Annotated in this window: 491 protein-coding genes and 8 pseudogenes (2 of these 499 running past the window's edge); 237 read left to right on the plus strand and 262 right to left on the minus strand. The window is 47.7% G+C overall.

Annotated elements, in window-relative coordinates:
• The 6 genes from QVC96_RS04690 to QVC96_RS04715 form a co-directional block, all read right to left on the minus strand.
• Positions 1-692, minus strand: the 5' portion of a protein-coding gene (locus tag QVC96_RS04690; protein WP_287690051.1) for a hypothetical protein. Its footprint begins 28 nt before the window's first position; 692 of the gene's 720 nt are visible here — the first part of the coding sequence; the start codon lies at positions 690-692; its stop codon lies beyond the left edge, outside the window.
• Between the two features lie 4 nt (positions 693-696).
• Positions 697-1,134: a hypothetical protein gene (locus tag QVC96_RS04695; RefSeq protein WP_287690052.1), complete on the minus strand. Its 438-nt coding sequence runs from the start codon at positions 1,132-1,134 to the stop codon at positions 697-699.
• 4 nt (positions 1,135-1,138) lie between these two features.
• Positions 1,139-1,582, minus strand: a complete 444-nt coding sequence (locus tag QVC96_RS04700) for a cytochrome c oxidase subunit II (protein WP_287690053.1) — start codon at positions 1,580-1,582, stop codon at positions 1,139-1,141.
• Entirely contained in the window at positions 1,579-3,111 is a 1,533-nt protein-coding gene (locus QVC96_RS04705) for a cytochrome b (protein WP_287690054.1), read from the minus strand. Before QVC96_RS04705 ends, QVC96_RS04700 begins: the two co-directional genes overlap by 4 nt.
• On the minus strand, positions 3,111-3,848 hold the full coding sequence (locus QVC96_RS04710) for a Rieske 2Fe-2S domain-containing protein (RefSeq protein ID WP_287690055.1): 738 nt from the start codon (positions 3,846-3,848) through the stop codon (positions 3,111-3,113). Before QVC96_RS04710 ends, QVC96_RS04705 begins: the two co-directional genes overlap by 1 nt.
• Before the next feature lie 106 nt (positions 3,849-3,954).
• Positions 3,955-4,545, minus strand: coding sequence for a sulfocyanin (locus tag QVC96_RS04715; RefSeq protein WP_287690056.1), 591 nt, complete (start codon positions 4,543-4,545; stop codon positions 3,955-3,957).
• Positions 4,546-4,756: 211 nt separating this feature from the next.
• Here QVC96_RS04715 and QVC96_RS04720 point away from each other — a divergent pair, with 211 nt between their 5' ends.
• The 4 genes from QVC96_RS04720 to QVC96_RS04735 all read left to right on the plus strand — a co-directional run bounded on the left by QVC96_RS04720 (position 4,757) and on the right by QVC96_RS04735 (position 8,945).
• Positions 4,757-5,008, plus strand: a complete 252-nt coding sequence (locus QVC96_RS04720) for an AbrB/MazE/SpoVT family DNA-binding domain-containing protein (protein WP_287690057.1) — start codon at positions 4,757-4,759, stop codon at positions 5,006-5,008.
• Positions 4,992-5,372: a type II toxin-antitoxin system VapC family toxin gene (locus QVC96_RS04725; protein WP_287690058.1), complete on the plus strand. Its 381-nt coding sequence runs from the start codon at positions 4,992-4,994 to the stop codon at positions 5,370-5,372. The genes QVC96_RS04720 and QVC96_RS04725 overlap by 17 nt, the downstream gene beginning before the upstream one ends.
• A gap of 599 nt (positions 5,373-5,971) precedes the next feature.
• Complete coding sequence (locus tag QVC96_RS04730; RefSeq protein ID WP_287690059.1) at positions 5,972-8,377, plus strand: cbb3-type cytochrome c oxidase subunit I; 2,406 nt, start codon at positions 5,972-5,974, stop codon at positions 8,375-8,377.
• 4 nt (positions 8,378-8,381) lie between these two features.
• Positions 8,382-8,945, plus strand: a complete 564-nt coding sequence (locus QVC96_RS04735; RefSeq protein WP_287690060.1) for a DUF1404 domain-containing protein — start codon at positions 8,382-8,384, stop codon at positions 8,943-8,945.
• Between the two features lie 16 nt (positions 8,946-8,961).
• Here QVC96_RS04735 and QVC96_RS04740 read toward each other — a convergent pair whose 3' ends face one another.
• Together QVC96_RS04740 and QVC96_RS04745 are read right to left on the minus strand one after the other, a co-directional pair.
• Positions 8,962-9,504 (minus strand): DUF1404 domain-containing protein, encoded by a 543-nt coding sequence (locus QVC96_RS04740; protein ID WP_287690061.1) that lies wholly within the window; start codon positions 9,502-9,504, stop codon positions 8,962-8,964.
• A 645-nt stretch (positions 9,505-10,149) separates the two neighbouring features.
• Complete coding sequence (locus QVC96_RS04745; protein ID WP_238027175.1) at positions 10,150-10,428, minus strand: DUF5658 family protein; 279 nt, start codon at positions 10,426-10,428, stop codon at positions 10,150-10,152.
• Between the two features lie 161 nt (positions 10,429-10,589).
• Here QVC96_RS04745 and QVC96_RS04750 point away from each other — a divergent pair, with 161 nt between their 5' ends.
• Both QVC96_RS04750 and QVC96_RS04755 read left to right on the plus strand, forming a co-directional pair.
• A complete protein-coding gene (locus QVC96_RS04750; protein ID WP_238027176.1) occupies positions 10,590-11,093 on the plus strand; it encodes a hypothetical protein in 504 nt (167 codons plus the stop codon).
• A gap of 124 nt (positions 11,094-11,217) precedes the next feature.
• Entirely contained in the window at positions 11,218-13,710 is a 2,493-nt protein-coding gene (locus tag QVC96_RS04755; RefSeq protein WP_287690062.1) for a protein kinase domain-containing protein, read from the plus strand.
• Positions 13,711-13,727: 17 nt separating this feature from the next.
• Here the strand turns inward: QVC96_RS04755 and QVC96_RS04760 are convergent, their stop codons facing one another.
• Positions 13,728-15,761, minus strand: a complete 2,034-nt coding sequence (locus QVC96_RS04760; protein ID WP_287690063.1) for a hypothetical protein — start codon at positions 15,759-15,761, stop codon at positions 13,728-13,730.
• Positions 15,762-15,940: 179 nt separating this feature from the next.
• On the opposite strand from QVC96_RS04760, the gene QVC96_RS04765 reads away from it, so the two are divergent.
• The 6 genes from QVC96_RS04765 (at position 15,941) to QVC96_RS04790 (ending at position 20,952) form a co-directional block, all read left to right on the plus strand.
• Positions 15,941-16,663 (plus strand): electron transfer flavoprotein subunit beta/FixA family protein, encoded by a 723-nt coding sequence (locus tag QVC96_RS04765; RefSeq protein WP_238027179.1) that lies wholly within the window; start codon positions 15,941-15,943, stop codon positions 16,661-16,663.
• A complete protein-coding gene (locus tag QVC96_RS04770) occupies positions 16,660-17,523 on the plus strand; it encodes an electron transfer flavoprotein subunit alpha/FixB family protein (protein ID WP_238027180.1) in 864 nt (287 codons plus the stop codon). The genes QVC96_RS04765 and QVC96_RS04770 overlap by 4 nt, the downstream gene beginning before the upstream one ends.
• Complete coding sequence (locus QVC96_RS04775; protein WP_287690064.1) at positions 17,520-18,725, plus strand: FAD-dependent oxidoreductase; 1,206 nt, start codon at positions 17,520-17,522, stop codon at positions 18,723-18,725. The genes QVC96_RS04770 and QVC96_RS04775 overlap by 4 nt, the downstream gene beginning before the upstream one ends.
• Positions 18,726-18,989, plus strand: a complete 264-nt coding sequence (locus tag QVC96_RS04780; RefSeq protein ID WP_238027182.1) for a ferredoxin family protein — start codon at positions 18,726-18,728, stop codon at positions 18,987-18,989.
• 62 nt (positions 18,990-19,051) lie between these two features.
• Positions 19,052-20,236 carry a VWA domain-containing protein gene (locus tag QVC96_RS04785; RefSeq protein ID WP_287690065.1) on the plus strand — a complete coding sequence of 395 codons (1,185 nt, stop codon included), beginning with the start codon at positions 19,052-19,054 and terminating at the stop codon, positions 20,234-20,236.
• Positions 20,230-20,952, plus strand: a complete 723-nt coding sequence (locus QVC96_RS04790; protein ID WP_287690418.1) for an enoyl-CoA hydratase/isomerase family protein — start codon at positions 20,230-20,232, stop codon at positions 20,950-20,952. Before QVC96_RS04785 ends, QVC96_RS04790 begins: the two co-directional genes overlap by 7 nt.
• On the opposite strand, the gene QVC96_RS04795 is transcribed toward QVC96_RS04790, so the two are convergent.
• From QVC96_RS04795 to QVC96_RS04805, 3 genes are all read right to left on the minus strand, one after another.
• A complete protein-coding gene (locus tag QVC96_RS04795; RefSeq protein WP_287690066.1) occupies positions 20,949-21,785 on the minus strand; it encodes a DMT family transporter in 837 nt (278 codons plus the stop codon). The genes QVC96_RS04790 and QVC96_RS04795 overlap by 4 nt on opposite strands.
• 75 nt (positions 21,786-21,860) lie before the next feature.
• Positions 21,861-22,259: a type II toxin-antitoxin system VapC family toxin gene (locus QVC96_RS04800; RefSeq protein WP_287690067.1), complete on the minus strand. Its 399-nt coding sequence runs from the start codon at positions 22,257-22,259 to the stop codon at positions 21,861-21,863.
• Positions 22,256-22,486 (minus strand): CopG family transcriptional regulator, encoded by a 231-nt coding sequence (locus tag QVC96_RS04805; RefSeq protein WP_238027186.1) that lies wholly within the window; start codon positions 22,484-22,486, stop codon positions 22,256-22,258. The genes QVC96_RS04800 and QVC96_RS04805 overlap by 4 nt, the downstream gene beginning before the upstream one ends.
• A 101-nt stretch (positions 22,487-22,587) precedes the next feature.
• Between QVC96_RS04805 and QVC96_RS04810 the strand changes: the two genes are divergently transcribed.
• Positions 22,588-23,187, plus strand: a complete 600-nt coding sequence (locus QVC96_RS04810; RefSeq protein WP_287690068.1) for a prolyl oligopeptidase family serine peptidase — start codon at positions 22,588-22,590, stop codon at positions 23,185-23,187.
• Positions 23,188-23,190: 3 nt separating this feature from the next.
• Here QVC96_RS04810 and QVC96_RS04815 read toward each other — a convergent pair whose 3' ends face one another.
• On the minus strand, positions 23,191-23,763 hold the full coding sequence (locus QVC96_RS04815) for a zinc ribbon domain-containing protein (RefSeq protein ID WP_287690069.1): 573 nt from the start codon (positions 23,761-23,763) through the stop codon (positions 23,191-23,193).
• A 268-nt stretch (positions 23,764-24,031) separates the two neighbouring features.
• Here QVC96_RS04815 and QVC96_RS04820 point away from each other — a divergent pair, with 268 nt between their 5' ends.
• From QVC96_RS04820 to QVC96_RS04830, 3 genes are read left to right on the plus strand one after another with little or no spacing between them, the layout of a single operon-like run.
• The gene (locus QVC96_RS04820) at positions 24,032-24,304 is read left to right on the plus strand and encodes an ACT domain-containing protein (protein WP_238027189.1); all 273 of its coding nucleotides are present in this window, start codon (positions 24,032-24,034) and stop codon (positions 24,302-24,304) included.
• Positions 24,305-25,645: a PFL family protein gene (locus QVC96_RS04825; RefSeq protein ID WP_287690070.1), complete on the plus strand. Its 1,341-nt coding sequence runs from the start codon at positions 24,305-24,307 to the stop codon at positions 25,643-25,645. It abuts the gene before it with no gap.
• Between the two features lie 39 nt (positions 25,646-25,684).
• Positions 25,685-27,142 (plus strand): carboxypeptidase M32, encoded by a 1,458-nt coding sequence (locus QVC96_RS04830; protein WP_238027191.1) that lies wholly within the window; start codon positions 25,685-25,687, stop codon positions 27,140-27,142.
• Position 27,143: 1 nt separating this feature from the next.
• Here QVC96_RS04830 and QVC96_RS04835 read toward each other — a convergent pair whose 3' ends face one another.
• Positions 27,144-27,938 (minus strand): SDR family oxidoreductase, encoded by a 795-nt coding sequence (locus QVC96_RS04835; protein ID WP_287690071.1) that lies wholly within the window; start codon positions 27,936-27,938, stop codon positions 27,144-27,146.
• Positions 27,939-28,222: 284 nt separating this feature from the next.
• On the minus strand, positions 28,223-28,489 hold the full coding sequence (locus QVC96_RS04840; RefSeq protein WP_287690072.1) for a hypothetical protein: 267 nt from the start codon (positions 28,487-28,489) through the stop codon (positions 28,223-28,225).
• Between QVC96_RS04840 and QVC96_RS04845 the strand changes: the two genes are divergently transcribed.
• From QVC96_RS04845 to QVC96_RS04855, 3 genes are all read left to right on the plus strand, one after another.
• Positions 28,483-29,439 carry a hypothetical protein gene (locus QVC96_RS04845; RefSeq protein ID WP_287690073.1) on the plus strand — a complete coding sequence of 319 codons (957 nt, stop codon included), beginning with the start codon at positions 28,483-28,485 and terminating at the stop codon, positions 29,437-29,439. The two genes, QVC96_RS04840 and QVC96_RS04845, sit on opposite strands and share 7 nt — an antisense overlap.
• Positions 29,440-29,472: 33 nt before the next feature.
• Entirely contained in the window at positions 29,473-29,868 is a 396-nt protein-coding gene (locus tag QVC96_RS04850; RefSeq protein ID WP_287690074.1) for a hypothetical protein, read from the plus strand.
• A 93-nt stretch (positions 29,869-29,961) separates the two neighbouring features.
• Entirely contained in the window at positions 29,962-30,495 is a 534-nt protein-coding gene (locus QVC96_RS04855) for a hypothetical protein (protein ID WP_238027195.1), read from the plus strand.
• Here the strand turns inward: QVC96_RS04855 and QVC96_RS04860 are convergent, their stop codons facing one another.
• From QVC96_RS04860 to QVC96_RS04885, 6 genes are all read right to left on the minus strand, one after another.
• Positions 30,496-31,218, minus strand: coding sequence for an ABC transporter permease (locus QVC96_RS04860; RefSeq protein ID WP_287690075.1), 723 nt, complete (start codon positions 31,216-31,218; stop codon positions 30,496-30,498).
• Complete coding sequence (locus QVC96_RS04865) at positions 31,215-32,036, minus strand: ABC transporter ATP-binding protein (RefSeq protein ID WP_238027197.1); 822 nt, start codon at positions 32,034-32,036, stop codon at positions 31,215-31,217. Before QVC96_RS04865 ends, QVC96_RS04860 begins: the two co-directional genes overlap by 4 nt.
• A gap of 404 nt (positions 32,037-32,440) precedes the next feature.
• Positions 32,441-33,343, minus strand: coding sequence for a DUF1641 domain-containing protein (locus QVC96_RS04870; protein ID WP_287690076.1), 903 nt, complete (start codon positions 33,341-33,343; stop codon positions 32,441-32,443).
• A gap of 4 nt (positions 33,344-33,347) precedes the next feature.
• Complete coding sequence (locus QVC96_RS04875; RefSeq protein WP_238027199.1) at positions 33,348-33,725, minus strand: DsrE family protein; 378 nt, start codon at positions 33,723-33,725, stop codon at positions 33,348-33,350.
• Between the two features lie 6 nt (positions 33,726-33,731).
• Positions 33,732-34,886, minus strand: a complete 1,155-nt coding sequence (locus QVC96_RS04880) for an NAD(P)/FAD-dependent oxidoreductase (RefSeq protein WP_238027200.1) — start codon at positions 34,884-34,886, stop codon at positions 33,732-33,734.
• On the minus strand, positions 34,883-35,113 hold the full coding sequence (locus tag QVC96_RS04885; RefSeq protein WP_144418723.1) for a sulfurtransferase TusA family protein: 231 nt from the start codon (positions 35,111-35,113) through the stop codon (positions 34,883-34,885). The genes QVC96_RS04880 and QVC96_RS04885 overlap by 4 nt, the downstream gene beginning before the upstream one ends.
• Before the next feature lie 141 nt (positions 35,114-35,254).
• On the opposite strand from QVC96_RS04885, the gene QVC96_RS04890 reads away from it, so the two are divergent.
• Complete coding sequence (locus QVC96_RS04890; RefSeq protein WP_287690077.1) at positions 35,255-35,983, plus strand: helicase HerA domain-containing protein; 729 nt, start codon at positions 35,255-35,257, stop codon at positions 35,981-35,983.
• Here the strand turns inward: QVC96_RS04890 and QVC96_RS04895 are convergent, their stop codons facing one another.
• Positions 35,984-36,787, minus strand: coding sequence for a sulfurtransferase (locus QVC96_RS04895; protein ID WP_287690078.1), 804 nt, complete (start codon positions 36,785-36,787; stop codon positions 35,984-35,986).
• Positions 36,788-36,929: 142 nt separating this feature from the next.
• Between QVC96_RS04895 and QVC96_RS04900 the strand changes: the two genes are divergently transcribed.
• Complete coding sequence (locus tag QVC96_RS04900; RefSeq protein WP_287690079.1) at positions 36,930-38,708, plus strand: chloride channel protein; 1,779 nt, start codon at positions 36,930-36,932, stop codon at positions 38,706-38,708.
• An 11-nt stretch (positions 38,709-38,719) separates the two neighbouring features.
• On the opposite strand, the pseudogene QVC96_RS04905 reads toward QVC96_RS04900, so the two are convergent.
• The 4 genes and pseudogenes from QVC96_RS04905 to QVC96_RS04920 all read right to left on the minus strand — a co-directional run.
• Positions 38,720-39,208, minus strand: a pseudogene (locus QVC96_RS04905) (zinc ribbon domain-containing protein); the annotation flags it as partial.
• 70 nt (positions 39,209-39,278) lie between these two features.
• The gene (locus QVC96_RS04910; protein ID WP_425597980.1) at positions 39,279-40,343 is read right to left on the minus strand and encodes a transposase; all 1,065 of its coding nucleotides are present in this window, start codon (positions 40,341-40,343) and stop codon (positions 39,279-39,281) included.
• 114 nt (positions 40,344-40,457) lie between these two features.
• A pseudogene (locus QVC96_RS04915) lies at positions 40,458-41,240 on the minus strand (RNA-guided endonuclease TnpB family protein); the annotation flags it as partial.
• Positions 41,218-41,790: an IS607 family transposase gene (locus QVC96_RS04920; protein WP_287689993.1), complete on the minus strand. Its 573-nt coding sequence runs from the start codon at positions 41,788-41,790 to the stop codon at positions 41,218-41,220. The pseudogene QVC96_RS04915 and the gene QVC96_RS04920, both read right to left, overlap by 23 nt.
• Positions 41,791-41,964: 174 nt before the next feature.
• On the opposite strand from QVC96_RS04920, the gene QVC96_RS04925 reads away from it, so the two are divergent.
• Positions 41,965-43,335, plus strand: a complete 1,371-nt coding sequence (locus QVC96_RS04925) for a glycosyltransferase family 2 protein (protein ID WP_287690080.1) — start codon at positions 41,965-41,967, stop codon at positions 43,333-43,335.
• Between the two features lie 94 nt (positions 43,336-43,429).
• Positions 43,430-43,897, plus strand: coding sequence for a peroxiredoxin (locus QVC96_RS04930; protein WP_287690081.1), 468 nt, complete (start codon positions 43,430-43,432; stop codon positions 43,895-43,897).
• 11 nt (positions 43,898-43,908) lie between these two features.
• Here the strand turns inward: QVC96_RS04930 and QVC96_RS04935 are convergent, their stop codons facing one another.
• Positions 43,909-44,181, minus strand: coding sequence for a hypothetical protein (locus QVC96_RS04935; RefSeq protein WP_238027206.1), 273 nt, complete (start codon positions 44,179-44,181; stop codon positions 43,909-43,911).
• A gap of 335 nt (positions 44,182-44,516) precedes the next feature.
• On the opposite strand from QVC96_RS04935, the gene QVC96_RS04940 reads away from it, so the two are divergent.
• A complete protein-coding gene (locus tag QVC96_RS04940) occupies positions 44,517-46,112 on the plus strand; it encodes an APC family permease (protein ID WP_287690082.1) in 1,596 nt (531 codons plus the stop codon).
• A 3-nt stretch (positions 46,113-46,115) separates the two neighbouring features.
• Here QVC96_RS04940 and QVC96_RS04945 read toward each other — a convergent pair whose 3' ends face one another.
• The gene (locus tag QVC96_RS04945) at positions 46,116-46,718 is read right to left on the minus strand and encodes a sulfite oxidase-like oxidoreductase (RefSeq protein WP_238027208.1); all 603 of its coding nucleotides are present in this window, start codon (positions 46,716-46,718) and stop codon (positions 46,116-46,118) included.
• Positions 46,719-46,971: 253 nt separating this feature from the next.
• Here QVC96_RS04945 and doxD point away from each other — a divergent pair, with 253 nt between their 5' ends.
• The 3 genes from doxD (at position 46,972) to QVC96_RS04960 (ending at position 48,490) form a co-directional block, all read left to right on the plus strand.
• A complete protein-coding gene (gene doxD, locus QVC96_RS04950; protein WP_238027214.1) occupies positions 46,972-47,478 on the plus strand; it encodes a thiosulfate:quinone oxidoreductase large subunit in 507 nt (168 codons plus the stop codon).
• Between the two features lie 5 nt (positions 47,479-47,483).
• Positions 47,484-47,984, plus strand: a complete 501-nt coding sequence (gene doxA, locus QVC96_RS04955; RefSeq protein ID WP_287690083.1) for a thiosulfate:quinone oxidoreductase small subunit — start codon at positions 47,484-47,486, stop codon at positions 47,982-47,984.
• Positions 47,985-48,052: 68 nt separating this feature from the next.
• A complete protein-coding gene (locus tag QVC96_RS04960) occupies positions 48,053-48,490 on the plus strand; it encodes a hypothetical protein (protein WP_287690084.1) in 438 nt (145 codons plus the stop codon).
• Between the two features lie 83 nt (positions 48,491-48,573).
• Here the strand turns inward: QVC96_RS04960 and QVC96_RS04965 are convergent, their stop codons facing one another.
• On the minus strand, positions 48,574-49,242 hold the full coding sequence (locus QVC96_RS04965; RefSeq protein ID WP_287690085.1) for a PD-(D/E)XK nuclease family protein: 669 nt from the start codon (positions 49,240-49,242) through the stop codon (positions 48,574-48,576).
• Between the two features lie 111 nt (positions 49,243-49,353).
• Between QVC96_RS04965 and QVC96_RS04970 the strand changes: the two genes are divergently transcribed.
• On the plus strand, positions 49,354-50,922 hold the full coding sequence (locus tag QVC96_RS04970; RefSeq protein ID WP_287690086.1) for an L-glutamate gamma-semialdehyde dehydrogenase: 1,569 nt from the start codon (positions 49,354-49,356) through the stop codon (positions 50,920-50,922).
• Here QVC96_RS04970 and QVC96_RS04975 read toward each other — a convergent pair.
• The 11 genes from QVC96_RS04975 to QVC96_RS05025 all read right to left on the minus strand — a co-directional run bounded on the left by QVC96_RS04975 (position 50,919) and on the right by QVC96_RS05025 (position 57,818).
• Positions 50,919-51,323 carry a hypothetical protein gene (locus tag QVC96_RS04975; protein WP_287690087.1) on the minus strand — a complete coding sequence of 135 codons (405 nt, stop codon included), beginning with the start codon at positions 51,321-51,323 and terminating at the stop codon, positions 50,919-50,921. The two genes, QVC96_RS04970 and QVC96_RS04975, sit on opposite strands and share 4 nt — an antisense overlap.
• A 202-nt stretch (positions 51,324-51,525) precedes the next feature.
• On the minus strand, positions 51,526-52,131 hold the full coding sequence (locus QVC96_RS04980) for an MBL fold metallo-hydrolase (protein WP_238026937.1): 606 nt from the start codon (positions 52,129-52,131) through the stop codon (positions 51,526-51,528).
• A gap of 16 nt (positions 52,132-52,147) precedes the next feature.
• Entirely contained in the window at positions 52,148-52,510 is a 363-nt protein-coding gene (locus QVC96_RS04985) for a DsrE family protein (RefSeq protein WP_238026938.1), read from the minus strand.
• Entirely contained in the window at positions 52,507-52,806 is a 300-nt protein-coding gene (locus QVC96_RS04990; protein WP_238026939.1) for a hypothetical protein, read from the minus strand. Before QVC96_RS04990 ends, QVC96_RS04985 begins: the two co-directional genes overlap by 4 nt.
• 8 nt (positions 52,807-52,814) lie before the next feature.
• Complete coding sequence (locus QVC96_RS04995) at positions 52,815-54,047, minus strand: YeeE/YedE family protein (RefSeq protein ID WP_287690420.1); 1,233 nt, start codon at positions 54,045-54,047, stop codon at positions 52,815-52,817.
• A gap of 17 nt (positions 54,048-54,064) precedes the next feature.
• The gene (locus QVC96_RS05000) at positions 54,065-54,319 is read right to left on the minus strand and encodes a sulfurtransferase TusA family protein (RefSeq protein WP_238026940.1); all 255 of its coding nucleotides are present in this window, start codon (positions 54,317-54,319) and stop codon (positions 54,065-54,067) included.
• A gap of 79 nt (positions 54,320-54,398) precedes the next feature.
• Entirely contained in the window at positions 54,399-54,938 is a 540-nt protein-coding gene (locus QVC96_RS05005; protein WP_287690088.1) for a TQO small subunit DoxD, read from the minus strand.
• Positions 54,919-55,836: a hypothetical protein gene (locus QVC96_RS05010; RefSeq protein ID WP_287690089.1), complete on the minus strand. Its 918-nt coding sequence runs from the start codon at positions 55,834-55,836 to the stop codon at positions 54,919-54,921. Before QVC96_RS05010 ends, QVC96_RS05005 begins: the two co-directional genes overlap by 20 nt.
• A 9-nt stretch (positions 55,837-55,845) precedes the next feature.
• Positions 55,846-57,051 (minus strand): YncE family protein, encoded by a 1,206-nt coding sequence (locus QVC96_RS05015; protein ID WP_287690090.1) that lies wholly within the window; start codon positions 57,049-57,051, stop codon positions 55,846-55,848.
• Positions 57,052-57,145: 94 nt separating this feature from the next.
• Positions 57,146-57,475, minus strand: a complete 330-nt coding sequence (locus tag QVC96_RS05020; protein WP_287690091.1) for a sulfur reduction protein DsrE — start codon at positions 57,473-57,475, stop codon at positions 57,146-57,148.
• The gene (locus QVC96_RS05025) at positions 57,450-57,818 is read right to left on the minus strand and encodes a hypothetical protein (RefSeq protein ID WP_287690092.1); all 369 of its coding nucleotides are present in this window, start codon (positions 57,816-57,818) and stop codon (positions 57,450-57,452) included. Before QVC96_RS05025 ends, QVC96_RS05020 begins: the two co-directional genes overlap by 26 nt.
• Before the next feature lie 284 nt (positions 57,819-58,102).
• On the opposite strand from QVC96_RS05025, the gene QVC96_RS05030 reads away from it, so the two are divergent.
• Positions 58,103-59,080 (plus strand): sulfurtransferase TusA family protein, encoded by a 978-nt coding sequence (locus QVC96_RS05030; RefSeq protein WP_287690093.1) that lies wholly within the window; start codon positions 58,103-58,105, stop codon positions 59,078-59,080.
• Here QVC96_RS05030 and QVC96_RS05035 read toward each other — a convergent pair.
• On the minus strand, positions 59,072-59,590 hold the full coding sequence (locus QVC96_RS05035) for a hypothetical protein (protein WP_287690094.1): 519 nt from the start codon (positions 59,588-59,590) through the stop codon (positions 59,072-59,074). The two genes, QVC96_RS05030 and QVC96_RS05035, sit on opposite strands and share 9 nt — an antisense overlap.
• Before the next feature lie 67 nt (positions 59,591-59,657).
• Positions 59,658-59,840 (minus strand): hypothetical protein, encoded by a 183-nt coding sequence (locus QVC96_RS05040; protein ID WP_287690095.1) that lies wholly within the window; start codon positions 59,838-59,840, stop codon positions 59,658-59,660.
• Positions 59,841-59,991: 151 nt separating this feature from the next.
• Between QVC96_RS05040 and QVC96_RS05045 the strand changes: the two genes are divergently transcribed.
• Positions 59,992-60,807: an HpcH/HpaI aldolase/citrate lyase family protein gene (locus QVC96_RS05045; RefSeq protein WP_287690096.1), complete on the plus strand. Its 816-nt coding sequence runs from the start codon at positions 59,992-59,994 to the stop codon at positions 60,805-60,807.
• A gap of 26 nt (positions 60,808-60,833) precedes the next feature.
• Here QVC96_RS05045 and QVC96_RS05050 read toward each other — a convergent pair whose 3' ends face one another.
• Together QVC96_RS05050 and QVC96_RS05055 are read right to left on the minus strand one after the other, a co-directional pair.
• The gene (locus tag QVC96_RS05050; protein WP_287690097.1) at positions 60,834-61,571 is read right to left on the minus strand and encodes an MBL fold metallo-hydrolase; all 738 of its coding nucleotides are present in this window, start codon (positions 61,569-61,571) and stop codon (positions 60,834-60,836) included.
• A gap of 33 nt (positions 61,572-61,604) precedes the next feature.
• Complete coding sequence (locus QVC96_RS05055; protein WP_287690098.1) at positions 61,605-62,285, minus strand: helix-turn-helix domain-containing protein; 681 nt, start codon at positions 62,283-62,285, stop codon at positions 61,605-61,607.
• A gap of 41 nt (positions 62,286-62,326) precedes the next feature.
• On the opposite strand from QVC96_RS05055, the gene QVC96_RS05060 reads away from it, so the two are divergent.
• Positions 62,327-63,430, plus strand: a complete 1,104-nt coding sequence (locus QVC96_RS05060; protein ID WP_287690099.1) for an MFS transporter — start codon at positions 62,327-62,329, stop codon at positions 63,428-63,430.
• 365 nt (positions 63,431-63,795) lie between these two features.
• Here the strand turns inward: QVC96_RS05060 and QVC96_RS05065 are convergent, their stop codons facing one another.
• From QVC96_RS05065 to QVC96_RS05095, 7 genes are all read right to left on the minus strand, one after another.
• Positions 63,796-64,332 carry an IS630 family transposase gene (locus QVC96_RS05065; protein ID WP_287688805.1) on the minus strand — a complete coding sequence of 179 codons (537 nt, stop codon included), beginning with the start codon at positions 64,330-64,332 and terminating at the stop codon, positions 63,796-63,798.
• The gene (locus QVC96_RS05070) at positions 64,304-64,792 is read right to left on the minus strand and encodes a helix-turn-helix domain-containing protein (protein WP_238027283.1); all 489 of its coding nucleotides are present in this window, start codon (positions 64,790-64,792) and stop codon (positions 64,304-64,306) included. The genes QVC96_RS05065 and QVC96_RS05070 overlap by 29 nt, the downstream gene beginning before the upstream one ends.
• A 35-nt stretch (positions 64,793-64,827) precedes the next feature.
• Complete coding sequence (locus tag QVC96_RS05075) at positions 64,828-65,391, minus strand: hypothetical protein (RefSeq protein ID WP_287690100.1); 564 nt, start codon at positions 65,389-65,391, stop codon at positions 64,828-64,830.
• Between the two features lie 269 nt (positions 65,392-65,660).
• Entirely contained in the window at positions 65,661-66,293 is a 633-nt protein-coding gene (locus QVC96_RS05080; RefSeq protein ID WP_287690101.1) for a hypothetical protein, read from the minus strand.
• A 127-nt stretch (positions 66,294-66,420) separates the two neighbouring features.
• The gene (locus QVC96_RS05085) at positions 66,421-67,428 is read right to left on the minus strand and encodes an aminobenzoate oxygenase (protein ID WP_287690102.1); all 1,008 of its coding nucleotides are present in this window, start codon (positions 67,426-67,428) and stop codon (positions 66,421-66,423) included.
• Between the two features lie 101 nt (positions 67,429-67,529).
• Entirely contained in the window at positions 67,530-68,273 is a 744-nt protein-coding gene (locus QVC96_RS05090; protein WP_287690421.1) for an enoyl-CoA hydratase-related protein, read from the minus strand.
• Positions 68,274-68,286: 13 nt separating this feature from the next.
• On the minus strand, positions 68,287-69,039 hold the full coding sequence (locus QVC96_RS05095) for an enoyl-CoA hydratase-related protein (RefSeq protein ID WP_287690103.1): 753 nt from the start codon (positions 69,037-69,039) through the stop codon (positions 68,287-68,289).
• 255 nt (positions 69,040-69,294) lie between these two features.
• On the opposite strand from QVC96_RS05095, the gene QVC96_RS05100 reads away from it, so the two are divergent.
• From QVC96_RS05100 to QVC96_RS05115, 4 genes are read left to right on the plus strand one after another with little or no spacing between them, the layout of a single operon-like run.
• Positions 69,295-70,458, plus strand: coding sequence for a thiolase domain-containing protein (locus QVC96_RS05100; RefSeq protein WP_287690104.1), 1,164 nt, complete (start codon positions 69,295-69,297; stop codon positions 70,456-70,458).
• A 4-nt stretch (positions 70,459-70,462) separates the two neighbouring features.
• The gene (locus QVC96_RS05105; RefSeq protein ID WP_287690105.1) at positions 70,463-70,852 is read left to right on the plus strand and encodes a Zn-ribbon domain-containing OB-fold protein; all 390 of its coding nucleotides are present in this window, start codon (positions 70,463-70,465) and stop codon (positions 70,850-70,852) included.
• On the plus strand, positions 70,845-72,128 hold the full coding sequence (locus QVC96_RS05110) for a phenylacetate--CoA ligase family protein (protein ID WP_287690422.1): 1,284 nt from the start codon (positions 70,845-70,847) through the stop codon (positions 72,126-72,128). Before QVC96_RS05105 ends, QVC96_RS05110 begins: the two co-directional genes overlap by 8 nt.
• Positions 72,125-73,129: a 3-hydroxyacyl-CoA dehydrogenase gene (locus QVC96_RS05115; protein ID WP_287690106.1), complete on the plus strand. Its 1,005-nt coding sequence runs from the start codon at positions 72,125-72,127 to the stop codon at positions 73,127-73,129. Before QVC96_RS05110 ends, QVC96_RS05115 begins: the two co-directional genes overlap by 4 nt.
• Before the next feature lie 102 nt (positions 73,130-73,231).
• On the opposite strand, the gene QVC96_RS05120 is transcribed toward QVC96_RS05115, so the two are convergent.
• Complete coding sequence (locus QVC96_RS05120) at positions 73,232-73,918, minus strand: hypothetical protein (RefSeq protein WP_287690107.1); 687 nt, start codon at positions 73,916-73,918, stop codon at positions 73,232-73,234.
• A gap of 294 nt (positions 73,919-74,212) precedes the next feature.
• On the minus strand, positions 74,213-74,650 hold the full coding sequence (locus QVC96_RS05125; protein WP_287690108.1) for a hypothetical protein: 438 nt from the start codon (positions 74,648-74,650) through the stop codon (positions 74,213-74,215).
• A gap of 222 nt (positions 74,651-74,872) precedes the next feature.
• Here QVC96_RS05125 and QVC96_RS05130 point away from each other — a divergent pair, with 222 nt between their 5' ends.
• From QVC96_RS05130 to QVC96_RS05140, 3 genes are all read left to right on the plus strand, one after another.
• Positions 74,873-75,361, plus strand: a complete 489-nt coding sequence (locus QVC96_RS05130; RefSeq protein ID WP_238027283.1) for a helix-turn-helix domain-containing protein — start codon at positions 74,873-74,875, stop codon at positions 75,359-75,361.
• Positions 75,333-75,869 carry an IS630 family transposase gene (locus QVC96_RS05135; RefSeq protein ID WP_287688834.1) on the plus strand — a complete coding sequence of 179 codons (537 nt, stop codon included), beginning with the start codon at positions 75,333-75,335 and terminating at the stop codon, positions 75,867-75,869. The genes QVC96_RS05130 and QVC96_RS05135 overlap by 29 nt, the downstream gene beginning before the upstream one ends.
• A gap of 708 nt (positions 75,870-76,577) precedes the next feature.
• Positions 76,578-77,000 (plus strand): hypothetical protein, encoded by a 423-nt coding sequence (locus QVC96_RS05140; RefSeq protein ID WP_287690109.1) that lies wholly within the window; start codon positions 76,578-76,580, stop codon positions 76,998-77,000.
• A 552-nt stretch (positions 77,001-77,552) separates the two neighbouring features.
• On the opposite strand, the gene QVC96_RS05145 is transcribed toward QVC96_RS05140, so the two are convergent.
• Positions 77,553-78,116 (minus strand): carbonic anhydrase, encoded by a 564-nt coding sequence (locus QVC96_RS05145; protein WP_287690110.1) that lies wholly within the window; start codon positions 78,114-78,116, stop codon positions 77,553-77,555.
• A gap of 194 nt (positions 78,117-78,310) precedes the next feature.
• Here QVC96_RS05145 and QVC96_RS05150 point away from each other — a divergent pair, with 194 nt between their 5' ends.
• The 7 genes from QVC96_RS05150 (at position 78,311) to QVC96_RS05180 (ending at position 86,823) form a co-directional block, all read left to right on the plus strand.
• A complete protein-coding gene (locus QVC96_RS05150) occupies positions 78,311-79,900 on the plus strand; it encodes an APC family permease (RefSeq protein WP_287690111.1) in 1,590 nt (529 codons plus the stop codon).
• Between the two features lie 13 nt (positions 79,901-79,913).
• On the plus strand, positions 79,914-80,219 hold the full coding sequence (locus QVC96_RS05155) for a Rieske (2Fe-2S) protein (RefSeq protein WP_287690112.1): 306 nt from the start codon (positions 79,914-79,916) through the stop codon (positions 80,217-80,219).
• A gap of 25 nt (positions 80,220-80,244) precedes the next feature.
• Positions 80,245-81,015, plus strand: coding sequence for a CAP domain-containing protein (locus tag QVC96_RS05160; RefSeq protein ID WP_287690113.1), 771 nt, complete (start codon positions 80,245-80,247; stop codon positions 81,013-81,015).
• Between the two features lie 63 nt (positions 81,016-81,078).
• A complete protein-coding gene (locus tag QVC96_RS05165) occupies positions 81,079-82,719 on the plus strand; it encodes an acyl--CoA ligase family protein (RefSeq protein ID WP_287690114.1) in 1,641 nt (546 codons plus the stop codon).
• 161 nt (positions 82,720-82,880) lie between these two features.
• On the plus strand, positions 82,881-84,632 hold the full coding sequence (locus QVC96_RS05170) for an alpha/beta hydrolase family protein (protein WP_287690115.1): 1,752 nt from the start codon (positions 82,881-82,883) through the stop codon (positions 84,630-84,632).
• Positions 84,633-85,102: 470 nt separating this feature from the next.
• On the plus strand, positions 85,103-86,293 hold the full coding sequence (locus QVC96_RS05175; protein ID WP_287690116.1) for a thiolase domain-containing protein: 1,191 nt from the start codon (positions 85,103-85,105) through the stop codon (positions 86,291-86,293).
• Positions 86,290-86,823, plus strand: a complete 534-nt coding sequence (locus QVC96_RS05180; RefSeq protein ID WP_238026970.1) for a Zn-ribbon domain-containing OB-fold protein — start codon at positions 86,290-86,292, stop codon at positions 86,821-86,823. Before QVC96_RS05175 ends, QVC96_RS05180 begins: the two co-directional genes overlap by 4 nt.
• Before the next feature lie 183 nt (positions 86,824-87,006).
• Here the strand turns inward: QVC96_RS05180 and QVC96_RS05185 are convergent, their stop codons facing one another.
• From QVC96_RS05185 to QVC96_RS05195, 3 genes are read right to left on the minus strand one after another with little or no spacing between them, the layout of a single operon-like run.
• Positions 87,007-87,957 (minus strand): zinc-binding dehydrogenase, encoded by a 951-nt coding sequence (locus QVC96_RS05185; protein ID WP_238026971.1) that lies wholly within the window; start codon positions 87,955-87,957, stop codon positions 87,007-87,009.
• Positions 87,957-89,912 (minus strand): 3-hydroxyacyl-CoA dehydrogenase/enoyl-CoA hydratase family protein, encoded by a 1,956-nt coding sequence (locus QVC96_RS05190; RefSeq protein ID WP_287690117.1) that lies wholly within the window; start codon positions 89,910-89,912, stop codon positions 87,957-87,959. The genes QVC96_RS05185 and QVC96_RS05190 overlap by 1 nt, the downstream gene beginning before the upstream one ends.
• A 10-nt stretch (positions 89,913-89,922) precedes the next feature.
• Positions 89,923-91,131 carry an acyl-CoA dehydrogenase family protein gene (locus QVC96_RS05195; RefSeq protein WP_238026972.1) on the minus strand — a complete coding sequence of 403 codons (1,209 nt, stop codon included), beginning with the start codon at positions 91,129-91,131 and terminating at the stop codon, positions 89,923-89,925.
• A gap of 162 nt (positions 91,132-91,293) precedes the next feature.
• Here QVC96_RS05195 and QVC96_RS05200 point away from each other — a divergent pair, with 162 nt between their 5' ends.
• Entirely contained in the window at positions 91,294-92,901 is a 1,608-nt protein-coding gene (locus QVC96_RS05200; protein ID WP_425597981.1) for a long-chain-fatty-acid--CoA ligase, read from the plus strand.
• On the opposite strand, the gene QVC96_RS05205 is transcribed toward QVC96_RS05200, so the two are convergent.
• A complete protein-coding gene (locus tag QVC96_RS05205) occupies positions 92,887-94,107 on the minus strand; it encodes a TldD/PmbA family protein (RefSeq protein ID WP_287690118.1) in 1,221 nt (406 codons plus the stop codon). The two genes, QVC96_RS05200 and QVC96_RS05205, sit on opposite strands and share 15 nt — an antisense overlap.
• On the minus strand, positions 94,108-95,487 hold the full coding sequence (locus QVC96_RS05210) for a TldD/PmbA family protein (RefSeq protein WP_238026974.1): 1,380 nt from the start codon (positions 95,485-95,487) through the stop codon (positions 94,108-94,110).
• Positions 95,488-95,772: 285 nt separating this feature from the next.
• Here QVC96_RS05210 and QVC96_RS05215 point away from each other — a divergent pair, with 285 nt between their 5' ends.
• The 3 genes from QVC96_RS05215 to QVC96_RS05225 are packed head-to-tail and all read left to right on the plus strand — an operon-like array spanning position 95,773 to position 97,673.
• Positions 95,773-96,246 (plus strand): P-loop NTPase, encoded by a 474-nt coding sequence (locus QVC96_RS05215; RefSeq protein WP_287690119.1) that lies wholly within the window; start codon positions 95,773-95,775, stop codon positions 96,244-96,246.
• 15 nt (positions 96,247-96,261) lie between these two features.
• The gene (locus QVC96_RS05220) at positions 96,262-97,329 is read left to right on the plus strand and encodes a transposase (RefSeq protein WP_287690120.1); all 1,068 of its coding nucleotides are present in this window, start codon (positions 96,262-96,264) and stop codon (positions 97,327-97,329) included.
• 29 nt (positions 97,330-97,358) lie between these two features.
• Positions 97,359-97,673 carry a hypothetical protein gene (locus QVC96_RS05225; RefSeq protein ID WP_287690121.1) on the plus strand — a complete coding sequence of 105 codons (315 nt, stop codon included), beginning with the start codon at positions 97,359-97,361 and terminating at the stop codon, positions 97,671-97,673.
• A 1-nt stretch (position 97,674) separates the two neighbouring features.
• Here QVC96_RS05225 and QVC96_RS05230 read toward each other — a convergent pair whose 3' ends face one another.
• From QVC96_RS05230 to QVC96_RS05255, 6 genes and pseudogenes are all read right to left on the minus strand, one after another.
• Entirely contained in the window at positions 97,675-98,109 is a 435-nt protein-coding gene (locus QVC96_RS05230; protein ID WP_238026976.1) for an alanyl-tRNA editing protein, read from the minus strand.
• Between the two features lies 1 nt (position 98,110).
• Entirely contained in the window at positions 98,111-99,805 is a 1,695-nt protein-coding gene (locus QVC96_RS05235) for an acyl--CoA ligase (protein WP_287690122.1), read from the minus strand.
• Positions 99,806-99,837: 32 nt separating this feature from the next.
• Positions 99,838-101,409 (minus strand): PQQ-binding-like beta-propeller repeat protein, encoded by a 1,572-nt coding sequence (locus QVC96_RS05240; protein ID WP_287690123.1) that lies wholly within the window; start codon positions 101,407-101,409, stop codon positions 99,838-99,840.
• Between the two features lie 92 nt (positions 101,410-101,501).
• Positions 101,502-102,786: pseudogene (locus QVC96_RS05245) on the minus strand (MFS transporter).
• Between the two features lie 46 nt (positions 102,787-102,832).
• A complete protein-coding gene (locus QVC96_RS05250; protein WP_287690125.1) occupies positions 102,833-104,068 on the minus strand; it encodes an amino acid permease in 1,236 nt (411 codons plus the stop codon).
• 302 nt (positions 104,069-104,370) lie between these two features.
• On the minus strand, positions 104,371-105,951 hold the full coding sequence (locus QVC96_RS05255) for an APC family permease (RefSeq protein ID WP_287690126.1): 1,581 nt from the start codon (positions 105,949-105,951) through the stop codon (positions 104,371-104,373).
• A 66-nt stretch (positions 105,952-106,017) separates the two neighbouring features.
• On the opposite strand from QVC96_RS05255, the gene QVC96_RS05260 reads away from it, so the two are divergent.
• Positions 106,018-106,404, plus strand: coding sequence for a hypothetical protein (locus QVC96_RS05260; RefSeq protein WP_287690127.1), 387 nt, complete (start codon positions 106,018-106,020; stop codon positions 106,402-106,404).
• Positions 106,405-106,516: 112 nt separating this feature from the next.
• Here the strand turns inward: QVC96_RS05260 and QVC96_RS05265 are convergent, their stop codons facing one another.
• Both QVC96_RS05265 and QVC96_RS05270 read right to left on the minus strand, forming a co-directional pair.
• Complete coding sequence (locus tag QVC96_RS05265) at positions 106,517-106,933, minus strand: type II toxin-antitoxin system VapC family toxin (protein WP_255776338.1); 417 nt, start codon at positions 106,931-106,933, stop codon at positions 106,517-106,519.
• Positions 106,924-107,175 (minus strand): VapB-type antitoxin, encoded by a 252-nt coding sequence (locus tag QVC96_RS05270; protein ID WP_238027459.1) that lies wholly within the window; start codon positions 107,173-107,175, stop codon positions 106,924-106,926. The genes QVC96_RS05265 and QVC96_RS05270 overlap by 10 nt, the downstream gene beginning before the upstream one ends.
• A gap of 134 nt (positions 107,176-107,309) precedes the next feature.
• On the opposite strand from QVC96_RS05270, the gene QVC96_RS05275 reads away from it, so the two are divergent.
• Entirely contained in the window at positions 107,310-107,600 is a 291-nt protein-coding gene (locus QVC96_RS05275; RefSeq protein WP_287690128.1) for a hypothetical protein, read from the plus strand.
• Here the strand turns inward: QVC96_RS05275 and QVC96_RS05280 are convergent.
• Complete coding sequence (locus QVC96_RS05280) at positions 107,592-107,918, minus strand: hypothetical protein (RefSeq protein ID WP_287690129.1); 327 nt, start codon at positions 107,916-107,918, stop codon at positions 107,592-107,594. The two genes, QVC96_RS05275 and QVC96_RS05280, sit on opposite strands and share 9 nt — an antisense overlap.
• Positions 107,919-108,035: 117 nt before the next feature.
• On the opposite strand from QVC96_RS05280, the gene QVC96_RS05285 reads away from it, so the two are divergent.
• The 3 genes from QVC96_RS05285 to QVC96_RS05295 are packed head-to-tail and all read left to right on the plus strand — an operon-like array spanning position 108,036 to position 111,983.
• The gene (locus tag QVC96_RS05285) at positions 108,036-109,667 is read left to right on the plus strand and encodes an NAD(P)-binding protein (protein ID WP_287690130.1); all 1,632 of its coding nucleotides are present in this window, start codon (positions 108,036-108,038) and stop codon (positions 109,665-109,667) included.
• A gap of 51 nt (positions 109,668-109,718) precedes the next feature.
• Complete coding sequence (locus QVC96_RS05290) at positions 109,719-110,852, plus strand: MFS transporter (RefSeq protein ID WP_287690131.1); 1,134 nt, start codon at positions 109,719-109,721, stop codon at positions 110,850-110,852.
• A gap of 36 nt (positions 110,853-110,888) precedes the next feature.
• The gene (locus QVC96_RS05295; RefSeq protein ID WP_287690132.1) at positions 110,889-111,983 is read left to right on the plus strand and encodes an MFS transporter; all 1,095 of its coding nucleotides are present in this window, start codon (positions 110,889-110,891) and stop codon (positions 111,981-111,983) included.
• Here QVC96_RS05295 and QVC96_RS05300 read toward each other — a convergent pair.
• Complete coding sequence (locus QVC96_RS05300) at positions 111,958-112,611, minus strand: DUF72 domain-containing protein (RefSeq protein WP_287690133.1); 654 nt, start codon at positions 112,609-112,611, stop codon at positions 111,958-111,960. The two genes, QVC96_RS05295 and QVC96_RS05300, sit on opposite strands and share 26 nt — an antisense overlap.
• A gap of 202 nt (positions 112,612-112,813) precedes the next feature.
• Here QVC96_RS05300 and QVC96_RS05305 point away from each other — a divergent pair, with 202 nt between their 5' ends.
• Together QVC96_RS05305 and QVC96_RS05310 are read left to right on the plus strand one after the other, a co-directional pair.
• Positions 112,814-113,302: a helix-turn-helix domain-containing protein gene (locus QVC96_RS05305; RefSeq protein ID WP_238027283.1), complete on the plus strand. Its 489-nt coding sequence runs from the start codon at positions 112,814-112,816 to the stop codon at positions 113,300-113,302.
• Positions 113,274-113,810 carry an IS630 family transposase gene (locus QVC96_RS05310; protein ID WP_287688834.1) on the plus strand — a complete coding sequence of 179 codons (537 nt, stop codon included), beginning with the start codon at positions 113,274-113,276 and terminating at the stop codon, positions 113,808-113,810. The genes QVC96_RS05305 and QVC96_RS05310 overlap by 29 nt, the downstream gene beginning before the upstream one ends.
• Positions 113,811-114,111: 301 nt before the next feature.
• Here the strand turns inward: QVC96_RS05310 and QVC96_RS05315 are convergent, their stop codons facing one another.
• Genes QVC96_RS05315 through QVC96_RS05330 form a run of 4 tightly spaced genes read right to left on the minus strand, consistent with a single transcriptional unit; the run spans position 114,112 to position 116,353 of the window.
• Positions 114,112-114,606 (minus strand): MFS transporter, encoded by a 495-nt coding sequence (locus QVC96_RS05315; protein ID WP_287690134.1) that lies wholly within the window; start codon positions 114,604-114,606, stop codon positions 114,112-114,114.
• Complete coding sequence (locus tag QVC96_RS05320) at positions 114,599-115,135, minus strand: IS630 family transposase (RefSeq protein ID WP_287688834.1); 537 nt, start codon at positions 115,133-115,135, stop codon at positions 114,599-114,601. The genes QVC96_RS05315 and QVC96_RS05320 overlap by 8 nt, the downstream gene beginning before the upstream one ends.
• Positions 115,107-115,595, minus strand: a complete 489-nt coding sequence (locus QVC96_RS05325; RefSeq protein ID WP_238027283.1) for a helix-turn-helix domain-containing protein — start codon at positions 115,593-115,595, stop codon at positions 115,107-115,109. Before QVC96_RS05325 ends, QVC96_RS05320 begins: the two co-directional genes overlap by 29 nt.
• 35 nt (positions 115,596-115,630) lie before the next feature.
• On the minus strand, positions 115,631-116,353 hold the full coding sequence (locus QVC96_RS05330) for an MFS transporter (RefSeq protein ID WP_287690135.1): 723 nt from the start codon (positions 116,351-116,353) through the stop codon (positions 115,631-115,633).
• Positions 116,354-116,749: 396 nt separating this feature from the next.
• On the opposite strand from QVC96_RS05330, the gene QVC96_RS05335 reads away from it, so the two are divergent.
• Both QVC96_RS05335 and QVC96_RS05340 read left to right on the plus strand, forming a co-directional pair.
• Positions 116,750-117,967: an MFS transporter gene (locus tag QVC96_RS05335; protein ID WP_287690424.1), complete on the plus strand. Its 1,218-nt coding sequence runs from the start codon at positions 116,750-116,752 to the stop codon at positions 117,965-117,967.
• 46 nt (positions 117,968-118,013) lie between these two features.
• The gene (locus QVC96_RS05340; RefSeq protein WP_287690136.1) at positions 118,014-118,490 is read left to right on the plus strand and encodes a hypothetical protein; all 477 of its coding nucleotides are present in this window, start codon (positions 118,014-118,016) and stop codon (positions 118,488-118,490) included.
• Between the two features lie 3 nt (positions 118,491-118,493).
• On the opposite strand, the gene QVC96_RS05345 is transcribed toward QVC96_RS05340, so the two are convergent.
• Both QVC96_RS05345 and QVC96_RS05350 read right to left on the minus strand, forming a co-directional pair.
• Positions 118,494-119,135, minus strand: coding sequence for a sulfurtransferase TusA family protein (locus QVC96_RS05345; RefSeq protein ID WP_238026190.1), 642 nt, complete (start codon positions 119,133-119,135; stop codon positions 118,494-118,496).
• Between the two features lie 217 nt (positions 119,136-119,352).
• The gene (locus tag QVC96_RS05350) at positions 119,353-121,134 is read right to left on the minus strand and encodes a molybdopterin-dependent oxidoreductase (RefSeq protein WP_287690137.1); all 1,782 of its coding nucleotides are present in this window, start codon (positions 121,132-121,134) and stop codon (positions 119,353-119,355) included.
• 51 nt (positions 121,135-121,185) lie between these two features.
• On the opposite strand from QVC96_RS05350, the gene QVC96_RS05355 reads away from it, so the two are divergent.
• The gene (locus QVC96_RS05355; RefSeq protein WP_238026192.1) at positions 121,186-121,779 is read left to right on the plus strand and encodes a 2-keto-4-pentenoate hydratase; all 594 of its coding nucleotides are present in this window, start codon (positions 121,186-121,188) and stop codon (positions 121,777-121,779) included.
• A 180-nt stretch (positions 121,780-121,959) separates the two neighbouring features.
• On the opposite strand, the gene QVC96_RS05360 is transcribed toward QVC96_RS05355, so the two are convergent.
• Positions 121,960-122,571, minus strand: coding sequence for a hypothetical protein (locus QVC96_RS05360; protein ID WP_287690138.1), 612 nt, complete (start codon positions 122,569-122,571; stop codon positions 121,960-121,962).
• Entirely contained in the window at positions 122,565-123,470 is a 906-nt protein-coding gene (locus QVC96_RS05365) for an AAA family ATPase (RefSeq protein WP_287690139.1), read from the minus strand. Before QVC96_RS05365 ends, QVC96_RS05360 begins: the two co-directional genes overlap by 7 nt.
• Positions 123,471-123,565: 95 nt before the next feature.
• Between QVC96_RS05365 and sepP the strand changes: the two genes are divergently transcribed.
• The 3 genes from sepP to QVC96_RS05380 all read left to right on the plus strand — a co-directional run bounded on the left by sepP (position 123,566) and on the right by QVC96_RS05380 (position 125,913).
• Complete coding sequence (sepP, locus tag QVC96_RS05370; protein ID WP_287690140.1) at positions 123,566-124,177, plus strand: undecaprenyl-diphosphatase SepP; 612 nt, start codon at positions 123,566-123,568, stop codon at positions 124,175-124,177.
• 94 nt (positions 124,178-124,271) lie between these two features.
• Positions 124,272-125,591: an MFS transporter gene (locus tag QVC96_RS05375; RefSeq protein WP_425597986.1), complete on the plus strand. Its 1,320-nt coding sequence runs from the start codon at positions 124,272-124,274 to the stop codon at positions 125,589-125,591.
• A gap of 25 nt (positions 125,592-125,616) precedes the next feature.
• Entirely contained in the window at positions 125,617-125,913 is a 297-nt protein-coding gene (locus QVC96_RS05380) for a hypothetical protein (RefSeq protein ID WP_287690142.1), read from the plus strand.
• Here QVC96_RS05380 and wrbA read toward each other — a convergent pair.
• The 4 genes and pseudogenes from wrbA to QVC96_RS05400 form a co-directional block, all read right to left on the minus strand.
• The gene (gene wrbA, locus QVC96_RS05385; RefSeq protein ID WP_287690143.1) at positions 125,903-126,394 is read right to left on the minus strand and encodes an NAD(P)H:quinone oxidoreductase; all 492 of its coding nucleotides are present in this window, start codon (positions 126,392-126,394) and stop codon (positions 125,903-125,905) included. The genes QVC96_RS05380 and wrbA overlap by 11 nt on opposite strands.
• Positions 126,387-126,923 (minus strand): IS630 family transposase, encoded by a 537-nt coding sequence (locus tag QVC96_RS05390; protein WP_287688805.1) that lies wholly within the window; start codon positions 126,921-126,923, stop codon positions 126,387-126,389. The genes wrbA and QVC96_RS05390 overlap by 8 nt, the downstream gene beginning before the upstream one ends.
• Positions 126,895-127,383, minus strand: a complete 489-nt coding sequence (locus QVC96_RS05395; protein WP_238027283.1) for a helix-turn-helix domain-containing protein — start codon at positions 127,381-127,383, stop codon at positions 126,895-126,897. Before QVC96_RS05395 ends, QVC96_RS05390 begins: the two co-directional genes overlap by 29 nt.
• Before the next feature lie 44 nt (positions 127,384-127,427).
• A pseudogene (locus QVC96_RS05400) lies at positions 127,428-127,559 on the minus strand (NAD(P)H:quinone oxidoreductase); the annotation flags it as partial.
• Between the two features lie 170 nt (positions 127,560-127,729).
• On the opposite strand from QVC96_RS05400, the gene QVC96_RS05405 reads away from it, so the two are divergent.
• The 3 genes from QVC96_RS05405 to QVC96_RS05415 all read left to right on the plus strand — a co-directional run bounded on the left by QVC96_RS05405 (position 127,730) and on the right by QVC96_RS05415 (position 130,067).
• On the plus strand, positions 127,730-128,374 hold the full coding sequence (locus tag QVC96_RS05405; protein ID WP_287690145.1) for a DUF3834 domain-containing protein: 645 nt from the start codon (positions 127,730-127,732) through the stop codon (positions 128,372-128,374).
• A gap of 80 nt (positions 128,375-128,454) precedes the next feature.
• Positions 128,455-129,009 (plus strand): isochorismatase family cysteine hydrolase, encoded by a 555-nt coding sequence (locus QVC96_RS05410; RefSeq protein ID WP_287690146.1) that lies wholly within the window; start codon positions 128,455-128,457, stop codon positions 129,007-129,009.
• A 125-nt stretch (positions 129,010-129,134) separates the two neighbouring features.
• A complete protein-coding gene (locus QVC96_RS05415; protein ID WP_287690147.1) occupies positions 129,135-130,067 on the plus strand; it encodes a PEP/pyruvate-binding domain-containing protein in 933 nt (310 codons plus the stop codon).
• A gap of 53 nt (positions 130,068-130,120) precedes the next feature.
• On the opposite strand, the gene QVC96_RS05420 is transcribed toward QVC96_RS05415, so the two are convergent.
• Complete coding sequence (locus QVC96_RS05420) at positions 130,121-131,737, minus strand: thiamine pyrophosphate-requiring protein (RefSeq protein WP_287690148.1); 1,617 nt, start codon at positions 131,735-131,737, stop codon at positions 130,121-130,123.
• Positions 131,738-131,995: 258 nt separating this feature from the next.
• Between QVC96_RS05420 and QVC96_RS05425 the strand changes: the two genes are divergently transcribed.
• Positions 131,996-132,640 (plus strand): hypothetical protein, encoded by a 645-nt coding sequence (locus QVC96_RS05425; RefSeq protein WP_287690149.1) that lies wholly within the window; start codon positions 131,996-131,998, stop codon positions 132,638-132,640.
• Between the two features lie 16 nt (positions 132,641-132,656).
• Here the strand turns inward: QVC96_RS05425 and QVC96_RS05430 are convergent, their stop codons facing one another.
• Complete coding sequence (locus tag QVC96_RS05430) at positions 132,657-133,598, minus strand: NAD-dependent epimerase/dehydratase family protein (RefSeq protein ID WP_287690150.1); 942 nt, start codon at positions 133,596-133,598, stop codon at positions 132,657-132,659.
• A gap of 137 nt (positions 133,599-133,735) precedes the next feature.
• Here QVC96_RS05430 and QVC96_RS05435 point away from each other — a divergent pair, with 137 nt between their 5' ends.
• Positions 133,736-134,071 (plus strand): hypothetical protein, encoded by a 336-nt coding sequence (locus QVC96_RS05435; protein WP_287690151.1) that lies wholly within the window; start codon positions 133,736-133,738, stop codon positions 134,069-134,071.
• Here the strand turns inward: QVC96_RS05435 and QVC96_RS05440 are convergent.
• Positions 134,065-135,336: a transposase gene (locus QVC96_RS05440; RefSeq protein ID WP_287690152.1), complete on the minus strand. Its 1,272-nt coding sequence runs from the start codon at positions 135,334-135,336 to the stop codon at positions 134,065-134,067. The two genes, QVC96_RS05435 and QVC96_RS05440, sit on opposite strands and share 7 nt — an antisense overlap.
• Positions 135,314-135,880 (minus strand): IS607 family transposase, encoded by a 567-nt coding sequence (locus QVC96_RS05445; protein WP_287690426.1) that lies wholly within the window; start codon positions 135,878-135,880, stop codon positions 135,314-135,316. The genes QVC96_RS05440 and QVC96_RS05445 overlap by 23 nt, the downstream gene beginning before the upstream one ends.
• Positions 135,881-135,975: 95 nt before the next feature.
• Here QVC96_RS05445 and QVC96_RS05450 point away from each other — a divergent pair, with 95 nt between their 5' ends.
• The 4 genes from QVC96_RS05450 to QVC96_RS05465 all read left to right on the plus strand — a co-directional run bounded on the left by QVC96_RS05450 (position 135,976) and on the right by QVC96_RS05465 (position 140,140).
• Positions 135,976-136,494: a zinc ribbon domain-containing protein gene (locus QVC96_RS05450; protein ID WP_287690153.1), complete on the plus strand. Its 519-nt coding sequence runs from the start codon at positions 135,976-135,978 to the stop codon at positions 136,492-136,494.
• A gap of 41 nt (positions 136,495-136,535) precedes the next feature.
• Positions 136,536-137,879 carry an FAD-binding oxidoreductase gene (locus QVC96_RS05455; protein ID WP_287690154.1) on the plus strand — a complete coding sequence of 448 codons (1,344 nt, stop codon included), beginning with the start codon at positions 136,536-136,538 and terminating at the stop codon, positions 137,877-137,879.
• Positions 137,872-138,861, plus strand: a complete 990-nt coding sequence (locus QVC96_RS05460) for an MFS transporter (RefSeq protein ID WP_287690155.1) — start codon at positions 137,872-137,874, stop codon at positions 138,859-138,861. The genes QVC96_RS05455 and QVC96_RS05460 overlap by 8 nt, the downstream gene beginning before the upstream one ends.
• A gap of 88 nt (positions 138,862-138,949) precedes the next feature.
• The gene (locus QVC96_RS05465) at positions 138,950-140,140 is read left to right on the plus strand and encodes a transposase (protein ID WP_287690156.1); all 1,191 of its coding nucleotides are present in this window, start codon (positions 138,950-138,952) and stop codon (positions 140,138-140,140) included.
• 97 nt (positions 140,141-140,237) lie between these two features.
• Here the strand turns inward: QVC96_RS05465 and QVC96_RS05470 are convergent, their stop codons facing one another.
• Complete coding sequence (locus QVC96_RS05470) at positions 140,238-140,483, minus strand: hypothetical protein (protein ID WP_238026215.1); 246 nt, start codon at positions 140,481-140,483, stop codon at positions 140,238-140,240.
• Between the two features lie 164 nt (positions 140,484-140,647).
• A complete protein-coding gene (locus QVC96_RS05475) occupies positions 140,648-141,034 on the minus strand; it encodes a HEPN domain-containing protein (RefSeq protein WP_287690157.1) in 387 nt (128 codons plus the stop codon).
• Between the two features lie 53 nt (positions 141,035-141,087).
• On the opposite strand from QVC96_RS05475, the gene QVC96_RS05480 reads away from it, so the two are divergent.
• Both QVC96_RS05480 and QVC96_RS05485 read left to right on the plus strand, forming a co-directional pair.
• Positions 141,088-141,411, plus strand: a complete 324-nt coding sequence (locus QVC96_RS05480; protein WP_238026219.1) for a nucleotidyltransferase domain-containing protein — start codon at positions 141,088-141,090, stop codon at positions 141,409-141,411.
• Positions 141,412-141,440: 29 nt separating this feature from the next.
• Positions 141,441-142,427 carry an alcohol dehydrogenase catalytic domain-containing protein gene (locus QVC96_RS05485; RefSeq protein ID WP_287690158.1) on the plus strand — a complete coding sequence of 329 codons (987 nt, stop codon included), beginning with the start codon at positions 141,441-141,443 and terminating at the stop codon, positions 142,425-142,427.
• 152 nt (positions 142,428-142,579) lie between these two features.
• Here QVC96_RS05485 and QVC96_RS05490 read toward each other — a convergent pair whose 3' ends face one another.
• Positions 142,580-143,884 carry a cryptochrome/photolyase family protein gene (locus tag QVC96_RS05490; protein WP_287690159.1) on the minus strand — a complete coding sequence of 435 codons (1,305 nt, stop codon included), beginning with the start codon at positions 143,882-143,884 and terminating at the stop codon, positions 142,580-142,582.
• A 176-nt stretch (positions 143,885-144,060) separates the two neighbouring features.
• On the opposite strand from QVC96_RS05490, the gene QVC96_RS05495 reads away from it, so the two are divergent.
• The 5 genes from QVC96_RS05495 (at position 144,061) to QVC96_RS05515 (ending at position 146,497) form a co-directional block, all read left to right on the plus strand.
• Positions 144,061-144,327, plus strand: coding sequence for a hypothetical protein (locus QVC96_RS05495; RefSeq protein ID WP_287690160.1), 267 nt, complete (start codon positions 144,061-144,063; stop codon positions 144,325-144,327).
• Complete coding sequence (locus QVC96_RS05500; RefSeq protein ID WP_287690161.1) at positions 144,296-144,451, plus strand: hypothetical protein; 156 nt, start codon at positions 144,296-144,298, stop codon at positions 144,449-144,451. The genes QVC96_RS05495 and QVC96_RS05500 overlap by 32 nt, the downstream gene beginning before the upstream one ends.
• Positions 144,451-144,597, plus strand: a complete 147-nt coding sequence (locus tag QVC96_RS05505) for a hypothetical protein (RefSeq protein ID WP_287690162.1) — start codon at positions 144,451-144,453, stop codon at positions 144,595-144,597. The genes QVC96_RS05500 and QVC96_RS05505 overlap by 1 nt, the downstream gene beginning before the upstream one ends.
• Positions 144,598-144,603: 6 nt before the next feature.
• Positions 144,604-144,747 (plus strand): hypothetical protein, encoded by a 144-nt coding sequence (locus QVC96_RS05510; RefSeq protein WP_287690163.1) that lies wholly within the window; start codon positions 144,604-144,606, stop codon positions 144,745-144,747.
• 139 nt (positions 144,748-144,886) lie between these two features.
• Positions 144,887-146,497 (plus strand): S9 family peptidase, encoded by a 1,611-nt coding sequence (locus QVC96_RS05515; RefSeq protein WP_287690164.1) that lies wholly within the window; start codon positions 144,887-144,889, stop codon positions 146,495-146,497.
• Between the two features lie 45 nt (positions 146,498-146,542).
• Here the strand turns inward: QVC96_RS05515 and QVC96_RS05520 are convergent, their stop codons facing one another.
• Positions 146,543-148,825 (minus strand): ABC transporter substrate-binding protein, encoded by a 2,283-nt coding sequence (locus QVC96_RS05520; protein WP_287690165.1) that lies wholly within the window; start codon positions 148,823-148,825, stop codon positions 146,543-146,545.
• Positions 148,826-149,076: 251 nt separating this feature from the next.
• Positions 149,077-150,237 (minus strand): hypothetical protein, encoded by a 1,161-nt coding sequence (locus QVC96_RS05525; protein ID WP_238026226.1) that lies wholly within the window; start codon positions 150,235-150,237, stop codon positions 149,077-149,079.
• Positions 150,238-150,558: 321 nt separating this feature from the next.
• Between QVC96_RS05525 and QVC96_RS05530 the strand changes: the two genes are divergently transcribed.
• The 6 genes from QVC96_RS05530 to QVC96_RS05555 are packed head-to-tail and all read left to right on the plus strand — an operon-like array spanning position 150,559 to position 156,222.
• Positions 150,559-151,563, plus strand: coding sequence for an ABC transporter permease (locus QVC96_RS05530; protein WP_238026227.1), 1,005 nt, complete (start codon positions 150,559-150,561; stop codon positions 151,561-151,563).
• Complete coding sequence (locus QVC96_RS05535) at positions 151,560-152,972, plus strand: ABC transporter permease (protein ID WP_287690166.1); 1,413 nt, start codon at positions 151,560-151,562, stop codon at positions 152,970-152,972. Before QVC96_RS05530 ends, QVC96_RS05535 begins: the two co-directional genes overlap by 4 nt.
• Position 152,973: 1 nt before the next feature.
• Complete coding sequence (locus QVC96_RS05540; RefSeq protein WP_238026229.1) at positions 152,974-153,960, plus strand: ABC transporter ATP-binding protein; 987 nt, start codon at positions 152,974-152,976, stop codon at positions 153,958-153,960.
• On the plus strand, positions 153,957-154,898 hold the full coding sequence (locus tag QVC96_RS05545; RefSeq protein WP_238026230.1) for an ABC transporter ATP-binding protein: 942 nt from the start codon (positions 153,957-153,959) through the stop codon (positions 154,896-154,898). The genes QVC96_RS05540 and QVC96_RS05545 overlap by 4 nt, the downstream gene beginning before the upstream one ends.
• On the plus strand, positions 154,867-155,382 hold the full coding sequence (locus QVC96_RS05550; protein WP_287690167.1) for a hypothetical protein: 516 nt from the start codon (positions 154,867-154,869) through the stop codon (positions 155,380-155,382). Before QVC96_RS05545 ends, QVC96_RS05550 begins: the two co-directional genes overlap by 32 nt.
• Before the next feature lie 57 nt (positions 155,383-155,439).
• Positions 155,440-156,222 carry a zinc ribbon domain-containing protein gene (locus tag QVC96_RS05555; protein ID WP_287690168.1) on the plus strand — a complete coding sequence of 261 codons (783 nt, stop codon included), beginning with the start codon at positions 155,440-155,442 and terminating at the stop codon, positions 156,220-156,222.
• A gap of 1 nt (position 156,223) precedes the next feature.
• Here the strand turns inward: QVC96_RS05555 and QVC96_RS05560 are convergent, their stop codons facing one another.
• Positions 156,224-156,982 carry a dioxygenase family protein gene (locus QVC96_RS05560; RefSeq protein ID WP_287690169.1) on the minus strand — a complete coding sequence of 253 codons (759 nt, stop codon included), beginning with the start codon at positions 156,980-156,982 and terminating at the stop codon, positions 156,224-156,226.
• A gap of 103 nt (positions 156,983-157,085) precedes the next feature.
• On the opposite strand from QVC96_RS05560, the gene QVC96_RS05565 reads away from it, so the two are divergent.
• Positions 157,086-157,415 (plus strand): DsrE family protein, encoded by a 330-nt coding sequence (locus QVC96_RS05565; protein WP_238026235.1) that lies wholly within the window; start codon positions 157,086-157,088, stop codon positions 157,413-157,415.
• Here QVC96_RS05565 and QVC96_RS05570 read toward each other — a convergent pair.
• From QVC96_RS05570 to QVC96_RS05580, 3 genes are read right to left on the minus strand one after another with little or no spacing between them, the layout of a single operon-like run.
• A complete protein-coding gene (locus tag QVC96_RS05570) occupies positions 157,412-158,611 on the minus strand; it encodes an NRAMP family divalent metal transporter (RefSeq protein WP_287690170.1) in 1,200 nt (399 codons plus the stop codon). The genes QVC96_RS05565 and QVC96_RS05570 overlap by 4 nt on opposite strands.
• 54 nt (positions 158,612-158,665) lie before the next feature.
• Complete coding sequence (locus QVC96_RS05575) at positions 158,666-159,466, minus strand: aldo/keto reductase (RefSeq protein ID WP_287690171.1); 801 nt, start codon at positions 159,464-159,466, stop codon at positions 158,666-158,668.
• A gap of 44 nt (positions 159,467-159,510) precedes the next feature.
• Complete coding sequence (locus QVC96_RS05580) at positions 159,511-160,260, minus strand: ParA family protein (protein WP_287690172.1); 750 nt, start codon at positions 160,258-160,260, stop codon at positions 159,511-159,513.
• A 327-nt stretch (positions 160,261-160,587) separates the two neighbouring features.
• On the opposite strand from QVC96_RS05580, the gene QVC96_RS05585 reads away from it, so the two are divergent.
• The 4 genes from QVC96_RS05585 to QVC96_RS05600 all read left to right on the plus strand — a co-directional run bounded on the left by QVC96_RS05585 (position 160,588) and on the right by QVC96_RS05600 (position 163,048).
• Complete coding sequence (locus tag QVC96_RS05585; protein ID WP_287690173.1) at positions 160,588-161,064, plus strand: DUF4382 domain-containing protein; 477 nt, start codon at positions 160,588-160,590, stop codon at positions 161,062-161,064.
• A 208-nt stretch (positions 161,065-161,272) separates the two neighbouring features.
• The gene (locus QVC96_RS05590) at positions 161,273-161,488 is read left to right on the plus strand and encodes a hypothetical protein (RefSeq protein WP_287690174.1); all 216 of its coding nucleotides are present in this window, start codon (positions 161,273-161,275) and stop codon (positions 161,486-161,488) included.
• A 158-nt stretch (positions 161,489-161,646) separates the two neighbouring features.
• Entirely contained in the window at positions 161,647-162,567 is a 921-nt protein-coding gene (locus QVC96_RS05595; protein ID WP_287690175.1) for a lactate/malate dehydrogenase family protein, read from the plus strand.
• A gap of 112 nt (positions 162,568-162,679) precedes the next feature.
• Positions 162,680-163,048, plus strand: coding sequence for a single-stranded DNA-binding protein (locus tag QVC96_RS05600; protein WP_238026243.1), 369 nt, complete (start codon positions 162,680-162,682; stop codon positions 163,046-163,048).
• Between the two features lie 28 nt (positions 163,049-163,076).
• On the opposite strand, the gene QVC96_RS05605 is transcribed toward QVC96_RS05600, so the two are convergent.
• Together QVC96_RS05605 and QVC96_RS05610 are read right to left on the minus strand one after the other, a co-directional pair.
• A complete protein-coding gene (locus tag QVC96_RS05605; protein WP_287690176.1) occupies positions 163,077-164,261 on the minus strand; it encodes an MFS transporter in 1,185 nt (394 codons plus the stop codon).
• Between the two features lie 70 nt (positions 164,262-164,331).
• Positions 164,332-165,792 (minus strand): CARDB domain-containing protein, encoded by a 1,461-nt coding sequence (locus QVC96_RS05610; protein ID WP_287690177.1) that lies wholly within the window; start codon positions 165,790-165,792, stop codon positions 164,332-164,334.
• 511 nt (positions 165,793-166,303) lie between these two features.
• Between QVC96_RS05610 and QVC96_RS05615 the strand changes: the two genes are divergently transcribed.
• Both QVC96_RS05615 and QVC96_RS05620 read left to right on the plus strand, forming a co-directional pair.
• A complete protein-coding gene (locus QVC96_RS05615; RefSeq protein WP_287690178.1) occupies positions 166,304-166,729 on the plus strand; it encodes a HEPN domain-containing protein in 426 nt (141 codons plus the stop codon).
• Positions 166,713-167,057 carry a nucleotidyltransferase domain-containing protein gene (locus tag QVC96_RS05620; protein WP_287690179.1) on the plus strand — a complete coding sequence of 115 codons (345 nt, stop codon included), beginning with the start codon at positions 166,713-166,715 and terminating at the stop codon, positions 167,055-167,057. The genes QVC96_RS05615 and QVC96_RS05620 overlap by 17 nt, the downstream gene beginning before the upstream one ends.
• Positions 167,058-167,289: 232 nt before the next feature.
• Here the strand turns inward: QVC96_RS05620 and QVC96_RS05625 are convergent, their stop codons facing one another.
• A complete protein-coding gene (locus QVC96_RS05625; RefSeq protein WP_238026249.1) occupies positions 167,290-167,556 on the minus strand; it encodes a sulfocyanin in 267 nt (88 codons plus the stop codon).
• A gap of 130 nt (positions 167,557-167,686) precedes the next feature.
• On the opposite strand from QVC96_RS05625, the gene QVC96_RS05630 reads away from it, so the two are divergent.
• The 5 genes from QVC96_RS05630 (at position 167,687) to QVC96_RS05650 (ending at position 173,604) form a co-directional block, all read left to right on the plus strand.
• Positions 167,687-168,067, plus strand: a complete 381-nt coding sequence (locus QVC96_RS05630; RefSeq protein ID WP_238026250.1) for a hypothetical protein — start codon at positions 167,687-167,689, stop codon at positions 168,065-168,067.
• Between the two features lie 226 nt (positions 168,068-168,293).
• The gene (locus QVC96_RS05635) at positions 168,294-169,751 is read left to right on the plus strand and encodes an extracellular solute-binding protein (protein WP_287690180.1); all 1,458 of its coding nucleotides are present in this window, start codon (positions 168,294-168,296) and stop codon (positions 169,749-169,751) included.
• Entirely contained in the window at positions 169,748-170,698 is a 951-nt protein-coding gene (locus QVC96_RS05640; protein ID WP_238026252.1) for an ABC transporter ATP-binding protein, read from the plus strand. Before QVC96_RS05635 ends, QVC96_RS05640 begins: the two co-directional genes overlap by 4 nt.
• Positions 170,695-172,344: an ABC transporter permease subunit gene (locus QVC96_RS05645; RefSeq protein ID WP_287690181.1), complete on the plus strand. Its 1,650-nt coding sequence runs from the start codon at positions 170,695-170,697 to the stop codon at positions 172,342-172,344. Before QVC96_RS05640 ends, QVC96_RS05645 begins: the two co-directional genes overlap by 4 nt.
• A gap of 192 nt (positions 172,345-172,536) precedes the next feature.
• Positions 172,537-173,604 carry an MFS transporter gene (locus QVC96_RS05650; RefSeq protein WP_287690182.1) on the plus strand — a complete coding sequence of 356 codons (1,068 nt, stop codon included), beginning with the start codon at positions 172,537-172,539 and terminating at the stop codon, positions 173,602-173,604.
• On the opposite strand, the pseudogene QVC96_RS05655 reads toward QVC96_RS05650, so the two are convergent.
• Positions 173,591-174,321: pseudogene (locus QVC96_RS05655) on the minus strand (IS1 family transposase). The gene QVC96_RS05650 and the pseudogene QVC96_RS05655 sit on opposite strands and share 14 nt — an antisense overlap.
• A gap of 50 nt (positions 174,322-174,371) precedes the next feature.
• Here QVC96_RS05655 and QVC96_RS05660 point away from each other — a divergent pair.
• The 3 genes from QVC96_RS05660 (at position 174,372) to QVC96_RS05670 (ending at position 176,418) form a co-directional block, all read left to right on the plus strand.
• The gene (locus tag QVC96_RS05660) at positions 174,372-174,743 is read left to right on the plus strand and encodes a hypothetical protein (protein WP_287690183.1); all 372 of its coding nucleotides are present in this window, start codon (positions 174,372-174,374) and stop codon (positions 174,741-174,743) included.
• A gap of 136 nt (positions 174,744-174,879) precedes the next feature.
• On the plus strand, positions 174,880-175,008 hold the full coding sequence (locus tag QVC96_RS05665) for a hypothetical protein (RefSeq protein WP_287690184.1): 129 nt from the start codon (positions 174,880-174,882) through the stop codon (positions 175,006-175,008).
• A 6-nt stretch (positions 175,009-175,014) separates the two neighbouring features.
• Positions 175,015-176,418, plus strand: a complete 1,404-nt coding sequence (locus QVC96_RS05670; RefSeq protein ID WP_287690428.1) for an APC family permease — start codon at positions 175,015-175,017, stop codon at positions 176,416-176,418.
• Between the two features lie 22 nt (positions 176,419-176,440).
• Here QVC96_RS05670 and QVC96_RS05675 read toward each other — a convergent pair whose 3' ends face one another.
• Positions 176,441-177,778, minus strand: a complete 1,338-nt coding sequence (locus QVC96_RS05675) for an MFS transporter (protein WP_287690185.1) — start codon at positions 177,776-177,778, stop codon at positions 176,441-176,443.
• Positions 177,779-177,965: 187 nt separating this feature from the next.
• Here QVC96_RS05675 and QVC96_RS05680 point away from each other — a divergent pair.
• The 3 genes and pseudogenes from QVC96_RS05680 (at position 177,966) to QVC96_RS05690 (ending at position 181,316) form a co-directional block, all read left to right on the plus strand.
• A pseudogene (locus QVC96_RS05680) lies at positions 177,966-179,312 on the plus strand (MFS transporter).
• Between the two features lie 96 nt (positions 179,313-179,408).
• Complete coding sequence (locus tag QVC96_RS05685; RefSeq protein ID WP_287690186.1) at positions 179,409-180,308, plus strand: alcohol dehydrogenase catalytic domain-containing protein; 900 nt, start codon at positions 179,409-179,411, stop codon at positions 180,306-180,308.
• Positions 180,309-180,347: 39 nt separating this feature from the next.
• Entirely contained in the window at positions 180,348-181,316 is a 969-nt protein-coding gene (locus QVC96_RS05690; protein WP_287690187.1) for an acetamidase/formamidase family protein, read from the plus strand.
• A 17-nt stretch (positions 181,317-181,333) separates the two neighbouring features.
• On the opposite strand, the gene QVC96_RS05695 is transcribed toward QVC96_RS05690, so the two are convergent.
• Entirely contained in the window at positions 181,334-181,660 is a 327-nt protein-coding gene (locus tag QVC96_RS05695) for a hypothetical protein (RefSeq protein ID WP_287690188.1), read from the minus strand.
• Between the two features lie 245 nt (positions 181,661-181,905).
• Positions 181,906-183,093, minus strand: a complete 1,188-nt coding sequence (locus tag QVC96_RS05700) for an RNA-guided endonuclease InsQ/TnpB family protein (protein WP_287690189.1) — start codon at positions 183,091-183,093, stop codon at positions 181,906-181,908.
• Positions 183,094-183,281: 188 nt separating this feature from the next.
• Here QVC96_RS05700 and QVC96_RS05705 point away from each other — a divergent pair, with 188 nt between their 5' ends.
• Positions 183,282-184,340 (plus strand): MFS transporter, encoded by a 1,059-nt coding sequence (locus QVC96_RS05705; protein WP_287690190.1) that lies wholly within the window; start codon positions 183,282-183,284, stop codon positions 184,338-184,340.
• A gap of 10 nt (positions 184,341-184,350) precedes the next feature.
• Here the strand turns inward: QVC96_RS05705 and QVC96_RS05710 are convergent, their stop codons facing one another.
• Together QVC96_RS05710 and QVC96_RS05715 are read right to left on the minus strand one after the other, a co-directional pair.
• Positions 184,351-185,331, minus strand: a complete 981-nt coding sequence (locus QVC96_RS05710) for a CBS domain-containing protein (protein ID WP_287690191.1) — start codon at positions 185,329-185,331, stop codon at positions 184,351-184,353.
• A 9-nt stretch (positions 185,332-185,340) separates the two neighbouring features.
• Positions 185,341-187,200 (minus strand): 4Fe-4S binding protein, encoded by a 1,860-nt coding sequence (locus tag QVC96_RS05715; protein WP_287690192.1) that lies wholly within the window; start codon positions 187,198-187,200, stop codon positions 185,341-185,343.
• A gap of 482 nt (positions 187,201-187,682) precedes the next feature.
• On the opposite strand from QVC96_RS05715, the gene QVC96_RS05720 reads away from it, so the two are divergent.
• From QVC96_RS05720 to QVC96_RS05730, 3 genes are read left to right on the plus strand one after another with little or no spacing between them, the layout of a single operon-like run.
• Positions 187,683-189,785, plus strand: coding sequence for an AAA family ATPase (locus QVC96_RS05720; protein ID WP_287690193.1), 2,103 nt, complete (start codon positions 187,683-187,685; stop codon positions 189,783-189,785).
• A 40-nt stretch (positions 189,786-189,825) separates the two neighbouring features.
• The gene (locus tag QVC96_RS05725; RefSeq protein WP_287690429.1) at positions 189,826-190,062 is read left to right on the plus strand and encodes a hypothetical protein; all 237 of its coding nucleotides are present in this window, start codon (positions 189,826-189,828) and stop codon (positions 190,060-190,062) included.
• A 3-nt stretch (positions 190,063-190,065) separates the two neighbouring features.
• On the plus strand, positions 190,066-190,263 hold the full coding sequence (locus tag QVC96_RS05730; protein ID WP_287690194.1) for a hypothetical protein: 198 nt from the start codon (positions 190,066-190,068) through the stop codon (positions 190,261-190,263).
• A 51-nt stretch (positions 190,264-190,314) separates the two neighbouring features.
• Here the strand turns inward: QVC96_RS05730 and QVC96_RS05735 are convergent, their stop codons facing one another.
• The 10 genes from QVC96_RS05735 to QVC96_RS05780 form a co-directional block, all read right to left on the minus strand.
• Positions 190,315-191,091 (minus strand): hypothetical protein, encoded by a 777-nt coding sequence (locus tag QVC96_RS05735; protein ID WP_287690195.1) that lies wholly within the window; start codon positions 191,089-191,091, stop codon positions 190,315-190,317.
• A 43-nt stretch (positions 191,092-191,134) separates the two neighbouring features.
• On the minus strand, positions 191,135-192,988 hold the full coding sequence (locus QVC96_RS05740; protein ID WP_287690196.1) for a hypothetical protein: 1,854 nt from the start codon (positions 192,986-192,988) through the stop codon (positions 191,135-191,137).
• 9 nt (positions 192,989-192,997) lie between these two features.
• A complete protein-coding gene (locus QVC96_RS05745; RefSeq protein ID WP_287690197.1) occupies positions 192,998-193,150 on the minus strand; it encodes a hypothetical protein in 153 nt (50 codons plus the stop codon).
• 106 nt (positions 193,151-193,256) lie between these two features.
• Positions 193,257-193,871, minus strand: coding sequence for a DUF1404 domain-containing protein (locus QVC96_RS05750; protein ID WP_287690198.1), 615 nt, complete (start codon positions 193,869-193,871; stop codon positions 193,257-193,259).
• A 3-nt stretch (positions 193,872-193,874) separates the two neighbouring features.
• A complete protein-coding gene (locus QVC96_RS05755; protein WP_287690199.1) occupies positions 193,875-194,081 on the minus strand; it encodes a SepZ protein in 207 nt (68 codons plus the stop codon).
• A 283-nt stretch (positions 194,082-194,364) separates the two neighbouring features.
• Complete coding sequence (locus tag QVC96_RS05760; RefSeq protein WP_238026276.1) at positions 194,365-195,270, minus strand: hypothetical protein; 906 nt, start codon at positions 195,268-195,270, stop codon at positions 194,365-194,367.
• Positions 195,271-195,307: 37 nt separating this feature from the next.
• The gene (locus QVC96_RS05765; RefSeq protein ID WP_287690200.1) at positions 195,308-196,957 is read right to left on the minus strand and encodes an ethylbenzene dehydrogenase; all 1,650 of its coding nucleotides are present in this window, start codon (positions 196,955-196,957) and stop codon (positions 195,308-195,310) included.
• Positions 196,958-196,993: 36 nt separating this feature from the next.
• On the minus strand, positions 196,994-197,236 hold the full coding sequence (locus QVC96_RS05770; RefSeq protein WP_287690201.1) for a hypothetical protein: 243 nt from the start codon (positions 197,234-197,236) through the stop codon (positions 196,994-196,996).
• Positions 197,237-197,241: 5 nt separating this feature from the next.
• Positions 197,242-197,847, minus strand: a complete 606-nt coding sequence (locus tag QVC96_RS05775; RefSeq protein ID WP_238026279.1) for a quinol oxidase — start codon at positions 197,845-197,847, stop codon at positions 197,242-197,244.
• 764 nt (positions 197,848-198,611) lie between these two features.
• The gene (locus QVC96_RS05780; RefSeq protein ID WP_238026280.1) at positions 198,612-199,130 is read right to left on the minus strand and encodes a hypothetical protein; all 519 of its coding nucleotides are present in this window, start codon (positions 199,128-199,130) and stop codon (positions 198,612-198,614) included.
• A 332-nt stretch (positions 199,131-199,462) separates the two neighbouring features.
• Between QVC96_RS05780 and QVC96_RS05785 the strand changes: the two genes are divergently transcribed.
• From QVC96_RS05785 to QVC96_RS05795, 3 genes are all read left to right on the plus strand, one after another.
• The gene (locus QVC96_RS05785; protein ID WP_238026281.1) at positions 199,463-199,669 is read left to right on the plus strand and encodes a hypothetical protein; all 207 of its coding nucleotides are present in this window, start codon (positions 199,463-199,465) and stop codon (positions 199,667-199,669) included.
• A 6-nt stretch (positions 199,670-199,675) separates the two neighbouring features.
• Positions 199,676-200,137, plus strand: coding sequence for a hypothetical protein (locus QVC96_RS05790; RefSeq protein ID WP_287690202.1), 462 nt, complete (start codon positions 199,676-199,678; stop codon positions 200,135-200,137).
• Positions 200,138-200,289: 152 nt separating this feature from the next.
• On the plus strand, positions 200,290-202,047 hold the full coding sequence (locus QVC96_RS05795) for a cbb3-type cytochrome c oxidase subunit I (RefSeq protein WP_287690203.1): 1,758 nt from the start codon (positions 200,290-200,292) through the stop codon (positions 202,045-202,047).
• Positions 202,048-202,081: 34 nt separating this feature from the next.
• Here QVC96_RS05795 and QVC96_RS05800 read toward each other — a convergent pair whose 3' ends face one another.
• The 10 genes from QVC96_RS05800 to QVC96_RS05845 form a co-directional block, all read right to left on the minus strand.
• Positions 202,082-202,831 carry a CBS domain-containing protein gene (locus tag QVC96_RS05800; RefSeq protein ID WP_287690204.1) on the minus strand — a complete coding sequence of 250 codons (750 nt, stop codon included), beginning with the start codon at positions 202,829-202,831 and terminating at the stop codon, positions 202,082-202,084.
• A gap of 617 nt (positions 202,832-203,448) precedes the next feature.
• Positions 203,449-203,946, minus strand: coding sequence for an ankyrin repeat domain-containing protein (locus QVC96_RS05805; RefSeq protein ID WP_287690205.1), 498 nt, complete (start codon positions 203,944-203,946; stop codon positions 203,449-203,451).
• A gap of 341 nt (positions 203,947-204,287) precedes the next feature.
• The gene (locus QVC96_RS05810; protein ID WP_287690206.1) at positions 204,288-207,665 is read right to left on the minus strand and encodes a molybdopterin dinucleotide binding domain-containing protein; all 3,378 of its coding nucleotides are present in this window, start codon (positions 207,663-207,665) and stop codon (positions 204,288-204,290) included.
• A gap of 136 nt (positions 207,666-207,801) precedes the next feature.
• Positions 207,802-208,368: a DUF1404 domain-containing protein gene (locus tag QVC96_RS05815; RefSeq protein WP_238027478.1), complete on the minus strand. Its 567-nt coding sequence runs from the start codon at positions 208,366-208,368 to the stop codon at positions 207,802-207,804.
• A 46-nt stretch (positions 208,369-208,414) separates the two neighbouring features.
• The gene (gene soxB, locus QVC96_RS05820) at positions 208,415-209,971 is read right to left on the minus strand and encodes a proton pump complex quinol oxidase subunit SoxB (protein ID WP_238027477.1); all 1,557 of its coding nucleotides are present in this window, start codon (positions 209,969-209,971) and stop codon (positions 208,415-208,417) included.
• A gap of 1 nt (position 209,972) precedes the next feature.
• Positions 209,973-210,509: a proton pump complex quinol oxidase subunit SoxA gene (gene soxA / locus QVC96_RS05825; protein ID WP_287690207.1), complete on the minus strand. Its 537-nt coding sequence runs from the start codon at positions 210,507-210,509 to the stop codon at positions 209,973-209,975.
• Between the two features lie 91 nt (positions 210,510-210,600).
• Positions 210,601-210,738, minus strand: a complete 138-nt coding sequence (locus QVC96_RS05830) for a hypothetical protein (protein ID WP_287690208.1) — start codon at positions 210,736-210,738, stop codon at positions 210,601-210,603.
• A gap of 94 nt (positions 210,739-210,832) precedes the next feature.
• Complete coding sequence (locus tag QVC96_RS05835; RefSeq protein WP_238027436.1) at positions 210,833-211,486, minus strand: sulfocyanin; 654 nt, start codon at positions 211,484-211,486, stop codon at positions 210,833-210,835.
• Between the two features lie 103 nt (positions 211,487-211,589).
• Positions 211,590-212,273, minus strand: coding sequence for a sulfocyanin (locus QVC96_RS05840; protein ID WP_287690209.1), 684 nt, complete (start codon positions 212,271-212,273; stop codon positions 211,590-211,592).
• A 259-nt stretch (positions 212,274-212,532) separates the two neighbouring features.
• The gene (locus tag QVC96_RS05845) at positions 212,533-213,180 is read right to left on the minus strand and encodes a hypothetical protein (protein WP_287690210.1); all 648 of its coding nucleotides are present in this window, start codon (positions 213,178-213,180) and stop codon (positions 212,533-212,535) included.
• 460 nt (positions 213,181-213,640) lie between these two features.
• Between QVC96_RS05845 and QVC96_RS05850 the strand changes: the two genes are divergently transcribed.
• The 5 genes from QVC96_RS05850 (at position 213,641) to QVC96_RS05870 (ending at position 217,178) form a co-directional block, all read left to right on the plus strand.
• The gene (locus QVC96_RS05850; protein ID WP_238027439.1) at positions 213,641-214,261 is read left to right on the plus strand and encodes an arsenate reductase (azurin) small subunit; all 621 of its coding nucleotides are present in this window, start codon (positions 213,641-213,643) and stop codon (positions 214,259-214,261) included.
• A gap of 174 nt (positions 214,262-214,435) precedes the next feature.
• The gene (locus tag QVC96_RS05855) at positions 214,436-215,206 is read left to right on the plus strand and encodes a hypothetical protein (protein WP_287690211.1); all 771 of its coding nucleotides are present in this window, start codon (positions 214,436-214,438) and stop codon (positions 215,204-215,206) included.
• A 45-nt stretch (positions 215,207-215,251) separates the two neighbouring features.
• Positions 215,252-216,445 carry an NAD(P)/FAD-dependent oxidoreductase gene (locus QVC96_RS05860; protein ID WP_287690212.1) on the plus strand — a complete coding sequence of 398 codons (1,194 nt, stop codon included), beginning with the start codon at positions 215,252-215,254 and terminating at the stop codon, positions 216,443-216,445.
• A 32-nt stretch (positions 216,446-216,477) separates the two neighbouring features.
• Entirely contained in the window at positions 216,478-216,858 is a 381-nt protein-coding gene (locus tag QVC96_RS05865; RefSeq protein WP_287690213.1) for a HEPN domain-containing protein, read from the plus strand.
• Positions 216,840-217,178, plus strand: a complete 339-nt coding sequence (locus QVC96_RS05870) for a nucleotidyltransferase domain-containing protein (protein WP_287690214.1) — start codon at positions 216,840-216,842, stop codon at positions 217,176-217,178. Before QVC96_RS05865 ends, QVC96_RS05870 begins: the two co-directional genes overlap by 19 nt.
• A gap of 1 nt (position 217,179) precedes the next feature.
• Here the strand turns inward: QVC96_RS05870 and QVC96_RS05875 are convergent, their stop codons facing one another.
• Both QVC96_RS05875 and QVC96_RS05880 read right to left on the minus strand, forming a co-directional pair.
• Complete coding sequence (locus tag QVC96_RS05875; protein ID WP_287690215.1) at positions 217,180-219,408, minus strand: heavy metal translocating P-type ATPase; 2,229 nt, start codon at positions 219,406-219,408, stop codon at positions 217,180-217,182.
• Positions 219,398-219,568, minus strand: a complete 171-nt coding sequence (locus tag QVC96_RS05880) for a YHS domain-containing protein (RefSeq protein WP_238027448.1) — start codon at positions 219,566-219,568, stop codon at positions 219,398-219,400. The genes QVC96_RS05875 and QVC96_RS05880 overlap by 11 nt, the downstream gene beginning before the upstream one ends.
• A 113-nt stretch (positions 219,569-219,681) precedes the next feature.
• On the opposite strand from QVC96_RS05880, the gene QVC96_RS05885 reads away from it, so the two are divergent.
• Positions 219,682-220,245: a TRASH domain-containing protein gene (locus QVC96_RS05885; RefSeq protein WP_287690216.1), complete on the plus strand. Its 564-nt coding sequence runs from the start codon at positions 219,682-219,684 to the stop codon at positions 220,243-220,245.
• Positions 220,246-220,457: 212 nt separating this feature from the next.
• Here the strand turns inward: QVC96_RS05885 and QVC96_RS05890 are convergent, their stop codons facing one another.
• Positions 220,458-221,729, minus strand: a complete 1,272-nt coding sequence (locus QVC96_RS05890) for a transposase (protein ID WP_287690217.1) — start codon at positions 221,727-221,729, stop codon at positions 220,458-220,460.
• Positions 221,707-222,273 (minus strand): IS607 family transposase, encoded by a 567-nt coding sequence (locus tag QVC96_RS05895; protein ID WP_287690431.1) that lies wholly within the window; start codon positions 222,271-222,273, stop codon positions 221,707-221,709. The genes QVC96_RS05890 and QVC96_RS05895 overlap by 23 nt, the downstream gene beginning before the upstream one ends.
• A 77-nt stretch (positions 222,274-222,350) precedes the next feature.
• On the opposite strand from QVC96_RS05895, the gene QVC96_RS05900 reads away from it, so the two are divergent.
• Together QVC96_RS05900 and QVC96_RS05905 are read left to right on the plus strand one after the other, a co-directional pair.
• The gene (locus tag QVC96_RS05900; RefSeq protein WP_287690218.1) at positions 222,351-222,593 is read left to right on the plus strand and encodes a hypothetical protein; all 243 of its coding nucleotides are present in this window, start codon (positions 222,351-222,353) and stop codon (positions 222,591-222,593) included.
• Positions 222,569-222,949 (plus strand): clan AA aspartic protease, encoded by a 381-nt coding sequence (locus QVC96_RS05905; protein WP_287690219.1) that lies wholly within the window; start codon positions 222,569-222,571, stop codon positions 222,947-222,949. Before QVC96_RS05900 ends, QVC96_RS05905 begins: the two co-directional genes overlap by 25 nt.
• 2 nt (positions 222,950-222,951) lie before the next feature.
• Here QVC96_RS05905 and cpsA read toward each other — a convergent pair whose 3' ends face one another.
• From cpsA to QVC96_RS05920, 3 genes are all read right to left on the minus strand, one after another.
• Positions 222,952-224,127 (minus strand): carboxypeptidase CpsA, encoded by a 1,176-nt coding sequence (gene cpsA / locus QVC96_RS05910; protein WP_287690220.1) that lies wholly within the window; start codon positions 224,125-224,127, stop codon positions 222,952-222,954.
• 145 nt (positions 224,128-224,272) lie between these two features.
• Positions 224,273-224,398: a hypothetical protein gene (locus QVC96_RS05915; protein WP_287690221.1), complete on the minus strand. Its 126-nt coding sequence runs from the start codon at positions 224,396-224,398 to the stop codon at positions 224,273-224,275.
• 33 nt (positions 224,399-224,431) lie between these two features.
• Positions 224,432-225,613 carry an AAA family ATPase gene (locus QVC96_RS05920; protein ID WP_287690222.1) on the minus strand — a complete coding sequence of 394 codons (1,182 nt, stop codon included), beginning with the start codon at positions 225,611-225,613 and terminating at the stop codon, positions 224,432-224,434.
• Positions 225,614-225,739: 126 nt separating this feature from the next.
• Here QVC96_RS05920 and speB point away from each other — a divergent pair, with 126 nt between their 5' ends.
• Both speB and QVC96_RS05930 read left to right on the plus strand, forming a co-directional pair.
• The gene (speB, locus tag QVC96_RS05925; RefSeq protein WP_287690223.1) at positions 225,740-226,672 is read left to right on the plus strand and encodes an agmatinase; all 933 of its coding nucleotides are present in this window, start codon (positions 225,740-225,742) and stop codon (positions 226,670-226,672) included.
• Positions 226,644-227,381 (plus strand): 5-formyltetrahydrofolate cyclo-ligase, encoded by a 738-nt coding sequence (locus QVC96_RS05930; protein ID WP_287690224.1) that lies wholly within the window; start codon positions 226,644-226,646, stop codon positions 227,379-227,381. The genes speB and QVC96_RS05930 overlap by 29 nt, the downstream gene beginning before the upstream one ends.
• A 2-nt stretch (positions 227,382-227,383) precedes the next feature.
• On the opposite strand, the gene QVC96_RS05935 is transcribed toward QVC96_RS05930, so the two are convergent.
• The 7 genes from QVC96_RS05935 to QVC96_RS05965 all read right to left on the minus strand — a co-directional run bounded on the left by QVC96_RS05935 (position 227,384) and on the right by QVC96_RS05965 (position 235,963).
• A complete protein-coding gene (locus tag QVC96_RS05935; RefSeq protein WP_238027290.1) occupies positions 227,384-227,674 on the minus strand; it encodes an antibiotic biosynthesis monooxygenase family protein in 291 nt (96 codons plus the stop codon).
• Between the two features lie 31 nt (positions 227,675-227,705).
• Positions 227,706-229,352, minus strand: coding sequence for a proton pump complex cytochrome B SoxC (soxC, locus tag QVC96_RS05940; RefSeq protein WP_287690225.1), 1,647 nt, complete (start codon positions 229,350-229,352; stop codon positions 227,706-227,708).
• 45 nt (positions 229,353-229,397) lie between these two features.
• A complete protein-coding gene (soxL2, locus tag QVC96_RS05945) occupies positions 229,398-230,378 on the minus strand; it encodes a Rieske iron-sulfur protein SoxL2 (protein WP_287690226.1) in 981 nt (326 codons plus the stop codon).
• 306 nt (positions 230,379-230,684) lie between these two features.
• Positions 230,685-231,626 carry a cytochrome b558/566 subunit B gene (cbsB, locus tag QVC96_RS05950; RefSeq protein ID WP_287690227.1) on the minus strand — a complete coding sequence of 314 codons (942 nt, stop codon included), beginning with the start codon at positions 231,624-231,626 and terminating at the stop codon, positions 230,685-230,687.
• Positions 231,623-233,035: a cytochrome b558/566 subunit A gene (cbsA, locus tag QVC96_RS05955; protein ID WP_287690228.1), complete on the minus strand. Its 1,413-nt coding sequence runs from the start codon at positions 233,033-233,035 to the stop codon at positions 231,623-231,625. The genes cbsB and cbsA overlap by 4 nt, the downstream gene beginning before the upstream one ends.
• Positions 233,036-233,108: 73 nt before the next feature.
• The gene (locus QVC96_RS05960) at positions 233,109-235,466 is read right to left on the minus strand and encodes a plasma-membrane proton-efflux P-type ATPase (protein ID WP_287690229.1); all 2,358 of its coding nucleotides are present in this window, start codon (positions 235,464-235,466) and stop codon (positions 233,109-233,111) included.
• A gap of 41 nt (positions 235,467-235,507) precedes the next feature.
• Positions 235,508-235,963, minus strand: a complete 456-nt coding sequence (locus QVC96_RS05965) for a hypothetical protein (protein WP_287690230.1) — start codon at positions 235,961-235,963, stop codon at positions 235,508-235,510.
• Positions 235,964-236,297: 334 nt separating this feature from the next.
• Between QVC96_RS05965 and QVC96_RS05970 the strand changes: the two genes are divergently transcribed.
• The 4 genes from QVC96_RS05970 to QVC96_RS05985 are packed head-to-tail and all read left to right on the plus strand — an operon-like array spanning position 236,298 to position 239,114.
• Complete coding sequence (locus QVC96_RS05970; RefSeq protein WP_287690231.1) at positions 236,298-236,840, plus strand: 2-oxoacid:acceptor oxidoreductase family protein; 543 nt, start codon at positions 236,298-236,300, stop codon at positions 236,838-236,840.
• Positions 236,833-237,099, plus strand: coding sequence for a 4Fe-4S binding protein (locus QVC96_RS05975; RefSeq protein WP_238027298.1), 267 nt, complete (start codon positions 236,833-236,835; stop codon positions 237,097-237,099). The genes QVC96_RS05970 and QVC96_RS05975 overlap by 8 nt, the downstream gene beginning before the upstream one ends.
• Positions 237,100-238,260: a transketolase C-terminal domain-containing protein gene (locus tag QVC96_RS05980; protein WP_287690232.1), complete on the plus strand. Its 1,161-nt coding sequence runs from the start codon at positions 237,100-237,102 to the stop codon at positions 238,258-238,260. It abuts the gene before it with no gap.
• Positions 238,257-239,114: a 3-methyl-2-oxobutanoate dehydrogenase subunit beta gene (locus QVC96_RS05985; RefSeq protein ID WP_238027300.1), complete on the plus strand. Its 858-nt coding sequence runs from the start codon at positions 238,257-238,259 to the stop codon at positions 239,112-239,114. The genes QVC96_RS05980 and QVC96_RS05985 overlap by 4 nt, the downstream gene beginning before the upstream one ends.
• A 17-nt stretch (positions 239,115-239,131) precedes the next feature.
• Here QVC96_RS05985 and QVC96_RS05990 read toward each other — a convergent pair whose 3' ends face one another.
• From QVC96_RS05990 to QVC96_RS06005, 4 genes are read right to left on the minus strand one after another with little or no spacing between them, the layout of a single operon-like run.
• Complete coding sequence (locus tag QVC96_RS05990) at positions 239,132-240,232, minus strand: radical SAM/SPASM domain-containing protein (protein WP_287690233.1); 1,101 nt, start codon at positions 240,230-240,232, stop codon at positions 239,132-239,134.
• On the minus strand, positions 240,229-241,272 hold the full coding sequence (locus QVC96_RS05995) for a radical SAM/SPASM domain-containing protein (RefSeq protein ID WP_287690234.1): 1,044 nt from the start codon (positions 241,270-241,272) through the stop codon (positions 240,229-240,231). Before QVC96_RS05995 ends, QVC96_RS05990 begins: the two co-directional genes overlap by 4 nt.
• The gene (locus tag QVC96_RS06000) at positions 241,266-241,952 is read right to left on the minus strand and encodes an MBL fold metallo-hydrolase (protein ID WP_287690432.1); all 687 of its coding nucleotides are present in this window, start codon (positions 241,950-241,952) and stop codon (positions 241,266-241,268) included. The genes QVC96_RS05995 and QVC96_RS06000 overlap by 7 nt, the downstream gene beginning before the upstream one ends.
• Positions 241,945-243,069: a peptidase U32 family protein gene (locus QVC96_RS06005; protein ID WP_287690235.1), complete on the minus strand. Its 1,125-nt coding sequence runs from the start codon at positions 243,067-243,069 to the stop codon at positions 241,945-241,947. Before QVC96_RS06005 ends, QVC96_RS06000 begins: the two co-directional genes overlap by 8 nt.
• A gap of 204 nt (positions 243,070-243,273) precedes the next feature.
• On the opposite strand from QVC96_RS06005, the gene QVC96_RS06010 reads away from it, so the two are divergent.
• On the plus strand, positions 243,274-244,476 hold the full coding sequence (locus tag QVC96_RS06010; protein WP_287690236.1) for a radical SAM/SPASM domain-containing protein: 1,203 nt from the start codon (positions 243,274-243,276) through the stop codon (positions 244,474-244,476).
• A gap of 78 nt (positions 244,477-244,554) precedes the next feature.
• Positions 244,555-245,094 (plus strand): hypothetical protein, encoded by a 540-nt coding sequence (locus QVC96_RS06015; RefSeq protein WP_238027306.1) that lies wholly within the window; start codon positions 244,555-244,557, stop codon positions 245,092-245,094.
• 152 nt (positions 245,095-245,246) lie between these two features.
• On the opposite strand, the gene QVC96_RS06020 is transcribed toward QVC96_RS06015, so the two are convergent.
• The 5 genes from QVC96_RS06020 to QVC96_RS06040 all read right to left on the minus strand — a co-directional run bounded on the left by QVC96_RS06020 (position 245,247) and on the right by QVC96_RS06040 (position 247,586).
• Positions 245,247-245,801 carry a hypothetical protein gene (locus QVC96_RS06020; protein WP_287690237.1) on the minus strand — a complete coding sequence of 185 codons (555 nt, stop codon included), beginning with the start codon at positions 245,799-245,801 and terminating at the stop codon, positions 245,247-245,249.
• Positions 245,774-246,046 carry a hypothetical protein gene (locus QVC96_RS06025; RefSeq protein ID WP_287690238.1) on the minus strand — a complete coding sequence of 91 codons (273 nt, stop codon included), beginning with the start codon at positions 246,044-246,046 and terminating at the stop codon, positions 245,774-245,776. Before QVC96_RS06025 ends, QVC96_RS06020 begins: the two co-directional genes overlap by 28 nt.
• 102 nt (positions 246,047-246,148) lie before the next feature.
• Positions 246,149-246,901 (minus strand): MBL fold metallo-hydrolase, encoded by a 753-nt coding sequence (locus QVC96_RS06030; protein ID WP_287690239.1) that lies wholly within the window; start codon positions 246,899-246,901, stop codon positions 246,149-246,151.
• Positions 246,898-247,242, minus strand: coding sequence for a hypothetical protein (locus QVC96_RS06035; RefSeq protein WP_287690240.1), 345 nt, complete (start codon positions 247,240-247,242; stop codon positions 246,898-246,900). The genes QVC96_RS06030 and QVC96_RS06035 overlap by 4 nt, the downstream gene beginning before the upstream one ends.
• An 80-nt stretch (positions 247,243-247,322) precedes the next feature.
• A complete protein-coding gene (locus QVC96_RS06040) occupies positions 247,323-247,586 on the minus strand; it encodes a hypothetical protein (protein ID WP_287690241.1) in 264 nt (87 codons plus the stop codon).
• 479 nt (positions 247,587-248,065) lie between these two features.
• Here QVC96_RS06040 and QVC96_RS06045 point away from each other — a divergent pair, with 479 nt between their 5' ends.
• Positions 248,066-248,524: a DsrE/DsrF/DrsH-like family protein gene (locus tag QVC96_RS06045; RefSeq protein ID WP_287690242.1), complete on the plus strand. Its 459-nt coding sequence runs from the start codon at positions 248,066-248,068 to the stop codon at positions 248,522-248,524.
• Between the two features lie 98 nt (positions 248,525-248,622).
• Here QVC96_RS06045 and QVC96_RS06050 read toward each other — a convergent pair whose 3' ends face one another.
• Positions 248,623-249,348, minus strand: a complete 726-nt coding sequence (locus QVC96_RS06050; protein WP_287690243.1) for a P-loop NTPase — start codon at positions 249,346-249,348, stop codon at positions 248,623-248,625.
• A gap of 520 nt (positions 249,349-249,868) precedes the next feature.
• A complete protein-coding gene (locus QVC96_RS06055; protein WP_287690244.1) occupies positions 249,869-250,426 on the minus strand; it encodes a tyrosine-protein kinase family protein in 558 nt (185 codons plus the stop codon).
• Between the two features lie 288 nt (positions 250,427-250,714).
• On the opposite strand from QVC96_RS06055, the gene QVC96_RS06060 reads away from it, so the two are divergent.
• Both QVC96_RS06060 and QVC96_RS06065 read left to right on the plus strand, forming a co-directional pair.
• The gene (locus QVC96_RS06060) at positions 250,715-251,722 is read left to right on the plus strand and encodes an aminobenzoate oxygenase (protein WP_287690245.1); all 1,008 of its coding nucleotides are present in this window, start codon (positions 250,715-250,717) and stop codon (positions 251,720-251,722) included.
• 63 nt (positions 251,723-251,785) lie between these two features.
• Positions 251,786-252,568: a ParA family protein gene (locus QVC96_RS06065; RefSeq protein ID WP_287690246.1), complete on the plus strand. Its 783-nt coding sequence runs from the start codon at positions 251,786-251,788 to the stop codon at positions 252,566-252,568.
• 149 nt (positions 252,569-252,717) lie between these two features.
• On the opposite strand, the gene QVC96_RS06070 is transcribed toward QVC96_RS06065, so the two are convergent.
• From QVC96_RS06070 to QVC96_RS06095, 6 genes are all read right to left on the minus strand, one after another.
• The gene (locus tag QVC96_RS06070) at positions 252,718-253,557 is read right to left on the minus strand and encodes an ABC transporter permease (protein ID WP_238027136.1); all 840 of its coding nucleotides are present in this window, start codon (positions 253,555-253,557) and stop codon (positions 252,718-252,720) included.
• Positions 253,554-254,459 carry an ABC transporter ATP-binding protein gene (locus tag QVC96_RS06075; RefSeq protein WP_287690247.1) on the minus strand — a complete coding sequence of 302 codons (906 nt, stop codon included), beginning with the start codon at positions 254,457-254,459 and terminating at the stop codon, positions 253,554-253,556. Before QVC96_RS06075 ends, QVC96_RS06070 begins: the two co-directional genes overlap by 4 nt.
• A 70-nt stretch (positions 254,460-254,529) precedes the next feature.
• Positions 254,530-255,489: a VIT1/CCC1 transporter family protein gene (locus tag QVC96_RS06080; protein WP_287690248.1), complete on the minus strand. Its 960-nt coding sequence runs from the start codon at positions 255,487-255,489 to the stop codon at positions 254,530-254,532.
• Between the two features lie 25 nt (positions 255,490-255,514).
• Entirely contained in the window at positions 255,515-255,994 is a 480-nt protein-coding gene (locus QVC96_RS06085) for a hypothetical protein (RefSeq protein WP_238027139.1), read from the minus strand.
• 56 nt (positions 255,995-256,050) lie between these two features.
• Positions 256,051-256,974, minus strand: a complete 924-nt coding sequence (locus QVC96_RS06090) for a 2-oxoacid:ferredoxin oxidoreductase subunit beta (RefSeq protein WP_238027140.1) — start codon at positions 256,972-256,974, stop codon at positions 256,051-256,053.
• Positions 256,961-258,850 carry a 2-oxoacid:ferredoxin oxidoreductase subunit alpha gene (locus QVC96_RS06095; protein WP_287690249.1) on the minus strand — a complete coding sequence of 630 codons (1,890 nt, stop codon included), beginning with the start codon at positions 258,848-258,850 and terminating at the stop codon, positions 256,961-256,963. Before QVC96_RS06095 ends, QVC96_RS06090 begins: the two co-directional genes overlap by 14 nt.
• 216 nt (positions 258,851-259,066) lie before the next feature.
• Here QVC96_RS06095 and QVC96_RS06100 point away from each other — a divergent pair, with 216 nt between their 5' ends.
• Positions 259,067-259,552, plus strand: coding sequence for a PaREP1 family protein (locus QVC96_RS06100; RefSeq protein ID WP_287690250.1), 486 nt, complete (start codon positions 259,067-259,069; stop codon positions 259,550-259,552).
• Between the two features lie 2 nt (positions 259,553-259,554).
• Positions 259,555-261,651, plus strand: coding sequence for a xanthine dehydrogenase family protein molybdopterin-binding subunit (locus QVC96_RS06105; RefSeq protein WP_287690251.1), 2,097 nt, complete (start codon positions 259,555-259,557; stop codon positions 261,649-261,651).
• On the opposite strand, the gene QVC96_RS06110 is transcribed toward QVC96_RS06105, so the two are convergent.
• On the minus strand, positions 261,643-262,383 hold the full coding sequence (locus QVC96_RS06110; RefSeq protein WP_287690252.1) for a hypothetical protein: 741 nt from the start codon (positions 262,381-262,383) through the stop codon (positions 261,643-261,645). The two genes, QVC96_RS06105 and QVC96_RS06110, sit on opposite strands and share 9 nt — an antisense overlap.
• A 228-nt stretch (positions 262,384-262,611) precedes the next feature.
• On the opposite strand from QVC96_RS06110, the gene QVC96_RS06115 reads away from it, so the two are divergent.
• Positions 262,612-263,184 carry a hypothetical protein gene (locus QVC96_RS06115; protein ID WP_238027145.1) on the plus strand — a complete coding sequence of 191 codons (573 nt, stop codon included), beginning with the start codon at positions 262,612-262,614 and terminating at the stop codon, positions 263,182-263,184.
• A 289-nt stretch (positions 263,185-263,473) separates the two neighbouring features.
• Here QVC96_RS06115 and QVC96_RS06120 read toward each other — a convergent pair whose 3' ends face one another.
• On the minus strand, positions 263,474-263,656 hold the full coding sequence (locus tag QVC96_RS06120) for a hypothetical protein (RefSeq protein WP_287690095.1): 183 nt from the start codon (positions 263,654-263,656) through the stop codon (positions 263,474-263,476).
• A 114-nt stretch (positions 263,657-263,770) separates the two neighbouring features.
• On the opposite strand from QVC96_RS06120, the gene QVC96_RS06125 reads away from it, so the two are divergent.
• Complete coding sequence (locus QVC96_RS06125) at positions 263,771-264,301, plus strand: hypothetical protein (RefSeq protein WP_287690253.1); 531 nt, start codon at positions 263,771-263,773, stop codon at positions 264,299-264,301.
• A gap of 237 nt (positions 264,302-264,538) precedes the next feature.
• Here the strand turns inward: QVC96_RS06125 and QVC96_RS06130 are convergent, their stop codons facing one another.
• A complete protein-coding gene (locus QVC96_RS06130; protein WP_238027147.1) occupies positions 264,539-265,261 on the minus strand; it encodes a carbon-nitrogen hydrolase family protein in 723 nt (240 codons plus the stop codon).
• Positions 265,258-266,385 carry a CBS domain-containing protein gene (locus QVC96_RS06135; protein WP_238027148.1) on the minus strand — a complete coding sequence of 376 codons (1,128 nt, stop codon included), beginning with the start codon at positions 266,383-266,385 and terminating at the stop codon, positions 265,258-265,260. The genes QVC96_RS06130 and QVC96_RS06135 overlap by 4 nt, the downstream gene beginning before the upstream one ends.
• Positions 266,386-266,432: 47 nt before the next feature.
• Here QVC96_RS06135 and QVC96_RS06140 point away from each other — a divergent pair, with 47 nt between their 5' ends.
• Entirely contained in the window at positions 266,433-267,479 is a 1,047-nt protein-coding gene (locus QVC96_RS06140) for an acetoin utilization protein AcuC (RefSeq protein WP_238027149.1), read from the plus strand.
• Here the strand turns inward: QVC96_RS06140 and purT are convergent, their stop codons facing one another.
• From purT to QVC96_RS06180, 8 genes are all read right to left on the minus strand, one after another.
• Entirely contained in the window at positions 267,480-268,667 is a 1,188-nt protein-coding gene (gene purT / locus QVC96_RS06145; protein WP_238027150.1) for a formate-dependent phosphoribosylglycinamide formyltransferase, read from the minus strand.
• Between the two features lie 56 nt (positions 268,668-268,723).
• Positions 268,724-269,326, minus strand: coding sequence for a hypothetical protein (locus QVC96_RS06150; RefSeq protein WP_287690254.1), 603 nt, complete (start codon positions 269,324-269,326; stop codon positions 268,724-268,726).
• A gap of 22 nt (positions 269,327-269,348) precedes the next feature.
• Complete coding sequence (locus tag QVC96_RS06155; RefSeq protein ID WP_238027152.1) at positions 269,349-269,816, minus strand: hypothetical protein; 468 nt, start codon at positions 269,814-269,816, stop codon at positions 269,349-269,351.
• A 98-nt stretch (positions 269,817-269,914) separates the two neighbouring features.
• Positions 269,915-270,562 (minus strand): phosphatidate cytidylyltransferase, encoded by a 648-nt coding sequence (locus QVC96_RS06160; protein WP_287690255.1) that lies wholly within the window; start codon positions 270,560-270,562, stop codon positions 269,915-269,917.
• A gap of 74 nt (positions 270,563-270,636) precedes the next feature.
• Positions 270,637-271,050 (minus strand): DUF3211 domain-containing protein, encoded by a 414-nt coding sequence (locus tag QVC96_RS06165; RefSeq protein WP_287690256.1) that lies wholly within the window; start codon positions 271,048-271,050, stop codon positions 270,637-270,639.
• Positions 271,051-271,205: 155 nt separating this feature from the next.
• Positions 271,206-271,979 carry a DUF929 domain-containing protein gene (locus QVC96_RS06170; RefSeq protein WP_287690257.1) on the minus strand — a complete coding sequence of 258 codons (774 nt, stop codon included), beginning with the start codon at positions 271,977-271,979 and terminating at the stop codon, positions 271,206-271,208.
• Positions 271,980-272,343: 364 nt separating this feature from the next.
• A complete protein-coding gene (locus QVC96_RS06175; protein ID WP_287690258.1) occupies positions 272,344-272,529 on the minus strand; it encodes a hypothetical protein in 186 nt (61 codons plus the stop codon).
• Between the two features lie 28 nt (positions 272,530-272,557).
• Positions 272,558-273,538, minus strand: a complete 981-nt coding sequence (locus tag QVC96_RS06180; RefSeq protein ID WP_287690259.1) for an FAD-binding oxidoreductase — start codon at positions 273,536-273,538, stop codon at positions 272,558-272,560.
• A gap of 34 nt (positions 273,539-273,572) precedes the next feature.
• Here QVC96_RS06180 and QVC96_RS06185 point away from each other — a divergent pair, with 34 nt between their 5' ends.
• Positions 273,573-274,397 carry a hypothetical protein gene (locus tag QVC96_RS06185; RefSeq protein WP_425597982.1) on the plus strand — a complete coding sequence of 275 codons (825 nt, stop codon included), beginning with the start codon at positions 273,573-273,575 and terminating at the stop codon, positions 274,395-274,397.
• Here the strand turns inward: QVC96_RS06185 and QVC96_RS06190 are convergent.
• Positions 274,282-274,935, minus strand: coding sequence for a hypothetical protein (locus QVC96_RS06190; protein ID WP_287690260.1), 654 nt, complete (start codon positions 274,933-274,935; stop codon positions 274,282-274,284). The two genes, QVC96_RS06185 and QVC96_RS06190, sit on opposite strands and share 116 nt — an antisense overlap.
• 40 nt (positions 274,936-274,975) lie before the next feature.
• On the opposite strand from QVC96_RS06190, the gene QVC96_RS06195 reads away from it, so the two are divergent.
• Positions 274,976-275,518, plus strand: a complete 543-nt coding sequence (locus QVC96_RS06195; protein ID WP_238027158.1) for a MogA/MoaB family molybdenum cofactor biosynthesis protein — start codon at positions 274,976-274,978, stop codon at positions 275,516-275,518.
• On the opposite strand, the gene QVC96_RS06200 is transcribed toward QVC96_RS06195, so the two are convergent.
• Both QVC96_RS06200 and QVC96_RS06205 read right to left on the minus strand, forming a co-directional pair.
• Positions 275,507-277,348, minus strand: a complete 1,842-nt coding sequence (locus QVC96_RS06200; protein WP_287690261.1) for a 4Fe-4S dicluster domain-containing protein — start codon at positions 277,346-277,348, stop codon at positions 275,507-275,509. The genes QVC96_RS06195 and QVC96_RS06200 overlap by 12 nt on opposite strands.
• Positions 277,349-277,416: 68 nt before the next feature.
• Positions 277,417-277,623, minus strand: a complete 207-nt coding sequence (locus QVC96_RS06205) for a hypothetical protein (protein WP_287690262.1) — start codon at positions 277,621-277,623, stop codon at positions 277,417-277,419.
• 33 nt (positions 277,624-277,656) lie between these two features.
• Here QVC96_RS06205 and QVC96_RS06210 point away from each other — a divergent pair, with 33 nt between their 5' ends.
• Complete coding sequence (locus QVC96_RS06210; protein ID WP_287690263.1) at positions 277,657-279,879, plus strand: DEAD/DEAH box helicase; 2,223 nt, start codon at positions 277,657-277,659, stop codon at positions 279,877-279,879.
• A 118-nt stretch (positions 279,880-279,997) separates the two neighbouring features.
• Positions 279,998-281,407: a 7-cyano-7-deazaguanine synthase QueC gene (gene queC, locus QVC96_RS06215; protein WP_287690436.1), complete on the plus strand. Its 1,410-nt coding sequence runs from the start codon at positions 279,998-280,000 to the stop codon at positions 281,405-281,407.
• Here the strand turns inward: queC and QVC96_RS06220 are convergent.
• The gene (locus tag QVC96_RS06220) at positions 281,381-281,764 is read right to left on the minus strand and encodes a DUF1634 domain-containing protein (RefSeq protein ID WP_238027162.1); all 384 of its coding nucleotides are present in this window, start codon (positions 281,762-281,764) and stop codon (positions 281,381-281,383) included. The genes queC and QVC96_RS06220 overlap by 27 nt on opposite strands.
• Positions 281,765-282,619, minus strand: coding sequence for a sulfite exporter TauE/SafE family protein (locus tag QVC96_RS06225; protein ID WP_255776287.1), 855 nt, complete (start codon positions 282,617-282,619; stop codon positions 281,765-281,767).
• A 198-nt stretch (positions 282,620-282,817) separates the two neighbouring features.
• On the opposite strand from QVC96_RS06225, the gene QVC96_RS06230 reads away from it, so the two are divergent.
• The gene (locus QVC96_RS06230; RefSeq protein ID WP_238027163.1) at positions 282,818-283,096 is read left to right on the plus strand and encodes a hypothetical protein; all 279 of its coding nucleotides are present in this window, start codon (positions 282,818-282,820) and stop codon (positions 283,094-283,096) included.
• On the opposite strand, the gene QVC96_RS06235 is transcribed toward QVC96_RS06230, so the two are convergent.
• A complete protein-coding gene (locus tag QVC96_RS06235) occupies positions 283,063-283,995 on the minus strand; it encodes an AbrB/MazE/SpoVT family DNA-binding domain-containing protein (RefSeq protein WP_238027164.1) in 933 nt (310 codons plus the stop codon). The genes QVC96_RS06230 and QVC96_RS06235 overlap by 34 nt on opposite strands.
• A gap of 100 nt (positions 283,996-284,095) precedes the next feature.
• Positions 284,096-285,103 (minus strand): FAD-binding oxidoreductase, encoded by a 1,008-nt coding sequence (locus QVC96_RS06240; RefSeq protein WP_287690264.1) that lies wholly within the window; start codon positions 285,101-285,103, stop codon positions 284,096-284,098.
• 35 nt (positions 285,104-285,138) lie between these two features.
• On the opposite strand from QVC96_RS06240, the gene QVC96_RS06245 reads away from it, so the two are divergent.
• Both QVC96_RS06245 and QVC96_RS06250 read left to right on the plus strand, forming a co-directional pair.
• Positions 285,139-286,521: an FAD-binding oxidoreductase gene (locus QVC96_RS06245; protein WP_238027166.1), complete on the plus strand. Its 1,383-nt coding sequence runs from the start codon at positions 285,139-285,141 to the stop codon at positions 286,519-286,521.
• On the plus strand, positions 286,512-287,531 hold the full coding sequence (locus QVC96_RS06250) for a (Fe-S)-binding protein (protein WP_238027167.1): 1,020 nt from the start codon (positions 286,512-286,514) through the stop codon (positions 287,529-287,531). Before QVC96_RS06245 ends, QVC96_RS06250 begins: the two co-directional genes overlap by 10 nt.
• Here QVC96_RS06250 and QVC96_RS06255 read toward each other — a convergent pair.
• Positions 287,481-287,969 carry a hypothetical protein gene (locus QVC96_RS06255; RefSeq protein WP_287690265.1) on the minus strand — a complete coding sequence of 163 codons (489 nt, stop codon included), beginning with the start codon at positions 287,967-287,969 and terminating at the stop codon, positions 287,481-287,483. The genes QVC96_RS06250 and QVC96_RS06255 overlap by 51 nt on opposite strands.
• Positions 287,970-288,103: 134 nt before the next feature.
• Between QVC96_RS06255 and QVC96_RS06260 the strand changes: the two genes are divergently transcribed.
• The gene (locus QVC96_RS06260) at positions 288,104-288,766 is read left to right on the plus strand and encodes a ParA family protein (RefSeq protein WP_238027169.1); all 663 of its coding nucleotides are present in this window, start codon (positions 288,104-288,106) and stop codon (positions 288,764-288,766) included.
• Complete coding sequence (locus tag QVC96_RS06265; RefSeq protein WP_287690266.1) at positions 288,759-289,283, plus strand: hypothetical protein; 525 nt, start codon at positions 288,759-288,761, stop codon at positions 289,281-289,283. The genes QVC96_RS06260 and QVC96_RS06265 overlap by 8 nt, the downstream gene beginning before the upstream one ends.
• A gap of 501 nt (positions 289,284-289,784) precedes the next feature.
• On the opposite strand, the gene QVC96_RS06270 is transcribed toward QVC96_RS06265, so the two are convergent.
• A complete protein-coding gene (locus tag QVC96_RS06270; protein ID WP_287690267.1) occupies positions 289,785-290,852 on the minus strand; it encodes an FAD-dependent oxidoreductase in 1,068 nt (355 codons plus the stop codon).
• 65 nt (positions 290,853-290,917) lie between these two features.
• On the opposite strand from QVC96_RS06270, the gene QVC96_RS06275 reads away from it, so the two are divergent.
• From QVC96_RS06275 to QVC96_RS06290, 4 genes and pseudogenes are all read left to right on the plus strand, one after another.
• On the plus strand, positions 290,918-291,415 hold the full coding sequence (locus tag QVC96_RS06275) for an NTP transferase domain-containing protein (protein ID WP_238027501.1): 498 nt from the start codon (positions 290,918-290,920) through the stop codon (positions 291,413-291,415).
• A gap of 15 nt (positions 291,416-291,430) precedes the next feature.
• Positions 291,431-292,153: a DUF1614 domain-containing protein gene (locus QVC96_RS06280; RefSeq protein WP_287690268.1), complete on the plus strand. Its 723-nt coding sequence runs from the start codon at positions 291,431-291,433 to the stop codon at positions 292,151-292,153.
• 151 nt (positions 292,154-292,304) lie between these two features.
• Positions 292,305-292,714: pseudogene (locus QVC96_RS06285) on the plus strand (DUF3211 domain-containing protein).
• Positions 292,715-293,006: 292 nt separating this feature from the next.
• Positions 293,007-293,417: a DUF3211 domain-containing protein gene (locus QVC96_RS06290; protein WP_287690269.1), complete on the plus strand. Its 411-nt coding sequence runs from the start codon at positions 293,007-293,009 to the stop codon at positions 293,415-293,417.
• 15 nt (positions 293,418-293,432) lie between these two features.
• Here QVC96_RS06290 and QVC96_RS06295 read toward each other — a convergent pair whose 3' ends face one another.
• Positions 293,433-293,678 (minus strand): hypothetical protein, encoded by a 246-nt coding sequence (locus QVC96_RS06295; protein ID WP_238025385.1) that lies wholly within the window; start codon positions 293,676-293,678, stop codon positions 293,433-293,435.
• 37 nt (positions 293,679-293,715) lie between these two features.
• Here QVC96_RS06295 and QVC96_RS06300 point away from each other — a divergent pair, with 37 nt between their 5' ends.
• Positions 293,716-294,255: a thiamine-phosphate synthase family protein gene (locus tag QVC96_RS06300; protein WP_287690270.1), complete on the plus strand. Its 540-nt coding sequence runs from the start codon at positions 293,716-293,718 to the stop codon at positions 294,253-294,255.
• Here the strand turns inward: QVC96_RS06300 and QVC96_RS06305 are convergent.
• The gene (locus QVC96_RS06305) at positions 294,234-294,698 is read right to left on the minus strand and encodes a PadR family transcriptional regulator (protein ID WP_287690271.1); all 465 of its coding nucleotides are present in this window, start codon (positions 294,696-294,698) and stop codon (positions 294,234-294,236) included. The genes QVC96_RS06300 and QVC96_RS06305 overlap by 22 nt on opposite strands.
• Before the next feature lie 143 nt (positions 294,699-294,841).
• On the opposite strand from QVC96_RS06305, the gene QVC96_RS06310 reads away from it, so the two are divergent.
• On the plus strand, positions 294,842-295,606 hold the full coding sequence (locus QVC96_RS06310; protein ID WP_287690272.1) for an enoyl-CoA hydratase/isomerase family protein: 765 nt from the start codon (positions 294,842-294,844) through the stop codon (positions 295,604-295,606).
• On the opposite strand, the gene QVC96_RS06315 is transcribed toward QVC96_RS06310, so the two are convergent.
• Both QVC96_RS06315 and QVC96_RS06320 read right to left on the minus strand, forming a co-directional pair.
• On the minus strand, positions 295,589-296,584 hold the full coding sequence (locus QVC96_RS06315; protein ID WP_238025389.1) for an ABC transporter permease: 996 nt from the start codon (positions 296,582-296,584) through the stop codon (positions 295,589-295,591). The two genes, QVC96_RS06310 and QVC96_RS06315, sit on opposite strands and share 18 nt — an antisense overlap.
• On the minus strand, positions 296,584-297,309 hold the full coding sequence (locus QVC96_RS06320) for an ABC transporter ATP-binding protein (RefSeq protein WP_238025390.1): 726 nt from the start codon (positions 297,307-297,309) through the stop codon (positions 296,584-296,586). Before QVC96_RS06320 ends, QVC96_RS06315 begins: the two co-directional genes overlap by 1 nt.
• 194 nt (positions 297,310-297,503) lie before the next feature.
• Here QVC96_RS06320 and QVC96_RS06325 point away from each other — a divergent pair, with 194 nt between their 5' ends.
• From QVC96_RS06325 to QVC96_RS06335, 3 genes are all read left to right on the plus strand, one after another.
• Positions 297,504-297,695, plus strand: a complete 192-nt coding sequence (locus tag QVC96_RS06325; RefSeq protein ID WP_287690273.1) for a hypothetical protein — start codon at positions 297,504-297,506, stop codon at positions 297,693-297,695.
• A 34-nt stretch (positions 297,696-297,729) separates the two neighbouring features.
• On the plus strand, positions 297,730-299,655 hold the full coding sequence (locus QVC96_RS06330; protein ID WP_287690274.1) for a 4Fe-4S binding protein: 1,926 nt from the start codon (positions 297,730-297,732) through the stop codon (positions 299,653-299,655).
• Between the two features lie 125 nt (positions 299,656-299,780).
• Positions 299,781-301,421, plus strand: coding sequence for a cbb3-type cytochrome c oxidase subunit I (locus tag QVC96_RS06335; protein WP_287690275.1), 1,641 nt, complete (start codon positions 299,781-299,783; stop codon positions 301,419-301,421).
• Position 301,422: 1 nt separating this feature from the next.
• Here the strand turns inward: QVC96_RS06335 and QVC96_RS06340 are convergent, their stop codons facing one another.
• Positions 301,423-301,662, minus strand: coding sequence for a SelT/SelW/SelH family protein (locus QVC96_RS06340; RefSeq protein WP_238025393.1), 240 nt, complete (start codon positions 301,660-301,662; stop codon positions 301,423-301,425).
• Between the two features lie 184 nt (positions 301,663-301,846).
• On the opposite strand from QVC96_RS06340, the gene QVC96_RS06345 reads away from it, so the two are divergent.
• From QVC96_RS06345 to QVC96_RS06355, 3 genes are read left to right on the plus strand one after another with little or no spacing between them, the layout of a single operon-like run.
• Entirely contained in the window at positions 301,847-302,902 is a 1,056-nt protein-coding gene (locus QVC96_RS06345) for a radical SAM/SPASM domain-containing protein (protein WP_287690276.1), read from the plus strand.
• A 55-nt stretch (positions 302,903-302,957) separates the two neighbouring features.
• A complete protein-coding gene (gene leuS / locus QVC96_RS06350) occupies positions 302,958-305,774 on the plus strand; it encodes a leucine--tRNA ligase (RefSeq protein WP_287690277.1) in 2,817 nt (938 codons plus the stop codon).
• Positions 305,775-305,782: 8 nt separating this feature from the next.
• Entirely contained in the window at positions 305,783-306,490 is a 708-nt protein-coding gene (locus QVC96_RS06355; protein ID WP_238025396.1) for a hypothetical protein, read from the plus strand.
• On the opposite strand, the gene QVC96_RS06360 is transcribed toward QVC96_RS06355, so the two are convergent.
• Positions 306,465-308,798 carry a M1 family metallopeptidase gene (locus QVC96_RS06360; RefSeq protein WP_287690278.1) on the minus strand — a complete coding sequence of 778 codons (2,334 nt, stop codon included), beginning with the start codon at positions 308,796-308,798 and terminating at the stop codon, positions 306,465-306,467. The two genes, QVC96_RS06355 and QVC96_RS06360, sit on opposite strands and share 26 nt — an antisense overlap.
• Positions 308,799-309,214: 416 nt before the next feature.
• Here QVC96_RS06360 and QVC96_RS06365 point away from each other — a divergent pair, with 416 nt between their 5' ends.
• The gene (locus QVC96_RS06365; protein WP_287690279.1) at positions 309,215-310,153 is read left to right on the plus strand and encodes an RsmB/NOP family class I SAM-dependent RNA methyltransferase; all 939 of its coding nucleotides are present in this window, start codon (positions 309,215-309,217) and stop codon (positions 310,151-310,153) included.
• Between the two features lie 4 nt (positions 310,154-310,157).
• On the opposite strand, the gene QVC96_RS06370 is transcribed toward QVC96_RS06365, so the two are convergent.
• The 7 genes from QVC96_RS06370 to QVC96_RS06400 all read right to left on the minus strand — a co-directional run bounded on the left by QVC96_RS06370 (position 310,158) and on the right by QVC96_RS06400 (position 315,791).
• Positions 310,158-310,517, minus strand: coding sequence for a hypothetical protein (locus QVC96_RS06370; RefSeq protein WP_287690280.1), 360 nt, complete (start codon positions 310,515-310,517; stop codon positions 310,158-310,160).
• A 38-nt stretch (positions 310,518-310,555) separates the two neighbouring features.
• Entirely contained in the window at positions 310,556-310,909 is a 354-nt protein-coding gene (locus QVC96_RS06375; RefSeq protein WP_012020541.1) for a hypothetical protein, read from the minus strand.
• 147 nt (positions 310,910-311,056) lie between these two features.
• The gene (gene mcu7, locus QVC96_RS06380) at positions 311,057-311,245 is read right to left on the minus strand and encodes a DNA-binding protein Mcu7 (RefSeq protein WP_009071314.1); all 189 of its coding nucleotides are present in this window, start codon (positions 311,243-311,245) and stop codon (positions 311,057-311,059) included.
• Between the two features lie 243 nt (positions 311,246-311,488).
• Positions 311,489-312,364 (minus strand): hypothetical protein, encoded by an 876-nt coding sequence (locus QVC96_RS06385; RefSeq protein ID WP_287690281.1) that lies wholly within the window; start codon positions 312,362-312,364, stop codon positions 311,489-311,491.
• Positions 312,365-312,407: 43 nt separating this feature from the next.
• Positions 312,408-313,022 carry an HAD family hydrolase gene (locus tag QVC96_RS06390; protein ID WP_238025636.1) on the minus strand — a complete coding sequence of 205 codons (615 nt, stop codon included), beginning with the start codon at positions 313,020-313,022 and terminating at the stop codon, positions 312,408-312,410.
• Between the two features lie 5 nt (positions 313,023-313,027).
• On the minus strand, positions 313,028-314,473 hold the full coding sequence (locus QVC96_RS06395) for a DUF790 family protein (protein ID WP_287690282.1): 1,446 nt from the start codon (positions 314,471-314,473) through the stop codon (positions 313,028-313,030).
• Entirely contained in the window at positions 314,460-315,791 is a 1,332-nt protein-coding gene (locus QVC96_RS06400) for a DEAD/DEAH box helicase family protein (protein WP_238025402.1), read from the minus strand. Before QVC96_RS06400 ends, QVC96_RS06395 begins: the two co-directional genes overlap by 14 nt.
• A gap of 59 nt (positions 315,792-315,850) precedes the next feature.
• Between QVC96_RS06400 and QVC96_RS06405 the strand changes: the two genes are divergently transcribed.
• Positions 315,851-316,780: an MBL fold metallo-hydrolase gene (locus QVC96_RS06405; protein ID WP_238025403.1), complete on the plus strand. Its 930-nt coding sequence runs from the start codon at positions 315,851-315,853 to the stop codon at positions 316,778-316,780.
• On the opposite strand, the gene QVC96_RS06410 is transcribed toward QVC96_RS06405, so the two are convergent.
• The 3 genes from QVC96_RS06410 to QVC96_RS06420 are packed head-to-tail and all read right to left on the minus strand — an operon-like array spanning position 316,758 to position 318,436.
• Positions 316,758-317,492 (minus strand): VIT1/CCC1 transporter family protein, encoded by a 735-nt coding sequence (locus QVC96_RS06410; RefSeq protein ID WP_238025404.1) that lies wholly within the window; start codon positions 317,490-317,492, stop codon positions 316,758-316,760. The two genes, QVC96_RS06405 and QVC96_RS06410, sit on opposite strands and share 23 nt — an antisense overlap.
• 42 nt (positions 317,493-317,534) lie before the next feature.
• The gene (locus QVC96_RS06415; protein WP_238025405.1) at positions 317,535-318,014 is read right to left on the minus strand and encodes an AAA-associated domain-containing protein; all 480 of its coding nucleotides are present in this window, start codon (positions 318,012-318,014) and stop codon (positions 317,535-317,537) included.
• Between the two features lie 29 nt (positions 318,015-318,043).
• Complete coding sequence (locus tag QVC96_RS06420; RefSeq protein WP_287690283.1) at positions 318,044-318,436, minus strand: hypothetical protein; 393 nt, start codon at positions 318,434-318,436, stop codon at positions 318,044-318,046.
• An 86-nt stretch (positions 318,437-318,522) separates the two neighbouring features.
• Between QVC96_RS06420 and QVC96_RS06425 the strand changes: the two genes are divergently transcribed.
• On the plus strand, positions 318,523-319,797 hold the full coding sequence (locus QVC96_RS06425) for an APC family permease (protein WP_287690284.1): 1,275 nt from the start codon (positions 318,523-318,525) through the stop codon (positions 319,795-319,797).
• Positions 319,798-319,868: 71 nt separating this feature from the next.
• Positions 319,869-320,297 (plus strand): PaREP1 family protein, encoded by a 429-nt coding sequence (locus QVC96_RS06430; protein ID WP_287690285.1) that lies wholly within the window; start codon positions 319,869-319,871, stop codon positions 320,295-320,297.
• Here the strand turns inward: QVC96_RS06430 and QVC96_RS06435 are convergent.
• The 5 genes from QVC96_RS06435 to QVC96_RS06455 form a co-directional block, all read right to left on the minus strand.
• A complete protein-coding gene (locus QVC96_RS06435) occupies positions 320,294-320,707 on the minus strand; it encodes a hypothetical protein (protein ID WP_287690286.1) in 414 nt (137 codons plus the stop codon). The genes QVC96_RS06430 and QVC96_RS06435 overlap by 4 nt on opposite strands.
• Positions 320,704-321,426 (minus strand): helix-turn-helix transcriptional regulator, encoded by a 723-nt coding sequence (locus QVC96_RS06440; RefSeq protein ID WP_287690287.1) that lies wholly within the window; start codon positions 321,424-321,426, stop codon positions 320,704-320,706. The genes QVC96_RS06435 and QVC96_RS06440 overlap by 4 nt, the downstream gene beginning before the upstream one ends.
• Positions 321,411-321,554 (minus strand): hypothetical protein, encoded by a 144-nt coding sequence (locus tag QVC96_RS06445; RefSeq protein ID WP_238025411.1) that lies wholly within the window; start codon positions 321,552-321,554, stop codon positions 321,411-321,413. Before QVC96_RS06445 ends, QVC96_RS06440 begins: the two co-directional genes overlap by 16 nt.
• Positions 321,555-321,589: 35 nt before the next feature.
• Positions 321,590-324,178: a COG1361 S-layer family protein gene (locus QVC96_RS06450; protein ID WP_287690288.1), complete on the minus strand. Its 2,589-nt coding sequence runs from the start codon at positions 324,176-324,178 to the stop codon at positions 321,590-321,592.
• Positions 324,179-324,264: 86 nt separating this feature from the next.
• Positions 324,265-325,140 carry a mechanosensitive ion channel domain-containing protein gene (locus tag QVC96_RS06455; RefSeq protein ID WP_287690289.1) on the minus strand — a complete coding sequence of 292 codons (876 nt, stop codon included), beginning with the start codon at positions 325,138-325,140 and terminating at the stop codon, positions 324,265-324,267.
• A gap of 214 nt (positions 325,141-325,354) precedes the next feature.
• Between QVC96_RS06455 and QVC96_RS06460 the strand changes: the two genes are divergently transcribed.
• Both QVC96_RS06460 and QVC96_RS06465 read left to right on the plus strand, forming a co-directional pair.
• Positions 325,355-325,951, plus strand: a complete 597-nt coding sequence (locus QVC96_RS06460; protein ID WP_287690290.1) for a hypothetical protein — start codon at positions 325,355-325,357, stop codon at positions 325,949-325,951.
• Positions 325,952-326,019: 68 nt separating this feature from the next.
• Entirely contained in the window at positions 326,020-326,490 is a 471-nt protein-coding gene (locus QVC96_RS06465; RefSeq protein ID WP_287690291.1) for an NUDIX hydrolase, read from the plus strand.
• Here QVC96_RS06465 and QVC96_RS06470 read toward each other — a convergent pair.
• Positions 326,476-327,834, minus strand: a complete 1,359-nt coding sequence (locus tag QVC96_RS06470; protein ID WP_287690292.1) for a RuvB-like helicase — start codon at positions 327,832-327,834, stop codon at positions 326,476-326,478. The two genes, QVC96_RS06465 and QVC96_RS06470, sit on opposite strands and share 15 nt — an antisense overlap.
• A gap of 207 nt (positions 327,835-328,041) precedes the next feature.
• Here QVC96_RS06470 and QVC96_RS06475 point away from each other — a divergent pair, with 207 nt between their 5' ends.
• Positions 328,042-328,872: a PfkB family carbohydrate kinase gene (locus QVC96_RS06475; RefSeq protein WP_287690293.1), complete on the plus strand. Its 831-nt coding sequence runs from the start codon at positions 328,042-328,044 to the stop codon at positions 328,870-328,872.
• The gene (locus QVC96_RS06480) at positions 328,869-329,918 is read left to right on the plus strand and encodes a DNA polymerase IV (RefSeq protein WP_287690294.1); all 1,050 of its coding nucleotides are present in this window, start codon (positions 328,869-328,871) and stop codon (positions 329,916-329,918) included. The genes QVC96_RS06475 and QVC96_RS06480 overlap by 4 nt, the downstream gene beginning before the upstream one ends.
• On the opposite strand, the gene QVC96_RS06485 is transcribed toward QVC96_RS06480, so the two are convergent.
• Positions 329,892-330,335, minus strand: a complete 444-nt coding sequence (locus tag QVC96_RS06485) for a hypothetical protein (protein ID WP_238025418.1) — start codon at positions 330,333-330,335, stop codon at positions 329,892-329,894. The genes QVC96_RS06480 and QVC96_RS06485 overlap by 27 nt on opposite strands.
• Before the next feature lie 12 nt (positions 330,336-330,347).
• Between QVC96_RS06485 and rtcA the strand changes: the two genes are divergently transcribed.
• A complete protein-coding gene (rtcA, locus tag QVC96_RS06490; protein ID WP_287690295.1) occupies positions 330,348-331,352 on the plus strand; it encodes an RNA 3'-terminal phosphate cyclase in 1,005 nt (334 codons plus the stop codon).
• Here rtcA and QVC96_RS06495 read toward each other — a convergent pair.
• Both QVC96_RS06495 and QVC96_RS06500 read right to left on the minus strand, forming a co-directional pair.
• Positions 331,333-332,310 carry an alcohol dehydrogenase catalytic domain-containing protein gene (locus QVC96_RS06495; RefSeq protein WP_287690296.1) on the minus strand — a complete coding sequence of 326 codons (978 nt, stop codon included), beginning with the start codon at positions 332,308-332,310 and terminating at the stop codon, positions 331,333-331,335. The two genes, rtcA and QVC96_RS06495, sit on opposite strands and share 20 nt — an antisense overlap.
• A complete protein-coding gene (locus QVC96_RS06500) occupies positions 332,310-333,596 on the minus strand; it encodes a glutamine synthetase family protein (RefSeq protein WP_238025421.1) in 1,287 nt (428 codons plus the stop codon). Before QVC96_RS06500 ends, QVC96_RS06495 begins: the two co-directional genes overlap by 1 nt.
• Before the next feature lie 83 nt (positions 333,597-333,679).
• On the opposite strand from QVC96_RS06500, the gene QVC96_RS06505 reads away from it, so the two are divergent.
• Positions 333,680-333,907 (plus strand): hypothetical protein, encoded by a 228-nt coding sequence (locus QVC96_RS06505; protein WP_238025422.1) that lies wholly within the window; start codon positions 333,680-333,682, stop codon positions 333,905-333,907.
• A gap of 6 nt (positions 333,908-333,913) precedes the next feature.
• Here QVC96_RS06505 and taw21 read toward each other — a convergent pair whose 3' ends face one another.
• Together taw21 and QVC96_RS06515 are read right to left on the minus strand one after the other, a co-directional pair.
• Positions 333,914-334,684: a tRNA 4-demethylwyosine(37)-methyltransferase Taw21 gene (taw21, locus tag QVC96_RS06510; protein ID WP_287690298.1), complete on the minus strand. Its 771-nt coding sequence runs from the start codon at positions 334,682-334,684 to the stop codon at positions 333,914-333,916.
• Positions 334,647-335,801 carry an amidohydrolase family protein gene (locus QVC96_RS06515; RefSeq protein ID WP_425597983.1) on the minus strand — a complete coding sequence of 385 codons (1,155 nt, stop codon included), beginning with the start codon at positions 335,799-335,801 and terminating at the stop codon, positions 334,647-334,649. Before QVC96_RS06515 ends, taw21 begins: the two co-directional genes overlap by 38 nt.
• Positions 335,802-335,940: 139 nt before the next feature.
• Between QVC96_RS06515 and QVC96_RS06520 the strand changes: the two genes are divergently transcribed.
• From QVC96_RS06520 to cutC, 7 genes are all read left to right on the plus strand, one after another.
• Entirely contained in the window at positions 335,941-336,759 is an 819-nt protein-coding gene (locus tag QVC96_RS06520; RefSeq protein ID WP_287690299.1) for a hypothetical protein, read from the plus strand.
• Positions 336,760-336,768: 9 nt separating this feature from the next.
• The gene (locus QVC96_RS06525; protein WP_238025426.1) at positions 336,769-337,011 is read left to right on the plus strand and encodes a hypothetical protein; all 243 of its coding nucleotides are present in this window, start codon (positions 336,769-336,771) and stop codon (positions 337,009-337,011) included.
• 5 nt (positions 337,012-337,016) lie between these two features.
• Entirely contained in the window at positions 337,017-337,607 is a 591-nt protein-coding gene (locus tag QVC96_RS06530) for a hypothetical protein (protein WP_287690301.1), read from the plus strand.
• Positions 337,608-337,670: 63 nt separating this feature from the next.
• Positions 337,671-338,408: a uroporphyrinogen-III C-methyltransferase gene (gene cobA, locus QVC96_RS06535; RefSeq protein ID WP_287690303.1), complete on the plus strand. Its 738-nt coding sequence runs from the start codon at positions 337,671-337,673 to the stop codon at positions 338,406-338,408.
• A 17-nt stretch (positions 338,409-338,425) separates the two neighbouring features.
• Positions 338,426-338,557, plus strand: coding sequence for a YHS domain-containing protein (locus QVC96_RS06540; protein WP_425597987.1), 132 nt, complete (start codon positions 338,426-338,428; stop codon positions 338,555-338,557).
• A gap of 33 nt (positions 338,558-338,590) precedes the next feature.
• Positions 338,591-339,427 (plus strand): glyceraldehyde dehydrogenase subunit beta, encoded by an 837-nt coding sequence (gene cutB, locus QVC96_RS06545; protein WP_287690304.1) that lies wholly within the window; start codon positions 338,591-338,593, stop codon positions 339,425-339,427.
• 5 nt (positions 339,428-339,432) lie between these two features.
• On the plus strand, positions 339,433-339,945 hold the full coding sequence (gene cutC, locus QVC96_RS06550) for a glyceraldehyde dehydrogenase subunit gamma (protein WP_287690306.1): 513 nt from the start codon (positions 339,433-339,435) through the stop codon (positions 339,943-339,945).
• On the opposite strand, the gene QVC96_RS06555 is transcribed toward cutC, so the two are convergent.
• Both QVC96_RS06555 and QVC96_RS06560 read right to left on the minus strand, forming a co-directional pair.
• Positions 339,890-340,453, minus strand: a complete 564-nt coding sequence (locus tag QVC96_RS06555; protein ID WP_238025431.1) for a nucleotidyltransferase family protein — start codon at positions 340,451-340,453, stop codon at positions 339,890-339,892. The genes cutC and QVC96_RS06555 overlap by 56 nt on opposite strands.
• Positions 340,450-342,708, minus strand: coding sequence for a 4Fe-4S dicluster domain-containing protein (locus QVC96_RS06560; RefSeq protein ID WP_287690308.1), 2,259 nt, complete (start codon positions 342,706-342,708; stop codon positions 340,450-340,452). The genes QVC96_RS06555 and QVC96_RS06560 overlap by 4 nt, the downstream gene beginning before the upstream one ends.
• A gap of 52 nt (positions 342,709-342,760) precedes the next feature.
• Between QVC96_RS06560 and QVC96_RS06565 the strand changes: the two genes are divergently transcribed.
• Both QVC96_RS06565 and QVC96_RS06570 read left to right on the plus strand, forming a co-directional pair.
• Positions 342,761-343,504, plus strand: a complete 744-nt coding sequence (locus QVC96_RS06565) for a GHMP kinase (RefSeq protein WP_287690310.1) — start codon at positions 342,761-342,763, stop codon at positions 343,502-343,504.
• Complete coding sequence (locus QVC96_RS06570) at positions 343,459-344,259, plus strand: 4-phosphopantoate--beta-alanine ligase (protein ID WP_287690312.1); 801 nt, start codon at positions 343,459-343,461, stop codon at positions 344,257-344,259. The genes QVC96_RS06565 and QVC96_RS06570 overlap by 46 nt, the downstream gene beginning before the upstream one ends.
• Here the strand turns inward: QVC96_RS06570 and panB are convergent.
• Positions 344,238-345,026, minus strand: a complete 789-nt coding sequence (panB, locus tag QVC96_RS06575; RefSeq protein ID WP_287690313.1) for a 3-methyl-2-oxobutanoate hydroxymethyltransferase — start codon at positions 345,024-345,026, stop codon at positions 344,238-344,240. The two genes, QVC96_RS06570 and panB, sit on opposite strands and share 22 nt — an antisense overlap.
• Positions 344,920-345,597 (minus strand): hypothetical protein, encoded by a 678-nt coding sequence (locus tag QVC96_RS06580; RefSeq protein ID WP_287690314.1) that lies wholly within the window; start codon positions 345,595-345,597, stop codon positions 344,920-344,922. Before QVC96_RS06580 ends, panB begins: the two co-directional genes overlap by 107 nt.
• A gap of 43 nt (positions 345,598-345,640) precedes the next feature.
• Here QVC96_RS06580 and QVC96_RS06585 point away from each other — a divergent pair, with 43 nt between their 5' ends.
• The 3 genes from QVC96_RS06585 to QVC96_RS06595 are packed head-to-tail and all read left to right on the plus strand — an operon-like array spanning position 345,641 to position 347,814.
• Complete coding sequence (locus tag QVC96_RS06585) at positions 345,641-346,372, plus strand: ABC transporter ATP-binding protein (RefSeq protein WP_238025439.1); 732 nt, start codon at positions 345,641-345,643, stop codon at positions 346,370-346,372.
• Positions 346,369-347,547, plus strand: a complete 1,179-nt coding sequence (locus QVC96_RS06590; RefSeq protein WP_287690315.1) for an ABC transporter permease — start codon at positions 346,369-346,371, stop codon at positions 347,545-347,547. Before QVC96_RS06585 ends, QVC96_RS06590 begins: the two co-directional genes overlap by 4 nt.
• A 36-nt stretch (positions 347,548-347,583) precedes the next feature.
• Positions 347,584-347,814, plus strand: a complete 231-nt coding sequence (locus QVC96_RS06595; RefSeq protein WP_238025446.1) for an Lrp/AsnC ligand binding domain-containing protein — start codon at positions 347,584-347,586, stop codon at positions 347,812-347,814.
• A 156-nt stretch (positions 347,815-347,970) separates the two neighbouring features.
• Here the strand turns inward: QVC96_RS06595 and QVC96_RS06600 are convergent, their stop codons facing one another.
• The gene (locus QVC96_RS06600) at positions 347,971-348,264 is read right to left on the minus strand and encodes a hypothetical protein (RefSeq protein WP_238025447.1); all 294 of its coding nucleotides are present in this window, start codon (positions 348,262-348,264) and stop codon (positions 347,971-347,973) included.
• 143 nt (positions 348,265-348,407) lie between these two features.
• Between QVC96_RS06600 and QVC96_RS06605 the strand changes: the two genes are divergently transcribed.
• On the plus strand, positions 348,408-348,584 hold the full coding sequence (locus QVC96_RS06605; protein WP_012020583.1) for a ribbon-helix-helix protein, CopG family: 177 nt from the start codon (positions 348,408-348,410) through the stop codon (positions 348,582-348,584).
• A gap of 4 nt (positions 348,585-348,588) precedes the next feature.
• On the opposite strand, the gene QVC96_RS06610 is transcribed toward QVC96_RS06605, so the two are convergent.
• The 6 genes from QVC96_RS06610 to QVC96_RS06635 are packed head-to-tail and all read right to left on the minus strand — an operon-like array spanning position 348,589 to position 352,030.
• Positions 348,589-349,173: an MBL fold metallo-hydrolase gene (locus QVC96_RS06610; RefSeq protein WP_287690318.1), complete on the minus strand. Its 585-nt coding sequence runs from the start codon at positions 349,171-349,173 to the stop codon at positions 348,589-348,591.
• A gap of 39 nt (positions 349,174-349,212) precedes the next feature.
• Positions 349,213-350,346, minus strand: coding sequence for an isopropylmalate synthase (locus QVC96_RS06615; protein WP_287690319.1), 1,134 nt, complete (start codon positions 350,344-350,346; stop codon positions 349,213-349,215).
• Positions 350,347-350,384: 38 nt separating this feature from the next.
• On the minus strand, positions 350,385-351,032 hold the full coding sequence (locus QVC96_RS06620; protein ID WP_425597988.1) for a 6-hydroxymethylpterin diphosphokinase MptE-like protein: 648 nt from the start codon (positions 351,030-351,032) through the stop codon (positions 350,385-350,387).
• Complete coding sequence (locus QVC96_RS06625; protein WP_287690320.1) at positions 350,987-351,205, minus strand: hypothetical protein; 219 nt, start codon at positions 351,203-351,205, stop codon at positions 350,987-350,989. Before QVC96_RS06625 ends, QVC96_RS06620 begins: the two co-directional genes overlap by 46 nt.
• Positions 351,189-351,605, minus strand: a complete 417-nt coding sequence (locus QVC96_RS06630; protein ID WP_287690321.1) for a hypothetical protein — start codon at positions 351,603-351,605, stop codon at positions 351,189-351,191. The genes QVC96_RS06625 and QVC96_RS06630 overlap by 17 nt, the downstream gene beginning before the upstream one ends.
• Positions 351,602-352,030, minus strand: a complete 429-nt coding sequence (locus tag QVC96_RS06635) for a hypothetical protein (protein ID WP_287690323.1) — start codon at positions 352,028-352,030, stop codon at positions 351,602-351,604. Before QVC96_RS06635 ends, QVC96_RS06630 begins: the two co-directional genes overlap by 4 nt.
• 32 nt (positions 352,031-352,062) lie before the next feature.
• Here QVC96_RS06635 and QVC96_RS06640 point away from each other — a divergent pair, with 32 nt between their 5' ends.
• The gene (locus QVC96_RS06640) at positions 352,063-352,548 is read left to right on the plus strand and encodes a hypothetical protein (RefSeq protein WP_287690324.1); all 486 of its coding nucleotides are present in this window, start codon (positions 352,063-352,065) and stop codon (positions 352,546-352,548) included.
• Positions 352,545-352,961, plus strand: a complete 417-nt coding sequence (locus QVC96_RS06645) for a 6-pyruvoyl trahydropterin synthase family protein (RefSeq protein ID WP_287690326.1) — start codon at positions 352,545-352,547, stop codon at positions 352,959-352,961. Before QVC96_RS06640 ends, QVC96_RS06645 begins: the two co-directional genes overlap by 4 nt.
• 1 nt (position 352,962) lies before the next feature.
• On the opposite strand, the gene QVC96_RS06650 is transcribed toward QVC96_RS06645, so the two are convergent.
• Positions 352,963-353,358, minus strand: coding sequence for a hypothetical protein (locus QVC96_RS06650; RefSeq protein ID WP_287690328.1), 396 nt, complete (start codon positions 353,356-353,358; stop codon positions 352,963-352,965).
• Positions 353,318-354,838, minus strand: coding sequence for a dihydropteroate synthase-like protein (locus QVC96_RS06655; protein WP_287690329.1), 1,521 nt, complete (start codon positions 354,836-354,838; stop codon positions 353,318-353,320). Before QVC96_RS06655 ends, QVC96_RS06650 begins: the two co-directional genes overlap by 41 nt.
• A gap of 197 nt (positions 354,839-355,035) precedes the next feature.
• Between QVC96_RS06655 and trxB the strand changes: the two genes are divergently transcribed.
• The gene (trxB, locus tag QVC96_RS06660; RefSeq protein WP_287690330.1) at positions 355,036-356,007 is read left to right on the plus strand and encodes a thioredoxin-disulfide reductase; all 972 of its coding nucleotides are present in this window, start codon (positions 355,036-355,038) and stop codon (positions 356,005-356,007) included.
• The gene (locus QVC96_RS06665) at positions 356,007-356,795 is read left to right on the plus strand and encodes an inositol monophosphatase family protein (protein WP_287690331.1); all 789 of its coding nucleotides are present in this window, start codon (positions 356,007-356,009) and stop codon (positions 356,793-356,795) included. The genes trxB and QVC96_RS06665 overlap by 1 nt, the downstream gene beginning before the upstream one ends.
• Here the strand turns inward: QVC96_RS06665 and QVC96_RS06670 are convergent.
• A complete protein-coding gene (locus QVC96_RS06670; RefSeq protein ID WP_287690333.1) occupies positions 356,734-358,533 on the minus strand; it encodes an AAA family ATPase in 1,800 nt (599 codons plus the stop codon). The two genes, QVC96_RS06665 and QVC96_RS06670, sit on opposite strands and share 62 nt — an antisense overlap.
• Positions 358,534-358,579: 46 nt before the next feature.
• The gene (locus QVC96_RS06675) at positions 358,580-360,136 is read right to left on the minus strand and encodes a phytoene desaturase family protein (protein ID WP_287690334.1); all 1,557 of its coding nucleotides are present in this window, start codon (positions 360,134-360,136) and stop codon (positions 358,580-358,582) included.
• 148 nt (positions 360,137-360,284) lie between these two features.
• Here QVC96_RS06675 and QVC96_RS06680 point away from each other — a divergent pair, with 148 nt between their 5' ends.
• Positions 360,285-361,373: an alkaline phosphatase family protein gene (locus tag QVC96_RS06680; protein WP_287690336.1), complete on the plus strand. Its 1,089-nt coding sequence runs from the start codon at positions 360,285-360,287 to the stop codon at positions 361,371-361,373.
• On the plus strand, positions 361,366-361,905 hold the full coding sequence (locus tag QVC96_RS06685) for a phosphoribosyltransferase (protein ID WP_238025478.1): 540 nt from the start codon (positions 361,366-361,368) through the stop codon (positions 361,903-361,905). Before QVC96_RS06680 ends, QVC96_RS06685 begins: the two co-directional genes overlap by 8 nt.
• On the opposite strand, the gene QVC96_RS06690 is transcribed toward QVC96_RS06685, so the two are convergent.
• On the minus strand, positions 361,902-363,563 hold the full coding sequence (locus QVC96_RS06690; protein WP_238025479.1) for an acyl-CoA mutase large subunit family protein: 1,662 nt from the start codon (positions 363,561-363,563) through the stop codon (positions 361,902-361,904). The two genes, QVC96_RS06685 and QVC96_RS06690, sit on opposite strands and share 4 nt — an antisense overlap.
• Before the next feature lie 88 nt (positions 363,564-363,651).
• On the opposite strand from QVC96_RS06690, the gene mce reads away from it, so the two are divergent.
• A complete protein-coding gene (gene mce / locus QVC96_RS06695; RefSeq protein WP_238025480.1) occupies positions 363,652-364,074 on the plus strand; it encodes a methylmalonyl-CoA epimerase in 423 nt (140 codons plus the stop codon).
• Positions 364,075-364,138: 64 nt separating this feature from the next.
• On the plus strand, positions 364,139-364,651 hold the full coding sequence (gene hsp20 / locus QVC96_RS06700) for an archaeal heat shock protein Hsp20 (protein WP_238025481.1): 513 nt from the start codon (positions 364,139-364,141) through the stop codon (positions 364,649-364,651).
• Here hsp20 and QVC96_RS06705 read toward each other — a convergent pair.
• Positions 364,623-365,129 (minus strand): hypothetical protein, encoded by a 507-nt coding sequence (locus QVC96_RS06705; RefSeq protein ID WP_425597984.1) that lies wholly within the window; start codon positions 365,127-365,129, stop codon positions 364,623-364,625. The genes hsp20 and QVC96_RS06705 overlap by 29 nt on opposite strands.
• Positions 365,130-365,190: 61 nt before the next feature.
• Between QVC96_RS06705 and QVC96_RS06710 the strand changes: the two genes are divergently transcribed.
• Complete coding sequence (locus tag QVC96_RS06710) at positions 365,191-366,753, plus strand: GTPBP1 family GTP-binding protein (RefSeq protein WP_287690339.1); 1,563 nt, start codon at positions 365,191-365,193, stop codon at positions 366,751-366,753.
• Here QVC96_RS06710 and QVC96_RS06715 read toward each other — a convergent pair.
• Together QVC96_RS06715 and QVC96_RS06720 are read right to left on the minus strand one after the other, a co-directional pair.
• Positions 366,740-367,150 (minus strand): SRPBCC domain-containing protein, encoded by a 411-nt coding sequence (locus QVC96_RS06715; RefSeq protein WP_287690341.1) that lies wholly within the window; start codon positions 367,148-367,150, stop codon positions 366,740-366,742. The genes QVC96_RS06710 and QVC96_RS06715 overlap by 14 nt on opposite strands.
• On the minus strand, positions 367,147-367,572 hold the full coding sequence (locus QVC96_RS06720; protein WP_238025487.1) for a CoxG family protein: 426 nt from the start codon (positions 367,570-367,572) through the stop codon (positions 367,147-367,149). Before QVC96_RS06720 ends, QVC96_RS06715 begins: the two co-directional genes overlap by 4 nt.
• 94 nt (positions 367,573-367,666) lie before the next feature.
• Here QVC96_RS06720 and QVC96_RS06725 point away from each other — a divergent pair, with 94 nt between their 5' ends.
• Genes QVC96_RS06725 through QVC96_RS06745 form a run of 5 tightly spaced genes read left to right on the plus strand, consistent with a single transcriptional unit; the run spans position 367,667 to position 372,040 of the window.
• Entirely contained in the window at positions 367,667-368,356 is a 690-nt protein-coding gene (locus tag QVC96_RS06725; protein ID WP_287690342.1) for a MoaD family protein, read from the plus strand.
• Positions 368,353-369,690: a bifunctional hydroxymethylpyrimidine kinase/phosphomethylpyrimidine kinase gene (gene thiD, locus QVC96_RS06730; protein ID WP_287690344.1), complete on the plus strand. Its 1,338-nt coding sequence runs from the start codon at positions 368,353-368,355 to the stop codon at positions 369,688-369,690. Before QVC96_RS06725 ends, thiD begins: the two co-directional genes overlap by 4 nt.
• A complete protein-coding gene (locus tag QVC96_RS06735; RefSeq protein WP_287690345.1) occupies positions 369,687-370,223 on the plus strand; it encodes an HD domain-containing protein in 537 nt (178 codons plus the stop codon). The genes thiD and QVC96_RS06735 overlap by 4 nt, the downstream gene beginning before the upstream one ends.
• Before the next feature lie 36 nt (positions 370,224-370,259).
• The gene (ppa, locus tag QVC96_RS06740) at positions 370,260-370,775 is read left to right on the plus strand and encodes an inorganic diphosphatase (protein WP_287690347.1); all 516 of its coding nucleotides are present in this window, start codon (positions 370,260-370,262) and stop codon (positions 370,773-370,775) included.
• Positions 370,776-370,801: 26 nt separating this feature from the next.
• Positions 370,802-372,040 carry a glycosyltransferase gene (locus QVC96_RS06745; protein WP_287690348.1) on the plus strand — a complete coding sequence of 413 codons (1,239 nt, stop codon included), beginning with the start codon at positions 370,802-370,804 and terminating at the stop codon, positions 372,038-372,040.
• Here QVC96_RS06745 and QVC96_RS06750 read toward each other — a convergent pair.
• Together QVC96_RS06750 and QVC96_RS06755 are read right to left on the minus strand one after the other, a co-directional pair.
• Positions 372,030-373,748, minus strand: coding sequence for a type II/IV secretion system ATPase subunit (locus QVC96_RS06750; protein ID WP_287690350.1), 1,719 nt, complete (start codon positions 373,746-373,748; stop codon positions 372,030-372,032). The two genes, QVC96_RS06745 and QVC96_RS06750, sit on opposite strands and share 11 nt — an antisense overlap.
• A 66-nt stretch (positions 373,749-373,814) precedes the next feature.
• Entirely contained in the window at positions 373,815-374,906 is a 1,092-nt protein-coding gene (locus QVC96_RS06755; protein WP_287690351.1) for a type II secretion system F family protein, read from the minus strand.
• A 227-nt stretch (positions 374,907-375,133) separates the two neighbouring features.
• Between QVC96_RS06755 and QVC96_RS06760 the strand changes: the two genes are divergently transcribed.
• Both QVC96_RS06760 and QVC96_RS06765 read left to right on the plus strand, forming a co-directional pair.
• The gene (locus QVC96_RS06760; protein WP_238027283.1) at positions 375,134-375,622 is read left to right on the plus strand and encodes a helix-turn-helix domain-containing protein; all 489 of its coding nucleotides are present in this window, start codon (positions 375,134-375,136) and stop codon (positions 375,620-375,622) included.
• Positions 375,594-376,130 carry an IS630 family transposase gene (locus QVC96_RS06765; RefSeq protein ID WP_287688805.1) on the plus strand — a complete coding sequence of 179 codons (537 nt, stop codon included), beginning with the start codon at positions 375,594-375,596 and terminating at the stop codon, positions 376,128-376,130. Before QVC96_RS06760 ends, QVC96_RS06765 begins: the two co-directional genes overlap by 29 nt.
• A 16-nt stretch (positions 376,131-376,146) precedes the next feature.
• On the opposite strand, the gene QVC96_RS06770 is transcribed toward QVC96_RS06765, so the two are convergent.
• Positions 376,147-376,722 (minus strand): hypothetical protein, encoded by a 576-nt coding sequence (locus QVC96_RS06770; protein WP_287690352.1) that lies wholly within the window; start codon positions 376,720-376,722, stop codon positions 376,147-376,149.
• 137 nt (positions 376,723-376,859) lie between these two features.
• Between QVC96_RS06770 and QVC96_RS06775 the strand changes: the two genes are divergently transcribed.
• Entirely contained in the window at positions 376,860-377,381 is a 522-nt protein-coding gene (locus tag QVC96_RS06775) for a hypothetical protein (RefSeq protein WP_238025497.1), read from the plus strand.
• A 5-nt stretch (positions 377,382-377,386) separates the two neighbouring features.
• Here the strand turns inward: QVC96_RS06775 and QVC96_RS06780 are convergent, their stop codons facing one another.
• The 5 genes from QVC96_RS06780 to QVC96_RS06800 form a co-directional block, all read right to left on the minus strand.
• Positions 377,387-377,923 (minus strand): KH domain-containing protein, encoded by a 537-nt coding sequence (locus tag QVC96_RS06780; RefSeq protein WP_287690354.1) that lies wholly within the window; start codon positions 377,921-377,923, stop codon positions 377,387-377,389.
• Positions 377,923-378,678: a serine protein kinase RIO gene (locus QVC96_RS06785; protein ID WP_238025501.1), complete on the minus strand. Its 756-nt coding sequence runs from the start codon at positions 378,676-378,678 to the stop codon at positions 377,923-377,925. Before QVC96_RS06785 ends, QVC96_RS06780 begins: the two co-directional genes overlap by 1 nt.
• Positions 378,675-379,001 carry a translation initiation factor aIF-1A gene (locus QVC96_RS06790; RefSeq protein ID WP_238025504.1) on the minus strand — a complete coding sequence of 109 codons (327 nt, stop codon included), beginning with the start codon at positions 378,999-379,001 and terminating at the stop codon, positions 378,675-378,677. Before QVC96_RS06790 ends, QVC96_RS06785 begins: the two co-directional genes overlap by 4 nt.
• A gap of 109 nt (positions 379,002-379,110) precedes the next feature.
• Positions 379,111-380,298 carry a thiolase family protein gene (locus QVC96_RS06795; protein WP_238025506.1) on the minus strand — a complete coding sequence of 396 codons (1,188 nt, stop codon included), beginning with the start codon at positions 380,296-380,298 and terminating at the stop codon, positions 379,111-379,113.
• 33 nt (positions 380,299-380,331) lie between these two features.
• Positions 380,332-381,588, minus strand: a complete 1,257-nt coding sequence (locus tag QVC96_RS06800) for a tRNA (N(6)-L-threonylcarbamoyladenosine(37)-C(2))-methylthiotransferase (RefSeq protein ID WP_287690356.1) — start codon at positions 381,586-381,588, stop codon at positions 380,332-380,334.
• Positions 381,589-381,643: 55 nt separating this feature from the next.
• On the opposite strand from QVC96_RS06800, the gene QVC96_RS06805 reads away from it, so the two are divergent.
• The 9 genes from QVC96_RS06805 to QVC96_RS06845 all read left to right on the plus strand — a co-directional run bounded on the left by QVC96_RS06805 (position 381,644) and on the right by QVC96_RS06845 (position 387,843).
• Positions 381,644-382,066, plus strand: a complete 423-nt coding sequence (locus tag QVC96_RS06805; protein ID WP_238025514.1) for a translation initiation factor IF-2 subunit beta — start codon at positions 381,644-381,646, stop codon at positions 382,064-382,066.
• 4 nt (positions 382,067-382,070) lie between these two features.
• Positions 382,071-382,367, plus strand: a complete 297-nt coding sequence (locus QVC96_RS06810) for a DUF424 domain-containing protein (RefSeq protein WP_287690358.1) — start codon at positions 382,071-382,073, stop codon at positions 382,365-382,367.
• 26 nt (positions 382,368-382,393) lie between these two features.
• Positions 382,394-383,068 (plus strand): 60S ribosomal export protein NMD3, encoded by a 675-nt coding sequence (locus QVC96_RS06815; protein WP_238025516.1) that lies wholly within the window; start codon positions 382,394-382,396, stop codon positions 383,066-383,068.
• The gene (gene rnhB, locus QVC96_RS06820; protein WP_238025517.1) at positions 383,065-383,691 is read left to right on the plus strand and encodes a ribonuclease HII; all 627 of its coding nucleotides are present in this window, start codon (positions 383,065-383,067) and stop codon (positions 383,689-383,691) included. Before QVC96_RS06815 ends, rnhB begins: the two co-directional genes overlap by 4 nt.
• A gap of 1 nt (position 383,692) precedes the next feature.
• On the plus strand, positions 383,693-384,766 hold the full coding sequence (locus QVC96_RS06825; RefSeq protein ID WP_238025518.1) for a TGS domain-containing protein: 1,074 nt from the start codon (positions 383,693-383,695) through the stop codon (positions 384,764-384,766).
• Between the two features lie 161 nt (positions 384,767-384,927).
• Positions 384,928-385,761, plus strand: a complete 834-nt coding sequence (locus tag QVC96_RS06830) for a hypothetical protein (protein WP_238025519.1) — start codon at positions 384,928-384,930, stop codon at positions 385,759-385,761.
• Between the two features lie 182 nt (positions 385,762-385,943).
• Positions 385,944-386,855, plus strand: a complete 912-nt coding sequence (locus QVC96_RS06835; protein ID WP_238025520.1) for a DUF1152 domain-containing protein — start codon at positions 385,944-385,946, stop codon at positions 386,853-386,855.
• A 182-nt stretch (positions 386,856-387,037) separates the two neighbouring features.
• Complete coding sequence (locus QVC96_RS06840; RefSeq protein ID WP_238025522.1) at positions 387,038-387,550, plus strand: hypothetical protein; 513 nt, start codon at positions 387,038-387,040, stop codon at positions 387,548-387,550.
• Entirely contained in the window at positions 387,529-387,843 is a 315-nt protein-coding gene (locus QVC96_RS06845; RefSeq protein WP_238025523.1) for a hypothetical protein, read from the plus strand. The genes QVC96_RS06840 and QVC96_RS06845 overlap by 22 nt, the downstream gene beginning before the upstream one ends.
• 2 nt (positions 387,844-387,845) lie before the next feature.
• Here the strand turns inward: QVC96_RS06845 and QVC96_RS06850 are convergent, their stop codons facing one another.
• On the minus strand, positions 387,846-389,201 hold the full coding sequence (locus tag QVC96_RS06850) for a vWA domain-containing protein (RefSeq protein ID WP_238025524.1): 1,356 nt from the start codon (positions 389,199-389,201) through the stop codon (positions 387,846-387,848).
• Positions 389,198-390,370, minus strand: a complete 1,173-nt coding sequence (locus QVC96_RS06855; protein ID WP_255776088.1) for an AAA family ATPase — start codon at positions 390,368-390,370, stop codon at positions 389,198-389,200. Before QVC96_RS06855 ends, QVC96_RS06850 begins: the two co-directional genes overlap by 4 nt.
• 260 nt (positions 390,371-390,630) lie before the next feature.
• Here QVC96_RS06855 and QVC96_RS06860 point away from each other — a divergent pair, with 260 nt between their 5' ends.
• From QVC96_RS06860 to QVC96_RS06880, 5 genes are read left to right on the plus strand one after another with little or no spacing between them, the layout of a single operon-like run.
• Positions 390,631-391,107, plus strand: a complete 477-nt coding sequence (locus QVC96_RS06860; RefSeq protein WP_238025525.1) for a single-stranded DNA-binding protein — start codon at positions 390,631-390,633, stop codon at positions 391,105-391,107.
• A 53-nt stretch (positions 391,108-391,160) separates the two neighbouring features.
• The gene (locus QVC96_RS06865; RefSeq protein WP_238025643.1) at positions 391,161-391,442 is read left to right on the plus strand and encodes a PqqD family protein; all 282 of its coding nucleotides are present in this window, start codon (positions 391,161-391,163) and stop codon (positions 391,440-391,442) included.
• Positions 391,443-391,466: 24 nt separating this feature from the next.
• On the plus strand, positions 391,467-393,116 hold the full coding sequence (locus tag QVC96_RS06870; protein WP_287690360.1) for a molybdenum cofactor synthesis domain-containing protein: 1,650 nt from the start codon (positions 391,467-391,469) through the stop codon (positions 393,114-393,116).
• A gap of 38 nt (positions 393,117-393,154) precedes the next feature.
• Positions 393,155-394,090 carry a homoserine kinase gene (locus QVC96_RS06875; RefSeq protein ID WP_287690362.1) on the plus strand — a complete coding sequence of 312 codons (936 nt, stop codon included), beginning with the start codon at positions 393,155-393,157 and terminating at the stop codon, positions 394,088-394,090.
• Entirely contained in the window at positions 394,074-395,198 is a 1,125-nt protein-coding gene (locus QVC96_RS06880; protein WP_287690363.1) for a PLP-dependent transferase, read from the plus strand. Before QVC96_RS06875 ends, QVC96_RS06880 begins: the two co-directional genes overlap by 17 nt.
• A gap of 91 nt (positions 395,199-395,289) precedes the next feature.
• Here the strand turns inward: QVC96_RS06880 and QVC96_RS06885 are convergent, their stop codons facing one another.
• The 6 genes from QVC96_RS06885 to QVC96_RS06910 are packed head-to-tail and all read right to left on the minus strand — an operon-like array spanning position 395,290 to position 400,261.
• Positions 395,290-395,631 (minus strand): succinate dehydrogenase, encoded by a 342-nt coding sequence (locus tag QVC96_RS06885; RefSeq protein WP_287690364.1) that lies wholly within the window; start codon positions 395,629-395,631, stop codon positions 395,290-395,292.
• On the minus strand, positions 395,628-396,500 hold the full coding sequence (locus QVC96_RS06890; RefSeq protein ID WP_287690365.1) for a CoB--CoM heterodisulfide reductase iron-sulfur subunit B family protein: 873 nt from the start codon (positions 396,498-396,500) through the stop codon (positions 395,628-395,630). The genes QVC96_RS06885 and QVC96_RS06890 overlap by 4 nt, the downstream gene beginning before the upstream one ends.
• A complete protein-coding gene (locus tag QVC96_RS06895) occupies positions 396,497-397,456 on the minus strand; it encodes a succinate dehydrogenase/fumarate reductase iron-sulfur subunit (protein WP_287690366.1) in 960 nt (319 codons plus the stop codon). The genes QVC96_RS06890 and QVC96_RS06895 overlap by 4 nt, the downstream gene beginning before the upstream one ends.
• A 1-nt stretch (position 397,457) precedes the next feature.
• Positions 397,458-399,158 carry a succinate dehydrogenase flavoprotein subunit gene (locus QVC96_RS06900; RefSeq protein WP_287690367.1) on the minus strand — a complete coding sequence of 567 codons (1,701 nt, stop codon included), beginning with the start codon at positions 399,156-399,158 and terminating at the stop codon, positions 397,458-397,460.
• Positions 399,159-399,194: 36 nt separating this feature from the next.
• Complete coding sequence (locus QVC96_RS06905) at positions 399,195-399,986, minus strand: HAD-IIA family hydrolase (RefSeq protein WP_238025535.1); 792 nt, start codon at positions 399,984-399,986, stop codon at positions 399,195-399,197.
• Positions 399,977-400,261 carry a hypothetical protein gene (locus QVC96_RS06910; RefSeq protein WP_238025536.1) on the minus strand — a complete coding sequence of 95 codons (285 nt, stop codon included), beginning with the start codon at positions 400,259-400,261 and terminating at the stop codon, positions 399,977-399,979. The genes QVC96_RS06905 and QVC96_RS06910 overlap by 10 nt, the downstream gene beginning before the upstream one ends.
• A 29-nt stretch (positions 400,262-400,290) precedes the next feature.
• Between QVC96_RS06910 and QVC96_RS06915 the strand changes: the two genes are divergently transcribed.
• Positions 400,291-401,892, plus strand: a complete 1,602-nt coding sequence (locus tag QVC96_RS06915; protein ID WP_287690369.1) for a DUF2070 family protein — start codon at positions 400,291-400,293, stop codon at positions 401,890-401,892.
• On the opposite strand, the gene QVC96_RS06920 is transcribed toward QVC96_RS06915, so the two are convergent.
• Both QVC96_RS06920 and QVC96_RS06925 read right to left on the minus strand, forming a co-directional pair.
• A complete protein-coding gene (locus tag QVC96_RS06920; protein ID WP_287690443.1) occupies positions 401,863-403,224 on the minus strand; it encodes a digeranylgeranylglycerophospholipid reductase in 1,362 nt (453 codons plus the stop codon). The genes QVC96_RS06915 and QVC96_RS06920 overlap by 30 nt on opposite strands.
• Positions 403,225-403,263: 39 nt before the next feature.
• Positions 403,264-403,641 (minus strand): DUF5751 family protein, encoded by a 378-nt coding sequence (locus QVC96_RS06925; protein WP_238025539.1) that lies wholly within the window; start codon positions 403,639-403,641, stop codon positions 403,264-403,266.
• A 107-nt stretch (positions 403,642-403,748) separates the two neighbouring features.
• Here QVC96_RS06925 and QVC96_RS06930 point away from each other — a divergent pair, with 107 nt between their 5' ends.
• Positions 403,749-403,982 (plus strand): hypothetical protein, encoded by a 234-nt coding sequence (locus tag QVC96_RS06930; RefSeq protein WP_238025540.1) that lies wholly within the window; start codon positions 403,749-403,751, stop codon positions 403,980-403,982.
• On the opposite strand, the gene QVC96_RS06935 is transcribed toward QVC96_RS06930, so the two are convergent.
• Together QVC96_RS06935 and QVC96_RS06940 are read right to left on the minus strand one after the other, a co-directional pair.
• The gene (locus tag QVC96_RS06935) at positions 403,972-404,511 is read right to left on the minus strand and encodes a phosphoesterase (RefSeq protein ID WP_012020646.1); all 540 of its coding nucleotides are present in this window, start codon (positions 404,509-404,511) and stop codon (positions 403,972-403,974) included. The genes QVC96_RS06930 and QVC96_RS06935 overlap by 11 nt on opposite strands.
• Positions 404,508-405,323 (minus strand): isoaspartyl peptidase/L-asparaginase, encoded by an 816-nt coding sequence (locus QVC96_RS06940; protein WP_287690372.1) that lies wholly within the window; start codon positions 405,321-405,323, stop codon positions 404,508-404,510. Before QVC96_RS06940 ends, QVC96_RS06935 begins: the two co-directional genes overlap by 4 nt.
• Before the next feature lie 58 nt (positions 405,324-405,381).
• Between QVC96_RS06940 and QVC96_RS06945 the strand changes: the two genes are divergently transcribed.
• From QVC96_RS06945 to QVC96_RS06975, 7 genes are read left to right on the plus strand one after another with little or no spacing between them, the layout of a single operon-like run.
• Positions 405,382-405,882, plus strand: a complete 501-nt coding sequence (locus QVC96_RS06945; protein ID WP_238025542.1) for a hypothetical protein — start codon at positions 405,382-405,384, stop codon at positions 405,880-405,882.
• A gap of 9 nt (positions 405,883-405,891) precedes the next feature.
• Positions 405,892-406,881, plus strand: coding sequence for an NAD(P)/FAD-dependent oxidoreductase (locus tag QVC96_RS06950; protein ID WP_238025543.1), 990 nt, complete (start codon positions 405,892-405,894; stop codon positions 406,879-406,881).
• Positions 406,878-407,339, plus strand: coding sequence for an Lrp/AsnC family transcriptional regulator (locus tag QVC96_RS06955; protein ID WP_255776095.1), 462 nt, complete (start codon positions 406,878-406,880; stop codon positions 407,337-407,339). Before QVC96_RS06950 ends, QVC96_RS06955 begins: the two co-directional genes overlap by 4 nt.
• Positions 407,340-407,381: 42 nt before the next feature.
• Positions 407,382-408,191: an S-methyl-5'-thioadenosine phosphorylase gene (locus QVC96_RS06960; RefSeq protein WP_238025545.1), complete on the plus strand. Its 810-nt coding sequence runs from the start codon at positions 407,382-407,384 to the stop codon at positions 408,189-408,191.
• Complete coding sequence (locus QVC96_RS06965) at positions 408,188-408,931, plus strand: hypothetical protein (protein WP_287690373.1); 744 nt, start codon at positions 408,188-408,190, stop codon at positions 408,929-408,931. The genes QVC96_RS06960 and QVC96_RS06965 overlap by 4 nt, the downstream gene beginning before the upstream one ends.
• Before the next feature lie 6 nt (positions 408,932-408,937).
• A complete protein-coding gene (gdS-2, locus tag QVC96_RS06970) occupies positions 408,938-409,786 on the plus strand; it encodes a hexaprenyl pyrophosphate synthase (RefSeq protein ID WP_238025548.1) in 849 nt (282 codons plus the stop codon).
• A gap of 24 nt (positions 409,787-409,810) precedes the next feature.
• Positions 409,811-410,701: an ATP-grasp domain-containing protein gene (locus tag QVC96_RS06975; protein ID WP_425597985.1), complete on the plus strand. Its 891-nt coding sequence runs from the start codon at positions 409,811-409,813 to the stop codon at positions 410,699-410,701.
• 192 nt (positions 410,702-410,893) lie between these two features.
• Here QVC96_RS06975 and QVC96_RS06980 read toward each other — a convergent pair whose 3' ends face one another.
• Genes QVC96_RS06980 through QVC96_RS06995 form a run of 4 tightly spaced genes read right to left on the minus strand, consistent with a single transcriptional unit; the run spans position 410,894 to position 414,314 of the window.
• A complete protein-coding gene (locus QVC96_RS06980; RefSeq protein ID WP_238025550.1) occupies positions 410,894-411,418 on the minus strand; it encodes an SAM-dependent methyltransferase in 525 nt (174 codons plus the stop codon).
• Positions 411,415-412,161: a cobalt-precorrin-4/precorrin-4 C(11)-methyltransferase gene (locus tag QVC96_RS06985; protein ID WP_238025552.1), complete on the minus strand. Its 747-nt coding sequence runs from the start codon at positions 412,159-412,161 to the stop codon at positions 411,415-411,417. Before QVC96_RS06985 ends, QVC96_RS06980 begins: the two co-directional genes overlap by 4 nt.
• Positions 412,158-412,970, minus strand: a complete 813-nt coding sequence (locus QVC96_RS06990; protein ID WP_238025553.1) for a slipin family protein — start codon at positions 412,968-412,970, stop codon at positions 412,158-412,160. The genes QVC96_RS06985 and QVC96_RS06990 overlap by 4 nt, the downstream gene beginning before the upstream one ends.
• A 57-nt stretch (positions 412,971-413,027) precedes the next feature.
• On the minus strand, positions 413,028-414,314 hold the full coding sequence (locus QVC96_RS06995; RefSeq protein ID WP_287690375.1) for a thermopsin family protease: 1,287 nt from the start codon (positions 414,312-414,314) through the stop codon (positions 413,028-413,030).
• Positions 414,315-414,352: 38 nt separating this feature from the next.
• Here QVC96_RS06995 and QVC96_RS07000 point away from each other — a divergent pair, with 38 nt between their 5' ends.
• The 3 genes from QVC96_RS07000 to QVC96_RS07010 are packed head-to-tail and all read left to right on the plus strand — an operon-like array spanning position 414,353 to position 415,786.
• Positions 414,353-414,718, plus strand: a complete 366-nt coding sequence (locus tag QVC96_RS07000; RefSeq protein WP_238025557.1) for an NfeD family protein — start codon at positions 414,353-414,355, stop codon at positions 414,716-414,718.
• Positions 414,702-414,977: a hypothetical protein gene (locus QVC96_RS07005; protein ID WP_238025559.1), complete on the plus strand. Its 276-nt coding sequence runs from the start codon at positions 414,702-414,704 to the stop codon at positions 414,975-414,977. Before QVC96_RS07000 ends, QVC96_RS07005 begins: the two co-directional genes overlap by 17 nt.
• Before the next feature lie 2 nt (positions 414,978-414,979).
• A complete protein-coding gene (locus QVC96_RS07010; RefSeq protein ID WP_287690378.1) occupies positions 414,980-415,786 on the plus strand; it encodes a gamma-glutamylcyclotransferase in 807 nt (268 codons plus the stop codon).
• 213 nt (positions 415,787-415,999) lie between these two features.
• Here the strand turns inward: QVC96_RS07010 and QVC96_RS07015 are convergent, their stop codons facing one another.
• Positions 416,000-416,290: a 4a-hydroxytetrahydrobiopterin dehydratase gene (locus tag QVC96_RS07015; protein ID WP_238025560.1), complete on the minus strand. Its 291-nt coding sequence runs from the start codon at positions 416,288-416,290 to the stop codon at positions 416,000-416,002.
• A 484-nt stretch (positions 416,291-416,774) separates the two neighbouring features.
• Here QVC96_RS07015 and QVC96_RS07020 point away from each other — a divergent pair, with 484 nt between their 5' ends.
• Together QVC96_RS07020 and QVC96_RS07025 are read left to right on the plus strand one after the other, a co-directional pair.
• Positions 416,775-417,959: a Cdc6/Cdc18 family protein gene (locus tag QVC96_RS07020; protein WP_238025562.1), complete on the plus strand. Its 1,185-nt coding sequence runs from the start codon at positions 416,775-416,777 to the stop codon at positions 417,957-417,959.
• Positions 417,922-418,260: a hypothetical protein gene (locus QVC96_RS07025; protein ID WP_287690380.1), complete on the plus strand. Its 339-nt coding sequence runs from the start codon at positions 417,922-417,924 to the stop codon at positions 418,258-418,260. The genes QVC96_RS07020 and QVC96_RS07025 overlap by 38 nt, the downstream gene beginning before the upstream one ends.
• On the opposite strand, the gene QVC96_RS07030 is transcribed toward QVC96_RS07025, so the two are convergent.
• Together QVC96_RS07030 and QVC96_RS07035 are read right to left on the minus strand one after the other, a co-directional pair.
• Positions 418,257-419,492: an NADP-dependent isocitrate dehydrogenase gene (locus QVC96_RS07030; protein WP_238025565.1), complete on the minus strand. Its 1,236-nt coding sequence runs from the start codon at positions 419,490-419,492 to the stop codon at positions 418,257-418,259. The genes QVC96_RS07025 and QVC96_RS07030 overlap by 4 nt on opposite strands.
• 92 nt (positions 419,493-419,584) lie before the next feature.
• Positions 419,585-420,097 (minus strand): class I SAM-dependent methyltransferase, encoded by a 513-nt coding sequence (locus tag QVC96_RS07035; protein WP_238025566.1) that lies wholly within the window; start codon positions 420,095-420,097, stop codon positions 419,585-419,587.
• A gap of 141 nt (positions 420,098-420,238) precedes the next feature.
• Between QVC96_RS07035 and QVC96_RS07040 the strand changes: the two genes are divergently transcribed.
• Positions 420,239-423,457, plus strand: coding sequence for a S53 family peptidase (locus tag QVC96_RS07040; protein ID WP_287690382.1), 3,219 nt, complete (start codon positions 420,239-420,241; stop codon positions 423,455-423,457).
• A gap of 76 nt (positions 423,458-423,533) precedes the next feature.
• Here the strand turns inward: QVC96_RS07040 and QVC96_RS07045 are convergent, their stop codons facing one another.
• From QVC96_RS07045 to ilvD, 6 genes are all read right to left on the minus strand, one after another.
• Entirely contained in the window at positions 423,534-423,878 is a 345-nt protein-coding gene (locus QVC96_RS07045) for a hypothetical protein (protein ID WP_287690383.1), read from the minus strand.
• 47 nt (positions 423,879-423,925) lie between these two features.
• Positions 423,926-425,275: a hypothetical protein gene (locus QVC96_RS07050; RefSeq protein ID WP_238025571.1), complete on the minus strand. Its 1,350-nt coding sequence runs from the start codon at positions 425,273-425,275 to the stop codon at positions 423,926-423,928.
• 64 nt (positions 425,276-425,339) lie between these two features.
• The gene (locus QVC96_RS07055) at positions 425,340-426,128 is read right to left on the minus strand and encodes a hypothetical protein (RefSeq protein WP_238025572.1); all 789 of its coding nucleotides are present in this window, start codon (positions 426,126-426,128) and stop codon (positions 425,340-425,342) included.
• A 37-nt stretch (positions 426,129-426,165) separates the two neighbouring features.
• Positions 426,166-427,239: an aspartate-semialdehyde dehydrogenase gene (gene asd / locus QVC96_RS07060; RefSeq protein ID WP_238025573.1), complete on the minus strand. Its 1,074-nt coding sequence runs from the start codon at positions 427,237-427,239 to the stop codon at positions 426,166-426,168.
• Between the two features lie 65 nt (positions 427,240-427,304).
• Positions 427,305-427,823 (minus strand): hypothetical protein, encoded by a 519-nt coding sequence (locus QVC96_RS07065; protein WP_287690385.1) that lies wholly within the window; start codon positions 427,821-427,823, stop codon positions 427,305-427,307.
• A gap of 43 nt (positions 427,824-427,866) precedes the next feature.
• Positions 427,867-429,540 carry a dihydroxy-acid dehydratase gene (gene ilvD / locus QVC96_RS07070; protein ID WP_238025575.1) on the minus strand — a complete coding sequence of 558 codons (1,674 nt, stop codon included), beginning with the start codon at positions 429,538-429,540 and terminating at the stop codon, positions 427,867-427,869.
• Between the two features lie 199 nt (positions 429,541-429,739).
• Between ilvD and msrA the strand changes: the two genes are divergently transcribed.
• Complete coding sequence (gene msrA / locus QVC96_RS07075; RefSeq protein ID WP_238025576.1) at positions 429,740-430,279, plus strand: peptide-methionine (S)-S-oxide reductase MsrA; 540 nt, start codon at positions 429,740-429,742, stop codon at positions 430,277-430,279.
• Between the two features lie 5 nt (positions 430,280-430,284).
• On the opposite strand, the gene QVC96_RS07080 is transcribed toward msrA, so the two are convergent.
• Together QVC96_RS07080 and QVC96_RS07085 are read right to left on the minus strand one after the other, a co-directional pair.
• Positions 430,285-430,815: a hypothetical protein gene (locus QVC96_RS07080; protein ID WP_238025577.1), complete on the minus strand. Its 531-nt coding sequence runs from the start codon at positions 430,813-430,815 to the stop codon at positions 430,285-430,287.
• A complete protein-coding gene (locus QVC96_RS07085; RefSeq protein ID WP_287690386.1) occupies positions 430,812-431,480 on the minus strand; it encodes a hypothetical protein in 669 nt (222 codons plus the stop codon). The genes QVC96_RS07080 and QVC96_RS07085 overlap by 4 nt, the downstream gene beginning before the upstream one ends.
• 276 nt (positions 431,481-431,756) lie before the next feature.
• Between QVC96_RS07085 and QVC96_RS07090 the strand changes: the two genes are divergently transcribed.
• The 5 genes from QVC96_RS07090 (at position 431,757) to QVC96_RS07110 (ending at position 435,442) form a co-directional block, all read left to right on the plus strand.
• Positions 431,757-432,140, plus strand: coding sequence for a PadR family transcriptional regulator (locus tag QVC96_RS07090; RefSeq protein ID WP_238025580.1), 384 nt, complete (start codon positions 431,757-431,759; stop codon positions 432,138-432,140).
• 27 nt (positions 432,141-432,167) lie between these two features.
• On the plus strand, positions 432,168-432,962 hold the full coding sequence (locus QVC96_RS07095; protein ID WP_238025582.1) for an NAD+ synthase: 795 nt from the start codon (positions 432,168-432,170) through the stop codon (positions 432,960-432,962).
• Between the two features lie 454 nt (positions 432,963-433,416).
• Positions 433,417-433,662 carry an ArsR/SmtB family transcription factor gene (locus tag QVC96_RS07100; protein WP_238025584.1) on the plus strand — a complete coding sequence of 82 codons (246 nt, stop codon included), beginning with the start codon at positions 433,417-433,419 and terminating at the stop codon, positions 433,660-433,662.
• A gap of 46 nt (positions 433,663-433,708) precedes the next feature.
• A complete protein-coding gene (locus tag QVC96_RS07105; RefSeq protein ID WP_238025586.1) occupies positions 433,709-434,557 on the plus strand; it encodes a lysine exporter LysO family protein in 849 nt (282 codons plus the stop codon).
• Between the two features lie 141 nt (positions 434,558-434,698).
• Positions 434,699-435,442, plus strand: coding sequence for a class I SAM-dependent methyltransferase (locus QVC96_RS07110; protein WP_238025588.1), 744 nt, complete (start codon positions 434,699-434,701; stop codon positions 435,440-435,442).
• Here the strand turns inward: QVC96_RS07110 and QVC96_RS07115 are convergent.
• A complete protein-coding gene (locus tag QVC96_RS07115; protein ID WP_238025590.1) occupies positions 435,439-436,092 on the minus strand; it encodes a uracil-DNA glycosylase in 654 nt (217 codons plus the stop codon). The genes QVC96_RS07110 and QVC96_RS07115 overlap by 4 nt on opposite strands.
• Entirely contained in the window at positions 436,043-436,585 is a 543-nt protein-coding gene (locus tag QVC96_RS07120; RefSeq protein ID WP_238025591.1) for a nucleoside-triphosphatase, read from the minus strand. The genes QVC96_RS07115 and QVC96_RS07120 overlap by 50 nt, the downstream gene beginning before the upstream one ends.
• Positions 436,586-436,648: 63 nt before the next feature.
• Between QVC96_RS07120 and QVC96_RS07125 the strand changes: the two genes are divergently transcribed.
• Positions 436,649-437,908 carry a hypothetical protein gene (locus QVC96_RS07125; protein WP_287690389.1) on the plus strand — a complete coding sequence of 420 codons (1,260 nt, stop codon included), beginning with the start codon at positions 436,649-436,651 and terminating at the stop codon, positions 437,906-437,908.
• 7 nt (positions 437,909-437,915) lie between these two features.
• Positions 437,916-438,563 (plus strand): chlorite dismutase family protein, encoded by a 648-nt coding sequence (locus tag QVC96_RS07130; RefSeq protein WP_238025593.1) that lies wholly within the window; start codon positions 437,916-437,918, stop codon positions 438,561-438,563.
• Here QVC96_RS07130 and QVC96_RS07135 read toward each other — a convergent pair.
• Positions 438,535-439,044, minus strand: a complete 510-nt coding sequence (locus QVC96_RS07135) for an NUDIX hydrolase (protein ID WP_287690390.1) — start codon at positions 439,042-439,044, stop codon at positions 438,535-438,537. The two genes, QVC96_RS07130 and QVC96_RS07135, sit on opposite strands and share 29 nt — an antisense overlap.
• Positions 439,041-439,643: a hypothetical protein gene (locus tag QVC96_RS07140; RefSeq protein ID WP_287690391.1), complete on the minus strand. Its 603-nt coding sequence runs from the start codon at positions 439,641-439,643 to the stop codon at positions 439,041-439,043. The genes QVC96_RS07135 and QVC96_RS07140 overlap by 4 nt, the downstream gene beginning before the upstream one ends.
• Before the next feature lie 54 nt (positions 439,644-439,697).
• On the opposite strand from QVC96_RS07140, the gene QVC96_RS07145 reads away from it, so the two are divergent.
• The 4 genes and pseudogenes from QVC96_RS07145 to QVC96_RS07160 all read left to right on the plus strand — a co-directional run bounded on the left by QVC96_RS07145 (position 439,698) and on the right by QVC96_RS07160 (position 444,995).
• A complete protein-coding gene (locus tag QVC96_RS07145; RefSeq protein ID WP_287690393.1) occupies positions 439,698-439,916 on the plus strand; it encodes a hypothetical protein in 219 nt (72 codons plus the stop codon).
• Between the two features lie 116 nt (positions 439,917-440,032).
• On the plus strand, positions 440,033-440,470 hold the full coding sequence (locus tag QVC96_RS07150) for an HIT family protein (protein ID WP_238025597.1): 438 nt from the start codon (positions 440,033-440,035) through the stop codon (positions 440,468-440,470).
• A gap of 10 nt (positions 440,471-440,480) precedes the next feature.
• Positions 440,481-443,454: pseudogene (locus QVC96_RS07155) on the plus strand (FAD-binding protein).
• Between the two features lie 56 nt (positions 443,455-443,510).
• Positions 443,511-444,995, plus strand: coding sequence for a M61 family peptidase (locus tag QVC96_RS07160; protein ID WP_287690394.1), 1,485 nt, complete (start codon positions 443,511-443,513; stop codon positions 444,993-444,995).
• Between the two features lie 9 nt (positions 444,996-445,004).
• Here QVC96_RS07160 and QVC96_RS07165 read toward each other — a convergent pair whose 3' ends face one another.
• Entirely contained in the window at positions 445,005-445,724 is a 720-nt protein-coding gene (locus QVC96_RS07165) for a metallophosphoesterase family protein (protein WP_238025602.1), read from the minus strand.
• Between the two features lie 119 nt (positions 445,725-445,843).
• Between QVC96_RS07165 and QVC96_RS07170 the strand changes: the two genes are divergently transcribed.
• A complete protein-coding gene (locus tag QVC96_RS07170) occupies positions 445,844-446,674 on the plus strand; it encodes a TIM barrel protein (protein ID WP_238025603.1) in 831 nt (276 codons plus the stop codon).
• A 4-nt stretch (positions 446,675-446,678) separates the two neighbouring features.
• Positions 446,679-447,347 carry a phosphoglycolate phosphatase gene (locus QVC96_RS07175; RefSeq protein ID WP_287690396.1) on the plus strand — a complete coding sequence of 223 codons (669 nt, stop codon included), beginning with the start codon at positions 446,679-446,681 and terminating at the stop codon, positions 447,345-447,347.
• Here the strand turns inward: QVC96_RS07175 and QVC96_RS07180 are convergent.
• Positions 447,309-447,369: the end of an METTL5 family protein gene (locus QVC96_RS07180; RefSeq protein ID WP_238025605.1), read on the minus strand. 518 nt of this gene lie beyond the right edge of the window; only the last 61 of its 579 coding nucleotides appear in the window; its start codon lies off the right edge, out of view; its stop codon occupies positions 447,309-447,311. The two genes, QVC96_RS07175 and QVC96_RS07180, sit on opposite strands and share 39 nt — an antisense overlap.

Below are 447,369 nucleotides of genomic sequence, written 5' to 3' on the forward strand. Positions count from 1 at the left end.
CTTCTGAAGAGTCCGCTCATCAACCTCTTGATGCCCATAAAATTCATCCATAGAAACACAGCCGTTATCACTGGTAATCCCACGTAGATCACGTCCAGAACAGGGGAGAGGCTCTCCAGTGCAAGTGCGGGAGTATAATAGGCCACAACAGTTGCGATGGAGATACAACAAGTGCTTCCGCTGACAATCCCCAGCAGGGGTAAGCCCACGATCGAAAGGTTATACCTGAATCCTCTTCCCCTGAGCTCCACGATGTTTCCAACCACGAGCAGGCCAATGATCATCCCCATCAAGATGGAGAAGAAGCTCAAATCCAGGTAAAACCAGGATCCGCCCACCGTGACTGATGGAGAGAAAAATAATCCTAGCGCGTTCCCCAGCCTCACTGAACTCATGGGGGCATAGGTCACTGAAAACACTGTGGGAGGAGATATTCCCAGGATTCTGTCCAGCAGAAGGCTATACGCCACGTAATGAACAGCAAGATAACACAGGAATATTCCCCAGTTCACCCCTTCCCTCAGGGTTGAGATCACTCCCCTGAGAGGTATCATCACCAGGTAAGCTACCCCCATCCAGAACACCAGCCCACCCCCAAGCTGGAAGGGGAACTGGTCAGGGAAAAGGGGTGACATCAAGTAGAAGAGGAGACCAGACGCAATCAGAAAAAAGTAGAATAACGTGAGCTTCATGATCTCAATCCCTGAAATACTCCTTGTATATTACGAAGATGAGAGAGGAGAAAAGGAGGATCATTAGACCCACTAGCAGGCCCAGGTTAAACTGGTACACCAGTACGTTGGAGAAATACTGGGATATTGCGTAGGCTAGGCCTATTCCCGATACCAGGATCACTGGAAGCACCATCTTGGATATGTCTGCTCTTCTCACCTGCTGTTCCTGCACAGTTTCAGAGTACCTGAACCTTATGGAGAAGAATATCAGGGAACCCATGAATACCCCGAAAACTCCCGATGCACTGATGTACATCAACCTCCATAGGTTCTCCACGTACGCTGATATGGGGGATTGCGCCAAGTAACCCAGCGTGCCGAAATCTCCTATCCACAGGAAGACCAGAGCCATGAGCACCATGGTGAATATCCAGGCTACTATGTCCTTGGGCCTTAACATGATATCACCCCGTGGAGTTGGTAACCACCATAATCCCCTTCATGGTGTAGTGACCAGGTCCGCAGAACTCGGCACACCAGATGTTGTAAACCCCTGGTTGGTTCACCATGATGTAAAGGTCATAGGTGTAACCCGGGATGGCCTGCATCTTCATTCCCAGCTGTACGATGTAAAATGCGTGGATTACGTCAGCTGAGGTTAACTCGAACACGTAAGGTTTCCCTGCCTGTATCACAACCTTATCGTAGGAGACAGTTCCGTTAGGATATATGAACTCCCATACGTACTGCTTGGCAATCACCTTGATGGGAATTGGGGTCTCATTACTGGGAATGTAGGAGCCGTGGGTTATGGCCCCGAGGTACTGAAAGGAAAGTGCCCCCAGGAAAACGAGGATGGCTATGGCGAACACTATGGTGGAAATTTCCGCTATCCTTTCCGCTTTCACTTTTCATCACCCCTAAGTGTGTAGATCAGGATGAGATAGGATAGAAGGAACATGTTGATCCCTGCAAGTATCCCCAGCTCAAATTGATCCAAGAAGAGGTTGGTGAGGGTGAACATCCTCGCTGTGGTGTAGGCGATGAGGCCCAATGTGACCAGAATACTTAGATCCAATCCCAGGGAGACTGGCCTGGGCAACGTTATGGTTTCAAGTTCCTGGGATCTTGACAGGGCGCTCGCGAATCCGAGCCTCTTCCCGAGGTTGAATGAGTCCGACTCAGGGCCTGCCCTGGACTGTAGCCATCTGAGGACTGGAAATACAGTAAGGAAAGATAGGACGAATATTACTCCATCAACCTCAACTCCTATGGGCCCTATATCCCTACCTGGGGTGAGATAGGCCCATACGCTGTTGACCACGAAGGAGAGTATGAATCCCACTCCCAGAGCCATGGAGGCTGGCCTCATTACTGGATGCGGAGATTGATGCCTGAACACGTACTCGTCTATGAATGGAAAGAGAACGGTGATTGCTCCCCACGCCAGAAATATCAGCGATGCATTGGACGGAGTCACAGACTTGTAGAAGAAGTAGATGAAGAGGAAATACCAGTCAGGGATGGGTGGAGTCTGTGCCGCTAAGGCAGGGTTGTACTCCGGCATAATGTACTTGATTTGGGACCCATCTATCGCTATCTGGAAGGGGAAAGCTGAGGCAATTAGGAAGATCGCACCGAAGGTCATCAACATGGTTACCACTATGATTCCGAAGGTCCTGGTCAGGGGTTGCAATTTCCAGTTTGGGTCGCTTCTAAGCTTATCCGGGTAGTCATCTATGAGCTCGGATCTGTTCTTCTCCTTGCTGAGGGGCGGGGTAATTCCGTGCTTCTCGAAGATGTAGAGATGAAGGCCGAGGACCAGCGCAATTAAGGCACCAACTATCCAGTGGAAGACGAAGAACCTGTCCACGAGGGGATCAACTCCGCTGGCTATCCCAGGTAGCTGGGGGAGGAGGGTCATGGCAGCTATCAGGTTGCTCAGTCCCAGGGGCATGTAGGTGAATAGGTTCAGTCCCGTGGTGGTCGCGGTCCAGGAGATCAGGTTGTAGGGGAGAGAGTATCCCAGATAGGCCTCAGTTAACGTTAACCCCGCCAGTACCGTTCCCACTATCCACATTATCTCCCTGGGTTTCCTGTACGCGCCCACCAGAAAGTTCCTCGTCATATGTACGAGGAGTAGAAATACCATGGCGTAGGCACCCCAGCTGTGTAGACTAAAGAGAAGAGCCCCCAGGGGAACGCTGGATATAAGGTAAGAGGTGGACGCATAGGGATCTGCAGGTACGTAGTAAAGGGCTACGAGCATCCCTGTTACTACCTCAAACAGGAAGGAGGCCAGGACAAAGGATCCCAGCCAGAAATCCAGCCTGTACGCGTAACGGGGGGCCTGCCTTATGGTGTGCCCATAAAGACCAGTCCTCTCGTCGAGCCATTCCAGAACCCTGTCAAGCCAGGTCCCTTCGCGTTCCTCCATTAACTCACCCTAACGCAAGCCGGGTTTGAGGGCACTGAGTAGCTGTACCTAGGGTCATAGATCAGGTTATCCCTTGGTCTCCTTCTGGGCACAGCCTCTGAGAAATAGGGCGCATTGGTTCCTACAGCGTAAATATCCCCTGTTGTTTCGTCGTACTCGAGGAGAACCATGGGAAGAGGCCTGGGGGCCGGGCCGCCCACCACCACTCCGCCCTGGTCAAGCTGGTACATGGAACCGTGGCACGGGCAGTGCAGGATTGAGGTCGAAGGATTCAATCCAGGATCGCTTGAGCTGGGCACCAGGGCCTGTGCGGGAAGCTGACATCCTAGATGCACGCAAACTGCAGAGAAAGCGCATATGGACCTCTTGGGTCCAACACCCACGATATTCTTGAAGTCTGTATTTATTCTGAACTGATTGGCGTAGGGGTTTTTGAACTCCACGTCCTTCATGTTGTTTAACTTGTAAAAGTCCACTAGGAAACAAGGCTCGTCCGTGAGGGGATAGGCAAAGAAATAGACCGGACAACTCCCTTGAAGCTGGCTTATGTTGGCAACCCTGTACTTGGGAAAACCCTCCAGTCCCTGCGAGTTGTTGGCCACAAGGTATCTGGGCGAGATGGACTTGAGCTCTCCGTAGTAATATCCCATGTAGTCAAGAACGGGAGTAACCAGGGGAGAGACCGCAATGGCCCCTCCCAGGATGAGGCTCAATCTGAGAAAGTCCCTTCTATCCAATTCCCTCCACTATGATATTAACAGCATTGAGTTACCTTTATGTATTCTATTAAAACTTTACTATATTTGTGTTTTAAATAAGAAAAAATTAATCATTATAAATTGCTCATTCTACGGCGTACGGGGTGGTTACGTTCTGTGACGCCACAAGGTTAACCCACATTCCAGATTCCGCATGGCCTGAAATTCCGCAAGCCAGCCAGTAAGTTCCCGGGGCAATGGGTCCGTAAACTCCCACCGCAGTCTGACCAGAGGAGAGACCCTGAAGCGTGTATGCGGAGGAAGTTGTACCCACGTAAAGCAATATTTTCCCGTCACTTGCCAGGTCCGCTGCGTTGGGAGTAGCGGTGTTGTTCATTACCAGAATCAGGTTGTGCTGAAGTGACTCCTGGTTGGTGAATTTTATCTCTAGGTTGTAACCAGCGGGCACATAAATTGTCATTTGGCCAAAGGACGTTCCGTTGAGGTTAAAGGTGGAGGCCGAAGATAGCGCCACCAGGGAAATGACCACTGTCTTATTTGACGATATGACTGGAAGCGTGATCTTTGTGGGGCCTGAGCTCGTGGTGGTGTTAGTGGTGGAAGGAGAGGAGAGCGTGTGAAACTGGTAAATGGAGATAATGGCTGCAGACAACACTACAACAGCTACTATGAAAGCTACAACATAGGAAAACATGGGGGAGACAGCCTTGTCCATCTTAAATCATCATGATAGTTCAGATTTCTATTTTATAAGCATTTTTTCAAATGTTTCCCGACTCTAGAAAATCAAGGATGTCCAATTTCCGGAATTTCCTAAAAGAGTAGCACCTCCAGAACCCTAGGCATGAAGTGCTAGCCAAGGGATATTAACGTCTGTAATGGGATTCTGGTAAAAATTATATATGTGGGTAATCAAATGGGTAAATATGAAACGTGAAAAGATGCTCACGATGGATGAGAGGGGGAGGATCACCTTACCCGCAACCATAAGGGAGAAGGTCCACGCAAGGAAGTTCGAGGTTGTACTCACAGAGGAGGGAATACTGCTTAAACCTGTCAGGAACGATGCGCTAGATAAGTATTTCGGCATATTTAGGGGGAGAGTGAAGAAGGATATCGACGAGTTGCTTGACGAGGCTATGGAGGAGTATGTGAGAGAGCATGAGAAGGTATTTTGATGTTAATGTATTTATTTACTATTTTTTAAAAGATCCATTTTTTGGTGATAAGGCGTATGAGTGGCTAAAAAATACAGATGAGAGGATTACCTGTGTCATAACTCCATTTGAGGTGACCTACATTCTCTCGAAAATATTGAATATCTCAAGAAGAGACTCCTCCTTAATCTACACCATAATAAATGCATTTTCCGATCTGGACGTTAGATATGTAAGCGTACCATGGGAGAACGTACCGGGTGTTATGAGAAAGTATAACCTAGATTTTGAGGATGCGATACATGTGGCCTGTGCTCTGAAAGAAATGGCTGAGATTGTGAGCAATGACCAGGAACTAATGAAAAAGGTAAATGCCAAGTTTTGATTATGTGGACTGAAAGGGACGTAAAATATCAAAAGAGGTCTGTACATCAGTCCCAAGAAGGCGACTTCGAGCGAATTAAATCATCCCCATAATCAGAAGGCGAAATCACATGTTAAGCACTCCATTCCAAGTAATGTCCTTACCTCTAGAGAGTATTGTTGGCAGGAGTTAGGCAACTTAATTCTCTTGCGGTAATTTGTGGAATTGATGTGATCAAGGTACGTAAGCTCTTACTAAATCTTTAATTGGTAAGGAATAAGCTAATTGTCAAAAGATGCTCCATACCTTACTCTAGTTACCTTAAAACGACATGAAGATATGAGAGCAGTCGGGGGTTATCCATCATCCACTAACTCCGTCGGCGGTTGTGGCGGTCAGAATCTGTACTGCTCATTTTTACTGGATAAAAGAAGGTAAGGATGTTAAATGAATAAACTTAACTAAATAATAAAATATTTCTAAAAATTAAAATCATCTAAAAAAACGAAGATTTAAACTATAAAAGCTTTTTTATCTTCATATGATGGAAATACCTGATTAATGAAAAATATATATGTAAACATTAATTCCCGTTAAATGAATTTGTCATTGAGATTAGGATGGGAAAGGTAAACAGGGTTAAAGAGGTTCTAAAGATAGCTCTTACGACCACAAGTGCACATGACATAGGGATAATGTACATTGTATTAGGTATAATAAGTCTTATCACAGGTTCAGCTTATGCGGCGTTGATAAGAGATCAGCTAACGCTGAACAATGTGGGAGCCGTAGAGTACTACAACGCCGTATCCCTGCACGGCATATTTATGATTTTCTTCATGGTGATGCCTATCTCCACAGGTTTCGCCAACTATCTGGTTCCCAGAATGATAGGGGCCCACGACCTTTACTGGCCTAAGATAAATGCCCTATCTTTCTGGATTCTGGTACCTGCGGTTTTCATGAGTATTATTGCCCCACTATTTGGACCCATAAACACAGGATGGTACATGTACGCTCCTCTGAGCACTGATCTGCAGGTGAACGGAGGTTTCGGCGTTACGCTAATTGAGGTGGCGTTGATGATTGCTGGCGTTTCCTCCACCTTAACGGGTATCAATTTCCTCATGACGATCCTGAGACTCAGGAAGATTCCCTTCTTCAAAATGTCCCTCTTCACATGGTCCTTCTTCGCCACCTCGATCCTCCTCATGGTTGCGTTACCTCCCCTAACCGCGGGCCTAGTCATGGCGTTTCTGGAGAGGATGTGGAACCTTCCGTTCTTCAATGCTGCTCTTGGAGGAAATCCACTTCTATGGCAAAACGTCTTCTGGTTCTTCGGTCACCCGGAGGTGTACATTCTCATTTTGCCAGCCATGGGACTGGTGGGTGAGGTTCTTCCGAGGGCCGTGGGAAGGCAGATTTACGGGTATAAAGCGCTGGCCCTCTCGTCCATGGCCATAGCTTTCCTGTCGGTTCTGGGAGTATGGATGCATCATATGTTCACGGCGATTGACAGTGACGTGGTGAGGGAGATAGCTGCTGCGACCACCATGGCAATTGCCATTCCCTCGGGAGTAAAGGTGGTGAACTGGACCATCACCTTTTACGGAGGGAAGGTAAGGTTCTCTGCCCTAACCATAGGCATGATAGGGTTCATCACCCTCTTCTTGGTGGGCGGGATTACGGGAGTGTTCTTCCCCCTGATACCCGTGGACCTGGCGTTCAATGGGACCTACCTAGTGGTAGGACATTTTCATTACATGGTCTTTGCAATTCTAGTGGGATTGTTGAGTGGGCTGGTGTACTACTTCCCCTATTTCACGGGGAAGTGGTTTGATCAGGAACTGGCAAGAACCTCCATGTTCATGATTGTGGTTGGGGCCTTCGTGGTTGCCACTGGAATGAGCATTGACGGAGTCCTGGGGATGCCCAGAAGGTACGCGGTGGTGCCGGCACCAATCTATCAGCCCTTCCAGAACCTGATTACTGTGGGCGGTTTCGTGGAAGGAATAGGCCTACTTCTCATGTTCGGCACATTGCTCTACGGATGGGTCAGGGGGCCTCCCGTAAGGAGTATGGATCCATGGAATTCAGAACAGCTCATAGGAGTGCCGGACTTCACGCTCAGGCCCGTGGCACTTCCACTTTCCTTCGGAAAGGAGATGGATGGAACTACACCCGAACATAGGCATGGTTCCTATTTCCCCTCCCTGCTGGGATTGCTGTTATGCTTCCCACCCCTCGGCTTCATGCTTATCTTAGCAGGTGTGACCATTCCTGGAATCCTCATGGTTCTGACCTTCATAGGTGTCGGAATAGCCTGGCTGTATAATGACTACTTTAAGCAGATTAAACCCTTACCGGGATTTGGCGGTTTCACTCTGACGAAGATGGTAAACGCAACGCCCGCTGGAGCTACAGGATCCCTGGGAGGAATGGAGAATCCCACCATCCAGGAGAACGGAGTGGAGATAGCCAGGAGGGCGAAAACCCCTGTACTCTTCTTCATTATCGCGGAGATATTCCTCTTTGGCAGCTTCATAGGAGGCTACATATATGACGTGAACGAGACGCCTACGGTTGCGAGTCTACCTAGATTGTCCGTGGACTGGTATCCACTTCCCCTGATCATGACTGTGGTTTTACTCTCTAGTTCAATCCCGGCCCATCTTGCCTATCATAATTTCCTCAAGGGTAGAATTAGGATGTTCAAGATACTGGGCACACTGACGGCGCTCATGGGATTCTCCTTCCTCATGGGTCAGGTGTACGAATTCACTCACATAGTCAAGTTTACGCCACAGCAGGACGTGTACTCGGCGTTCTTCTTCACCATAGTATCTCTCCACGCATTTCACGTTATAATGGGTCTGGTTCTCTGGACCATTACACTGCTGAGGACTAGGATCACGGTACCATACCAGCTCTCAACGGGAGCGTCATATTATTGGCACTTTGTGGATGCCGTGTGGGTGGTGGTATTTACAATGCTTTACCTGCAACTACCAATCTATCATCCGTGAGTTTATGAGAAAACATCTTTTTTTAGGAGTTTTCCTGGTTCTCTTAATAATTAATCCACTTACTGAAGGGATATACGGGAGAAATGCGGTACTTTACATGGCCTCCCACTATGCTCTCTTTGCCTTGGGAATGTGGATGGGACTCTCCGAGGCCTCAAGGAGATTCTGGATAGGGAGACTGATTGCAGGGACAGGAGTCGCCTTGTTAGCCCACGTCCCCTTGATATTTGACGTCTCGGCGTATAATGAGGTTGTGAGGGTGATACTGGAGCTTGGTTTGTTCTGCGGAGGTTTTTTGGTGGGCTCCTCCTTCCAGGCGGGAGGAAACGTGACAAGTTACATCCTTCTGGGCGGATGGATGACTGGGGATACTGCCCTCTCCGTAGCTTTCCTCCTGGGAGATAGCGCCTATTCCTTCCCACTCTCCCCCTATCCAGTGTGGCAGATCAAGGATGCAGGCATTTTCATGTTCCTTTTCATGAACGTTGTGGCTTTCTTTATTATCATGAAAATCTTCATCGGATTCCTTGAAAAGGGAGAGCTTAAAGGGGAAGGTGAAGGAATATGAGCGTCAGTTTAGGGAGTTAAAGCCCCTTCAATACGCTTCTGAACGCTATGTATATCACAGTGGCCAGTATCACGTTCATTACTATGATCATGGAAATCCCTGCCAGGGGAAGGGATTCAGGCGTGTAGGGGGAGAAGGGGTAAACCTTATTGCTGTATTCTGGACTTCCAATCAAGAGAAGTATGCTGAGCAGGGTATCCCCCAGCATGTAAAGGGCGAAAAGGGTTATCTTGCTCCATTGTGGAAGACTGCGTATTGATGAACCAAGGAGGAAACCTCCAAGGAAGAGGGATGTATCCAGGAGAATCCTGAACTTCAACACTCCAGCTCCAAGGGAGAAGGGCAAGGGAAGGTGCCAGAACACTACTGGAATCACTCCAATCACTGCAAATTTCCAGTCTGATCTCAAGATGGTGTAACCAAAAATGAAACCTGAGGCCACCACCACATAATGGGATAACATGTACACGGTTGCGGAGTGAAATTCCGCGCTCTCGGTTACCGGATTGAGCCCCGTCACGGCGAGGACTAGGGCAAGACCAAATAACTTCCTGTTCATTTATTAAGATTCTTGGATGAAGTTTAAAAGAAAGGATATGTGTATTTGCTAGACTATAATATTATCTTGTTTAAGCACAAAATTGCTTAAAATCTTTTGAAGATAACCTTACTAAAATAATAATCGGTTGAATCATAAGGGAAACACACGAAAGGATTTTAATTAATTAGAAGAGATCATCGTCTCTACTAAAAACTTTTAAATCGTTTAACGAACTTATGCCCGTTATCTCTTTGGGGGTTAAGGGGGCGGAGGACCCCATCTGTGAGGGATGGATAGCCCCCTTATAGAAAGGTTTTAAATGATAACATACGTAAATTAACTGTGGCCTGCTGAACCCCATCGTGCGGTAATAGCCGTGGGATGGCCACCTAGGGATGGAACAGCCCGAAGTTAAGCTTGCGGAGACCGATGCCTCCGTAACCCTCCTGCCACACGGGGCGTCAAGGATGGGTTCCATTCGACGGAACCTCCGCTGTGGATGGAGGGGATCGAGCATGGTCAATGAACCAAGAAGCCTCATCCGTGAGGGTGGGGCAGTTCACTGTTTCAATGTCGTGCCTTTACGCTGGGTTAAGTTACTCTTGATGAATGATATATCCAATTCCTCATCAATATGAAGAATGTGAAATTACTTTGAGAACGTTAGAAAAGGGTTAACATATTGGATAAATCGGCTATTGCAAATAACCCAACCAGCACTAGGGCTGGTAAAATCACCGATTTCCTTACCAAGAATGCGGAGCCAACGATTGCAATAACCTTGAGTGAGGTCATTAACAAGAGAAGGAATAAGGGATTTCCTTGAAACATGTGCAATAATGCGTTCTGTTCCGTGTATCCAGCTTGAACACCTAGATACGTTGTAACTATGTCAATGAGCCCTAAACTGCCAAGTAATGGAAGAAGTATTCTTTGAATCATAAGCTATTATCGATATCTAACATTAAAAGTTGCATATGTTTAAGTTTATCGTTATATATAGAAAGAACTAAAGAAGTATACTCTTATGTGCACTTAACTACATATGAACATAAAGTTTATTACCCATATTTTGTTAATAGATATAATAATGGTGAAAAAGTTTGAACACTAGCCTGAAGATAGGCGAGGTCATAGCCATAGTGCTCATTGCGGGGGCTCTCTCCCTGGGTTTCCTTGGGGGAAATGTGAGCGCTCAAGTTCCATCAATACCCTCACTCTCGGTTCTTGATCATTACACAGGCCTTGGATGGTCACTGGTTAGCTCTTTTAAGGGGGTAGCTGATAGCTCTCCCACTGCGTTTCTTCAGAGTTTCGGATCTTACGCAATATCCTATGCCAACCTCACGGATAGCGGGGGAGATTTACTAACTGTTCTCCAGGTTTACTTCCCATCCAATCATGCTGCACTGTCCTACTTGGAGTCTGTGGCACCTTCAAGTCCACAGCTGGTAAATAATGTATGGGTATCCACGTACTCCCTTGGACAAACAGAGATAGTCTATATGGTGAGCGGGTCTCACTTCATTCAAATTTCATATGTGGGTAGCTCAGGAGCCTTGCCCAGCTTGAACTCACTGGAGCAACTTGGAATGTCCCTGCTTTAAGACTTAACTGCAATTTTATTTTTGAACCTTCACCTATTTCTGTTCAAGGCCTAGTAATGCTATCAGTTTTCTATTATGGCGAAGTTAAAATAGGATTGAAGGATTTATACTCAAGGGAAACGCTGTGCAGAGACCCACCTTCAAGGCCCTTTCTATCATCTACATGGCATTTGTCGCCTACCTGCTTGTCTTCTTCCTCTTTGACGATTTTCACGTCTCCACCTATGCCCTTTTGACTGGTCTCTCTCTCCTTATTTCCTGTATACCTCTTGCCTTCCCCAGGGCTAATCTTTACGTCATCCCTGTTTATTCCGTAACCCTGTTTGTGGTCCCACTTTTCCTCGATATTTCGAACCTGAATTTAGTTGTGGCGATTCTCTTGACAGTTTCGTCTTTAGGGCTGGCGTTATCTGCAGGAGATTTAAGGAAACCGTTCCTGGTACCCCTTCTCGTATTTCTGGTTGTATTTGGGATCTCCTATTCAGTTACTGGAATAATTCTGGTTGAGTCTGGCGTTTATTCCTGGTTTCCGTTTCTGGCTGGAATTCCTCTCTTCATATCCCCTGTTATGAAGTTGATTGAAAGCAAATGGAACGTGATACCAGCTCTTGCATTGGTACTAGTTTCCCAGTTTATGGTCACTGGTTCCAATCTCCTCAACTTTAGCATTTCAACTCTTCTCTCGGTGTCGTCAATCTCAATAACGCTGTGGGGAGGCATAGCTTTCCTCGTCTCAGTCATTATCTTGGCTCTAGGCGGTAGGAGACCAGTCCCACTGATTTTCCTGGCGTTGTCAGGACTGGTATACCTGTTAGGTCCCATTCAGCTTGCGTCTCTTCCTCTCCAGATAGGCTCGGTGAGCATTGTTGAAGGAGAGGAGGTCAAGGGACTTGAGGTGAAAGCTGAAGGGAACAAGATAGTTGTAAGGTTTCCGGAAAGGGGGATGAAGACCACCCTTTTGGTTGACTCTTTACCACAAAAGTTCTCCTGTAACAATTCCGAATGTACCTCCACGATCTTCACAGGTCCGGGGCCTCATGAAGTTAAACTTTGTGTGGCCGGCGAATGCGTTACGCAGAATATCACAGTCACCCATTTAGCCTCCACTCCCATCAGGATAGAGTACAGCCTAAATGGCAACAAACTGAAAATAGTGGTCAAGGTAACTGGCAAGGTTAACTCCCTTGACGTGACTGTTAATGGTGATCCTGTGAAACTTCAGGACAACGGCAAGGAGTACACGGGGGAATATCCAATTTCTTCCCCTGGAAAGTATGTGATAGAGGCAACTGCCACCATCAGGAGTAACACGGTTTCCGTATCAAGGGAGGTTGAGGTCGAGTCTCTCAACCTTGAAATCAGTCTCAAGATAGATCAAAGATGGCCAGATCTAGTCATCACTGCTGAAACCCTGGTGGATGGCTCTAAATCGCCAGTGGATAAGATAAGGATCAAGGTAAACGACGAAGATATCTCCTTCAGCAACCCTGACACTGGAGTTTATACTGCAACCCTTACCTCCCTGGAGGGGAAAACGTATGAAGTGGTGGTTGAGGCTCAGAAGGGTGAAATTACCAGAGTGGAGAGAAGAAAAGTGACGATCTCTCCTCCCCTCCTAAGCTCCTGGGATCCCAAGATCTGGATCGGGAAAACTGTTTACGGATATGATGTGGAAGGAATCCTCGGTATTGGGGGAACATCGTTCGTCCTTCTGGGGAAGAGGGAGAACAGGAGATACGCAATAAAGATAGCCAGCGTTTCACCCTCTTCCTCAAGCTCATCAACCAGGCTTGGAATATCAACCTTCTCGGATTTAAGTAAGGAATCGTCAAAACTACAGGAGATCTCCGAGCGATCTAACGACATAGTTAAACTGTATGGAGTCTACGCAGACGTAAACACTATCAAGGAGATTCTTGAAGGAAAGTCCTATCTATATCTGACCAATCCCCCTGCCATAATTATGGAGTTAATGACAGGTGGTACTGCTGAGGATCTGGTAAAGAAGGAGGCTGTGTTCCTCTCTTCCAATTGGCCCTCCGTGGTGAAGCTCATCTTCACGAGCACAGCGAGGGCATTATCCGTGGTTCACAGGGAGAACTATGTACATTTGGACGTTAAGCCCAGGAACATTTTCTTCACAGAGCCTCCGGGTAATACTGGAGGAGAGGTATTGAACAACCTGATTGCCGGTAGAACTGTGGTGAAACTTGGGGACCTGGGATCTGCTAGGAGAAGAGGTGAGAGAATTACTGAGTATACCGCGGAATACTGTCCTGTAGATCAGGTAGAGGACATGTTGCTGGGGAGGGGTGCAAGGCCTGACATGGATGTTTTCGCCCTGGGTGCAACCATTTACAGGCTAATTAACGGGACATCTCTTAACCCTGTGGAGGTGGTCAGGGAAATGGATGGGGCTGTTGACGCGTTTTTGAGGAGGGGAGATTTTAGAGCAAACCTCGAGAGGGCCAAAAGAGCATATGCCACCGTTCATTCCAATTTAAGGCTGAGCAGATTCCGCGAAGTGGAGGGCCTGGTGAGGAAAATGACAGATCCCGATCCTACTGGGAGACCATCCATCCAGGAAGTTCTCAATGAACTTATGGCAATAAAGTGAATGAAAAACCTGGTGAGTTACTTTACCCTTAATGCTATGATGATGGCCACAGCTATGAAGACCAGGAGGGATATAACCTTCAGGTATATGGGAGATATACCAAGTGGAGATATAGCAGGCGTCTGTGTGGGTTGGATTGTTAAGTTCTGTTTAGGTGGTGCTTTGGTCGCATTTGAGGTAGGCGGTGGAGTTATGGGTCGAGTCATGTTCTTTATGAAGGTTATTGTGAGGGTGGTATTGAGTGGAACATTGACCTTCAAGGGATAGGTTACGTTATAACCAGCGGGCGAGAAGGCCTTAACGAAATAGACCCCAGGAAGCAGGTATAGGGTTGAGTTTCCCGTTATGTTGTACACCGTCCCGTTCAGGTCAAGGGTTATGTGGGAGAGGCCCTGAACCTCCACGTGTAGGGGAAACCTCTCCTCGGTGAAGTTAATCTCCAGGTAGAGTGACACGTTATGATAGGTCCTGCCGTTGAGCTCCAGGCTGGACGATGAGGGCGACACCTTGATTTCCCCGTTGGAGAGCTGGCCAGCAACTACCTTGACGGTGTAGTTGTAGTATGCTGGAGGGATAACCCTGAACTGGTAGATCCCCACGGGTTCGGACAGGACCAGGAGCCCGGTGGAGTTCATTAGGCTGTCACCTATCTCCACGCTCCAGCGAGGGACACCAAAGCCCACAATCAACAGGGTGTAAAGCGACTTCACCGGGGTGAAAACCAGGGTGGAGTTGCCTGGGGAGAGCTCGCCCCTAATGCTGTTGTAGCCGGGCTCAGGCTGCGCCGTGAAGGCGTATTGCTGGGAGGGCAGTACCAGGCTCACCGTCCCCGTGACGTTTACCTCCACGTTCCCCAGTTCCAGGATCCAGTAACCTGGATAGTTCAGGGTGATGGACGCGGTGAACCCCGGGGAGGAGGCCAGGTACACGTAAACCGCGCCGTTTACCAGCGTATACACCAGGATCCCTCCCTGTAGTGGGACGAATCCCTCCACAACTCCCTGAATGGGGGTTTCTGTTGCCCCTCCCGTGAACAGGTTCATCTCCTCAAGCTCTCCAGGGGACAGGAGGTAGGCCGTACCCTCGCTCTCGTACAGCAGGGACGTCGCGGTGAAGGTCGTGGAGGAGACGATGGCCCCATCCCTCACCACGTAGGTCTGATCCCCCGATATCACGTAGCTCACGTTGAAAGGTCCGGGTATCACCAGCTGGCCAGGGGAGGGAAGCGGGATAACTGAGGTGGTGGAGGACGCAACCACGAGACTGGAGCCGTTGAGGATAAACGCCGTACCGCTGATCCATCCGCCCACAACGTTGGTGAGGCCCGGGATGTACAGAACCTTACCTGAGTCGGTGACCACGTAGGACTGAGAGCCCTCCACCACCAGTCCCCCATGTATCACAAGAACCTTACCTGGAGCTGATACGAGGGTTTCCGGCGGGCTGGATATGATTGTTCCAGAGAGCAGGAAAAGTTGCTCTGTCTCAACCTGCACTGCTCCCCTGTTTGAGGACCATACCAGAAGGTTGGCGCTATCCCCTGTGGAGTTCACCATCACTGCCTCCACCTCTCTCCCCTGTCCCAGGGGAATACTAACGTCAAGGAATTTCCCCGTGCTCATGTCCAGGGCCGTCATGTAAATCCCGGAACTTTCGTTGTAGCTCAATAACAGGTAATCTCCCACGTTTCCAATCAACGTGTAGTTACCCGACACGGGAATCTCCATCTCCCCATTGTTCAGCACGTTCAGAATCCACATCCTTGACAGGGGCGTTCCGTTCACAATCACGTATCCCTCCACAACCACGTAATCTCCCTCCAGTCCCGCGCTCCTCACAACCCCCTGTCCCAGCGGTACTGGAGAGGAGTTCTCCCACACGTATATCTCCCCCTGAAATTCCCCAACCAAGTAGTTCTCTCCCGTCACGTTGGAGTGGAATACCCCATCCACGCTCTGCACGTTATATATCACGTTCTGAACTAGAGTCTGGGAACTAGTTAGCGGAACAAGGGCCAACGCTAAGAGGGTAACCAGCAGGATTATCTTCATTTTTAAGTTTCTTGTCATGCTGCTTTTTTAACCTTGTCCAAACTTCAGGTAATTAAGTCTCCTCTCCCTTGAAGGCCTATCGTCTTCATGTATTTCAGGTATTACTTGTAATTAAATGATTCTATACGTCGCTAAACCTCAAAGATACTAATTTATGTTTCTCAAGGGTAGTTATTATCATGTCAGTAGTAGCTTGTTTTAAGGTAGTCCCAGACGATACGTCAGTCCGGGTCATAGGGGGAAAGGTGGAGACTAACGTTCCAGTGAAGATAAGCACCTACGATAAGAACGCTATAGAGGAGGCCGTAAGGGTGAAGGAGAAGCTGGGATGGAAGGCCATAGGTGTCACCGTGGGTAACACAGACAGGAAGAGCATAAGGGATGCTCTTTCCATGGGTTTGGACGAGGTGGTCGCAATTTCAGCCGGTTACTTGGACGTGGCGGGAACAGCAATGGCCCTCGCAGAGACGATCAGGGGCATTTCACCTAAGCTTGTGATAATGGCAGAGACCACCACCGATAGTAGCACTTCAGCTCTTCCTCCTTATCTTGCACAGATCTTGGGTTATTCCCTTGTCTCCTATGTTAGGTCCCTCTCCATCCAGGACTCTTCAATCACGGCAGAGAGAAGCGTTGGGGACGTAGAGGTTGTTGAGGCACCCCTTCCAGCAGTGGTGTCAGTGACAGGTGAGATAAACACGCCTAGGACGCCTTCAGTGAAGCAGATAATGGAGTCAGCCAAGAAACCTGTAAAGCAGATTAATTTCTCATCTCAACCCTTGGCCGAACTGGTTGAGGTTCAGCCCTTTGTCACGACGAGGAAGAAGGTGATAATTGAGAAGCCCATGAATGAGGCAGTGGACCAGCTCATCAACTACCTGAAGGGGGAGGGAGTACTATGAGAGTTTTAGTTGTATCTGAAGACCCTGACTTCTTCAGGTCCTCCTCCTGGGTGGCACAGCAACTGGGAGGGGAAATCTTGGGAATTCATCCCTCAGAGAGCAGGTATGTGGACAAGGTGTTCGTTCCCAAATTGGAGGGAGCGTGGGAGCTCCCCCTAGCTGAGTTTGCCTCCACCCTTAAACCGGACGTGGTGATAGCGGGGGGCACTAAACGGGATAGAACCTTTGCCTTTTCCCTAGCGGGAAAGCTCAGGAGTTCAGTTGCTTCAGACGTGATTGATGCTAAGCTTGAAGGTTCCTCTCTCATGGTGAGAAGGCCTGTTTACAGCGGGGTTGGGATTGCCACGCTCAGGCTAAAGCTACCTGCTGTGATCACTGTACAGAAGAACACCATGGAGCCCAACCTGCTCAAGGGGGAGGTTGAGAGGGTAGATCTGCCCAGATCTGTGATCACCCTGAAGGAGAGGAAAACTGCCCAGCAGTCTGTGAGTCTGGACAAGGCAAAGATAATAGTGTCCGTGGGAAGGGGAATGGGATCCAAGGATAACGTGAAGTATGCCGAGGAATTGGCCAGATTGCTCAACGGTGCGGTGGGGGGTAGCAGGCCCGTCACAGCGGAGATGGGCTGGCTCCCCGAGGATAGGCAGATAGGGCTCTCAGGGAATAAGGTTAGACCACAGCTTTACATTGCCTTGGGGATTTCAGGACAGCCCCAGCACATAGCTGGGATAAGGGACTCCAAGGTGATTGTTGCCGTCAATAAGGATAAGAACGCCCCCATCTCAGAAAACTGCGATTACCTTGTGGTTGGTGATGCCATAGAGTTCTGTAAGGTGATGATTGGGAGGCTTTCGAAATGAGCTTTGACGCTGACGTTATAGTGGTGGGTGGTGGTCTCGCCGGACTATCAGCGGGAATAACGGCTAACAGGGAAGGCCTTTCCACCTTGGTTCTGGAAAGGGGTGAGTACTCCGGGGCTAAGAACGTTAGCGGAGGAAGAATGTACATTCACGCGCTGAAAAGCCTGGTAAACGTGGATGATGCTCCCCTGGAGAAACCCATTGTGAGGGAGACCTACGAGATTGCCTGCGGGGAGAAGAAGTTAACCTTCTCCTTTTATGATCCTAACACTAGAAATAGCTACTCTGTGCTGAGGGCCAGGTTCGACCCATGGCTTGCCAAGAAGGCAGAAGAGGAGGGGGTTCTGGTCATGTATGAGACTCTGGTTCACGACGCGATGAGGGAGGATCAGGGTATAACTGTGAGGACTAACAGGGGAGACCTAAGGGCAAAGCTAGTTATCGAGGCAGATGGGGTCACCGCGGGCGTATCAAGGTATCTGGGACTCAGGTCCCTCTCTCCAGAACTGCTCATGCTAGGAGTTAAGGAGGTAATAAAACCTGATCGTGTGCCAGAGGAGGGAGAGGCCAAGGTCCTAGTGGGTTACCTGAACGGTCTTCTAGGGGGTGGATTCATGTATGTTAACCAGGACACCCTATCCATAGGGGCAACGGTAAAGGTTAACTCCCTGCAGAAGGAGAAAGTCCTGGCAAGGGATATCGTGGAGGACCTCAGGACCAAGCTGGGAGTGGAGGGGGAAATACTGGAGTATTCCGCCCACCTCATTCCCTATTACGGTTACGCAAGACTTCCCCAACTCAGCGCACCTAACCTCCTCGTGACCGGTGACGCTGCAGGTTTCCTGATCAATGACGGGTTCGTCATACGCGGAATGGATCTTGCCATAGGCTCAGGAATGGTAGCTGGAAAGGCAGCGAAGAGGATACTGGAGAAAGGAGACCCATCCAATACCAAGATCTACGAGGAGATGCTTCAGGACTCCTTCGTCATGAGGGATTTAAAGACTGCTAGCAGGGCCTTTCAACTCATGAATAACGAGAGGCTATTCAGGGTGTACCCGGAACTTTTCTGCAGGGTTCTATCCAGAATGTTCACGGTGGATGGGGAGAGGAAAACTTTCATGAACGTGTTTCAGGAGGAGGTAAAGAAGGATAACCTCACACTGACGCAGGTGGTGAGGGACCTAACTAAGGTGATGTAAATGGACCTAGTGAAGAGATTATCCCTGAATAAGTACAGGGTTGACAGGGAGTCACACATCAAGGTTAACTTGGAGATATGCAGGACCTGTGCGGAAAAACCCTGCGTCAAGGTTTGCCCGGCAGGAACTTACGAGAGGGCGGGGGACGTGATAGAGGTGCACTACGAGAGATGCTTGGAGTGTGGAGCAGCCCTGGTAGCGTGTCCCTTCGGTGCCATATCTTTCAGGTTTCCTGAAGGAGGAGTCAGCTTTAGATTTGGTTAGGGAAGGTCACCTGCAAAAGGTAATTCATTACTATTTATAACCTGCCTCTGTATATTTTTATTATGGTCCTTTCTTTACGCTTGGAGGGCTCTCACTCGTTTTCATGGAACGGCGAGTTGAGGTTCGCGTTCAGGACCACCGTGGTTCCAGAAAAAGTGAAACCTGTTCCGCTTGACCTCTTCATTGTTCTTGACACGAGCGGTTCCATGACCATTATTGACAACCCGCCGGAGGTTGACGATAGTCTCATAGCTGGAACAGCTGTGGTAGACGGCCATGAGGTGAGATACCTGAAGGATGATATTGGAGTTAAGAACAGACTGGAGGTGGCACTTGACGCCATAAGGGAGCTTCTGGAGAAGGCCGAGTCTACCACGAAGGTCACCATCATAACCTTCTCAGACAACGTGAATGTGCTCTGCAGGAGGGTTCCTCCAAGCGTGGCAATGGAGTATTTAGAGGGAATTACCGCTGATGGAAACACCGCCCTCTACACAGCTGTGAAAAAGGCCATCTCCCTGATAGATGAGAACCCTGCCAGAATACTTCTCATCACGGACGGCTACCCCACTGACGTTGAGGATGAAAGGGAGTACTCGAAACTGGAACTTCCCAGGTTCTCCCAGTTCATTCCCATCGGTGTGGGGGAATACAACGCCAAGATTCTTCGCAGTCTGGCAGATCTCAGCAATGGACGTTTCTATCACGTGAATGATGTGAGTGAGATATCCAGGATAATGGAGGAGGAGGGGGCAAAGCCATCAGGGGGAATCAGAGCCAAGGTTGACTTTTTCTCCAGGTTCCCCCTCAATTTCGTGAATTATACCCCTCCCATTTACCTTGGTACTGTGGAGGGCGTGGTGAGGATTTACGGATTCGTCCAGGTCCCTCCCAGGTACTCAGGAGAGGTGGTGAGGGTGAGGTTGACCTATACCGATACCTTTGACGAGAGGGAGTACTCCTTGGAAAGGTCCATCTCACTGACTCCAGCCACGGATAGCGCTCAGTTCGTGTCGGGCTTGAACAAGTACCTTTTGTGGGAGGTAGAGTATTACGAGAAAATGAGGGAGATATCCCATCTCCTGGAATCGGGTATGCAGGTTGAGGCCACAAGGAAGATGAAGGAGCTAAAGGAGATCGCTGAAAGGACGAGAAAGCAAGATCTGATCGAGGCAACAAGGAAGATCATGAATGCCAGCGACGAAAAGGAGATAAGTAGTGAGATAACGAGGAAAATGAGATCATGAAGGTCCTTTACGAGGAGAAGGAAGGAGTTTCCTGGATAACCTTCAACAGACCTGAGAAGCTTAACGCCCTTGATCGGGAAAGCTGGAAACTTCTCGGAGACCACTTGAGGAGGGGAGATTCCTCAAGTTCCACAGCAATAGTGATCACAGGGATGGGAAGGGCGTTCAGCTCTGGAGACGATATTGGAGCCATGGCAGAGTTGAGAGATCAGAGCGATGCCGAGAGCTTTTTCAGCGCGTTACTGTACGCCGTGGACGGGCTCATATCATCCACTAAACCCGTGATTGGTGCCGTCAATGGGTTGGCCTATGGTGGGGGATGTGAGATCCTTCTCTTCATGGATGTGGTCATCTCTGTGAAGTCAGCGAAGTTCTCAATCCCCGAGGGGAGACTGGGTCTCATTCCACCCATGGCCCTGTCTGTCGGGTATAACTCCATTGGGCGTTCCGTGGCATGGTTGGCGATTACGGGGGAGGAAATAGATGCAGTGAGGGCTAGGGAGATAGGTCTGGTGGACATTGTGACGGACGACCTCCAATCCGAGGTGAAAAGGACTATCTCAAGGATTTCATCCATGGATCAAAGCTCGGTGAAGGTAATCAAGGCCTGGTTGCGCGAAAGCAGGGAACATGTGAGGGAGGCCATAAGGGAACTGTCCTTCATGTCACTATCCGGCGAGGCAAAGGAGAGGATGAGGAGCTTCCTCTCCCGTTAACCCCTTCTCACGTTTATTCCAGGTATGAAGGTCAGGAACACTCCCAATAGTGTTATGGCCGAACCCACAGCTTCCTCGAGCGTTGGCAACTCCCCAAGGAGCAGGTAGGAGAAAAGGTAAGAGGATACGGGGACGAGAAGGACTACTGTGCTGGCCTTCACTGGGCCAATGAACTTCACTGCGTTAAACCAGAGGATGAACCCAAGGGCCTGGGCCGTTACGGAGACTAGGAGGGTCAGTCCTATTCCCTCCAGGCTCGGAGAGATCCTTGGCTCCAGCAGGGAAACTGGTGCAATGAAAAGGCCAGAAAAGAGAGACATATAGGCGTTTAATGCCAGTACGTCCCTATCCCTAAGGTAAATCCTGTAGTAAATGGTGCCCACAGCCCACGTGAGACCTCCGAGAAGGGCTATGATACTGCCCAAATCGAAATTACCTATTCCCACAGAGGCTATTACGCCTGTGAAAGCGAGCACAATCCCCAGGGCCTGCAGGGGGTTTATCCTCTCCTTCAGGACCAGCCTCGAAAGTATGAGAACGAAGACCGGTTGTGTATAAATGAGGGTTGAGGCCAGCCCTGGATTGGCCGAGTACTGTATGCCCAAGTTGAGAAGAATGAGGAAAATCCCTATGTTCAACAGGGCCGAGATGGACTCCTTGACGCCGTACGCCAGCTTCCTCACAAAGAGAAATAGTAGTGTCCCTCCCACTGTTACCCTTATTAATGCTATCATGAATGGGGACATGAACTCCAGGGCGAGCTTAATTATGGGAAACGCGGATCCCCAGAATATTATCAGTAGTATTAATCCCAGGTACTGTTTTGATGGCACAGTTGAGGAATTCCTCAAATGTTTAAAAGTTCATTTGTAAACAATCCCTTCGTGACTCTTGGAAGGCCAAGGATGTCACTCCCCCAGTTCGTCAAGGGAGATCACGTCCACTATCCCTCTATTTTCAACCTTTCTTCTGAGCCTCTCATCCTCAGTCACCAGAGGAAAGTTAAGCTCACTGGCCAGACTTACGAACGTTGCATCATAATAGGTAATATCGTTTGAGATGGCTATCATTTCCGTCTTCACCATGTTAACCTCAGTGATTATCATGGTATCTAGGACCTTCTCCACGAACTCGGTTAACCTGATCCCTTCTTCTCTGGAGAGCCTTTTCCTGAGGTTCACCTCTTTCCATACAATGTTACCCAGCTCCGATCTGGCCAGATGTGCCGTGTAGTTTCCTCCCAGCAGGTTCACCTTCCTTTCAAGGATTGCCCTGTAGATTGAGGAGGAGTCGAAGATGTAACTCATCCACTTTCCCTATCCTCCCTGATTGACTCTGTTCCCTCCTTGGCTGACAATTTACGCAATATGTGATCTATCCTGTTCAGTTCGGAGTTCAGCTCCCTGGCTCTGGCCTTCTTCACCTCCAGCATCAGAGCTTTCCTGATGACCTCCGCCTCGTTAATTCCGTACTTCTCCAGCTCCCTCTTCAGCTCCTCAGGTATCCTGACTGAGAGCGTGACAGTTCGACTCATGAATATAAACAGGAAAACAAGGAAAATAAGGTTTACTTTTTGTAAACAGTTGCGTGAACTGTGCAGGTAAGTTTATTCCCCCGATATTCACCTACACTCAAATGAATTCAATTGTATTACACGGAAAGGGTTCCTCACCATCCAAGGTGGAATGGCTTTCCACACCCCTCAGGAGGTTCGGAACTGTGGAGGTTCCGGACTTCGATTACGATGTGGAGCAGGGACTGGAGATCGTATTAAGGAAGGATTTTCATTTGGTGGCGGGTCACTCCAGGGGAGGCACAGTGGCGCTCCTCGCGGGGGCTAGGAGGTTTGTGCCCGTGATAGCTGTTTCAGCTCCCACGGACAGGATACTTCAGCTTGAACATCTGTCCAGATTTCCTGAGGATAGCGAACAGGGAAAACTTTACAGGTATCTCTCAACCTTCTCCAGGGAAAGGCTCATCGAAACTTCACCAATCACCTACGCCTCTTCCCTGAGGAATGTACTTCTGATCCACGGCGAGAACGACGATGTGGTCCCCATCATTCATTCGGAGAGATTGTGTGAGAAGGTGAGGGAGGCGGGAAACGAGTGTAACATGGTAAGACTTAACATGAGGCACTCCCCTCCAAAACACCTGTATCGTGAAATCGAGGACATAGTGGTGAAATGGGTTCAAGGGTTGTGCGAAAAAAGAATACTGACTTGCTTTACGTAGCGATCACGAGATACCTGCCAGTATCTCCTCCATCTGTTGTTGAGATGCGGTTAGATTAAACAGCCTTATTTCAATCAGGGTATTTCCCTTGTATGCCAGCAGGTATGTGTGTGGGTAGAAGAAGGAGTTCTCTGCGTAAATCACCGTATATCCATCAAAGGTTGTAACGTTGAACCCAAAAATACGGTGGAATAGACCTCCATGGAATCCGAACATCATTCTGTCTGCCCAGAGGCTAACGTTGGACGTAAACGTCATGACGTTTACCTTCATTATCACCTTGGTCCCATTCACGTTACCCACAAGAACCTCGTGATCCACTGACTTCACTTGGTGAGGATAGGGTACCGTGACGTTAGTACCATTGGCGTAGTAGATTGAGATAGTGCTGGTTGGATATTCCTTCAGGTACGTTTGATTATCCAGAACCTGCCATGAACCTCCCAGCGCGGATTGAGCGGTTGAGGCTGATAACACCACAGGACTTGGATTGCTCAGTGCAAGGTATATGGGGATAGACACCACAACTGCTACTATGGCGATTCCAGCTATCAGGAAGGCTAGTTTCCTTTTCATACTTCACGCTGTTCTTGAGTAGTTATAAGCTTTATCGAAATGACGATTGAAAAAAGATCGTCTTCAGGAAAATTATTTCACTTCCCACATTCATCTTGTTCAGAATTAAAATAAGGTTCCTTAAACAAAATTACCGTGCCAACGTGATATATAACCAGCTTTTCGAGAATATATGATCAAGTTCGAATATTATCAATAATCATTATTCTATGGATCCAAAGATCTCATTTCGTGTTAGCTTTTAAAATCGCATCGCTGTTCTCTCCCTATGGAGACCGCAGTAGTCGTGGTGATAGGAGCCGATAAGCCAGGCATTGTCGCAGGAATATCCTCCAAGCTAGCTGAGAAGAACGTGAACATTGTGGATATCTCACAGACGGTGTTGAGGGGGATCTTCTCCATGATAATGATTGTGGATCTGGACACGGGGCATGTGTCGGTGGGCCAGCTAAGGGAGGAACTTCAAAGGAGAGGAAAGGAACTTGGGGTAGAGGTGCTGGTCTTCCACGGAGAGGTATTTAAATTCATGGAGAGGATCTGAATGAAGTACTCCGCAGAGGAGATAGCAGAAGTAATTAACATGCTGACACACGAGGACCTTGATATAAGGTCCGTAACGCTGAGCATCAACACCCTCTTTGCCGTATCTGACGTGCCGGAGAGAACATTGGAGAAGCTGTCCCTACTGAGGCCTGTACTCTCCAGGTTTTCTGAGGTGGTCAACTCTGTTCAGGATAAACTAGGAGTTAACATCGTAACAAGAAGAGTTGCCGTTTCCCCGGTTCAATACTTTCTGGAGCCCTATCCTGATGTGAAGTACGCGGTAAAACTGGGAGGATTCCTAGACTCTCTTGCTACGGACACGGGAATAGACTACATTGGGGGATTCTCAGCTTACGCAGATAGGGGAATAGGAAGGGGAACGCAGGTCATGTTAGAGGGCCTGGCAGAGACTATGAATTCCACCTCTAGACTATCGGGCATGCTCAACGCAGCTTCCACTCAGGAGGGCCTCAATGTGGATGCCGTCAAACTCTTCACCGCTCAGTTACTGAAAATGTCGCCCCACGCCTCCTCTAGGGTGGCAATTATGGCCAATTCACCACAGGACTCTCCCTTCGTTCCCTCAGCGCATCACGGTCGAGGAATGCCCAACTCCTCCATCAATATTGCCGTTAGCGGGCCTGGGGTAGTTGCTGGGGCCATAAGGAGAGCTAGACCCACAACCTTTCAGGAGCTATACGAGGTGATCAAGAAGGCCTCCTTCAAGGTAACCAGGCTTGGGGAGCTGGTGGGAAGAGTGGTGTCAGAGGAGCTAGGTGTCCCCATGGGTTCCGTCGATCTGTCCCTGGCCCCATCCCCAAAGGTAGGGGATAGCGTGGCGGAGATAATCGAGGCCATGGGTATCTCCAGGGTCGGCGGGCACGGATCCCTCACTGCCCTCGCCATACTCATGGATGCGGTGAAGAAGGGCGGGTCCATGGCAACCAACTTGGTAGGGGGACTGAGCAGTGCCTTCATTCCCGTGAGCGAGGACTCCATCATGGCCATGAGAATGAGAGAGGGGTACCTGGAGTTGAACGATCTTCTGGCAATGTCCGCCGTGTGTAACAGCGGGATAGACATGGTAGGAGTTCCTCGAGACGAGGGACCCGAGAAGATCGCTGCGCTCATTCTTGACGTTCTCTCCCTCGGGTTAATGCTCAACAAGATAGTGGGGGTCAGGGTTATTCCGGTGGAGGGAAAACCGGGAGAGGAAATGGATCTGGGAGGCCTCCTGGGTAAGGTGGTAGTAGCAAAGATGAAGGATGTGGATAGTTCCCAGTTCACGTCAAGGAACGGGTTCATTCCCACTCCCGTGAAAAGGCTAGAGCTGGGCTAGCCTTCGACATTCTTTTTACCCTTTACCGCACCAGTTCTTATGCTCCAAGAAATTCTTGAAAAGTACAAGAAAATCTGGTCCCTGAACTATTCGCAGGCACTTCTTGCGTGGGATCTAGAAACCTACATGCCAGAGGAGGACTCAGCATTGAGGGGTGAGGTCTTCGCCAACATCTCCACAATGATCAGGGAAATTACAACCTCGCTGGAGCCGGAGGTTGAGAAGGTGAGGGAAGAAGATCTGGACGATTTCGGTAAGGGAGTAATTCGAGTCCTCAAGAGATCGCTGAGATTCTACAGACTTGTCCCCAAGGAGGTCACGGAGGAACTCGATAGGCTGACTTCACAGAGCGTGGTTGTGTGGAGGGAGAGTAAGAGGAGGGGAGATTTCAATTCGTTCAAGCCCTACCTGGAGAGAATTGTGGAACTTGAAAGAACCATTGCTGAGAAGCTGGGCTATGAGGGACATCCCTACAATGCACTTGTAGACCTCTATGAGGAAGGGATAACGGTTAACGATCTGGATAACGTGTTTTCTCAGCTACTTCCAGATGTAAAGGGCATTCTGGAGAAGGTGCTGTCTGAGGGGTATTTCCCCTCTACCCATCCACTGAAGGAAATGAGCTATGATCCCAAGGTAATGGAGGAAGTGAACAGGGAGGTCATTAAGATCCTCAAAATGCCCACGAAAACCTTCAGAATGGACGTATCTGCGCATCCGTTCACCATCAGGATATCCTCCAAGGACGTAAGGATCACCACGAGGTATGAGGGGACCGACTTCAGAAGCACCATCTTCTCAGTGATACATGAGTCAGGTCACGCGATGTATGAGCTAATGATCGATCCAGCCTACGAGATGACTCCCGTGGCTGGAGGTGCCTCAACTGGCATTCATGAAGGACAGTCCAGGTTTTGGGAGAACGTAGTGGGAAGGAGCAGGGAGTTCACCAAGGTGCTATACCCGATCCTGAAAGACAGGCTTTCCATCAGGGATGATCAGGAGTCGCTCTATAAGTACTTCAACATGGTCTCGCCTAGCCTCATAAGGGTTGATGCCGACGAGGTCACGTACAACTTTCATATCGCACTGAGATATGAGATCGAGAAGAACCTCATCTCTGGTAAAGTAAGCGTGAGCGATCTTCCGTCACTGTGGGATGACTTCATGGACAAGTATCTGGGTGTTAGGCCTAAGAGCGACAGCGAGGGGGTCCTCCAGGACATACACTGGTCGCAGGGAAGTTTCGGCTATTTCCCAACATACACCTTGGGTAACGTTCTGGCTGCGACCATGTACCACTTCATAGAGGACTTACCTTCTAAGGTGAGCAGGGGTGACGTAGACGGGATAAGGAGCTTTCTCTCTGAGAAGATCTGTAAGTATGGCGCGGTTTATCCACCAAAGGTTCTCCTGACCAAAGCGTTTGGAGAGGTTTACAATCCCAAGAGGTTGTCGTCCTATCTGGAAAAGAAATACTTGGCCCATTCAAACTAAATCATAGAGAATGGGTCAAGTTATCCATCCTTCCTCCATCTGCCACTATGACCTGACCCGTAATGTATCTAGCCCTTTTACTAGCTAGAAAGCTAACAATGTTTGCAATATCCTCAGGCTTTCCCGTTGTATGAAGGAAAGTTTTATTCCTGAATAATTCCCTCAATTTATTCCCTTCCTCAGGAGCCTTTCCACCCAATGTCATGTCAGTCTCTATCCAGCCTGGAGCCACAGCGTTAACTCTTATGTTATATTTACCCAGCTCAAATGCCAGTCTTCTAGTCAGTATTATTACTCCAGCCTTGGTTATGGCATAGAACGTAGTTCCCTCTGCAGCAGTTCCTATACCTGCATTACTTGACACGTTGACTATGGATGGGTTCTCCGATCTCTTGAGAAGTGGTAGAAACTCATATGTAACGTAGATTACTCCATTCAGGTTAACTTTTATCATCTCCTCGTATTTTTCCTCGTCGAATTGCTCAAAGGGCATTAGGTACCATATTCCGGCGTTGTTAACCAACGCGTCTAATCTAGGAAACTCCTTTTCTATCTCCTTCTTGGCGTTGCTTACCTGAGCTCTATCTCCCACATTGCACTTCAGGGTAAGCACCCCCATCTCCCTCAACTCCTTTGCCCTATTATCTGAACCGTGATAGAGTACTGCAATCCTATACCCTTCATTAACTAAGGCCTCAGTTATTGCCCTTCCTATACCCCTTGTACCTCCTGTAACCAGAGCATATATAACGTGGAAATGGTACAGGAACAATTTAAGTTTATTAGCTAAGATCATAGTATAACCCAATAATATATTAAGAAATAGAGGAATATTCAAGAAGGGAAATGTCAAAGGGTGGTCTAGAGTTGAGGGTGTTATTAGGGATCATTCTGGCTACTTCAGTCAGTGAACTACTCCGCCCTTACGGACGGAGCATCCCCACCTCACGATGGGGATTTCCTGCTTCTCAGCCAGACCTCGATCCCCTCTCACCCATAGCGGAGGTCCCGTCGAATGGAACCCATCCTTGACGCCCCGTGTGGTAGGAGGGTTACGGAGGGCCTTAGCTCCACAGGCTATCAGGCAGTCCCAACCCTCATTCCTACCAGCTCTTTCAGCCTTGTAGGGCTAAATAAAGTTATGAAGGAAAATAATAAAAATTTTTCTATAAGGGGGTTATCCATCCCCAACCTTATGGATGGGGGCTTCCACCCCCTTAACCCCCATAAAGTTAAACAGGAAATCTGGGAAATTATTTTTAAGTTTTCAAGGATCTCACTACATATTGAAGAGATATCTAGTCTTCTTTGGTATAAATTCAGTAGCACCCTTAACCCTAATGACACTACACTCTTCCCTGGAAGACGCGATTCTCTCCTCAGTGATTGCGCTACCCATTGGAATCTCCCTTTACCTCTACCTGAGACGTTCTTGGCCCAAGATAGGTCTCTATGACGCTCTCCAAAAATCTAAACTTGGAAGGATACAGTTATATGCGTGGACAGTTAGCTATTTTCTCTACCTCTCTTACACCATTGATTATGCCATCTTTTACGAACTAGATTTTCACGGAATGATGGCCTACGCCTTGGTGGCCCTGCTCTCCCTTCTTACTGGCGCAATGTTACTGGGGAGAGGTCAGTTTCTCCTTATACCCCTTGCAATTGCGCAGATTGCACTGGCCTTTCTTTACTGGACGCCCAGTCTTACCCAAACTCAGCCTTCAATAGACTTTCTGGACGTGCTTAACTCTTCCCTGCTCCTGGTATGCATAACCCTTATTCCTTATGCTGATGGGGAACCAAAGATGGCCTGGGTCGTCCCCACCTCTCTCGTTGTGGGAATAGGGGCGCTGTTAGCAGGAGCTTTCCTTGTTACATCCCTTTCCCAGATCTATGGTGCAATCTCCATGATTGGGCTGGTAATGGTTGAGGCTCTGGCACTCAATAGGGTGTTTAGATCCAGGGGGGTAAACTTACTGCTTCCCTTCACTGCTTTCCTCATCTCGATCCTGGTGAGCCTCATATCCCCGATACCCTTCTATAACCTCACCATAGCCCCCTCGGTGGCGCTTCTTTACCTTTCGCTCTTCCTTGGGTTTGCCTATCTCCTATCGGGTGCGGGACGCATTTTCTCATGGATCTCCTCGGCGCTCATGCTGTACGGCCTTTACAATTCCTTTGTGGTCGGAGATATTACGCAACGAATCTCCATCCTCGTGGTCACTCTTCTCGTTATCCTGCTGGGTCTAATCCTGGGAAGGCCAAGGCAAGCTTCAACCCCTAGGGTATTGTGAAAAGGTTTATTATTGATTGAGCATATATTATGTATGGCTCTCTTTAAAAAAGAAAAATTGTACAAGGTAAATGGAGATTTGCAGGAGATAGCCTCCAAGTTCATGCAATATCTGCAAATGGACGGATGGAAAGTCCAATCTAGAACGGAGGGAGATAAGGCTGTGATCCAGGCACAGAAGGGAGGGATTCTCCGCGACATAATTGCTGCGGATAGGGCTCTTACATTCCTCATGGAGAAGACACAGGAGGGAATAAAGGTAACAGTGGGAGTAGGGAAGTGGGTTCAGAACATAGCGGTAACAGCAATCGAGGCTCTCCTCCTCTCTGAGCTCTTCCTAGCGGTGGACGTCCCAGAGATGTTATGGAACGCTCACGTTGAGGATAAGTTGCTTAGGGAACTTGATAATATAGTGGGGATATCAACGTGAAACTCATTCTTAATCTCTCGTGCAAGACAAAGTTTTTTGAGGAATCTCGTTTCAATACATCAAGTTAAAATCTCACACTGCCATATTACCTCTATGAAATCCCTGAAGTATAGCATACCAGTGGCATTGGCCGTTTGGTGGATACCCATTCTCAACGGGATAATTGTAGGATTGGTGGCTGGCTTCTCAGAGAGACGAAGGGACACTGCAGTAATATCCGCTGGCATAGGTTCACTTATAGCCTCAGCCCTCTACCTTTATCTGGCCTTCAAGGTACTTGTGGTACCCATTCTTGGTAACCTTCTCCCAGTGCTCTCAGTAATTTTCTCCATTGTGGGCATTTCTCTAAGCCTTCTCTCCTCATATTTGGTCTCCAACAGGACCACAATTTCAGTTGTCACTCCTGAAGGAGCAGAAATGGAGTTTTACGCCAGAAATAACGACGAAATAGAGCAGAGGTTAAGTTCCCTGACTCAGGGTTGCGGAAATCCATCATACAACGTGATAGATGAGAACAACATGATTGTAACCAGGAAGTGCAATGGATATGAGCTTCAGTATCAGGTGAGGAAGGAAGGGAGGGGTTACAGGGTAAATATAAAGGTTAAGACCAACTTCGATAAATGATCACTTTTCTCTCCATCTAGAGAACCTCATGGCCAGTAATACGAAGAGGGGTCCCTCAACTAGGAGAAGAACTAGCGCGATCACGTTGAAATTTGCAAGTCCCGCAACTCCCTGAGTAATTACAGAGGCAGGGGAGGAGGGTATAACCAGAGCTAGATACTTAACTATTCCGTGAAGTTCAGAAAATGGGTAATATATAGGTGGTATAATTGTAAGGACAGTCCCCAGAACACCTGAGATTGCCCAGGAGTGGCGAGTGTAGGGAACAAAGGTTCCAATAATGAAGGCCAAGCCAGTCATGGAGTAGTTAAGGTAACAGGCTATGAGGAAACTGATTAACGCGCTCATGGGGGAAAACACGTGAAGAATAAGTCCTAGGATCACGTATACTATCATGCCAACTGAGGAGAACACCAGGTTCGCAGTAGCCAGCCCCAGCATGTACTCCGCAGGACCTATCCTGGTGGCCACAAGCATGTCCTGCAATTTCATCTCCTTCCTCAACATTACCACATCTGATAGGCTTACCACAGAGTTCGTGGCTATCACTGAGATCAGTCCACCAACGATGGCGTACTGCAGTAGTGCTCCCCTGGAAAGTACGTATACCAAGAAAAGGATTGAGAGGGGGGTGATCATGTAGCTGAAGACGTAGCTGTACCCCCTCTTGAGGAAGGAATATCCATAAAACCACGCAAAAACGATTACATACCTTACATTCAATTTCCATCCTCCCCGTGAAGAATGAACAGGTCCTCCAAGGAAACAGGTTTGATCACAGCCTTACCCACTATCTCCCTCGCCCTGTTTTCGTCCATGTAGGAAATCTGGGTTTTACCAATTAGCCTATCCCCTATACCCTCCACCCTTACCTTTCCACGGAGGGGAGCCAGCAACTCCTCCTTTGTTCCCTTAGCTATCACCTTTCCCCTACCCAACATGACTATGTCCTGAGATAGCTCCTCTGCCTCTTCCATGTAGTGGGTAGTAAGAACGACCCTGGAACTGATGTTTTTTATAACTGACCATACCTCCAGCCTAGAGATGGGATCCAGACCTGTGGTGGGCTCATCCAGAAAGATGAGCTCGGCGTTAGAAGCTAAGGCCATGGCCACAAATACCTTTCTCTTCATTCCTCCAGATAGGTCGTCACACGGTTTATCCCTGACTTCCCATAATCCAATTTCCTTCAGTGCTCTCCTGGATTCCTCCAGTGCTGATTTTATGGACTCTCCCCTGGCAGTTAGAAACATGGTGAGATGTTCAAGGGGGCTGGCGAAACCCACTGGTTTAGCCTCCTGAGGAATGGAGACTATCAGGTCTCTAAGCCTCTCCGCCTCAGATACTACGTCCAGCCCAAGTATTCTTGCCTTTCCAGAAGATGGGAGGAGTTGGGTTGATAGGATGCGCATCATCGTGGTTTTCCCTGCTCCATTTCTTCCTAGCACGGAAAGTACCTTTGCCTTACTCTGAAATGTGACGTGATCCAAAGCAACTGTGCCATCCCTGTAAACCTTTGTCAGTCCCTCAACCTCTATCATAAGTCAGGAATAGGTCTAGCAAGCTTAAATAATCAACACAATTCACGTGATAGTTCCTTTAATTAATCAAAGGTGAACCCATCCTTTTTTAATTATTTCACTAAATATGGTACACAGGAATTAACAACTGTTAAGAAATCTCTGACATAAATACTTAAATACTTAAACTGCTTTAAGTAGTTAATGAAGTCGTATTTCACTATTAAACAAACATCCAATTGTCCCACAAATTATGGATTATATGAATGTAGTATTACCAGCGAAGGGGAAAACTGCAGGCTATTGGCGTGCGTATTGCCTAGGTTAGTTACTCCCCTGAGCATGGATGACATGAGACCACTTTTTTAGACTTAAGAATAGAAGTAACTTTATTTTAGTTAGTCAAGAATTTATTCTTGAAAAAATTAGGCTTTGAAGTTCTTTCCTATTATCTTCAACATGCCCATCATTACTCCAAGCCCTCTCTGTATATCCGGATCCTTCATCATGGTTATCAGTTTCCCTAGGGTCACGTTCTCAGGATTGGCCAGTATCTTCTTGGCCTCCTCACCGGACCAAACCTCGATCAAGGAACTGAGTGGTGGAGACATAGCCTTGTTCAGGAACTCCAGTCCCTTTGGAAGGAATTCAAATATGAGGGAAAGGGTAGTCCCCAGATTGGTGATTGCGTCATCATTAAGAGCGTCTCTAAGTGACTTGAGGGCATAAGACATGTTTATGAGCACGTCCAGGGTTCCGCTATTCTTGAGATCCATAACCCTATTCAAAACCTCGTTCAGTTCTGGGGCCTTCTCTATCAGCTTTTTCACACCGTCTGATGTCCTGGGATTCATGGAGCTCAGAACTTCCATAAGATTGCTTAGCGTGGATCCCAGGTTCATGATGGTGTCGTCGTTGAGTGCCTCCCTCAAGGATTTCAGGGCATAGGACATGTTAACTAGAACGTCAAGTGTTCCGCTGTCCCTCAATGCCTTCAATCGCATTAGAGCATCCTTCAATGCGTCCGCGTTCTCCAGTATCTGGGCTATGTCATTCTGCTTGATTTTCATCTCTCCAGCTAATATCATGAGGTTGGAAAGCATGTCAGCTATGCTCTGGATGGCATCGTCATTAAGGGCATCTCTGAGGGACTTGGCCCCGTAACTGAAGTTGATCAGAACGTCCAGGGCTCCGCTATCCTTCAGCTGGCCTACCTTTGTCAGAACTTCGTTTAATGTGGACACATGGTCAAGGAAGTTGGCCAATTCCTCCATTTTCTTTTCGTCCAGTTTCGTAAGCACCTTATCCAAGTTTACCTCCGTGGCCATGATCTCACCATATGGTTAACAGCTGACCCCCTTCCACTTCCATGGAGAAGGAGGTGATCCCAACTATATCGTCAACCAGATCCCCATAATCGTCCTTGTCCAAACCATGAATCTTACTGGCGTAGGAACAGGCAAGGACCCTCAGTTTCCCTGATTTCTTGGCCTTTCTGAAGTGCTGGAAGACGTCCTCATTACTTTCCTTAATGGTCTTGGAGGTACCAGACTCTACCCTAAGCTCTGGGTTCTTTAGGAAGGCCTTAACTCCGTCCATGGTGGCGAAAATAACCACTTCGTTGTCCAGAGTGGTTGAGATCAGAGCGTGCATCCCCGCGTAGGCCACCCGGTCAAGCTCGTTGGAGCCCAAAATAATTCCAACTTTCATATTCCGTCACACTATGGCCTTGGCGGTTACTGTCCAGTAGAGCTTGTTGTACATCAGCTTGCCCCACCAGTGTACGTAGGAGGGTGGTGGAGGCACCGGTGGCGCAGCATAGTTGAACCTGATATAGGTACCAGAGTCAAGTCCCGTGGCGATGTAGCAGAACACCGATCCGTCATAGGTCTTCTTAAGGCCATTGCCTCTTATTTCATTAACCACGTTATTGGCGATGATGTAGGACTCGAAGTCGGCAGTGGATCCAGCCTTGGAGATCGGGATGTCCGTGGTGTCACCGATCACGAAGACGTTGGAGTGGTCCTTCATTCTTAAGGAGAACTTGTCAGTTGGAATCCAGTTCCTCTTGTCTCCAATGCCCGACTTTCCTATAACGTCGGCACCTGTATGAGGTGGCACTCCTATGGCCAGATCGAACTTGATCTTCTCTCCCTCCTGGGACTCCATGACCTTGTCCTTCGCATTTACATTAGTTACGTTGAACGGTGATACTATCTTTATACCTCTTTCCTGAAATATCTTTATCATCACATCGTTTGTGGTCTTTATTCCAAATATCCCTGGAACCGGGTACGTGTAGACTATCTCAGTCTTATCCCTAATTCCCCTCCTCCTGAGATAATCATCAAGCATTAATGTGGCTTCCATTGGCGCAACGGGGCACTTATGTGGTAGCTTAGCCACATTTATGACCACTGTCCCTCCATTGAACTGATCTAGGGCCTCCCTCAGCTTGAGAGAACTCTCAAAATCCCATGGAGAGTATACAGCATCCTTGTAACCTGGTACCTCATCCCATCTCAGATGAGATCCTGTGGCGATGACTAGGTAATCGTATGAGTGGGACAGCCCGTCGGCAGTAACAACCGAGTGATTGGCTGGATCTATCTTTGTGACCTCACCCTTCTGGCTGTGGAGGAACCTAATCTTGTGGTCCAGTAGCTCCCTCTCGGGCCTAATTAGTTCCATTGGATCCTGCACGTTAAATGGAACCAGTAGTTGCCCTGGCTGGTAAGTATGCTTCTCATTTCTGTCCAGTACTACAATCTCTGCCTCCCCTTTCTCCAGCTCCTCGGGCATCATTCTGGCCATTCTATTGGCAACGATGGTGCCCGCTATTCCTCCTCCCACTACAATTACTCTCTTCATTTTGTGATCACCAGCGTGAACTTCCCGCCCTCATTTTTCTCTGAAACAACCTTGTATCCCTTCTTTGTCACGAACGCCACTACGTCCTTCTTTGTTGCCTCATCCCCTAGGATGGCCTCTACAGCCTCCCCTGGACTTATTTCCTCCAGGACTCCGGAGAGTTCTCCCAGAGGTCCTGCACAAGACTGACCTGTCAGATCTAACTTTTTATATATCTTTAAGGACATTTTTATCATTATATACATCTTCGCCAAGGTTATAAACTTTTATTTAAAAGTGTTTATAATGGATTATTCCATAAAAACTAAATAAAGGGAAGTGATACCGGGCTTCGAGCCTTAAAAGTGAAGTTACTCCAGAATTACTACATGAATTTAGGTACACTGACGCTTGAGAAAGATCAGGTAATTAGAAAGTGCGTGGCGATTCTAGGAATAAGGGGGTCCGGAAAGTCCAACACCGCAAAGGTATTTGCCGAGGAGCTCATCAAGGAGAAAATCCCACTGGTTATAGTGGATCCTGATGGAGAATACAGGGAACTAGATGCCGTTGTATTCGACAGGTTCAATGTGGATCCAGAGGAAGTGGTTAACATTCTCATGGTGGGAAAGAGCGTTGTACTGGACGTGAATGATTGGAACGACGACGTGTTCAAGTTCCTCACCGCTTTCTTCAACGTTCTTTGGGAGACCTCCAAGGTCTACAGGAAGGATCTGTTTGTCCTGCTTGAGGAGGCCCACGAGTTCATCCCTCAGGGAGGTAGAACTCCGCTCAGTGACGTGCTGGTGAGAATCGCCCTTAGAGGAAGAAAGAGGGGAATCGGAATGATACTGGTGAGCCAGAGATCGGCAAAGGTCAACAAGGACGTTCTTACGCAGAGCGAGATCTATTTCCTCCATAAGGTGGTTCATCCAGTGGACGTAAGGGTTTACAAGGAGATATTACCACTGAAATCCAGGGAGATCGAGACGGAGATTAAGGCAATGGAGACTGGGGATGCCATATTTTACAAGGACGGTGAATTGAAGAAGGTGAGGATTAGAAAGTTCGAGGAACTTCCTCTCCTCCTTCAGGAAGGAGAGAAGGCTGAGATCTAACTATCTTTCCACGGGAACTCCAACCATGTTTCCCCACTCTGACCAGGAACCGTCGTATAGTTTCACGCTTGGGAAATTCAGGAGGTATTTCAGGTAGAACCACACGAGAGATGCTCTCGCTCCCGTTCTACAGTATACAACCGTTTCCTGTCTCGAGAGGGATAACTCCAGTTTATGGGGAGGGAGAAGTTCCTCAGTGACCGGATCGAGAAACCTGTTCCACGGTACATTTAAGGCCCCGGGAATATGTCCTGTAACCTGCGTTTCCTCATTGGGATGCTCCGGAGGAGTTCCTGTCTCACCTGAATATTCCTCAGGATATCTGACGTCCAGAAGTTGAAACCTCTCTCCTCTACTGATCTTGGAGAGCAATTCCCACACCATCATCCTTTCACTCCAGTCTGGCTCCTGAGCTTCGTATCTGGATGGAGGGAGCGTTCTTATTTCAACCTCCCTTGGTAACTCCTTAACTTCCCATGCCACCTTTCCTCCGTCTAGGACCTTGACTTCCTCATGACCGAATGCCCTCAATACCCAGAAGGCGTAAAATGCGTATCTGTTATTGAAATCGCTGTACACAACTAGGGAATCATCGCTTGAAATGCCCAGTTCCCCCAGCCTTTTCTCCAGAATTTCCCTTGTGGTGAAATCCCTCCTCACAGGATGCCTTAGGTATCTCCAGGGGAGCTTGACGGCACCAGGTATATGCCACTCTAGGTAAGAATCATCATAGAAGGTTACCTCCACCACCCTGTAGTTGTTGATTTCCTCCAGTAGTTGGGGTGCCGAAATCAAATACCTCATTGATAGAGACGTAGTTTCTCGGTTAATAAAACATTCGAGAATATCACGATAAATCTAATTTTTAATTAATAAGGAAGTTTTCAATAAAGGATGTAGAATATCCAGGACTAGTTTTTTTAAATCGCTAGATTAACGTTTTGTCATGCCTGTAAGGCTATCATCTTTGCCCTATTTCGAGAAGTGGCTAGTTCTGGGTATCATACTTGGGGTAGTTGCTGGTTTCGCATCCACAGTGTTCTACTTACTGCTCCATCTATTTGAGTATGTATTCATCACTAGGTTCGTGGGCATGTCCTATCCTCATCCGCTGGGAGAGGGGGGCACGCTTAACTTCGAGTTTCATCCTGGCAATTACCTTCTTATACCCGTCTCCTTAATGCTGGGAGGACTCATATCTGGGCTTGTGGTATACACATTCGCTCCAGAGGCTGAAGGTCACGGCACGGACGCGGCCATAAGGGCCTACCACTACCTTCAGGGAAAGGTGAGATGGGTTGTAATACCGGTAAAGATATTCGCCTCAGCGGTCACAATAGGATCAGGGGGAAGCGCTGGAAGGGAAGGCCCCACAGCCCAGTTCTCCTCGGGGGTTGGATCGGTTATTGCGGACCTACTCAAACTTTCGCCAGAGGATAGGAGGAGAGCTCTTGCCGTGGGAATTGGTGCGGGGATAGGAACCATATTTAAGACTCCCATAGGCGGTGCGATTCTCGCGTCTGAGATACTTTACAAGAGAGATCTTGAACCGGAACTCATCTATCCAGGGCTAATAGCATCCTCGGTGGGATACACCATATTCGGCATCATTTTCGGCTTCACCCCGGTATTCGGGTATTATACCGGAACCTTCAACCCCTTGAGGCTACCCATGTATGCTCTGTTGGGAGCGATCTCCGGGGTTTTGGCCATCCTCTACGTTAAGTCGTTTTATGGAATATCAGGACTGTTTAAGAGGCTAAGGATCCCCAACCATATTAAGCCCATGATTGGCGGGGGTCTTGCTGGGTTACTGGCCCTGCTCTTTCCAGAGGTCCTGGGGACAGGATACGGGTGGATAAATCTCGCTGAGTTCCAGAGGTTGTCATCATTTTATTCGCCCCTGTTTCCTGTTCTGATCCTGCTGGCCTTACTCCCGTTCGTCAAGATATTGGCTACCTCGCTCTCCATAGGATCTGGGGGAAGTGGAGGTGTTTTTGCTCCCGGCCTCTTCATAGGAGCGTTCGTGGGGGTGGATGTGGGTTTGATATTTCATTACCTATTTCCATTCCTTGTGCCTGACATAGCTCCCTTTGTGATCATAGGCATGATGTCGTTCTTCGCTGCGGCCGGAAAGGTACCGCTGTCAGTTATAGTGATGGTTACGGAAATGACATCAAGCCTTCAACTTCTCCCCGGCGCCATGATAGCTGTGGCCATCTCTTATCTAGTCTCGGGAAATTACACGATCTATAGAAGCCAGGTACCCACCAGGAGGGATTCTCCCGCGCATAAGAGCGAGTACGAGATTCCTGTGATGCAAAGATTGAAGGTAGGTCAATGCAAGAAATATGACGTTAAAGTCTCCCCATCGGCTACTCTGGAAACCGCACTCAAGCTCATGCTGGACAACAACTTCCTCAGCCTCCCTGTGGTTGACGATTCGAACAGGTTCATTGGCATAGTGTACTATAGAGATATCGAAAGGAAGAACCCCTTGGATCAGGTGAGGCGTTACGTAGTGAGGGGTTCTCCCCACGTGACACCCCAGTCCTCGTTGGAGCAGGCGTGGGAAATTATGGCCATAAACAGGAGCAGATGGGTGGCCGTGGTGGATAGGGGAATTTTCCAGGGTGTGGTTACCATGGACTCTTTGTTAACGCTATACGAGCAGGAGGTGCGGGCCTTGACCGATTCTTCACAGGACACGCGAACTTCTAACTAGGGGTTTGGGTCTCATTGAATTTCATGTATTTTGTATTCAATTCTCGACCCTTGGAGTTCACCGAAGTCGCGGATTGAACCGCTCATCCTTCTCACTCCCATTAGGGGGATAACCCCACTCACCTTACGGTGAGGAAACCCCCACATCTTGAGGTTGAATTTAGATAAGAACCTCTTCATAATGTTTAATGAAGCATTGAATTGCCTATCAAGGGTGAACCCGCACCTCCCGCACCTGAAGGTCTTGCCAACCGTTCGGGAAACCCATCCACATCTGGGGCAAGACCTGGATGTGAGGTGCGGGTTCACTTCCACCACTTTACAACCGTATAGAGAAGCTTTGTATTTCAACGTGTTAACTAACTTCCTCCAAACAGTCCTAGATAACTTTTTGGATAAAGACTCACTAGCATCATCAAACATACCCTGCTTATTCAACCTTTCGAAGACTAAAACATGATTATTGTACAACTCGAGGATGAAGTTAGCCAGCTTGTTAATCAAAGGGCCATTCAGGTTTCCATTGTGAATTGAATTCTAGTTCCTTCATTTCTCATTATTCAATGTAGGATTAATTGAGTGGTGACGTTTCGATCGTAAAGAAAATGATAGACATATGGATATTATTCCATTCTTGTAAAAAATTATCCAAAATGTTGTAGTTATCGGCGATGGCCCAGATGATCTGGGTTAGCCTGTGGGGCGTGTGGCACTTGCCGAACCTCCTCCTCTCCACCAGGGAGTTGAAGGACTCCACCAGGTTGTTGGTGGAGAGGAGGCGCTGAAGTTCTTGAGGAAGGGAGGTGAAGGAGAGGAGACCGCGTTCCACCAGTTCCTTGATCCTGTCAGGTAACTCGGCGAGCAGGCCAGACACGAGGAGGTCGACCTCCTTCCTTTCGTCGCGGTCCAGGCGCCTCTTGACGTGGTTGAGGCAGAGCTGCCTCTTCGCGTCTATTCCCGAGAGCTCAAGCGCGGAGTCCACGGACCTGACCATGTCCGCAACCACGAGCTTGAAGTTGAACTTCCTCCACACCCTTGCAAAAAGCCTCCAGTAACTCCTCGCGTCCTCCTCCTTAGCCAGGAGGAAGTCCAGCACAGCTCTCCTTCCCTCGCGCGTGACGCCCATGGCCACCAGGAGGACTCCCTTCCCTCCCCTGAGCTTGACCCACTTCCCGTCAGCTATCACGTACTGGAAGTCTCCCTCAACCTCAAGCTCAGGGGTCCAGAGCCTCGCGTTCATCTTCCCTCCCAGCACCGAGTAGAACGTGAGCAGCTTCCTGAGCACATCTTCCTCCTCCCTCAGCAACTCCCTCTCAACCCCCGTCCTCACCCTCCCCTTCCCGTCGTACATCACGGGCAACCTCACGCTCATCCACCTGAGCCTGTACTCAATCCTCCTGCCCTCCATCACCACCGAGAAACCAGTTAGGAACCTGTACCTCGCGTAACCCCTCCTCTTGATCCTCTTCCCCCTCGCGTACCTCGGGCTTACCTCCTCCGCCTCCCTCATCGCTAGCTCCTCCACCTCCTCAACAGGTTTATTTATGAGCCAGTGCTTAGGAAATACGGGGTCGAACACGATGTGTACCAACTCCTCCTGGAGTTGGTACGCGGGTTCGATAGTTAGCTTAGTCATGGTATGACATCGTGTTCGGCCCCCTTAAAGTATTACTGAAAAATGATAGATTGATTTTGATCATCTCACGTAGATTAACTAATTACAATTCGCAATGGAAACCTGAATCGCCCTAATCAAATCATTAACCCTATTCCTCTCACGATGAGAGTACTTCATCAAGAGTCTCCTACCACCCTTCAACTTCTTAGAGGCTACAGACTGTACCTTAGCCCTCTTCATCTGCATGACGTACTTCAAGGAGTAAAGTTGCTTCAGAGAGATCGTGATAAACTTCTCGCCATCGTAACCGTCGAGTGAAAAGAGATTAGAATCAAATGCAACAGTTTCAGGTGGCGTGGTTGTTGGTAATTCTTTTCTAAACACCAGATACACTTTATCCTCCTTGATCACCGGTTCTGTTAACTCCATTCCTTCCACTCTGCTAGAGAACCAGCTTCCGTCCCATGAGTATATGATATACTCGTATGGCTTTACAGTTATCCTAACGCTCTTACCAATGATTTTTCTTAGCGTTGTTTTTACTCTTACATAACCCTTCTTCACAAGTGGTGGTTTGAATTCACTTCTTCCCTTCTCAAATCTTCTTCTCCAGGAGTCAAGGATAGAGTATACATCATGAATTGCTTGATCTATGTAGTGTTTTGCTAATCCTTGTGCATTCTCTTTCATTAAGTATTCTCTCAACTCCTTGTATATTTCCTTCTTTTTTGGTAATTCTGCTCTTTTATCCTTTATTTTGATTTTGTTAAACACGTATTTTATCCCTTTGTTCAGTAGGTTTACATAAGCGTGAATTAGTTCTTTGCTTCTTTCCTCCTCATTTCTTATCGCATACGTGAGGTGTACGTATTCTTTTTCTGTCATGAACGTTTTAATTCTTAAGTTCCTCAGCACATTTCTTCACCTTTTCACGCTCATGACCTCTCGTTCCGCCAGAGAACGAGACCAGGATACTGATTAGGTCTTCAATTAATTCCTGCTCTGGCGTCCTGTCCTCTTTTTCCACCACTATTTCGCAACCGTGTGCTTTGCACACTTGCTCGAGTATTTCTAACCCAAATCTTACTAGTCTGTCTGGATAAGCTATCACTATTTTGCTAACTTCGTTGTTTAGTATCATCTTCAAGAGTCTTTGGAACCCTTTTCTTTTCATATTCAGCCCAGATCCTATGTCTGTTATTACGATGTCGTGTTCTGGTACCTTTTCCTTTAAGTAGTTCACTTGGTTCACTAAGTCATCTTTTTGTGCGTTTGATGATACTCTAGCGTATAGCACTATTTTCTTTTTTCTTATTATTCCCTCAAGTTTCTCTACATCCTCTTCTCTAAATCTCATTTTTCCGGATGGTAGTCTTTCTGGTGTTATTACACCCTTCTTTACATATTCCTGTAATGTTCTGTATGAGATTCCTAATCTCTGGCATACTTCTTTGGGTCTTAGCATCGTAAATAAATTTGTATACAAACTATTTAAACTTCACGGTGTTATGGAAACTGTTTCAAACGGCTAGGTCCCGTAGGAAGTGCTCCAACTTGTTATAAGATTTCACATCATGAACTCAATTTGCTTTAACTCGCCACATAGTTTTTAAGCTACTCATTATCATGCTAAACACGAATGAATCAAGTAGATGCATTTTATTTAATATTTGGATCGCTGACGTTATTTCTTTCGCTAATTTACTTCATTCTTAATTCCTACTTCTCTATTAACGTAAAGAGTCCCAGAAGGACAGACTCAAACAGGTTGTCTGACGTAACCGTGCTCATCCCGGTATATGCGGAGAAGCCATCCATATTCGAGAGAGTGATATCTTCCGTTTACGCTCAAGACGTTAAGTTTCTGGTCGTGGGAGATGGTTGTGACGAGCCCTACAGGTCCATCACCTTCAGATATGGAGGAAAATTCATTAGAACACCATCCAGGGCAGGGAAGAGGAACGCTGTTGCTACAGGTATATCGCACGTAGACACCAAGTTTGTTCTCCTCCTTGATAGCGATACAGTGTTGCCTGACGACGGTATAAAGAGGATGTTATCCCTTATGGATGAAGGAGTGGGAGGAGTTAGCGTCAATGTGAGAAATGTGAACACTGGAAATACCTTCTACCTTGCAGAACTCATTGAGAGACTTAAGGAAGCCACAATGAGGGCCGTGAACAGGTCAGGTTACGCTGTCCTTCTCAACGGCAAGTGTTCCCTATACAGGACTGAACTGGTGAGACCTTTCATTCTCAGCGAGGAGTTCAGGAACCCGAAGTTCATGGGAAGAAGGGCATTGATAGGGGACGATAAACAGCTCACAAATTACGTGATTTCCAAGGGTTACAGGGCACTTGTGGACTTCGAGACCACTGTACTGACATATCCTCCTGAGACAGTAAAGAAATTATATAAACAGCTGATTAGATGGTCAAGGGCAAACTATTACTTCTTCTTCAGGGAAATGAGAGATGGAACCATGTTCAAGAGAGGTCCCCTTTACGTCTTTAATTTCCTTTACACAACAATTCTCCCATTTCTAGTCATGGGAATATCTATCTTTGATATGATATTCCTGGGCTCCACCATTGTGGACACTGACCCCACTGATTACGAACTTGCTCTTCTACACGGAGGCAACTTCATACTTCACTTACCAATGATTCTCGCCAAGAGGATCGTGTTCTCTCTGCTCCTCGGGACAACGACCACTCACTACCCCTTCACGATTCCTGGATCCATATTTCATCATTATCAGGTAAATCACCCTCCTTCCACCTTCCTGGGCTTTCATTTCCCCAGGCTGGGTTTCAAGTATTCTGTAATCCTGATGCATGTGGCAAGCTACCTCACAGCAATTCCCTTCATTTACGCCCTTTGGAGACTTCTTCACGAAGAGAAGCTAAAGACCTTACTGGTGGGTTCCCTGGCTCTTGCCATCCAGCTGGTCGTTAGTATATATGCGCTGGTCACCATATGGGATCAGGACAAGTGGTTAACCAGGTGACTATGTGTTAAATTTACTGGGAAAAATTTCTAGATTTAAATAGTTCATACTCATTGATAAATTAGTTTATATATCCAACTTCTTAATAAAGCCCATGCCTGAAATAGGTGAAATTGCACCAGACGTGGAACTGGTGGATACAGATTTAAAGAAAGTGAAAATATCGGACTTCAGGGGAAAAGTGGTGGTCCTGGCCTTTTATCCAGGTGCCTTTACGCCCGTATGTACAAAGGAAATGTGCACGTTCAGGGATTCCATGGCCAAGTTTAACGAGGTTAATGCTGTGGTCCTTGGTATTAGTGTGGATCCCCCGTTCAGCAACAAGGCCTTCAAGGAAGCAAACAAGCTTAACTTCACCATACTTAGCGACTATAGAAGAGACGCTGTAAAGGCCTATGGGGTTGATATGGAATTTCCACCGCTACCTGGGTATGTTCTTGCTAAGAGAGCAGTATACATTCTAGATAAGAATGGGAAGATAGTCTACAAGTGGGTAGGTAAGGAACTAGCCAACGAGCCTGATTACAAGGAAATTCAGGAAGTTGTTAGAAAACTGAAGTGACTTCCTTTTTATCAACTCGATCCAGCACCACAACCGCAATATCCGTACTCGTCTATTTCCAAGTTGCACACGGGGCAAACGTAACCCGTGCCTGTCGTCTCGTGACACATCTTCCCGTACTGGGAGAGATGGGGATTCATAAGGCTCTGATAGGGATCTTGGCTACGGCTCGTGAGTCTTATTCTCCACGATTTCGTATCTTCCTTAACCAAGGTGAACTCCATTTCCATGTCACTCCCTGTCTTACTTATTGTGGAATCATGTCTCAGGTAAACTTTCCTCATAAATTATCACTATCTCACGGGTATTAATAAACCTATCTGCAAATTGTCTAAAAAATTTTAACTATTAAAAGGGAGTATAGATTGTATTGATAATTTAAACGGGACGTTTTAACGCCTCCACTTTACTGTTAACAGCGCACTTACCTCTTGTTGAAGGATAGCCAATTAACATGTTAAATAAAATGAATGATCACGTACTTTAAATCTACTAATTTTATATTTACCATCTATATCAGAAGGGTTTAGAAGATATGAAATTCTAATAATATAAAATCGATGAACTGGCTCTAAATTTTCTAGGAAGACTTAAATAATATTAATGGTATATTACCTTTATGTCCGATCCTAAAGGAATGAAAAAAGAAATCGGGTTAACTTCACTGATAATAATAGGTCTAGCTTCAGCGGTGGCCACAGCCATATTCTTCAGTCCATTGCAGATGACGGAGGTGGCAGGACCTGGAAGTTTGATTGCCTGGGTTATAGCTATCCTCTTCTATGTGACAATATCAATAACTTACATAGAGCTCTCCCAGACCTATCCAGAGGCTGGTGGTCCCTCCAGATATTCAATTTATAGTCATGGATCAGTAACTAATCTAATTAATGCCATGGCAGACCTCCTCTGGTATCTATTTATTCCACCAATAGAGGCATTTGCGACCATAGAGGGTCTTGACTATATTTTCCCATCCCTTCTCAACTCCAAGGGATTTCCCACTCTCAAGGGCGCTCTTGTGGGAGTGGTGCTAATGTTCGGTTACATTCCTTTCAATTACTACGGCGTAAAGACCTTTTCAAGGATCACCTCTGGGTTCGGTACCGTAAAGTACATTATTTACATATTGCCAGCTTTTCTGCTATTACTGACATTCCTTAACCTAAAGAACTTCACCGTGTATGGGGTATTACCCTTCGGTTTCGCAGGAATATTTTCCTCAATGCCCTACGCCATGTTTGCCTTCGGGGGAGCGAGAGTAATTCCAGATTTTGCTGAAGAGGTTAAGAAAAAGAGTTACCTAATCTACGCATTGATAATTACCGTGATTGGAGAGGGCTTGGTATATCTACTCTTTGACTTCACCTTCATAGCCAACCTTGATTGGGCCAAACTTGGACTCACGCCAGGGGACTGGAGTTCCTTGAACAAGGTGGTGGGAAATCCCTTCATAGTCCTGGCTGGCACCTATCATTCCGGTTTAGGTCAGGCAGCCCTAGCCCTTCTCCTCATAGGAGGTATAGTGGGTCCTTTCCTCACAGGTTACGTATACATGGGAGGAGGGGCCAGGGTTCTCTTCGCCTCAGCGAGGTCCGGATTCCTTCACGAGAAATTCAAATCACTTCACAGCAAGTATGCAATACCTTACTGGGGTCTGTTGCTCTTTGCCGTTGTTGGCGCAGTCATTGCTTTCCTGTTCGCTCCCGTTCCCAGCATCTATGGTCTGATCGATGATGCCACCGTTGCAGGTTACATTGGGTTCGCCACGAACCCTGTGGCAATGATGGTGTTAAGAAAGCAGGGGGTTACCAAATGGAGGATTAAGGGAGGGACAGTAATATCACCCATTGCGTTCGCTGCTTCCTCGTTAATTGTGTTCTGGAGTGGTTGGCCTGCGGTCCCATACTCTGTAATAATACTTGCAGTCATTACAGCCATTCTGGGAATTGTGGGAAAGGTGAGTGAGGGTATGAAGGAATCCACCTGGTACATGGGTTACATTACCTTCTTAACCCTCATGACCTACGTGGGTTCAGACGGTGCACTCAACGTAATACCCTTCCTAACTGCTACCTTGATCACAGTTGTAGTGTCCCTGGTTCTCTTCTACCCGCTGGGGATATATCAGGGGCTCAAGGAGAGAAACTACCTCTATCACCAGGAGGCTTCAGGATCTCATGGTGAGATGAAAAGTGAAGGAGAGAAGGCGTAATGTCTAGATGATTGGTCTTTTTTTACTGTGTCTTCCCCAGAGACCTTTGAACCTTTCCTCGTCCCACACGTTACCTCTCTCATGATATCCCCTTTCTTCCCAGTATCCATCCACATACTCTGGAATCAATTCCATTGAGGTTACCCACTTGGCGCTCTTCCAGCCATAGAGGTGGGGAAAGAAAGGCCTGGCGGGGAAACCTTCCTCTTTGGTTAAGGGTCTTCCGTTCATCATGAGAACCAGGATCGAATCCTCGCTCATAACGTCCTCGAGGGGCACGGTTGCGGTATACCCATCCAGTGAGTAGAAGATCACCCATTTTGCCTCAGGCTTTGGGGAGGCCCTTTCCACCATTCTCCTCAAGTTAATTCCCTTCCACGAAACGTCCAACACGCTCCATCCTGTAACGCAGTGAAAATCCCTCTTGTACTCCATGTCCATCATGTCCAGCAGTTGCTGATAGGTGAAGCTCAACTCCCTTTCCACCAGGCCCGTTATCCTGAACCTGTAATCGTCTATGTTAACCTCAGGCACTCCAAGCGCCGCGTAATAGATGAACCTTTTCACCGGTCTCTGCCCTGGGGGCATCTGCTTCTGATTTTCCATAATTAAACCATGTTGATGAACAATAAAAACATGCGTAAGAATTTATTTCACGCGAATGCTGACGACATCTTATTTTTAAAATGCTTGCGCATAAAGCCGTTTTCCTTTATCTAGAGAAATGAAAAATAATTAGCTATTTAAGTTTTTCATGTTTAAACTTTATTTAAGAAAAACTTAAATTAAGCCTATTCCAGGTTATTGTGGTGATAACGTGGCTGAGAAACAAAGTCTGAATCCTGGAAACTCTACCAGAATGGAGTACCTTTTCCCCATTAGGTTCGCTGTAGGTTGGATGTTTTTGGACGGAGGGCTTAGAAAGGCCGTTCTGAAGCCTGCCAAGCTGGATCCCAATTCGTCTTCCTTCGTCGGAGGAAAGCTGGTAAACTTCCTGCCCCATGCAGGCCCCTTTAAACCGTTCCTGTTAATGACCCTTGAGAACAGAGCTCTGGATGTTTCCTTCTTGACTGTGTTCAGCTACATAGAGATCATCGCTGGCCTCTTCCTAGTGATAGGATTCCTCACCAGGCTCTCTGCTCTGGCGGCCTTATTCATGTCCGTTGGTTTCGCGCCAGCATATTGGCTAGGATCCACATGTGAAGATGAGTGGCAGATTGGCGCTCTCCTTACGGCTGGTTCTGTTGTGTTGATGCTCACCGCAACTGGAAGGGTGTTCGGTGTGGACAGTCTCCTCTACAAGAAGTTTGGTGACAGGCCACTTTCCAAGAGAGTTCCGATCCTTAACATGATAAAGCTCTGGTGACCCATATGGACAGGACGGTCGTAATAGCCCTAGTGTTCGGGATACTGGTGATGGGATTCATCTTGGGTACAGGTCAGTGGGCATACGGTAATGTGGTAGGACCGCTGGTTAACTATTCGAAGCTACCCAAACTCGAGATAACTTACATCACTGCCAAGGAGCAGGGTAATCAGACGATGCTCATCATGAATATAACCGACGTGGACGGTCCGGACGCGTATCCTGCCTCCGCTCCTTTGATGGAGATATATAACTCAACTTGGCATGTGTATCTGAATTCCTCTGAAATCGCCAACTACACTATCAAGGTCATTCAGGCACCATGGAATGAGAACAAGAAGGATTACGTGAACTGGTACACCGGATTCGCCATTGTGCTGGGAAGCGAGGCCCAGTTCCAGATGCTTCTTCCAATACATCTGAGTCCCGGAACCTATCATGTCAAGCTATACACCCCTGCGCTGAGTGAGAAGTCAATGGCAGTGGCCAGCTTCACCATAAGTTAGATTTTTTCCAATTGTTCAGCTCTAGTTATTTGGCTTAAGGTTTTATATGACTGATAGATAATTGACCCATGAGAAGGAACGTCGTCATTATAGGTGGTATAATACTTTTAATTGGGTTGGTTATCGCAGTTGGAGGATTCTTCCTTGCAAAGTCCGGAATTCAAATAACCCAGGTTTCCCTATCACCGGGTCAGGGAAAGACCTTTCCCCTAAAGAGTGGTATTAACAGTGTAAGTATAGGTTATAATACGTCTTTACCGCCAAAGATTGAAGTTACAGGTAACATCATAACCACTTCATCCTCAAAGAACGTGGAGGCCCTCCTGATCAATGGAACCTCTCCAAGCGTATACGTGGAGGATAATTCCACTGGTCCCATGGGTATTACCTTGGTTACAACGCAGTTGAACTCCTCCATAGAGGCAGGTGGGTTGGCATTTATAATAGGCCTTATCGTGTTCTTTGTGGGACTAGGTGTACTGATCTACGGAATTGTAAGGAGATGACCCTCCCGACAGGTATCAGGCCCTTCAGTGCGTAAAGGCTCTAACTGGGTATGCATACCAAGAGGCCTAGTTGAGAGATCCCTTCACTTATCCTTGTCACATTTAGCCTTATACAGGCAATATTCGCATTGCCACTTCATGTCCTCCCTCATCTTGGCCTCTGGTTCTGGAAGTTTCCTGCCCTTGAGTGCCTTGTGGAGCATTTCCGCCCTTTCCATGGTTTTCAGGTAAAGTTCCTCGTCAAAATCCACGAGAAATTCCTCCATATCGAAGTTGGACCTATCCACGTATAGAAGGACGCCCTTGGACTTGGGAAAGGCCTTCATGTAAAGATTAAGTTGGGCCCTGTGCTCCAGTCTCGGTAAGTAACCATTCTTCACCTTGAAGGAGAGACCGTCTACGCTTTTGATCTCCACCAGATATCTTTCCTTCGTAAATTCGATAACAATTAGGTCGTCCGCTCTCCCAGAGATAACTATTTCGTGATTTGTGGGATGGGGAATTCTCAGAGGAAGTTCACTGGTAACTTTCACGCTCGATTCCTTCTTGAGCAGTTCGGCTATCAGCTCATGGAGAGCCTCACCCAGAATGGTGAACCTTGCCGAATCTATACCTGATAACGCAGGCGAAGTTCTGTCATAGTATTGTTTTCTTAAACAGCTCCAGATTTGGGAGGGCCAGTACTCGCCCTCGTAAGGCTCCTTAAACTCGTCGTCCACAATATGTCTATAAATTATTTCCTTTACTACCACGGGTTACATTAGTTAACCCAAATAAAAGGCATGGCGCTGTTCAGTAGAGGAGAAATAACGTAATGGCGTAAATAATTATTAACTTTATTACTGTACGAGAGATATTATGATATGCCCTTTGTAAATGAGAGAACATATCAACGCTATTTACAGGAAAATAGGGAGGAGGAGTTTCACAAGCTGGTGGAAGAAGGGATCAAGAGAGTCGAGGAGCAACTTGGACAGGAGTATCCAGTTCTAATTGCCGACAAGGAGATAAAGACCTCATCCAAATTCACAGTTAAGTCACCCATCGACACCTCCCTGACACTGGGAGTTTTCCAAAGAGACAACGGCGAACTCCTGAGAAATGCCCTTAAGGTGGCCAAGGAGAGCTACCTGGATTGGAGGGATTCGGACTGGAGGGACAGAGTTGAACTCGTAGTAAAGGCTGCCAATGAGTTGAGAAGGATGAAATATGAACTGGCCGCCACCATCACCTTCGAGAATGGTAAAAATAGATACGAGGCCGTGGCTGAGGTTGATGAGACCATTGACTACTTCAACTATTACGCCCAGCTTCTAGAGGAGAATAGGGGTTACATCCGGGAAATGGAAGGTAGAATAGTGAAGGGAGAGCACGGAACCTCAGTTATGAGGCCCTACGGACCCTGGTTAATAATCTCCCCCTTCAATTTCCCCCTGGCAATCACGGCTACCATGACTCTGGGAGCCCTGATCACCGGGAACACCGTTGTGGTTAAGCCCTCTTCTGACACTCCCCTATCCGCATATAAGCTGGTTACCACGTTGAGGAGGGCTGGCTTTCCTGTAGGGACCGTGAATTATGTGACCTCACCCGGTGAGGTGGTGTCCAAGGTGATGGAGGAGAACCTAGATGTGGCGGGATTTGCCTTCACTGGCTCAAGGGAGGTGGGACACAGGCTCCTGAAACAGTTCATCAACTTGAAACCGAGACCCGCTGTCCTGGAACTTGGGGGTAAGAACGCAACAATTATCACCTCCAAGGCTGACCTCAGGAAGGCGGTGGAAGGAACGTTCAGGGGAGCCTTCGGGTTTGGTGGACAGAAGTGCAGTGCCACCTCGAGGGTTTTCGTGGAGAGCGCTGTTTACCAAGAGTTTCTGACCAGATTCAAGGCTAGGACGGAGACTGCCCAGATAGGAGATCCAAGATTGAAGACCACGTTTCTGGGACCCCTGATTAACAGGGGTGCGGTGGACAAGTTCAGGAGGTACGTGGACCAGGCCATATCTGAGGGCGGAAGGGTAATCACTGGTGGAAGGGTCAGAGAGGACACAAGGAGCTATCTGGTGGAGCCCACCATTATAGCTGACCTTCCTTATACCAGCTCCCTGTGGAGGACTGAACTCTTTGTGCCCATTGTGCTGGTGAAGGAAGTAAACGATCTAAAGGAGGCGGTTAAGCTCGCTAACGATGTGGACTACGGCCTTACGGCAGGAATATTCTCTCAAGATCCAGATGAGATAGAGTACTTCTTCAGGAACGTGGAGGCTGGAGTCGTATATGCCAACAGGGAGTCTGGATCCACCACTGGAGCAATGCCGGGGGTACAACCCTTTGGGGGATGGAAGGACTCCGGCTGGACAGGAAGAAACGCGGGCGGACCCTACTATCTCCTCTCCTTCATGAGGGAGCAGGCCAGAACAACATATGACTAACTTATCCTAGTTCCTGTAATGAGGGGAAGAAGTTTTAACGTCCTTATGTACTCCGTCCATATCTTAGATAGGTCCTGCTCATTCGCCTGCTCCATTGAAATCTTCAGATCTAGCTTGCGAAGCAGTGCCAGGTAACATCCCTCACTTAGCACCTCGATTCCTGCTATCACGTTGAGAGCCGATAGTCTGGTAAGATACTCCTTGATCCTATCCCTTAACTCAAGAACCCTCTCGCATCCAACCCTCCTTGCTATGTAAAGTAGAGTAATGCCTGAATCCATTATATCGACGTAACTATTGTCCATGAACCTGATCCTCACTCCCCTCTCTATATTCTCAAAACCTCTTGTGGGCATTCCATGTTCCACAAGCAGTCTGCTTAGCAGTTCAGCCTTGTCCATTGTGAAAATTGTATTGTTATTTGTATATAACTATTCCTATAGTAAGTCTTGATAATAGTCGTTAACTGTCAATTACCATACTACCTATGAAGTAGTTCCATACATTTTTCGTTGCCATCCAATGCAGATTTACACTTACCGGATCGATGATACTAGTTCTTAGACCACGGAGATAAGGCGAGTTACTTGGCGTTCATGTAAGCTACCAATCATCTGGGCCAAGCACTCCGTTCAGGAAGGGATTAGAAACTATCTCATCCCTCAACGTGGATTTCTCTCCATGTCCCGGAAATATATCCGTGACCTTCATGGTTTTAATCTTTTCCAGAGTGGCCCTAAGGGAGTCCCTGTCACCTCCTAGATCATATCTCCCTACGGTTCCCTTGAAGAGGGTGTCTCCAGTGAACAGAGATTGCTCCACAAGGATGGAAGTGCTTCCCATGGTGTGACCTGGAGTTGAGATAGCCATTGCCGTAAGGCTACCTATCCTTAGTTCGGCACCGTCGCTCAATTCATCGTCAGGTTCTGGGGGAAGTTCCTTCCAGTCGTAATAAAGTGGCATTAGATCAACGTCCTTTAGGTTCATGAGGAACCTTCCCCCAACTCTCTTCAGGGATTTCACTCCCAACACATGATCGAAGTGGCCGTGAGTGGCAATAATGTACTTAAGGCTGAGATTATTGCGCTTCAAGAACTCTATCACCTGTGAAGGATCACCTCCAGGATCAATGACCAGTGCCTCTCCACCATCCCATAAAACGTAGCAATTGGTATTGAGAGGGCCCAACACAAATGTTTTAAGATTCATAAGTTAAGTTGGAATTCTAAAAAATAAGTGTGGCTTTAGACTGTGAGCTCTTCAGTGCGAACTCAGAGACTCCCCCAACCTTCACCTTATACACGAAATCCTCCTCATGTACTCCCTTGACCCTCATTCCGAACTCGCAGGCCGTTATCTCCAGATCCTCTCCGGCCAGTTCCACGAGGTTATCAAGATAGTACTTTAATGTTTTAGTCCCATTGAGCATAATTTTTTCTGATTCTGCTGTGAGTGCCCTTAACGCATCCATGGTGAAGAACATGTATATCCTGTTCCCGCTTGAGGCGTAACCTATTGCGGTGATTACTCCCATCATCATCTTCTCCTGATCGCCTGAGATCATCATGAATGAGTACATTTCGGTCATGATCCAGCCTCCTTAGACTGAACATACTTTACGAGGGAGACCCAGAACATCATCAGACCAACGTAAACCACAACGTAACAGATCCATGTAGTAGCCTCAAGATATCCCTGCAACTGGTCTGGGGGAACATAAACTAGGAAATTTGCCTTGCTGAGTGCAATGTTATCTGCTCCTGTTAGGTAAATCTTGCTGAACTGATACCAGGCAATGGCGAACAGTGAAAGCACTAAGGGTCCTATAACCCTTCTCACGGGGTAGGGTTTTGCCTTGGACTTGGATTTCTCCATTTCCTCCATGCTCTCACCTACAGCTTTTCCTGTACCTTCACGGCTAGGTAAACTCCTGCCAGCATTCCTCCCAGGAAGATGTAGCCGTCATAACCCAGTTGTCCAAAGTTGGTCCACATTAAACCCACGTTGCAACCCAGGGCCATCCTCACACCTATTCCAACAAGCATGCCTCCCACGAATCCTATGGCTAATCTCTTCCTGTCCTTGGGTATCCTGATCTTGAAGTCACCGCTCAGGAAGGAAGCTGAGAAGGCGCCTATGCACAGCATCACTACCATAAGGGTGCTGGGGTCAACTATGGGAAGAGAACTGTTGAACCAGGGAGTGTTGGTGAACAGGTTAATTCCAAGGGGCATGAGAATGTACTCGAAGAACCTCCCTCCATCCGAGGAGGTTATCACCAGGTAGTTAAAGGTATATCCTGCCCCCACTATGAACACGAAGATCATGTCCAGGGCCAAGATAACTGTGGAGAGATTTGTGCCATAGGGTTTTTTGAGAAGCAACATATCCTTAGCTTCTTGCTTCAGTCTCAACCCAGAGGGAATTGAGGGCGCGGATGGACCCGGCAATCCCGGTAATGCCTTCATCCCAACAGCGCTCAGTCCCGGTCCCTTCATGCTCACTGACTTGCCCCACTTGCTTCTCGTCCTCATTTGAAGATAAATTCCCAGAAAGAGAAGAGGAAGGGCAACTATCATTGTGGTAATGTAGACTGCCATGTTGGAAACGGAGTGGAAGAGAACGTAGGGCAGATACTCCACATACCCCCCTGCACTGGTGGAGAGGATCCCGTTCTCCATGGTGTAGGACTGGAAGGGCCAAATGGCCACCGCAAAAATGTAGGTTCCAATCATCATTCCAAACAGCTCAATCCAGTTCTGTACGTAACCACTACTGGCCCTATAGAGCATCGAAAGATTGCATCCACCCGCTAACGCAGCTCCAAAACCGAAGATAAATGAGCCCACAAGTATGTACCATCCTGCAAAGTAATTATTGAAGTACTGATCCACAGGGGGAATAAGACCAAAGGCCACAAGTAACCCGGTCCCCAGGGCGGTTAGTCCAAACAGAATGAGAAGTGCCCCAAATCTCTCAAAGCTCCTTGTGGTGAAGATCGAGGTCATGGCATTCACAAAGCAGTAATTTCCCCTCTGGGCTACCCAGCCCAGGATGAAACCGCTCAATCCAAACAGCCCAAATATGAGGGCCCAGGACTCCGAAAAAACGGGTTGAAGTATCATTGAGGGAGTTGCCAACCCTATCCCACCTTCAGAATTCTGAACCTGTAAACGTCACCGTCCTTCAGTACCACATATGGATAACCCATGTTCTTGCAAAGAGACGGTAACGTTACATCCACGGCGGGCTGGTGGTCCGTTATTACCTCCAGGACTTGACCAGCCTTCATCTTCTTCAATTTTTTGCTGGCCATCATCTCAGGTACGGGGCAGGACTCCCCAATCACGTCAAGTTGATCGTCCGGTTCCTTTATCTTTAGGGGCTCGGATGACATCATATCACCAAGATCATTTACGTCAGGATTCTTTTAAGTTATGCTCTTTTTTAAACGGTTTTTTAAATAGAGTAAAAATTTAGTAAATTAGAAGATAAAGTATCACGATCGCGTATATGAGCGTGCCAGCTATGGCCCAGGGTATGGGGTTCTGGAGGAGCTTGAGTCGCGGTGAGATAACACCGTCCAGCGAGAACTGACCAGGTCCCTTCCACACAAGGTAGAGGTTAAGGAGTATGAGGAGAAGGTTGATCCCGTACTCCTCAGTCCCGGTCCAGTAGGCGGACAGGAAATAGATCAGATTGGTGTAGAGGGCAACAGTGCTAGCCAGTCTCGACATGAATCCCAGGAGGGTGAGAATCCCAAAGCTTATCTCCCCTATCATAACTAAGACACCTACGGTATAAACGTGCGGGAAGACCACCGTGTACAGAAAGCCCCTGATGGGAGAGCCCTCGGCCAGGTATTGAACTGTGAAACCTATGTACGACGTGGAACCTGAATTGAGGAAACCTGGATTGAGAAGTTTATTGAACACGCCGGCATCCAGCCAGATTGAGGCGACGGCTATCCTCAGTATCAGTCTTTCCAGGCTGGATTCATCTCTCAGGGACTTCAAGGCTCATCGACCTCTTAACCAGTTGAGAGGATATAACCATTATCTGCCAGATTCCCACACCCAAGAGTACCATCCCGGTTATTGTGGGAGAGAGCAGAAGGATTGCCTGAAGGATTCCTCCTGTCCATGCCCCTGCTATGAAGGTTCCGTACTTCCATGTAATTCCCTTAGTCAGGGCAGGATACGAGCTCGAGAGGAGATACAGTAATGAGTTCATAGCCGTAGGCGATAGACAGCATATTCCAGCGATGGTTCCGATGGACGGTATCGAGGCTGTCAGGAAACCAGCAGTAGTGTTAAGGGTTCCCATACGAAGTGACTTGGGAACCGCCCATTTCATGGTTGAACTGGAGACGTAGAGAAGAGACATAACGTAATATGAGAAGATGAGTGACAATGTCAGGACCAGATCATTAAGCGCTCCCAAGAGCAAGAGGGGAACGTTAAGTACCAAGTTTCCAATCATGGGGATACCTTCTCCCTGATACGTTATAGCCGTAAGTCCGGTGAAGTAAGAGCTCACGTTAAGGTTAGGAATCAGGAGCAACCCAGACACTATCAGAAAACTGATGTAGTAAGCAGGGACAAACACCGCCACCATACCTCTCCCAACCCCGTCCCTAAGAGTGGCCCTGAGAACGGCTCTCAATCTCATGGGCCCATGGACCAGAATAAATCTGCCCTTTCTGGCTCTATATAGGAAAATTCCCACCAGGATGGAACCCACCAGATACGCGATCACGAGCAGAAGAAAGGGTTTGATAAAGGTAATCTGGCCCGTATCTGCAAGGGGAGAGTACCATACATCAGCAACGCGGATACCGTTAATAACCACGGGTAAAAATATTGTCGCATTAAAAAATAGAAACACGTAGAAAAAAGGATTAACTGGTCTCATACGGACACCTTAGCAGTGGAGTCCAGTTACGGGAGGTAACATGACCTGATCCACAAGGTAGGTTCCCATACTTTGAGTTATGGGTATCACAATGGCAGGTGCGGTAGTCAGGGGTAGGGTGTAGGACACTGAGAGCGTCGACAGGGAAATCAGAACTATCATGCCTCCAGCGCTTACGCTTCCATGAATGACTACGTATGCATAACTTCCACCTGGAGTGATTTCTATGTCCGCCAGACCGGGAGGCGAAATTTGTGGTAGAGCTATCTCCTTCACTATCTGGAAGTTGGATGTAGAGATCACCACCACAGTGTCATTATTGCTGGGCGCCTCAAGGTAGTATTGACCGTTGGGGGTAAAAACGCCTCTTTGAGCTGTCAATCCCTTGGGCATCTGCACCATTCCCATCAGCTGAAGGTTAGGTAAGGAGTAGAACCCTACCGAGTCATTGCCCGCAAACTCAACCGCAACCATCGTGCCCTGCTCATTGGGGCTTAACATGTAGGGCTGGGAGCCTAGGCTAGTGGGTTTCACAAGTATTACTGAGCCATTGGTTGCACTTACTATATCAATACTGTTATTGAACCTCATGGGTATCAGAAGTTCCGTGCCATCTGGAGTCCATCTTACGTCACATGGATAATATGTCTTGCCTGTGGGTGAAACAAAGGTTTCTTTCCATACAGTCTGTAGGGTCTGCATGTTAATCACGAGAACTTCACCTGACGGACCATCCGCTATGGCCGCGTACTCGCCGTTTGGAGAAATTGCCACTCCAATGAAACCCGTAGAAGATCCCACCTGTAGGGTTTTGACTACCTTGAAGTTGGTCGTGTTTATTACGAAAACGGTTCCGTTATTCAAGGGCATGAATATGTACTTCAACGAAGCTCCAACCGGTACTTCCTCCCAGTAATACACCTGTGTGGGAACACTAGTGGAAATGTTCTCCACTCTCTGGAAACCTAGGAAACTCTGACTGCTACTGAAGGGGTTAAGTACCTGGGCTATTCCCTTCTGAGTCAGGGCGAGGAAATAGAAGTTATTGTTCGGAGTTGAGGTAGAGGTGGTACTGGTGCTCGAGGTAGAGGTAGAGGTGGTACTGGTGCTGGTACTGGTGCTCGAGGTAGAGGGGCTTGTGCTACTTCTCATCATTATGTAAGCTGCCCCAATTCCCACAAGAAGGATCACAACTATTCCAACTATTAACAACATCTTATAGTTCATACTCTCTCATTCATAAGGAATCCTAGCATCTTTTAAAAATAGCGTATTTATAACTAGTTTCTATCTTTTGCTTTATTTTTTATTAAATAGTAATAACCAGGTCAACGTGGTCTATGACCGCCTTGTAAAAGTCCGGGAAACATCCAATTTTACAAGAGGGGATGAGCTTATCCGCAAGGTTTCTCATGTAAACGCACTGGTCGCAAGCCTGAAGGTATATTCCCCTCATGGCTAGAGCCTCTAACCTCTGTCCCAACGGATTATCCCTCATGGGAATGTAGACGTTATCGTGGATGAAGAACATTCCCTTCACATCCACCCCGTGTCTTCCCTCCTCAAGCTGCGGTACAATCATCTGGCCCAGGATATAGGATCCCAGGTTGGACTCAACTATGTATGCTACCCTCTTCAATCCCTAACACCTTGGCTAGTTCCTCACCCAATCTCTCCAGAAGTGGGTTGATCTGTAGTCCCCTCACTTTCCCAAGGACTTCCCTCCACTTCTCAGGGGGAACTCCCTCCTCTCTAGCCTCTAGGAGTGCCTCTAACCCTATGACCACGAGCGGGCACTCAGATGACCTGTACCTTATCTCATTCCCCCTCTCGTATACCTCAAACCATCTCTGATCGTCAAGACTGACCCTCTTCACCAGCCTGAATCCCTTCTCGCCTTTGAGGGCGTATAACCTTCGCATGAGGAAGTCAGATGCGTACTTCCTCTCCACAACGCAACCACAGGAATCTTTCTTGACCATACTTTTTAGGGTTATTTGCTTATTTATAAATGTTTTGAATATCAATGATTTAAATGATAAATCATTCATATGTTCATGTGGGGTTTGCCACAGCCTTGTCAATTGGATAATTTCAGGCTAGGCTGTGATTGGCGCACTCCATGAGCAAGGGGGTTACACCCGATTGGCGACGCCGATGGTCACGCTGAGCTATTTCTTCTTTCTGATCAAAATCTTATATCCCTTGATCTAACGTTACATTGATAATAAAAAATACTTATATATCTGAAAAACTAATTAATAATGTGGAAACTTCGGTTGTATTAAGGGTCAGGGAATTTCAGCAACTCCTGGATGTGGAGAGATACCACAGGCTTTACATGCTATCTGACGTCAGGAGGCTGAGTTGGGGCTACTCTGCCAAGTTAAAGCTGGGCAAGATATCCTTTCCAGTTCTCGTGAAGGTGGGAAAGAATACCTTGGATCTATACGAGGAACAGGGTAAGTTCATGGTCCATATGGAGTTCATGGAGGGGGATAAGACAAAGGTGAGGATAAAGGTCGAGGCGTCAAACGAGATGGTGAAGTCCTCCCTGGAGGAGGGAATTTCTAGGAACTTAAATGAGTACGCGGAGTCCATATGCAAAATGGGAAAGGGGAGAACTCAGGAACCCATAGCGCTAATCTCCATGATGAAGCCCTTCGTCAGGAGACATCTGGACGTCAGGGGCGAGCAGTGTCCCATTCCTGAGATTGCAGCCAAAAAGGAGCTCACCAGGATGAGACCTGGGGAAGAATTGGAGATCCTGGTAGATCATCCTGCCGCCGTAGATGTGACGCTTCCCGAGGTTGCGAAGCTAATGAATTGCAAGTATGAGATCTACAACATGGGTGATTACGTTTCCTTTGTGATGCTAAAACTGGGCGATCCCATAATGAACAAGAATTATCTTCAGGGGTTAATCCATCGTGAAAAAATACCAGAGATGATGAGGGACATGGGGTTTGTGGCCTTCCTCTACTCCGTGTTTGATAGGGTCGTTAAACAGGTCTCCACGGATGGTCTTTACCCAGAGATCTTCCGGTATGAAGGCCTCACCTTGATCACATCGGCGTCCATAGGACGTGGCTGGTTAGCGGTGGCGCTGGTGGAGGACCAGAAGGTTCTGGGCATGATGCTGGACATCAAGGGAGAAAGGTACTGGAATCAGGAGGCCTTAAACATCATGAACAAAGTGAAGGGAATAGGGAACGCCTTCTATCTGAAGCCCGGTTCAGCCTAGAGCCTGCTGTTGCAGACTGGCAACCTCCAAGGACTCGTTAGGCCTCACTGTTCCGTTCAGGACAACCAGGATGATATAGTTCTTGTAGTAGGCGTAGAGGTACTGGTAGTGGGTGGAACCCACGCATATGCCGTTAACCTGGCCCGTGACGTTCCTCACTGACCAGTTCAGCTCCCTATAGATACCCCCTATCAGGCTCACAACCTTTGGAAGGTGAGATGTTGACGCGTATTGGAATACTAGGATTGTCAGGTTGACCTCCGGGGAATAATAGGAGGCGTAGAGCGTCCTCATTGAGCTATTGGATAGCATCTCTATGATGGGGGATACTCCCGTGGGGTCACTTATGTAACCTTCATTGACCAATGTCCACCTACCGCCCAGTTTGCTGTCCAGGGCCGAGGTGGAAATGAATTTCCCGCTGGAGGTGTGGAGGACCATAACAAGTGATATGACGGAAACTGCAACAATAATCACCATAAACGCCAGGATCAGTAACTTCAGTTTCATCTGTGCTCTTCGGAGTTCCCATTTTTATGAATTACCGTCATAGTGGAGTTGAAGAGGGGTTTGGGTCTCATTGAATTTCAACTTTGTATTCAATTCTCGACCCTTGGAGTTCACCGAAGTCGCGGATTAACCCCTTCATCCTTCTCACTCCCATTAGGGGGATAACCCCACTCACCTTACGGTGAGGAAACCCCCACATCTTACGTTTCTTTTTCCTTCCCCCACCACTATTCGGGAATTTATCATCCACATCTAGGGTAGGGATCTAAGAAATATATTGAATGCAGAGTATTTAAACTTCACACCTTTATGGAAACAGTTTTCAACGGCTTGGGAAGCCTATAGCGATGGACCAGCAGAGGAGCTAGTTAATATTTAATCGAAAGTTTTGATACTTGGTTATGAAACGCAGATCTCAGCTTTACGTTCCCGGCATTAATGAACGCATGATCTTGAAGAGCTTGGAGATTCCGGCAGACTCCATCATATTTGATTTAGAGGACTCAGTCCCTCCGGAGGACAAGGAGAAGGCGAGGGAGTTACTTAAGAGATCCCTCTCAGCATACTCATGGAAGGGAAAGGAACTATGCGTTAGGATAAATCAGCTGACCACCAAGGACGGATTGAGGGACCTCCTGTTCGTTTCAGATCTGCCCGTTGACGTTGTCCTGATTCCCAAGGCCGAGGGCTCGCTGGATTTCGTACACAAGGTTACGGGAAAGTTGCTTGAGCCCATAGTGGAAACGCCCAGGGGTCTGATGGAGATAGAGGATCTGGTCAGGTCTGAGGGCGTTGTGGCAATTTCTTACGGCGCAGCAGACCTGGCTCTTCACGCCCAGGGAGAGATAAGAGGGTATGAGGGGAACATATACGTCATGACCAGGGTAGCAACATCAGCCAGGGCTTATGACGTAGATCCCGTGGATAAGGTATACTTCGATCTGAAAAACGCAGAGGGCTTCAGGACAGAGGCTAGGACGGCGAGGAGCTTGGGCTTCTCGGGGAAACAGGTGATTCACCCCAGCCAGGTGGAAATTGCCAATTCGGTGTTCTCTCCATCCAGGGAGGAGCTGGAATGGTACAGGGAAATAGTGGAAAGTTATGAAAGGGCCATGAAAGAGGGAAGAGGAGCGATCAGGTTAAGGGATCAGCTCGTGGACCAAGTTCACTACAAGATAGCGAAGAGGTATCTGAAGGATTACGCCAACACGGAGTGACTTGGTCCCACCTCCAAATACTACTCTCAGATCACTCCTTCTTGGTTTCGCTCAATGTTTTCCTTAAACTCCATGGGTCTAGGCATCTTTGTTAACGCCATTCTCTTTATGAACGTTTCCTTATCCTCTATAGCAAACAACTGATTGAACCTTCTCTCGAATCCTATTGTGGAAACAGGTTTTCCGCTAATTCCGAATCCGCAGGCAGAGCCTGAGGTATGAGCCGGGTAAATCTCCACGTAATCTGGAAGATCCTTTAATTTTCTTAGACTATGGAATAACTGTTCCTCTGATCTCTCCCCAACTATATCTACCCTTCCCACGGATCCTACGAAGAGAGTATCTCCAGTGAGGACTGCCCATGGTTCACTCCAGCTCTCGTCCCTTCTTCTGTCATATATCAAAAGGGATATACTATCTGGGGTGTGCCCAGGTGTATACATTATCTTGACCTTTGTGTTCCCTGATCTAATTTCCTCTCCGTCTCCAACCCTCTCAACAGGAAATCTAACCCTAGAAGTTTCATGATAGTATACGTTAGCTCCGGTAATTGATCCAAGCTTCCTAGCTCCAGAGATATGATCTGCGTGAGTGTGGGTATCCAAGATGTAACCTATTCTCATCTTCAGGGAATCCGATAGCTTCAGTATCTCATCAATAAGCTCGTACTTGGGGTCCACAACGAACAGTTCACCGGACTGTGTACACCCGAAAACGTAAGTTAGACATCCTCCATCTTTAGCTAATATTTGCCTAAATATCATTAAGTAATATATTTTTATGGGATTAAATAAGAGTTATTCACTCATGGAAGTTAAAAGACTGAAATGCTCTTTGACCTGATAGAGACATCCCTTACACGAATCGAGGATTATCTCCACTTCTCCATCATCTTCGCTGAAGGTCACAGCTAGGGAATCGTCGAGAATCATGAACCTGGAACTTAGCGTGGGTACTCTTTTCACGTTTCCCTTTATAGTGGGAACGGGCTCGGTGGTGACAAGCGTCAATTCTCCTCGATACTTTTCAAGAGCTTTAACAAGCCATTCGGGAGGTTTATCGTAAATTACGTTAAGTTTCCTTGATCCTTCTACCAGTTTCTTAACCAGTCTTACGACTGCTCTTTCCCCTCTCACGTGGATACTCCTGTCTATCTCCTTGTTCCTATTGTTCTTCCACGAGCTGGTTATAGACAAGATTGATTTATCTATTTTATCTACCAGCCTTTCTCTGTAGGCCTTTAGCGAGATCTCTGGATCCACTAACTTGACCCTCTTGGGCCTTCCATGTATTAACTTGACTAATCCCTTTTCCTCCAAAAGCTCACATACCTGGTATATTTTCTGGTATGGCACGCCTGATTCCTTGGATATCTCCCTCATGGTACCGGCACACTTTCTCATAAGTGCAAGGTATGCCCTTGCTTCGTAGTCAGAGAGACCTAGTTCCAGTAGTCTTTCGTGTATTTCACTATCCATAGTGAATAACCAATTTTTAGAGGTTAAATAAGTTACCATCAATGAAGAATCAATTTATACTATTTACATTTTTAGTGTTCTTCACGGGATTATTCCTAGGAATATTGAGGATAGTAATTCCCGTTCTGGAGAGGGAACAGGGTTTATCAGCGGAGCTATCCATTTTACTCCCTTTGGTTGCCTTTGGTTTCGTAAAAGGAGGATTCAATTTTCTTGCCGGGAGGTTATCAGACGTCATGGGAAGGAAAAGGTTGCAGATAATGGGCTGGATAGTAGCCCTCATCGCCTCCCTTGTACTGGTCATCTGGATAAACCCCATTATAGTGATAATGGTCACAATCCTCCTAGCAGTTAACCAGGCGTTAACTTGGACCACTTCCGTAACTTCGCAAATAGATTTAAGCGGAAAGAGTAGGGCCGGACTGGCTACCGGAATCAATGAGATGTCAGGTTACCTTGGGGTAGCCCTGGGAAACATTGTAGCCAGTAGAGAATATTCCGTGAGTATGTTCATTATTCTTGGTATATCGGTGATTGCGCTGTTGACCTCACTTTTTGTCATGGAGACCAAGAAGCTCATCCGGGATCCTCCCACAAAGGAGAGTTATCGAGAAATTACGCCTATAAGTGTGATAGGCCTTGTTGAAAAATTTGTAGATTCCTCGTTTTTCGTAGTAATACCCATCTACCTGTTAATAAGAGGGTACAGCTTAGTGTATGTTGGAGAATTAACTGCGGTGTATACACTCACGTGGTCCCTATCACAGCCTCTCTTCGGGTATCTGGCGGACAACTTTTCCCGGGCAACCATTGTTAGTCTAGGCCTAACATTGATGTTCGCGGGTTTCGTGAACTTTCTCCTTTCTCCCCTGTTTTTCTCCTTTATTGAGGGCATAGGCATGGGCATGATATATCCTAACCTAATAGCGCTGGTAAACGACAGGGTGGGCGAAGGATCCAGGGGAAAAGCTCTTGGATACTACAGGCTCTACAGAGATTCCGGTTACGGCGTGGCGGGTCTGCTTTTACCCTTTCTTTACGCGCAGGCAGGATTCTCAACTACCCTCTTTATAGTAGGTCTTTTACAGGTAGTGCTTATTCCATTTCTCTTCCGGAGAAGGAAAAAGGTACCGGTTCAGTCGTAGAACTTTGACAGTTGCCTAACCGATAAATTCGTATCGGGTGATCGCATTAAATTCCCTAGACCTTAAGATACGCTAAGGTGATCGCGCTGTGAACTTTGACAGCTATCCAGAGAAGAAGGAATATCTTACCTTCATGTCCAGTCTTAGTTGATCTTTCCTAAGGTTAGCATCATTGACGTAGACTTTCGTGGCTCAATTTTGATTTTGAGATGCTTTCATGATATTTATCACTTTGTTAAGAAAGTATATTATGTCTCACCATTTAACCTACTGTGAAATAGGCTAGCAATGACTGATTAAAGTAGTCTACCAATTGAACAGTGTAAACCCCAGGTTGAAACTCCGTTAGTACTTTGTGGAAGTTTTTATCCATTGTTTTCTACCTCTATTTCATCTAAATCCAGATATTGGACCACATCAAGATTAAACTGATCGTGATGTTCCTCGAAGAACCTCCTCACCTCCTCCCTTGCCTCTTCCACGTTGTTGAAGAACCTGTTCGCAAGGTGGAACTTCAGGTCCTTGAAGATCCTCTCCACAGGGTTTAGCTCTGGCGAGTACTTTGGGGTGAAAACGGGTCTCACTCCCCTTCTCCTGAACAGGTCCAGGATAGCCCCCGTCTTGTGGGAGGAGTGGTTGTCAAGGACGAGGTACTTGGTCTCCCTGCCCCACTTCCTCTCCATCCTGTAAACGAAGCTCTTCATGTTCTTGCTGGAGAGGGAGTTGTAGAGGGCGTACAGCACCTTCCTTGAAATGGCGTCAAGGGCGAGGAAGACGTAGAAGTGCTGGAAGCCCAGGTTCACCCTGATCCTGGGCCTGGAACCCCTCCTGGCGAGGCACCTCCTCACCGTGGTGCCCACCACCACCCTTGTCTCATCGAAGAACGCTATCCTGCGTCCCATCAGTTCCTTCACTTTTTTTAAAATCGCGGTGCTTCTCCACCTCGGCCCTGGCGTTCACCGGCCTGGGCGTCACGAAACCGTACCCCAGCTGGTGCACTACCCTGTAAAGGTGATACCTATTGTAAACTATCCCCCTCTTCCTCAGCTCAGCGTTCAGCGCCCTCATGGTCCACCCCTCCAGGTTGTATCCCAGCTCCCTGGGACTTGTCTCCAGCACCTTCTTCACCTCCTCGCTGGAGTACTTCCTGGGCCTACCCGACCTTGGCCTATCCCTCAACGCTCCGACCCCTCCCCTCTTGTACTTCGCGACCCACTTCTTCACCGTTGAGTACGAAACCCCGAGGACCTCGGCCACCCTGTACTCCCTGAACCCGTCCACGAGGTACATCTTCACCCCCAGTATTCTCTGCCTTATCCTAGCATTCTTTTCCTCCCTGTAAGCCTTCTCTAATTCCTCCACATTCTATATTAGTAATACCAAGATAAAAACTTTACCTAAGTACTAGTGAAGTTTCCGGATGGGAAGGGAAAGGTTGAGTTATTGGGTATCCAGTATCCTCTAACGTTAATGGAGAAATCATTTCCTACCTGCTCTATTACATTTGATTGACAAATCACCTGTAATTGATAGCTATGCGGTATTAGCATGTACTGCTCGTCAGTAAACACAGCAGGGCAGTCGTAGATACCTGGTTTGACGAGCTGTAAGGGAGTACCCTTTGAAATGTTAGCATTGGTGTAGTATCCCTTGAATATATTGATACCAATCATAAGAGGAACGATACATGGGTAGGGTAATGGAACATGAACGTCGACAGCATTAACCACAATGGGTTGATTACCGTTGTAATACATCAGCGCGGTGATTCTTATGGTCTCTCCAGGGGTTATCCTAGTGGTGTTCATATTCAGGTAAAGTGTTATGTAACCGTTATTGAGGGTATAGGTTTGGCCTCCCTTTCCTGTTAAGATAACACTGGATGCCAACTCCACATGTATCACGAGCACTGTCAAGATCAAGGCCACAACCAGCACGATGATCGGATAGGCGAGATTCATGGGAAGCTTTAGAAAACTTGTTTTTTAAGGTTTCTCCAAATACAATTTTCTTATCCTGTAAAATTATCTTGTCGTGTAAGAACTATCAAGACGTTGTGCTAACCTTAGTTTTAGTGCCAACTCGCGACGCCATAAGATGAATTTATACAAACTAACTAACACTATGATCTATTCCCTCCTAACGTTTGTAGATATAACATGAGAGTTGCGAAAACTAGGTCCTATTGTCCAGTTGGTTGAACTTACTGGAGAGTTCTAATCATGTGAGGCTAAACCACCGTAAAATATCCAAATAGAGACTGATTGAAATAATCAACCGCCTCAACTGTGTATACCCCTGGCTGGAATGTGGTGAAATTACCGGAAAACGGAGTGCCGGAATTGGTGGCGATCCAGTACCCGCTCAGGCTCAATGATATCTCGTCACTCACGTTTTCCAGAACTCTCCCCTGGAAAATGAGTTGCATATGATCACTCAATGGCATCAACCTGTACTGGTTAGCCACCCTGATCACCGGACAGAAATATGGGCCAGGCTTGTACAGAAGGAGAGGCCTCGCATCAGTTACATTGCTCGAGGTGTAGTACCCCCTGAAAACCTCAAGTCCAACGAGGAGCGGATCTCCACAGGGATAGGGTGATGGAAGATTTGAGTGTGTGGCATTGATCAGCATGGGTTGGTTACCATCATAGAACATCATTGCGGTGATCCTGATGGTTTCGCCGGGGTTTATTTTAGTGGTGTTCAGAACAAGGTAGAGAGTTGTCAACCCGTTATTGACCTCGTATATCTGTCCTCCCTCTCCTAGTGGCGTGGTTCTCATGGAATCCACCTGTTTCACAGTTATCAAGGCGAAGATGGAGACGAGAACTACGATTATCACTACATAGGCAATTTTCATCGTGATTTTCTCCATTCCAATGTTTTTAAGGATATTCCAGAGTGTGGTAGTGTGTAAGTTTTTGCCCGGTGCTCTCTGCTCCCCTGCCTGAGGTAAAATTTTTAGAAGGAGACCCCAGCGATCTTGATTAGAAGATGGGAACGAAGTCCTCCTCCGATACCTCCACCTCCTCTCCCGTGACTCCTAACTCAGGGAAGGATGGCATCTTCACCCCATACCTGGCCAGGGTCGATCCTACTCTTATCACTGCGGTCCTCCATGCCTCCTCCTTCTCCCTGATCTCAGGGATGTAAAACCCGGCGCTTCTGGCCAGATCCTCCATCCTCTCATTAACCTCCTCAAACCACGGGGGAAGTTTCCAGAACTCCTTTGGCGGTCTGTATGTGATCAGCGAAAGGAAAACGAAGCCAGCCCTCACCTGCTTTGTTACCAGTTTCTTCTGCTCGTCGCTCATCCTAGACGCTCCCTGAGTCATGATCAGGTGGGTAAAGGCGTAATGTCTGGTCTCATCCACCGCGGTGTTGCGGAACGCCTTGGAGAACTCCTCCAGTTTCGCTCCTCTGGACATGGTTGTGAAAACCGTGGTGGCTGCAGCTTCCCCCATCATGAAGGAGGTGAAGAGGACATCGAGCGTGTACTTCTTGTATGCCTCCAGATACGCCTTCCAGTACCTGGCACCGTTATACCACGTCCATTCCACGTTCAGCATGGCCTTCCTCTCCAGGTCATCCTGGGGTTTGAACTGGAATGGAAATCCCTTCATCATGGAGGCAATGGCCAGTCCACAGACCATGTTGTGCCTGTTCTCGTCATAGGTTATGGTGGTAAGAATACCCCTCACCGCTGTGTCCAGGTGGTGTTCAAATCCTTTGATGACCGCATGGGCGAAAACCGGCGTCGCGTTGTCAAAGTTGGAGAGAAGGGACCACCAGTACGCAATGGCGAGTCTCTGCTTCCTGTCCAATCCGGAGGCTATCTCCCTGACCTTATCCCAGTTTATGTCCTCCTCGTCCCACTGTTCCCTTTTCGCCCTCCTGTAAAGTTGCCAGGCCTTCTCGTTATCAAAGTTCCATCTTGGAGGGTAAACGTTGGGCTCGGGGTAAACTGGATCCAGAGTGTAATCAATCTCAGACATTAAATCACGTTAATATATTAGAGACCAGAAATATATAAATGTTCTTTAACTCAACTAAATGTTTCGTGGAAAAAGTAATGTTGTGATGTCTGGGGAAGGGATCACGTCCTCCATTCCGGCTTCCTCTTCTCTATGAAAGCCCTCATACCCTCTTTACCATCCTGAGATACCAGCGTCACGTAGAAGTTCCTTCTCTCCAGGTCCAGTCCCTGCTGGAGAAGGGTTTCCAGTGCCTTGTTCACCGCCTCCTTCCCCATCTCCACTGCGAACCCGGACTTCCCTGCAATCTCCCTGGCCAGTCTCATTGCCTCCGGAATGAGAGCCTCATCCGGCACAACCCTGGTCACCAGCCCCATCCTGTACGCCTCCCAGGCCGTGATTAGCTTCCCCGTAAGTACCATCTCCATGGCCCTGTATTTCCCCAGAGTTCTGGTCAGTCTCTGCGTCCCGCCTGCTCCTGGTATAATTCCCAGATTGATCTCGGGCTGACCCAGCCTTGCACTCTCTCCCGCAACTATCATGTCACAGGCCATTGCGAGCTCAAGCCCTCCCCCTGCAGCCACACCGTTCACTGCGGCAATGATGGGCTTCCTGAACCCTCTCATAGCATCCCACAGGGGCATATGTCCCTCCCTGGTTACCTGCTCAATGGACATCTCCAACATTTCTTTGACGTCAGCCCCTGCAGAGAAGGCCTTTCCGTTACCCGTGATGATCACTGCCTTGGACTGAGATCTGAGTTCATTGAATGCCTCCACCATGTCATAAACCATTTCCATGTTAATGGCGTTCAATTTCTCTGGCCTGTTCAGTCTGATTATTCCAATTTCCCCTTTCTCCACCATCACCGTCTTCACTCTATTCACCCCTGAAACTGGGCTTTCTCTTCTCCAGGAACGCCTTCACTCCTTCCTTGAAGTCCTGCGTGGTCCCCAGGTATCCCTGCATTGCGGACTCGTATTCCAGGTATTCGTCAAGGTCGTGATAGAGCGCCCTGTTTATCAGTTTCTTGGAGGCCACGTAAGACCTGAAGGGTCCAGAGGCTATCTGTTCACCCAGTTTAAGAGCCTCGGAAACAGGATCATCTGAAAGCTTCACTATTCCATCCCTCTCCAGTTCTTCAGCTGTGATTTCACCTCCCAGAAGAAGCCTGTCCAGGAACCTCGTACCACCAAGTCTGGCCAGGATTAGGGTGAGGCCTGTGTCGGGAGCGAGGCCAATGTTATGGAAGGCCATGACGAATCTGGATCCCCTGGACGCTATCCTGACATCGCAGGCTAGGGCGAGGCTTATTCCAGCCCCAGCAGTTACCCCATTCACCGCTGATATGAATATCTTTGAGGAGAACCTGATCTCCCTCAGGATTGGATAGAATGACGATCTCAGGTCCTCCGTAAGGTCTGGAGATATGGAACCCAGATCCGCACCCACGGAGAACGCCTTTCCCTCTCCAGTAAGGATTGCCACCCGCTTGTTTGGGTCAGAATTAAATCGCCTGAGGGAACTGAGAAGTTCACTCCTGAGCTCAAGGCTCAGTGCGTTGAGCTTATCAGGTCTAGACAGTGATATGAGGGAGACCTGTCCCTGATCTCGAATCTGTAGTAGAGACATTGAGATAGATTTTGAAGCATATATATAAAACTTGAAGCAAATGTATACTGTTTGCGTTCAGGAGTTATTGTAACCTTTTCCCTGGAGAGACGAAACCACCCTCAAGGTTTAACCTGACGTTGTTTAAGGTTTATTTACCAGACGTGATTTTTATGACTTAAAGTGAAAGAAAAACATACATTATCAACACACATGATTTTGAAGTTATATAAATTATCAAGAAGACATATATAGTTCCAATGTAAAACTTACTCGATGAGAAGGAGAGTAGGTGTTATAGGAGTTGGCATGTCCAAGTTTGGAAAGAGAGATGACGTCTCGGTGAGGGAACTGTCCTGGGAGGCCATAAGGGAGGCCTTTCAGGACGCCGGGATCACCCAGAGGGATGTGGATCTTGTGGTTGCGGGAAGCACGGCTTACCGTGGGGTGGAGCTTTATCCGGCTCCTCCAGTCTCTGAGTACTCTTCACTCACGGGGAAGAGCCCCATCAGGGTGGAGGCTGCATGCGCCACGGGATCGGCGGCAGCATTCACCGCAATCAACTCCATCGCCTCGGGTATGGTGGACCTGGTTCTGGCAGTGGGCTTCGATAAGATGACTGAAGTGGACACCCAGACCTCCCTGGCCATAGGGGGAAGGGGCGGAAACTATGAGTGGGAATTTCACATGTACGGAACAACATTCCCTGCCTACTACGCACTTTATGCAACCAGGCATATGGCGGTTTACGGGACTACGGAGGAGGATATGGCCCTCGCGTCCGTTAAGGCCCACAAGTACGCTTCAATGAACGAGAAGGCTCACCTGAGGAACAGGGTAACTGTGGAGGACGTGCTGAAGTCCAGGGTCATATCCTGGCCCATAAAGCTCTTGGACTCCTCCCCCATAAGCGACGGAGCCGCGGCGGTGGTCTTCGCGTCGGAGGAAAAGATAAGGGAACTGAAGATTGATACCCCAGTCTGGATTGAGGGAATGGGTTACGGAAGCGATACCTCCAGTATTGCCAGGAGGGGAGAATGGACCAGTCTGAGGGCAGCCAGGGACGCCGCCAACATGGCCTATGCTCAGAGCAGGAGATCTCCCAGGGACGTGGAGTACGCAACGGTTCACGACTGTTTCACCATTGCGGAGATAATGGCGTACGAGGACCTGGGATTTGCGGAGAGGGGTAGGGGTGCAATCCTCCTGAGGGAGGGTCAAACGGAGAGAGGAGGAAAGGTTGCGGTGAACCTTTTCGGAGGACTCAAGGCCAAGGGACACCCTCTGGGTGCCACGGGCCTGTCCATGATTTATGAGGTGACCAAACAGTTGAGGGAGGAGGCCGGTCCGGTTCAACAGCAGTTCAAGAATTACGTTGCCCTCACTCACAACGTGGGAGGGACCGGTCATTACGCATACGTGAGTATTCTGTCGAGGTGATTCCATGGAAGGCATCCCATTACACTTGAGGTATGCGGTTCCTGAGAAGGGATATGAGAAGTTCTGGGAGGGCCTCACCAGAAATGAGATCTGGGGTACTAGGTGCAGTAAATGCGGAACGCTTTACTATCCACCCCAGAGGGATTGCTCACTGTGCAACACCTCCGACCTGGAGTGGGTGAAGCTCTCCAACAGGGGAAAGCTCATGACGTACACCCTGGTTAAGGCCAAACCACAGGGATATGAGAACCAGGAGGACTACGTCATTGGGATAGTCAGGACGGACGAAGGGGTGGACCTGATGTGCTGGATCAGGGGAAACCCAAGGGTTAACTCCACCGTGAAACTGGTCACTGATGGAAAGAGGGTTGTGGGTGAGATTCTTGATGTATGACGAGACGGATCCAAAAGCGTTAACCAGAGAGGAAATAGAGAACGTACAGGCCTTCAGACTGAGGAGGGCACTGAAGAGGGCCTACGAAAGAAGTCCCTTCTACAGGAGGGTATTCAGGGAGAGGAACCTGACACCCGAGGATATTCGCACCAAGGAGGACCTAAGGAAGTTACCCTTCACCACCAAGAGCGACCTAAGGGAGAGGGGTTACCCGTACGGTGGAGAGTTCCTGACCGTGGACCTGGAGGAAGTGGTGGGCTGGCACTTGACGAGCGGAACCACGGGCGTTCCCACAGTTGGGGCATACACTTCAGCAGACGTGGAGCTGTGGGCAAATCTGGTTGCGAGGAGCCTGAGAACTGCAGGGGTAACCAGAAAGGACGTGATTGCCAACGTTTACGGTTATGGTCTCTTCACGGGAGGAATGGGACTTCACCTGGGGGCGCAGAAAATTGGCGCCAAGGTGATTCCGTGGAGCACCGGAAGAACCGAGGCCCTTGTCAAGACCCTGAAGGACTTCCGGGCCACAGTTATCACGGGAACTCCCTCCTACGAACTGGTTATAGCGGAGAAGGTCCGGGAGGCAGGTCTTGATCCCGAAAGGGATCTTAACCTGAGGTTGGCCATACCTGGAGCCGAGGCCATGACTCCCGAGATGTTAAGAAGGATAGAGAAAGAGCTGGGTCTCCTATCCAGGGGAGGAGGAGCCAGGGAGATATATGGTCTCACGGAGGCCATAGGTCCCGGAGTTGCCCAGGAGTGTCCCAACGACAACCACGAGTTCATGCACATCTGGACAGATCACTTCCTGGTGGAAATAATAGATCCAGAGACGGGGGAGAACGTGGATGAGGGAGAGGAAGGTGAGATGGTCTTCACTCATCTGACACGGGAGGGCATGCCCCTCCTCAGGTATAGAACCAGGGACATCACCAAGATGGTGGAAAGCGACGACGAAATACCCTTCCCCAAGGTGGAGATCATGAAGGGAAGGTCAGATGACGTCATCTTTTACAAGGGCGTGAAGCTGTATCCCACGGCTGTGAACGAGGTTCTCATGAAGATGCCTGAGGTCATGGAATATCAGATGGTGATAACCAGGGACCCCCAGAAGTTCCTCCTGCTTGTGGAGACCACATCCCCCTCGGAGGAACTGAGAAGAAGGATTATTACGGACATCAAGAACGTTACCTTCGTGAATCCCGAGGTGGACTTCGTCTCACCGGGTACCCTTCCAAGGTTTGAGGGCAAGTCCAAGAGGGTGGTGTTGAAGTGAAGGTTTACGTGGTGGGAGCGGGGGTCATGGGAAGCGGAATTGGACAGGTCTTTGCCATGGCCGGTCACGAGGTAACGCTCTACGACGTTAGGGAGGAGGCACTGAAGAAGGCAATGGAGGGGATAAGATGGTCCCTTCAGAAGCTTCAGGAGAAGGGAAACGTCAGGGAACCAGACGCTGTGCTATCCAGGATACATACCTCCAGAGATCTGGGGGACGCAAGAGATCACATGGTGATTGAGGCAGTGTTCGAGGACATCAGGGTGAAGGGTGAGGTTTTGAGTAAGGTTTCTTACCTCACTGATGAGATAATTGCGAGCAATACCAGTTCTCTTCCCATCACTGAGTTAGCTAAGTCAGTGAGGAATCCCGAGCGTTTCCTGGGAATGCACTTCTTCAACCCTCCCGTTCTCATGAAGCTTGTGGAGGTCATAAAGGGGGACTTAACGTCTGACGAAAGGTTCAACGATGCTCTCGACGTGGTGAAATCCCTGGGAAAGTATCCCCTACCCGTTAGGAAGGACGTGTTCGGATTCGTTGTGAACAGGATCCTCTTCAGGCTCTTCACGTCTGCCTGTGACCTCCTGTCACAGTATTCACCCCAGGAGATTGATAGCGTGGCCATGAAGGAGCTGGGGATGCCCATGGGTCTCATAATGCTTCTAGACTACACGGGATTGGACGTGAATTACGACATATCTAGGGAGGCTGAAAGGAGGGGATTTCCCTTCAAATGTGAAGTTCTGGAGGGGATGGTGAAGGCCGGGAAGCTGGGAAGAAAGTCTGGACAGGGATTTTATGACTGGAGTAAGGGGAAACCTGAGATTAGGGCCGACAGGGGACCAGATCCCAGGGAGCTTCTGAGGGGAGCAGTTGAGGAGGCCAGATGGTTAATATCCCAGGGAGTCGTGACAAAGGGGGAGCTGGAGACAGGGATAAAACTGGGGCTGGGAATGACACGCGGAATCCTTGAGTTAGGGGAGATGTTAGGCGTGAAATGATCTGTGAAACCATTCTTTAAGCCTTGACTAGAGTACCAGTGTCTGACCTCACAGATCTCACACCTGCTAACCCAAGATTAAAGCATGGTACGCTAAACCCCTTTATTCCTCAAAGACATTGAAATCTACGTTATGATATCTATTCTCACATTGTTCAATGAGATCGTTACCTGTCTGACCAAAATACTCAAGGTATTTGCAAGGGTTTCGTAAAAATGTTCCCTCCGAGGAGGCATTTTTGTTTTTTACCTTAATTAAAAATTCATTTATAACATGATTATATGAGTTAAAGGTCTTCAGTAAATCTAAGAACATTTCAAAATCATAATTTTGCCCTGAGTGTTTAAGATAGGAATATATCGTAGCCCAAACCGAATACCCTTTTGAATATCCAGGTCTGTCCTTTAGACTGCAAGGCCTATTGCCCTTCTTAAGAGCGCAGTTTAAAGACGTCTTGAATCCTGGATCACTCTTATGCAAATATAAAAAGTATGCAGATATAAATTCAGTAAGTCCCTCTTTCAAAATTTCTAAATCGTGCCAGGAAGGGCTTTGTAATGAATGAAATAGTTCGTGCAGGAGGTTTTGTACACAGAAATTCTCTTTCTTAGTAACATATATTGTACCATCATGATAGAAGGCCTTTATATTATCTTTCTCGCTCTCAGCAATATCTAATTGTCCCAACATGAATTTGACCTTGGCTTCATCTAATTCAATACTGACTTTCTTTTCCACGTTTAAGTACTTTAACGAAGTATTTAGCCAGGTTTCTAGCTTCCTTTTCATCTCCCTATTCGACTTAGAACTCGCGATATCCTCATGTTTATCACATTTGGAAAAAGCGGGTCACCCATTAAATATGGCGAGACGAATTTGGTCTATTTATAAGGTTATCTATTGTTATTCTGATAGATGTGTTATAATTTCACCATAATTATATTACAATAGATTCTATATTTGCTATAACTTATTATTTAATAACAGAAGCAACACCTTTACCTGTCAACCCCATTGAGATACTCCCTCAACTATGCCTCAACAAGAATCCTCCGGGGGTTTATTCAATCTCCTCTTCGCTAATCATGCGTGAGCCGATTGCTTCATTAACTTTGTCTGGGCGGAAAGAACATCCTCCAACTGTGCTCTAACCCTGTTTAGCATCTCCTCGTAGTCTTCAGGGTTCAATATCTCCTCTAATGCATCCTTACCTCTTTCCTTGCCCATCAATAGCAGGTCGAGGGCTACTTCAAGGATCAATCTACTGTGTAGTGCCAGGAGATCATTGGCTACCTCCTCAAGGACCTCTACCGGATCCAGCGTTGACAACGCTTTTCTCAATATCTTCTCCTTGCTATCTTCTCCCAATCTCTTGTAGGGGGTTCCCTTGCTCATACCCAGTTCTTCCAGGATTGCAGTCTTTGGCTTTCCCGTCCTTTCAGATATATCATCCAGGAGTGATTTGGCAAGCCCATCTGTTATGAATCTACTGTAGTACCTTACTGATGTACTATCCTCCATTTTAGTACTCGTATCTTCCTTTGTGGAAGATAGTTAATAAGGGTTTTGCTGGAATCTCGTTCGGTCCGGCTATTCCGAAGGTAGTTCCCGCGTTCCTTCCGCGTTTCGCTGTCGCATAACCTAGGTAGGTTTTGCGGTCCATTCATTCGGCGAATTCGCGTGGTGAGACCGAACCACTAGTACTTAGGTAAAGTTTTTATCTTGGTATTACTAATATAGAATGTGGAGGAATTAGAGAAGGCTTACAGGGAGGAAAAGAATGCTAGAATAAGGCAGAGAATACTGGGGGTGAAGATGTACCTCGTGGACGGGTTCAGGGAGTACAGGGTGGCCGAGGTCCTCGGGGTTTCGTACTCAACGGTGAAGAAGTGGGTCGCGAAGTACAAGAGGGGAGGGGTCGGAGCGTTGAGGGATAGGCCAAGGTCGGGTAGGCCCAGGAAGTACTCCAGCGAGGAGGTGAAGAAGGTGCTGGAGACAAGTCCCAGGGAGCTGGGATACAACCTGGAGGGGTGGACCATGAGGGCGCTGAACGCTGAGCTGAGGAAGAGGGGGATAGTTTACAATAGGTATCACCTTTACAGGGTAGTGCACCAGCTGGGGTACGGTTTCGTGACGCCCAGGCCGGTGAACGCCAGGGCCGAGGTGGAGAAGCACCGCGATTTTAAAAAAAGTGAAGGAACTGATGGGACGCAGGATAGCGTTCTTCGATGAGACAAGGGTGGTGGTGGGCACCACGGTGAGGAGGTGCCTCGCCAGGAGGGGTTCCAGGCCCAGGATCAGGGTGAACCTGGGCTTCCAGCACTTCTACGTCTTCCTCGCCCTTGACGCCATTTCAAGGAAGGTGCTGTACACCCTCTACAACTCCCTCTCCAGCAAGAACATGAAGAGCTTCGTTTACAGGATGGAGAGGAAGTGGGGCAGGGAGACCAAGTACCTCGTCCTTGACAACCACTCCTCCCACAAGACGGGGGCTATCCTGGACCTGTTCAGGAGAAGGGGAGTGAGACCCGTTTTCACCCCAAAGTACTCGCCAGAGCTAAACCCTGTGGAGAGGATCTTCAAGGACCTGAAGTTCCACCTTGCGAACAGGTTCTTCAACAACGTGGAAGAGGCAAGGGAGGAGGTGAGGAGGTTCTTCGAGGAACATCACGATCAGTTTAATCTTGATGTGGTCCAATATCTGGATTTAGATGAAATAGAGGTAGAAAACAATGGATAAAAACTTCCACAAAGTACTAACGTGTAGCATTTCCCTGAACTTGACGTCAGTTCCTTCGCTCTTGAAACGTTCTTACCTGGGTAATACGCGTTTTGGATAACGAGAAGGGGAAAGTGGCTGAGGAAACTGAAGGAGGCTTTAAGGTAGAGGAGGGATTGCCTGAATGCCCTGGAGTGCGCGAGGGGTAAGTGCACGAAGAGGAGTGTTGCTCAAAGTAAAGGTTCCTGGCAGGGTTCAGCGTTGTGATGGAGGTGCCGAATTTCGTCCTAGCCATGAAAGAGGGCAGAGGTTACTGGAGACCAGAGATGGAGGAAGTCCAGCTCTTCGTCGACGGTCGCTCACATGGTCAGGTCGGTGAACGAACTTGAGCTCTAGGGTATAGACGCGAGAAGTAAGCTCTGCCTAAGCTACGTCAAGAAACACCTGGACCAAGATGGGAGGTAAGAGATTGACCTTCTCGACTCGCGCCTGTTCACCGAGTTCCCAGACAGGGTCAGGGAACTGGCGAAATGGGGGTCTCCTCTAGTCACCTCGCTTCCTTAGAAACTTCAACACTCCCCCTACTAATTAGTGGAGTCGTACAATTCCCTGATGGAGAGGAGAGAGTTCGGGAATTATTACACGCCATACAGGCTACTTCAGATCGTCTAGGCTTTCCTCCTATAATCTACTAGAAAGGTTTTTTATAAAGTTCCACGTATATTATTCATGGATAACAAGTTATACGAGACAATATCTAACTCCTTCAACGAGGTAGAGAACTACATCAGAAGCCATAATTACACTTTCACTGACCATAGAATAGAGGATAGGAGGGCGTATATTGAGTTTGGCAAGAGAGATGAGAGAACAGTTGGTGTTATGGCAATAGAGCAAATTGAAGGAAACACGGGTAGCTTCTTTATATATGAGTATCGTGTACTAGATTTAAGTGTGGACGATTTGATTAAATTACGACGTGGTCAAAGCGGTGAAGGATTGAGTAAGGTCATTTCGCAGGGATACATTAGGGTGGAGGGCCGAGTGGTGAAGCCCTACGGCAGGCATGAAATAGGTAACACCAATTTACTTACAGGAATGCTTTTAAAAATGTTTCAAGAAACCTTCACCTACGGTGAGCTGTCAAGGTAAAATTGCCTTTGTGACTGATGTTCTTTATCGAGATATGTAAGTCAACACGAATACGATTTCGTGTTAAAACACGGACATGTTATATCAAGAAAACATGGTACGGAGGAACCTACTGGACCATATTTTTGACGGACGATCCTTTATGTGCAGGGGTGGCGGTGTGTGTAAGTGATGAGAGAAGATTATAGAATTTCTTCTTTTCCTGGAGGGTCTCTATCAGAAGGTTCAGTGAAAGAGTGTAGGGAGTTATTTCCCCCAGCTTATCTGAATCTTTCTCAGGCTCCGTTGGAATGTGCGGTCACATCCACTACTGCCCACCTCAATATACGACACGGTCCAAGGGAATCTTATTAAGTAGACTGCTAGGAGGAATGGGTCTAGCCCGGTTTGTTGTGCATTTTACGTTGTGCATTTAGCGTTAAGTACTCCTTGAATACACGACGATATGAGGTAGCCTCAGGAATTCACTGAACAGTTGAGGGCTAAACCACGGCCCGTACTTTAAAGATATAAGGTTCCATCAAAAAACTTCATATTCAACATCTAAAGAAACTAGACCACTTTTCGCACTTCTTTAACTTTCAAGAACTCCTTGGCTATTAACACGTCAATATCACCGTCGTTTTCAGTCTGTATCACATAGGTTTTGTACATCATATCGTGCGGTATTATCTCGGAGTACCTTCTAGTCGAGGGTGACAACACCAGCGCCACGTTATCGCTTGAGGGAGGGGCGTTCAGCTCCTCAGTCCTGATCAGCTCTGAGGTGATCTTGGCTTTGACCATTCCCTTCAACGTGCTCTCCTGAACCTGAAGGTTCACCTGCTCCAGCTGGGGTTTGCTGTAACCTACGAACTTTCTGAAGGGAGAGATTAGGGGTTCCAGCCCTTCAGGTAACTTTTCGCCTTTCAATGCCCTCTCCACTACGCCCATGGCTCCACAATCGGTGTGCGGAAGGATCAGGATTTCGTCGGCCTTCTTTAGCAACGATATGGTGTTCTTAAGAGAGTTAACATTGGCTCCCGCGTTCCTCACGAAGACCGTGTTCCCATCGTTGAAATTCTTTTCCAGGTATTCATTTAACCTCCTGTCCATACAGGATATGACAATTCGCATAATTTATTAGAATAAGATACCCTTATATTTTTATTGTTTATACTAACTTATACTTTTCTAGAAAGAGTATTATCCCTTTTCTAATATACCATCTATTTTTCACATTTTCAAGTTTAGTTACGAATGTAATTTTAAAGTCTATGCGTTCAATTGTAGCAAAGCTTAAAACTCACGTCCCTTGACCACTTGCAGAAATGGAAGATAAAAAGACCCTTTTCCTGAGGGAGTCCTCCGGTCTCGTGAGGGAGGTCAGTCCTTGGTCGTCCATGTTTGCCACTTTCGGACTGGTGACCGGAGGAGTTCCAATCTTAATTTTAACCTGGCTTTTTACAGCGCCCGGGGCCAACTGGCCCCTAGCCTTTCTCCTGACTTTACCCCCGACCCTTGGCATGGCCTACCTCTTTTATCTTGCGGGGGTCGCCATGCCGAGGGCTGGAGGGGACTATGTGTTTAACAGCAGGGCCGTTCATCCCCTCGTGGGGTTCGTGAACTATTTTGGTCTCTTCGTGGGGTTCGGCCTCTCGCTGGGTTACTACAGCTACCTGGGAGCCCAGTGGTTCGGTTACCTGTTCTCTGGGCTGGGATTGGCCTACAACAATCAGGGATTCCTCAACCTTGGGAGCTGGTTCTCGGGCACAGAGGGTAGCATTGTGGTAGGATTGATCATAGTAATAATCTCAGCTGTCTTGGCTTCGGTTCCGAGGGCGCAGTGGAGGTTCGTGACGGGGGCGGGAATTATTACCTTCCTTTCCACCATTATTATGTTCATAGCCCTCGCCCAGATCAGCCCCAGCACCTTCGCTCATGCGCTCTCCACCACTACGGGGATTCCAAACGCATATAACCAGGTGATAAGCGATGCCACAAGTAACGGTCTAAGGTTCGAGAGTCCTCTATACGCCACGTTCCTAGCTGCGCCGGTGATCTGGTATTATTACACATGGTATAACCTGCCTCTCTCCTGGGCCGGCGAGATGAAACAGGTGAGGAAGAACGTGCTTTACGCGACTGTGGTGTCCATCCTCATAATTGCAGCCTATTACACCACGTTCACTTTCCTCAACCTTCATGCCTTCGGCTCAAGCTTCCTGACTTCCTGGAGTTACATCAGTAACCAGGGGGTTAATGACACCGTTTACAACAATCTGCAGAGCATAGGTGATTTCACACCCTTCTTCGCGTTCATTGTAACCCGCAGTCTACCCCTCTTCTTCATCATGTTCCTAGCCCTATGGTTACCCAACTTCTACAGCAATCCTCCCCTTGTGACGGGCCTGGTCAGGTATCTCTTCTCGTGGTCATTTGAGAGGATCATGCCTGAATGGATGGCTGACGTGAACGAGACCGTGAGGGCTCCGGTGAAGGCTACCCTTCTGGTTGGGGCCATGGGAGTTCTGGGCCTCTTCCTCTACGCCTACAACACCCCGGTATCCCTGGTGGACGTGACGGTGGTATTTGAGATAGGATATGGTGTGTTTGCCCTGTCCACCGCGCTGATGCCCTACGTGAGGAAGAACGTATACGAGGGGACGTTCCCCAACAAGAGCAGGGTAGCGGGGATTCCACTGGTAACCATAGTGGGTAGCTTGGTGTTCGCGTTCACGCTCTTCCTCCTGGCCTACACCTGGAACAATCCGGTGCTACTACCCATAAACCCGGAGACCATACTGTCCCTCGTCATTATATACGGTGCTGGAATTGCTATATACGCCGTTTCCTCCCTCAGGGCCAAGAAAAAGGGTCTGGACATAAACGTGCTGTTCCAGGAGATACCGCCGGAGTGAGGAGTGGGTTAAGATGGAGTTTTTTGAGATTCAAGGCTTTCCCGTAATGGTATTCATGGATGGAAAGGAGGAGAGGATGTGGCTTGCGGGTTGTCCGCATAAACAGAGACCTCTCCTCAATTCCCAGGTTAAGGGAAATGTGATCAGGTGTCCCTTCCATGGTGCGGAGTTTGACCTTATCTCGGGTAAGCTTGTCACTCCACCGGATTCAAAGACGCCCTGTCCCAAGGACTGTTCCCTAATAGAGGTAAAGCTTGTGAACGGGGAGCCAAAGTTCTCCAGGGATCCCTTCATTCCCTCCCTTCCCAGGAGGGAGTGATTTGTTACCTGGGGAGATCCTGAAGTTGGTCAATGAACTTAGGGTCATGCACGGAGTGCCAGAGGTGAGGTATGCCAACACGGGCGTGGCACAGTACAGGGCAAACTACATGTTGACGGAAAGACTTTTCCACCATTACGATAAACACGGATTTCCTCCCTTCTATCATTTCACCAGGCTTGGGAACTATTTCTACTCAGAGGAGGCACTGGGCTTCGTTCACTTCGAAAACTATCCAGAGCATAAGGTGAAGGATCTGGTGAGAAAGGTGGTCTTGGACATGGTGTATAACGACGCTGAGAGCGGGTGGGGTCATAGGGACACCCTTCTAGATCCCTGCTTCAATTACGCTGACGTGGGTGTTGCCAGGGACGGGGAGAACGTTTACGTTAACATTACCATGGTGTCAGCCTGGATTCACTGGCTGATCCCTCCGCGAGTCAGGGATGGCGTATTTTACTCCAGGGGCAGGGTATTTAACATGGCACCAGAGAAGGTGACAATTTTCAGGACCGAGGTAAGCCGGGTCAATCTCAGCAAGAAGTATTACGATCTTGGAGAGCCGGTTGCCATGGTCCTTCCCTCACCCTACTACGCACGTGGAATTGAAACCATAAGGCCCAGAACATGGAGGATGGGACAGGAACTGGAACTGGAGTTCACTCTGCCAAGGGTTGGAGGTCTGGTTTCGGTGGTGATCTCCGGAAGGGATCTCAGAGGTATGAGGTGGGAACCCATGACATCCAAGAGAGTTGGTGAATGTAACCTTCTGTGCTATCCTCAGGTCTCGGGGTAATGCTCCTGACGTGTTGCTCCCTAGCTAGATCAGTTTTTAAACTAGTGTAAGTCATTTTAATTGATGAATGGATTCAAAGTTCCCAGTTATGAGGGAGTTGACCCAACGGGTTCATGGTACTCCGTGCTAACTCCCCTCCTGTTTCTGGAGAGGGCAGGGAAATACTTCAAGGACAAAACGGCTGTAGTGTACAGGGATAACAGGTACAGCTACTCCACCTTTCATGATAACGTGATGATACAGGCGAGTGCGCTTATGAAGAGGGGATTCTCCAGGGAGGACAAGCTATCCTTCATCTCCAGGAACAGACCAGAGTTCCTTGAGTCATTCTTCGGAGTTCCATACGCCGGTGGAGTCCTGGTCCCCATCAACTTCAGGCTCTCTCCCAGGGAGATTGCCTACATCGTGAATCACTCCGACTCCAGGTTCGTTGTGGTGGATGAGCCCTACGTCGACTCACTCATGGAAGTTAAGGACCAGATCAGGGCCGAGATAATTCTGCTTGAGGATCCGGACTTCCCCAGCGCCAGTGAGAGGGCTAGGAAGGAAGTGAGCACGACCTATCACGAGCTGGTGAAGGGAGGATCAAGGGATCCCCTCCCCATTCCAGTGAAGGAGGAGTACTCCATGATAACCCTTTACTACACCTCAGGTACCACAGGCCTGCCCAAGGGAGTTATGCATCATCACAGAGGTGCCTTCCTCAATGCCATGGCTGAGGCCCTGGAACACCAGATGGATCTGAACTCCACCTACCTCTGGACCCTCCCCATGTTCCACGCAGCTTCGTGGGGATTCTCCTGGGCCACGGTGGCTGTGGGGGCTACCAACGTGTGCCTGGACAAGGTGGATTACCCCTTGATATACAGGCTCATTGAGAATGAGAGGGTTACCCACATGTCCGCCGCCCCCACAGTTTACGTGAACCTTGCAGACTACATGAAACGCAATAACCTCAAGTTTAGCAACAAGGTGCACATGCTGGTGGCAGGGGCAGCGCCAGCTCCCGCCACGCTGAAGGCAATGCAGGAGATAGGGGGTTACATGTGCCACGTGTATGGGCTCACCGAGACTTATGGGCCCCACTCCATCTGTGAATGGAGGAAAGAATGGGATTCACTTCCCATTGAGGAACAGGCAAGGCTCAAGGCCAGACAGGGAATTCCCTACGTTAGTTTCGAGATGGATGTCTTTGATGCAGAGGGCAAGCCGGTCCCCTGGGATGGAAAGACCATAGGAGAGGTGGTGATGAGAGGTCATAACGTGGCTCTGGGCTACTACAAGAACCCCGAGAAGACGGCAGAGTCGTTCAGGAACGGCTGGTTCCATTCAGGGGATGCAGCCGTTGTTCATCCCGACGGCTATATAGAGATAGTGGACAGGTTTAAGGACCTGATAAACACGGGAGGGGAGAAGGTATCCAGCATCCTGGTGGAGAAAACGCTCATGGAGTTACCGGGAGTGAAAGCTGTGGCAGTGTACGGAACCCCCGATGAGAAGTGGGGTGAAGTGGTAACTGCGAGGATAGAGCTACAGGAGGGGGCGAAGCTCACCGAGGAGGAGGTAATAAGGTTCTGTAAGGAGAGGCTGGCCCACTTTGAGTGCCCCAAGATTGTGGAGTTTGGTCCCATACCCATGACAGCAACGGGCAAGATGCAGAAATATATCCTGAGAAATGAGGCCAAGGCCAAGAAGGGAATGTAGATGTTCTCTTTGTTGTGTATTTCACGTTTAAGAGATCCGGGATAGAAATGTTGCCCTAGAACGTAAATCGCCACTTTCTTCACCTTTTAGCGTCCCTACCCCGGTCACCGTGTTCACGCTTTAGATAGCTCAGCTTAATACCGTGTGTCTCTACTTTCCTTATGGATCCCAAGGAAGCCTATTCCCTAAAGGTCATCTCAGAGGTTAAACTGGAACCCCAGGGTCTCATACACGGTGAGACCTGGATAAAGGAAAATGGTTACCACACGTCCATTTTCCTCAACCATAGGCCCATTCTGGAAGGTAAAGTCTCATTGCCCAAATTCCTGGGGGAGGACCTCTACTACGTAAGGAGTGACGGTTCAGCTCAGTTGTTATCGCAGTCACCCTATGGCGAACCAAAGAAGGTTGCAGAGCTGGGTAAGATAAACAAATTTGAGAAACATGAGAAGGGTCTCCTGATCCTGGGGGAGGACCTCCTGGACAAACAGACACCTTCAGTACCTTTCATCACGGAGAAGAGGAAATACAGGTTTGATGGGAGGGGTCTTCTGAGGACTAGGACCTCCCTCTACCTTGTCAGGGGAGAAGAGGTGATGAAGGTCCTTGGGGGAGACTTCGACGTTACGGATTTTGCCACCAACGGGAAGAGAGTTGTGGTATCAACAACTCAACCCGACGATGACCTTGGACTCAATGCCCTTTACGATCTGGATCTGGATACCGGGGAGGTCAGGAGAATAATCAAGGAGGATGGCATGATTCTGGCAGTTGCCATGAACCCTCACGGAGATGTGGCCTATCTCGGCCACGACAAGGGTAAGTCCCCGTGGGCAGTGAGGGAGGTCATCCTCCCGGAACTTGGGGAGAGATATGTGTGCGGAAAGACCTGTGGCTCCACAGTCCTCTCCGACGTCTTCGATGGAGCAAAGGACAAACTGGTTTTCCTCAAGGATCAGCTTGTCAGCCTTGGGCAAGTAGGCGGTGAGGTTAACGTGTACAGGATAAGCGATAGGAAGGTTGACAGACTTACTGAGGGGCAACGGGTGGTGAGGATATTTGACCATGACGGGAACTCACTGGCGTATTCATTCATGACTCCGGAGAAGCCCTCTCTCCTCTACCACGGCGAGATATACGATCCTAACCCTGGGGTTAAGGGACTCACTCCGGTGAAGATCAACTCAAGGATTGAGGGATGGGGAATTATTACTGGGGACAGGCCCACAATACTCTTCATACACGGCGGTCCCCATATGGCCTACGGTTACGGGTACTTCATTGAGTTCCAGTTCTTCGCTTCCAATGGTTTCAACGTGATTTACGCCAACCCGACGGGAAGCCAGGGTTACGGAGAGGAGTTCGCTAAGGGATGTGTGGGGGACTGGGGCGGAAGAGATATGATGGAACTCCTGGAGTTTGTGAACGACGCAAGGAAACAGTTCAATCTGACCAAGAAGGTTGGCGTCACAGGCGGATCGTATGGAGGTTTCATGACCAACTGGATAGTTACCCATTCAGACCTATTCTCCGCAGCTGTGAGCGAGAGGGGAATCTCCAACCTCGTGAGCATGTGCGGTACCAGCGATATTGGCTTCTGGTTCAATGCGGTGGAATCAGGGGTGGTGGACCCATGGAACCCAGAAAGCATGGAGAAGCTAATGAGGATGTCCCCCATCTATTACGTGGGGAGAGTTAGGACTCCCATCATGTTCATTCACGGCGAGGAGGATTACAGGTGCCCAATTGAACAGGCGGAGCAATTCCATGTGGCGTTAAGGTCAAAGGGGGCGGAGAGCAAACTGGTGAGATATCAGGGTGACGGTCATGAGCATGCGAGGAAGGGAAAACCTGATAACATGATGCACAGGTTGGGAATTAAGTTGCAATGGTTTAAGGACCATCTTGAGTAAAGTATTTTTATCTCGTTTAGTCAAATATTTCATATACTTCAAACCTACGCCCTAGGAGGCTGGTGGGCCTTCAGGGGTAGTTCATGCCAGCAGGTTGTTGTAGTGGAGGGGTCCTTAAGGACGTTCACCCTACCCTATCTGGTAAATGCAAGGATCATGAATGAGAGGATAATGGTTCTAGAGAAACCGGGAGTCTGCCTGAAGTAGAGCTAAGTCACACTAACCGTGAATTAATAGGATGGTTCTTTGGAAAGCATATGCAGAGGTTCGGGTAAGGTTGTAAAAATATCTAATTGAGTTAATAAATAGAACACGAGATTCCGCTCGTAGTTCAGGTGAAATGCCTGCCACACGGATGGATTCTTACTCCAAAAGGTTCTTACATGCGGTGCCTTTCCAATTCCATTGAAGCTTCGCGAGTGCCGGATTTGATCTATCACTTTAAAATCCACAATTACCAATATTTCTTCATGACTAACGTAGCCATTATTGGAACAGGTCACTCCAAGTTTGGTTCTAGGACTGATGTGAACCTTCAGGAGCTAGCCTGGGAGGCAGTTAAGCAGGCGCTTGAGGAGGCCAATGTGGAACAGAAGGACATCCAGTATTTTTCGGTGGGGAATGTGGGCACATGGAGCGCTGAACCCCTACCGGCAGTTGTGATAGGGGAGTACTGCAATCTCACCCCAAGCGGAACCATGAGGGTTGAGGCAGCGTGCGCCTCGGGTAGCGCAGCGCTGAGGGAGGCATACCTTGCAGTTAAGTCAGGTGAGGCAGACATTGCCATGGCCATAGGGGTGGAGCAGATGCATCAGTCCCCTAATCCCACGGTAGTGGAAATGATAGGAAGGGCAGGAAACTACTTCTGGGAGTTCGAGAACTTCGGTCTGACCTTCCCAGGATATTACGCGCTGTATGCAACCGCATACATGAACAGGTATGGCCTGAAGGAGGAGGACCTGGGAAAGATAGCCGTGAAGGCCCATCATTATGGGGCCATGAACCCCTACGCTCACTTCCAGAAGGAGATAACCATGGAGGAATACCTGAAGTCCCGTCCCGTGGCGTGGCCCCTAAAGCTACTGGATTCATCCCCGATCACGGATGGTGCCGCTGCAGTCGTCCTGGCCTCTGAGGAGGTGGCCAACAAGTATACCGATTCCCCAGTATGGATAGAAGCCCAGGGAGTGGGTTCAGGCACAGCTAACCTTTCCAGGAGGACAGACTTCACGACCATTGAGGCAGCCAGAATGGCAGCCGAGCAGGTTTACAGGAGAGCTAAGATAAACATGGACTCTCCATGGAAGGAGATAGACGTGGCAGATGTGCACGACTGTTTCACCATCGCCGAAATAATTGCGTATGAGGACTTGAGGTTCGCCAGGAGGGGCGAGGGTCTCACTCTGGCCAGGGAGGAGCAAACCTACATAGGCGGGAGGATTCCCGTAAACGTTGACGGAGGGCTCAAGGCCAAGGGCCACCCCATTGGAGCAACAGGGGTTAGTATGGCAGTCTCCCTTGCCAGACAGCTCCTTTACAGGGCCCCCAACAAGGGTATGCAGGCAGAGATAAGGAACGGAAGGGCACTGGCCCATAATGTGGGAGGAACGGGACATTACGCCTACGTTACCCTATTCTCCACCAGGAGGCCGGGACTATGATATCGGACGTGAGAGATGCCAAGCAAAAGGAGATAGCTGAGGTTCTGAAGCAACTGGACATGTTAACCAAGATGACGGGCCTACCAGTTTACCCTGAGCCCAAAACGGGGAACCCGCTGTGGTCAGACGTCAGGGAGCTGGACCTGAGGTATCAGATTCCCGTCAAGAGGATATCAAAGTTCTTCGACGAGCTCAAGAAGGGGAAGGTTCTGGCCACCAGGTGCAACAAGTGTGGCACAGTGTACTTCCCGCCTCAAGACGACTGTCCCAAATGCAGAACTTCAAATCTGGAGTGGAAGGAAGTTCAGGGAGAAGGAGAACTCCTCACCTACACCGTAATTTCCGTGAAACCACCGTCCTTTGCCCACTATCCCGACTACGTGGTGGGCATAGCCAGATTTGGAGATGTTAGTGTTACCGCATGGGTGGAAGGTCCCCGGGAGAAGTTAAGGGTTGGTTCCAAGGTGAGGCTTGACGTTTCCAAACGTGAGCCTGAGGGATATATAACATATAGACTAATCTTACTTTAATAACTTTTTTAAGTATTCTCCTCAAAAAGTAGAGGAAAGTTAACCACCGTCCCATAAAAGTTCTTGAGAATTCTCACTAGGCTGGCTTAGGGTGAGTATCTCGGAAAGGATGAATAGGAGATCGGCACTTGTTCGTGAATGGTCTTTGACAGCACAACGGGCTTCAGTATGAAAACCTCTGCCTCAACCTCCCGTGACCAGGACAGCCCTTCCAAGAACATTTCCCTCCATCATGTCCTTCATTGCGGTATTTACTTCTCTCAGGTGATATTTTCTGTACACAGGCTTCACCATTCCCTCATGGATGAGCCTCACTGCTTCCCTGACTTCCGCCCTCGTGTATGCGGCAGAACCCACGATCCTGTGCTCCCTCATTATGGTGAGGGCCGGTCTCATTAGGGAGATTTCCTTTCCTGTGACGTTACCCACCAGCACCAGAGTTCCTTCCCTCTTTAAGGCTCTCAAGCTCTCGTTCACGGTCTCTGACCCAACCAACTCGATAACAGCATCTACGTCCTTAACTTGTCTGGAGAAGTCCTTCTGAGTGATGACCTGGTCAGAAAACTTGGACACTACCTCGACCTTGGAAGAAGAGGTAACCGAAACCACCTTAGCCCCCAGGAACTTGAGGTACTGTATTGTATGTATTCCCACTCCTCCACCTGCCCCGGTGACCAGGACAGTGTCTCCCCTTTGGATCCCCGCAATTCTGCTTGAGTGTATTGCGGTAGCTAATGGGCACACTCCAGCTGCATACTTTTCGTACTCCTTATCGGGCAGGGGGAAGATTCCTTGCTCCCTTACCGCGACCACTTCAGCATATCCCCCGGGCCTGGCCTCCCCTAGGAACCGGGCATTCTCGCACAGGTTCTCCTTCCCAGCCTTGCAGTACCTGCACTCTCCACACGTTTCAACTCCATACACGCCCACAGGCTTACCCTCGTACTCTCCGTAAATTTCGTGGCCCAGGATAAGGGGAGGTGTTAGGTTTCTGAACCCTCCCCTCCATATCACCAGGTCCCTTCCACACATCCCAGAAGCTTTAACTTGGACAGATAGACCCTCGCCAACCTCTGCCTCCCTGAGAACCAGGGGCTCTGAGAACCTCTCAAGGACAGCAGCCAAGGCCTTCATTACTCTCCCCTGAAGTTGGGCTTCCTCCTTTCAAGGAAAGCCCTCACACCTTCCTCAAAGTCCTTGGTGCTGAAGAGAAGACCGAAGAGACTGGCCTCAAGTGATGATCCTGCCCATATATGTGTCTCCTCCCCCAGTTTGTAGGCAAGTTTGGCTGAGGCCACGGCCAGGGGAGACTTCTCGGCTATGGCACTGGCCAGTTTCTTCACCTCGGTCTCAAGTTCCTCGGGTTCAGCCAGAAACTCCACAATTCCCAGTTGATGGGCCTCCTCAGCCTTAACCCTCCTCCCGGTCAGGACGAGCTCTAGGCCCCTTCTTCCCGTTAACCTGGACAGGCGTTGTGTCCCACCACCTCCTGGTATCAGACCTAGGTTTATCTCTGGCTGTCCCATTTCTGCCGCCCTAGAGGCAACCCTGAAATCTGCGGAGAGGGCCAGTTCCATTCCCCCTCCAAGGGCAAGTCCATTTATGACCGCTATAACTAGCTTAGTCAGAAACTGGACCTTCATGAAGACCTCATGGAACTTCCTGGAGGCAATCATGGCCTTCACGGGAGTTAGGGAGCTGAATTCCGTGACGTCTGCCCCAGCGCTGAACACCCTTCCCTGACCGGTAATTGCTATAACTCTGACCTCCTCCCTCTCCTCCAGGTAGTCTAAGGCTTGGTTTATCTCCCTTATCATGTCACCGTTGATTGCGTTATACCTTGTGGGTCTGTTCAGCACTATCCAGCCCAGGGGTGGCTCTACCCTCACCAGAATTGTGGTATATTTGGTCTCCTCTTTCCCGTAGGTGTGAAATCCTTGTCCGGCTTTCCTCCCCAGCTTACCTTCCTTCACCATGGTTAGCAGGAGGGGATCCGGGGAGAAATGATCCATCCCGCTTCCCTCCCTCATTTCCTCTAGGGTCTTCATCACCACGTCAATGCCAATCTCATCCGCATAAGAGAGTATCCCCTTGGGTAACCCCAACCCTAGGATACATCCCTTCTCGGCGTCATCCTTTCCCACTACCCCTTCCCTAAGGAGATAGCTCACCTCATTCACTGCAGGGGCAATCAGGTATCTCCCCAACCTCTTGGGTGTGGAGGGAAGGGTTGGTCTCACGAACTTCCCTGGAGATGGATACTGATAGTAACCGCTTCCCGACTTCACCCCCAGTTTACCCTGAGATACCAACCTTTCCGTGGAAGCGCATGGGAACGCCTTGAAACCCCTTGCAGTAACCGCCTTCCACACGCTGTATCCTATATCAAGCCCCGTGTAGTCTGCAAGGAGGAAGACGCCCATGGGGAAACCAAGTTCTTCCATGGCTGAAGAGTCTACTTCCTGAATTGTTGCTATCCCCCTTTCCACCAGATAACACCCGGCCTCCATTATCCTCAGGAGCACCCTGTTCACGAAGAAGCCCGGGACATCCTTGACCACTATGGTCTCCTTGTTCATGGATCTGGCCATCTCCACTGTTGCCCTCACCGCATCGTCTGATGTATCCTTTCCCCTGACCACTTCCACTAGGGGCATCAGTACGGGTGGATTGAAGAAATGCATTCCCACAACTCTATGAGGGGATTTCAGCACGGAAGCAATCTCTGAAATGGGCAGCGAGCTAGTATTGGTAGCTAACACCGCGGAAGGTGAGGCGTGAGTCTCAGCGTTTTTGAAGATGGTTCTCTTCAACTCAAGGTCTTCCTTCACCGCCTCCATCACGAAATCGGCATTCCTTAAGGCCTGTACTTGGTCAGTCTCTGGGTGAATCCTGGCCAGAACCTGTTCAATGCCCTCCTTTAGGGAGCCGGACTCCTTCAACTTGGAGAGACTCCACTTGATTCTCTCCATGGCCTGTTGCAGGATCTCCATTGAGATGTCGTTCATCCATACCTCGTTGCCCGCGATCGCTGCAAGTTCAGCAATCCCGTGACCCATTACGCCGGATCCTATGACTGTAACCTTCAATGTTGAGACCTCAAGCTAGTTCTATGTTTATCCCCACAAGTTTTCTTACCAGGTCCCTGGCCACCATCAACCTCTGTATATCGTTTGCCCCCTCGTATATGGTGGTGATCATGGCGTCCCTCAGGTAACGCTCCACCCCAGTCTGGACCTCTACGCCTGCTCCCCCGTGTATCTTTATTGCCAGTGAGGAGACCTGTTCCGCAACCTCAGTGGCTATCATCTTTGCCAGTGATGCGGCAGTAACTGCAAGGTTGTGGTTCTTCTCCGCAAGAGTTGCAGCCCAGTAGGTGAGCAACCTGGCAGACTCAAGGTGAGCTAGCATGTCAGAGAGCTTGAAGGCTATTCCCTCAAAGGAGATGAGGGGTCTCTCAAACGCCTGCCTCTGTAACGAATAGTTGAAAGCCCTCTCGAACGCCCCTTGGGCGATTCCCACTGCCTGGGCAGCTACTCCCACTCTTCCCCTGTCATAAGTTGTCACGGCCACCTTGAAGCCCTCATCTACCTTTCCCAGAACGTTTTCCTCTGGTACCTCCACGTTGTCCAGTATTACCTCATTGGGTTGTTCTCCCCTGAGCCCCATTACGTTTATCTTTGAGCCAATCTTGACGCCGGGCCAGTCCCTCTCCACAATGAAGAACGTCAGTCCCTTCCACCTCTCCTTCCTGCTTGGCGGTGGACTTGTCCTTGCTGATACCACTAGGAAGGACGCCTTATCCGATCCGGTGATGAAGTATTTCCTCCCGTTGATTATCCACTTACTCCCTTCCTTCTTGGCGGTGGTCTTAATCCCCGCAACATCGCTCCCAGCCCCGGGTTCGGTGTTAGCGTGGGCAGCAAAGACCTCTCCCCTGGCCACGGGTGGGATGTATTTCTTTTTCTGCTCCTCTGTTCCAAAGATCAGGACAGGGGTGGTGAAAAGGTGGTTTGCCCCAATCCTCACCATGAAGGCTGGAGAGATCCTGGAAAGTTCCTCATTGGCGATGGTAGTCATCATCATGTCTCCTCCCTGCCCTCCGTAAGCCTCAGGAATCCCCACACCCATGAGGCCCATTTCCCTGGCCTTCTGGTAAATCTCTTCGGGAATGGAATTTTCCCTTTCTATTCTTTGAACGTTGGGAAGGAGCTCCTTCTCAGCGAACTCCCTCACTGCCCTCCTAAATAGCTCATGATCTTCAGATATTTTTATTTCAAAATCTTGCAAATTTTCGAAAGGAAACAAGTTAGATCGAGTATAGATATATCGAACAAAATATAAAATTTAGCTCGTGAATTTTGATAGGAGAGTTGAAGGGTAAGATACCTTGATTCTGGGTAAGCGGTTTTACTATGTATAGAAAAAATGTATAACTAAACTTAAATGCTAAGAAAAGGTATGATATGCATGGGATATTATAACTACAATTTGACGGTGGATAAGCTCCTCGACTACGGTTCCACCGTATACTCCAGTAAGGAGATTGTGTACAGGGATAGGAGGCGTTACAGTTTTTCCAAGTTTAGGGAGAGAGTTGAAGCCTTTGCCCAATCCCTACTAAAAATTGGTGTGAAACCAGGTGACAAGGTGGCAGTGGTTGACTGGGACACTGACGTCTATATGACTGCGTATTACGCTGTGCCCATGATAGGGGCGGTCCTTCACACCGTCAACGTTAGATATCCGCCTGAGGTCATGCTTAAGACTGTAATTCACGCTGAGGACAAGTGGGCAATAATGAGGGATGAGTTCACCCCACTCCTGGAGAAGGGCAGGGCCTTTCTGGGCGGATTGAAAGGCGTGATTACCTACTCCGACGAGAGGGAGAAGGTCAAGACCAGCTTTCCAACCCACGACTTCTGGGAGCTTCAGGAGAGCGGAGAGAGATTACCTCCACAGGAGATAAAGGAGGACATGCAGGCAACAGTTTTCTACACCTCCGGGACCACAGGGGAACCAAAGGGTGTATGGTTCACGCACAGGGACTTGGTTCTTCACTCAATGAGCGTGGCCCTGACCACATCAAAGCCACCGTTAAGATCGTCACAGGATGATAATTTCATGATACTGGTTCCCATGTTTCACGTTCATCAATGGGGATTTCCCTACGTCACCATGCTCGTTGGAGCAAACTACGTTCTCCCAGGAAGATACGATCCTGCAATGGAGATAGAGCTCATGAGGAGGGAGCACGTAACTTTCTCCGCCATGGTTCCCACGATCCTGTACATGATCCTGTCACATCCCAACGCGTCAAAGTACCCTGAGGTGTTCAAGGGTTGGAAGGTGATGATAGGTGGGGCTGCATTACCCACTGGACTGGCATATGCGGCCAGGAAGATGGGAATAAACATAGCGGTGGGATACGGGATGTCCGAGACGGCTCCAGTGTTGACTGTAGCCTATTACACACCCGAGGTGGAGAAATTGCCTGAGGAGGAGAGGTTCCTACAGCAGATAAAGACAGGTGTTCCCATACCCCTATCCCAGGTCAAGGTGGTGGACGAAAAGGGGAATGAGGTTCCGTGGGATGAGAAGACGGTGGGGGAAATAGTGGCTAGAGCCCCCTGGTTAACTAGGTCATACTACAAGGACCCGGAGAGGACTGAGAAGCTCTGGAAGGATTCGTGGCTCCACACTGGAGACCTGGCGGTAGTTGACAGGTACGGTTACATCAGGATCGTGGACAGGGATAAGGACGCAATAAAGAGCGGAGGGGAGTTCATTCCATCACTGATACTCGAGGACATAATCTCCACACATCCCAAGGTGGGTGAGGTGGCCATAGTGGGAATGAAGGACGAGAAATGGGGCGAGAGGCCAGTTGCATTCATAGTCCCCAAGGGTGAGTTGAAGGAAGAGGAGATAAGGCAGTTCCTCATGGGCAAGGTGGAAGAAGGGAAGTTACAGAAATGGTGGATCCCAGACAAGTTTGTGTTCGTGAAGGAGTTCCCAAAGACGTCCACTAACAAGATAGATAAAAAGGCATTACGTGGCCAGCTAAGCCCTGGTTAAATTCACTCCCTCCACTAGAGCGAACGGGTATACTCCTGGGAGGGGCGCATCCCACCAGGCCACTGAATACCTTTCCTTGGAAAGTTCTTTTATTCCTGAAATAATTTTTCCCAGTTTGTCTGCTATCCTGACTCTCCCCGCAACTCCTACAGGTTTCCCTTCTTTTATCACCACTACGGCGTCCCTACCCACGGTCGAGAACTGTCCCTCAGCCCTGTTCTGAAATCTTGTGTACCAGTTGTTATTGAACAGGATCACGTTGCCATCCAGCAGGGAGCTCTCCGAAACCTCTCCAGGAAGGACCTCGAGGGTCCACGGCCTGGGATAGACCCATCCAGCATTTCCAGTGGTCTCCCGATCTAGTACCTTCCCAACCTCAATGTTCAGGAGGGGGCTCGTGTAAACTCCCCTGTCTATTATTGTAGTCCTCCTGGTGGGCACTGCCTCATCGTCAAACTCCCAGGAATTGAGCTCGTCTCCCTTTGGGTTGTCCATAAGGGTGAACTTCTCGCTTGCAACCACGTCTCCTGGCTTCCTTGTGGATAGGAAACTGTTTCCTGTCATTATGCTGTAACCTGAGGCAGAGTATGCAACAGTTGCCATTAGGTTGCCCATCACCAGGGGAGATAATACGACGTTATATTTACCGTCGGAGACGTCGTAATGGCCGGTGATGGAGGCGTATTCCTCAGCCCTGGAGATGGTGTCTCTCACCTTCCTTTCGTCATATGATGATGAGGCAAAGGCCCACTGTCCGCTGTAATCTCCGTTCTTTGCCCTGAAGTAACCCTGGAACCAAGTCCTGCTTTCCTCCCCCTCAAATCCGTGAATTGTGGTCAGTCTCTTGGTGATGATAGTGGCCGTGACGGTACCGTACAAGGGATACTTGGAGGAGAGGAGGGGCAATAGCCTTGATGAATCCTCAAAGAGGTTCACCACTCCCTTATCCACCTTGGAGAAAGAGAACTTCCCCGACCTTTCCATGACCGTGGGGACTATCCTAGACTCGGGTAGCTGATCTAGGGCCTTGTCCAGGCTCACCTTGTCTAGGGAGCTCACCTTAGTTACGGTGAACCTGTTCCCCTTTCTGAGCAGTACGTTAAAGTACCTATCCCTTAACCTCTGAATGGTTTCAATCCTGCTTTCCACCACCTTGATTACCAAGGTTTGACTGAATATCTCCTGAACGGCGTACGGACTTGACATCTAGATCACCTTAACCATAACGTTCCTGAGCCTGAGATCCGGTCCACCCATGGAGACTGGAATTCCTTGATCCGGATCTCCTTTCCCGCATGTACCCGGGTAGAACTCCAGGGAGTCGTCAGCTCCATCGATGGCGGAAAGGAAATCCGTGGTCTTTCCCTCAAGGACAGGGAATAGAACGGGATCCCCAATCTCACCACGTCTTATCTCGTACGCTTCAAGCCCTATGTACCGCTGGCCCATCCTCATATCGTCTATGTTCCACTCCATGTACGTTTTGAAGAATATTCCCTCCTTTACGTCCTCAATTAGTTCTCTGAAATTCATGTCCCCTGGAACAAAGAAGGTATTGGACATCCTGATTAGGGGCTCTCGATCAAAGCCAGAGGCCCTGGCAGATCCGTTGCTCGGAACGTTATTCCTCTTCGCTGTAAATCTGTTCTGTAACAGCTCATTCACCTCTCCCTCCCTGATCAGAAGCTTTCTCCTGGCCTTCACTCCCTCGTCATCAATCTGGTAGTAACCCATGCTGTTCTGTATGGTAGGATCATCCGCCACGTTCACTGCAGGATTTCCGAGTCTCCTGGAGTTCATGGTAGCCAGGTAACTGGTACCGGCCTGGGCAAATTCTCTACCTAGAACTCTATCAGCCTCGAAGGGGTGTCCAACGGACTCGTGAGCCATAATCCCGCTCAGGATAGGGCTCAGGACCACATCCCTCCTTCCAGGGCTTATTCCCTTACCTGTCTGAAGAACTCGATCCAGTGCCTTCACCCTCTCCACCAGATGAGCACCTACCTTCAATTCCCTCAAGGTCTCCAGTCCTCCGCTTTCCCCCAGTTCATGCCACGCTGTGATGGTTCTGCCATTACCCGACATCACCAGGTTATATGATACGAGGATCCTGGGCACTCTGCCCACGATTCTGGAGCCGTTAATCAGTATCTCCTTCTCCTCGACGCTCTCGGAGTAGGTTAAAACGAAATTGTGAAGCTTGGACTCAATTTTCTGGGAGAGGACCTCCTTGGAGATGTCCTTCAGTAAGGCAATCTTCTCCTCGAGGGAGACGGAGGTGAGGGGAGTTTTCTCGTCCACCTGATATGTTCCGTTCTCAGGTTCCACGTCCAGAAAATCGCTGGACCACCCTGACACCCTCTCTGGACTGGGGTTAAGTTCCTCTGGTGATTGGGAGGAGGCGAAGAACAGCGCACCGTTGAAGTACCTGACGGAATACCCTCCCTCCACCTCGTCATAGACCCCTAGTAACTCACCGTTCATCAGGGAGATTACCCTTGAGGAGATCTGATGATGCCTCACCTCAACGTACTTGAAGGGAAATTTACTGGCAATGGATTCTAACTCATCCTCTTTTTGGGTCATACAGGGATTGTACAACACAAATTAATGAACTCATCCCCTATTACAGTATAAATGCAGAGTAATATGGGTAGTTTTTCAGTAAGTGAACTTGCCTACCCTGTCCAGTTCTGTGCATTTCAGGTTAAAGCGTCCTTAGCTACATAGCAACGTAGGAGGCACGTCCGTTATTCGCGATGCTACTGCAGGCTTTCAATCTCACAAAGTCGTTTCAGTTTGGGTAAATAACGAACTAAAGTTGCCTACAGTTACAAAATTCTTTTGTACCATAAATCTGAAAGTTTACATATGAGAATAGTAGTACTGGGGGCCAAGGGAGGGGTCGGAAAGTCTATGGTGGCTCTGCTCTTGGTGAGGTTCCTGCTCTCCTTGGGAAAAAGGATACTAGTGGTGGACAGGGATATGACAGGTTACATTTCATGGTTGGCGGGAATCCGGGGAAAGGGACTCATGGCCAGTGTGATAGACAACGAGGAACATAACTACCTGAAGACGTTCAACGTGGATAAGGGAATCCTACACGTTCTAAAGTTCTACGGAGATGGACCGAGGCTGGTGAACGACGTGAGACAATTCTCCAGGGAGGATATAGCCAATGAGGTGAGGGAAAGATATAGGGAAGTCCTTTCACTTCCCCACGATCACATAATATATGATAACAGGGGCATGATAGAGCCCAGCGAAATAGAATTCAGTCTGGATAGCATTTCCCTGAACTTGACGTCAGTGCCTCGGCCCTTGAAAAGTTTTTTACCAGGGTAATACGAGTTTTGAATAATGAGAAGGGGTAAGTGGCTGAGGAAACTGAAGGAGGCGCTAAGGTGGAGGAGGGATTACCTGAACGCGCTGAGGGATGCGCTAAGGAAGTTCAGGGCTGACGTTGTGAGGAAGCTGCTTTTGGCTGTGATCTCGGAGAGGGGAAGCCTAGCGAGTATGGCCGAGGCCCTGGGCTTCGACTACGAGAGCGTGCTGGGCAAGCTTGACGAGCTGGCTGACGTTGACCTGCTCCCACCTGTGAAGCTCCTGGTTGGAGGTCACCCCGTGCAGGTGGCGGTGGACGATACCTTCGACGAGAAGGCCTACGCCAGGGCCATGCCCGTGTCCAGGAACCTGGCCATGTTCTTCTACTCCAGGGTGAAGGGGACCTTCATCCCCGCGATCCAGCTCCTGGTGGTCACGGTGAGGGACCTGGTAACGGGCGAGGTGTACCTGGTCCACATAGACGCATACGTGGCCAGGAAGGTGGCAGAGCTTGCCAAGGCCGTGGGACAGGACCTGAACTTCTCCACCAAGGTGGACATGACCCTCCAGGTCCTTGACAGGTTGAGGAGGGAGCTCAACGTCCAGGTCATAACCTTCGACTCCTGGTACGTGAACGGGAGGACCCTCCTCTCAGACGTGGTGTCCTCCCTCAAGTCCAGCGCACGGGTCGTCGAGGGTGACAGGTCCGTGCCCGTTGGACTCCTCCCCGAGGGAGAGCACCACGTCACGTACCTGGGAGTCCCCGTGAAGTTAGTTGTACTGGACTATAAGGGTTACGGCAGGAGATACCTCTTCTCCACCGACCTCTCCATGTCCCCTGAGGAGATACTCACCGCATGGGAGAACAGGTGGGACGTGGAGGTGGTGATAAGGGAACTGAAGGCTCTGGGCCTGGAGAATGGTTCGTTCAGGACGTGGAGTAAGAACCTTGGTTACGTCAAGCTCATCTCGATCACGTTGAACTTCCTCCTCTCCCTGAGATACGTCCTTGGGGAGAGCCTGGGAGTCGTACGGCTCTCCCGCCTGCTTAAAACTCTTTACCTCGAGGTTGGTGATGTCAAGAAACTGTTCAGTCTAAGGTAAGTTCCGAAAAGTGCTATCTGGAGATCGGAATGTACCTGACCAAGTACCCTCACACTCAATCATACTGGGTTTACGTATCTGACTCTCTAGATGTTAATTTGAAGATGACCTTGGATTACGATGACTATCTCTGGAGTAAATGGTCCAAGAATCTCAACGTTAAGGGTAGATCCCTTGTAATCAACATGGTACCTCCTGATTACAAGCTACCTAATCTAGACCTCTCCAGGTTTAACGTGGTGATTCAGATCCCCTTCATGGAGGAGCTATTCGAGTACTCTGGCAGGATTGAGGAACTTCCTGTAGTGAGCTCCCTGAGCCCTATCCTTCCCTTCCTGGGCTAAGTCATGTGACGTCAAATGCAACCTCGAGCAATCTCTTACTTTGCCTGAATCTCCAGTAATCCTGACGGATTGTACCAATTTCCCTGGTTGTTGGGGTATGGTCCTTGGCACAGGCGTTAATGTTCCAACCTGGTATCTTCACGATCACCAGTTCCCTGACCTCAGGCGGGACGGGAAAGTAGTCGTATATGTCATTTCCGTAAATCCTTTCAGCCTCCCCCCTGGGGACAACCTCCCTCAGGATGGGTAGGCCCTCATTCACGATGCGATTAGCCTCCCTGAAAACGTTATCCATCTCCTGGTCTGTCGGTTTCCTTTCGAGGATGACCGTTATTCTCCCGTGATTTTCCTTCACGTACGTGGAGTAGGTTATCTTGGTGTTAAGCACGCTCTGGAGGGCTCCCTTCACCACATGAAGACCAGTGTGGGTTCTCACCTCAGAAGGTAAATTCGTTCTGTCCCACCTCTCCCTTCTTCCTCTTCTCCTCCTCCCTCTTTCTTAGCTCAACCCTCCTGATCTTACCGCTGATTGTCTTGGGAAGTTCATCCACGAACTCGATTATCCTGGGCACCTTATAGGGCGAGAGAAGAGTTTTAACCTTCTCCCTTATCTCCTCGGCAAGCTCCTTGCTGGGGTTATATCCTTTCTTCAACACTATGAAAGCCTTAACCAATTGCCACCTGACGGGATCTGGAACGCCTACCACTGCAGCCTCAGCCACCGCGGGATGTTCCAGGAGCGCACTTTCTACCTCAAATGGTCCCACCCTGTAGTCTGACGTTTTTATAACGTCATCTCCCCTTCCCACAAAGTAGAAGTATCCCTCCTCGTCAAAGTACGCCTTATCCCCCGTGTAGTAGTATCCCTCCCTGAACGATTCCATGTTCTTCCTTTCATCGCTATACCCCAGGAAGAGACCTATGGGTCGAGGGGTGAGCCTCACAGTAATGTGGCCCACTTCGTATGGTCTTGTGATCTCCTTTCCCTCATCGTCGAGGAGCCTCACGTCGTAGAGAGGATGCGGTTTACCCATGGAGCCAGGCTTCACCTTAAGGAAGGGGAAGTTACCTATCATCGCGGTGGTCTCCGTCTGACCGTAGAAGTCACGTATGGTGAGGTTGAACTTATCCTTCCAGGTCTTTATCACTTCTGGGTTCAGAGGTTCTCCTGCACTCACCACAGACCTCAATCTCTCGAACTTGAACTGGTTAAGGTCGAGGGTTATGAACTGTCTCCAGGCTGTGGGAGGCGCGCAGAAACTGGTCACTCCCATCTCCTCAACCTCCTCCAGGTATCTCTTGGAGTCCAGCTTCCCCTCGTAATTAATTGCGGCAATTGTTGCACCGACCAGGAGAGGAGAGAAGAATGAGCTCCAGGCGAACTTCGCCCATCCAGTGGCGCTGAGGTTCAGGTGAAGATCGTTTTCCCTGACCCCTATTATGGAGGCTGTGGTGACGGAGCCCACTGGGTAAGAAACCGCAGTATGAATTACCCTCTTGGGCATTCCCGTTGTTCCCGAGGTGAAGTAGTTTATAATCACGTCCTCTCCCCTTGTGTCCTCAGCCTCAGCATTACCAGACTCCTCCTCAAGAGAATTCCACGTTTCCCTCTTTCCATCAATCAGGAACTTCTCGGTCTTAAGGGAGCCCAGCGCCTCCTCTACCACGTGAGCCCTTAAGGAGTCCGCGATCACAGCGTTGGGTTTAAGGTCTGAGAACCTGTACTTCAACTCCGCGACAGTTAAGTTGGTCGCGCTGGGAACCATCACGAATCCCCCCTTAATTACCGCAAGGAACACGGCCCAGTGCATGGGGTGGATCTTGGTCATGAGATACACCACGTCCCCCTTCTTGAGGCCATGTTTCCTCAGAGTATTGAGCACCCTATTGGACATGAATGAAAGTTCGTGGTAACTGATCTTAGCCTCCTCTCCTGTGTTCATGTCCCTCCATACTAGCGCAGTCTTTCCACCCCTCTCCTTCACGTGAATTTCCTCAAAGACGTCCCTGACCCAGTTGAACTTCCTTAGGTTCAACTGGCCCATCATTCCTGCTATATCCTTGAGTGACTCCTCACCGGGAGAATTCTCGTACTCAATGAATTTCCTGAAAAACTCACGAACAGTTACCATGTATATATCTATCCAAAAAGACATTATTAATTTTAAGAGGAGGGTAGAGCCACGGAAAGATCATCCTCATAGATCTTTAGGATGGATGTGGTGTTGTGTATCACGTAATATAAGGGTATTGCCTCCACGTACCCAAATCCGCCGTCCACTATTATCGTATTGCCCACCACCAGTGGAGTGTCTATGACTAGGTCCTGCCCTGTGGGATACAGGTTCACCACTTTCCCTGTACTTGCATTTATCACCTGGATGTACTCGAAATCAGGGTTCAGAATGTATCCGTCCACGTATGTGGGTCCAATGAGACCTGGCGCGCCCCTAACCAATGGGTCTTCCCAGATAACCGCACCGTTACTCAGGTTTAGCGCTAGGATTTTCCCATCCTTACGGTCATTGATGTAAATATGTCCGTTCACAACGGCAGGGCTCTCCCCATTGTTAGCCCCTGTGGGAAGCACGTAACCTGACACGTTCCTGATCCAGATGATTTGACCGTTGGTTCCATTCAGGGTTATTACTATTTCCCTAGCCAAGGTTTCGTTGAAGAGCGGACCGTGATGAAGCGGGTAGCCCGATATGAACCCGTCCACTACGTAATCCCCTGAAACGGCCATCACAGCGTCGCCGGGGCCAGAGTCGTAAGTGAAGGGTAATTTAGTAACCCATGCTATCTTCCCGGAGGTATATATCCCAACAAGTGAAGATACGTTTTGAGGATAGGCTGAGGAGAAACCGGCAACCAGTATGGTTCCGTTGGGCGCATTGACGTAATCTAGACTGGCCATATTTGCAGTGCCAAACGGGCCAGTTCTCCATATTAGTGATCCCGTCTCCGCGTTAACTGCGTAAATATAGCCGTTGCCGTCATCGAAGTAGATGGTGTCGTTAAGGATAACAGGAGTTGGCATTACCTGCGACTTGGTCTGGAAGAACCACACTGGCTTGCCCGTGGAGGCATTGAGAGCCATAAGCCCTGATAGGCCAGTGAATTCTCCCCTGTGTCCTCCACCGAAAGCGTTGAGCAGACCTTGGCCATAGGTGAAGAAGGCCCCTCCCAGCCCCACGTATACTAGACCGTGATAGATCAGAGGCTGGGACATGAGCGTATCGGGTAACATGGCCACAAACACGGACTTGCCCGTGATGGCATTTATGGCATAAAGTACCCCATCTGAGGCGGAGACATACACTATCCCGTTGGCGTAGGATGGAGGAACTGCATCTCCCATCATTTGCACGTATCCTTCCCTGAATTCGGGAGTGAAAGTCTTGATCAACTTAAGCCAGCCGGTGATGTTGTTAAAGCTGAAGGCCGGCATGATTTGCTGATAGACCCAGCTGGTATTGAGGTCTCCATGGACATAGGGTACTCTGTTCTGCGAGTTATCAAAAAGCGTCCAGGATCCCTCTGTCAGGTTAGGTAAATTTTGCGGGAAGTAATAAACGCACACGGGAAAACCGTCAACCTGATACAGGTTCATCTGATAACTTGGGGACGGTCTCACCACCTTCACTGACGTGTGAGTCGTCTCCGAGAATGCATATCCGATACCAACTCCAACGAGGAGAGCGAGAACTATCCCAATTAAAATCTTGTATTCCATGAAACAAACAGGAATCTTACAACTATAAAAAGTTTCACTTTTATTTTCTAAAAATTCTCTTTAACTTTTAAAATCTTCCACCTGATTTGTTTTCATCTACTCTTCTTAACGAGCAATACCACCAGACCCGCCAGAATGTCGAATAGGGCAAGGGAGTAAACTCCTGCCGTGAACACTCCTGTCAAGCTCTCTAGGAAACCAACAATGATGGGTCCAGCTATCCCTCCTAGATTGCCCAGAGCGTTAATAAGGCCAATGGATGCTGCCGCAGATTCCTCACTTAGAAATTCTGTGGGAATTGTCCAGAAGACAGGAATGAAACTGTAAATCCCAATTGCAGATGTCACGAAGAAGATGAATGAGACCACAGGTTCCTTCAGGGTGAAGGCACTCAACGATAGGCCTATACCAGCAACAAGAAATATGGCCAGCGCCAGGAGCTTTCTAACTCCCGCAGTATCCGAATACCTTGAGATGAAGATGAGGGATATGGATGCCACGAGGTAGGGAATCACTGTGAGGTAGCTGGCCGTAGATGCGGAGACTCCAAAGCTCTTTATAATGGAGGGCAACCAGATGGTGTAACCGTAAAGGGACGTGACTCCAAGGAAATAGATTAAAACGAGGAGCACCACGTCCCTATCTCCAAGAGCCCTCTTCCAAGAGCCGTGAGATACTATCCTCTTTTTCTCATCCTTCTCAGCCTTCATCTTGTTCAGGAGTTCCTCCTTCTCCCCCTCGCTTAACCACTTTGCATCCTTGGGAAAGTCCGTGAGGAAAAGCCAGATTATAACCACTGAAGCCAGGGCCAGTATACCCTCAGCAACAAATAGATATCTCCATCCAGGGTCGTCTCCAAATACCGAGAAGAATGAACCAGCTATGAGTCCCCCTATGATCCCTGACACTGGGATGGCAGCATTGAACAGGCTGTTGGCGAACCCCCTTTCATCTCTCAGGAACCAGACGCTCAGGTAGAAGATGACCCCCGCGTAAAAGGGCGCCTCTGCCAGTCCTAGAAGGAACCTCAGAAGGTAAACCTCAGGAACGTTCTGAACGAACCCCGTGAGAATTGTTATGATTCCCCAGGCTGTGAATGCCAGGGCAAACACTCTCCTGACTCCTATCCTGCTTATGCCCAGGTTTGAGAAGACCTGAGGGATAGCATAGGCCACAAAGAACAGACTCGAGGCAATGGAAGCTATGAGATCTGCACTGGTCTTGGGAACGCCTAGATCCCTGAACATTCCTGCAGAAATTGCGTAGGAGATGTTAACCCTATCCAAGAAATTTACTAGATAGAGATAAAAAAAGGATGGGCAACAACCTAACTATTCTCTTTGAAGAGGATATACTCCTCAATGGTTGATCGCTCATTAAGATAATATTTGCTAGGCAATATTATAAATCATGAGAACTAGAATTAATCTTCGCGGCCTCTGGTCTCCTTTAGTGCCTCATACGCGAGCATCCCCACGAAGAGGGTAATCACCCCAATCTCCAGGGACTGAATCCCTAGCGATACAAGGAAGACCGCGGACAATCCTGTGGACAATATCTGGAGAACTGGATAACCTGGAGATCTGAAGACCCCACGAAGTCCCCTATGTCTAGCGATCATCACTTCTAGCCCCGTCAGCATGTAGGAGAAGACAATCCCAAAGTTGCTGGCCAGAGCAATGCTTTCCACGTTTCCCAGGAAAAGGGAGAGCATCATAATTGCACCCACAAGGATAAGGGGATGTCTCACGGGGAGCTGAAAGTCCTTTGAGAGTTGATCCAGCGTTCTCTCACCCGCCACAATTATTGAGAGCGTGACGCTCACCGTAGCTATCAAGGCTGAGGCTCCAATCACGTAATATATGGCTGACGGAGCGTGTATACTGCTCAGTGCCAGGGAGAGGGGTGCAGAGGATAGCCCATAGTAGGTGTAGGGAACAGCATCCACCATGGCGAAGATTACGGATATGTAGACCAGTGAGGTAATTATTAAAGACCATACAATGGCCCTTGGAATTACCCTCTCACCGTTCTCGGTGGAGGGAGTGAGGGTAGCTATGGTGTTGAATCCCGAGTAGGCGAAGAACGCCAGGTTGGAGGCCACTAATAATCCTGTTATCCCATGGGGAAGAAATGGAGTGAAATTATGTGTCCTGAGTCCAGCGATGGCCAGAGTTGACGTCGTGAACACCAGAAGACCTAGGAGGTTAACCACGACCAGCGCAGTTTCCACGTTGGCCACAAGCCTTAATCCAAGGTAGTTGAGAAAAAGCAGAACGGCGATGAGCAGAACTGCCATGGGATAGTACAGAAAGGATGGAACGCCGAGCTGGGTCATATAACCTGAGAAGCCAAGAGCAGTGGCTGCCCCACTAATGGAGTAAGCTATAACCCTGAACCAGCCCACGAGGAAACCGCTCATCCCTCCCAGCGTCTTCAGGGTGAAGCTGTAAACCCCTCCCTCCACGTCAGTATAAATTGAGGATAATTCAGCGCTATTCAGGCCCACTGTCATGGCGTAGATCGCCGTTATGACGAAGGCTAGGATAGCCCCTGGTCCTGCGGAGGATATGGTGGTACCGGCCATAACGAATATTCCCGCCCCTATGATGTTACCCAATCCTATGAAGAGAGCCTGCCAGAAGCTAAGTTTCCTCATGGGCGAAAGTATTGTGACGATTAATTTAACTGTTGAGTCTGGGCATAGCGTCGTCAAACTTGCAAAAATTTGGTTTATGGCTCCGTAACTTTGCATTGAAACTTAAAACTAAGATATGCCAACACGACGAGACCCTGAGTCTGGGCATGTATTACTCGTATTAAATAATTTTGATCCTAAATCTAATACGCCACATCCCGGGATGAACCTATGGAAATTTGACAAATCTGTGGATATGGGGAAACCCCATTAGAAGATCGTGAACTGTCAAAAATCAACGTATATATGAGGTCAAGATCTGTTCATTCTGTACTGTTTTCAGTTCCCTTCTTCTCATGAATTTTTTCCTCTTCCACAATGTTCACGGTAATTCCCGCATTCTTGTAAGCGTTGGGGTTAGTCCTCTTTATCCTGAGGGTGTAAAATACTGAGAACAGCAGAAATGCTACCCCAACAATCACCGCTTGAGTGACGGGGAATACGGGGGGCCATATGGATTCGTAAAGGACGAAGGCAAAAACTCCGGTAGCAATGGCAGGCAAAACGTAGTGCATTATGGGGTGAAGAAGCTGATTTATCCCAACGTGTTTCTCCTTCAGTCTATAGAACATTACCATCACTGCAGTGTTATTTGCAAAGTGCGCTACGATGAATCCAACTAACGCAATTGTGGTGAGGAAATCAAACGCGTTTTCTAGAGCAGAGGAGACCTGCTGGGAAGTTGCGCTCAACGCGAGCATCTGGAGAGGCGAGACGCCAGATAGGAACCCTATTACGAACCCTGACAGTACTGCAACCAGACTGGAGGCAATGCCCACGAACAGGAGAGCCTTACTTGGAGTTATCCACTTCTCGTGAACGTAGGCGAAGAACCTGGGGAGAATCCCGTCCCTACCCATGGCGAAGTACACCCTACCGGCGTTGGATTGCATGGCCACGCTGTCGGAGAAGGCAGAGTTGAACGCAAATAGGGCAAGCATGAGACCACCCACTATCCCCATGAAATGGGCATACACAATTATTCCAGGTATACTGTTGTTGGCGAAACTGGTCATGTTATCAACTCCCCATCCCACGGTTAAGGCATAGCTCACCTCTGTTAGGACTATCCCCACTATGCTCACTCCTAACATCAGGGCCTTAGTTATCGCCTTACTGTTTTTGACCTCGTCGCCAAGAGGAGCGGAGCCTCCATACCCTATGAAACTGGTCAATCCGAATATCATTCCAAGGCCCAATCCTGCAATTGGACCTCCCAGAGGTGCGAACTGGGACCCGTACACCGAGTTCCATGCAAAGGGATTAAACACGTTCAGCGTATTATCTGGAGCTCTCAAGATGATATAAAGGGAGGTCACAGCAAGGAAGGCAATCTCGGTCATGGCGGCGTACCTGATGTACTTCATTTGGGGCCTTATTCCAACAATCGCAAGTCCAATGGGCACCAGAATGAAGCCCAAAATGAAGGGAATCCATATCCATCCTGGTAAGCTAATTCCAAAGAAGTAGTTCAGTACCCCTGGAAGTACTACACCTGCAACGTAAACTGGAATGGCCGCCGTGCTGGCTATCTGATACACGGGATACATCAACCCTGTCACTATTGCCCAGAAGGGACCCAGAGCTGTGGCCACGTATCCGTAATATCCCCCAGCGCTGGCATGTCTTTTAGATAGATGGTATAGAGTGTTCACCTCTATGAACATGGTAAGCATGGCCAGTAGAAAGGCAAAGGGTGTCAGCACGAAGGCAAATGCTGCAGCTGATGTGATGAAGGCCACGGTATCACAGGCCGGTGCCATCGCCGCTATCTCCTGAGCGACCGCCTCGAGCGTTCCAACAACACCTTTCTTTAATCTAGGAACTGCCTTTTGATTGGACATTTTAGGGTCAACCTAATATTAGGGTCAACCTAAAGTATATAAACTTTCCTTATGTTAATGAAGGTAATGGATGAAAATCCAGTGATAAGGAGAAATATGGAGGACCTGGGGAGTGAAAGGGTACAGATGGTGAAAATTTCTGATGGAATATTTACAAGTAGGAACCCATTTCAGGACGTCTTACTGGAGGATGGTGTCCTAGTTCATTGCATGAAGCATTGCATCAAGGGAGGTTGCGTGGTGTACGAGGTCAGGGTGAGAGAGCCCATCTCGGACTGTGAGCTGGTGAATCTTTCCCAGAAGGTTGAAATAGTTAGAGCCGTGGGTATTGCCAAGTCCTCAATCTCCTTGTACGCCATGAGGGAGATGTCCAAAAGGTTGGGTTACCTTAAGTTAGAGGACGCTGTTTCCAGAATTGTGCGTAAAATGAATGAGGGGATGCCCGAATGCTAGAATGAGTTTAGATTGAAGGTCCATACGCGATAATTCCCTTGACGTCCTAGGTATACGTCTGGATAAAGGACTGGTTCCCTTATGTAACTTGACGTTGCAGTTAGAGATGATGTCATTCAGTCCTGTACTCCCTTATGTGAAGCACGAAACCAAGGTCTCTCACTTTCCTGAGCAATTTCTCATCAGCAGTATAGACCTTTTGATCTAGGACCTTGCCGAGTGCAATATATGAGGCGTCGTACAGGGTTATTCCATATATTAACGAAAGGGACACGGCATCCCTGGTTATATCCTCAAGGTCATAGAGAGTAAGCTGAAAGTCTGCGAGGATCTTACCAATTTCTTCAAGCTCCTTTTTCCCTAACGCATACGTATATCTTAGTCCATTAAGTACCTCAAATGGGAGAATACAAGGGGCTGACAGGTCCTCCACTCCCTTCACATAGGCCTCCTTGAGGAGCAGGGACTCCTTACTGTATTCTTCGTTCGCGAACCACTTAATGACAACAGAGGCATCCACTACTGCCAATTTTTATCCCGCCACTCCCTCACTGTTTCCTCTGATCTCTTTCCCCCGTAATTAAGGAAGTACTCATAGGATTTAGCCGAGGCCTGCTCTATCCTCTTAACATCCTTTCTCCTCTTTCTTATACTCTCCTCCTCTATTACCTCCTCTATTTTCCTCCTTATTATCTCGCTCCAGTTAATGTAACTCAATTCGTCCATCTTTCTCTTGAGATCATCATCAACCCTGATTGTTATAGTTGGCATATGTAAGGATTGCCCACGTATATTAAAAGAATTACGCATAACCGGATAATGTACTTACTTGGCTATACAGGGACAGCCCAAACCTTGTGGAACGCTAGGATGAGTATTTTATTTCCCATGTAATCTACTTCCCCATGGACATCGTGGGTAAGGTTAAGAGAATGAGGGAGATCGGTGATGAATACGAGTCGCTTCTGAACGACGTTCTCAATGCCCTCTTCAAGGTAATTCCAAACTGCGTTGCCCTAAACATGGACGATTCCCTCATGCCCGTCTATGCCATCTCGGCATTGAAAACTCAGGGTCTTCTGGCCTTCCCCTATAACTGCGGAGGTAAACCCGGTTACGTGGTGATTAAGGAGGACGGAACTGTGGTATTTGAGGATATGGAAGGGCATACCCAGGAAATGGGAAGGCTAGCCTGACTGATATGCCTTCAGAAACTCCCTGTACTTCTCATATACTGAGGGATGTTTCTCCTTGATCCCCTCCAGGATCTCCTCCAATCCCTTCACAATATTTGTGGGATTCTCTATCTCGTTCTCTCCAAAGGGAGAGTCCAGATAGACCTTCCCGTCCCTCAACACAATCTGAACGTTTGAGACAACAGGTCCCGTGGCGACCTCATACGTGATCTCCTCTGCTATCCTCATCTCCTTATCCCGTAGATATACCATGACAGAGATCTGGTTGTAACAGAATTCGATCCCGCTCCTCTCCACATTTACGGACTTAACTCTCATACTTCACTTTCTGTTTTATAACTTAAAACTTTTTTTACTATTACTCTTCATTTACCTATTTTAACGAAGTTAGTGCTAATGATAATCTTAAAAATTTGTTAGAGTATAGCACACGTTATGAAACTTCTGGAACCATTCAATATAGGAGATGTGGAAGTCAGGAACAGGATTGTGATGTCACCAATGATCTCCAACCTCGGAACGCCTCAGGGTTATCCCAGTGACGAACACATTGCCTACCTATCTAGGAGGGCTATCTCGGCGGGGTTAATCATTACGGAATACACCTACGTGAACAGAAGAGACGCTAGAGGGTCTCCAAATCAACTGGGTCTCTACGACGACGAGCTCGTCCCCAAATTCTCCAGGTTAGTTGATGCAGTGCACGGAAGGGGATCCAAAATTTTCGTGCAACTTGTTCACGTGGGAAGGAAGACCAGAAAAAGTTTCATTTGGGGAAACGAGCCCATAGCCCCCTCTCCTATTCCCATCATGGATCCGGTCAAGGAGATGAGTGAAGATGACGTTAAAAGGGTCATAGAGGACTTCGCGAAGGCATCAGAGAGGGCGGAGAGGGCAGGATTCGATGGCATTGAACTCCACGGTGCCCACGGTTACTTGATTGCCCAGTTCCTCTCTCCCGCAACCAACAAGAGGACCGATAGGTACTCGGACGGTGTGGTTTTCCTGGAGGAGCTCATTAAAGAGGTGAGGAGTCGCGTCTCAATTCCGGTTGGGCTAAGGGTGAGCGTGACGGAATTCGACGATACTGGACTCACTCCTGAGATGGTTTCAAGAATAATCTCCCGTGTGGAGGACAGGCTCGACTACGTTCACCTATCGGCAGGGAGAGATGGACCCCTCGGCTCATCCATGCCGATGTACTGGAAGAGACCGGCCTTCGTGGAATACGCCAAGGAGATGAGAAGGCCCAGAATTCCGCTTCTGCTTGTGGGTTCGGTCATAACTCTGAGGGACGCCGAGGAGGTCCTTGAGGTTGCGGACGCCGTGGTCCTGGGAAGACAGCTCCTGGCTGACCCGGACTGGTTACCCAAGAGCCTCAAGGGAGAGCCAGTGAGATACTGTATTAGATGCAATCAGCAGTGCAGGGGGTTTGCGAGCAGGGAAGTTAGATGTGACGTCAATCCTGAACTTGGCTGGGAACTTCTTCCGCTCAAACCCGGCTCAGGGAGAGTAACAGTGGTGGGCGGTGGACTTACGGGACTGGAGGCTTCCAGGGTTCTGGCAAAGAGGGGATTCAAGGTCATCCTCCTGGAACAGGGGGACAAGCTGGGAGGTCAGCTTAACTGGATCATGGATCCCTGGAAGAGTGAGTTCCTGACCATTTTGGACTATTACGAGAAGGAGTTGAGGCGACTTAACGTTGAGATTCACCTTAACGAGAAGGGAAGCAAGGGCGATGGATTATGGGCAGTTCCAGACAAGACACAACCGCCCTTTAAGGAGGTTGAGGGTTCCGAGATCCTCATAGACTCAAACCTGTATGCCTATCAGGACTACGCCTTCAAGTGGGCCGAGAGAAACAAGGTCTACATCACGGAGAGGAGTCTCCATCACCTGGACAGGACTAGAAGGTACCTTCTAGAGAGGGCCTACGCCGAGAGGGGAATTTCGGTGGTCAAGGAGGGAAAAGGAAAGGTGGAGTTCAGGGAGTTCGTTAGACAGCAACCCACCATTGGGCAAGCCGTGTCCAGGGGATTCTTCATGGCATTAGATTACGAGCCGTGAGGATTAAAAAGATCTAGGAAAGCTTAAATAGTTTAAACTTTCTCTTCTCTTATGAACTGGAAACTGGTTATTCTATCACTGGGAATGTACCTGACCTTCTGGGACATTTTTAACGTTCCGTACATCATAAATTACGCTGGAACTCAGTTTCACGCTTCATCACTTCTTGCTAGCCTACCCCTCTCCGCTGAGATGATCGGTTACGCTATGGGTGGGGCCATGAACGGGCTCCTATCCAGTCTGCGTGGCAGGAAGCCAGGATTACTCCTCTCCATGGCACTTGTCTCAGCGGGGTCCCTGGTGGGCTTTATGGCTCAATCCTTCACGTGGCTGATTCCGGCGGAACTGTTAATAGGTCTGGGAATTGAGGGGGAACTGAGCGTGGTCCCTGCGTACATTTCTGAGACGGTTCAGGCTGAGAAGAGGGGGAGAGCCGTGGGTCTAGTCACGGCCTCAGGATTCCTCACAACCCTGATAGTAGGTCCCATTGCAGTTCTCCTGAACGGAGAATGGAGGTTCCTCTTCCTAGCCGGTCTGCTGGTGTCCCTTGTGGCCCTGGTAACCAGAGTGAGACTGCCGGAATCCAGGATGTGGAGCGAGAGGAGGGGAAGGCTCACCTTCGACTGGGGCATGGTTGTCATGACCATTGTATGGTTCCTCAGCTACTTCACAGGGTACGCACTGTTCGCCGATCCTGTGTTCCAGTTCATAGGCTCTCACGGTTTCTCCAATACTTCCCTCTACTTCACCTACATACTTTATGGGGATCCCCTGGGTGTAGTTTTGGCCACACTTCTAAATGACAGGTTTGAGAGGAAGTACAGCGTAGCCTTAGTCAACTTGCTGGCCGGAGCGGTGATTCTGGGATGGTTCCTCTCCAGTGGGGTGACTTTTCTAGCACTAGGCTTCGCTGAGATGTTCCTGCAAGGTTTCAAGTTCCCCATAATGTATACCTACACCTCTGAGATATTTGGAACTAGGATAAGGACGCTAGGTTACGGAATAGCGGATGGACTGGGACACCTCGGAGGGGCTGTGGGGCCAATACTTTTCGCCTCCAGTTACACGTTGAACCAGTTAGGTTCCTTCCTCATGCTGAGCGGTGTGGCTCTTCTGGCCGGGATGATTGTTCTAGCGTGGGGCGTCAGGACCACGGGCAAACCCCTGGAACAGATCAGAGGATGACTCGACTTTATTTTTTCAAGAAGTTATTCGTGGTAAATGAACCACGTAACGAAGCTGGCCTTCTCTGGTGGTATTAGATCACTCACGTCCTCCCTCATCTGGCCCTACATAGGCTTTGGCCTCTATAGGTACCTGGGGCTCTCCTTGGTTCAGGTGGGTCAGTTCTACTTAACCCAACTGGTGATCTCCTCCATCGCATACGTGATAGGGGGATACCTGACAGACTACCTGGGGAGGAGACTCGTGATGACCCTCGCCACATCACTCTCCTCCCTGGTGCTAACTCTCGCCTTCTTTCTTAACACTGCGGGCGTGGTGGGAATGGTCCTGCTCCAGTCAGGTTTCAGTAGTATCTATGCAGTGGCGAACATGGCCAGTGTAGGGGACATGGGCGGTAACTTCAAGCAACTTGTGAGGTCGTTCAGTGTAATACGTGTTGGAATTAACGCCGGGTGGGCAATAGGCCCAGCCATAGGTGGTGTTCTGCTGGGAGAGATTGGATTTAAGCCACTTCTCCTTCTGGGAGGAGTTCTTTCCGTGGTGGCAATCCCCTTCGTGTACTCCCTTCCCGACCATAAGGGGAGGGTGAAGTTCTTCTTTCCCAGCAGGAAGTTCACCCTGTTCCTGATCCCAACCCTGCTCACCTTCACGGTGATGGGCCAGCTGGGGTTTCCCCTGGTCACCTACTACAGCGGGCTCGGGATTGCTGTGTGGCAGGTTGGACTTCTCTATGCTGTGAATGGAGGACTCATTATATTCCTGCAGACTTGGATAGGGGAGAGGATTTCGGGCAATTACAGGAGGTGGATAGCTGTGGGAATGACAATTTACTCACTGAGTTACGGGATTGTATTCCTGGTCAACGATTTCTGGGAGGCCCTTCTTGATGTGGTGGGAATAACCATAGCGGAGATGATTGTTTCTCCCCTGTCGCAGTCCATCTCCACCTCCCTGGCCGAGGGCGAGGCCAGGGGAACCTACTCTGGCATATATGGCCTCGTTACCTCCATGGGAAGGACGCTTGGCTCATCCATGTCGGCATTCCTTCTCACCAGGGGAGGAGAGGTAGCGTGGCCTACAGTGGGAGGAATTGGACTAGCCTCTGCTATTCTGTACCTAGCATTGATTTGAATATCTCCAGAAGACGCTTCCCGTTCTCAAGCATCCATAGATCATTGTTGAAGAAGACATAGGCTTCCTCCGGGTTAATCTCCACCACCTTCCTGGCAATCTCTTCGAGCTCCTGGTCGGTGTAATTGTGAAAGTACCACTTTTCCCTTCCGTGCATTCTCAGATAAAACACCTTTCCAGGGAAGAGATAGGTTCCCATGGGGGAATCCACAGATGCGAGAGGTACAGGCGGAGGAGACTCAAACCAGGACCTATCCCTGAACTCGAACACAGCATTTGGCACTGCGCGCCACGTCTCCAGGATTCTCCCTTCATTCTCCTCACTCCTCTTGAAGCTGGGAGGTAACTGGAAGAGATAGAATCTGGGATCCAGATCGCGAAATAACTCCACAAACCCCTTGAGATCCACGTCCTTGAGCCTCTTAACGTGGGTGATTTCCCTGTGGACTTTTACCGACCATTTGAGATTGAATGTAGCCCATCCCTTCACTGTGGAGGTCCTAGGTAACCTGTAAAAGCTGGAGTTCAGCTCCACAGCTTGAAAAGGCGTGTTCTCGACGTACCACTCAAGCGATCTTCCCTTGTTCCATGGATAGGACCACCCAGAGGTTCCTACGTATATTTTCATGGGATAAGTTTGTGAGGGTTGATAAAAACCCTTCTCGAATGGGCACCACAATTCCCCTGGGAAGGAAAACGTATCGAGCAGAGAGCCACCCTGCCCTGGAGATGAAGCTTCCTGTTTCCTTGACAGGCATGTCTCAGGGGACGCCTTACCTCAACCGTAGTACTTAGGTAAAGTTTTTATCTTGGTATTACTAATATAGAATGTGGAGGAATTAGAGAAGGCTTACAGGGAGGAAAAGAATGCTAGGATAAGGCAGAGAATACTGGGGGTGAAGATGTACCTCGTGGACGGGTTCAGGGAGTACAGGGTGGCCGAGGTCCTCGGGGTTTCGTACTCAACGGTGAAGAAGTGGGTCGCGAAGTACAAGAGGGGAGGGGTCGGAGCGTTGAGGGATAGGCCAAGGTCGGGTAGGCCCAGGAAGTACTCCAGCGAGGAGGTGAAGAAGGTGCTGGAGACAAGTCCCAGGGAGCTGGGATACAACCTGGAGGGGTGGACCATGAGGGCGCTGAACGCTGAGCTGAGGAAGAGGGGGATAGTTTACAATAGGTATCACCTTTACAGGGTAGTGCACCAGCTGGGGTACGGTTTCGTGACGCCCAGGCCGGTGAACGCCAGGGCCGAGGTGGAGAAGCACCGCGATTTTAAAAAAAGTGAAGGAACTGATGGGACGCAGGATAGCGTTCTTCGATGAGACAAGGGTGGTGGTGGGCACCACGGTGAGGAGGTGCCTCGCCAGGAGGGGTTCCAGGCCCAGGATCAGGGTGAACCTGGGCTTCCAGCACTTCTACGTCTTCCTCGCCCTTGACGCCATTTCAAGGAAGGTGCTGTACACCCTCTACAACTCCCTCTCCAGCAAGAACATGAAGAGCTTCGTTTACAGGATGGAGAGGAAGTGGGGCAGGGAGACCAAGTACCTCGTCCTTGACAACCACTCCTCCCACAAGACGGGGGCTATCCTGGACCTGTTCAGGAGAAGGGGAGTGAGACCCGTTTTCACCCCAAAGTACTCGCCAGAGCTAAACCCTGTGGAGAGGATCTTCAAGGACCTGAAGTTCCACCTTGCGAACAGGTTCTTCAACAACGTGGAGGAGGCAAGGGAGGAGGTGAGGAGGTTCTTCGAGGAACATCACGATCAGTTTAATCTTGATGTGGTCCAATATCTGGATTTAGATGAAATAGAGGTAGAAAACAATGGATAAAAACTTCCACAAAGTACTACGGTACAATGGACAGCTTTGGTACCCCCTTAAGGGATTGGGAGGGGAGTTGAGGTCGCGATCGAGAAGGGGACGATAGGGTCGGCCATGTCTGAAAATGGTAGATGACGTCTTCCCCAGCATCAGTTACAGGTTTGGAAGCATACAATGTTACGACCTGCAATTATCATCAATGAACAGCCCTCAGCCAACGTTAGACAGTGATCTTCTGAAGTATTAGCGTCATATACACAAAAACACAAATTGTTAACAAGATTGGAATAGGCGGAGCTTGTCCAAAAACTTATACGTTCTTTGGAATGAGCGGGGTCAGCACAGTGGATACCACGGCTATTCCGAAAAGCACCAGAAACGAGAAGGTTAAATCATAGTTCATACCCAGTAGTGCTGTAACTAACGCAGTTCCTGCCGCTCCACCAACGGTATTCCCTACACCCCATACATAGGAGTTGGCCACAGTGAAGAAGTTCTTGGGGAAAACCTGCCCAACGTAACCGAGAAGTATGGGAAATGCAGTGAAGGCTGCAAACGTGAATAACGTGTAGGAAAAAAGTGACAGGTACAGATTCCTGGGATACACAAGGAAGATACCGAAGAAAACAAGACTTAACACGCTACTCAGGGCGAAGGTGGCCCTGCCCCCAAGTCTCTCTGTCAGCCATCCGAACACAGGCTGTCCAAACACTGAACCCAAGAAACCCACGGTAAGGAATATCCCGGTGAACTCCTTTGAAAGGTAAACCTGGTACACTAGTACTTTGTGGAAGTTTTTATCCATTGTTTTCTACCTCTATTTCATCTAAATCCAGATATTGGACCACATCAAGATTAAACTGATCGTGATGTTCCTCGAAGAACCTCCTCACCTCCTCCCTTGCCTCTTCCACGTTGTTGAAGAACCTGTTCGCAAGGTGGAACTTCAGGTCCTTGAAGATCCTCTCCACAGGGTTTAGCTCTGGCGAGTACTTTGGGGTGAAAACGGGTCTCACTCCCCTTCTCCTGAACAGGTCCAGGATAGCCCCCGTCTTGTGGGAGGAGTGGTTGTCAAGGACGAGGTACTTGGTCTCCCTGCCCCACTTCCTCTCCATCCTGTAAACGAAGCTCTTCATGTTCTTGCTGGAGAGGGAGTTGTAGAGGGTGTACAGCACCTTCCTTGAAATGGCGTCAAGGGCGAGGAAGACGTAGAAGTGCTGGAAGCCCAGGTTCACCCTGATCCTGGGCCTGGAACCCCTCCTGGCGAGGCACCTCCTCACCGTGGTGCCCACCACCACCCTTGTCTCATCGAAGAACGCTATCCTGCGTCCCATCAGTTCCTTCACTTTTTTTAAAATCGCGGTGCTTCTCCACCTCGGCCCTGGCGTTCACCGGCCTGGGCGTCACGAAACCGTACCCCAGCTGGTGCACTACCCTGTAAAGGTGATACCTATTGTAAACTATCCCCCTCTTCCTCAGCTCAGCGTTCAGCGCCCTCATGGTCCACCCCTCCAGGTTGTATCCCAGCTCCCTGGGACTTGTCTCCAGCACCTTCTTCACCTCCTCGCTGGAGTACTTCCTGGGCCTACCCGACCTTGGCCTATCCCTCAACGCTCCGACCCCTCCCCTCTTGTACTTCGCGACCCACTTCTTCACCGTTGAGTACGAAACCCCGAGGACCTCGGCCACCCTGTACTCCCTGAACCCGTCCACGAGGTACATCTTCACCCCCAGTATTCTCTGCCTTATCCTAGCATTCTTTTCCTCCCTGTAAGCCTTCTCTAATTCCTCCACATTCTATATTAGTAATACCAAGATAAAAACTTTACCTAAGTACTAACGAATTCCCCCAGAAAAGTGGTAGTTCCGCTAATGAACATGCTTCTCATGAAAACAAGCGCTCCCAGCACAATGAGGAACTTGTAGAACTTGCGATCCAATTTTTCCGTGGACTTTCTAACCAGGTTCACGCTTCCCCTTCTCACATCCATAAGGCCCACATATATGGCGAGGGTGACTAAAACCATGTAAAACGTGAAAACTCCAAGCCCGAGAACCTCACCCAAACCGAGGATAAGAAACGATATTACAGACGGCATAACAGCCCTGCCAAGGCTACCCATGGCACCGTTTATGCCAAGCGCTCTTCCAGAGCTTTTTCCAAATATCCTAGCGAGTATTGCTCCTCCTAGGGGATGATAGAAGGCCTGTCCTGAGCCAAGAAGGATGGCTCCCAGAGCAATCAGGGGAATGGCCAATCCTCTCTCTAGAAAGGATAGTGCGAACAGACCAGAGGCCAGAGCCTCCAGGAAGATCCCCAACGCTATAAACTCGGCGTCGGAGTCCCTCTTATCAGCCATATCCCCAATCAGCGGAGATAGTAAACCAGAGAGAAGCGTATAGACTATGGCCAATGCGCCAAGAAATACCACGCTTATCTTCTCCTCAGTGGTATAGTACACGATCAGGAGCGGAAATACCAGAAAAACTCCATCGTTTGAGAAGTGTGCCAGTGAAGTGAATACCAGTGCCCTAAAGCTCTTAGATTCCATAATAAGTATCAAAGATACCTAATAGGCTTAAAATCTTTTGTAAGAAAGATTGAATATTTATATTCTAGTATATATTTTCAATCTAAGATTGAGGATAAGGGAGATAACTCTGGAGCGCTCTTCATTGGTGGACGAATGTTACTCTCGAGAACCACAGCTGACCTAAATTCAAAAGCGTTTTGAACCAACTATTGAACGAGCTTACATGGTGGCAGTGCAGAGAGGTCGAAACGTTCTACATTTTGAATTAACTTTTTAATCATAATTTAGATCCTCTACGAGTGGAGAACGAGGAAGACCATTCAAGGGTTGAAATGTTTATACATGCTTTCAATTCTTACACAGCTAGTTACGCGGTGAGGTTGTGCGAACTTGATAAATAGATCGCTGAAGTGGATGTGGTCGGCACTGGTTTTCGGGATCTCCAGCGGTCCCCTTTCAACTCTCGTAACCCTGAACATAATTGATATGGGCGGAGGCCCCCTCATGGTGGCCTATGCCATCACCCTGTCAAACGTGGTGCTGATTCCTGCCTCAATGTTCTGGGGATTTCTTGCCGATAGGTTCGATAGAAGGAAGCTGATTCTTGCAGGTTTCGGTTTCTCCACCCTCTTTCTGGTCCTGGCATCCCAGAGCAACAGCATTCCTGAAGTTGACCTGAATTACGCGGGCTTCACGTTCTTTTCCACGGCATACAGCACTCCCATGAACCTGCTCATCATGGAGTCTGCAGAGAAGAAGAAGTGGGCGTCCAGCTTCTCCCTGCTCTCCATGTTATCTTCCATTGGAAATTTGGTTGGCCTCCTCCTGTCCACATTCCTAGTGTTAGTAATAAGAATTACGGAAATGTATGCAATTCTAGCGCTCTTCTCGGGCTCTGCCTTTGTGCTGGCTCTACTTTTCACTCCCAAATCCATGATGCTGGAAAGGACGTCCATGTTGCACAGTATTGAGTCTTTTGCGGTGAGGCTCAAGATGTTACCCCTGATTTTCCTGCATAAGCCCAGGTTGAGCCTTTTCAAGATGTTCAGTCTGAGTAGGCTCACAAAGAAGCCCATTAACTACGTACCCCTTCTCTACATCGCAATAACCATTTTCTACGTGTCAAGCGGGCTGTTCAACACCCTGTATCCAGCAAGCCTTTACAATGAGGGTATTGATAAGAGCCTGGTTCTGGGTATAATCACCGTGGGAATGCTTTTCCAGATACTGACCTTTCATTTCGTTGGTCATTACCTTGAGGACAGAGATGAGAGGGAAGCGTCCTTTAGGTCGTTACTGCTGAGGGGGACAGGTTACATAGTGATGGGTATCTCGTTGTTAACTCCCCTCACTGCGATTATTCTCGGGTTCATCTTTTATCCTCTCTCCGCTGGTGTGGCGTTCTCTCTCTTTTACGCTGCCTCCAACACACTCATTTTCAAGGTGGTTGGCGGAAGGAGACAGGGGACCACATTGGGCGTGTATAGTACCCTGGTTGGAGTGGCGCTCTTCTCGGGCTCACTCATCTCTGGTTTTCTCTCGAAGGCAGTAGGGTACACAGGAGACTTCATTGTAGCTGGAGCTCTGCTCTATCTCTCTGGGAGCATCTTCAGGTATCTGGAGGAGGGATGACGAATATGTGGGCAAAGAATTTAACTTGCCAGGAGATGGTGGAACGATGCAGATCCTTCTGGTGGTTGGGGTAGTAATTCTAGTGCTTGGGGCAGTTCTGGTGTTTGGCCTATATCCCTACCTTGACTCTCAGGCATCGCAGCAGATACTTAACGGGTTAAATTCCAATATGACGTCCAAAACTCTGGCCCCAAACGGGAGCATTTCCTTCCCCTTTAACGCGAATGGAAAGGCCATCTTTATCTTCTACTATAACTCAACGCCTTCTCCGCTTGAGGTGGAAGGTGTTCCGCAGAATGATTCTTCCGTGACGAGCTCAGGGATATACTATGTTATACCCAACGGTAGCGGTAACCTTCTCCTCGTGAATAACTGGAGTCAGTCCGCTTCCTTGAAGTATTCCTCCACATATTACTACGTGAAGGGAGGTGCACTCCTGGGAATATTCATCCTAGCTGGAATTCCAATGTTAATAATAGGTGCATTCATCACTATATTCGCACTGATTAGAAGAAAAAGATGAAAATCACGTGAGAACTCTGGGGAGGGTCTCCTTGGCCTTCTCTAAATGTTTTCTTATGGCCTTCTTGGCCTGACCGCTCAGCGGGCCTTTATACCACTCTGTTATGTCCAGCGTGATCTCGTTCCCAACCCTATTGGAAACAAATCTCCACCCGAAACTTATCCTAGTCATGGGCAGTTTCTGATAGGCAGTATAGTACACTATATCTCCTCTGGGAAGGGGGTTTAAGGTCACGTACAGTGGGGTTTCCCAGCTAATGAACCACTTCATGTGAAGAATATAACTTCCCGGGGCAACGTTATTCACTGCCTTGATTTGGGGAACGAAGGACATCAATATGGTGGGGTCTGAGAGCTTGTCTCTCAAGTTAACGGGTCCTAGGGTCAGACGTTCTGTATCGCTGACTCCCTCTATCTCGTCGATTTTTGCTGATCCTCTTTCCTTGTAAATGATGAACTTTACGTACTCACCCTCCCTCACGGTCTCATACCTCAGACCAAGCGACTTGCACAGGGAGGGTAATGTAACGTCTATGGCTGGCTCATGATCAGTGAGGACCACAAGCTTACCTGAAGGTATCTTCTGAAGTTCCTTTGCAGCTTTCATCTCTGGGATTGGGCACTCCTCTCCCCTTACGTCCAACACGAACTCCTGCGAGTTAGTTGATGATATGGAAATTCACCTCAGAATCTTCTATCATTATAGTAAAAGATCTTCTAGTTATTAAACTTATGTATTCTAAAAAGTCTCATATCGTTAAAAGGTATTACATCAAGATTATTATATTTAGTTTTAAGAAGGAAACATATCAGCTTATCCCGGAGGACTAGGGAGACGGGACAGAGGTAGATCACCAGTTATCCTAGGTAGAAGAATGGGACCTTCCCGTTATATCAGGCTCGAATCGAATAGGGGGATCTAGTATGATCCTGACCTCATCGTTTAGCCTGGGACCTCCGAACCTGTTCCTAGGTGGCTTAAGAACCGAGTTTATTGATTTTCCTTCACTAAGTAATGAGCTCTTATACACAAATAGGACGTTCTCTGGCAGGTCACCCTTCACTAGCTTTACCCTGATCCTTCCTCCTCTGCCCTCCAGGAAACCCTCTCCTTCATATTTCCCCGAGTAAATCACCGCCTCCCTTTTTCCGTAAACCTCAGTGAATTGGGAGTTGGTGTAATTGGGATGGGCCGAGAATACCAAGACCTCGCCCCTGGGTAGATCCAGCTCTTGCGGTGATGGAAAGGGGTCCACGTTCGCTCTCCCGGGGGAAGTCACGGGTTTCATCTTGACCATACCCTTTCTCTTCAACTCCTCAATCGTGATACCGGTTTTTCTGATGGCCACATTCACTGCATCCCATGGATCCTCCTCAAGGAGAGGATGGCTCAACTCCAGCTCTTTCGAAATCATTCTCATCAACTCCACCTCCGTAACACCTCGCTTGGGCCTGATGGGAGTATTGTAGACCAGATAGGGATGCCAATAACTATAGACCACGTCCTCCTTCTCCAAAAACGTGGCCCCTGGAATTACCACGTTAGCGACCTTAGCGGTTTCAGACCAGAAGGGATCGTGGACCACAAGGAAAAGTTTACCGCTCTCCACAGCTTCACGTATCCTGTCCCCTCCAGGGAGAGTGACCACAGGATTGGAGTTCCAGACAAAAAGAATCTTGAACCTGTCTAGATTGTACCCCACTTCTCCCATTCCGATGGTTTTGGGTTGAATCAGATGAGTTCCCCTGAGGTGCTGAAAGTCTATTCCCCACCCTCCGGAGTTAGAGTAATAGAAACCTCTCTTAATGCCGAGGACCGCAGGGAGGAGAGAGATCAATCCCGCTGAGTGGCCACCATTCCACGACCTCCCGATTGCGAAACCTATCACGGTTAGGGGGCGATAGTACGCATAGAGGTCAGCAAGCTCCCTCACCTGATCCTCCTCCAGGTTCACAGCGTTGAGCAGGTAATCCATATCAAAGAGATCAAGTCTCCTCCTGAGTAGTTCCAGATCCACAAGATCAGGTTTAGCGTATCCCTGCTCCAGGAAGATCTTCATTAGGGCAATAGCCAGATGGGCGTCGCTGCCCGGCCTTATCACATAGGCCTTCTCACTCCTTTTCGCAGTTTCACTCATCCTTACGTCGATTGTGATCTTGTACTTATCCTTGAACATCCTCCAGCCATGGATGAAGCTGAACACCGCCTCTGAGCCCCAGAAGGCTACGGAGGAGAATCCCTCCATGTCCTCTGGAAGAGCCCCCATACTTGTGCCGTAATGCGCCTTTATACCCTCATGACCCTCCAAACTGCAAATGGAGTAGTCCGTGCTGAATGCCCCTATCAGGTTCCACAGTCTGGCCGGGTAATACCACGTTAAAAGGCCTTGATTACCATCGTACTCCACGTGAAGTATTTCCTCAGGTTTCACCTCCCTCATCTTCCTGGCGATCAGGGAGATGGCCTGTCTCAAGTCAACCTGTTTGCCTTCAAGGTAGGCTGAGTCCACCCTGTTCATCTCGTTTCTCCTGAGGTCTGTCCTACCCCTGGAGCAGGTAAAACCGAAGGTTGGCTCGTCCTTCAACGGTTGATATTCCTCGTTAAACACGCATGTATCGTAGCAGTCCCTAGTGCACGCTATCATGCTTACCCATCTACAACATAGCTTTTAAACGTCATTTATGATCATTACCCCATGGATAAGGCGGAAATTCTCATGGAAGCCTACCTCTCCCGAAAGGAGATAGAACCCTTTGACCTGACGGAGGATGAGGCCAAGGCCGTGGGAGACAGGTTTGCTCAGATGTTGGTGGAAAAGGAGGGACTTGGAGGTTACAAGATAACCAAGTCAGGTCTGTGGGGAGTCCTGACCAAGAGGATGATCTCCAAGAGCGAGCTAGAGCTCTGGTTCAGGACCCATAAACTTGAGGTGGAGATAATTGCCTTGGTGGAGAACGGAAGGGTCTTGAAGACCTTTCTGGGACTTGAGGTTCCGGCAACCAGGTTCACCACGTGGGATCTACCTAAGCACTACATGATCGCAGATGACGCATTCGCTGGAAGGCTCTTCGTGGGAAAGGAGATCGAACCTCCATATGGCCATTTCAAGCTCTTCATCAACGGTGAGCTTGTGGGAGAAGGGGCACCGGCTTACAATCCGCACAATGTAGTGAGGCCGGATCAGAGTGGGTATGTATCTTGTGGTGCTTTCATAGGACCAGTGAAGATATCCAAGGGCGATCTTATCAGGGTAGAGGGAAAGAAGACAATCCAGGTTAGGGCAACGTGATCAGTTTACAGGGTTGAGGACCTATCAAAATCCCTCTTTGCTGGTAGATCACGTTTGATTAAACCCTCCATTTTTTACAACGCGATTCGATTCACGATCATCTAGTACAGGGCTGATAGCATTCCTTGATACATTCACCTTAACCATCTTCATAAATATAATTCTTTAATAATCAATGGACTATCTTGCAATTATTTCCGCAAAATAATTATTTAAAAGATGAAAAACCTGTGGAAACTGTCTAAATAATTCTTCAACAAAGTTACGATTAAGATAGATGGCCTGAATATCATCGGCCTTCAAAAGCACTTTCAGGTATAGTGATAGCTTGCTCTTCCCGCAGAGATCCATTTTGCCTTGTGTAGCCTTGTATTCTACAAACTGAGTCACCAGCACATCTCCATTTTCATCCAATTTCAATTGCTCAAGAAGCATGCTCTCGATGCAACCTTTGTAATCGCTTGCCTTATCTCCAACAACTATTAATATTCTACAACTTTTTCCATTAAAACAAAATTTTATGTAGGGTGGCTCCCTGCGTGTGCTGATTCGTAATTTGCTCACCACTTGATCATAGATATTACCGTACCCCTCGTCATCTCCATCCACCAAGTAACAGACGTTGCCTACGTTCAAGGGTCCCCTTTTCATATCATTATTTATATCATCCAGAAATTTTTTGAGTACATTACCCTTACCGCCTAGGGGTTGTATGGGCATTGCATACCCCAATCTTTTCAAAATCTCTTCGTCAGTTTTTCCCTCAACCAATATTCTATCGCAACTTACCATATATATCCAGCCCAGCTCAAGGGAGAATCAAAGCTTGACAGATCAGTTAACGAGTATTTGGCATACTTCCTTTCTCTGTTGAAGTAATATATTGCTATGTCACTGGAATCAGATGCGAGCCTGGACGCCATCTTTATGACCTCATTGCTATGGGTTACAATGAACGATTGAACCTCTCTCGCGTCCAGAAGACTTTTTAGCACGTCCCTGACATAATCCGGATGAAGAGAATCCTCTATCTCATCCACTAGTAGAATATTGGCGTAAGATAAGCTGGCCCTGATAAGTTCCTTCTTAAGAAACCCCCTCCCCACGGAGTACACTGGTAATGAAGAATAAAATAACTTAAATTGATCATAATCGTCCTTAAGAATTTCGAATTGACTCTTCCCCCCAGCTTTCTTTGAATAACTTATTATCCTTTCAGGATTATCAAAATTATCAAAATGAACAGAGATATATACAGGAAAATAGTCTGAAGTTTCTTGCGTGTCCTTCACAGTTAATGTTGGAATGAGTGCAGCTCCGCTTCCCTCCTTATAGCTAAAGGATATTCGCTCAACATTAATCTTAGCTATTTCCCTATTGTCTAGCAGCACAGAAAGCTCTAAAGGACTTACTCTCTTAATCTTGATCTCATTGTTATCAATATGGATCAAGGAATCTCCGATTGTAGCAAAGGACGATAGAGCCTCTCCCCTGCTATTAAACATATAGATAAGCTGGGAATTAGCATCTGACATCATTACCCTGTTAGACAGGAGGAGCGTAGAAAAGAAAATAGCCTCGAGAAAGGAGGTCTTCCCGCTACTGTTCTCCCCAATAATCAGATTTACCCTGCTTACTTTATCATTAAACTTCAATCCTCTAAATCCATCGATGCTGATACTCTTTATCATTGTGATAATCACTCTCTCATTTTATTTAAGTACTAATAGGGACCTTCCCATGAATCATGAAAAACTTTATAGATTTCCCACCGTGCTGAGAAGAGATGAAGTACTACTGGGCTCTGTTATTGGCCTTTCTGGTCGTTGGCGTGATAGTCAAGATTGAATCGGAGCCCAACATGCCGTTGAATATTTACCTTTTCAAGTTGATCAACTATAACCAGGTAAGCGCTCTGAACCCAGTAATGGTTTTTCTTTCCAAGTATGGAAGGGAATACGTCTGGATTCCCCTGACTGCAATTCTTCTCGTCTTCAGGAAGACAAGGAGGATAGCCATAACCCTGGCCGCGTCGTTCATACTTGCAATCATTGTGGGAGAAATCAGCAAATATGCCTTCGCGCAGGGAAGGCCCTTCCTCTACATTCATCCCGATTATCTCCTTGTTCCACCGCCCACTGACTACAGTTTTCCCTCAGGACATGCGTTGATCGTGAGCGATGGTGCTTTAGTCCTGGCCAAAATGGCCCCAAGGTGGCTATGGATCATCATGATGATAGAGGCCGTTCTGGTTTCCTACTCGAGGGTTTACGTTGGAGTACACTGGCCGTACGACGTCATAGCTGGCTGGCTCCTGGGAGGCTGGACATCACTGTTTACCGTGGACTTGGAGAGGAGGGGCACCCTTGCCTTTATCGAGAAATTCCTCAAGGCATGATTGTTTCAGAGAGTAGATACTAAAGTTTTTTTAACTTGAGTATTTACCAACTGTTATGGCATCGCTGACGTGGAGGAACGTTATAGTTTCTGGGATGGGAGTGCTCACCGACGGTTACAATCTCTACTCCATCTCCCTCACCTCCTTCTTTATACCCTCATCCTTCACCTTTTCCAGCGCGGAACTTGGGTTACTGGTTGCAGGATCCTATTACGGCGCCGCAATAGCTGCATTGCTATTCGGACTACTAGCTGACAGGATAGGGAGGAAGAGAATCTACGGCTTCGACGTTCTAATCATGGCCATTGGCGCAGGGTTACAGGCCTTCGCACAGTCATATGTGGAGCTCTTTTTAGCTAGGCTGGTCCTGGGTGTGGGGATAGGTGCGGACTACGTTCTATCCCCCGTCATAGTTGCTGAAAACGCTGAGGGAAGAAACAGGGGGAAGGCTATGGTTGTGACCTTTGCCGTAATGTGGGGTCTCGGTGCGGTTATTGCAGCGTTCGTGGAACAGATTGGTCTCATGGCTCACCTTCCCTCAGCCTTGCTCTGGAGGGTTGTTCTGGGAGTGGGAGCCATCCCAGCAATCTCAGTGTTCCTCCTTAGAAGGAAGATCTACGAGACCATGATGTTCGTGTCCAGGGTTAACCCTGAACATCAAGACGCTCCAAGGATAGAGCAGGAACTGGGCAAGCCTCTCCCAAAGGCAAGGGACAACACGCCTTTTCTGAGGAGGCTTTCTTCCTCAGCCCTTCTAATCGTGGCTGCCTCTGTTCTCTGGCTCCTCTACGACATGTACTCCTCAACCTTTGCCATTTTCGGACCCATTACCATAGCGTCAAACCTTGGGCTCTCCCCCATAGAGTTCACCTATGTGGCGCAGTTCTTTGCCGGGATACCAGGTCAGCTGGTTTGCATCTATCTAGTTGATAGAATAGGAAGGAAACCCCTAATTGTGGTGGGATACGCTGGTGTGGCGCTGTGGCTGTTTGCCTACTCCCTTCTCCTGTCCGACCCAAGGATCTTTGGACTGCCCGAGACTCAACTTTCCGTGGCAAAACTGGTGGGAGAAGCGGCCCTCTTGGGTTTCTCCTTCTACATGCTCAACTACTTCTTCTCAGCCGTGGGTCCGGCATCCATCATAGGCTCTGCCATGGTTACCCCTGAACTTGTTCCAACCAAGGTTAGAGCCACAAGCCAGGCAATCAGCGTCAGTGTGGACAGGCTCGCCACTGCCCTTAACATCACGGCTTTTCCCTTGCTTCTATCCCATTATGGGCTGGGAGCTATGGTAGGATTTTATGCAGGGATAGCGCTAATTTCCACCCTCATAACCCTCTTCGTTATTCCCGAAACAAAGGGACAGGAATTGGAGAGAGTTGTTAAGGAGCAGAACGCGGGGAAGCGATTATAAGGGATCTGAACACCAACCATTTTTTATGGAACCGTTTTACTTTAAAAGCTACGATAAGGTAGTAGGTGTGGCAAGGGATCTGAACGAATTGGTAAGGGAGCTTGCCAGGCTATCCAGGGAGGACCCCGGGTGCGTGGAATATCACTTGAAGGAGGGACACGTAGTGGCCTGGTTAAACTACATTGGCGAGAGGGGATTAGCGGAGATCTTGAAGGGTGTGTCCAGTCCCAGAGAGGCCTTATCCAGAATCTCTGAGTTCAGGGCAATACCTAGAAGGGAGACCAGAAGCAGGAAACAAAAAACAAGGAGAGCTAACATCTGAGCTTTCTTGCGACCTCAGTTATTCTCTTCCCCATGAACCTGGCGATGACCTTCTCGTTATCGTCTAGGTTCTTCATACTACCGAGGTGACTGGGTCCGTAAGGGGATCCTCCGGTAGTGGTAGTGGATATCTCCTTTATTCCGTAGCCCAGGGGTACTATAACCATCCCCTGATGATATGCATAGGCACTCATGGTCAGGATAGTGCTCTCGTGGCCTCCATGAATTGTAGCGGCCTCGGTGAAGAAGCCCACTGGCTTTCCGTAAAGCGCCCCCTTGAGCCAGAGATCCCTAGTCTGATCCAAGAAGAACTTTAGCTGGCCAGTGATGTTACCGTACCTGGTTGGAGAGCCCATAACTATGCCGTCGGCCCACTCTAGGTCCTGCATTGTGGCCTCAGGAATCTTCTCAATCCTGGAAAGATCTACGTTAAACTTGGCAACAACTTCCTTCGGTAGTACTTTGTGGAAGTTTTTATCCATTGTTTTCTACCTCTATTTCATCTAAATCCAGATATTGGACCACATCAAGGTTAAACTGATCGTGATGTTCCTCGAAGAACCTCCTCACCTCCTCCCTTGCCTCTTCCACGTTGTTGAAGAACCTGTTCGCAAGGTGGAACTTCAGGTCCTTGAAGATCCTCTCCACAGGGTTTAGCTCTGGCGAGTACTTTGGGGTGAAAACGGGTCTCACTCCCCTTCTCCTGAACAGGTCCAGGATAGCCCCCGTCTTGTGGGAGGAGTGGTTGTCAAGGACGAGGTACTTGGTCTCCCTGCCCCACTTCCTCTCCATCCTGTAAACGAAGCTCTTCATGTTCTTGCTGGAGAGGGAGTTGTAGAGGGCGTACAGCACCTTCCTTGAAATGGCGTCAAGGGCGAGGAAGACGTAGAAGTGCTGGAAGCCCAGGTTCACCCTGATCCTGGGCCTGGAACCCCTCCTGGCGAGGCACCTCCTCACCGTGGTGCCCACCACCACCCTTGTCTCATCGAAGAACGCTATCCTGCGTCCCATCAGTTCCTTCACTTTTTTTAAAATCGCGGTGCTTCTCCACCTCGGCCCTGGCGTTCACCGGCCTGGGCGTCACGAAACCGTACCCCAGCTGGTGCACTACCCTGTAAAGGTGATACCTATTGTAAACTATCCCCCTCTTCCTCAGCTCAGCGTTCAGCGCCCTCATGGTCCACCCCTCCAGGTTGTATCCCAGCTCCCTGGGACTTGTCTCCAGCACCTTCTTCACCTCCTCGCTGGAGTACTTCCTGGGCCTACCCGACCTTGGCCTATCCCTCAACGCTCCGACCCCTCCCCTCTTGTACTTCGCGACCCACTTCTTCACCGTTGAGTACGAAACCCCGAGGACCTCGGCCACCCTGTACTCCCTGAACCCGTCCACGAGGTACATCTTCACCCCCAGTATTCTCTGCCTTATCCTAGCATTCTTTTCCTCCCTGTAAGCCTTCTCTAATTCCTCCACATTCTATATTAGTAATACCAAGATAAAAACTTTACCTAAGTACTAGGGAAAAGCTCTGGAACCCTTACCACCTTGACCTCAGCTCCTTCCGCCTTGGCTCCTTCAGCTATTTCCATGGCCAGGTCCACTATACTGCCGTAGCCATAGAATAGTACAAGTATTTTGGGACATGTCATAAGCCACCCCTCATATACTAAGTCTTAAAAAATTGACTAAAAGTTAGACTTTAAACTATTAGACAAATAATCATTTCTTGAAACGCGCGAAAACTGCACAATATGTAACATAAAGGGAAAAGTTTGGCAAAAATATTTAATCATAGGTAACATAGATACCTAGGATAACCATGTTAAAGGTAATAGCTGCACCAGGACCTGTTTCCTATCCCATGATAGCTTCCACAATGAAGAACAAGGACATCATGATTGATTTTGGGAAAGAAGGCAGTGCCGATGTAATTCTGGACTCCACCGTGTCCCTTGTGAGGAGGGGAATTAGAACGGATTACATCACCATAAAGGGACTGATGGTGGTCTCTCCTGACGTGGGGAGAAGGATCGGCGTGTGGAGAAAGGGAAGTGCTGCCGACGTTCTGACCAGAGCTCTCCTGGAAAAGAAGGGGTTGAAGGGAGAGGTGGTATACGCAGATGATATGCCCAAACTCATGGAGATGCTCAACAGGAAAGAGGTAGACTCCATAGTTGTGGCGTCACCCTTCGCCAAGGGAAAGACATTTGAGGAATTGCTGGGAATACCAGGAAGTTGTGGAGCCTCAGTTAACGGAGATCACGAGGCCTTTATCTCTGCCTACTCAGAGGGTATAGAGCTGATGAAGCAGGACCCGCAGGGAGTGGCTGAGTATATAGCCAAAAAGCTACCCATACAGGCAAATCCACAGATGATAATCAATTTGCCCAAGACTACCGTCCTTGGCGTGGAGAGAATAGCTGACAACTCTCACTTCGAGAACCTGATCAGAAAGCATCTCTGAAACCCTGGATTCTTTAAATATATCAAGACAATTTGTACAAAAAGAATTAGTTTTTTAAATGTAAACTAGCTAAGTTATCCATGGACCTAAAACAGATCCTAACTCCAAGTAACTCGATTCTAGTGGTATGGGACGTACAGAACGGCCTGGTAAGGGGAACCTTCAACAAAGATCAATTTGTAAAGGCACTGGAGAGAACTATCGGAGCAGCCAGGAGGGCCAAGATTCCTGTAGTATACACGAAGATAACGCCGTTCCCGAGCGGTTTTGAACCCTACGCATCTAGGGTTACGTCAAGGCAGTTCAGGTTCACAAGTGAGGACTTAGAACTCTACGAGAAACCCGCCGAGGGAGAGATTATACTTCCCAAGAACACATGGAGTATCTTTGTAGGGACCAACTTTGAACTTCTCTTAAGGAACTCGGGCAGGAACGCCATAATCTTTACTGGAATTGCTACGGAAATAGGGGTGGAAACAAGTGCCAGGCATGCCTTTGCACTGGGATTCATGCCCGTGATAGTGAGTGATGCTGTCTCCTCCTTCAACAAGGAGGGACACGAGAGGTCGCTTGCCAACATGAAGGACTTCTTCCCGGTGATTACCTCCGAGGAACTCGAGAAAATACTTGGGTGAGATTTCCCAGTTCTTAAGTCCCTATGTAGTTTTTATGAAGATTCGGAAAACCTCGCCCTTAAAGCAGAGGTAGCTCACAAAAGCTCTAGAACATGTTTAAAACTTTGTACTGCTTATCGACGTATATGTATGTGTTTACAATAGATCAATCATCATCTAACATGGTTAGATCGGTGGGCAGGAAGGCTGCCTATCTTGGGGAGCTGACCAGAATGGGTATAAGGGTGCCTTGGGGATTTGTGATCACCAGGTCTGCGTTCAGGAGATTCATGGAGATAAACAGGAACAAGATCAGTGACGTGCTCAGGGGAGCAAACCTGGAGGACCCCAGGGACCTAGAGAGAAGATATGAGATGATCAAGGAGATCATTACCCAGACGGAGATACCGCTTGACATTTCACTTGAGATAGAGCACTATTCTAGGGAGATATCCACGGACATGGTGGCCGTGAGGCCCACAATAACCTCCAGTATGTCAGGCCCCAGCTTTGCTGGGGAAACGGAGACGTTCCTTTACGTGAATAAGGTTGACCTTCCCTTTTATGTGAAGCGGGCCTGGGCGAGTTACTTCAATCCCAGGTCTTTAGCATACAGGATAGCACAGGGGATGCCACTGGAGATAGCTGTGCTGGTCCAGGAAATGGTTGATCCGGAGTCCGCGGGAACCGCATTCACCATACATCCTGTAACTGGAAATCCCAACTGGGTCATAATAGAGTCCTCTTGGGGACTGGGACAGGCGGTGACTAGGGGACTGGTGACGCCAGATCGTTTCGTGCTACCCAAGAGGGACAGGGTGATTGCGGAGAAAAGCATTGGGCATAAGCACGTGATGCTTAAGTTTGATCCCAGGCTGGGCGGAATACGGGAGATTCCTCTGGGAGGTAAGGCACTGGAGCCCAGCCTGAGTGACGAAAAGGCCATAGAGCTAGCTAATCTATCCCTGAGAATAGAGGAATTCTTTGGCAGACATGTGAACCTGGAGTGGGCCCTTCAGGACAACAGGTTATACATCCTTGAGGTCAGAGGAGTCAAGACAATGTGGGAGGAAATATGATCCTCCAAGATTTGACTAGGCCCTACTTTAACCGACCCGTCAACTTCTAGAACCTATCTGGTTCTCTCCACCACTACCTGCACCACGGAAAGTCCTCCCTTCTTCACGTTATTCCATCCCTCGGTTAGGGCGCTCCTTGCTTCCTCAGGGGTCTCAGCCAGCCTGAAGTATCCGCCGAAAGCCCTCACCGTCTCCCCTATGTTATACCTCTTGAAATCTGCACCCGGGAACATCCTCTTAGCCTTGGCCAGTCCCTCAGGGAAAACCTCCTCTACGGCCTCTGCGGAAGCTAACCAGCCTGAATTGTCATAAATGACTACCATTGCTGGTAAACCGTAAGTTGAGGCTACGTAATAGAAGGCCTCGGGCACGCCAAAAATGAAGGATCCGTCACCTGTGGTGATGACCACATCCCTACCAGTTGCCATTCTGATTCCAAGACCTGCCCCCAGGGCCCATCCAAGGTAGCCCTCAGCCAAGTCCGCATAATATTCTCCATATTCAAAGCTACCGTACCTGGGATTGAAGGGATACTCGTTGACCACTATCGCCCCCAACTGGGAAACGTAACTGGATAGGAGTCTTGGATGTACCCTTGAGGAGTTTTCCAGGTTCCCTATTTCCTTTCTCTTGTACTCCCTTTGTTTTTCCACCCTCTCCCTTATTTCCTCATTCCACCTGTCCTTTCCCCTTATCTGTATTTCCTTCAATGCCATGGGGGTTGACTGGATGCAGACGTCGCATGGAAAACCGTAGTAGGGTATATAAGAGTATGATGGTTCAACGTCTATCCTGATCACAGGGGCTTTAACCTTAACTCTCTTGGGTATCCACGGCACTTCCGATTCAATCACTATCACGAGATCTGGCTCGTTCATATCAAGTCTGTCCAGGGCCATGGGTCCTCCTGAGGGATAGTTAACCACCTCCCCCACATAATTGAGAACGGGTGCACCCAGCTTGTTTACGAACTCGGTTATAGCCTCATACCATTCCCTTCTTCTACCTCCCCTCCACGTTATGATTGCTGGTCTTTCCGACTCCTCCACCAGTTTTTCCGCCTCCCTCAGGGATTCCCTGGAGGGACCGGGCTCATACGGTGACATCTTCACGTTGGAGGGTTTCGCCTCTTTCACGCTAACCTCTCTGGGTATGGTGAGGTAAACAGGGCCTCTGGGTTCACTCCTGGCGATCTGCAGTGCCCTCCTCAACGCCACCGAGGTCTGAGTAGGATCACGTATCTCGAAGTCCCACTTCAGGTACTGTCTTCCAAATTCGCCCTGATCCCTGGCCTCCTGAGTCCAGTGTATCCTCAGGTTCCTGCTTGCAGTGCTCCCCTCCTCTGTGTAGGGAGATCTGCCCGCTAGAACGAGTAGGGGAATCCTGCTGGTATACGCGTTACTCACTATTCCTAGGGCATTAAGGGTGCCCGGTACTGTGTGCACGGCCACAACACCCATTTTCCCTCCAAGGGAGTAACCCAGGGCCATGGCTGAGGCTGTGATTTCGTGAGGGACTACCACAAAATCAGGTAAACTGGGGTCCCTGACCTTCTCCTCTATGAAGGACGCGTAGTCCGTACCTGATACCATGAATATCTTATCAACTCCCTCCTCCCTCAAAAGAGAAAGGATAAGACCTGCACTTGATCTAGTGGCTGTCTGTTCCATGATGTATTTATAATGATCGAATAGTTAAGTTCTACCATATGCTTACTAGCTCTGTTTTTCGAATATTCAGGATAAGCCGAAAATCTCTCCCTTGGTATTATGGCTTCTTTCTCGTTCATTTGCGTCTAGTGCCCTGAGCCACACCATCTAGACCAGAAACTGTTCATTTCCTGAAACAGTGCTTCTGATCAACTTTATTAAAAAACTGCGACATGAATGTATATGGTTAGCTTCCCTAACTATTCGCGTGGACGGTTCATGGGTTACGGGGGATGGCCCACGTATAACTACAGGCCCCTCTACCTTCAGGCCTTTGACTTCTTCGTGAAGAATCTGGGAATGATAATACCTGCAATAATAGCCCTGATAATCTCCTTGATAGTTGGATTTGCCATAGGTGCCATAGGAGGAGCTCTGGTTTTATCAGGCTTCTCACTCGGTGTTGTGGATGCCATAGGTTTTGTGATAGGCTTCATCTCGGGAATAATCATCTCCTTCCTCATTCTAGTGGAGGCGTATGAGGCAGGTAGCGTCGTCAATGGAAATATTCCCGACCTGGGACTGGCATGGCAAAGCTCCCAATATTCTAGGGAGAAATTCCTACCAACTGCCCTGATCACGGGATTAATTTTCGGAGTTCTCTCAGCGTTGAGGATCCCGGGCTCTTTCCTTATTGAAGGCCTCTTCCTTGTTCTGGTGTACATAGTTGCATCTGGAATTGTTTCTGGCGTCAGGCCTGGACTGGGACAATCCCTCAACTGGTATTCCTCAGCATTTTCTAAGGATGGAATCTCATCCCTTGTTCTGCTGTTGGGAGGTATCCTCTCCCTCGTTCCTCTTCTGAATCTACTGGTTATACCATACACGGAATTACTAGCCACTCTGATGGTGAGAAAATACTAGCTCCACATCACATGACTCACGTTGGGATTAACTTTCCCTTCTTCTCAAGGTAGTTAAGAAACCTAGCGTTAGCCCTAACCTCTTCCTCATCAAATTTTAGCTCTCCCACAACCTCCTTGAAGGCGGAGCAATCATACGTGGTTCCCGAATACCTCAAAAGATTCCTTATATCCTTGGGAAGAACGGACTTGGCCAACCATGTGGGAACAGGTAATTTGATACCCCCTCCGGTCTCTTGGCTCATGAGTTCGAAGAATCTAGAGACAGGAACACTCCCGCACTCACTGGCGTACAGATACAGCCCTTTGGGAGACTTCTTTCCAAGTGTTTGAACCGCCCTTCCCAGAGTCCAGGCATTTACAGTTGCCATCCTAAGTCCCAGCTCCGGTACGATTTTGGCCTTGACCAGCTTGTACATGGTCACGAACTGTATGTGGGCTGAGTACCTTCCGTAAACCAGTGTTGGCCTCAGTATTGCCAAGTGACCGTCCCTCTCCAGGGCAAGTCTCATAATTTCCCTTTCCCCATCGCACTTGGACTTCTCAAAGGGGGTTGTAGCCCTTGAATCCTTGCAGTGCTCCTTTTCCTCCTTCACGTTAACACCGGTCTCCCCAGTTGAGGTGGCCCCACTGAGGTGAATGAACGTTTTTCCCTGATCGAACGCGTCTCTGGCCAATTTCCTGGGAATCTCCACGTTAGCAAACTTGAGCCTATCCTCATCACCTGAAATTTCACCTATGAAATTGGCCACAACGTCGTGTTGGGCGATCAGCTTGGTCATCTCCTCTGAAAGTGGATCCACGTTCACGGCCTTTACCTTTCCCTTGAAGAGGGAAAGATATTCTTCCTTCACAGGGTTCAAACTCTTGTAGGTAATCGTCACCTCTTCTCCAGCTTGGTTAAGGTAAAGAGCTACGTGAGTGGAGATAAAGCCCAGACCCGTTAGCAGATACTTCATGAGAATTTTAGGAACTTCAATTTAAAATGATTTTAGTAAATGAGTATAATTTTCAGACCCTTCATTGCAGTCTCCTCCCAACGGGATTATCCCTTGTAAGGAATGCTTTTATGGTTCTAGCTTCCATTAAAAATGAGATGGGATATCCATACTATGGTCAACCTTCCGGTCCCTATCAGGGTTATCCTGGAGGCCCCTATAGCCCTGGGCCATATGGTCCTAATCAAGGATCCAATTTCGCATCAATTTTGGCATGTGAGCAATCCACCGGTCTAGGAGGAAAACAGCAGATAATTCCCACTCAGTACCCAATCAATCTACAGTATATTGCGCAAGAAGTTGCCACTTTCCTCATGGGACAGGGCTTCCAAACCTTCCCCATGGTAGGTTACAACTTAGCGATTATTCAGGCACAGCATAAGTCACTGCTTGGATACCTAACTGATAGCAATAAGGGGTTTGGGTCTCATTGAATTTCATGTATTTTGTATTCAATTCTCGACCCTTGGAGTTCACCGAAGTCGCGGATTGAACCGTTCATCCTTCTCACTCCCATTAGGGGGATAACCCCACTCACCTTACGGTGAGGAAACCCCCACATCTTGAGGTTGAATTTAGATAAGAACCTCTTCATGATGTTAAGTGAAGCATTGAATTGCCTATCAAGGGTGAACCCACACCTCCCGCACCTGAAGGTCTTGTCAACCGTTCGGGAAACCCATCCACATCTGGGGCAAGACCTGGATGTGAGGTGCGGGTTCACTTCCACTACCTTACAACCGTATAGAGGAGCCTTGTATTTCAACGTGTTAACTAACTTCCTCCAAACAGTCCTAGATAACTTTTTGGATAAAGACTCACTAGCATTACCAAACATACCTTGCTTATTTAACTTTTCGAAGACTAAAACATGATTATTATACAATTCAAGAATGAAGTTAGCCAGCTTGTTAATCAAATCATTAACCCTATTCCTCTCGCGATGAGAGTACTTCATCAACAGTCTCCTACCACCCTTCAACTTCTTAGAGGCTACAGACTGTACCTTAGCCCTCTTCATCTGCATGACGTACTTCAAGGAGTAAAGTTGCTTCAGAGAGATCGTGATAAACTTCTCGCCATCGTAACCGTCGAGTGAGAAAAGATTGGAATCAAATGCAACAGTTTCAGGTGGCGTGGTTGTTGGTAATTCTTTTCTAAACACCAGATACACTTTATCCTCCTTGATCACCGGTTCTGTTAACTCCATTTCCTCAACTCTTTCAGAGAACCATCTTCTATCCCAGGAATACGTGATATACTCGCGTGGTTTCACGGTTATCCTCACGCTCTTCCCGAGGACTTTCCTCAACGTGGTTTTCACCCTCACGTAACCCTTCCTCACAAGCGGTGGTTTGAACTTACTTCTCCCCTTCTCAAATCTCCTCCTCCAGGAGTCAAGGATAGAGTATACGTCGTGAATAGCTTGGTCTATGTAGTGTTTTGCCAGTCCTTGCGCATTCTCTTTCGTTAGGTATTCTCTCAATTCCTTGTATATTTCCTTCTTTTTTGGTAGCTCGACTCTTCCATTCTTCACGTTAACTTTGCTGAACACGTATTTTATTCCTTTGTTTAGTAAGTTCACGTAGGCACGAATTAGTTCTTTGCTTCTCTCCTCCTCATTTCTTATCGCATACGTTAAATGTATGTATTCTTTTTCTTGTGGTATGAATGTTTCAATCCTTAAGTTCTTCAACACATTTCTTCACCTTTTCACGCTCATGACCTCTCGTTCTGCCAGAGAACGAGACTAGGATACTGATCAAGTCTTCGATTAGTTCCTGTTCTGGATCCTCTTTTTCGAGCACCATCACCTCGCAACCGTGTGCCCTGCACACCTCCTCAAGTATCTCAAATCCGAATCTCACCAGCCTGTCCTGGTGAGCCACGACTATTTTGTTTACCTCGTTGTTTAGTATCATTCTAAGTAGTTTCTGGAACCCTTTTCTCCTCATGTTCAATCCAGATCCCATATCAGTGATGATGATGTCGTGTTCCGGAACCCTTTCCTTCAAGTAGTTCACTTGATTCACCAGATCGTTCTGTGTTTCTGATGACACTCTGGCGTAAAGTACCACTTTCTTTTTCCTTATTATTCCTGCCAATCTCTCAACGTCCTCCTCCCGAAATCTCATTTTCCCAGATGGCAATCTCTCTGGTTTTATGTACCCCTTTTTTACGTATTCTTGTAGTGTTCTGTATGAGATTCCTAGTCTCTGGCATACTTCTTTGGGTCTTAGCATCATATTGTGATTTGTAGACAAAGTATTTAAACTTCACGCTTTAACGAAAACAGTTTTCGACGGCGTATACGATTAGATTGTGTCAAGGACAGGGTATGGTAATTGTGGAGACTGGGATGGCGAACCTGATGCAGGACCTTATAACCGCTGGGGCTACAGCGTTCATAGCAGATGACGTGTTACATAGCAGTCTTCTCACTGTGGCGGGAGGAGGTCTGGACGCTTACGAGATGTACAAGCAGTACTCTCAGGAGGAGCAGATACTCAACATGATTACCATGCTAGTGATGCAGGCTCCTCCGGCCTATCCACCTCCAGCTTACCCGCAGGCACCTTACGGACAGGTTCCTGTGAGCAGGCCTCAGGCACCCTTTTCCCAGACTCAGACCACTCCTCCATCCCCCCAGACAGGAAACAACGTAAATCAACCCCAGCCGAGCCCAGGGACGCAGGCCTCACAGAAATGCTGGAGCTGTGGAGAGCCCGTCCCTCCCTCAGCTAGGTTCTGCCCCAGTTGTGGAGCTTCACTGCAACAGGTGAAATGTCCCCAGTGTGGCTCTCCTAACCCACCTTCTGCCAAGTTCTGCTCCTCGTGCGGAACCAAGCTCAAGTGAGACCAGAGAGAAGGTTATTAACATCCCCTGCAATTTCTGTTATGGAAAGCCTGAAGGACTTAGGTCTTGAAACCTCCGTGGAGACCAGGGAAGATTTCGTCAATTTCAGGGTTAATCCCCGGGTTGTGGTGTACCCAAGAAGCGAGGAGGAAGTGGTGAAGGTTGTTCGTTACGCTTACGAGAACGGGTTACCCATAGTCCCCTGGGGTGCTGGGACCAGCCTTACGGGAGCAGTATCATGCGAAGGATGTATACTGCTGGACATGAGACATATGTCCAGCATCCTTGAGATCAACGACGTTGACTGGTTCGTAAGAGTTCAGCCTGGAGTGAACCTGGAGTTCCTCAACAGGAAGTTGATGGAGAGGGGGTTCTTCCTCCCTCCAGACCCTGCCTCGTTCTTCCTCTGTTCTGTGGGAGGCGCGGTGGCCAATTCCTCCGGGGGGATGAGAGGGGTAAAGTATGGAACCTTCAGGGACTGGGTACTCTCCCTGAGGGTGGTCCTTCCAACGGGAGAAGTAGTTCAGGTTGGCGAACCCTTCAGGAAGAATAGGGCTGGCTACGATCTTGTTCACCTCTTCACGGGGAGTGAGGGAACATTGGGAGTAGTGACCGAGATCTGGTTCAGGATTATCCCCCTTCCCAAGGAGAAGATGATCTCCCTGCTCTCATTCATGCCAGATCTGGATTCAACGGCTGGAGTTATTCAGGACATGAGAAGGGCAGGGATCCTACCTGAGATCGCAGAGTACATAGATAATGAGGTTATAGTTGCCCTCAACACGCAGCTTAGTGCAGGACTGCGGGAATCCAGGGGTGGCCTCCTCATGCTGAGGGTGGAGGAGCACGACTTAGAGAAGATGAGGGAGATCCTGGGGAAATGGCACGGGGAGACCTCGATTCTAAGCGATGAGGAGTGGGAAAGAATTTACTCTCTCAGGGCACAGTCAGCCATTGCGCTCAAGGCCATGGCGAAGGAGATGTATGTGGAAGACATTGTTGTTCCTGTCTCCAAACTGGTTGAGGCAGTCAGGAGACTGAAGGAACTGGAGGAGAAGTATCAGGTGAAGATGCCAGTTATTGCCCATATAGGTGATGGGAACTTGCATCCCAATATACTTCTCAAGGACAGGAGAATGGCAGATGAACTGTTTGAGGAAGTGGGAAAGATAGCCATAGATTTGGGTGGATCAGTCTCGGGGGAGCACGGAATTGGGCTCCAGAAGGCCAGGTTGATGGGTCTTCAGATTCAGAGGCATAGCGGTGTAAAGGTACTGGAGATAATGAAGGGGATAAAGGACCTAGTGGATCCCCGGGGAATAATGAATCCAGGGAAATATGTGGAACTGGCGTACAAACTGATGAAGCAGGGGCAAAATGAATAGGGAAGAGCTATTCCTGATCCTGTCCACCTCGTCTCTAGGCATTCTTTGGGGCGCCAACTCCCTAGCCACCTCATTGTACCTGAGAAGCTTAGGTTATGATCCGCTGTTCATTGGAACCATCTTGGGAGTGGGGATAATCACAGGTTCCGGGATTTCAGTTCTGGTCTCCATACTAGCTGACGCCTATGGAAGGAAAAAGTTCATCATGATCAACAGGGTCCTGTCCATCCTGGGAATTTTCGTTTTCGGGGTACTAAGAGTTCCCTATGGTTACCTGGTAGTGAATCAGTTCGGAGGAAGCCTCACCACCTCCTTTCTCGCGGACAAGAGCAGAAACCTGGAGAAATCCCTCAGTCTTCAAACTTCAATATCACAGCTTTTCGTTGTGGCGGGAAACCTGATGGGAGGATTACTCCAGTTCAGGACCCTGTACGTTCTGGAGATGGCAACACTGATTGTATCCCTGGTCCTTGTGGCAGGTGTCGAGGAAAGATATGAGACAAGGAAGATATCCCTAGGATTGAAATCTGCAGGGGTGGTGGGCAAGTTTGCTGTGGATTCCCTCATTGGTCTTGGCGCAGGAGCCCTTCTCCCCTTAATATCCCTCTGGTTCTCCCTGGCATTTAACGTATCTAGGCTCCTGCTAACTCCCCTGTTCGTGACATCTCAGCTCTCCCTCTCCCTCGGAACTCTGGTCGCCCCTAAGCTAGGGGAAAAGCTAGGAAAGGTGAGGGCAATAGTTTACACACACGTTTTGGCAATAGCTCTCCTCTTCCTCATTCCGTTCTCACCAACGTTTCTCTTGGCCTCCATCCTCTACGTAATGAGAAATGTGTCCATGAACATGACCTCTCCTCTCTTCTCCAGTCTGGTTCTGCAATTGGTTCCGAGAGAAGAGAGGGGAAGAGCCCAGACACTTATCCAGCTCATGGACTCAATACCTCGTTCCGTGGGACCTACCCTAGGTGGATACTTTTTATAAAGATTCGGAAAACTTCGCCCTTCAGGGCGGGGATGAGAGAACATACCTGAACAAAACAAATATTAAATTACTCAATCACCTTTTCGTAATGTATACCTTAAGGTTTCGCGCGTACGCCTCCCCCGACGTGTTGAGGGAGTTAAAATCCCAGTTGAGGTTGCTGTGTGAGGCGTACAACACCTTAAGGTATGCAGACATCGCGCTCCACGAAAGGGATGGGAAGTGGTTGAACAGGACTGAGCTGAGGCAACTCGCCCTTGACCTGAGAAAGCAGGACCCTGACTACCAGCGCGTTCACTCCCAGGTCTTCCAGAACGTAGCGGACAGGTACTGCGAGGCCAGGGATCGCTTTCTCCAGGGGCTGGCCAGGTTCCCCAGAGAGAGGAAACCCGAGAGGTACAGGTCCCTGGTCTACCCTCAGTCTGGATGGAAGGTCCTCTCAACCAGACCAGCCAGGTCAGGGAAGAAGAGCTGGATTCACCTTTCCCTCTCAGGCCTTGGCGTGTTCAAGGTCCTGGCCCATCGACCGCTTCCAGACAAGATCAGCAGGGTCGCGGTGAAGGTGACACCAACAAACAAGGTCTTCGTGTCCTTTCTGGTGGAGGGAGACCTTCACGTTGAAACCGAAAACACAGGCAAGGTCGCTGCACTCGACCTTGGCATCTCCCACCTCCTGGTCACGTCAGACGGTCACTACGTGGACAACCCCCGCTTTCTCGAGAGGGTCCTCCTCAAGTACAGGTCACTCTCCAGGCTTCTCTCCAGAAAGAGGAAGGGATCGAGTAACTGGGAGAAGGCCAGGCTTAGACTAGCGAAACTCCTGGAACGGGTGATCAACGCTAAGACCGACTTCTACTACAAGCTGGCCAACTCCCTGGCCAGGCGTTACGACGTCCTGATAATCGAGGACCTCAACGTGGTGAAGATGACCAGAGACGGGTCAAGAACCCTGAACAGACATCTCCACGATGTCTCCCTCTCCAGGTTCTCCTCAACCCTGAAATGGGTCTTTCAGAAGCACGGTAAGGAAGTCCTACAAGTCAACCCCGCATACTCCTCTCAGACCTGCTCCAGGTGCGGAAAGAAACACCACCTCTCCCTCTCAGACCGCGTCATCACCTGCCAATGCGGTCTCGTTCTTGACCGCGACCTCAACGCCTCCCTCAACCTCCTCAGGAGGGCAGGGTGGGAGCCACCCGTTGAGCCTGTGGAGATGAGGCCTCTGCCATGGCAAGCCTCATCCATGAAGCAGGAAGCTCCGCCCTTCAGGGCGGAGTAGCTCACCACTTGGCGTACTCTGGGTACCCTTTGTTTTCACAGGAACTCTCTACAGCGTATCGACCGGGCTCTTTTACTACATGTTTAAGGAATCTAACCTACCACCTAGAGCCAATCCCTCTAACCCTCCTGATAAGATAAACAATGGCCGAGACTAGAAGCAGAAGGAGGGCTACAGGGATAAGGGCCAAGTTCGTTAACACAAAGGAACCCGACTCTGCCTCAAACAGGAAGGGTATAACCAAGAACATGAGCTGATGAAGCGAGAGTAACCTCATGGAAAGGAGTAGGAGGAAAACAAGGGCCCTGGAGGTGGCCCTGTTCAATTTGAGCAGTAGAGACACGGGGTAAATCTCATGTGGCCATAATTAAACCTTGTCATAATTCTTCGGGAAATACTCGCTCCGTTAATGTGACCTCAGGATAGTTATATGGACGGAAAACCTAGCCCTTCAGGGTATCTCACTAACCGTCTCTATGGGACCTGACGACTTCTGAAAGAAATGCCTCAATCTATCCCAAGAGGTTCCACTTTCTCTTTCAAAAAAGTGATCAAATTTCTTGCAGAGAAGAGGCACTCCTCAGCTTTTCGCCTATCATAGTTAGATATCTGAGAGTACCTTGAGATTGTGTAGTGAGGTGTCAGGAAATCTCCATCCCTAAACACAGGGCCGGGTACGGGAACCATTAACTTCTCCTGAATCTCAGAAAGTAATTTTGAAAGATCATGAGTGAAAGGATATTCACCAAAGTTCTTGACAAGGATTCCTTTGAGCCGGAACTCCACCGATTGATGGGAGCTAAAACACACCATCCAGTAATATCCCTCGTTAAAAAGTCTCTCCGCTACCTGTAAAAACTCCTCTGATCTATCGAACCAGAACTTCTCGACCACTTTAGTCAGGTCTGAACAGAATTATTAAAATCCTTCTAGTTTTATTTTTCAGCGTGATAGACGACACAGCCTTTCAGGACCTAATAAAGAAGATCGTTGAACTTTACAGTGGAGAAGTAACTCTGGTACTGTTTGGAAGCAGAGCCAGAGGAGATCATTGGCCCTCCAGTGACTACGATATCATGGTCTTCCTGAGTGAAGTGAATGACCCAGCCAGAGAAGCAACCAGAATACTGTCCCTGAAGAGGGGAACCAAGCTATCACTTGACGTTGTGGTGAAGGAGAAAGGTGAACTAAACGATCCCATTACCAGGAAGATGCTCAAGGACAGAGTGGTTCTATTTGACGGACTGCGTCTCTTTAGCGGTGACGTCTGATTTTTAATACATCTTTCCTCATTGAGATCGTGAAAGCCCTAATCTTTGAGAAGAGAGGAATAGAGAACCTAGAGATAAGGGACATCCCTTCCTCTTCCATGAGGGAGGACGAGGTAAGACTCAAGGTTAAACTTGCGTCAATAAACCCGGTAGACCTTATGGCTGTGGAAACCCTGCCCGTGTCACCCGTGCCTCACGTACCGGGCTCTGAGTTTTACGGTGTGGTTGAAGAGGTGGGCAGTAAGGTAACGCACGTTTCCGTGGGAGACAGGGTTGCAGTTTACACGAGGCTATTTGACGGTACCTGCGCCTCCTGCATGCGGGGAGATCAAACCTACTGTATAAATGGCAAGAGAATAGGGGTCGAGAGCCAGGGAGGTTACGCCGAGGAGGTGGTGATACCGGGAAGGAACGTGTTTAACTCCGATCTTCCTGAGGAAATTCTCTCCAGCCTTCCCATAGCCATTCTCACACCCTTTCACGCGTTGAGAAGTGCCCAGGCGGGAGTGGATGACATCGTGGTGGTACTGGGCGCCTCAGGCAACACAGGAATGTTTGCCGTACAGCTTGCGAAAAGAATGGGGGCAAGGGTCATTGCGGTATCCACGAAACCGTGGGTCAAGGAACTGGGAGCAGATGAGATCGTTGATTACTCAAGTGCAGAGGAGGAGGTGAAAAGGCTCACCGACGGGAGGATGGGCTCCATAGTGATAAACTCCCTGGGGGAAAAGTACTGGGAACTGGGCCTGAAGCTAGTGGGAAATCACGGCAAAGTGGTGACCTTTGGCGGATTAACAGGGAGGAAGGTTAGTTTTGACGTTAACAGACTCTACGCCAAACATGTCACAATAATGGGTACAAACAGGGGAACCGTGGGCGAATTCCTGGAGCTGTTGAGACTGGCAAGGAATCTCAAGGTCAAGGTTCACAGGTACTTCAACCTCGACGAGGCTAGGGAGGCATTCCGCGAATTCAAGGAGGGAAGGAGAGATGGTAGGATCTTCATCAGTATTTAAAGGTTAGATCGTGAATTTCGCACCTAGGGAACCTCGTCTCTCCGTGCGTGACAACTGAACCGGAAGAGGTTACTCAAGCTTAGTTCGCATCTCGCATAAGATTTTAGAACGTGAAGCGCAGGAACTACCAACTTCAGGATCAGGCATTAGTTCTAGAAAAGGCCCTTCTTACCGCATATCGCAACCGAGTCCTCATATATCCTTCTAGCTTTCCTCACCTCTTCTGCATAATCCACTATGGGAGAAGGGTAGCCAGGAACCTTAAACCTGTAAATCTCGTGAATGGTCTCGGCTGGAAGATCCCTCAGTTCTGGCACCCACCTCTTTATGTATCTAGCGTCTGGATCGAACTTCCTCTGCTGTAACCACGGGTTGAAAACCCTGAACATATAATCTGCCCCAGTGGAGGCCACCCACTGCCAGTTACCGTTATTCACTGCAGGATCATAGTCCACCAGCCTTGTGGCAAAGTACCTCTCCCCTATCCTCCAGTCCACGTGAAGAACCTTCACCAGGAAGGAGGCAGTTATCATCCTTGTCCTGTTATGCATGAACCCGGTCCCGTTGAGCTCCCTCATTCCGGCGTCAACTATGGGATACCCAGTTCTCCCCTGTTTCCACGCCTCGAGATGGGCCTCGTTCCATTTCCACGGAATACAGTCATACTCCCTCCTGTAGGAATGTCCAAATACGTGTGGGTTATAATAGGCCAGAAGGGTGTAGAAGTCCCTCCAGTACAGCTGTCTCCTGATCTCCTCATTCACGGCCCAGTAGGCCTCCCTGGGCGAGATCACCCCAAACTTGAGGTAGGGTGATAGCCTCGTGGTTCCCTCCACTCCTGGAAAATTTCTGAGGGAGTAGTCCACCTTTCCTGCCCTCTCCAACACCTTAAGTCCCTCAGTCCTTCCTCCTGGGATACTCCTTTCCACCTCCAGGTCCACAACCTCCACGCCTGGAAGATCCACCTCAGCATAGTTTTTCCTATCGTTAGTGACAGGCTTCCTCACCTCCACCTTCTTCGCGTCATTGTAGAAGTGGGTGAAAACGGAGTAGGGCTTTCCCTTCCTGATGAAGAAATCCTTTGTGGTGAGCAGGAGGTCCTCACAGGATGTAACCCTTCCCTGCATCGCCTCCCTTATAGCGTTATCCCTGGTCAAACTGAACGGCGTGTAATCCTCGTTGAAATACACGGTACCCCCCAGCTCCGGTAAAACCTTCTCAGGGTATCCTCTCAGCACGTGAAGTCTTGACCCTCTCCTCCTCAGCTGTCCGTCAAGGTCCTCGAGCGAGTCCACCATGAACCCAAGAGCAAACTTGGACTTGTAGGGATTGTCCCCTATCTGCCTGGGATCAAGAACGAACACCGGGATAACCTCGTCGCATTCCTGAAGCGCCCTCAAGAGACAGGTGTTATCGTCCAGTCTAAGATCTCTCCTGAAAACGAAGACGCAGGGCATACTTCCAGATCTAGAGTTTAGTTAAAAGTTAGTGTTCATTAATGATTTATGTACCGGGTTAACCGGCTTCGCTGGTCCCTCGAACCAAAGGTCAAGGCTTGACTGGTGTTAGCCTAACGCAGAGTTCCCGGGGAAGGTATTTTACCTAATTAGGTATAATCTGTATATTTGGTAAAATGACCAAGGTCAAGACCAGTATATACGTGGACAGGGAGCTTTGGGACAGGTTCAGGAGATATGCCTTGAAGCGGGGAAAGGAGGTTAGTCAGATTTTGGAGGAGAGCATCAACGAGTCCATAATAGATGAGGACCTCTTCTCAGAAATGGTGGACTACACCGATTACGAGATCGACTTTGAACCTGTGAAGCCCAGGCAGGGAACCGTGAGCGATCTGGTCAGGGTCATGAGGGATGGAACATCAGGTAATATATCTCGACAGTAGTGCCATCGTCAAGAGATACATCGAGGAGCCTGGAAGCGATAGGGTAAGGGAGGTATTCCTCAGGGCTTATTCAGGCTCTCAAACCCTAGCGTTCAGCCTCTGGAAGGAGGAGTTCTGGGCGTGATGGATAGGGCCAGGAACCTGGGTAGACTGGGGGAGGAGCAGTATCTCACAGCTAGAAGGAGGTTTCTCATTGAGGTAAGGAGACTTGTAAAGCTGAACGTGTTAATAGTCGTGGGGGTCAAACCCGCGGTACTGAGGGAGAGCTGAAAACTGGTGGAGAAATATCACATATACGAGGCAGATGCACTGCAGATCTCCTCCGCAAGGTACTCCAGCTCCTCCCAGTTTCTTACCGGTGACATGAGGCTGAAGGAAGTGGCTTCGAGGGAGGGATTGAAACCTGTTTATCTGGGCTGACCCTATCATAGGAAAGTTGACACTCCCCTGCCTAGATTAACGGTGTCAGGACGACTGGAAATTAAGATCAGCGATTCTGGGTTCGGGGTCGAGCCGTTTAAGGAACAGGAAATATTTACCGGGTTACGCATATACAGTCATGAACCTTTCCTACCTTAACTACACCCCAGTTCAGGACTTTGATGTAAAGGATGGGAGAATCGCCTATGTGATCCTGAGGGATTCTCCAAAGGTCGTGATTCACAATGTCGGGGAGGTGCAAATTGGGGAACCGGAAACGGTTCACTGGGTTGGATCTAGGCTGGCTGTGGTTGCGGATCAGGGAGGGGCGGAGGTCAGGTCCATCTACCTTATTGACGAGGGACCGCATCCCCTGCTTTCCGACGGATTTGACAACATGGAGCCCGTGTTCCTTAAGGAGGACAGATTCTATTTCCTCTCCAACAGGGACAGGGAGACCATACACCTTTACCTGTATGACAGGGGACAGATAACTAAGATCAGCAAGGGTAATCTTCCCGTATCAGACGTGTGCGTATCGCCAGGCGGAAGATGGGTGGCCTATTCCTCAGGGATTTACGACAACGACCTGTTCCTGCTGGATACCAGTACAGGTGAGGAGGTGATAATATCTTACCCCAATTCCGAGCAGTATCCAAGTTCCTCTCAATGCTTTACGGGTGATTCCATCCTTTTCCTGAGCAATCACAACGGTTTCTTGGACGTGGGAAAATTCTCACTGCGAGATCATACGGTCTCCTGGCTTGTCACAGGGAAGGAGGACAAGTATGGGGCCCTCATGTGGAGAGATAAACTGGTGTATTCTGTGGACGTGAAGGGTCATATCTTGCTCATGGTGGACGGGAAACCCCTAACTAGAGAGGGCGTGGTCGCTGAGATCAAGGTGGACAGGGATTTATATTTCCTTCACTCGTCCTATGAAAGGTCCTACGACCTTTACAGGCACTCCACAGTAACGGAGAGGTTGACTGACTCTATGAGGGACGTGAAGGGAGAATTCACAAGGCCCACGCTGGTTAAATACAACTCCCTCGGTGAGGAGATAGATGCCCTCCTATATCAGAGGGGTGGAGAGGATAGAGGTGTCGTTTACGTTCATGGGGGTCCAGATTACGAGTGTCTCAGCAATTACTCAGCCGAGATCCAAATGCTGGTGGACCAGGGATTCAAGGTTATTTGTCCAAACTACAGGGGTTCCACGGGTAGGGGCAGGCGGTTCAACCACCTCAATGACAGGGATCTAGGAGGAGGTGACCTCGTGGACGTTGTGGAATCCGCAAATCTCCTGAACGTCCCTAGGGTTGCAGTGACGGGGGCGAGTTATGGGGGTTACTTGACCATGATGGCCGTGACAAAGTACCCTGAGAGATGGTGCGCTGCAGCCGCTGTTGTTCCATTCGTTAACTGGTTCACGGAGAAGAAGATGGAAAGGGAAGTCCTGAGGCAATATGACGAGGTAAAGATAGGTAATGATGAGGAACTGCTCAGGGAGAGATCACCCATATTTTTCGTGGACAGGATAAGGGCACCTCTCCTCCTCCTGGCAGGGGAAAACGACCCCAGATGTCCTGCTGAGGAGACAGTACAGGTAGTTGAGAAGATGAAGGAGCTAGGAAAAAGGGTGGAGTACAAGATTTATGAGAACGAGGGTCACGGCTTCGTGAAAAGGGAGAACCTGGTGGACTCCGTTGTTAGAGTCGTGGAATTTCTAGATAAGAATTGTAAATAGAAAATTACAAATAGAAAAATAAAAACTATATTGTCTTTAAGCAACCTACCTTCTCCTAACTATAGCTACAACGACTGCGATTATTACAATAACCACTACTACTCCTGCTACAACAGCTATAGTGGTTGTGGAGGATGTCGTAGTGGTTGTTGGAGGTGGAGTTGTTGGAGGGGTAACCACATGAGAAGCACTGACGTTCAGTGAGCCGTACTTATATAGCTCCCTCGCCCCATTATCCCAGGTCACCTTGCTCACAATCTCATAAATTCCTGGCTTCAGGCCTGTGGTGTTAATTGTGCCCACGTAATTACCGGGCGAGATCATCTTCATCTGTACAGGAGCAGTTGCATTACCGTAACTCTCACCTGAGACGTTAAGGTACTTCAGCCACACGTACGCTGTTCCGTTAACCGGGTTGGCAACCAGAGAGGAAGTTGAGTTGTCCCACGTGTAGTACTGGAAGTTTGCGGTGAAGTTCACGGGAGTTCCAGCTGTTACATTCTGCAGGAAGATGAGCGGGTTAATCCTGAAGTAGTAGGGGTTATAGGTCACGGTCACTGTCTTGGCCTCGCTATTGAAGGATGAGAACATGTAGGGACCGGAGGAGATTTCAGGTGCAAGGGTTGAGTGATACAATGTCACTACGTTCACGGGAGCCAGTACATGGGCAGGCATTATTGGGTACTCCGTGAGGACTAGGTACTCATTAACGTAGGATGAGGAGTTGAGATAGAACACTATTTGATATGGGCCTGTTACGTTAGTCCACACGAGAGACGGAATGGTACCGAATAGATCAGTATTGATGAAGCCTTCGCTTGATAGGTAGGTGTAATTCAGCGTGACGCCATCGAAGGTATTGGTTCCCATCATTCCCGGAAGGTCATAGTACCAGACCGTGAAGTTAACGTCATAGGCTGTGAGTGGAACTCCATCTATCCAGGTGTCATTGTGGACAAGGTTTACCGTGATCACCTGACCGTTCACGATCTTATCGCCGTTGGGAAGGGTAAGGTTTACAGGTTTCTGAACAGTCCAGGAGGAGGCAACCCAGGGCAGTATCTGCGTGGGATTATTGAGGGGTGAGATACCAAGAGAATCATACATATCATCTAGCGTGTTGAAGGCGTAAAGGGATGTGCTGGCGTAAATGTTGATGTGCCTGGGTAGGTCGCTGGAGATGGAGGAGAAGATGAACGTTCCATTCAACGCTTGGTTTGTGGGATGTACATCCATAATATTTATGGCATAGGTTGGAGTTCCGCTGGATAGATAGATGTAGTTAGCCCATCCAGGCAAATACACGGCCTGAATTCCGTTACTCCACGTGTAAATGACATATGGAAGCTGCTGCTGTAAGAGGTATTCCGCCTGCTTAGTGTAGTTAATCTCCTGAGACAGGGTCGGTGCGTTGAGGGCATTCTGTAGCATTTGATCTATTGTGGAATTGGAGAAACCTCCCACGTTACCAGGGGAAGTGTATATCCCGTTCATCCAGGAATTGGGGAACGGTCCCAGACTGATCCATCCAAATGTGGTCAAGTTAAAGTCGTTGAATGGTGGAGTGGTAGCTTGGGTTATTAAGGTGCCAAAGGTTTCTGACACAGGAGTTATTGATAAGTTAATGGCTGCCGCAGAATCGGATAGCAGATATGCAAACCTCTTTAGTATGTTTGGTGGGAAGGTGTAGTAGAAGGTCAGCTTGAGGGGTTGGCCGTTGTAGTACCATTGTCCGTTCTTGTGTGTTATCCCTGGTACCATCTCTAAGTACATCACTGCCCTGGTCAGGTTGTAGGACTCGTATTGCTGATAGTAGGACTCGACCTGCGGATTAAACCACTGCTTGTATACGCTCAGATCTGGGTTAACGAAGTAGGGCTCGTCGACTCCAAACACTCCATTATCCAGCACATAAGATGTTACGTTCTCTGGATTGATCAGGGAGCTGATAGCATATCTAAAATAGATATTTGAGGTGAGGTTGTTTCCGAAGGCGAATACAACCTGTCCAAAGCTTTCCTGTGGCGCTATGGCCAGAAAGGCAGTCTGATTATATGGGGCGGTCTTCAACTCATTGATCTCCGACACGTGCGTAAGCGAGATGAAGTCAACCTTTCCGTCGAGAAGGGCATTGAACTCATCAGTATGGGTTGTGTACGCATATGTATACTCTATTGTTCCCACCCAAGGCTCGTTATAAATCGCCTGAGAAGGCGTAAGAACGGGGGTGTTAAAGTTGGCAATGGCAAAGCTAGAAACCTCAACCGGTACTGCCATGATCATTGAAAATACTAGGATTAGGCTTGCAAGAATAAATAATCTATTCATTACACATCTCTCCCATTTAAAGTGAGAATGGTCATTGGATTTAAACTTTTTCATAGTAGACGAATAGCTTAGTGAAGTTCTTTTAATAGAATTAAAAGATTCTACTTATGTTCTAAGGTTATCTACGTAAATATTACACATAATGAGGTATTTTGGTATGAAGTATATTGGTCTGCTAAAGACTGCCTTTGCTATCAAGATAAGAAAACAACCCATAATATACCTTAATATACATATAAAAATATAAATACTTACGTTTTAATTATTATGATTACTCCCTCTCGGCCCTGAGATGAGGAAATGTAACCCCCGCCCAGTAAGTAGCCTGGGACTCCCAGAACTGAATTAACGCTAGTATTCAACTTGGAGAACACGGGTGATAGCATATGAAGGGATGATCCCCACAATATTACTCCTTCCTCCGATGCGATGCCTGAGAAGTTGTTGACAACTGGAATTCTTAGAGAAACAATGTATTTCCCGTCTCCGTAACCCACCGAATTTACCAGGCCTACCTGGTACTTTAACAGAATAAAATGGATCCCTGTCTGGTTAAGAATTCCTAGCATGGTCAAAGTGATGTGAGTATTGTTAAGGGAGTAGTTAAAGCCTCCAAACAGCCATCCAGCGGGAGTTGGTGCAGATGTAATAACGGCTCCCAAACCCTGAAAATTATCCGTAAAGTTAGTTCCATTGAAAATAGTAATGGTGTAATTAAATAAATGTGATCCGCCTATGAAGGACAGGGACTCATTGGACGAGAGTGTGAAGATCCCACTGCCCACACTGAGAGGTTTGTAAAGAATTGACGGATAATCTCCAGTAAGATCTGTTAAATTATTTGACAGCTTGAGCAGGAAAGGTACCTGAAAGGTACTGCTCCCCTCAATTACCAGGGAAGATCCTCCGATCAGCCAGAAGTTTTTCTGCCAGGTAACGGAGAATATTTGACCTGGGGTATAGAAACTGGGTATTTCACCCGATAGATTGTACACTTTCCCCTCGCTCATTAAAATCAAGGTGGGTTCCAGAACCGAGGTGTTCCCTTGCGGAACGTACCGTGCCCCGCCCAGCAGAAATGCTGATCCATTGTAACTTATAGAGTAAATTGATCCGTTAGCAAAGTATTGGCTGACGTTTAGAAATTCATAAGTATGGTTTTGGACATAGAAGAGACCCGCAACTCCTTGACTATGGTTACCAATTGCTGAAGAGCCCACGAATGCCACGACGCTGGGGGAGACCTCTATCATTTGATTGATCTCACTTACTCCTCCAATTATCACCGTGGAGTAACTGCTGGTTCTCAATTCCAGAAGTGTAATACCAACAGCGATTATTAGTATAGCCATAACAACCAACACAACGTTAGTGGGCCGCTTCTTATCCTTCTTCCTGCTTTCACGTTTCATTTAGCTTGATTCACTAAGCCCACATCGAGTTATTTAGATTTATTCCATACTAGTCCCTCTTTCTATGCATTAACGAGAAAAGTATCATTTAGATTAAATTATAATTTCTTTTTAAAAATGTTGTATTATGCATGTATTTGGAAATGTAAATCCACAGTGTACAAATGTTTGAAATTCCATTTGCAAGAAATAAAGGCTATATCACTAATAACTTGAATTGTTTAAAGTTTAGCATCCTCAGGTATTAACATTTCAGACAGTAATTTGAACGGAATAACATAAAGTTTTTTAACAATGATGGGGATATTTTTCTGATTAGTGATGTCTCTTCTTAGGTACCTAACGAAGAGAATAGCAGAGAGAATAGCCCTATTGTTTGGAATAATTATCTTTAATTTTATAATTTTCCAGGTACTCCCCACAATTTACGGAGTAAATCCTGCTGAACTATACGTTCCTCTGACTTACAAGGGTCTGCCTAGGAGTGAACTAGTGCAGGCACTGGATAATCAGTTCGGATTGAATCTTCCACTTGATGAGAGGTTTTTTGTATATATGAAGTCACTGTTAACCTTCCACCTGGGCATTTCCATGAGCTATCAGCAACCTGTCATATCCCTGATTGAAGCCAGGTTTCCTGTAACGGCACTTCTGGTAATCCCAAGCCTGATTCTAAGCACCATACTCGCCATAGTTCTGGGACTTTACTCCATATCAAGGCAGGGAAAGGTGGGAGATGTTGCAGTGAGTTTTACCTCCATAATGACTTACTTCATTCCTGCCTTCTGGCTTGGGGAGATAGTTCTGTACTTCTTCGGATTCTACCTCAGGATATTTCCAACCAACCTAGCTGAGGCAATAACGTCCTCCAATGGTCACACCCTAGTTGGCGTAGCGTACTGGGTGGACCTTCTGAAGTTCCTGACTTTACCCATTCTCTTCATCACTGTCATTAGTTACGGTGTAAGAAATATACTCTTCAGGAATAACGGCGTCGAGTTGATGGGTAGCAACTTTGTGAACTATCTGAGAGCAAGGGGAATAGATGACAGAAAGATTCTTTACAAGCACATCACCAGAAATGCAGTAATACCCGTTGTAACAAGGGTTGGAATAGACATCGCTTTCCTATTTGCGGGAGTGGTTTTCATTGAGGATATCTTCAATATACCAGGCCTAGGAAGACTCCTGGTGAGGGGAGCTGAGAACCTTGACGTGCCATTACTGGGAGGAGACTTTTACATAATTAGTCTGTTTGCCGTGATAATTCTTCTTGCACTTGACCTGATCTATCCACTCATTGACCCCAGGGTGAAGTACGAGTGAACAAGGTAATAAGGGACCTGTTGAGCAGGAAAACGTTCATATTCTCCATTGTTGTGATCCTTTTCTTCGCCGCTATAGCACTTCTCGCTCCGGTGTTAACTTCATATAACAATCCCTACCAGGTCTCTCAACAGTTCGTTGCAGCTCCTTATGCAGTCCCCGCATGGGCCACGATCTTCCCCCAATATCACGATCTTCCCCCTGATGTGAGATTAACTCTAACTCCAGTCAGTGCCTCTGGAGTTACACCAGTGAACTCATCCTTTGTGAAGATCACGGTACCGGCTGGAGGGGAAGTTAACGTGAGTTACCCCATTCGCTGGAACTGGAGTTCTCCCTACAACGTAATACTTTCATTTATCTTGGTTCCACCAGCGACAAGCGACTTCAACGTGAATCTATACATGAACAACATCAATATCATGGAGTTGTCACCTGTTCCCATACCACCCGCTGTGAGCGTAACGCTAGGGAAACCTAACTCCATAACGTTCTCGTCACAAACAATAAATCCAAGCAATTCTCCGTACGTGAATTCTCTTCCCTTCCAGGACCAGCCCCTAGCGTCACTGGAGTTCCCCAAGGCTGTTTTACCTAGGCCGGGAATGTACTACTTGGTAATATCACTTCAGAACACGGGGAATTCACCTGAAACTTTCCTCCTTTCAAATCCCCACTACACCTCCCTTGGATACGCTTACGGAAGATTAGGAACCGATGATAACGGAGGTAGTGTGTTCTCGGAGTTTGTGTACGGAGCCAGATTTGACCTGTATCTAGCCCTCGTGGCATCTGTCCTGATCATTGGAATAGGTCTCATAATAGGTCTCCTTGCTGGCTACGTGGGAGGTTTCACGGACCTAACCCTGAATGCGCTGACCGACTTCTTCCTCTTGATACCTGGTTTACCTCTCCTGATCGTGCTGATCTCAATTTTTGATCTCACTGGTGTCATAGTTAACGTTAACAAGGCCGTTCTCATTTTACTAATAATCTCGTTCCTGTCATGGCCCGGTACGGCAAAGATAATTAGGGGACAAACTCTCAGCCTGAGGAGTAGAACCTTCGTGGAGGCTTCCAGGGCTCTGGGAGAAGGAAAGCTTAGAATACTGTTCCGACATATAGTTCCTAACTTGATGGGAATTCTATTTGCACAGCTAGCTTATGACGTGCCAGGTGTAATCTTAGCAGAGTCAGGTCTGGACTTCTTGGGTCTGGGAATTATAGGCTTCCCAACCTGGGGTAACATGCTTGGATTTGCGACTAACGACCTGTCCTTTGCAAACGGATTTGCATGGTGGTGGGTCCTTCCACCTGGAATTGGGATAATACTGTTAAGCACTGCCTTCTACTATTTCGGGACAGCCATGCTTGATGTGCTCAGCCCCTACAAGTTGAGAGGTGAGTGAAGTGATCTTTGAGGAATCCACGGACACTCTCCTTGAGGTCAACTCCCTGAAGACCTATTACACCACCAAGACGGGTTACGTTAAGGCCGTGGACGACGTTTCCCTGTTCCTGGATAGGTCCAAGGTACTGGGCGTGGCTGGGGAATCCGGGTGCGGGAAATCAACCCTTGTCACAACCATATTCAGGGTGATGCCAAGGAACGCTAGAGTTATGGGAGGAGAGGTGAAGTTCAAGGGACAGGACTTACTGAAGATGGACCTGAAGACCTTCAGGAAAGAGATAGTCTGGAAGGACATAGCCTATATCCCTCAGGCCTCCATGGATGTACTAGACCCGGTTTACAAGGTAAAGGATCAGATGCTTGAAACCATTCTGGCTCACGAGGATGTGTCCAGGGCTGAGGCCATGGAAAGGATATTCAGGACCCTTGAGAGCGTAGGAGTTCCTCAGGAGAAGGCGGACATGTTCCCCCACGAGCTTTCCGGAGGACAGAGACAGAGGGTAGTCATAGCCATGGCCCTCCTCCTCAATCCCTCCATGATAGTGTCAGACGAAGCGACCACGGCTCTGGACGTGATCACACAGGCCAAGATCCTTGAACTCATGAAGTCCCTTCAGGAGTCAAGAAAGTTCAGCATGATGTTCGTGACGCACGATCTATCCCTTCTTGCCAACGTGAGCGATAGCATTGCCATAATGTACGCCGGAAAGCTGGTGGAGTTTGGGGATGTGGAGAAGGTGTTCAGTAACCCGCTACACCCCTACACGCAACTTCTCATCAAGGCGATCCCGGACCTTAGGGTGAGGAAACAGAAGAAACTTGTGGCCATCCCAGGATTTCCACCTGACCTGGAGAACCCGCCCAAGGGTTGCAGGTTCGCCCCCAGATGTCCCTTAGCCATGCCAGTTTGCAGTGAGAAGGAGCCTGAATTCTCCAAGGTTGAGGGGTTCCATTACGTAGCATGCCACGCGGTGAACAAGAAATGATAGAGGGCAAAGATCTGAGGGTTTACTTCAAGTCCAGGGATATTGTGGTTAAGGCCCTGGATGGGGTTAACGTAAGCGTTAAGGACAGGGAGATCGTGGGAATAGTTGGGGAGTCGGGGAGTGGGAAAACCACGCTTGGTAGAACGATCCTGAACCTTCAGAAGCCTCTCTCAGGAGAGGTGTTGTGGAACGGGAAGAACGTGTTCAAGTTAAAGGGGAAAGAAGAAAAGGAATTCAGGAGGCAGAATCAGATCATCTATCAGAATCCCTATGAGGCTGTGGATATCAGACTCAAGGTATACGATATCGTGGCAGAAGGTCTAAGGGTTCACAATATTCCCAAGGACAAGGAAGAGGAGAGTAAAATAGTCATGGAGACTCTCAGGGATGTGGGGCTCACTCCAGAGGATGAATACGCTAAATCCCTCCCCAATCAACTGTCAGGAGGGCAACTCCAGAGGGTTGCCATAGCTAGGGCCCTTGTTCTGAACCCATCATTCATAGTTGCAGACGAGCCAGTATCAATGCTAGACATGTCCATAAGGGCTGGAGTGCTGGACATTTTCAAACGTCTCAGGGATGAGAGGGGGATCAGCATTATGATGATCACCCACGATATTTCCACCCTGGGATACGTGGCAGACAGGATTTACGTCATGTATCAGGGAAAGGTTATAGAACATGGGTCCACCGACGCTGTTCTCGATAAACCTCTCCATCCCTACACTCAGGCGTTAATCTCAGCAGTCCCGATTCCAGATCCCTCTGGGAGAACGAGCCTATTCTCGATTAAGGTAAAGGAAGAGATGGAACCCTATAACGGGAAAGGGTGCAGGTATTACCCAAGATGTCCATTCGCTATGGCATCTTGCAGGGAGAAGGAACCCAATCTATCGGGTGTTTCCAGTGACCACTACGTCGCATGCTTCCTATACTGAGGAGAGGTCCCTAGTCACGAGAAAGGAGATAGTATTTTCCTCCATCTTTGTTGCTGTTGGAGGGGTAATTGGATCATTAACCGTACCCGAACTTTACCTAATGCTGATTCCCCTATCTCTCCTTCTCTTGCTTTTCAGGGAATGGAAGCTTTTCAGGGGGATGAGTGAACTTAGGAGAACTGGAGTGCTAAGATTCGAGCCGAGATTCAGAACAAACAGGAAGGAGGCTAACAGAAGTTTGACCGTGGTTCTCCTTCTGATCGCTACACCCATGGTCCTCTCATTCTTTCTCCCTCCCCTTCCCTGGCTGGCTCTGACCATGGCCATCGTGATGTCGTGGCCGGCCTCCAACCTTCTGGAAGGGCTAACACAGCTGGTTATTGAAAGGAGGACTGGTAGAAAGCTGAGGAAATTCTACAACTGGGCATCATTTAGGGATGAAGTGGTCATGAAGGATTACGGCTGGTCATTGAAGTTTGACTGATCCAACTTGTAACCAGTTCGGGTGAGTGTTTAAAATAAATGCCGAGTAGATTGATCTATGAAAAAGTGTCCCAGATGCGGTTATGAGAACGACGACTCGGCCAGCATTTGTGAAAAATGCAGATATCCGCTGACCCTCTCCACTGAGCCAGTTTTTCCCACCAGGTGTCCCAGATGCGGTTATGAGAATCCTCCAGGGACTGCCATATGTCAGAGATGCAGATATCCTCTAAGAATACCTACTCAAGTTCAGGTCGAGGAAACCGGAAGGGACAGATCCAGGGAGGAATCCATATCTAGGCTTAGGGATGGTGCCCTCTACCTCATGATCGGAGTGTTATTCCTACTGCTTACCCTGCCATCCATCAACCCCTTAATCCAGGGCATTTTCGGGTTAATCTCTGTGGTCTTCCTTGGTATGGGGACGGGTAGCTATTCTGTGGCATTAAGGCTCTTCGACGAGAGGCTAAGGAGCTCATCGCTACTCTCCTTCCTTCTCCTTCCTGGTTTCCTTCTCCTTGTGTCAGGAATAGGTATTGTAGAGCTAAACGTGACAAAACTTAATCTTACAGCTTTGGGAAAAAACCCCCTTGCGGTGGTTCTAATTGACCTAGGATTTGTCCTTTTCCTAGTGGGAGGACTGGGAATAACAGTGGGGGTTTACAGGATAGCTAACGCCTTAACTCGTCCAGCGCTCAAGGTAGGAGCCATACTAACCATGGTGGGACTGATCTCTTTCCTTCTCCTACCTGAGCTGGGATTTCTCCTCATGGGAGGCCAGTTCCTGATCTATCTGGAGTCCAGAACATTATTTCAAAAGGAAAAGGAGAACGCTCACTAACTCACTCAAACCTCGTCGCGAGCATGCTTACTCCTCCCCAGGGCACGTCATATCCCAGAATTTCTGCCCTCCTGGGCTTTACGAAACCAAGCACGGTATACAGGGGGTTAAGCAATCCCTCAGGTTGTGCCTCCGCCCATATCCTGGACTTGGGCAATTCCATGATCTCGTCAAACTTCCCCTGCTTCAACAGTTCCATCAAGACTTGATCAAACTTGGATGGTCTTGGTTTAACCCCAAGATATAACCCGTCCAGTCTGTGGGTAGGTGATCCAGTCCCCAGGATCAGGACTCTCTTCCCAGCGGACGCTTTGGCTATAACTTCCCCCAGCTTGTAGTGCTCCTCGGGCATTCCATCAGTGATGGAGATGGTCACAACTCTAAGCCCAGGGAACATGTAACTCAGGGGTATCCAAACTCCGTGATCCAGTCCCCAGGACTGGTCCTCCTCCAGTTCCATCCCCTCCTCCCTTCCCACGCTGGCTATACGCTTGGCCAATTCCACATCGTTCTCAGCAGAGTAGCAGAACTTGTAGAGCTCGTCCGGGAATCCATAGTAGTCCTGTATGCATTCCAGCCTCTCCTGAACCTCCACGAGATGTTTCCCGTTCCAGGATATGAAGTGTGGGCTGAGCACCACCACGGTTTCAGGGTTAACTTCCCTTCTGACCCTTTCCCCTATCTCCTTCATCAATTTCTTCCAGGGTATATCCTCAACTAGGATTGTTGGAGATCCATGTGATACGAAAAGGCCTATCATGGAAAACACTTTATTAGATAAACTAACTTTACAACCTAATAATTCTTTCTCCTTTCCTTTCCTGGGAAGATGTTAAATAGTGTTAAAACCAGTTAATTTTGCCATGAAAGTAGTTTTCCTTGTAATGTCAGGAGATGAGAAACTGGGATTAGCTCTGAGAATGGCATATAACTCCATCAAGAACAAGAGATATGATGATCTGAAGTTGCTTTTCTTCGGACCAAGCCAGAAGGCATTAACCACCCTGCAGGGTGACCTTAAGAACATGTTTGAGGAAATGCTAAAGAACGGAAGTGTTGACTCAGCGTGTGTGGGCGTTGCGGAGAACATGGGAATAAAGGATACGTTACTGCAGATGGGGCTAAGACTAACCCCCATGGGTGAAACCCTATCCAAGTACGTGAACCAGGGCTATGAAGTAATCACGTTCTAAAGTATTGCGAGGAACCCGAACACAAGAACGAAGGTGAGGCTAGCCCAGTAAAGAAGGGATTGCATCCTTGTGTTTTTTAGATTTCCCATTACTTTCTCGTCTGATGAAATTATACCTTGAATAATCCCGGGACCAACCAGGGCCAGTACAAGAAAAACGAGGAGATTTAGCACCGTGCTGGCCAGTTCCTGTGTGGGCACAAGGGATATGGCCAACGCCGCTGGAACACTCTCTAGGAGGTAAACAATAAACGTCTTCTCCCTTCTAACCCCCAGCGCCTCCACAACTCCCCACGCACTACCAAGAGAGATCACTACCAGGGCTAGGAATGCTGCAGCCACCAGTCCAACCCCGAAAAAGATGGGAGATAGAGGACCCGCAAAGGAATCTAGCGTTCTAGAAATGGACTGAGGGGAGAGAAAGTTAGTGCTTGGATCTGCCCCAGCCATACTCATTTCCACTAGAACCATGAGAAGTTCAGTTGCGATCGCACCCACAGCAGTTTCAATTCTTATCCTGTTAACTGCAACGTTTTTGGGCACAAACTTCCTTGCTGAATACTTTATTGCCGTGGCCGATGCCTGAAAGAAAAGCATGAAAGGCATCACTACTGCCCCCACATTAGCTGCTAGAAGAAAAATGAAGCCGGGTGAAAGGGAAAACTGAAACAGGGGATATGGCTTTATTCCGCTCTCCACGAGGACCAGGGCAAATCCCACGAAAAGAAGAGGGGAAATGAACAGGAGAACCCTCTCAGCCTGCTCATATTTCCTTCCCAGAACCAGGAGCAGGTGTGCAGTGAAGATCAGGGGAACCGACACGATCACGGGCATCCCGAACACAGCTAGCCCAACTGCAGCCCCAGCGTACTCCACGGCGTACGTGAGAACGTCGGTTAACGCCATGGGTAAAGCCATCAGAAGGGACACCCTCCTTGAGTATCTCTCCCTGATTATCTCTCCCAATCCCTTCTCCGTGGCTATCCCAATCCTTCCTGACACCTCCTGGATGAAATAGAGCGGGATGGTCAGCAGTAACAGGAACCATACCAGCGAATACTTGAGCACGGCCCCCGTTTCAGCCGCCCCTATGGTACTGGAGGCGTCCATATCTGCCATCATGACCAGCCATGCGGGTCCGAACAGCACCAGCAGATTTGTCCATTTACGATTCATCGTATTCCATTTACGATTCATCGTAAGGAATAGTTACTTGTTAGATAAAAACTTTCGCCCTGAGGATTTAGGTGCTCATGAGCTACTTGAGAGATGGAGATAGTCCTCCTCTTTCAGGTCCCATTCCAAGACCTTGGCTAGCTCATCCACATGTGCCTTTGTGGAAGCCTTGGGGATGGGTATGGCCCTTCTGGCAACGTAGTTCAAACCCACCTGAATTGGGGTTACCCCATACCTTTTTGCCACCTCTGCCAGCCTGGCATCCCTTGAAATTTCACCCCTACCCAGAGGGGAGTAGGCTATGACCTTGATGTTATTCCTCTCAAGGAAGGGAATGAGCTGAGCCTCTGGTTCCCTGTGAACGTAGCTGTACTCTATTTCGTTGGCCTCAATCTGGTATCTGGAGGAAACCTCCATTGCCTCTTGCACTAGGGTAACGTCAAAGTTGCTCACTCCAATACACCTCACCACCCCATCATCCACCAGCTTTTCCATGGCCCTTATGGTTTCCCTAAGGGGTACGCTGGGAGAAGGCCAGTGAATCAGGTAGAGGTCAATTAACTTAACGTTAAGCCTCCTTAAACTAGCCTTGGCGGACTTAATCACGTCATCGTAGGATAGGTGATTGTTCCATACCTTTGTGATGATGGTGAACTCCTCCTCATCGTAATCCTTCAGTGCCTGCCCCACCAGTTCCTCAGTGTGTCCTCCCCCATACATTTCTGCGGTATCAAACAGATTGATTCCTCTATCGTAGACGTAACGAAGCAACTCTATCCACTGAGGGTCCCTCGTTCTGTCAGCTGACCAGTAACCCCCTCCGATCTTCCATGTTCCAAATCCTATCTTGGATACCTTCTTATCACAGAGGTTCATAACCCGACTCTGCCAGTGCAAGTAAATAAGCATGAGGTTACTCATCACATTATTAACATGAAATCTGGAACTGGTTTAAACACATTACTTGCCAGCTCCTGAATTTGGGGAGGGATGAGAGAGACCGTAATACTTGAGGCGTTAAAAAGGGCCTCAATAAATGGCACTACAGCAACTATTCCCTTAAAGAGGTAAGCATAGGTCTCCGCTACTTCAAAGAAAGAGGGAATGGGCAGGACCATATTAATAACTGTTCCTAGAATCTCATCCTTATCATCCTTTATGGCGTTTAGGGTACTATCAACATCAAGCCTGTTCATGTCAGTTACGTAGATCTTTCTAATGTGAGTAGGTACCTTGATGCTCTCCGCTATGGTGTTTTGGAGAATTTTACTTCCCTCTCTGATATGAATTGATGAATCAATAACTATAACCCCAAATCTCTCCTGTATTGCGGAGGACATTATTCCTTCGAATTCCCCTCTTAACCTAGCATCGCTAAGAATCATGGACAGGGCATCATCTAGCTTACTACCATTTCCCAACATTTTAATTACCCTAATTGTCTGGTTCTCCACCTTTATGTCAGTCCAAAGATCTCCCTCGTGGCCCGATTGAATCGATGGAATCAATCCCTCACCTCTTGCCTCCATAAGGTAGGAGCTCCATCCTAGAGGATCCAAGTCGAGAAGGACAACGTTCTCTCCCCTCTTTGCCAGTGATAAGGCTAGAAGCGCAGAAATAGTGGACCTGCCAGCGCCTCCCTTCACACCCGTGGCTTCGATGATCAGCATTATTCTCTCTTGGGAGGAACCTAATTTAAATGTTTGTAAGAAAATTTCACATGGATCTTCTATGAGGATTATGATAGATTAGATACAAAACTAACTGTAAGGACAAAGTTAAGTTATAACTTTCCTAGAGTTTAGTGCACTGTTGATCTAATGTAATTTACAAGTCTAGTGGCTTATCAAGGTTATCAGATCATAGATCGAGAATCATCAGTCTTGGAGCAAGTTTCACATGACATAGCGTATCACGATGAGTCAGAAGTGTGTAAAAGCCCCAATTTACCCCATGTACTGACAAACTTTTTTAATCATGGGTTTCAAACATTTTCTATGAAGGCGTGGTTAGTAGGAGTTGCGGTAGTGATACTCATAGTGGTGGGCTATTTTGGATATCAATTTTTGACCACAGGTCCCGTAACCATATATGCAGAGGACGCTCCAGGCGTGTCCGTCACCTTAACAATTACCTCCATAATGCTACATGCGGTGAATGGATCGTGGATTACGGTATCCAACAAAACCATTGTTTACAGCTTAGGATCCAACCTAACACAACTTGTATCGGGAAGAATACCGGCAGGGAAATACAATGAGATATTTCTCTACATCAAGAATGCATCCACAACCGTCCGAGGAGTTAGTGTTACCATACCCAGTAACGTTCTGAAGATTCACTTCATTGCCGGCAAGGACTTGATAGTATCTCCTACCCTGAGCGCTGAGGTCATAATTAGTTTCCCCCATGCTTCCATATCCAGCGGATCATTAATTATCTCACCGTCTATTACGGCGGAGACAATAAACTAATTTCTCCAGCGGTTCTGTGAGGGTTAAAGATAGCCTCGTTTATCTCTTTGAGGGTTAAGAGGGTGGGAGACCCCAGTCTTGAGGGATGAATGGGCCCTGGTCTGGTTTGTTGTGTATTTCACGTTAAAGGCTTCTTAAACACGCAACAATATGAGGTGGCTCCGTAAATAGCCTAAAGAGAGGTTTTAAATGATAATGCGTAAATCGATTGTGGCCTGCCAAACTCCATTGTGCGGTGATGGCCGTAGGATGGCCACCTGGGGATGGAACCGAAGTCAAGCTTGCAGAGATCTATGCCATCTTGACCCTCCCACACAGGACATCAGGGATGGGTTACATTCGACACTATGGGTGGAGGGGATATATCATGGTCAATGAGCCAAGAAGCCCTATCCGTGAGGGTGGGGTAGTTCACTTCATTTAGCATCCAGACTTAACACAATGTAATTGGGATATCGTCTTGTGAACGTTATCTGGCAGGTTAACATGCTTAGTTTTCTCTTCATTACGAAATGCACAATTTCAACGTAGAGGACTCTCCTAAGCTTTAATAAAACCGTTTCAAATCTATAATGAGTAAAAATGGCCAAGGTAGGTTTCATAGGAGCGGGAAAAATTGGGCAAACCATAGTTTACTCGGCCTTAGTGAGCGGAGCTGTGGATGAGGCCATCATTTATGATATAATACCTGAACTTCCCGACAAGTTTGAACATGAACTCAGACACGCCTTTGCGACCAAGGGAATAAAGGCCGAAGTTCTGGGAACCAACTCCCTTGACGATGTGTCAGGAATGGATATCGTTGTCATATCTGCGGGCAAACCCAGGAAGCCTGGAATGAGCAGAAGGGATCTATTCGTGGACAATGCCAAGATCATGATAGACTTGGCTCAGAAACTTCCTCCTAAGAATCCGGGAGCCATCTACTTGATGGTGGCGAACCCTGTGGATATGATGGCTTCGGTGTTCATGAAGTACTCCAAGCAGTTCACCATTAGCGCAGGAGACCAGGTGGAAACCATGAGAATGAGGTCGTTTATAGCGAAGAAGCTCAAGATACCAGTGACCGCCGTGGATGGGTTTGTGGGAGGCGAGCACGGTGAAGACGCCGTAGTTCTCTGGAGTACCGTGAAGATCAAGGGAAAGCCTGCGGACGAGTTCAGTATCAATAAGGATGAGGTGAGTGACTACGTTAAGAAGATACCGGGAGAAATCATCAGGGTAATAGGTGGGACCACCTGGGGTCCGGGTACCATCATAGCTGACATCATAAAGTCCATAGCGTTCAGCGAAAACAGAGTAATGAGCATCGCGACTCCCAAGGAGTATGAGAAGGAAATAATACACGTTAGTGCACCTACAGTGGTGGGATCCAGCATAGGACCTTCACTGGAGCCACTCCTTGACGAGAAGGATAGGTGGCATCTAAACTCCGCTATGAAGGACTTCTATGAGGTGTATAAGGAAAATCTTAAGCAACTTGAGCAGGCCACAAAAGCCTAGTCAGTTTTTCTGCTGGTCCACGCCCTTTTAGTGGATCTGTCCAGGTGATCTAGAAGGAACTTTTACACTACTTTAATATCCACGACGTCCAATAAAGATTAGGTACAAAAAATTGAAAGTAAAAGACCTAGAGCCCAGAAGAAGGGCAGACGTGACTGTAAAGGTAGTTAGCCTCGGAGAGAAGAGGAACGTAATAGGAAAGGACGGTTCTTCCCATCAGGTGATGGACGTCCTAGTTGGGGATGAGACAGGTTCCATCCTCATGAGTGTGTGGGATTCCAACATTCAAAAGGTTTCCCAGGGAAAGGTGTTCGCCATAGAGGACGGCTTCGTTTCAGTGCACAGGGGATCCATGAGGTTATCCCTTGGGAGAACCGGGAAGATGGTGGAGACTCAGGGAACCTTTGAGGTAAACACTCAAAACAACGTGTCTAACAAGGTTATTGAGGACGAACCTAGGAGAAGGTATGGAAGGTATTAAAAGAATTCCCTTTTTTGTTTTTATTTTCTTAGTTTAAAGTTGAGACCTTTAGGGTTTCTGGTCCAACTCCCAAACCTATCCCTGCGATCAGCGCTCCCAGCCCCAGAATAATGACTGCCGAATGTGATACTGAAGTTACCGTGGAAAGTTGAGAAATGAACAGCTGAGTGAAACCTGCAATTATGAAAGCGCCATTATACGAGAAACCCACACCCGTTGCCCTGCTGAAGGTCTTGAATCTTTCAGCCAGGTAGCTGGGTGAGATTGCTGAGGCCAAGTTCATTCCAAATCCGAACAGCATCATGGATGAAAGTGTTGGGGAGCCAGCTAGATAGAACCAGGAGGCAGTGATCAATCCAATCACCACTCCCGCAATGCCCATGACCTTTCTTCCCAGGAAGTCTGAAAGCAGTCCCGACAGAACCATTGCGGGTATGCCGACCACATTCATGATCAGTGCCAGAAACCCGTATTCCTGGGGAGGTAGATGAAGGACCTGACCAAGGTAAACCGGTATAAACTGTGGACCGGCATATATCATTACCCAGAAACCTATCATGACCAAGATGGTTTGCCATAGCGGGGATAAACCCTTGATGGGATAGTCCTTCTGAGCCTCGACGTATATCCTGGGTTCGCTCACCTTTACCCGGATCAAAAGGGCCAGTGCGGCCGGGATCACTCCTATGAAGAATATGTACCTCCAACCAGTGACGAAGAAGCCCGGGGTTCTGGCCAGTGTGGTGAATAGGAGATCCACAATCACGAACCCCAGCAGAGTGCCCGACTGCATGACCCCTGAGAGTAGACCTCTCCATCTAGAGACGCTTTCCATGGCAAGCGTGAACGAGCTGGACACATCTCCACCTATGAAGATACCCTGAACTATCCTCAGCAGTGACACCGTAACAGGTGCCAGTATGCCTATCTGGGCATAAGGCGGAATCAGTCCTGTGAGGCCAATGGACAGGGAGTAACCCAGGACTGTGATGATGAGCGCCTTCTTCCTCCCCTGGAGGTCAGCAAAAAACCCGAAAAGGAAACCACCCAGAGGCCTGGTGACCACGGTGAAAATGATGGGCAAAACCGCACCCAGCAGACCCAGGGTAGGGTAGAACACCTTCTCCAGAACAGTAGCCGTTATTACCACAGCTCCAAGGTCATAAGAGTCCATTACCCACGACAGATATGCGCCTATGAAATTGGACTTCATGGGGCGTGGAATAGAAATTATAATTTAAAAACTTGATTGCGAAAAAGCTGGATAAAAAGGAAAATAAAAATTATTTCCTTCTTAGGAAGATCACTGCTATCGCAATAATCACGATAACAATGACAGCTATTCCAATGATAAGGGTAGTGTTGGACGAGCTCGAGCTGGGCTTTGGTGTTGGAGGTGGCGTGGTGTTAGTCGTGGTAGGAGTTGTGGTATTGGTCTTGGTGGAAGTTGTTGTGTTAGTCGTGGTGTTAGTGCTGGTTGTTGTCTTCGTGGTAGTGGGTTGTTGTATTACAGTGAACTGTGAGGAGGAGTTATACACAGGAACCTCTCCCTTGGGAGTTGAGGAGTACGTTGTTAATGAGACGGAAAGTGGGCTTGTGGAGTTGAGGTTAATGAGGAGAGTGAAGTTTTCGGCTTGACCGGGCTTCAGTGTGTAGTTGAGGGCCTTGTTTAGAACTGTTATTGAGCCCTGAGAAGCCACAACTAGAACGTAGCCTTGACCCGTAGTGTTACCTTCGTTCTCAACTCCGACAATCAGATCGTAGGTGGTGTTGGTCATCAATTTAGTGACCTGCTGGCCGTTATACGAAATATAAAGCGTTGCAACAGGCTTGAACACCAGGGGTAGGAATGCCACCTGCACCATGACTGAGCCATTGACCACCGTGAGCTTACCCGTGACTGCCTTGGCCAAGTACCCGGTTACGTTTCCAATTGTGTAGGTGTAAGTTCCTGATGGTACCTGGAAAGTGATCATGTTAGAGGTGGAGGACTTAACAGTTCCGTTAAGAGTTACAGACCATTCAGTGCCCTGCGCAAGACCCGTCTCAACAAAACTTACATTGTATGTCTTTTGAGGGGATACACCCACGTATAGCGGGTAAGAGGCTGATATCGAGATGTTTGGACTAGCCTTAACGTTCACCAGGAATGTATAGGTACCTGACGTGCTTGGGGTCCAGCCAAGGTATAGGGTATCCGTAGTTCCGGGAGATATAGTTGCTATGGGAATAACAGAGGTAATTAACTTTCCATTGAGTAGAATAGTCTCGTTTACCTCCGCAAGGGCATTAACGTTTCCCTGGTTCTGTATACCAACTCCTACTTCATACGAGGTTCCGGGCTGTAACTCTGTCACGGCAGTCCCTGTACTCTTTTGCAGAATCTCCAGTTTTGTTATCACCAGCTTAACAAAGGGTAACGCGAAGGTGACGTTTATTGTGAGCGACGAGTTAACCAGAAAATCACCCTGGGATGGAGTAGGAATGTAACTGCCCGCATCAGGGATTGAGAAGGACGGATAAGACTCTCCCTGAACCTGAAATGTTATCTCATTGGTCGTGGAATTCTTAGTTTGCCCGTTAAAGGTGACGGACCACATAGTTCCAGCAGGTAACCCGCTCTCCACAAAGGTAACGTTGTATGTAGGGGTAGTAGAGGCCTCTACGTTAAAGGTTCCAGCAATTAGGCCAATGAAGGACCACATGAGTAGGAACAGCAGTGAGAATCCTAAGATTTGTCTCATAATCTCATGCCTTTTTTGAGTACTTATATAAAAACTTTATCAGAACTATTAGTCTCTACAGTTCCCTTCATGTTAGCGTATTTAGGTTTCAAGGAATTCATGCTAAGTCACAACGCCATAAATAGCACTTGCCTGAAAATCCCTCAAGCTCATTTTATCTAAAAGTCTTCCAGTTCTGTCCCAATAGTCTCACAATTATATTTCACTTTTGAGGTCCGTTGAATTTTTCATCTATGAACGATTTTCATTTCGACACACTTGAAGAGTATCTCACTGTGTTAAAATCCCTGAAATACTAAACATGAATTTATGCAAGTTTGACGACAATATGAAATGGTAGATCTGTTTTAATCATCTCACATAGATTAACTAATTACAATTTGCAATGGAAACCTGAATCGCTCAATACAGAACCTGTAAAGAGTAATTTCAGATGACATACACTCTAAATATTGTAACACATTCTACTTCGAAACGAATTAGCTTTTAATTATTTATCAAAAGATAAAGTGTGAGTGGATTAAGGGTTCAACGACTTAAAAGAAGAGCATTACAGTTCTTAGATGACGCGAGAAAAGACTTAAACGATGGCTTTTATGATCTGGCGATGTTTCATTCAGAGGAGGCAATTCAACTTTTCCTAAAGGCCATACTCCTTGAACTATTTGCATCTGAGTTTAGGTCTCATCAAGTTAGAACTCTACTTTCCTATTTGGTGAAATTATTGACAGAGAATAATTATACGGATCTAGCTAATGAGGTGCAGGAGTTAGCCACCGAGCACAAAGAAACTCTTTCGGAGCTAGAGGACGCCTATATCGAGAGTAGATATGGAGAGATAGAATATGAGAAAGTTCAGGCCGAGAATTCCATTTCCGTCTCCGAAAAAATCATAAATAAACTTGAGGAGATTAGTAAACGTGTCAAGCTGGGTTAGATTTAAGTTTGAGCATTTAAGGCGATGGAGGGAATATGCCGAGAAGGTTAACGAGGCGGTTAAAGAGGTTAACAAGAATGCGAAAGTTTACGTTTTTGGTGGCGTCGCTGAAGATAGAATAACGGTGTCGAGTGACATCGACATCTTAATAATCTTCCCTTATCCATTAACCGACAAAGATAGAATTGAATTGAAAAAGAGGATATTTAACACTGCAGTGGAAAAATACAATTTACCCTTTGGGGCACCAGTGGAGTTACACGTTGTAGATGAGGAGAGGGCAAGAGAGTATCTCAGGTTTGCTAAAAAAGTAATACAAATAGAGTAGTTTTCATGGACCAATGGAGCCACAAAATGGAGTGCTCCTTATCTTAATGTGAATTGCTAGTCTACTTAATTGATCCTGCATCGAATAATGAGAAATGAAGGAACTAGAATACAATTCGCAATGGAGACGTGAAGGATCCTAGCGTGAGGATCACCAATATTCTTCGCTTTACGCGTAGTAAAATACAACTTCAGGTTAAAAAGGGAAAAAATCCATTACTTTAACAGTAACCCTAACCCCAGCTATATCCTCCCGAGGATCCTGAGGAACTTGAGCCTGAGGAACTGCCTGAGGAACCGCTGGAGGAAGAGCTACTGGATCCGCTGGAGGAAGTACTAGATGATCCACTTGAAGAAGAGGTCATGGTTGTACTGGAGGTTTGTGTCTTGGCATGAGAAGGCGCATGGGTCAGGGCCATTCCCATGAATGCGCCCCCTATTACGAGAATTACTACTGTTATTGCTACCACAGCTATTTGAGAGACTCCTAGAGCCTTCATCACTTTAACAGGGTTATTCGGCATTATAATACTTTTACCCAAATCCTGTTAACTGCGTTTCACTGAAAACTCATTAAGTTTATAGAATTTGGGAAAAAGCATATTTATACTCTACGTCAAGCTCCGTTTAATGAGCAACATATCATCAATAAACGGTCCATTAAGGTATCTGGGAGGAGCCCTTATGGTAATATGGGCAATAATTCACTTTTTCCTATCGACGGAACTCCTGAAAAGGTTACCGTTGGTGGGAGAATTCTTCATCGTAGATTCAGTATTAATGATAATAGGTGCAGTTGTGCTATTCGTTGGATTTAGATTGCTTTACCTTCCAGTGCTTGTCCTAGACTGGGCTAATTATCTTCTCCTTACCGAATCTAGAATATATCCGGCTCCGGTCCTTGGCTTCCCATTACCAGCAATAAACAGTTACGTTATAGGCACCTTTGTGCTGGACATAGTGACCGTAATTGTGGTTACCTTAGTGTACATAACGGTAAAGAAAAAGTAAAAGTCGATGGAATCTTTCAATCAAACTCTTTTTTTCCGGTTTACAAAATTTTTATATGAACTGTTCCAGACACTAATTGGAAACTATGCCTGAGAGCTCAAGTACTAAGAAAATCAAGTTCCTAGAAGAGAACCTAGGCGCTATACACGTTTGAGATTAAAACTTACTGTCCTTAGGATAGTACGTAAAATACTAAGTTTATATTCCTGGATCATTATAAGAACTTATGAAGGGTCTTTCAGGTAAAATTGTAGCTGCTGTAATTGTTGTAGTGGTCATAGTGGCAGCTGTGGCCATAATAGAACTTACCTCTAAACCCAGTCCGACTCACGTCACTACACCTCCGACAAATACGTCCACAACCAGCACGACAACCACAACTACCTCCAATGTCACATTGACCGTGGTAACTTTTTCAGGAGAATCGGCGCAATTTATCCAGTATGCAGGGGAACTTTTCCATCAACAACATCCCAATGTACAGGTACAGGTGATTACGTATCCATTTAGTGATTATATCGACAAGGAACTCACGGTGTTAACTGGACACTCCTCCCAATATGATATAATAGGATTTACATCCACGTCGGCCCAGAGGGTGTCTCCATACTTACTCAACCTGACCAACTTCAACCTTTCTCAGGTAATAGCCCAACAGGAGGACTTCGGTGGAGTTATTTACAACGTTACTACGGGTCAGAAAGAGGTTATAGGAGTCTCGTATGAAACAGCCGTTTACCTGATGGCGTACAGGGCATCAATATTCAATAATCAAACCCTCGCCAACGAGTTTACCAGTGAATATCACGTACCATTTAACCCCAACGACTGGACCAACTGGACGGAAGTGCTTTGGGCTGACCAGTTTGTGACATCCCATAACCTGACCCAGTACGGATTCCTGATTGATGATCACGTATCACATGGAATAATAGATGCCTTCCCCGCAGTTTTCGGTTGGTATTACATTAGGGATACCGCGATATCAAACGGAACCACAGGTGTTCCAGGATTCAACATCATGTTCACGGGTTACATCCCCGCAGGAATGAAGTTTCCCGTTCCTTCCTTCAATTCAAGTGCAGGTGTCTCAGCTCTGGAGACTTACGCACAACTGGTTAAGTACGACCCCAATCCATCCCAACTCCAGGTTAGCTACGATAACCTACCCGAGTTATTCCCGCAGGCAGCCGGAGGCTTCCTGTTCACTAGCCAGCTATCATACCTAAACTCAAGCGTGGCCCAGGATACCTATTTAGCCCCTCTACCAGGAGGATACGCTGAGACAGGGACGGACCTGCTGGGGATAAGTAAGTACTCCACCCATCCTCAACTAGCCGAGGAGTTCCTTCAGTTCTTGGTTTCACCTCAGGTCCAGGAGATAGCCTTCCTTAAATTCGGTAAGTTCCCGGTGAATCAGCAGGCTTTCCAGGACCTCATAGCCAACAACTCCATTCCCAGTTATCAGAGGGAGTGGCTCAACGCCACTTACCACGCGGCCCTTAACGCATGGGCAAATCCGCCAAATGTTCCGCCAACCTATATCTCACTGATTACCGACTTCAACAATCAGGTGTTTTCATACCTGACTGGACAGATAAGTAACCCGGAGCAGGCCCTACAGACCGCAGCCCAGCAGTGGTCAGCGGCCGTGCAGTCCTACTATAGCGGTGGACAAGCTTGAGCGTAGAGCTCAAGTCGGTTAGCAAGATCTATAGGAACGTAAGGGCTCTAGATGACGTGAACATAACCATAAACAAGGGAGAATTTTTTGTTATTCTTGGTCCTTCCGGTTCAGGCAAGACTACCCTTCTCAGGGCAATTGCCGGGCTAGAGAAGGTTGACTCAGGAACAATCCTTCTAGACGGGAAGGATATTACCCGGTTACCTCCCCACAGGAGAGAAGTGGCCATGGTTTTTCAGAACTATGCTCTCTATCCCCATAAGACTGTCCTTGAGAACCTCCTGATGCCCGTGGAGGGAGAAATGAGGCGAGAGGAGGCCACAAAACTGGCCAAGGAAATGGCGTCAATGCTGGGGATAGGTGATCTCATGTCCCGTTACCCCTCGGAGTTGTCCGGGGGACAACAGCAGAGGGTTGCCCTGGCGAGGGCCCTGGTTAAGAGACCTAAGGTTTTCCTTATGGATGAACCTCTCTCCAATCTAGATGCAATTCAGAGGGTGTCCGCAAGAAAGCTGATAAGGGACGTGCAAAGGGAGAACCAGATCACCACGCTTTACGTTACTCACGATCAGGTAGAGGCCATGGCCTTAGCTGATAGGGTGGCAATAATGAATCACGGAAAGGTTATACAGATGGGAACTCCGGAGGAAATCTACTCCCATGTTGATAATGAGTTTGTGGCAACGTTCTTTGGTAATCCCCCAATGTCGCTCATTGACGGGAAGCTTCTAGATCTGAAGGGTAAGATAGGGGTTAGACCTGAAGACGTGGAGCTGGGGGAGGGTGACATGAAGGGGAAAGTAAGTGACGTGGAGTTCTGGGGGGACAGATATCTCGTGTACATCTCCATAGATGGGGATGAGTTGCGGGCCTTCTATCCCTACAGGTTAAGAATAGGGGAGGAGGTAAAGTTCAAGTTCAAAAAATATGCGGGTCCCTGGTCATGAAGTACGTATATCCTTATCTGGTGTACATCACTGCCTTTGGAATAGTCCCTTTTTTGGGCGCGTTTGCCCTTCTGGGCGTGAACTTCAAGTCAGCGTTCTCAATATTTGAGCTTGTTCCCCTGGGTCAGATCGTGGTGAATACCCTGATTTTCGCCTTCTTCACAGCTCTACTCTCTGCAGTTGTTGGCACCATACTGGCAATCCTGGTGGACATGACGAGCAGGGGATCCAGGCTGATTTCACTTCTTACCATGTTACCCTACACGATACCCTTCACTTCCTCAGCCCTCATCTGGACCATCAGCCTTTACGGTAAATTCGGATGGTTCTCCTACATCTTTCACGTTCCCTTTGATCCCCTCTATCTGAGCTCAACTGCAATATGGGCCGTGACTGGGGTGAGCATATGGTCCTCCATCCCCGTATCCTTTCTGGTAATTGTTTCCTCACTGAGGTCCATACCCAAGGAGGTGAGGGAGGCCTCCGTGATGGATGGCCTCTCCCTGTCACAGTTTTACGGCAAGGTTGCTGTTCCCATGATAGGAAAGGCGTTCTGGATATCCTTCCTCCTTCAGTTCGTCCTAGCCATGGGTAACTTCGACCTCCCCTACGTTCTCACCCAGGGAGGGCCAGGTTACGCCTCAACTACCCTTCCCCTTTTGGTGTTTGACGAGATTTTCCTTTCGGGAAACTTTTCCGGAGGAGAGGTGGTTGCGGCCATCCTGGGTTTGATGGCCACTCTCCCCTCCATAGCACTCATATTCCTTTTCAGGTCCAAGAGAAGGAAGTTTCTACCCTCAGTGAACATAAGGATTCCGGACTCAATGTTCAGGTCAGTAATTTACGTGATAAGTGCAGTGATACTGTTCCTGCTAGACTTTCCGGTTTACTGGATGATCCTGGTGGCATTTAGGAACGCGTCCCTGGATTTCAGGGCCCCACCTGTCCTCTTACCTGTTAAGCTCACTCCTTCTTACTTTATTTCCTCTCTTGAGGGAGCGGTTCCATACCTCATAACCAGCGCCGTTGTTGGTATCCTGGCCTCGGTCTTCACCGTTCTCATATCTCTTCCGGCCTCATATGAGGCCAGTAGAAGAGGCCTGAGCTGGATGCTGTTTCTCTCAATTTACCTCTATTCTCTTCCAGCGGCATCCTTCATTATTCCCTTGTATCTCCTGTTCACGGCGACCAGACTGCTCAATACTTGGTGGGCCCTGATACTCTCCACGCCAATTTTCACAGCCACCTTTGCCACGTGGATATTCTACAACTTTTATCTGGACTTTCCAAAGGCATACGACGATGCGGCCTCGGTCTTTGGGATAAAGAGGAAGTTGACCAGGATTGTGTTTCCCCTTTCCCGGGGAACTCTTTTCACCGTGTTTCTCCTATCCTTTGTGTTCAACTGGCACCTCCTCTTCTACCCGCTCATATTTGCCAGCACGCCCTATAACATGAAATTCCCTCCAGAGGGCGCACTCACCATTACGGTTTACGCTCTTGACGCCATAGGCGATCAATCACTGAACTGGGGACTTCTGGCCTCCTCCGCGCTGGTGGCGGCCCTACCGGTCATGGTTGTCACGCTCTTCGCCATAGACAGAGTTTTGAGGGGAGATCAGAGAAGTGGAGTAAAGTTTATATAGCAAAGTCAGTTAACGTTGTTATTAAGTTAGTTTTTGCGATTAAAATGTCCGATGTAGAGAATTAAAATCTTACAAAGGATTTTAAAACATTTATCCCGATGCTTATAAATAATACCAGTAATTTGAAAGTGATATCATACTTATCATAAAAATGACTTTTATTGACGTTATACTTCACAAACAGGATGAACCATGTCTGAAGAGGCAAACAGGAAAATAGCCGAGCTTACAGCTAGGGTGGACAGGCTTCCCACCATCGTTTTACCTGTGTCTGTGATACTATCCTTGGCTTTCGGCTACTTTATAGCCCTTTATGACGTGATAGATATTGGTCTGGCCTTCTCCCCCACCTCTTTACCCTACACTGGACTGACCTCAGCTCAGGCTCCCACTGTGGTTTCCATGGGTCTTTTCGGATATATCCCAGGTGCGATTCTGCTGGGTTATCTGGCTGACAAAATAGGGCGCAAGCCCACACTTATCCTCACGGCACTCTTGACGGGGGTGGGCAGTCTAGGAAATGCGCTATCCTTCAATTTCGCCTCTTTCATCATTTTCAGGTTTATCACTGGAATGGGAATTGGTGGTGACCTCATTCTTGTCCCGGTTTACCTGGTGGAGATGGTACCCGCAGTGAAGAGAGCCTCCTACTTTAATTTAGTATATATAGCGGGATGGGCAGGACTGGGCCTAGGTCCCTTTTTGGCCTCTGAGATAGTCCTTGCCAATCCAGTCATTGGATGGAGAGTAGTCTTCGCGGTGGGCGCGACCCTGGCGTTCATAGTTCTGGTTATCAGGTCTCACGCCTCAGAAACAGTGAGGATGCTTGCAGTGAAGGGGAAGGTGAATGAGGCCGAGAATCTGGTAAAGGAGATGGAGGAGAAGGCCAAGCAGAAGACGGGAATGAAGGAGTTACCTCAACCGGTGGTATTCAACTATAAGGTTGCTAAAAACGATCCCTTTGCAGTGTTCAAGAACCCTATTTACAGGGTGAGGGTTATAGCTGTGATGCTGTCCATATTCTTCTTCTACTTTGGAGAGTACCCATATCTCACAGAGTATCCACTGTGGACCTCTAGCTTCCTTCACTACTCAGGAGCCCTGGGCAACGAGATAACTTTCCTGTTTGGGCTGGCGGGAATTGCCACATTCTTGGGGGCAATTGGACTGAGATTCGTGGTGGAGAGGGTGAGGAGAGCGGTGCTTGTGACCTTCTCTTACTTTGTGGGAATGCTTCATAGTGTCATCATTGAGGTATAAATTCTGGGATCAGCCCTCTCTCCCACAGAACGAGACCTACGGAGTACCTCATCATATCAAAGCTCCTGTTCACTGCCTTGGTTGCCCTCTTGAACCTCACGAGCCTGTCCCTGAGGGACGAGTGGAAGGACTCGTTGGGGTTAACGGGTGACACGACCCTGTGCTCGGGGAGGAGGAAATAGACGTTGTAGTCGTCCGAAACCCAGGTCCCCTTCTCGGGCACTGTGCGAGCTCCTGAAACGTGTTCTCGCTCCTGTCTCCCACGGAGAACACGACGTACATCCCCTTTCTGGAGAACACGAATCCCGTGAAGACCCAAGAGTAAAACGCCTTCGCGTTCCTCCTGAAGTAGGTCCACATCTCGTCCACGACCTTCACGCCCTCATTCAGCTCGTCCCTGGCTCTCCTCCACAGCTCCGCGAGTTTCGCGTACTTCTTCCCTCCGTACCTCTTGATCCACGTGAATACCGTGCCCAGTGGGACCTGAAGTACCCTGGAGATGGCCCTCATGCTCATCCCGTTCGCGTACATCCTGAGGGCCCTCTCCCTCACGCTCCTATCGTGATGATGTTTAGCTCCCTCCACGAACTTCCTCCCGCACTCCCTGCACAGGTAGAACTGCCTTCCCCTTATCTTCCCGTTCTTAACCACGTGATTACTTCCACAAGAGGGACAGGGAACGTCCCTGTAAACAGGTTTCCTTCCCCTCCTAGCCATAAGTAATACTCTTTATACAAATATTTATACCTTCATGACGACACTATGGAATGCTTCTTGGAGTCCTTATAGCTGTGGCAGGAGCAATAGGCAGGGACATACCTCTAACTTTCCTTGGTTTACTCCTGAGCAACTTCATAGGAGTGGGCTGGTCCAATCAGCTTAACTATCTGAACGGGACTGAGAACGTACCGACCTACGCCAGGGCAACCTCATTCGCCTTCTCTGACGGATTCGCTCACCTGGGCGCTGCCATTTCCACTGCCATAATCTTTGACTTCATACCGGTACTGGGAAACCTACCCACATGGGTCCTGTTTCAAGTACCTATGGTTATCATGGGACTGATACTGATAAAGGTGCTTCCCAACACCATAGGAAAGAGCCTGGAGAGCATTAATGAGGCAGAAGCAGGAACTTGACCGTTTAAGTGTTTAAAGTAGACGGCCCTGTTTTGATCTAATTTTATTTTTGCTCTTTCCATTTAGGTCTTATGATTAGATTTTCTCCCATTCAACGAAAAAAGCTTATATTGTGATTTTATTAGCAGGGTAATGTATGCCTCTAAAAAAAGAACTGGGTTATCTGGATCTCCTGATACTGGGAATAGCCGGGGCGGTGGGAACGGGCGCCCTTTTTAGCACTGCCGGCATGACCGCAGAAGCGGGCCCCTCCGCCGTCCTGTAGTGGATACTGGGGGGTATTTTCTACCTCTTCGTTGGCCTCACGTACAGCGAGATTTCCATGAACTTACCCGAGGCGGGTGGACCCTCTAGATACAGTCTATACTCTCACGGAAAATTAACAAACCTGATAAATGCGATGGCAGACCTTGTCTGGTACCTTTTCATTCCACCTATCGAGGCTCTGGCCGTGGTGGAGGGATTAACATTTTTCTACCCATCACTGCTCACACCCTCAGGAACTCCCACCCTGCTGGGAGGACTTCTGGGGGTTGTTTTGCTGGTCCTCTTCATTCCCTTCAACTACTTCGGCGTCAGGGCCTTCGGCAGGTCCACCACAACATTTGGTGGTGTTAAGCTGGTGTTATACGTGGCGCTCGCCCTTGGGGTGATGGGGATATTCTTTTCCGCGAGGAACTTCGTCAGCTATGGCGGGATAGCCCCCTTCGGGTTGGCGGGTATGTTCTCCGCAATTCCCCTAGCCATGTTCGCCTTCGGTGGGATAAGGGTGATACCAGATTACGCCGAAGAAACCAAGGTGAGGAAGAAACTCTCCTCTGCCATAATCCTCACGGTGATTGGACAGACCCTCATCTATGTGCTCTTTGCAGTGGCGTTCGTTGGAGGGATTAACTGGAACGCGCAACACCTTACCCCCGGAAACTGGACCGGAGTGACCTCTGCCTTGCCGGGAAATCCGTTCGTGGACCTATCTCAGAGCAGTTCAGCCCTACTGGTGTTGGCTCTGATTGTGGCGATAATTGGGCCCTTCGTCACTGGGTACATCTATCTCGGTGCGGGAACTAGAGTGCTGTTCGCCATGGGTAGGAGCGGGATAGTCACGAAGTTAATGAAACAGCTACATTCCACGTACTCGATTCCGGTTTGGGCCCTCCTGGTATTTGGGATCGTTGGTGCCGTGATAACCTTTCTCACCTCGCCCATACCCACAATTTACAGCCTTATTAGCGACGCTGTGGTTGCCGGTTACCTTGGCTTCGCGGTGAATCCAGTGGCTATGATGAGCCTGAGGAAGAAATTTGAGTACAAGCTTAAGGGAGGTCCCGTAATAGCTGCTTTGGCCTTCGTCTTCTCCTCCCTGATTGCCTTCTGGAGCGGATGGCCCTCCGTACCCTACTCTGTGATAATAATTGCAATGGCGGTAGCCCTGTTCGGTGCGGTGTATAAGGGCTTTCAGAATGTGTATAACTCCCTGTGGTACATCGCATACATTGCCTTCATAACTCTCATGACCTATATAGGGAGCGATGGCGCCCTTTCCCTCATAAACTTCTACCTTTCCTCAGCGCTGGTGGCAGTAATCTCAGTTGCCGTGTTCTTCCCCTGGGGAATCCTGTCAGCGAAGAGGGACATAAGGATACCAACGGAGCAGGAAATGGAAAGTCAATCCTAACTGGTTTTTGCCACAAGAAAAATTATACCTTTTGCGGTTCCTCGGTAAGTCTTGTACCTAGGGTTTCAGGACCCAGATACTGACCTATTCCCACGAGTATTGCCCCCAGAATTAGAAGAACAGCAGTGGAGAACCAAACGTTCTCCGGGGTGTCGATACCCTTGAATAGATACTGATGCATTAGCTCCACGTATATGCTGAACCAACCTCCCACAAATATCCCTGAGGAGTACCCGAAACCCACTCCTGATGCCCTCATGGATGCCTTAAACCTCTCGGAGAGATAGATGGGTATTATTCCCCAAGGAGCCTGAGTTATTATGCCTATCATTATTGAGGCCAAGGACGCGCCAACCACATTACCTGCCCTGGCTGAGGTGAATAGGAGATAGTAGACGGGAACCGAGAGGACCAAGGTGAGGAAGATCCAGATCAGGGTCAACCTCCTTCTACCAAGGTACTGTGAGAGGGCACCAAAGGTTAGAGCTCCGGCAAATGCAGCGTATGTCCCGTAGGAGTAGATGCTCTCGGCAGTTTGCAGGGGAAACACGGAGGGAGCATGCTCCAGTATTGCTGGAACGAAGGCGAAGAGGGAGTAGGCATAGAAGAACATTCCCGTCATGTATACCATTACCTGGAAAAAGTCTCTCCTGTACGGCTTTCTGAAAAGATCAGTCAAAGGGCTCTTCCTCACTAAATTCCTGTTCTTCACGTCCTGGAATACGGGAGTTTCCTTCATTGACAGCCTAACGGCTAGGGCAATTACTGCCGGAGCCAGGGCGGTCAGGAAGACGTATCTCCAGGCGAAGTTCTCAACTCCCTTCAACCCATAGATGCCAATGAAGGCGCCCTCTACCACAGCGGCCAGAGCAGCGCCGAAGGAAAATCCACCCTGAACCAATCCGCTGATGAGACCTCTCCATTTGAAAGGAGTCCATTCCATGGCGAAGGGATGGCCTGCAGAGTACTCACCTCCAGCAAATATCCCAACTAGGATCCTCAGGAGAACAAAAAGAACGAAGGACAGGATTCCCACCTCCGAGTATGTGGGAAGGACAGCAGTGAGAGCGCTGACCAGGCCAAGTCCCAGGACGGTTATAATGAGGTCTGCCCTCCTCCCGATTTTATCACCGAGGTTACCAAATATTGCCGAACCCAGTGGCCTGAAAATGATGGTCAGAGAGTAGCTCAGTATTATGTTGAAGGTGGCCAGAAGGGAGGATTCCGGAGGTAAAAGAACCTTGGCCAGAATTGGGGCTATGCTCAGGATCATTGTCAGGTCATATGAGTCGAGAAGGAATCCCACAAACTGGGATGAGATCGCCTTTGCGGAATCGATTCCGAAACTTTCAGGTTCCATGGTAATTATCCCTTACGTCACAGGCTATATAGAATTTTCTTTCAATCTTACTTGAATATAATTAACTTCATTTCCACCTAAACAGGGAAAAACCCGTTACGCTGAAAATTTAATTAGTGTGTTAAATATGTGGTAATTCAAGTGTGTATAAGCAAAAGATATTATCTAAAACTTACAATAATCACTCATGACTATTGCAGGAAGAATTGAAAGGCTTCCCTGGACCTCCTTCCATACCAGGCTATTGGTCCTGTTAAGTCTGGGAGAGTTCTTCGAGCTTTACGACCTTTTTGTGGGAGGCTTTGTGGTAGCACCTATCTCAGCGTTTTACAAGGTCTCCACTGCGGTGGCAATCTACTACAATATTGCGGTATTTTTCCTGGGGGCGTTCCTGGGAGCCATAATCTTCACATATGTTGGAGATGCGCTTGGAAGGAGGACATCTCTAATCCTTAACATGGTAATAGCTGGCATCGGACTTTTGCTGACTCCATTCTCGTCCAGCATTCAGGTACTTGGAGCTTTGAGGTTCATAACAGGACTTGGGGTTGGTCCAGAGGCTCTCATAGTTTTGGACGTTCTCATAACTGAGTTCTTCCCATCAAAAATAAGGGGAAGGGCACTGGCCATAGCCTATACGGCTTCATGGACAGCTCCCATAGTCGTGGCCATTTTAGCGTATCTGCTCATCCCTCACGTCTACGTGATCCCAGGTTGGAAGTAGCTGTTCATCATAGGTGGGCTGGGTATACTTACCATTATACCCTTCAGATTCCTTATCCCGGAATCTCCAAGATGGCTGGAGTCCAAGGGTAGGGTAGATGAGGCCGACAGGATTGTCAGGGACATGGAGAATGTGGCAATGAGGGAGAAGGGATCACTGGAGGAACCGCTCCAGGTTCAGGTGATCACATCACAGAGGGTTAGAATCTCTGAGCTCTTCAGTAACGAGTACAGGAGAAGGACAGTTATGCTGTGGATCTTCGAATTCCTTCAGGCGGGGGTCTACTACGGTTTCGCTTCGTTAGCTCCCTCAGTTCTTGCAAGTAAGGGATTCACTCTGGTCCACACACTGGAGTATTCAATGCTGATATATACTTCCTATTTCCTGAGCTCCCTGGCCTCCGTGTTCATCATTGATAGCCAGAAGTTTGACAGGAAATGGCAGGTTAGCATTGTGATGCTGTTAATGGGAATAACAGGTTTGGCTTTCGGCTTCGCCATCACTCCGGTGGAGGTTATAGCAACGGGCTTCCTATTTGGGTTCCTCTCCAACATATTTTCCAACGCATTTCATCAGTATGGGGCGGAGCTTTATCCAACCAGGATGAGGGCGTTTGCGGACGGGGTGCAGTATTCCCTGAGCAGGCTTGGGAACTACGTGTGGCTGAGCGTATTGCCACTGGTACTTGCCAAGTATGGTGCGGTGGGAATGTACGCGGTAGTGTTCGTGATGGCGGTCATAGTAACGCTTGATGTTGGAATATTGGGTCCCAGGGCCTCAAAGATAGAGCTGGAGGAGTTGTCCCACTGACCATTGCGTTTATGAACAAGAAGAGAGTATAGACCAAGGTTCCTTTTATTTTCTCATGACCTTTTATGGTATCTCACGCTGGTAATGGTGAATGAGATGAGGGCCCTGATTTTAAGGGATGGTATGCTATCCCTAGAGGAGCTTCCAACTCAAGGAAGATATAAGGTGAGAGCGGTGGGAATATGTGGCACCGACGTGGCCATGGTTAAGGGAACCTATCCTCCCAGGAAGAACCCCCTTATTCTGGGTCACGAGTTCGCCGTAGAAAGGGATGGGGAGTTATACGCATCTGAGATCAACCTCGTCGATTGGAGTTGCGAATACTGCAGAAAGGGGATGTATACTCACTGCGTGAACAGGAAGGCCATAGGGATTGATGTGGATGGAGCCATGAGAGAGTACATGGACCTACCCAATTATCTCCTGCACAGGGATAGTGTAGGCTTGAAACCTGAGGAACTGTCGTTAGCTGAACCCACGGCAGCTGTGCTGAGGATGGTGGAGCTCCTGAATCCGTCACCCTCGGACAGGGCACTCGTTCTAGGGGATGGTCCCATAGGGATTATTTCAGCCATGATTCTTACTCACTACGGCGTGGAAGTTGAGCTCAAGGGGCACAATCAGGGGAGGCTTGACTTAGCAGAGAAGCTTGGAATCCTCACGGTGCAGAATCCGTCCACATACGATATGGTAGTTGAGGCCACGGGAACTAAGGCCCTGGAGGAGGCAATTAAACATGTGAAACCCATGGGGAAGATAGCCCTCAAATCAACCCACGGGCTAGAGGCATCCCTAAACTCCACAAGCGTTGTGGTCAATGAGGTACAAATCTTGGGGAGCAGATGCGGTCCCTTTTACCTCTGGGATAGGGCCATACGTCTGATCAAGGAACTTAGACTGGGAAGGATAGTCTCCACCTATCCCCTGACAGAATATGAGAGGGCATTTCACGACGTCCTTCAACGAAAGGTTATGAAGGCAGTCCTAATTCCCTGAACCGTTAACCCTTATTTCCTTCCCTTCATCTATAATGATATGTACACCATACATTCGAATAAAATTCATAATAAGTGGGATAATTCCCTAAGTCCCGTCCTCTCCATAAAGTCTGGGGATGTGGTCACTGTGGAGTCCAGAGAGGCCTCTGATGGACAGGTGACCCCTTCATCCTCCCCTTCCGATCTTCTTAAATTGGACTTTTCCAGGATCCACCCGCTTACTGGGCCGATTGAGGTCGAGGGTGCCGAACCCGGCGACGCACTGGAGATAGAGTTCTTGGACTTCTCCACTAAGGGATGGGGGTGGACCGGTGTATTACCAGGGTTTGGTTTTCTGGCCAACGATCCCTACACCACTCCCATTGACCTGGCAGGTCCGGCACTAAAGATATGGAAGGTGGAGAAGGAGGCAGTGGCGAAGTTTGGTGACATTGAGGTCAGGGTTCCGCCCAGACCATTTCCCGGAGTGATAGGCACTGCCCTCCCCACACCCGGTAGGTTCAGTACTATACCCCCAAGGGAGAACGGAGGGAACATGGACATAAAACATCTGACCAGAGGAACGAAGCTCTACCTCCCCGTTTTCGTGAAGGGGGCACTCCTATCCCTGGGAGACACCCACGTAGCTCAGGGAGACGGTGAGGTTTGTGGAACTGCCATAGAGGCCCCAATGGACGTGACCATCAAGGTGACTCTGCACAAGAACGCGGGAATAGCTCAACCCCTATTTGAGACCGGGGCAGTAAGGGATGGAGACTTCAAGGAGTATCTAGCTTATCCGGGTATGGATCCCAACCTGTGGGAAGCAGCTAAGAAAGCCATCAAGGGGATTATAGGCATCCTCTCCTCACATACGACTCCCGTGGAGGCGTACATGCTTGCCAGCGCTGTAGTGGATCTGAAGGTGAGTCAAGTGGTCGACGTCCCTAACTGGATAGTAACAGCTTACTTACCAAAGGATATATTCCCTGAGGAGGTAAGGCTTAAATTAAAGGTGCTAAGGTAAAATTCCTTTTCCTAACCTTATGTGGCACTTAGTGTGGCCACATCGTCCTTGGTTTCCTTATTTTCGTCGATGAACATATAGACTGCCGTTCTGAGCAACGCGCTCCTCTTAACATGTTTCTCCTCCACAAACCTGGCAATCTTTTGATAAAGCTCGTCAGGTACTTTTACCGTAATTATCACCAGCCTGTCCTTCTCAAGTTCCGTGGAAACAGGTAGGTTTTGATCCATTATTCTTTCAACATATTTTCTGATCTGAGATGAAAGTGAGGTCTTCTGCCTCTCCAGTATATCCCAGGCCTCCTGGGCCTTATTTCTTTCTACTTTGAAGGATATTACTTTCATTTAGGTAATATAGCCTTAGAGGGATAATAAATTTTAGTTAAATTTTGCGCTTGAATCCACTTCTTAGAAAATATAGATACTGTGATAATTTAAGGAGGAGATCCCTTTGGAATGGCCAAGATGGGTAGAAATCCTTGAGAAATCCCAATAAATACCTAGACCCGTCACGGACATATGACTACCGTCTCATTGAGCTCCCTGTGAGCAGGACCCGATCCAAAATCTCTTCCACATGAACATGTGAGCTACCCAGCCCTGAAGGGCGGAGCTTCCTGCTTCATGGACGAGGCTTGCCATAGAGGCCTCATCTCCACAGGCTCAACGGGTGGCTCCCACCCTGCCCTCCTGAGGAGGTTGACGGAGGCGTTGAGGTCGCGGTCAAGAACTAGGCCACACTGGCAGGTGATGACGCGGTCAGAGAGGGAGAGGTTATGTTTCTTTCCGCACCTGGAGCAGGTCTGAGAGGAGTATGCGGGGTTGACTTCGCGGACCTCTTTACCGTGTTTCTGGAAGACCCATTTCAGGGTTGAGGAGAATCTAGAAAAGGAAACGTCACGGAGATGTCTGTTCAGGGTTCTTGACCCGTCCCTGGTCATCTTCACCACGTTGAGGTCCTCCATTACCAGGACGTCGTAACGCCTGGCCAGGACGTTGGCCAGCTTGTAGTAGAAGTCGATCTTAGCGTTGATCACCCGTTCCAGGAGTTTCACTAGTCTAAGCCTGGCCTTCTCCCAGTTACTTGAACCCTTCCTCTTTCTGGAGAGAAGCCTGGAGAGTGACCTGTACTTGAGGAGGACCCTCTCCAGAAAGCGGGGGTTATCCACGTAGTGACCGTCTGACGTGACCAGGAGGTGGGAGATGCCAAGGTCGAGTGCAGCGACCTTGCCTGTGTTTTCGGTTTGAACGTGAAGGTCTCCCTCCACCAGAAAGGACACGAATAACCTGTTTGTTGGCGTCACCTTCACCGCGACCCTGCTGATCTTGTCTGGAAGCGGTCGATGGGCCAGGACCTTGAACACGCCAAGACCTGAGAGGGAAAGGTAAATCCAGCTCTTCCTCCCTGACCTGGCCGGCCTGGTCGAGAGGATCTTCCATCCCTTCTGTGGATACACCAGGGACCTGTACCTTTCAGGTTTCTTCTCCCTGGGGAACCTGGCCAGCCCCTGGAGAAAGCGATGCCTGGCCTCGCAGTACCTGTCCGCTACGTTCTGGAAGACCTGGGAGAACACGCGTTTATACTCGCGGTCCTGCTTCCTCAGGTCAAGGGCGAGTTGCCTCAGCTCGGTCCTGTTCAACCACTTCCCATCCCTTTCGTGGAACGCGATGTCTGCATACCTTAAGGTGTTGTACGCCTCGCACAGCAACCTCAACTGGGACTTTAACTCCCTCAACACGTCAGAGGAGGCGTACGCGCGAAACCTTAAGGTATACATTACAAAAAGGTAGTTAGTTCATTTTAAATCTGTTTTGTTCGGACGCGTTCGTTCATCCCCGCCACAAGTGGCGAGGTTTTCCGAATTTTTATAACGAATTAAAAGGGATCAAATTAAACTCTACATAATAAATGTGCAATTTTTGCATATTTCGTAGGTTATTTAAGTTGATGACATCATTTCGATTCATGAAACGCACACTATTGGTCTTGACAATGGGAGGCTTCACGGATGGATTTGATCTCCTGATAATAGCGGGCGTTTTAGGAGAGGTAATCAAGACCTTCAGGCTCACAGGTTTCGAGACAGGTCTCCTGGTCTCTTCCTCGTTCATGGGTTCCATAGTGGGCGCAGTTCTTCTCGGTTACCTGTGCGATGTCATGGGTAGAAGGAAGGGTTACCTTATTTCTGTCATCCTTTTCGTTATGGGGGCTTTGATCAGTGCCTCTGCTACAAACTACGAAGTCCTGATTCTAGGGAGGAGCCTAGTGGGTCTAGGGATAGGAGGGGAAATCCCGTCATCGGTAACTCTCCTGGAGGAGGTTTCCAAGAAGTGGGTAGGACTCTCCTTCACCGCATGGGCCATGGGAGCCCTGAGCGCTACAGCCATCCCCATTTTTCTTTCTCCGTGGAGACTTGTCCTTCTCCTTGGGGGAGTACCGCCCTTACTTGTTCTCATATTCCACAGGTGGGTAAGTGAGAGTGAAGTCTGGCTAGGCTCATCCAAGGTTAGGATACGCTCAGGAACTCTAGAAACATTTGTTATGGGGATAGGACAGTTCATTCTCACTCTGGTTCTGGCCTCATTTGCAGTATATGTGCCCGGATACTCTTTCATAACGCAGATGGCAAACTGGACATTTTTCGCAATTGGTGCATGCTTAATCTTCCCCCTGACCTCTAAGAAGCCAGTGCTCTTCATGTCCTACTTTTTAACGTCGGTACTCCTTCTCATGTACACCCTTACCGGCTGGTTGGAAGCTATCGCCACTCTTTGGCTTGTCTCAGGTATAGCTTTCAGCTCCTCCTTTCATTATATGGGTGAGCTTAGAAATGCGAGGGACAGGGGAACCTTCAATGGTATCCTCTTCTTTATGGGAAGACTGGGAGGTGCCATAGGAACTTTCGCCTATCCACTTATTAGACACGAGCTGAACGGAACGTTGCTACTCATTGCCCTCGGTATCCTAATGCAGAGTTTTGCTATTCCATTTTTGGCTGAAGGAGGAATAGAAAGAATGGATTAGTGATTAAAAATCACATTGCCTTGATCCACACTGCATGCTTTGCTATCTCCTTTATGCTGAGCATCCTTATTTCTTCACCGTGGATCACGGGCAGATGCCTGATGTTATGTTCCATCATGATGGCTATTGCCCTGGAGATCTGCTCCTGAGAGGATACAGGGTTAACCCATCTGGGTTCTATCATATCGTCCAGAGACCTACCCGTGCCCAACGCCTTGGTCAGATCCCTGATTGATATCAGCCCAATCAGCTCTCTATCCTTTACCACTGTGGCCTTAAGACCCCTTTCCTTGAGAAGGTAGTAGAGTTCCCTGTTTGTCACCCTCCCAACTACGGGAACCTGAATTGCGTACTTCTCTATTTTCTCCCTGGGATTTATGGGAATGATGCTCTCGCCTAGGATTGGAGACGTAACTGAGGAAGCCCTCAACACGTCCCGCAGGGAGATTATCCCTGCCAGCTTACCTCTCTCCAATACCGGCAGATGACCAATACCCCTTTCCAGCATAATCCTCAAGGCCTCCTCCACTGTGGCCTTTCCCTCTATGGTCACCGCGTCCTTAGAGAAGGCGATGAGGGGCTTATCCTGTTTTCCGGCAATCCATGCTTCCAAAACGTCCGTCTCGGTGATTATCTTGGTTCCATTCATGATTATCAGGGATCCCACTCCTTCCCTCATCATTTCCTCTGCGCCCGTCTTCACTGTCCAACCTGGATCCCCTGTTACCAGTCTCTTGGATGAGTACCTCCTTACCCTGGAAAGGGTTACCTTAGCTCTCACAGGAACCTGCGTTTCATCGCTGAGCACAACTATGCAGTCATATGGACAGGCCCTTTCGCACGCCATACAGCCTGTGCAGTCCTCAGGTCTTACCACCTCCGCGAATCTGGTGACCTCATTTATCTCTATGCATTGGGCAAGGGCGCAGGCCCTCTGACACATGTAGCATCCCACACATCTGTCCACATCTATTAGAACCACTGGATCCATGTTCTCACCTCAGAACGGTGGAGTGGCCTGAAGCGGATTGTACAGCAGGTTACCCAGGTAGGGGTTGTAGAAGGGTGCTGTGGGAGAGGCTGGCGAAGACATCCAGTACGTCACAAGCATGAAGGTAATTCCAAAGCCCAGAACAACCGCGTAATAGGTCCACTTGCTGATTCCGTCGGTCTCGGCTAGCATGTTTGAAGCCCTAATCCCCAGGTAGATTCCAAAGGCCATCACAGCCTCCATCACCAGAAGAACCCACCAGGCCGCGGTGGCGTTAAGGGGATCGTGTCCAAGAGAGTGAAGGAAGCTCCCCCAGAAGGTGGAGTAAATGTCACTGTTATGCATTCCGGCACCCGTGGGATCAAGTATTTCGTTGAGGATCAGCGGGGATCCTCCCAGGAACTTGGGCAGGTTCCTGACCAGTATTGAGGCTGCAAAGATGGGGATAAGCGCATAGGAGATGGAGGTGAAGCCCCACTTCAAGGGAACTCCTCTTCTCTCCTCGAATTTTGCAGCGAGAAGTACCGCGAGGATGGGTATCACGTTAATGGCAAAGTAGTCTAGAGGGTTGGGATAACCTTGAGTGGAGTAACCAAACTTGGACAATCCAGGAACCAGTAACTGAGCGAAACTTGCCCAGCCCGTCACCTTGCTTAACCAAGTGTCAACCATGGAGTAGAAAGGTAGCGCGTTGAGGAACTGGAAGAGGACTACCCCTGTGAGCAGGGTGACTGATAATGCAATGTCAAACCTCTTCTTCCCTCCAGTGAGGTCGCTTAACCATGGGAACCTCTTTACCTGCCAGTCAATATTGTCGTGAGGGCATGCCTTGTAGCAGTCCGATGCCAGCCCGCACATGGGAGAGTTCTCTTTGCTACCGGGAGAGGCAAACCATGGACAACCGTGGAACTTGTCGTTACCCCTCATGCAATCCTTGGTGGTGCAGGACTTGCAAACCTCTGGGTTCTTCGCCCTGAAGGTGCCAAGAGGTGAAATTGTCGTGGTGATAGCAAGTGGGGCACTTAAGGGGCAGATGGTCCTGCAGAACGTCCTGTCTTGGAAAAGCAGGCTAATGAAGAGCTCCAGTGCGCCTATATATATCAACACCACGGAAGTTAACTCTGGGACGCCAGGACCCCCTATGTTGTAAAACTCCTCCATCCAAGTTAACACCGAGAAACCCACAGCAGAGTAGAAGATGGTACTGTATTTTATGGGCCATCTCAAGTTCAACCCCAGTTTCTTGCTCATCTTCTTCCATGGGTGTAGCCTGTGGACCCACTCTGCCTGACCGCTGAAGGGACACGTCTGACACCAGGCCCTTCCATTGGCCAGCCACGTCAATAACCAGAGGAGAGGGAACCAGAACAGCCAGCTAATATCTGACGCAAAGTTCACCAGTGATATTCCTGCGGGGCCCAGCTTCTGATAACCAATGAGACCAACCACCATGACCACGTAGAATATTACGAAACTGGGTAGAATTATGGCGAAATGTGCCCAGCTCTTCTTGAAGATCTTGGAGACGAGCCTGGAAACCGGATTATCTCCCTCCAGCAGAGATGGGCGATGCTCGCAAATCTCCTTGCCCACCCTATCTACTCTCTTCACGATCTCCCTTGGGGGAGAGGCAAATACCCAGGTGTTGGAGTGGGATTTCACTGTGAGGTCAAGTACTAGGTTTACAGCCAGAATTGTGAGAGCTGTGGTGAACAGCAGTATACCAGTCTCAATCAACAGGACCTGCCTTAGTAACACCGCTAAGCCCGTAAACACTCCAGTACCCACGGTGGAAAGTGCCACATAGAAATTGAATCTTCTTTCGTAATTCTTTACCTTTCCAGTAACCTTATACTCTAACTTCTCCATGATCTCACCACTTTTATACATAGTTTAACATGACTAAACATTTTTGTGTACAACCTCCCTTTCTTTATCTCGAGACATCTCTTATAAAGATTTCTAAGATTTGTTAACTTACATGAAGTTTGAAAATAAATTATTTAAACTTTATCCTGTCTTTGCTATAAAAATATAATTATAATTATGAATATCTATTAAACACCTTTCGAATATTTAAGCAGTAGAAAAGGGATCAGATAAAGAATATATAAATAGATCAGGCATCTACCAAATAGTATTAATTATATAAAGGCTCTACACATTCATTATTTAATGAACTCTTTTATGCGATAACACGTTATGAACCTAGATTTTATTGTTTTCAGATCTATAAAATATTAGCCTTTTTGAGATAGGGAGAGTTACTCTTTTAAAATTTGGGGATTTAAATACGTTAGATTTTCTTATGAAAATTTTTATCCCTAGCAGTATTACATTAACTGATACTGATGACTAACGAGTTCTTTGCAAAGGTCTTTAATGGGACTAGAAAGGTCAAGAACAGGAATACCTGTCTCTTTGATCCAGAGCTCATGAGATCAAAGGGAATCTCCTACGGGGAAACAGTTGTGCTGGTAACCAACAGACTCTTCCCACTCCTTGTACAGGAGGATAGGGAGAACACTGGTGGTATCTCTGTACATGAGGACGTAATGAGGTACCTGGGAATTAGAAATGGAGAGAAGGTGGTGATTAGAAAAGTTGAACCTATTCCCCTGAACTCCCTTGTTCTGGCACCATCTGCGCAAAGAAACTTTGACACCAAGAGATTAAACCTGGAGCTCAGAAGTATCCCTGTATCAAGGGGCATGCCACTGAACACGAAGCAAGGCGAGTTTGCAGTGGTATCCTTCGAGCCCAGGGCTGAGGTTGGCGTGATTGTAGGAGAAACGGAAATCGAAATCACCGGGGAGGTAATAAAACAGACCCAGAAGAATATACCGCTGGTGTCTCTGGAGGACGTGGGTGGTCTGACAGAGCAGATAATGTCTTTGAAGGAGATAATTGACATAGCACTGGTTAAGCCTGAGGTTCCTAGGCTGTTTGGTTTCCGTCCTCCAAAGGGAGTCCTGCTGTATGGTCCTCCGGGGACAGGGAAGACCCTGATCGCCAAGGCCCTCGCAAACTCGGTTATGGCGAACTTCTTCTTCATAAGTGGGCCCGAAATAGGTTCCAAGTATTACGGGGAAAGCGAGAAGAGGCTGAGGGATATCTTTGAACAGGCTGAAAAATCTGCTCCCTCCATGATATTCATTGATGAAATTGACGCCATAGCACCAAACAGGGACGTAACTAACGGCGAGGCTGACAAGAGGATAGTGGCACAGTTGCTGACTCTCATGGACGGCGTGTCCTCCGGTGGAGGGCTTTTGGTCATTGGCGCGACAAATAGGCCCAATGCCATAGATCCAGCATTGAGGAGACCTGGAAGATTCGACAGGGAAATAGAGATACCGGTCCCAGACAAGAGGGCCAGGCTTGACATAATCAGGATTCACACAAGGAGAATTCCCCTGGCTGAGGATGTGGACCTTGAGGCAATAGCGTCAATGACCAATGGGTTCGTTGGGGCGGACCTGGAGGCCCTAGTGAGGGAGGCAACCATGAGTGCCCTGCGCAGAACCCAGAACCCCGAGGAGGTGAGGGTCACCATGGCGGATTTCCAGAACGCCATGAAGGTTGTGGAACCCTCAGCACTCAGGGAATTCAGGGTGGAGATCCCCAACGTAACGTGGGAGGACATAATAGGACTGGATCAGGTTAAGCAGGAATTGAAAGAGGTGGTTGAGTGGCCCCTCAAATACTCCAAGCTTTACGAGGAAATGAGGGCTGACGTTCCTTCAGGAGTCATGTTGTATGGGCCACCTGGAACAGGGAAAACCATGCTTGCTAAGGCCGTAGCGCACGAAAGTGGGGCCAACTTCATTGCGGTGAGCGGACCGGAGCTCATGAACATGTGGGTGGGAGAGACGGAGAGGGCAATCAGGGAGGTGTTTAAGAGGGCCAGACAGGCCTCCCCCACAGTGGTTTTCTTCGACGAGATAGACGCCATAGCCACTGTGAGGGGATCTGACCCAAACAGGGTGACCGATAGGGCACTGAGCCAGATGCTGACAGAAATGGACGGCGTCTCCTCAAGGAAGGAGAGGGTGATATTTATGGCAGCCACAAATAGACCGGACATAGTGGATCCAGCGCTCATAAGACCAGGCAGGCTAGAGAAACTGGTCTACGTTCCCCCTCCGGACTACGAGACCAGGAAAGTGATGTTTCAGAAACTGGTAACCAGACATCCCTTCGATGACTCAATTGACTTCTCCTATCTTGCAAAGATGACAGAGAACTTCACGCCTGCGGACATAAAGGGAACTGTAAACAGGGCAGTTCTCCTCGCTATCAGAAGGTCAGTGAAGGAGGGGAAGACTTCCAAGATAACGTTCGAAGACCTTGTGGAGGCCTTACGTTCAGTGAAGCCCACAGTCACTCAGGCCATGGTAAACTACTACAACTCATTCGCGGAAAGGGTGAAGCTAACTGGTACATACGCTTGAGATATTTTCCATAGCCGGGTTGTGGGTCTACTCCGTGGGAATGTCGGGGATATTCACGCTGATAGTGCTGGGCATAGGATGGCAGGACTTCGTCAGCTGGTTGGATCTCTTCTATTTATCAAGTATTGAGATAAAACTTATATTCATGATAATTCTATATCTTGGCATTCTTGGTATTTTGGAGGGAACTGTAGTGTATGCCCCAGCTTATCTGATAATGGTGGAGATGATTCCATTTCTAGTGGTATTACTTGCAAGAAAAATATTTAGAAGGTGAGATATGTTGCCCACAGAGGGAATGAGATCGCTTGTGAATCTTGTCCAGATAGGTCTCCTTTTTGCCATAGTGCTGTTCATGGATATAATATTCGTGAAAAGTTCCCTGCTATTCATGGGCATTTTGGCACTGGACCTGGTGGTTTGTGGAGTTCTCCTGTTCTTCGTGATAAAAGATGTTCAGAAATATTTTGACTACTAGTCAGTAACTGCAGAAAAGGGCTGGAGAGCGTCTAATTGGACTTCCCCGAGGTTACGTGGGCCTGGATACCCTCTCTGTCTTGAACGAGGTTACATAGTACTGAATCATTCCAGCAATTATGCCCACGTCAAACAGCCAGGGCGTAATCAAGCTCAGAAGCGAACCCAGGGCCAGCAACACGTAGATGTAGCTCCATTTACCCTTGAAAGCTATCCCTACCACCGAGAAACCCAGGCTCGCAACGAGCGAGAAATACCTCCAGATCAACAGGTTCTCAAAGATCACTGGCGGGAAGGTTGAGATCCCTATGAGGGGAAACAGGCTCAGGTTATTTTTCCCCCTGCTCAAGGAGATTAGGTAGAGGGACAGCATCTCGGCCATCATGGGATAGAAGAACCAGTAGCTATTCAGGGAGTTATCCAGGGCCGAAACAGGACTGGAGAAACTCCTCACCCCGAACTGGGCAAGTCCAAAGGTGAGACCCATGAGACCCTCATTGAACACCACCAGACCTGAAAGGGAGTAGTAATGATACCACTTGAACTCTATCCTATCTGTAAGTCTTTCAGCAACCGCAAAGAAATACCCCAGAAGGAGTATCATGGAGGCCATGTTTACTCCTACAGCTATTCCAAGGTTAGTCTCGGTGGGATTGAAGAGGTAGATTGATGCCCCAATTAACATGAAGGCCATCATGAGGAAGGCAAAGTAAAGGAAGAAAGTCCCAATCTTTGTGGTAACCTTGAAGACGTAGTAAAGGAGGACCACAATCACTGCGACCATGAGGGAGGCAATCCCCATCAGGAGCACGATGTTAACGCTTTCCATGTATAAAGATTGTCTACAGAGTAAAAAAGTATAGTAGAACCACTCAAGACTGTCTTATCTTGCTTACGTCCACCTTGCAGGTAGTGGAGCTCCTGATCACGTAGATTAAAAGGCCCACCAGAATTCCCACCGAACCAATGGTGAATCCCAGTTCGCTATAGAAGGTCATCAGGGCGCTGGACACCATTAACACCGAGGTCACAGCGTATCCCACGGTTGAGAGCCCACAGGAAGGACACGCTGTAAGCACGCTGAACGCTGTGAAGGATCCCAGGTTCTTCCTCCTGGTCTGGAAAACCAAGGCCCATATTGCTCCGGATAACAGGGAAGATGCCATAAGGGCCAGCACGGAGGCGGGATAGAGGTAAAATCCTATCACTCCAGGGACGTATATGGTCACGGCTGGGGCATACATAGGTTCGCCATATGGCAAAACCAAGACCGGCGGGTAAGGGTATCCTGTGGGGGCTATTATCATCATCTTCGTCACAAGCATCTCCACAATACCGTAAACCACGCTCGCTATCACGAAGTATTTCCTGTTGATCTTGGGAATGGTGTACCTGCTTCTGATCATTACGTACCCCCCATAACCCATGAGGACCAGTCCCGCTACCATCAGTCCGGTGGCAGAAAGTGTCATTGTCTCCAGGAATATCAGATCGTATCCGTTGTAATCCAAGAAATAGGCCGAATGGGTCATAAAGAACAGAATCTGGGACACCACAGCCACCGCCCCAAGAAGTATCCAGGTCAGCCCATCATTCCTAGATCTAATACTGAACTGTGAGGGAACAAGGGAGTATTGGCTCATCTTGTCCCTTATATACTGAAGATACTGGATCCCCGCCAACCATGCTATGGGTGTTCCAAAAATCCACGCAGTTATCCAGAGGAGTATCGCCTGTCCTCCAGTGATGTTATAGAACGGAATTGGAGATCCCAGAACTAGGGATATGGGACCGGGCATTATGAGCGACCAGCCAATAACGTGCAGGAGTCCTAGTCTAACCCATGGTTTAAGAGAGGTATAACCTAGAGATCCCACCAAACCTGCAACGATGGATATTGCGGAGAAGGCCCAAGTGGGAATGAAGGGGAAAAGTAAGAATTGAACAGTGATAAGTACCATAGAAACTAGGAACAGACCCCTTCTAATACCCTGCGATATGCTTATCCCCCTGGAGAATATGTACCCCCAGATCCCTCCGGCGAGAAGCCCGTCAACTATCCTCACAAGGAAGAATACGGTGGATGATGGAATAACGAACATAGCACCTGTGAACACGAGGGCTGGCACGATCCCATGCTTCCATTTCATCCACGCAAAGGGATTGGATCCTGTTATTTCGGAAGCTATCACCAGCGAGGAAATGGTGAGAATTACCCCCGCCACGATAGTTAGAACCTCTCCCAGCGTGTCCATGAAGGCAATTGAAATAAGGAACGGTATGTTTGAGACCGTTGCACCTATCAGGGCAGTGAAAAGCTCACAGGAACATGAGAGCGACGTGGCAAGAAGACCCAGGGAAACGGCTAACTTGTGGGTGCTCTTTGCCCTCATCAGAGAGAAGAGGGCGATATATAGCGTTACGTTAAGCGCCACAAGGAAGGACAGAATGAATGAAATCCCCAGGGAGAGCGGAGTCATGGCCCAATCGAAGTACCTTGTGGTGATGGCGAGAAAGGGCCCCCAGAGGGGGTAAGGCATCTGAGAGGGAGCTACGGGTGTTGATGTGGTAACCACCACGTTAACTCCCTGAGGCAGGATAACATTACTCACGAGTAGTATCCTGTCCACATACTGATAAAATACAAAATAGAGTGCAAAAGTCACGAAAAAAACTACCTTGCTTTTCTTCACGTTAAAAATATCGGTTAACTTTACGGATTCCAAAGGACCCCCTCATGAGGACTCTTGTTTCACCAGCTGATCTATATCAACTTGGGGATCCTTGTCGGCCTTCCACAGGATGATGTAGTACCATATTGGAAACACTACTGACATTAGGAAATAATTGACCTGATATAGGTTTAGCTGCGTCTCTAAAAGTGCCATTATTTATCAAGATAGAATACTAAGAAATGATATAAAAACCTTTCGAGGTTTCAGTCAGGTAAAAGGCATAGAGAATAGGGAAAAAACCTATTGAGCAGAAAAAGAGTTAGAATATATCTAGATCCTTCAATATCTTTACCATGTAATACGTTGAGGGAACGAAGGCCATAGCAAACAGGAAGTATGATGTTTCCACCAGCTGAGAGACAGAATAGGGTTTATACACGTCCACAGCATAATAGGATCCCATTTCCAGGAAAATTTCTGCCATTGTGGCCATCATGCTGAACACAGCAAAAATTGTGATACTCTTCCATACCTTCGTCATGGCATCCCAGCCTATACCTGAGAGCAATCCAGCAACGGTGAAGGATACCACTTGAAGGACTCTAGCACCCGCATTGGTTACACTTGCCTCAAATGGCCCAGGAATATACCAGTAGGTAAGTAGTGCGCCACCTATTAACCATGACAGCACCAGCCCTCTTGTCTTATAGTTGAAATCAAGAAAGGACGAGAAACTTCTGCCTCCCTTGTTATACATGAATCTGGCCAGCCATATCCCCATAAGACCTGCTCCCCAAACTAGCATCATATCAAAGGAGAACTTGGCGACCTCCTGTGAAGCTGAAATCTCTAAGGAAAATGGATTTATACTGGCCACAATTAGGGCCAATCCTAGAAAAAGATATGAATTGCTTGTCCTAGGCGTTATGTTCACCCCCTAATTCCACAGTCCTAAAATAACTCCCCCTGCCACTAGCACTGCTCCAGAAAGTGGAACTATGGCAACAAAGGCATCGTTGGCGTATTCGGTGTATGGTAAGGTTTGTATTAGAAACAAATCTGATATCCACGCAGCCACCCCTATAGCTGCTATGACTGATCCCAAAACCCTCCTAGCAAATTTTACTCCAGCCATACTTATCATGTTTTACTTAATTATTCTACTTTATAAATGTTTATGGCAGGATCATAGGTGTTCATGATATTTTTGTTGTAAAAATGCAATTTACGTGTATATCTTATAAAATGAGAGGATTTCTTAAGTCATATTTCACGAGGTGACGTTACAAGAAGCAGAAAATGATGAATTGACCCTCCCCCTTACCTTAGTGCTCCCAGTGAGGAGCGAAGAAACGTGGACCTCTTACTCACGCAGAAAGTAGTCGATCACAGAGCATAAAGATCGCAAACCCCTACTTGTAAGGTTATCATTCAGTTTTTTGAGGAATTTTCTGTCCACGGAGCAAAGCCAGGATGGATACTGCAGCAACAGGAATTAGAAGGTAGACCGTTGTATCAACAGTGTCGAATACCAGCGCCCCGAAGAACAGAGCCAATGACGCGAGGGATACTGCCGGATCCTTCTTGTAGAGGAGGAACGCTGATCCCAAGCCCAGGATGGCTACTGCGAATATTATGGGGGGCATCCAGTCCTTCACACCCAGTATGCCTAGAACATAGGGAAATACCACACCTATCATGATTCCCAGACCAGGAATGGCATTCAGGTAAACTAGCGCACCTATCACAACCGCTAGCGCGACTACCGGAAGCAAGAACTTCTTTGAAATACCCCGTCTGAGCGCATACACGACGAAACCCGCCCCTGATATAATTACCGCGTAAGCCATGACTTGACCAGCGAACGCGGTTATAGCCCCATAGGCAGAGCTGTTGCTCAGCTGAATAAGCCAGTTCCCTATCAGGACAAGATAGGCCAGCACGTCAGGTATGAAGGCGAATAACAGGATCCATTCCCTAAGGTAAGCAGATACCATAATTACCGTGGAAATCAGAATGATCACATAAACCAGCGAGTAGAGAACTGGTGGATTGAATGAGGTATTATCATAGCCCAGGTAGAGATGGACCGCATCCAAGAGGAGGGAGAGATACAGACTGGCCCAGATTAAGGCCTTACCTTTACCATTAATCCTTGAATAGTAACCTGCCATTCCCACTAGTATTGGTTGAAGTATAAGGACAAGTCCAAAGGCGATCTCCCCTATCACGAACATGATTGAAAACACTCTCTCCACCATAGGCGTACTTGCCGCCATGCCGATGGGGATAACCCCGGCCAAAAATTCTCTATTGAATAACAATTCAAGCATGAGAGCGAAAACATAAATTGTAGAAAAAAGGGTTAAATTAACTCCTGGCTTGCGGTCCATTTCCTATCTGCCTAAATATCTTGATTATTGTATTAAACCTTACTATTATCTGAGTTGGAAGACCCCTGTAGCTCATCAGGAAGAACGCCACAGCAGGAGCTGCAAAGGCATTACCCAGAAGGAGGAGTGGCAGGAATCCTATGGAGCTGGAGTTGGCTGGCTGGATGTAGAGGTTCCACCAGAAGGATATGGACTTGAAGTCTACAGACTCTCCAGATCCACCCTGGAACACGGCAAATGCCACGTGATAGGTATGACCTGGCTGTAACTGGATCTGATAGTTTGACTCTCCCTGTCCTCCGGATACTCCCACAGTGGAGAAAGTCCTGGCGAACTCCGCTATCATGTACGGACCTGTTGGAGAGTTAACGAACTGGAAGCCCGTAGCCACTACTGATGGGTTCCATAACTCTGACCCGTTCACCATCCCGTTCATGACCTGGAACGGATTGACGTGTGGGTTGTTAAGGGATGGGAATGCCACCTGGTAATTGCCTCCTATGTAGTAAATGGAGGAGCCGTTAACGAATGCATCAGCAATTATTCCTTGATTTGGCAAGTATCCCAGGTTGAGGGGATCCTTATACTGGGGGTAGTGAGTATAGGGAGGTGGTGAAGTTCTGCTGAACAGTGTTGGACCAGGATAACCAGCATCTTGAGTGTTGTTGGCCCTAGGATTGTTGTTCAATATCCACAATTCGGCCTGTCCTGCTGAGAGCGCACCTGAAGTACCTGGCATCATGTGCGGGGTGTAGGCTACTTGCGTCCAAGAGCTAGGAACTCCCCCTAGTAGCCACATAATTGCAAGCCTCTCTGGATACATGTAGGTACTGTTGTAGAACAGGGAAACATAACCAGCTGTGTCCTCTGGATAGAACAGGTTGTACGTATCCTGTCCCCAGGTTGAACCATTAAGCCCCATGGCCAAGAACTGGCTCAATGAAGTTACGGGAGTTCCGTTGTAGTCGAGGTTTATTGAAGTGATGTTTATTGGATTACCATTGTTGAGCGGGTTACCCTGTGGATCTACTGCACCCACTATTTGACCATATAACTTGCCACTCTGGTTGTATACGTATATCGTGATAGGGTTAACGAGTGCCTGACCTGGTGGATAACCCATTTGCTTAGATGTGGGGAGAGTGTAGACCGAGGCTACGCCCTGGTCGTTTGCGCTATAGGATACATTAACCACCCACCATCCTTGAGGTACAGAATCCACGAAGGGTTGCCATAATTGCCCTGTGGGTGTTCTCTCCGGACATGCTAACCAGGATTCTTGTCCCACTACAGGTGCCTTCATCAGAATGAAGATGTAGGGAACTCCCTGTACGTAAGTCCAGGCGGCCTTCACGTACACTATAGTCGTATGGCCGGAGATTCCATCAGGTACGGGAACTGTGGGTTCTAACGGAACTGAGCTATAGGGTATTTGCTGCCAGAACGATTCTGAACCTGGATTTCCCTCATTGATCTGGGCATTGGGAATATAGTATGCTGTCACGGTATTAGCAGCATTTGACGCGGCATTGAGTAGAACATCTGCACTGTAGGCCACACCTACTAACACTAACATAAAAACGAAACCTAGAATGAGAAGAGTTTTTACGTTATTTCCATTAGCCATTCTTTCTCACCTCACGAACTAGGGAAAAGGAAAACATCATTTCCTTGACCTCCTCCTCAGTTCTGCGTGAGATAGGAGAGAGCCTATCCCGAACAGGAAAATGGCAAGACCAAAGAAGTTAATGAAGTAATTTGCAGTTGTCCCAGTAGTCAGGTTCATTCCATTTACGTCGAAATACTCTGAGGGATATGTTACTGTCGTAGTGCCCGCAACAAGAACTATTAGACCAATAATGGCGAGGATTATTCCAAGATACAGGAATGAATTACTGTTCGCCATCTTCTTCACCCCGAAGAGTTCACATACGGATCCCAGGTTCCCTGTGGCATGACACCGCCGGTTATCTGTGAGGCCAGAGTTGCGTTAGAAGTTGCCAGAATGGTACCTACTAGCCAGGAGTGGCCTAAACCAGTGGCAACTGTACCGCAGTACTCAGCACATGCAACGTGATATAGACCTGGTTGTGGAAACACGTATACTAGGTATGAATAATAGCCGGGCACCGCTTCGGCACCTACGCTCAGAGGAATAGTGAAGTTGGAGGTCGCTGCCTGGATGAAGAATTCGTGGAACACATCAACACTGTGGATTACGAACACCACGGGTTCTCCTACTGGAACAACCGTGAAGTTCGTATAAACCTTATCATGAGGATAAAAGTCCCAGTGCCATTGCTGACCAGTAACGTATATTATAACGTATGGACCCTTATAGGAGCCTATAGCGTTGGAGAACTCAGCGTGAACTACACCTTCACCAGCAGGAATATGATCAGAGACGAAATTGGGATTGAATCCCATGTAATCATAGGTGCTATACTGTGTCTCCAGGGATATGATAGCCACAATACATAAAACGAAGAATAGAGCTATTACAGTACCTCGTTTCACCTTTTCACCTTAATAACAACCCCAATAAACCTACTTAAAAACCTTTTGTTTCTTTAGTAAGATACCATTTTCGTGTATTTCTAAAATAATAATTATAGATATTGACTCATTGACTCATTGACTCAAGGTCTTTGAGATTGTTAAGGTAAATATCATTGTAATTTTCATATTCTTCCTGCGGTGGCTGGGGAGATAACGTTTCACAACCAACTTATAGTACCCTGGAATATCTGGAAAAAGAACTATAGTGTGTGGATTTTCTGAAAACTAAGCCTTATCTATCGTGACACCATGGCTCATCCAAGCCTTATCCTGACGTGATTCATTCAAACACTCCACACACTAAAAGAACTATGTTAAAAAATGGTTTAGTTAGGCTATGGCGTCATGATTCGCAAAAAAACTAGTTTTCAGAAAATTCACACAACTTGAATGAGATAGGGATAACCGTACATTAACGGGGTTTAAAGATTTTTTACTATGCTTATTGAATAGGTAATCATAGTAAGTTTTTTTATTTTAGAGGAAAACGGTCATAGTTTGAAAGGGACTGTTTTCACTGATTGTTCATTACATTTTCACTAATGTTGTAAAACTCTTGATCATCCTAACCACTAAAAGTCCAATGCAAAGCTACTGTCCTTACAATTTTAATTTAGAGACATAGATTAAGATCAAATATTAAGTATTGCCTGGTTTATAGGAACATCTCCAGAGATTTCATTGGGAGAAAAACTCCGTGTAATGAACAAGTTATCATAGAACTAACTAATGATAATCTCTGCGTCCTGTTCACCGCTCTTTACACCCTCTATCAACCCCAATATGGTGTGAAGCCATCGGGAGTGAGGATCGGTGAGATTAGAAGCTAACTTAACCTTAACCTCGTTCCTCACTAGCTTGAGACCATAGGTGCATTCAGTTATCAACGGACAGGATAGACAACCAGCCTTTTGGTCCAGTTTCATAGTTACGCCAATTTTTCCATTTGATACGAACGCTATCTTATGAGGAATTAGCTTAATGCAGTTAGCCTCATATTTGTAAGATAGAATTGCCCTGAATGCTATGGCATTATCTTCCATGAGTTTCATCTTTCTAAGGTCCTTCAAAAGGGAGTAGTAGTAACTCTTGCTAATCCCTGTTTTACTCCAATCATCAGAAGTCATTACGGAAAAGTAGGGTTCGTTTAATACTGTCTCGAACACTTCCTCTCTGAGAAGCAGAATCCTGGCACTTTTCTTCGTGGGCCTTTCTATCTTCAGGAGCCTGTAGTGACACATGAGGGATCCTTTTTAATATAACTGTTGATTTGTTATTTAAAAGCTTTATTTTCCTTGAGTATGCTCTATTTTGGGCACTTATAGAAACACTTTCTAGATAGAGGCCTCGAAATGTAAGGCCAACAAAGTAATGGAAGCCTTCCCTTTATTCTTCCCATGAAGGGATCGGTACTAATTCAAGCTTTTCTACATTTAACGGGTCATGATGGATTGAGTTCGTCTCCATCAAAACCCATTGGTTAGGATCCTTCCTACCTCAAATATCACTTATCGAGGAAAATAAGGAAAGGTTTTTATTTTTGTTAGATTCGAAAGTTATACGTGAGCATAAAATGAACATGAAAGTCTGGGGTCTAATAATTCCTGGAGGCTTTTTGGTAGCCATATCGGTGATAATGCTCACCCTTTACAGCTATACCTTGCTGAAACCCAATCCTGCATCCTTCGCCTTCACGGTGACTGGCACTGACCTAGCTGGTCTGGCCATAGCTGTTGTTGGGTTAGCACTTATAATGGCCGGTGCGTATATGCAGGACTGAGATGGGATGGTGAAGTTAAGAACTTTTTTTGTGGCGGCCACGGTTGTGGTGTTGATAGCCCTAACGGGATATTTTGTTTTTCAAAGCTTAATACCAAGTTCTGAGTTCGTTCCGTCGTATAACGTATCCTATGGGGTATACACTATCCCAGTGTATGCTCATGGTAGCATAAATTATCAGACAATCAAGGGTTTGAAATTGATTATTGATAATGAGGATAACAACACAGTTGTGAAGATATCGTCCATATCCAATTCCACATTCTCCACGGCTCCCACGGTTTACTATTATCTGGAGTCCGTACCTCTCTCCAATGGCTCCATAGTTTCAGCTTATGCTCCGGTATACGAGATCTACGTGGGTTATGACACTCTGGTTATACCCGTCAATTTATCTCCAGGTAAATACAATGTTGTCCTAACTGACGGAAACCAGTTCTCCTTCACTGTGCTAAACGCAACCAGCTAAGATATGAATTTTCTTTTTAACAATTTTTATAAAAATTTCCCATTCTTTTAAACACGTTGTACTGGACCTGCTTCAAATCGATATCAATCCTTCGATTTTTTAGAAAAACATCTCGGTTTAAAGAATTCTTCTCTAATTTGGTCTTGATAGATATGGCTACGCGAGAGGAAATTAAGAAGCTTGAACAGGAGAGATTACTGGAATGGAGTAGGAAGTATCAACAGGTACAGGAGAGAGAAGCTAGGAGATCACTGCTGGCGAAGGTTCTCTATACCGAAGACTACAAAAACCTGAGCATTAAGCTGTTACTGACCGCTGTAGCATGGCTGTTCATTGGAGGAGCCTTCGCGCTGTTCCTGAGGGGTCAGGCTGGACTGAGCAGTGAAGGCGTGCCCGTGGTCGTGGATAGTGCGTATTACTTCCAGGCCATGACCAACCACGTCATGGACATGGTGTTTGGCGCAGCCTTCACGGCAGTATTCTCCCTTGCATTTTACGTAATACCCGCTCTGAATGGGTCAAGGCTTGTGAAATGGCCCAAGATCGCTAACTTTGGCTTCTGGCTAAACAATTTTGCGCTATTCATGATGAACCTAGGAGGAATACAGAACCAGTATCTTTTCACTTTCCTCAACCCCCTACAGGCTTCGGTAACTTGGTACATAGGATATGGAACCATGGTTATCGCCGAATGGTTAGAGATGGCCTCTGTGATAGGTACTAGCTTTGAGGGCAGAGTGCAGGGTAAGTTAGTTCCCACTCCCATAGGGTTCATTGTTATGGATATGATAATGATGGCCTTGGCAAATATACCTGTCTTTATCGCTGACATGTGGAGCCTGCTTTCCCCCATCGGAGGATTGAACATCTACCTCTTCGGTATTCCCAACGCTGAGGTGTGGAAGGGACTGTTCTGGTTCGCTGACCACCCGCTCGTGTACTTCGTCCCTTACACCCTCTCAGGATGTATAGTCGCTATAACTCCCCTCTACGCCAGGAGGCCCATGTACAGCGTCAGGTTCACTAGGTGGCTAATACCAGTCCTCTTCGTTCTGGGATCTAGCGTCTACGTGCACCACATCGTGGACGACCCGTGGCCCCTGATCCTGAGGGACATATTTGCGCAGACCAGCACGGCACTGGTAGCTGTCCCGTTCGCTGCTCTCTGGCTACTGTTCTTCATCACTCTGGGCGACCCCAGGAAGCTGAAGTGGGACCCAGGATTTGCCTTCATATTTGCAGCTGCAGTGTGGAACATCATAGGAGGGATACAGGCGGAACCCACTAATCCGACGCCCTCATTGGACCCAACGATTCACAACACAGGATGGATATTCGGTCACTTCCACATAATGCTGGCAATCTACTCAGTAGGTGGCCTGCTAGGTGCCCTCTACGTGGTGGGTCCTGATCTGTTTGGCAGGAAATGGTACAGCACCAAGCTGGGATGGCTCCACTTCTGGGGATGGCAGGCAGGAATGGGACTGTTTGCGATAGCCTCCAGCGAAGGTGGATTCTTCGGGCTGATCAGAAGGGAAGTGGCGTGGGCCGGGTTCTATGAGGTATACTATCAACTCTTGCTGATTGGAGGATGGCTAGCAGGGTTTGCTACCATAATATTCGCATATAACCTTATACTGACCCTCCTATATGGCGAAAAGGTGCCCAAGACTGACATACCCATGTGGGCAGTTCAGACGATAGCCATGGAGAGATATGCCATGAGGAGGGAAGGCTATAAGGAAGAGGAAATGCCAGTTGCTCTACCAGCAGATGGCATGATTAGGCTAGAAGAGAATTCAGGAATTTCCAATGGTACTCCGGTGGGTGCAAGGGCACTAGATTCGGTATCTCTTGACATGGGCGATCAGGGTCCAAGTAAGGGATTAACTGACCTGGGCAAAAGTTAAAAACTTGTAAAAGATAAAAATTTTTTATTTTAGTTTAAAGGATGTTAAGTGCAGAATATATCAAGTCTCTTTCTGTCACAATTCCCACAATTTTATCCTCCACGACCGGTACTGTGCCTATTCTTTTCTCATCCATTATCTTTACCACCTTCATGATGGTGTCCAATTTCTTCGCAGTCACTGGATTTCTCGTCCCAACCTCAAGGACTGGTTGAGGTTCTACGTTCTTTAGAAGAGATTTCACGATATCTGCCGCCGTAACTATACCCACCAGTCTTTCGCCGTCCATTACGGGCAACCTTCTAACCCTGTGGGTTGTCATAAGTTTGGAGGCCTCAAGAGAGTCACTATCCTGTCCAATGGTATACACAGTGGGAGACATAACTGAATCCACGAGACCAGAAAAAGTTCTTCTGGCCATTAACCTAACAAGATCTCTCTCCGTAAAGATACCAATTATCACGTCGCCATCCATTACAGGAACCCCACCTATATCATGAGCCACCATGACCCTCAAAACATCTCTCACATCATCATCCGCATTGGCTCTGATCAGCCTCTCACTCATCAAGTCCTTGACCCTTAGCTCCATCAACTTTCCTCCGTACTGAGCGTATGCCTGAACCACGGATCTAGTTGTGACAATGCCCTCAGGTTTTCCATCCTTAAGAACTATCACTCGCCCGGACCTATCCCTACTCAGTACCTCTATGAGCTCTCGCATATCTGACTCCGGATTTACCGACACGATCACCGGAGTCATTACATCGGAAACTTTTATCATGATTAATATTATTGATCCAAATAACATAAGCTTTTCTCTAGAGTCAAATTAGAGATATTAATTGGGTTCTATCTTAAGACTGTTAACCTGAATAGTTTCAGGATTTAATGAGGCTAGATTTCATAGATTAGGAGAATAATAACATGAAATATCACGGTACTTTATCATATGAATTTTCGTTTCTCGCATATTTTGATGTAGTGGATCGTTTTACAGTTTTGAATTGTTTCCTATAGTGTATAGTGTATGGAGTTTCTGTTAAGCGACGTCTTCAGTTCTCTTTCAATTTGACATCTTGCAGAAACCTGGAGGTCTTTGATTACAGTTAGGTTGTTCTTCTACAATCAGTTGCGCTATTTCTCCTAGTGTGTGGAGTAGAACAGACAGTACTTCACACCTTTCCTCCATATTCTACTCTTTAAGTAGTGTGTGGAGTATTTGAATGAATCACGTAGGGTAAGGCTTGGCTGAGCCATGGTGTCCTATGGATAAGGCTTGGTTTTCAGAAAATCCGCACACTACTCTTTAAGTCAATAAATAGGGCCAGAGACATCATGGACAGGGTCACCTTATATTGTTGCATTAAGGGAGGAAACGTGAATACGTAGCAAACCAGACTAATCTAGGGAAACCTCGTCTGGATCAGGTTCAGTTTGTATCCCTTTCAGGTAAAGTTCGCATCCGACTATTTTTCCATATTCAAAATATTTTAGACCAAAATTATCCCTAACCTCCGGATCTGCCCTGTTATCGAGAAGAAATCTTACTAAGTCATCCATTTCCAAGTAATATGCCTTATGCAGTAAGGGAAACCCCTGCTTATCCCGCTTGTTTGGATCTGCTCCCCTATTAACCAAGAGTTTTACCACTTCGACATTGCCATTACAAAAAGCCAGATGTATTGGAGAATTTCCTTCTGCGTCCTCTTCATTGGGATCAAAGCCCAAATCAAGTAAGTACCTTACAATCTCGATTTCTCCTTGAAAACAGGCTTCATGTAGAGGATTCCTACCATCCTTTAGACATCTCATGAGGTTTCTCTTATCCATTTCCTTCAGTTTCTCAGAGTTGCCTTCAGAAATCCAGTTAAATATCTTTGAACAATAATTCTGCATGTTATCTATTTTAACAGGGTTTTATTTAAACCATGCGTTATAAGGGCTTTCGATAGATAAGAGTTTTAGAGTAAGGTAGGGTAATAGCTCAACTTATGTTAACGGTACTCTCGCGTATTGCATGAATTTCCGGACCTGGTCTGGTTTGTATATTTCACGTTAAAGGCTCCTTAAATACACAAACAATATGGGATAAGCCCATAGATTTCCTGGAAACTGAACTTCACCCGTTGTGACATCACTACCTAGACCAAACTATATTTTAACGTCTGTTCTTTCATATACTCCTTACGTAGCTATAAAAGATGAAAAGAAGAAAGCGAGAAAAGAAAAAAAGCTTTTTACGAAGAACCTGAAGATCCCGAGTTCACGTTAAACTCCACTGGTGCCAGCGTTATTTGCTCCAGCATCTCTTGAGGTAATGATCCGATTTTCCTTATGTTAGCCCATGTCCACTTAACCATCTGGTTGTCGGTAACAGGGTCCACGGTGGGCGTGGTTACCTGGTTCGCACCAGGTTTAACCTCGAACGCCATTGCCACGAACAATTGCCCTGGAGTTACAGTATTGGATATCCAAGCTATACCGTCAAGGGATCCGTAATCGTTGTAGACCTGAATTATGTCGCCGTTGTTTATCCCCTCATTCTGTGCGTCTTGTGCACTTATCTCTATGATTGGCATTGGTACTCTCTGCACTATTTCAGGTATCTGGTAATCGGTCCATCCTGACTGGAATATGATGTTCCACCTGCCGTTGTTGACCCAGTACTTGTACTTGCTCTGTTCCTGGACAGCATATCCGAATATTCCCACATATGGCGTTGGGAATGGATTGAAGCCGTTGATCACAGCCTTTAGAAGCGTGTCCCACGAATAGCCGAACATGGACTGAACATCGTTTATACTGATGTACTGTACCTGTCTAGTTATAAGAGGTATGCTTGTATTGCCAACCGTTACTGCCTGATTTGGATTTATGGTCACTGCCTCAACCCTGAACTTTCCGTGAATGGCAGGCTCAGCATAGTTCACGAGACCCCATAGGGTAAAGCTACCGTCTGGGTTAGTGGTCTTACCAAGGATGGGAAGCTGTACACCAACAGTCCTTGCCATTTTCAGGTCATTCAGATCTATCTGTGACCATCCCGGTGGGAAGGCGTGTGGCACGAAATAGCCATAGGGCCACACAGATGAGGGGAAGTTCACAGGACCGTTTGCAACGTAGTAGTTCCACAGGTCATTGTATATACTGAACCAGTCATAATCGTAGTAGTTCTCAGAGTACGAGGGAGCGATGGAAAGTGGCTGAGAGTTCTGCATCATGTGGTTGGAGAGGGACTCCCATATCTTGTTGAAAGCCGTGTACAATCTCTGTGCCTGAGGTGAATTCCCATTTCCCTCTGACTGATACATTTGATAAATCACATAGGCAATCATGGCATAAGTCCAAACGTCTGGCATTGACATTCCTAGTGGAGAGTGATACACATCGTCCAATCTGAGCCTCCTGTCGTGCCCGTTCCACCTTATTTCATATATCTCGCCATGATTGGAGGTTGAGGGCATCAGTAGATGGGCTGCATTCTCGAATAGCCTGTTCTGATTCAGAATAATGTCATGACCTACTACGAACAATGCTCCGTTCGTGGATCCTAGACAGCTTATTACTGCATTCGCGTAATCTTGAGGACTTGGAACGTTGGGTAAGGTCTGACCTACAGCACTTGTGTTATATGATGCAGTTGGGGTAGTCATGGAGGAAGAAGGAACGCCCATACTGGCACTATTCTCCACGCACTCCTGGAGCAGTCTTGCCCTGTTATCGATTGTTAAGCCAAGCTTGCTACCGCTCATTGTCTGCTTGTAAGGAACTGCGGTGAACACCCAGAGAACCTTTCCATAACCGCTGTAGATGAGATAGTCCACGATGGGATTATACTGATATATCTGCGGTACCGTCGTACTCGTGTATTGACTGTAGAAGTTCTTGATGAAGTTCACTATATTCGTAGCATTGACCTGCATTCCCTGGGCCTGTAGCTGTTGAGGCACGTAGGAGCTCATCTGGATCCATAGGTTCCTGCCCTGACTCAGGTTAGAGGACCATGGGGGTGGTGGTGGTAACGGGAAGGCGGCACCCCTCTGGTGACCGAAACCCGTGCTGAGCCCGCACCCTGGCCTACCCGAGAGCGCTCCCGATATTATGGCCAAATTGGCAAGAGCGTAAATCGGGGTGTAGTTTCCAGACCAGATTATACCCTTCTCGAACTCTATGAGAGTTCTCTTATAGTATGTGTTTCCGTTGGCGGTCTTGGGCTTTGCAATGAGGTCTCCCATCTGCATTATTATGTTCTGGGGGACACCCGTAATACTCTCTGCCTCAGATAACCATTCGCTCAAGGACTTTGACTGAAGGTAGTCGGTGTAGTACTGATAATTCTGACTGTTAAAATTGAAGCCGTAGGTGCTTGCTGATTGATACAGACTGATGAAGTGGTTCACCACGTCCGGGTAAGTGTAGTAGATGTAGGCAGTAACCGCATTAATGAGTTCAGCGTCCGTTCCTGGATTTACCTGGACGTATAGCATGTACCCGCCACCGTTGTTTCCTGTTTGGCTGGTGATTCCAGACTGTGCCTGTTCCACAGTTATACCCAGCTTAGCCGCTGCAGCTCTCACGGTCTCGTTGGGCCTAGCCTCCACCACTATAATGTTACCGGGCGGAGTTGGCTCTCCTTGATCGAACCACTGGGCCTTTCTGCTTGCTGTGGCACCTGAGATGTTATCAAACATGTGCTGGATGAAGTTCACTGTGGAGGTTGCGTACTCGTTAATCCCCCAGAGAACCAGCGTATCAGCTATGCTAATATCCAGCATGCTTGCGGTATCAGTCCCATTCCCGTTAGTTGCCTCAAGCAGTGCATCCTCAGTCAGGGAGAAGGCCACCTGATAATGGAACCTGACGAAGGGTGTAGCCAGACCCATGTGAAGGAAGAGGCCGGGAGCCATGTTGCTGAAGACTCCACCCCCCTGTCCCCCACCGTGGTCAGACCTAATTGCCATCACCTGAATGGCTGCAGGTCCCACGGGGTCAGGATAGTTGAAGTTCTCGTTATCAAGGTAGTACTTTGAAATCATGGCAGCAACCTGGATTGCGTAGCTCCAGCTAATGGGCTGGAAGCTGTTGTTCCATCTCAACATGGGCGTCTGTATCCTAGACTGGTATACCGCGTAGCCGGAGGCCACATCGGAGAAGGGACTCCAGTTTCTCTGCGCATTTCTTCCTCCCCTGGTGGAGTAGGTTCCCTCATTTACTGGGCACTCGGAGCTGGGTACTTCCAAGATATAGACAGGCTCCCAAGCTCCGGTCTGGGTGTTATACTTCACCGTCCTTGTTACCATTCCTTCTCCTATCCATGGAGTTCCGTAATTGGCGCCCAACGGAATAACGGGAGATGTGTAATCAGCCTGGAAGTTGGTTAGATCCCTGTTGAATACCTGGTCGTTCATGTTATAGACAATCGCGTTCTGTCCCTTCGCCGGTCCACCTTCTTTATAGACCGGGAACACGAAGATATCGTATCCGCACCCGACATTGCAGAACCTGCACGTGGCGTGATATATTTCAGCGTCTGGCGGTGGTAACGGGATCCTCTTATTTGGAACAGGGCTTGAAGTAGAGCTACTACTCGAGCTACTACCCATTGAAGATGACATATTCTATCGAAATGTCATTATCTTTTCATCTTTAAAAATCTTTATATATATGGTTAGATAGATTTGAGTTTTTATTTTCAACTAGATTTCCAAACAAATTAAGAAAGAATAAAATTATCCGCGTGATGGACAAGTCCTAGAAAATGGACATATTCCTCATCATTCTGGCAATGGTGTAGACCAACACTAGGTTCATCACTACGAACATAACAATGCCCACTAGGGGTAAGCTGGAGGGACCCCACTGCATGGAGGGAAAGTCCACGTTAGTGTAAAGCGGGTTACCAATTATGAAAAGGATGCTGAGAAAAGTGTCCCCAAGCATGTAGAGAGCTAGGGAGGTTATCTTCACTGTTAAGCTCATTTTAGGAATGTAAGATCCTGCTAAGATGCCTCCCAGAAATAGCGTGGCCTCACAAATTAACCTGATTGCTATGTTGGTGGCTGCCAGGTCAAAGGGGAGAGGAAAATGCCAGAAGACAGCTATAATCGCTCCCATCACCAGGGAAGCAAGGGACCCTCGAAACATCTTATAACCTATCACGGAACCTGCAAAGAACATGGCGTAATGATCCAGCATGAACACCACAGGGTTGCTGAACTGTAAACCCTCCGTTACAGGATTCAAAAACGCCACCAAGGTAACCGCAGGAATAATCAGGAACTTGTATTCGCTCCTCTTAACTCCCTGATAGGAAAACATAAAATAAAATCAGAGAATAAAATAAAAAGTTTTTCCTTTGTCTTTTTTAATTTGGCTTATTAACGTGATCCACAGACCTGTTTTCCGTGCCTGAGGCCATAACTCCCGGCCCTCCACCTGTTGACGAGACGCCAGTGATACCGGAGGTTTCCCAGAACGCGGATGTCTTCACTCCTAGAAGGGTTAGGAGGACCGGTAAACCGTACATTACGAAGCTAGCTCCCATAATCATGGCAAACATGGTCATCCAGTCCATGTATGAGAGAAACTTCACCGGATAGGCCACCCATCTCCTGATAAGTCCTTCGTAACCTGCAATGCTCATTGTGTAACCCAGCAGCAGGGCCCCTATTGTCCACATTATCACTCCTCCGCTCACCATTCCAGCGCCCAAGCTGGAGAGAGAGGCGCCATTCATCTTAGATGCCAGCATATCCAAGAGAATTGACACGTAGCCCACCACTATGATGGTCCAGATCATGAGATGGAAGTGCCCCACCACGTAGTAGGTGTTATGGACGATCACGTTCAGTGGATTTATGGGAAGGATGAGGGCCTGAAGCCCAGCTAGGATGAATCCTATGAGAGCTATAAGGGCTGAGAGGCCAATGGGATTCTTCCACTGATATCCCTTTCCTGTGGCAATCGTGAGCCCAAGATTGAGGACTGTCAATCCTGATCCCGCTGCCAGAATCAGGGTAGTTGGGGTGATGAAGGCCCTGAGAACCGTGGGCAAAGGCCATGTCTGAAGGTGATGCACCCACGCCAGCATGCTGAAGGTGAAAAGGAGGACAATGTTGTATCTGGCCCACTTCTCGCTGTAGAGTGCCCTTCCCGCAAACTTGGGTATGTAGTAATAGAGCCCACCGAAGACTGCAAATGGTGCATAATATACCACTGGGTGGCCCCAGAACCAGAAGAGGACAACCCACGTCAGTGGATTCACGGGCACTGACGCCCAGAAATACAGGACATACCATAGCTCACCCGCAGCCAGCGCGAACTCAGTTATGAAGATAAGAGCCCCACCGAAAGCCATTCCATAAGCAGCGAAAACGGGAATCTTACCTTCCCTGGGCCTAGTCTTATAACCATCTACGAAGAGCGTGATTGAGGCAAGGATGGTACCTATTGCGTTCAGGAACATCATGAAGTAGGCTAGTCCCACAAGCTTACTTGCTATTGCAGCTGGGAATGACCCGAAATACAGCCAGCTCCCGAGCTGAAGAGACAGTGGTGGATACATGTACCAGCCCGTGGTCGGTCCTCCAGCAAAGGTCACAATCATTGGAAGGTTTATCAGGAAAAAGGAGAGAGTGAGGAGCTTGAAGTGCTGCGCTGACATGTTGCTCTTGTAGAGGGAGAACGCAAATATGGACAGGCTTATGTCCTCAACAATCATCATCATGGCAGCCTGACCGTGAAAGGTAACAAGGAAGTAGTAGAGAGGTGCAATGGCGTAACCTGCAGCCTGGTTCACGTGAGGACTTAGAAGGATGGTTCTGAACCATAACGCAGCGATTCCCATTGCAGCTAACCAGGCTAGCCCGCCGGCGGTGTAAAGCAGAGCTACTCCGAGAGTTGTCCTGGGATAGGCCTTCATTTCACATCACCCATAGGTAACCATACATGTAGGAGTGCCCAATTCCGCAATACTCGGCGCAATGGAAGGTGTAGTTTCCAGGGGCAGATGGGGCAAAGAAGAAGGAGTAACTGTTTATCCCTGGCACTATATTCACGTTTTGAGGTCCGTGAGGTAACCTTATGTAAAACGCATGAACCACGTTATTGCTGTAGAGCACCATCTCAACAGGCTGATTTGGGTACACCTTAATGTAGGGGAAACCATTGATATAGGTTATCACGTTACTGGATACAGGTATCTGTAGCTCTGTCCCATTGGGCAGGTAAATTATCTGGGTCGCATTTTGAGGAACCCAGGCCCACTGCACGCCCTCCATATAAATTATTACCGTGCCGTTGGGCAGGGGCTTTGGAACACCGCTCTGCAGGGGTAATCCAAACCTGTAGGTGGCGGTGCTACCGCTCACCACACCCAAAAAAGAGTACCCGACGAATGCTGCCACTATAACGAGCATGACCACAAACCATATTTTTTCCCAATCTCTGTGCTCGGACAATTTTCCTCAATCTAGGTAAACGCAAAATAAAGTTAAAAAGCTTTTCTCCTTTATTACAATATAAAGATTGTCTTAGAATCGTAAGAAAAATTTACACTGAATTTTTCCTCATTAATAGGTAGAACGCTATCCCTCCGACTATGGCTATTGCGGCTAGGCCAAAACCGAAGACGTCCTCAAAACCAATACTGCTTACGGAAGCGTAGGTGGAAGCTAGGAAGGCTATCATGTTACTTCAGGATTAAACAACATAAAATCAATTAAAAGCTTTTCTATGAAGATCTGAAATAACCCTGTGAGAAAAGAAGACTGGGCAAAAAACCTTAGCTTTGGATTGCGTATGGAGTGGTCACTGAGGATGAGGAGATGAGGACTCCCCACATCCCGGCTGCCGCATGACCGCTGATTCCGCAGGCAAACCAGTATATTCCCGCAGGGATCATGGCTGAGGCCGTTGCCGTCTGACCGCTGGATATACCCACGTTCATGTAGTTGGAGGTCGTTGTTCCCGCTGCCAGGATGATGGTCCCGTCCTGGCCAACGTCATCTCCTGGAGTTGCCGTGGTGTTCTGGATGATGAGGAAGTTGTGTTCCAGGCCCTCTTGGTTGGTGAAGTGAACCACGACCGTCCAGCCAGCTGGGATGTAGATGTGAAGTTGTCCGTTGCTGGTTCCGTTGAAGTTGAAGGGTTGGCCTGAGCTGGAGGCAACTATGTAGAGGAAGACGGTCTTGTTGGCGGAGTTGTAGGGAAGTGGAGTGGCGCCTGGGGGTAGTGATGTGGATGTGGTGGACGTAGAGGTCGTAACATTTGAAACAGTGACAGAGGTCTTAGTGGTAGAAACTTCACCTAATAACTTGGCGTTATGAACCGTGGGCACTGGAAAGTTAACTATGGAAAAATTATACGAGAGAAAACCTATCATAAATGCCGTTCCTGCAAATATTAGGACAATGATTGCAACTCCGATTTTGCTCATGAGCTATCGTTTAGATAGTGATTAATTTGGTATATATATTTTAGCTTTACAAAGAACAAGTTTTTAATAACTAAAAGAGCTAAATTGAGAGAAATAAAAAACCTTAGCTTTGGATTGCGTATGGAGTGGTCACTGAGGATGAGGAGATGAGGACTCCCCACATCCCGGCTGCCGCATGACCGCTGATTCCGCAGGCAAACCAGTATATTCCCGCAGGGATCATGGCTGAGGCCGTTGCCGTCTGACCGCTGGATATACCCACGTTCATGTAGTTGGAGGTCGTTGTTCCCGCTGCCAGGATGATGGTCCCGTCCTGGCCAACGTCATCTCCTGGAGTTGCCGTGGTGTTCTGGATGATGAGGAAGTTGTGTTCCAGGCCCTCTTGGTTGGTGAAGTGAACCACGACCGTCCAGCCAGCTGGGATGTAGATGTGAAGTTGTCCGTTGCTGGTTCCGTTGAAGTTGAAGGGTTGGCCTGAGCTGGAGGCAACTATGTAGAGGAAGACGGTCTTGTTGGCGGAGTTGTAGGGAAGTGGAGTGGCGCCTGGGGGTAGTGATGTGGATGTGGTGGACGTAGAGGTCGTGTTGGTTGAAGTTTTTGTCGTGTTTGTAGTGGTTACAGTCATATTAGAAGTGCTTGAAACAGATACGTTCTGAGCAGGAAGTGTGGTAGTAACATTGCCCACATTTATGGGAGTGGACCTAACTGCTATATAATACGCTGCTACGGCAACTAGGATTATAGCTATCACTATCGCGACTACCATGGGAGTATCTATCTTTGCCATTAACACACTACAACGAAGCCGTTTTAAAAATCTTTTCATTATATACTATAATTTGTTGATTTAGTTCCTTGAATAATGCATGAATTATCAGGCAAATGAAAACGCTATAGCGAATTGTAGTGTGTGGAGTATCTGTTTAGCGACGTCTTCGGTTCTCTTTCAATTGGACATCTAGCAGAAACTTAGAGGCCTTTGATTACAGTAACTCCACACACTATAGCGAATTGTCTGACCTCAGGCAAAACAAGGGAGGCAACATCTATTGCTTGATACCCTTTTCGCGACTTCCCATTTTTTCCAGTACTCTCATGTTGGATTCTATCTTGGAAATCCATTTGTTCATATCCTTGAGACTCAGGTATAAGATTACCAGAGAACCCAAGGGTAGCCCGAAATAGGATAAAACGAAAAAGACAGGAGAGGCCAATACGGCAAGCAAGGAGTATATGGTCCCGGAGGCCGCGCCTACAATATACACAATTATAGAGGGTAGGGAAAGGCAACACGACGTTCCTGACACGATGGCAATAGTGGGTAAAGCTGTCAGGATTGCCAGAGAACGTTTATAGTCCTTGATCAGCCTCCTCAAGTACATTAACCTAGATACGTTTGCCCCGAGTAGTAGAGAAAGGAGTATCCCCATGAAAAGCGAGTAGGGAGTGGTGTCGCTTTCAAAAGGACCTATGAACACCCAAAATCCCAGACTCGTGGAGACCCAGTACGGGAAAAGAATGGGAGACGTGGGAACTGAGACACCAAATCCTGCGGACAAGAAAGGATAGATGGAGAGCTTCTGGCCTAAGCCCTCAGCTAAAACAACATTATAGAAGATTCCGTATAGAAGAACATGAAATGTCAGATAAACGACTGAGCTAATTATATATGCTATACCTTTCTTTACTTTCAAAAAGGTTTCTTCATAAAAGGGCACTGGGACAGCTATGCCAACCCCTATCCAGAATGTTACACTTGATATAATTGAAAGGGGGATGTAACCATGTTTTTCTAAGCTCAACATATATGTAATTAAACTCAGTGAAAGGAGAATCGGAAACAGCGTTCGTCGGAGATTTGCCCATTTCATAGATAATGAATTAGAGTGTAAACTAATAAAGCACCCTTAACTCTAGCATGTAGTGTGAAAGACCCGCGTTAGAAAACGGTTTAGTAAGGCCATGGTGTCACGAGGACAAGGCCAAGTTTTACAGGAAAATCACGTATTACTTCACATCAAATCAGCCCAATTCATTGTCTTTTTTAATTGAAAATAAATTAAATTTAGTAAATACAAGATCTAAAAATATGTTCTGACCAACATATATGTTAAATCTTATTTAAGAAAAAACATCTTTTTTAATCGAACGAAAATGAGCAAGGACAAAGACAAGGGCTCGGTTGACCCGAACAGAAGAGCTGTGGTTATTGGTGGAGCCGCAGCAGTGGCGGGAGTCGCAGCAGGTATAGTTATAGGAGGTAACGCTTTTCCAAGGCTTCTCAAGGAGACGGTTATCGAGAAGCAACCGGAGGTAGTAACTAAGACTGTAACTCAAACCCAGACGGTACAGGTTCCAGTTCAGCAAACTTATCAGAAACAGATGGTGGCAAACTATAACTCTCTGACAGTGGGATCTCCTGTTACCACCACGTATATGGGATATCCCATAACCATAGTGAGAACAGGTGTAAAGTCCGTGGGAGGAGTGGGACCCAACGGAGATGTGGTGGCCTTTAGTAACGTTTGCGTCCATATGGGAGGACCTGTCCAGTACGACCCCAAGACAAATTGTGGAGTGTGTCCATATCATTACTCTCAGTACGATTTCACTAGGGGAGGAATTCAGGTTATAGGACACCCAAACCAGTTCCTTCCGCAGGTCATCCTAGAATATGATAGCACCACAGGCAACATATACGCACTGGGCTTCAACAGACTGCTGTATGGTGTATATGATAACATAGCCCAGGCGCCATCGTCCTCCTCGTCCTAGGAAAAATAATCACTAGGCTAGCAAATAATAATTGAGGTAGGATGTTTTATCTTTTTTTTCTATTCTAGTTAAGCTTATAGGTCATTGGTCGGTGTAGTTTTCTCCAAACTATCTGTGATATTTTGCATGTTTAATTAGGTGAAAGTTTTTAATTAGATGGTTAATCTAAGGACTATGAGCAATTATATCTACAGGCTAACGGTTTTAGCGATCGGCTTTCTCCTGACAATAATGGGGATAGAGGGGGATAACCCGGCTCTGTCTGGATTCGGAAGTCTTGTAGTGTGGATGTCTATACTTGTTACGTTAATTAACCTGTTAAAGGGCCCGATTCAGGTACTAAGTAAGAATATTAAGATATCTACAGTCGGGGTATTTACTTCGTATGTTATAATCCATTTTCTCGTATATAGTATTGCGATAGAGAAACTCTTAACGGAAATTTATGGGCAACTTTTTTCAATATCTTCACCATTCTTCACCATTTCCATTACTCCCTTCTCCGGAGACGTGGCCCTAAGTTTAGTTTATAACCTGATCTTCAATCCCTCAGTGGTCATGGGTTTCCCTCCAAACTTCTACATAGAGCTCTCCATGTATGCCATTGTGATGGGTATAGTGATAGCGATCCTGGTAACTGCAACCATAGTTAAGGTTATGGAGCTTTTCGGAAAGTTCAGGAAAATGAGGACAATTCTCCTTGCGCCCCTGCTCGGCGTAATAGGAGGTGGAAGTTGCTGTATTTCCATCCCTCTCATACTGAGTTCAGCTATACCCGCGGCCAACATCATTCTTGTATCACCTGTTGGGAGCACTTCTCTCCTTATTGCCTACGTTGCATTACCGCCTCTCACTGCACTTGGACTCGGTTACCACTTCAGGGTATTAACGCCAAGACCTCCCAGGAGCATGAGACTGAGGGACCTAGATCCACGTAGAACCTAGATCCTTTTCCACATCTTTATAATCACGATAAATAATATATTTTCCATGAAAACCTCTGTTCAATATTTAGTTATAGGGAGTGGAGTGTCTGGTTATCACGCGCTGGACGAATTTGCGAGTAGTAGACCCAAGGTAGACGTGATGATGGTAACAGGCGATCGCTCACTTCCCTACGATAGACCTCCGCTATCCAAGGAGTACATGAGAGGTGAAATTGAAAGGGATTCCATTTTCTTCAGTCTGCCAGAAGGGTACAGGGACAGGATAATCACAGGTGTTAACGTGGAGGAGATAAGGGGAAATGTGGCATATCTAGACAACGGGAGTGAAATTGAGTTCCAAAGGGCGTTGATTGCCACAGGAGGGAGGCCCAGAAAACTAAACATACCTGGAGGAGATAGGGTAAACTATCTTAGGACGCTGGAAGACGCGGACAGGATAAGGGAGAAGGCCAAAACCTCGAAATCAGCGCTGATAGTGGGTGCAGGATTCATAGGAATGGAAGTTGGCGCGAGTCTTACTAAGCTGGGAGTTCAGGTGCAGATGGTGGAGGTTAAACCGTACATCTGGAGCACCTTCGTGGACGAGAAGGTCTCAAGGTTTTTCCAGGAGTACTTCGAGAGGAGGGGAGTAAGGTTCATCCTTAACGAATCGGTGAGCGGATTTGAGGAAAGAGGAAAGTTGAGGGCAATGTTAAGTGGCGGAAGGGAGATTGAGGCTGATCTCGTCCTTGTCGCTACTGGCATTCAACCCAATGTGGAACTGGCGGAGAGAAGCGGTATTTCGGTAAATAACGGGGTTCTGGTGGACAGGTTTCTGAGAACAAGTAAGGAGAACATTTACGCCTCAGGAGACGTTGCCAACATAGAGGACCCGGTTAGTGGGAAGAGGAGGAGAATCGAGCACTGGAATAACGCTGAATACACGGGGAGACTAGCTGCAAGAAATATGATGGGAAAGGAGGAGGAGTATGACTTCCTCTCCACTGTATGGTCAGACATATTTGATCTTCACATAGAGTCCGCAGGGGAGACCACGGGATATGACGAGTATGTTATAAGAGGGACCATGGAAAATGGGTCATTTAACGTGATATATCTCAAGGCAGGTCTGGTGAATGGGTATGTTGCAGTTAATAGGCCTGGCGATGAGCTTGAGGCGCTAAATTCCATCATCAGGGAGAGGAAGGAGGTGAATCCATCGAAGCTGAAGGACGAGAACAGTGATCTGAAGCCTTAGGTTTTTAATCTACACGGGGTTCTCTCTCTCATATGAGTTTTCTGAGGGACAGAGCCGAAGAATTCCTGGATAATGCCAAGTACAATCTGAATAAGGGTTACTATAACTTGACCCTATTCGATGTGGAGCAATTTATTCAATTATATGCGAATTTTCTCATTTACTTGAAGGCCGGTGATTTCCCAAAGTCTCATAACATTCTTTCGATCTTGGAGAAAATAGAGAATCTGTATGGAGATAGATGTAACTTAAACTTGTTTAGAAAGGAAAACAGGGACTTCCTCTATGTGATCTATTTCTCTTACACGCAGGGAAGATATTTTGGAACCATGTTCTCTAGGGAAGACGCAGAGAGGGCCGTCTCGCTTGCCAACAAGTTCAAGGAGCTGGGACAATGTCTGATTACCTCATAAGGTTGGCCAAGGAGAGAGAGGAGGCATTTTCGAGGCTGAATGAGTTCCTGAGCAGGATCAAGGAATTCGTGATCTCAAGGGATAAACAGGGTAGGGTTATCCTTTTCGGAAGCGTTGCAAGGGGAAATCCAAGGCCAGATAGCGACATAGACGTTCTAATAATTTCAGATGTTCTGGGAAAGGACGTGAAAACCAAGGCAGGAACCATGGGAGAGGTGATGGAGATGCTGAACAACGAAATCTTTGAGATCCACGTGGTTACGACGCGCGAATACGAGACATGGTACAAGAGATTTATGGATGTGTGGATTGAGGTTTAGTTCACTGAACAAAACTCCAGAGAGCCACACTGACGCTGTTCATTGCCATTCCCAGGGCTGCGTACTCGGGTGGTAGCACCAGGGGATAGAGCATGCCGGCAGCTATGGGTACTAGAACAGCGTTGTAGGTAAGGGCCCATGCTATATTTTCCTTGATCTTCCTCACGGTCCTGTGGGACTGCCTCAACAGGAAGGGTAAAGCAGTAAGGCTTGGAATGACCACGTCCCCTGCATACTTGGCTATATCCGTACCAGTGGCAACTGCTATCCCCACATCCGCCTCCTTCAGGGCCTGAGCGTCGTTGATCCCATCCCCCACGAACGCAACTCCACCCTCTTCTCTGAGTTGCCTCACGAGTTCCACCTTATCCTCGGGGGTCAGGCCCTTCCTCAGTTCCACTCCTAGCTCTGAGGCAATCCTATCGGCGTACATGCTTGAATCCCCCGTGGCAATAATCACCCTGAACCTTGTTCTTAGCTCCTCCACAACTTCCCTTACTCCCTCCCTCATCTGATCGTTTAACCAGAAATCTCCACCAACTTTCCAGTTGACGCACACGCTCACGTCTCCACGGGGTTCGCCCTCGCAGTTCTTCTTGACTAGATCTGGTCTTCCAACCAAAACGTCCTGTCCATCCACCTTCCCGTAAACTCCCCCATCCATTTCCGTAAATCCCTCCACCCTGTGGGAGGAACTTGAAAGGGAAGCTATGGCCTTGCCTACCGGATGGCCACTCAGCTTCTCCAGCGACGAGGCAAGCTCTACAGCCCCCTGGATATACTCCTGGAACCTCTCCACGACGATCTCTCCCCTCGTGATAGTCCCGGTCTTGTCCAGGACTAGCGTCTTAACCTTCCCAAGTTTCTCGAGACTCTCCCCGTTCTTCACAACTATCCCCTTCCTCAGAAGCTTCCTGATCCCAACCATCACCGCCATGGGAGTGGCTAGACCAAACCCGCAGGGACACGCTGACGCGAGAACGGCAACTGCTATGAGGACTGAGAAAGTCAGGGTCTCATGCATCGCATATAACCACAAGGCAAACGAGATCAGGGCAATCCCGATGATCGTGGGAACGAACACCGCTGAAATCCTGTCCGCGAGTCCCTGGATTGGTATTCTCACTGCCTCCGCCTCCCTCAACGCCTCAATGACCTGGGATATGTAGGTCCTCTCTCCGGCTCTGGTGAGGTACACCTTAAGGAAGCCTGAGGTCAGGGTGGATCCACCTATAACCGGATCTCCCTTCACTTTTTTCACGGGAAGGGGCTCTCCGGTGTATATGGACTCGTTGACGTATCCTTCTCCTTCATCCACAACCCCATCCGCTGGAATGACCTCGCCTGCCCTCACCAGGACCACATCGCCCACCTTCAGCTTCCTGGAGTCCACCACTTCACCGTTAGCCTTGGTGGCCTTAACTGATTGCAGGCTCACGACCTCACTGCTGGTCCTTTCCTTTATGTAGGCCTCGAGCGTTTTACCTGCAAGGATGAACGTGACCAGGAGGGAGGCAGAATCGAAGAAGTATCCTGAGTGAAGAAACAGGAGGGAGATTACACTGTAAATCCATGCAGTCAGCGAGGAGAACGAAACAAGGACATCCATGTTTGTGGTCCTGTTCCTCAGTGCCCTGTAAGCTCCAGTGTGGAATCTCATTCCTGCAAAGAAAACCACGGGGATGGAAAGGATGAGCTGAAGGAGTGGGATGTTTATCAGAGTGAGGGGAGAGATCACGGCTCCAACAAGCAGGCGGAGAGCTAAGTCCTTGAAGTCGCTTGATCGGGATAATTTCTCCTCCTTAATCTCTATCCTGTAACCACGCCTCTCCAGCTCCTGCTGTATCTTCTCCGAGGAGGTGGTGACAGGGTTGTACTCCACAATGACCAGACCTGAGGTTGGGTTAACCCTCGCGTAAACCACACCCTCAATCCCCTCCAGGATGTCCACCAGCCTGTGGGACTCCTCCTCGCTCACCCTGACCCTTCCTGTGAACTTCTGAAGGGCCACATCATATCCGGCCCTCCTTACTGCGTCCACCACTTCCTTGAGTCTTGCCCCCTGCAGGATAACCCTTGCGTTTCCGGAGGCCAGGTTTACCTTAGCGTCCTGAACCCCCTTAACTCCTGAGATCGCCTTGGTTACAGTTACCTCGCAGGTGGCACAATGCATGCCCAGGATCTTGAGTTCCTCTTCCTTCTTCAGCCTGAGGGACTGGTCAGTGCCCATGGGGCATTCCCCTTGGGCCACCCTTGAGATAGGACTCCGGGTCCTTCTCAAAGGCAGTCTTGCAGTGCGGACTGCAGAAGTAATACATCTTTCCCTTATACATTGTTCTGTAGGTCGAGGTTTCCTTCACTTCCATTCCACAGACGGGATCCATCATAATATCTCTAGATAGTATCCTGTTGAAAGCTTAAATATACATTGTATTCATTGTCTATTGTTTCCCGTAATAGGGAATCAGAATGACATAATAACATCGTAATACGAGGGATAATCTTGACAGATGTAAACTCATTAAGCGAACTGGAGTACAAAGTGCTAACCTACCTGAGGGAAGACTCTAGGACTAGTTCCAGTAAGTTGGCTAGGGAACTTGGAGTCAGTAGAGCCACAATAGCCAAGATTCTTCAGTCCCTCAGGGAAAAGGGAATAAAGTTCACTGTGGAATTTTACGAGGAGGGGAAGCTGACAGTCTTCGCTGTGGCGAGCGCTTGCGCTGAGGGGGCTGAGTGTTACAGGTTAATTGACGGCAAGTTCATGGTTACCATCACGGGAAGCATGGAGCAGGTGGAGGAAGTTTTGTCCAAGTTGAAAACGGAGAGGTACTTCATTGCGGTGCAGAAAGTCGGGTCCACGAGAGTTAGACGATCCAGTTTAAGGTGCGATTACTGTGGTGGGGAGATAGCAGGAGAGCCCTTAGTGGTCAGGAGAGGAAAGAAGGTATACTACACATGCTGTAGGACCTGTCAGACGCAACTCGCCAAGAAGTTGAGGACAGGGAAGGGAGAGGGGAGCCATGATCCTGATGGGCCTGGTCCGGATTTTGGTGTATCGCGTTAAGGTCTCCTAAAATTCACAATAATATGTAACCCAGTTCCGGGGCACGCCCAGGACACACGAATAACCCTCGTGAAGAATGGACTACGCGCAAAATATCATGATAAGTTAATCAAGTTACACTTTATTATCTCTCTTAAACAATTTCTATTTGTGGAAGTGCTGATTAAGAACGTTGATAGGGAACTCTACAGACAGTTAAAGGGGTTTAGGTCTCATTGAATTTCATGTATTTTGTATTCAATTCTCGACCCTTGGAGTTCACCGAAGTCGCGGATTGAACCGTTCATCCTTCTCACTCCCATTAGGGGGATAACCCCACTCACCTTACGGTGAGGAAACCCCCACATCCTGAGGTTGAATTTAGATAAGAACCTCTTCATAATGTTAAGTGAAGCATTGAATTGCCTATCAAGGGTGAACCCACACCTCCCGCACCTGAAGGTCTTGTCAACCGTTCGGGAAACCCATCCACATCTGGGGCAAGACCTGGATGTGAGGTGCGGGTTCACTTCCACTACCTTACAACCGTATAGAGGAGCCTTGTATTTCAACGTGTTAACTAACTTCCTCCAAACAGTCCTAGATAACTTTTTGGATAAAGACTCACTAGCATTACCAAACATACCTTGCTTATTTAACTTTTCGAAGACTAAAACATGATTATTATACAATTCAAGAATGAAGTTAGCCAGCTTGTTAATCAAATCGTTAACCCTATTCCTCTCGCGATGAGAGTACTTCATCAACAGTCTCCTACCACCCTTCAACTTCTTAGAGGCTACAGACTGTACCTTAGCCCTCTTCATTTGCATGACGTACTTCAAGGAGTAAAGTTGCTTCAGAGAGATCGTGATAAACTTCTCGCCATCGTAACCGTCGAGTGAAAAGAGATTAGAATCAAATGCAACAGTTTCAGGTGGCGTGGTTGTTGGTAATTCTTTTCTAAACACCAGATACACTTTATCCTCCTTGATCACCGGTTCTGTTAACTCCATTTCCTCAACTCTTTTAGAGAACCATCTTCTATCCCAAGAATACGTGATATACTCGTGTGGTTTCACGGTTATCCTCACGCTCTTCCCGAGGACTTTCCTCAACGTGGTTTTCACCCTCACGTAACCCTTCCTCACAAGCGGTGGTTTGAACTTACTTCTCCCCTTCTCAAATCTCCTTCTCCAGGAGTCAAGGATAGAGTACACGTCGTGAATAGCTTGGTCTATGTAGTGTTTTGCTAATCCTTGCGCGTTCTCTTTCATTAGGTATTCTCTCAACTCCCTGTATATTTCCTTCTTTTTTGGTAGCTCGACTCTTCCATTCTTCACGTTAACTTTGCTGAACACGTACTTTATTCCCTTGTTTAGTAAGTTCACGTAGGCACGAATTAGTTCTTTGCTTCTTTCCTCCTCATTTCTTATCGCATAGGTGAGGTGTATGTATTCTTTTTCTTGTGGCATGAATGTTTCAATCCTTAAGTTCTTCAACACATTTCTTCACCTTTTCACGCTCATGACCTCTCGTTCTGCCAGAGAACGAGACTAGGATACTGATCAAGTCTTCGATTAGTTCCTGTTCTGGATCCTCTTTTTCGAGCACCACTATCTCGCAACCGTGTGTTTTGCACACCTCCTCAAGTATCTCGAACCCGAATCTCACCAGCCTGTCCTGGTGAGCCACGACTATTTTGCTCACCTCGTTGTTTAGTATCATTCTGAGTAGTTTCTGGAACCCTTTCCTCTTCATGTTCAATCCAGATCCCATGTCAGTGATAATGATGTCGTGTTCCGGAACCCTTTCCTTCAAGTAGTTCACTTGATTCACCAGGTCGTTCTGTGCGTCTGATGACACCCTGGCGTAAAGTACCACTTTCTTTTTCCTTATTATTCCTGCCAATCTCTCAACGTCCTCTTCTCTAAATCTCATTTTCCCAGATGGCAATCTCTCTGGTTTTATGTACCCTTTTTTCACGTATTCCTGCAGCGTTCTATATGAGATTCCTAGTCTCTGGCATACTTCTTTGGGTCTTAGCATCATATTGTGATTTGTAGACAAAGTATTTAAACTTCACGCTTTAACGAAAACAGTTTTCGACGGCAATTAAACTATGGTTGAGAGAGACGGAGGGCATACCCAGCGAAAATCGCGCAGTACTGAGGAGAAACAGGGAAGCTATTGAGGCATTGGATAAGGGAAAGTTTGTCTTGGTGTGTGATGGTAAGTTCATAGGGGCATTTGATACTGAAGATCAGGCAATAGAGGCCTCCAGAGGTTACAGAATATGCGTTATTGATAGCAGAAGTTACTCACCAATTAGAGGAGAGTGGGGATGGGGATCGATTGCCTCAGAGTGACAGACAGGCCAGAGATAGGGGTAGAAGTTCTGGATCCATCTTCCATGGAGAGCGTAAAGGTTAATGCCATAGTGGACACTGGATTCTCAGGTTGGTTACTTGTCCCCTTTCGTATTTACCAAAGGATATCATCGCTGGAACTCCACGAAGACAAATGGAACGTTTACTCCACGCTGATTGGGAACGTGAGGACTAGAGTAGCGAGGTCTATCATCACATTGGGCGGAGTAAAGATACATGGATTCGTGGAGACGCCCGTATTTGGAAGGGAGTTATACCTGGTGGGAAGGGAGTTACTCAAAAGAATTGAATTACGTCTTGTTAAGGGGCAGGAGGTCTGTGTGGGCGATCCTTAGTTTCAGGAGGAGAACCTGTTAGCCAGGAGGACCAGCGCAGTCACTCCTGTCTTCAGAGCGTCTTCATCTACGGTGAACTTTGAGCTGTGGTTGGGGTAAACTATCCCCTTCTCCTCGTTTCTGGTTCCCAGGAAAATGAAGGAACCCTTTGCCCTCTGCAGGTATCGGGAGAAATCCTCTCCGCCCATGACCGGTGGGGTCTCCTTCACCTCTCCCCCCGGAATCTCCTTGAGTATCTCCATAACTCTCTTCGTGGTGTCTGGATCATTCACGGTAACAGGGTAGGCATCCTCTTTGAAATTAACCCTGCACTCAGCTCCATATGCCTCGCAGATTGACTTCACAATGTTGTTGAAGGACTTGAGAACCATCTCCCTCACCTTCTCATTAAGTGTCCTGATGGTTCCCTCCATCACCGCCCTATCCGGGATGATGTTATCCTTGGTGCCTGAATGAATGCTTGTTACGGAGAGAACGAAGGGTTCGAGGGGGTTGACCTGTCTAGATCTGATCCCCTGTAACGCGTTAACTATCATGGCGGAGATATAGACCGGATCCACGGTTTCGTGGGGAGCGGACCCATGTCCGCCTCGCCCTACCACCTCCACCTTGAAGGAATCGGGACAGGCCATTATTGGTCCTCCGCGTGTGGCCAGGGTTCCTGAGGGATAACCCGACATCACATGCAACCCAAAGACGTAATCAACACCATCCATGACACCCGCCTCTATCATGGGAAGTGCACCTCCCCTTCCTCCGTCCTCTTCAGCCGGTTGGAAGATGAGTCTGACCTCCCCGATCTCGTCAAGATGACGCGATAGAATTGTGGCCGCCCCCAGAAGCATGGCAGTATGCGCGTCGTGACCACAGGCGTGCATTACCCCGGGTTTCTTGGAGGCGAAGGGTAGGCCAGTCTCCTCAGTTACGGGAAGAGCGTCCATGTCGGCCCTTAACGCCACAACTCCCCTCCTTTTTCCCCTGATCACGCCCAGGACTCCGGTCTCAGTCCCTACCCCCTCCCTCACCTCGATTCCCAGGGACCTGAGGTAACTGGAAACCAGTTTTGCCGTATCATATTCCTGATACGATAACTCTGGATTCTCGTGAATCCTCCTCCTCAACTCTATTACTTTACCCTCTATCTGCTTCGCCTCATTGAATATCCTTTGGGCTTCCATATTCTGATATTCACTTCTCCCATTAAAAGGTGAGTTTATCCTCTTCACGGAGAGAACGAGTCAACATGTTTATGCCAACATATTCCCACCGGATTCAGGAAGTCCTCATCCTTTCTCATGATCTTCAGATCAACGGCGAGTAGACCTAAACATTGGAATGAATCCCGCCAGTTGCAGGAACGTTACAGCAACCGTCCTCGAAAGCCCTCCTGGATACCCTGAGGTAAGGGAGGACTCTCCTGGATTGAAGGGTTGTGTCAAGGGATCCCATTGAGAACCAGTCTGCGACATCATAATCTCGTTCTCACTGTAATACCCTAACCGATATCTCGTCCGCAATCTGCCTCAGTTCCTCCGGTCCAAGACTTTCGTCCGCGTCGGACCCTGGCCTATCCCTCAGGCTCACCAGTCCCACACGTGGAATTCCAGCATTCCTAATCCTAGACACAGCCCTCTCTGCCTCCCTCCTATCCAGCTCACCCATCTTAACCTCATACCCTATCACTGGTCTCCCGTCCCTCAGGATCACCACGTCTATATCCTCGTGTGGTGAGTACGCCATAATCCCACCATGTTTCTCAGCAAGTAATTCGCCCACCGCAAACTGAACCTCCCTTCCCAGCGGTAGTTCACCAACGCTCTCCGTTACGGACACATTATACTTCGCCTCAGCGTAGAACATCAGGGACAGGATAGGGGAGGAGAGCCTATAATACCACCTCGCCCTCCTCTTGGGTCCAAATATCTCTATCTTCTCCACAAGTCCCAGGCTGGCCAGAACGTCAAGATATCCGCTGACGGAAGATGCGGTCACGTCCAGACCCTTTCCTGCCAGGCTACCGGCTATCACGGAAGTGTTCCACTCTCCCTCCGCCAGGGACATGAGGATGGCCTCATACAGTGTTGTCAACTGCCTTTCCTCCTCCTCAAATATTTCACCCACCAGACCCTTGGTCACCATGTAAAGCTGATATCCCCTGTCCTGAACCTCCCTCACATCCCTCACGAAGGGTATAACCCATGGATCCTTGTACAGGAGCGCCAGGAGTGGATCCCTCACAGCGTGAAGTGCTTCAGCGTAGTGAATAAGACCCAGTCTGAAGGGCATAACGAAACCTAGGAGAGGGCTCCTGGAATCAAACACCTTCTTGGATATTCTGAAACTCGAACCCACCAGTACAAGTTTCCCGTGTTGACTCAGGGATCCAAACACTTCCCAGTACCTCTCTGGCATCCTCTGAAACTCGTCCACAACTACCGTCCCTTCTCGTCTCAGCGTCTCTCCCAGTTCCCTCAGCGCATCCCTCAGGGGTCTGATCTCGCCATCAGGGTAGAACGCCTGAAGGTCCCTGGTCACGGTGAAATAAAGGTCGTGCTTGAGATACTTCCTTATGAGATAGGACTTGCCCACCTTTCTGCGCCCGAACATGAGGGTCCAGTCCCTGAGGTTCATCACGTCCTTGTATTCCCTTCTCTGTATTTCCATAGTTATATAATTGTGGTTATATAACCATGGTTATATAATTTACGGGAGAATCAGTGCGAGTTTCAAACCTCGAGAAGGGATACTCCAACATTAAACCATTTTTAGTTTTGAGACACTATCTTAAGCATGAGACAGATAGACGCGCTCAAATCCCCCAGGTTTGCTCAAATTTCGACCTTTGCTAGGTTACCCATGTGCGGAGAGGAAAGGGTCGAGGCAATATTCATGGGAATTCCCTTCGATGACGCCACCACTTACAGGCCGGGGGCCAGATTCGGGCCAATGGGAATTAGGGACGGTTCCAGGCTGTTGAGGCCCTATAACCCATTCCAGAGGGTGTATCCACTGGACGAGTTATCAGCCTGTGACGGTGGTGACGTGGACGTGATTCCGGGGCATATTGAGGATACCATGAAAAGGATTGAGGAGGCTCTGGTGGAAAGGATGAGGAGCTCCACCCTCTTCCTGGCAGGAGGAGATCACTCCATCACCCTTCCCGTGTTGAGAGCGGTGCACAGGGTACACGGGAAGGTAAACCTGGTTCACCTGGACTCACATTACGACTTCTGGGACACTCACTGGGGGAAGAAGTACGATCACGGAACATGGCTCAGGAGGGCACTGGAGGAGAACCTTCTGAACAGGGTTATCCAGGTGGGGATAAGGGGATCCCTTTTCTCCCATGAAGACGTGGAGGATTCCAGGAGGCTGGGTATAACGTCATTTAACATCAGGGAGGTGAAGAGGGATCAGGAAAGGGTGATAAGGGAGATCAACGGTCTGGAGGGACCAACCTACATATCATTTGACATAGACGTTGTGGATCCGGCCTTTGCCCCGGGAACAGGTACGCCTGAGGTCGGTGGCCTCACCTCATTTGAGGCTCTGGAGATAATCAGGTCGCTGAACCTGAACCTGGTTGGCTTCGACGTGGTTGAGGTCTCCCCACCATACGACGTAAGCGAGATAACCTCCATGCTGGGAGCTAATCTGATATATGAGGCAATGAGTTTGAAGGCGAGGATGAAGCATGGAGAGAAAGGTGAAGCAGGAGATTAGGGAGAGGATCTGGAGGTTAATGGAGGAGAAGAACGTAGCGTCGTTTCCGAGACCGGTGAGGGGGAGGATACCAAACTTCAAGGGAAGTGCACAGGCCGCCAAGATCCTGTCAGAGACGCAGGAATTCAGGGACGCGAGGGTTATCAAAAGCAACCCAGATTCGCCTCAGGCCCCGCTCAGGGAACTGGTCCTGAGAGCCAGGAAGACCCTAGTGGTTCCAACCCCGAGATTGAGGGGTGAATTCTTCCTTATGACAGAGAAGGCCTGGGACAATCCCAGAGAGGCATCCAAGATTGTAAACTTCTCCTCCTTCGGAGAGAGGGTTCACTTCAAGGACATACCCAAGATAGATCTTATCGTAGTGGGCTCGGTCGCCGTGTCTCCAGAAGGGAGCAGGGTGGGAAAGGGAGAAGGATACAGTGAGCTTGAATATGCCATACTTAGGGAGCAGGGTTTCGTGGACGACAAGGTACCCGTGGTAACGACAGTGCATTCGATCCAGGTTGTGGACCACATACCTGTGGAACCCTTTGACGTTCCTGTGGACATGTTTGCCACGGAGAAAGGTCTGTTCAGGACCAATCCCAGACCAAAGCCCAAGGGCCTTCTCCTGGAGTATCTAACACCTGAGAAGGTACTCGATACTCCTTACCTTCAGGAGTATCTCAAAGAAACCGGTAGGCTAAACAGGGTTCTAGGAAGGATCTAGATTCATTCCAGTTGCTGTAATACCCTGTGTGTGGGCCTTCCCTCAATGATTGTCTTTCCGTAAGAGGTGGTATCCCTGTACGCCTGGCTGGATACGAACTGCCTGAAAACATCCAAGTTCTCCCACTCGCTATAGATGAGATACTCCTGGGGGTCGGATACGCTCCTGTACAACTTCCCGTCCTTGAAACCAGGGAAGTTCTTCTTTAGATATTCCAAGACCTTGGAGAAGGTTTCCTCGAATTCCTTTTCATGACCCTTTTTGACCCTATAATAAAATCCTACATTTATCATATTTTGTAAAAAGGAAAAGAAGATAAAAAAATTATTCTTCCTTCTCAACGGGCTTCTTATACACTACGTAGTGGTAGAGCGAGATGACTTCGCCCAGCATCAGGAAGACCAGTCCCAGATCCACGCCGAACAGGTTCGAGGCGTAACCTGTGGGAGGAATTGTCCACATCTGCGCCACTATCACCACCACCAGCACGAACAAAATGCTCATTAGAACTTCGGCGAACTTCTTCTTGGTCTCGGTGGAGGTCGGAGTCTCGGTTGTGGTTTTCACTTCGGGCACAGCATTGTTGGGAAGTCCCTTACTGAGAACAACCTTACCCATGGCCTTGCTTCCGATGAAGAATAGGGAGCCCGTAAACACGGCAATGGCAAAGGTAAAGAGACTTGGATAGTCAATTAGCTCCACTACAGAACCCGCAAATAACATGGCCACAACCATGAAGAGGAGAGATGTTAGGGGCGATATTCCTCTGGATGGCTTCAACTGAGCGTCCACTGGTTTAATGAAAGTCAAACCCAGTGCCACGATAATTGCGGGTATCAGATAAGCGATAACCTGGTCCTTAACGCTAACCTCCACACCGGGAGCTAGATCTCCCCAGAGGGATGTCTGTATTAGGTACGTAATCATGAGGATGCCTATACCCGTGAATACCTTCCTTTTGAGCGGATGGAGTTCGTCACTTCTGTCAATGAATGGCAAAATGATGAGGTACACTAGTGGTATTATCACACCAATCATCAGGAAGATTACCACATCGCTCGTGAAGTCGGCAATCTTGTAAAGGAATAGGAAGAACCACGGCGGGTAAGTGGTGATATGGGCTGCAGCGGGGCTATTTGGTGGTGGAGCGGGTTTGGGATTCATGAACGGGTTGAAGTACTGAGGTAAACCGTTCAGGTAAGCAAGAGCGTTTGGAATGGCCAGGATGAAACCCCATGTCATAAATATGAGTGAGCTCATGTAGACGAAGTTCCTTGGCCACCATGGATTGAACTTGGACCATTCTTCCTTGGTGTAAACTGCAGGAGCCTTGGGCTTAACCTTTCTAGAAGGCATCATGCCGTAGTGCTCTGCCAGGAAGAAGTGGAACACAAACAGCAATCCTATGAGTGCAACTAGGATGATGTGAAGGGCCAATACTCTAGTATAGTCTCCGGTGTCGTAATTTCCGAAGATGATGGGTATCAGGAATGATAGCTGGGGTATTGATGTTATGATTCCTGCACCCACATCTACAGCGCTCACTGCAAGCGCATCGCCAATGAGGCTATATCCAAGGAAAGAGGCACCTAGAGTAAGGACAAGCATGAGGACGCCAAGTATCCAGAGGAGTTCCCTGGGCTTCTTGTAGGCCCCCACGAAATAATTCCTGAACATGTGAACGTAGGCAAGGATAATCATGGCGTAGGCACCATAGAGGTGACTGTAGAGAACCACAGACCCGTAGGGAACCTGATTGATTATGGTCTCGGTTGACTGATAGCCAGCTGCAGCGTTATAGTAGAGAAGCAGGATCAGTCCTGATATAACGGTGTAAATGAACGAGGCAGCAACCAGCGCACCCAGCCACTCATTAACGTGATACATGTAGTCCGGTGTCTTGAAGAAGGGCAGGTCGTCCAGTCCCAATCTTTCCGAAAACCAGTTTGAAACCCTTTTGGTTAAACTCATGTTTTCACCTCATGAGACCATACAATTAAACTCTCACCGTTGAACTCATGATCCCGAAAACGGGTTTGTGTTGGCCTGGACTTGGGTCTTTGTTCCCACTGAACTACCGTATTGGGACGTATCAAGATCCTTAGATGGGTCCTGAGACGGAACTCCATCCGATCCCTCTGGATACGTTGCCACGCCTATTGCGCCAATGGCATAGAGATAGTCTGTGGAACTATCGTACTCGAGGAGAACAGCAGGCAGTGGCCTTTGTGTTGGGCCCGTTAGTACTGCACCTCCCTTATAGGGATCGTATGTGGAACCGTGGCAATCGCAATGAATTAACGCCGGTATATTGGCCTGCTTGGCAGCCAGCAAGGCCTGAGCAGTTAATGTGTCTGGTTCAGGTGCGGTTAGCTGGGAAGGTCCCACATACTGTGGAGGATAGAAATGTATGTAAGGAGGTGTGCATCCCAAGTGCTGGCATATGGCCGAGTACGACACAATGGAGTTGTTCGGTCCCACACCTCCTGGGAACTTATACGTCTTCCCTGTTTGTGGTACAGTAACCTCGACTGGGGAAATGGAAACCGGATTTCCTGACTTGTCTCCCAAGTTAAGGAGGAAGTTAGGTTCTCCGGTTAAAGGATACTCATAGAGAGTGATGATGGGACTATTCACTGGGATGGATGACGCCTTCAATGGATTCCCTGAGACGTCCACAAGAAGAGATTTGGGGAAGCCAGCAGCCTGCTCCACAGGAGGAACGAGCACTCTCAGTCCGGGAATGATCCCCACAACTGTGGCAGCTGCAACGCCTATAACTATCCCCTTTAAGAAGTTTCTTCTCCCCTCGTCAACTCCGCCCACATTCTTACCCACGTAATTGAAGAAATAGTCCTCACCCTTCTCCACGAATTCCCTGCTATCGAATCTAGTCTTTGGATTCCTCATGGTTTTGAGTAACTTCTGTATGAAGTACAGATCAGAGGTTTTCAGGACACCCTTCTCGCCGTTCCCCAATCTGATTTTTAACGGCATTTAGTTATCACATCGCTATTATATCGTCACATTTATATTAAGACTTTGCCGTTGGACTGTTGATCAATTTAACAGATGATGAGCTTGAATATATCTTTCATATATCTCATTGGAATACATGAATCGATAATATGGTACCAATCATTCAGATTTGCTGATTACAATTTAATGTGGAGTATCTGTTAAGTGACGTCTTCGGTTCTCTTTCGATTTGACATCTCGCAGAAACCTAGAGGTCTTTGATTACAGTAACTCCACACACTAATTACAATTAGTTTAAGTATCATGACATCATATAAAAGAAAATCAGGTTCTATTCTGTATCTTGCTTCTAATTACATCAACTAGACTACTTTTACCTTCCTTCATGTTGAGCAGGATGGTGCCAATGATTGGATATACCATGTAGAGAATTAGATGATAGCCATTAACTCCAAGAAAAACCGTTGTTATTACCATGAAGTATCCCAGTCCGGCGTACGGATTCTTACTGAGCGCAATGGTTACGGATAGGTAAATGGCGATTGCCAGGGATATCACAAACAGAGGAAGGGAGTAGGGGTTCGTGAGCACTATTCCAAACACCGAGGGCATTACCATGTTCATAATTATCTCCATGAATCTGTTGCTGGAAACCAGGAAGTAGATTGGAAGAAACGCGAAGAGCGAGGGAATGGAAGCCAAATAGGAGATGGAGGCCCTCCTTAGACTCAGATTACGTGAACTCCAGATAACAGTATACGCCAAGAAGCTGAGGAGGGATACCTCAAATACGAAGAGGTAATTAATCAGGAGTTCAACGTGGGATATATCCACGAGTAGCCCGGCTGCCACTAGGAGAACCACCATAAAAGCGGTGGGTAAATTAACAAGAGAGGTCACCGGGGCGCGGGCGAAGCTTTCCGCGATGCCAAGTATTCCCAGTGTAGCCACAATCACCTCATACATCACCCATAGGGGTGAGGTGAAATAGTTGTTTATGAGGGTGAACGCGGGAGAGATTAGGAGAAGAATTCCCAAGGGCAATAATGCCTTGACTTTTTTCCATGAGAGAATCGAGAAAATTCCTATTGCCAAGTAACCTAGGTATATACCAACCTGACCTAGCTTAGTTAACACGTTCTGGAAGGGAATCTGAATGGGTAAATAGGAAACCGAGAATATAAACTGAAGGATAAACTGAAAAATAGAGGCCAGAGCTAAAAAAATCAGAACTAACTTTACTGAATCCTCTCGAAGGGAGCTCATCTCCTGAACACCACGTACAGGGCTATAAGTGCAATAATTGCCACAATGGCGCCAATCACTGTAACGTCCACTGTAACGTTTCCTACGCTGGAGGAGCTAGTTGTGGAGGTGGTGTTAGAAGTGGTGGTCGTTGTGGTTGTTGTGGTTGTTGTGGTCGGGGCGGAGTTGGAGAGGGTGAACTGGAGGAAGCCGGAGGTGATGGATTTGTCGAACAGGGTTTCGCCCAGCTTGCCCTGCCATACGGCGAACGCCACGTAGTACGTGTTGCCAACCGTGAAGTTGGGCATCCACTTAGCGTAAGCTTGGGGCACTTGAAGGGGCCTCACGTACTCCACTGTCCAGAAACCGTTGGAGTAGGTTGCGCCTGTCTTCACGAAGAAGAGGGATCCGTTGAGTCCAGAGGAGGCCACGGGAGCGTACCATATCCCTGCAGTGTCAACCTCGTACATGTTGGTGTTGTTGGTGTAGAGGGGAACGGCGAAGCCCTGGTTGCCCGGGTCAGTGTATGGTAGGCCGGTGAGGGACTCGTTGTTCCACAGGTTCGCGGCGAATGCCGGATCGTAGGTCTTGTTGTTCCATGTGGCGCCGGAGACCCACATCCATATGTTTGCAGCTCCTCCTTGCTGTTGCAGAGAGCCACCTGCATTCTTCAGTGTGAAACCGTCAAACTCCTGTCCTGGTACCTTTCCACCTATGTTCATGCAGTCCGAGGTGGGAGGTATTACACTGCCCATGTACCACATTATGGCTGCCCTGTCAGGATAGTACCAGGTGTTGTTGGTGTAGTAACCGTAAAACATTCCGTTGTTGTACAGGAGGTCCTCCATGGGCCTCAGGGAGTGGTACAGGATGATACTATCGTTGGGCAGGACCTGAATCTGAGTCATGTTAGGAGTTGGCAACGTTATCCCTGAGTAATTCAGTATTAGCCTCCCTTGCTCCTGTTTTCCGTTAATTATAGCGTAATAGTTGCTGTATGAAGCGTTGAGTCTATACGTGACTCCAGGAGTTAGAAGGATTTCCCTGAACAGACCCGGACCGCTCGCCGAGGGATCCAGTGCACCTGCGGCTGCAGACCAGGCGCCGAATGCAGGATCAGGGGCGGGCCAGCTCATTAGTACCATGAGGTCAGTGCCATTCCATGCAGTCTTAACCAGGACGTAATGGGTTATACCGGATGTTGGGGCCTGGGGTATGTTGGCCGTGAGGGAAATGTTGTCCCACGGGATTTTGGACCAGAAGCTCTCGGTTCCTGGAGCGTTGAGGTTTGCCGAGCCAGAGATCTTGTACGCCACTATCTGGGGGGTTGTCTGGGCCATGGGGACGCTGACGAAGCCCATGATGAGGGACGCGACGAGGAGTCCCACTCCTAGAATTACCAGGATTTTCCTGTTATCTAACCTGCGCATCAATTTAACCACGATAAAAATAGATCGGGAACAATAATAAACTTAAGAAATTGGACTCATGTTCAATTCAACTTTAAGTTAATCTTAGTAAACTTACCTTTATCTGATCGAACAACAAGTTGAAAGTAAATGCCATGAAAAGGACAGCTAGCGTTACCTGAATTGGAATAGGCGTAACAAGTATTCCAAGAGAGGAAATAGCAAGTACAAATAATATATCTGCTATTGAGGAGATTAGAAGAGGTTTGCTCGGGACTGAACTCCACATTCTTCCCCTGGTTCTCAGGATGTAAATGGTAAACTGGCCAGTGAACACTAGCATGTCAAATATCGCGGTATGTATCTCATTAACGTCCAGCTTGAGCGACATTGAAAACCAGAGGACGAAGAAGGATTCAACCAGCACGAGAAGGGCCAGTATCAGGGAGGACCTAACGATCTTGTTCACGTTCCATCTCTCCGGCTTCATGGAATAGGTGACGTTATCTGTTGCAATGGACATGGTGACGAAATCGTTAAGGAAGAGGAGAAGAATCACATCAAAGGGAGTGGTGACGAAAAACCTTGTCAGGAAGAAGGACAACGTGAGAAACAGTACGACCTGAAGGGTCTTTATTATCTTGTTCATTGTGTACGTGAGCATCCTTTGATATATCTTCCTCCCGGTCTTTATCGCCTCCACAATATCCGTTAACCCTTCATGGGTCAGTACCATGCTTGCTGACGCCTTGGCTACATCCGTGGAATTGTAGACGGCAATTCCCACCTCTGCCTGCTTCAACGCGGGAGCATCATTAACCCCATCCCCAGTCATTCCCACCACATGACCGGTGTCCTGAAGAGACTTGACTATGGTGTACTTATCCTCTGGGAATACCTCCGCGAACACCTGACACTCTTCAACGTATTTACCCCTTTCCTGTGGAGATACCTCCTTGACCTCCCGCATATCGCACACCTTATCCCCAATTCCCACCTCCCTCGCTACCTCCACAGCAATCAGTGAGTTATCACCCGTGACCATTTTTGGAGCTACGCCCAGATTCTTTATCTCCTGGATGAACTTTGGGCTATCGGGTCTGGGTCTATCATAGAGTGGGAGGAGACCCACAACCTCGAGGTTTTCCTTTCCCGCTGCCACAGCGATCACCCTGAAACCTCTGGCTGAAAGTGAACTCACCTGCTCATCAAACCATTTCTTATCAACGTTTGCAAGTTGCTCTATAACCTGAGGGGCTCCCTTCATGACCCTGATTTCTCCCTCTGGCGTGGAGATGATGGCCTCGGTTCTCTTCTTAGATGGATCAAATGGCTCAAAGCGTAACCTGGAATAAGGTGAGGAGATCCCCCTCTCCCTAGAACATTCTGCTACTGCGAGATCTATTGGGTCCTGAGTTGCCTCGTCTGATGCCAAAAGGGCGTAAACAACTACGTCCTTGTCACTATATCCCTTGGAGGGTATGGGGTCACCCACCCTGAGTCTGTTCTCGGTGAGAGTCCCGGTCTTATCCAAGTTTAGGACATCCATACTTGCAGCATCTTCAGAGGCATTAAGCCTAGTGACCAGTATTCCCTTCCTGGAAAGCTCTTCAGCGCCCAGGGCCATGGCTATGGTAAAGGTAGCAGGAAGGGCTACAGGGACTGAGGCAATTAGAACAACTAGGGAGAAAGGTAAAACGTCACTAAGTCTGATCCCCGCGATAATTGCGAAAAGGGTGAGGGCAATCACCAGACTGACGTCTATGACTATCAGATATCTGACAATCTTCATTATGATGTCCTGAATGTGGGACTTAGCCCTGGCAACCTGAACTAGTTGAGTGGTCTTACCAAAGTAGGTTCTCTCTCCCGTGCTTATCACGATTCCCTTTGCTTCACCCCTCTTTACAATTGAGCCAGAGTAGAGGGTGTCCAGAGGTTTCCTTTCCACTGGTTGCGATTCCCCAGTTAGAGCTGACTGGTCTACTAAAACCTCTCCCTCCACTATCTTGATATCTGCGGGTACGATATCCCCAATCCTCACGGTGACCAAGTCTCCTGGCACCAGTTCCTTGGCCTGAATTGAGACCCATTTACCATCTCTCTTCACCTTTGCCATGACCTGTAATTTACGCTTCAGGAGTTCCACAGCGTTCTCGGCCCTGTGCTCCTGGACGAAACTTATTATGGAATTGAAGATCAGGAGAAAGAGAATTATGTACATATCAAGGAATTTCTGAAGGAGGAAAGTGAGGATCACTGTAACTTCCAGCATCCACGGGACGGGAGCCCAGAACTTCATAAGAAACTCTGTAACCGGGCTTCTCCTCTTCTCCTTAACCTCATTGGGTCCAAACTTGAGTAACCTAGATTTGGCCTCTTCAGAAGTCAGTCCATCCAGTGTGGTATTGAGCGACTTAAGAAGGGTCTCTAACGTCTCATTGTCATTCATGTGAAATCTTTACTCGCCATGATTAATGTATCTTTCCCGGTTCAAGATCTGGCGCAGGAGATCTCCACTTCCTTTTCCTTCCCCTTCCTCTCCTCAAACAGAAAATGACTCGGAACCTTGAGATAATATGTGTTCTCGACCAGGTTTTTCCTTATGTGGCCTATAACCTCCTTCCAGGCATCCCTTGGATTCATCTTGTTCACTTTAGCTCCAGACTCCTTTGCAATAAGCTTAAGGTAGGAAACGCACATGGATCTGATGGAACAACTCCTGCAGGAATACTCATCCCTCTCCAAGTCCATCAATACCAGTTCCTTATCCTCTGTAACGTAGATGAGCTTCTCCTCCAATTCCATTTTTTCTCCCTTGGGCTCGAAGGATATCACTGCCTTGAACGCCAGTCCGTTGTCCTCCATTAAACCCAGTTCCCTCATTTTCCCTAGAACGAAATAGAAGTAGCTCTTACTCATCTCGCTTCTCTCGTGGGCCGATAACACCTTAATAAATTTATCATTCCCAATTTTATCAAATTTTTCTTTACGTAACAAAACAACATTCCTTTCTATAATAGGTCTGTCAATTTTAGAAATATTTAAGTAACACATGATCCCAATGAAGTTATTTCTTTGACTAAAGAAAAAAGCCTTTCATTGGTAAAAGTAAAATGATTTTAAAAAACATGATTAACTAAGTTAAGTTCTCTCAGAAAGAACGCGTTTTTATCTCCATCATAAGTTGAATTGTGGAGGGATCTGATGTTAACATGGTTAATGCGATTGGATGGCATGAATGATAAGTCATGTCCTTATTTTCACAGTTGAATATAACCCTATGATAGAAATCTCATTAAAGGGCAGAGGAGGACAGGGAGTTGTCACGGCAGGGGAATTATTGACCAAGGCAGTGATAATGGAGGGAAAATTTGCACAGTCCATTCCCTTCTTCGGTGGAGAAAGAAGAGGAGCACCGGTGAGCAGTGAGGTAAGGGTATCAGATAAACCAATACCCCTTCACAGGAGAGTGTACAATCCTGATGTGGTGACGGTTTTTGATACGACACTCATAGAGATAGTCAATCCCCTGGAGGGAATAAAGGAGGACGGAGTCCTGATCATAAACTCGGACAATCCCAAGAAACACTGGAAAAACACCTATTACGTCAACGCGACTGATATAGCGAGGAATCTGGGGCTCGTGGTCGCGGGATGGAGCGTGGTTAACACTGCCATGCTGGGGGCACTGGTCAAGGTAACCGGGATTGCCGATCCGGAACTGCTAGAGAAAGCAGTAATGGAGGAGTTCCCCGGAAAGCTTGGGGAGCTCAACGCCAAGGCAATTCACCTAGGTTCCAAGGAGGTGAAAGCCCTTGATTAAGGTTCCAGCTGAGGTACCTCTGGCCAGGCCAGCGCTGGGATCAGCGGGAAGGACAGGAACCTGGAGAGTCCTGAAACCGGTGATACATTACGACAAGTGCACCAGATGCAGGCTCTGTTTCTTCTACTGTGTCGAGAACACCATTGATCTTGAGAAGAACCTCTACCCAAGGATAGATTACGATTACTGTAAGGGGTGCGGTGTATGTGCCCAGGTTTGTCCCACAGCAGCCATAGAGATGGTGAAGGAGGTGAAGTGAATGCAGAGAACATCCACTAGAAACATTGTCAAGGCAATGGTGGGAAATCACGCTGTTGCATATGCCGTTATGCAGGCCAAACCCCAGGTTTTAGCAGTTTATCCAATAACCCCCCAGACCACCATGCTGGAGAAACTCTCGGAATACGTTGATTCCGGTAAATTGAAGGCAAGGATGATCAGGGTCGAGAGCGAACACTCTGCCATGGCTTCAATCTATGGAGCAGCGCTAGCGGGTGCAAGGGTCTTCACTGCGACCGCGTCTCAGGGCCTCCTTTACATGACCGAAATGATATACTGGGCAGGAGGGCAGAGGGTGCCCATAGTTGCAGCTGTGGCCACTAGGGCAATAGCCTCGCCCTGGTCAATCCTGGATGATCATCAGGATTTCGTGAGCAAGAGGGATGCCATATGGATACAGATGATGGCTGAGAATGTGCAGGAGGCCTATGACCTCACACTTCAGGCCTTCAGAATATCGGAGAACCCCAACGTTCTCCTCCCGGTCATGATGGGGTTTGATGGCTTCATCCTCACGCACACCATGGAGAGGGTTGAGGTTCTGCCAGATGACGTGGTGGACTCCTTCCTCCCGCCAAGGGAGTTCAACCTCATTGATTTCAGTGATCCCGTTGGAATCGGACCTGTGGCCACACCCGACGACTACATCTTCTTCAGGCATCAGGCCCAGAAGGCCATGGAAAGGGCTAAGGCCGTGATAGACCAAGTAGGGAGGGAATTTGAGGAGTTAGCGGGGAGAGGATACGGGAGTACGGAGTGCTATCTCTGCGACGATGCGGAATATCTGGTGGTGTCCATGGGGGCGTGGACCGGAGACGCCAGGGTTGCGGTTGATAGGGTCAGGGAGAAGGGCATAAGGGCTGGCCTCCTGAAGATAAGGGCGTTCAGACCTTTCCCTAAGGAGGTTGTCAGAAACGTTGTGAGGAAGGCGAGAGGTGTCATGGTTCTGGATAGGGCTGTCTCTTACGGTTCTGGGGGAGTCCTGGGCATTGAGGTGAAATCTGCCTCATATGGACTAGACGTGCCAATTCACGACGTGATAGGGGGATTGGGAGGAAAGGATGTGAGACCAATGCACGTGGAGAAGGCCTTGGAGGACCTAGCAGTTGGTGCACTTGAGGAGGAGAGGTGGTTACTATGATGCTCATGCGTGGTAACGCAGCCTGCCCGGGATGTCCGATTCCCAGGGAACTGGATGCGTTGCTGGAAGTAACTGGCGAAAAGACCGTGCTGGTGGTGCCAGCTTCCTGTTCCACGGTGATCATGGGAGATAGCAGGGGAATGCCCTCCCGTGTACCTGTGGTTCACAGCGCATTTGCTGCCTCTCCTGCAATAGCCTCTGGGTTAAAGTCGGCCCTAGAGGCAAGGGGAGAGAAGGCAACGGTGGTGGTCTGGGCGGGAGATGGAGGGACAGGGGACATTGGCTTCGCCTCATTAAGCGGAGCAGCGGAAAGAAATGAGGATATACTTTACGTATGTTACGATAATGAAGCGTACATGAACACCGGAATACAGAGGTCTGGACTAACTCCCTTTGGTGCGTGGACCACCACCACGCCGTCAGGAAAGAGAGAGTGGAAGAAGCCAGTTCCGCAGTTGATCGCTGAACACGGAGTACCCTACGTGGCAACAGCCTCCATTGCCTATCTCTTCGATTATCAGGCCAAGGTCAGGAAGGCAAAGGACATCACGGGGTTCAGGTATATCCATCTCCTCTCCCCCTGTCCTCCAGGATGGAGACATGATTCCAGTTTGACCGTGGAGGTTGCTAAGCTGGCAGTGGAAACTGGAATATGGCCACTTTACGAGATAGAGAGGGGTAAGTTCAGGCTGACAAGCATAAGCAAGACGTTGACTGATAAGAAGAAAAGGAAACCAGTGACAGAATACCTGAAGTTACAGGGAAGGTTTGCCAACTTAACGCAGGAGCAGATAAAGGAGATCCAGGACGAAGTGGATAGAATGTGGGATGAGTTCTCCAAGCTGGAAGGATAAGGAAAAATTTTGCATTTTTAGGCTATGGCTTTTTCCTCCAGTTTCTCTATTTCGTCTAGATAGCACGACGGATCCTTCTCCCACATATCTCCCGTTACAGCCAGTGCCCTTCCCCTTAACCCTCCATTACATACGTCAAAGAACCTGCAGGAGGCACACTTCACCAGGGATTTCCTTTCCCTCAGTTTTTTCACCACGGGGTGGGGTTCATCCCAGATCCTCCTCAGATCAGTGATGTCTCCTATCCTCACAGGGGTGAACTGATCCGGGTAAACCACTCCCTCGGGATTAACGTCAGCTATCCTCTCGCCCGATTTGTTTCCCCCATTCCTTCTCAGTAACTCCAGCACCCTGCCTTTCCCCGTTAACTGATATACAAGTATCCCATCCACAGGGTTATCCGCCGTTAGAACCTCCCACTCCCCTGTCCTGGCGTAGTCCACTATCTTGGTAATTACCCTTAGCCTTGTGGAATTATCTATGTCAAGCTTTCTGTCTGCCCTTCCCGCATATGCCAGATGATAGAAGCATACCCTATTTATGCCCTCTTTCCTCATGACCTCAAACACGAAATCTATGTAACTGTAATTATCCCTAGTGATTGTGAACCTGAGCCCCGTCTTAAGTCCCATCTCTTTCGCTGTTCTTATCCCCTTTAAGGCCTTGGAGAAGGCACCCTCGACTCCCCTGAACTTGTCATGTATGGGTTCTGGACCGTCAAGGCTAACCCCCACATAATCGACGTAGGGCTTTAGTTCCTCAAGTCTCTCCCTGGTTAACATGGTCCCATTGGTTGATAGCTCCACCCTTATTCCCCTCTCCCATGCCTCCCTCGCGATGATGTGAAGGTCTCTCCTAGCCAGGGGTTCCCCTCCTGAAAGGAGAATATGTTTTACCCCCATCTCCGATGCCTGCTTCACTGCATTGATCCAGGTGGATAGGGGGAGGTCCTGAAATAGCTGAGTTCCAGAACCGGAGTAACAATGGAGACACCTCAGGTTGCAGTTCCTTGTTACGTTGAACACCAGCACTGACGGATATCTGTCCTTGAGGCCAGAGTACCTTATCCTGTCTGCCTCCTCCTTCCTGTCGGAGACCAGTCTGGATATACTTATCACACTTTCACCCTCAGCGTCCTAGGAACATATGTGCAGAAGGGATCCTCGTCCATGAAATTCTCGGTTAAGCTGAAGGCCCTCGCCCTGCAACCTCCGCACACGGACCTGTACTCGCACACCCCGCACTTTCCTCCCAGTTTTGAGGGTTCCCTTAACATCTTGAAAACCGGGGAATCCTCATAGATCTCGCTGAACTTCCTGAACCTCACGTTCCCTGCGGGGGTGGGAAGGAAACCACACGGGTAGACTGTACCATCATAGGCCACGAAAGCGTATCCGTTCCCCGCCATGCATCCCCTTGCACCATTTACGCTTCTTCTCCCGTAATTCTTGTCAGGAGGTAGAGGTCTTACCACACCCATTTCATTCATTACCCTCACCAGGTAGGGAGCACAGGTCATCCTCACGTTAAGGCCCTCCATCCTCCACTTGGTTATGGTCCTCATAACCTCTTCTGCCTGCGCAGGGGATATCATCATTTCCCTTGTTGCCCTCCCCGTTGGTATGAGCATAAAGACGTCCCAGTATACGGGATTCAGGGACTCAACCGTTCTCCTCAGTTCGTGCAACCTGTCCACGTTATACCTGCTGATGGTTGAGTTTATCTGCACCGGTATCCCCACCTGATGCAAGGACTCCACTGCGTTCTTTGCCATCCTGAATGCCCCCTTCACTCCTCTGAACTCGTCATGTATCTCCTCTGGACCGTCGACACTGATGGAGACCATGCTAATCCCAGTGTCCCTGATACGTTTGGCGACCTCAACGTCTATTCTGCTCCCACTTGGGGAGAGAGCTGTGGTGATTCTTCTTGAAGAGTACGAGAGAATGTCAAATATGTCATCTCTCTTTAGCGCGTCTCCCCCGCTTATTACGAAGAGCTTTACCCCTGAGGAGGATAGATCGTCCACCAGCGACTTAACTTCCTCAGTTGTCAGCTCTCCCGGTAACCTGTTGGGTATAGCCCTAGCCCTGCAGTGTTTACACGCGAGATCGCATGCCTTGGTGCTCTCCAGGACAACCACGTATGGAGCTACCATTTTGTGAACACCTCACCGTGATAGGGAATAATCACGGAGTAGGGAAGGGAGGTTAACATCTGAAATGAGGTCAATGCCCTGCTGTAATTCCAGGAGAAGAACCTCAGGGGTGGAGTCAGCTTACCCACTCCTCTAACTGCGTCTCCCGTCACCAGGTAATTTCCGTCAAATAGGGCAATGTGCCCCCTGGTATGTCCAGGGACGTGTATCACCCTGAAACCTGATAAAATCTCACCGCCCTTGAGCGGAACGTCAACAGTCACGGGATCATACCTTAGCTGGTCTATCCTCTCCATGGTTGACTTGAATTCCTCCTCCGAAACCTTCAGTTCGTCCTTCACGTCGCTGTACACTATCTCATATCTCGGCGGATTGGCCAGATACTCTACCTCGTCTTCATGGGCGTAAACCCTGGCTCCAAGCTTCCTTAACTCCGATGCGTTCCCGGCGTGATCGTGATGCCAGTGCGTGACCACAACGTCTGACACGTCCTCAAGTGAGTAGCCCCAGGCCTTAAGGTAGAGTTCCATCCTCTCCAGGTTCATGGGCAGGCTCGTATCGATCATCATGAGCCCTCCGGAGGGACCTCCCTCCACTACGGTCACGTTATGATTGAGAACTCCACCAAAGAAACCTGGTTCCACAAGTTCCAGGATCCTTATTCTTCCAAGGCTAACCATTTCCACCAAACCTCGGAATCAGGTCTAATGGCACCTGGACCTTTCCTAGGTCGAGCCGGGAGAACTCCTTTTCTCCCACCCTTATCACTTCCCTAGCTACTGCGGTACAGTAACCGCAATCGGCACAGGATCTCTCCTCGCACTCGTTATACCTGAAAAAGCCCAGCCAGTTGGGCGGAAACTTGGTATTGTCCACGTAGACCTCCTTGAGTACCTCGTAATCCCTGGGACCTCCTACCTTTTCCATGACCTTGGGAACTGCCCTCCCCTGAGGGTAGCTAACTATGTCAAGCAAGTTTCCTTCATACCTTCTGTTAGCGTAAGCCTTGACTGCCCTAACTATCCACTCCGTCCTCTTGTTCCTTCCAGCAATCTTGAACCTGTCAAATCCTAAGCCTTCGTAAACTATCAGGTCTTCAGGCCTTATCCACCTCATCCTTATGATGTTAGCCAGGTCATTCCTGACGTCAGTGGCACAGAAGAGGATGGGATACTCGAACCACGCCTCTATACCTCCCTCCGCTGAGCTCTGCGACGAGACAATATCGTGAGTCCTCCTGTAAACGCAACCCCAAAGGCAGGAGTTATTGGTGATGAGCTCGAAATCCACTCTTCTCTGCAACTTCTGAAGGGATCTCAACAGTCTGAAGTTCCTGTTATCGTCCTCGTGCAGTATGACCGTGTCAGCCCCTAGCTCCATGAAGTTCTCAACTTCCCTTATGTTGTAAACCCTTGCATACGACGAAATTGATACCTCCAGCTCCGGATGTTCCCTCTTTATCAACTTCACAAGGAAGGGTAGAGCCACGACGAACCCATCGACCCCAAATCCCACAAGTCTTTCAACCTCCTCTGATAACCTCTTCACGAACTTCTCCGAGTATTCCCCACCGTTCAGCGTGGCCGTATTCATGGTGTAAAGGAACTTGATCCCGGCCCCGTGAACCACGTCCAGGTGAGCCTTGAACCTCTCGTCGTCAACCTGCGGGAGGATGAAGGAGGCTCTTCCGTGCCCTGTCAACGTCCTCGTGTGACTCCCGAAGACGTGGGTAACGGGGTACTGCCTTATTTTTCCTATGAGCTCGTCGTCAAAATTTGTTCCTACAACAAGCCTCATGAAATTTAGATCATTTTTATTGTATTTAAACCTGATATACAATTAACGGCCTTTACCATCTATTATTATGGAATAATATGAGTAAAGGAAATAGAGGATGGGCCCTCCTTTCCCTCAATGTCCGCAAAAAAGGTAGTCCGGATCGAGAGAAGGGCCGGGAGATGCGGTTACTCCCCTAGCTGGGGAGAGTGAGGTGACCTCCCCATGGCCCTATCCAAGTTCAATATTTTTATTAACAATATAATTTTCAACACGCTCACAGGTTACGCCATGGAACTTGAACCGTGGGAAATGGAGAAGCTGAGAAGGGGAGAGGTGCCGGAACATCTCAAGGAGATCGTGGAGGAGGGGTTCACAACAAGCGACGACGTGAATGACGTGGTGGAACCCCTTCTAAACAAGTCCGTTCTTGAACCTACCCTTCTCCTCACCTACAACTGCAATTTCAATTGCACCTACTGTTTTCAGAAGGGGTTTAGAAAGGAGGTTTCAGTATCTGAGGGGGTCATGAAGGGCTTCGTGAATTACATCAGGAAAAGGGAGAGGGGAAGAAGGGTGAGGGTAACGTTTTTCGGAGGCGAGCCTCTCCTGGAGCTCAGGAAGATAGAGGAGATATCCAAGTCCCTCTCTGACCTTAAGTACTCGTTCAGCGTCGTGACCAATGGTTCACTCCTCACCAAGAGCGTCGCCCAGAGGTTGATATCCCACGGCCTTACACACGTCCAGATAACCTTGGATGGACCCCCCGAGGTTCACGATAAGAGGAGATTCTATGCCGATGGTAGAGGTTCCTTTAACGTCATAATACAGAACCTGAGAGAAATTCAGGACCTTGTTAAGGTGGTGTTGAGGATAAACATCGACGTGAACAACCTTAACGAAGTGGACGCACTCCTATCCAAGCTAGTGGAGGAGGGTATAACTAGGGTAAGATTGGACCCCCACTTTGTTCACACCAATCTGTTCAGGAACGAGTGGTGGGAGAACGTGATTCCCAGGGAACTGGAGTCTGAGGTTCTGGTTAAGTTCTGGGAAAAGGCCAGAGCTTACGGTTTCGGGATTCCCCACGACCTATTCAGACTTGGGATTTGCGCCGCACACATAGACGAGGACATAGTGGTTGACCCTGAGGGGAAGGTTTACCCGTGCTGGGCCTTCACCGGGAACCCTCTTTACGTGAAGGGAAAACTAACGGAAGACGGAGAGGTAACACTCCTGGATCATTCACTCTCTGGAAAGAGGTCCCTTGTAATCCAGGAGAAGTGCAAGTCCTGCCCCTATCTTCCCATGTGTATGGGAGGTTGCAGGTTCCTCTCCGTCCTTGATGAGAAAGGATATCACGGCCTCGATTGTAGAAGGGATACATACGAAAAGTTAGTTAGATTGCTAAGTTTTCTGGTGCGGTAAACTCTGTTAAAGAACTAGTCGATTCTTTAGTGAGATTTCATTTTTTAATCTTTAAAATATCTAGTTATAATGAGTACAATGTGCGACTATAGAATTTTCAATACGGAAAGACCCGTGAAAAAAAGCGAGAAAATAGTCATGCTTTCAAGGGAAAACTTCAACAAACTGGGCACGGAAAATTACATGAAAGTGCTGTCCACTGACAGAAGAGAGAGCCTAGGATTAAGTAAGAGCTACTATTACTATATTCTAGAGGACTTGAAGAGAATGGGGCTGGTGGAGGACAACGCCATAGCCTTCAAGGCGGTGATTCCTTTCATACCGAGACAGAGCTCCCTAGATATTGATACTGGTGTCCTTTACACGTCCAATAATCATCTGATCTTCATTGACATGGGATCTTCAAAGTACGAGTGTGCGACCTGTCCAGTTTACGCTGAGTGTGTTTACGGGATAAGGAGGATAGCCAGCGAGATGAAGATAAAGGTTGGCAATGTGGATGATGAAAAGGCCAGGAGTTTGAGGATACCCTCTCAGCTTTGGAATAAGTTGGTCAAGGGAATATTTGCAAAAACGGTGGTAAGACTCGAAGTTATACCAATGACCGGTGAAATGTAGCTTTTGATATGTTTTAACTCTTTAGACAGGTTGATAAAATATCAGTTTACTGTTAAATCTCGTAAAATAAGAAGGAATGGGAAGAAGAAAGATAATGACAGAGCTGAGGTGATGATACGTTGTCTCGGTTAACGTAACTGCAGTACAATTACTCATACAGGTTCATGTTGAAGCAATTCGAGACATAATGGCTTTACACTATTTCTTTCACATCTGGATAAAAAGTAGTCCTCATTGAAATCGTTCCTCGCCCTGGAATACTCAATTACATCCTTGGCCTTGATGAGATCTCTAACACCTCTTTCCCTCGAGGAGACAACATAAAGGGTTGCCAAGTCCTCAGGGGAGCTCACGAAAATCCTTCCTACCCTTCTCAAACGAACCAGCCTTCTTTTGAAAACGAACTCTTCGTCAAGATGGAAACCTTTGGGTTTTACAAGGTCTACCCTGAACCCTTTCACGTTCATCTTGTATTGCCAGTGTCCCACATCGGTCGGACTAATCTCATAGGATTGTGACCCGACGAAATCTATGAGCTCCCTCAAAGTGATCCTATCGTCCAAGTTCACTAGGAAATCAATATCGAGTGTGGTCTCTGGAGGCGCATAGAAGTTCCTTGCAAATCTACCTACGAGTGCGTAATCGGGATAAAACCTTTGAACAAGCCTGACGGCCTTCCTTATTGACTCCCAGTATCTCCACTCCATAGATTGTTCAACTCAAGGGCCAACATCACGTACTCCTCCTTGGTAAGTCCGGTCTCCTTATCTAGGTAAAAGTTGAGGTAATCCCGTATTTCTTCTCGTGTGACCTTAAGGTTATTGGCGAAACTTAACAATTTCTCAAGATTTTGGAGTTCCTCCTTCTTACCCAAGTAAAATCTTCTGGGTCTCTTCCTTTGCTTATCCCATATTGTAACGTATATGTAATTTCCCTTAACCTGAAGTTTCACGAGTAATATACTATGAAATCATAGTATAAAAGTTTAGATCATCACGGGGAATTACATACGAAGTTAAAATGATAGGGCTTGGAAAACTCTCACGTGTAATACTCACAACAGTTCAAGACCTACCCTATCCAGCTTCATCAGCCAATCTAGGAATTTTCTTACGTTCTCTCCCGTGAATACAGAGCCATGTTGAGGGGCGATGATTTGGATATCCATATCCTGAATCCTTGTCAGCCATTTTTCAATGGCTCGCTTGCATGGTATATATCTCCTGTGAAACCCTTCCATTAGCTTCGCATGCTCCTCAAAGTTCTCCACGATGAGGTACCACTTATCCTTAGGAAATATAGCTGCTCCCATATCACCGGAGAAGTACACCTTGGAGACGGGATCATAGTAGTGGAAATTCCCTGGCGAATGCAGGAAATGCGCGGGAACAGCCTCAATATAGCTTTTCCCGAAGGGTATCCTGGCGCCCTGGTCTGGCAGGTCGTTTATGGACTCTCCCAGATCATAACCCAGGTGCGGGAGGAATCTTTCCCATAGCTCCGAGACGTAAATCTTCACGTTGGGTAACATGTCCACCCAGAGGTTAAGGGCACCTACAACGTCAGGATCCTGGTGACTATAGAGGAGAAGGTCCACATTTTCAGGCTTTACGAACTCCTGAACCGAGTTTAGGACCCTTTCAAACACGAAATACCCTCCAGCGTCTAGAAGAGCGCCCCTATCTCCGTCTCTAATTAGGTATTGGTTCGTTAAGACTCCCTTCTCCCTATCAGACTCGTCCAAGCCAAGCCAGATAAACGAGTGATCTCCTTCCTCATGAATCACATAGGGCTTATGTACCTTCATGACGACACCTCTAACACCTTGGGATTAAGCGATACGTATACGTGGATCTTTAGGTTGCCCCCCAGTTCGTTGAGAATCTCCTCTTCCCTGTACTCTCGACCTTCCTTGAGAACATACACACCCCTAACTTCCCCATTGATTAGCAGTATCCTAAATGTGGACTCTCCCGTACCAGATACGTAAATGACCGGATAATGTTGAAACTCCACGATCACTTGGTTTAGATAATCCACCAGTTCTCCTTCCTTAAGCGTTATAACCTCGGATTTTACCATCTTGGACTTCATAATGAGCTTCGTTAGCATTGACAACTTGGACAGAAACTGTGAATAGTCTCCCATGTAGCTAACATTCTTCCTTTCCGCTTCCTTTTTTAATCCTTCACCGATTTGATTAACGATTTGATCTAGAGCCTTTCCAACTATCCATTCCCTTTCCCCGGAATAACTAGTTGAAATTGTAAGCTCATTTTTTTTTCACTTAACGTGAAAATTATTTTTAGTGTGTTCCCCTGATCATCAACGAGCTTGTATTCCACAATCCTGCTACCGTGGACTGCAAACGAGATAGTGTAGGTTGAATCGTGAGTGAAGAACATTCTTTTGTATTTTAACCTTACTCTATTACCCTGAATTGAAATCACTCCTGGCATGACTGCGATGACGTTGTTGATGTCCTTAGCCATGGAGAGAAGAACATCACCAGGAAGAGATGCCAATTGGAGTGTAGCGTTTCTCATACTTAAACATGAAATAGGTTCTACGCATCTACTTTAAAAATTGCTTAAGTAAAACATTTCCTTGGACCGTTAACTCTGTTGATGCAATAATTCCATCATTGTGGAAGAACCCTACTTTTTAAAATGAGTCATTTATCTGGGTTTGTAGTATTTCAATTGGAGAAATACCTAATTGCAGTGGAGATGTTCGGCTTTTGAGACTAAAGTCAGTCTAGTTTGGTTTGTTGCGTGCTCCATCTTAGCATCTTAAGTACGCAACAATACTGGATTGTCCAGAGATGATCGTAAATCAGACCAAGGATAGATGTCCGGGATTTCCTCAGCTAAGATCTCCCTAATCTATTACGAGGTTTTACGATCTCATGAAGAGTGATAAAAAGAAATCTTAATTAATATTGTTTTCAATAAAAAGAAAGTAGATATCTATGTCAGAAAAGAGGAAGTTGGGATTGGTTTTCGCTTCAGGTGCGTCGAATCGAATCTGTTGTATTGTGATATATGGGGGAGCAGCCCTAGCAGCCGGTTGGGAAGTGAGACTTCATTTAGTTAATGAAGGTCTTGTAGCATTTAGGAAAGATTTTCTCCCCAAACTCAACTCGCTGGACATCGATACTACCATTAGGCCGGAAATATATTTACCTTATGCAGAGCTATACTTAAAGAATGTCAAGGCTGCAGTGGAGAACGGACAGCTTAAGGATTGGTATTCATTTCTAAAGCAACTGAAAACCGATTATCCCAACGAGTTTAAAATATATGCATGTCCTGTAGCGGCAGCAATGTACAACATAAAGAAAGAGGATCTAGTGGACATAGTAGACGAGATAAAGGGGGCTGAATCTTTTCTCGAGGAGATATACGGCGGAGTTACTATGTATATTTAATTGATCGCAATGAAAGGTTTAGATCTTGTTAACTAGAGATGGCTGGGTTTAGATCAGCAAAATTATTGAAATATATAAAATTTTCCTTTTTTATCAACTTACCCCCCCCCCACAATTCCCTTCACTATAGATATCAACTCGCCTAAATCCGGAGACGCAGACGCCTTATCAAATCCCTGAAACAGAAGTTCCTTGTAGAACGGAATTGCAATAACTTTAAGACCAGGTACCCTGAGAGCCACGTTTCTAACAACGTCTGAGAGATTCTCACGAACCATATTGATCACCAATGCCGACGCGCGGAAATACGACGCCTGTGGAACAATGCCCCTTAGGGTTCTTCCTATATCGTTTAAGTGAGAGAGGGTCAGATCTAGCGCAATACCAGGCGTGGTCACGAATATGCCGTTACAATGAACCTCTCCCGTAGCCTCATAATATCCTTTAAACTCTAGGGCAGTCACATCATCAACGCCTGGAGGGTTGTCCGTGATGAGTATTTCTATCCCTTTCAGTACTTCAGAGTAGCTTGCGGCGAAGTCCTTGACCGTTGGGAGAGATGAAGGTGAAAATGACGTCAATGATAATACCCTTAAGTTACCTTCATCTGTAACAAACTTGCCTTGAACGTCACCAGATAGAACGTTGAGTAGTCCAGTTTGTAGCCCAAAGATCTTACCTATTGTATTGGTGTAGTCCCTGTCCACCAGAAGAACTTTGTATTTCTCGGATAGTTCTCTAGCCAAAAAGTACGCTATAGTAGACTTTCCTACTCCGCCCTTCAAGCCAAAAATGGAAAATCTTGTTATGTGATATTTACTCATTGATTATTTATGCTATTGTAGTTATTTAAATCTTTTAAGCGTGCGTAATAAGATATTTCGCTTACCATAATTACAACAGATTGCAGAGCCTGAGGTGGAGGGCCATCAGGGCTACATTGTGAATTGTATTTGAATCATTATTTGATAATACAGAGCCAAAATTCTACATGTCACTTTTGGTTGCTAATTGAGGATTTGACCGAGGATTGGAACATGAACTTCTCTTAAATATTCTGATAAAAATAAATTCGCAATGAAGACGTAAATTGCTCTCATGACTAAACAACGCAGTTTGATGAGAAAAGGAAACCAAATGCGCATTTATTGAGCCTTTCATCTCGAAATTTCATTTTGCCTTGCTTCTACCATCTTCTTTTCGACAATGTTAACCAAATCTGTTAGATCTACTCTAATATTCGAATTCATAAATCCTTGGAACAGCAGTTCCTTAATGAAAGGAATCTGTATAATCTTTACCTCTTTGCCGTTTACCAATATCTTGTGCATATCTAGCCGTGTTCTAACCATGTTCACAACAAGAGCCTCTATTGAATACCCCCCCCCCGTTATAGGAAAACCGCTTCATTAAGGATTCACAGGTGTCGGTTAAATGGGACAATGTTATATCAAACGCTATTCCAGGCGTAGTTACGAAGATTGCATTGCAGCCTGAATCCCCAGTAACTAAGTTGTATCCCTTAGTTTCAAGGGCGGTTATTTCATCTGTTCCGGGAGGATTATCAGTAATTACGACATCTATATTTTCTAGGACTTTGGAATACCTCTCAGCGAACTCATTCACGCTAGGAAGTCTAGTAGGTAAAATGGAGGCAAGGGCCAACACCCTTAGATTTCCCTCTTGTACCATGTATTTGCCCTGATCGTTATCAGCTAATATATTGATTAGACCTGTATTAAGCCCAAATGCCCTTCCTATCGTATTTGTGTAATCTCTATCCACAAGAAGAACACTATACTTCTCGGACAGTTTCCTGGCCAAGAAGTAAGCTATAGTAGACTTTCCAACTCCACCCTTAACGCTCAAAATTGAGAATTTAACCAATCTCCTTTTTATCATATATTATAATTTAATGAGACAATCTTTAATATTTTGTCATTATAATACCGATGATAATAACCGTTAACTTGGCTTTCCCTTTAATGCATTGATTTGTTAAAATTTATTAACGATTTTGGCATCCTTTTCACTTCTGAGGACGTAATACTATCGAGCCTAGTTGCTATGAAGACCCGTAACACAAGCAAACTCCTCATTTACGGTCTGATATACTTTTTTCAATAATCAATTATAGGTTTTATAGAACATTTATATACTTCAGATAATCATTATAATATAGGTGAAAGGGTGTCCCTAGATTTCAACAGGGAACCTGAGTTCCCTCCGTATAACGTTTATCCACCACGATGGAGCTTCGATAACGAGAAGGCTTGGCAACTCTACAGGAGGGCAAAGAGGGAACAGTGGGATGAGCAGGACATAAACTGGGAGAAGATTAAGGAGATTGCCTCAGGACTGGATAGAAAACAGAGGCTGGCCATAGCCTACTGGTGGTCCCTGCTCTCCACCTTTGACAACGCCACACCAGTTTTCGCATATGCTCTCGTGAAGTCCCACGAGCTTCACTTGGATACGGCAGTGAAGGGGGTTATAACTACAATTACCTATGACGAGAACAGACACAACGTAATGTGTGGGCTCGCAATTAACAGTGTGTTACCTGGGTATCCCTTCGATTTCAAACCTCAAGACGACCTGGAGAAGAAAGTTAGACTTAACACGTTGTGGGCATGGTATAATGGCTCAAGGTACTGGAAGGCTTACCTGGAGGCGTATAGCAAGTACACCATGGACGTTCTTTTCACCTCATTCATGATGGGAGAGGCAGCAGCCACAACCGTGTTCTCCACCATGTCCAAGGGATCAAAGATAGACGAGTTCGGAAAGGCTTTCAAAAACACTGCGGTAGACGAAACCAGACATTACGCCTTTACCCACCTGATCATGACTAGCAACGCAGCCAGTATGAATGACGAAAGGAAGAAACTGGTTTCCAAGCAGGTTAGAGCTGGATTTGTCTTCCTCTCCTTAATAACCTATAAACCTCCCAAGGACTTCTGGAGACTTCCTCCATGGTATCTTGAGGTCACGGAGAAGATGGAGGATCTTGCGAGGAGTGCGGGATTCTACATTCCAGAAATGAAGGAGAAGGAGGAGGCTTGGAGGACTGCCATAATGAGGGTGGGCGCTACACTGGGCAGATACGGAGTTCCAATGCCTGCAATACCCGAACTGGGAATAACCGGTGAAGAGATCAAGGACCTGAAAGAGGATGATTTCGTTCCGGTTTTCTAAAACCAATTAAGCGATAATTTTTTAACAACTTTTTGTTATTCCCACAAAAAGCTGGGTGTTTACTTGCGAATAATAATACTGGGAAACAAGGGAGGAGTGGGGAAGTCAACTGTGGGGTTACTCCTGGCAAAGAGGCTATGCGAACTTGGTAAAACGGTACTTCTAGTTGATAGGGATCAGATAGGTTACGCATCATGGCTCGTTGGAATTAAGAGGAAGGGCCTGATTGCAAGCGTGGTGGATAGGGAGGAAGGGGACTACTTTGTTGAGAAAAGGATAGGGAGTGGAAACCTTCAAGTTCTCAAGTTCTACGGCGATGGCCCCAGGCTTAGGGAAGATGTCAGACTGATCATCTCGGATCCAAAACTGAAAAGGGCGTTCAGCCAGAGATATCAAGAGGTTCTGTCGTTGGGCCATGACTTCATCATTTTAGATAACAAGAGTACAACATTTCCCTTCAATGAAGAAATAAAACTGGAACTCGACGCATACACAGATCGTTTCCCCAACACACGCAGTTACAGGGTATTCGTCACGGATCCCTTTCAATTAAACATCGAGAATACTATCTTCTTCGCGAGGAAACTGAATGAGGAGGAAGTCCTGCACAACTTACCGGTTAGGGTGGTTGGACAGACTCTAGTAATTAACATGATCCCGACAACGAGAATGGAGGAAATGAGAAACCTTGTGAAAGAGTTGGGTAACTTGTTCTCGTCAGTGATTTTCATTCCATTCTTGGATGAGTTATTCTCATTTAAAGGAAGTATAGATCAACTTCCTGAGGTAGATGAGATAAACGATCTGGTTACCTTGATTCAAAGGGTAGAAATGTTTCCTGAGTAGCTTAGGTTCAGACAAGTACAGTAGCTGGCAGAACCAAACTGACACGATTAGGTTAACTAAAGAACATACAAAGGGGCTACCTCATATTGTTGTGTATTTAACGAACCTTTAACGTGAAATACACAACAAACCAGACTAGGCCCCACGAATCAAGGAACCCTCTTGGGGATATCCCTAGATAGTAAACTCATGAATGCGAGTATCAGGGAGATGGAGGAGTATCCCAGAGTCAGGACCACTGCATCTATCCCAGTCCCAGGTATTGCGGGGAAAATTTCAAGCGCTTGAACTATAAGTGAGGCGTTTGGTATCGTCCCAGCGTAAAGGAAAGGTAGTTCCGTAGCCCCCCACGATGGAAGAGCTATGGCTATGGAGTTAAACACGGGATCATTGGTGAGTCTCGCCACGAAAACCAAGACTGCCCCAATAAGAATGGAGCCAATCAGCACCGAGCTGGAAACCAGAAACGCCAGGCTACTTCTCCTGAGGAGTTCACCGGACATGAATGCGACACTGAAGAAGGTGAGGGAGGAAAATATGACAGAGCCCACGAGGCCCGGAAGAAATTGAAGTTCGATCTGTGTTCCAAATAGCAACTCCGAGAGCGTTACAGCAAGTAATACCATGAGCAGGTATATCCCTATCACTAGTATATAACCGCCAGCTAACTTACTCAGTCCAAACTTTAACCGTGTTATGGACTTCGTTAGAAAGAAATCCACAGTTCCCTGCTCGTACTCTTCAGAGAGGGATCCAGAGGCTATAGATATGGCGATAAAGTGCAATAATAGACTTTGTGGTAGGAGAACCCCCGCTAACCACAATATGGGAGAGATGGGAGCTATGAGCTCCTCTATCCTTGGGCTCCTGACCTGGGATAGAGCCACGTAGACACCCACCTCGAAGAGAACAGTGATCGCGATTAGGGAGATCACCTTTTTCCTCGCGACGGATCTTCTAAGTTCGTAAGATATCAGATCCCACATCATCTTGCCTCGGCCTCCTTAATTGCCCTCTCATAGGCCTGTTCCAGATCCTGATCCAAGTAGAATGACCTTATCCTAACCCCGCCAAGTACTAGTTCCCTCAAAAGCTCCTCCCTAGCGTCTCTGCTCAACTCCACCACGTACTTGTCTCTCCGCTCCTCCACTGACTTCACGTAATCTAGGCCCTTCATCAGGGCCAGAAACTGCTCCCTATCAGGCGTCTCGAGTATTACCCTGACGCCAAGGAAACGCAGGACCAGCTCCTCTGTGGTTCCGGAGAAGAATATCTTTCCGCGGTATATGAAGATGACCTTGTGCGCAAGTTTTTTCACTTCCTCGAGTTCGTGTGAAGTCATCAGAACGGTAACACCAGACCTGGTCAGCTCATTGAGGACATCCCTCATCCTCAGGTTGAGGATTGGATCCGTCCCCACGTTGGGTTCATCCATAACGAGTAACTCTGGATTCCCCAGAAGGGCCTCAGCAAGGGCAATCCTCTGGATCATTCCCTTACTGTACTTGGCGATTTTCTTGTCAGCATTTTCCGTCATTCCCACAAGCTCCAGCGCTCTCCTCACGTCATTTCTGTCCACTCCCTTCAACTTGGCGGAGAGCTCCAGGAGTTCCCTTCCAGTCAGAAAGGGTGGAAGATTTGGCAACTCCTGCACGTAACCCACCCTCTTGAAGACGTCCTTCTCCCTGAAGGGATCCATCCCAAGGAGTGAGACCCTTCCCCTGTCAGGATGGATTAGGGACATCATGATCCTGATGAGAGTGGTCTTCCCTGCCCCATTTGGCCCAAGAATAGCTGTGATCATCCCACCTTCGGCCGAGACGGTGACCCCATCAAGAGCTTGCTTATTCCCGTAACGCTTTGCTATGTTCTCTGCCCTTAAGGTCTCCATTAATGGGAGTCTTGTTCTGAGAGTATTAAGAATATGCCAAAGAGATTGAGTTGTTTTCACTTCACGAGATTCACGAAAAACCTGCCAGGTGTGCCAGCAAACCCAGCGCGTGTGTTACCAGTGCGGCTCCTAAAGCCAATCCCGTCATTACTGCCCCCTTCCTCCAGGGACTAACATCGCTGAGTATGCCTATGAGGGCGCCCACCAAGAACGTGGCAATTCCAGTGACCGCATATGACGTCACTAGCCCCATTACTCCTCCTAAACCCAGGAGGAACGGTAGCACGGGAACTATTGCACCAATGATGTAGGAGATTGCGGTGGTCCTTACGCTCTCTCCAGTCCTGGAGACCTCCTTCTCTTCCTCGGTTCTAGAACCCTCCAGGAGACTTCTCAGTCTGGCCTTCCTCAACGCATTGTTCCTGATGTCCTCTTCTGACTTGGCTGAAAGATAGGCGCCAATGCTCATGGATATCATTCCTGACACTCCCACAATGAGCCCACCTAGAGCCACGTATAGCGGAACCGAGAATATGCCCGCAAGTCCAGACACAGACGCCAGAACCTCTATAAGACCGTCGCTAACTGCATATATCGTATCCCTCACAGTATCCACGTTAACCTGAGTCTGTATAAGCATGTCCTCGTGAACCATCTCCTGCATCATGATATCCCTGAAACCCTGCCTCTCTGTGTCAGTGAACTCCTGAGAAGTGGAGAAGCGGTAATACTTTTCTGCATCATTCTCTTCCCCAGCCTCCACTATCTTGAGGACAAGGGCTAGGCCCAGAACTCTCCTGAGCCTTCTCAGGATCCAGAGCTTCAACCAATCCAGGAGACCCAGTCCCCTCAGCTTGATCCCTCTACTTTTCGCTATTCTCTCCCAGAACTGGGCATGCCTCCCCTCTCCCTCGGAGAGCTCCTGCAGTACCTCCTTCACCTTCTCCGACTTCTCACTCTCAGCCAGGGCGGAGTAAAGTTCCTTACCAAATAACTCCGCCCTATAGTTCCTGTTCACTAACTCTTCCATACTTTATACCTAGAGTAACTTGTATTTAAGAATTATTCTTAACTAGATCACGCATGTAAACCTTCTTGAAGGTGGAGGGAACTTCCATGTCTCGAGTGGAGGCTATGAGAACGCAACACCAGTCCTTGTACTCGTGAGGGTTTGCATCCTTCAGCACGAAATATTTGAGGCGGTTCGGTGAGACGCTGTTTTCTATCCTCTTATAGTCTGAGTCCGAAGACATAACAAGGTAGACGTTATCTGCCTCTATTTCAGTGTCTAGGATGTACCACGTGACCTTTCTGGACCTGATCTGGTCCCAGCTTTCCTTGGGAGGAGAGAGCCTGAATCCCGCTGGCGCTCTCCCTATCACTTCCTCTATCTCCATAAGTTCCACCTTATCATTCCTCAGGACGAAGAGGGCGTCCCCCTTGGGGTAGTATAGATAGGTCTTGTCCGCAGAACTTCCCAGAAGGATAACGAAGACCTTCTCGTTCATGAAATTGATGAAGTATTCTTCTGACATTGTGAAGAGGAGGAACAAGAAAATAAAAGAGTGTCTTAGGGCCTGAGTGTCTCCTACTAGATCTCCTTCTCCTTCAGGATGTCATCTATGATCGTGGTGTATCTCCCGGCATCCTCAAACCTAACCTTGGACGGGTTTCTGTCCTTGTATGAGGGGGCGTTTGTGGCTATCCTTTCCTCGTACGAGGGCACCAGTTCGTTCTGATAGAATAACCCTATGGGTATCCTCTCTCCCCACTCCAGCGACTTCAGCATAGCCTTAGCCATTTTTTCGCCCTCCTCTTCGGGTTTCCTGACCACGGGATCCCAGCCAGGTTCTGTCTCTAACTTGTACACTCTCTTGTCGTAATACTCCTTGGTGTGGATGTCATTATATGTTGGACAGGGCTGGAGAACGTCAATGAGAGCTAGGCCCTTATGCTTTATCCCGGCCTTTATCATTTCCTTAAGATGCTTGACGTCGTAAGCATATGACCTGGCCACAAACGTGTAACCTGAGGATATGGCAAGCGCTATGGGATTAACATTATCGTTGATATTGGGTCTAGGAAGCGACTTGGTTTTCTCTCCCCTTCTCAGCGTTGGAGATGCCTGTCCCTTGGTTAGACCGTAGACCCCATTGTCGTGGAGTATTACTAGCATATCCACGTTTCTTCTTCCAGCGTTCACGAAGTGGCCTGCGCCAATGCCAAGCTGATCGCCGTCACCAGCGTTAACTATCACGGTCAATTCAGGGTTTGACAGTTTAATTCCTGTGGCAAAGGTCAGGGCTCTACCGTGAAGTGTATGAACTCCTGAGATAGGTAACCTGAAGAAGTGGGGAGTCTTACCAGAGCATCCTATCCCGGAAACGACAACAACGTCCTCTGGGGTGAGCCCTAGCTCCGATAGTGCCTGCTGTTCTGCATTTATGATCCCGAAGTTACCGCATCCGGGGCACCAGTCGTTCCATTCAGGAATCCAGACCTTAGGCACCGCCATGTAACACCACCCTCTTCTCTCCCTTTAGGGCTAACTTGATTCCGTCGTAAACCTCATCCCACGTCATGGGTCTCCCGTTCCACTTGAGGATATAGTTAGTTGGCTCAATTCCGGTGGCAAGCTTCGTGATCACCCCGGCTTGGCCTTCGTAATTCCCCTCCACATCAATTATTACCTCCTTGTTGGATAGGAGTTTCTTCACCAGATTCTTGGGGAACGGATTGAACATCCTGATCTGTATTACCTGAGCCTTCACTCCCTCACCAGACAACTGTTCCACAGAGTCCAGAACTGCTCCCTTGGGTGAGCCCCAGGTGATCACAGCTATCCTGGCATCTGCATCTCCATGCACCTTTATCCTTTCCTCCTCCGGTATTTCCCTGTCAGCGGTCCTCAACTTCAGGAGCCTCTTCTCATACATCTTTATTCTGTTCTCCGAGTCCTCAGAGATGTGCCCCAGTTCATTGTGTTCGTCACCAGTGTAGAACACGTAAGCCTTACCCAGCACAACCCTAGGAGATATTCCGTCTTCCGTGAACTTGAATCTCTGGAACTCCCCGTCAGGGGTCTCAACCAACTTACCCCTCTCAGCGCGTAACCTGTCCAGTTCCAGCTCACTGACATCAAAGATGGAATAGGCGTTGGCTATTGCCTTCTCCACCAGGTGAATGACGGGGGTCTGATACCTTTCGGCTAGGTTGAAGGCCCAGACGGCATCCTGGAAAGCCTCAACGTGATCGCTAGAGGCTATTACAATTCTAGGAAACTCCCCGTGTCCAACATGCATGGCAAAGAGTAGATCCGCCTGAGAGGTCCTAGTGGGCTGTCCAGTGGAAGGACCTCCCCTTATGTAGTAGGTCACAACAACCGGCACCTCGTTCATTCCAGCCCATCCAATTCCCTCAGCCATAAGTGAGAAACCTGGGCCGGAGGTTGCAGTGGCTGCCCTCACGCCAGTGAGCGCGGCGCCCGAGGCCATGTTGATGGCAGCTAGTTCGTCCTCAGACTGAACCACGACAATGGGTCTCTTTCTCTTGTCTCCAGTCTCTGGATCCACGGCCATTACCTCCTGGTGGGCCTCTATGTATACGCTCTCGTCTGATGCTGGGGTAATAGGATAGTAGCTCTGGAAGCTGAGCCCCGCGAATATCTTGCCCATGGCAACTGCGGTATTTCCATCAACCTGGATCCTCCTCCCCTGTTTGGGAAGCTCCTTCAACTGGAACATGGGCTTGATCCCAGCCATTACCATTTCCGCTGCAATGCTGTTGATCTTCACAAAGGTCTCCTGCTTGAAGGTCTTCTTCAACGCATCCATGAGATAATCCTTCTTTAGTCCCGTGAGGGCATAGGAGGCTGCAATTGCAGCGGTGTTCTTGGCTCTCTCTGCAACGGACATGGGAACTCCCACGGACTCGGCCGTTTTCTTCACTATCTCGTCATAGTCAAGCTCGATCAGCTTCACTCCCTTGCTCTCCACGTACTTGAGTGCGTCAGCTACTGTGGTTCCCAGACCCTTGGACTCTAGGAACTCCTTAACTCTCTCCTGAATCTCTGGTTCCATGCTCTGAACTCTGTCCAGCTTAGTGTCCTTTACGCCCTTGTTATATATTATTACTCCCCTTACCTCAGTGAAGTGCTGGAAAACCGTCTCAGCGTCAAAGGTAGCTAATATGTCCACCACGCTTGAGATGCTCCTGGCCCTCTTGTCGCTGATGGTCAAGTTAAAGTAACTATGTCTGCCCTTGATGTTGGAGTAATACTCCCTGTTACCGTAAATGTAGTAACCGGCACTTGCCACGGCGGCCCCAAAAATGTTGGCAGAAGTATCAACACCTGCACCCTGGGCTCCTCCAATTTCCCAACTTATCTTCATTATTCTCTCATGATAATATGCTTCAGAAGGTATTAAAGTGAATCTCCTGATGATTATAAACACGTTCGATACGGTTTAAAGTTTTGAAAGGAAATAATGTATAATCCTTTGAATTAGAGTCAGTTTACAGAAGGGGGACGATAAGTAATGCCATCATCAACAATTTGTGGCAATATAGTAAAAAAGGGATATTATCCTTGTATCGGGTTTAGACCCATGAAAACCCTAGAAGTACCTGATGCCGTGGCCAACAGGATACTTGAGATCAGTGAGAGGAACAGGAAGAGACCCTATGATCTAGTTACGGAGCTGGTACTGGAAAGGCTAGAGGAGGGAGAGAGACTCGCTACGCTACTGGACCTCAGCGCAGAGTTTGAGGCGCTGGGAGACGAACTCTATTCCCGGGGAGATCTGGTGGAAGCTGGGGAGGCGTACTGGAGGGCGTTATCCCACATCATGAAGGCTGTGGCCATGAGGATAGGATTCGACATCGCCAGTTATCAGGATCATTTCTCCCTCGTGGAGTACCTTTCATACAAGTTGAACAATGGATCCCTGGTGATCAGTTTCGTGAACGCGGAGAGACTGCATGGCGAGTTCCATCCAAGGCCCCAGAGCTTGGAGGAGTTTGATTTCAGGAGAAAACACGCTAAGAGCCTGCTCATTGAGCTAAGACATTTAATTAACGAATTACAACATTGAATATGCGAAGACTGGACGTAGTGGATCTTATCCAGGGAAAGGGAACATACGTAGATGACCTTCAATTCAGGGGATATTATGGAGTCCTTGTCAGGAGTCCTTATGCCCACGCGTTGATCAAGTCTATAGATATCTCAGATGCAATCAAGGGAGGAGCCAAGGTTCTAACGGGAAGGGATATGAGCGTAGGGGAAGCCGAGGCTGGGGAGAGGGAAGGCTCATCCCTAGGGCAATCGCCCCTGGCCACGAGAAAGGTAAGATACATGGGAGAACCGGTTGCCCTGGTGTTGGCCGAGAATCCCTATAAGGCTCAGGACTTGGCTGAGATGGTCCAGGTTGACTACGAGGAACTGCAACCTGTGAACGACATAGATCAGGCACTCCAGGGTGATAGCTTGGTCTTCGAGGAACTGGGTTCCAACGTGGTGGGTAGCAAAACCTTCGAATATGGAAGTGTTCCCACTGGAGGAAGGGAAGTTACCCTTGACCTCTACTGGTCAAGATCATCAGGCAATCCAATCGAGCCCTTTGGGGTAATAGCCTTACCTGAACCGTGGGGAATAAGGATACTGGCTAACATGCAAGCCCCAAACTATTTGGCTGGAGAGATTTCCAGAGCCATCAACCTGAGGGTTGTGGCTGAGCCCATACGTCAAGGAGGTAGTTTTGGTGCCAAGTTTTCGGTGCTTAACTATGCAGTTATAGTGGCCTATGCTTCGTGGAAGTTCAAGGTTCCAGTAAAATGGATCGAAACAAGAACGGAGCACCTGATGGCGTCAAATAGTTCCGGACCCGAGAGAAAGTTTAAGGCTAGAGCTACCTTCCTGCCTGACGGTACGGTGACAGGACTTGATATCAAGGTGTGGGAGGATGTTGGCGCAGCGACCTCTGGTGGGCAGGCATTCAAGCCAACGGGTATTCTGGCTGGTCCCTACGCAGTGAGGAACATCAGGTATGAGGTCAACCTAGTTGCCACCAATAAGAATCCCCCTGGAGCATTCAGAGGGGCAGGAACACCTCCGCATACTTGGGCACTTGAAAGGTTGATGGACGCCGTCGCGGACGAGCTTGGAATTGGAAGGGAGGAGGTGAGAAAGAGGAACTTCATAAGGTCGTTCCCCTATGAGGCACCATACGCCTTCTATGACTCTGGCAATCCCTCTCAACTCCTTGAGTTAGCCCTTTCAAGGGGCGACATCTTCTCCTTGAGGGAGAAAGGTTACGGTGTTGGTCTGGCCTGTTCCACCGACCCGAGCACTCCTTCAGGACAGGAGGAGGTTCACCTATACGTTAGAGACGGAAAGGTAGTGGTTGGAATTGGTTACGGTCCAGAGGGACAGGGGAACGAGCACACGGCAATGAAATTGACTTCAGAGTTGCTGGGTATTCCCCTAAGCTCAATCACTGTGGAGACCCTAGATTCCTCCAAGATATCCTCGAGCTTCGGGCCTGGAGGAAGCAGGATGGCCGTGTTCATGGCCGGAGCAATAAAGGGAGCAACGGAAGAGCTGGTCAGAAAGATGAGGACAAGGCTGGAGAGGGAACTGGGAAAGGAGGTCACCTATTCCAACGGCATTTTCAGGACCAAAGGTGACGGTGTTGAAATTCCCATAACGCAGGTTGAGGAAGAGGCCAAGTACACCTTCTCGTTACAGGGTAAGACCAGATTCAACGCCTATCCCTTCGCCTGTGATCTTGCCGTGGTTAAGGTGGATCGTGACACCGGACTGATCAGACCTGTTAAACACGTGGTCTACATAGATCCTGGTACTCCCATAGATGAGGACCTAGTGAGGGAACAGGTAATAGGAGGAACCTACATCGGGATCTCCCTAGCCCTCTACGAGAGCTATATATACGAGGATGGTAAGCTCCTCACCACCAGCCTTTCAGACTACAACATGCCCACTGCCGTGGAAATTCCTGAAATAGAGATCAACATAGTCCCTACTCCCTCACCCTATACACCCATGGGCGCTAAGGGAATTGGAGAGATACCGGTTGGAGTGGCTGCTGCAGCCGTAACGTCTGCGGTAGAGAACGCTCTTGGAAAGAGGATAACTAGGGTTCCGGTTAGGCCTGAGCACTTCCTAGATTAGCTTGCTGGCCAGCGCCTCAACGATCTCGTTCCTAAAGATGGTCTTTTTCTTGAAATCATAATAGAGGGAGGCCTTAGACCTTGGACTCAGGGTTCCCCCCGCAAGCACTTCCTCCCTACCAACTTTTCCCTCCACAATCTCCACCTTAAGCTCCTCTCCGTTCCTTTTCACCACAACCCTGTTCTCCCACAGCTTTAGGTTCATGGCAAGCACAGAGGAGAAGAGGGTTAACTTCATGGGATAGAAGTTGAGCACTACAGGACCCTGAAGGAGGGCATCCACTGACTTATTCTCTATAAAGATGTTTCTCTTCTTCTCTAGGTTAACAACTTTCCCATCCCTAAATGTGGCAACTATATCGTCCTCTCCCTGCCCAGCTATTGCCCTCTCCAGACCCTCATAGGATTCGTAGGGAACGAACGTAAGTCTCATTTTCCCCTCCTTTACCATGACCTTCGCTGGGACTGAGTTATTCTCCACAAAGGTTACAACCACATCGGTCTCAGGTGTTGCGTAATAGGGAAACTGAACTCCATCCTCAGCCTTTCCTCCCAGTCTGTTAATTGCTACTTGAATAAATCGATCTCTATTATTACTAAACGACCTGTATAAATCTTCCAGACTAGAATCTAGTCTTTTGATGAGAGATTTGAGAAGTTCATCTTCCAGATAAAAAGAGATCAGTTCGACTAAATTAAGTTCGTTAGACAACTTGGATGCTATTTCAGCCATGGATTTTGTTGAAGGATTGTGTAAAAACGCCTTAAGCGAGATGGGTTCCATCAAGCCAAATGTGACTGAGGCAATAAATATTTGAAGGTTTAATTGCGATATACTTAGATTTTTATCTTTTTCACTAAGTGGAACACTATATTTGGAAGGATTCCCTAGATTTCCCGTATATGAATGTGGAAAGAGATCTAGTTTGTCTTATATAGAGGAATGTAGAGGATACGCATAATGAAACCACTATACATAGGTCTAATAGCCCTGGCCCTGTTGGGCTCAGGGGTAGCAGCTTCCTCTGTGGCAGGATTTGGACCCATAGCCTACATAACATATCATATAATATCAAATCAAGGAAATGAAAATATCACTATCATACCTGCGAATATAAATCTAGGAAATCTAACACCAGGTATGAAAGGAAACGTCACAACCAATGCTACAATTACATTGACTAAGTCAGATAATTATACTGTAATGTTATTACATGTAGAGAAGCTGAAGAAAGACTTTTCGCGCTTCGTTGTGGAAATAACTATAGATAACCAAACCTTCAATGTGAGCGAGCATCATCCATATCACGTAATACAGCTCCAGAACGGAACTTATCAGGTGGTCATAAAAATATTCTATACGGTGTCCATGAACCCCAAGGGAGATCTTAACGTTAGTAATGAACCGCTATTGATCATACATCCTGGAATCATGAAAGATCATGGAGACCATGACCATGGAGACCACGGGAATGGAAATCAGAATTCACAGGGTAGAAATGATAATCAGGATAACGACCAAAACGATAGCTAAGATAACCGATTTTTCATTCTTATCTATATTCTCCGAGAATTCTTCTAGGCACAAAACACAGGTTGCTTCCATCGGAGAAAACCTTAATTATTTTCTGGTAAATATATTGTTAGGGACTGTCCGGGGATACGGACAGGATGATACAAGTTTAAAACGTGTTTGTCTTCACTCTCTAGATGATTGCTTCTGTTGACGAATCTGGGAATCCTTCTGTCAACGATCCCTTACCCTTTGTGCTGAGCATAGCATTAATTCAGGACGAGGAGGGATATAGGAAGGGGTTTGGGTCTCATTGAATTTCAACTTTGTATTCAATTCTCGACCCTTGGAGTTCACCGAAGTCGCGGATTAACCCCTTCATCCTTCTCACTCCCATTAGGGGGATAACCCCACTCACCTTACGGTGAGGAAACCCCCACATCTTACGTTTCTTTTTCCTTCCCCCACCACTATTCGGGAATTTATCATCCACATCTAGGGTAGGGATCTAAGAAATATATTGAATGCAGAGTATTTAAACTTCACACCTTTATGGAAACAGTTTTCAACGGCGTATGAGAACGTCTCACTAAAGCTCTTCAATGAAATGAGGATCTTCAAGTATTCAGCTGATAGACCCAAGAAGAATGATCCACGGGGGCTCAACGTAAAGGGTTTGTTCATAGAGTCGATCTCGCCGTATGTCTCTTCCATCTCAGTGATAATTGAGAAGCACGAGGACATAAAGAACCTAGTGATAGAGACTTACGGTAAGTTGATTGCAAATCACTTGGGCGAATTGATTATTAGTATCCCCGGCTCCTCGAAGATAAAAGTAGTGTATGATAGGGTCCCCCTATTCACGTCCAGCGACAAGGAGTTCATTGCCACAAATCTTTATAAATGGATCAAGATTGCCAAACATTTAAGGCCCTATGTAGTTGTGGACCTGTCAGGGAAGGACAGGGATATATGGATCTCGGCCGCGGATTACGTGGCAGGCGTTACTAGGGATAATGTGTTATGCGGAAAAGGACTGGTGATTGGAGAGTACTGCGATCTAGTGGAGGATTGGATAGGCTTACTTAAGCCCAAGATAAGGTCTTACACAACAGAGGACGTGAAGGATCTCAGGTAAGTTATCGAACGTAAGGTAATGATATTGGGCTAAGTTGTATTGACACATGTACCGAACTTAACGACGGGAAACCTGTCCGTAAGGACAAATCGTGTGGTGAACAATTGTTTCACAATACTAAAGAGCTCGCTTAAGTTCAGTAGGACGTCGACATTGTGATTTCCATTAGGACCCATAACTAGCCTACACAATTAGCATGAAAGATGAGGTCAACACAGACCCCTCAAGAACGACTATCTAACCAGTGCTCAGCTCCTCCACCGAGAACTGTACCAACTCCCTCAGTCTATCTAACCTTAGATGAAAATAACTCATTGGGTCAATGTCCACGGTGACGAAACCGTCCTCCTCTCCCATCTCCGCTACAGCTTTCACATCCACTATTTCTCCTCTCCTGTAGGGAACCACTGCAATACTTCCTCCCACGAAGTTTGGAAGCTCAACCGCATTTGCGTTGATCACTGCTATCCTATTCTCCAGTGCACGCATCCTCACATATTCCCTCCACTTATCCATACCCTCTCTGCGAATCTTGGATGGGACCAAGAGAACTTCAACTCCCTTGGAGAACAGAGCCCTAGGAACCTCGGGGAAGTCGAGATCGTAACATATGACTATGCCTATCCTGACCCCATTCACGGTGAAGTAATATAGCGTGGTTCCAGGTATGAGCTTTCCCTTCTCATTCCCAAAAAGATGAATTTTCTTTGCTATGCCTGCAATCTGTCCCCTGGGCGTTATTATGGGAGAAATGACTGAAACCTCGTCCTCTACTGCACCAGGAACAATGAAAGCGGTGTACTTTACAGCCAATCGTTGAAACTCAGCCAAGGGAAGGTCGTCTAGGGTCTTCACCCACTTCTCAGGTAAAAGGACTACCTGCGATCCGCTCTCCAATGCCTTCTCTGTGTTACGAAGCGCTGACTCTACGGTGGTGGGTTGCACTATGGCTATTTTCAAATTACCTCTTCCTTGTCACCCTTTTTTTCCTGGATTCTCTTTAATCTTTTTATTAACCTTTGCTCCAACGTATCCACGGCCCTCTTCACTGCTGCAACCGGATCCCTATCACTGTCGTTTGCCACGAAATTTCCTATCTTGGTGGACACGTTAACCGAGACCTTATAGAGGGGTTTGCCCTGACTTGAGGCCTCCTCCTTGAAGGACACCCTGAAGTTATTTATGTCCACGAACTTCTCAAGCTTGGATAGATATCTCTCCAGAACTCCATCCAGCTGTGCCTTCAGCTCCTTGTTCCTCAGACCTGAGGTGAGTTTGGCCTCTATGGGCATTGATAGCTGGAACTTGGACTCGAGGGACTTTATCACATCTATTCCACTGATAACTCCTGAGACGAAGTCACCCTCCATGACTGGGGCTCCTGAGATCTTGTTCTTCAGTAGTTTCTGGGCCACATCCTTGAGGAGATCCGCACCGGACACCGTGATCACGGGGGAAACCATGATCTCCTTTAGCGGGCTTGCCATCACCCTTTCCTCCTCGCTCAGGATGGAGGCCCTCTTCCTCTCGCTCAAGGGAGTGTAGAGGGCGTTCACAATGTCCCTCGTGGTAACTATCCCCACTAGTTTCCTGTCTTGGACCACCGGAATCCTTGAGATGTTGTCACGAACCATTATCCACCTAGCCTTGGCCACCGAGTCTTCCGGGGAAAGGGTAACAGGCGGTGAGCTCATGAATTCCCTCGCTCTCCCAGTCTCTAGCTGACCTGAGTTCAGAAGGTGAGAGAGGACCTGCTCCCTTGTGATTAATCCCAGGAGGTTTCTGGAATCATCAGTGACCGGGATTGCCCTTGCCTTGGTTGTGTAGAACTTGACTATTACCCTGTTGAAATCATCCTTCTTGGAGAGGGAAACCACTGGAGAGGCCACGTTTATGATCCTTGTCTCCAGATTAACTCTTCTCCTGATAAGTTCCTTGAAGGAGAGAATACCAACTAGCTTCCTGCTGTTGACAACTGGAACAACCCATTGATTAGTTTCCTTCATTTTATTGAGCACATCCCTGAGCCTGTCGTTGGAATTTGCAACTAGGGATGGGCTCACCATGAGTTCTGAGGCGCTCATGATGTCACGTGTAATCTTTTATTAATCTGATTATAAAAGCTACTAGGATGCACAGAACTGTTTTCGTTTGGGATGACGCTTACCTCGATTACTCCTTTCCGGGGGAGCACCCCTTTAAGTCCTTGAGGGAGAGCAGGGCCAAAAGGTACATGGAAGAGAGGGGGTTCTTTCACCACGTGGAAATGAGGAAACCAGATCCTGATGACGAGAACATTCTTCTGACCGTGCACTCTAAGGATTACGTGGATTTCGTGAAGGTGAAGAGTCGGGATGGGGAAGGACTACTTGATTACGGTGATACTCCCGCGTTTAAGGGAGTCTTTGAGAGCGCCCTGAGGAGAGTCATGGGGAGCGTCACGGGGATTAGATTGCTGGCACAGGGATATGACCACGCGGTTAACGTTGGGGGAGGCCTGCATCATGCCCAGTGGGGCTCGGCCTCAGGGTTCTGCGTATTTAACGATGTGGCCATAGCTGCCAAGGAGGGGGAGAAGTTCTTTAAGAGGATAGCCATTGTTGACGTGGACGGACATCACGGCGATGGAACTCAGGCATTGCTTTACGATGATCCTAACGTATTGAAGATATCCCTTCACATGTATCATAGGGGGTTTTTCCCTGGAACCGGAGAGATCAACGAAATTGGTACCGGTGAGGGAAAGGGCTACACAGTTAACGTCCCCCTGCCACCTGGGACTGCAGATGACGCTTATCTTTACGCCTTCGATAATGTGGTTATTCCCCTTCTAGATAGATTTCAACCAGAGGCCATAATTGTTCAGGAAGGGGGAGACTCGCACTTTGACGATCCACTTGTGGAGCTTAAGTTAAGTACCAGAGGCTACCTGGCACTCATTAAGAGAATACATGACTTCGCGCACAAGGGGACGGGGAAAATCCTCCTACTTGGAGGGGGAGGCTACAATTATGACGCCACGGCTAGAGTGTGGACAATCTCAGTGGCTGAACTGGCGGGGATAGGTGAACAGGAGGTTGAATCTCTACACGACTGCTGTTTCACGTCCTCAAGTTCGTATATAATGGAGAGGGTCAAAGAGGTTGTGGAGAAGGTAAAAAAGGTACACGGGATTTGATCACTTGACTAGAATCAGGGAAGAGGCTTTCCTAGCCTTCTCTCTTGCCTCGTTTACGTCATTGCCGTTAGCAAGGACTACGCCCATTCTCCTCTTATCATAAGTGGAGGGCTTACCGAACAGCCTCACCTGCACTCCCGGGATGGAGAGCGCCTTTTCCACGTTTAGATAGGATGGGGCCCAGGTTTCGTACTGGGCAAGGATCACGTGAGATGCTGCTGGTGTCAGAACCCTCACCTGTGGTATGGGTAGACCAAGCGCCGCCCTGACGTGAATCTGGAACTCACTTATGTCCTGACTTGCCAAGGTAACTAGCCCCGTGTCGTGAGGCCTCGGCGATACCTCGCTGAAAAGTACCCTGTTCCCCGTGACAATTATCTCCACTCCGAATATCCCAAGCCCTCCCAGCTCGTTAACCACCCTGGTGGCATATTCCCTCGATCTAGCAATCACCTCTTGGCTGACAGTGGATGGTTGCCAGGATTCCACGTAGTAGTAACTGGGCCTCTGATGCTCTATGGGTTCCAGCGTCCTAGTCTCTATGGATCCGTTGTTCATGTGACGGTAAGTAAGAACTGTGAGCTCCGTGTCCACTTTGACGTATTCCTCAACTATCACGGTTCTGCTCTTACCTCTGGCGTGGGATACCGACTCCCTAAACCCCTTCTCCACCTCATCCTCAGATTTCACCAGTACGTGTCCGTGACCGCTGGAGCTCATCTCGGGTTTCAGGAGGCAGGGAAATCCAACCTCCTTACATGCCCTTCTGGCCTCCTCCTCGTCGCTGGCAAAGGCATACCTAGTTGTGGGCACGCCAACCTTCTCCGCTGCCAGCTTCCTCAACTGCATCCTGTTCATGCACGTTTTAACGGCATTGGCATTCGGTATTACCCTCATACCCTGATCTTCTAGGTCCAGTAGGGCATCGGTATCTATTGCCTCTATCTCCGCTATCACTGCATCTGGATTCTCCCTCTTTACTATTGTCCTAATTGCGTTGCCGTTGAGCATGTCCACAACGTACTTTCTGTGGGCAACGTGCATTGCAGGTGCCATATCATATCTGTCCACGGCCACAGTCTCTATTCCCATCCTTTGTGCCTCTATTACCATCTCCTTTCCCAGCTCTCCGCTTCCCAGAAGCAGAATCTTCTTTCCATTTCCCACCAATGGGGTTCCGAGTTCCATGCGGGCTATTACTTAGCCAACATAAAAATGTTTCGGAATGATTGAAGAAAATTTACTTAAACAAGTAAAAGAGAATGAAGCCAGTTCAGTAGAGGTTTCTGATCCACGAGGAAATTGGTGAAGTATCTCCATCCACTGGGCACCCTACAGCTGGAGGAGTAGGGTAATACCAGGGCACCTGTGGGAAATCTGGTGGAGTACTCCTGTAGCTGATCGTAGTTATAGAAGGATATCTTGGCCTCTACGGGAATTCTTCCCTCGACCAGCATATCCGGGATGTTGTGATATCTCTCGCCCGTGAGCCTGAATAGCGACTCGAAGGTCTTTACGTGTCTCTCCACCTTAAACTGGTGAGATAGGGTCCTGTACACGAACTCCTCGAAAATATAGCCCATGACCCTGTTCAGGGAGATGAGCCTGGCCTTTCCAGGATAGGCCAGCACGGGAAGGAGATCCACATCAACTCCCGTGAGTTGGGAGAGCTTCTTCACCTGTTGCACCAGGGAGGCCTCCTCCCTAGAGAGGTGAAATACCGGATTCTCAACCCTTCTATCACCTGAGAGGACTGAGACCAAGGAGCCGTCAACGAAAACCAGCACCTCTCCCTTTTCGTCAGGATAAAGTTCCCCATTAATCAGGGAATAGCGGAAAATCTGCACACAATAAATGGTCCATCCTTATCTAAAGTGATTTTCCGTGAGTGTGTTCCTTGACGCGGAACATCTTCCAGATCCTTATATGCGTCTCCACGGCCCCTCGGTCTCTGAAATCTATCTTTAGTTGCTTCCTCTGTTCCTCCTCACATCCAACGCAGTCGTAAAGTATCCATCCTCCCTGAAATTCCCAGGAGTCATAGTACTCAATGGCTCTCCACCCCTTCATGGAGACCATTGCCCTCAAATCTTCCAACCTCATCACGGGAAACGCCACATAGTTCCTGAGCTTGAGATAGCCCACCTTCATGATTTCAATGTTTTTTGGATGTATCAACACCGTTACCTGAGAGTGCAATGGATCTATATCAGACATCTTCACCAGCTCCACGACATCCTCCTGCGAAGCGTAAACCGCTGCGTTCTCCACGTCCTGAAACAGGTCCCTCAAGTACTCCCATTCAGGGAGCTTGGACCCGAGAAGCCATGATATCATTGGAAACCGTTTTAACTCTTCAGCCCAATAAAGTTAAACAGTGATGACGTGACGGTTTACTGACCGATGAGGAACGTTTCCCATTCCTGATACCACGTTTAACCTAACTTCACTGCGGCCAGTAGGAACGCGAAGGACAGGAAGGACACGCTGAGATTATCGTCCAGGAGGGGCAGGATTTCCACCGCGGTCGCAATAACCGCAGACAACAGTCCGGGAACAGACAGGAGGACATATCCAAGAGGTGCTGTCAACACCAGCATTCCCACCGATCCCCAGAACCCCTTAAACCTTCTCCCGTAAACGTAGTTCCTCACTATCCCTGTAACCCCATCCCCAAAGGACATGAAGATCAGGGGTAACAGCGCTACATAGAGGTACCTGTTTCCCAGTTGCCAGAAGTTGGGCTCTAGGACCCACATTATCAGCAGAATGGTACCAAAGGAGAAGGAGAAGAATACCTCCCCCATATTGTCAGACTCCTGGAACCAAGACATAGGTTGTCTCAATCTCCTGATTAGCAGATAACTCGTCATTAGGTAGGAGGCGACTATCACCACAAGCGGGGAGGATAGAAGGAAGGGAGAGGTGATGGCGACCACTCCTCCCCCAGCCATGTGTATGAACTTTCTTGCCACGTACGTATTCGTTTTCTTTGCGACCAATTTCGAAAGCTTCAGGGTCACAAGTCCTACCCAGACAACATAGATGACCCCTATTATCACGTCATTGAGTGTTATTAGCATCCGACACTACACTCGCATCAGAGATTAAAAGATTTGGCTATTCACGTGAGTCTTTTGCAAATTATTAACCCTTTTTACAATTTTCTCTTAATTCTTTCCAATCTCAGGTCCTCCTCTAACCCATCCATGAATTTGTCTAGCCATCCCTGCAATAGACCCTTGGAGAAGCGTTCCATCCAGCCCTCATACTCCAGCTTAATCGAAAGCTCGCCCTGTCTTAATGAGATAATCAACCTCCCTGTACCAAGGTTGTCACCATGGGATAACGTGAACGGATATACGATCTCGCTGGTGGATACGAACACATTTCCCTTCACTTCGTGATCAAAAAACATATACTTGGCCATGGCAGAGAACGACTTTCCTGAAACTTCGAGCCTCCTGACTGTTGGGAAGAGCCTAGGTATCACGAACTGGGGGTCCGACATAATTAACCTAATGGCCTCGGTGGAATGATCAGTTGACCCGCTCTTGGAAAGTACTATCATAAGGTCAGCATAATTATTATAAGATTTATACTCTTTAAACTTTTCGTTTATTTGGGTTTAAAATCAAGGAATAGAGTTATAAGAATGAAAACTATTAGATTGGCTGTATATTCATAAATAGTACTAGAGGGGTAAAAATGGAAATTTTTCAAAAGTCAGGTGGGGCACTGAGAGGCAAGTGGGCCTGCGGCCTCTAGGGTGGCATTTTGAATGAGTTGGGCTCCTTGAATTAACTGGGGAAACTGGTCAATGTGAGTTAAAACGTATTGCGGACTGTAACCTGAAAGGATGTTGGGATTAACAATGGGCGTGGTCACAATATATGTTCCTCCAGGTCCTGAGATCAGTATGGCGAAATTCAGGTGGGGCGGATTAACATAAAGAGCTGATGGTTTCCCGTAGCTGGTCACCGGAACCTGGGTCTCGTACTTTATTACAAGTTGAGCGACCTGGGGAGATAATCCCATTTCAGAGTACTCATGCTCCAAGATTTGCTCTCCTGCCTGAACCAGTTGACCCTGTGGTATTGGGGTACCGTTATATGAGGCATTCAGATACTCGTTATATACGTAAGCCACGTAGAATTGAACAACTGAGGTTGAATTGAACTGGGTAAAGATGAGACCGGGTATGCTGGCCGGACTGTGAAGGGGATCAGAGTAATGTAACTGATAACTGAAGTTTCCGTAATTCTTTAGGGCGTCATAGATTGACCAAGAGGCAGCAGCGCCAACTGGGCAACCTATCCAGGACTGCTCAACGATTATAATTTTCCCCTTTGGTGCCAGATCCTGATTGCTGACCTTTACGAACTGGCCCGGAGGAATAGACTGAGCGTTGGTTACATATATCTTTGAAATGTAAAGGGAAAGAAAACCAACTACAACCACTATTACAACAGCTATGGCTATCGCTCTGGACCTGTTCACGAAATATCAGCTTTTTTAGCCATTATAAATGTGTTTTCAAAAATTGAACGAGGAATTATCTAACGACAGCAGTTGAACTCCAGTTAGTCTATGGGTCAGGAGGAATTACAAGGTGTGAACTGCCCCAGCCTCACAATGGGGCTTCTTGGTTCATTGACCACGCTCGATCCCCTCCACCCACAGCGTCGAATGGAATCCATCCTTGACGCCCCCGTGCGGGAGGGGCACGGAGGCATTGGTATCCTCAAGCTTGACTTTGGTTCCATCCCTAGGTGGCCATCCCATGTGACCGCACGAAGGGGTTTAGCAGGCCACAGTAGATTTACGTATGTTATCATTTTTCTTCGAGCTATCCATCCCCACCTCACGATGGAGTCTTCCGCCTCCTTAACCTCCAAAGAGATAAACCTAGGACCTCTTTCGTCTCTAATTTGAGGAGGAACTTCCACAGTGGAATTATCCTTATTTTCGTGCCATCTCTCTCAATGAGGTCCTCTAAGTCCCAGCTTACAATCACATTTTCATAAGTTGGGGAAAACTGGGCCTTCACCAGATCGATATCCCCCTTCCTTTAACTCTCATATCTCGTGTGGCTCCCTCCCAATGGTGAAGCTTGTTACATGGGAAAACCTATCTAGGAAGTACTCCTGGACCTTCTCCCCTCTCACGATAAAGTCCACTAGTAGCTTGGCCAGCCCTGGTCCCACCTCTGCCCCGTATCCGTCTAAACCACCTGCATAGAGGACTCTATCAGTAATTGGGCCATAGGCTGGTCTCATGTCCGGGGTTCCTTCACAGAATTCTCCGGCAGTATAGAGCGGAACTAGGGAACCCAGTCTCTCCCTTGCCCTATCCAGAACTTCGTCCTCCTGCACCGTAATCCTTCTTCCAGGGGGAGACTCTATGGCCCTTCCGTCTCCCACTATGGCTATTCCTGTTCCAAGTCCCAGGAGGGGTCTGGAGTAGAACCCCTTCTCGTAGTCGTAGACGAAATGATTACCCAGTTCCCTCATCCTGCTGGCCACCAGCGTTGCCCAACAATAGTAACTCTTAGATTTCACCTTGAGAAGACACGGATTCCAGGGCCCAGCGACCACCAGATACCTATCGGCGTGAAGCTCTTTCCCATCAAGGTAAACCTTCTCCTGGAGTAGATCCACCTTGGCCTTCCCCCGTACGAAGGGAACCGAAGATATTAACTTGGATACGTAAACCAGCCTATCCCCTCCTCTAGCAACAATTCCATCACTCTTGAGCCAGTCCACGTACGTCTCCCCGATCTCTACTCCTGCCCTCTCCCAAGAGTTTAATACATCCTTGCCAATCTTCCCAAGGGTTATGGAGACGAACTCCCTCATGGGAACTGAGAACTCTCTATAGAAATCTAGGCTCATCCTCGCCAGTTCAATGTCCTTATCCTTGAGGAGAAGTGAATGAATGAGACTGGGAAAGACCCTTCTCTCCCCTGACTCCACTACCACCACGTCGTGGCCCAGTTTCCTCAACATGTGATAAAGCGAACTTCCAAGGATTCCCCTTCCAACTATGACGAACTTCAACGAAGTTTTTGAAACTCCTGTGAGATATAAGATTATGGAAGTATTCGAGGGCTTTATGCTTGAACACGGAGGTGCTATCTGGTCAGTAAAGGGGTGTCATCATCCCGATGGCTACGCCGTGGCGACGCCCAAGTACTTCAAGGGAAGGAAGATAAAGACGCTGAGGGAGGGAATGGAGGTGGTGAGGGAGCATTTTCCCCATTACCTGAAGTACGTTGCCGAGATAGGATTCAAGGTTCCCCTGGTGCCCCTGAAGGATAGCCAGATTCTGAACCCCTTCACGAGGAAAGTGACCGATCCGCATCTGCAGGAGTTCATGGATCACTTTCATGACGTTGGTATCACAGGCAGTTTCCTCTATCTTGGAAATGGAGGCGATTTAGACCTGTTGAGCACCAATCCGAGAAACTATGAGGTGCTGGCTGAGTTAAGAAGGAGAGGAATAACTTCTCCTCTTAACGAGATTAATCCCGTGGAGGTTGAGGTCCTCGACTCTAGGGACTTCCTGGATCTGAAGTTACACAGAATTCTGGAGGGAAAATTCAGGGGTTATCCCTACACCTTCAAGATCGTTGAGTGTGAGGATTTTGGAGAAGTAAGATACTCGGAAAAATTCAACGGTACCGTTGTGGTGGAGAGGGCACTGAAGCCCTTCTCCCTGCCGGTGAAGTACCTGACCTCCGGGGGTATGGTCCTGACCAGCTTCAGAACGAGGTTCACAGAAATACCTGAGGGGTCCATCCTTAAGGTGAGGGGGCTCCTCCTCCATAGAAGGGACTTCCTGGACTTAGACCTTGATCTTGCGGAGGAGGTGAAAATACTAGGGCCTGGGAAAGGGAATTTAACCTGTTCACCATGAACCCAAAGGTAAAACCATTGGTTATTATGGTGAGTATCTCCATACCCACCTGATCCGGAACATATTTCCCACCCAATCCCAACTGGTTCTGAAGCAACATGAGGTTTCTTATCCTGTTGTACTCTCTACCAAGGTAGTAAGTAAGGGGTATCACGTTGAGGAAGGGTATTTGATTGATCACCGAGAATAGCAATAGAAGCAAGAACATCTTCACCTGACTATCCTTGGGAGGAGTCAGAACTCTCAGGTTCTGATAGCCATACAGATAAACGGGAGAGTTCACGGGATGGGACTCCACATAGGACCTGAACTTCTCAAGTGTTGAGGAGTAAAGGGAACTTGCCTCACTCACGGTTACATACGTTTCATACACCATCGCTATTCCAGTTATGAAATATACTGCCAGGAAGAGACCCACAATTGATGAGACCTTACCGAGGGAAAGGCCACCCAGCACGGAGAACGGTATGCTCAGCAAGGCCAGTAGTCCTGACACTGAATGTGCAATCCCAACCAATATTGTGGCTACCTTGTTCATAATCCTTTTATGGAGTTAATGGGTATTTAACTTGATTCCAATGACCCACGCTCATGAGAGCCATAGGGAGATGGCCCCAAAAAAACTCGGTTTTTACGTGATTACCGTGAGCACCTCAAGGTATCAGAAGATGTCCAGAAAGGAACCTGTTGTGGACGAGTCGGGCGACAGAATAAAGGAGCTTATCATTTCCCACGGACATGAACTGAAGGGTTACTCACTTGTCCCGGACGACAAGGTTAGGATCCTTAAGGCGGTCATAGATGCTGTTCTGACTGAGGGAGTTGATGTTATAGTTTCCACTGGAGGTACAGGATACACGCCTTCAGACGTTACGGTGGAAAGCGTCAGGGGGATCCTGGATAGGGAAGTTGAGGGCTTTGGAGATGTGTTTAGGACGCTGAGCCTTTCCGATCCCAAGGTTGGACCTGCATCTTACCTCACAAAGGCCAGTGCTGGAATCCTCAGGGGGAAAATAATATACATGCTCCCGGGATCGCCAGACGCGGTGAAACTGGGGATGGAGAAACTAATACTCCCCGAGGCCCCTCATCTAGCCTTCTTAGCTAGGTCAACCCAGTGAATCTGCACTTATAGCTTTCTTTATTTCTTCCACCAGGATTGACTTTATCTCGTTGTCTTCTAACGCGTTTTCCTGTAGTAACTTCACGTACATTTTTATGGTAGTTGCTGGATCCTTTCCAAATATGTAATTACGCAAAAGTCCTCTGATGAATTCTGCCCTTATACTATCGTCCAGGCCGTCATACCATGTCAAGTCCTCGAGGATTGCCTTATTCTTGGTGAGGAGGCCAGAAATCTCTTCAACCAGTTTGTCTGCATCCTCTACCTTTACCTCCTCTAGCTCATCTATGTAGCTCGGTATGCCAAGTTTCTTAGAGGCTAAGGGACATAGTGTAACTTGAGAGGATACCTCGGATCTGGTGGAAGGTTCTCCATTCAACATCTCAAGAAAGGCAAAGCTACATTTCTCGTCTCCGTTCATAGTTCCCTTATACATGCATGTTTTGTGAACCCTCTTACTTAGAATTTTGGACCTGACACCGCTGGGTAATACGTCGAAGAGAAAGTAGACGTCTGTTACAGTCTTGGGCTTAGATGAGAGTAAATAGAGTCGCTCCTCTGGGGTCAGCACGTAGAGTTCCTCTACTCCTTCAGGAACGTTGAGCTCGCTACCCCTAATTAGCTCGTCTAGAGATACATTTAGGGTAATTATGCCCAGCTTGATTCCCTGTCTATAGAAGAAACCAATTATTTTTATCGCGTTCTCCACTAGCTCCCTGGAAATGGGAGTTATTACGAGCGACTTCCTGCTTGGTAAGGAAAGGGAAATATCGAGTGAAATCTTTCTAAAGGTTGCCTTTTCTCTCAATTTTGATACAATATTTAGGGAAGCTGGACAAACCTCGTCGCACTTACCGCAAAGGTGACAGTTGGCGTACTCCTTTTGCATCCCAGAAACGAAGAAGCCCATGGGGGAGTAGTCCTTATCTCCCCTCTGGCTAGCATGTGGGCAAACGTTCACACATTTACCACATAGTATGCAACCGGAGAAAAGGTCCTGCGAGCTGGTATCTGAGAAGGGATCAAGAGTCAGGGACAGGTTAAGCGGTTTATTGGAGAGGGCCACAAACTTGGTTATATCCTTCCTGACGAAGAGTATAAGCTCCTCCGCCTCGGAAAACATGGGGGAATCGAGATCCATGGTTTTCACGGATCCAAAGTACCTGAACCTGTAGTTACCCATGGAGAAGGAGTAGGGCCTAGTGGGAGACATCTCCTCCAGCTTGTCCTTCAAAAGCTCCTGCCTAGACAGAGGAAACGCTACTAGAAGGGAGGTCGAATTTCCCTTCTTCCAGATGGTGATATCTCGAAATGGAGGAATTCCAGTGCTAAACCAGTACTTTACCCTGTTAAGTACGAAATCAAAGCTCCTATCCAGCTTCATGTACGAAAGGGGTCTCGGGTCCTTTCTGATGATAACTGCCGATATGACCCCGCCCCTAAAGGGACCGCGATACTCTTGCCCATTGATTACTCCCTCCACCTCAACCCTTTTCCTTATGGGTCCGAACTCGTTGAAACCAAAGCCTCCGTCCTCAAAGTGCACCGATCCACCCACTGCAGTATCCTCCAGTCCGAAAACCTCGAGGTTGTACTTGAGGAGATCAGCCCAGGGAGTTCCAGGTAGGACCCTCACCCTGTCACCCAGGTCCTCAATTCCCCTCTGGTCCGTGAGGTCAAGGATGGTGTCACCTTGCTCCCCTCTAAAGTACTCATATCTGGGCGTCCCACCCCTCATTAGATCCTGGATACCTGTAACCTTTATCACCTGTTTAGGTGGGTCAATTCTCCTGGTCCTAGACACGGCGGAGAAGATAATACCTGCCACAAGTCCAACTTATCACCTGAAAGTTAAATAACCTACCTAAAGAGAATTGAAATAGCGTGGGGAAAAAACTAGCGTCCATTTCTAAATTCAAGGGTTAACTTAAAGAAGCCGTTAGGGAGGTCCTCTGCGTCGATCAAGGCGTAGCTATATTTCTTTATCACAGGAATGCATGTGGTGATGAGCGTCCTGTCGACCACGACGGTTATCCTTGGTTTTCCCCTTTCTCTCTCGAGTAGTGAGGACAGGTCCCTCTCATTGCTCACTATTTCTGACATGCTTTTAGCTGTGGGTATCAATTTATAAAGTGCATGGAAATTCTGGAGAAAGTTTCTGAGTCGCTAAAGCTCATGGGTGCAAGTGTAGCTCACGTTTACACCGAGACGGCCTTGGATCCAGAAATGGGGCCCCCAGTTACTGAGAGTTCGCTGGATCCCAGAATTGTGAGAAATTTGAGAGAAGCGGGGATAGAGAGATTTTACAGATATCAATGGGAGGCCATGGAGGCAATACTCAACCGTGAAAATCTTGCCATAATATCCGGCACGGGGACGGGTAAAACCGAGGCCTTCTTTATTCCCCTATTACAGCTGGTATTGAAGGGAGAAAGATCCGTCCTGATATACCCCACAAAGGCGCTTGCCAGGGATCAGCTGGTCAGAATGAAGTGGCTTACCAAGGACCTCTCTGAGGTGAGGATAGAGGTTCTGGATGGTGATACTCCCCAAAAGGTAAGGGAGGAGATTTACGAGAATCCGCCAGAGATCCTCATCACCAACCCAGACATGATCCACCTGGGACTTTCCCTTTCTCCACGATTCAGGTCCCTGATCAGGAGCGCAGATCATTACGTGGTGGATGAGATGCATGTTTATGACGGCGTCCTAGGATCTCACCTTCGACGAATCCTGGATAGGATCAGGGAGCTTAACGGGGAGATCCACGTGATTGGTGCAAGCGGAACTGTGGAGGCAACACCCCTACTCCTCAACGAGCTCTTTGGGGTTGAGGGAAAGGTGATCCGGGGAGTTCCAAGAAGACGTGGAATGGCCATTCACGCACTGGTTGCCTCAAATGGGATCAGCAGATGGACAATCTCGGCCTATCTGGCAGGTCTCATGGTGAAGGAAGGGTTAAGGATACTCGTTTTCGTGGACTCTCAGCAGATGGCCGAGAGGCTGGCCAAAATGGCCGAAAGATTTGGGGCAAACCTAGCAGTCCACAGGGCCGGCATCCTCGCGAGTGAAAGGGTTGAGGTGGAGAAGAAGTTAAGGGAGGGAGAGCTTCAGGGAGTGGTGGCTACCCCCACCCTGGAACTTGGAATTGATATTGGTAGCCTAGACGCGGTGATCATGAGTGAAAACCCGCCCAGTTACCCCAAGTATCTACAGAGGGCGGGAAGGGCGGGAAGAAGAAACAGGCTTGGCCTAGTCTTCACTATTATGGGGGATAACCCCATTGATTCCTATTTCCTCAGAAAACCTCACGAGTTCTTCAACAGGAAGCTCACCCCCATAACCTTTGATAATACCAACTTGGAGGTATTGAAGGTCCACGCTTCGGCCTATGTACTCGAGAAGTACGGGGTTAGGAGAAACGAGCTCCCATCCCTGTGGGTGAAGGCCCTTGACGAACTGGTGAAGGAGGGCATAATCACGGAGAGGGGAGGTACCTATTACTCTACCCCCAGAACTGCGAGCTTCGTCAGGTCAAGCTCCCTAAGAAGTGCAGGTCCCATCGTGGACGTAATTGAGCAGAAAAAGATTGGAGAGAGGGAGTTACCTGCAGCCCTCTTTGACCTATATCCAGGCGCCGCCTATTTGGTCTCCAAAAGGAGCTATCATGTGAAGAGTCTAGACTTGAAGAGTCTAGAGGCAAGGGTTGAAAAGATGACAGATGACCAGGACTATTACACTAAACCCCTTTACAAGGTTGATATGAAAGAGTTCAGGGAGGTAGAGAGCAGAAAGGTTCTTGGTCTTCCAGTGAAGTACGGCGAAATCAAGGTCACTGTCTCGGTAGTGGGTTACGTAGTGTATGACTACTACTCAAAAAGGGAGAAGCCCAGAGCCGAAGTGGAGTACGAGGAGCCCATAGAGTTCACCTATGACACCAAGGGTCTCATAATAAAGCACCCCATCCTGGAGGACTGGGATCTCCTTTCATCAATGGAGGCCTATCACGCTACTGAACACGTTCTTATAGCAGCCGGGAGGGTGGTTGCGGGAGGTTCCATCACTGACCTGTCAGGAATAAGCTATCCCTCCGGACATGTGGTAATTTACGACTCAACAATAGGAGGTAACGGGGTGTCACGTCTTCTCTATCAGCGTCTGGAGTCGGCATACGACATTGCGCTGGACATAGTGAAGGGATGCGACTGCGAGGACGGGTGTCCCAAGTGCATCTTTGACCCGTACTGCGGAAACAACAACAAGGTCCTCTCCAGAAAGAAGTCAATGAGACTGATCCAGAAGGTGATGAACGGTGAGGGCACTGATTATAGCCCGCCCGACGGTGAAAGCGTGAGGTAAAAGGTATTAACGCGAGTTATGGAGAACCTAGAAAATTCCTGAGTTCCTCCAGTTAGCTTGAGTGTTCACGTTTAAGTTAAAGTTAAATGGTGAGGGTCCAACTCACATGAGATCAATAGTGTGCAGTGTAACAGGAGTTCTCTTGATGGATCCTAGCAAGTATGCGGAAGTGAATCAGAAGTTAAAGAACATCCTTATCAAGGCGGAGGACAGGGGAAGGGATAGCTTTGGGGTAATAACTATTGAAGCTGATGGAAGGATTAGATCAGTCAAGTCGCTGGGAAGCCCATCTAAACACCCTGAGAAACTGGACGGAATAATTACTGAGACGACAAGGGTGGTGGTGGCGAACAACAGGGCGGAGCCCACCACCGAGTTTGTGAGGTACAAGACGGAGAAGGACATTCAACCCTTTCTGGGGGAGAGATTCATAGTAACTCACAACGGGATAATTGCAAATGACAAGGAACTAGAGAAAAAGTACGAGATAAAGAGGCTTACCGCAATTGACAGTGCCGTCATTCCTCCTCTCCTCGATAGGGTATGGGATGGAAAACTGGAATCCCTCAAGGGAATACTGAAGGAATTGAGGGGGAGTTATGCCCTGGTGATTGCGGACAGGTACAGACCAGACAGAATATTCCTGGCACAGAACTTCAAGCCCTTATACATGGCCTACGACATCAAATTGAACGCTGTATTCTTCACCTCCCTCGACGATTACTTCGACGTAAAGCCCTTTGACGAGGTGAACGTTAGGAAACTTGAACCCTACTCTGTGGTTGAGGTTACCTCCAGCAAGGAATTCCGGGCACTCTCGCTTCACCCTCAGCCAAGGAAAAGGGCACTGGTCATAGCTAGCGGGGGTCTAGACTCCACTGTTGCCGCAACCAAGATGATCAGGGAAGGTTATCAGGTCACTCTTCTGCACTTCAACTACCATCATAAGGCTGAGGAAAGGGAGAGGGAGGCAGTCAGGAAGATAGCTTCCTACCTCAACGCTGATCTGATGGAGATAAACACCGACCTTTTCTCCTTGATTGGAAACGCAACTCTCCTCAAGGGTGGTGGGGAAATTGTTAAGGATAGGAAGGGAGAGGAGGGGGCGGAGTTCGCCCATGAGTGGGTCCCTGCCAGGAACGCCATTTTCTTCACTGTTGCCATGGCCATAGCTGAGGCGAAGGGTTATGACGCGATCGTGTCCGGAATAAACCTTGAGGAGGCAGGGGCCTACCCCGATAACGAAATGGAATTCGTGAGGATGTTCCAGAAACTTTCCCCCTACGCCGTGGGTCCAGAGAAGAGGGTTGACGTACTCATGCCTGTAGGAAACCTGGTGAAACATGAAATCGTGAAACTGGGACTGGAGATAGGTGCGCCGCTTCATCTGACCTGGAGCTGTTACGAGGGCGGAGAGAAGCATTGTGGAAAATGCGGTCCCTGTTACATGAGAAGAATGGCTTTCGAGATAAATGGGGTTAAAGACCCAGTGGAATACGAATCACTTGATGATCAGGGCAGGCACTAGGAATATCGCAATCATTATGTTGATTAGTACAACCAGAGACAGTATTGTGTACAGTATATCCTTGTTTTTAGCAAAGTCTCCTATCAGGAGGGCCACCCTAATGACCGGAGTAGCAATTAGAATTATCAGCCCCATGTAAATGAAGGAGAGACCGTCAAGCTTGGGGATTCCCTGTATCACCTTCTGTGGAGTTGTGGTAGAGGTATTGACCAAGGAATGAACGCTCCCTATCTGTTCCAGTGAAAGTCCCTGAGCACCTCCATGAATGAAAATCAGAGCTACCCCCGTAACCACAAACGCAATACTTATTACCACTCCTGCTATCAGCGCGTAACTTATAACATCCTCTATCTCCATTCAAAACACCCCCAGTCCCCTTAGGATCATTTGAATTCCTAGAAATGCCAGAATCACCAGGAATACCGCCCTGATCCTCTTGTTCTTTAGCCTCACTAGGACCCTTGTTCCTACCAGCGAACCTATGAGAACACCTATGGCTGTGGGGGCAGCGAGAAACGGTTGAATGTATCCCAAGGCCCAGTATATACCGCTACCTGTAGCAGCTGTAACTCCTATCATGAAGTTACTTGTCGTTGTCGTGACCTTCATGGGGAGGTTCATGGCGTAATCCATTCCTATCACCTTGAGTGCGCCAGAGCCGATTCCCAGCAAACCTGAGATGAAACCAGCGAAGAACATCACGATTAGACCCAACCACCACCTTACCCCCCAGTACTTCACGGTGGTGTTATTTGCAGGGTCAAAGTATTCCCCATACAGGTTGAGTAGCCTCGTGGTCCAATCTGGTGGTTTTGGTGTGGGGAACTCTCCCTTCATCTTCTTGAGTGTGGGATATATTGAGAAAAGGAGAACAATTCCAAATATTATATAAACTATGTATTGAAGATGAAGCGAATAAATGTAAGCCACCGTGAGGGAGCCCACGATTGACCCTGCGGTTGTGGCGATCTCCAGCGAGATTCCTATCCTGACGCTTGTAATCCTTTCCTTAACGTATGCGGACGCGGAACCGCTGGATGTTGCAATGGTGGAGATCAGACTGGAACCGGTTGCGTAAATGATAGGGATTCCCAAGTAAAGCGTCAGAATTGGCACCAGCACTGTCCCTCCTCCTAGACCTGTTAGTGAGCCGAGAAAACCCGCTAATATGCTGAAAATAAGGATTGATAAAAAAGTCAGTATGACACTCATAATAATCGGGATTCATCGCTATTCGTCATTTTTAAAACCAACCACCTATCCTTGCATTATGATTGGAATTTAAACCTTGAGAAGATGAACTAAAACCTTTCAACGAACATCTGATAGAGTTGCACACGCATGTGATCGGGTCTTCAAATTAAGTCGATTCTAAGATATGTTTAATACCTTTCTTTCGCAATTTTTAATATGGATGGAATAACTGCTGGATTCCTTAAGCTCAGGGAATTGGTAGGAGAGGCTAGAGCGTTCAGGCTTGAGGACCAATATACACTGGTCGGGATAAGGGAGATGGGTTGCAAGGAAAAGTCCAAGATAGTTGACCTAGTACTGGATGAGGTTTACAAGTATGGGGATGAGTTTAACCTGACCATCCTTCTCTTGGGAAGTGAGGGCCTTGAAAGGTTAAAGCAGAGCCTTGGAGAAGACATAACTCAAGAGCTTGAGGAGAAACTGGAAAAGTCGTAAAGCCTTACGCTCTTGTTTACGGCGTTATCCATCATGGCTATACAGTAGGAGCCCATTCTGACCAGTTCCTTTCCTGCCTCATTCTTAGGGGCACTTTTCTCCAGGTTTCTGAAGCCCTCCCTAATCTTCCCCATGGGGGATAGGTCCTCCGTGAGGAACATGTTCACTGCCAGCATGAATATCTCCTTCAAAGTCTGAAAGTTGCCAATTATCTTTCCCAGCTCATCTCTCCTGATCTCCCTCAAGAAGAACATAAGATGCGTAATGAACCTTCCAAGATCTCTCATGGCTATGGCAAACAGTATTATGTCCTTTGGATACAGCTGGAAATTAATCTCATCATCCCTCTGAACTCCGACCGCAATCATCCTTATCAGCAGTCTGTAGTCCTTGTTCAGTATGGAGATCCTAGCCAGGAGATCCTCCCTCATCTCATCCGTGAAATTCCCCAAGAGAAGTTCCACGTCATCCAGGATATTCCCTATCTTGGTAATGAATTGTCTCATGGACTCTATCAGGTTACTGCTTAGGTTCACGTTCACCCTGAACGCTATGCTATCAAAGGACTCCGATTCGACCTCAAGCCCGTAACACTGCAACTGTAATTCCCTTAACTCCTTCTTCACCTCCAGGGGTATTACCGAGTTAGACTTCACCACTATCCTGTCAAGTCCCTGCATATAATAGGTCATGATGAGATACTTGGCTGTTTCAAGGTCTCCCAACTGAATTACCTTTTCAAGATTGGGCTTAACTGGAGGTCTTATCTTTAGACCATCGTACACCTCATAGACCTTTAGTCCGCTCTTGACATCAAGTTTCATTTTCCTTACCCAATCGCTGGGAAGTGATATGATGTAACTTCCTCCCTTGATTTTCTGTAATCTCCTTACATTCATCATTTATACACATGGATATTTGTATAAAAGATTATGCATTAAATGTAAAGAGTATATATGGTGTTAGATGTATATACAGTGGACCGGAAGAACGTTTCTCCTAAATAAAGACTCCCTGAGGGTCCAGAGCGGACTTCAGAACGAGAAATGATTGGGGAGGTTGAGGTAGGCACTCAGCCTGGCATCCCTTCTCTCCAATGATCTTGAGCCCAACTGCCCTTATTTTATCCACGTCCTCTGGGTTATAGAGTCTAGAGTATCCGGATCCGTAAAAGGAGATGACGCACTCTGCCCTTACATCACTAACGGAATCCCTTTCAAGCCCTCTCGTTGAGACCACGGAGTAGATCCTTTCCCCTGAACACTCTGGCACATCGGCGCTTCTATAATCCGAGGTGACCTTTCTCACGTAGCCCGAGTGTCCCATAAACCACGCTATCACCCTCTCGCTCTCACTCCTGTAGATGGTAACTCCAACGGCACCGCGCAGGATTGCGTCATTTATCTGAGCAAGTTTGATCTCAGCTGGAAATATTTCCTCAGGCAGAGGTATTGCCCTTATAATCACGTCCAGATATAGGCCAAGCCTTCCCAGTGCTCCACTCATGGCCTTCCACACCTTGTACCCGGAGGAGAACTTAGGGGTTCTGCTCCCGGTCCTGATTACCTCTCCCAAACCCGTCAAAACCTTGGCACCCAGAAGCCAATCCCTTGGATAGCCGTGAAATAAACTAAAGTGGAAGGGTATATTGAGAGAGGCGAAACCCCCAACACTTCCCTGATGGAAAAAGGGAATCCACAACCCTTCCCTCCTCAACACCTCCAACAGCTCACTGAAAGGAGTCCCAGACCTAACTGTAGCGTAAAGGTCCCCTATGGAGCTTTCCAGGACTCCAGTATATCTATGGGTGGAAATATACACGTCCGCGCTAACCCTCTCCCCTACGTGATTCCTCCCCGTTCCCATCACGTGGGCCTTCAGCCCCCTCTCCCTCACGAGGTTTACCACGTCTCTAAACTCCTCTTCTGTACCAGGTTCCACAATCACGACTCTAGAATCTTCCCCAATCCTCAAGGGAGCGATCTTTTCCAGATCGTCAACCCACATTACGGTTTATTAGGTATATGAGACTATTTAAGGTGATGAACATACACGATGAGCTGGCCTCCATCGTGGGAGAGAAATGGGTAATAACAGGAAAGGAGACGAGACTGTACTCCTATGACGGGTTCACCGCGGTGGAGGGAGATCCCTCCATGGTGGTATTGCCGGGAAATGAGGAGGAGGCAATAAGAGTAGTGAGGTTGCTTCTCGAGAGACAAGTGAAGTTTGTGATGAGGGGAACGGGTACGAGCCTGAGCGGAGCCACTGTACCCCTCGGTGGGGAAGTTGTGGTGGGAATGGCCAGACTGAACAGGGTATACTCACAGTCTGGGCTGGAAATTGAAGTGGGACCCGGGATAGCAAACGCTATGGTCACCAAAAATGCCCCTCCACACCTCTTTTACGCCCCCGATCCGTCCAGCTACATGGTTTCCTCCATAGGGGGAAACATATCTCATGACTCCGGAGGAGTTCACGTGGTGAAATACGGCCCCACTGTGAACAGCGTGGTGTCAGTGAGGGTAATCCTGGCGGGAGGACAGGTCGAGGACGTAGAATACGGTCCCTTCCTCTCTTCACTGCCCATATTTGTGGGCGCTGAGGGTACATTGGGAGGAATTTTGAGGGCAAGGCTCAGGCTATTTCCCAAGCCTGCTACTAGGAAGAGCATCTTCGCCACATTCGACAGCGTTAGGGACGCTGGAAGAGCAGTGGTGGACATATTTAGAACTGGGGTCATACCCTCAGCCCTAGAGATGATGGACAGGAACACAATAAGGGTCGTGGAAAGGAGCAGGTACAGAGCCAACGCTCCTGACGTTGAGGCCCTCCTTCTCATAGAACTTGATGGAAGCGAGGAGGCAGTAAGTGAGCAGGAGAACCTGGTTAGCCGAGTGATCAAGGAAGACAATGGAGAGAGGATATACCCGGACGACGGAGGAACTAAGCTATGGAATGCCAGAAAGGGAGCTTTCCCGGCCATGGGAGTGGTGGCCCCCGCATACCTTACCCTGGATTGTAACGTTCCCAGAGAGGCTTTACCAGATGTGCTGGCCGGGGTAGCAGAGATAGGAAGGAGAAAGGGTGTGCTCATAGCTAACGTATTTCATGCCGGTGATGGCAACCTTCATCCACTCATACCGTATTTCCCAGATAAGGCGGAGAGCTTGAAACTTGCGCTCGAAACCAGTGCTGAGATCATGAAATTTGCCCTAAGGATGGGTGGAGTGCCCTCTGGTGAACATGGTATAGGAATTGAGAAATTGAAGTACATGGACATGTACTACAACAAGGAGGAACTTCAGGTTCTGAGAAGGATAAAAAGCGTGTTTGACCCTGGTAATCTTCTAAATCCCTGCAAGCTCCTGGGAGGATGCAGGCCAAGGGATGAAGTTACGAGGTGGATGTGGGAATGGGATTAGAGGATGCATGTGTGCACTGCGGTTTCTGCCTAGAGGCCTGTCCCACCTACGTTGTGACAAGATCAGAGATCCACTCACCAAGGGGAAGGATAACCTCAGTGAGGCTGGGAATATCCAGTGAGGGGATAGAGACCTGCATGTTCTGCAGGAGATGTGAGCTTGCCTGTCCCAGCGGTGTGGAGTACGGCAAGCTGATACACAACGTAAGGGAGGAAAGTCCCGTGAAGAAGGCACTTAACGTGGTGATGGAGAGACCGCAACTCGCATACAGGTTCTTCAAGTCAAGCGAGGGATTGAACTCCCCAGTTGTGAGGAGAATACATGAGCTAATTCCCAGAATGGAGGCGCCTCTAGAGTATAGAGAGGAGAGCCCAGAGATAATTCTCTTCCCAGGATGTCTCATGTCAGTGGCGTTCAGGAGAACAGTGAACAATGCTCTTCTCTTCATAAAGTCCAGGGGATACAGGGTCGAGATTTTGAACGGCTGTTGCGGGTTATCCCACTACAGTGAGGGAGACAAGGTTAGGAGTAACGCTCTCATTCAACAGCTGAGAGAGAGATTCAAGGGGAGAAGGGTGGTCTCCCTGTCCTCCAACTGCAGTGCCCACATGAGGGAAATGGGATTGAATGTTGAAGACTTCTCCGAGTTTGCCCTTTCCGAACTTAGAGACGAGAAAAGGAAACTTACAATCACCATTCACGATCCTTGTCACGCCAACCTGATGGGGATAACCAAGAGTACAAGGAAGGTTGTAGAAAGGCTTGGAATAAACGTTGTGGAGATGGACGAACCTTCGTTTGAATGCGGAGCGGGAGGAGGATATTTCATTTACCATCCTGAAATTGCTGACAGGGTTATGGATGTAAAGGCCGAGAAGGTGAAGAGGTCTGGTCAAAAACTTGTACTCTCCACCAACCCCGCCTGCTCCCTTGCGCTCGCATTCAAGGGATTCAGGCCCCTACACCTGGCCGACATACTGGAGGGAATTGAGGACCTCAATCCTAGCTAGGTTACTCTCCTCCTTCAGGTTAAATCCATTCTCCTCTATCACCTGAATTAACTCATCCGTCAGGTCTGGTTTAACATATACTCTGGGGCAATCCCTGACCTCAGCAATGTCCTGCAGATCCTTTCCGTTCTCCGAAACTCTCACGGAGATGCCCCAGTCACAATCAACGCATATCTGTCTTTTACCCGGTCTAGGTATAACGTAAAGCTTGGCCTCAGGTCTGGAAATTGAACCTGAGGGATGGAACCATTTCACGGCCTCAAGTCCCAGCCTAAGGAAGCCTGCCCCCAAGTTCTTCCCGGCTACGGGATAGGGAAACTTCTCCGCCAGATACATTCCAGCTATCTCGTCGGCCTCCAGATCCCTGCCCATTACAAACCTGGAGAACCACTGGGCCTCAAGGTAGGCCCTTACAAAATCCCTGTCCAGTTGGATCATGTTTATACACTTTAAACATCTAATATATATACATTACGATAGTTTAAGTTATTTTAATTATTTTAACTAATTAAATCCAGGTCGTAATACTGCCCTGGGTCCCTTATATAGAGTATTCAGGGAATAGTCTAGACATGATTGTGACAGTTATCAATCAAAAGGGAGGAGTGGGAAAAACAACCACTGCCGTGAACCTAGCATACACACTGTCCAAGAGCCGAAACGTGGGCCTTCTGGATATGGATCCTGAGGGAGGCACCTCTTTCTCATTTGGCATAAGGAGGGACAAGAAGGAGTTTCCCCTGGGCGGAAAGAGCGTCAATATATTTAACATCGAGGTTTTCCCAGCGCATCTTGGTCTCCTGAAGCTGGAGCTTGGAGGAGAGGTTGAGGAAGTGGTTAAGTCTATCAAGTCCATTGCTGAGGGTTTTGATATTCTTGTAATAGATACGCCCCCCAACCTGGGAACCCTGGCCGTGGCATCCATGATAGCTGCGGACAGAGTTATATCCCCGGTTACGCCCCAACCCCTGGCCATAGAGGCGGTTAGAAATCTGGACTCTAGACTACAGAGTCTGGAGAAGAGCGCAATAGCCTTTGCCAGCATGTCCAAGAAACCTTTGGACGTAGAACTCAAGGCGGTGAAATTTGTGCAGGTGTACATACCTCCCTCGAAACTCTTCTCTGAATCCTCTAGACTCGGCGTTCCAGCATCCAGATATGAGGAGGTGAAGTTGAAGAGACCCAAGATAGCGAAGTTATACGAGGAGCTAGGAAAGGTGGCCTTGAGTGAGTGAGTTAGACTTTTTACTGAAGAGAAAGAAAAAGACTGAAGGAGTTCAGGGAGGAGAGAGTGGAGGACAGAGGGTAGAGAGTAGAGTTCAGGGAGGAGAGAGTGGAGGACAGAGGGTAGAGAGTAGAGTTCAGGGAGGAGAGAGTGGAGGACAGAGGGTAGAGAGTAGAGTTCAGGGAGGAGAGAGTGGAGGACAGAGGGTAGAGACCATAGAGAATCCCCTAGAGTCCTCCCTTGGGCAAAATAACGTAGCCACACAGATGGCTAAACTTTCTGAACGGACTCAAGGACAGGATCACGATCTGGAGCAACTAATGGAATCCTTGCTCGATAAGGATCCTAAAATCGGTGTGTGGAGTTATCCCGCATATGCTGTCCTGCAGTACCTTTACCATACTAAGCCCGGATTCAGAATGAGCAAGGTAGCAAAAGATGCTTTAGAACTGGGGTTAAAACAACTTTACCCTGATCTTTACATGAAAGCCGAATCCTTGGCGAGACAGAAGGGGCTTATGAGATAGGGCTCTCGTTTCATCATCGCTCACCTATATTTCAATACGTTTTCAGTAAAGTCACGATATCGCAGAGTTGTTAATCTTCTCTCTGCAGTCTAGAGTCTAGAGTGAACTGCCCCATCCTCACGGATGGGGCTTCTTGGTTCATTGACCACGCTCGATCCCCTCTCACCCACAGCGTCGAATGGAACCCATCCTTGACACCCCGTGTGGGAGGGTTACGGAGGCATTGGTATCCTCAAGCTTGACTTCGGTTCCATCCCTGGGTGGTCATCCCACGTGACCACACGATGGGGTTTGGCAGGCCACAGTATATTTACGTATGTTATCATTTAAAACATTTCTTTGGGCTATCCATTCCTACCTCACGGATGGGGTCTTCCTCCTCCTTAACCCCCAAAGAGATAAAGGGAGAGTAATACCTGCCTAGCATCTTCTGCCTAAACATTAAACTGAATACCAGGATCCTGTTAGAAAACCATAGAGGGTATAGCACAGCTAAAATATCTAAGGAAATATCCCCTTCAACGACGACCAGTAGAGGTGCGTAAATGCTCTCTTCATTTCGTAAAATATTGAAGATGCACCATAAATTGAACTCCTCTCGAAGTTCATCCTGACCAGATAACCCTTTTTGGAACTTGCGTAAACGGCACAAATTGCACTTCCATCGTAAAGTTTCTTACTACCTCCCTCTACTGCGTGAAGTATGTTGTCGGACACCACTTTAGCCTCATAATGAGCCTTGGAGCCTGTCTTGGGTGGAGTTAGAATATTGTTGGCATCACCTATAACAAACACGTTATCATAGTTCTTGTACTTCAATGTGGTCCTATCCACGGGAATGAAGCCAGTCTGATCTGCCATCTCCCTGAACTCGTTTCCCACAACCACCGGGGGATCAATCAAGGCCAGATCATACTGGACCTTCTCCCCACTCTCCGATTCAATTATCCTCTGTGCCGAATCTATCCTAGCTATCTTGAAACCCCTCTTGATCTCAACGCCAAGCTCCTTGGCCCTTTTCCCGAAGGCCTCGGCCATTGGCCTCTGAATCTCTGGTGGGTTGGTTACTGGATTAAGTAAAGTGACCTTAGCCTTTGGGAACCTCTCCTTTAGCAGAAAGGCAAACTCAAAGGGCGCAGCGGGACACTTTATGACGCCGGAATAACCCACGACAATGGAGTTACCTGTAAATGACGCTATTTGATCCCTGAGCTTCCTTCCCTCCTCCAGACTATGCCAACCTACTGTTCCATCAATCTTCTTGCTGACCACTCCAGGAGATAACACGAGATAATCGTACTCCAGTTTCCTGTCCCCAACCATGACGCTATGGTCCTCCACCAAGACCTTTGTAACCCTTCCCCTTACCCACCTAACGGGAAGAAGAGAGTCTAGACTTCTGACTATGGACTCTTCCGTCTCACTTCCCAGTGCGTAGTCCACTATACCCGGTTGATAGAGATGAGTATCAGAGGGTTCCACCACCGTTACGTCAAGTCCCTTTCCGTGAAGCCTGTTAGCAACAACTAAACCACCGTTTCCTCCTCCGACAATAACAACCCTGTTCATAGTTAACATAGTTTATCTTGCAGAAAGAATATTTAAGATAATCCCTAATTATTCAATTGATTCCAGTGAGGCCGGAAAGCGTTATCATCATGGCAGGAGGTAAGGGAAGCAGGCTTTCTCCCCTGAAGCCTGTGATGGAAGTGTGCGGAAAGCCCATGATCCAGTGGGTGGTGGAGCTGGCTCTTAAATACAGTGGAGATGTATACATAGCTACAGTCAGGGGACATCCGGCGGAGGATCGGTTGAGTAAAATCCGCAAATTGCTCTATACCTCTGGACGAGGGTACGAAAACGACGTGGTGGAGGCGGTTTCGTCGGTTAAGTTACCTGCACTGGTTCTTCCAAGCGACGTACCCTTCCTGGAGGAAGATGCGGTTGAACTCCTGCTCAGGGAGTGCGACTCGTCCATCTGCACCCTCTTAACTCAGGGGGACTTCGTGGGCGTTAGTCTCTGGAAGTCATTAAATCTCCAAGATTACCAGTCGATTAACTACCCCAGGAGGATCATGAATGTGAATACGTGGAACGACCTTACGGAAATAAATAAATTATGTCATGAATAAATTACCGAGATATACTTGAAACGTATTCTTATAGTATCTCCAGTGAGAGGGGTGATATTCCCCATCTATTTCATCTTAAGTCTACTTCTCCTAGTCATATCCGTTGGTTACTTTAAGGACCTCCTAGTTTACGCGGGGTTCTCGTCTGGTCTGGGATATGCCCTTGCAGTTGAGATATCCTTCCTTAGTCTAGCCCTCAGCCCCGTCAATGTGGTGGTAAAGGAGTTTAAGTCGCCTGCGGTTATACCAGAATATGATGTGGTCTACGTTTTCGGATTTCCCGTGTATTTTCCAAAACTTGAGAGAACTTGCCTTACTACTCTACTGGCATTTAACCTGGGAGGCGCGGTTATACCGCTAATCCTTTCCCTCACTCTCTTCTATTTGTCCTCAAGCAAATTGCTCATTCTCCTGAACGTTGTGGTCATTGTTATAGTGTCGAAGCTGTTCTCTAGGGTGGTGAACGGAGTTGGGGTGGTCATGAATCCTCTAATAGCCCCTATTTTTTCCGTACTGGTTAGCTATATCCTCTTTTTCAACCAACCGATCCTAATTCCTCTCTCGGCTTACGTGAGTAGCGTTATAGGCACTCTCGTGGGAGCCGATCTCTTGAATATAAAGAAGATTCTAGAGGCTAGACCGCAGGTTATCAGTGTGGGAGGAATGGGCACGTTTGACGGAATATTCATTTCTGGATTACTCTCCATTTTCTTAGGTCAGTTACTGATATCATTATGACGAAGAAGAGCACTCCATATCTCAAAGGGCTCTTAGCCCAGGTATTTATTCGTGAATTAGCTTTATAATCTATTAATTTAAATAGAATTTTTTCGCAAAACTTACGAAAAGTTTTTATCTAGAAAATTCCAGAACAATATATAGATTTGTCATGAATAAATCTATCACCATTACCACGTCACATGAGAGGCAGTCTCTTTTCATCATCCTTTCAGACCCAAAATTTGTTCTTCCTAGACTTTTTCCCCTATTAAGCAGGTTGAGATAGAGGGAGATTCCTTTAACGCTCATGGCAGGTTCCTGACAATGGCCTTCCACATGCATGGGAACGTGCTTTGCGGGAGTGAGTTAATATATGCGTTCTATCTCTCTGCAGGAGGAGGAATGGGACAAGGAAAGCTGACAATGAATATAAAGGAAGGAGAGATAGATTTGAGGTTTGAATATGATGGTTGGATGGAGAGAATGTCTGGAATATTTTTCATGGATAGATGGTTCTCCGGTTTTGCAAGCAAGTTAGATGAGGAGGTGAGGATGGAGAGGATAAGGAGAAAGATCTAGGGAAGAGTGTGAAGTAGATGAAATGATACCTTCCATTTATTTCGTTTCACTGTATTGGGACTATATTGTAAGACCCCCATAGCGTCGTAAGGCTTGCATAAATTTGTCTTATGACTTCGTGACTTCGCATTGAATTCCTTGAAACTCAAATATGCCAAATGACCACACTGTGAAATCCCCCTTCCTGACATTCTTTTAACATTATTCTTAATGGTGCATCTCATTGTTATTTATGTAGTATGCGAAGTAAAGAAAATCTTATAACAAAGAATTTTCGCACTATTAGGTAACTATGGATAAGTCTATAACGGTTAGTACTACGCACGACAGAAAGTCAGTCTCCACAATACTGATGAATCCTTCCATTGTGCTTCCGCGACTCTTTCCTCCCATTAAGGAAGTAACGGTTGAAGGAAACTCCTTTAATGCAGAGGGAAGGTTTCTGACCACAAAGTTTCACATGCATGGTTCAGTAATTGTCAAGGACGAGATAATTTACGGCTTCTATCTTTCAGCAGGAGGAGGACAGGGAAACGGTAGATTGATAATCAAGGTAAATGAAGGACAGGTTGATCTGCGACTGGAGTATGAAGGAAAGATGGAAAAGCTGTCTGGGATATTCTTCATGGACAGATGGTTCTCTGACTTCGCCTCTAAACTGGACGAGGAGATTGGAAAGGAGAAGGCAAGAAAGACCCTTTAAGCGACAGATTACCGCTTACTTCTTTCTCTTAACCTTCATTTTCCTCGCTTTCACCAGAGCCAATCCAACGTTTTCATCGTGTTTTACCACGACCTTTCCCTTCTCAAATCTAGCATATAAAAAGGTGTACTTCCCCTCGCTAAGCTTATCATAGTATCTCAACCTTCCCAGGTCAAATCTCTTGCCAATGTTTTCAAGAACTGCTATGTCCCTCCTCTCATCCTCACCTGGAGGTAGAGGAAAGACGTGGAGGGTCTTCATCAATCATTATTTATGATCAGGGATTATATCATTAATCATGGACGACGAGAGGAAACTTGTGCTTCAGGAGCTAGAGAAAGCGGTTAAGGAATTTGTTTCTCAAGAAAGATCGTATCTCTTAATACCTGAAGTTAGGACTAACATTGGGTATGCAGTCAGAAACGCCAAGGACTCGAACGATGTAGCTGCCATACCCGGGAGGATAACCACAGCGTTCCAGAGGGCCATTTACTGTCTTCCCCCTGCATTTGGAGCCTCAGATCACGTGGCGAGGGTCATTCTCACAGCCATGAAGTATGATCCTGACATTAGGAGCGCCATCAATCTTGCGTACTACCCACAGTTTCTCAGACTAAACCCCTACCTCTTTGACCGCTCTCAAGAACCTCAGGCGCAGAAGCCTGTGGAGGGGAGAACAATGAACTTCATGATAGAGAAGGCTGTAAGGGAAGTGGGAAGAGTGCCAGAACTGATCGTGGACAAGGGAGATTTCGGCAAGGAGCCTGGGCTATTTATCCTTGGGAGGAATCCATCTGAGGTGGTTAGCAGGGCAATTCACTTGCTCTCACTGCTTTGAGACTCCAGGATCCTCTCTATCTTGGCGCGACATTCCATGAGAACGGAGCTTACCTCGTCATATACCTTCTCGTTTACCATTTTTTCCCTGTAGCTGTAAAGTACGAGGCTAATATCAAAGAGCATGCTAACCAGTTTCCTGTAATCCACCGGTGTCGAGAATACGGACTTCACGTTAGCCTTTGTCTCCGCCCATTTCTTAAAACCTTCATCCGTCAGACTGTAGACCTTTTTACCGTCGTGCTCCTCCACCTTGACTAGTCCCTCATTAATTAGGTTCTTAAGGACTGGGTAAAGGGATCCTGGGCTCGGCTTGTAGACTCCATTGAACTTGCCCTCTATGGTCTTCATTATTTCATACGCATGCATGGGTTTATGGTGAAGCGCGTCCATTATGAGGAACTTTAGAGCCCCTCGTCTCAGTCTCTCTAAGTTCATCTTCATTATGGTAGTGTATTTAACAAGAGTAAAATAATTCTACGCGTTCCAAGTGCTGGGCTAGACCGCTAACTCCTTTTGACTGGTTCTCAGTGGACATACACTGTCAACTCCTATCCTTAAAATGATGAAGAGATTATACATGAATCATGGATGTCACTCTGGAAAAGAGGAAGGGATATCTCCTCCTTACGTTCAACACTGGTGGTAAGTATAACGTTTTCACCACCAGGTTCATGATAGAAATGATAGACTCTCTCTCTGAGATTGAAAAGATAAGGGATCCCCACTACCTTGTGATAAGGGGAGAGAACGGGAATTTCGGGGCCGGCGCTGATGTTAAGGAACTGTTGAAGGCCAATGGCGACAAGGAATACGCCAGGGTCTATTTCGGCCACATGAAAGATCTGTTCGTGAAAATGTTATCCCTGAATAAAGTTACCATAGGACTTGTGGAGGGGGTTGCATATGGTGCCTCCATGGAACTTCTCCTTGCTCTTGATATAGTGATTGGGAAGAAGGGGACTAGGTTCGCCGCTCCAGGAGGAAGGCTGGGAGTTTTCCCACCAGTTTTGGTCTCCATTGGACCCTATCTCCTAGGACACAGGGCTTCAAGGAAGCTGGCCATGTTGGGAGAGGAACTGGACACGCAGGGGGCAATAAACGTGGGGCTGATAGATTACGAGGTTGAAGACATGGATAAGGGACTTATGGAGGTCCTCAACAGGTTAAAGGCCATGTCCCCATCGGCCCTAGTAAGAATGAGGAAATTGATACTTCTGAGCCTGATACCTCATCTGGAGAAGGCATTTGACGAACTCGCCACTCAAGTGACATCAGACGAGGCCAAGGAGGGCATAAGCTCTTTCTTCTCCAAAACCACCCCTTCCTGGTCCTCAGTCGGTTTCTCTTAGTTTCATTAATCTTCCCCCCACGTATACGAATGCCACGGTGAGGATTGCTATGTAGCCCACGTCAAAGAGCGAGGGTAGAACGTTATAGACTACCAGATCCCTGATGACATCATTTATCACAGAGAGAGGCTGGTAGGCAACTATGGGCTTGAGAAGGGGAGGAAAGGCACTGAGGTTAAAGAAGGCGTTACTGAGGAACATGAGGGGAAATACAAGAACGTTAGCCGCTGTCTGGGCTACGAACAGTTTGTCCTTGGGGCTCAGGCCGAAAATTACGGCCCCCAATCCCGCAAACATCAGGGTGGAGATGGCCAAGAACGCGACGAATGACACGCTGATAAGCGGTAAGAATCCGAAGGCAAGACCCAAGAGAAGTATGGGAACCGTGGAGATCAGGGTTATTACGATTTCATATACTATCAAACCCATAACCCATTCGTAGCTCCTGAGGGGAGAGGCTGCTATCCTATCCACCAGTCTATCCCTGTAATATCCAGCGGCCACACCCGTAACCCCAAATACACCGTTCGACAAGGAGATAACACCTATCATGCCTGAAATCACGTAATCGTAATAGGTGAAGCCCTGTTGCGAAGAAACGTGGAAGGAAACTGTATTGACCCCTGAGAGGTAATTCTGAATAATGGCTTCCAGGGAGGGCACTAGGTAGTTATCCTGTTGAGGATACACTATGTCAACCTTACTCCCGTTTACCGAAACGTAAACGTAATTGTGAAGAAGGGCTTCCCTCTCGTCCGATCCCACAATTCCCGTGAAAAGTTGAGTGCCGTTCAGGTAACTGGCCAGAGAGGGGTTTCCGTTTACCATGACCATAACATGAGGTTCCGCCGCGGCCCCGAATCCCAGGGCGAAAATAAGCGTCAGGAAAAGCGGGAAGAAGATCACAAAGAAAAGGGTTGTCTTACTGCTCAGGTTGTCCTTTATGATGGCCCAGGCAGTGATCAGAGCATTCCTCATCAAGCATCACCCAGAGATTCCATGAGAGCTAGATAGGCCTCCTCCAGAGTCTGCTTCCTGAACTCCTCCATGAGTTCCCCAGGAGTTGAAAGCCTAACTATCTTCCCATTAAAGATGATGCCAATCCTGTCGGAGAGCTTCTGAGCTTCGTCCAAATAGTGGGTGGTAAGCAGAACAGATATCCCTCTTTTCTTCACGTCAGTTATGAGGTTCCACACGTCTCTTCTAGACCTTGGGTCAAGTCCCACGGTGGGCTCATCCATAAAAAGCAGCTTTGGGTCGCCTGCCAGAGAACATGCAATGGCCACTCTCCTCTTGTACCCGCCAGAGAGGTTCCTGAACCTAGTTTTCCTGTACTCAATTAGATCCAGGGATTTCATCAGCTCCTCGACCTGCGACTTGTCCCCCTTGTAGAGTTTCACGAAATATCTGATGTTTTCCTCTACCGTTAGATCAGAGAATCCCTGAAATTCCTGCGGTACAACCCCAACTCTCTCCCTGACCTTGTCACATTGCTCAGGGACATTAAACCCCATCACCTCAACCTTTCCGTTGGTAGGCTTAGTTATGCAGGAAAGTATCTTCACCGTGGTTGTCTTTCCCGCTCCATTGGGACCGAGCAACGAAAATATCTCTCCGCTTTCCACGTGAAAGGTTATTCCCCTTAAGGCCTCCTTTCGCCTGTTGTAAACTTTCCAGAGGTTCTCCACATCGACTATTCTCATGAGTCCGATATATCTGAATAAGGGAAAGTAATTAATTTATCGTAAATCCGTAATTAACTATGGGGCTAGTGTGAAGGTTAACAAATCCAGTCTATCCTGAACCCATGATCACTCAAGTTTAAATCAATGACGTCTAGGAATATTAGGTTAAGATATTTAACATTGCATCTTGATTTTATTATGGACTGATGATCATGTTCTATCTGCCAATCTTCCTTATAGTTGCCTCTTTAATGACCGCTTTCTCCATTTACTTAATTTACCTAGTGAAGAGAGGAATAAACGGAATTGGCTTCCTCCTTGTGCTCTACCTGAGCGGAAGCATGGTAGTTATGTTCGCCTCTCTCTCAGTGTTCTTCTCCTCTCCTAATCAGAAAGATATTTAACATTGCATCTTGATTTTATTATGGACTGATGATCATGTTCTATCTGCCAATCTTCCTTATAGTTGCCTCTTTAATGACCGCTTTCTCCATTTACTTAATTTACCTAGTGAAGAGAGGAATAAACGGAATTGGCTTCCTCCTTGTGCTCTACCTGAGCGGAAGCATGGTAGTTATGTTCGCCTCTCTCTCAGTGTTCTTCTCCTCTCCTAATCAGACCACCGAGGCGTTGGCTTTGGCCTCCAATTCTGCGTACATGATCTTCGGCCTCATACCGATTCTCTTTACCATTAACAGGAAACCTAATACAAGAAGGTGGTACACAGTCCTGCTCTTTGCTCTGACCATGGCCATCTCGGAGGCATTGATGGGAGAGACATTCTACTCAATCCTGACTAAACAGCTGGGAAACCCCCTGCTCGGTGTTCAGAATTACTGGTATTTTGGCGTCATGATATCTGAAATGATATTCACCCTTCTTTACTCGCTCAGGAGTATGGAGAGGACTCTCAGAAACTACCTGATTGTCGCCCTCCCCATTATGGGTATAGCCCCAGTTATTTTCCCCAATGATTCTACCTTCATAACTGTAACCACTTGGCTGAACGCCAGTCTAATGATTGTAGCGACTATCCTCATTTACGAGACGCTCTATAGGGACAGGCTCAAGAAAACTCAGGAGACCATGACCTCGCTGGAAATCATGCTCCTCTTCACCTTTATGATGGCGGGACTTTTCACCTATTACCTGTCCGGGACCTGGTACGTATTTGACCTCTCCATGTTGGCTGGAATGACGTGGTTCATTTACAGGGCAATTCAAGGACCGAGCCACCTGAAAGGAAACTACACAAGGGACGCTATCTGGACGTTCTCTTTCATCCTTGTTACCTTTATAATGGAGTGGTTCATGGGAGGAGTCCTAGATTTCGTGACTGGAAACTTTGCCACGGGCGTATCGGGATTCCTTTCTTCCCTGTCCCTAGGATTCGTAAATCCCACCCTGGACCTGGGACTGGGAGCGCTCTTTGACTTCCTTTCCATCTTTGGTTCAGTTACCGGCTCTATCTGGTTTCTCATCATGATGGGAACTGAGATGGGAATGCTTGCTGTGTTCAGGATAGGACAAGTGAGGCTACGTGAGAACAAGGTTAGGCTTGCACTGATGGTGTCGGCGTATGCAATTTACACCATTTATCTACCTTCATTCTCCCCTCTGGCATCCAAGATACCCTACATACCCTACATGTGGAGCATGGGCCTAGGCACCCTTGGTCCAGTCGCGATCAAATACCTACTCCCGGGTATAGTGGGAACATACGTGGTGAGCGCAATCCTATCTTTCCTCTTCGGCTCAAGGCAGATATGCTCCGTAACGTGCACCGCTCCCACCATGTATCAGGGAACTTTTTATGATTCCCTCAAGAACTTCAATAGGACCTCAAAACTGGGAAGAAAGACCCTTTCTAGTAAACTAAGACCTTGGTATAAGGTCATTGCCCTGTCAGTATGGGTTTCCCTCCTTGCCTTTGCAGTGATCTCCTATCTAGATCAGATTGGAGTCCTGAACCTCACCGTGTTTGGAAATGATCCCACAGTGTTCCTTTACTCCTTCTACTTCAATTTCCTGTGGTACATTGTCTTCATTTCCATCCCCTTCATGGGTTCCTATGCCTGTGTTACCCAGGGATGGTGCTCCTGGGGCACCTTCAATCAGTTCTTTGGAGGACTGGGACTGTTCAGGCTAAGGGTTAAGGATCCAGGCCTGTGCGTGAAGTGTGAGACCAAGGCCTGTGCTGAGGCGTGCCCAGTAGGCAACACGGACCTACCTGGAAACTTCATTAGGAAGGGAGAGTTCAAGTCCATGAGATGCATAGGCGTGGGTGACTGCGCCGAGGCGTGCCCTCACGACAATATCACCTTCTACGACATAAGGTCGTGGCTCAAGGAAAAATTAAAGTGATTTCCTGATTTATTTAGTTTCCTATTTTATTAAATTTCTATCAATTATTTCTCGTCAGAGTTAATGGAGTAATTTTAACTTTTATAAGACAAACGTATATATTGGTTATCCTTGTTAATGATAGTATGGAAACTCCCATAAGCGGATTGGTAAACTTCGTTAAACAAGTCTTCCAACTTGACAAGGACTGGTTATCCAGAATCACCATGGCAATGATTGTAATGAGCTTGATATGGGGAATGCTTGGCATAATAGATGCCCTGATGGCGAGGATTCAGGAAGCGGTATGGGCGACGTCCTCCAATTTCATACTGACCTCTCAGGAATATTACGGGTCCATTACGCTTCACGGGGCTAGGGACCTGTTCGGATTCGCCGTCCAGCTGGAGATAGCTGTCTTCGCCTTCCTGTCCCTCAGAATTCTGAAGATGGAGCCCAGGGCCAAGTGGTTCATGAATCTCTCCTTCATCATCTTCAATATTTCCTTCATGCTGCTTGAGGGGCCCATAGTCCTTTATCCAACCTTCAACGATAACTACTTTTCTGCAGGCTCCTGGTATTATCTAGCCCCCCTTGGATTACCCAACTACTCACAGTACGTTCTGAGCCCGCTGTGGTACATCGGAATGGAGCTACTAGATATTGGAACCTATATGTTCGTTATCTGGCTAATATACCACTTTTACCTGGCCTCAAAGACCACAAAGGAGAAACTACCTATTTTCACGGTTTACGCCCTGATGACGGCGTTAATGATTGCCATAGGATGGAGCGGTGAGGCTGCTGCTAACACGTGGGACCTTCTGGCAATTGCTGGAGTAACTGGAATGAACGTAATAGCCAATCAGATAGCGTTCTGGATCCTTGGACACTCCATCGTGTACATAGTATGGATGCCGGCTGTAGCTTCCATGTACTATCTAATTCCCCTACTTGCGAACAAACCCCTGTACAGCGACAAGATGGCGAGAATAGCTGCGCTCATGTACCTCATCTTCTCCAATAACGTTCCAATTCATCATCTCTACATGGTGAACTTCCCTGTCTCTGTGAAGGTTATGCAGGAAGTTCTCACCTACGCCGTGGTTGTACCTTCCATGCTAACTTTCTTCAACCTCTGGGCTACCGTGAAGGGCGCATCAGTAAAGATCAATCTAATCTCCATGTGGATAAGCATAAGCTTCGCGGGGGCGATCGCTGCAGGTGTAACGGGAATTTCTAACGCGAACATAGCCTTCGACTCCATCATTCACAACACAATGTGGGTTCCAGGTCACTTCCACGCAATGATATTCTACTCAATCGTTCCCGCCGGTTTCGCCACGCTTTATTACATGGTTCCAATGCTCACGGGAAGGATGTGGTACTCCACCAAGATTGGATGGTTACACATGATTGGATACATGATAGGAACAACCATGGTAGTCTACGGATTTGATGCCCTGGGACTTGCAGGTCTTACGAGAAGAGCAGAGGTATTCCCAAGAACGCCCGTGTATGTTACTCCAGAGCTGATATCTGCGCTGGGTGCATTGATAGCTGACGTCGCAACATTGGCCTGGCTTGGAAATCTGGTATTGACGCTTCTGAAGGGAAGAACTGCAAATCTGGAGGGGCTCTCCATAGGCGAGACCATTAACACGGTGGCACTACAGCTAGGAGCCCCTGAGCTATCAGGTTTCAGCGCTCCCAGCGTTATTGGCCTGATAAGGGCAGAGGAGACCAAAATAAAGAGCCTCTTCACGAGGATGAAGATAATAAGATAAGTTAAGCCAGCTGTTTTTTATTAGCTACTTCTTTTAGAATTTCCTCAACTTCTGGAAATCTTTTTAGCTGATACCTCGAAAGTTTTAGTTCCCCATCCACGTACACATCGAAAATACCGTTCTTCCCCTGTTCCAACTCTACCTTTACGTCATCGAAATATGAGAGAACTTCCCTTGAGGCCTCCAGGGCCCTATCCAGATAACCGCATGGCCTGCAATAAACTATCTTAACTGTGTGCATGAGATGATCAAGTTTACCTCAGTTAAATAGTTAACTACCTAAATAGAGTAATAATTCAAATTTATTAATGGGAACGGAGGATCTTTACATGGTCCTTGGGTAACATCAACTTATTCTTTGAAGTTATAGTTTAGCGGTGAGAGTCTATACCACACTTTTTAAGTGAAACATCTTCACCATGAATGTGCTTTGGTTAATCTTCACTTCAGGTAAGTGTAATTTAACCTGTGATTACTGTGGCGGTTCCTTTGAGAAGGAGGTAGTTCCTTGGAAGGTAAAGTATAACGTCGAGAAGTTGAGGGAACTGATCTCCAGAGACCCCGACCCTACGGTCATTTTCTACGGCGGAGAACCACTATCTAACCCCAGATTTATTGCCCAGTTCATGGACACAGTAAAGGCCTCAAGATATGGTATACAGACCAACGGGACTATGGTGAAACTTCTCCCTGAGAAGTACTGGAGGAGAATGAATGTGGCCCTTCTCTCGATAGACGGAAGAAAGGAGATAACGGATAAGCATAGGGGTAGGGGGATTCACGACAGGGTGATAACCAACGCCAGTTACCTTAAATCGCTTGGCGTAGAAACCATTGCCAGAATGACGGTTACGCAGGACAGTGACATCTACGAGGAAGTTACATATCTGCTCAACACGGGAGTTTTTGACAAGATCCACTGGCAACTCAACGTGGTATGGACGGACAGATGGAACGTAGAGGAATGGGCCAAGACTAGCTACCTCCCGGGAGTAAGGTCGCTGGTCAGGCTATTTGAGGAATCCCTCAAACAGGGTAGAATTTTGAGGATAATTCCCATCCTCGGAGTGATAAGTGCCCACTATTTCGGAGGTTACAGGGGATCACCCTGCGGGGCCGGTTATAACTCAGTGTCAGTCACAACGGACGGGAGGATAATCTCATGTCCAATCGCTGTCAGAGAGAAGTGGGCTGAATTGGGTAACGTAAACACCGGCTTCAGGCTTCTGGACGAACCCCTACCCAGCGAGTGCAGGACATGCGAATTCAACAGAGTTTGCGGTGGAAGGTGTCTCTACGCCTCCCAAGAAAAGTACTGGGGAGAGGAAGGATTCAAGGTGGTTGACGACATCAACAAGGAATATCTCCGAACCGTGCTCTCACTCATTCCAACCGTGGAATCACTGGTACGAGAGGGCAAGATTTCGTTGAATGACCTCTACTACGATCCCACAAAGGACTCCACCGAAGTAATACCATGATCTCTAAATGAAGAACACCGCAAAGTAATAAAGGACCGTCCCATGTATAATCACTATGGATTCAGCATTCTTCAATGAGGTCGCAAAAAAATGGCAAGAAAAGTGGGAGAGCAGTAGAGTATTTGAGGCCAATCCCTCTACCTCTGAGAAGTACTTCATTACCGTGGCATTTCCCTACACCAACAGCCCCCTCCATATAGGACATGGAAGGACCTACATTACCGCTGACATAGTGGCCAGATATCAGAGAATGATAGGGAAAAACGTTCTTTTCCCCTTCGCGTTTCAGTTCACTGGAACCCCCATTCTCTCCATCTCCGAGTCAATCAAGAGGGGAGATATGGACATAATCTCCGACTTCATCAACCTTTACAAGGTCAGCCCTGAGAAGGTTAAGGAGTTCGAGGATCCCCTGAAACTGGCCGAGTATTTCAGGGACGATATGAAAAGGATGGCCAAGGCCCTAGGGCTTAGCGTGGACTGGAGGAGGGAGTTCACCACAATTGACCCCAGATTTGAACAATTCATAAAATGGCAATTCAGGAAGCTGAAGGAGAAGGGCTTCATCACCACGTCCACTGACGCCGTGGGTTATTGCCCCAATGACAATTTCCCGGTGGGAATGCATGACACCAAGGGAGACGTGGAGCCTGAAATCCAGGAGATGGATGTGATAGAGTTTGAGGGTAAGGACGTGGTTTTTCCCACGGCAACCTCCAGACCGGAGACCGTATTTGGGGCAAACGCGGTCCTGATAAACCCTGAAACCACTTACGTGATCGTGAGAGGTTCCAACTGGGTTCTCTCCAAGGAGGCGTTCAAGAAGCTTAGCTATCAGAGGGAGCTCGTCCCCGAGAGGGAGGTCCAGGGAAAGGACCTGATTGGATTGACCGTGAAAAACCCCATAACTGGAAGGGACGTGAAGGTGTACGGAAGCAGATATGTAGACGCCAGGCTGGGTACAGGTTCCGTAATGGCCGTTCCCGCACATGAGCCCCTACACTACCTTGGTCTATCGGAGGTACTGAATGAGGTGGAAGTGATTCCGGTCATCAACACCGAAGGCTACGGTGACTTCCCAGGACCGGAAGTTCTTGCCCTTGCGGGTACCAAGAACCCGGCCGAACTCAAGGACTACATAGACACCCTCTACAGGGAGGAGTACTACAAGGGCGTTATGAGGGAGGATATCGTGGACCTGGTGCCCGATTACATGAGATCCCTCGTTAAGGACAGAATTGCAGGGAAGAGAGTTCCTGAGGCCCGCAGAGAGACAGTGGAACTGCTCAGGAGTCTTGGGAAACATGACCTTGTATACGAGATATCCAATGGGCCAATTTACTGCAGGTGCGGTGCGGAGATCGTTGTTAAGGTGATCAGGGATCAATGGTACATAACATACGATAACCCGCTGTGGAAATCATGGACCATGAAGGCACTGGACAGGATTAGCATCATCCCTGAAGAGGCTAGAAGGGATATGACAAAGGCCATCTTTTCCATGAGGAGGAGGGCATGTTCCAGAAGCAGAGGACTTGGAGTTAAACTCCCCTGGGATGAATCCCAGATAATAGATAGCCTGAGCGATTCCACCATCTACACTGCATTCTACACGGTTGCACATAAGCTGAATTACGACCCGTCCAAACTCAATGATCAGTTCTGGGATTTCGTGATGCTGGGAAATGGAGATCCAGCAGAGGTCGGTAAGACCACCGGGATAAGCCCCGAGAAACTGAAGGACCTCAGAAATGAGTTCTCGTACTGGTACCCCCTTGACTCCAGACATAGCGGAAGAGACCTTGTTCAGAACCACCTTCCATTCCTGGTTTACAACCATCTGGCCATATTCGGGGAGAGCCTCCTGCCCAGACAGATAGTGGTTAACGGCTTCGTGAGGGTTGGAGGGAAGAAGATGAGCAAGAGCTTCAGGAACATTTACCCGCTCTATAAGGCCGTGGAGGAGTACGGTGTGGACCCTGTGAGGCTTGCATTGACGATTTCCTCTGAACTGCTGGAAGACACGGACTTTGATGTAAACACAGTGAAGGCTGTGACGGATCAGCTACGCAGGATGTATGATCTGGCGGTGAATGTATCCAAGCTAAAGGAGAACGACAATGTGGGACTTCCAGAAAAATGGTTGCTTTCTATCATCCACTATAAGGTTAAGGAAGTAGGCGAGCTGATGAGCTCCCTGGACCTCAGAAAGGCGTTCAACATCATCCTGTACGAATATTATGAAATCCTCAGGGATTACCTCAGCATGATAAGTACCCCTAACACGGGGGTGTTGAGAAAGGCCGTGGAGGTCTGGGCCAGACTGATTGCACCAGGAGCCCCACATATTGCCGAGGAGATATGGCACATATTCAATGAGGGTTTTGTCTCGCTCGCCAGATATCCCGCACCCGACGAACTTGAGGTGGATGGACAGGCAGTGATCCAGCTTGAATACATAAGGCACCTCATTAACCAGGTGAAGGAAATTTCCTCAATGGCCAGCAAGCAACCCGAGAAGCTCATCATTTACGTCTCCAACTCCGACGAGCTAGGAATTCTCAGGACTGTATTGAGGGGACTGAAGGAGAGAAAGAACCTAAGGGAGCTTAGCTCAATGACGGGACAGAGAGAGGAATACCTGAGAAGCCTTGTGGAAAGGGTCCAATCCCTACCTCCAATCCTGAGAGATCTAGTCGTGGTCTACCCACTGGACGAGTTCAAGACGATAACCGAGAATCTCAACTTCCTCGTCAGAAGATTGGACGTGGATGAGATCCAGGTGTACAGGTCAGACGATGTCAGCGCACCGGACTTAAAGGGGAAAAAGAGTAATGCCCTGCCCTTACTACCTGGTATTGCAATAATCTAGGTGGGAATTTGGAATTACTTGAAACGCAGGAAGTATTTGAAAGAGTAAGTCAGTTGATTAATTCCGCTACTGAGAGGCTAATCGTCCTGACCGATAAGCTGAGAGATTCCATCGCCCAAGATCTTCTGAGGAAGGCCGGAAGTGGAGTGGATGTAAGGCTAATTACCTCAGATCTTAACTGGGCCAGATGGCTCGAGAATAGGGCTAAAGGTTACATGAAGGATGAGGAGGAAAAGATATCCCAAGAAATCCAAGAGCTCTCCAACAAGATTGAGTTGTACACCAGATTGCCATGGATAGTGCTGGTGACCGTAGGGGCAGTATGGGTTGTTCTTCTTATTAAGGGCATAAGGGGTTTAGAAATTGTACCAGCACTTCTGCTGGGTCTGGGTATCATCTATTACATGCTGTACTTCTCCTATAGGAAGAGGAAAGCATGTAGGGAAGAGGTTGCAGTTAAGGTGGAGAGCAGAGAAAGGATGGCAGAAGAATATAAGGGAGTAAGGGAGAGCCTCACCAAGCACCTACACGTCGTGGAGATAGATTTCGAGCTAAGCTTCAGCGTGATAGTCTCAGATTCTAATGCAATGATTACTTCCACTCCGCTTGAAACCGAGAAAGAAAAGGGCTATCACGTGTACACCGAACTTGAAGTGGAAGATGCCATGAAAATAATCAATTCAATATTATCTATGCAATCCTTGAAACCGCCTTAAGGATCTCTATTCCCTGCTTTATTCCCTTCTCGGATCCCCTTATTGGATTAGCCTCGAAAAACTTCTCCACCTCTTCAACTCTCCCCACTCCGAGTAGGGGTATTACGTCAGCCATAACCCTGCCGAATATCCCGGTCCCTTGATAGATCTCTGCAACCTTCCTGGCATGTATCTTTATCCACTCCCATACCGCATCCCTCACGTCCGGATAGAATAGAGAGTACTGGAGGGATCTAATTATGTCCTGCTTCTTCATCTCTCCCGTGAATACCATGCTAAGGATATTGACAACAGAGTGAGGCGAGTTCATGGAGAGCATGGCATTGAGAAGCCTGGTCTTATCCTCGTCAAATTTAGATTGTTTATAGAGGGTCAAGAGCTGATCCAGCACCTTAGGACCTGAGGACACGGCGTAGGCTACAGCAACGGCGCTTTTCAGGTCTCCGTCCAACTCCTCGTACTGGGCAAACTGAGCGGATAGGGATTTCGCGAATTCAGGGTCCATCTTTGATAGGTTCATGGCCAAGATGGAGTAGGTTCTCCTGCCCACAGGGTCATTCCTGCCACTCCACTCCTTCACCTGCTTCATGTGGAATTCCTTTGCAATATCCCCGTACTTTTGACTATTCACTGCGTACAGCATGGAGAGCTGATCTGCCAGCTCCAGCACGGGAAGGTGATGCTTGGCGTTCATTAAACTTCTCACAATCCTGAAGTACTCGTCCCTTGAGACTTTCCCTGCAAGGAGGAAGGCAAAGTAGTCGTTTGCTAGACCCCACTGCTCCTCTGGCGTTAGCTCCGAGTTTAGGACTGGCGTCAGATCAGAGTATAGCACTCTGTAGAACCCGGCCTTGTCCAGGTTTACCTTGAGCTTCTTCACCTGCCCTACCCTGATCCTGACGCTCTTACCCTCCATGACCAAGTCCTTTTTCTCCCCGTTAACCGTCAGAGTTAAGGGGATAGGGTAGGTCTTATCTGGGACGGGATGTAGACCAAACCTTTCCTGGGTAATTTCCAGCTCGTCTCCCTTAATCTCCACCCTGACAAGAGGATACCCTTCCTCAAGTATCCAGTGGGGCATTATCTTGGAAACAGGCTTACCCGATGCCTCCTCAAGGCTGGACCATAGGTCCTTTCCCTCAGCGTTTCCGTAGCTGAACTTCTCCAGGTACTTGGAAATACCCTTCCTGAACTCCTCCTTCCCTATGTATGACTCTATCATTCTCAGGATTGACGCACCCTTACCGTAGCTTATGTCGTCAAAGATCTGTTCCACCTCCTCCGGGGAGTTAACCTTAGTTTCGATGGGATGGGTAGTGGGAATGGAGTCCTTCAACAGAGCCCCAGCCATCCCGTCCAAGAGGACTCCCCACATGTACCAGTCTGGCCTGAGCATGTCTATTATCTTGTAACTCATGAAGGTGGCGAAACTCTCGTTAAGCCATAGATCGTTCCACCACTTCATGGTAACTAGATCTCCGAACCATTGATGGGCCAGCTCGTGTGCCACCACCTCTGCAACCCTCCTTATGTTGGAGAATCCAGACTTCTCGTCTGCAAGCAGAGCGGTCTCCCTGAAGGTGATAGCACCCCAGTTCTCCATGGCACCGAAGGCGAATTCTGGGACAGCTATGAGATGAACCTTGGGCAGCTGATATTTTATACCGTAATACTCCTCGTACTTCTTTATGAAGTCCCTAGCCATCTCGGCGGGGAGCCTCGCCTTACCGATCTTCCCGGGAACCGTGGCCACGATTATCTCGGGGGTATTCTGAAGCCTGAACTCCTCAAATTTACCCACTCCTACGTAGAGGAGGTATGTGGACATGGGAGGGGTCTCGTGAAATTCGTAGGTAACCTGATCCTTCTCCTCCCTTGTTCCCCTGACCGGCATATTGGAGATTACCTGCAGTCCCTTGTCCACTGTCACAGATAATCTGAACTTGGCCTTGTATGCTGGATGATCCACGCATGGTATGAACTCCCTAGCGTGACTCGATTCAAACTGCGTGGATATCATGTAACTGCCATCATAGGGTGCCCTGTATATTCCAACGAGGGTATCCCTAACTTTTCCCGAGAAGGTTACCTTGAGGTTGCCCGAGAATTTACCCGTTCCAATTTTCACTTTGTTCTCATCCTGCTGGAAAGTGATAGGCTTTCCGTCAACCTCCACTAAATGAATCTCCAGTCCCACGGCGTCAAGTTCCACTCCATTCTCAGTCTCTAAGTTGATGACCTCTGTTCCCCTGTAACTTAATTCCTTAAAATTGAAAATTACATGAATATCATACGAGTTTATCTTCATGAAACCATGTGAACATCGTTCAACTAAAAAACTTATGGACTTGACCACTAATGTCAAGGTCTTTCCATAGTTCCTGAACTCTACGAAAAGATAGGCGATTTTCTGGATCTGGACCAACTACCCCTGCGTGCTATAGAAATGAATTAACCTGTCCCTTTCGGATATCGAGAGGCCCAAGTTTTATAGTTCATAGCATCAATCCTTCAATGTCCGGACAGTGATGAGAGACGAGATTCGGTGAGCCCTTTGAAAGCACTCCTACTAACGATAACTGTGTTAAGGTCATTGTCAGGGCCCTCAGGCATCTGGATTCCTCATCGCTGGAATCCAGTTTCAAGAAGGCCGTAAGGGAGATAGGTGAGAGCGTTCCTGGTTGCTTCGAAACATATCGGAATGTTGTTTGGGCTCTCCCTCACGTGAAGCGCTTGTACCCACTGTTGGACCTGAAGTCCCCAGAGGCAGTAAAGGTAGCCCTCTCCGTGGGGGCTGATCCCTTCTCCCTCCCCAAGTGGATCCTCGAGAGAGTTAGACCTCTCCTTGGGGATGAGGGATTACGAAAACTTCTGAGAAGGAAGAACTGGGTAAGGTTAAACACGCTGAAAAATAACTTGCAGGATATCCTGGAGAGGCTGAAAAGGAAGGGTTACTCTTTCAGGCCTGACCCTGAATTTAGCTACCTTGTGGAGTGGATATCCCCTCAGGTGTCCTCCCTCCCCGAATTCAGGGAGGGTATACTTATACCTCAGGATAAGTCCAGCGTAATAGTAGTGAAGGTTCTTGATCCGAAGCCCGGAGAGACAATCCTTGAAATAGGTGGAGCGCCCGGTACTAAGACCTCTCTCATACAACAGCTCACAGAGAATAGATCATATGTGATCTCGGTGGACGTATCCATGAAGAGGGTTGAGGTACAGAGAAGGCTTCTTCAAAGATGGGGAGTCCAGAACGTGGATCTAGTGATTGCAGACGGAAGCGAGTTCTGGATTACGAATGCGGATAAGATCCTGATAGACGCCCCCTGCACCAACTCTGGGACAATAAACGTGGATCCCTCGATTGCGCTTCGCCTGACCAAGACCGAACTCCTTAAGCTCGTTAACGTCCAGAAAAGGATACTGAGAAGGGCACTATCTCTAGGCGTTCCTGTCGTGTATTCCACATGCTCCCTCTTCCCGGACGAAGGTGAAAGGCAGGTTGAAGAATTTTCTAGGTATCTGGTGAAACTGACAGACGATCCTCTTCACCAGGGCTACAGAAAGTCCAAGGTATGGATGAAGGTTATGAGAACTTATCCACATCTCGACTATTCGGAGGGGTTTTTCATCTCAAGGATAGAGCCTCACATGACCAGGTGAACTTTCACAACAGCGATAGACCAAGGCCTATGGCTGCCAGAATAACCAGAATGATCAAGGTGATAATGAACGCAACGATGGCTATGCCCAGAGAGCTCAACCAGCCCACATCAAATATTGTCTTGAATACCCAGAGCACTGCAATGAAACCCACAATGAGGGCAATGAAGTGACTGAACGGGCTAATCAGTCTATCCAGAATTAAGAAGATGAGTATACCCACAAACGTTGCAAGCATGGCCTTTCCCAAACTGGCCTTAGATGAAAACAGCTTAGCGGACAACCACACAGGTACAGAAGCTATTACCCACGAAATTATTAAGGACAAAATAAAAATCAAAATTCCAATTAACAGATGAGCCATCTAAACCCTTATTACATCCTAGGACATATCTAAAAAGGTTATTCTGGATATGCCTCTGCATACATCTCTTCGTCCAAATCCTCCCTAATACCCTTCTTGACCTCTTCTAGGTGCTCCAGAATCTCGTCCAGAGTGTTATAGGTAGTGGGTATGTACTTTATTCTTCCATAACTCATCATGTAGGAACCTGGACACAAGAACTGATTCTTAACTATTATTGCCTCAGGTTCCAACTCCAGTATCGCAGCCATGGTAGCTTCCTTACTCATGGCATATGCTGGATTCTCATACTGCTCCACCTCTCTCTTCTCCTCGTCAATTATTGCAATGATTTCTGATTCCTCCAATGGCTTAAGGTTTCTCTCCTTATCATATGTGAGAGCTATTCTCATTTAGATCAACTCTACTTCAACTCATAGCTTATAAAATAGTGTATAAATCCAATGATCTAATGCTTGAGCTAATAAACATAGAAAATTAGAAATATAATGAAATTCAAGAGAAGAGAAAAAGAAAACATTTAGTCAAAAGGGTCTTTTTTACTTCTTTCCTATCATGTTCAGTAGTTCCTTGGGTGCGTCCTTCTCGCTAACAGCGCCTCTTCCGGTCTTACCGTTGTCGTCGTAGGTGAAGGACACCATCTTTCCTACTTTCCAGACCTTCTTTACCTTGCTTATATCCACCTCTAGGTCTTGACCCTTATACTTGAACTTTATTTTGGTTGCCATTGAATGTTAATACGGTATCAACGTTTATAAACCTTACGATAGTAAGGTAAGTACTACTAATGATAATACCTTAATTAAAAACTCCTTTTAAAGGGACCAAATTTTATCGAGAGTGATTGGATAACAACTCCTAACTAATAAAAAAAGTCTTTTATTTATAGTCAAAGAGAAGCTAGTTTCCATGGATAATACTGATTAGATGGGGGGGAAGATTTAGAGAAAAATCTTGAAAAGAAATCTACCTTAAAGCCTTTCAATGATGTACTCAAATGCCTGAAAATTTTGATTGGGTTGAGCTTGAACCAGGACCACATACTCTCCCTTAAGCCCAACGTAGTAGAATGTTTGTCCAAAGGTGCCATTCACGGAGAGATTAAAGTATTTGGCTCCGTTCAGGGTTCCGTTAACTGCAAGTGATGAGGGTCCTTTGGATGACCCGTTTGAGGATACTATGGTGGTAGAGTACAGGTAGTTATACAAGTTAGTTGAATTAGTAGCATGTAGTATATCAACTCCGAGGGATTCACCACTTGTTGAAGTGGTACCTAGATAATACGCTGAATACTGTGTAAAGTTACCCTGTTGTGAGGTCAGGTTACTCACGGCGTATTCAACCAGGGGTAGAGATGAAGAGCTGGGATACATGAAGCTCGGCACCGTTATCATCGTACCGTTTCCACCTATCAGGTCTGCCTTGGCCAAGGACAGGAAACTTTCCTGAATGGATTGCGAAACATTGCCTGTGGCATTTACCTCTATCAAATAATGTCCCACCACGGCATGTGGAAGGCTTGTGGTGGCGTTGGGCTGACCCGCATAGCTGACTATTGAGATTGAAACAACTGTCGTATTGGAACCAGAGGGCTCCACGTACTCTTGATACAGCGAAAGTGCATTTGGATACATTCCGGACAGTAACTGTGAAGAATTTATCTCTCCCAAAGAGATCACTTTCCACTTCCCTGGAATATCTTGAGTTATTTGACTTTGAGTGGGTAAAGTTGGTCCGCCTGATGCTACAATGTTGGATGAGTTGTGATGAAGCTCCAGAAAGGCAAAAACTCCCGCAAGGGCTATTATCACCACTGCGATTATACCTATAATGAGGTTTCTGTTCATTAGTAAATGCTCTAGCCTAGCATAAAAAACTCTTTCATAATCCTTAAAGTCTCAGGACTTTTATCACGTCGCACGGACTTTCCACTATGATGGCTCCCTGACTCTCCAGAAATGATAGGTTCAATCCCAGTTCGCCCTTCAATATGAAGATTTTTCCCAGGCTCGCTCCCTTAAATGCGTGGAAGTCATGAAGCGTGTCCCCAACCCCCACGCTCTCTGAGGCCGATGCCCCTAGCTTATTGAGAGCAAGAATCACGGGAAAGGGATCTGGTTTTCCCTTTTCTACGTCATCACCAGCCACCAGTAAATCGGGGGTCACGCCGATTGCCCCCAGACTCCTGGACGCTGACCTCCTCAGGGATGAGGTAACAACAGCTATGGAGTATCCACTTGACCTAGCCTTATTCACCATCTCCCTGGCGCAGGGTAGTGGTGTGGCCTTCTTGACCACCAACTCGTCAAATATCTCATTCTTAACCTCGAAGAGCTCTTGGTATCTCTCCCCACCAAGAGTCTTAGCTATATCCAGAGTCCTCCTTCCCATGAGAAGGTCAAGATCCACGTTTGCACTGATTCCTAGCCTTTTCATGGCCAGCTCCCATGCCTCCTTGTGAAGGAGAGCCGTGGTGGCGAGAGTCCCATCCAAGTCAAGAATCATGGCTTTCACTTTGTGATCACCGCCTCAGCAATGTTCACCCACTTTATCTTATAACCTAACCTTTCGAGCACCTCAGTTATGAACTCTCCCCTTTCCTTAACGAGTTCCTGGAGCTTTCTACCGGAGAAGTCTTCCTTTGAAAGCTGTTCCATGAGCTTTTGGCTAACGTAATAGTTCTTCAGAAGTACGTATCCGGGAAATTCCCTAAGATTTTTACGAAGGAGTCCCTCTGATACCCCATATTTTGTGGCCAGTTCCTTGAGTGATACCACGTCACTTCCGTCCAGTTCGTATTCCACCCTTCTTGTTGGGAGAGACTGCTCAATCTCTCTCAGTGCCCGGTATACCTTTGCAGGATCAATCTTTCTCTTGAACGTGACCACTGGCAAATCGCCAATCTTCCCGGATCCTAGTTCCTCACTCACGATGGGTATTAACAGATTTCGCGTCCCCTGGAGTTTCTTCACCTTTTCCCTCAAGTAATCCTCTGTCCAGAAGCCCACCACCTCAAGGTATACCTTCAGGTCGTCCTTGACAGCTAGGAAGTCAGGTAGAAATATCCTGCCGTTGACCACAAGGGGTCCAGGCTCTCTCTCCAGTTTCCAATCCCTTACCGTTCCCCTGAAGTTCCAGTAGAAGTCTTCCTCCACTGAACTATCAAAGAGCTTTCCCTGCTCCATCCTCCCGCCAATCCACTGGTGATTCTCCACCTTCATCTGGTAAACCCTTCGCTTCCTCTTTCCCAAGATGATCTCGGCCTCTATGCTCCACCTGCCTGAACCAATTACGTAGGGCACTAGAATGGCTAGGTTTCTCCCGTATTTCTCCGATGGCTTCAGAAGAGTATAGGGACCCATAACCTCTATCCTCACAGGGTTGGGATACGCGGTATACATGAGGCCTAGTCTCTTCACGGTCCTCAAGAGGTCTTTCCAGTTTCCTTCCGTGCTCAGGGTTACCCTATATGACCTGAACAGGATGGTCTGAAGGAGAGAGAGGTTATACTCCTTTACTATATCCTCCGGAGAGGGTATCTCCACCTTGGAGATTACCTTGCTCTCATCCATATCCCCAAACATGAACCTCTCGGCATCAACACCGAGTCTCTCGCTTACCTCCCTTAACCTCCTCTCCCTTTCCTCCAGTGTGAGTGCGGGACCCCCGGCGAACAGCTCCTCCCTTATCCTCTTGGGATCTACGGGGGACTCACCGGACAGGATGATATACCTGGAGATAACCCTGTGAAGACCTCTCACCAGCTTTGCTCCCTGGGTGGTCTTTCCATACATCCTTTCCAATAGCTTGACGTTCTCCTCTACCTCCCCGTAAGTGATACCAACCCTGTAGAAGGGAATCATCTCCTTCACTAGCTCCAGATCCTTCTCCCCAGCGAAGGAAGGATAGATGGTGTCCCCGTAAATCCTGAACCTTGCTAGCTCACTTGGTAGCACTGGATCTCCTCCTGCTTAAGTTATGATCAGTTGTCCCCTTGGTTACAATCTCTATGAGTGTGGCTACCTTTCCCTCCTTCTTCCTGAGGATTCTCCCAAGTCTCTGTAACATCTGCCTTGAGGTTCCATAACCTCCTAGCACTATACCCACGCTTGCGTCGGGAACGTCAACTCCCTCATCAAACACGTTCGAGGCAACAATTACCCTGTAATCCCCACTCTTGAACTTGGACAGGATCTCCTGTCTCTCCTCCTTCGACGTAAGGTAAGTTACTGCAGGAACCAGGAATTCCCTGGATACCTTGTAGGCCATATCAACGTCTCTCGTGAAAATTATTATCTTCTCGTTTCTGTAGTCCCTGAGGATATCCCTCAACTTCATTAGCTTACTCTCAGAGTTTACGGCCAGCCTCAATGACTCATTCCAGGCCAGTAAGGCCTCCCTGGCCTCCTTGTCCCTTCCAGCCATGAATATGAATCTCTGAAAATCCCTGGGCCCGGCCATCCTGATTCTTCTCCTCTTCAGAAATGAGGTAAACTTGTTCCTCAACTTCTCGTACAGTTCCTTCTCCCTGGGAGTTAACTCCACATAGACCTTCTCGACCTTAAACTCTGCCAGGTATTTCCCGGCTAACTGTGATGGGGAGAGTCTGAGCAGGATTGGACCAACCACTTCCCTCAATAGAACGTGCCTGCCATCCTCCCTCTCTGGGGTGGCAGTTAATCCCATCCTGTAGGGCGATGCCATCAGTTCCCCTATGTTTATGTAGCCAGTTGAAGGAAGATGGTGAACCTCATCGAATATCACAAGGGGAAATCTGTTTCCCAGCCTCTCTACCTTGGTATAGGCCGAATCATACGTAATCACCGTTATTCCCTGAACGTCATCCTCTCCGCCCCCCACAATTCCCGGTTTAACACCCAGGGAGTCCCTTATTCTGTCTCCCCATTGATGAAGGAGCTCAATCGTGGGAACGACCACCAGGGTTGCCACCCTGAGGTTAGCAATGGCCTTTATTCCCAATGCGGTCTTACCTGAACCTGTGGGCAACACCAACACGCCTCTCTTCTTGGACATCCATACCCTCATGGCCCTTTCCTGATAATCCCTCAGTTTCAGGGAATCCCTTATGAGCGGAAAGGGAATCGGATCCATTACCTCATCCTTAACCTCTATCCCTCCCTGCCTGAAGTACTCCAGCACCTGATAATACCTGTAGGCCGGTGCGACGTAGGCCTTAAACTCCTCTCTCCACTCGAGCGATGGGGCGTAGTGATCGGAAATAAGCAGTCCCCTAAAATATTTCAGAAGTACCAACCTTGATTCTGATTTAATACTTGACCTAAAGTTAAAAATTATTTGATGTTAACTAGATTATGGAGATTGAACCAATTGCCTTTGAGAGCCTGGGGGTAAGGTCACAGGCAACGCTGGTGGAGACCAAGGACGTGAGGATTCTCATAGATCCTGCTGTTTCCTTGGCACCAAGAAGATACGGTCTACCTCCGCACAGGATTGAGGTAGATACGCTGGTGGAGCTCGCCAAGAAAATCACGGAAAAGGCAAAGGAATCTGACGTACTCGTGGTTACACATTATCACTACGATCATCACGATCCGGGTTACGTTATACCAAAGGAGGTATATAGGGATAAGCTAGTTCTCGTAAAGAACCCGGAGTCGTATATAAACCCCAGCCAAGGTAAGATTAGGGCCCCCAAGTTCCTTAGGGCCATCAAGGGTTTGCCTAAGGAAATATCGTACGCTGATGGCAAAGAGTACAGATTGGGTAACACCAGGATTATCGTGTCCCATCCTGTGCCCCACGGGGCAGACGTAAGGCTGGGCTACGTTATTCAGGTTTTCATTACCGACGGAGACTCCTCCATACTCTTCACCTCAGACGTGGAGGGAGTTCCAAGCGAGGAACACGTAAAATTCACCTTAGAAAGGAAGCCCAACTTCCTGGTGATCGACGGACCCCTAAGTTACCTAGTGGGCAGAGCCCTCACAGAGGATCAACTGCATACCTCTGTGAAGAACATGGAGAGGTTGGCCAAGTCAGGATTGGAAACCATGATAGTAGATCACCACGTTCTTAGGGATCTAAGGTATAGGGAGGTACTTTCAGACCTATATAACGTGGCCAAGTCTTCGGGCGTTAAGCTTACCACTGCAGCCGAAATCCTTGGCAAGGAGACTCTTCAGCTTGAGGCTAAAAGGAGAGAGCTTTTCGCCAGGGATAACTCGCCAGCTAGAATACCGAGAAACCTCGCTTCTCTTCTTAGAATAGACCAGGAGGGATAGGAAACACGAAGGAAAGTGCGTAACCCGCTAGATAACTTCCCACGAGTGCCAGAAGACCCGTTGCTACCTGCTCTCCAGCTCCCCTCCATTTGGGCAGTCCAGTATACCTGGTTGATGCTGATCCAAAAATGGTGAGTGTTATCAGGATGAGTGCCACAGATGACAGAATTGCAACGTCGAAACCTATCCTGAATATTACGTCTATCCCGAAGGGTATCAAGGGTATCAATCCCCCGATCACTAAGTAGAGGGCCATGATCAGACCGAGCTTGGCGGGTTTCTCAAATTCCTCTGGAAAGATCTTCAATTCATGAATCATCATCTCGTTAAGCACAACGTTCCTGTTCCTCATGAGTATCTCAGCTATCTTCTCTGCCTCCTCCCTTGAGAATCCCTTCTCCTCGTAGAAAGAGATCAGTTCTCCTTTCTCCTTTTCCGGAAAATTCTGAATCTCGTAGTCCTCTTTCCTGATCTCGTTGTTGAAGACTTGCATCCTCACCCTAGTGGAGATGAATTCTCCGACGCCCATGGAGAAGGCCTGGGCTATGGTGGCTATGAGTCCCGTCACTAGAACGAGAAGAGAGTCGTGGGAAAATCCTGCCGCGCCCAGGGCAATGCTTCCAACACCTATTAATCCATCCTGAACTCCAAAGACCTTTGTCCTGAAGACGTCGGCCTCCTCCGTTCTATGTTGGATTTCCTTATGTTCCATAACCCCATACTTATTCTGATTCATTTAAAAGAGTTGCTAGAATTACGATTTATCGTAGTTGACCTTATATGTTTCCTCGTCCACCCTGGAGATCAGGCCTGAGTAGACTCCCCATTCCAGAAGTATTAACTGAAGTTCGTATTTTCCCTCAGGCTTGTTATATGTCTGTACCCCTTTCTTCTCCAGAGCTTCCATGAGGCTGTCCAAGGTGAACTCTCCCAGTTCAACCGCAGTCTTGAATGGCTCGGTCTTTACTAGGCTCTCCTTGAGGATTTCCTTTCTTCTTCTGATATTGGACTTGAGAAACTCAGACCCCTTATCAGTTATGATGATATCACCTTCCCCTACAGTGGCGAAGCCCATGGAGTTGGCTGCATAAACAATGGGCATCAGGTCGTCCACGTCCACCTCCATCTCCTTCTCTATCTGATATAGGTCTGCCTTTCCGCCAAATATGTTCTGAAGGATTGAAAGTAATCCTAGGAGGTCCGCTATTCTGGCATCGGAACTAATTACGTTCATAACTAGAAACCTATGTAAAGCAGAATATTTCAATCTTTCTTAGCTCGATTCATGAGATCCCTGGATTTCCTGGATGCCCTCCCCCTAACCCAGAAAACAATATAGACTACGGGGAAAACGTAGAAACCCATCACCATGAGTGCATCGAGGATGGTTATTCTTGGCGAAGAACCGAACTGGGAAAGGGCCTGCATGTGAGCTTGAGAAAGAGAAGAGGACAGAATTGCTAGGATACCTAGAATGAATCCTAGATTGAGAGCCCAGGCAATGCCTTTCTCCACCAAATACGAGAGGGCCAGCAAAACTATTACCACCACGTAGGTCATAGCGGTGAGGATGGAAGGTACAACGCCCAGTAAAAGATAGCCTCCAATACTGAGGCATATGGCCGAACCTAGGAGCAGGATTGAGTAGATCCTCAACTTATGTTAACTAGTGTTAGTGGGAAATAAGTTATCCTGTCACTTACTGCAGTGGTATTTATATTGGAGTACCTTGTCTTCATCATATGGCTAGCCTATCCAAAAGGCTCGAGATAAAGGAGTCCTCCCTGCCAGGCTATCTAGTTTTCAGCCAATCGCTGGCGTCAATCGCACCGTTAAGCTCCATGGCTGCATATTTGACAGCCACCCTGGCACTGGCCGGAACATCCAGTGGCATTGCGTCTATACTGGGTGTCGCAATGTATTCCCTTTGGGTTTATGTGGGATATCAACTGTCAAAGGCGTTCCCTTCCGAAGGGGGTACCTATACTTTTTCCAGAAACATGTATCCCGACAGGATGGCGATGGTACTGGGGTGGATGTACTGGGGAAGTTACATGTACTACTTAATCTCCACCTCCACCTACGCCTCCGGAGTACTTCTACCCCTGATGGGAGTCCCTGGAACGGTGGACAGGATAGCGGAAGTGATACTTCCCTTAGCTATACTTCTACTCATGATTACGGGGGTAAAACCTCCCCTTTACTATAGTCTCGTTACGTCACTTGCGGAAATAGCGGTAATAGTGATACTAGGCATAGCAGTTATTGGGCATAAGGGATTCTCCTTACTCCCGCTAACGCCTTCTGCAGGGATACCTCAGGTACTCAGCGGTGCCATTGCAACCTCCTTTACTGTAGCAGGTGGAGGTGCGTCCTTCTTCCTGGGAAAGGAGGCACGTGGGAAAGGGAAAACTGTGAGCATATCTTACCTGATTGCTTTCCTCCTGGCTTCAGGTGCCATAGCGTTTTCCTCCGTTTATCTGGTGTTGGCTGGAAGTTCTGAACAGGGAGTGGAGACCCTTGCCAACACGGGGTTCCCGGGGCTGATAGTGGCGAAACAGTTCATGGGTCAATCATTTGTCCTGGTGATGCTGGTGTTAACCATTAACAGCCTTGTTGGTTCTCTTATAGCAGCGTATGTGGCATTATCTAGGCTTACCCTTTCCCTTCTCAAGATTAGCCTTCCTAGGTCCACCTTGCTCGTTGGTGCACTGTTCGTGGGAATTGACCTAGGAATTTCAGGTTCCGGGAATCTCCTGCAATGGTATCAGTACTTTTTCCTAGGTTCATCGACTGCCCTTTTCGCTACTCATACCGCGTTGTCCCTAGGCCTTCCCAAGATCAGGAACAAGTTAGGGCTGAATCCAGTGAAGACCCTTCCAGGAATCCTCTCCGCCATTTTAATGGTGGTGGGCCTTTACTCAATCTATCTTGAAGTTGGAGAGGGACTGGTGGTGGGCATAGTCTCATGTATAGTTCTCGTAATGATGGGAGTAATTCAGGGACTAAGGAGATGAGGACAACTAAACCCTGAAGAGTAATATTTGATGATCCCTCTTATAAGATCCTACCCAGCAATTATTCATGTGTGAAACTACCCGAAGCAATAATCGAAATCGGAAAGGAGGCCAGAAATGAGGCCAATGATGCACTGGAGGGAAAACTTAACGTCCAAGAGATTGTGAAGATAAGGCTTGACACGGCTGAATTCTACCTGGAACAGGCTCAAGAGACCCTGAAAACCTCTCATGTTCTGGCCAGCGAGATGCTTTTCAAGGCCATTGTCGAGGGATTGAAAGCCCTGGCAGACTACTTTGGGGTGAGAAAGGAGCTAAGGGAACTCCCCATCTATCTGGAGGACATACTAGGGGAATGGATAGGCAATGCATGGGAAGTAGGGAAAAGGCTCCATTACGATGGTTACATTTTCGAATTTCTTCAGCAGGATGATGTCCAAGAATACTTGAAATACGTAAAAGAATTCGTAAACAACTGCAAGATAGCGGTTCTTTATTAATCGTCGTGCTCTCCTTGATATACGACCGTTAAGTTAATTATTTGTTCTAACTGAGTTTTTGATATATTTTCATTTGTTATACCCGTAGCATAAAATTGGACCTCATATATTCCTTTATGAAGATGGACTACCTGTAATGGAGATGAGAGGGTGAGAACAATTGTCCTATGATCTCCTCTGGATAGGTCAAGTATTGCAATAACGTACAGGGACTTCACCGTGCTGTTGGCAGTCAATTTCACCAGATAGGTCCCTGATCGGTCCACCACAATCGTTTCAGTAAAGTTGAGATTGAAGGGATGACCTTGAGGTGCTTTGGTGGGGACGGTAGTGGAGATAAGTTTCACGGACGAAAACACAGTAAAACCTAGGGAGATGGCCAAAAGCAGGATAATGATAACGGTCCTCACTTAGCACCACCCTTCACTACGTACTTAACCTTGCCCTTTTCCCTTATCTCCTCTATGAGACCTAGGCTCACCAATTTCTTCACCCTCCTATATACGGTGGTCCTAGGAAGGAGAGATAGCTCGGAGATCTTACTCAGGTTATCTGCTCCCGCCTTTATGGCTTCAAGTATCTTGATATCTCTGTCGTCAAGTTCGTTGGGCGGGGCAACCTGAGGAGTTGGTCTCCTTCTCCAGAGAAGGTAAGCCAGATACGCAGTGGCTCCACTGCTAACACCTGTACTGTAGATATATGGATTCAGGAACGGATTCTGATCCACAATATAGTACAGTACGGTAACGTTGCCAGTGCTGAAAGTGATATTAATGTATGACCCCTCCTCGTTGAGGGATGTTGGGGTCTGAGAGATATATGTAATCCTAGAGTTCAAGGGCAGAATGACGCTAACTGAAGAAATATTGGGTTGTGAGACTTCAATAACCCCCTGGGTCCTCACATGAAACTTGATCTCTGATGTGTTAACGGGATACACATATCCGCCTCTTTCTAGCACACCTTGTGTAGTCACCAAGGTCCAGTTGCTTGGAACAAGTATCCATTCGGGCCTGCTGAAGTAAAGTATCACTGTACCATTATAGTAAAACGTAGCACTAACCTGCGAAATGGTAACTGGTAACAACGCCAACGCTATCACCAGCAGAAAGATTACCCTTTGACGCATGACAGAAACACCGCTATTCCAGCTAGCGCAATGATGGCAAAATAGAACAGAAACGCTAGCGCCACAGATATAGCTGGGTAAGCTGGAACAATGAATGCCAATAGCTTAAGCAAATGCTCAGCAACCATGAATAAAAATAGAGAGAATAAGATAAAAAATGTTGTTACTTCTTTCTTCTGAGCAAAATTAGAACCACTATTATGATTATAATTACTACTATGATAGCTATGTAAAATGCAGGATTCTGTACTATCACTGAAGTTAATGGGGGAGTCACGGTGACGGAGAAATGATCGTTTTGAACGAATGGCACGAATGATCCTGTCTGGTTCCACACCAGGGTCAGGGTTAATGGATAAGAACCAACGGAGGCTCCTCCGCTCACATCAACCACATATGTGACATTTATCTCCTGTCCTGGACCGATATCACCAAGACTTGACTCTGACGCTGTCAGTCCCTGGAGAGGATTAGATGAGCTAACGTGAGGATATATAACGTCTGAAGTTCCAAGGATTGCCTTAACGTTCTTTGCTGTGGCGTTGCCCACGTTCTTAAGAACAAGGGTTATGGGAACCTTGGTATCGCCAGCCTGCAGGGAAGGATAGATCACATTGACTATCGTGAGGTTGGCCTTAGGATACACGGTGAGGGAGTACGACTTGGTATAGCTACCCCCATCGTAGAAGATGGTGAAGTTAAGGTGATACTGTCCTGGACTCGCTGAGTCGGGAACATTAATCAGGAAAGATACGTTAACAGGTACCCCCGGTGGGATAGCTCCAATGGTCAAGTTGTTCTGGGAAACCACCGGGAAGGGTGATTGCAGAAATACATATGAGTTCTGTGCAGTCGCTGTTCCATAATTTGTTATAACGCCGTCAACTCTCACGTCGTAGAATCCAAGGAATACCTGGGGCGGTACCGTGAAGAGGGATAGGGCTATTTTTGGCGGATAAATGGTGACCGGCACGTACTGGGTTACGTTAACATCGCTGTAATGCACAACGACAGGAATATAATACGTTCCAGGCGTAGCATTCGGGTAGACGTTCACGGTAACGCTACCCTCGTTAATTTGACCCGCTGGGACTATTCCTATCATGATCGAGCTCTGCGTGAACTGAATGGGGAACTCTGAGCTTGTAACGTAGAGAGACACGTTGAGCGCGTTAACGTCTCCCAGATTCCTTATTATAAAGGTTAAGGGCAGGTTAGTCTGTCCCGGTGCAGCAGTCAACGGGGAAGACGTTGACCCCCATACGCTGGATATGGAGAAGGTCTCATACCCCACTATGGGCACCGTAATGAATGTATTAATCACCTCCTTTCCCGAGAAGTACTGGATCTGGGCCGGGATCTGATAGACGCCAGAGGTGGCGTTGGGGTAAACTGAGGCGTAAGTTGTGACCTCTATGGGCTGGCCCGGAGGTAAGTAGCCCACGTTGAGGTAGTTTTGCATGAACTTGATAGGATAGGTTGAGGTCAGAAGTAGGGAGGCATTGGATATCTCCACGTTACCTTGATTGTCTATGATAAGGGTTATGGGAACGTTGTTATCACCAGGAGCAACCAGCTGTGGTGAGGATGGGGAGCCCCAAACGGCCTGAACTGATGCCCTGGTGTAGCCAAGGATGGCCACAGGCACATAGATGGTCTGCCTCTCGTCGAAGTAGTTGACAGTTCCCCGAATGTAATACACGCCAGGTGACGCGTTAGAGTATACAGAGACCGTTAATGTTGTCTCAGAGTAGAGCCCGGCCGGTATTATCCCAAGGTAACCACTCTGTTGCAGGAAATGTAATGGGAATTCGTTTTGAGGGAAGGTAATTGATACGTTATCCACATTGACGTCGCCTAGGTTGTTTAGTATGATGGTGAGTGGAAGCCTTGCACTACCAGCTCCAGCTATGATGGGGTTGGACGTGCTTCCCCAGACTGCGGTTGCAGAGAAATTAGCGTAACCAGTTATGGGAATAGAGATTGTGGTCGTTAATTTGCTGTGCGAGAAGTACTGGATCTGGGCCGGGATCTGATAGACGCCAGAGGTGGCGTTGGGGTAAACTGAGGCGTAAGTTGTGACCTCTATGGGCTGGCCCGGAGGTAAGTAGCCCACGTTGAGGTAGTTTTGCATGAACTTGATAGGATAGGTTGAGGTCAGAAGTAGGGAGGCATTGGATATCTCCACGTTACCTTGATTGTCTATGATAAGGGTTATGGGAACGTTGTTATCACCAGGAGCAACCAGCTGTGGTGAGGATGGGGAGCCCCAAACGGCCTGAACTGATGCCCTGGTGTAGCCAAGGATGGCCACAGAGGCGTTTAGGGTTTCATGGAAATGACGGAAAATGGCAATGGGTCCCGCAACCTTCAGGCTGATGTTATAGACACCGTTAGAGGCAGAGGTGTTGATGTTGTAGTAGTAAATTACGTTAATAACCTGCCCCGGGTTCCACTGAAGTACTGATGTGTTCTGCGTATTGTTGTAGTAGTTTATGAGTTCAAAGGGATACACGCTAAATGCTGAGATATTTACATTGTACAGGGCAAAATTGTTTGCATTTATCAAGGTAAAGTTGATAGGAACGTTTGTCATTCCCGGAGCCAGTGGTTCCTCCAAAGGTCTGGCATACATTATGAAGTGCAACTGCGGAGATGAGATTCCAATCCCATAAACCGGAACTGTCGCGAAAAACGTTCCAAGAAGTAATAGCCCCGTTATCAATATTGTGTACAAAGACCTTGATCTCATAGGTGCTAAAGATATATCTTTAGTATTTAAAGTCATGTAACGGTAGATGTTTCAAATCGTAATTACTAAATCGTGGCTCGGTCCAGCTACTTTCCCTTGAGTTCCCAGTACGCTCTTTCGAAGGCCTTATTCACGGTATCAAGGTAGCGGGTGAGATTTCTCATCTCATCGAGCCTTATCACAACGAGAAAAACATTGGTAGATCCGTTCTTGTTATAGAACGAGATCTCAGGTAGCTGGGCCTTCATGTTCTTAAATTCGTCCTCTATTATGTTACGAGCTCGCTCCAGCAATAGGTTACCTGGCACATCTGCATTCACTGTAAGCTGGTAAGGATATGAGAAAGACCCGTCCTCCTTTAATTTAGTGAAGACGGTGTTTCCTAGGAAAGCCGAGTTTGGAACCTTGACTAGGTTCCCGGATATGGTCCTCACCTCAGTGAAGAGGAGGGTTACCCTTTCCGCCTCGCCAACAATTGGGGGTGACCAGATCCACGATTGGAGTATTACTGCATCTCCAGGTCGTAGGGTCCTGCTAGATGTTACCATTACACCGGATAGAATGTTAGAGACCACGGTCTGAGCGGCTAAACCTATGGCCACACCGCCTACTGCACCGCCGATCGCAGCCCCTGTGAGATTAACCCCCAGGGCGGAAAGAATGGCCAACACCAGTAGAGTATAGAGGACTAGATCCACTACGAGAGACACCGTTCTTATGGTCACCTTGTCAGCTCTCGTCGCCAGATAGTTCTCCAGAGCATATTTAATGATTCTAATGACCACATAACCGCCAATACCTACTAAGGCCGCGTCCAGTCCAAGCTGAACATCATTAACGTAAGGCACAAGCTTGGAGTTGGAGGTAATAAAGGCCGATAGGACCACATGAAGAACATAAACTAATGCTCCAATTATCACCAGGAGTAAGAGGATTCTTATTATTGGTTTAGTAGAACTCATGGGTAATACACTGAGTTATCATTTCATTTATTTTTTACGACTTTTTGGACATCTTTGCCCGGAACTGATTAAGTCAATCAGCTCAGCTTTCGCTGAACAGACCGGAGCACGCTCCCATGGACTCAGCGATATATCTCCGCTACATACCAGACCAGAGAGGAAAATCCAAACCAAGAACAAGTAATTTTTTCAGCTAGTGGTGAACTGCCAGCGAGTGAAATTCATCAAAATGCCAAAAAGAGAAAGGGATGTTCACGTTGCCCTAGAAATATCATCTGAACTTTTCTCGTCTGCGCTGGGTAGATCGCTTGGTCTTCCTGTGAATGAGGTTGAGTTAGTCAAACTTGAGGACGGTAAACACGCACTTTCTATGGATCGTCTTGAGCAATTTGAAGGAAACAACGTAACTAACCTTTTCGAGCTGGGAATGGCCCTACCATTTGAGGAATTCCTGCTAAACGTGGATCTCAAGAGGGAACATGTTATGGCAAAAGATGGAAAGGGTCTTATCATAGATCACGGACATGCCCTGGACTCTTGGAAACCGCTTTATTACGTGGAACAAATACTGTACAGCCCTGTAACTAGGTTTAATCTATGGGCCACACAAGACTCGTTGAAGGAAGGGGTTGAAATAATCAAGGGAATTAACATCGATGAGATCTCCAAGACCTTGAGGGAGACAATGATGAGAGTTATGGACGCGGGTATTTGCAGTCTCTTCACGAAACAGATTATGGAGGAGCACCTTCATATCTCCATCAAGATTCTGAAACATAGAAAGACTATAGTCCCAAGGTTCTACTTATAGGGAAAGAGTTGATTTAGATGCTTTTGTTACTTTAATGCTTTATAATGAAGTTACCAAATATTCTAATTATGGAATGTGACGCTGCGGTTGTGCTAATTCTTAGGGATGACGGGAAATTTCTAGTAATAAAAAGGGCTGATCAGAAGGGAGATCCCTGGAGCGGACATATGGCACTTCCCGGCGGACATAGGGACGGGGATGAGAGTTGCGAGGCGACTGCCGTGAGGGAAGCTCAGGAGGAGGTGGGGATCACACCAACCAACTTAAGTTACCTAGGAATATACTCTCCCCACAACAGGGAAATGAGAGTTGCCGTGTTCGTTGGTTACACAAGTTCACCACAGGTGAAGATAGATGGAGAAGTAGATAAGTGGTTTTGGGTTGATCCCAGTGAACTTAGAGAAGAAAATGACCACTTCGTGTATCATGGCTACATTATCTGGGGGATGACCTACAGAATCCTGAAGGATTTCCTTTCAGCCCGGCAACGATCAAGTCATCAAGTCCAAGCCGTCGACCAGTCATCACTTAAGGAATAGGTTCTCATACTCTTTCACATATTTAACGCTTCTCTTCAGGTCGCTGAACAGCCTCGACGCCTCCTTCACATCCTCAGCCTTAACCACTCCCCTTCCAGATTTCCTTGCTATAACCCGTGATGGCTCAAGTAGCTGGATGGAGTACCTTAGGCTCTCCTCTGAAGCCATGTTGGTGAGTTCGTCTAGAGCTGCTAGCTCCAGTTCAATATCCAGTTCCTCCGCCCTTATGGAGATTATCTCCCTGCTCTCTTCCTTGCTGTAGGGCCTGGTTGTTATGATGAGGAGCCTGTCAAGTAAGTCTAGGGGCATACCGTGTGGCGCCTCAACGTCTGTGCCTCTTATCTTTGTGGTCCCCCTATTAGTGGCTAGAACCAGTATGGGAGCCAGTTCAGCTTCCAGAGCCTTCGTCAGGAAGGAAAACGTCTCTATATCCAGCATATGTGCGTCATCTATGAAGAGAACTCCAGGTATGAGCTCCGCAGTACCCTTATTGATCATGTCCTTCACGTAGGCATCCACCTGTTTCCTGATGTCCTGACTAACCTCCCTCTCACTCCACAGCGAGAACAACGCTGTGATGGAAATGCTCTGAGCCGCTAGGGTCAAATCTAGATCGTAAAGGGTGAACGTGTTCGTTAGTTCCTTTTCCTTCTTTACCGGTCCACTCGGGATCTCCACGGTTCTTCCAGTGTCTATGTCAAAGGTCTTTACTCCCTCCACTCCCTTGGCCTTTCCAGTCCTGACTACGTTTCCAGTCTCCGCATCAATCCATATCACGTCCCCCTTCCTTATTCCCATCTTGCTTATCTGCTCAGCTATGGTCTCGCCAGCGGTGAGCGTTCTCTCTTCATCCTTGGTTGCAAGCTTTATCTCCACCTCCCTGGGCATCTGAACATATGGGTTGAGCCTGCTCCTTGCAATCCTCATCTTGATGTCCTTTACTACCCCCTCATAAACCATTCTTCTTTGCCTTATCCTAACGCCTATGGACTTCCTTAGGGCTTGGGTGAGCACCTCCGTCTTCTTGAGATCCACGGAGTATATTTCTGAGGCATTGAGCGTGTTGAAGGGAGTGTCCTCTCCCAATTCCTTGGCTATGCCCACGGCCAAGGCCGTCTTGCCTGTTCCAGGTGGCCCCACTAGCAGGATTCCTTTACCTGCCATTTTACCCTGTTTTATCAACTGTACAACCACCCAGGCTGCTTCCCTGGCCTCAACCTGTCCCACGAGTCCATCAGCCTTAAATTTGGCCTTCCCATTTTCATCCACGCCGAGACCCGTAATATGACTATGAATACTTGCCCTTCCAGTCTCAACTTTTCTAACTTCTTTGATCTCAGCCATGGGACATCAGCAATTTTTTTGCGTCAATATTTTTGAATTTAACTTCCAAGGTTGCGTAAATGGTCCGGGTGATCCGGAACCTTGATGGGAGATAAAACTGGGGAAATCTTATAGTCTATGCCAATAACCTTTTTCTCCGTGATGATAACCTTTGGGGCAGAAATGTGAAGAGGTGGCGGCTAACTGACCATACCAGTTCATCTATCGGTGGGAAAGCTCAATGTGGACATCATCGTGAAGGCAGATAGAATTCCTGAGCCAGATCATCCTTTCTATACGGATACATTAAACATCTTTCCAGGTGGAGCGGCGACCAATTATGCACTAAGCGTGCACAGGTTGGGACATGGCTCCAAGATACTGGCAAAAATTGGCAGATCTCCCATAGTGAAATCATTAATGACTCAACTGGCCGAAGAAGGGGTTGGGCTTGATTACGTGGAGGAAGTGGACGCTGAGCCTAACCTCACTGTAATCTTCCTGAGAGAGGATGGAAGGATCTCCATGATCAGGAAGAAGACCCACTCGTTGATTCCCACGCCGGAAGACGTTAGCAAGATGAGGGGAATGTTCGATGTAATTCACTTCGCCTCGGTACCTCCAACTTCCGTAATATACGACGAGGGTGCAAGGCTGGTCAGTTACGATCCGGGACCCTATGCAGCGGAATATGGAGGGGAGAAGGTGGACGTAATCTACACCAACGAGGTGGAGTACGGCAGGCTGGGGTCAAGGATAGACGCAAAGCTGGTCGTGATCAAGCGTGGAAGTAGAGGAGCCATAGTACTGGGGGATGGGATTGAGTGCGAGGCAAATGGCCTCAAAGTGAAGGTTGTGGACACCACGGGAGCAGGTGACGTGTTTGACGCAGCGTTTAACGTTAAGTATTCCCAGGACGAGACAGTGGAGGAGGCTTTACGTTTTGCAATTACGGCCTCGGCTCTTAAAGTGGAAAGGCTAGGAGGTACCGCTTCCCCAACCCTTGAGCAGGTTGAAGAAAGGCTAAAAAAGAATGAAGTAAAAGTAATTTGTAGATGATTGTATTATTTGTTGACTTTGACTATTTCTATGCGCAGATCGAGGAGATCCTGAACCCGTCGTTGCGGGGTAAGCCTGTGGTGGTCTGCGTTTACTCTGGCAGGAGCAAGGACAGCGGAGCCGTGGCCACATCAAACTATGAGGCCAGGAAACTGGGAATCAAGGCAGGAATGCCCATAATCAAGGCAAAGGAGATGGGAAAGGACGCTATCTTTCTTCCCATGAGAAAGGAAGTTTATCAGGAGATGTCCAGGAGGGTGATGGAGATTATATCCAACTACGGTGACAGACTTGAGGTGGCAAGTATTGATGAGGCCTACCTGGACATAACGCGACGAGTGAAAAACTTTGATGAGGCCCGGGAACTGGCGATGAGGTTGAAGGCAGAAATACTTGAAAAGGAGAAGTTAAGGGTGACAGTGGGTGTAGGCCCGAACAAGGTCATTGCTAAGATAATTGCTGACATGAATAAACCTGACGGATTGGGAATAGTTTATCCTGAGCAGGTTAAGGAGTTTCTAGATAATCTTGACATATCCAAGGTGCCGGGAGTTGGGAAGATAACAGAGGAGGTTTTGAGGAAGGCTGGAATTAGCAGGCTGGGCGATGTTAGCAACAGGACCGAGGAACTGGTTAGGCTGGTGGGTAGAAGCAAGGCAAATTACCTGTTAAGTCTGGCAAATAACACTTACCACGACCCTGTGAAGACTAGGGAAATAACCCACAGGGGAAGATATGTCACCTTACCAGAGAACACCAGGGACATTGAAAAGATACTTCCATCCCTGAAGAAATCCATAGTGGAAGCGTATTCAAAGGTGGATGGTATACCCATGGAGATCTACGTTGTGGCGATCATGGAGGACCTCGATATAGTGAGCAAGGGAAGGAGCTTCAAGTTTGGCATTTCTCAGGACAGGGCACTATCAGTGGCACAGGAGTTATTGCGCAGAATCATAGAGTCTGACGGGAGGAGACTCAGGAGGGTGGGGGTGAGGCTGGGTAAGATAACCAGATCCTCAACCCTCGAGGATTTCCTCCACTGATAGCGATATTACACCCTCGAGTTTCCTGAGATCCGGTTTCCCATATCTGTTCACGTAATTGAGATACCCCCTAACTCCCCTCTCCTCTCCTTCTATTCTGGACTCCACCCTGGGGTTTAGTATGAGAGGGATATTCTCGGTTACTCTAGTTCTCTCCACCCTTATGACCTTTGATAGTCTCTCCATGTCCTCCCTCACCCCCTCTGCCCTCACTATCACCTTATCGCCCTCCACTACCCTCACGTCGTTTACCTCTCCATACTTGTCCTCGACCAACACGAATCTGGCTAGCCTTCCCCCCTCCACGTCCTCATAAAAGTTCAGGCCCAGGAGATACTTCCCGTGTACTGCCAGGGGGATGACAGCTAACCTTTCGTGACCTGAAAGGTTAGCTATAGCCTTTATTTTGACCTTCATGAATCTACTTCCGTGCTCGAGATAGATGGCTCTTTCGGTGAAGGTGGAGGGCAGATCCTGAGATCGTCTTTGACACTCTCATGTCTCACGGGAAGGGGATTCAGAATAAGGAGGATTAGGGCAAAGAGGAAGAACCCGGGACTTCAACCCCAACATCTAGCCAGTGTAAGGGTTATGAAGATGCTCACCAACGCCAGGGTGAGAGGGGACTACCTTGGATCTACGGAGCTAGCATTTGAACCTGGGAACGTTATTGAGGGAGACCTCTCCGTGGATGTGGGAACTGCTGGGAGCGTGACGCTAATTGCCATGACCGCCATCCCGGTGATGATCAACAGAAAGATTTCCCTTAGGATAAGGGGAGGAACTGACGTGCCTCTATCTCCTCCTGTGGATTACATGAGGCTTGTTCTCATCCCAGTTCTGGAGAAGATGGGTATCACCGGGAAGATAGAGGTTAAGAGGAGGGGCCACTATCCTGAAGGAGGAGGAGAGGTGGTGGTCTACGGCTTTAGGGGTGAACCGAGTGACTCGGTCCTTAGCCATTTCGGTGAGTTGAGGGAGATAAGGGGGATATCACATGTCACCTCCTTGCCATCCCACATTGCCAGAAGGCAGGTGACGGGAGCAATGGAGGTTTTGAAGGAGTTCAAAGTTCCCGTGAACATAGAGGAGGAGATAACCAAGGAGGGAAGTAAGGGCACAGGAATAGTGCTTGCAGCCTACGGATCCTCGGTCATGGGAGCAAATAGCATAGGAGAGATAGGAGTTACCGCGGAAAACGTTGGGAGAAAAGCTGGCACAGATCTGGTCAGGGAATTGAAAACTGGTGCCGGAGTGGACTCACACATGGGGGATATGCTGGTGATCTTCTCAGCATTTGCGAACTTGGAGTACTCAGCTTCATTCCTTACCCAGCACACTGAAACTAACATAGAGGTAACGAGAAAGTTCCTTGGGGTGGACGTAACCCTGGAAGGCAAGTCCCCCTCTAGGATCAGGATAAGGAGGAAGTAGGAGGATAAATTACGGCCCTCCCTGCTATTCTCCCTTCCATAAGGTCCATGATTGCCTGATTAACCTCCTCCAGAGGATAGGGCACCGTTAAGGTCCTAAGTTTACCCTTCTCAAATAACTCCACTACCTCCTTTAAGTTGCTCAGGGTTCCATAAAGTATTCCCTTAACCCTGAGTCCCCTGAGAACCAGAAGCTGGCCCGGTATGGTCAGCTCTCCCCCAAACTCGCCCACAACCCTGAGCTCACCGGTCCTCCTCAGTAGCCATGGTAGCTCCTTTAGGGTGAGGTCACTGCCCACGTAATCTATAATAAAGTCAAATTTCCTTGTCCCCACGGAGCTAGAGAGATCTGTGGAGTATTCTCCCTTGGTGAAGACCACTTCGTCTGCCCCCAGTTCCTTGGCCTTCTTAAGCTTCAGGGAGTTCCTACCCACTACCCACACCTCGGAATTGATGTTCCTGAGAAGCTGGATAGAGAATAGCGCGACTGCTCCCGTTCCGAGCACTGCAACCCTGCTTCCCTCAGTTATCCCCTCCACCGAGCTCACGGCTGTAACCCCCGCATCTGCCAACGGAGCAACCTCAAGTGGTGAACCTCTCACGGGTACTAGGGGGAAGCCTGAGACATCAATCCTCTCAGCGAACCCTCCATTCCTGTGAATACCCAGAACCTCAACCCTCTCGCAGAACTGTGGAACCCCGGACCTGCACTCTTTACATGTGCCACATCCCCTGGCGTTATAAACAAGAAACGCGTTTCCCCTCTCATCCACAACGGATATCTCGTGCCCCAAAACCAGAGGTAACCTGGTCTGGATGTCCCAACTCCACTGTCCCGTAAGCACATGTACATCTCCGTGGCATAACCCAGTGGCTCCCACCTTGACGGATCCCGGAGGAGTAGGAACGTCCTCTAAGGAGAGAGGTCTTCCAAACTCTCGAAGAACTGCAGCTAACATTACCATCCTGCCTTGAGGTATGCGTCCCTTTCCCACTGGGTTATGAAAGACTCATACTCGTCTATCTCTCTCGTTTTCAGCTCAAGGAATGCCCTTATCAACTCGTCCCCTATGGAGTACTTCAGGGAGGTGTCCCTTTCCAGATAGCTCAGGGCTTCCCTCAAATCCCTCGGAATGCTCTTGACAACGCTGTTAATTTCCGTATCCAAGTTCTTCTCTATACCCTCTATACCAGCCAAGATTATTGCCGACAACAGCAGGTAGGAATTGGTCAACGGATCCGCAAGCCTGAACTCTATTGCCTTCTGCTCCTTTATATTGCTGGGTATCCTGAGGAGGAAGTGTCTCTCCGAACCCATCCCGCCTAGGTTTGGAGTCACCAGCTCCTTAAACCTCTTATAGGAATTTATCGTGGGGGAGGCTATTGCAAGGATTGATCCCAGGTGCTCCAAGATTCCGCTAAAGAATGCATAGGCGGTTCTGCTTAACCCCACTCCCTTGGGATCATTGGAATCCAGCATGGCATCGGAGCCATCCGTCTTCACCAGCCTCAGGTAGATATCCATGCTACTTCCGGGTGTATTGGCAAAGGGTTTCGGCATGAATGTAGCCATCCTCCCATGAATCTTAGCCACGTCCCTGATTACTTCCCTAGCTGTAATAAGATAGTCAGACGCGCTCATGACGTCAGCTGAGGAGAAGGTGATCTCATACTGTCCGGGACCATAATGCTTGTTTATCATTTCCACCTGCACGCCAACCATTTCAAGGTGCTTGATCACATCCTTCAAGAAGTCCTGCTGATCCATAAGGCCCTCAGGAGAAAAGGCCTTTCCCATATCAGCTGTCTCCCAACTACCCTGATTGTTTCTGAGGAGGTAGAAGGTGGGCTCAAAGGAAGTCTCTAGCTTGAGGCCGTGTTCCTCCAGTTTATTCACTGCCCTCTGCAGGAGGCTCCTCGTGCAGAAGGGTAACGGTGTCCCGTCCGATGAAAAGAGAAAGGAAAGTACCCTGGCTGTCCTCTCCAGGTAGGGAATTATTACGAAGGACTGGGGATCAGGCACAGCTATCATATCCTCGTACCTTGACATCAATGGTCTGTCCTGAAAATCCAGCATGACCAGGGACTCGGCATAGGGAACCCCAAGATCCTGCGTCATTATTTTCTCAAACTCTGCCCTTCTAAGGGATCTTCCTCTCACGTGACCTAGGATGTCTATGAACTCTACTCTCACGTAATCTACTCTGCCGGACTTGAGGGTCTCAATGAGATCTGTCCTTGACAACTTAATCTGCTGTTTAGTGGGCCATCCAAAATAAAAGCATTAGGTGATGGAACAGTTATTTAGCCCAAGTTGGAATAATACCTGTGGATCCACAGGAACTGGAAATAATGAACTTGGGCGTCATGGCCTGTCAGAGGAGGGTGACAAGGATAGGGAATTATGAGATACGTTTCTGTAGAGAAGTTAAGAATGGTCTCTTCCTTTACCTGGTTGAGGTTAAGTTTAGAGGATACCTTAAGTCTAGGGGAGTCTTCACGGATTTCAAGAATGCCACACTTTTCGCTGGTTCTTGGATCAAGAGCCTGATATGAAACGCGTCAAACCTCTTTCCTTATGTCCAGAATGACGTGGTACTTTCCAGGGTTAACGCTTCTTACCACCCTTCCCTTTATCGCTCCTGGAAAAGTAGACATGGCCTTTCTCACCGGATCTTCACCCCGTTTCACCTCCACCTCCGCGAAGAGATGAAGATAGCCTCCAGGCTTAAGCTTTGACAAGGCCAGCTGATATGCCTCACTATCCCTTTCTGGCAGGGGCGAGATTATTCTATCCAAGGGTTCAAGCTGGTTAAGTCTGACGAACGCATCACCATACATGGGTATTACTCCATACGCGTCATTGAGCTCCACGTTCACCATCATGAAGTAATAGGCGTAGGGATTGATGTCAATGGAATATATTACCTCTGGTTTCCTCAACTTGTAAGCCAGAATTGAGATGGGACCAAACCCCGAGAAGAGGTTTCCTACCCTTTCCCCGGGTCTGACCTTTTCCGCTATTCTCCTGTGTTCATATGATAACTTCTCTGAGAAAAAGACCTTCCGTATGTCAAGATAGTAGGAACAACCGTGTTCCCTGTAAATGGTGTCGCTCCTAGCCTCCCCAGCCAGATGAAGATAGGTGGGAAGCCTGTACAACCCTGAAACGTCCCTCTTCCTACCCCACACTGACTTCACCTTGGTCCTCTCCATTACCTCCTCTGCGTATTTCTTTAACTCGCTGATTTCGTATTCGAAGGGTATGGGAATGACCGCTATGTCCCCGATTATCTCAATTCTTTTCCAGATGCGACTTTTCCCCAAACTCATTGATAATCTCCTGTACCTCCTCCACGTCCTTGCTCCCCACGTTCAGGGGAACAGTTCCGTCAAGGACTGGCTCTCCTCCCACAATCACAGTCTCTGGGACTCCTGTAGAGAACACCAATGTCTCGTAAGGTGATGTCAGGTCAAGAGGATAGAAGGGAGGCTCGTTCACCTGATAAACGACCAGGTCTGAAGTGGAACCTATCTCCAGAGGATAGCCCATGAGGAGTTGATTGTAACCCCAGAGAGTGGCTGACCTGAAGGCCTCCTCAGGGGTGAGCAATAACCTGGAAACGGCAAATCCCAGTTCCGCTCTGGGGTCATACCTCAAGCTGAGGTCCAAGGCAATTGAGGGTGAGTACGAGCCCAGGGTGAACTTACAAACCTCCACTGACGGAAGAAACGAGAGCCCCAAACCGCGCTGTTTCACAACTGAGAGATCTCCTCTGGATCCTCCACCCAGAGCTATCACCCTATTTGGCGTGTTCTCTGTGAGGTTGACTGACCTGTCTATCAAGACGGGAACTCCGAGCTCATTGGACACGGCTGTGACCTCGCCAAGTTCTTCGGCATCACACAGTTTCAGAACCACCCTGGTCTCTCCCCCGCTCCACTTCTCGTGGAGAACCATGAACTCCCGTTTCCAGTCCGACGGGCCCCAGCTACAACCCACGTTAACTGCAATTATGGGTCTTATTCCCACCTTAATCATGGCCCTCGCCACGCTCTCCGGATAGGGATCTGCAGTCACTGCGGTGGTAACTCCAACCCTCAGAAGATGATAAGCACCTAGGATAGCCAGATGATAAACGTCGTTCTGCGTCATTGAGGAAACCAGATCGTTTGGGTTTTTCCTACCTGAAACTATTGAGTACCTGAAGGGGTAAAGTGAGAGAATGGTATGTGTGGAGACTAGCCCAGGAGAAACGATTCTATCACTGCCTCCTAGAACAAGTTCCGCGTCCTCGAAGTCCTCTGGTTCCTCCCTTGTCACGGCAACTAGCCTAGATCCCTCTATACCCAAGTGAACATTTCTCAGCACATCTGTCTTTCCGTAAGCCAATCCTGCCTTAATTAATATCTTCAAGATTCTTCCTTGAATTGAGTAGAGCCTGTTCAACTTATAAAGGTTCGGAAAACCTCACCCCTCAGGGCGGGATAGCCACAAACATCAGCAATGCACCACATGAATTTCTCGTGATCATGCGGTTCCTCTCAGTTAGCCGTTTATAACCGGAGAAGTCGTATTTTATCATACCTTGTTTATCGAGGCTCTTGAGGAGGAGGCCAACGCTATTCGCAACGTGGAACCTAGGGTACACGTCAAACTGGAGAGAGGAGTGATAACTGGAGCGGGAGATTCCTACGCAGCATGCCTGGCCATAGAGGGGATAAGTAAGGGAAAGTTTAGATGCGTCGACCCGTATGACCTACTGGAGTGGGATCCTCCCGCATCTCTGGTTATAGTGTCGGTTTCAGGAAAACCCGTAGTTTATCAATGGTTACTAGAAAAATTTAAAGGTAAGAGCAAGATTTACGTGGTAACGGCCAACCCGAGATCGAGGATTGCGGAGCAGGCTGATGAGATCGTGGATATACCCTACACGCCCAAGTTACAACTTCCAGGAACCCTCTCCTTCTTCTCCACCCTCAAAACCCTATACGGGCTGGCCGGGATTGAGGAAAAGGTAGAGCAGGGTAAACCTCTTCCTTTAGGCCATGAACCATTCTTCGTGGGAAAGTCCGGGAACTACGGGATTGCCTACTTTGCCTCTCTGAAGATGTCAGAGATCTTTGGCGAAATCAGTAGGGCAGAAAGGTTTGAGCAATTCCTCCACTCTCCAATATTTTCCACCAAGGACAGGAGGGTAATACTTCTCTCCTCCGGTGATGATAGGGAGAGAAAACTCTTGAGCGAAGTGGATAACTTATCCTTAACCGAATGCACTACCCTGCTGTGTAACGCTGAGTCCGTGATCCTATCCGTAATCCAAGAAATGAGGAGGAGAGGATGGGACAGAATCTATTACCTCGAGAACAAAAATATCTTAAGGGCCAGTTCCAACATGATATATTAGGTGCGTGAAATGACCGATGAGGTAGACTTAACGAAGCAATCGGGAGGTTGTGGGGCAAACTCTCCTGCAGTTACCTTGATGAAATTCTGGTTAGAAACTGGAGGTAACAGAGATATCAAGGTGTTCGCCACACCCGGTGTACAGGCTGACCAGGTTGATATGTGGGCCATGGCCATGAGCGACCAAGGGGTAAAGATACTCAAGAAGGAAAATGAAGACGGAAAGGTCGTGTACATAATACACTTACCGTGATAATCATGAATTATCTTAAAATAGGTGAGGTCACCGGTATTGCACTCCTTTTCATATCTGCAATTATCTATATACTAGGAGATCCTCTGCTCAGACTCATCTCCTACCAGGGACCCATTCTGGCAGGAGGGTTGCTCGGCTGGTATGTACTGCATAGCTCTACACCCAACGAGAAATATGTGGAGGATCAGGATGGGGAGAGGGTTCCAGTAACCTCGGTCCTGCTGAGAGGAAAAGCGTGGCTCCTTATTATCATTGGGGTTTTACTCATGATCCCGTGGTTTACTCCTCAGATCTATACAGTGGCACTACATCAGCAGATAATATTCGTGATGTCCTTCATCTTTCAGTTTATTGGAGGATTTATAGTTGGTTACGTTGTACCTTCCCTGAGGTTCATGGAGAAATTTATTCTATATTCACTTGGATTTGGAGCGGATCTGTTCTTTGTCCTTCTACTTTACATTTACTCCAATCTCTTTGAGGTGTCTCAGACAGCTCTTCTGAACAACGTGCTGATCCTAGTTTATGGAGTGAAGCTATTAGAGGGTATAATGTTCGGGGTCTACATTGTGAGAAGGATTAACGCAATTTAAGTAAACATAGCTCTTGGATCAACACGATGTCAGTTTTATACTCCAGCAAATAGTAGTTCAGAGATGAAGGGAAGAGTTGTTCTAGTTGGCGCTGGACCTGGTGACCCAGGACTCATCACCGTGAAGGGACTACAGCTTCTGAGCTCCTGTGATGTTGTAGTATACGACAGGTTGGTCTCCGAGGATTTACTTAAATTCACCAGGAAAGACGCTGAGCTCATATATGCAGGGAAAAACCTTGGCGAGTCGTATAACCAGTCCCTGATAAATGAAATACTCCTTCAGAAGGCCAGGGAGGGTAAATTAGTAGTAAGATTGAAAGGTGGAGATCCGTACGTGTTTGGGAGGGGAGAGGAGGAATGCTCTTTCCTGACAGAAAGGGGAATTGATTGCGAAGTTGTCCCGGGAGTTACCAGCGCCATAGCAGCTCCGGCCTATGCAGGAATCCCTGTAACATCAAGGTGGTTTTCCTCGGGATTCTGCGTACTTACGGGATCCAAGGCCGATGGCTCCAGTATAGATCCGGACTATATTCCCAGGAAGGGAACCCTCGTGATTATGATGGGAATATCCAAGATAGATGAGGTGAAGAAAGCCATTCTTGGGATTAGGGATCCGAGGGAACCTGTTGCCATTATAGAGAAGGGAACCACTCCTTCCCAAAGGGTTGTGGAGTGCACATTGGAAAGACTGGATTACTGCGTTAAGGAAAACAACGTCTCATCCCCAGCCGTTATAATTGTGGGAGAAGTGGTAAAGTTAAGAAATAAATTGTGGAACTACCACAATGTCTTAGGCTGAAAAATTTGAAGGACCCCGTGTGTGGAGAGGAAGTTTCAGCATCTACTTATACATACACGTACAAGGGTAAAACATACTATTTCTGTAGCCCCATGTGCATGGCGGAGTTTAAAAAGAGACCTGAGAAGTACTTGAAACAAGGTACATGAAAAACATTTATACGTTGCAGATCATTGGGTTATATGTACCCGCCAAAGTTCGGTTATGTTATACCCGACTCGATAGATGAGGCAAATGAGTTCCTGGAAAAGCATGAAGATGCCAAGGCACTTGCTGGTGGCCATAGCCTGATTCCCATGTTAAAACTCAGGATACTCAGACCCTCATATCTAGTGGAGTTGAAGGGTTTGAAAGACCTTCATTTCATCAAGAGGGAAGACGGTAAGATAAGGATCGGCGCGCTTACTACACATTATGAGATTGTGAAGGCTAACCTGCCCTTGTTGAGCGAGGCCGGAGCCACTGTAGCTGATCCCCAGGTCAGGAACATGGGTACCATAGGAGGAGTAATATCTCATCTGGATCCGGCTGCTGACTATCCCGCTTCCCTGATTGCAATGGATGCTGTGGTGAGGATTAAGGGTACCAGGGGGGAAAGGGAGGAACCCTTCAGGGATTTCGCAAAGGACATGTTTTCCCCAGATCTAAATCCTGGAGAGTTGGTGAAGGAGGTTGTGATACCTGACTTCAAGGGGTATTCCTTTGCCTACAAGAAGCTGGAAAGGAGGGCAGGAGATTACGCCATAGTGGGGGTAGCCGTTCTCCTGAAGAAGGAGGCAGGGATAGTTAAGGATGTCAGGATAGGACTCACTGCCGTCAACAATAAGGCGGTAAGAGCTACTGAGGCGGAGAAAATACTTCTAGATAGGTCACCGGATGAGAAGCTTATAGAGGAGGCAGCAGACAAGGCCATGAGTTACGCTAACCCCACCTCGGATATAAGAGGAAGCGCTGAATACAAGAAAAAGATGACAAAGGTTATGACCAAGAGAGCTTTACAAGATGCGTTGAAGAGGTGAACAGAATGAAGGTGTACGAGAAAGATCAAAAGGTGAAGGTAACCTTCAAGGTTAATGGTAAGGAAATGGAGACCGAAGTGGAACCCCGCAGACTACTTGTACACGTTCTGAGAGATCTAGGGTTCACCGGAGTACATATAGGTTGCGATACATCAAACTGCGGTGCATGTACGGTCCTCCTGAATGGAAAAAGCGTTAAGTCGTGTACTCTTCTAGCTGTTGAGGCAGATAACTCGGAGATCACCACAATCGAGGGTCTAGCCAAGGACGGAAAGCTTCACCCAGTTCAGGAAGCGTTCTGGGATAAGCATGCTCTGCAGTGCGGTTACTGTACCCCTGGCATGATCATGCAGAGTGTCTGGCTCCTGAAAGAGAATCCTAACCCAACAGAGGAGGAAATAAGAGAAGGTATCTCTGGTAACCTTTGCAGATGTACCGGTTACCAGAACATCGTTGAGGCAATTAAGACAGCCGCCGAGAAACTTCGATTAGATCAGCCTCTGTATCAACGTCAATGAGCACTTCTTCCCCACACTCCACGAAACACAGATCCGACCTTTTTTTGAGAATGTTCTTGGCTCCCACGTCACCGGTGAGGTTATCCACCTGATCAAATAACTTTTTTGAGAGAAGGACAGGATTACCCCATTCTCCTTCATGTACAGGAACAACTGCACTACATGAAGGAGAAAAGTGGTTCAATATTTTGGAGATCGTATCCTTAGTTATGAGGGGCATATCCCCTAGCACAACCAGCACGCCTTCGGAGTCCCTGAAGTAGCGTATTCCCAACTTAAGGGATGTGGATATTCCATTTTTCCAGTAGGGGTTATACAGTATTATCTCGTCTGGGAATTGGGCAATAATTTCTGGTGCATACTTTCCCGCAACTATCACCCTTTCCCGGGGTAAAGCGTTCAGCACCAATCCCAGTACGGGGACATCCTTTATCTTGGCCAATAACTTGTTTCCCCTGAACCTAGACCCCTCTCCTCCTGCAAGAACAAGTATCCCTATCACGTTCACATGTATGCTATGTTCTTTATTATATCTTGAATAACTAATGGAGTAACTATCTTCTTTAGAATGTCCTCCAGTACGGCAGATCTAAACTCCGGTTTATTAACTAAATTCCTTGACTCGTATTCTAGTTTCCCTGAATTGGCAACCCTCTTTATTAGCTCATCAGCCAGTTCATCGAAGTTCATCCCATTAACTATCTCGCTCCACCTGCTGGATTTCTCCTCCAGAGAGAACTGATTATTTACTAATTTGTTAAAATAGTTTTTCAGTTCAGCATTACGGCCTAGCTTCTGTATTAGGGTATTCGTGAATTTCTTCCTTATAACAGGGACTGATAGGAGCACGAAATATGACTTACCTCCTAGGCTCCACGAGTTCGCCCTATCTGCAACTTCATCAGCTGACAGTAGAATCGCATTCTTAAGCACGTCCCTGAACGTGTCTATTATCTCCTCCTCGTTAACCTCCATGTTCATTTCCTCAACAGGCTTCCTTGTAGGCTCAAGCCTAGCAAAAGACCCATATACAGAGGTTGTATTGAATTTCCAAGTGGAAAATGGACAAATAGTGAGAACTTTCTTGCTCTTAATTTGCACGAGCTTACCGTGATACGTAGTGAAATAGGATCCAGCGCATTCCTTGTCCTCCCCTGAATATCCTAGTTTTCGAGCCCAACAACCTACATGTACTGTTCCATTCACTTTATCCTTGAGGAGTTCATATGCAAGAACTCCCTGTTCACCACTCAGCTTATTGTAAACGTATAGCCCCTCTGGACAGAGGAAATACACTCCTTTCAACCCCTGTTTCTCCTTCATTTCCTTAATTCTCATGACGTCTGCCTTGGCTCCTTCAACATCTCCAGCGATCAGTTTATCAAAACCACAGCATGATCCATCTACCACCTTAACTCTTGGAGAGTAATTGTTGAGCTCTTCTCCTTTATCTAGTAAAAATTGCAAAAATCCCTCAATTCCTTGCATGTCATACTTGGCTGCACATCCAGCGAAGAGCATGACGGGAGGTCTGTTCTTATACTTATCATCTACCATCTTTTCCATTTCCCTGATTCTAAAGGAAACCTGAGGGGTATCTATAGGCGTCACTGTTTTTTTCTCCTTGAGTTTGGGTAGAGCTTCCGTCACGCTGGAAATATTCACACCCACGGGGCATACATCTTGGCATTCCATGCACCCGAAACAGGCCTCAAAATTAACCTCCCCTGTGAAAAGCCTGCTGAATTTCCCTGGAGGTGACCTTGAGTAGTCCTGGGTTGTCCTGTAAGCTAAACAGGAATCCAAGCATTTACCGCAGTTTACACACTTCAGGGCCTCTAGATATTCGGCCTTGATGGTATTGGCGTATTTTGGAACCCTGATATCCTTATCGAACTTATTGAGTATTGTTTTCTCTATCTCTGAATATCCCTGAAGATTGGGAAAGGGGACCACGGAAGGGTTCTTTTTAAGGAAGGAGAATAGATCGTCAATTTCGTCTTTAGAAATGGAACCACATTTCACAACCTGCCTAGATGGCGAGTTGTAGTTAATGACGTAACCCACAGCCCACTCCACGTTGGGTACATCCACAACCTTCTCGAACCTCAGGCAAATAGGTATCTTGCTATTACCCAGTAACTTTTCCATCAACGAAGAAATTTCCTTTATCAGTTTGGCCGTATCAACTGAGCCATTTCTTTTCTCGAGCAATCCAGAGTAAATTGATGGGACATAGTAAACTTCCTCTCCATCTCTGACAATACCTGTCCACGAGAATTTTGATTCCTCTGATGTCTCCACTAGCTCTCCATAGTTCACTGTTAAGAGTGAAACAGTGAACTTATCCTTGAACTCGTGGACTATTTTTTTATAGTTAACAAAACCGAACTTGTAACTACCAAATCCTGAACCGTTAGTTGCAACGAATCCACCGACGCTTCCCATTAGATACATGGGAAATAGGGCCGGGTATAGATTATCTCTAGACAGCCTGTCAAGAAGTTCCTTGAAGGTGATACCGGAAGGCACGTCCAACTTTGAGAAAGTTCCCCTGTTCTCCACAACCCTGTAGACGCTTCCATCCTCAAACTTGGATGGGGCCATTGTAACCCTGGGGTTAAGGTACTGTAATATGGAACCCGACATGGAGGTTCCCCTGCCTATAATAACCTCTTTCTCCTCAGTTACCATCTGCTTCTTTATGGGTTCCAACCCCATTATAGCAATGGCCCTACTGAAGATGGAAGCGTCTAATAGCATTCGGATGGTTTAGAAGTTAGAACATTTAAATATATTTACCTTAATTCACCTAATGGTCGACGTAGTAATACCTATCAGTGTTTCCGGTGTCTGGCGTCCCTTCATCTCTGAGAGAGCTGAACAGTCAGGCTCCGTGGGAATTACGGTGATACTGGAGCCCTACTCCTTCGCTAGGGTGACACAAGGGGAAGGAGTGTATCTCAATGGAAATCTAGTAAAAATGAAAAATATAGAATATCTAGAGGCCAGAATGGGCAAGGTAAGGGTAGAGATTGAGAGCGGAGTACCCCTGGGATTCGGATACGGAATGAGCGCCTCTATAAGTCTAGCATACGCCTTAGGCGCGTCACAGATAAAGGGCTTAGAACTGGAGCATGCGGTCCTCATGGCCCATGAGAGCGAGGTCATTTCGGGGAACGGACTGGGAGACGTGGTCTCCCAGTTCTTTGGTAGAAACATAGTTTACAGGGAGAGACCTGGATTTCCGCCCCACGGAAAGATAAGGATCCTCGACATATTCTCTGAGGACATCTACTCGAAACCGCTGGAGATGCTCCCCACGAAGTCCATACTTCAGCCTCTTGATATTTCGTTAGTCCTGATTGACGAATTCCTAAGCAATCCCTCCCTGATAAAGTTCTTTGAGGTGTCAAGAAAATTTACAGAAGCGCTAGGGTTCAGAAGTCCCTATCCGAACTCCTTCAGAAAGAAGGGACTAATACTTAAATTGGGGAAACCGGAGTCCGACACATGGATAAAACACAGGATCGCAAGTCGAGGAGCGTACGTGGAATAGTGCCAGAAAATCACCCCAGAAGAGAGTCCATACTAACTAGGGAGAGACTGGTAGAGGCGCTTGATAAAGACGTGGTTGTTCCCCAAGGATTGATTGCACAGGGTAGAGGTGAGTGCTTTGATTACCTCATAGGGGAGAGAACCAGGGATTTCGCGGAGAGGGCTATCCTGGAGGCAGCAGTTCTTTTGGTGGAGGCAAAGAACCCCGTGATTTCGGTCAATGGCAATGTGGCTGCACTTGTACCAAGGGAGATCGTAGAACTGGCTGATACTATTCCGGCTAAACTTGAGGTAAACCTCTTTTACAGGGATGAGATGAGGGAGAGGGCAATAGAGAAAGTCCTGCGGGATGCTGGAGCAAAGGAGGTCCTCGGTGTGGGAGAGGATGCCTCGGAGACCATCCCAGAGCTGTTCAGTGAGAGGAGAAGGGTAAGCAGGAGGGGGATATTCTCCGCTGACGTGGTCCTGCTGGGCCTTGAGGATGGTGACAGGACGGAGGCGCTCGTAAGAATGGGGAAGAAGGTAATAGCCATAGACCTTAACCCGCTTTCTAGGACTTCCCTAACTGCTAACGTGACAATTGTGGACAATGTGACAAGGGCAATACCAGCCTTGAGGAACAAGGTTTTAGAGGTGAAGGGATTGGGAGAAGATGAAAGGAAGAAAATCCTGACAGGTTACAATAACAGGGAAGTCCTGAAAAGCGCAATGAAGTTCATGGCTGATAGATTATCTCAGCTCTCTCTTGACTTGTAGTTTTCCTTCCCAGGGAATTTGCCAGTTCTCACGTCATCAACGTATCTTTTAACTGCCTCCCTGATCTCAGTCTTCAGGTCAAGGTATTTCCTTGAGAAGTAAGGTTGAATATCCCCCATACCTAGCAGGTCATGAATAACTAGCACTTGGCCGTCGCAGTAAGGACCGGCACCTATACAAATGGTGGGCACGGATACCCTTTCAGTTATCTTTCTGGCTATTTCCGCATAAACGTTCTCAATCACTATGGAAAAGACGCCCGCCTCTTCCAGAGCCAGGGCATCTGAGATGAGCTTGGACTCATCCTTCACAGTTCTGTATCCACCGAGGGTCAGATATCTCTGAGGTGTGAGACCTATATGACCCATGACGGGGACACCAAACTTCACTATGTTGGCAACCCTGTCGTACACTTCAACTCCCCCTTCAAGCTTCACCGCGTCGGCTCCCTCGCTGGCTAGTATCCCGGCATTCTTTACTGCAACCTCATTGGATGGTTCATAGCTCATGAAGGGCATATCCACCACTACCAATTGCCTCGGTGACGCCCTCACGACTGCCCTAGTATGGTGTACCATGTGATCCATGGTGACCTGAAGCGTTGACGGAAAACCTAGGACGTTCATTCCCAGGGAGTCTCCCACCAGAAACCCGTCAATTTCACTCTCCCCCAATATCTTTGCCATGGAGTAATCGTAGACTGTCAGCATGGTTATCTTTTCTTTCCCCTTCTTTTTCAGGAAATCCCGAATAGTTAATTTTTGCATTGCTGTTCCTTGCTATTCTGGAGGCTAACGTTAAAATTTTCTTGATCCTAGTGGTAATGTCCTTGGTTTCATCGAACTGGACCGATCTCCTATATACGTCTAGGAGGAGGGGAAGATCCTCAAAAGCAATTTTCCTGAAAATTGCCCTATCCACGTCACTCTTAACACCCCTCTGTAGGAGGGACTGAAGCTTCCTCTCCAGATCCTCCAGCCCAAGGCTCATGGCCTGGGTCCTTATCAGGACTATTTCTGGATCCTCCTCTCCCTGATCCAGGGACTCCCTGACCGATTCAAGGTCTATGAACCGCCACCAGTGCTGGTTGCTTGACTTGTAGGACGTCTCAATAATACCGTAATCCCTTTCCAACGCCCTCAATATCATCTTGGGTTCAAAATCGTAACCCAACTCCAACAATCTGGATGTCAAGGTCCTATAATCGAAGTCCCCTACCTCTCCCCTACCCCTCTCATCAACTATGGAGATAGCTACCCTCAAAATTATGGATGCCTTATCGTACTTCAGCAGAGCCTCAGTTAGCCTATCCTTGATTCCCCCTATCAATAAACACACTCTTGAAAACATTATTATTAGTTCAATCCACTTTCAATAGTGTATGATCGTGGACCATCCAGCGGTGAGTGTTACAGCATTGTACAAGAGTGTGGGACGAAAGATGATCCTCAACGGTCTTAGTTTCGATGTCGAGGAGGGAGAGGTCTTTGGGATTATTGGGCCCAACGGTGCGGGTAAGACCACAACGCTTAGGGTACTCAGCGGGATCATCACAAGTTACTCTGGTGACGTCAAGGTATTTGGGGAGAGTCCCAGGTCAGCAAGAATGAAGGGTTACATATCTTACATGCCTGAAGATGCCTTTCCCTACGATAGACTTACAGGAATAGAGAACCTAGAATTCTACGCGAGGATTTACTCCAGGGGAGATAGGAAACTTGAGGAGACCTTTCTGGAGAGAGGGGTGAAGATCGCGTCCCTGGGGAACAGGATTTACGATAGGGCTATGGAGTACAGCAGGGGTATGAAAAGACGTCTTATCATAGCCAGGACCCTCATGGTAAATCCCAGGCTGGCGATACTTGATGAGCCTACTTCCGCGCTGGATGTGGAATCCTCCGTTAGAATAAGGGAAATGATCCGATCAATGAAGGGAAATACCACCCTGATCCTGTCCTCCCACAACCTTCTCGAGGTGGAATACATGTGTGACAGGGTCCTCATGATAAATAGCGGGAAGGGGATAAAGCTGGGCAGGCCTAAGGAAATAATCGAAGAGACTGGGACCAGGAACTTGGAAGAATCCTTCATAAAACTGGTGGGTGAGGGATGATGCTCTACGACCTTCTCAGAAAGGAATGGATAGACCTGAAAAGGGATAAGAAGATTCTCCTTGCCTCAATTCTCCTTCCCCTCTTCCTCCTCCCCCTCATTGGCGTAATAATTTACGCCTCCGTGGCATCACAACCGCCCACAGTGGGGATAATAAATAACGACACTTCGAACAACGTGTACGTGAACGATCTGGCCAGTTATGTTAAAAGTCATGGTGGAGTGGTTTACGTTAACAACTTCAGTATTGTCCCTGATGTGGAGATAATTTTCCCTCCAGGCTTCGCGAATAACATCTCCAACATAGACAGGATCGCAGTAGTAAGGGAGGTAGTCCTTATCTCGTCCCAAAATAATGCCCAGACCATAGTGAACAACGGCCTCTATGAAATCCTGTACAATACGTCAATACAGAGGATCTCGTTCCTTGCCAATGAGAGCCACGTGAACGTTTCTCCCTCTGCCGTGAGGGAACCGCTGGAGGTTGAACTGGGTTACATTAAGCCCAGTAAGCAAGCGGCCTCGAGCAGCACTGACAGACTGGGCCAACTGGCTAGGGTTATCTCGCTAATTCTCTTTCCAGCAGCCACACCGGTGATCTTTTTCTTAACTGACGGAGTACTGGGAGAAAAGGAGAGGAAAACCCTGGAATCCCTTCTCGCCTCTCCAATTTCTCCATTCCAGTTTATATCAGCTAAGTTGATAATTTCAATGGCCCTTGGGGCTATCTCGTCAATTGGCGACCTTGTGGGTTTAGTGGCCTTCTCCGTGTTTGCCCCCTTCATAGTGGGCGGAAATGCAGGAGTGACCCTAAGCTTCTCTCTTTCCGTAATCGTGGCATATCTACTCATGGTCCTGCTCACCGCATCGATCTCCCTCGTGTTACTGATCCTGATAGGCGGATCCCAGAGGAACGTTCAGATAATCAACTTCATAATCACGGGTTTCGGCATGCTTGCGTCGTTCTCCTCCCTTATCCTCAACTTCGGATCCCTGGGATCGCTCTCCTTCATTCTGCTGATACCTTACGTTCAAATTGTGGGAGGCTTACTAGACGGGGTATTTGGTCTAACCCTGTCCATGATCTCCCTTTACCTGGGGACATTTGTGGCCTCCCTTATTCTTATCTTGATCTCGTCAAAGATACTAAACCCAGAAAGACTGCTTCTTAAGTGATGATAGGTTTTTAATTGTAAAGTAGTACATTAATGTATGGGTAGCCTAAAAGCATATGTGTTATTAATTACATCCATTGGGAAAGAAACAGAAGTTTTAAATGAATTAAAAAAACTTGAGGGGGTTAAGGACGGGACCGCAGTATATGGAGAATACGACGTTGTGGTAGAAATTGAAGGAAAGGATTTGGACGACATTAACAGGACAATCAGTCAGATTAGGAGAAACCCGAACATAATTAGAACGGTAACCCTTATTTCAATGTAATCAGCTTTTTTTCTTTTCCTCATTGTTCAGAACGTCTCTGCTACATCACTTATTAGTATAAAGGGGACCCACCTATGCTCATCCTTCCCTGGAACCCAGGGTCACAATCCCATAGGCCCAGTAACTTATCGTGGACAAAATTAAAACGATTACTCCTCAGGTCTGATCTATCTCTACCTGCTCGTCCTCCTCTCCCTCTTCTATGACCTTCAATTTCCTTACCAGTTCCATTACAAGTAGATCAAGTTGTGCCACCCTAGCCTCCAGATAGGCCACTGACTCCTCAAGTTTCTCTGTATTTTCACTCCTAGAAGACTCTTGGTTGCCTCCCTCCATACCATTCTTTATGTAGAACTTAACAAGATCGGTAACCTGAATTCCCATATCCTCAGCTTTCCTCTTGAGCTCCTCGTACATCCACTCGGGAATGGAAAGGTGAATGGTTGGCACTGTATTTTCCTCTAATAAAAAGTATAGGGACTCCTATTATATTAATCTTGCTCATTAAGTACTCCTCTTGAAGTAGGAAGATGGTACTACCGCTACAGAATATACTTAAACCTTATCGATACAAGATATGTATTAGGTCTACAATGAGAGTAATTACATTCAAGGCAGAAGAAGATCTACTAGAGTTATTGGACAGGTATGCAATAAGGTATGGTCTCAACAGGAGTGAGGCCATAAGGAAAGCCATAGAGAAGATGGTAAAGGACGAGATGAGTAAGGAGACAGTTCCTGTTGCCAGAGTAGAGAGAATGAAGTTGTAAAAATTTAAGATTTGTATAAGTAAATTCCTTTCTTAAAATTATTTTCGTCTATCTCTCTTTCTGAGTAAACCTGGAGTCCCGTAAAGTTCAGGAAATTATCTGGTGGATCCAAGGGCATTAGGTGTCCCTTAACCCAGTAATGCAAGGGAATTACCACTGATGGGGAGATCTCCTTAACGAGCTGCGATGCCTCCTTTGCATCTATTGTTATTATCCCTCCCACAGGTAAGGCTAAGACATCAGCTGACAGGTTTTTGAGTAGACTCTCGCTTGGATATTCCCCTATATCCCCCATGTGAACAAAAGACAGATTCCCTCTCTTCACAATGTATATGCTTGTCTTACCGCGTGATTTACCGTTATTTCTATCATGATTAACTTGGATTCCTTGAAGCGTAAAACCTGAAGATGTGAAAATTCCGACGAAACCGGTTCTTCTTTCCTTACTCTCCATTATTTGAAAGGCATTGTGGTCGTAATGATCATGGGTCATGAAGACATATTCGGCTCGCCTAATGCTGGGTTTAGCAAGGCCTATGCTTCCGCCATCGTGCGGGTCAATGACCAGAAGGTCATCCAAGGAAATCATTGAGTGTCCATGAAGTTTTATCATGAGGTGAAAAGTCTCTCAGGAGCTCAAAAATCTAGATGCTATCCTCTTGGCGTCCTCGGCGCTTACCCTGTGACCCGTGTCAGCCATCTTCTTTACCTCGTTCAGCACTACTTTCAATTTCTCGTCATCTAGATAGATGCCCTGGTCCTCAAGGATTTTCCTGAGTCCGTGTATTCCGCTGTGCTTACCCAGTGCAAGTCTCCTGAAATTACCTACCTCCTCAGGCGACATGGGTTCGTAGGTGAGTGGATTCTCTATAACTCCGTGCACGTGAATGCCCGCTTCGTGGCCAAAGGCATTGTCCCCCACTACGGCCTTGAAGAACGGAACAGGCACGCCAGTCAGTTCAGACACGAGTTTACTGGTATCATAAAGCAACCAAGGCTTGACTCCAACCTCGTAATCCAGTAGTTTCTTGAGGGCCATCACTACTTCCTCCAGTGAGGCGTTTCCGGCCCTTTCGCCTATACCGTTTACCGTAACGTGGACCTGCCTGGCACCGCCCATCACTCCTGCTATGGAGTTGGCAGTGGCCAGACCAAAGTCATTGTGACAATGGACGCTTATGACCTTTCCGGAGGCTACTGAAACCACTTTTTTGATAAGCTCCTGAAACTTGAAGGGGTGCATCACCCCAACAGTATCAGGTATGTTTACCCTGTCAGCTCCTGCCTCCACTGCGGTTCTTACGGCCTGTAACAGGAACTCCTCCTCTGTCCTAGTAGCGTCCTCAGGACTGTACTCCACTATAAGACCGTGTGATTTTGCATACCTAACAGATTCGTAAATTCTATCTATAACCTGATCCCTTGTCATCTTTAGTTTGTATTTCAAATGTACATCCGAGGTTGCAATGAAGACGTGAATACTGGAAAGACCTGCCTCTATGCCTTTATCAATATCACCCTTGTTAGCTCTAGCCAGCCCCGTAACCTCTACTGAGTCTCCGACCTCCTCAATAATCTTCTTGGTTGCAATAAACTCTCCCTCAGACGAAGCTGGGAACCCAGCCTCTATGACATCCACTCCAAGTCTTTGAAGCTGCCTTGCAATCCTTACCTTTTGATCAATGGTAAGATCTATTCCAGGTGCCTGCTCCCCATCACGTAAAGTTGTATCAAATATCCTGACTCTTCTAGTGGAGAACACTCATCCCTCTACCCACACTAATAAACAACTCCCAATTTTTATAAATCTTTCCTAGTTAGGGTATGAATAATTTCTTTTGCTATGTTGAGTTTTCTTCTCTTGATGTGAGTCATGGGAACGTTACTCCTTAGAAAGGGTTTAGAATACATGCCTATGTAGTCGGAATCAAAATCCATGGCGTAAAGCCTGATCGATCTCGCGTTAAAGGTCTTGGCAAGGACGAAGGCCCTATCTCCATCTGTGAAACCACCGTATAACTTCAACCTCCCAAAGGGGTAAACCTGAGTAGTTCCTATCACGCTCTTCATCAGGTCGAGTTTCCAGTGAAAGGGAAGGTTGTCTCCATGAGCGTGAACCACGTAGAGGGAATCTGGAAAGCTCATCAAGCCATCAAGGTCCGTGACAACTACGTCCGGTATTATACCCCTCTCAACTAGATAATTTGTGGCTCCGTCAGCCGAGATTATGACGTCCCCTCTCACTTCCTTGACGTTGCTTAAGGAAGGTCCAGCTCCGACTAGGGCTACATCCTTTCCATCCAGAATATTCGCGAGCCTATACTCTAGGTCCTCCCTTATACGCAAATTGAGCAAAAGAGATGAAATGTAGTCAGCCCTGACCGAGAAGCCAAATTGCCTTCTTACCTCGTCATAGAACCTGAGCCATCGGAACTGATCTTGAAATATATAATATCACCTTCCCTGGATATTTCCTTGATTTTATACTTGGTCCTTATTATAGGAAGGAAGGGACTATCCCTTGATATGGAGAACACCACTTCCTTTCCAAGGAGGTACTCCAGAGCCTCCAGAGGATTGCTGGAACAAGCGAAATTATCTAGATCAATTGTGGAATCCATCGAATATCTCCCTCGTTTTATCGAAGAGTGAAGTGACCTTCTCAAGGAGGGGTCTAACCTCAGCTTGTCTTGCGGTAACCGATGGTGCCTTTGTTGGCGACTCGTTTAGAAAGGTCATGGGTGCAATCTCCCTCCACGCTTCTTGAATCTCGGAAATCACTGCCTTGATGGGGTGGTCAATGTCCCTTGTTTCCGCCAGATAACCCAAAACGTCGACCGGTGAACCACTGGCGGTCACAACTCCATATAGGGAAAGCAACGTTGATGCCAGGTTTTCAAGGGTCTCCTTGCATCTCACTACTGTGTAGTAAAGGTCGCCGTCATTGAAGGCATCGGTGCTCTCCTTCAATGTCCTTGTAGCCCTCAAAAGATACTCCGAAGCAAGGGCGCTGTTATTCAAATCTCAACTACCTCCCCTTTCTTGATGTTTTTCACATCAATTAGCTTTTTCCCAAGGTAGTCCACCACTTTCCACTTCTCCTTGAAAATATTACTGGGATCATAAAGGATATATCCTGCAGATAGGATGCTGAGAACAACGGGGTAATGGTGACTGAGCTCATTGGGACTGATGACTATTCCTATGACTGAGGGATCGGATCCGCTCTCCGCGACCATTTTTCTGACCCTATCATGCTTTCTCTGCTTTTTATAGAAATATTGAAATATTTGCCCCCTGGCAAGGAACGATATTTGATCCACGCCATCCAGAACTACTAACATTAATACTGGATCGTGGGGAAGGAATGCTAAGCCCCTTAGTTTCTCTCCGTAATGTTCCAAGATGGATTCGGATAAATCTGCAATAAATTCCCAAACGGTCATGTTTAAAGTCTTAAAGAAAGTGAAATAAAGTTATGGATTACTGGATTCAGCGTTACCAGTCATCAAGACCGTCCATGAAGATGGAGATTATAGAGATGGACGTTCCGTGCAATTCCAAGTGTCTAGAAAGCACAGAGTTCAGGTCTTTACTGGAGAACGAGACCTTCAGATCCAGAATTGAGGTGGTGGATAGCCTCGTGGAACTTGTGAGGGAACAGGTTAGAACTCTCAAAAGGGAGATTCAGGGAAGGATGGGAGAGTTTGAAGGTGATCTGGACTCGCTTACCTTCACCATCTATAGACTTGTGGAATACGGGGGCAATACCTCACTGGGGGAAAGGTTGACCTTTGAGGGAAGGACAATAGCTTCCGGGAGCTTTCAGGACTTGGTCAACGTGAATAAGCTCATCGAGAGGATAAGGATGGACCCAGACATCAAGTCCATCTGTGATGAGATTAGATATTTAATAGAGGCCTTGTGGGAACACTTTGAGAAGAACATGGTGAAAATTCAATGAAGGTAAGAGTAGGTATAGAGGGTTTCTCCATAGATTCTGCTCATTACACACTTTCCTCCCCCAAGGATAATCAGCTTCACGGGCATACCTATCGGGTCACTGTAGAAGTTGAAGGGGAGGTTCACGAGGAGAACGGATTTGTGGTGGACTTCAACCAGTTGAGGGAGATAGTGAGAGACGCTATCTCCTCATGGGATCACAAGTTCATAATTCCCAGAAGGGACATGGAGAAGATCAGTATAACGTCACCGTTCAAGGTGGAGGTGAAATTGATTGACGCTCCCTATCCCACGGTTGAATACATAGGTATGGAGATGGCTAAACAGATCTTTACTAAACTAGGAAATAATTTCAAAGTATTTGTGAAGATATATGAGGGATCGGACTCCTACGCCTTGATAGAGTACCCTTAACCTAATCCACTATCATCCTGAGGCCAATGGGATCTACCTTGTAACATGACTGGCACTGCCCCAAGATAGTAAGCGTGCCCTCCTCAGTCTTCAAACAGGCATCCTCTCCCCTATCAACCTTCGCCACAAACTGATCGAGGCTATCCTTGCATAAACTGTTAGTTATGGAAAAGTAACCGTTATATTCCCCTCTCCATACCGGTCTATCCCCCTGAAAGAGTATAATACCACCGTAGATCAGGGAATAACAAGGAATCGGACTATCGCACGATGAAATCCTCATGGTGTTGCGTATCCTATCTACCCACTCCCCTGAGTCCTGAAGGGGATAATGGGCTATGGAAACCCTGTAGCCTTCACTGTTCAGTACTGTTACTCTGGGCACTATAACTCTCAAGGCCTATCCTCCTCACAAGTGGTTTATCTTGAACGTAGTTCTTGTCCAGATGACCCGCAATTTCGGCCTTTGCTAGTTCATAGCCTATGTAGAGTGCATGCTCAGGTGAGATCCCCTCAACCTCCCTGAGAAGCGTTCTTCCCACTAGGAGACCATCCTCTCCCTCAACTGAAACCTCCTTCTTGCCCGTGAATGATACCACAATTCTCCTATCGTCAAGGACTATGTGCGCGAAGCCCGTTTTATCCATCTCGGGTTCCAATTTCCTCGCAACCATTCTTTTTCCTTGAGGAGGAGGAACCTTCAATCTCCTCTTGTCCTTGAGGATGAGGAGGTCAATTCCGACATCCTTAGGAACCTTTCCCTGGGAATAGGCCACAGAAACCATCTTGGTAGCTTCCCTCAGCTCCCATGCGCTCCACCTAGTTTTACCCTTTTCCATGGTAAGTAAAATTGATACACCCAGTTCCATTCCCATCACTGCCAACAGTGAATTCACCCCATGGCTATCGGCATCAATTAACTCAGTTACGTTCAGTGTCCCCATCATAAGTGGAGTATCTGGTAGGACTGTCCTCAACTTCGCGTAGTCCATTATACTTTCGGTAAAGCCCATGAGAGGTGGGGAGAGAACCGGGTCAGCAATGAGCCTTTCAAAACCTTTGAGCCTAGCTCTCCTAACTAAGCTCACAGTCAACTCTGCTCTGTTCTCAGTGGAAAATGGTGCCACTACGAACGCGGAGTCCTTCCTGAGTTCCTCCAGTTTCTCAATATTCTCCTCGTTAAGATTGAAGACTAGGGTGGCTCCCTCTCTAACCCCCTCCCTCAACACATATGGCGAATCGCTGTCGATCCCCACTACCGGAATTAAGTCTCTCACGGATTTTACCCTCCTCCTAACCTCACCTAAGTCGGAGAACCCAACGGGAAAGCCCACCACCACTCCGTCTACATACAGTTTGACTCTCTCAATCTCATGGATCCATCTATCCAGTGGATGTGACGGGTCTAGCTCCAGAAGAAGTCGAAATGGTGGGGGACGGAGCGGAACCTTGAAGCCTACATCGAACACGTAATTGCCGTCAGCCTCCACCCTCTCCAAGATCTTTTTAGCGTCCTCAATCATGGATGTATTGAGGATTACATCAGCGGGATATATGGTGGATAATTCAACGCCATTCCTCAGTGCCTCTATCACCCTCACCACGTCCCAGGCGTTCTCCGTTCCCTTAAAGGTTTTAATTCCCAATTCCTTTTCTATTATCTTCGCATCACCGTAAACCAGTCCAGGCAAGATAAGATAGTCGTACCCAGATAGCGACTCCTTTCTAACCTTCAACCTTTCCAGGATATACCTGATGCTCATTAAGGATGCCACAGGATAATCCAGTGCTAGAATGGAAACCTCATCTCCCATGTTTTTAACTGCCTCTTCCAGGATGGGTTTGGCTAGTTTACCTGTAATCAGCAGTACTCTCATGATCCTTGAAGTTGATAGAATCGTGAGTTAAAATAAATGAGATTAAGTGAGCCCGTTCATCACGTGAGCCAATCTCACCACGTTTCCTAAAACTCTGTTTCCCACAACCCTATACAGGTGTTTAGATTGTTTTTATAAGAAAAAGTTTAAACAGGAGCGAAGGCAACATTTAATATTTTGAGAGGTAGTTGAACTTTATGAGTCTCATTCCACGCTCAACTAATATTAACCCAAATGAGAAGTTCGATACCATCATCATTGGTCTTGGTCCAGCAGCCTATAGCGCTGCGCTCTATGGAGCTAGGTACATGCTGAAAACCCTGGTAATAGGGGAGACCCCGGGAGGTCAACTAACCGAGGCAGGCGAAGTGGATGACTATCTCGGTCTCATTGGAGTTCAAGCCTCAGAAATGATTAAGTTATTCAATGCCCATGTAGAGAAGTACAAAGTACCTGTTCTCATGGACAGGGTTGAGTCCTTCAGAAGGGAAGGAGAGGAATACGTGGTCAAGACAAAGAGAAAGGGAGAGTTCAGGGCTTCCACTCTGATCGTTGCAGTAGGCACAAAGAGGAGGAAGCTTAACGTTCCAGGAGAGAACGAGTTTACCGGAAGGGGCGTCTCCTACTGCTCTGTATGTGACGCTCCCCTTTTCAAGAACAAGCCTGTGGTGGTTGTGGGAGGAGGAAACTCTGCACTTGATGGAGCTGAATTACTAAGCAGATACGCCACTAAGGTCTACCTTGTCCATCGTAGAGATGAGTTTAGGGCTCAACCCATTATAGTGAAGCTGGTCAAGGAGAAGCCAAACGTTGAGTTAATACTTAACTCCGTGGTCAAGGAAATCAAGGGAGACAAGCTCGTCAGGAAGGTTGTGGTACAGAACCTCAAAACCGGTGAGACTAGGGAAATTGACGCCAACGGAATATTCGTGGAGATAGGGTTTGAGCCACCAACGGAGTTCGCTAAGATCAACGGACTGGAGGTGGATGAACAGGGTTACATAAAGGTGGACGAGTGGACAAGGACAAATCTTCCAGGTGTATTCGCAGCCGGAGATTGTACAGATAAGTGGATAGGATTTAGACAAGTGGCTACATCCACAGCCATGGGTGCAGTGGCCGCACATTCAGCTTATAACTATCTGAACGAAAGAAAAGGTAAAACATGATGAGAAATATCCTCGAAAAGATCTCAGCAGAGGCCACCAAATATCTTAGGGAAATGAGCGGAAGGGAAGGAATAGACAGGGTCCTGGGAACTCATGGAGATGACACAACAAAGGTCATAGATAAGCTTGCGGAAGACTTTGTGCTGGAGAAGCTAAATGAGACAGGTATTTCAATGACTTATGTCACTGAGGAGACTGGTACCATAAGGAGAGAAGGGTCAGAGTACGTTGCGGTAATAGATCCCCTAGATGGAAGTACCAATTTCCTTAACGGCATAACCTGGGCTGCTGTATCAATCTCAGTCTACTCGTCTCAGGGAACCCCTGTGGCTGGCATAGTGGGTGAGATATTCTCTGGGAAGACTTACTCCTATGATGAAACTGGAGCGTACATAAATGGGAAGAGGATAGAAAGTGTGCCTTCTCCTAAGCAGAGGATAGTTCTTCCCTACTTTGATAGGAATAAACTTAGGGAGATAACCCAAGTGCTTTCGTCCATAGAGGGAAATTACAAGACGAGGAACCTTGGCGCTGCGTCGTTGGACATGTTGCTGGTTTGTACAGGAAGAGCCTATCTCTTCCTGGACGTGAGAAACAAGCTCAGGAACGTGGACATTGCCTCATCGCTGAACTTCTGCGAGAAGGTGAGTATACCACCCTTTAATCTTGAGGGAGATAGAATAAGTATCGATCTGAATAAGGTTTCAGTGATAAAGAACGTGCTGGTTACTCCTGATTCTTCGCTTTCTCAACGGATTTTATCAACGTGGAAGGCTTTACCTTCTTGAGAGACTCCATCAGGTCTTCCTTGGTTAACTTCCTCTCAGTCTGTCCCCTTATTATATCCTTGAGTACCCTAATTTTGGCTTCCCTGGCCAGTGCAGCCAAGTCTGCGCCGGTGTAATTCTCGGTAAGCTCCGCTACCTTCCTGCAATCCACCTCTTCGCAACTCTCCTTACCCAGGTATTTCTGCAGTATATCCAGTCTCTCTTCCAAGTTGGGAAGACCCATCCTTATAACAATGTCAAATCTACCTGGTCTGAGTAGTGCTGGGTCTATTACCTTTATCCTGTTAGTGGTACCAATAACGACTACTTCCTTCAGGTTTCTTATTCCATCCATCTCAGTCAACAGCTGATTCACGATCTTGGAAGATTCTCCGTTACCTCTCTGCGTTCTCTTGGAGGCAATTGCGTCGAGCTCGTCTAGCAGAATTATGGCCGGTCTATTCTCCCTTGCCCTGTTAAACACTTCCTTGATGGTAGCAACAGCCCCCTCATATCCCTTGTACATGATCTCTGCGACGCTAACTGAAATCAACTTAACGTCCAAGGTCTTCGCCAACGCCTTCGCCATCATGGTCTTCCCTACGCCTGGTGGACCATAGAGCAGGAGCCCCCTGATGGGTGGAACCTTCATCTGCTCCATTAGCCTGGCATACTTTAACTGAAGTTCAAGAAGTTCCTTAAGTTCCTGTTTTACCTTGGTGTAGCCACCAATGTCGTCCAAGGTTATCTTGTCCTCTCCTTCCTTCGCATCTTCTGATTTCCTAGATCTTCTTTCGTAATCCAGCCTGAACTTTTCGAACTCCTCAAGCATCTGAAGAGTGATACTGGGCTTGTACCTCTGAATGATCTCCATGAAGTCCTGCATGGTTATTTTCCTCTCAGTCTTACTTTCCAGGGCCTCTACAGCTACTTTTCTTGCTGCCTCCTGGCAAATGTTAGCTAGGTCTGCCCCGCTATACCTTTCCGTCATTTCCGCTATCTTAGCTAAATCAACGTCAGGGGCAAGAGGCTTGCCTGCACAGTGAACCTTGAGTATCTCCAGTCTGGCCTGCTTGTTGGGAGGACCTATAAAAATCAGTTTATCAAACCGGCCAGCCCTGAGCAACGCCTTATCCAGCGTCTGTGGTACGTTCGTGGAACCAACTATGATTACTCCATCGTCGCTGTGAAGCCCATCGATTTCAGAAAGCATCAAAGAAAGCAACCTGGGAGTGACTGAATCCCCGCTGTGAGTTTCCCTTCTTACACCAATGGTATCTATCTCATCAAAGAAGAGAATGCATGGAGAGTTCTTTCTGGCATTGGCGAACAATTCCTTGAGCCTAGCCTCACTTTCCCCGTACCATTTGCTCATTATATCACTGACGTTCACATAGATGAAGTTCAGTTTGGCCTCGCCAGCAAGAGCCCTCATCATGAGGGTTTTACCACAACCTGGTGGACCGAAAAGTAACACGCCCTTGGGGGGCCTGAGCCCATAGGTCTTGGCTATATCCTTGTTCTTAAGGGGAAATTCGATGTACTCCCTTATCTCCTTTTTTACGTCCTCGTAGCCTCCAATGTCGTCCCAGGAAGCTTTTCTCTCCTCCTCCTCTTTCTTCTTGGATTTCATCTGAACCTGCGACGCTCTGTCACTGGTGGTAAAATTGGTAGTAAATCTTTTAAATAGACCCATAAGTATGTAGACTATAATACCAAGTGCTATAAAAAGAATTAGCATCGTCTCGATATAGCTCATTAAGATATTTCTGTCACAGGCATATATAAGCAGGAGTAAAAACGGTTTAGCCTATCTTGTTACTTTTGAGGTCAGACAATATCTTTTGGGCTGCATTAAAGCCAGGAGCTCCTGTGACGCCTCCACCTGGATGGGTACCTGAACCGCACAGGTACAGACTCTGAACAGGAGTGGTATAGTCATGAAGTCCAGGAAGGGGTCTGAAAACGTATAGCTGGTCTGGTGTCATGTCCAGATGGAATATGTTTCCTTCGGTTATTCCAAACCTTCTCTCTATGTCCAGTGGGGTTAAGACTTCATACTTGACGGGCTTGAAGTTGGGTGCGTATTCCCTTATTTTCTCCATGGACAGCTGATACACCAGTTCCTTCATTTCATCCAAGTTCTTGGAATATGGCAAGTATTGGCCGAAAATGGAGAAGGAGAACTTGCCAGGAGGGGCAACAGTGGGATCAACCGAGGACTGTATGTTTATGGAAAGCCAAGGCTCCTTGGAATAGCCCAAGGATTTGGCGTCAGTGAAGGCCCTCTCCACATACTCAACTGAGGGTAGAATCAGTTCTGACGCCACGTGCTCCGGGCCCAGGGTGGAACCATTTCCGAAATCGGGAAGTTCCTCAGTGAAACCAACAATCTTGAACGAGACTCCCCTGCTCTTCAGGGACTTGACCTTCCTGAGGAAGTCCTCCTCTAGCTCTGCGTCCCTGAGAAGTTTAAGGAATGTGGTCTTGGGATCAGCGTTAGAGACAACCACCTTAGAGTGAATTACCTTCCCGCTGGACAGCATCACACCCTCAGCCTTACCACCCCTCACTAGTATGCTGTCGACCTCTGCCCCGGTGAATATATCCACTCCAAGGTGTTCTGCTGACCTTCTCAGGGCCTGCGTTACACCGCCCATTCCTCCTTTTACGTAACCCCATGAACCCTTCACCCCATTAACCTCTCCCAGGACGTGGTGAGCCAAGACGTAGGCTGTTCCTGGGGTGGAGGGCGATGCCATGGTCCCCACCACTGCGTCCTCCACAAGCGCCGCCTTAACCTCGTCAGATTCAAAGAACTCGTCAAGAAGGGATGACGCGTCCTGAACAATTGACCGCAGGGAGAAGGCCAGACTTGAGAGGTCAAGACTCTGTCCCCTTACGAGGGAAATCAAGCCATCTAAATCCTCCCATGAGGGAGGAGGGGATAACATCAGGAAATCGGTAAGTTCATAAAGGGGATCCCAGAACTTCAGCCACTTCTCATATGCCACCGCATCCCTCTTGGAAAATTTCTCTATCTCCCTCTGGGTCCTCTTCAGGTCGTTCCATATGTACAGCGATTTTCCCTTTCCAAATGGGACAAAGAGCCCTGGATCCTTGGTTATCACCTCGAGCCCGAACCTCTCCAAGTTGAGGTCCCTCACGATTCTGGGCCTGAGAAGACTCAGGACGTAAGCGCCAGTGGAAACCTTAACGCCAGGCCATAACTCCTCCGTAACTGAGGCACCGCCCACAATATTTCTCCTTTCAAATACAGCAACCTTTAGCCCATTCATGGCCAGGTAAGATGCAGCAACTAGGCCGTTGTGACCACCGCCCACAATGGCCACGTCGTACATGCTTTCACTTCCTCTGCCCCAGCCACACCACGACTGAGAGAGCAACTCCCACTGCAATGAAAGCTATGGCCACGTAGGACATGGTCACCAAAATTTCTGATATTGGCATGTAGGTATTTTAATAAAATGGGGTTTTAACACTAATCGTATGTCATTGGTATACCCCGATTACAGCAAGAACCTTTATTCCCTGGGATGCGGTATCGCCAAATGGCTTGGAGTCGAGGTTCAGTGCAATACCAGCTATTCCCTCACAGGTGAGAAGCTGGTCCTCCTCATCCTCGACGGCTTCGGATGGAACATCATGGAAAACTCCCTCGGGGAAGTGAAGGAGGCAATAAGGATACACGGTGTCTTCCCATCCACGACCTCTGCCACCCTGGCATCAATATTCACGGCCAAGACTCCGGCAGAACATGGTATCCTAGGCTATAACACATACGTAAAGAGGCTTGGGGGAATAATAAACGTGCTCAGGTATACCCACCCTACTATGAACGAAAGGGATAGCCTTTCGGATGGGCTCCCCTTTGAGAAGGCCTTTCCTGAGGCTAAGGGTTACCTCTCCCAGGTGAAGGAGGGCACCGCATCGGTTCTGCCCCAGGGAATTGAAAACAGCCAGTTCACCACTACCGTCCAGGGAACCACGCAGGAGACCAGGACCTATCTCAACGTCTGGGACGCTTACGAATCGCTCAAACAGCTCATGGACAAGGGAATTAGGTTTATCTACGCTTACATCCCCGATATAGACTCCCTAGCCCACAAGTACGGGCCCTATACTGACCCGGTTAAGTCTGCCTGTAGGGAGATCTTCATGAGGTTCTACTCGCTTTTCAAGGAGAGGAAGGAATACACTGCCGTCATAACTGCGGATCACGGTCTAGTGGACACCACGCAGAGGATTGAGGTAGATAAGGACCTTGAGCTCATGAACATGCTTGAGATCCCCCCTTACGGCGACTCCAGGGCCCTCTTCCTGAAATCCAGGTACGACCTGAAGGTGTTCCTAGAGACCAGATATAACCTGAAGGTGTTTGACAGGGATGAGACCCTCAGGCTACTGGGAGGCAACAGAGTCCCAGAGAGCATGCCAGATTTCGTGGGGGTACCCCTGGATTATACCTCGTATTTCTTCAACTTCAGGGAGAAATCAGGCTACACAAGACTTAAAGGCCATCACGGTGGCCTGCTTAGAGAAGAGTTGGAAGTTCCGCTGGTGATGATCAATGGTTGAGTTCTTCAGTCCCACATGGGATGATATTGAGGAGCAGATATTTCGCATTGCCAAGAGGATGGCAACAGAATCCTTTTACCCAGATGTGATAGTGGCTATTCTGACCGGAGGCGTGATCCCCGCGAAGCTTTTTGCTGACATCCTAAACATGAAAAATATAAAGTATATAGATATAAAATTCTACAGAGACGTGAACCAGACCGAGAGCAAGCCGGTGATAAGGGCAGTATACGTGAACGACCTCGAGAACAAGAAGGTGCTTGTGGTTGATGACGTCTCGGATACGGGGGAAACACTAGAGGCAGTTACCAACGTGATTTCCATGTTTTCGCCAAGGCTTATCAGGACTGCAACTCTTTACGTCAAACCTTGGTCTAGGAAGATACCGGACTACTTTGGGGAACAGGTTGGGAAGTGGATAATTTTTCCATGGGACAAATGGGACGTGGTGAGATCTAACCCTGAGGCACCTGTATCAAAAAAGGAGAAGTACTTTGAGCTACACGAGCTCTTCTCCAAGATGAAGAGTTAGAAAATAATTGGCTCCTTATACTCTCCCCAGATTTCCCTGAGGGCGGAGCTTATCTCTCCTACGGTGCAACCTTTCTTTATGGCGTCCAAGACGTAGGGGAACAGGTTGACCGACGGGTTCTCTGCAGCCTTCCTCAAGGCGTTTAGGGAGTCCCTCACCTTAATCTGATCCCTTTCAGATTTATATTGCTTTAACCTTGTGAGAACCCTCTCCCTCACCTCTGGATTTACCCTGAACACCTCCGTGGTCCCTATCCAATCAGGTTCGTAGGACATGTTAACTCCTACCCTGATCATCTCCCCTTCCTCTATCTTCTTCTGAAGTCTGTAAGCGCTCTCAGCTATCTCCGCCTGCGGGAATCCCTTCTCAACCGCCTTCATCATCCCGCCCATGCCTTCCACCCTTTCGATTATTTTCCATGCCCTCTCCTCTATTTCATCCGTTAACCACTCCACGTAGTATGACCCCGCTAGGGGATCAACTGTCTCAGTGGATCCGCTCTCATACGCCACTATTTGCTGTACCCTGATTGCTATCTTGGCAGCCTTCTCGCTAGGGAGAGCGACCGCCTCGTCATATGAGTTCACATGAAGGCTCTGGGTACCGCCCAGTGCAGCAGCCAGAGCTTGAATCGTGGTTCTAATGATGTTTATCTCAGGCTGTTGGGCCGTCAGCTCTGCACCTCCGGTCTGCGTATGAAATTTCAGCGTCATGGAGTCTGGCTTCTTTGCATTGAACATATCCCTCATTATCTTGGCCCACATCCTTCTAGCAGCCCTGAACTTTGCAACCTCTTCAAAGAGGTTGGTATATCCGGCGAAGAAGAAGGAGAGAGTGGGGGCAAAATCGTCAACGGGAATACCCCTTTCCGATGTTTTCCTGACGTATTCTATACCATCCGCCAGAGTGAAGGCGACCTCCAGAACAGCGTCCGCCCCAGCCTCCCTTATGTGATAACCGCTGATGCTGATGGGGTGCCACTTGGGTATGTTCTTGTAGGAGTACTCAATGATGTCTATGGCGTACCTCATGGAAGGTTCTGGGGGGTAAATGTAGTTCTTCCTTGCAATGTATTCCTTCAGGATGTCGTTCTGAACGGTTCCGTCTATTTCCGCAGGACTCACTCCTCTGCTCTCGGCGGTCGCCACATACATGGAGAGCAATTCCATAGCCGTGGCGTTGATGGTCATGGATGTGGATACCTTGTTCAGGGGGATCTGGTTAGTAACTATATCCATCTCTCTCCAGTGAAACATGGAGACACCAACAACTCCAACCTCAGTGTAGGCCAGTTCATTATCTGGATCCAGGCCCAGCTGGGTGGGGAGATCAAAGGCTGTGCTGAGTCCAGTCTGTCCAGCCTCAAGGAGTTTCCTGAACCTGGCGTTGGTGTCCTCTGCAGAGCCGAAACCCGCATACTGTCTTATGGTCCATATCCTCCCCCTGTACATGTTTGGATAAATTCCCCTGGTGTAGGGATATTCTCCAGGGAAGCCAATCTTCTCCTCGTAGTCTCCCTTTAGGTCAAGGGGAGTGTAAAGGGTCTTTATCTCTATTCCAGAGGGAGTGGTGAACTTTGTTTTTCTCTCCTTTCTTTTAGATATCCACGGTTGCAGATATTTGCTTTCCCATTCCTTAACCCTCTCCTGAGTAACCATCAGGAAATACCCTGGTACAATTTGCTTATACAGTATATAACCTTTGCTTTTTACTTAAACTTATATAGGAAAAATCATCACAGATCCCATGGAGACCTTAGATATAGATCACGTGGGAATCGCAGTTGAAAATTTGGAGGAAGCCATTAAGATGTATACCGAAAAGCTAGGAATGAAACTGGTACATAGGGAAGATCTGCCAGATAGGGGGATAAAGGTAGCTTTCCTCACGGGGAAGGATGGAACTGCCTCCGTCGAGCTGATGGAGCCCATGAACCACGAAGACAGCAACAATACCGTGGCAAAGTTCCTGAAGACGAGGGGACAGGGCATGCACCACCTTGCAGTGAAGGTTGAGGACATCAACTCCTCCTTGAGGGACCTTGAGAGCAGGGGAATGACCTTAATCGATAAGAACGGAAGGAAGGGGGCTAGGGGACACCTCGTGGCCTTTGTTCATCCCAAGAGCGTCATGGGACTGCTCCTAGAACTGGTTCAAGAAACACATTAAAGCAATTTAAACTTTAGGCGAAAATTTTATATTTTCTCAATCAAAGATTTAAATGTGATCGACCATGCCCACCAAGAGATCAAAGGATATATTTAGTTACTTTGATGATCTCGTAAGGCAAATAGAAGAAGAGTTCGAGGCGATGGAGAGGGAGTTCTTTAGGGCAGCTGAGAAGGGAGAAGTGAAAACCTATGGACCTTACGTGTACGGATTCAAGGTAACAATGGGACCCGACGGGAAACCCGTAGTGGAGGAGTTCGGTAACGTGAAGAGACTGGGCAACAGACCACTCCTCAGCGAGGAGAGGGAACCCCTTGTTGACGTAATAGAGAAGAACGATGAAATAAGGGTAGTAGCTGAGGTCCCAGGAGTGGACAAGAACGACATAAAGGTCAAGGTTAACGGCGATCTGCTAGTCATCTCAGCCAACTCTCAGGACAAGAAGTACTACAAGGAAGTTGAACTCCCAGCGCCGGTGGACGAGAACACCGCAAAGGCAAACTACAAGAATGGAGTACTGGAAGTGGTCATGAAGAAGAAGGCCGTAGCTACTGGGAAGGATATAAAGGTCGAGTGACCTTAACTTTATCGTTTTTTATGAAACTCGTTCCAGACGAATCCCTTATGATTAAGGTGAACTGAATTTTTCCATCCATAGCTTCCCTGATCTTGTCGCATTTTTTCTTTTTGCATAGGGATCCCATGTTATCCATGATTATTTCCAGGAGCCCCCTAACCGTGCTCACTGCTCCCTGATAGGATGAACCTGGAATCACTTCTACTCCAAGCTCAGGAATATGTAGCTCGGCGAAAGCAGACCTGTACACCAGGGATGAAAGGTCCTCCTCCGAAGTTACAAGGAGGGATAACTCCACAGGAATCCCAGTCTCGTATGGCTTAACGTCCCTGTAGAGATAATGACAATCCGTGCACTCCCAATACGAGAGAATCAACTTACCCGTAGGAGTCTCGTACAGGTAGTCCTTCGCCTGAAAAGTATCCTTCTTACACACGGGACACTTAAAGACCTGATCCATTATCAGTTGTGGTTCCATGGTCATCAACCAAAATTTAATTTGGTATTATTACGCATAGTATAGTTAGAGTATCTAAGGTATGAGGTTTCCACGAGAGAACGATATTGGGAAGATAGAATATAAACTTATTCTATCGAATCTCAATGAACAGAGACTTCAGGAGCTAGCTACGCAGATGAAGTACAGGCTTGAGGAGGGTGGGGGAGAGGCCCTATACGTGGTTGGGGTTAGCGATGAGGGAGAGGCCATAGGTCTTTCAAAAGAGGAGTTGGATGCGACCATAAATACCGTGGAGAGGGTTGCCTCCATGATAAGCGCCAAGATTTCGCATAAGAGAATCGTGAAGGTAAAGGACAACCTCTACGTTGGAGAGCTACTTGTGAGGATTCACAAGGACAGGATACCCATTCAGATAAACGTAGCTGTGATGGGCCACGTAAATGCAGGGAAGAGCACGTTAACTGGCACATTGATCACTGGAAAGCTTGATGACGGCAACGGCTCCCTCAGGAGCGCAGTTGCAAGATACCTGCACGAGGTGATCAGCGGTAGAACTTCCTCCATAACCATGAGATTGCTGGGCTTTGACAGCTCAGGCAACCCGGTGAATCCCCAGTGTAGGGATCCTACGGATGAGGCGGAGATAACACTGAAGAGTGCCAAGACCATTAGGCTCATAGACCTGGGGGGCCATGAGAGGTATCTCAGAACTACGTTGAAGGGCCTCATGGGATATGAGGTCGACTATGTAATGCTTGTTGTTGGAGCGGACGATGGGTTAAGCATCATGGGGAGGGAACACCTGGCAGTCTCCACAGTGCTCAGGTTTCCAATCTTCGTGGTGATCACCAAGGTGGATAAGTTCCCTGAATCGAGGACCACTGAAATAGTGAATCAGGTGAAGGAAGTCCTGAAAATTCCCGGGATAAACAGATTGGCCATGGAGGTAGAGGATGAGGGAGATGTACTTAACGGCATTATAGGAATAAGGTCCAAGAGGGTTGTTCCCATCTTTAAGGTATCCAATGTGACGGGGCAGGGTCTAGATCTTCTAATCAAGTTTCTCAATCTTCTCCCACCAAGAAGATCAACTCCATCGTCTGATCCTCTGGTGTACATAGATGAAACCTACAACGTGCCTGGGGTTGGGCCGGTGGTACTGGGTTCCGTGATAAGGGGAAAGGTCTCAATTAACGACAGCCTGCTCATAGGTCCCAGCAAATATAACGAGTTCAAAGAGATTAAGATAAAGAGCATTCAGCTGAACAGGGTTTTTGTAGATTCTGTGAACCAAGGTTCAATAGCAACCTTCGCTCTTCAAGGCATAGAAAGGGATAGCCTGAGAAAAGGGATGGTACTAGTTAAAAACAAGCCAAAGGCTGTGAGAAGCTTCTGGGCTAAAGTTATACTCCTCCATCATCCAACCACCATAAAGGAGGGATACGTGGCCACTCTTCATCTTCACACCATCAGGCAGGCTGTGAGGTTCAACAAGATAGAGAAGGGAATTCTGAGAACAGGAGATAGTTCAGACGTCCAGCTGACCTTTATGTTCAGGTCGGAGTACGTGGAACCTGGACAAATATTCGTGTTCAGAGAGGGCAGGACCAGGGGTCTAGGTATTATTACTAAGATTGATTAATTTTTGATAAAGTGCAGGATATTATCTGCTTGGATACGTCCTCTGCCTGTTTACTTATGGTGTTCATCAAGGCCTTTGCCAGTGAGCCCTCCATGGAGTACTCCGCCTCCCACAGTAGGTCACTTCCCTGAATGTTGAGCCTTGTTCTGATTAAAACAATTAAACCAGGGCCATCAACCTGAAGAAGGTTACTCACCTGACGCTCCTTAACCTCATACTCCTTTACTTCACCGGATAACTCAGCCCTCAACGGACCTAGCTTAGCCTCAATCACGAACTTTTTGCCATTTACACTTTTAACCCCGGGTATGCATTGGAGGAGATTCCCCTCATCTGAGAAGAAAGAGAGGGCCTTTTCCTCGCTCTTAATCTTCTCCTGCCCGCTTAACTTTGTCATTTCTTTTCTACCTTGTTCTTTATACAGTCAAAAAGATCCGAAATAAGCTTGTTCACCGCGGGGTCCATCAATCTGGCCCCAACTGAGGCAAGAACCCCAGCAACCTTCACCTCGGCGTCGTAACTTAGCTTCCCATCATCGACCTTCACTTGAGCCACGATGTCCACATTACTGTTCAGTCCTGTACCCTTGGCGCTTATGGTCATACTTTCCATGGGATTAACATTGGTGAAGGTCACGGTTGCCTTGTACTCACCCTTGATGAAGCCAATTCCAGCTGAGCCGACCACCTTGTACGAATCTCCTTCCTTCGTGATACTCTTTATCCCAGGAAAACACGAGGAAACGGATTCAGGATTGCTTAGAATACCCCAAATGGTTGCCTTGTCTACGTTAAGTTTTACTTCCCCTTGATATTTCATGAGTATTCTGAAGGCTTCATAAGAAAAAAGTTTTACATCAAACTGGTTGGGTTATCATCAAGTACTTAAAAACGCGTATGACTATTTGGGGAAAATGAAGATCAGGGTCAGATACTTCGCGCTAGTTAAGGACATCACGGGGAAGGATTTTGAGGAGCTAGAGACCCATTGCAGTGAGCTGGATTGCCTTGTGGACGAACTGGCCACAAAATATGGAGCCAGATTCAAGGCACTTCTTCAGGGACAGATATCAGGCGTAAAGGTCTTCTTCCTCGTGAATGGAAAGACAAATGTTAAGGAGATAAGGGATGGAGATGAGGTGGCGGTACTTCCTCCGCCTGCTGGCGGAGATCTGAGGAGAGGGAAACTGGACATCCTAGACGAGATAAGGAGTTTCAGGGCTACCGCACCTCCTGAGGCCGGATCCATGATAATCTACGTAGGTTTCGTGAAGGGAATTGTTGAGGGTCACGAAGTTAAGAACCTAGTTTATGAGGCATACGATTCCTATACCCAGAGCAGGTTAAGTGAAATAGAAAATGAGATAAAGAACAAATACAAGGACGTCTTGAACATTAAGATCATCCACGCCATAGATAACATGAAGCCAGGGGATGACGTTATCCTCATCATGACCATAGGGCGCGGAAGGAAGGATTCAATTGACGCCGTAAAGGAGGCCATAGAGCTGGTGAAGCATACCACAGGTATATGGAAGCTGGAAGTTAGGGACGATGGAGAGTTCTGGGTTGTGGCTGGGAACACGAGGGTGAAGAGAGAGTGAGAAAGCCCGTAGTCATGGCCATCGGAGGTTTCGACAGTGGTGGAGGGGCCGGGGTGGAGAGCGACATTAAGGTCTTAGAGTCCATAGGCGTTCACGGGGTCGGAGCCGTGACTGCTATCACTGCTCAGAATACGCGAGGGATCAGGGACGTAGTGGTTGTGGACCCCAGTTCCCTTAGGAAACAGATCGAAGCTCTTCTTGACGACTTCAAGATAAGCTCGGTTAAGACAGGAATGATAGTTAACCGTGAACAAATGAGCGTAGTGTCTGAGATGGTGAATTTGCCGTTGGTTGTGGATCCGGTAATTCACGCGAAGGATGGTACCACGTTGATCGCAGACCTAGAGGCCTTCAAGCGTTTCCTCCTTCCCAAGGCGATGGTGGTAACGCCTAACGCTATAGAGGCTGGTACACTCGTGGGGATGAGGGTGGAAACACTGAAGGACCAGATCACCGCCTCCAAGCTCATTCACGAGAAGTTCTCGGTACCCTTCGTTATCGTAAAGGGAGGTCATATTAATTCGGCAGAGAGCATTGACGTCCTATACGACGGTGAGGAGGTTATCCAGTTGAGTTCACCAAGGTTGAGCAATAGGAACACCCACGGGACTGGGAGCATCTTTGCATCAACCATTGCTGGCATGCTGGCCAAGGGATTTCATGTCAGGGAGGCTGTTAGGCTGGCAAAGAGCGTGACGGAGGAAAGTATCCGATATGGGCTCGAGATAGGAGGTGGGACTGGACCGGTTGACCCTCTGGTCCCCATGGAGAAGTTGGCCATGAAGACCAAGGTGATGGAGGAAATGGAGAAGTTTGCGGAGTTCGTGGAAAGGGAGAGAAATTTCCATCTTCTAATACCAGAGGTTCAGTCCAATCTAGCGCACTCCATTGATCCCAGATACGTTACAGGAATTGATGACATAGCCACGTTCAGGGGAAGGATTATTAGAGAATGGGGAGGAAGGGTGAGAGTGGGTTTCCCGGTGGCTTTCGGCTACCCCACCCACACAGCCAGGCTACTATTATCAATAATAACCACGCAGGGAACCGGAAATACGCTCATTAACATCAGATATGACCCCAAGATCGTGGAATCGTTCAGGAAAATTGGATATGAAGTTGTGGAGGTTCACAGGGAACTGGAGCCCCAGGGTCCGGAGGGGAAAACCATGAGCTGGATAGTGGAACACGTTCATGAAAACCTTGGCAGGATTCCCAACGTGATCTTTGACAGGGGAATGGTTGGTAAGGAGGCTATGGTGAGGTTCTGGACGTCCTCCATGGAGGAAATGATAGAGACCCTAACGACTCTGCTTAGGGAGGTGGGGACATGAGACTTGAAAGACTCATCGTAGGGTGTAAGAACCTTGTGAGAACCGGTTGGATGCAGAGGGGAGTCCCGCCGGGCATAGGAGAGACCGTGGCATCCCACAGCTTTGAGGCCAGTGTCATTGCCTACGTTATAGCCTCCAAGCTCAAGGAGAAGGGACATAACGTGAACCCAGATCACGCCTCAGTGATAGCACTCTTTCATGACGTTGGGGAGAGCCTAATTGGAGATCTCCCCAAATGGTTCACTGATAGGGCTACCAAGGAGAAGATTGAACTATCGGCGGTGGAAGAGCTGGGTGTGGGGAAGGAACTTTTCCTTGAGTACGAAAGGAGGGACACACTGGAAGGCGTAATTGCCAAGTTTTCTGAGATGATGGCGACGTATAAGCAGGCGCTTAGATACAGGAGACAGGGCTACTCAGTGGATGAGATCATTGAAACATACAGGAAAAAGCTGGAGGAGATGTGGTCTTTGGAACCCCTCTCTAGCTCTAGGAAAGAGCTGGAGGAGATCCTCTTGAGTGAAGACAAATGATATTTAAGGAATTGTCCACTTAGTTAAGTGATTATCATGAATCTAGGTCCAGGGAAGAAAGCACCTGATATAGTAAACGTTCTTGTGGAAATACCAAGTGGTTCCAACATAAAGTATGAGTACGACGAGGAGGAGGGAGTAATAAAGGTGGATAGGGTTCTCTACACTTCTATGGTCTACCCCTTTAACTACGGCTTCGTGCCTGGTACACTTGAGGAGGACGGTGACCCCATTGACGTTCTAGTATTGACTAACTATCCACTGCTTCCCGGTACGGTTATTGAGGCCAGGCCAGTGGGCGTGATCCATATGAAGGATGAAGAGGGTGTTGACGAGAAGATAATAGCTGTTCCCAAGGAGAAGACTGATCCCACGTTCGCCAGAATTAAGGACGTCAATGATATTGACGATGCCACAAAGAACAAGATAGTGCACTTCTTTGAACACTACAAGGAGCTGGAGCCCAATAAATGGGTAAAAATATCAGGTTGGGGGTCAGCTTCCGAGGCTAAGGAGAAGATAGCCAAGGCGATAGAGAGGAAGAACAAGTAATGCTTTTTATTGATGTTGTTATTATTTTGTCTGCAATACTTTCATCGTCCTGGATACTTCTGGAAACATTCTATTACACTCGAAGCGGGATTTCTTACCCTGCAAAGGGAAGTGCCGGTGGTAAAGCATCAATAATCGTTGCCATAAAGGAAGAGGATCCCAGCACAATCTCGGAACTGGTGGAAAATCTTTCAAAGCTGAACTATTCGGATTACGAGGTAATACTGGTCTCTGACGATTCTGAAGAGAAGTTTGAAAGACTGAAACATATTAAACTTCCAGTGAACTTCCGACTGGTCAGAAGAGATAAACCACACGGAAGGAAGGCTGGCGCACTTAATTACGGCGTTTCCCTGTCATCAGGTGAACTTCTAGTTTTTTTAGATGCTGAGGCCAGGGTAGATCCCGATTTCTTGACCAAGGTATCCACACACTTGAGACAAGCGGAGGCAGTGGCCCTAAGACTTAAGGTGAGAGATCTCAAGAATAAACTTCAGGTTCTTTACTCTGGGATAACCGAGTTCTCCATGGATTCCCTCTTCAGGGGACGATACCTTAGGGGGCTTCCCATATTCCCCAACGGCTCTGCATTCGCAATTAAATCATCTACCCTGAAAAGGATAGGAGGTTGGAAGGAGGGAGTGGTCGCTGAGGATCTTGAGATAGGGATTAGGTTATTCCTTAATGGGGTTAAGGTAGGCTACGCAGACGACGTTGTGGTAGAAACCTTGGCCCCATATAACTGGAAAGACCTTTTCCATCAAATGAAAAGATGGGCTTATGGATCAGGACAACTTCTTCCCTACAGCCTCTCCATGATAAGCAAGGGAATCAAAGGAATAGAGGGGGCAATGTACGCGAACCAATGGGGGATATACCCAGTGTTCTTTATTATGTTATTGATTGCAGGTTTTCTCTCTCCCATCTTGTCCTCATCCCCCATCATCTGGATTTCGTCCATGTCCCTGTTCCTTCTCTCATCCTTGGTCTTCTCTCTCAGATCTAGAACAAGGGAGTATGACTTGAGGATTCCTGCGCTTATGATTTCTGCCTTCCTATCCGGTTACTTTCTTGGTCTTTTCAACGCAAAATTCAGCTGGAGAGTTACGCCCAAGGTAGAGAGAGAACAAGAGTTATGGATACCATTAGAGCCTAACGTCATTTCATACCTCTTCCTTGTGAGCGGAATAATAACGCTAAAAAGCTATTTAATTCAAGGGACCATTCTGTTTGTAATTTCAATTATTCTGTTAATCATACCGTGACCTTTATTGATGACATCCTAGCTACCTCTCTCATGGCCTCATCAGGTCTCAGGCTGTACTTGATGACGTATTTCTTGACCATCTTGTAGCTTTCAGGGTTCTGAACGATGTCCTTGGATGTTGCCATCAGCCTCAAGTAAAGCGCTCTCCTCTGTATCTCTTCTTTCACTTCTTCAAGAGATCTTCCAGACTCCTCCAGCCTGTTCCTCAGAACCTTCGCATTATCTAAGTCCACCACATGAGTATCCACCTTGGGATCCCAGTTAACAACTCTCCTGAAATCCGATGCGGTCACCAGCTCGTCTATGGCAACGACCCTCCTCTTCAGCTGTATCTTATCTCCCACAAGCACCGGTAACCTTCTCACACTAATGATAATGTTGTTCATGGGTATCCATCCGGCTGGAATATTAAGTGGAGGGTTCATTAACCTCTTTACTGCACTCTCAGAATCGTGGGCGTGAAAGGTCGTGGCACCTCCGTGACCTGTGGAGAGGGCTTGGAACAGGATGTAGGACTCTGCGCCCCTAATCTCACCTACCACTATAATGTCTGGCCTATACCTCAGGGAGAGTTTTAGCAGGTCCATCAGGCCTATTTCCTTGCTGGACTCACCGTATGCTTGCCTGGCATAGAGCTGAACCCAGTTCTCTTGAGCCAGCTTTATCTCTGGAATATCTTCTATGGAAACGATTTTTAGTGACTCCTTCGCAAGATTTAGGATAGAACCTAGTACCGTTGTCTTACCTGCGCCTGTGACCCCTATAACCATGAACGACATTCTAAGATCAATGGAGTACCAGAGATAGGCTGCGGTTTCAGGGCTTATGACCCCACTATTAATCAGGTCTAATATGGTGATCGGTCTCTCGCTGAATCTCCTAATGACGAAGCTTGATCCCCTAGCGCTTACCTCGTATCTGAACGTAGCAGCTATTCTGTCTCCCTTTGGCAATATACCGTCTGCTATGGGAGTTGCTATTGAGACCGTTTTACCTGAAAGCGAGATGAGTCTTAATACTATTTGATCCAGTAGCTCAGATCCGCTAATTTCCCTGTTCAATACTTTCATTGATTCAGTTATAGTGAGATTGGTGGGAACGTAATCATATTCCCTGTGGTACACGTACACGGGTAGACCAATTCCGCTACATGATATGTCCTCGATCTCATTATCAGCTAACAGGGGAGTGAGCACGTTGTAACCAAACATGTTCCTTAACAGGTAATAGAGGGCTACTTTCCCTTTCGTACTGAGCTTGATTATCCCACCTACTTGGCCCTGCACTAGGCCCATACTGGGCATTTTAGCGTTGGCTTCCAGTAAGATCTTGGCTATGTCCACGGTGTCCTCCTTGCTTAAGAGGGATCTTTCAATTTCCTTGATGAGGAAAATGTAAGCATTGAAAATATTTTGATCTATAGGTGGCTCCACTAAGACATACCTAAATATTCCCTTGTCCTGGTCAAACACGATAAACGTGTGGGGATTGGCAATTGACAATTCTACATTATTGGATTCAAAAGATGACTTAACTGCTCTAGGCATCATGCTGAGCATATCAACCTCGTACTCAGATATTATTTCGGGCAGTTCCTCGTAGGGTAATGTTATGGGATAAAGGCTAATTGGCAAATCCCCAAAGCTTAACTGTTCATTTTTAGGGGAAGGTTTGCTACGAAATGGCAGTGGCAGATTTAAATTCATACTAGATAATATGATGTAAATCTTCTTTATAAATATTCTTTTCTCTCATTCTAGGCGTAATAAAAATCATCCTGACGGAGGTGCTGTGGGGCCGAAGGTAAAGTGAACATGTACTATTATTATCATTAATATAGCAGTTATCATAACCATTATGGCTGCATGAATAAATCCTGTGGCCACCTTGCCCCTGCCCAGCTTTCCCACTAACAACCCAGCGAAGAATGCGTTCACCATGGAGGCAATAGCCGTGATGTAAACAGCCTGAGGCAGAAGAACCCTAGCCTCACCAAGGGCACCTGAGGAGAATGCATATGCGTTACCCGTTATTAGTCCTAGTATGGCTGCAGATAGCAAGTTCACCGCTATGATGGAGATGACCACCCCTATATACGGAGTATAGAGAAGAATCTTCACCTTGCTTTCGTACTCCCTTTTTATCTTAATCTGGGTCTCCACCTGTTCAGCAAGGCTTTCTATACTGTCTGGAGTGAGACTTCCAATATCAATCATATCGGCCATGGATACCAGAGAAATCCTTGAGGTGAAGTCAACTATCTCCTCTGCTCCCTTTAGGAAGGCATCTCTTAACGGGTAACCCAGAGAGATGTAAGCGTAAATTCTCTTCAATATATACGATAATTTGCCCATCTCTTGGCTATCCTTTATGTTCTTTATTATGGTCTCGGGAGAAAGCCCTGCTCTTATGCCCTCTGAGATAGCCCTAAGTAAGTTAACTACGTATGGGTCATAACCTGTCCCCTTTTTCAACTCCCTAGATGTCACAATGGCTGGAGGAATAGCCGCTATGAGAAAACTGATCATCATTATGATAGTTACTGGAGTCACATTGTTGGTGTTACCGGTCAGAGTGAGGAATGGGATCAGCTGTTTGGTAATGCCCAAAAGCACAAACATCACGAGAAGACCTACACCCAAGGAGATATAGAATGTCTTGTAGGACGAAATTTTCCTCTCTGGAAACCTGAGTTGGGACTGCTCCGCCATCAATATGAAGACTCCGTCAACTAGGGGTAAGATCAGAATGAGGATAGCCCCAAAGGCGTTAAGGGGTATGAAACTTCCTACTATACTTGGAAAGAGAGCCTGCAGTAACAGTGTTAGAAAGAACGTAATGTAACCAGAGGCTAGCCATATCACATAGGTTTCACCTACACCTGAAAGTTTGTCTGCAGCTAGGGCAGCAGCCAGTTCCAACTGTTTAAGGATATCCTTAGCCTTTGCAGAAACTGCGTCAAGGACTGGCGCTCCACTTCTAACTGCCGCTACGTAGCTAACGAAGAAATCATTAAGTATTTTGGATGGTGATATCCTTATTGCGTTAGTACTTAGGTAAAGTTTTTATCTTGGTATTACTAATATAGAATGTGGAGGAATTAGAGAAGGCTTACAGGGAGGAAAAGAATGCTAGGATAAGGCAGAGAATACTGGGGGTGAAGATGTACCTCGTGGACGGGTTCAGGGAGTACAGGGTGGCCGAGGTCCTCGGGGTTTCGTACTCAACGGTGAAGAAGTGGGTCGCGAAGTACAAGAGGGGAGGGGTCGGAGCGTTGAGGGATAGGCCAAGGTCGGGTAGGCCCAGGAAGTACTCCAGCGAGGAGGTGAAGAAGGTGCTGGAGACAAGTCCCAGGGAGCTGGGATACAACCTGGAGGGGTGGACCATGAGGGCGCTGAACGCTGAGCTGAGGAAGAGGGGGATAGTTTACAATAGGTATCACCTTTACAGGGTAGTGCACCAGCTGGGGTACGGTTTCGTGACGCCCAGGCCGGTGAACGCCAGGGCCGAGGTGGAGAAGCACCGCGATTTTAAAAAAAGTGAAGGAACTGATGGGACGCAGGATAGCGTTCTTCGATGAGACAAGGGTGGTGGTGGGCACCACGGTGAGGAGGTGCCTCGCCAGGAGGGGTTCCAGGCCCAGGATCAGGGTGAACCTGGGCTTCCAGCACTTCTACGTCTTCCTCGCCCTTGACGCCATTTCAAGGAAGGTGCTGTACGCCCTCTACAACTCCCTCTCCAGCAAGAACATGAAGAGCTTCGTTTACAGGATGGAGAGGAAGTGGGGCAGGGAGACCAAGTACCTCGTCCTTGACAACCACTCCTCCCACAAGACGGGGGCTATCCTGGACCTGTTCAGGAGAAGGGGAGTGAGACCCGTTTTCACCCCAAAGTACTCGCCAGAGCTAAACCCTGTGGAGAGGATCTTCAAGGACCTGAAGTTCCACCTTGCGAACAGGTTCTTCAACAACGTGGAGGAGGCCAGGGAGGAGGTGAGGAGGTTCTTCGAGGAACATCACGATCAGTTTAATCTTGATGTGGTCCAATATCTGGATTTAGATGAAATAGAGGTAGAAAACAATGGATAAAAACTTCCACAAAGTACTAGTGAAGTAGGGCATCCTCCACGTTTTCCCCTAGAAAATTTATTCTTTTAGAAACGTAGAGAAGAACTTGGTTTATATAATTGAACGCTATAGTTCTGGAAATTCTATCGAAAAGTATTCTGGGGCTAAGACCTGATCTGAGGAAGATCGTAAAAACAGCGGAGAAGGCTGCAGTTTCAGCATCTATACCAATTCTTCTATTCTCGATGCTTTGGGATATGTTCACATTCAACAGAAGATACGTGACTGGCGGTATTATCACCGCAAATATGATGAACATAAGACCCGCAACAGCAAACTTGGCCAACCTGAACACTAAGTAGAACTTTACGAGTATATAGACCCCTAAGAATGCAAGAATTGCAGAGAAGACCGATGAGACCATCAGATAGAAGAACATTTGAGCGGCGAATAGTTGCGGATCTGTACTTAGGCCCGCCAGAAGCAATTTTTTCTCTATACTCCTGGAAATAGACTTAACTATTCCCAGTTCATAGAAATTGCCCATTATCCCAAGCGAGGATTTGAATTCCTTCTTGTTACCCCCGTTCCTTCGTAGCCCCTTAAATGCCATTATTCAATTATTTCGACCTAAGTTTAAAAATGTAGAGGAAGACAAGGTTCCAAGTACTTCGCCGGCTTAGTCCCCCTTTGCGTTGGGATTAGAAGAACTTAGGAAATATTTTTATTCAATTGTGTAGAAAGAGGGTTGTGGATGCCCTTCAACTCCTGAAGGATCAATATGGTTTCACAGATGACGAGCTTGAGTATGCAGTGAATAGGGCAAAGGGAATCATAATGGGTTTCGCCATGGAGTACAGGGCTAGGCTAGTTCTTGAGTCGATGAATTTCGTGAATATTCGTTCCGTTGATCTTCCAACTCACGATATAGAGGCAGAGAGAGATGGGAATAAATATTTCGTGGAAGTGAAAGCCAGCAAAAGGTCTCCCACAAAGGAGTATAGTGCGTATAAGTTGGCCATGATAGCTAGGCTAACTGGGACGCATCTTACCCTCCTGATGACACCCAGACCAAGCCTCTTGGTTACCGAGGATATATTAAGCGAACCCAAGAAAATACTTCTAAACTTCTTTAGACTAGCCCTCAATAAAAGAACCGAGGAATTAAAAAAGTTCTTAGAGGATGAAAGAAATAGAAAAGTTATACAATCCTACGACAGGGTTATTGTCTCCACGCTTCACGAAGACATTGAGACACTTTCTATTCAATGACACATTCACAGGAGAGGTCTTCCCTTATAGGATGATCTATATCTGATTAGTTGTTGCTCTGCCCTATCCAGATATTTATAAACTGTGGAATGTTCCCTTCCCCTCACCAGTAACTCCAACGCCTTTTTGGCTATGGGTATTTGTTCATAATTGCCCAGCAGAGTCACGTAATGACCTGAAATTACAACACTTACACCGGTATACTCCTGGATTATCTTCTTTGTCTTTCCGCCTTCTCCTATTATTCTGCCCTTGACCCTCGTCATATTATCCCTGCTGTTGGCAATCTCTTTCAGGTCAATGACATCCATCATGACCTCCTCTCCCATCAACTTGAGGGCATCAGACACTGGAACCCCAAGACCAATTGCCCTTATCACGGAAACTACCTTGAGAGCTTGGTAAGGATTCTGGTTCTTGGGATCCACAACGAAGTTTTTCACCTTATCGTCGTAAAGTATCTCGACCCCGCCCATCTTAGAAAGATCCAGAAGGAGAGATTTAACCAGGTCTAGCCTCTCGTCCGGCACACTCACAAACATTACTTCTCCTTACTAGATAACTCCAGCCTGTTTAATAATTCTTCCACAGGTATCACGTCTACTCCCTTGCTCTGGAAAAATCTATTAATATTATTTATATCCCTTTCCAGAAGGACCAGTGAATTTTCTGCCCATACTGGAACTGCCTGACCTACGTCTATAATGTAGGGTAGATCATCCTTCACCATTACATTAAATTCGCTGAGGTCGCCATGAACAAGCTGTGCCTTGGTCACCATTACTTCAATTTGCCTGACTATTTCATCATAAAAGTCCTGCGTAATCTCTTCCAAGTCCACCAGAAGTGGAGCCTTCGTTATCCCCTCTCCAATGAACTCCATTGCTAGTACATTTTTGTTCACTAGGAGAGGCCTAGGTACCCTCACTCCGGCCTCAAACATCTTCGAAAGGTTACCGAACTCCTTTCTTGCCCAGCCGTATATCATTTCCTTAGTGCTAGAGAACCTCACATCTGACCTTCCATCTAGGGAAACATATTTCCTTATGGCGCGCTTATGGGAGGCAGTTGAGGTATAGTAGATCTTCAAGGCGATATAGTTGCCATCCCTAGTCTTGGCAGGGTAGACCTTGGCCTCCTTTCCTGAGGCAATAGCACCCAGAATAGACTCTATGCTCAGTTTCCTCATTACCTGAATTACCGCCAATGAAGTGGAGGAGTCTAACGTGGAATCAACTGTCTTGAAGACATCTTCGTCCTTTTCTCTTTTCTCCTCTCTCCTAACTATTCTATTCAACCTCTAAGTTGATCAATCACGTCCCTGCTAATTACTTTTTCCTCAATTAACTTCCTTATTTCATCATTCATGTACCTGTAAACTATGTCTGCCTTATTGGGCTGAAAATCCCAAGGTGCGGCGAGGACCACGTCACCCTCTTTTATCCAAGTCTTTTTCCTCATCCTACCTGGTATTCTGGCTGTCCTCTCCTTACCATCTAAACAGGCAACAATTATATGTTCGGCCCCCAGCATCTTCTTAACAACGCAAATAACCTCGCCTTCTTCGGGTTTCGGAACCTCCTTTGAAGGTGCTTGATCTGTCCTATCTTTCTTGGGCAACTACTGAAACACCATTGCCTTAACAAGATGGCGGAATATTAAAAACTTAGCTTATTTTACGTCTTCATGAAAGCTAGAGACTAAAAATGTTAAATCACCGGTTCAAAGATTAGAGTGGCCGAAGCAACTCCAAACCTATAGCTGTTGACCCTCCCACGCCGTGACAGATACTTGCGATTCCCCTTTTTCCATTCATTTTGCTCAGCACATTGAGCAGGGTCACCATGATCCTAGCACCGCTGGCCCCTATTGGATGACCCAACGCTATTGCTCCTCCGAACACGTTCAATTGCTCGTAGGGCACTCCGAGGTACCTGTGGAAAAGAACATTGTTCACAGCGAAGGCCTCATTATTCTCAAAGTAATCGAACTGAGTAATACCCATGTTGAGCCTTGTCAACAGCTTCTTCACGGAGTGAAGGGGTGCCTCTGTGAAACGCCAACTCTCTATGCCCACCCAGGAGTAACCTAGAATTCTCGCCACTGGATCTACCCCAAACTCCTTCACTGCCTTCTCGCTCATTAGGACCATGGCAACAGCTCCGTCCGAAATCTGAGATGAGTTACCTGCAGTGTGATACCCGTTTTCAGAGAACGCGGGCTTAAGCGAACTTAGTTTCTCAATGGTTGTGTCCGGTCTGATGCCCTCATCCCTCTCTAGTTTACCCTCGTCTAGGTTCACCGGAACAACTTCCGATTTGAATAGTCCCTTCTCCCATGCCTGATGGGCCCTTCTATGACTCTCATAAGCAACCTCGTCCAGTTCCCTCCTGGAGATATCCCTTTCTCTAGCAACCATATCCGCTTCCTGTCCCATGAGTTTGAGGTTGAAGGGGTCTGTAAGTCCGTCCACTAACATCGTGTCAATGAAATTTAAACTTTTTCCAGATAAGAACTTTACACCCCATCTTACTTCTGAATTAACTGCCAGCATGGATTGGCTCATGGATTCCATCCCGCCCGCAACCACCACATCGGCATCACCTCCCTTGATCATTTGAGCTGCGTTGGTAACCCCCATCATACCGGAGGAACATACCATGTCCACACAATAACCGTCAACTTCCCACGGTATTCCCGCTAAAAGCGCAGCCTGCCTAGCTAAATCCTGGCCGTGACCTGCCCTCAATACGTTACCCATGATAGTGATATCGACACGAGAGGGATCAACGTTTGCCCTTCTCAGCGCTTCCTTTATGGCAACAGCCCCTAACATCTGAGGTTTCACTGACTTCAGGGACCCTCCAAAACGTCCAATAGGAGTTCTCACCGCAGAAGCTATGTAAACATCTACCATGGTATCACGTTGGTATAGAAGAATTTAAACTTTTTAAACAATTGTGCCCCTTAGGTCAAAGAATGATGAATCCGTAATCTCAACCTCGTACCATTTACCTAGCTCCGCTCCCCTGAGTATGACGGGAATGTAGTTGAGCGTCCTGCCTATCTGTGTGTCTCCCTTTCCGTTTTCCAGAGCTATAACCTTCATTCTTCTCCCAACGTATTCCCTGTGAATTTCCCTCGAAAGTTCCTCGTAAAGTGATACAGCCCTCTTCAGCCTCTCCTTCTTAACTGCACCAGGAACCTGGATCATCATGGCACTCCTGGTGTTAGGTCTGAGCGAGTACATGGCTATATGTATCCTTTCGAACCTTAATTCCTTCATGAGACGCAATGTATCCTCGAACGCGGCCTCATCCTCTCCGGGGTGACCTACTATTATGTCCGTGGTAATGTTAACTAGGGGAAACCTTTTCCTTATCTCCTTAACGATTTCCCTATACTCATCCACCGTGTACTTCCTGTTCATAACCATCAGTACGTGATCGTTACCGCTCTGCACGGGTAGGTGAAAGAACTTGTACACCTTGGAATTGTCCCAGGCATCCAACAGGCGCTCAAGTTGTCTCATGGCCAGTTCAGGGGTCATCATACCTATCCTCACCATGAAATCCCCCTCCAGGGAAGACACCTCCTTGACCAGCTCTGCAAGTCCCATTTCTCCCCCAATGTCTAGACCATAGGCGGCTGTATCCTGACCCGTTAATTCAACCTCCTTGGCCCCCCTTTCCACTGCTTTCCTCACAGCTTCCACGATCATTCTGGGAGGATAACTTCTCAGCTCCCTTCTGGCCAACTTGGTGATACAGAAGTTACAACTACCAGCGCATCCGTCGGCAATGGGGATCACGGAGATGAGCCCCTCGAAGAGTCCAGGTAATACGGAGGGAGCCTCGCCATAAAGGCTCACTATCCTTTCCTTGGATTCAACAGCCTTGACAATATCCCCTATGGATTGAGGCCCAATCAATGACGATTGAGGTGTAAGAGAGGTGACCAAACCAGGCTCCGCACCAGCTAAACAGCCTGCCACAACCAATTTCTTCCCTGCCCTAGAAAGTTCTGATATTCTCTTCTTCATCTTCTCCTCCGTTTCCATTCTCACTGCACAGGTGTTTATGACTAGAACATCGGCCTCCTCCTCGCTATTCACTATTTCATGTTTTCTGTTCTTTAGCAAAGTCATCATTGAGTACGTATCGCCCTTGTTTAGGGCGCATCCATATGTCTCAAAGTAAATTCTCATAGCTTGTACTAGTCACAAATTTAACCGCGTGATTATATAGAGTTAATCGAGTTTCATGTCAGAGAGGGATAAGCTCTACAACGTGCTTCTGGACAGGCTCTACACTAAGCTGCCCAAAAAGGACTTGGCAGCGGAGACGCAAACTCTTCCTACCCTCACTATTATTAACGTGGGTAATACCACCATTATCAGAAACTTCAGCGAGTACTGTGACAGAATAAGGAGGGAGGACAAGATATGCATGAGATACCTGCTGAAGGAGCTTGCTGCGGCTGGCTCCATATCCGAGAATGGACAGCTGATGATCCAAGGTAAGTTCTCCAACGCCATAGTGAACACCTTCATGGACAGGTTCCTGAAGACCTACGTCCAGTGCTCCACATGTAAAAGCCTTGATACCGTCCTAGTAAAGGAGAAGAAAATATGGTATATTCAGTGCCTGGCATGCGGTGCCAAAAACCCAGTTAAGCCTCTGTGAGATAATGAGGGTAATTCTCAAGGTCATAAGGGGAGAAGGACACGTCTTTGTGAACATATGTGAAAAGGAGTACCTTGGAAAAGAATTCAGGGAGGATAGGGCAGTTCTAAACGTAAACGATGAATTCTACGGGGGAGACGAGGTGGACATTAACTATGCCCTAAACCTAGTGGATGAGGCCACGGTGGTGAGCATGGTGGGAGAGAAGGTAATTGGGGAGGCAATAAGAAGGGGGCTTGTCCATGAGAACGCCGTATTAACCGTATCAGGGGTGAAGTTCGCACAGATCTATAATCTGTGATGGAAATGGGAGGAAAATTCTGTGTAATGTGCGGAAGAGAGGACGTAAAGCTCATAGATAGACTCTGTCCCTCATGTTATGTGAAAACAAGGGAGATAGCTAGAGTGCCTAGAAGCATGTCAATTACAGTATGCAGGATTTGCGGTTCCAGGAAGATTAAGGGAAAGTGGACTCCACCCCGTGGAGATATATCATCTTCCTTGGAGGAGGAGATAGTCTCGGCCATAGAGCTGGACGATCATGTAGGAGAGTATCACGTGGATGTGGGGCAAATGTGGAGTGATGTTCATGGTAACAATCACTTTCCATTGAGGATTTCAGGTTCGGTTGAGGGAGAAAGATTCGACGAAACCAAGGACGTGATGGTTAAGGTGGAAAGTACCCTATGCGACTCTTGCGTAAAAAGACGAGGGAAATACTACGAGGCAATAATACAGCTTAGATCCAAGGAGGGTAACCTGGCGCTGGATGAGAAAAGATTCTTCGAGTCCTTCTTTTCAAGAGAGGACGCGGAGAACCTTTCGGATATAGTTGAATTGAAAGAAGGAGTGGATTATTATTTCATTAGCAGAACTGTGGCCAAGAGGCTTGTGGCGAAGTTCGTAAGCGAGGTTAAGGTTGAGATGAAGGAGAGTTACCAAAGGGAGAGGATAAAAAGAGGTAAAAGGGACGCAAAACTAGTAATCTCCTTGAGGTTATGAGGATAGGGATAGACGAAGCAGGGAGAGGATGCCTAATTGGACCCATGGTGGTAGCGGGAGTGGCCCTGAGCGAGGTGGCATTGGAACGGTTGAAGAAGCGCGGTGTAAAGGATAGCAAGAAGCTCACCAGGAAGGAAAGGGAGAGACTATTTGAGTTGATAGTTTCTGAGAGCGAGGGGGTAGCCATTGCAAAGGCCCTTCCTGAGGAAATTGATGCTAAAAATCTGAACAGGTTGACCTACAGCAAGGTAATAGAGATCATAGATGCGTTATCCTGGGTTAACCCTGAAGTTGTGACTGTGGATAAGGTTGGAAGGGAGACTGAGGTCATACAGACAATTAAGAAACATGGATTTAGCCCAAATGTTGTTCACAAGGCTGACGAGCTGTTTGTTGAGGCCAGCTCGGCAAGTATTGTGGCTAAGGTGATAAGGGACAGGATAATAGACTCGTTAAAGAAGGACTTTGGGGACTTTGGAAGTGGATATCCCTCGGACAGGAAAACCGTTCAGTGGTTGCTGAACCTAGTTTCCAGGGGAGACGAACCACCAAATATTATAAGGAGATCATGGAAATTATTACTAAAATACGCACCGGAGTTCTACGTTGATAAGGTGAGCTGAAGTGGTCACTAACCTTCCCGCTGAGGCTAAGACTAAATGGCTAAGAGTGATGGACGCCAAGACCCCTGAGGAAAAGATAAAGGCAATTCAGGATTTCCTGAGTAGCGTACCCAAACACAAGGGAACTGAAAATCTAGTCTACTGGGCAAAAAGAAGACTGTCAGAGCTGAGAGAGGAGACGGAGAAACAGAAGAGGAAATCCAAGGGTGGGGGTCTTTCCTTTTTCGTGGAGAAGGAAGGAGCGGGGCAGGTTCTGGTGCTGGGTAAGGAAGAACTGAAGAATCCGCTTGTGCGCAGGCTCACCAACGTAAAACAGGACCCCAAGGATTACCCAGTTCCTGCTATGACCTTCTACGAGGATGCACCCATTCAGTTGGTCAATCCTCCCCAAATTATTCTGGATTCGAGGCTCATAGTGAGCAAACTCCTTGGATTGGCCAGAAATGCAGACTCAATCCTTTTCGTGGTGGAGGACCAAGAGGAATTCACAAGAATGAGGGAGTTTCTGGAGAACAATAACATCCTACTAGGAAAACCCAAGGGGAAAGTGATAATAGAGCGATTCAGGAGCACCAAGGAGGGACTAAGGATAGTTATGATGGGAAAATTGACAGGAACCACAGAGGATCAGGTTAAGAACTACCTCAGGGAGTTCGGTATTAAGTCAGCTGTGGTGAAGATTGTGGGGGAGGTTACTCTGGACGATGTGGAGAAATCACTCTTCGAGGCCATCACCTTTAAGCCTGCGGTGGTTGCCTCAGTTAAGCCATTTCAAGTTCAGGGAATACCGGTTGTGAACGTGACTGACTTAGATAGTCTAAGAAGAGAGCTGTACCTCAGCCTTGATGTGATAAGAATCTACACCAAGGAGCCCATGGAGGAACCCACAAAGGATCCAATGTTCATGAAGAGAGGATCCACAGTCCTGGATGTTGCCCAGAAACTTCACAGCCAGCTCTCTGAAAACTTCAAGTACGCCAAAGTATGGGGTAAATCTGCCAGGTTTCCTGGACAGAGAGTGGGCGAGGATCACGTCCTAGAGGATAAGGATATCGTGGAAATCCATGTAAAGTGACAAATGAGCTTATATTTATGTTCATCACTATTTTAACTGTATTGTTTTCTAGTCTGCCATTATTTATATGAACAAAAAATAACAGGCGTGTATTTAAGCTTTTCTTAGACAGCACTTTACAAAACTTTGAAACCACTGTTTTCAATCTGCCTCTGATAGATATGTTAGAGACCTACGAGATTGAACTTAGAATACCAAGGTCAGTAGTAAGATCTGGACTAATGGACCCATTCCTTTTCTCGGGAGTGATGGGGCATGTTAACATTCTTCAGATCTTAGACAAGAAATCAGCAGAGTATGTAGCGCCCGGTAAACTCTCTGAACCTGGCAATGACTACAGGGTTCTCTACGTCTTCGGCACACCAGACACAAAACTGCATACGGTTCTTGGATACATGAAGGGGCCAGAATTGGAAGGGGGATCAATATTCTATTCTGGAAAGTCGGACGACAATAAATTTGAATGGAAGGCTCACTTTTACGTGGAAGAAAGCGCAAACGGTTCCAAGCTAAGGATAGGTCTAGAGGTCAGCTACAGGACCTCAGCCCTTGACAAGCTAATAGGGAAAAGTCCCTTTGAATTAGCTCAGCACATAATTCAGGATCACATTATTCCATATCTGAGACTATATCTCAGCAAGGAACAGCAGATGGTTCAGGAACAAGGAATCTTTGCTAACGAGGTCATGCGAATTGAGGGTGATATTGCTGAAGTGGCAACGAAGATCAGGCAATTAATTGAGAGCGTAAATTCAGGGTTTATTGTAATTAAGGGCAAAAATATCAGAGCGAGCATTCAGGTTCTGAACAAACGCCCCAGCTTAATGAAAATGATTAGAGGAAACCAAATAATCACAGGAAATGACGTTCTTGCGAATCTAATTTTAGAGTCGGGCAATGCGGTGGCAGTTGCGTATGAAATTGACTTGGAGAGAGTATTGGATACTACAAGCGAACAGATTTCAAAAGCCATTGAGATGCATGGGAAAGAGTAGAGAAGTGTGACTGGATTCAACGTGGCTTTTCACTACGCTTTACTTACTTATGGAGCCACTTTAGAATATGGCGAACTAGTGAAAGATAACTATCTAACCTGAAGACATCTAACATCATTTTCTCTTCCCTTATTTTCTTCTAAAGATAACCCTTTAGATAGGAACATCTATCTATCTCATAAATGGGTTCACTGGTTCTGGGGGCTGGAGGAGGTGGAGATATAGTATCTGCGCTTCTTCCTTTCGAGAGATTGAGGAAAAATGGTGAGAAGGTTGTCCTAGGGGCGATTCTATGGGAGAGAAGGGTTGAGGATCCAGTTCCAGGTCCCATCTGTACAAATGACCTGAGAGAGGTAGAGGCAATAAACGAGAGAGTGGCAGTCCTAGGACCAAACTCGTACGCAATCAGGGAGGGAAAAAGAGTAATACCGCAAGCTGCTAGGGTTGCTAGGATATTGGGAGTTAATGTTGTTTCGTTCTGCATATCCGGAGGCGCCATTGGCCTATACGACGATCTCACAGAAATAGCAAGTGAGCTTGGAATAGATCAAGTAATTGGCGTTGATGCAGGAGGTGATATTCTTGCAGAGGGTACAGAAAGCAATCTTCTAAGTCCTCTAGCTGATTCTATAGCCCTAGCATCTCTAACCAAGTTGGAGGAAAGTTACCTGAAGACCCAGTTATCGGTTATTGGTCTGGGGGCAGATGGGGAACTGGAAGCCGAATATCTTTTACAGAGGATTAGCAAGATAGCTTCGCTGAACGGGTTGGTGGAAATACTTGGATATGACGAGAGTACTGCGTCATTAGTGGAAAGGGTATTGGAGGTGACGATCACTGAGGCCTCAGCTCTACCCCTAAAGGCATTCAGGGGGTTATATGGAGAGGTTTCCATCAGAAACGGTAAGAGAAGGGTGTTCGTAAGTCCGCTTACCTCAGTAATGTTTACTTTCAGACCAAGGGTTGTCGCATCCATCTCTAAGCTTTACGAAGCTGTAAGAAATTCCTCGTCTCTCGAAGAGGCCAATGAGGCACTTCATCAACTGGGTTTAATCACAGAACTGGACAGGGAGAGACAGTCTAAGGACGAGTAGCCCTCTCTCATAGAAAGTAAAAGCTTATAATCTATTAGCCCGTCATCGATCTTTCCAATCATCAATGAGTAGGTAGGATTTTTGTGGTGTTAATACCATTCCCCCGCATGTATTATTGGGAGGGGAAGTTTAAACCAAGACTTCCTGAATTGGTCATACAGTGAATAGGAGTGAGCATAGATGTGGATAGTGGTTTATTCCCCTTCCCCACCTCCATAGAGGGTGCGGGGGAGGCGGCGGCTCATGTAATTGCGTCCGCTTCCGCGCTAAAGAACATGAACGAGTTGACCCTGGAAAGTTTAGAAACAGTGAGAAAATATGTTGATAATTGGATAATGAGTGTTGTTCCCCTGGATTACATACCGGGAATGGCAGAATATCTAGGAGGAAAACTGACCAAATCCATTTTGGACGTATTTGAGGAGATATCAGAACAGGAACTGGGAGAGACCTTGGAGATGATTACTTTGGCAAAAAAATCTCTAGATAAAGGCGATGTTCCCTTTAACTTCGCTGAGGTTGAGGTGAGAATAGAGAGAGTGTTTAGAGCCCTTGGCTTGGAAATGAATGACTTCGGAAGGTTTCTGGAGAACTCAAACATAGTGGAGAAAATGAAGAGAACCGTAACCTTGTTTACCTTGGCTGTGGGAATATCTTCAGTACGTGATAGGTTATGGATAGCGGAATCTCAATAACTGCCGAAAAACTTGTAGAGGTCACAGCTAAGTATGCATCACAGATAACAGTTAAAGAGGAGGAGTATATTAGGGCTGTTGGTTTCTCGTCCCGGGAAATGGGGAAAAGGGTTGTGGCAAGGGTGAGTTTCTGGCTTGTTAATCAGGAATCCACCCTGTTATACTGCAGGTTATGTAACAAGGGGCCATTCACCAAGAGGGGCATGTTTCTTCACCTGACAAGAATGCATCATTCTGAGATAAAATTGCTCTTAGAAGAAGAAATAAAAAGAGAGATAAAGGCTATACTTTAGCCTCAGGACTCCACTACCCTAAGTAGATCTCCTTGATCTAAACGATAGACCACGAGATAGTTATCTGATACCCTCTTGAGATCAGCGTTGTCTCCCCTTATCATCACGCTAATCAGCGTGGCATTTGCCTCCTTGAGGGATCTTCTCACAGTAGTCTCGGCAATCTTATCCTCCCCATCTGTCAAGATTATTACCTCGCTGACTCCCCTTACGTGACCGTCCTTTATATCATCGCAGGCTGACATTACTGACCTAGATATATCAGTCCCGCCTCCACCCCTTATCTTACCAATGTACTCAACCATCTTGATTACATCCTTACTTTTCGCGTTCTTTATGACCTTGATCAGGGGATAGGGAATGTTATCGAAGAACCTCAGATAGAAATCCCTGTTCTCCCTTCTGGCCCTGCTGTAGAGTGCAAGGGCAACAGCCTTAGCCCACAGGATCTTCTCCCCATCCATGCTACCGGACTTATCTAAGAGGAGGTATATGGGCCCCAGGGTTTCCTTAATCTGCTTCTGGTATAGCAGAAGCTGGCTCTCCGCTAACTTGACGTCGAAAAGTTCCTCAGGCAACGCTAGCTCTGAAGGAACTAGTCTCTCAAGATCTGAACCTTCCTCATATCCATAGAGTTCTCCTCTGGCGTACCTAGTAGTCCTCTTCTTGGTGAAGCTACCTAACTTGGGGATACCGCTTAGGAATTCCAAGATCTTCTTGATTTCCGTGTTCCTAGCCAGCCTAAGCACGTCATGTATATCTCCCTCAAAGTTCATCATGGATCCTGTACCCGCTCCATTGCCCCCGACTATTCTCTGCATGCTTCTCACCGAGTTGGCGTCCTCTGAAGCCTTTGCCATGGCCTTTTCATGAACCTGTTTCATCAGCTTTCCAGTGGCCTGGTTCTCCTGTTGCTGGTTCTGATTCTGCTTTCCTTCCTTTCCCTGACTTCCCTTCATTATTCCATTAAGGATCTGCTCTGCAGCCTCCCTCTCCTCCTGTGACTGTGAAGTTCTCCTGATCCTTTCCAGTTCCTCTATCAGGTTCTGCACGTAGCTCACTGAAAGGGCCATGCTCACCGCAGAATTCGCAATGGAATAATTCCTGTTCCTGTTCACTATTTCTGAGGAAATGGTAAGATCAATCAATGAGTACTTTATGGAATCACTTTGGTCAATTTCTCCCTTGGTCTTCAGAATAGGGAGAGGGAGATAATGCACATAATAGGTATCGATGAGGAATAGGGGATCTACATTGGACTCCTTACCCGAGACCCTCCTTAGGGTGTTAAGTATCCTCTCGCCCCTGTACTTCACAATGGGGCTTTCGTAATCCACACCTCTAAGGAGACCACTCATGTGTAGATCCCCAGCTTCCTCCCCACTTTTTCTACCAGTCTATCAATTTCCGCTCCAACTTCCCTTGAGAACTCCTCTACCTTCTCGTCACCGCTCTCCTTTCCTAAGGATATTACTCTGTCCTTTGTTGCCCTCAAACTCCTAATTAGGTCAATTAACCTGGGATCGGATTCGTTAGCCGCATCTACATATTTCCCTGCCTCCTTGATATTATTGAATATCTCGTTCAGTTCCCTCATGTACTTTATGGGGGTCTTAAGTTCCTCTGAAAGAAGTGCTGAGACCTTTTCGAAGTCGTCTATCTCTCTAGGAGCTATGTACTTGAGTACCACCAGATCCTCCTCCGTTGCCTTAGTTCTGGAGTTGAGTAGGGCATGAGCTGAGACTATCTTGAGGACCTTACCCTTTCTCCTGTCAGTTAAGTGCACACCTTTCTCTTCTAGCATGACATATAGCTTCAGGAGCTTCGACTTGATCTGGCTCAGGTCCACCTCTGAGAGCATACTGTATAGCCTGTCTAAGTCCTGCACAGTCATCACTGGTTCTTTGACCTTCCATTTATCAGTGAATTCAAGCTCCCAGGATGAGTCTATCAGATCCTTCCACATATCCTCCCCCACGGGTTTCGCGTAATGCCTTAGAAGAAGCCTGTCGTAAAGAGCTTCAAGCTCCGGTTCGTCAGGCACCCTGTTGCTGGCGCTGATTAACGTTCTTAGTGGAACCTTGATAACATTGTAACCGTCATATATCACCCTCTCGTTGAGCAGTGAGAGCAGTGCGTTAAGTATTGCTGAGTTTGCGTTAAATATCTCGTCCAAGAAAGCCAGCTCACTTTCGGGAAGTCTCTCCTTCGTTATTCTCTTGTAAACACCTTGCTTCAATGCATTGACGTCAAGCGCGCCGAAAAGTTCGGCGGGTTCGGTGTATTTTGTAAGTAAATACATGAAGAACCTGGCATTAAGCAGATCTGCTGCCCTTCTAGCTAGGGCTGATTTAGCCGTTCCTGGTTCCCCTATTAATACGATATGCTCCTTTGTAAGGAGAGCCAACGTTATGACCTTAGCCTCCTCTTCCCTTCCCACGAACGGGGAATAGAGGGACTCTAAAAACTTTTTGGGAAGTTCAAGGAGTGATGAACTCACTATTATTCTCCCTATAATGTTTACCATCTTGTAGCTTATAAACAGAGGTTAAGAATTATGAAATAATAAAAATCCTTTCTATTTAACTATATTTTTGTATAAAACCTGCATAACATCTTGAATGGACGTACGTTTGAATCCTTTAAATAGGAAATTTTAATTGTCGCATTTATTTTATACTAAAGGCGATAAGCGTGAAGGGTTCGTGCGGTATATCAAACTAACCAACTAATTTATATAGGCGAATTTCAAAGATTGAAATAACAAATTCGTGTGAGTCGAGATATATGGACGAAAAGATAGGAAATCTAAAAGGCGGGATGGAGAACATAAGTGTAACCGCCCGCGTTTTGGAAGTAGGTGAACAAAAGACCGTTCAGACAAAGAACGGCCCTAGAACCATTCGTGAAGTAATGGTGGGAGACGACACAGGGAGAGTTAAGCTTACCCTGTGGGGGAACCAAGGCGACGAAGTGAAAGAAGGTCAAATAATCAAGGTTGAAAACGCTTGGACCACTGTCTTTAAGGGGCAAGTTCAACTTAACGCAGGTAGCAGGTCCAAGATCAGCGAGACTGCTGAGGAATCGATCCCAGAGGCCGATCAGGTTCCGGAAAACACTCCTACCGATGATTCTCCCCCAAGAAGGGGTGGATTCAGAGGTAGAGGTGGAGGAAGGAGAAGTTACGGCGGTGGTTTCGGAGGAAACTATGGCGGTGGAGGCTTCAGGAGAAGGCCAAGAGAAGGCGGAGAGGAAGAAGAGTGAACTTTGAAGAAGACAGGGAACCGGAAGAGGAACACGACCATTTCCATCCTTCACTGGATTTCAATGAGATAAAGGACAGGAAACCCAGAAGAGAAGGTGAATACGTAGAGAAGAGTGAGGATGGAGAGAAGTTCATCATAAAGTTAGCTGAGGACAAGATTTACGAAGTCGCTGCCGTGGCCTATTACATCTGGGCCATGTGTGACGGAGAAAGAACTGTAGGCGATATAGTTCAGGAAATTAGCAAGGAAGCTCAGATTGAGGAGGAGCAGATTAGGGCACCCATCGTGGCAGTACTCGAGCAACTTCAGGAGGCAGCCCTAATAACCATTTAAAAGTTTGTTTTGTGTATTTTTCTCATGAGAAATTTCGTTCCTGAGGAGAATTTACCTACTCCACAAGAGGCCGTAGAGCTATTTCTCAAAACTGTACCCCCCAAGAGGAGGGTAATTTCTGTTGGAATCTTGGACTCGGTGGGAAAGGTAACCGCTTCACCCGTGCTCGCTAATACAGATTATCCACCCTTCTCTAGATCTACTGTGGACGGATTTGCAGTAAAATCGTCCTCCACTCCTGGAAAATTTAGGATAGTTGACAAGATATCCATTGGAGAGTGGAAGGATATTACCCTTGGACCTGGAGAGGCAGTGGAAGTGGATACGGGATCCCCTATCCCATGGGGAGCCGACGCTGTAGTGAAAATAGAGGATACTCACGTGGAGTTTCCGTTCGTTGAAATAAATTCTAGAATGAGATTTGGAGCCAATGTGGCGTGGGCTGGAAGTGATATTCCCAAGGGTTCAGAAATCATGGGTGAACTACAGGAAGTCACAGCAGAGGATGTTGGTGCCCTAGCGTCTGTGGGAGTGGAGAAGGTTGAGGTATATGATCTTCCCAAGGTCTATGTCATTGCGACCGGGGACGAGCTGGTTCAGCCCGGGGCGGATCTCGCTCCTGGAAAGATATACGAAAGCAACGTCCATTTCCTAGTCTCTAGGCTGGCACAACTGGGATGCCGGGTAATTGGAACAGAAGTTCTGCCTGACAATAAGGAAAGGATCAGGGACTCTCTCAAGATGGCAGTAGAGACAGCTGACCTCATTATTACCACAGGGGGTACGAGTGCGGGCGAGAAGGATTACATACATCAGTTGATAAAGGAGATGGGAAAAATCGTGGTACAGGGCATAAACACGAAACCCGGAAAACCTACGATCCTTGGAGAGATACGCGGTAAACCAGTTTTCGGACTCTCAGGAAACATAGTGGCCACAATTATGACGTTCAACCAGCTGGTGGAGAAATATATAGGGGAATTCTCAGGAAGATCCATGGCCACTAGGAGGGCCTATCATGGGAAGATCACTGCAATATCCATTTTACCCATTCAGGCTGACAGATTCAGGGTTACCAACATACCGGTGTACTTGGTTAAGGGACAAGGTAGATATTACGCAATCCCTGTTCCCTTCGATAGTTACATGGTGGGTACCTTCGCCGGCTCGGATGGTTACGTAACCTTGCCCCCCGGTACACAGGTTAAGGAGGGGGAGGAGATTGAGGTGACCGTAAAGAGCCTTGATAATAGACCTGTAATAATAGGGGAGGAAGACGTGAGGATAAGGGAGGTGAAGGCTAGGAAAATATTGCTGGGCACGGTACCGGCTTGTGCTGCACTCAAGTATGGTGTGGGAGATGCGCTTATCCTGAGCGATTTCCTTTGTAGGGAAGATGTTCCAGACGCTGTGGAGGTAAGACGCTGGATCATCTCTCAAGGAGAGGGTGATCCTGTCAGCTATCATGATTGGATAGGCATGAGTAGGTTGGTTAAGGAGCCGGCAGTGAAATTGAAATCGCCCTCCACGGCTCCCCTTTTCCTGGGTAAAGGGAAGGTAATTGCTCCCCAGGGGTACATAGATGGCGAGAGAGTAACTCAAGAGAGATTAAAAGTAATAGTGAGGAATAGGGACCTTCAATTCTTAGAAGGAATATTTTCCGAAAGTACCTAGTTGGAAAAGCCTTTTACTTCAACTCCTTATTCTCGGGTATGCGTTCAGTGAAAGCTACAGCATTCTCATCTTCTGCTAACCTCGGTGCTGGTTATGATATACTTTCCATGAGTCACTCGGCCTTTAGTGACATCGTGTACGCTGAGATCCTGAATGAAAGGGAGAGGAAGGTAGTAATAGCGTCAAACACTGGCATACCCTTGGATCCAGCAAGAAACTCGGCAGGTGCCCCAGTTGAGGCAATCCTGAGGGAATTTCAATTGAATTACACGGTGAAACTCAGCGTGATAAAGGGAGTTCCCCCAGGGCTGGGTCTAGGAAGCAGCGGAGCCTCCGCTGTAGCTGCAGCGGCTGCAGTCAACGAACTGTTCAACCTTCATTTAACCCTGGAGGACATAGTGAGGTTCGCTGTGATTGGCGAAAAGGCGGTGAGCGGATCTCCTCACCCGGATAACGTGGCAGCTAGTGCTTTTGGGGGAATTGTGGCCGTCACATCCCATGACCCCATAAGGGTTGTGAGAGTACCGATTAACCTAGACTTCAAGTTGATGTTGGTCATACCCAAGGTCAACACGGGAGAAGGGAAGACGAAGAAGGCAAGGGAGCTGGTCCCCAGACAGGTTGAGGTCTCCAAAGTTGTGGAAAATACAAGGTTCCTCTCCTCTTTCATTCTGGGGGTGGTAAAGGGTGATAGGATACTGGTCAGGGAAGGATTGAACGATAACATCGTGGAGAAGTCTAGGGAACCAATGTATCCACACTATCCCAAAATCAAGGAAACTGCTCTAAAGTATAACGCAGTTGGTGCGTGCGTAAGCGGAGCAGGACCAACGGTGCTTATCCTTTATGACAATTCCACTAGACTGGAGGAGATAAGAAAGGAGAGTGCGCAGATATGCGCACAACATGGTTTCTCGTGTGACTTCATTACCACTGAGATAGGAGAGGGTGTTAGAGTTGAGGGAATCAACTAAGTCGGTGAGGGAATCCATAGATCCCACAACGGGGGCAATAACTACCCCTATCTATCAGACTTCAGCGTTCCTTTACCCTGAAGGTGAAAAGTATAGGTATTCCAGAGAGGTTAACCCCACTGTACTTGAGTTAGGTAAAAAGATAGCTGAACTTGAAGGTGCGGAGGCAGGGCTTGCGTTTTCCTCAGGTATGGGGGCTATCTCAACTACCATGTTAACTTTACTCCGTCCAGGTATGAAACTCTTGGTTCACGTGGACATGTTCGGGAGAAGCCTAAGGTTCACTAAGGATTATCTATCGTCCTGGGGAGTGAAGGTTGACGTGGCTCCTGCTAGCGACCAAAGGATGCTTGAGATGATAAGCACTGGTTATGACGTAGTGATGGTTGAGAGCATCACCAATCCCTTGCTGAGGGTCATTGACCTGGAGAGAGTTGGAAAGGCCTGCTCAGAGATAGGAGCTACTCTGCTTGTGGACTCTACGTTTGCCACTCCAATTAATCAGAGACCGCTGGAATTTGGGGCATCGCTGGCTATACACAGCGCATCGAAGTTCATTGCAGGGCACAACGACGTCATAACTGGGCTGATAGCAGGTAAGGGAGAACTGGTAAGGGCTATAGATCAGATGAGGAGAACCCTCGGAACATCTCTAGATCCCCATCCAGCCTATCTCACCATTAGGGGCATGAAGACGCTTAAGATAAGGATGGATGTCATAAACAGGAACGCACAACAGGTAGCTGAGTTCCTTGAGGCGCATCCTAAGGTAGCTAAGGTTTACTATCCTGGTCTCAAGAGCCATGAAAGCCACAGTGTAGCTAGGAGGGTTCTCAAGGGCTTCGGCGGAGTGGTGAGCTTTGAGGTAAAAGGCGGAGTGGAGGAAGCTTTGAAGGTGATGAAATCTACCTCCGTAATAATTCCAGCTCAAAGTCTAGGAGGCGTTAACTCCCTTATCTCCCATCCAGCAACAATGAGTCACAGGACCCTTTCCCCTGAAGAAAGAAGGGCCTCAGGAATCGGGGATTCCCTCCTTAGATTGTCTGTGGGCATAGAGGACGTGGAAGACCTGATAGAGGACTTAGATAAGGCACTCACCAAGATTTAGAGAAAGATTTATTTTTGAACCGAAAAAGAGTCTATTGCCATACCTAGCCTACAGCCATGTAACCATGGCAGAGTGAAGCTAGGGCCTCCTCTCATTTCTTAGAGGAGTCCTTGATTTTCATGAGATACTCCTTGATTGCATTGAGATCTGATTCGATGTGAGCTTCATCCGTCGCGATCCACATTATGCCCCCTGCAGCATCAACGACCTCGCCATATATCTTGAGATCCTTAACCCTTTCCTTCCAGTTGAAGGGAATCTTGGAAATCACCAGAACGTAGAGTTCCCCAGTGTTACGAAGATGAAACTTGCCCCAGAAAAGATCGTCAACCTTGTACTCTGCCTCCTTAGCAAAGGGTTCCTTTCCAGGCCTCTCTGATACATCCTTCCAGGGACCCATCTCCCCACCTAACTTACTGATATCCTGGATCATGTTATACCCCTCTCCTCCAGGGCTTTCATTGCTATCTTGCTAAGTCCAAGTTCCTTAGGACTTATCCCGAAGGATATCGCTAGGAGTTGAGTAACGTATATTGTGGGCATGGTCCAACTGGTCTTAAACTCATCCATAACCTTGAACTGGGTAACGTCCAGTTGCAGATGACATAGACTGCATGGATGTACTATGATATCAGCTCCTGCTCCTTTTGCCGAGGAAAGGACGTTATAGGCCAGTTTCAATCCTCCCTTGGGGTTACTGCCCATCAAGGGGAAACCACAGCATGCAGTGGCCATGGGGAACCTCACCGGTGTGGCCCCGGTGGCGGATACGAGATCCTCAAGACTGTGGGGCTTGTATGCTGACTCGAACCCCATGATCTGCTCAGGCCTGAGCATCTGACATCCATAATACGTTCCCACCTTCAGTTGATTCAGGGGTCTAGTAACGTGGGACTTTATTTTCTCCACTCCCACGTCTCTCACTAATACCCACACGATATGCTCAGCGTCTACAGTTCCCTTGTACTCTATGGAGGCCGACCTAAGCCTGGAATCCACCTCCTTTCTGAGTTCCTTGTCCTCCTTGTAGTTATTTACCGCGAGCCTGTGACTCTGCAGGCAAACGCTACAGGGAGTTGCCATCTTGTTAAGTCCCATCTTCTCCACCTGGGACAAGTTCCTTAGATTCAAGGCAGCATGAGCCTTTTGGTCATACTCGTCCAGAAAGCCTCCTCCACAGCAGTTCCAGTCCTCCACCTCTACCAGTTCCAGTCCTAGTACCTCAGCTACTTTCTTTGTGGCTATATCCACGTCCTTGGAGAGGCCATGGGTTGCACATCCGGGGTAATATGCTACCTTCATTCGTCCTCACCCATCAATTTCTGAATTTGATCTATTTGAGTAACCTTCTTTTCCCTAATTAATGCAAGGTTCACCTTCCCGTTTCTCATGGTGTAGAACATGTCCCTAATTGCCTCAGCTAGACCATAAGTTGTGATATATACCTTCGCCTCCTCAAGCTTCCCTGTTTCCCTGATACTATCGAATATGGCCTTCACGTGTTTCTCACCAGTCTTTACTACCTCGGTCTTCTCCTTAAGGAATCTGGTATGGGCCCTCGTCTTCTTGATGGTGGTAACTGGCTCCACGTCCCTCGGGCATACGTTAAAGCACTGATAGCAATATGTGCACCTCCATGCACTATCAGCCAAAATTTTCAACCTTTCATCGTAAATTGTATCTCTGGGATCTGCAAGGAACCTGTAGCCCTTCGCATGTGCTGCAGGTCCTAAAAAGTCCTGGTCAATTCTGACGGCTGGACATGATGAGACGCACAGCCCACACCAGATACATTGGGCAAACTTCCAGAGCTCCCTCTGGTCCTCCGGCCTTAACCTATGTTCACCGTTACCTTCCGTTACTTCCTTGCTAGGATATAGTCTAGGTTTAACCTTGAACATCCTAGTGTAAAAATCATCCATGTCCACGATCAGGTCCTTCTGAACCTTGAAGTAATCCATGGGCTCAACAGTTATCTGGTTGCTATCATACTTCTTCACTAGGTCTAGAGCTAGGGTCTTACACGCAAGCCTTGGCTCCCCATTAATTTTCATGGCACAGCTACCGCACACAGCCATATGACAGGAGGCCCTGTAAGCCAGGGTTGGATCTTGCTCCGACTTTATCCTCCTGAGAACCTCAGTCATTTGGGTGAATCTGTCCACCAGTAGCTTGTACTCCTGCCAGTACTCTCCCTTCTCCTGGTTATACCTTCTTACCTTGACTATGATCTCCCTCTGTTCCGCCTGACTCTCCATGTCAGTACACCCTCGCCTCAGGTTGCCACCTAGTCATAGTCACGGGCTTAAATCCTATCTCCACTTGATTACCCTTCAAGTAAGCCAAGGTGTGTTTAAGCCAGTTTTTATCATCCCTCTCTGGATAATCGGTCCTGTAATGGGCGCCCCTTGATTCCGTTCTGGTCAACGCCGACTTAGCTATTATTACAGCCAAGTCCATCATATTCCTCAGCTCCAAGGCGTTAAAGAACTCGGTATTGTAGGTTTTACTCTTGTCAGTAACGTACATACTCTTCACCTGTGCCCTGAGCTTCTCTACCTCTGACAGGGCTGTCTTCAACAGATCCTCGTTCCTGAATATTCCAACATCGTCCCACATCACCTGCCTGAGTTTATTGAGTATCTCACCGAAATGTACCCCGGACTCACTCTTCACGAAGGTATAGGCATCGTCAAGGAGTTTCTCCGCTTCCTTTTCTAGGGTAGTGGAGGAGGACTCTTCATGCTTCCTGAGATATTCAACAACCGCCCTTCCAGTCTCCCTACCAAAGACGAGAGTCTCGAGCAGGGAGTTTGAACCCAGTCTATTAGCACCGTGAACTGACACACAGGCCACCTCTCCTGCCGCGAACAGACCCTGCAGATCACTGTTCTTTCCTGTTATATCCACGTCTACGCCGCCCATGTAGTAGTGTTGTGCAGGTCTAACAGGGATGGGCTCCTTGGTCGCGTCCACCCCTGCAAAGCTCATTGCCGCCTCATAGGCCAACGCAAGTCTCTCCTTAATGTAGCTCTCTCCCAGATGGGTGAGGTCCAGCCCAACGTAACCTCCTGGAAATCCCCTTCCTTCCCTTATCTCTATGGTGATGGACCTGGAAACTATATCCCTTGGAGCCAAGTCAAGTTTTTTGGGGGCATACCTGGTCATGAACCTCTCCCCCTTGTTGTTTTTCAGGATTCCTCCCTCTCCCCTGGCTGCCTCACTGATCAAGATGTCTGAGGGATAAAGGGCTGTAGGGTGAAACTGCACAAATTCTGGATCCTTAAGGGCTGCCCCGGCCCTCAGGGCCATGGAGTATCCATCCCCTGTGTTTATGTAGGCATTGGTGGTATGGGCATATAACATTCCCATGCCTCCTGTGGCTAGAACCACGGCCTTGGCCTTGAACAGGACTGGCTCCATGGACTTCATTTCCATGGCCAGAACGCCGGCTACCCTCTTCTCGTCCAGTACTAGGTCTACTGCAAACCATTCGCTATAGAAATCCACGGAGAGACCTGAGACCCTCTCAAATAGCGTGTGCAGAAGCGCCATCCCAGTTTTATCTCCAACGAACCTAGTCCTGGGATAGGTTTGTCCCCCAAAATAACGCAATGCAACTCTACCATCAGGTTGCCTATTAAATAACGTGCCCCATCTTTCCATTATCTCGACTATTTCCCCCGATTTTTGTGAGAGTAACTCTGCAGCGTCTTGATCTACCAGATAATCTCCTCCCTTTACCGTATCATAGGTCATGTAGTCTGGATTGTCATTGGGATCCGAGTTACCTCTAACATACGCGGCTATTCCGCCTTCTGCGGAGGAGGAGTGAGACCTTGTGGGAAAAACCTTGGAGATGACCGCTACCTTGTAACCTGCAGAAGCGATCTCGTGGGCCGACATTAGCCCTGCTAATCCTCCTCCAAGAACTACTGCGTCATAAAGAAGTTTGTCCATACAAAAATCGCAATAGATACGTTATTAAGAATTACTTTAAGAGAGTAGTTCAGATAGGTTCTTTATTACAAATGTAGGGCGTATTCCCGTTCTTTCTACGTCGTGACGCTGGGAAATACCGGTTAGAACTAGGGCGGTATCAGCTCCCAGATCGTTCCCCATCTTGATGTCAGTTTCCAGTTGATCGCCAATAACCAAGACTTTCTTCAGGTCATTTATTCCCATGAGCTCCATTGCTACCTGAACAATCCACTTATTGGGTTTCCCTGCCACAAAGTCCGGTTCCCTCTTCAGCGCATATATCAGCGCGCTGGCGAGAGCACCTGCTCCCAACCTCAAACCGTCCTTAGAGGGCCATAACCTATCCATGTTTGTGACAACGAACTTGCTACCTCTCCATATACATCTCATACCAACGGATAACTTATCGTAGGTAACTAGCCGGTCCAACCCCAGTATTACAACGTCAGGGTTCTCCTTTTCGGCATTAGCAGTCATAAGGACCTCGTATCCTGCATTTCTTATCTCCTCCACTAGACCTTCCTCTCCAATCACAAAAACCTTCCTTACATCCCACGTCTTTTTCATGTAAAGGACGGCCGCTAAACCGCTGGTGATGATGTTTCTAGGATCAATGGGCAGGCCCAAATAGTTTAACTGCCTTGAGAGGAGAACCCTGCTGAACCCGGAGTTGTTGGTGACTAGAATTACCTTCTTTCCTTCTTCTATCATCCGTCTAAGGGAGTTTATGTTATCCCATATGGGTTCGCCCTCCATGAGAATGACTCCATCAACGTCGCTTATCACCAGGTCGTAGTCTAGCCCCATCTCGCTATCGCCTCCATCTTGGTCCTGAGTGCCTCTGAAGTTATGCCCTGACCTAGATCGAAAAGGAATAGTCCCTGAGGGTTGTAAAGCGCTGAATCACACGACCACTTGCCAGGAAAGGGCCTCATTATCTTCACGTAATTGGCTCTCCCCTCAAAAGCAAATATTAAAAAATCCCCTAGATCCTTGATCTCAACGTAAAACATTGTGCACTCTCCCAGGTTATTTCTGATAACCTTCAGAGGGCTTATTCCACCCAGATCGATTTCAATCATTTTTTTATCCACTCCCGTTGTGTAAACACGTGGATTCAGAAAAACTAACTAGAAATTACTATTCTAAGCTCATAAGGTTACAATCGACGGAGGCCCTTTCAATCTGGGTTGGGGCTGAAGTAGGCCTTTCCTTTCTGAGATCCCTGTCGGATGGCTTTGCATATTTGACGGGATTCCTTGTTTACCTAGTTCTGTCCCTGTTATCACTCCACAGGAGAGTTAGAACTTTCCTTGCTATGGCTGGCATGTTCGGGATACTTTACCTCATAATATCTTTCTTTCCATTAGTGATACCGCTGTCCTTTGGCCTGTTCATCCCTTTAATGACATACGTGATGCTGATAGATTATGGAGATCTGACCTCCCCGGCCTTAACAACAGTCACAGGACTGGTCTCAGCCCTCTCCACGTTTCCTAAGAACCTTGAACTGGTCATTGCCTTCTATCTGGTTGTGGGATTGTTCTCATACCTATATCTAATCCTCGTGAACAGAAAGGGAAAAAGCATTACGGGTATCTCCTCTCTTAACATCGTAAGGCCTTTCCTTAAGGCCATGAGCTACAGAAGGGATGAGGAAGTGGAGAACTTTCTGGAAAAAATATCCACAGAGTTCCACTCAAGCACACTCGTTCTCAAACTCGGTGATCTACTTCTAGTTTTACCTAGGATACACTTTGGAATGTATGGAAAGGTCGGAAGCTCCCTCTTCCCCTACCAACTGGAGGAGCTGATGGGTGACAGGGTGATTGTGTTTCACGGACCTGGAAGCCACGAAATAGACGTTGCCTCAAGTAAGGAATCTCGCAAACTGGCTCAACTTATTTCCTCAAGGATCAAGGAGGGGAAATGGAAGGAGCTGAAATTTGGGGGGATAAAGTTTCTGTCTCAGGACAGGTTTAGGATGACCTCGCTGGTCTTTGACCATGTGACCCTTAACTTCAGCGAGAGACCCGGTTACGGAATAGATGACCTTCCAGGAGGATTGTGGGATGAGTCACTGAAGACGGGGAACTTTCTCGTTGATTGTCATAATGAATCTCTGAAGGAGGAGATAGGTCACAGAGATGAAAGGGCCTTAAGGGAATTCATTTCAAGGAAGATTCCAGTAACCGAGGAGAGACCCCTATTCGTGGGATACGGCGAGTCCGAGATAAAGTCTACGTGTGAGGGAATCTGTAACAGGAAAGTTAAGGCGTTAATAATTGGGGATGGCGAGAAAAGAATACTTGTGGGTTACATATTTGCCAACAACGCCAACGAGGAAACGGGAAGACTCTTACAAGAGAAGTTTGGTAACATGTTTGATAAGGTTATTCTTGTGACTCCGGACGACCATTCGTGCACTGGAACGTCTTTCGGAAATCTTTACGCCCCCGCAGAGCCCTGCCCGCTCATAGTTGATGCTCTCGCTAGCGCAATTGAGAAAGCTGAAGCGGAATACAAGAGAGCGGACGCGAAATACATGATAGTAGACGGAAAAGTAAAAGTGATTGGAAAATTCATCTCCTCAATGGTGGAGGGATTGGAACAGGTGGGGAGTTTCGCAATGAGAACCTTCTGGATCCCAGTGATCTTCCCCTATGTGGTCCTTCTCATACTCCTACTTGGAAATTACCTTATCAAATTCTAGGATTAGCTGTTTAACTTCCCCTTTCCACTTTGGTAACTGATCTGGGCCAGCTGGATAGGCCCTGTATAACGTCTTTATCTCCTTCATATACTCAGCTACGTTCTTTAACTTGTAAAGCAATGATGGTCTTCCCAAACCCGCAATGACCCTCATTGCCTTATCGGCAACGGACAGCTGAAGGTCTCCTGTCATACTCGCCTCCAGAAGATCCTCCTCCCTGATAACCTTCTTCCTCATCCCGTAGTTGATGTCGTCGTCGGAGAGCTTCTGAAGGAACCTCCTGAACAGTTCTAGGCTCGCCTGCTTCGCCCCATAACGCTCATTATAGCACAGGTTAGTCTCCCAGAGGGATTGGGCGGAGAAATCCCCCTTTTCAAAGGAGTTCAACGTTGCCCTAGCTGCGCAGAAACCTGATATCATGGCGGAACCCTTTCCACCACCGTGTACGGGGTTAGCGGTGTAACCGGAGTCACCTATGACTATTATACCGTTCCAAACCAAGGTATCTAGGGGCCTCCTGGTTGGCACAAGGGCTCCTCCCTTCACTATCATCCTATTCCTATCAATGTCTGCCCCATACTCTTTCCAGTATTTTTCATAAAAGGTATAAATACTGGGGTACCCCATTCCGCCCTGTATTCCCAGGCCTATGTTTACCTTATCCCTCCCCTTCGGGAAATACCACCAGTACCCTCCAGGAGATGTGGTCTGATTGATGAAAATCTTCAGGTAGCCAGGTTCATCGATATCTTCCTTTGTGTATGCCACTTCCCTATAGGCGATGTCAGCATCCCTCTCATCCATGTCCTCGGAAACGGGAATTTCCTGTGGAAGTTTGCTCCTGAAGCTCCTCGAGTAACCGGTGGCCTCTATAACCATCTTTGCCTTTACCTCTATCTGTTCCTCCTTCCTCCTGTCAAATATCACAGCACCTCTCACGAAGCCGTCCTCGAGAATTGGCTTCATGGCAGTTGTTAGATCCATAACTTCTACTCCTCTGTCCCTAGCTTCCCTCAGTATTCTTTGCGTGTAGGCTGGGGCATTTATCTCAAATCCCTCGCCCTTCACTGTCCACTCCGTGGACATATCCGGGCTATACAGCTTGATTCCGTCGATTTTCTGTTCCAGTTGCTCCCCTTCCGGATAGGGCATGCCAAGATTGTCAAAGTGTTCCTTGCTCACGGCATCTCCGCAGGGTTTATCTCCTATCCTGTTCCAAGGCTTACTATCAATCAGGAGTATCTTGAGCCCCTTGTTGGCCAGATGCCAAGCAGCGGTGGAACCTGCGAATCCTCCACCAATTATTAACACGTCATAGTTTAGTTGTTTCAAAAATATCCCTGCCAGCTTTTCTCCATCCAAAATAAAAATCTACTTACAATTATCCTTTATCATGGAGATCTTTAGGGAATCTGGAAGCGCTGACATTAACTTGCTCATGGAGTACTTGTTATCCTCGTCGCAATAGGTCATAATGCCGTCAATGCCAAGCTGGGAGGCCTTCTCAAACATCTTCTTTACGTCCTCAGGTTTCCAAGTGTACACCTCTAGGCCCAGATCAATGTTGTCAAGTATAGCTTCCCTCGCACTGGCCAGCACTTGCCAGTGGGGAAGGGAAGATATCACGTTGATGAAAATCTTCCTGTAACCTGAAGTCCTAGCATCCTTCATCAGCTTCCTGAAGACATCAGCTAAGGTCTCCTCCCTAACCTGCACTAGGACTAGGACAGCCTTATTTCTCAAGTCCATGGGTTTATCCTGGTCAGCTTAGTTAATATTAGTAATGTGTCCCAGTTCGCGGTGATACGCTAAACTCCATTCCTTTGTTTTTTAAGTTGAGGAAACAATATAATATTGTGATAGTCCAGATAATTTACAGAAAGTTTACCCCAGAGATTAGAAAACTGGTCCTAAAATTGAGGAAAATCAGGTCAGTTGAGGATATCATATTCAGCAAGGGGGAAAGAAACATGTTAATAGTGGACGGGATGGTGGCATGGAAAGAGGGAGATGGAGATCCCATGGAGGGATTTTACGACGTTAGAATAATCAAAAGTATGTCGGAAATAAACCTGGACGTCAGTGCGTGAGACTCCTGGTATAGTGCGAGGAATCTGTGATGACAACGTATCCGCGACTCTCGGGCGGGAACTCCCTGGTTATACCTCCCGCATAGATGACCCTTGCGAGTTTATCCACCTCCAACCTCTTGTGCTGGCCGATCACAAGCCAGTCCCAGGGTCCCGCCCCCACAGTTTTTCTCAATTGGTCAATATCTCCCTGATGTCCGTGAATTATGTAGTACTTTATGGAGGATGCGTCGGCAATGTACATGGTGGTCCCTATTATCTCTTCCCTGTACCTGGGTTCCGCCATGATGCACTTCAACGCGTGGGGGTCCATGTCCCCCTGAATATAAACCAGTTGAGCCCACGGAGCAATGCTCCTTATAACGTAAAGCACGTCAATTACTCTAGGACATTCGTAGTCCCAGTAGCACTGTGTCGTATCACCGTTCAGCACAATGACCTCTGGCTCCTCCTTCTTTATCACGTTTGAGAGAACGCTCTCTATATGTGGTTCAGGAAACCTTATGTTGCTGAGGACCAATATCTTCATAACTGATCTACCTCATCAAAGAACACTTTCTCTCCTCCGTTCCACTTAATTCCTCTTGGCATTGCGCCGGTATTAAATGATGCTGAGGCGTAACCCTGGTAGTCTAGGGCAATTAAACCGAGGTTATCCCTGCCGAACGTTTCGGTGAACTTTCCCATAACCGCCCTAACGGATTCGTCCAGGGGGTAGCCCATGGCTCGCAACATGTCAATCTCCTTGGCCGGGAGCAACCTGAGAATGAGCTCTCCTATCCCTGTGCAGGAGACAGCCACCCTGGTAGTCGCGTAAAATCCAGCCCCAGGTACTGGCGAGTCCCCCACACGTCCGGGTAACTTGCCCCTGATTCCACCGGTACTGGTTCCGGCGGACAGATTTCCCTGTTCATCTAACGCCACTGCCCCTACGGTGTTCCCATCCCTTGAATTGTCGCCCATCTCTATATCTTCCCACACTGTCCTTACCATGAGGACATGCCTTCCCTGCTTCAAAACTTCATAGGCTCTCCTTATTGGATTTCTTGCCCTTATGGATCCCACCGAACCCACGGAAAGAGTCTTACCATACATCAGTCCAGCGTCCATCTCCACTCCTCCCTCTGAGTTCTTCACGCTTCCCCTTCCCGCGTTGAAAATTCCACTATCCTCCATGGAGGCTATGGCCTCCACCACCGCCTCCAAAGAGCTTCCTGCTCTGAACTCCCCATAACCCCTCTCCAGAGATTCCCTAAGAGCCTTCAAAGCCCTGTCCCTTTCCATATTTCTCCATGAGCCCGCTCCTCCATGAATTACAAGAACCGGCGAATTGTATCTCATTGACTCAATGTTACCATTAGATATTTTTATCTTTGATAACAGGTTAAAGATGGTTCAAATGAAGGACTGGCAAGTTGCTGGCGTCTCTCTCGTGCTGATACTGTTACCTGTATTACCCGCACTGGCTAACAGCTTTCCTGCTTTCCTGGGAGCCTCAATTGTGGGTTTCGCCATAGCTCTCTACCTTTTCTGGACATACAGGCCGTGGGCCGGAAAGGACAACGCAGTGGTCTCGCTGTACTTCACGGGAATATTCTCCTTTGGTCTCGCCCTAGGAGTTTTCTTCGTGTTACCCCTTCAGCCCAGACTATACGGTGTGGTATCAATCGTGGAATCCATACCCTTCTTCATCTCGTTCTACTTCGCCACCAAAGAAATATGGAAGGCCCTGTTCAAGAAGGACATCCTATACCTGGCAGACGGATATTTCGCCTTCGTCCTCACCGTGTTGATTGGGGCTGTAATAGGCAGGTTCCTCCACAACTTCTATGAATTAATTGTCCTTTATACAGGATTTCTTACAATGGGCTTTATACTGATGCTCTACTTTAGGAAGTAAGGTGTTTACATGAAGGTGGCCGTGGTAGGAGGGGGCCCGGCTGGGATCTCGCTTGGATGGTTTCTGAAGGGAACAAGGGTCGACGTCACCGTTTACGAGGGGCTTGATGACGTCGGGAAGAAGCCCTGCGCGTGGGGAGTTCTCAAGGGGATAGAGAATTACCTGGATATCCCAAAGGAGGCTATATACAGTGAGATAAAGGGGTTCAGGATTTTCCTTGACAATAAGCTCATCTCCGAGGTCAGGGAGAGGGAGAGGCTCGGTTACATTGTGGACAAGCCACTCCTCCTTAGGAAACTTGGGGAAAAGATCGACCTCAGGCTCAACTCAAAGGTGGTCCTACACGGGGATAAACTTTTGGTGAATGGAAAGGAGGAGGAGGCCGATAAGGTGATAATAGCCACTGGGCACTACTCCCTCTCCAAGGACGTGACCATCCCCGCGCTCCAGTACATAACTGACCTGAATTACGACCCTGAAATGGTGGATATGTACTTCTATTCAGACCTCCTTGGATATGGGTGGATATTTCCAGATCCAAAGGGAGCCAAGATAGGGGTTGGTGGCTACGCCTCCGTGGATTTCATAAGGGAGAAGCTTAAGACCATCACTTCCGGGAGGATCCTGACACAGCACGGGGCAAGGGTTGCCGATTACGGCGTCTTCGAGGATAGACTGAACGGATCCTACATCGGGGAGGCTCTAGGAACCGTTTATGCGGTCACTGGGGAGGGGATAAGGCCATCCATTATCTCCTCTAAGATAATGGCCGACTCTCTCCTAGAGGGAAAGGACTTCTCTAAGGAGTTCAGGAAAAGCAAGCTTCACTGGACCCTCCAAGTGCACGCTGAGGTCATCAAGAGGGCCAAGGCATCCAATTCGGTGAAGGGATTGGAGAGGGTATTACTGAGGGCAGATCCCAAGCTAGTTGTGAAGTTCGCTATGGGCGATTTTGGGAAGTTAGACCTTATTAAACTGTTCGGGAGTGCTATATTATGACAGATTATTATTACCTGGATAACGTGGACAGGAAAATTCTAAACATTTTACAGAAAGATTCCAGGACTCCCTTCTCCAGGTTGGCCAAGATGCTTGACCTGAGCGAGTCTACAATTCACATGAGAGTGAAGAGGCTCGTGAAGGAGGGCGTCATCAAGAACTTCGGAATAGAGATTGACCTAGATAGAATAGGCCTGAACGTTTTAGCCTTTGTTCTCATCAAGGCGGAGCCCAAGAAATACGAGGAAATACTAAAGAAACTGGTGGAGATGAACGAGATCTACGACATATATGACGTGACTGGCGAGTACTATGCCCTCCTGAAGGTGAGGGTGAAGTCCAGGGAGGAACTGGCCAAGGTTCTGGACTATATTGGCAAGCTGGAGGGGGTTACCTCAACCTACACCATGGTCGCCCTGAGAACAATAAAGGAGAAGAAGTACCTGGATGAGACTTAAGGGCACTGAATCCTTTTTAACGCCTCCTGCTCTTTATGTGCGATGAGCTCGCAAAATAGGGCACAGATTGCTGTTATAGGGGGATCAGGTCTATATGATCCTGAGATTTTCTCAAACGTAAGGGAGATCAAGGTTCACACGCCCTACGGCGAAACCAGCGATCTAATCACACTTGGCGAACTGGAAGGGAGAACCGTGGCCTTCCTTCCTCGCCACGGAAAAAGACACAGGATACCCCCGCACAAAATAAACTACAGGGCAAACATATGGGCACTGAAGGAGCTTGGAGTAAAGTGGGTCATCTCGGTCTCGGCAGTGGGTAGCCTAAACCTTGATTACAAGCCAGGGGAATTCGTTATCCCAGATCAGTTCATTGACATGACCAAGAGAAGAGAGTACACCTTCTACGACGGTCCAGTGGTGGCCCACGTGTCCATGGCCGAACCGTTCTGCAACTCCCTGAGGAAAATCATCATCGAGAGTGCCAAGAGGTTGAACATAACAACCCACCCCAAGGGGACCTACATCTGCATAGAGGGGCCCAGATTTTCCACCAAGGCCGAGAGCATCGTGTGGAAGGAGGTGTTTAAGGCGGACATCATTGGAATGACCCTGGTCCCCGAGGTGAATCTGGCCTGTGAGGCTGAGATGTGTTACTCCACAATAGCCATGATCACCGATTACGACGTCTTCGCTGAGGTTCCCGTGACGGCTGAGGAAGTCACCAGAGTCATGTCGGAGAACACGGCCAAGGCGAAGGCCCTGTTAAGGGAGGTAATAAGGTCTATTCCCGAGAAGCCCGACGAGAGAGAGTGTTCCTGTTGTCACTCCCTGAGGACAGCTCTAGTGTGATAGATCAGCTCAGGCCCCCCAAGATATCCCTTCCGTCCTTCTCCACCATAGTTTACGGGTACGGGATGGAGCTTCCTGCCTATACTCTTGCCAGGGGGTATGTGGCGCTCACAGGAGAGTCGGTGAAATTGCTAGGGGTATATGACTTCACGTTTCTGGACTCGCCCTACTCTGAGAATAAGGAGGTGGTATTCTTCGTAAATGATGACTCGGAGTTAAGAGACCTGGAGAACGTGGTGAAATCCCTTAATGTCAGGGGAACTCTCCTGACGTGTGGACAGAGGAAATTTACCCTGAAAACGCTTGGGTCTGAGGGTGATCTCTGCGAGGTCAACCTGGCCCTCTCATCCTTATCTTGGCTCACCAGATTCCCCTCATCCAGGTCTAAACACCTTTCAGAGGAACTTGATATGTCAGATCTTAGGGAGTGGATAGATGGAAAGATCCAGGAAATTGACCCTTCCCTGGATCTGGTGGTCTCCCCGGTTCTTCTACCTTCCTTGACACTTCTCAGGCGGAATCTGGGAAAGAAAGTAAAACCATTTTACGAAAATGACTTTTCCGACTCCAACGTAGTATATACTGGTGTTGACACCTTGATTGGTAAAAGGACTGCCTTCCAGTTGAGAAATCAGGGTAAGAAGGTGAGGGAGGTTCTCCTGGATACTGATCCATTGACGGCTCCCATATATTTAAGTATAATGTCTTACATTTTTAAGATTAGAACTAAAGGAAGCTGATCAAGATTGGACCTGATGGAGTTTTGGTTTAGGAGCAGGGCTGTCATTGATGACCTTGTGGAGAAGTTCCTTGATGAATCAAAGGAATGGGAAACCATGGAGATGTCCAAGTACATCATGAGGGACGGGAAGAGGTTCAGGGGAACTCTTATGTTTCTCTTCAATGGAGCACTGGGAGGGGAAGAGAGGGATGCCTATCCAGGGGCACTTGCAACTGAGATTCTCCACTCTGCCTCACTGGCCCTTGACGACATTGTAGACTATGACGAGATCAGGAGGGGAATGAAAGCTGCTTGGGCGGTTTACACGAACAGGAAGGTAATTTTCGTGTCCAACTATCTCATTCCCACAGCCCTGAACATAATCTCTGGCTACGGGGACAAGGCACTGAGGATAAGTGTGGACCTGTGGAAGGATACAGCTGTGGGAGCACTCAAGGACATGTACGGGAAGGACGAGGATTACATGAGGACCATTGAGCTCAAGACCGCCTCCCTCTTCAAGCTTCCGACCATGCTCTCCTCCTTCTCCTCTGGAAGGAGCGAGTTCCTTGATACCCTCATGGAGGCAGGAAAGGACCTGGGGATCATTTACCAGCTTATTGACGACTATGTGGACTGCGTGACGCAGGAGAAGGACAAGCTGGTGGGAAGCGCAAAGCAACTCTTCTCCTTAACTTCGGGCAAGTTTGAGTCCTTCGTCAGGTTGAAGTACAGGGAATACAAGGAGCACTATGAAAGTCTCCTTAGATCCCTTCCAGTACAGGGAGATTATCTAGATCAGCTCGTAGCTCTCCCTGACTTTTTGGCGTTCGGTCTCATGGGAGAGGCTGGAATAAAGAATAAAATATTTTAGGATTACCCCCTTCAGGAGAGAAATTTGGCAAAGATAGCAGTAGTTCACGAGTCACAGAAAGTCACTGAGGCCTCAAAACAACTGTTGCTGGAGATAAAGGCAAGGGGTCACACAGCCTATTACATAAGGGTTTCAAGGATTAACTCATCCATAGGGAGCGACCTCGGGATATCCTACGCTGGAAGGAAACTGGAACTGGATGGAGCACTTATCAGGAATCTTGGCTTCCTCACCACCATAGAGCAGATGATAAGGAGAGCTGACGTTCTCAGGGAGATTGAGAACCGTGGTGTAGTGACCATGAACAGGATAAAATCAATGTTGCTGGCCAGGGACAAGTACGCCAGCATATCCAAGTTGAATAGGGCTGGCATACCCGTTCCCTTCACTGCCCTCGTTGAGGATCCCTTTGAGGTAATGAGGCTTGTGGAGGAATGGGGCGAGGTCGTGATAAAACCCTTAGTGGGGAGTCTCGGGCTGGGATCCGTTAAGGTTTCCGATCCTGACATAGCCTTCAGGGTGGCCAAATCCATCCTGTCGGTGAACCAACCAGTTTACGTTCAAAAGTACGTGAAAAAACCCAACAGGGACATCAGGGCCTTTGTGGTAGGTGACAGGCTGTTGGGAAGCATCTACAGGATATCGCAGGAAAACTGGAAAACCAACGTGGCGCAGGGCGCGCTAGTACAGGCCATATCCTCAGCTGACCTCAAGGAGATTGAGGAGATCAGCGTGAAGGCTACCAAGGCACTGGGGCTGGATTACTCCGGAGTGGATATAGTGGAGGACCTAGAGGGAGGCTACAAGGTGCTGGAAGTGAATGGAGCCCCCATGTGGAAGGGATTCCAGACCGCAACCTCCCTGAATCCCGCAAAGTACATTGTGAACCTTCTCCTTGAGAAGATAAGGAAATGAGGAGAAGCAAAACCGTCTGAGCCGTGATGTTGAGCTCTCGCCCTGATCCTCTATAGATTATTGTCTATAGGTTCCCCTTGCAAACCCTTTTATTAGAACACGGGCTATAGACAATTGGAGGAGAATGAAATGATGTATGTGAGATATTATAGAACGTCACTGGACTTAGATGAGTACGTCACCATGTCCGCGCTAGGCTAACCTTTTTATTGAGACAGTGAAATAGCCGTTTCCGCATCTTACAGGAGATTCCACTTCCCCTTTCATGAATACCAGTGTGTTCACCCTGTGTTCGTTCAGGTTCACTGGATCCGGCGATATTAGAACTTTCTCCTTCCCCAGGGCAATTGGAGTTTTATGAAGTGCAGAACACCATGAAAATGAAGTGATACCCGGTACCACCTCTCTGATCTCTGTGAACTGACCAAGTCTATATAGGGAGCTATAAAACGCAGGATCCCCCAAGGTTACGTACACCACGTTGTTGTAGGACCTTATCTGATCCACTAAGCCCTGGTAGGCAGACCTGTCCTTCCTCACCGGTAAGGGAAACTCCAGGACCTCCTTTCCCTGGACATGGGGTAAAACGGCGTTAAAGGTAATCCTCTTGGAGGATGTTGGGATCACCACCAGATCTGCATCCCTGATGAGCCTGAGAGCCTTCAGGGTGAGAAGTTCCGGGTCGCCAGGGCCGACACCAACACCATAAAGGTTCATTTCAACCCCCTATACGAATGTATGAAGTCTGGGGAGTACAGATTGCTCCTCTTCTCTCCCTGGAACCGGAGGCATTCGCTCACCAGGATCAGGGCAGTCTTGGTTATCCTGTTCTCCCTTACCATCCTTTCCAGGTGCTTGAGTTCACCCCTGAGGATCAGCTGATCGCTCCAACCAGCCCTATACACCACCGCAACTGGATAGTCCTGGGGAAACACCTTGAGCAGTTCCTCCTGAACCAAGTTGACCAGATGAATAGAAAGAAAGATCACCACACTGGAGTTCCTGTCCAAGACCATCCTCCTCTCGTACGAGGTCCTGTAGGGTAGTCGCGTTATGATAATGGACTGAGGCCCTCCGGGGCAGGTTAACTCCACGCCCAAGAGTGATGCGGAGAGCTGAAAGGAGCTTATCCCTGGAATTATCTCAGCTTCTATTCCCTCCCTTGCCAGAAGGGAAATCTCCTCGCTGATGGCCCCGTAGATGGAGGGATCACCGTCGTGAGCGATACATACCTTCCTGCCCTGCTCAAGTTCCTCCTTCACGCTCCTAACTATCTCCTCCATGGTCATGATAGCCGTGTCGCGGGTAATCTTGTCCTTAAACAAGTTTTTCACGTCGTCACTGATCAGAGAACCGGTGTAAAAAACAACGTCACATTCCCTTAACCTTCTCAAGGCCTTCAGGGTGATTAGCTCTGGATCTCCGGGACCAACCCCTAGAATGGTGACACTGGGTTTCAACTTCCTCCCTTGGAGCTACCGCTTTCCATTTTTTTAAGGCTGTTTACCAGGGCCAGTGAAGTTGAGAGCGTCGGGTATATCTCCTTCTCCGCTGGAACCACTACTATTAGCCCTCCTCTCTGTGATATATCCGATAGGGTCTCCAGGAACCTCAACTGAAGGGCCATGGGATTAGTCTGGTAGGACTTGGAGGCCTCAGCCAGGATAGTGGAGGCCTGCTTTTCGCCCTCGCTTAGAATTACCTTGGCCCTCCTCAATCTCTCCGCCTCCGCCTGCTTAGCAATGGCAGTTAATAGGTCCGGAGACAGTTTTATATCCCTCACAGTCACTGCCGTGACCTTAACCCCCCACGCCTCGGTGTAGGAATCCAGTATCTCCTGTAACTTTTTGTTTATCTCTTCCCTCTTGCTAAGGACCTCGTCGAGCTCCATCTGCCCTATTATATCCCTCAAGGATGTTTGAGAAATGTTTAGGACTGCCATGTTGTAGTTGGCCACCATGGAAACGGCCTTCATGGGGTCCACGACCTTGTAATAGACGACGGCATCTATGGAAACTGTGACGTTATCTCGAGTAATTGTTGTTTGGGGTGGTATGTCCACCGTCCTAACCCTTAGATCCACCACCAGCGGTTTATCAACGAAGGGGATTAGGAAAATGATACCAGGTCCCTTCAACGCTAATATCCTTCCCAACCTGAGGACCACTGCCCTCTCCCACTCCCTAACTATCCTGAAGGAGAGAGCTACGAATATCAGGATAATGATAAGGAGAAAGACTATTCCAACTAAATCTGCTACTAGAGACATGTGATATATGGGAGTTACAAAGTTAAAAACATTGGTTTCACATTTTTTCTAGTGAACTCAGGTATACTTTCTTACTAGGAGCGCCGACACCAGAATTCCAGCCGTGAGACCTCCTATCACCTCGAGTAGGAGGTAGTTCACGGAGGTTTGTCCGTGATATTTAACGTGATTGAAGTCCGAACTTAGAGCCTTCTTAAAGTTGTACGTCTCAAGGAAGTGAACCAGGGAGTCAAAGGCAGATGTGGTCACGCTTATTAAATGGTTTAACTGGGGAGAGGAGAGGGCGTAGGACTGGGAAAGGGAGTAATTCCCCGGAAAATACACTTCGTAAAACGACTGGGTAACGTTGGTGAATGTAACTTCACCGGATGAGTTTGTTATTCCCTGAGCTAGGGTGACTAGGCTTAGACCCTTCAAGACCCTTATCTCAACTTCCTGCCCTGAGAAGGTGTAGTTCCCGTAGGATAACTTCACGTGAACGGTATCGTTAACCTGCGTCACGTTTATCTTTGGTGGAACAGGCCAGAGAACGGAAGGTGTATTAACCCCCCGGTTAATTTCTGCGAACGGTTTCTGTATATTTTCCAAGTTGGGAAATGAGGTCACCCCGTAGGCTGACTCCGCTGTGTCCAAGCCCACAGACAAAGCTGAAGGAACAATGGTCAGGTTGCTACCCTGGAGGAAGTAGAGCTCCTCGGATCCCTGAGCCAACATGTCCACTACACTTCCACCGCCTGGTCCACCCCACACCATCTCTAGGTCGTTTGGCAGTCCATTGGCCGATAGACCGCCAAGCTTGAAAAGGCCATGGAAGGGTAAAGTCAAGTATACCTTCTTGATCCCATTCACCGAGTACCCGAACTGAAGGTGCTGAGAAGAGTTCATGAATAGGGACAGGGAGACGGGAAGGGTAACGTTGAAACTGGGTCCCTGATAACAGTAAACCCCGAGGCCGTCAAAGGTTGTGGTGTTTTCCACAAGGGAAACGAATGGACCTGTGAGGTTCCAGAAATTAACAACCATGAAGACCTGGAAGGTTCTGTTATTTATCTCGTGAAACAGCATTACATCCTGAGCCCAGTAGGTGCCGTTGAGCATGACATTGAGCTGGAGGGACGCGTTTCCGTACTGAAAAGGCTGGCCAGAGATGTAGGACCTACCAATCTGAAGGGATGAGAGGTTCATGACCCCCATAACGTAGGGAGTGTAGTAGGTGGAGAAAAGGGAGAAGAAGCTAATCCCAACCGGCAATGAGATTCCTGTCTGAGCTGATGTCACAAGACCTAGAGGTAACAGGGCAGAAAGCACAAGAAGCAGTAAAATACCTACGGAAATGTAATACATGAATATGTTTTATAATGCCGGCCGTCAATAAAATTTTTGTGGCTCACGCTTATGTAATTCCGGTTATAATTATTCTCGTTCTAATTATAGCACTGATTCTAACTGGTTACATATCAGATCCCGTTGTGGTGGTGCCTTCGTTGGCGTTAATTGGTTTCCTATCCTACAGAATGATCTACGTCATTGCAAAGACTAGAAAGAGAAACCTTTACACCTATAGGGGAAAGGTGGGGAAGGCAGTGGATGACATTCCCAAGGGTAAGATAGGATATGTCCTCATTGAGGGTGAATACTGGGAGGCCGTAGCACTAGAGGACATAAAGAAGGACGAAACGGTGGTCGTAGAAGACATGAGGGATTTAAAGCTTCTAGTGAAGAGGAATATTAATGAAACTGTCGTTTGAAACTGTGAGGAGGTTGGAGGATTCCGGAAAGTACAAGCTAACAAGTCACGATGGTGATGTCCGCCTAGTGTATTACCCTCCCTCTGTGGAAGAGGCCTCGGGTGAGAGTGCAGACATTGTAAGGACCATGGAGATCAAGTTGAGGAGAGTTGAGGACGGATACGAAATACTTGGGGGAGAGGTAAAGGAGAATGGTGAGGTTTTAAGGGAGATTTCTCTAAACGAGTTGGAACTTTGGTTTCAGTTTCTAGAGGGATGAGCATGTATATCATGGCCTACGGGAGCCTCAGATATGGATTTGAATTGCATCATTACCTGAGGAAGGCTAGATTTGTCGGTCTTGGATACGCAGAGAATTACGACATGTATGATCTGGGGGGTTACCCGGGAGTAGTAAAGGGCGAAGGTAGAATTTGGGGCGAAGTTTACGAGATTGACAAGGCCACCCTGGACCTCTTGGATCAGGTTGAGGACTATAAGGGAGAGGAGGATGACCTTTACGTCAGGGAACTGACCACGGTTTTCTTTGACGAGAAGAGACTTCACAGACTCAATGGGGTTTACATTTACAGGTATAACCAGAGTATCAAGGACAGGGATCTCATTCCCTCTGGCGATTATTCTCGCTGGATTGGAATGCCTGTCATAACCAATCTTTTTGCCTATGCGGAGAACACCAATTATGACGTATTGAGTGAAAGGGGAGTTAAGGAAATTCTCAGGGAGGTCAATGGGATTCTCAAGGGTTACAGAATGATATTCAACGTCCCCTGTAAGTATGGCCTCTGCGCCAACCTTAAGGAAGATCCTGAAGGGAGAGTTTGCGGTTACATTTACACCCTTGTAGAGGATTACCTCAACACCCTAGATAAGGCGGAGGGTCATCTCATAAAATACGTTAGAAGAACCCTTAAGGTTCTAGATGATCAGGGAAGGGAGTATTTCGCCGTGGCCTACGTATCCGATCAGGATATGGGTGAAAGTATGCCCTCGGAGGAGTATAAAAATATTATTTTGAAAGGCCTAAGCAGGAGATGGAAGTCAGGGTGCGTGAGCACTGGCCTGTGATGACTACTTCCCAGTCCGATGGGTGACGAGTCCTTTAAGTGCTGAGATCTTTAACTCCCCGGTAAAGCCAAGCTTCGCCGGGTAGAAGACATGGATCCACGAAAATAGGAGGGCCTAGTCTGGTTTGTTGTGTATTTCACGTTAAAGGCTTCTTAAATACACAACAATATGAGGTAGCCCCAAATAGGATATCTTTGTGTTTTAACTCCCCGGTTAATGCATCAGCTTCTCGAGTTCGTCCAACTTTTGGGCTAGCTTCAAATCAAGGTCTGTAACTCCACCCTCGTCATGCGTAGTAAGGTGGATGACCACTCTATTATAGTACACACACAGGTCAGGATGATGGTCTAGGGAGTCGGCCACTGGCTGAACCATGGTTAAGAACCTGATGGAAGAGGCGAAATCCTTGAACTTGAACTCCTTGACCAGCTCTCCGTTCTCGTATTTCCAGTTATGGAGAGTAGATAGGGCCTTCTCTATTTCCTGTGTTGAAAGTCTGGGCATGTCACTCTATAACATAGCAAGTTCTTATGTCTTCATATTGAAACTTGGACTACAGTATAGATGCAATGTTTCCTTTCTAGCTATACCCTAAAAGTAAACAAGTGAGTTTTTAATTGAACTGATGTTTTCAACCTCCCCGTAGATAATACCTTGAGGCTCAGTATTATTTGAAACCTTAACTGTCAGTGTGCAGATGCAGTGTTTCCTAGACTCAGATCGTTACAACTAAACTCATTATAGTTTGGCTAATTTATATAGGCCTTCATGCGAAGGAAGTAGGCCCTAACGGAGGAAACTCTGCATGTTTACAGTCTCTCTCCCACGCGAGTTTGGGGATTAGGGAAAATAACTAATGGAAACACTGCACATATACTGTAACACGTTCAGCTATTTGGTCCTGAGTAATAACATCGTGATATCATTACGGGATAATACTATGACGCTAAATGAAACTCAATTTAACCTAGGAAACTAAGGAAACTCCGTGATCAGAGAGGCGTTAAAGGGGGGTAAGGGTGAGGTTATTCGAAACCCAAAGGTTTTCATAGACCCCCTGTCAGTCTTCACGGATATCCCCTTCAGGGAGGACATAATCAGGGAGACAGCCATAGCAGTCAGGTATTTCGTGAAGAACGACGTTAAGTTCTCCAACCTGTTCCTGGGCCTGACGGGGACAGGTAAAACCTTTGTGGTTAAGTACATCTATAACGAGATTGAGGAGGTGAAGAAGGAGGACCAAGACTACAACGGGGTAAAGCAGGTCTACCTGAACTCTAGGGAGGTTGGGGGAACCCCTCAGGCTGTCCTCTCGGTAATTGCGGAAAAGCTTACCAATAGCCTAGTTCCGAGGCATGGGGTGAACCTGGGAGAGTATATTGACAAGATAAAGAGTGTGCTTAGGGGCAAGAAGGCCCTCATCTATCTGGATGAGGTGGACACCCTAGTGAAGAGGAGGGGAGGAGACATAGTCCTTTATCAGTTGTTAAGAGCCGACGCAGATGTTTCGGTCATCATGATCAGTAACGACATCAACGTGAGGGATTACATGGAACCTAGGGTTTTGTCGTCACTGGGTCCATCGGTCATTTTCAAGCCCTATGATGCCGTTCAGCTCAAGGAGATCCTGGCCAAGTATGCCGAGTACGGTCTAATAGAAGGGACCTTCAACGACGAGATACTCTCTTACATAGCTGCAATATCTGCGAGGGAGCACGGAGACGCGAGGAAGGCGGTGAACCTTCTCTTCAGATCTGCGCAGTTGGCCTCGGGAATTGGTTTCATCAAGAAGGAGCACGTGGATAAGGCCATAGTGGAGTACGAGCAGGAAAGGCTTTTCGAGGCAGTTAAATCTCTTCCCTTCCATTACAAATTGGCATTGAGGGCCATCGTAACCACGGAGGACGTGGTAACTGCACATAAGGTCTACTCCAAGTACTGCGATAAGCTAAAGCAGAAGCCACTCTCCTACAGAAGATTCTCGGACATAGTCTCGGAGCTGGACATGTTTGGAATAGTGAAGATAAAGATAATGAACAGGGGAAGGGCCGGGGGAATAAGGAAATACGTGGAAGTTCATGACAAGGAGAAGATAATGAAAGCCCTTGAGGAGAACCTAGCGGAAGAGATGGGCTATGAGTACGACGAAGGATCCGATGTGGAAACGAGTTAAGGAACTGGAGGATAGACTTTCCCAACTGGAGGAGAGGAGGAAGAGGATAGAGGAGGAACTGAACTCGCTCCCCAATGGTCACTTGGAATCCAAGACAATTAACGGTAACGTGTACTATTATCTCAGGTACTGGGAGGAGGGAAAGCTCAAGAGCAAGTATCTGGGAAGGGAGGCAATCAAGATTAAGGAGCAGGTGGAGAAGGCCTCAGAGTTGAAACGTGAGCTCTCCATGATAAAGGAAGAGGAGAGGAGGATTCGAAAAACACTTGACAGGATTTCGCTGGCCCTAGGTATGGGCTAAAGGGTATCCATGATGTTGATGAGTTCCTTGGTGAACTCAGTGGTGCTTAAGGCTTTCACTCCCATGAACCTGGCGAGGTCCTGGGTAACCCTCTTCATGGACACTGCCCTCAATATGGACTTCTCCACAAGATCAGCTGCCTCATTCCATCCCATGAACCTCAGCATGAGTTCACATCCCTTAATTATTCCCGTAGGGTTGGCCACGTTCTTCCCAGCGTACTTGGGGGCAGTACCGTGAATTGCCTCAAACATGCCTCCCGAGTCACCTATGTTTGCCCCACCCAGCATTCCGATATTTCCTATGAGGGCCCCCGCCGCGTCTGATATGTAATCCCCATTCAGATTTGGAGCCAGTATCACGTCGTATTCATCTGGCCTAGTTATGATTTGCTGGAACATGTTGTCAGCTATCCTATCGTTGACCACTATCTTTCCCTGAGGTGCCACTCCGTTATACTGCTTGGTAATCTCCTCCTCGGTCACAATCTTATCCCTGTACTCTCTCTTAATGAGGTCATAGGCCCAGTCTCTGAACGCGCCCTCAGTGTACTTGAGCACATTTCCCTTATGCATTATGGTTACCTTCTTCCTTCCATGCTCAATGGCGTAGTTCATGGCCATCCTGGTGATCCTTTCGGTCTTGAACCTGCTTATTACCTTGATACCTATCCCTGTGTCGTCCTCCACATCCACGTGAAGTTCGTTCTTGAGGAAAGACCTGATCTTCTTAGCCTCCTCGCTGTCATATGTGTACTCTATACCCCTGTATAGGTCATCAGTGTTTTCCCTGAAGATTATCATGTCCACCTTGTTAGGTTCCTTCAGTGGTGACTCCAGTCCGTCTATATACTTTACAGGCCTGATGTTGGCATACAGGTCCAGCATGAGCCTGATGGCTACGTTCACGGACTTCCATCCCTTCCCTATGGGAGTCTCCAGCGGGCCTTTGACCACGACCCTGTAGTTCATGAGCATTTCCTGAGTCTCCTTGGGGAACCTGTCCCCTGTCTTTGCAAAGGCCTTATCCCCTGCCAGCACCTCAACCCACTTAATCTCCTTCCTGGAGCCGTATGCCTTCTCCACGGCCTTGTCCACAACCTGCCTTGCTGAGGCAACAATCTCAGGTCCTATACCATCTCCCTCAATGTAAAGTATCACTGGTCTGTCCGGGACTATCCATCTCCCGTTTTGGAATGAGATTTTTTCACCGTCATCGGGGACTTGCGACATGAAAGTTAGGTAGTTCGAACAACTTTTAACTTTTTGGATGATAACGCGGTACTCGTTAACCGGGGAGTTAAAGTCAAATTTTGTGCCGATAATCACTCCTTTCTTGCAAGGTAATAGAAGAGCGCGTTCTCCTCCCTGTAAGAGATCTCCTTGAACCCCTTCAATTCCGTTCTCTCCCTCCTCACTATCACAGGATCCACGAGGAGGAACGTTCCTCCATCCCTCAGAACCCTTCTTATCTCGGTGAAGAGGGACTCCCTCTCGTGTTTTCTCAGGTTGTAAACGAACATCACCGAGTAAACGAAGGAGAAGGAGGAGTCCTTGAGTGGAAGCTTCAGGTCAGGCCTCTCAATCTTTAGAAACTCCACCTGAGCTCCCTCCTCCTCAGCGTTCTTTACAGCAGTCTCCAGAGGAAATTCATCCCATATATCCAGCGCAGTGATTTTTCTCTTCCATAATTTGGATAACTGTATGGGAATGAGCGAATTTCCGCATCCCACATCCAGTACTTCTCCCTCAACCTTTAGCTGTGCAAGTCTCTTGAGAATGAAGTTCTGCTCATCGAGGGTTATGCCCATCCTTCTCACTGGATAGTAAGTTGGCATATTACGATCCTACGTTAAGAGGAAATGTTAATATTTAAAGATAAATATTAAAAAGCAACACCTCTTCCTTCGCGGATCAGTGGCCTAAAATCAAAAAATGTCACGAAAAAGTTTTTGATATTACAGGTGCATGGGGAACTCATGATCAAGGAACTTCTGCTCATAGCACTTATCTTAAGCCAGGGAATACCACTATTTCATCTTGGGCAACAACAGGGGTCTACCCTTCCTCCCTCTCAGCAGGTCATGGTCTCCATAGTGGAGAAACCGCAGAACTTGGAGTTACTCCAGCTCTACGTTCAGGAACATAAGGTTCTGACCAGGGAACAAGTTCAATCGCTCTTCATTCCTACGGAGAAGATAGATCAACTTGTGCGTTACCTGAACAGTTACGGCATAAACACAAACGTGTACATGAATGTGATAACAGCGACGGGCACGGTATCCCAGTTTGAGAGAGCCCTGGGAGGAACCTTCTACTTGGAGAGGTTTCATAACCTGACCTTTTATCAGTATGTTGGCGCCAGTTCGCCCCTTGTTTCCAACGCACTGGTCTTCTCCACCAACGTCACCACCTCACTTCTACAGAGGCCCAGCACCCTCATTAATGTGACGCAGGCAGTTGCCTTCTCCCAGGTGACTCCATCTCAACTTAGGTATGCATATAACGTCACTCCCCTGCTTCACAGGGGAATAAACGGCACAAATGTGACCATTGGCATTGTGGACTTCTACGGAGATCCATACATACAACAACAGCTTCAGGAATTTGACTCTGACTATAACATAAGCAATCCTCCCTTCTTCAAGGTGGAGAGTATAGGTGCATACAACCCCAATGACGGGATCTCCAGCGGGTGGGCACTTGAGATTTCGCTTGACGTGGAATATGCTCATGTGCTAGCCCCAGGTGCGGGGATAATACTTTACGTTGCGAATCCCAACGCAACCCTTCCCCAGATCATTGCCTACATAGACCAGCAGGATCAGGTCTCCGTGGTCTCGCAGAGCTTTGGCATCCCGGAGATATACGTGGCCTTGGGCTTAATACCCCTATCCATGGTACAGTCTATGAATTACGAGTACTGGTTGGGTGAAGTCGAGGGAATAACCTTTGTGGCCAGCAGTGGTGATGGAGGAGGAAACGGGTATAACTTCTATCTCTCTCCCTTGGGAAACCTAGTGCTTCCGGCTTCTGATCCCTACGTGCTTGCTGTTGGGGGAACATCTTTGTACTACTCCAACGGAAGTGTTGTCCAAACTGCGTGGAGCGGTGAAAGTTTGTTCGGCGCATCAACGGGTGGATACAGCGTGATATTTCCCAGTCCTTGGTATCAGGGTGCCCACGGGTTCAGGATGGTACCGGACGTGGCAGCCGATGCAAACCCATACACGGGGGTTCCAGTCACATACTACTACAATATCTCCGAGCTAGTGGGAGGTACCTCTGTGGCCTCGCCCCTTGTGGCAGGTATTCTGGCGCTGGCCGTTCAAGTTCACGGTAAACTTGGATTTGTGAACCCTCTCATCTACTCATTGAACGGAACAAAGGCCATATCTCCCGTGGAGTACGGGTATAATACACCCTATATTGTGAACGGAACTCCAAACCCAGTCACGGGCCTAGGCTATATAAATGCAGGCTACTTCGTATCCATGATTTCCCCTACCCAGGGTATATCTGTAGCAGTGCAAAACACCACCTACATGGACGGCCAGGAGGTTAACGTTGTTGTCAAGGCTCCACCCTCACCTCAACCGCTCGCCCAGATCTTCAATGGATCGGCACTGGTGGGACAGGTTCCGCTAACCTACAATGGAACATACTGGGTTGGCCAATTCCAGGCTACCGGATCGGGAGTTGAGGAGGTGATAGTTACCCAGGGCAATCAGATGTCCGGAGCATACTTCACAGTTGGCCTGCAAGCTCAGTACCTCCTTCCTCAGGTTGCGCTTTACCCAAGTCCAGGCAACCTGCCAGTTCTGGTCCACTTAACCTATCCAAACGGAACTACCGCCTATCCCAGGTCCCAGTTCTCGGCTAGCCTGTATAGTTACAACCCGGAGACAGGGCAGGAGAAGTTGATCTCAACTGTAAAGCTCACTCATCCCCTTGTACTGAACTTCAGTCAGTACGGCATCACCCTAAGTAACGCATCCGATTACGTATTCGGTACCTTTTCCCTGAACTCCTCCATGGTAAGTGGAATATATCTGGTTAAGATTCCGGGCACTTACGGTTTCGACGAACTGGTTGCAGGAATATATGTGGTACCCTACGTGGTCCCTGGCATAGCTACTGAACCCCTGGTAGTTACTCCGGGAGAGAACTTCACCTTGGCAGTGTTCGCTGAAACTCTGGGTTCGCCTAATATAACAGTGAGTTTCATTAAGGATGGAGTCCCTTACTTCACTACCACAGTCAATTCCATTGAGACCTCCTTAGGTCAGTTCTACGTTAAGGAACTCTCCTTGCCCAAGGGAATTCCTCCAGGATACTACAACGTGTTAGCTTATGCCAGCTATAACTTCAGCAATTACACGGCATCAGGAGTAGGCGTAACTCAGGTTTACGTTTCTCCGTCGCCTGTTCAGATTACCTTGAGTGGACTCCAGGAGACCATGCTTCAGAACTCAACTCTGGTCATAAATGCATCAATAACATACCCCAACGGTACACCAGTGAAGTTCGGCACGTTTACGGCAATTGTTATTCCCTCATACCTACAGGGATCCTTTGACTCTCTGGCAATCTCCAATGCTGTCCCTCTGGAGTATAGGAACGGTTCATGGATCGGCTACTTCAACCTGCCCTCCGGAGGTAACTCCAACGGACTGGGACTTTCACCTTACGGCTTAGCTGGTTCCTGGCAGGTATATGTAGACGGTGTGACCTTCGATGGCTATCCAACCGCGCTCAAGTCATCCCTAGACTATAACACGCTAAACGTCATACCTCAACCCTATGCGACCTTCGTCCTCTTACCCTATGTCTTGACTCCGACCTTCAATGGAACCTCTGGGTACAACCTCTACATACTGAACGCCACTATAATTAACCATAACGCGACTCTTGTTAACTCAGTCATATATAACCTGACCGCAGTCAATGCCACGGTAAGCCTGATAAATAGCCAGGTTTTCCATTACACATTGTCCAACGCAACCCTCCTAAACAATACTGCGATTACTCCAGTTCAAATTCTAACCACGAGCGTGGGACATCATACTCCATTACCATCCACCGTTACCAGTCATATTACCTCGAGATCGGTTAATCAGAACATATCAACTACAGTGGCATTAATAATCCTCGTATTCGGTCTAATCCTAGTCGTGTACGTCTGGAGAAGAAAATGAGAGGTTTTTTAGTCTGTTCACCTGTTACCCAAACCAAGCCTTCTATATTGTTCTCTTAAAATAAGACTTGAGTACATCACGAGATTTCAGTAATCATTCCAACCCATCCTTCCTGATCATACATGATGTACTGAACCTTCACCTGAATTCTCTTAACTCCTGCCTTTGTCCTTACTCTTAGATTGTAAGTAAAGTAGTATATGTTACCGTCCGTCTCGACATCAGCCTTCTTGGGAAACTCAATCACGTAATCGTACTTTTCAGAGAGCTCCTGGATCTTTGTGGTTAGCCTCGTGATTATATCCTTCACGGAATCCCCATAGATGGGCTCAAAGGTTATGGCCCTTAACTCCTCCTTGAACGCAGAAATGCTTTCCGTCATCCTGAGCTTTCTTGTTTTTTCTCTGATTTTCGCATCCACGGTATTCATTGTATCGGCCGAGAATAAAAATATCCCTGATCGCGTCTCTAGAAGTAAAAGTCCTCAAATAGCTTCCTTATCCTCCAACCCTCCTCCTCCAGCCACGCTATCCCTTTCTCTATATCCTGCCTTAGCCCCCTCACGTTATCTTGCAGGCCCACACTGGGGACGGAAAATGACGCGATTTTCTCTTCATCAATAACGGTATACATGTTCTCCAGTTTACTACCGAAGCCTAGTAAAGATCTGTTTCTTCCCCTATACATCAGGGGAGATACAACCTGTGTGAAGCCGTAGTCATCCTTCGCCACCAGGAGTGGAAGTATTACCTCCAGTTTCTCGTCAATGTAGATGGTCCTTCTGGCTAGGGATGCGAGTTCGTTGAGCTCCCTCCTTTTCAATTCCTTAACGCTCTCGAGAGCAGATTTTACCTCATTAACAATCTTTCTTGAAGCCTCAAGCTTACTGTCTACCTGGGCTAGTTCTTGGTTCTTCTTCGCAACTAGGGAGTCAATCTTTTCCTTGTAAACCCTTATCTCTCCCCTGTACGGCTCCAGGGCTTGGTTAATCTGTGCTTCAAGGTCCTTCATTAACTTGTCTTTTGCAGATTCAAGGGAGGAAACCTGTCTTTGAGAGACCGATCCGCTTTCCGCATCCAATCTCGTCTTGGCTATAACCCCGTATATCTCGGAGAGCTTTGGAGCAAACTCTAGTACCTTCTTCTTCACCTCTTCATAGGCAACTGGTTTCCTCTGTTTCAGGAGTTGTTCCAGCTCTCCCCTAGTTTTGTCTATCTCCTGGTCGTACAGGGACTCTATTCTCTGCCTTTCCTCAGCTATCTTTCCAATGAACGTGTCTGAAATCGCGATAAAGCTCTTGATGTACTCATCCACCTTAATCAGCTCGGAGTTCACCACGTCCTGAAGCCTCTTCCATTCCTCTACCTCTAGAGACGCCATCTCCTCCGTTATCTTCCTTTCTAGGATCTGAACTGGCAGGGACATGGATGGGTTTTTCAGGAGGGTTGTGATATCATCTCCTATCACGCCCTTTAGCCTAACGGACTCCTTCCCTCTGGGTTCAGCCCAGGGAATTTTCCTAACCAAGTTCAGGAACTCGTCCGGTGTAGCCACCTTTGAAAAGGAATCAAGATAGTGCTCGTAATCCCCCAGGACAGTTCTATTAAATGTGGTATCTAGTTTTCCTGTCTCGTCAATAAGAAGATAACCACCTGAATCCTCCATCCTCAAGAGAAGGATGGGCCAGCCCAACAAGGTAACGGAATTAACTCTTGTTCTCTTAGAGAGTACCTTAGAGAGCGCTACCACCAGCTGTTTCTCTGGAGAGAGTGGAGAGCCACTGGTGTCCACTACTAGGGCAACTTGGACAGTCTTCATGTGAGAACTTTAAAGCAATTCCCCACTATAATTCTTTAATCTTATGATCAGATAAGGCCTGTCTTCAAACGTAATTGGAGACCTCTAGGACCATTCTCTTCACTCCCTCTACGCTCTGAACGAAACTCGGATCTAGCTCCTCAAAATGACTGAGAAGTTTCACGGTTTCTGTAATACCTCTCTCCACTAGTAACCTGTCAATATGAAGGTTTCTCTGCCCCATTAGCACGGCCAGTTTCACTTCCTCGGTCTTAAGAAATTCATCCAGCTTACCTGCCAACCCTAGGGCCTTGAGCGAGTCTGCCCTGTTCACGGTCTTCGCCCAGGGGTACTTCTTCTTTACCTCCTCAAGGGCTTCGCTGTCGTAGGCCATATCGTTCAGAACTTCCATAATGTCCCTGGAATCGTCCTCCTTCCTCTTCCTTACCAGATCCGAAATGAAGGCGAAGAAATCCTGAGTTATTTTCACCTCTCCTTCCTCAGGATAGGGGTAGATCGAGTTAGCCGTTGCATCATCCCTTATTGCGGAGAAGGCCTTCTCTATGTCCTTCCTAGCCTGCTCCAGGGGAAGGGGTTTACTCAGAATCACAGATGACATCCCTACAACGGATATCACGTCCACACTTATCAGGAGCTGAACTGCCTCACTATATCCCGGTTCAGCCAGTTTGGGGTAAAACTTCCTGCTCCTCAGGTAAAGGTTGGGCCAGCTCACTAAGCTGAAGAGTATGGGACTCTTGGAGTAGTAAATTTTCATATAGTAACCGCCATTCAATCTTCTGTACACGGATACAGCCTTGTCCTTATCTATTCCAGCTTTGACCGCAAGCTCTATAAAATCCAAGATTATCAAGAAGAGAAAAAGAACGTCTGGGATTAAAAACTAGAGCTTACCTCTTGTCTATGTAGCCCTTCTCGATAAGGAGCTCAGCGGTGAGCACGCCCCCTCCTGCGGCCCCTCTAACAGTGTTGTGGATAAGCGACACGAACCTTATGGTCCTCGGATTCACTTGCTTGAGTCTGCCCACTACGACACTCATTCCAGGCGGATTCCCTGCCCACCTATCGAAGAACACCTGTGGTCTGGCATCTTGAGTAGTAACTAGGATTGGCTTCTCTGGAGCGGTAGGTAACTTCAAGTCCTGAGGTTCTCCCTTGAAGGACTCCATTGAGTCCATTACCTTTCTTACGTCTGTGTCCTCCTTGAAGGTCACGTATGCAACCTCGTAGTGTCCGTGAATTGTGGCAATCCTGTGTGTTGTAGCGTCTAGGGTTATCTCGTTAACACCTGGTTCCGGAACGTTCCTCTTTACCTCGGACAGAATCCTTGTTATTTCCTTCACGGTCTTAGCGTCATATCCATCCCCCAGCGGGAGAGCGTTGTCCACTATATCCAAGGACGCGATTCCGGGGTAACCTGCACCTGATAGGGACTGCATTGTAGTTATCATTACTCCGCTCATCTTGAAGTTCTGATAGATGGGGGTAAGCGGAATTGCGGCCCCCTGAGCCGTGCATAGGGGTGTGGTAACTATGAATCCCTTCCAATCTCTCCTCTTTCTTTGTTCATCTATCAAGGTTACAGTATGCGGATTAACCTCAGGTATTATCATGGGGACGTCCATGTCAAACCTGTGATCAGGAGAGTTGCTCACTACATTGAATCCCAGTTTAGCGAATTGCTCCTCTACGGGTCCCGCTGCACCCTGCGGTAATGGGGAGAAAACTATGTCAACGTCATCCATCAGCTTCGGATCAGTGGGCTTCACTTCTTGGTTTGCTATTTCCTTGGGTACATTTCCAACAGTTTGCCATCTCACTATCTCTCCATAGGGCTTTCCTACAGAACCTTTTCCTGCAAGATATGCCGGCTTAATATAGGGGTGATCCGCTAACATTCTAACGTACTCTATTCCAACCAGGCCTGTGGCCCCGAGGATTGCGGCCTTTAACGTTCTCCTCATGAGTATCACTAACTATTCTGCACTTGTAGAATATAAACTTACTTTAACCGTATAAGTTCTACAGTTTATACTCCTATAGAAATAAAAAATGCCTCAACGAATCCGCTCACCATTAGGGTCACGGCTACCACTCCTATCACCAGTGCATAGGTGGGAAGTTCTTTCCTCCAATTACCATTTAGAATCGCCCTAGTCATGAAATAACTCTCCGTCATCATGGCTGTATAGGAAACAAATTCCATCCAGAAGAACGGGAGAAATGCCTCTAACGTGGGAAGCGCTACGCCGGGCACTCCTTCAAAAGAACCTATTGCAGAGAAAGCGTAACCCGTGTCTGCCATAATGAACAGACCCACAGGAATACCAACAAAGGGAAGGGACATGAAGAGGGATAGAAAGAAATTATGTCCAGCAATAGATGTTCCCATACCTACGAGGCCCTGACTGGGAGAGACCGTGGAATTCAGGGAATTCATTATTTGTTGACCCACCTGTGGAGAACTGGGAAGGGAGGCAACCACGAACAGGACAGTGACATTCGCTATTAGCAGAATGAAGTAAATCTTAATCCTGGTAATATTCATGCAGGTAATTGTGTCCTAGAGGGAAAAAAAGGCTTTTCAATAGTTAAACTAGAACCGCTCCCCTTGCCGAGGAGGTCACCAGTTTTGCATATTGGGCCAGGAGTCCAGACTTGTATCTAGGTTCTGGGGGTACCCAGTCCTTTGCCCTACTCTTGAGCTCCTGCTCAGAGAGCTCTACGTCAAGTTTCCCCTTCTCGCCGTCAATCACTATCATGTCACCATCCCTGATAAGTGCTATGGGTCCACCCACTGCAGCTTCAGGGGCTACATGACCCACCATTAGACCCCTTGTGGCTCCTGAGAACCTTCCATCCGTTACCAAGGCAACCTTCTCACCAAGTCCCTGCCCTACAATTGCACTGGTTACTGCAAGCATCTCCCTCATACCTGGACCTCCCTTCGGTCCCTCATATCTTATTACCACTACATCTCCCTCATTTATCTTCTCCTTCAGCACCGTCTCGAATGCCTCCTCCTCTGAGTTAAATACCCTGGCGGGTCCCCTGTGATATCTGATTTTGGCAGCGGAGAGCTTCACCACCGATCCCTCAGGTGCCAGGCTACCCTTTAGAATCCTTATACCACCTGCTGGAAGAAAGGGGTTAGAGAGGTCCCTGACCACATGATCATGCTTAACGTCCGGTATTCTGTACTCTGAAAGGTTCTGTGCCATAGTCTTTCCGGTGACGGTCATAACATTACCGTGAATCAGTCCACGGTCCAGTAGCTTCTTTAGGATCAGGGGGGCTCCCCCGACCTTGTATAGGTCGGCCATGACGTAATCTCCGCCTGGCTTCATGTTAACTATCTCAGGAACCTTCTTGCTTATCCTATCGAAGTCGTCCAGGGTTAGGGACACCCCTGCCTCGTGGGCTATGGCAAGAAGGTGGAGAACTCCGTTCGTGGAACCTCCGCTGGCCATTAGTAGGGCAATTCCGTTCTCAAATGCCTCAAATGTAAGTATGTCCCTAGGCTTAAGACCTATTTCCATTACCTTCATCAATGTCCTCCCAGTCTCCTTGGCGTACTTGGTTCTATCTGAGCTAACCGCGGGAGGAGCCGAGCTTCCGGGGAGGGAGAGTCCAAGGGCTTCGGACAGCATCGCCATGGTGTTCGCTGTGTATAATCCGCCACAGGCTCCAGGGCCAGGTATGGCGTTATCCTCCATTATCCTGAGATCTTCAGCAGTTATCTTCCCCGCGGAGAACGCCCCCACGGCCTCGTATACATCTCCTATGGCTATATCTTTCCCCCTGAAATTGCCCGGTAGAGTGGTTCCACCATACATGTAAACTGAGGGTATATTGAGTCTGGCCATGGACATCATGAGACCCGGCTGGGTCTTATCGCATCCACCTAGGGCCACAAATCCGTCGTAGCCGTGTCCATTCACTGTGAGCTCTACGGTGTTGGCTATAACCTCCCTGCTGACCAGGGAGTACTTCATGCTCTCGCTTCCCATGGCTATTCCATCTATGAGTACGGGGGCCGTGAATGTTCTGGGTGTACCACCCAGTTCCCTGATGCCCTCCTTCACAACCTGGGATAGACCCAAGAGGTGTATATTGCAGGGTCCAGCCTCGTTCCATGCCACTGCCACTCCCACGAGTGGCTTGGAAATATCCTCGTCGGTCAACCCCATTGCCTTGAGGAAGGCCCTGTTGGGTGCCTTCTCGTAACCACCATAAACCTTGTTAGATCTCGATTTGTCGTACATACCGAATAGGTTAATGTTTTAAAGGTATTTAACAGTTGATCATTCACAAGTGATTTAATTGGTCTTTACTGATAGGTGAGGAGTGCACGTCAGGATGATCTTCACTAGTCCGGTCCTAGCATTATATTTGCGATTTAATTAGGAATTGTCTCAAGAGTTTTAAACACATCCTTAAAACAGTCACGCGTACATTAAGTTGATGACCGAAATAGCCACTCTAGGTGGAGGATGCTTCTGGTGCACCGAGGCAGTGTTTTCAAGGGTAAAGGGTGTCCTGAGGGCCGAACCGGGATACGCTGGTGGTTGGGTTCCTGACCCTACTTATGAGCAGGTCTGTTCAGACACCACGGGCCATGCGGAAGTGGTTCAGGTGGAATTTGACCCTGGCGTAATAACGTACAGGGAGCTCCTCGAGATCTTCTTTGAAATACATGATCCTACCACGAGGAATAGGCAGGGAAACGACGTTGGTTCCCAGTACAGGTCTATCATTCTTTACCACAATGAGGAGCAAAGAAGGATTGCCCTAGAGGTGATAGAGAAATTGAATAGAACCAAGTTCAACGGAAGGATTGTCACTGAGGTGGTTCCCTACACAGGTTTCTACAGGGCTGAGGATTACCACTTTAGGTTCTATGACAGAAACAGGGATTATCCATACTGCAGGTATGTCATCAGCCCCAAGGTGAAGAAGCTAATGGAGCGCTTTCCCTCAATGGTTAAGTTGAGGGAGAGTTAGTAAGTCTAGTAAATTTGTCTAGAAACTTCCTCGATGAATGGTAGTACAAGCTTGTCATTTGCTTTTCCAGCTACTATTTGACTCAGCCTGTCCAGTGCCGGTTCGTTAATCAGCTCTCCGTTGAACAAGAAACCGTTAAATGGCACAATTACGACGCTATCAAATTCTGGGACAAGGGTCTTTATTTCCTCCAATTGCCGAATGAACTTATCGGGGAAAGGCGTTGCCTTGTTAAGCACCAGTATCTTCTTGGTGGGCCAATCCCACTGCTCCAGCTTGATAAACGGTAACTCCGTGACCAGGATTGTCAGGTCCTGTGATCCGTCCACAGCCGAAGGCTTTATGTCGTAAATGATGAAGTGGGGTTTGGGATCCCTTCTGAATCCAACATTCCTTAGATAGGTTCCTGCAATACCATTATCGGAAAGGTCCTTAAAGTCCACCCTGTAACCCATGATCTTCAGTCTGATCAGGAGGTAGAGAGCCACCATGGTCTTCCCTGTTCCCCCTTTTCTACCTGTAACATAGACCTTCATCTGACCTCACCTAGGTGTTTTATACAGTCCAGCGAGAAGTGACTGCTCCTCATCCTGAGACCAATGAGAACATCAAACATCTCCTTCCTATTCACTGGAACGAATACTGAACCCAAGGGCCTACAGAACAATTCCCTGGAGTTCACCGTCACTTGATCCTTTTCAGCCTCCTTGATCTTTACTACAGCCATATCGGTCATCCATCTATTGGGTCTAATCAGGTACTCCTCATCCCTTATCGTTCCGTTTACCTCTCCAACCGACAGGACCTCTTTCTGATACTTGAACTGAACGAAGGTGGTCTTTTTCAGAAAATAGGCCAAAACTCCTGTTCTCGGATCAGTGATGGGGAAATCGCGTCCGATCACGAACTGTCCTTCCTTGGGTTCAAGTGCATCCTCAACCTTAACCTTCGTGTCCATGTTCCACGTCAGTTCCCTGGGATCCCAAACGAGCGCAACGCCGGGTAAGTTGAGCATCTCCTCCCTTCTGATTCTCGGCTCAATGGAGAAAGGGGAACCCTCAATAGAAGTACGTACTCCGCTCTCTCTCAGGGCACCGCCTACCTCCAACGTTTCCTTTAGGGTTGAGGGTAAGGGGTAAAGAACTACCTCCTTATATGAACGTAATTTGTCAAAGACCCTAGACGCCTCAGTCGTGTCCATAATTACCTCAACTCTTCGATCCAAGGTCCACGACGGCGTGTTCATTAGATCGGACGCATATTTTTTATTTAACATCTTTTACAGATATTCGCCTTTCAACGCTTATATGCTTTGTTGGCAGTGCCATCTATCTCTGACATTAGAGCCTTTAAGCATTATAATCTAGATATTAAATAAATAGAGCATTAAATACTAAAAATGCTTCTGTTAGATTTGGTAAATGAATATTCAGAAGTCAGAGCTTTTTAACTATATAATAAGTTTATAATTTTAAATGTGGCAAACTTACTGGCTGGTAACATGCCCTACAAGGAAACGCCGAAGATGATGATAATACGAGGTTTGATGCAGGTAATTGTGGTCTACATTCTATGTAGATATGGCGACATGTATGGATACCAAATCAAACTTCATATTGAGAAGCTTCACAAGAAGAAGATTCCCCACGGGGTAATGTACACAACTCTAAAGAGGATGGTTAAAAATGGCCTGTTATCTCCCTATACCAAGGAAGGAAAAACCTTTTACAGGGTAACCCCTGACGGGAGGGATTTCCTGCGAAATCATCTTCACATACTAGACAACGTGGATGAGATAATAAGGGAAATCCTTGGCTACTGTTCTGTCACATTTGAGAAGGAAGGTCTAAAGAAAGAATAAATAAATGCACTGGACTCAAAATAAATTATGATATCAAGTCCAGCTTCCAAGAGTTACTTGGATCTAGATTATGCCAAGGTAACAGATTACCTTGTTAACAGATTAAGGGACTATATCCGTGATTCCGGAAAGAAGGGAGGAGTAGTGGGAGTAAGCGGTGGAATAGATTCTGCAGTAACTGCGACTCTTCTTTCCAAGGCAACTCAAAACTTCTACTTTCTGGTCATGCCCTCCAGTAGCACTCCAAAACAGGATATTGAGGACGCATTATATCTAACAGATATGCTGGATGGAAAGTACAAGAGAAGCATTATTCATATTGATAACATCGTAGAGGACTTTTCCAACGCAGTGGGCACCCAAGACAGGTTAATTGTGGGAAACATAAAGGCTAGGACTAGGATGATCCTTCTCTACGCTTTCGCGCAAAAGTTGGACTATCTGGTTGTGGGAACCGGTGACAAGTCCGAGCTTCTCCTAGGATATTTCACCAAGTATGGTGATGGTGGAGTAGATGTTCTACCCATAGGGGATCTGTTCAAGACACAGGTGAGGAAACTGGGGGAGTACCTCAAGTTACCCTCAAGGATAGTGAGTAAGCCCAGCTCCCCAGCCTTGTGGGAAGGTCAAACGGCCGAGGGTGAGCTTGGGGTTTCCTATGATGTTGCCGACCCCATCCTCTACCTCATGGAGAAGGGAAAGAGCGACTCGGAAATATCCTCAGAACTTGGAGCTACTCCTGAGCTGGTTAGAAAGATTAGATTGATGGTTGAGAAATCCAGGCATAAAAGGCTACCCCCGGAGATTTTCAGGTTAGGTTAAATCGGCTGTCCCCATTCCCTCTAATCACTGCAATCTTTAAATTCCATTACCGCACAATAATGTTGTGATTTCACAGAAAAGTGATATTTTCCGTTTCCTTGTTCTCATTTTGATAATCATTCTACTGCTTATATCTCTGGTTTTTCCCCTGGCCATCTTTGGAGCAATTCTTCTCTCTAGTTTCGGACTATTTCTAAGCAAGACATTTATTCCCATAACACTTTTTATGTTGTTACTGTTAGCATTACATGGAGACTTTTATCTTATAGGAATTATTCTTATAATAGGGTTTCTAGTACTTAACTTTTTAAAATATATTCAAAGAAATCCATTCTAATTTCATCTTCTGTTCTAGTTTAATTAACAGGCTTTCCTTGTATTTTAAGTCTGTTCTAAAAGATTTAATATCGTTTCTAAAGCTTAGGATTAAGATATACATAGACTACTAGTACTTATGATGAGGAAATTAGATGAGGTAATGAACGGAAAAGGTTGGGATACCAGAAGAAAAATACTAGAGGAATTATATATGAGACCAACAACTGCATACAGTTTAGCTAAGAAACTAGAGCTAAATTATTCCACAGTAAGATATCATCTAGACCTTCTAGAGAGAAGTGGTCTGGTAAACCATCAAAGGAGAGGATCGAGACAGGTATATGTTGCAACCAAGAATGTTGAGGTACTGAAAATAATTTAAGCTGGCAAGAAACCAACACTTTTTTGTGGATTTCTCGATAACATTCATGCTGATTTATGTGGTTGCGCTGGGGTTAGGGAAGGTACTGGGAAAGTCCTTTCCTAAGGTGAGTGATGCTGTAGTCCTTGTTCTAATCTTCTCCATAGCTTTGTGGGGAGGTTCCCAAGTTATTTCTGGTAATACCCTGTCTGGGATCGTGTTGGATTCTCTACTCCTCTCCGCATTTGTTGTACTAGTAACCTTTGCTGTGGGGCTTGTATTCAACAAGAGGGTTAACATTAAGGGGAAGATCAGCCTGGTTTATACACAGTTCAAGTATGGGGCACCTCTTGTTCTAGGATTACTAACCGGATTCTTGGCTAGGCCCTCGCTTGACTATTCCCAGATCATAGTGTATGAACTTTACGTTCTGGCTCTGGTCATCGGGTTCAATATAGGGAGCGAGATTAAGTTCAGGGCTATCTTACATGTGACTAAGGAGGCCCTAGTTACCACGCTTGTGGTGATATTGGGGGCTGTAGTTTGCGCCTTGGCCTCCTTCGGGCTAGGGCTTCTACCTAACCTTAAACTGGCTCTGGTCATGTTTCTAGGAGCCGGTTGGTACAGTTACACGGGTCCTATAGTTTCCACGTATTACGGGCCCATCTATGGGGTAATTGCCTTTTTGACCAACTTTTTCAGGGAACAACTTGCCTTCCTCGTGGTCCCGGTCCTGGTAAAGGCCAAGCCCAATCCATACTCAGCCATTGCCATAGGAGGGGCCACCTCGATGGATACAACCCTAGGATTATATTCCTCCATATTCAGCGGGGAGTACTCCATTAGCGCAATGATGAGCGGTGCCCTACTCACCTTGGTTATTCCCATAATATTACCCTTAATTCTATCCCTTTAATGCGAGTATCTGCACTGAAGCAACATTTTAATCTATGATTATAATTCATTAATCATGAGTTACTCTTGCATTTCAAGGTTTAACAACTCTTCAGGTTCCTTCAAGTTCTCACATAGTTCATTGAGTTGGGGGGTGTAGGAGATGGAAGCTCAAAACGGGACTGTTCTCAAGGTCTTCCAATCTGACTTCTACATAAACGAGATGGTCAAGGTCTGGGAGGAGGGAAAGAAGTGGGCTGACTGGATAAGCGAACTTGCAGGCCGTTACGGTCTGGGCAAGAGGGTACTGGATGTTCCCTGCGGAGTGGGTAGGGTGAGTTACTATCTGGTCTCGCAAAAATTCGAGGTCACAGGGGTGGATATTTCCGACAGGATGTTGGAGATAGCTAAGAAGAACGTATCTGGTGCGAAATTCATCAAGGGAGATATGAGAAGGCTCAGCGATAGTCTGGGAAACGAGAAGTATGACATTGTGATAAACTTGTTCAACAGCCTGGGCTATTACGACGAGGAGGACGATATGGACATTCTCTTTTCCATTAAATCAGTGACCAAGGGGATGGCGGTGCTCAATCTGGACAACAGGGACTACGTAATATTTAACATGCCAGATGTCAGATATTCCTACGTTCCGCCCTACATGGTCGTTGATACCTCAAGGTTTGAGCCCACGACCTCCAGAGTTGAGGTGATAAGGAAGTATCTTGATAAAAAGGGAAACGAGGTAGGATCACTGGAGTACAGCCAGAGATATTATAGTCTGCATGAAGTTGTCAGGATGGCAAAAAGGGCTGGATTTAAGGTGGTGGACGTGTTTTCAGGCTACTCCTGGAAACCCTTCGAGATCGGAGATCCGCAGATGACACTCGTGTTATCGACTTCCTAGCTGGCCAGTTTCCACGCGTACCTGAGGACGCGTAGCCATTCCTCCCAGGAGAGTCTCCCAGTTCTGGTGTTAAGGGGACTGGGATGATAACTTCCCACTAGATAAATTCCATTCACGAATCTCACCTTGAGATGACCGAACGTCTCCTTCACTCCCAGAACAAGAGAGGCTGATTTGAAGGCCACTGTGCCCAGAGCTAGGATTACCTTGAGATCCTTTAGCAGTTCAATGGTTGCCCTAAGGTGAGTGGAGCAGTTGAGTATCTCCTGCGTTTTAACCACGTTCTTAGGAGGAGCACAGCTTACAGCGTTGGTCAGAAATACTCCCCTCAGGACGAGTCCATCATCTCTACTCACTCCCTCTCTTAGGTTGGATAGACCCAGTTCGTAAAGTCCTCCAATAACCCACTTCCCCGTTTCATCTCCCGTGAAAGGCCTCCCGGTTCTATTCCCTCCATGAGCTGCCGGGGCCAACCCCACAATCATCATCTTGGCCCTGGGATCCCCAAAACCCGGAACGGGCTTCCCCCAGTATTCCTGGTTGAACTTTCTTCCATTCAGTGCAACGTCCTCTGAGAATTTCCTCAGTCTTGGACAAAGATTACAGGCTAGAAGGACCCTGTTTAATTCCGAAATATCTGCGTATTTCATTGAGGATTTCTTCCCTCACTCTTTCCCTATTAACCGGTGTTAATTCATACTTTTTGCCCTCAATGTACATGCTTCTATGTACGGTGGCAACAAAGGGCTTACTTGAGGACAGGATCTCCTGAATGAGATTCCAGAGCCCCCTTACCCTTTTCTCCATGGGGCCAATCTCGTCAATGATCACTAGCTCGGACTCCTCAATGCCATCCTTAACTTGGGAAAGGAGTGGTAAGGAATCCATCACGAAATACCTGCCAACTCTCTCCTTCCCTATGGGTTTAATCGAGGCAAGGGTACACGAGCCATTTCCAATCACCACAAAGGAGAATCCAGTTCTTTCACCCATCTCCCGTATTTCCTCCGTATAGAAACCTCCTATCCTCAATTCTCTCAGATCGTTCACTAGACTCTTTACCAGAGTTGTTTTCCCTACCCCTGGTCTACCTGTTATGAGTATCCTCAGGCTTTCCTTTGAATCTAAGGAATTATTTTGCATTTTTCTCTCAGTTAAGAGTATTCTGCGGAAAAGGTTTTTGTACCTATGTCCCAAATATGATATTTGATCAAGGTAGGGAAATTGAGTATTTTACAGGTAATTTCAGATCCCAAGGTGCCTAAGGTTAAGTGTTCGCTAATAGACTCCACCGGAACGCAAAGGAGCATAATGACGATCTTCCTTCAGGATAACGGAATTCACGTTCACAAGGAATTGGAAAATGACCATTACATCATCCCGCCGGTTCCGCAGATAGGTGCACTGATCAGGGAGGTCATTGAGGAAGTTGCCGAGGAACTTAACGCCAACGCCATAGTTTTCAGGTACGGAGATGAGCAGGCTGAGGAGGTAGATGACTTGGTCCTCAGCGACGCATGGTATGATATTGAGCGCCTTGCCCTAGCAGCTTCCAAGCATGCGGCTCTGTCTGAAGAAATAGACGCGAAGGTGATCCTGGGAATAATCAAGTTCTCGTCCTTCATATATGCAGCCACTGCCATCAGGAAAGAGGATACTTTCCCCCTCTTTCAGATCTATATGGACGCGTCAACGGAACTTCCCTTAATAAAGATCTACAATGAACTGGGGCAGCTTATGGAGGAGAGGAGAGAGAAGGTGGAGGACTTTGAAACCTATGTTAAGTCCCTCGTCTCCTCAGAGGACGTGACAGTGATTTATAGAGAGTCGGCAATAGATATACCCTCTCCCAAGGAAATCACAGCAGAGGATGGTTCAAAGTATTATGTGGCGGTAGTCTTCAAGTATTTCCTGGGCTTCCTCCCATCGTCCTCCGTTGCTGAGGTAACCAATAGGAGGATCCCTGTTAGGGGTAAGAGGAAACTTGTGAAGACCTTAAGGGCTCTCCTGTACTTGGAAAAATTGGGTGAGGAAGGGGGAGTGGACATTGTTATTGGTAGTCACGCAGTTCCCCTAAATCATCTCTTAGAAGAGCTGGCAAAACTTTCCGAAAGAGCCAGGACAATCCTCACTAGGAGAAAGCTAGTTTACGAGCCAGAAAAGGTTTTAGAGGAACCACTGGTTAGGGAGCTGAGGAACTACAAGCCTGAGTACACATCGGGGGATGTCTACCTGGGAATAAGGGTTATTCCCGTGGGTTTTATAGTTGTAGCAAGGAATAAGGAGGAGTTCGATCACGCTATACAGAGAATAGCAAACGGCCCTACCTCAGACGGTTATGAGATACTCGACGAACTGGTCAAAAAGTCCGTCTCCGGATACTTCATTGGTTACCTCATGACCCTTGAGGAAGCGTTAATAATTTACACCGATATTACATCTGAGCTGATGAGAAGTGACAAATGAGGTTTTCATGCAAGTTCAATCCTTAAGGTTCCTTCCCCAGTGGTGGTCCCTGAGCAAGGGCGAGAGGGCAAAGATTCTCGGACTGGTCAAGGAGGTGGAGGACCAGGAGGGAAAGAACTTCATTTCCATGAAGAGATATGCCTCAATTAACCGTTCCTCATCCCTCGTTTACTGGCTTTCCAGCGAGAGTACTTCCCCTCTTGTGAAGTTCAGGTCGTCCCTCCTCTCAGCACTTAAGGGATACGCAGATGAGGATGTGTTGCTCTTCTCGGTGTTCAGACCATCTCCCTACACCGGGGGCAACTTCAATCCCAAGGAAGTACTTAATTCCCCTCCCTTGAAGTACTTCGTTGCCTATCCCATGAAAAAAGATGTGGAGTGGTACCTGATACCCTTCAAGGAGAGGGAGGATATCATGAGGGAGCACATCAAGGTTGCAAAGGAGCATCCAGGAAATAAGGGGATAAGATCATACACCACTTACTCCTTCGGAATAGCAGACTATGAATTTGTGGTAATTTACGAAATCCCGTCTTTACCAGAGTGGATAGAGGTGGTTGAGGCGCTCAGGGAGGTTAGGGCTAGGAAGTGGATAACAAAGGAGGAGCCCCTAGTTACCGGGGAGCTCATGGACCTAGAATTCCTTTACTCTTGAGGTAATATATTCCTATTAGTGTCTTTGCGTCCTGTATATTCCCCTCATCCATCAGCTTTTCCACCTGGCTTAACTCCATGGGCCTTACCTCTATCACTTCGTAGTCCTCTGGCTTAGCTCCCACGTACTTTAGATCCCTTGCAAGGTACAACCTCATCACCTCGGTGGTGATGCCAGGTGAAGGATAAAAGGACATGACCTCAGTGATGGATCCAGCCTCGTAGCCGGTCTCTTCTATGAGCTCCCTCTTAGCGGTGGAGAGGGGATCCTCTCCCTCCTCTATTGAGCCAGCTGGCAACTCGTAAATCCACTTCCCTATCACAGGCCTGTACTGGTAAATCATCACGATCTTGTTCTCGAGGATAGGAAGGAGAACAACGGATCCCCTGTGCTTCACGTATTCCAGTTGCCTCTCCCTTCCATTTGGAAGGGGTACCTTCTCGACATATACCTCAAATTTCTTGCCTGAGAAAATTCTCATGGGTTAGTCCAGGATCTTTGTTTAAAGTATCTTTCTACCTTAAGGTAAAGTTTCTCCCAGTCAATTTTGAATAGCAGGATCCCCAGCACTGCAAAAGCGACTGAGGAGATAATCCCAAGTTCCACAGGAGAGATCCTTGTAATTTTCCCGATCTGAAGCAAACCCTCAGCCTCAATACCTATTTCCAATGAGCTTTTAAGTACCTTGGATGGGATTGTTATCTCCATCATTTTGAGGAGGGATGCCTTGCCTGCGCCACCTATGAGGAAGACAAAGTCATCAAACGGGAAAAAGGGCATAACCGCAGTGATGAAGATTGCCAGATAGAATGATCTTCCCCCAATTATTCTGTGAAAGAAATTCACGTTCTTGTTATGTTTAAGCCTACTTCCAACTCCATACCCTATCCCATACATTACACTTTTGGCAATTCCCGCACCAACTCCAGAAGCTACCACAACTTCCGCAAAATTCAGGGGAGTGAATCCAAACCTGAGGAGGACTGTAGAGGATATTACTGTGTAGGGAGCCCCAAAGAAGGGAGTGGCGTTGGAGGCAAAGGAGATGGCAAAGATTAAGGCAAGGTAGTAATAGTCCATGGATAACACGGGGCTGGTTGTCTTATTTACCTTATGGAAATAAATAACTAGTTAATGAAGCTTGTCATCAACATGGATTCGGACATGTTAAATTCCAAGCTCATTGCACTTAACGTGGATGGTAAGCCCATCATGGATTTTCAACATAAAGTGTACGGAGATAAGGAGAGGAAAATGATACTTGAGATAGGGGGCCTTTACACTAAAGGTGAACATACGTTGGAACTGTTACTTGAAAAGGGACTGTACAAGAAGTACAAGTTCACTCTCTAACAATTTTTTTAATTTCTTGCATGAGTGTCGCAGTTCTTCACGTTATTTAATCCGGGGCCAACACCTAATAGGTTTTGTCGAAAAGGTTTAAATGAAGAATTAGACTTTTCTCATGCATGTGTCTATTCTGTAGCATCATTTCTGGGGTAGAACATGGATACTTTGTTTACAGGGATGATGAGATCTCAGCTATTCTAGACAAATATCCGTCCGCGCCAGGACATACCTTGGTCATGCCCAATAGGCACTATAATGACCTGCTAGTGACCGATCCCGCTCTCTTAACACCAATCATAAAAAAGACGGTTCTCATAGCCAGGGCAATAAAGGAGGTACTAAACGCTTCCGGCGTCAGAATATTGACAAACATTGGAAGGAGTTCAGGTCAGGTTATATTTCACACCCATATACACATTATTCCTAGTTGGGAGATAACACCTTCGGTATTTTCCAACTTCGAGCCGAGGAGAGTTCAAGATCAATCATACTATGAGTCATTGCAAAAAGTTATAAGTCAATATATCAAAAGTAGCATCGAGAAGGAAATTAATTAAGGTGAAACCTTTGGGTATTAGAGAAGAGCTGGAGGGCCGTTTTGGTGATAGTTTCTCAGATTCGCTGGTTGAGCGCCTCTCCCACACCGCAGACATGGGTTTTGTACCGCAATTGGTTTGGACTGGAATGAAAATTAACATCATCCCAGATTATGTGGTTTATCCTAAGAACGTTGAAGATCTAATTGATTTGGTGAAGATAGCCAACAAGTATAACGTCCCCATAACTCCCTATGGCAGAGGCACCAACAGGTATGGAAACGCCATACCTGCAGACGGCGGTATATTAGTTGATTTCTCTAAGGTGGATAAAATACAAGTAGATGATGTAAATAAGATTGCCATAACTGAGGCCGGCGCAACGTGGAAATTCGTAGATATAGCAGCCCAGGCAAGGGGGCTTCAACTCAGGACCTTCCCATCCTCCTATGACTCCACCGTTGGAGGTGGGGTTGCAGGGGACGCTTTAGGTATTGGTTCCTATCAATATGGTTATATCTGTGATAACGTTGCGTTCGTGGAAATGGTCAACCCCAAGGGCGAAGTGGTTAGGCTCGAGGGGAAGGATCTAGCTATCGTGTGTGGTGCCGAGGGTACAACGGGTCTGATTTATAGGGTTGGCCTGAGGTTAAGGCCATTTTCGCCCACCGAATCATTAGTTCTCTCATATGATAATTTCGAACAGGCATACAGGGGTATAGGTGAGTTCTACAGGGAATCAATACCTGCCTGGCATATTCAGGTGAGAGGTCCAGCGATCTCTACTTACATTGCGGAGAACTTCAAGGCATCACTGGCCCCCGAGAAATGGAACATGGTAGTCCTTTATCCTTCTAACGTGTCTTCCATAGTTGAGCCGAAACTGTATAGAGTTGCCCAGAACACTGGGGCTAAGACCTTTGAGGGGTGAGTGGACCGGTTGGTGGTCCTTTAATCACGGTGTAAACGCAGCATTAAGGACTAAAGGACTCCTAATTCATCAGCACGGTTTAATTCATTATACTAAGATAAAGGAGCTAGTTGACGGTATTCAGGACAACTTGGGTAAGCTTGGAGACCTAACCCCTGATGGTGGATTTGACCTAGACATAGACCTAGAAAGAAGGGAAACCCTCCTAGTGAACGCGTTTACCCAAGTTTCCCTAACTCCTACGGATAAGAAGATCCTCTTTGAGCTGGCAAAGAACACATTGATGATGGAACAATACATCAAGGTAGGAGGGTCGATGCTCTCGGTAGGGATATTCGTTCATAAGTACGCCAAGAACAGGCTCACTGCAATGGGTAAAGTATTCCAGGAGATGGGAGTAGACAGATACGAGGTGATGAAGAAGTATAAGGAGGAAATGGATCCCAATGAGATATTTAACCCAGGAAAAGTGTTTGAGCCCAGCAAGAGAGCCAAGGAAGTACTGGACATTGTGAGAAAACAGAATGAGGCCATGAGATACAGGTTTGGGATTGGCTTCGCCAAAAGGATATCTCCTGGCGGAGAAATAGAGGGCTATAAGGTAACGAAGAAGTACCTTGACGTATTCACAGACTATGCCATAAAGTGCATAGACTGTGCCATGTGCGTTACCGTTTGTCCACAGTACAGGTTAATTCCGCAGTGGCCCTACGCCCCTAAGGGCATGTTTGACTTCACCAAGGGGCTAATTTCCATGTTTGAGCTAAATGGGAGAATTGACGTCCCTGATAGCGCCATAGCTGAGATATCTGGATGCCACAAGTGCGGTCTATGCGACGGCGTTTGCCCAGCTAGGATTCCCATCTCCTCAATGTTAATTAAGCTAAGTTCCATGGTGGCTAGGAAGGTACCAGAGGAGGCCACAACGGAGATACCTATCCCCGAAAAATACAAGGACGTCATCTCGGACGACGCTGAGATAGGGGTCTGGCTAGGTAAATACCTTGCGGAGAACCCATCAACCATGTTCGCTACCTTGGAGATGTTTAAGAAACTGGGACTGAAGGTAAAGGTGTTCGGCACCTCCCTGGACAGCGGATTTAATGATTATATAAGTGGAAATGGTAACGAATTAATTGAGAAGATAAAGAAAAACTCTGAACACATAAATGTAGTTGAACTCATCACAGTCTCTCCTGAGGATTATAAGACCTTCACCGAGGGATATCAAGAGTATTCGAGGTTAAGCGGAGTTAATCAGACCTTCGAGGTAGTACCACTTGACTTGAGGTTACTGAAGTCCATGCAGATCGAGGGGAATGAAGAATTGAACCTTCATGTGGCATGCTTCTCTAACACTTACGCCGACGAGATACTGAAGAGATTGAGGGAGAAGGGATTCAAGGTTAAGAAAGTTGAGGGATGCTCAGGAGCAACCCTAGAGAAGAACGTAGGGAAGAGAGCGGATATGATGGCTAAGGCCTTGGGCGAGAGGTATGGCACCTTGGTCACATTGTGTCCCCTAGCTGCAGTTAAGTTCAGGAGCGTGGGGGTTAACGCGAAAACCCTTGTGGAATTCCTTGCTGAGAAAGTGGGTGCAGGAGTTAAGGTGGAGCAAAGGATAGTGAAGATTCCAGACTCCGACAAAAATGCTATCATGAATGTGTTGGTTCAGTCTTTGACAGACAGCCTAAAGAAACGCGCGTCACTAATAGCAGATACAGTGTCCTTCATGTCCTCTGGTATAGATGAGTACAAGAAAATAATAGAGCCCATAGTGACAGAGGCCATTGATGAGGCAACGCCCTCCGTGAAGAACCTTATAACTTCCCTGGCATCCAGTAAATACACGGGTAACGATGCCTCGGAGAAAGCGCTTATTCTAAACCAATACTACAGGGAATTTAACAGTGTTCTAATGTCATTAACCCTTGATACAGTAGTTTCTGCCGTGGTACCTGAGGTTAAGTCCAAGTCCGTAGATGAATTCTCGGAGAGAGATCTAGGTCTAGTATTATTGGAGCTACTTAGGGAGAAGCTTGAGAGAATAAGGGCGAACGTGGTAAATCAATAAAGTTTTTCCTTCTGCGTTTCCGGAGATTATAATTACCTTAAATCCTCTTTCTCAGCATGCTTTTCATTGTAAAACCTAGGCCTCGCTACCTTGAAATAGAGGCCTACGGTAGGGAGGGAGTAGTAATCTTTCCTACCTATCTTCCTGGTTCCTATCTGGTGAGGGAACTAGAGAGGAACATCGTGGAAATTGAAGGGGTCAGGGTATCAAAGAACCGCTTTTACGTTAGGGAGAAATTCAGGTACCTGGTCTATGCTTCCAGTAAGGATCAAAGGGAGGCCATCTCAACCTCTGATTACCTCTTCATAAACCCTCCAGCAGTTTTTCCCTATCAGGACAGGGACGAGAAATACTGCGTTAAACTTGATCTCAGGTGGCCGGTGGGCACAACGTTGAGGAGAGAGGGAGATTCCCTGTGTGCAGATGACTATGAAACCTTCATTGATTCGCCGATTCAGGCGAGTCCGAATCTTAGAACCATTGTTATAGACGATCATCATGAAGTTTCCACGGTGGATGACTTAGATATCAGGGGGATAGCCTCAGCAATCAGGGAAATAGATAGGGAGATGGGAACTCCCGACAGGTATGTTTTCTTCTTCAGGAGATCTGACAGAAATTACGGTGGAATTGAGCACCACAACTCCTCTGCCATAGTGGTTAACTGGGATAGGTCGGATCTGGTAATGCTAATGGCCCATGAATACTTCCACAGCTGGAACGTGAAGAAATACAGGCCCAAGGAACTAGAAATGGACCTTGAAAAGGAAGCGTATACAGATCTGCTGTGGTTTGCAGAGGGAATAACTGACTACGTGGCCTGGCTATCCTCCACAAGGAGCGGTGCAGTAAAGAGAGAGGATGCTGGAAGATACATGGCCAACGCCATCTCCAAGCTTACATTTCCTGGAGCCAGGAGAATGTCACTTGCCGAATCATCTAGAACAACATGGATCAAGTATTATAGGCAGGACGAGAACTCTCTCAACTCCTTGATTTCATACTATGAGGGAGGTTTGGTGCCGGGTCTGATACTCGACGCCAGGCTGAGGAAGAAGGGTGAGACTATATTCAGTATCTTCAGAAACATACCCTTCAGGTATGCATTCGCCGACGTAGATCGCTATCTCAAGTCTAAAGGTATAGATGACCTGGAGGAAATGGTGTATTCCCCCTCTCATATTCTCCTGGAAAAGCTTCAGGAGGTGGCCGAGCTCCAATTTCTGGACAGGGGAAGTCCCTATCTCGGGTTGATGATGGACGGCAATAGGATAACCTACGTGGAGGATGGATCCCCTGCAGATTATGCAGGTCTAATGCCACAGGACATCGTCATCGCATCGGATAACGTAGTCAAACCCATCGAGGTTAAGGCACAGTTGGAGCTCCTTATAAACAGGGAGGGGCGGGTGAAAAGGCTTCTGGTTACCGCTGGGAGCAACCCTGGGCATAAGGTAAAGTTCTCGATGAAAGGAGAGACTGCCAACGCCCTGCTCAGCATGGATTACCTGGAGGGAACCTCTTCCATTAACTTAATGTGAAAGGTCTCTTCATCCAGCGTTATTCCTGGGAGCTCCTTCTATCTTGGTAGTGAAAATCGGCTCTCCGTCACGAAAAACTTCCATTTTCCCTTCGTTAATATCTATAATTCCATAGCACTTGTACACCTGGGACGACTCAACACGCAGGTAGTTTACTTGGACTCCACCTAAACTCAAGACGGTGTAACTGTAGCATCCACTCATGTGGCCGTTGAGGAAAAGAATGGGCTTCAGTTCCTCTATGACCTTCATCATGAAGACTGCATACGTGTCATAACTCATCTGGGGATATAGTTCGGGCAGGTAGGGTGGTTGATGTGCAAGAAGGATGTCTAGCCTGTCGTTCCCGAGTCTCCTCTTTATCTTTTCCACCCATCTCTTAACCTTGGACGTGGAGATGTGATATGGCTTTGATTCCTCATCAGAAATGAGGCCATTAATTCCAGAGATCCTGATTCCATTAAGGTCCAGGATCTGCCCTTGTCTCAATGAATAACCTTCGATCACGGGGAAATTCTCGTGATTACCGTAGACCGTAACCAGCTCAGTCCTAGAGGTTATTGATCGCATATCGTCCTCGGAGACCTGATCCCAATCCCCAGCTGATAGCAAGGCGTCTGGTCTCTCCACGTCTATTAAATCCAGTAACCACTGAACTGCCCCTGACTCATCCACTCCCTTAAATGGCTTAAGTGACTTGTGAAGGTCGCTCACAAAGAGAAGCTTCACAATAATCAGTTCGAGATCCAGTTAAAGATCTTTATGTGACGAAGAGTGAGATTGCCAGCCCGTCTCGTCTTTACCGAGAGTTTCGCTACTTATAAGTGTAGCACATGATATAATCCTCGATGGTCAAAATCTTTCTAGGTCCAGCTGGGATTCCCTTATCCACAAGGGGAAAGGGCAGCGTTGAGGGAGTAAAGAGAGTGAAGGAACTGGGACTTAATGCCATGGAGGTGGAGTTCGTTCAGGGAGTCAAGATGTCAGTGGAAACTGCTAAGGAACTTGGAAAGGTTGCTCAGGAGCTAGGAGTAAGGTTGTCAGTACATGCCCCCTATTTCATTAATTTATGTTCTTCTGAAGAGGAGAAAATAAAGGCCTCCCAGAAGAGGATATTGGACACCGTAGAGAGGGCCCACGCAATGGGTGCAGATGCCATAGCCATACATGTGGGATTCTATGGGGACTACTCGCCTGAACAGTGTTACTCGCTCGTGAAGGATTCTCTTCTAACCGTGAGGGACAGGATGAAAGAGAACTCCATGGATTCCGTCAAGCTGGGCGTGGAAACCATGGCCAAGGAGACGGCCTTTGGTACATTGGACGAGGTAATAAGCATCTCAAAGGAGGTTCCTGGGGTAATTCCATATATAGATTGGGCCCATACATTTGCCAGACAGGGCGGAAAAATAGACTATGGGGAGATCCTAGATAGATTGACCAAGGAACTGGGGTTAACACATGTTAACTCCCACTTTGAATCGCTCCAGGTTAGAAAGGGAAAATACGTGGATGTACATGAACCCATTACCAAGAACGCTCCTCCCTTCGAGCCACTGGCCAAAGCCCTGCTTGAAAGGGACATTTCCATAACCCTGATATGTGAAAGCCCCAGACTAGAGGAGGATGCCCTAATAATGAAGGGCGTATTAGAGTCCCTGGGATACAAGTTGGGTTGAGATTTTGTGGATCGTTGCTTCAGATTTCGATAGAACCCTTTCCCACGAGAGTGATTCCTTCGTTATTAGGAATGATGTGGTAGAGAAAATAAACAATTTCTGTTCTATTTACAAGTTTTTCGTGGTAACTGGAAGGGAGGAAAGATACATGAGGATTTTAGCGCCTGGTCTAAGACCTAGCGGCTGGGTCTTGGAGAATGGGGCCCTTCTTCTGTTGGGAGACAGGAAGGTAGTGAACGCCCCTGAAACTTGGTTCGAGACCAGGAAAATCGTTGGTGAAAAGCTAACAAGTCACGGTATCTCCCATTCCTTTGGAGAAGTTATAATATACGTGAACTCATGGAATGGCTCGCTTGATCTAGGGCCAGGCGTTAGAATTGAAAGAAATAGACAGGACGCCATGATCTTGCCAGATAACGTGAATAAGGGAACCGGTCTAATGAGGGCAATTCAAGAAATGAAACTTTCGGGCAAAGTTATTGCTGTTGGAGACGCGGAGAACGACGAATCCCTCTTTAGGGTTGCCCATATCAAGGTCGCAGTGGCTAACGCAATACCGTCCATAAAGAGAATTGCGGATATTGTTATGCAAAAGGAGGACGGAGAGGGAGTAGTTGAACTCTTGGATATGATTCTAACCGGTCACTTTCCTGAAAACATAGATGTCAACTAGGAATTTATGCACCTTCTCCCTG

It is taken from the genome of Metallosphaera javensis (ex Sakai et al. 2022) (assembly GCA_021654415.1).
Taxonomy (GTDB): Archaea; Thermoproteota; Thermoprotei_A; order Sulfolobales; family Sulfolobaceae; genus Metallosphaera; species Metallosphaera javensis.

Excerpts from the sequence above, each read along its gene's own strand:
- QVC96_RS05660 (WP_287690183.1), top strand. The coding sequence starts at position 174,372 with ATGCTTCTTGGAGTCCTTATAGCTGTGGCAGGAGCAATAGGCAGGGAC.
- QVC96_RS05930 (WP_287690224.1), top strand. The coding sequence starts at position 226,644 with ATGGAGAGAAAGGTGAAGCAGGAGATTAGGGAGAGGATCTGGAGGTTA.
- QVC96_RS05175 (WP_287690116.1), top strand. The coding sequence starts at position 85,103 with ATGACTAACGTAGCCATTATTGGAACAGGTCACTCCAAGTTTGGTTCT.
- QVC96_RS06450 (WP_287690288.1), bottom strand. The coding sequence starts at position 324,178 with ATGAGATCAAGGTCTTTGTACACAATATTGATAACGGGGCTATTACTT.
- QVC96_RS05675 (WP_287690185.1), bottom strand. The coding sequence starts at position 177,778 with ATGGAACCTGAAAGTTTCGGAATCGATTCCGCAAAGGCGATCTCATCC.
- QVC96_RS05335 (WP_287690424.1), top strand. The coding sequence starts at position 116,750 with ATGTGGTCGGCACTGGTTTTCGGGATCTCCAGCGGTCCCCTTTCAACT.
- QVC96_RS05165 (WP_287690114.1), top strand. The coding sequence starts at position 81,079 with ATGAATGGATTCAAAGTTCCCAGTTATGAGGGAGTTGACCCAACGGGT.
- QVC96_RS05085 (WP_287690102.1), bottom strand. The coding sequence starts at position 67,428 with ATGTCTGAGATTGATTACACTCTGGATCCAGTTTACCCCGAGCCCAAC.
- QVC96_RS07100 (WP_238025584.1), top strand. The coding sequence starts at position 433,417 with ATGATGAGGAAATTAGATGAGGTAATGAACGGAAAAGGTTGGGATACC.
- QVC96_RS05355 (WP_238026192.1), top strand. The coding sequence starts at position 121,186 with ATGGATAAGGCGGAAATTCTCATGGAAGCCTACCTCTCCCGAAAGGAG.
- QVC96_RS06955 (WP_255776095.1), top strand. The coding sequence starts at position 406,878 with ATGACAGATTATTATTACCTGGATAACGTGGACAGGAAAATTCTAAAC.
- QVC96_RS05450 (WP_287690153.1), top strand. The coding sequence starts at position 135,976 with ATGGTAATTGTGGAGACTGGGATGGCGAACCTGATGCAGGACCTTATA.
- QVC96_RS07105 (WP_238025586.1), top strand. The coding sequence starts at position 433,709 with ATGCTGATTTATGTGGTTGCGCTGGGGTTAGGGAAGGTACTGGGAAAG.
- QVC96_RS06375 (WP_012020541.1), bottom strand. The coding sequence starts at position 310,909 with ATGAGAATAGCTCTCACATATGATAAGGAGAGAAACCTTAAGCCATTG.
- QVC96_RS06315 (WP_238025389.1), bottom strand. The coding sequence starts at position 296,584 with ATGAGGAATGCTCTGATCACTGCCTGGGCCATCATAAAGGACAACCTG.
- QVC96_RS05185 (WP_238026971.1), bottom strand. The coding sequence starts at position 87,957 with ATGAAGGCCTTGGCTGCTGTCCTTGAGAGGTTCTCAGAGCCCCTGGTT.
- QVC96_RS06230 (WP_238027163.1), top strand. The coding sequence starts at position 282,818 with ATGGATGGAATAACTGCTGGATTCCTTAAGCTCAGGGAATTGGTAGGA.
- cpsA (WP_287690220.1), bottom strand. The coding sequence starts at position 224,127 with ATGGAAGCCCAAAGGATATTCAATGAGGCGAAGCAGATAGAGGGTAAA.
- QVC96_RS04920 (WP_287689993.1), bottom strand. The coding sequence starts at position 41,790 with ATGCTAAGACCCAAAGAAGTATGCCAGAGATTAGGAATCTCATACAGA.
- QVC96_RS04935 (WP_238027206.1), bottom strand. The coding sequence starts at position 44,181 with ATGAGGAAAGTTTACCTGAGACATGATTCCACAATAAGTAAGACAGGG.
- QVC96_RS05635 (WP_287690180.1), top strand. The coding sequence starts at position 168,294 with ATGAAGGGTCTTTCAGGTAAAATTGTAGCTGCTGTAATTGTTGTAGTG.
- QVC96_RS06570 (WP_287690312.1), top strand. The coding sequence starts at position 343,459 with ATGGATAAAACACAGGATCGCAAGTCGAGGAGCGTACGTGGAATAGTG.
- QVC96_RS05425 (WP_287690149.1), top strand. The coding sequence starts at position 131,996 with ATGGGTTACGGGGGATGGCCCACGTATAACTACAGGCCCCTCTACCTT.
- soxL2 (WP_287690226.1), bottom strand. The coding sequence starts at position 230,378 with ATGCCGTTAAAAATCAGATTGGGGAACGGCGAGAAGGGTGTCCTGAAA.
- QVC96_RS06050 (WP_287690243.1), bottom strand. The coding sequence starts at position 249,348 with ATGAGTAAATATCACATAACAAGATTTTCCATTTTTGGCTTGAAGGGC.
- QVC96_RS05500 (WP_287690161.1), top strand. The coding sequence starts at position 144,296 with ATGGAACATCAGGTAATATATCTCGACAGTAGTGCCATCGTCAAGAGA.
- QVC96_RS05630 (WP_238026250.1), top strand. The coding sequence starts at position 167,687 with ATGAGCAACATATCATCAATAAACGGTCCATTAAGGTATCTGGGAGGA.
- QVC96_RS06725 (WP_287690342.1), top strand. The coding sequence starts at position 367,667 with ATGAAGATCAGGGTCAGATACTTCGCGCTAGTTAAGGACATCACGGGG.
- QVC96_RS05235 (WP_287690122.1), bottom strand. The coding sequence starts at position 99,805 with ATGGTAACTGTTCGTGAGTTTTTCAGGAAATTCATTGAGTACGAGAAT.
- QVC96_RS06250 (WP_238027167.1), top strand. The coding sequence starts at position 286,512 with ATGGGATTAGAGGATGCATGTGTGCACTGCGGTTTCTGCCTAGAGGCC.
- QVC96_RS05255 (WP_287690126.1), bottom strand. The coding sequence starts at position 105,951 with ATGTCCAATCAAAAGGCAGTTCCTAGATTAAAGAAAGGTGTTGTTGGA.
- QVC96_RS06890 (WP_287690365.1), bottom strand. The coding sequence starts at position 396,500 with ATGAAGGTAGCATATTACCCCGGATGTGCAACCCATGGCCTCTCCAAG.
- QVC96_RS04990 (WP_238026939.1), bottom strand. The coding sequence starts at position 52,806 with ATGGAGGAAATGGAGAAATCCAAGTCCAAGGCAAAACCCTACCCCGTG.
- speB (WP_287690223.1), top strand. The coding sequence starts at position 225,740 with ATGAGACAGATAGACGCGCTCAAATCCCCCAGGTTTGCTCAAATTTCG.
- QVC96_RS05830 (WP_287690208.1), bottom strand. The coding sequence starts at position 210,738 with ATGATAGCCTTCCTAGCTTCCACCTACGCTTCCGTAAGCAGTATTGGT.
- QVC96_RS06925 (WP_238025539.1), bottom strand. The coding sequence starts at position 403,641 with ATGGACTTGAGAAATAAGGCTGTCCTAGTCCTAGTGCAGGTTAGGGAG.
- QVC96_RS06480 (WP_287690294.1), top strand. The coding sequence starts at position 328,869 with ATGATTGTATTATTTGTTGACTTTGACTATTTCTATGCGCAGATCGAG.
- QVC96_RS04695 (WP_287690052.1), bottom strand. The coding sequence starts at position 1,134 with ATGTTAAGGCCCAAGGACATAGTAGCCTGGATATTCACCATGGTGCTC.
- QVC96_RS04805 (WP_238027186.1), bottom strand. The coding sequence starts at position 22,486 with ATGAGTCGAACTGTCACGCTCTCAGTCAGGATACCTGAGGAGCTGAAG.
- QVC96_RS05560 (WP_287690169.1), bottom strand. The coding sequence starts at position 156,982 with ATGATAGGCCTTTTCGTATCACATGGATCTCCAACAATCCTAGTTGAG.
- QVC96_RS04940 (WP_287690082.1), top strand. The coding sequence starts at position 44,517 with ATGTCCGATCCTAAAGGAATGAAAAAAGAAATCGGGTTAACTTCACTG.
- QVC96_RS06835 (WP_238025520.1), top strand. The coding sequence starts at position 385,944 with ATGGGTTCACTGGTTCTGGGGGCTGGAGGAGGTGGAGATATAGTATCT.
- QVC96_RS04975 (WP_287690087.1), bottom strand. The coding sequence starts at position 51,323 with ATGGACAAGGCTGAACTGCTAAGCAGACTGCTTGTGGAACATGGAATG.
- QVC96_RS05315 (WP_287690134.1), bottom strand. The coding sequence starts at position 114,606 with ATGGATAAAAACTTCCACAAAGTACTAGTGTACCAGGTTTACCTTTCA.
- QVC96_RS06495 (WP_287690296.1), bottom strand. The coding sequence starts at position 332,310 with ATGTTAGCTGCAGTTCTTCGAGAGTTTGGAAGACCTCTCTCCTTAGAG.
- QVC96_RS04880 (WP_238027200.1), bottom strand. The coding sequence starts at position 34,886 with ATGAAGAGAGTAATTGTAGTGGGAGGAGGAATAGCGGGCACCATCGTT.
- QVC96_RS06810 (WP_287690358.1), top strand. The coding sequence starts at position 382,071 with ATGAGGGTAATTCTCAAGGTCATAAGGGGAGAAGGACACGTCTTTGTG.
- QVC96_RS05575 (WP_287690171.1), bottom strand. The coding sequence starts at position 159,466 with ATGAACCTCTGTGATAAGAAGGTATCCAAGATAGGATTTGGAACATGG.
- leuS (WP_287690277.1), top strand. The coding sequence starts at position 302,958 with ATGGATTCAGCATTCTTCAATGAGGTCGCAAAAAAATGGCAAGAAAAG.
- QVC96_RS06805 (WP_238025514.1), top strand. The coding sequence starts at position 381,644 with ATGTCAGAGAGGGATAAGCTCTACAACGTGCTTCTGGACAGGCTCTAC.
- QVC96_RS06425 (WP_287690284.1), top strand. The coding sequence starts at position 318,523 with ATGGCTAGCCTATCCAAAAGGCTCGAGATAAAGGAGTCCTCCCTGCCA.
- QVC96_RS06340 (WP_238025393.1), bottom strand. The coding sequence starts at position 301,662 with ATGCACACAGTTAAGATAGTTTATTGCAGGCCATGCGGTTATCTGGAT.
- QVC96_RS06045 (WP_287690242.1), top strand. The coding sequence starts at position 248,066 with ATGTCAGAAAAGAGGAAGTTGGGATTGGTTTTCGCTTCAGGTGCGTCG.
- QVC96_RS06070 (WP_238027136.1), bottom strand. The coding sequence starts at position 253,557 with ATGATGTGGGATCTGATATCTTACGAACTTAGAAGATCCGTCGCGAGG.
- QVC96_RS06005 (WP_287690235.1), bottom strand. The coding sequence starts at position 243,069 with ATGAGGCTTGTTGTAGGAACAAATTTTGACGACGAGCTCATAGGAAAA.
- taw21 (WP_287690298.1), bottom strand. The coding sequence starts at position 334,684 with ATGAGTTTGGGGAAAAGTCGCATCTGGAAAAGAATTGAGATAATCGGG.
- QVC96_RS06325 (WP_287690273.1), top strand. The coding sequence starts at position 297,504 with ATGTTCTATCTGCCAATCTTCCTTATAGTTGCCTCTTTAATGACCGCT.
- QVC96_RS05595 (WP_287690175.1), top strand. The coding sequence starts at position 161,647 with ATGGCCAAGGTAGGTTTCATAGGAGCGGGAAAAATTGGGCAAACCATA.
- QVC96_RS05405 (WP_287690145.1), top strand. The coding sequence starts at position 127,730 with ATGTTAAAGGTAATAGCTGCACCAGGACCTGTTTCCTATCCCATGATA.
- soxC (WP_287690225.1), bottom strand. The coding sequence starts at position 229,352 with ATGAGTTTAACCAAAAGGGTTTCAAACTGGTTTTCGGAAAGATTGGGA.
- QVC96_RS05760 (WP_238026276.1), bottom strand. The coding sequence starts at position 195,270 with ATGCTTGAATTGTTATTCAATAGAGAATTTTTGGCCGGGGTTATCCCC.
- cobA (WP_287690303.1), top strand. The coding sequence starts at position 337,671 with ATGAAGGGAAGAGTTGTTCTAGTTGGCGCTGGACCTGGTGACCCAGGA.
- QVC96_RS06770 (WP_287690352.1), bottom strand. The coding sequence starts at position 376,722 with ATGGCATTTAAGGGGCTACGAAGGAACGGGGGTAACAAGAAGGAATTC.
- QVC96_RS04725 (WP_287690058.1), top strand. The coding sequence starts at position 4,992 with ATGAGAAGGTATTTTGATGTTAATGTATTTATTTACTATTTTTTAAAA.
- QVC96_RS05200 (WP_425597981.1), top strand. The coding sequence starts at position 91,294 with ATGGGATATTATAACTACAATTTGACGGTGGATAAGCTCCTCGACTAC.
- QVC96_RS05270 (WP_238027459.1), bottom strand. The coding sequence starts at position 107,175 with ATGCCAACTATAACAATCAGGGTTGATGATGATCTCAAGAGAAAGATG.
- ilvD (WP_238025575.1), bottom strand. The coding sequence starts at position 429,540 with ATGTACGACAAATCGAGATCTAACAAGGTTTATGGTGGTTACGAGAAG.
- QVC96_RS04865 (WP_238027197.1), bottom strand. The coding sequence starts at position 32,036 with ATGATAGAGGTTGAGGGACTGACAAAGGTTTACAGGGATGGCACAGTT.
- QVC96_RS06255 (WP_287690265.1), bottom strand. The coding sequence starts at position 287,969 with ATGATCCAACTGGACAGGGATTTTGTAAGGGCCTACCTTGAGGCCCAG.
- QVC96_RS05065 (WP_287688805.1), bottom strand. The coding sequence starts at position 64,332 with ATGGGACGCAGGATAGCGTTCTTCGATGAGACAAGGGTGGTGGTGGGC.
- QVC96_RS05090 (WP_287690421.1), bottom strand. The coding sequence starts at position 68,273 with ATGGTGGAGAAAGGGGAAATTGGAATAATCAGACTGAACAGGCCAGAG.
- QVC96_RS05570 (WP_287690170.1), bottom strand. The coding sequence starts at position 158,611 with ATGAATCGTAAATGGAATACGATGAATCGTAAATGGACAAATCTGCTG.
- QVC96_RS04875 (WP_238027199.1), bottom strand. The coding sequence starts at position 33,725 with ATGAAAGTTGGAATTATTTTGGGCTCCAACGAGCTTGACCGGGTGGCC.
- QVC96_RS05815 (WP_238027478.1), bottom strand. The coding sequence starts at position 208,368 with ATGTTTTCCTATCAGGGAGTTAAGAGGAGCGAATACAAGTTCCTGATT.
- QVC96_RS05625 (WP_238026249.1), bottom strand. The coding sequence starts at position 167,556 with ATGAAGGCTCTAGGAGTCTCTCAAATAGCTGTGGTAGCAATAACAGTA.
- QVC96_RS05360 (WP_287690138.1), bottom strand. The coding sequence starts at position 122,571 with ATGGTAAGTTGCGATAGAATATTGGTTGAGGGAAAAACTGACGAAGAG.
- QVC96_RS04785 (WP_287690065.1), top strand. The coding sequence starts at position 19,052 with ATGGTCCTTTCTTTACGCTTGGAGGGCTCTCACTCGTTTTCATGGAAC.
- QVC96_RS05050 (WP_287690097.1), bottom strand. The coding sequence starts at position 61,571 with ATGATATTTAGGCAAATATTAGCTAAAGATGGAGGATGTCTAACTTAC.
- QVC96_RS06690 (WP_238025479.1), bottom strand. The coding sequence starts at position 363,563 with ATGGTTACTCAGGAGAGGGTTAAGGAATGGGAAAGCAAATATCTGCAA.
- cbsA (WP_287690228.1), bottom strand. The coding sequence starts at position 233,035 with ATGCGCAGGTTAGATAACAGGAAAATCCTGGTAATTCTAGGAGTGGGA.
- QVC96_RS04910 (WP_425597980.1), bottom strand. The coding sequence starts at position 40,343 with ATGACTAAGCTAACTATCGAACCCGCGTACCAACTCCAGGAGGAGTTG.
- msrA (WP_238025576.1), top strand. The coding sequence starts at position 429,740 with ATGACCGAAATAGCCACTCTAGGTGGAGGATGCTTCTGGTGCACCGAG.
- QVC96_RS05205 (WP_287690118.1), bottom strand. The coding sequence starts at position 94,107 with ATGTCAAGTCCGTACGCCGTTCAGGAGATATTCAGTCAAACCTTGGTA.
- QVC96_RS06675 (WP_287690334.1), bottom strand. The coding sequence starts at position 360,136 with ATGTACGACGTGGCCATTGTGGGCGGTGGTCACAACGGCCTAGTTGCT.
- mce (WP_238025480.1), top strand. The coding sequence starts at position 363,652 with ATGGAGACCTTAGATATAGATCACGTGGGAATCGCAGTTGAAAATTTG.
- QVC96_RS05530 (WP_238026227.1), top strand. The coding sequence starts at position 150,559 with ATGTCTCTTCTTAGGTACCTAACGAAGAGAATAGCAGAGAGAATAGCC.
- QVC96_RS06445 (WP_238025411.1), bottom strand. The coding sequence starts at position 321,554 with ATGGTTGCTGAGCATTTGCTTAAGCTATTGGCATTCATTGTTCCAGCT.
- QVC96_RS05380 (WP_287690142.1), top strand. The coding sequence starts at position 125,617 with ATGGAACCGTTTTACTTTAAAAGCTACGATAAGGTAGTAGGTGTGGCA.
- QVC96_RS04745 (WP_238027175.1), bottom strand. The coding sequence starts at position 10,428 with ATGATTCAAAGAATACTTCTTCCATTACTTGGCAGTTTAGGGCTCATT.
- QVC96_RS06440 (WP_287690287.1), bottom strand. The coding sequence starts at position 321,426 with ATGCGTCAAAGGGTAATCTTTCTGCTGGTGATAGCGTTGGCGTTGTTA.
- QVC96_RS06370 (WP_287690280.1), bottom strand. The coding sequence starts at position 310,517 with ATGGCTCATCTGTTAATTGGAATTTTGATTTTTATTTTGTCCTTAATA.
- QVC96_RS06950 (WP_238025543.1), top strand. The coding sequence starts at position 405,892 with ATGAAGGTGGCCGTGGTAGGAGGGGGCCCGGCTGGGATCTCGCTTGGA.
- QVC96_RS06160 (WP_287690255.1), bottom strand. The coding sequence starts at position 270,562 with ATGCTAATAACACTCAATGACGTGATAATAGGGGTCATCTATGTTGTC.
- QVC96_RS05505 (WP_287690162.1), top strand. The coding sequence starts at position 144,451 with ATGGATAGGGCCAGGAACCTGGGTAGACTGGGGGAGGAGCAGTATCTC.
- QVC96_RS06800 (WP_287690356.1), bottom strand. The coding sequence starts at position 381,588 with ATGAGAATTTACTTTGAGACATATGGATGCGCCCTAAACAAGGGCGAT.
- QVC96_RS06185 (WP_425597982.1), top strand. The coding sequence starts at position 273,573 with ATGGAAGTATTCGAGGGCTTTATGCTTGAACACGGAGGTGCTATCTGG.
- QVC96_RS07135 (WP_287690390.1), bottom strand. The coding sequence starts at position 439,044 with ATGAGAATTTTCTCAGGCAAGAAATTTGAGGTATATGTCGAGAAGGTA.
- QVC96_RS06190 (WP_287690260.1), bottom strand. The coding sequence starts at position 274,935 with ATGAACAAGGTAGCCACAATATTGGTTGGGATTGCACATTCAGTGTCA.
- QVC96_RS05850 (WP_238027439.1), top strand. The coding sequence starts at position 213,641 with ATGAGCAAGGACAAAGACAAGGGCTCGGTTGACCCGAACAGAAGAGCT.
- QVC96_RS05840 (WP_287690209.1), bottom strand. The coding sequence starts at position 212,273 with ATGGCAAAGATAGATACTCCCATGGTAGTCGCGATAGTGATAGCTATA.
- QVC96_RS05215 (WP_287690119.1), top strand. The coding sequence starts at position 95,773 with ATGAGAATAGTAGTACTGGGGGCCAAGGGAGGGGTCGGAAAGTCTATG.
- QVC96_RS05715 (WP_287690192.1), bottom strand. The coding sequence starts at position 187,200 with ATGGAGAAGTTAGAGTATAAGGTTACTGGAAAGGTAAAGAATTACGAA.
- QVC96_RS04800 (WP_287690067.1), bottom strand. The coding sequence starts at position 22,259 with ATGAGTTACATCTTCGACTCCTCCTCAATCTACAGGGCAATCCTTGAA.
- QVC96_RS06225 (WP_255776287.1), bottom strand. The coding sequence starts at position 282,619 with ATGAGTGTCATACTGACTTTTTTATCAATCCTTATTTTCAGCATATTA.
- QVC96_RS06385 (WP_287690281.1), bottom strand. The coding sequence starts at position 312,364 with ATGAACAGAAACCTCATTATAGGTATAATCGCAGTGGTGATAATAGCC.
- QVC96_RS05765 (WP_287690200.1), bottom strand. The coding sequence starts at position 196,957 with ATGGCTAATGGAAATAACGTAAAAACTCTTCTCATTCTAGGTTTCGTT.
- QVC96_RS05290 (WP_287690131.1), top strand. The coding sequence starts at position 109,719 with ATGAACTGGAAACTGGTTATTCTATCACTGGGAATGTACCTGACCTTC.
- QVC96_RS04760 (WP_287690063.1), bottom strand. The coding sequence starts at position 15,761 with ATGAAGATAATCCTGCTGGTTACCCTCTTAGCGTTGGCCCTTGTTCCG.
- QVC96_RS05755 (WP_287690199.1), bottom strand. The coding sequence starts at position 194,081 with ATGATAAGTATGGCTGGAGTAAAATTTGCTAGGAGGGTTTTGGGATCA.
- QVC96_RS06455 (WP_287690289.1), bottom strand. The coding sequence starts at position 325,140 with ATGAGTTCTACTAAACCAATAATAAGAATCCTCTTACTCCTGGTGATA.
- QVC96_RS05320 (WP_287688834.1), bottom strand. The coding sequence starts at position 115,135 with ATGGGACGCAGGATAGCGTTCTTCGATGAGACAAGGGTGGTGGTGGGC.
- QVC96_RS05650 (WP_287690182.1), top strand. The coding sequence starts at position 172,537 with ATGTCTGAAGAGGCAAACAGGAAAATAGCCGAGCTTACAGCTAGGGTG.
- rnhB (WP_238025517.1), top strand. The coding sequence starts at position 383,065 with ATGAGGATAGGGATAGACGAAGCAGGGAGAGGATGCCTAATTGGACCC.
- QVC96_RS04890 (WP_287690077.1), top strand. The coding sequence starts at position 35,255 with ATGAATTTAGGTACACTGACGCTTGAGAAAGATCAGGTAATTAGAAAG.
- QVC96_RS06945 (WP_238025542.1), top strand. The coding sequence starts at position 405,382 with ATGAAGGACTGGCAAGTTGCTGGCGTCTCTCTCGTGCTGATACTGTTA.
- QVC96_RS05080 (WP_287690101.1), bottom strand. The coding sequence starts at position 66,293 with ATGAAAATTGCCTATGTAGTGATAATCGTAGTTCTCGTCTCCATCTTC.
- QVC96_RS04730 (WP_287690059.1), top strand. The coding sequence starts at position 5,972 with ATGGGAAAGGTAAACAGGGTTAAAGAGGTTCTAAAGATAGCTCTTACG.
- QVC96_RS06610 (WP_287690318.1), bottom strand. The coding sequence starts at position 349,173 with ATGATTTCCTTGGATGACCTTCTGGTCATTGACCCGCACGATGGCGGA.
- QVC96_RS04895 (WP_287690078.1), bottom strand. The coding sequence starts at position 36,787 with ATGAGGTATTTGATTTCGGCACCCCAACTACTGGAGGAAATCAACAAC.
- QVC96_RS06990 (WP_238025553.1), bottom strand. The coding sequence starts at position 412,970 with ATGTCTCTAGTAGCAGATTTAGTTGGAATAGTCTTTCTCCTTATCATT.
- QVC96_RS06195 (WP_238027158.1), top strand. The coding sequence starts at position 274,976 with ATGACCCACGCTCATGAGAGCCATAGGGAGATGGCCCCAAAAAAACTC.
- doxD (WP_238027214.1), top strand. The coding sequence starts at position 46,972 with ATGGAGTACCTTTTCCCCATTAGGTTCGCTGTAGGTTGGATGTTTTTG.
- QVC96_RS06210 (WP_287690263.1), top strand. The coding sequence starts at position 277,657 with ATGGAAATTCTGGAGAAAGTTTCTGAGTCGCTAAAGCTCATGGGTGCA.
- QVC96_RS05995 (WP_287690234.1), bottom strand. The coding sequence starts at position 241,272 with ATGGTAGCTCCATACGTGGTTGTCCTGGAGAGCACCAAGGCATGCGAT.
- QVC96_RS05605 (WP_287690176.1), bottom strand. The coding sequence starts at position 164,261 with ATGAAGTCCAATTTCATAGGCGCATATCTGTCGTGGGTAATGGACTCT.
- QVC96_RS05785 (WP_238026281.1), top strand. The coding sequence starts at position 199,463 with ATGAACATGAAAGTCTGGGGTCTAATAATTCCTGGAGGCTTTTTGGTA.
- QVC96_RS05015 (WP_287690090.1), bottom strand. The coding sequence starts at position 57,051 with ATGTTGTTAATAGTTGGAATAGTTGTGATCCTTCTTGTGGGAATTGGG.
- QVC96_RS07040 (WP_287690382.1), top strand. The coding sequence starts at position 420,239 with ATGATCAAGGAACTTCTGCTCATAGCACTTATCTTAAGCCAGGGAATA.
- QVC96_RS07120 (WP_238025591.1), bottom strand. The coding sequence starts at position 436,585 with ATGCAAAATAATTCCTTAGATTCAAAGGAAAGCCTGAGGATACTCATA.
- QVC96_RS06290 (WP_287690269.1), top strand. The coding sequence starts at position 293,007 with ATGGATAAGTCTATAACGGTTAGTACTACGCACGACAGAAAGTCAGTC.
- QVC96_RS06565 (WP_287690310.1), top strand. The coding sequence starts at position 342,761 with ATGGTCGACGTAGTAATACCTATCAGTGTTTCCGGTGTCTGGCGTCCC.
- QVC96_RS04740 (WP_287690061.1), bottom strand. The coding sequence starts at position 9,504 with ATGAACAGGAAGTTATTTGGTCTTGCCCTAGTCCTCGCCGTGACGGGG.
- QVC96_RS05870 (WP_287690214.1), top strand. The coding sequence starts at position 216,840 with ATGTCTGATTACCTCATAAGGTTGGCCAAGGAGAGAGAGGAGGCATTT.
- QVC96_RS06935 (WP_012020646.1), bottom strand. The coding sequence starts at position 404,511 with ATGAAGATATTGGTCCTCAGCAACATAAGGTTTCCTGAACCACATATA.
- QVC96_RS05520 (WP_287690165.1), bottom strand. The coding sequence starts at position 148,825 with ATGAATAGATTATTTATTCTTGCAAGCCTAATCCTAGTATTTTCAATG.
- QVC96_RS07015 (WP_238025560.1), bottom strand. The coding sequence starts at position 416,290 with ATGCCCAGACTTTCAACACAGGAAATAGAGAAGGCCCTATCTACTCTC.
- QVC96_RS06245 (WP_238027166.1), top strand. The coding sequence starts at position 285,139 with ATGAACATACACGATGAGCTGGCCTCCATCGTGGGAGAGAAATGGGTA.
- QVC96_RS06320 (WP_238025390.1), bottom strand. The coding sequence starts at position 297,309 with ATGAGAATAGTCGATGTGGAGAACCTCTGGAAAGTTTACAACAGGCGA.
- QVC96_RS05000 (WP_238026940.1), bottom strand. The coding sequence starts at position 54,319 with ATGTCATCCGAGCCCCTAAAGATAAAGGAACCGGACGATCAACTTGAC.
- QVC96_RS05420 (WP_287690148.1), bottom strand. The coding sequence starts at position 131,737 with ATGGAACAGACAGCCACTAGATCAAGTGCAGGTCTTATCCTTTCTCTT.
- QVC96_RS07080 (WP_238025577.1), bottom strand. The coding sequence starts at position 430,815 with ATGAAGGTCTATGTTACAGGTAGAAAAGGGGGAACAGGGAAGACCATG.
- QVC96_RS06885 (WP_287690364.1), bottom strand. The coding sequence starts at position 395,631 with ATGATCCAGGATATCAGTAAGTTAGGTGGGGAGATGGGTCCCTGGAAG.
- QVC96_RS04765 (WP_238027179.1), top strand. The coding sequence starts at position 15,941 with ATGTCAGTAGTAGCTTGTTTTAAGGTAGTCCCAGACGATACGTCAGTC.
- QVC96_RS06640 (WP_287690324.1), top strand. The coding sequence starts at position 352,063 with ATGGATTACTGGATTCAGCGTTACCAGTCATCAAGACCGTCCATGAAG.
- QVC96_RS06015 (WP_238027306.1), top strand. The coding sequence starts at position 244,555 with ATGTGCGACTATAGAATTTTCAATACGGAAAGACCCGTGAAAAAAAGC.
- QVC96_RS05745 (WP_287690197.1), bottom strand. The coding sequence starts at position 193,150 with ATGGCACTTTTAGAGACGCAGCTAAACCTATATCAGGTCAATTATTTC.
- QVC96_RS06055 (WP_287690244.1), bottom strand. The coding sequence starts at position 250,426 with ATGATAAAAAGGAGATTGGTTAAATTCTCAATTTTGAGCGTTAAGGGT.
- QVC96_RS04960 (WP_287690084.1), top strand. The coding sequence starts at position 48,053 with ATGAGAAGGAACGTCGTCATTATAGGTGGTATAATACTTTTAATTGGG.
- QVC96_RS04980 (WP_238026937.1), bottom strand. The coding sequence starts at position 52,131 with ATGAATCTTAAAACATTTGTGTTGGGCCCTCTCAATACCAATTGCTAC.
- QVC96_RS05985 (WP_238027300.1), top strand. The coding sequence starts at position 238,257 with ATGATGCTCATGCGTGGTAACGCAGCCTGCCCGGGATGTCCGATTCCC.
- QVC96_RS04845 (WP_287690073.1), top strand. The coding sequence starts at position 28,483 with ATGACACTACACTCTTCCCTGGAAGACGCGATTCTCTCCTCAGTGATT.
- QVC96_RS06360 (WP_287690278.1), bottom strand. The coding sequence starts at position 308,798 with ATGAAGATAAACTCGTATGATATTCATGTAATTTTCAATTTTAAGGAA.
- QVC96_RS05075 (WP_287690100.1), bottom strand. The coding sequence starts at position 65,391 with ATGAATCTCGCCTATCCGATCATCGTGCTGGTTGTGGCCTTGATCTTG.
- QVC96_RS04825 (WP_287690070.1), top strand. The coding sequence starts at position 24,305 with ATGAAGTACTCCGCAGAGGAGATAGCAGAAGTAATTAACATGCTGACA.
- QVC96_RS05240 (WP_287690123.1), bottom strand. The coding sequence starts at position 101,409 with ATGGAATACAAGATTTTAATTGGGATAGTTCTCGCTCTCCTCGTTGGA.
- QVC96_RS04775 (WP_287690064.1), top strand. The coding sequence starts at position 17,520 with ATGAGCTTTGACGCTGACGTTATAGTGGTGGGTGGTGGTCTCGCCGGA.
- QVC96_RS06995 (WP_287690375.1), bottom strand. The coding sequence starts at position 414,314 with ATGTATTACATTTCCGTAGGTATTTTACTGCTTCTTGTGCTTTCTGCC.
- QVC96_RS05340 (WP_287690136.1), top strand. The coding sequence starts at position 118,014 with ATGCAGATCCTTCTGGTGGTTGGGGTAGTAATTCTAGTGCTTGGGGCA.
- QVC96_RS07085 (WP_287690386.1), bottom strand. The coding sequence starts at position 431,480 with ATGGACACGACTGAGGCGTCTAGGGTCTTTGACAAATTACGTTCATAT.
- QVC96_RS05110 (WP_287690422.1), top strand. The coding sequence starts at position 70,845 with ATGTATGACGAGACGGATCCAAAAGCGTTAACCAGAGAGGAAATAGAG.
- QVC96_RS05610 (WP_287690177.1), bottom strand. The coding sequence starts at position 165,792 with ATGAGACAAATCTTAGGATTCTCACTGCTGTTCCTACTCATGTGGTCC.
- QVC96_RS06875 (WP_287690362.1), top strand. The coding sequence starts at position 393,155 with ATGCGTTCAGTGAAAGCTACAGCATTCTCATCTTCTGCTAACCTCGGT.
- QVC96_RS06155 (WP_238027152.1), bottom strand. The coding sequence starts at position 269,816 with ATGATATCATGGCTTCTCGGGTCCAAGCTCCCTGAATGGGAGTACTTG.
- QVC96_RS05465 (WP_287690156.1), top strand. The coding sequence starts at position 138,950 with ATGTATACCTTAAGGTTTCGCGCGTACGCCTCCCCCGACGTGTTGAGG.
- wrbA (WP_287690143.1), bottom strand. The coding sequence starts at position 126,394 with ATGGATAAAAACTTCCACAAAGTACTACCGAAGGAAGTTGTTGCCAAG.
- QVC96_RS04735 (WP_287690060.1), top strand. The coding sequence starts at position 8,382 with ATGAGAAAACATCTTTTTTTAGGAGTTTTCCTGGTTCTCTTAATAATT.
- QVC96_RS06780 (WP_287690354.1), bottom strand. The coding sequence starts at position 377,923 with ATGTTTGTGAGTGTGCCGGACGAGAGGCTAGACCTGGTTAAATCTCTC.
- QVC96_RS07035 (WP_238025566.1), bottom strand. The coding sequence starts at position 420,097 with ATGCCAACTTACTATCCAGTGAGAAGGATGGGCATAACCCTCGATGAG.
- QVC96_RS05795 (WP_287690203.1), top strand. The coding sequence starts at position 200,290 with ATGGCTACGCGAGAGGAAATTAAGAAGCTTGAACAGGAGAGATTACTG.
- QVC96_RS06165 (WP_287690256.1), bottom strand. The coding sequence starts at position 271,050 with ATGATAGTACTTTCCAAGAGCGGGTCAACTGATCATTCCACCGAGGCC.
- QVC96_RS05585 (WP_287690173.1), top strand. The coding sequence starts at position 160,588 with ATGAAGGCGTGGTTAGTAGGAGTTGCGGTAGTGATACTCATAGTGGTG.
- QVC96_RS05330 (WP_287690135.1), bottom strand. The coding sequence starts at position 116,353 with ATGGAATCTAAGAGCTTTAGGGCACTGGTATTCACTTCACTGGCACAC.
- QVC96_RS06625 (WP_287690320.1), bottom strand. The coding sequence starts at position 351,205 with ATGGATTCCACAATTGATCTAGATAATTTCGCTTGTTCCAGCAATCCT.
- QVC96_RS06000 (WP_287690432.1), bottom strand. The coding sequence starts at position 241,952 with ATGGTTAGCCTTGGAAGAATAAGGATCCTGGAACTTGTGGAACCAGGT.
- QVC96_RS07150 (WP_238025597.1), top strand. The coding sequence starts at position 440,033 with ATGTGTCTATTCTGTAGCATCATTTCTGGGGTAGAACATGGATACTTT.
- QVC96_RS06670 (WP_287690333.1), bottom strand. The coding sequence starts at position 358,533 with ATGAGCTATATCGAGACGATGCTAATTCTTTTTATAGCACTTGGTATT.
- soxB (WP_238027477.1), bottom strand. The coding sequence starts at position 209,971 with ATGAAGGCCTATCCCAGGACAACTCTCGGAGTAGCTCTGCTTTACACC.
- QVC96_RS07005 (WP_238025559.1), top strand. The coding sequence starts at position 414,702 with ATGAAACTGTCGTTTGAAACTGTGAGGAGGTTGGAGGATTCCGGAAAG.
- QVC96_RS06750 (WP_287690350.1), bottom strand. The coding sequence starts at position 373,748 with ATGAATTTAAATCTGCCACTGCCATTTCGTAGCAAACCTTCCCCTAAA.
- QVC96_RS04780 (WP_238027182.1), top strand. The coding sequence starts at position 18,726 with ATGGACCTAGTGAAGAGATTATCCCTGAATAAGTACAGGGTTGACAGG.
- QVC96_RS04930 (WP_287690081.1), top strand. The coding sequence starts at position 43,430 with ATGCCTGAAATAGGTGAAATTGCACCAGACGTGGAACTGGTGGATACA.
- QVC96_RS04770 (WP_238027180.1), top strand. The coding sequence starts at position 16,660 with ATGAGAGTTTTAGTTGTATCTGAAGACCCTGACTTCTTCAGGTCCTCC.
- QVC96_RS05415 (WP_287690147.1), top strand. The coding sequence starts at position 129,135 with ATGTATGTGTTTACAATAGATCAATCATCATCTAACATGGTTAGATCG.
- QVC96_RS05210 (WP_238026974.1), bottom strand. The coding sequence starts at position 95,487 with ATGACCCAAAAAGAGGATGAGTTAGAATCCATTGCCAGTAAATTTCCC.
- QVC96_RS07160 (WP_287690394.1), top strand. The coding sequence starts at position 443,511 with ATGCTTTTCATTGTAAAACCTAGGCCTCGCTACCTTGAAATAGAGGCC.
- QVC96_RS06105 (WP_287690251.1), top strand. The coding sequence starts at position 259,555 with ATGCGAAGACTGGACGTAGTGGATCTTATCCAGGGAAAGGGAACATAC.
- QVC96_RS06715 (WP_287690341.1), bottom strand. The coding sequence starts at position 367,150 with ATGACAAAGTTAAGCGGGCAGGAGAAGATTAAGAGCGAGGAAAAGGCC.
- QVC96_RS06895 (WP_287690366.1), bottom strand. The coding sequence starts at position 397,456 with ATGGAGAGTCAGGCGGAACAGAGGGAGATCATAGTCAAGGTAAGAAGG.
- QVC96_RS06530 (WP_287690301.1), top strand. The coding sequence starts at position 337,017 with ATGAATTATCTTAAAATAGGTGAGGTCACCGGTATTGCACTCCTTTTC.
- QVC96_RS04900 (WP_287690079.1), top strand. The coding sequence starts at position 36,930 with ATGCCTGTAAGGCTATCATCTTTGCCCTATTTCGAGAAGTGGCTAGTT.
- QVC96_RS06020 (WP_287690237.1), bottom strand. The coding sequence starts at position 245,801 with ATGGAGTGGAGATACTGGGAGTCAATAAGGAAGGCCGTCAGGCTTGTT.
- QVC96_RS04830 (WP_238027191.1), top strand. The coding sequence starts at position 25,685 with ATGCTCCAAGAAATTCTTGAAAAGTACAAGAAAATCTGGTCCCTGAAC.
- QVC96_RS07065 (WP_287690385.1), bottom strand. The coding sequence starts at position 427,823 with ATGAATATTACCAGGATTAAGATTTACTTCATTCTGCTAATAGCGAAT.
- QVC96_RS06590 (WP_287690315.1), top strand. The coding sequence starts at position 346,369 with ATGATGCTCTACGACCTTCTCAGAAAGGAATGGATAGACCTGAAAAGG.
- QVC96_RS06470 (WP_287690292.1), bottom strand. The coding sequence starts at position 327,834 with ATGGCTGAGATCAAAGAAGTTAGAAAAGTTGAGACTGGAAGGGCAAGT.
- QVC96_RS06125 (WP_287690253.1), top strand. The coding sequence starts at position 263,771 with ATGAGGATCTTCAAGTATTCAGCTGATAGACCCAAGAAGAATGATCCA.
- QVC96_RS07115 (WP_238025590.1), bottom strand. The coding sequence starts at position 436,092 with ATGAAATACGCAGATATTTCGGAATTAAACAGGGTCCTTCTAGCCTGT.
- QVC96_RS05495 (WP_287690160.1), top strand. The coding sequence starts at position 144,061 with ATGACCAAGGTCAAGACCAGTATATACGTGGACAGGGAGCTTTGGGAC.
- QVC96_RS06795 (WP_238025506.1), bottom strand. The coding sequence starts at position 380,298 with ATGGTAGATGTTTACATAGCTTCTGCGGTGAGAACTCCTATTGGACGT.
- QVC96_RS05260 (WP_287690127.1), top strand. The coding sequence starts at position 106,018 with ATGGATGAAAATCCAGTGATAAGGAGAAATATGGAGGACCTGGGGAGT.
- QVC96_RS07170 (WP_238025603.1), top strand. The coding sequence starts at position 445,844 with ATGGTCAAAATCTTTCTAGGTCCAGCTGGGATTCCCTTATCCACAAGG.
- QVC96_RS05960 (WP_287690229.1), bottom strand. The coding sequence starts at position 235,466 with ATGAATGACAATGAGACGTTAGAGACCCTTCTTAAGTCGCTCAATACC.
- QVC96_RS05725 (WP_287690429.1), top strand. The coding sequence starts at position 189,826 with ATGTCGGGGATATTCACGCTGATAGTGCTGGGCATAGGATGGCAGGAC.
- QVC96_RS05390 (WP_287688805.1), bottom strand. The coding sequence starts at position 126,923 with ATGGGACGCAGGATAGCGTTCTTCGATGAGACAAGGGTGGTGGTGGGC.
- QVC96_RS05695 (WP_287690188.1), bottom strand. The coding sequence starts at position 181,660 with ATGAAAGTAATATCCTTCAAAGTAGAAAGAAATAAGGCCCAGGAGGCC.
- QVC96_RS04995 (WP_287690420.1), bottom strand. The coding sequence starts at position 54,047 with ATGATACTTCAACCCGTTTTTTCGGAGTCCTGGGCCCTCATATTTGGG.
- QVC96_RS06680 (WP_287690336.1), top strand. The coding sequence starts at position 360,285 with ATGTCATTGGTATACCCCGATTACAGCAAGAACCTTTATTCCCTGGGA.
- QVC96_RS06485 (WP_238025418.1), bottom strand. The coding sequence starts at position 330,335 with ATGAAGGTCAAAATAAAGGCTATAGCTAACCTTTCAGGTCACGAAAGG.
- panB (WP_287690313.1), bottom strand. The coding sequence starts at position 345,026 with ATGCAAAAATTAACTATTCGGGATTTCCTGAAAAAGAAGGGGAAAGAA.
- QVC96_RS04715 (WP_287690056.1), bottom strand. The coding sequence starts at position 4,545 with ATGGACAAGGCTGTCTCCCCCATGTTTTCCTATGTTGTAGCTTTCATA.
- QVC96_RS05790 (WP_287690202.1), top strand. The coding sequence starts at position 199,676 with ATGGTGAAGTTAAGAACTTTTTTTGTGGCGGCCACGGTTGTGGTGTTG.
- QVC96_RS06870 (WP_287690360.1), top strand. The coding sequence starts at position 391,467 with ATGAGAAATTTCGTTCCTGAGGAGAATTTACCTACTCCACAAGAGGCC.
- QVC96_RS05060 (WP_287690099.1), top strand. The coding sequence starts at position 62,327 with ATGAAGAATCAATTTATACTATTTACATTTTTAGTGTTCTTCACGGGA.
- QVC96_RS06720 (WP_238025487.1), bottom strand. The coding sequence starts at position 367,572 with ATGAAATATCAAGGGGAAGTAAAACTTAACGTAGACAAGGCAACCATT.
- QVC96_RS05705 (WP_287690190.1), top strand. The coding sequence starts at position 183,282 with ATGAAACGCACACTATTGGTCTTGACAATGGGAGGCTTCACGGATGGA.
- QVC96_RS05800 (WP_287690204.1), bottom strand. The coding sequence starts at position 202,831 with ATGATAAAAGTTTCCGATGTAATGACTCCGGTGATCGTGTCGGTAAAT.
- QVC96_RS05555 (WP_287690168.1), top strand. The coding sequence starts at position 155,440 with ATGAAAAAGTGTCCCAGATGCGGTTATGAGAACGACGACTCGGCCAGC.
- QVC96_RS05445 (WP_287690426.1), bottom strand. The coding sequence starts at position 135,880 with ATGCTAAGACCCAAAGAAGTATGCCAGAGACTAGGAATCTCATACAGA.
- QVC96_RS06010 (WP_287690236.1), top strand. The coding sequence starts at position 243,274 with ATGGCCCTATCCAAGTTCAATATTTTTATTAACAATATAATTTTCAAC.
- QVC96_RS06815 (WP_238025516.1), top strand. The coding sequence starts at position 382,394 with ATGTGCGGAAGAGAGGACGTAAAGCTCATAGATAGACTCTGTCCCTCA.
- QVC96_RS06665 (WP_287690331.1), top strand. The coding sequence starts at position 356,007 with ATGAGAAATATCCTCGAAAAGATCTCAGCAGAGGCCACCAAATATCTT.
- QVC96_RS04985 (WP_238026938.1), bottom strand. The coding sequence starts at position 52,510 with ATGACCGAAATGTACTCATTCATGATGATCTCAGGCGATCAGGAGAAG.
- QVC96_RS05855 (WP_287690211.1), top strand. The coding sequence starts at position 214,436 with ATGAGCAATTATATCTACAGGCTAACGGTTTTAGCGATCGGCTTTCTC.
- QVC96_RS05720 (WP_287690193.1), top strand. The coding sequence starts at position 187,683 with ATGACTAACGAGTTCTTTGCAAAGGTCTTTAATGGGACTAGAAAGGTC.
- QVC96_RS07030 (WP_238025565.1), bottom strand. The coding sequence starts at position 419,492 with ATGTCGCAAGTCCCCGATGACGGTGAAAAAATCTCATTCCAAAACGGG.
- mcu7 (WP_009071314.1), bottom strand. The coding sequence starts at position 311,245 with ATGGCAACCAAAATAAAGTTCAAGTATAAGGGTCAAGACCTAGAGGTG.
- QVC96_RS06095 (WP_287690249.1), bottom strand. The coding sequence starts at position 258,850 with ATGAAGATAAGTTGGGAAATTGGAGGAGCCCAGGGTGCAGGTGTTGAT.
- QVC96_RS06415 (WP_238025405.1), bottom strand. The coding sequence starts at position 318,014 with ATGAACGTAATTAGTTCCGATGCCAGAATAGCGGACCTCCTAGGATTA.
- QVC96_RS06140 (WP_238027149.1), top strand. The coding sequence starts at position 266,433 with ATGCACAGAACTGTTTTCGTTTGGGATGACGCTTACCTCGATTACTCC.
- QVC96_RS06845 (WP_238025523.1), top strand. The coding sequence starts at position 387,529 with ATGGATAGCGGAATCTCAATAACTGCCGAAAAACTTGTAGAGGTCACA.
- QVC96_RS05865 (WP_287690213.1), top strand. The coding sequence starts at position 216,478 with ATGAGTTTTCTGAGGGACAGAGCCGAAGAATTCCTGGATAATGCCAAG.
- cbsB (WP_287690227.1), bottom strand. The coding sequence starts at position 231,626 with ATGAGCTCCCTTCGAGAGGATTCAGTAAAGTTAGTTCTGATTTTTTTA.
- QVC96_RS05105 (WP_287690105.1), top strand. The coding sequence starts at position 70,463 with ATGGAAGGCATCCCATTACACTTGAGGTATGCGGTTCCTGAGAAGGGA.
- QVC96_RS05490 (WP_287690159.1), bottom strand. The coding sequence starts at position 143,884 with ATGCCCTGCGTCTTCGTTTTCAGGAGAGATCTTAGACTGGACGATAAC.
- QVC96_RS05170 (WP_287690115.1), top strand. The coding sequence starts at position 82,881 with ATGGATCCCAAGGAAGCCTATTCCCTAAAGGTCATCTCAGAGGTTAAA.
- QVC96_RS06855 (WP_255776088.1), bottom strand. The coding sequence starts at position 390,370 with ATGGTAAACATTATAGGGAGAATAATAGTGAGTTCATCACTCCTTGAA.
- QVC96_RS07110 (WP_238025588.1), top strand. The coding sequence starts at position 434,699 with ATGGAAGCTCAAAACGGGACTGTTCTCAAGGTCTTCCAATCTGACTTC.
- QVC96_RS05300 (WP_287690133.1), bottom strand. The coding sequence starts at position 112,611 with ATGAAAATATACGTAGGAACCTCTGGGTGGTCCTATCCATGGAACAAG.
- QVC96_RS06850 (WP_238025524.1), bottom strand. The coding sequence starts at position 389,201 with ATGAGTGGTCTCCTTAGAGGTGTGGATTACGAAAGCCCCATTGTGAAG.
- QVC96_RS05565 (WP_238026235.1), top strand. The coding sequence starts at position 157,086 with ATGAAAGTAGTTTTCCTTGTAATGTCAGGAGATGAGAAACTGGGATTA.
- QVC96_RS05285 (WP_287690130.1), top strand. The coding sequence starts at position 108,036 with ATGAAACTTCTGGAACCATTCAATATAGGAGATGTGGAAGTCAGGAAC.
- QVC96_RS05375 (WP_425597986.1), top strand. The coding sequence starts at position 124,272 with ATGGGAGTGCTCACCGACGGTTACAATCTCTACTCCATCTCCCTCACC.
- QVC96_RS06090 (WP_238027140.1), bottom strand. The coding sequence starts at position 256,974 with ATGGCGGTGCCTAAGGTCTGGATTCCTGAATGGAACGACTGGTGCCCC.
- QVC96_RS06910 (WP_238025536.1), bottom strand. The coding sequence starts at position 400,261 with ATGATTGAAATCGATCTGGGTGGAATAAGCCCTCTGAAGGTTATCAGA.
- trxB (WP_287690330.1), top strand. The coding sequence starts at position 355,036 with ATGAGTCTCATTCCACGCTCAACTAATATTAACCCAAATGAGAAGTTC.
- QVC96_RS05310 (WP_287688834.1), top strand. The coding sequence starts at position 113,274 with ATGGGACGCAGGATAGCGTTCTTCGATGAGACAAGGGTGGTGGTGGGC.
- QVC96_RS06655 (WP_287690329.1), bottom strand. The coding sequence starts at position 354,838 with ATGAGAGTACTGCTGATTACAGGTAAACTAGCCAAACCCATCCTGGAA.
- QVC96_RS06605 (WP_012020583.1), top strand. The coding sequence starts at position 348,408 with ATGAGAGTAATTACATTCAAGGCAGAAGAAGATCTACTAGAGTTATTG.
- QVC96_RS07025 (WP_287690380.1), top strand. The coding sequence starts at position 417,922 with ATGAGTACGACGAAGGATCCGATGTGGAAACGAGTTAAGGAACTGGAG.
- QVC96_RS06465 (WP_287690291.1), top strand. The coding sequence starts at position 326,020 with ATGGAATGTGACGCTGCGGTTGTGCTAATTCTTAGGGATGACGGGAAA.
- QVC96_RS04870 (WP_287690076.1), bottom strand. The coding sequence starts at position 33,343 with ATGGCCACGGAGGTAAACTTGGATAAGGTGCTTACGAAACTGGACGAA.
- QVC96_RS05835 (WP_238027436.1), bottom strand. The coding sequence starts at position 211,486 with ATGAGCAAAATCGGAGTTGCAATCATTGTCCTAATATTTGCAGGAACG.
- QVC96_RS05580 (WP_287690172.1), bottom strand. The coding sequence starts at position 160,260 with ATGCTGATCATCGAAGCCACGGGTGTGAAGGGAGGCGCTGGCAGGTCC.
- QVC96_RS05225 (WP_287690121.1), top strand. The coding sequence starts at position 97,359 with ATGTACCTGACCAAGTACCCTCACACTCAATCATACTGGGTTTACGTA.
- QVC96_RS06135 (WP_238027148.1), bottom strand. The coding sequence starts at position 266,385 with ATGAGCGCCTCAGAACTCATGGTGAGCCCATCCCTAGTTGCAAATTCC.
- QVC96_RS05150 (WP_287690111.1), top strand. The coding sequence starts at position 78,311 with ATGGAAGATAAAAAGACCCTTTTCCTGAGGGAGTCCTCCGGTCTCGTG.
- QVC96_RS06100 (WP_287690250.1), top strand. The coding sequence starts at position 259,067 with ATGAAAACCCTAGAAGTACCTGATGCCGTGGCCAACAGGATACTTGAG.
- QVC96_RS06960 (WP_238025545.1), top strand. The coding sequence starts at position 407,382 with ATGAGCTCGCAAAATAGGGCACAGATTGCTGTTATAGGGGGATCAGGT.
- QVC96_RS05125 (WP_287690108.1), bottom strand. The coding sequence starts at position 74,650 with ATGGAGGATAGTACATCAGTAAGGTACTACAGTAGATTCATAACAGAT.
- QVC96_RS05780 (WP_238026280.1), bottom strand. The coding sequence starts at position 199,130 with ATGTGTCACTACAGGCTCCTGAAGATAGAAAGGCCCACGAAGAAAAGT.
- QVC96_RS05710 (WP_287690191.1), bottom strand. The coding sequence starts at position 185,331 with ATGGATCCAGTGGTTCTAATAGATGTGGACAGATGTGTGGGATGCTAC.
- QVC96_RS05045 (WP_287690096.1), top strand. The coding sequence starts at position 59,992 with ATGAAACGCAGATCTCAGCTTTACGTTCCCGGCATTAATGAACGCATG.
- QVC96_RS05295 (WP_287690132.1), top strand. The coding sequence starts at position 110,889 with ATGAACCACGTAACGAAGCTGGCCTTCTCTGGTGGTATTAGATCACTC.
- QVC96_RS07130 (WP_238025593.1), top strand. The coding sequence starts at position 437,916 with ATGCAAGTTCAATCCTTAAGGTTCCTTCCCCAGTGGTGGTCCCTGAGC.
- QVC96_RS05095 (WP_287690103.1), bottom strand. The coding sequence starts at position 69,039 with ATGTCTCTACTACAGATTCGAGATCAGGGACAGGTCTCCCTCATATCA.
- QVC96_RS06635 (WP_287690323.1), bottom strand. The coding sequence starts at position 352,030 with ATGACCGTTTGGGAATTTATTGCAGATTTATCCGAATCCATCTTGGAA.
- QVC96_RS05155 (WP_287690112.1), top strand. The coding sequence starts at position 79,914 with ATGGAGTTTTTTGAGATTCAAGGCTTTCCCGTAATGGTATTCATGGAT.
- QVC96_RS07010 (WP_287690378.1), top strand. The coding sequence starts at position 414,980 with ATGTATATCATGGCCTACGGGAGCCTCAGATATGGATTTGAATTGCAT.
- QVC96_RS05120 (WP_287690107.1), bottom strand. The coding sequence starts at position 73,918 with ATGAAAAGGAAGCTAGAAACCTGGCTAAATACTTCGTTAAAGTACTTA.
- QVC96_RS06220 (WP_238027162.1), bottom strand. The coding sequence starts at position 281,764 with ATGGAGATAGAGGATGTTATAAGTTACGCGCTGATAGCAGGAGTGGTA.
- QVC96_RS05275 (WP_287690128.1), top strand. The coding sequence starts at position 107,310 with ATGGACATCGTGGGTAAGGTTAAGAGAATGAGGGAGATCGGTGATGAA.
- QVC96_RS05365 (WP_287690139.1), bottom strand. The coding sequence starts at position 123,470 with ATGATAAAGAGTATCAGCATCGATGGATTTAGAGGATTGAAGTTTAAT.
- QVC96_RS05895 (WP_287690431.1), bottom strand. The coding sequence starts at position 222,273 with ATGCTAAGACCCAAAGAAGTATGCCAGAGACTAGGAATCTCATATAGA.
- QVC96_RS05025 (WP_287690092.1), bottom strand. The coding sequence starts at position 57,818 with ATGGTCAAGAAAGATTCCTGTGGTTGCGTTGTGGAGAGGAAGTACGCA.
- QVC96_RS05810 (WP_287690206.1), bottom strand. The coding sequence starts at position 207,665 with ATGTCATCTTCAATGGGTAGTAGCTCGAGTAGTAGCTCTACTTCAAGC.
- QVC96_RS05035 (WP_287690094.1), bottom strand. The coding sequence starts at position 59,590 with ATGAAACTGAAGTTACTGATCCTGGCGTTTATGGTGATTATTGTTGCA.
- QVC96_RS05280 (WP_287690129.1), bottom strand. The coding sequence starts at position 107,918 with ATGAGAGTTAAGTCCGTAAATGTGGAGAGGAGCGGGATCGAATTCTGT.
- QVC96_RS06585 (WP_238025439.1), top strand. The coding sequence starts at position 345,641 with ATGATCGTGGACCATCCAGCGGTGAGTGTTACAGCATTGTACAAGAGT.
- QVC96_RS05805 (WP_287690205.1), bottom strand. The coding sequence starts at position 203,946 with ATGCAGAATTATTGTTCAAAGATATTTAACTGGATTTCTGAAGGCAAC.
- QVC96_RS06765 (WP_287688805.1), top strand. The coding sequence starts at position 375,594 with ATGGGACGCAGGATAGCGTTCTTCGATGAGACAAGGGTGGTGGTGGGC.
- QVC96_RS04720 (WP_287690057.1), top strand. The coding sequence starts at position 4,757 with ATGAAACGTGAAAAGATGCTCACGATGGATGAGAGGGGGAGGATCACC.
- QVC96_RS06595 (WP_238025446.1), top strand. The coding sequence starts at position 347,584 with ATGGGTAGCCTAAAAGCATATGTGTTATTAATTACATCCATTGGGAAA.
- QVC96_RS05645 (WP_287690181.1), top strand. The coding sequence starts at position 170,695 with ATGAAGTACGTATATCCTTATCTGGTGTACATCACTGCCTTTGGAATA.
- QVC96_RS07145 (WP_287690393.1), top strand. The coding sequence starts at position 439,698 with ATGAAGCTTGTCATCAACATGGATTCGGACATGTTAAATTCCAAGCTC.
- QVC96_RS06330 (WP_287690274.1), top strand. The coding sequence starts at position 297,730 with ATGTTCTATCTGCCAATCTTCCTTATAGTTGCCTCTTTAATGACCGCT.
- QVC96_RS07140 (WP_287690391.1), bottom strand. The coding sequence starts at position 439,643 with ATGGACTATTACTACCTTGCCTTAATCTTTGCCATCTCCTTTGCCTCC.
- QVC96_RS06705 (WP_425597984.1), bottom strand. The coding sequence starts at position 365,129 with ATGGAACCACAACTGATAATGGATCAGGTCTTTAAGTGTCCCGTGTGT.
- QVC96_RS04925 (WP_287690080.1), top strand. The coding sequence starts at position 41,965 with ATGAATCAAGTAGATGCATTTTATTTAATATTTGGATCGCTGACGTTA.
- QVC96_RS06305 (WP_287690271.1), bottom strand. The coding sequence starts at position 294,698 with ATGAAGATGAACTTAGAGAGACTGAGACGAGGGGCTCTAAAGTTCCTC.
- QVC96_RS06860 (WP_238025525.1), top strand. The coding sequence starts at position 390,631 with ATGGACGAAAAGATAGGAAATCTAAAAGGCGGGATGGAGAACATAAGT.
- QVC96_RS05145 (WP_287690110.1), bottom strand. The coding sequence starts at position 78,116 with ATGCGAATTGTCATATCCTGTATGGACAGGAGGTTAAATGAATACCTG.
- QVC96_RS05545 (WP_238026230.1), top strand. The coding sequence starts at position 153,957 with ATGATAGAGGGCAAAGATCTGAGGGTTTACTTCAAGTCCAGGGATATT.
- QVC96_RS04705 (WP_287690054.1), bottom strand. The coding sequence starts at position 3,111 with ATGGAGGAACGCGAAGGGACCTGGCTTGACAGGGTTCTGGAATGGCTC.
- QVC96_RS06560 (WP_287690308.1), bottom strand. The coding sequence starts at position 342,708 with ATGCTATTAGACGCTTCCATCTTCAGTAGGGCCATTGCTATAATGGGG.
- QVC96_RS05905 (WP_287690219.1), top strand. The coding sequence starts at position 222,569 with ATGGGGATCGATTGCCTCAGAGTGACAGACAGGCCAGAGATAGGGGTA.
- QVC96_RS04810 (WP_287690068.1), top strand. The coding sequence starts at position 22,588 with ATGAATTCAATTGTATTACACGGAAAGGGTTCCTCACCATCCAAGGTG.
- QVC96_RS06085 (WP_238027139.1), bottom strand. The coding sequence starts at position 255,994 with ATGTCAGAAGAATACTTCATCAATTTCATGAACGAGAAGGTCTTCGTT.
- QVC96_RS06735 (WP_287690345.1), top strand. The coding sequence starts at position 369,687 with ATGAGACTTGAAAGACTCATCGTAGGGTGTAAGAACCTTGTGAGAACC.
- QVC96_RS06030 (WP_287690239.1), bottom strand. The coding sequence starts at position 246,901 with ATGAAGGTACATAAGCCCTATGTGATTCATGAGGAAGGAGATCACTCG.
- QVC96_RS05250 (WP_287690125.1), bottom strand. The coding sequence starts at position 104,068 with ATGAGGAAACTTAGCTTCTGGCAGGCTCTCTTCATAGGATTGGGTAAC.
- QVC96_RS05525 (WP_238026226.1), bottom strand. The coding sequence starts at position 150,237 with ATGAAACGTGAAAGCAGGAAGAAGGATAAGAAGCGGCCCACTAACGTT.
- QVC96_RS05685 (WP_287690186.1), top strand. The coding sequence starts at position 179,409 with ATGAGGGCCCTGATTTTAAGGGATGGTATGCTATCCCTAGAGGAGCTT.
- QVC96_RS06940 (WP_287690372.1), bottom strand. The coding sequence starts at position 405,323 with ATGAGATACAATTCGCCGGTTCTTGTAATTCATGGAGGAGCGGGCTCA.
- cutB (WP_287690304.1), top strand. The coding sequence starts at position 338,591 with ATGTACCCGCCAAAGTTCGGTTATGTTATACCCGACTCGATAGATGAG.
- QVC96_RS06240 (WP_287690264.1), bottom strand. The coding sequence starts at position 285,103 with ATGTGGGTTGACGATCTGGAAAAGATCGCTCCCTTGAGGATTGGGGAA.
- QVC96_RS05875 (WP_287690215.1), bottom strand. The coding sequence starts at position 219,408 with ATGGGCACTGACCAGTCCCTCAGGCTGAAGAAGGAAGAGGAACTCAAG.
- QVC96_RS04835 (WP_287690071.1), bottom strand. The coding sequence starts at position 27,938 with ATGATCTTAGCTAATAAACTTAAATTGTTCCTGTACCATTTCCACGTT.
- QVC96_RS06390 (WP_238025636.1), bottom strand. The coding sequence starts at position 313,022 with ATGATTCTTGACTTGGATGGGACTCTCGCCACCACGGCTCTCCTTCAC.
- QVC96_RS04885 (WP_144418723.1), bottom strand. The coding sequence starts at position 35,113 with ATGTCCTTAAAGATATATAAAAAGTTAGATCTGACAGGTCAGTCTTGT.
- QVC96_RS06295 (WP_238025385.1), bottom strand. The coding sequence starts at position 293,678 with ATGAAGACCCTCCACGTCTTTCCTCTACCTCCAGGTGAGGATGAGAGG.
- QVC96_RS06645 (WP_287690326.1), top strand. The coding sequence starts at position 352,545 with ATGAAGGTAAGAGTAGGTATAGAGGGTTTCTCCATAGATTCTGCTCAT.
- QVC96_RS05100 (WP_287690104.1), top strand. The coding sequence starts at position 69,295 with ATGAGAAGGAGAGTAGGTGTTATAGGAGTTGGCATGTCCAAGTTTGGA.
- QVC96_RS05935 (WP_238027290.1), bottom strand. The coding sequence starts at position 227,674 with ATGATAAATGTAGGATTTTATTATAGGGTCAAAAAGGGTCATGAAAAG.
- cutC (WP_287690306.1), top strand. The coding sequence starts at position 339,433 with ATGAAGGTGTACGAGAAAGATCAAAAGGTGAAGGTAACCTTCAAGGTT.
- asd (WP_238025573.1), bottom strand. The coding sequence starts at position 427,239 with ATGAGGAGAACGTTAAAGGCCGCAATCCTCGGGGCCACAGGCCTGGTT.
- QVC96_RS04850 (WP_287690074.1), top strand. The coding sequence starts at position 29,473 with ATGGCTCTCTTTAAAAAAGAAAAATTGTACAAGGTAAATGGAGATTTG.
- QVC96_RS05770 (WP_287690201.1), bottom strand. The coding sequence starts at position 197,236 with ATGGCGAACAGTAATTCATTCCTGTATCTTGGAATAATCCTCGCCATT.
- QVC96_RS06075 (WP_287690247.1), bottom strand. The coding sequence starts at position 254,459 with ATGGAGACCTTAAGGGCAGAGAACATAGCAAAGCGTTACGGGAATAAG.
- QVC96_RS05920 (WP_287690222.1), bottom strand. The coding sequence starts at position 225,613 with ATGGAAATACAGAGAAGGGAATACAAGGACGTGATGAACCTCAGGGAC.
- QVC96_RS06040 (WP_287690241.1), bottom strand. The coding sequence starts at position 247,586 with ATGGCTAAGGACATCAACAACGTCATCGCAGTCATGCCAGGAGTGATT.
- QVC96_RS05980 (WP_287690232.1), top strand. The coding sequence starts at position 237,100 with ATGCAGAGAACATCCACTAGAAACATTGTCAAGGCAATGGTGGGAAAT.
- QVC96_RS05220 (WP_287690120.1), top strand. The coding sequence starts at position 96,262 with ATGAGAAGGGGTAAGTGGCTGAGGAAACTGAAGGAGGCGCTAAGGTGG.
- QVC96_RS05140 (WP_287690109.1), top strand. The coding sequence starts at position 76,578 with ATGGATAACAAGTTATACGAGACAATATCTAACTCCTTCAACGAGGTA.
- QVC96_RS05135 (WP_287688834.1), top strand. The coding sequence starts at position 75,333 with ATGGGACGCAGGATAGCGTTCTTCGATGAGACAAGGGTGGTGGTGGGC.
- QVC96_RS06335 (WP_287690275.1), top strand. The coding sequence starts at position 299,781 with ATGGAAACTCCCATAAGCGGATTGGTAAACTTCGTTAAACAAGTCTTC.
- QVC96_RS05055 (WP_287690098.1), bottom strand. The coding sequence starts at position 62,285 with ATGGATAGTGAAATACACGAAAGACTACTGGAACTAGGTCTCTCTGAC.
- QVC96_RS06205 (WP_287690262.1), bottom strand. The coding sequence starts at position 277,623 with ATGTCAGAAATAGTGAGCAATGAGAGGGACCTGTCCTCACTACTCGAG.
- QVC96_RS05515 (WP_287690164.1), top strand. The coding sequence starts at position 144,887 with ATGAACCTTTCCTACCTTAACTACACCCCAGTTCAGGACTTTGATGTA.
- QVC96_RS05180 (WP_238026970.1), top strand. The coding sequence starts at position 86,290 with ATGATATCGGACGTGAGAGATGCCAAGCAAAAGGAGATAGCTGAGGTT.
- QVC96_RS05665 (WP_287690184.1), top strand. The coding sequence starts at position 174,880 with ATGCCTCTAAAAAAAGAACTGGGTTATCTGGATCTCCTGATACTGGGA.
- QVC96_RS06270 (WP_287690267.1), bottom strand. The coding sequence starts at position 290,852 with ATGAACAGGGTTGTTATTGTCGGAGGAGGAAACGGTGGTTTAGTTGTT.
- QVC96_RS05735 (WP_287690195.1), bottom strand. The coding sequence starts at position 191,091 with ATGGAAAGCGTTAACATCGTGCTCCTGATGGGGATTGCCTCCCTCATG.
- QVC96_RS06115 (WP_238027145.1), top strand. The coding sequence starts at position 262,612 with ATGAAACCACTATACATAGGTCTAATAGCCCTGGCCCTGTTGGGCTCA.
- QVC96_RS05410 (WP_287690146.1), top strand. The coding sequence starts at position 128,455 with ATGGACCTAAAACAGATCCTAACTCCAAGTAACTCGATTCTAGTGGTA.
- QVC96_RS06300 (WP_287690270.1), top strand. The coding sequence starts at position 293,716 with ATGGACGACGAGAGGAAACTTGTGCTTCAGGAGCTAGAGAAAGCGGTT.
- QVC96_RS06980 (WP_238025550.1), bottom strand. The coding sequence starts at position 411,418 with ATGAACCTTTATGGTGTTGGTGTCGGCCCTGGCGACCCGGAACTTCTC.
- QVC96_RS05690 (WP_287690187.1), top strand. The coding sequence starts at position 180,348 with ATGTACACCATACATTCGAATAAAATTCATAATAAGTGGGATAATTCC.
- hsp20 (WP_238025481.1), top strand. The coding sequence starts at position 364,139 with ATGCCCACCAAGAGATCAAAGGATATATTTAGTTACTTTGATGATCTC.
- QVC96_RS05430 (WP_287690150.1), bottom strand. The coding sequence starts at position 133,598 with ATGAAGTATCTGCTAACGGGTCTGGGCTTTATCTCCACTCACGTAGCT.
- QVC96_RS06525 (WP_238025426.1), top strand. The coding sequence starts at position 336,769 with ATGACCGATGAGGTAGACTTAACGAAGCAATCGGGAGGTTGTGGGGCA.
- QVC96_RS04855 (WP_238027195.1), top strand. The coding sequence starts at position 29,962 with ATGAAATCCCTGAAGTATAGCATACCAGTGGCATTGGCCGTTTGGTGG.
- QVC96_RS06110 (WP_287690252.1), bottom strand. The coding sequence starts at position 262,383 with ATGGCTGAAATAGCATCCAAGTTGTCTAACGAACTTAATTTAGTCGAA.
- QVC96_RS04820 (WP_238027189.1), top strand. The coding sequence starts at position 24,032 with ATGGAGACCGCAGTAGTCGTGGTGATAGGAGCCGATAAGCCAGGCATT.
- QVC96_RS06310 (WP_287690272.1), top strand. The coding sequence starts at position 294,842 with ATGGATGTCACTCTGGAAAAGAGGAAGGGATATCTCCTCCTTACGTTC.
- purT (WP_238027150.1), bottom strand. The coding sequence starts at position 268,667 with ATGGAACTCGGAACCCCATTGGTGGGAAATGGAAAGAAGATTCTGCTT.
- QVC96_RS06710 (WP_287690339.1), top strand. The coding sequence starts at position 365,191 with ATGAGGTTTCCACGAGAGAACGATATTGGGAAGATAGAATATAAACTT.
- ppa (WP_287690347.1), top strand. The coding sequence starts at position 370,260 with ATGAATCTAGGTCCAGGGAAGAAAGCACCTGATATAGTAAACGTTCTT.
- QVC96_RS06685 (WP_238025478.1), top strand. The coding sequence starts at position 361,366 with ATGGTTGAGTTCTTCAGTCCCACATGGGATGATATTGAGGAGCAGATA.
- doxA (WP_287690083.1), top strand. The coding sequence starts at position 47,484 with ATGGACAGGACGGTCGTAATAGCCCTAGTGTTCGGGATACTGGTGATG.
- QVC96_RS06035 (WP_287690240.1), bottom strand. The coding sequence starts at position 247,242 with ATGGGAGACTATTCACAGTTTCTGTCCAAGTTGTCAATGCTAACGAAG.
- QVC96_RS05860 (WP_287690212.1), top strand. The coding sequence starts at position 215,252 with ATGAAAACCTCTGTTCAATATTTAGTTATAGGGAGTGGAGTGTCTGGT.
- QVC96_RS04945 (WP_238027208.1), bottom strand. The coding sequence starts at position 46,718 with ATGGAAAATCAGAAGCAGATGCCCCCAGGGCAGAGACCGGTGAAAAGG.
- QVC96_RS05700 (WP_287690189.1), bottom strand. The coding sequence starts at position 183,093 with ATGTATACCTTAAGGTTTCGCGCGTACGCCTCCTCTGACGTGTTGAGG.
- QVC96_RS07050 (WP_238025571.1), bottom strand. The coding sequence starts at position 425,275 with ATGAAGACTGTCCAAGTTGCCCTAGTAGTGGACACCAGTGGCTCTCCA.
- QVC96_RS05460 (WP_287690155.1), top strand. The coding sequence starts at position 137,872 with ATGAATAGGGAAGAGCTATTCCTGATCCTGTCCACCTCGTCTCTAGGC.
- QVC96_RS04970 (WP_287690086.1), top strand. The coding sequence starts at position 49,354 with ATGCCCTTTGTAAATGAGAGAACATATCAACGCTATTTACAGGAAAAT.
- QVC96_RS04815 (WP_287690069.1), bottom strand. The coding sequence starts at position 23,763 with ATGAAAAGGAAACTAGCCTTCCTGATAGCTGGAATCGCCATAGTAGCA.
- QVC96_RS06260 (WP_238027169.1), top strand. The coding sequence starts at position 288,104 with ATGATTGTGACAGTTATCAATCAAAAGGGAGGAGTGGGAAAAACAACC.
- sepP (WP_287690140.1), top strand. The coding sequence starts at position 123,566 with ATGAAGTACTACTGGGCTCTGTTATTGGCCTTTCTGGTCGTTGGCGTG.
- QVC96_RS05730 (WP_287690194.1), top strand. The coding sequence starts at position 190,066 with ATGTTGCCCACAGAGGGAATGAGATCGCTTGTGAATCTTGTCCAGATA.
- QVC96_RS06905 (WP_238025535.1), bottom strand. The coding sequence starts at position 399,986 with ATGGGGCTAGACTACGACCTGGTGATAAGCGACGTTGATGGAGTCATT.
- QVC96_RS06410 (WP_238025404.1), bottom strand. The coding sequence starts at position 317,492 with ATGGAACATAAGGAAATCCAACATAGAACGGAGGAGGCCGACGTCTTC.
- QVC96_RS05970 (WP_287690231.1), top strand. The coding sequence starts at position 236,298 with ATGATAGAAATCTCATTAAAGGGCAGAGGAGGACAGGGAGTTGTCACG.
- QVC96_RS05010 (WP_287690089.1), bottom strand. The coding sequence starts at position 55,836 with ATGAGACCAGTTAATCCTTTTTTCTACGTGTTTCTATTTTTTAATGCG.
- QVC96_RS07095 (WP_238025582.1), top strand. The coding sequence starts at position 432,168 with ATGATATCAAGTCCAGCTTCCAAGAGTTACTTGGATCTAGATTATGCC.
- QVC96_RS05915 (WP_287690221.1), bottom strand. The coding sequence starts at position 224,398 with ATGGGATCCCTTGACACAACCCTTCAATCCAGGAGAGTCCTCCCTTAC.
- QVC96_RS06405 (WP_238025403.1), top strand. The coding sequence starts at position 315,851 with ATGGAGATTGAACCAATTGCCTTTGAGAGCCTGGGGGTAAGGTCACAG.
- QVC96_RS05350 (WP_287690137.1), bottom strand. The coding sequence starts at position 121,134 with ATGATAGCGTGCACTAGGGACTGCTACGATACATGCGTGTTTAACGAG.
- QVC96_RS06235 (WP_238027164.1), bottom strand. The coding sequence starts at position 283,995 with ATGAATGTAAGGAGATTACAGAAAATCAAGGGAGGAAGTTACATCATA.
- QVC96_RS06080 (WP_287690248.1), bottom strand. The coding sequence starts at position 255,489 with ATGGAAGAGTTAGTGAACAGGAACTATAGGGCGGAGTTATTTGGTAAG.
- QVC96_RS05455 (WP_287690154.1), top strand. The coding sequence starts at position 136,536 with ATGGAAAGCCTGAAGGACTTAGGTCTTGAAACCTCCGTGGAGACCAGG.
- QVC96_RS06900 (WP_287690367.1), bottom strand. The coding sequence starts at position 399,158 with ATGGACAAACTTCTTTATGACGCAGTAGTTCTTGGAGGAGGATTAGCA.
- QVC96_RS06830 (WP_238025519.1), top strand. The coding sequence starts at position 384,928 with ATGTTAGAGACCTACGAGATTGAACTTAGAATACCAAGGTCAGTAGTA.
- QVC96_RS05435 (WP_287690151.1), top strand. The coding sequence starts at position 133,736 with ATGGGATATCCATACTATGGTCAACCTTCCGGTCCCTATCAGGGTTAT.